The following is a 461,373-nucleotide window of genomic DNA, read 5'->3' on the forward strand; positions in this document are numbered from 1 at the left end:
GCGTCGAACGCGCCGAACGCGTGCCGCAGCGCCCACGGCGAATTCACCCCGACACCCCAGACGGGGCCGAACTCCTGCCCGATGATCGTGGTGACGCCGCTGGCGAGGGACGCCTCCATGATCCGGGGCGACAGCAGGTGCACATGGGTGTCCACCGCCCCGGCGGTGGCGATGAGGCCCTCGCCGGAGACGATCGAGGTGCCGGTACCGACGACGACGTCCACACCGTCGAGGGTGTCGGGGTTCCCGGCCCGCCCGACCGCGTGGATACGGCCCTCGCGGATACCGATCGACACCTTCCGGATGCCCTGCACCGCGTCGATCACCAGCACATTGCTGATGACGACGTCACAGGTCTCCCGAACCGCCGCCGCCTTCAGATGCAGCCCGTCCCGGGCGGTCTTCCCGAACCCGGCCAGGAACTCGTCCCCCGGCTTCTGCGCGTCCGACTCCACCCGCACGACGAGCCCGGAGTCGCCCAGGACGACACGGTCACCGGCGCGGGGGCCGTGCACGGACGCGTACTCGTACGGATCCATCAGTCGTCCTCGATTCCCAGGTAGCCGCACGCCCGCGCCCTGCGCAGGGCCTCTTCCTTCGCGCCGGGCGCGTCCAGCGGTCCGTCGACCAGGCCCGCGAAGCCGATGGCGACCCGGGCGCCGCCGATCGGCACCAGCCCGACCTCGGCGGCGCCGCCCGGGTCGAAGCGGAAGGAGGCTCCGGCGGGGATGGCGAGCCGCATCCCGTAGGCGGCGGCGCGGTCGAAGTCGAGGCGCGGGTTGACCTCGAAGAAGTGGAAGTGCGAGGTGACGCTCACCGGCACGGTCGCCGTGTTCCGCACGTGGAGGGTGAGCGCGGGCTCCGCCTCCGGGTGGCCGGGGCCGGGGCGCAGCGCGCCGGGCGCGTCCGGGCCGAGTCCGCCGCCGCCGATGGGGTCGGAGACGACGGCGAGCCGGGTGCCGTCGTCGAAGACGGCCTCGACGTGGATCTCGGTGACGACGTCGGCGACACCGGGCAGCACGTCGTCGGGGCCGAGGACCGCACGGGCGGCCTCGATGGCCTCGGCGAGCCGCCGGCCGTCGCGGGCCGCCTCGCAGACCGTGTCCGCGATGAGCGCGGTGGCCTCGGGGACGTTGAGCCGCAGCCCCCGGGCCCGGCGGGCGCGGGCGAGTTCGGCCGCGCCGAAGAGCAGCAACCGGTCGCGTTCCGTGGGGGTCAGTCGCACGCCCCGAACACCTCCTGCACTGGGGACACGTTTGAGTGTCACTCTAAATGCTGGATCCCGGTGTTCCAAGGACCGGCACGAAGCCGGGGCGTAGGTCATATTGAGCGGTGCTCTAAATCTCTCGTACGACTCCGCCCGCGTCGGCGCCGTACGGCTCCCGGGTCGTGCGGTGCCGGAGCCGTACCGCTTCCGGTGTGCCCGGGGGCACGGTGGGCCCCGGCCCCGTACGCACGGGGCCCCCGGGACGGTGTGCGTACCGTCCCGGGGGCCCTGTCGGGAAAGGAAGGGGCTACTTGCCCAGCTCGTGCATCCAGCCGTGCTTGTCCTCGGCCTTGCCGGTCTGGACGGCGAGCAGTGCCTCGCGCAGCTTCATGGTGATCTCACCGGGCTCGCCGCCCGACTGCCGCCACTCGCCGCGCTCGGACTTGACCGTGCCGACCGGGGTGATCACGGCGGCGGTGCCGCAGGCGAAGACCTCGGTGAGGGTGCCGTTCGCGGAGTCGGCCTGCCACTGGTCGATGGAGACGCGGCCCTCCTCCGGCTCCAGACCGAGGTCGGCGGCCAGCTTCAGCAGCGAGTCACGGGTGATGCCCGCGAGCAGCGAGCCGGTGAGGACGGGGGTGACCAGCTTGTTCCCGTACACGAAGTACAGGTTCATGCCGCCCAGCTCCTCGACCCACTTGTGCTCCACGGCGTCGAGGTAGGCGACCTGGTCGCAGCCCTTCTCGGCGGCCTCGGCCTGCGCGAGCAGGGAGGCCGCGTAGTTGCCGCCGGTCTTGGCGTCGCCGACGCCGCCCGGGACGGCGCGGACGCGGTTCTCCGAGAGCCAGATGGAGACCGGCTTCACACCGCCGGGGAAGTACGGGCCCGCCGGGGAGGCGATGACGACGAAGAGGTACTCGTTCGCCGGGCGGACACCGAGACCGACCTCGGTGGCGATCATGAAGGGGCGCAGGTAGAGCGAGGCCTCGCCGCCGTGCTCCGGGACCCATTCCTTGTCCTGCTGGACGAGGACGTCACAGGCCTCGACGAAGGTCTCCACGGGCAGCTCGGGCATCGCGAGGCGGCGGGCGGAGGCGGCGAAGCGGTGCGCGTTGGCGTCCGGGCGGAAGCTGGCGACCGAACCGTCGGGGCGGCGGTAGGCCTTGAGGCCCTCGAAGATCTCCTGCGCGTAGTGCAGGACGTTGGTGGCCGGGTCCAGGGCGAGCGGGCCGTACGGGACGAGCTGGGCGTCGTGCCAGCCCTGGCCCTCGTTCCACCGGATGGTGACCATGTGGTCGGTGAAGTGGCGGCCGAATCCCGGGTTGGCCAGGATCGCCTCGCGCTCCGCGGCGGACAGCGGGCTGGAGGTGGGCTTGAGCTCGATCGTGGGCGTCGTCATGAGTGCGTGTCCTTCACCGGTTGTCTGGGCTGGACCGCGCGCACGCCGTTGTCGGGGGCTGGCTCTTCCCGACGAGGTGGACGTCCGGACATGCCCGTATGCCGCGGCCCCACGTTCGATTATCGCTCGTGAGGGCCGGTGCGTGAAACGGGTGTGCGCGGTCCGGGTTCGATGGGGTGCCGCCCGGTGGCCGCGCAGGACACAGCCGCCGGGCGCTGGGCGACCCGGCGGCTGCTGTTGGTGTCAGTCGGCGCGGGTCAGCTCGCTACTCGCGCGGCGAGCGCGTCGCCGATCTCGTCCGTGGTGCGGACGCTGTCGCCGCGCTCGGTGAGGTCGGCGGCGACCGCCTCCTCGACGCGGGCGGCCTCGGTCTCGTGGCCGAGGTGGCGCAGCAGGAGGGCGACGGAGAGGACGGTGGCCGTGGGGTCGGCCTTGCCCTGGCCCGCGATGTCCGGCGCGGAGCCGTGGACCGGCTCGAACATGGACGGGAAGGCGCCGCTCGGGTTGATGTTGCCCGAGGCGGCGACGCCGATGCCGCCGGAGACGGCCGCGGCGAGGTCGGTGATGATGTCGCCGAAGAGGTTGTCGGTGACGATCACGTCGAAGCGGGCCGGGTCGGTGACGAGGAAGATCGTCGCGGCGTCGACGTGCAGGTAGTCGGTGGTGACCTCGGGGAACTCGGCGGCGACCCGCTGGAAGACGTTCGTCCAGAGGTGGCCCGCGAAGGTCAGCACGTTGTTCTTGTGGACCAGCGTGAGCTTCTTGCGCGGGCGGGCCTGGGCACGGGCGAAGGCGTCCCGGACGACCCGCTCGACACCGAAGGCGGTGTTGACCGAGACCTCGGTGGCGACCTCGTGCGGGGTGTCCTTGCGGATGGTGCCGCCGTTGCCGGTGTACGGGCCCTCGGTGCCCTCGCGGACCACGACGAAGTCGATCGCGGGCTGTCCGGCGAGCGGGGTGGCGACGCCGGGGAGCAGCTTCGAGGGGCGCAGGTTCACATGGTGGTCGAAGGCGAAGCGGAGCTTCAGCAGGAAGCCGCGCTCCAGGACGCCGGAGGGCACCGACGGGTCGCCGATGGCACCGAGCAGGATGGCGTCGTGCTTCTTGAGGGAGGCGAGATCGGCGTCGGTGAGGGTCTCACCGGTGGCGTGGTAGCGCTTGGCGCCGAAGTCGTACTCCTCGGTCTCCAGCTTCACGTCCTGGGGAAGGACGGCCGCGAGGACCTTGAGGCCCTCGGCCACGACCTCCTGGCCGATGCCGTCGCCGGGAATGACTGCGAGATTGATGCTGTGAGACATGTCGGCACCCTACTCTTCGTCCCATCGTCTGACACGGTACGTCCATCATGTGGACCAGTGGTCGGGCGGGCGGGCAGGTGGACGGCCGGGCGGTCGGCTGGTCGGGCGAACGGTCGGTCGGGCGGTCGGACGGACCGCCGGGCCTGGCGCGCGAGGGTGGATGCCGATGGGCGGACTGCCGCACGGGCGGCCCGAGGAGTGCCTGGACGGGCGCCCGGTGGACGGGGTCGGGCGGGAACGGCCGGACGGCCGCGCGGGTGAACCTGGCGGACGACCTGGACGAACAGCCCGAGGACGACGGGCTGGCGAACAGCCCGAGGACGACGGACGGACGCACGGCCGGGACGAGCGGCCCGGACCAACGGTCCGACGACCGGGGGCGACGGGTGGCGGCGACGGGCGGCCCGGTGGACGGTCCCGCGACGGGTGGCATGGTGGACCGCCGGACGACCGGACGACTCGACGAACCGACCGTCCGCCGCCGCCCGACGGGCGGCCCGGACCAGCGGCCGGACCCGAGCGCCCGGCCGGTGGGACGACCGGGGGCGCGCCACCGGGGCGCGCCAGGCGGTCAGTGGCCGGTGGAGCCGCCGTTGTCACGCCGGTCGAGGGCGCGCTGGAGGGCGGCGGCGGCGTTCTGCCGGGCGTCGTCGCTGGGGCGACCGGCGGAGTGGCGGACACGGCGGGTGGTCTGAGCGGCCATGGGGATCGACTCCTTGAGATCGGTGGTGACCCGGACGGGATCAGCGGAGATCCGGACGTGCGGAGATCAGCGGCGGTCCGGATGCCGGGGAGCGGAGACCGGTGAGGGTCCGCGCGAGGCATCCGTGGTGATCGGGGGCGCCGGAAGGGGCGGGGAGCGCCGCCGCAGGGGTTGCCTGCACAGGGCGTCGCGCTCTCGACCGCCATTCGCTGATGGAGCGAGACGTTCGGCTCCTACAAAGCTAGGGCAGCTCTCCGCATCTGTCTCCACAATTACTCGGACTTCCTACTATCTGAGACGGCCGGGCACCGGGAGTCACCCCGCGGCGGCCCGCAGCTCGCGGATGAGGGCCCGTACGGCGAGGGAGGAGGCCAGCTCAGGGGTGGTGACATAGCCCACGGAACGGGTCGGGCGCGCCGGACCGAGATCAGTGATCTCGACCGAGGGCGGTGCTCCGGCCAGAGACAGTTCCGGCATCACGGCCATGCCGAAACCGGTGCTCACCATCGAGAGCACCGTCCCGTCGTCCTCCGCCTCCACGGTCGCCGGGGGCAGCCACTCCTGCCCCGCCCACCAGTCGCGGGTGTACGAGGTGCAGTTCTCCGTCCAGTCGATCAGCGGGAGCGACCGGGGCGACCGGTGGCCCGCGGGGTGCACCAGCGCGTACCCCTCCTCCAGGAGGACGCCCGCGACCAGCTCCGGCGGCACCGGTGACGTCGTCCCGAGCGTCGCGATCCCGAGGTCCGCCCGCCCGTCCAGCACCTCACCGGCCGTGCCGCGCCCCACCTCCCGTACGATCCGCACCTCCGGCACGATCCCGGGGTGCCGCTCCGTCAGCCGCCCCAGGGCGCGCGGCAGCAGGTGCAGGGCGGCGCTCCGGAAGGCCGCGATCCGAAGCGGTCCGGCCGGGACGGCGTCGGCGGGGCCGCCCGCCGGGACCCCGCGCACCTCGGCGCCCATGATGTCGAGGAGCCGCAGCACCCGCCGGGCGTGCGCGAGGGCCCGCTCCCCCGCCGCCGTGGGCGTGGCGCCGGTGCGACCCCGGTCGAAGAGGACGGCTCCGAGCTTGCGCTCGCTGCCGCGCACCGAGTGCGAGACGGCGGACTGCGTCATACCGAGGGAGACGGCGGCGGCGGAGAAGCCGCGCTCCCGGCCGACGGCCACCAGGACCCTCAGTTCCCGCGGCGCCAGATCGGTCATGCTGCCCTCACCTCGGTGTATGAGCCGTTCTCATGGATGGCCCGGTGCCATCGACGCTACCCCCTGCCCGGCCCGCCGTTCCCCTCCTACGGTCGGCACCATGACCTACGACACCATGATCACCGTCCGGCAGAACGCCCGCCCCGACGGTTTCCCCGCCCCCGGTCTCTTCGACTTCGTCGAGTCCCCGGTCCCGGCCCCCGAGCCGGGCACCGCGCTCGTCGAGAACCTCCAGTGGTCGGTCGACCCGTACCACCGCGAGGCCATGGACTCCGACGAGCTGTGGGCCCTGCACTCCCCCATGGAGGGCCGCGCCCTCGGCCGGGTGCTCGACTCCCGCGACCCGGCGCTGCGCACCGGCGACCTGGTGCTGCACCGCAAGGGCTGGCGCACCCACTCCCTGGTGACGCCCGCCGAGGCGCGCCGGGTCCCGGACCTCGGCCCGGGTGTCCCGCTCGCCGCCCACCTCAGCCTGCTCGGCGGTACGGGCCTGTCGGCCTATGTGGGCCTGACCCGGATCGCGCGGCTCCAGCCGGGCGAGGACCTGTTCGTGTCCGCCGCGGCGGGCGGGGTCGGCACGGCGGCGGGCCGGCTGGCGCGGGTGCTCGGCGCGGGACGGCTGGTGGGCAGCGCGGGTTCGGCGCGGAAGGTGGCGTATCTGACGGAGGAGGCGGGGTTCGACGCGGCCTTCGACTATCACGCCGGTCCGGTGACGGAGCTGCTCGCGCGGGCGGCCCCGGACGGCGTCGACGTGGCCCTGGAGGGGGTCGGCGGCGAGCACCTGGAGGCCGCGATCGACGCGCTGCGCGAGTACGGCCGGATCGCCTGGGTCGGCGCGGTGGGCCAGTACCACTCGCTCTCCGCTCCGCCGCCCGCCCCGCGCAACCTCTTCGACGTGGTCGGCAAGAGCATCCGCCTCGAAGGCTTCCTGGTCAGCAACCATGCGGACGCCCTGGAGGAGCTGTACGACCTCGCCGTCCCCCGGCTGCGGAGCGGGGAACTGCCGCTGGACGTGACGACCGTGGCGGGCTTCGAGCACATCGTGGACGCGTTCCTGGGGATGCTGCGCGGCGAGAACACCGGGAAGATGCTCGTCACCCGGTAGCCGCCCCCTTCCGGACCGCGTTCCTGCCGGGGGTCCGGCGGGCGGGGGCGGCGCGGCCGGGACCCGCCGGGCCCTCACATCACGTCGCCGTCACGCCAGTCGAAGACGAGGGCGGCGTCCGGACCGGGCAGGGCGCGGCCCGCCGCCGGGCGCAGGAAGACGCACCCCTCCTCTTCGGCGAGCCGGACGGTCCCGGAGGGCCCGAGGGCTTCGAGACGTCCCGGCCAGACCTGCCAGCCGCGTGCCCGGTAGAGCGCGGCGCCGTCGTCCGAGGCCCCGAGCGCCCCGAAGGGGTACGTCCCGTCGATGACCCGCTCCAGCTCGGCCGTCACGGCCCCGCCGAGCCCCCGCCGCCGCACGTCCTCCCGGACGGCGACGCCCTCGACGTACCCGACGCGGTACGACCGCCCCCGGTGCAGGACCCGCCGCTGGATGACGGCCCCGTGGGCGGCGATGCCCCGCGCGTCCTCGATCCAGGCGTGCACGCCCCCGAGGGTGTGGTCCCAGTCGTCGTCGGAGAAGTCCCCGTCGAAGGCGGTGTCGAGCATCAGCCGGACGGCCCGGAGCCGATCGGCCCCGACCTCATGGGTGGGGGCGGTCCTCACGGTGGTCATGGAAGCAGCGTGCCACGGACACGGCGGGCCCTCCCGGGATTTTCCACCGCCCGCGCGAGGCCCCGGTCAGCCGCCGGAGGCCGCCCGTACGGACGGCGTCCCGGGCTCGGTGCCGTCGGGGAGGGCCGCCGGTTCGATCGAGCGGCGCCTGACGACCAGGAGGACGATCAGGACGACCTGGAGCAGGATCGGCAGCACCAGCGTGGGGAACGCCTTGGGATCGGTCCCGGCCAGGTGGGAGATCAGCCCGAAGTCCCAGAGACCGTGCACCAGCATCGGCAGCAGCAGGGTGCCGCCGACCCGGAAGCACAGGTAGAAGAAGTATCCGGACGTGGACACGGCGAGGGCCTGCACGATCGCCTGCGCGCCCTCGCCGAACGCGTTGCTGAGGTGCACGGCGCCGAAGAGCAGCGAGGACCACAGGGCGACCTTGCCCTCGCTGAGCCCGGCCCGCCGGAAGACCTGCACGCCCAGGCCCCGGAAGATCAGCTCCTCGCCGATGCCGACGAGCAGCGTCATGGCGATCAGGCTCAGCACCAGGGAGAGGGGTTGCGCGGCCAGGTTCGGGTAGTTCACCCCGAGCACGGCGACGACCAGCATCGAGATCGGCACGAAGCGCACCCATCGCCGTACCGGCGCGCGGTGGCGCACGACCTCACCCCACCAGCCCAGCCAGGTCACCACCGCCGCGCCGAACACGACCGACAGGCCGATCGGGATCAGCCCGCTGCGGACGATCACCTCGGTGTCCGGGAACTGGCTGTCCGAGCCGCTCCGGTCGACGCCGATGAGCATCCCGACGCCCTGGATGATCACGAGGTAGACGATCACCACGACGAGGAACCACGGCCAGGTCAGCCGCCTCTCCTGACGGACGTGGACCGGTTCTGCGGCCATGGGGGGCTCCGTTCGGGGAAGGTGACGACGGCATCGCCCGTGGGCGCGGGTTGTCACCCGACCACAGGGCCGTCCTATAGTCGCACAAAGGTGCGAAATCACCCTCACTATCCCCTGAACTGGCCGAACGGAGGCGGCTCTTGGCCGACGGACCGGCCCCACAGTGACCGGCCCCACAGTGACGCGCCCGACGGACACCGGCGGGTGTCGCATCGCCCCGCGTACGAGAACCGCCCCGCGTAGGGGAACCGCCCCGCGCATGAGAACCGCCCCCGTCCCCGGTTGGGGGACCGGGGAGGAGGGCGGTGTCAGGGGGCCGTCGGAGGGGCGGCCGGTGGGGGTTAGCCCATGTGGGGGTAGCCGTACTCGGTCGGCGGGACCAGGGTCTCCTTGATGGCGCGGGTCAGCGTCCAGCGCATCAGGTTCTGCGGGGCGCCCGCCTTGTCGTTGGTGCCCGAGGCACGGCCGCCGCCGAAGGGCTGCTGGCCGACGACGGCGCCGGTCGACTTGTCGTTGATGTAGAAGTTGCCCGCGGCGAAGCGGAGCTTCTCCATCGTGTGCGCGGTGGCCGCGCGGTCGCCGGAGATGACCGCGCCGGTGAGGGCGTAGTCCGAGACCGACTCCATCTGGGTCAGCATCTCGTCGTACTTCTCGGCGGAGCTGTCGTCGTAGACGTGGATCGCGAGGATCGGGCCGAAGTACTCGGCCTTGAAGACCTCGTTCTCCGGGTCGGCGCACTCGATGACGGTCGGGCGGACGAAGTAGCCCACCGAGTCGTCGTAGGTGCCACCGGCGACGATCGTGCAGCTCGGGTCGGCCGCGGCACGGTCGATCGCGGCCTTGTTCTTGGCGAAGGAACGCTCGTCGATGACGGCGCCGACGAAGTTCGACAGATCGGTGACGTCACCCATGGTGATGCCGTCGACCTCGGCCGCGAACTCCTCCTTGAAGCCGTCGTTCCAGATGGACGCCGGGATGTACGCGCGCGAGGACGCGGAGCACTTCTGGCCCTGGAACTCGAAGGAGCCACGGGTCAGCGCGGTCTTCAGGATGGCGCGGTCGGCGCTGGGGTGCGCGACGACGAAGTCCTTGCCGCCGGTCTCGCCGACGATCCGCGGGTACGAGCGGTACTTCTCGATGTTCGTTCCGACGGTCTTCCACAGGTGCTGGAAGGTCCGGGTCGAACCGGTGAAGTGGATGCCCGCCAGGTCGCGGTGGTTCAGGGCCACCTCGGAGACGGCGATGCCGTCGCCGGTCACCAGGTTGATGACGCCCTTCGGCAGACCGGCCTCCTCCAGGAGCTCCATGAGGAGCACGGCGGAGTGGGTCTGCGTCGGGGACGGCTTCCAGACCACCACGTTGCCCATGAGGGCGGGGGCGGTGGGCAGGTTGCCCGCGATGGCCGTGAAGTTGAACGGCGTGATCGCGTAGACGAAGCCTTCGAGGGGGCGGTGGTCCAGCCGGTTCCACACGCCCGGGGAGTTGGCCGGCGGCTGCTCGGCCAGGATCTGGCGGGCGTACGCCACGTTGAAGCGCCAGAAGTCGACGAGCTCGCACGGGGTGTCGATCTCGGCCTGCTGGGCCGTCTTCGACTGGCCGAGCATGGTGGACGCGGCCAGCGTCTCGCGCCACGGTCCCGCCAGCAGCTCGGCGGCGCGCAGGATGATCGCGGCACGGTCGTCGAAGGACATCGCGCGCCAGGCGGGAGCGGCGGCCAGGGCGGCGTCGATCGCGTCCTGGGCGTCCTGCTCGGTGGCGCCGCGGAAGGTGCCGATGACCGCCTTGTGGTTGTGCGGCTGGACGACCTGGAACTCCTCGCCGCCGCCGAGGCGCTTCACGCCGCCGATGGTCATCGACAGCTCGCGCGGGTTCTCGGCCAGCTCCTTGAGCTGAACCTCCAGACGGGCGCGCTCGGGAGAACCGGGGGCGTAGCTGTGCACCGGCTCGTTGACCGGAGCGGGGACCTGGGTGACAGCGTCCATGAGTCGCTTAACTCCTTCTGAGGGGTGTGGGCTCAGCCCTTGGTGAGGATGGACCGGACGAAGAAGAGCAGGTTGGCCGGCTTCTCCGCGAGGCGGCGCATGAAATAGCCGTACCAGTCGGTGCCGTAGGCGGTGTACACGCGCATACGGTGTCCCTCGGCGGCCAGGCGCTGCTGCTCCTCGCTGCGGATGCCGTACAGCATCTGGAACTCGTACTCGTCCAGCTTGCGGCCCGCGCGGCGGGCCAGCTCCTGGCCGACGGCGATCAGGCGCGGGTCGTGCGAGCCGATCATCGGATAGCCCTCGCCGTCCATCAGGATCTTCATGATCCGGACGTACGCCTTGTCGATCTCGGGCTTGTCCTGGATGGCGACGGAGACGGGCTCCTTGTAGGCGCCCTTCACGATCCGGACGCGGGAGCCGTTCGCGGCGAGGCGGCGGGCGTCGTCCTCGGTGCGGAACAGGTACGCCTGGATGACGCAGCCGGTCTGCGGGAAGTCCTTCCGCAGCTCCTCGTGGATGGCGAACATCGAGTCGAGGGTGGTGTGGTCCTCGGCGTCCAGGGTGACCGTGGTGCCGATCTCGGCGGCTGCCTCGACGACCGGACGGACGTTCGCGAGGGCCAGCTCGTGGCCGCCCTCCAGGGACTGCCCGAACATCGACAGCTTGACGGACATCTCGGCGCGCTCGCCGAGGCCCAGCTCCTTGAGGCGCCCGACGAGCTCCAGGTAGGCGTCCCGCGCGGCGTACGACTGCTCGACGGTGGTGATGTCCTCACCGACGACGTCGAGGGTGACCTCAAGGCCGCGGTCGCTCAGCTCCTGGACGATCGGGACGACGTCACCGACCGTCTCACCGGCGATGAAGCGGGCGACGACCTGCTTGGTCCCGGGGGCGGCCGACACGAAACGGCGCATCTTGTCGCTGCGCGACGCGGCGAGGATCACGGGACCCAGCACGGGCACCTCCAAAGGGGCAGGGGGAGAACGGAGCCGTCACCGGACCGGAAGGGGGTTCGGACCGGGAACAGCACGGATGACCACCGTGAAACCTATGGATCGCTCCGATCGTCCGCCATCTACAGCTGTCACGCATCCGTGGCCCGCCTCTCAGACATCTGTCTGAACGGTGGGGGAAGGGGTGCGAGAATGGGCCCGTGAAGGGCGATTACCAGGAACTGGTGGACGAGATCTCGGGGCTGCTCGGCGCCCCCGCGACACTGGAGAACCGCGATTTCGGCCTGATCGCCTTCGGCGCGCACGACAGCGACGACGACAGCGCCATGGACCCGGTCAGGACCCGCTCGATCCTCACCCGCAAGTCGACCCCGGCGGTCCGCGCCTGGTTCGAGGGCTTCGGCATCACCCGGGCGACCGGCCCGGTCCGCATCCCCGCCGCCCCCGACGCGGGCGTCTTCCGGGACCGCGTGTGCCTCCCGGTACGCCATAGGGGTGTCGTCCTCGGTTACGTCTGGCTGCTCGACGCCGAGCCGGGCCCCTCGCCCGAACGGCTCACCGCCGCCATGGAGGTCGCCGCCCGCATCGGCGAGCTGCTCGCGGACGAGGAGCGCGCGGGCGCGGACCTCTCGCGCGAGTTCGCGGCGGCCCTGACCGCCGGGCGGGGCTGGCAGCACGAGACGGCCGTCGCGGCCCTGCGGGCGGCCCTGGGACCCAACGCGGACGGGCTGCACACCGTGGTCTGCGTCACCCCCTGGCGGGGCGAGGCCCCCCCGGTCCGGACGGTGGCCGGGGCGGCGGCGGTCACCGCGCTCCCGGAGGCGGAGTCCCTCGCCGTCCTCGTCCGGCTCCGCACCTCCGAGGACCTCTCCCCCGCCCGCGCGGCGGCGGACCGGCTGCGCGGCGCCGCGCCCGCCGGTGTCGCGACGCCCCGCCGGGGTCTCGCGGAGCTTCCGGCCGCCTGGCGCGAGGCCAGCACCTCGGCCCGTGCCGCGACCGCCCAGCCGTCGCTGGGCCCGGTGGCGGAGTGGGCCCGGATCGGCCCGTACCGCCTCCTGGCGGCGCTCTACCACCCCGAGGTCGACCCCGCCGTCGCCCCGCTGCTGGCCGCCGCGCACAGCGAACTGGCCCGCACCGCCGAGGTGTTCCTCGACAGCGCGGGCCAGGCGGGCCGCACGGCGGCGGCCCTGGGCATCCACCGGCAGACCCTCTACTACCGCTTGTCCCGGGTCGAACAGCTCACGGGCCTGGACCTGGACGACGGCGAGGACCGCCTCCTGCTCCACATGTCCCTGAAGTCGGCCAAGCTGTAGCCGTCCCGGGCGGTCGAGGGCGTGGGCGGGGTCAGGCCCCGACCAGCTCCGCCTTGTTCATGGCGACCGTCTGCGGCGCGGGGCCGCCCGTGGTCGTCTTGGCGAGCTGGGCGGCGCCGCCGATGAGCAGTCCGGCGGCGAAGAAGGCGGCGAGGATCCTGGTGGTACGGCGCTTGGGCACGGGGCCTCCTGGAGAGGTGCGGTCGGTCACGGTCCCGCCATGACAGCAGGACCGGGACGGCGGAAGCGACAGCTCCGGCCGTCTGTGACCGTTCTACGACGAAACGGCCGCCGGAGCGCCGGTCCGAGCCGCGCCCGGGGCGACCGACGGACCGTCGGACCGCCCGCCGCGTCAGCGCCTCGGGCCCCGGTACGTCGGGGAGCGGACGGTTCGCGCCCGCGGCGCCGCGCCCGCGCCCTTCTCCGGGACAGCGCCGTACCCGGCGGCCGGACGCTCGTACGGGACGAGGATCCGGCCACCGGGTACGGGTGGTGTGCGCGCTCGGACTCAGATCAGGTTGACCGAGCGGGCCGAGGCGGCGCCGATCTCCGAGGCGATCTCCGCGAGCACCGGCGCGGGGAGCGAGTCGTCCACGGTGAGCACGACGAGCGCCTCGCCGCCCTCCTCCGCGCGGGAGACCTGCATCCCCGCGATGTTCAGACCGGCCTCGCCGAGGATGCGGCCGACCGTGCCGACGACACCCGGGCGGTCCTCGTAGCGCAGCACGACCATGTGGTCGGCGAGCGCGAGGTCCACGTCGTACTCGCCGACCGCGACGATCTTCTGGAGGTGCTTGGGACCGGCCAGGGTGCCGGAGACCGACACCTCCTCGCCGTTGGCCAGCGTGCCTCGCACGGTGACCACGTTGCGGTGGTCGGGCGACTCGGAGCTGGTCGTCAGACGCACCTCGACACCGCGCTCCTGCGCGAACAGCGGGGCGTTGACGTACGACACGGTCTCGTCGACCACGTCCTCGAACACGCCCTTGAGCGCGGAGAGTTCGAGCACCTTCACATCGTGCTGGGTGATCTCGCCGTACACCTCGACGTCGAGGCGGGCCGCGACCTCGCCCGCGAGGGCGGTGAAGATCCGGCCGAGCTTCTCGGCGAGCGGCAGACCCGGCTTCACGTCCTCCGCGATGACCCCGCCCTGGACGTTGACCGCGTCCGGGACCAGCTCGCCGGCGAGCGCCAGGCGCACCGACCTGGCGACGGCGATGCCCGCCTTCTCCTGGGCCTCGTCCGTGGACGCGCCGAGGTGGGGGGTGCAGACGACCTGGTCGAGCTCGAACAGCGGGGAGTCCGTGCAGGGCTCCTTCGCGTAGACGTCGAGGCCCGCACCGGCGACCCGGCCCTCCTTGAGCGCCGAGTACAGCGCCGCCTCGTCCACGATCCCGCCGCGCGCGGCGTTGACGATACGGACGGAGGGCTTGACCTTGTGCAGCGCCTCGTCACCGATGAGACCGAGGGTCTCCGGGGTCTTCGGCAGGTGGACGGTGATGAAGTCGGCGACCTCCAGGAGCTCGTCCAGGGCCAGCAGCTTCACCCCCATCTGAGCGGCGCGGGCGGGCTGCACGTAGGGGTCGTACGCGACGATCTTCATGCCGAAGGCCGACATGCGCTGGGCGACCAGGACGCCGATGCGGCCGAGACCGACGACACCGAGGGTCTTCTCGCTCAGCTCGACGCCGGTGTACTTGTTGCGCTTCCACTCGCCGTTCTTCAGGGCGGTGTTGGCCTGCGGGATGTTGCGCGCGGTGGCGACGAGGAGGCCGCAGGCCAGCTCGGCGGCGGTGACGATGTTCGACGTCGGGGCGTTGACGACCATCACACCGGCCTTGGTGGCGGCGGAGACGTCCACGTTGTCCAGACCGACCCCGGCGCGGGCGACGACCCTCAGCTTCCCGGCGGCGGCGATGGCCTCGGCGTCCACCTTGGTCGCGGAACGGACCAGGATGGCGTCCACGTCGGCGATGGCGGGGATCAGCTCGGCGCGGTCGGCGCCGTTGCAGTGCCGGATCTCGAAGTCCGGGCCCAGCGCGTCGACGGTGGCGGGCGACAGCTCTTCAGCGATGAGTACGACAGGTTTCGAGCTCACGTGAGTCCTCACAGATCCAGTGCGGACGGCCGTCCCGACGGCCGCAGGCGGTGGAGGGGGCTTGCCGCGTGAAAGCGCACGACGCTGTGGGCCTGAACGCGAATGTTGTTGAGCAGTGTAGTGCTGTGGCGATGCCGCGCATGTGCCTCGTTGGAAGGATCACCCGTCCGTGGTTGGACGGGGTGTCCAAGGGTGTGGCACAGGGCCGGACACCAGGTCCGGCCCCGTCCCGGAAGGCTTACGCCTCCTCGTCGTTCACCCAGCTCATGAGCTTGCGCAGCTCCTTGCCGGTGGTCTCCAGGAGGTGGTTGGCGTCCTGGGTCTTGTACTCGTTGTACTTCTTCAGACCGCCGTGGTACTCGGCCATCCACTCCTTGGCGAAGGTGCCGTCCTGGATCTCCGCGAGGACCTTCTTCATCTCCGCCTTGGTGGCGTCGGTGATGATCCGCGGGCCGGTGACGTAGTCGCCCCACTCGGCGGTCTCGGAGACCGACCAGCGCATCTTCTCCAGGCCGCCCTCGTACATGAGGTCCACGATGAGCTTCAGCTCGTGCAGGCACTCGAAGTAGGCGATCTCCGGCTGGTAACCGGCCTCGGTCAGGGTCTCGAAGCCCGCCTTGACCAGCGCCGCGGTACCACCGCAGAGCACGGCCTGCTCACCGAACAGGTCGGTCTCGGTCTCCTCGGTGAAGGTCGTCTTGATGACGCCGGCGCGGGTGCCGCCGATGCCCTTGGCGTACGACAGCGCCAGGTCGAAGGCCTTGCCGGTGGCGTCCTGCTCGACGGCGGCGATGCACGGAACGCCGCGGCCCTCCTCGTACTGGCGACGGACCAGGTGGCCCGGACCCTTCGGGGCGACCAGGGCGACGTCGATGCCCTCGGGCACCTTGATGAAGCCGTAGCGGACGTTGAGGCCGTGGCCGAAGAAGAGCGCGTCGCCCTCCTTCAGGTTGTCCTTGATGGACTCCTCGAAGACCTGGGCCTGGATCGGGTCCGGGGTCAGGATCATGATGAGGTCGGCCTCGGCCGCGGCCTCGGCCACGGAGACGACGCGCAGGCCCTGCTCCTCGGCCTTGGCCTTGGACTTCGAGCCCTCCTGGAGGCCGACGCGGACGTCGACGCCGGAGTCACGGAGCGACAGCGCGTGGGCGTGGCCCTGGCTGCCGTAGCCGATCACCGCGACCTTGCGGCCCTGGATGATGGACAGGTCGGCGTCGTCGTCGTAGAACAGCTCGGCCACTGGGTATCTCCTTGAAGTGCTGGTGTTGCGTCCCACCGTACGGCGGGGAGCGGGAGGAAGGTTTTCGGGTCTCGTCAGTCGGACCGCCGGACGGACCGGTGGTTGACCGCCGACGGGTTGTCAGGCGCTGCGGTCGAGGGCCCGCAGGGACCGGTCCGTGATGGACCGGGAGCCGCGCCCTATGGCGATCGTGCCGGACTGCACGAGCTCCTTGATGCCGAACTGCTCCAGCATCTTGAGCATCGCTTCGAGCTTGTCGCTCGAACCGGTGGCCTCGATGGTGACCGCCTCGGGCGCGACGTCCACGGTCTTGGCACGGAACAGCTGGACGATCTCGACGATCTGGGAGCGGGTCTCGTTGTCGGCGCGGACCTTCACCAGGACGAGCTCGCGCTGGATCGCGGCGCTGGGCTCGAGTTCGACGATCTTCAGGACGTTGACCAGCTTGTTGAGCTGCTTGGTCACCTGCTCCAGGGGCAGGTCCTCGACACTGACCACGATGGTGATGCGGGAGATGTCGGGGTGCTCGGTGACGCCGACGGCCAGGGAGTCGATGTTGAAGCCGCGGCGGGAGAACAGGGCGGCGATCCGGGCGAGGATGCCGGGGGTGTTCTCGACGAGAACGGAGAGCGTGTGCTTGGTGGACATGGTGTGGGTCTCTTCCTTTTCGCTCTGCTGCGTTCCGCGCTTCAGTCGTCTTCGCCGTCGCCGAAGTCGGGGCGGACGCCCCGGGCGGCCATGACCTCGTCGTTGGAGGTGCCTGCGGCGACCATCGGCCACACCTGGGCGTCCTCGTGGACGATGAAGTCGACCACGACCGGGCGGTCGTTGATGGCGTTGGCCTCGGCGATGACCTTGTCCAGGTCGGCCGGGTCCTCACAGCGCAGGGCCACACAGCCCATGGCCTCGGAGAGCTTGACGAAGTCGGGGACGCGGGTGCCCTTGTTCGCCTGGATGTCGTCCGGGCCGGAGTGCAGGACGGTGTTGGAGTAGCGCTGGTTGTAGAAGAGGGTCTGCCACTGGCGGACCATCCCGAGGGCGCCGTTGTTGATGATGGCGACCTTGATCGGGATGTTGTTCAGGGCGCAGGTGGTGAGTTCCTGGTTGGTCATCTGGAAGCAGCCGTCGCCGTCGATGGCCCAGACCGGGCGGTCCGGCAGACCGGCCTTGGCGCCCATCGCGGCGGGGACCGCGTACCCCATCGTCCCGGCGCCGCCGGAGTTCAGCCAGGTGGCGGGCCGCTCGTAGTCGATGAAGTGGGCGGCCCACATCTGGTGCTGGCCGACGCCCGCCGCGAAGATCGTGTCGTCGGGGGCGAGCTGACCGATGCGCTGGATGACCTGCTGCGGCGAGAGGCTGCCGTCCTCCGGCAGGTCGTAGCCGAGCGGGTAGGTCTCGCGCCAGCGGCTCAGGTCGCTCCACCAGGCGGTGTAGTCGCCCTTGTTGCCCTCGGCGTGCTCGGCCTGGACGGCCTGGACCAGGTCGGCGATGACCTCGCGGGCGTCACCGACGATCGGGACGTCGGCGGTGCGGTTCTTGCCGATCTCGGCCGGGTCGATGTCCGCGTGGACGATCTTGGCGTACGGGGCGAAGCTGTCGAGCTTGCCGGTGACGCGGTCGTCGAAGCGGGCGCCGAGGGCGACGATCAGGTCGGCCTTCTGGAGCGCGGTGACGGCGGTGACCGAACCGTGCATCCCGGGCATTCCCACGTGCAGCGGGTGGCTGTCGGGGAAGGAGCCCAGGGCCATCAGGGTGGTGGTGACGGGGGCGCCGGTCAGCTCGGCGAGGATCTTCAGCTCGGCGGTCGCACCGGCCTTGATGACACCGCCGCCGACGTACAGGACGGGGCGCTTGGCGGCGCTGATCAGCTTGGCCGCCTCGCGGATCTGCTTGGCGTGCGGCTTGGTCACCGGGCGGTAGCCGGGCAGGTCGGTCTGCGGCGGCCAGCTGAAGGTGGTCTTCGCCTGGAGGGCGTCCTTGGCGATGTCGACCAGGACCGGGCCGGGACGGCCGGTGGAGGCGATGTGGAAGGCCTCGGCGATCGTCCGGGGGATGTCCTCGGCCTTGGTGACCAGGAAGTTGTGCTTGGTGATCGGCATCGTGATGCCGCAGATGTCCGCCTCCTGGAAGGCGTCCGTGCCGATCGCCTTGGAGGCGACCTGGCCGGTGATCGCGACGAGCGGGACGGAGTCCATGTGCGCGTCGGCGATCGGGGTGACGAGGTTGGTGGCGCCGGGGCCCGAGGTCGCCATGCAGACACCGACCTTGCCGGTGGCCTGGGCGTAGCCGGTGGCCGCGTGGCCCGCGCCCTGCTCGTGGCGGACCAGGATGTGGCGGACCCGCCGGGAGTCCATCATCGGGTCGTACGCGGGCAGGATCGCGCCGCCGGGGATGCCGAAGACGGTGTCGGCGCCCACTTCCTCAAGAGAACGGATGAGGGACTGCGCACCCGTGACGTGCTCGACGGTGGTGGCGGGCGTCGTGCCGTGGCGGGGCCGCGGCTGCGGATGGTGCCCGGTGGCCTGGTCGGTCATCAGCATCTCTTCTCGAAGCAGAGGGTTTTCGCGAGGTGTTTTGCCAGGGTTCGCACCGGCTTCGGAGGGAGTCGGTGCAACAAAAAACCCCTCGTGCCGGGAGGCAAGCGAGGGGAGCGCGTCGGGTGCGTTCTAAGCGGGCCTGGAAGGGGGCCCCGCTTCAGCCGACGCGCTGTCCAAGTACGAGAATTCGGGTGCGCATGGCACTGACCCTCCCTCTCAGGCCTCGTCACTGTCAAGTGGGTGGGACGGGCGTCTCATCATGTGAACGGGTGGGGGGTCGGTTTCCGGCACGGGCCGGAACCGCTCCGGGGAGGGGGTACTCGTCCCGTACGAGGGCCCTGCGCAGCCGGTACTCGTCGAGCGGGCCGGAGAAGGCCATGCCCTGGGCGTGGCCGCATCCCATCGCCCGCAGGGCGACCACCTGCTCCGGTGCGTCGACTCCCTCGGCCACGGTCTGGAGGCCGAGTTCCCCGGCGATACGGAGGACTCCGCGGGTGATCTTGCGGAGCCGGGGCGATTCGACGAGCCCTTCGACGAGCCCGCGGTCGAGCTTCAGTATGTCGACGGGGAGGCGCCGGAGCGCGTTGATGGCGACGTGTCCGCTGCCGAATCCGTCGAGCGCGATCCGCACCCCGAGGCGGCGCAGGCTCACCAGGCGCTGTTCCAGCTCGTCCAGGGAGATCCGGGGGTCGCTGTCGGCGAGCTCGATGATCAGCGAGCCGGACGGCAGCCCGTGCCGGGTGAGCAGGGACTCGACGGAGCCGAGCGGCAGCGAGCGGTCGAGGAGGCGGCGGGCGGGGAGCCGGATGGAGACGGGCGCGCGATGGCCGATACCGGCCCGCTCGGCGGCCTGCTCGACGGCTTCTTCGAGGAGCCAGCGGCTCAGTTCGGCGGTCCGCTCGCCGTCGTCGGTGACCCGGAGGTATTCGGCGGGGGTGAAGAGGATGCCCTGGGTGGAGCGCCAGCGGGCCTGGGCGCTGACGGCGGAGATCCGGCCGGTGGCGAGGTCGACGACCGGCTGGTGGAGCAGGGCGAACTCGCCGTCGTGGAGGGCGCTGCGCAGCCGGGCGGCGAGCTCGGTGCGGCGGACGACCTCGGCCTGCATCTGGGGCGCGTACAGCTCGACGCGGTCCTTGCCCGCGGCCTTGGCCCGGTACATGGCGAGGTCGGCGTTGCGCAGGAGGTCGCCCGCGGCGATGCCGGGCTCGGCGAAGGCGACCCCGATGGAGGCGGCGACCCGGACCTCGTTGTCTCCGTCGACGCGGTAGGGCCGGGAGAGGGTGAGGCGGAGCCGGTCGGCGATCTCCCGGACCTGGCTCTCGCGGGCGGTCCGGTCGCGCCCGCCGTCGCCGAGGATGAGGGCGGCGAACTCGTCGCCGCCGAGCCGGGCGGCGGTGTCCCCGGCTCGTACGGAGTCCTGGAGGCGGCGGGCGGCCTGGACGAGGAGGTCGTCGCCCGCCTGGTGGCCGAGCCGGTCGTTGACGCCCTTGAAGCCGTCGAGGTCGACGAAGAGGACGGCGGTGCCGGGGTCGGAGGCGCGGCGCCCGCCGAGCGCCTGCCGGACGCGCCGGGTGAACAGGGCGCGGTTGGGCAGGTCGGTGAGCGGGTCGTGCTCGGCGTTGTGCTGGAGCTGGGCCTGGAGCCGGACGCGCTCGGTGACGTCCCGGCTGTTGAAGATCAGGCCGCCCTGGTGCCGGTTGACGGTGGACTCGACGTTGAGCCAGTCGTCCCTGCCGGAGCGGAAGCGGCACTCGATCCGGGTGGTGGGTTCCTCGGCGGGCGAGACGGCGAGGAAGCGGCGCACCTCGTGGACGACGGCCCCGAGGTCCTCGGGGTGGATCAGCGAGGACAGTTCGGAGCCGGTCAGTTCCTCGGCGTCGCGGCCGTAGACGCCGGAGGCGGCGGGGCTGACGTAGCGGAGCGTGCCGGAGGGCGCGGCGATCATGATGACGTCGCTGGAGCCCTGCACGAGGGAGCGGAAGTGGTTCTCCTTCTGGGCCAGCTCGTGGGTGAGGGCGACGTTGTCGAGGAGCATGATGCCCTGCCGTACGACGAGGGCGAGGACCACGGTGCAGCCGGTGAGGACGACGAAGCGGTCGAGCCGTCGTCCCTCGACCACGTTGTAGAGGAGGCTGAGGGTGCAGACGGCGGCGGCGAGGTACGGGGTGAGCGCGGCGAGCGAACCGGCGACCGGGCGGCTGTGCAGCCGGGGGGTGCGGGCGGGGGCCTCGGCGTCCGGGAGGCGGCGGGCGCCCCAGGGGGCGTAGGCGAGGAGCAGGGAGCCCGCGAACCAGCCCGCGTCGAGCAGCTGTCCGGAGACGTAGCTCTGGCGGAGCAGCGGTGAGGTGAACAGGGCGTCGCACAGGACGGTGAGGGCGAGTGCGGCGATGGCGGTGTTGGTCGCGGAGCGGTTGGCCTGCGAGCGCCGGAAGTGCAGGACCAGGACCATGCTGACGAGGACGATGTCGAGCAGCGGGTAGGCGAGCGACAGGGCCGCCTGGGTGACCGGTTCGTTCTGGAAGTGGGCCGTGCGCGCGAGGGCCAGGCTCCAGGACAGGGTGAGGAGGGAGCCCCCGATGAGCCAGGCGTCGAGGCCGAGGCAGACCCAGCCGGCCCGGGTGACGGGTTTCTTGGCGAGGACGAGGAGTCCGACGATCGCGGGGGGTGCGAAGAGCAGGAAGCACAGGTCGGCGACGGACGTGGTCGGGACGCGGGTGCGGAGTACGACCTCGTACCAGCCCCAGACGGCGTTTCCGGCGGAGGCCATGAACGAGGAGAAGGCGAAGAGCAGCCAGGCGGGGCGGTCCTCGCCGTGGTGGGCTCGGGCGTAGAGGAAGCAGGAGACGGCGGCGGTGAGGGCGGCGGCGCTGAGTCCGAAGTCGCCCATGAAGAGCGCGAGCTCCGGGGAGCCCCAGCCGAGGGAGGCGCCGGTCGTGTAGCCCGCGCAGATCAGCCCGAGGGCGATCTGGGCGAGGATGCCGCCGATGCCGGGGCTCGCGGGGGCCGGGCGGCCGGGGGCGGTTCCGCCGGGGGCGGCCGGGGGGCGCGCGAGCACCGCACCGGGCGCGGTCACCGGGTCCTCCGGCGCCGCGCCTCCGCAGGCGGCCGTTTCGTGCGGGCGGGCGGGCGGCTCGCCGGGGCCGCAGACGGCGTGACCGTCGCAGTCGTGGGGCCCGACCGGGTCCCGTACGAGCGGATCGCCCGCCGGGACGGGGGCTCCGCACACCGCGCAGCCGGTGCCGTCGCCGTGGCCCGTCCGGGTCGCGCCGCTGTCCGGGACGTCATGGTCCGGGACGCCATGGTCCCGGATGCCGCAGTTCGGGACGTCACGGCCTGAAACATCGCAGTTCTGGACGTCGCTGTCCGGGACGTCGCGGTCCGGGACGTCGCGGTCCGGGACGTCGCGGTCCGGGACGTCGCGGTCCGGGACGTCCCGGTCCGGGACGTCTTCGCCGCCGGTGCGACCGACGTGGTCCTCACCGCCGCCGCGGCCCGTGCGCGCGTCGTCGTCGCCGCTGCCCGCGCGGCCCTCGCCGCCGTCCGGGGCGGCCCGGACCGGGACACCCGCGCCGCCCTCGCGGCCGGTGCCGTCGCCGCGGCCCGCACGGCCGGAGTCGGCCTCGCGGCCCGCGCTCCCGGCGGCGTCGCCCCGGCGGGTGCCTTCGCTCTCCGTCGCTCCGGCGGGGCCGGAGGCGGTGCGGGACGCGCGGTGGGGCGCGGCCTGGTCCGGCACGGTGGGTACGAGGCGGTCGGTGAGGCGCGGAGGGACCTCCGACGGCGGCGTCGCCGCGTCGGATCGTCGCTCCTCCGGCCGTGCCTCACCCTTCGCCCCCCTCGGAATCTGATGTCCCGTCACGTCACTCCCCAGCGTCAGCCCGTACTCGACGCAGTCCCCCGATCCGGGACGATACACCAGGACCGTCACTCAGGGACAGGGCTCCTCTACGCTGCGTGACTGACGTGGGCTGTTGCACGGTGTGTGTCGGACGTACGGATCACCCGGACGGCCCCGCCCCCGGCTCAGTCGGTGGTGAGCAGCACGTTCAGCGGCTCCTCGCCCGCCGCGAACCGCCGCAGCTGCCCGGCGATCAGCCGCTTGGCCCTCGGCATGAAGGCGGAGGTGGAACCGCCCACATGGGGACTGATCAGAACGCCCGGGGCGTGCCACAGGGGGTGTCCGGCCGGGAGCGGTTCCGGGTCGGTGACGTCGAGCGCGGCCGTGATCCGCCCGCTCTCCACCTCCTTGAGGAGGGCCGCCGTGTCGACGACCGGGCCCCTGGCCACGTTCACGAGGAGCGCGCCGTCCTTCATCCGCGCCAGGAAGCCCGCGTCGGCGAGATGCCTGGTCGCGGGGGTGAGCGGGGTGGAGAGGATCACGACGTCCGCCTCGGGGAGCAGCGCGGGCAGTTCGGCCAGGGCGTGGACCGGCCCGCGCACGGTGGTGCGCGCGGAGCGTGCGACGCGTGCGACCCGCGCGCACTCGAAGGGCGCGAGCCGGTCCTCGATGGCGGCGCCGATCGATCCGTATCCCACGATCAGGACGGACTTGTCGGCGAGGGCGGGGTAGAAGCCCGCCCGCCACTCCTCGGCGTCCTGGCCGCGCACGAAGCCGGGGATGCCGCGCAGCGAGGCCAGGACCAGGGCGAGGGCGAGTTCGGCGGTGCTGGCCTCGTGGACGCCCTTGGCGTTGCAGAGGGCGACGCCCGGCGGCAGCGAGCCGATGCCGGGGGTGACGTGGTCGATGCCCGCCGAGAGGGTCTGCACCACCCGTAGCGAGGTCATCGCGGCCAGCGGCCGTATGGCGATCTCGGAGCCCTTCATGTACGGAACGACGTAGAAGACGCAGCGCGCGGGATCGGCCGGGAACTCCGGTCCGCCGTCCCAGAAAAGGTAGTTGAGGCCCGACGCGCCCGGCTCGGGGAGTCCCTCTGTCTCGGCCGCCGGAACGGGAAGCCACACGTCAGCGGTCGTGTCTTCGAATCTCATGAGCGGGAGGCTATGCGAAGAATCCCTGACGGCATTGGTTACTTTGGGGGACGGCACAGGGAGGGGTACCGGCAGGTGGAGCGCAGGACTATCGGGGCGACGGCGCTCGACGTGGGTGCGGTCGGCCTGGGGTGTATGCCGATGAGCTGGGCGTACGACCGTTCGCAGCAGCGGGGGGACCGCTCGATGCGGACCGTGCACGCGGCCCTGGACGCCGGGGTGAGTCTGCTCGACACCGCCGACATGTACGGACCGTTCACCAACGAGCTGCTGGTGGGGCGGGTGTTGAGGGAGCGCAGGGCGGAGGCCTTCGTCTCGACGAAGTGCGGTCTGCTCGTCGGCGACCAGCACGTCGTCGCCAACGGGCGGCCCGGATACGTGCGCCGGGCCTGTGACGCCTCGCTGCGGCGGCTCCAGACCGATGTCATCGACCTCTACCAGCTTCACAGGGCGGACCCCGAGGTGCCGGTCGAGGAGACCTGGGGTGCCATGGCGGAGCTGGTGACCGCCGGGAAGGTGCGGGCGCTGGGGCTGTGCGCGGTCGGCGCCCGCTGGACCCGCCGGGGCACCACGGGCGCGGGGCGGGACGGCTATGAGGGAACGATCCGCCAGTTGGAGCGCGTCCAGCAGGTGTTCCCGGTGGCGGCGGTGGAGGCGGAGCTGTCCGTGTGGTCGCGGGAGGCGCTGGCGCGGCTGCTGCCGTGGTGCGCGGCCCGGGGCGTCGGTTTCCTGGCGGCGATGCCGCTGGGGAGCGGCTATCTGACCGGGACGCTGACCACCGGCGGGGGCTTCGAACCCGACGATCCCCGGGCGCGGCACCCCCGGTTCACCGCCGAGATGATGGCGGCGAACCAGCCGATCGTGGTGGGGCTGCGGCGGGTGGCCGCCCGGCACGGCGCGGAGGTCACCCCGGCGCAGGTGGCGCTCGCGTGGGTGCTGAGCCGGGGGCGGCACGTGGTGCCGGTGCCGGGGGCGAAGCGGGAGCGGTGGGCGGTGGAGAACGCGGGGGCGGCGCGGCTGCGGCTGACCCCGGAGGACCTGGCGGAGATCGCGACGCTCCCTGCGCCCCGGGGTTCCTGGGACTGCTGAGGTCCCCGGCCGCCTCCGGGGCCGGTCCGGCCACGGGGGGACTCGTACCGGACCGGGCACGGGGGTCGATGCCGATGCGGCCACGGGCGTCGGCCCGCCGCTGAGGTCGGCGTCAGCCCGCACCCGCGCCATCGGCCCCGCCTGCGTCATCGGCCCCGCCATCGGCGGCGGCCGGAGGGCCACTGTCCGGCCGCAGAGGGCGGCGGCGGCCACCGGCGGCCCACAAGCGTCGGCCCGGGACGGAGGGCGGCGACGGTCCGGCCACCGGTGTCCGCCGGGTGTCCGGCCGGCCACCGGCGTCGGCGTCCGCCCGGTCGGCGTGGGGGCGTGGCCCTCGCCGTGCGAAGTCCCGGGCCCGGGCGGGAACTCTGGCGGGCCGTGGGAGGTATCTAGAGGCGAGGGACACCGCCCGACCCGTCGAAGGGGACCCCGCCGTGAGTCGTCCTGCTGTGCTGAAGGCCCTGTGGGGCGCTGCCGTGCTCGCCCTGCTCGCGGGCTGTTCCCCGGGTTCCTCCGGGGATCCGGCCCCGCCGTCCGCCGCCGCCTCCCCGTCAGGATCCGTCTCCCCGTCCGGGTCCGTCTCCCCTCCGTCGGCGGCGGGGAGCGGCCGGGTGACGGTGGCGGGCACGCTCACCGGGGACCTGAAGTCGCCCTGGGGCCTCGCCCGCCTGCCCGACGGTGATCTGCTGGTCTCCTCGCGCGACGAGCGGACGGTCACCCGGGTCGACGGGCGGACCGGGGCCAGGACCCCGCTCGGCGAGGTGCCGGGGGTGGTGCCCGGCGGTGAGGGCGGGCTCCTCGGTCTCGCCGTGAAGGACGCCTGGGTGTACGCGTACTTCACGGCGGAGTCCGACAACCGGATCGTCCGGATGCGGTACGGGGGCGGGGCGGGCGATCGGCTCGGGGCGCCGGAGCCGGTGCTCACCGGCATCCCCAAGGGGGTGACGCACGACGGCGGACGGATCGCGTTCGGGCCGGACGGGATGCTGTACGCGGGGACGGGCGAGACCGGCCGGACGGGGCTGTCCCAGGACCGGGCGTCGCTCGGCGGGAAGATCCTGCGGGTCACCCCGGAGGGCCGTCCCGCACCGGGCAATCCCTTCGCCGGGTCGGCGGTCTACTCGTACGGGCACCGCAATGTGCAGGGGCTGGCCTGGGACGCGGACGGGCGCCTGTGGGCTTCCGAGTTCGGGCAGAACACCTGGGACGAGCTGAACCTGGTGGAGCCGGGGAAGAACTACGGCTGGCCGGTGGTCGAGGGACGGGCGGGACGGAAGGGCTTCGTGGACCCGGTGGCCCAGTGGCCGACCTCGGAGGCGTCGCCGAGCGGCATCGCGTACGCCCGGGGCGCGATCTGGATGGCGGGCCTCAGGGGCGAGCGGCTGTGGCGCGTCCCGGTCTCCGGCGCGGAACTCTCCGGGGAGCCCCGGGCGTTCCTCACCGGGGAGTACGGCCGGCTGCGCACGGTCCTCGCGACGGGCGACGGGCGGCTCCTGCTGATGACGAACCAGACCGACGGCCGGGGCACCCCGAAGTCCGGGGACGACCGGCTGATCCGGCTCGACGTGGGCTGAGGGAGGCGGTGACCGTGTTCGGCCCGATGGCGGAGCTGTTCGCACCCGGACGCAGGCACACCACGGAGGAGCTGCGCAGACAGGCGCTGACCCGGGAGGACCCGGGGGACGCCGACCCGTCGCGCGGCCCGATAGACCTTGGGTCGGGCCGGGTCACGATACGGCTGCCGGGCGGGCCGGAAAGTCCGGCCGAGGGGCCTGCCGGGGAGGTGGAGGCGTCAGAGGGACCCGTCGAGGAGGTGGAGACGGTGGGCGAGGGCGGCGGCCTCACCGCGTCCGGCGACACCGAACTTGGCGAGGATGTTGGAGACGTGGACGCTGGCCGTCTTCGGTGAGATGAACAGTTCCCCGGCGATCTGCCGGTTGGTGCGGCCCGCCGCGACCAGTCGCAGCACGTCCTGTTCGCGGGGGGTGAGGCCGAAGGCGTCACCGTCGGGCTCGGCGGTGACGGGTGCCTTCTCCTCGGTGAGGGAGAGCCGGGCGCGGGCGGCGAGGAGCTCCACCTCCTCGCGGAGCGGGCGGGCGCCGAGGGCGCGGGCGGTGGCGTGGGCCTCGCGGAGCAGGGCGGCGGCCTCCTCGCGCCGACCGCCCTCGACGAGCAGGGCGTCGGCGAGGCGGTGGCGGACGCGGGCCAGGTCGGCGGGCCGGTCGAGGGCTTCGTAGGCGGCGACGGTCTCGGCCAGGCGGGCGGCGGACGCACGTCCTTCGGCGCGGTCCAGTTCCCCGGAGACCTCCAGGGCGTGGGCGGCCCAGACGGGGGCGGGGGCGGCGAGCGCGCGGACGCAGCGGCGGACGGCGGCGAGCGCTTCGGGGCGGCCCCCGTCGGCGGCGGGCAGTCCCCTGCTGTCGGCCTCGGCGGTGACGGCGGAGAGGACGAGGGGCCAGCCGTAGCGGTGGGTGCCGGGCGGGAATCCGGCCCGCTCGGCGGCGGCGAGCAGGGTACGGACGTCCGCGACGCGGCCCTCGGCGGCGGCGAGCGCGATGTCCGTCTGGGCCATCGGCAGGGTGTACTGCGGGATGGGGTCGCGGCTGCCGTAGACGACCCGGGCTTCGGTGAGGTGGCCCCGGGCGGCGTCGAGTTCGCCCCGGGCGGCGGCGAGGTGGGCCAGCCGGAGGGAGGCGGAGCCGCGCGGTTTGGTGCTGGTGGCGGAGCGCAGCAGCCGCTCGGCCGCGTCCCTGGCCTCGTCCCAGCGGCCGAGGGAGTAGAGGGATTCGGCCCGGTTGGCCTCGATCCAGCCGACGCTGTCGACGAGTCCGTACGCGCGGGCCAGGCGGATGCCCCGGTCGGAGATCTCGACGGCGTCCCGGGAGCGGCCGAGGGACTCCAGGGAGGAGGAGAGGTTGATGTGGGCGCGGGCGGTCTCGTTGAACTGGCCGATGGATTCGGTGCGTTCGCGGACCTCGTGCAGTTCGGCGAGTCCGGCCTCGACGTCGCCCGCGGAGACCTTGAGGGTGCCGAGGGTGAGCCGGGCGTTGAGTTCGATGGACTCGGCCTTGACGTGGCGGGCGTACTCGACGGCCCGTTCGGCGGCGGCGAGGGCCTCGGGTCCCGGGTCCCGGAGCATTCCCCAGCCCGCGGCGCCGACGAGGACGACGGCGTGGACGGCGGAGGGCGGCAGGCCCTTGACGAGTTCCTGGGCGCGGGCGATCTCCTCCCAGCCGTCGCCCCGGCCGAGGTTGGACTGGAGGCGGGCCTTCTCGGTCCAGAACCAGGCGGCGCGCAGGGGGTCCTTCTGGTCGGCGTCGTCCAGGAGCCGCAGGGCCCTCCTGCCGATCTTCAGGGCGCGTTCGCGGTCGCCGCTGAGCCGGGCGGCGACGGCGGCCTCGGCCAGCAGGTCGAGATGGCCGAGCGCGGTGGTCTCGGGGTCGCAGCCACAGGGCGGGTAGGCCTCGGCGTAGTCCATGGGCCGCAGGGAGCGGCGGGTCTCCTCGGGGGCCTCCTCCCAGAGTTCCATGGCGCGTTCGAGGAGGCGGAGCTGTTCGGCGTAGGCGTGGCGCTTGCGGGTCTCGACGGAGGCGCGGAGGACGGCGGGGAGCGCCTTGGCCGTGTCGTGGGCGTGGTACCAGTACGTGGCGAGGCGGGGGGCGCGTTCGTCGGGGCGGACCAGCGAGGGGTCGGCCTCCAGGGCTTCGGCGTAGCGCCGGTTGAGGCGGGAGCGTTCGCCGGGGAGCAGGTCGTCGCTGACGGCCTCGCGGACCAGGGAGTGGCGGAAGCGGTAGCCGTCGCCGTCGGGGACGGCGAGCAGCAGGTTGGCGCCGACGGCGGCCCTGAGCGCCTCGATGAGTTCGTCCTCGGTGAGCCGGGCGACGGCGGCGAGGAGTCCGTACTCGACGGTGGAGCCGCCCTCGGCGACGATCCTGGCGACCCGCTGGGCGTCCTCGGGGAGCGCCTCGACCCGGACGAGCAGGAGGTCGCGCAGGGAGTCGCTGAGCTGCCCGGCGGCGCAGCCCGCCTCGTGGGAGACGACGAGTTCCTCGACGAAGAAGGCGTTGCCGTCCGAGCGTTCGAAGACCTCTTCGACGAGGGCGGGGTCGGGTTCGGCGGCGAGGATGCCGGTGAGCTGGCGGTGGACCTCGGCGCGGGTGAAGCGGGCGAGTTCGATGCGGCGGATGGTGCGGAGCCGGTCGAGTTCGGCGAGGAGGGGGCGCAGCGGGTGGCGGCGGTGGATGTCGTCGGCGCGGTAGCTGGCGACGACCACGATCCGGCCCCCGCGCAGGGTCCGCAGCAGATAGGTGAGGAGGTGCCGGGTGGAGGCGTCGGCCCAGTGCAGGTCTTCCAGGACGAGTACGACGGTCCGGTCGGCGGCGAGCCGTTCCAGGAGCCGTACGGTCAGCTCGAAGAGACGGGCGGTGGAGTCCTCGTCGGAGGTGTCGTGGCTGCCGGGTTCGCCCAGTTCGGGCAGGAGACGGGCGAGTTCGCCCTGCTGTCCGTCGGCGGCCTCGGCGAGTTCGGCGGGCAGGCGGCGGTGGAGCGAACGGAGGGCGGTGGAGAAGGGGGCGAAGGGCAGTCCGTCGGCGCCGAGTTCGACGCAGCCGCCGACCGCGACGACCGCGCCGCGCTCGCGGGCCGTGTCGAGGAACTCCTCGATGAGCCGGGTCTTGCCGACGCCCGCCTCACCGCCCACGAGCAGGGCCTGGGGCTCTCCCGCGGTCGCGCGGGAGAGCGCCTCGGTGAGGGCGGTGAGTTCGCCGGCGCGGCCGACGAAGACGGGGCTGACTGACCTGGTCTCCACGGCGCCGAGCATCGCACAGGCGTCCCCGCCGTCGCTCATACGGGGGTCACGCGGCCCGGACGAAGCGGCCCCGGCCCCCGGTGCTCACCCGCCCCCCGGAGTTCCGGCGCCCGAGGCGGCGGGGGCTCCGGGCGTCCGTGCGGGCGGCCTCGTGAGCCAGTCGCTCGGACTCGGCCTCGCGGACGAGCCGGGCGTGGTCCATCAGGTGGATCTCGTACTCGAACATCTTCTGCTCCCCGGTGACTCGGTGTCGGTGTCGCTCTCTGGCGATGTCCCTACTGTCGTCGCCCAGGGGGTGCGGCCACATCGGGCGAGTGCCTCATCCTGGGGGCGCGGGGGGCCTTAGACGCCCTGACAGAAGCTGTTGATCATGCGACTGCCGGCCTGGTCGCTCGTCGGTGCGGGCGACGGCTTGCCGCATGGAACGAGGCCGGCGTCCGGGACCGGCTGGTCCCGCTCGACGAGCCGCGCTCGGCCAGGCAGCCCGACCGGTCGCGGGCGGTGATCGGCTCCAGCGACCACCCCTCGCACTTTGCCGGTCCGGAGTCGTGGGCCACGCCGCGTCGGGTGGGCATGGGTTTGATACCGCGCTTCCAGAGCGGGCGGCGGTACGCGTCGAAGTCGCGGCAACGGTCGGCGTACAGGCGTCGGGGCCCACGGCGAGGGCGTCCGCGCAGGCCCTCGACCGGCGGGACGGCGTACAGCAGGGGCGGGAGTCGCGTGACGTCGTGCCGGTTGCCGCCGGTGAGCGTGACGGCGATCGGGTTTCGTGACGGTCGTCGGAGCCGGGGCGGGCGCGGAGCCGGGGCGGGCGTGGACCCCGCCCTGCTCGTGCCCGGCTCCCTGGTGTTCCACCAGACTCCCGGCCCGGTCCCGCTGGACGACCACCGACGCTGGTGGGACTACGTCCCCGGGGCCGACTGGCGCCATCCCCGTCGGCCGCTACCCCGCCAACGGATACGGCCTGCGCGACATGGCCGGGAACGTCCGGGAGTGGACCGCCGACCACTACACCGCCCCGCCAGGGAGAGAGCGAGGACACCTCCACCTGCCACCTCGGCTTCCGTTGCGTCGAGCGGAGGGCCTGAAGCGGCCCGCCCGTGCGTACGGAGACGCATGGCTGACTGTCGGACCGGCCGCACCGTCCACCTGGCCCAGGACACGCGCCTGATCCCTCAGGATCCGCGTACCCGTCGCGTTCTTCCGGGTCCAGTGGTTCGACCGATCCGCCCCGACCGGGTCAGAACACCGAGATGTCGTAGTCGAGGGTCCAGGAGTTGTAGCTCGGGTGGACCGCGATCCTGATCTGGCTCTGGCTCTGGTTCTGGTGGACGGGGGACGGTGCGGCGGCGGCAGCGGTGGCGGTCAGGCCGGTGAGGACGACGGCGGTGGCAGCGGCGGCGGACGTCAGGACCGCGGCGCGTCGGAGGGCCGGAACCGGAAGCAGACGAATCATCGGAACGAGGGGCTCCTCGGCAGCGGGGAAGCGGATTCCGCGCATCCTAGACAGACCGGGGCCGCGCCCGCAGGCATTCACCATCATCGGCCGTCCCGCGCCCGCCGCCGCCGATTCCCGGGCCGCACGGGTTCCCGGTCCCGCACGGGTTCCCGGTCCCGCACGGGTTCCCGGTCCCGCACATCACGGGTCGAGATCGATCCACTGTTCGGAATGTTCACACGTACGGGTGATTCCGCGACAGGGGCGGCCCTGTCGGCCCGGCGGGGCCGGGAGAGTGCGCCGGACCGATGTCTCCGCAACGCAAAGAGCGAGGGGTGTTTCTCCATGAGCCAGTACGGAACCATCGATGACATCATCGAGATCGCGAAGGAGATCCTGCACCTGATCCTCGGCGGTTAGACCCGCTGGTCCCCGCGGCACCGGGCGCCATCGTGGATGTCGGCGGGTGTTCCGGCGCACAGGGCCCGCCCCGCAGGTGGAGGCGTCGGTGTGGTCGTTCCCGACAGCGCACAGGGCGCCGTGCCGCCCGGTCGCGGTGTCCTCCACCGTCATGCCGAGCCAGGGTGGCGCTCATGGCGCCGTCGACGCCGACACCCGTCTCGTCGTGGTGGTCTGCCGACGCACACGACGTCCTCCGGGGAGGGACCTCAGGAACCGGGGGCTCGGGAACCGGACCGGGATCCGGTGCTCGGCCCCCGTGCTCAGGACCCCGCCGTCGGGAGGTCGAAGAACAGGTCGAAGTAGATGCCGGCCGAGATGATCACCCCGATCGCGCCGAGCACGGCACCCGCGACGGCGACCGCGCGGACCCAGGCGGGACGGGCGGGGAGGATCAGCACGAGGACGGCGACGAACAGGGCGACGAAGGCGAAGACACCGTTCACCAGGGCGGTGCTGTGCCAGGCGTCCCCGTAGATCTCGGAGATCTGCTGGGCCGGGGTACCGGACCCGGATGTGCTGATCTGGCCGACGAGCGTCTCGCGTTCGGCAACGATCCTGGCGCCCCAGCCGCCGGTGAGGGCGACGACTCCGAGGGCGGCGGAGACCACGGCGGCGGCGGCACCGGCGATGCCGGAGGAGGCGGGGGCGGGGGTGTCCTCGCCCTCCTCCGAGTCCTCGTCCAGGTCCTCGCCCAGGCCCTCGGCCCCACCGTCGGCGTCGCTGTCGCTGTCGGCCGCGGGCCCGGTGCCCGCGCCCGCGTCGCCCTTGCCCGTACCGCCGTCGGCCGCGTCGGCCCCGGGGGTGGTCGTCCCGGCCTCGTCCACGGCCTCGGGGGCGTCGGGGGCCTTCTCGATGGTCGTCTTGGTGTCCATGCGGCGCACGCTAGGCGGCGTACATGAGAAGACCCTTAAGAGGAGCCTCCCCGAGGCCGGGGCCGGGCCGGGGACTCAGGCCCGGGACTCCTCCGCCGCGCGCCGCTCCGGGGCGATCACCGCCCGGACCTCGATGCCCGTACGAGTGCCCCGGTACGGGTCCGGCGCGGATGGCTCCGGCGCGGGGTGCCCTCCCTGGTCAGGCCGAGGTCCGTGACGACGGCCGTCGGCCCGGTGCGCCGCCCCACGAGGCCAGGGCCCCGGTCGTCCATGCGGGCCGGGAACTCCCCGGCCCGCCAGGGCTCCAGCGACCCCGGCCCGTCACCGTCACCGAGCGATGTCGTGAACATCGCCCTTCTCCTCCTCCACGGCCGGAACCGACGCCGGAGCGGACGCCGGAGCGGACGCCGGAACCGTCACGCGCGGAACCGTCTCGCGCGGGACCGTCTCGCGCGGTGCCGGGACCTTCGCGCGGTTGTCCGCCGCCTCGCGGCACTCCGGCGGTTCGATGCTGATCCGGGGCAGCAGCCGGTCCAGACGGCGGGGCAGCCACCAGTTCGCCCCGCCGAGCAGGTGCATCAGCGCGGGGACGAGGAGGGTCCGCAGCACGAAGGCGTCGAGGGCGACGGCCGCCGCCAGCGCGATGCCGAACATCGCGATGACCCGGTCGCCGGAGAGCACGAAGGCGAGGAAGACCGAGATCATGATCACGGCCGCGGAGTTGATCACCCGGCCGGTCTCGGCGAGGCCCACCCGGACCGCCCGCCGGTTGTCACCGGTCTCCAGCCACTCCTCGTACATCCGGCTGACCAGGAAGACCTGGTAGTCCATGGAGAGCCCGAAGAGCACCGAGACCATGATCACCGGCAGGAAGGGTTCGATCGGTCCGGCGCTGCCCAGGCCGAGGAGTTCGCTCCCCCAGCCCCACTGGAAGATCGCCACGACGATCCCGAAGGCGGCGGCGACGGCCGCGATGTTCATGGCGGCGGCCTTGAGCGGGATGCCGATCGAGCGGAAGGCGAGCAGGAGCAGCAGACAGCCCAGCGCGATGACGACGCCGACGAAGAGCGGCAGCTTGCCGACGATGATCTCGGCGAAGTCGTCGTACGAGGCGGTGACCCCGCCGACGTTCACCTCCAGGGAGGTGCCCGCCTCCGTCTTCGGCAGGACGTCGGCCCGGAGCCGGTCGACCAGTTCGCTGGTCTGCCGGGACTGCGGCGAGGAGTCCGGTACGACGGTGAGGACGGCGGTGTCACCGGAGCCGTTGTAGGTGACCGGGGAGACCGACGCGACCCCCCGGGTGTCGGCGAGCACGGCGGGCAGCCGGTCCAGGGCGAGCCGGTCGTCGGCGCCGTCGAGCCCGGCGACCAGGGTGAGCGGGCCGTTGACGCCCGGCCCGAAGCCCTCGGCGAGCAGGTCGTACGCCTTCCGCGTGGTCGCGGTGGCCGGATTGTTCCCCTGGTCGGAGGTGCCGAGGTGGAGCGAGAGGGTGGGCAGCGCGAGGACGGCCATCACGACGGCGGCCACGGCCCCCAGGAGCTTGGGGTGGCGCTCGACGAAGGCGGACCAGCGGGCGGCGAAGCCGGTGGGCGCCTCGGGCCGGGGCCCGTGCTCGGCGAGGTCGCGCCGCTCGCGCCGGGACAGCGCCCGCATCCCGATGAACGACAGCAGCGCCGGGAGGAAGGTGACGGAGGCGGCGACCGTGAGGACGACGGTGAGGGAGGCGGCGACGGCCACGCCGTTGAGGAAGCCGAGCCGCAGGATCAGCATCCCGAGCAGCGCGATGCAGACGGTCGCCCCGGCGAAGACCACGGCGCGGCCGGTGGTGGCGACGGCGGTCTCGGCCGCCTCCGCGACGGAGAGCCCGCGTTTCAGGCCTCTGCGGTGCCGGGTCACGATGAACAGGGCGTAGTCGATGCCGACGCCGAGGCCGACGAGCATACCCAGCATCGGCGCGAAGTCGGCGACGGTCATCAGGTGCCCGAGGAGCACGATCCCCGAGTAGGCGATGCCGACGCTGACGAGCGCGGTCGCGATGGGGAGCGCGGAGGCGGCGAGCGAGCCGAAGGCGAGGAAGAGGACGACGGCCGCGACGGCGACGCCGACGGCCTCGGCGATGTGCCCGCCGGGGGCCTCGGTGAGGGCGACCGCGGTGCCGCCGAGTTCGACGGAGAGTCCGGCGGGTTCGTCGGCCGCCGCCTTCGCCGTGTCGACGAGGGCGCGTGCCCGGGCCTCGGGGATGTCGTCGGCCTGTTCGTGGAAGGTGACGACGGCGTAGGCGGTGTGCCCGTCCTCGCTGATCCGTCCCGGGGCGCCGTCGTACGGGGAGGTGACGGCGGCGACGCCGGGAAGTGCGGCGACCTCGTCGAGCATCGCGGTCATCCGCCGCTCCACGGCGTCGGCGCGGACGCTGCCCCGGTCGCTGTGCCAGACGACGGTGTCGCTGTCGCCGCCCAGGCCCTGGAAGCCCCGGTCGAGGAGGGCGGTGGCCCGGCCGGACTCGGTGCCCGGGACCTCGTAGTCGTTGGAGTACGCGCTCCCGGCCACGATCGCCGAGGTGCCGATCCCGCCGAGGGCGAGGAGCCACAGCAGGACGGCGACGAGGCGGTGCCGGATGCACCACCGTGCGATGGCTGCCACAGGACGTGCTCCCTGAGTGGTTCGTGGATCTTTCACGGGACAGCCCGAGAAGAACGCATGAGCTACGTGGGGCCACTGTGGCAGCCGAACGTGATCGTTTGTCCCTTTCGTGTCGATGCTCACAGGGGTGCCCCGGAGGCTCGGGACCGAGGTCCCGCCCCGCCCGCGGGGGTGCCCGGGGAGCCGGGGCCGAGGTCCCGGACCCGGGGGCGGACCGAGGTCCCGCCGCCCGGGGCACGAGGGCTCGCCGAGGGCGGTCAGCCGGAGACGCTGTCCCGCCCGTTCTCGATGTGGCCCATCAGCCTGCGGCGGAAGCCGCCGGGGGCGGTCACCTCCAGGTCGTACCAGCCGTGCGCGTCGGCGGCCGAGTGGACGAAGGTACGGGTCCGGCCCGGCTTCACGGTGACCGTACGGGTCCAGTCGGCCAGGTCGTCCTCGTCCACGTACCCCAGCGGCCTGACCCGGAAGGTGACGGCGGACCGGCCGGTGTTCCGCACGGTGAGGTGCAGGTCGCGGTCGTGGTGGTCGATGCGGGAGGCCAGTTCGGCACCCCCGGCCGCCGGGCCCTCGAACTCGCGCCGGAAGCCGTTGGGGCCGGTGACCGTGAAGCGGTAGCGGTCACCGGGGACGGGGACGGTCCACTCCCCCGTGCCCCTGACGTCCCGGTGCTGCGGCAGGGCGAACTCGCCCGCGTACGGGTAGAGCGCGAAGTGCGCGCTGGCCCTGCCCCTGTTGCTGAGCGCCACCGAGACCGAGCCGGGCGCGACGCTCGCGGAGGCGTCCGGCTGGTACGGCAGCGGGCGGGCGCGCCGGACCCCGGGCTCCTGGACCGGCATCTTCTGCACGGCCGGGGGCTGCGGGCGCCAGCGGCCCGTGAAGGGCGGCACCGGGCCCGGCGGGTCCACGTCGGGCTGTCTGCGGGCCCGCCTGAAGTCGAAGGCGGAGGTGAGGTCGCCGGTGACGGTCCGGCGCCAGGGGGTGATGTTGGGCTCCCGGACGCCGGTCAGCTTCTCCAGGAAGCGGATCACGGAGGTGTGGTCGAAGGTCTCGGAGCAGACGTAGCCGCCGACCGACCAGGGGGAGACGACGAGCAGCGGGACCCGGATGCCGAGGCCCGTGGGCTGGCCCTTCCAGCGCTCCTCCGTGGTGTCCTCCGGCGGGACCGGCGGCGGCACGTGGTCGAAGAAGCCGTCGTTCTCGTCGTAGTTGATCAGGACGACGGTGTGGCGCCAGACGTCCGGGTGCGCGCCGAGGGCGTCGAGCACCTTGTAGACGAGGCTCGCGGAGGCGACCGGCGAGGAGGCGCCGGGGTGCTCGGAGTCGACCGCCGAGGGCACCAGGTAGGAGACCTCGGGGAGGGTGCCCGCAGCGACGTCGGCGCGGAAGGCGTCGGCGAGGGTGCCGCTCTCGACCCGGCGCAGCCCGCGCTCGAAGAGGGACCGCTCGGCCCGGGTGAGCCCGGCGACGCCCTTCTCCAGGAGGCCGAGGAGGCGGGTGCGCTCGGCGGTGTCGTCCGTGTCCCGGACGGCGGCGTAGAAGGACTCCATGAAGGTGTGCCCGCCGGTCCCGGCGAGCGCCTTGCGGGCGATCTTCTTGAAGGTGGTGAAGAACTCGATGTTGTTGTCGGTGAAGTTCTCCCACTCGGTGTACGTCTTCCAGCTCCGCCCGGCGGCTTCGAGGCGCTCGGCGTAGGTGGACCAGCCGTAGCCGGGGTGGGTGTCCTCGGCGTAGGCGGCGTTGGTGACGGCGCGGCCGCCGTCGGCCTCGAAGCCGGTCCAGCCGGACCAGAGGTGGTTGCGGTTGGGGCTCGTCGAGGTGTGGATCGACGAGTGGTAGGCGTCGCAGACCGTGAAGGTGTCGGCCAGCTCGTAGTGCAGGGGGATGTCCCGGCGGTCGTAGTACGCCATGGTGGCGGCGGTCTTGGCCGAGACCCAGCCGTCCATCCAGCCGCCGTGCCACGCCTTGCCGCCGCCGCCCCAGGAGTGGTCGAGGTCCCCGATGTACTGGAGGTCCTTGCGCTGTGCCTCGGCGGCGTCCCGGATCGGGAAGGGGAGCACGGTCCGGCCGGAGGCCGCGGGCTGCTCGAAGACCGGCTTGCCGGACGGAAGTTCGATGGCGTTGCGGTCACCGAAGCCGCGGACGCCCCTGAGGGTGCCGAAGTAGTGATCGAAGGAACGATTCTCCTGCATCAGGATCACCACGTGGCGGACCGCTGACAGACCCCCGGCCGGGGGCCCGGCGGCCATCGCGTTCTGCAACGACGGCGGCAGCAGCGAACCGGCCGCGGCGGCACCGAGGGCGCCGCCGCCCAGAGCGAAGAGCCTTCTGCGGGACATCTCGGATGACAAGACCGACCTCCAGTCGACGGCCAACGGTTCGCCTTCGAGCCATTGGTTGGTACGCCGGGGACGGTAGTGAGACGGGATGACGGGGAGAAGACCCGACGGGGGCCCGTGGGTGAACGTCCAAGACGACGTGACGGGAATCCAGGCGGTTTCCGGCCAGGTACGAGCCGGAGGCGGACCGCCGGGCACGGGCCGGGCACGTCTCCCCTACAGGCCCGCCACCGGCCCGTGGCGCGGGCCCGCTGGCCAGGGGTGCGCTGCTTCCCGCACCATGGCGGCGAAGTCGTGGCAAGGCTCGGGGTCTTCACCGCTGCCGGGCCACCACTCATACGCGGTCCACTCACCGTTTCCCCCGACGCTGTCGGCGTGCAGCAGCCAGTAGCAACCACTGCCGCCGTTGTCTTCGCCGATCAGCAGGCAGCGCTTGAGTATGGCGAGATGGTCCACGAAGTGGTCGACGTCCGACCATGCTTCGATGAGGTCGGCGCACAGGTCGGCGAACCAGCCGATGTCCCCGACCTGGAGCAGGTCGACGGACCCGATGTTCTCCCAGCCGTCGCTGACCCGGAGGAAGTTTCGGTACGAGGGAGGAAGCCTCACCCCGAGCCGCTCCTCGGCGGCCACGATCGCTTCCTCGCCGGCCGGTTCGGCACCGGCCCACCCGGCCTCCAGCCGCTCCTCACTGATGACCTGCCGATGCTCCTCGATGGCCTTACGGACCTCGTCCGATGTGATGTGCCTGGCGTTGTAGCCGTTGAGGAACGTGCGCCATTCCGCGACCGTCACGGGCGAAGGGGTCGTCATACCTGAACTCCGGTGATGTGTACGGTGGGTCTCGAACAGCCTCACACGACTCACCGACAATCGAGGCGTGTGCTGACCCGGCGGCGACCTGGCCTGCGAAACCGCCGCTCGGGACGCGGCGCGGCCTCGGCGGATCCTGCGACGGGTACGGCTCGGCTCGCGGCGATCCCCCCGAGGGCGCGGCCCGCAGGCAGACGCTTCACGGGTCGGCCAGGGAAGTCGCGAGGAGCCGGCTCTCCTGCTCGACACAGCTCCGACCACGACCCGCCGGACGGAACCTAGAGGAACTGAGCCCCTCTCAGCGCCCGCTCGGTGTCGTCGCACCACGCCTGGTACGAGGGGACCTGGGCGAGCACCGCCAGATCCGTCCGCCGTACGAGCAGTTCGGCGGAGTCGCGCAGCACCTCCGCTCCCCCGGGCCCGGTCAGCTTCTTCCAGACCTGTTTGGCGTCCAGCTTCGGCTTCGCGCCCTTGAGCGCCACCCTCCCCTCCACGGCGGACGGCTTCCCGTACGGATAGTCGGCGAGCGGCCCGACCACGGACTCCAGTGCCTTACGGTCCGCCAGCATCCACGACTCGGTCTCCAGCACCGGGACGAGCGGGACGGAGACCCCCGCGCGCGGGGCGAGCGCGCGGCGCGCGGCCAGCTCGGCGATCAGCTTGAGCCGGGCGTCGACCGCGTCGAGGTCACCGTGCACGAAGACGATGTCGCAGTCGCGGGCCAGCTCTTCGGCGGCGGCCAGCACCCGATCCGGCTTGTCGTTGGACCGCACGTCCGACACCTCGCAGCGCAGTACGTCGACCGTCCCCGCGCTGTGCTCCAGGAGCGTCGCTTCGAGCTGTCGCTCGACCAGGCTCCGCAGATAGGGGCCGTCGCTGCCCTCGACCAGCAGCCCCGGCAGCAGCGTCCTCATGCCCCGCCCCTGTTCAGCCTGCGCAGCAGCCGCTCCACCTGCTCCGGCGAGACCGTCTCACCGGGCTCCCGGTCCGGGTCGAAGGCCCGCAGCGGCCGGGCGACCGTGGTGCGGGAGACCGTGCCGTCCCCGGGATCGACCCGGTCCGCCTGCTCCAGGAAGACGAGGCTGCCGGAGAGGTCGTCGCGCAGTGCGGCAAGGAGGGCCGGGGAATGGGTGGTGGCGACGAACTGCCGGTACACGAGGGCGTCCGGGACGATCCCGGTCCCCCGGCGCAGTCTGCGGACGAGGTCGGCGACGTGGTCCGGGTTCATCCCGTTCTCCACCTCCTCCACGCACAGGGTTCCGGCCCACAGCGGGTCCCGCGCCGCGGCGAGCAGCGCGATCATCCGCAGGGTGCCGTCCGACAGCGACGGCGCCGAGAGCCATCCCGTATGGGTGAAGGCGACCTCGAAGTCGATCTCCTCCCGGCGCTCGTCGAAGACCGTCCGCACGTCCTCGACCCCCTCAACGAGCGCGGCGAGATCGGCGACGAACCGGCGCCACTCGGCGGGCTGCCCCTCGACGCGCTGGAGGACCTCCGCGAGATTGCGGCCGTCCGGGGTCAGACGTCCGGCGACGAAGGCCGGGGTGGGCTGCCGCAGCGCGGCCGGTTCGAGGACGAAGGGAGGCCAGGACGCGCACTCCCGGGCCGCCAGGATCCGCAGTTCCGTGTCGGACTGACGCAGCAGGACGTGCTGCGCGTCCTCCTGGAGGGCCGCCAGCTCCTCGGCGGAGAAGACCGCGCCCAGCGGCCCGTGGAACGGCACGTACTCCCCCGCGCCGTCCCTTTCGGCGGCCAGGAACTCCGCGCGCGACCGCCGAACGGCCTTCCGGTCCTCCTCGGTGAGGCCCACCCGGTCCATCCAGCCCTCGTCCTTCAGGGAGCTGACCCACACCCCGCTGCCGCGCGCCGTCGAGACCCGCCGCGAGGGGGCCCGGCCGACCCGCAGCCGGATGCGGATCGGCAGCGGCCCGAAGCGCGAGGCCACCAGGGCGCCCACCGTGATCGTCAGCTCCCCGACGACGGACCCGCCCGCGCTCCGGCGGAAGAACCGTGCCGGGGTCAGCCGGGGATCCGAGCGGACCGTCTCCTCGAAGCCCCGGTCCGCCGTCCCGGCGACGAGCCGGAGCGCGTCGAACAGATTCGACTTCCCCGCCCCGTTCGCCCCCAGCATGATCAGCGTCGGCGGCACGTCGAGGCTGAAACGGCGGAACGACTTGAACCCGTCGATCCGGATCTGGGTGATCATTCTGGGCGGTGCTCCTCTTGTCTCCGCACGTCATGGCCCCGCACGGTGGCACGGACCCTCACCCTAGCGCCGGGCGCTCCGTCACCCCCGGGTGCGCACGCCGTACGACGGAGGACGTACGCGCATACGTACGGGCCGACGGGCCGTGACGGGAGTCGTCCGTCGCCCCTACGAAGTGCCCCCGGCGTCGGTGAACTCGCACCAGACGACCTTGCCGGGGTCGCGCGGGCCCACGCCCCAGCGGTCGGCGAGGGTGTCGACGAGGAGGAGGCCCCTGCCCGACTCCCCGGAGGGCTCGCGCACGGCCGGGGTGCCTTCGCCGCTGTCGTGGACCTCGACGCGGAGGGGGCCGGGGCGCTCCAGGTAGAGGTGGAGCCGGTAGCCGCGGCCCGGCGGGACGCCGTGGCGGAGGGCGTTGGTGACGAGCTCGGTCACGCACAGGAGTACGTCGTCCGTACGCACGTCCAGTCCCCAGTCGGCCAGCGCCTTGCGGGTGAAGTCGCGGGCGAGGGGCACGGATCGGCGCTCACGGCGGTAGAACGCCTCGCGGAACAGGGGGATCTGGTCGCTCATGGCGCTCACGGTGGCGTCTCGCGCCCCACGCGCCCCAGGACACCGACCCGTACAAAATCTCTGTACGGGTCCGAGACGCGTCGAGCGGGTACGCGGCGGGGAAGGCACCGCTCATGCAACGCGGCACGAATTCCAGGAAGAAGGTCCCGTCGTGGGAAGTGGTCGGCGCCCTCGTGGCGCTCTACCGGAGACAAGCGGGGCTGACCCAGCCCCAGTTGGCCACCCAGGTGTGCGTGGCGCTGGAGACGTTGGGGTCGATCGAGCAGGGGCGGCGGGCGCTTCGGCTGGGGCTCGCGGGTGAACTGGACGGCATCCTGAACACCGGCGGCGCGCTGGCGGTGGCGGTCGGGAAGGCACCGAAGAAGGAGCGGTTCCCTGCGTTCGTCCAGGAGTTCATCGAGCTGGAGGCGCAGGCGCTCTGCCTTTGCTGGTACGAGAACGGGGTCGTCCCGGGGCTGCTCCAGACACCGGAGTACGCCCGCGCGGTCTTCGACTGCCTGTATCCGCCGATCACCCCGCAGGAGGCGGAGGAAAGGATGCTCGACCGGCTCGACCGCCAGGCGATCTTCAAGCAGAAGCCCTGGCCTCCGATGATGTCCTTCCTCCTGAACGAATCCGTTCTGGAGCAGCCGATCGGTGGCCGTGAGGTACTGCGGGGACAGCTCCTCCACCTGCGCCAGATGGCCGAACTCCCCTTTCTCGGACTCCAGATCATCCCGAAGACCCGGACGAAACACGCGGGACTCGCCGGGCCTATGGTGCTGGTGGAAACGCCCGACCACGAGCACGTCGCCTACATCGAGGGGCAGCGGGTCAGCTTCCTCATCGACGACCCCGACGAGGTCGGCATCCTCCAGGCCAAGTATGGAATGCTGCGGTCACAGGCCCTGACGCCCGAGGACACCATGGGCCTGCTGGATCGTCTGGCAGGAGTGACATGAGCGCAGCAGCACTTTCGTGGTTCAAGTCCAGCTACAGCAGCGACGAGGGCGGCGCCTGCCTCGAAGTCGCCTACGACTGGCGCAAGTCCAGCTACAGCGGTGACGAGGGCGGCAACTGCCTCGAAGTCGCTTACGACTGGTGCAAGTCCAGCTACAGCGGCAGCGAGGGCGGCAACTGCGTGGAGGTGGCCGCCCACCCCGCCGCCGTGCACGTCCGGGACTCCAAGCTCGGCGAGACCAGCCCCGTCTTCACCGTCTCCCCCGCCGCCTGGGACTCCTTCGTCGGCGCGGCGGTCTGAGCACGGTCCGCCCGCACGGCCGCCGCGCGCACGTCACGGCGGACACCGGCACCTCGCGTCGGCCGCCCCGCCGCGAGGTGACCCGCCCGGCCCCGCGCACGGACGAGGGGCGGTGCGGCCGTCTCACGACAGCCGTACCGCCCCTCGTCACGGGTCCCGCGAGGCTCAGCCCTCGCTGACGCCCAGCTTCTCCAGGATCAGGTCCTTGACCTTCGCCGCGTCCGCCTGGCCGCGGGTGGCCTTCATGACCGCGCCGACCAGGGCGCCGACCGCCGCGACCTTGCCGCCGCGGATCTTGTCCGCGATGGCCGCGTTGCCCGCGATGGCCTCCTCGACGGCCGCGCCGAGCGCGCCGTCGTCGGAGACGACCTTCAGACCGCGCTTCTCGACGACCTCGTCGGGGGTGCCCTCGCCCGCGAGGACGCCCTCGATGACCTGGCGGGCCAGCTTGTCGTTCAGCTCGCCGGAGGCGACCAGGGCGGAGACCCGGGCCACGTCCGCGGGCGTGATCGCCAGCTCCTCCAGGGAGACGCCCTGCTCGTTGGAGCTGCGGGCCAGCTCGCCCATCCACCACTTGCGGGCCGAGGCGGCGTCCGCGCCCGCCTCCACGGTGGCGACGATCGACTCGACCGCGCCCGCGTTGAGGATGGACTGCATGTCCAGCTCGGACACGCCCCACTCCTCGCGCAGCCGGTTGCGGCGCACCCGGGGCAGCTCCGGCAGGCCCTGCCGCAGCTCCTCGACCCACGCGCGGGCGGGGGCCACCGGCACCAGGTCCGGCTCGGGGAAGTAGCGGTAGTCCTCGGCGTTGTCCTTGATGCGGCCGGAGGTGGTGGAGCCGTCGTCCTCGTGGAAGTGACGGGTCTCCTGCACGATCGTGCCGCCGGAGGACAGCACGGCCGCGTGCCGCTGGATCTCGAAGCGGGCCGCGCGCTCCACCGAACGGAGCGAGTTGACGTTCTTCGTCTCCGAGCGGGTGCCGAACTTCTCGGTGCCGTGCGGGCGCAGCGACAGGTTCACGTCGCAGCGCATCTGGCCCTTGTCCATCCGCGCGTCGGACACGCCGAGGGCGCGGATCAGCTCGCGCAGTTCGGCGACGTACGCCTTGGCGACCTCGGGGGCCCGCTCGCCCGCGCCCTCGATGGGCTTGGTGACGATCTCGATGAGCGGGATGCCGGCGCGGTTGTAGTCCAGCAGGGAGTGGGACGCGCCGTGGATACGGCCGGTGGCGCCGCCGACGTGCAGCGACTTGCCGGTGTCCTCCTCCATGTGGGCGCGCTCGATCTCCACGCGGAAGACCTCGCCGTCCTCCAGCTGGACGTCCAGGTAGCCGTTGAAGGCGATCGGCTCGTCGTACTGGGAGGTCTGGAAGTTCTTCGGCATGTCCGGATAGAAGTAGTTCTTCCGGGCGAAGCGGCACCACTCGGCGATCTCGCAGTGCAGCGCGAGGCCGATCTTGATCGCGGACTCGACGCCGATCGCGTTGACGACGGGCAGCGAGCCGGGCATACCGAGGCAGGTCGGGCAGGTCTGCGAGTTCGGCTCGGCGCCCAGCTCGGTGGAGCAGCCGCAGAACATCTTGGTCCTGGTGCCCAGCTCGACATGGACCTCCAGGCCCATGACGGGGTCGTACTCGGCGAGCGCCGCTTCGTACGACAGCAGTTCAGTGACAGTCACGAGAATTCCCTCTGGTGCCTTCGGCCTCAGCCGAACAGGACGTCGTCGTCACCGAGGCGCTTCAGCTCGCGGACGAGGAGAGCGACGCCGGTGGCGATGGCGGCGGCGGAGACGACGGCGTCGATCAGCTTGAGCGTGTCGTGCTCGCTGCGGGCCTTGCGGGCCTGCTTGAACACGCCGAGCGCGCCGAAAGCGGTGGTGCCGATGGACAGGTACGTGCCGGTCTTGGACTTCTTGAAGCCCTTGGCCTTCTGCAGTGCACTGGTACTCACAGCGACGGAGCCTCCTCGAGCAGCGGGTGCCCCCACTTTTCCACGAAAGCGGCCTCGACGGCGGCGCCGACCTTGTACAGCCGGTCGTCCTTCATGGCGGGAGCGATGATCTGCAGGCCGACCGGCAGACCGTCCTCGGGCGCCAGGCCGCAGGGCAGCGACATGGCGGCGTTGCCGGCCAGGTTGGTCGGGATGGTGCACAGGTCCGCGAGGTACATCGCCATCGGGTCGTCGGCGCGCTCGCCGATCGGGAAGGCGGTGGTGGGGGTCGTCGGGGAGACGATCACGTCCACCTCCTCGAAGGCCTTCTCGAACTCGCGGGTGATGAGGGTGCGGACCTTCTGGGCCGAGCCGTAGTACGCGTCGTAGTAGCCGGAGCTGAGCGCGTACGTGCCGAGGATGATGCGGCGCTTGACCTCGTCGCCGAAACCGGCCTCGCGGGTGAGGGCGGTGACGTCCTCGGCGGACCGCGTGCCGTCGTCGCCGACCCGCAGGCCGTAGCGCATGGCGTCGAAGCGGGCCAGGTTGGAGGAGCACTCGGACGGCGCGATCAGGTAGTACGCCGAGAGGGCCAGGTCGAAGGTCGGGCAGTCCAGCTCGACGATCTCGGCACCGAGCGACCTCAGCAGTTCGACGGACTCGTCGAAGCGCTGCACGACACCGGCCTGGTAGCCCTCGCCGCGGAACTGCTTGACGACGCCGACGCGCATCCCCGCCACCGAGCCGTTGCGGGCGGCCTCGACGACCGGCGGGACCGGGCCGTCGATGGAGGTCGAGTCGAGCGGGTCGTGTCCGGCGATGGCCTCGTGCAGGAGGGCCGCGTCCAGGACCGTACGGGCGCAGGGGCCGCCCTGGTCGAGGGAGGAGGAGAAGGCCACCATGCCGTAGCGGGAGACACCGCCGTAGGTCGGCTTGACGCCGACGGTGCCGGTGACGGCGGCGGGCTGGCGGATCGAGCCGCCGGTGTCCGTGCCGATGGCGAGGGGCGCCTCGTACGCGGCGAGGGCGGCGGAGGAGCCGCCGCCGGAGCCGCCGGGGACCCGGGTCAGGTCCCAGGGGTTGCCGGTCGGACCGTACGCGCTGTTCTCCGTCGAGGAGCCCATGGCGAACTCGTCCATGTTGGTCTTGCCGAGGATGACGACGTCGGCGGCCTTCAGGTTCTTCACCAGGGTCGCGTCGTACGGCGGGATCCAGCCCTCCAGCATCTTCGAGCCCACGGTCGTCGGCATCCCGGCGGTGGTGAAGATGTCCTTGAGCGCGAGCGGCACACCGGCGAGCGGGCCGAGCTTCTCGCCCCGGGCGCGCTTCTCGTCGACGGCACGGGCCTGGGCGAGGGCGCCCTCGCGGTCGACGTGCAGGAAGGCGTGGACCTTCTCGTCGACGGCCTCGATGCGGGCGAGGTGGGCCTCGGTGACCTCGACGGCGGTCAGTTCGCCGGAGGCGATCCGTCCGGCGATCTCGGCCGCGGTGAGCTTGATGATGTTTTCCGTCATGGCTGTTAGTCCTCCCCCAGGATCTGCGGCACCTTGAAACGCCCCTGCTCCTGGGCCGGGGCGCCGGAGAGCGCCTGCTCGGGGGTGAGCGACGGACGGACCTCGTCCGCGCGCATGACGTTGGTCAGCGGCAGCGGGTGGGAGGTCGGCGGTACGTCTTGGTCGGCGACCTCGGAGACGCGGGCGACCGCGCCGATGATGTCGTCGAGCTGGCCGGCGAAGTGATCGAGTTCTTCGCCCTTCAGCTCCAGACGCGCCAGCCGTGCGAGGTGGGCGACCTCCTCGCGCGTGATGCCAGACATGCGGATCCTCACGGGGTGAGCTTGATGGTGTGGGCCCATCCTAGGGGGCCGGGGCCCTTGCCCGTGCCGTAGCCCTCCCCGTCCCGGACCGGGTCACCCCCGGGGCACGACCTGGCCCGAGGGGTGGTCCAGGTCGATCTGGGCCGCGATGTCGGCGGGACGGCGCCAGCCGTGCTCGCCCCGGGCGAGGAGCCAGGCGGTGGCCTCGCCGGGCGGCATCGCGGCGGCGACCAGCCAGCCCTGGACGGCGTCGCAGCCCAGGTCGCGCAGCCGCTCCCAGGTCTCGTCGTCCTCGACGCCCTCGGCGACCACGACGAGCCCGAGGGAGTGGGCGAGGTCGACGGTGCAGCGGACGATCTCGGCGTCCTCGGTGTCGATCGCGAGCCGGGCGACGAAGGAGCGGTCGATCTTCAGCTCGCTGACCGGGAGCCTGCGCAGGTGGACGAGGGAGGAGTAGCCGGTGCCGAAGTCGTCGAGGGACATCTTGACGCCGTGGCCGGTGAGCCCGTTGAGCGTGTCGGCGGCCCGCTGGGGGTCGTCCAGGAGCACGTGTTCCGTTATTTCCAGCTGGAGCGCCCCGGGGGGTACGCCGTGCCGGGCGAGCCGGGCGGCGACGGCGCCCGCGAAGCCGGGGGTGTGCACGTCGCGCGGTGAGACGTTGACCGCGACCGGGACGTCGAGGCCCTGGGCGCGCCAGCGGGCGACCTGGGCGAGGGCGGTCTCCAGGACGTACTCGGTGAGGTGCGGCATCAGGCCGGAGGTCTCGGCGATGGCGATGAACTCGTCCGGCGGGACCTTGCCGCGCTCGGGGTGGACCCAGCGGACGAGGGCTTCGAGGCCCGCGACCTGGCCGTCGAAGCGGACCTTGGGCTGGTAGTGGAGTTCGACCTCGCTCGCGTCGAGGGCGCGGCGGAGGTCGCCGAGGAGGCCCAGCCGGTCGGGGGTGTTGGAGTCGCGCTTGGACTCGTAGACCTCGACGCCGGTGCGGTCCCGCTTGGCCTGGTACATGGCGACGTCGGCGCGGCGGAGGAGTCCCTCGGCGTCGAGGGCGTGCTCGGGGAAGACGGCGACGCCCGCGCTGGCCTCCAGGACGAGGGTGAGTCCGTCGAGGTCGAGCGGGGAGGAGAGTTCGGCGACGAGGTGGCGGGCGACGCGCTGGGCGCTGGTGGTGGAGTCGGCGGTGGGGAGCAGGACGGCGAACTCGTCGCCGCCGAGCCGGGCCGCCTCGGCGCCGGGGGGCAGGGCGTGGCGGATGCGGTCGGCGATCTGGAGGAGCAGCCGGTCGCCCGCGAGGTGGCCGAGGGTGTCGTTGACCGAGCGGAAGCGGTCGAGGTCGATGAGGACGAGGGCGGCGCGGACGCCTTCGCCTTCGGCCTCCTCCAGGGCGGTCCAGGCGCGTTCCAGCAGCCACTGGCGGTTGGGGAGGCCGGTGAGGGGGTCGCGGAGCTGTTCCTCGGCGCGGGCTCGGGCTATCCAGAGGGTGGAGTCGAGGGCGATGAGGGGCACGGCGAAGAGGGGCAGCAGGACGGGCCGGGTGGCGGCGACGACGCAGATGAGGGGGGCGATGCCGAGGAGGGCGACGGCGACGAGGCCCTGCCGGAGGAGGGCGGTGCGGGCGACGGTGGGCAGGCCCCGGCCCTGCGGGGCGAGCGTGTACCACAGGAGGAGGCGGGTGACCACGAGGTAGGCGGCGGCGGCGAGGACGACGGCCGGGAGGTCCGCGATGGTCCAGTCGAGGGGGTGCCAGGGCTGTTCGACGGTGGGTACGTCGCCGAAGACGGCGAGAACCAGGGCGGCGGCGGCGACGCCGAGGATGTCGGCGGAGCCGTGCAGGAGGCCCTGGCGCCAGCGGTGGCGGCGGGCGGCGCCGACGAGGGCGACGACGGTCAGCGAGACGAGTCCGGCGGGCACCCAGCCGTACAGCAGGAGGACGGCGAGGGTGAGGGCGGCGGAGGAGCCGGTGCCGCCCCACCAGCGGTCGCGGCCGAGGGCGACGAGGTGGCCGACGATGAGTCCGGTGAGGACGGCGAGGGACCAGCCGGGGGTGTCGCCGGGGAAGAGTCCGTGGCCGGTGCTCAGGGCCCGCTGGAGCCCGACGGCGAGCAGGACGGCGGCGGCCCCGACGACGGCCATGGGGAGCCGGGAGGTGAGGCCCGGGGGTTCGGTGTGTCCGTGCTGCCGTGGCACCCTGGCGGCGCTGTCGGTCGGTTCCATTCCCGTCCCTCTCACAGGCGGCGGTGCCGTCGGTGTGCGATGGGCCGCAGTGAGGCGGCCGTTCGTCGTCCGGCGGTCCGTGGGGAGGGCCGCCGCCGGGCGGCGGCCGTTCCCGGTGGTACGGGGCCGGTGTCCTGGCACCGCGGACGGCGGAACCCTCGCCCGGCCGTGCGGACCGGACGCACGGTCACCACACTAGGCCGCCGAGGGCTTCGGCGGGCAGCGCTCTTCCTCTCTTGCCCGAATGCGGCCGGGCCACCCGTAACGATCTGGTATGCGCCGGACGGGTGGCCCGATGGGCCGTGCGGGGGCCCGCGCGGGGCGTCCGCGCGGGTCACCCGGGAGGGGGCGGGTGCTACTCGGGGACGGGCTGGGCGGCCTCCCGAGCGGCCTCGGGTCCCTGTTCGAGCAGGATCGTGAAGCCGTCCTCGTTCAGAACCGGAACCTTCAGCTGCATCGCCTTGTCGTACTTCGAACCAGGGTTTTCACCGACGACCACGAAGGCGGTCTTCTTCGAAACGGAACCGGTCACCTTCGCTCCGAGGCTCTGGAGCGACTCTTTTGCGCCATCCCTGGTGAACTTCTCCAGGGTGCCGGTCACCACGACCGTGAGCCCCTCCAGCGGGCGGGGGCCCACGTCCTCCCCCGCGCCCTCGTCCTCCAGGGCGACCCCGGCGGCGCGCCACTTCCGCACGATCTCGCGGTGCCACTCCTCGGAGAACCACTGCTTCACGGCCGCCGCGATGATCCCGCCGACGCCGTCGACGGCGGCCAGCTCCTCCTCGCTCGCCTGCTCGATCCGCTCCAGGGAGCGGAACTCCCTGGCCAGCGCCTCGGCCGCGACCGGGCCCACGTGCCGGATGGAGAGCCCGTTGATGAAGCGGGCCAGCGGGCGCTCCTTGGCCGCCGCGATGTTCTCCAGCATCGCCAGGGCGTTCTTCCTCGGCTCGCCCTTCTGGTTGGCGAAGACCGTGACGATCTTCTCCTCGCCGGTCTTCGGGTCCCGCTTGGGCAGTCCGCTGTCCGGGTCCAGGACGTACGCCTTGATCGGCAGGAGGCGCTCGATGGTCAGGTCGAACAGGTCGCCCTCGTCGACGAGCGGCGGCTCGGCCGGTTCGAGCGGGCGGGTCAGCGCCGCCGCCGCCACCGCGCCGAAGTTCTCGATGTCCAGGCACTGCCGGCCGGCCAGGAAGAACAGCCGCTCCCGCAGCTGCGCCGGGCAGGTCCGGGCGTTGGGGCAGCGGAGGTCGATGTCGCCCTCCTTCATCGGCTTCAGCGGCGTCCCGCACTCCGGGCACTCGGCGGGCATCACGAACTCCCGCTCGCTGCCGTCCCGCAGGTCGGCGACCGGCCCGAGGATCTCCGGGATGACGTCACCGGCCTTGCGCAGCACGACCGTGTCGCCGATCAGGACGCCCTTGGCCTTCACCACCTCCTGGTTGTGGAGGGTGGCGAACTCGACCTCGGAGCCCGCCACGGTCACCGGCTCCACCTGCGCGTACGGGGTGACGCGCCCGGTCCTGCCGACGCCGACCTTGATGTCGATCAGCTTGGTGTTGACCTCTTCCGGCGCGTACTTCCAGGCGATGGCCCAGCGCGGGGCGCGGGCGGTGGAGCCGAGCCTGCCCTGGAGGGGGATCTCGTCGAGCTTCACGACGACGCCGTCGATCTCGTGCTCCACGGAGTGCCGGTTCTCCCCGAAGTACGCGATGAACTCCCGGACCTCGTCGAGCGAACCGACCACCTTGTTGTGCCGGGCGGTGGGCAGGCCCCACTCGCGCAGCAGCTCGTAGGCGTGGGAGAGGCAGTCGATGGCGAAGCCCTCGCGGGCGCCGATGCCGTGCACCACCATGTGCAGCGGGCGGGTGGCGGTGACCTTGGGGTCCTTCTGGCGGAGCGAACCCGCCGCCGCGTTGCGCGGGTTGGCGAAGGGCTTGTCGCCCGCCTCGACCAGGCGCGCGTTGAGCCCCTGGAAGTCCTCCATCGGGAAGTAGACCTCGCCGCGGATCTCCACGAGGTCGGGGACGCGGTCCCCGCTCAGCCGCTCCGGGATGTCGGCGATGGTCCGGACGTTGGGCGTGATGTCCTCGCCGGTGCGGCCGTCGCCCCGGGTCGCGGCGCGGGTCAGCCGCCCGTGCTCGTACGTCAGGTTGACCGCGAGGCCGTCGACCTTCAGCTCGCACAGGTAGTGGAAGTCGGGCGTGCCGACGTCCCTGGCGACCCGCTCGGCCCAGGTGGCCAGTTCCTCGTCGTCGAAGGCGTTGTCCAGGGAGAGCATCCGCTCCCGGTGCTCGACGGCGGCGAAGCCGGTCTCGTACCGCCCGGCGACCTTCTGGGTCGGCGAGTCGGGCGTGCGCAGCTCCGGGTACTCCTCCTCCAGGGCCTCCAGGGCGCGCAGGAGCCGGTCGAACTCGGCGTCGCTGACGACCGGCTGGTCCTTCACGTAGTACCGGAAGCGGTGCTCCTCGACCCGCTCGGCCAGGTCGGCGTGCTTCTCCCGTGCCCCGGCGGGCAGGGCCCCCTGTTCGACTGTCACCTTCGCCGTCCTCCCGTGCCTCGAAACCCGGTCACTCTGGGTTGTCCGCGAGCGATCTCGCCGCCCGGACGCAGTGGGCGAGCGCCGCACGGGCGTACGCGGGCGAAGCACCCGCGAGACCGCACGTGGGCGTGACCACCACGGAATCCGCGAGAGTCCCCGGATTCAGCCCGAGCCTGCGCCACAGCGTCCTGACACCCATGACGCTACCCCCCGGGTCTGACAATGGACCGTCGGTGGACGGCACCACACCGGCGAAGAGCGTGGTGCCCGCTTCCACGGCCTCCCCGATCGTCTCCTCGTCACGCTCGGTGAGCAGCCCGAAGTCGAACGAGACTCCGGCGGCCCCGGCCCTGCGGAGCAGCGCGAACGGCACCTCGGGGGCGCAGGAGTGGACGACGACCGGTCCGTCGCCGACCGCGACCAGCTGGCGCAGGGCGCTCTCCACGACCTGCCGGTCCACGGCCCGGTAGGTGCGGTAGCCGCTGGCCGTACGGACCTGTCCGCGCAGGACGGCGGTGAGGGAGGGTTCGTCGAGCTGGAGCACGGGCCGGGCCCCGGGAATCCTCCGGCGGAGTTCCGCGAGGTGGTCGCGGAGGCCCTCGGTGAGCGAGCCGAGGAGGTCGCGGCAGGCGCCCGCGTCCCTGAGGACGGCCTCGCCGCCGCGCAGTTCCAGGGCGGCGGCGAGCGTCCAGGGGCCGACCACCTGGACCTTGAGCGGGCCCTCGTAGCCCTGGGTGAACTCCTCCAGGGCGTCGAGGTCCTCGCCCAGCCAGGAGCGGGCGCGCCGGGTGTCGCGCCCCGGGCGGTCGCTGATCCGCCAGCCGCTCGGCTCCACGTGCGCGTACAGGTCCACGAGCATCCCGGTCGTCCGGCCGATCATGTCGGCGCCGGGTCCACGGGCGGGGAGTTCGGGGAGGAACGGGAAGTCCTCGAAGCTGCCGGTGACGGTCTTCGCCGCTTCGCGGGCGTCTCCGCCGGGCAGCGAGCCGACGCCGGTCGCCGGGCCCCAGGGCTTGGTGTCGGTCACGAGCGCCGTCCCGGACGGACGGTGACGTCGTTGATCTCCGCGTCGCGCGGGAGGTCGATCGCGGTGAGGATCGCCGTCGCCACCGACTCGGGGTCGATCCACCGGGCGGGGTCGTACTCCTTGCCCTCCTGGGCGTGCACCTTGGCCTGCATGGGGCTCGCGGTGCGGCCCGGGTAGACCGAGGTGACCCGGACGCCGTGGGCGTGCTCCTCGTGGCGCAGGGAGTCGGCGAGGGCCTTGAGGCCGTGCTTGGAGGCGGCGTACGCGCCCCATTCGGCGTGCGCGGCGAGCCCGGCGCCGGAGTTCACGAAGACCACGTGGCCCTGCGAGAGGCGCAGTTGGGGCAGGAAGTGGCGGGTCAGCTCGGCGGGGGCGACCAGGTTGACGTTCAGCTGGTGGTGCCAGGTCCTGGGGGTGAGGTCCCCGACCGCGCCGAGGTCGACGACGCCCGCGATGTGCAGCAGCCCGTCCACCCGGTCGGGCAGGCTCTGGTGCGAGAACGCCCAGGCCAGCCGGTCCGGGTCGGCGAGGTCCCCGACGAGCGTGCGCGCGCCCGGGAACAGCGCGGCCAGTTCCCTGGCGCGTCCCGCGTCCCGCGCGTGCAGTACGAGCTCGTCCCCGCGCGCGTGGAGACGGCGTGCGACGGCCGCGCCGATGCCGGAACCCGCTCCGGTGATCACATGTGTAGCCATGGCCCCCATGCTCGCATCAGCGGGCGCCGATCTCCGCCTCCAGACGGGCGAGGGCCGAGGGGCCGTCCTCGGCGAAGAAGACCAGGTCGGCGAGCGGGACCGGGAGGAAGCCCTCCTCCTCCATGCGGCGGAACTGGGCCCTGAGACCGTCGTAGAAGCCGTCGGTGTTGAGCAGGACGACGGGCTTGCGGTGCTTGCCGTGCTTCTTCAGCTCCAGGATCTCGGTGGCCTCGTCGAGGGTGCCGAGGCCACCGACCATGATCACGATCGCGTCGGACCCGGCCAGGAGGAGGGCCTTGCGCTCGGCCAGGTCCCGGGCGACGACCATCTCGGCGCCCGGACGGGCCTTGTCGGCCAGGAAGTCGACGGAGACGCCGACGAGCCGCCCGCCGGCCTCCTCGACGCCGTCCGCGACGACCTTCATCAGACCGGTGTCGGAGCCGCCCCAGACCAGGGTGTGGCCGGACCCGCCGAGGAGGCGGGCGAAGTCGCGGGCGGGGGCCGTGTACCGCTCGTCGAGGTCGGCGGCGGAGAGGAAGACGCAGATTTTCATGGCTTCACCGTATGGCCTGACCAGCGGGTTCCAAGATTTTTTGGGAATTCCCGCCGGAGAACGATGAGTTCCGGTGAGCGGCCGGGTCTCACCTGCCATGGATGAGGTGAGCATCACGTCGAACAGGTTCGGGGGCCGGGTCGTCTCGCGGGACGGTACGGAGATCGCGTACGAGAGACACGGGGGCGGGCCGCCGCTCGTCCTGGTGAGCGGGGCCCTGGGCACGGCGGCGGCGGAACGGCCGCTCGCCGCGCTCCTCGCCCGGCGGTTCTCGGTCGTGACGTACGACCGCAGGGGGCGCGGCGGCAGCGGCGACAACGGGGCCGGGGGCCACGGGGGTCCTGGCGGTCACGGGGGTCACGGAGGTCGCGCGGGGGCGTACGCGGCGGTGGAGCGGGAGATCGAGGACCTGGCGGCGGTGCTCGCGGAGGTGGGGCCGGGGGCGGCCCTGCACGGGCTGGGGACGGGCGGCGCGCTCGCCCTCTCGGCGGTGGCCGTCGGGATGCCCTCCGGGCCGGTGTCGGTGTTCGAGCCGCCGTTCTGCGCGGCGTCGGCCGAACGGCTCGCCGGGGCCGTGGCGCTGACCTCCCTGGGGCGGCGGGACGCGGCCGTCGCGCTGCTCCTCGCGGAGTCGTCGTTACCGGCGGTGGCCTGGCCGGGCCTCGCCGGGCTCGCGCCGACCCTCGCGTACGACCTCGCGGTGCTCGGCGACGGGACCGTCCCGGAGCGGCTGTTCGCGGGGGTCCACGCGCGCGTGCTGGTGATCGACGGGGGTGCGAGCCCGGCCGGGACCCGGCGCGCGGCCCGCGCGCTGACGGCGGCGCTCCCCCGGGCCCGGCACCGTACGCTCACGGGCCAGACCCACGAGGTGGGGCCGCACGTCCTGGCCCCGGTCCTGGCGGACTTCCACAGCGAGTCCCGGGAGCCGGTGGGGCTGCTGTGACCGCGTTCCGCCCCGGGGCGCGGGGCGGAACGACGGGCACGGGTGCGGGGCGCGGGTGCGGGGCGCGGGTGCGGGGCGCGGGTGCGGTGGATCGGGCGGTCATGGTCGGGGCCGCCGCCGTACAGGGCGGTCGCGGTCGGGGCCGCCGCCGTACAGGGCGGTCGCGGTCGGGGCCGCCGCCGTACAGGGCGGTCGCGGTCGTCCGAGGCGGTCGCGTCGGGCCGCCGCCGCCCGGGAGCGGTCATGGTCACGGGCGGGACCGCCGCCGTCCGACTGCGGTCGCGGTCGAGGCCGCCGCCCGTTCGGGGACGGCCGACCGGAGTCGGCGTCACGGCCCTCGCCGTCCCGTACGCGGAGGGGGCCACCGGCACGGTCACCGTCCTCCGCCCGTGCGGCCACCGGTGACCGGCTCAGGGCCCCCGGCCCTCCGTCCGGGCGGGCGACCCGCCGGGGGCGCCGTCCGGGCGTCCGGGCCGCGCCGGGGGACGGGGTCGCGCCGGATCCGGGTTACGCCGGGGCGGGCGCCTGGCGGCGGGTCGTCGCCGCGATCGTCGCCGAGCCGACCACGCGCGTGCCGTCGTACAGGACGATCGCCTGGCCGGGGGCGACGCCCCGGACCGGCTCGTCGAAGGCGACGCGCAGTTCGCCGTCCTCCATCGCCGCGCTCACCGGCGTCTCGCCGCCGTGGGCGCGCAGCTGGGCGGTGTAGCGGCCCGGGGCGTCCGGGGCGGTGCCGCACCAGCGGGGCTTGATCGCGGTGAGCGCGACGACGTCGAGCGCCTCGGCGGGGCCGACCGTCACCGTGTTGTCCACGGGCGAGATGTCGAGGACGTAGCGCGGCTTGCCGTCGGCGGCCGGGTGGCCGATCCGCAGGCCCTTGCGCTGTCCGATGGTGAAGCCGTACGCGCCGTCGTGGGAGCCGATCGTCGTGCCCGCCTCGTCGACGATGTCACCCTCGGCCTTCCCGAGCCGGGCGGCCAGGAAGCCCTGGGTGTCCCCGTCGGCGATGAAGCAGATGTCGTGGCTGTCGGGCTTCTTCGCGACCGCGAGCCCGCGCCGCTCGGCCTCCGCCCGGATCTCGCCCTTGGTGGTGAGGGTGTCGCCCAGCGGGAACATCGCGTGCGCGAGCTGCTTCTCGTCCAGCACACCGAGGACGTACGACTGGTCCTTGGCCTCGTCGGAGGCGCGGTGCAGCTCACGGGTGCCGTCGCCGGTCTCGACGACCGTGGCGTAGTGGCCGGTGCAGACCGCGTCGAAGCCGAGGGCGAGCGCCTTGTCGAGGAGCGCCGCGAACTTGATCTTCTCGTTGCAGCGCAGGCAGGGATTGGGCGTCCGCCCGGCCTCGTACTCCGCGACGAAATCGTCCACGACGTCCTCGCGGAACCGCTCGGCGAGGTCCCACACGTAGAACGGGATGCCGATGACGTCGGCCGCCCGGCGCGCGTCGCGCGAGTCCTCGATGGTGCAGCAGCCACGCGCGCCCGTGCGGAAGGACTGCGGGTTCGCGGAGAGGGCGAGGTGCACACCGGTCACGTCGTGACCGGCTTCGGCGGCGCGGGCGGCGGCGACGGCGGAGTCCACTCCGCCCGACATGGCGGCGAGGACGCGGAGGGGGCGCGGATTCTGAGTCATAGCACCACCAGGGTACGGGGCCGTGGGAACCGGAATCACGGTGGTGAGCGTTCTCGGTGGCATGGGGAGCAAGGGGAACGGGAGTTCGGCCGGTTCGGGCCGTCGGGTGGGGCGGCGCGCCCTGCTGGTCGGCGGCGGCGCCGCCGTGGTGGCCACGGCCGTACTGGCCTCGGAGGAGCTGGCGCGCACCTGGTGGCGGCTGCCGGGGATGCAGCGCAAGCGGATCGACGGCGAGATAGACCACAAGGGCGCCGAGTGGACCTCGGCGGCGCGGGCGAACTGGCGGCGGGCCGACCGGCCGGACGACTACACGATCGACCGGGTCGTGATCCACGTCGTGCAGGGCAGCTACGCGACCGCGCTCCAGGTCTTCAAGAACCCGGGGCACGGGGCCGCCGCGCACTACGTCGTCCGCAAGGACGGGCACGTGGCGCAGATGATCCGGGAGCTGGACGTCGCCTTCCACGCGGGGAACCGGGCCATGAACGAGCGGAGCATCGGCATCGAGCACGAGGGCTTCGTCGACCGGCCGCAGGACTTCACGGCGGCGATGTACGCGGGGTCGGCGGCGCTGACCGCGGACATCTGCGCGCGGTACGGGATACCCGTGGACCGGGAGCACGTCATCGGGCACGTGGAGGTCCAGGGCACCGACCACACCGACCCCGGCCCGCACTGGGACTGGGACCGCTATCTGAAGCTGGTGCGGGAGGCCCGGCGGAAGCTGGAGCGGGAGGCGTCGCGGAAGCCCGTGTGAGGCCGGGGGACGGCTTCTCGCGGAAGCCCGTGTGAGGGGGCGGGGGGACGGTCTCCGGCCGGAAGCCGTGTGAGGCCGGGGCCGCCGGGTGCGCACCGGGACGCCGCCGCGCGGGCGGTACCGGGCCGCGCCTCCGGGGACGGGGGCCGTTCGGTGCGCTCCGGGACGTCGGGGCTTCCGGCGGGCGGGGTACGGCTCCGCGCGGGCGGGGTGCGGCTTGCGCGCGGGGAGGGCGGGGTGCGCCGGGGCCACGGCCCCGCGTGGTCCCGGTCGGGCCGGTCCACCGCCCGCGCCCCCGGGGGAGGCTCGGCGGCGCGCACGGGCGGCACCGGGGCCGCGGCGGTCACTGCGGGGGCACTCAGGCGCAGGCACGCACGCGCGGCACCGGGCCGTTCACCCGGCGCCGGAGCCGTCCGGGGCGATCAGGGGGCCCGGGGCACCGGCGGTGTCCTGCGGGGGCGTCCGGGGCCGGGCGGGGCGGGCGGCCCGAGGGCTCAGGTGAGGCCCGCCGTGCGCGCCCTCTCCACGGCAGGGCCGATCGCCTCCGCGACGGCCGCGACGTCCTCCTTCGTGGAGGTGTGGCCGAGCGAGAAGCGCAGGGTGCCCCGGGCCAGGTCCGGGTCGGTGCCGGTGGCCAGCAGGACGTGGCTGGGCTGGGCGATCCCGGCGGTGCAGGCGGAGCCGGTGGAGCAGGCGATGCCCGCCGCGTCGAGCAGCAGCAGCAGCGAGTCGCCCTCGCAGCCGGGGAAGGTGAAGTGGGCGTTGGCGGGGAGCCGGTCGACCGGGTCGCCGCCGAGGACCGCGTCGGGCACGACCGTCCGGACGGCGGTCACCAGCTCGTCGCGGAGCGCCCCGACCTCTCGGGCGAACTCCTCGCGCCGCCCGGTGGCGAGCCGCGCGGCGACGGCGAAGGCGGCGACGGCGGGCACGTCGAGGGTGCCGGAGCGGACGTGCCGCTCCTGGCCGCCGCCGTGCAGTACGGGTACGGGGGTGTGCTCGCGGCCCAGGAGCAGGGCGCCGATGCCGTAGGGGCCGCCGATCTTGTGGCCGGAGACGGTCATCGCGGCGAGGCCCGAGGCGGCGAAGTCGACCTCGACCTGGCCGACGGCCTGGACGGCGTCGGCGTGCAGCGGGACGCCGAACTCGGCAGCGACGTCGGCGAGGGCCCGGACCGGCATGACCGTGCCGATCTCGTTGTTCGCCCACATGACGGTGACGAGGGCGACGGACCCGGGGTCGCGGGCGAGGGCCTCGCGCAGGGCCTCGGGGTGGACCCGGCCGTGGCGGTCCACCGGCAGGTACTCGACCTCGGCGCCCTCGTGGGCGGCGAGCCAGTCGACGGCGTCGAGCACGGCGTGGTGCTCGACGGGGCTGGCGAGGACGCGGGTGCGGCGCGGGTCGGCGGCGCGGCGGGACCAGTAGAGGCCCTTCACGGCGAGGTTGTCGGCCTCGGTGCCGCCGGAGGTCAGGACGACCTCGCTGGGCCGTGCGCCGAGCGCGGCGGCCAGGGTCTCCCGCCCCTCCTCGACGGTCCGCCGGGCGCGTCGGCCGGCGGCGTGCAGGGAGGAGGCGTTGCCGGTGACGGCGAGGTGGGCGGTCATCGCCTCGATCGCCTCGGGGAGCATCGGCGTGGTCGCGGCGTGGTCGAGGTAAGCCATGGTGGACCGATTCTACGAGCCCCCGCCCGCGCTCCCGGAGGGTGGCCGGTTTACGCCGCCGCCCGGTCCAGGAAGGGTGGCCGGTTCTCGTCGTCGGGCGGGGCGGCACCCGGGCGGCCCGGGGGTGGCGGGCCGCCCGGGTGCCGCTTCGGCGCGGACGCCGCGGGCCGGGCCGCACGGGCTTCCGCTTCCGGGGGTCCGGGTGCCGGGCGCCCGGTGCCGCCGCCCGTGGGAGCCTTCCGTTTCGAGGCCTCGACGCGCTGGCCCCTCTGGCTCGCGAAGGTTCCGGCGAAATGGTTCCGTGTCCGGTGGGGACGCGCCCGGTCCCGGCTCACGGCGCCCTCCGCTTCCGGGTCCGGTACGGCCCCGGTGGTCCGGGGCGGGCGGGGGCGGTGTCGCCCTCCGGTCCCGGTGCCGCCCGGTCCCCGCCCTCCCGGGCCGTCCGGTCAGCCCCGGGGCGCGCGGGCCAGTTGGCGGGACTGGGCCACCAGGCGGTCCGCACTGTCCCAGACCTCGGCGTCCTCCTCCAGGAAGCCGCCCGCCAGGTTGCGCGTCGTGATGGAGACCCGCAGCGGGCCGGGGGCCGGGCGGCAGCGGACGTGCGCGGTCAGTTCGACCGTGGGCGTCCAGCCCTTGAGGCCCAGTTCGAAGGAGGTCGGCGGCAGCGCGTCGACCGTCAGGAGCAGCGACAGCGGGTCGGGCCCGTGGCCGTCCGCCAGACCGAACCAGGCCCGCATCTCGCCCTTGCCGGACGGTGCGCCGACCGCCCAGCCGACGCAGGACGGGTCGAGCCGGATGTCCAGCCGCTCCGTGATCGCGGAGGAGCCGGGGATCTGCGGGGCGGGGCCGTCGGAGGCGCCGAAGCAGTTCTCGATCGGTGCCATCCGAGGCGGGGTGGCGGTGGTGCGGACGTCGTCCGGGAGCGCGTCCAGGTCGCCGTAGGAGGCGAGGACGCGGATGCGCTCGACCTCGGTGCCGTCCTCGGCGTACTGGAAGAGGGACGCCTGCCCGGTGGAGAGCGTCCGGCCGGTGCGGACCGTCTCGGTCCGGATCACCGCGGGGCCCGGCACGGACGGCGTCAGGTAGTGCGCCGAGATCGTGAACGGGTCCGGGTGCGGGAGGTGGTCGCCGAGCGCCCGGCCGAGCAGGGCCAGCAGATAGCCGCCGTTCACCGCGTGGATGATCGTCCAGCCCGCGGAGAGGTGCGCGTCGTAGACACCGGGCTCGCGGAGGGCGACGGCGGTGTCGCGGTCGAACTCGCTCCGCGCGGTGGCGGTCCCGCCGTCGGCATCGGTGTCGGCGCCCGTCGCCACGGTCGTCCCGGTGGCGCTCGTCTCGGTCCTCGTGGTCATGCGTCCGACGGTACCCCAGCCCACTACTAAGCGGTAGCTTTTTCTGGTTCCTCGCGGGCGGAGGAACGCCGGTTCCAGGCCCGGGGCGCGCGCCAGTGGTAGCGCATCGCGAGCAGCCGCAGGGTGAACGCGGTGAGGACCGCCGTCCCGGTGGTGAAGGCGTTGAGGGCGTCGAAGCGGATGAAGAGGACCACCATCCCGGCTCCGACCATGGCCGGGACGGCGTACAGGTCCCGGTCCCAGCGCAGCAGCGACGGCACCTCGTTCGCGAGCATGTCCCGCAGCACGCCGCCGCCGACGCCGGTCGCCAGGCCGAGCGCCGCCGAGGCGGTGAGCCCGAGCCCGTAGTCGTACGCCTTCATCGTCCCGGTCACGCAGAAGAGGCCGAGGCCCGCCGCGTCGAAGACGTTGACCGCGATCTGGGTGCGCTCGACCTCCGGGTGCAGGAAGAAGACGAGCACCACCGCGACCAGCGGCATCAGGAAGTAGCCGAGGTCGGTGAAGGCGGCCGGGGGTACGGCGCCGATCACCAGGTCGCGGAAGAGGCCGCCGCCGAGGGCGGTGGCCTCGGCGAGGACGGCGATGCCGAAGACGTCGAAGTTCTTCCGGACGGCGAGCAGGGCGCCGGAGATCGCGAAGACGAAGATCCCGACGAGATCGAGCGTGTGTTGGACGGAGGGGGTGAACAGGTCGTGGAGCACCGGCCAATTGTGCCGGTTGTTCCCGTGGGGGCCGTACGGGACGCCCCGGGGCGCCCGGAGCCCCCGCCCCGGCGCCACCCGGTCGGGGACCGGGCGGGACGCCGTGAGCGCCCGGAGCCCGGCGGGGCGTCCGCCGGGGCGCTGACCGGGCGGCCCCCTGACGAGGCGCGGGGCTCTCACCGGGCGGCGGGCCCGGGTGGGCGCCCGCAGGCGCGGCACGGGCCCCGGCGGGGGTCCGCACGCGTGGCGGGGCCTCTCACCGGGCGGCCGGGCCCGGGTGGGGGTCCGCGCCTGTGGCACGGGCCCGGCGGGGGGCCGCGCGTGTGGCACCGGGCCCGGTGGGCGCCCGCAGGCGCGGCACGGGCCCCGGCGGGGGTCCGCGCGCGTGGCGGGGCCTCTCACCGGGCGGCCGGGCCCGGGTGGGGGTCCGCGCCTGTGGCACGGGCCCGGCGGGGGGCCGCGCGTGTGGCACGGGTTGTGCCTCGCCCCGCCGGGACGGGCATCGCGGGCGTACGGGGTCCGGCGCGGGCTCCGGTCGGGCGGGTCCCGGTGGGGCCTCGCGGGCCCCGCATGGCCTTCGGCCCGTTCTGGCGGGGGCGGAGCCGGTGCCGGGACAGGACCCGGCACCGGCTCCGCCTCGTCCCCGCCGGGACGCGATCCACGCGGGTGCGCGAGGTCCGGCGTGCCGTCCCACCGGGCACGGTCCCGGTGGGACGGCACGCACGAACACGAGGACCCGGCACTGGACCCGCGCCCGCCGGGACGGAACCCACGCCGGTACGGCGTCCCACCGGGCACGGACCCGGTGGGACCCCCGCACGGACGGGAGAGCCCGGTACCGCCGGGACCGGAACCCACGCCTGCGCGGTCCTCGTCCGGACGCGGGCCAGGTGGACCTCGCGGACGTGCGGACCGGCACGGGCCCGCCTCGGCCCCGCCGGGGCGGGCCGCCCCTCGCCGCCTCCGTCCTGGCGCGGCCGCGGCGAAGGCCCCCGGGCGCGCGGAAGCCCCCGGCACCTCGTGGTGCCGGGGGCCTCGCCGTGCGTCAGGCCTCGGAGCCGCCGTCGGCGCCCTCGGGCGTGTCGGTGCTCCCGGCGCCCTTCGGGCCCCCGGGCTTCCCCGTGTTCTCGGCAGCCTCGGTGGTCTCGGCGGCCTCGTCAGCCGTAGACGCACCAGAAGCCTCAGCGACCTCTGCCGTCTCCACGGACCCCACGGACTCCACCGACTCCACCGACTCGGGAGTCTCAGAGGTCTCCACCGCCTCAGCGGTGGACCCGGCCGCCTCGGGTGTCTCCCCCGCCCCGGCCGCTTCGGCGGCCCCCGTCTCCGGGGGCCTCGTGATCTCGACCGACCGGCGGGCCGCCGGGACCGTCAGGACCTCCGTGTTCTCCGGGTGGTGGCAGGCGACCCGCTGTCCCGGGCGGAGCTCCACCAGCGGCGGTTCCTGCGTCCTGCACAGGTCCGTCGCCTTCCAGCAGCGGGTGTGGAAGCGGCAGCCCGGCGGCGGGGAGATCGGGGACGGGACGTCACCGGTGAGCAGGATGCGGTCGCTCTTGACGCCCCGGCGGCGCGGGTCCGGGATCGGCACCGCGGACATCAGGGCCCGGGTGTAGGGGTGCATCGGGTTCTCGTACAGCGACTTGCGGTCCGCCAGCTCGACGATCTTGCCGAGGTACATCACCGCGATGCGGTCCGAGACGTGCCGGACGACGGACAGGTCGTGGGCGATGAAGACGTACGTCAGGCCCAGCTCGTCCTGGAGGTCGTCCAGGAGGTTGACCACCTGCGCCTGGATGGAGACGTCGAGCGCGGAGACCGGCTCGTCCGCGACGACCAGCTTCGGCTTGAGCGCGAGCGCGCGGGCGATGCCGATGCGCTGGCGCTGGCCGCCGGAGAACTCGTGCGGGTAGCGGTTGTAGTGCTCCGGGTTGAGGCCCACCAGGCCGAGCAGCCGCTGGACCTCCTTCCGCACCCCGCCCTCGGGCTCCACGCCCTGGAGCCGGAAGGGCGCCGAGACGATCGTGCCGACCGTGTGGCGCGGGTTCAGCGAGCCGTACGGGTCCTGGAAGATCATCTGGACGTCCCGGCGCAGCGGACGCATCTTCGCCACCCCGAGGTGGGAGACGTCCGTGCCCTGGAACTCGATCGTGCCGCCGGTCGGTTCGAGGAGCCGGGTGATGAGCCGGCCCATCGTCGACTTGCCGCAGCCGGACTCGCCGACCACGCCGAGGGTCTCACCGGGGTAGACCTCGAAGTCGAGTCCGTCGACCGCCTTGACCGCGCCGGACTGGCGCTGGAGCAGGCCCTTGCGGATGGGGAAGTGCTTCTGCAGGCCGGTGACCTTGAGCAGGGGTTCCGTCGTCTCGCTCACAGCTTCGGCGCAATCTCTTCGGTCCAGATGCGGGTGCGCTCCTCCTGCGGCATGTGGCAGGCGGAGTGGTGGCGCTCGCCGACGAGGGCCAGCTCGGGCCGCTGGGTGCGCGTGATGCCGCCCTCGGGGACGTCCGCGTACGGGCAGCGCGGGTTGAAGGCGCAGCCGCTCGGGATGTTGATGAGGCTGGGCGGGTTGCCCTTGACCGGGATGAGCCGCTCGGTCTGGTCCCGGTCGATCCTCGGCATCGAGCCGAGCAGACCCCAGGTGTAGGGGTGCTGCGGTTCGTAGAAGACCTGCTCGGCCGGGCCTCGTTCGACGCAGCGCCCGCCGTACATGACGAGGATGTCGTCGGCGAGTTCGGCGACGACGCCGAGGTCGTGGGTGATGATGACGACCGCGGAGCCGAACTCCTTCTGGAGGTCCCGCATCAGGTCGAGGATCTGCGCCTGCACGGTCACGTCGAGGGCCGTGGTCGGCTCGTCCGCGATGAGGAGTTCGGGGTTGTTGACGAGCGCCATGGCGATCATCGCGCGCTGGCGCATCCCGCCGGAGAACTCGTGCGGGTAGTTCTCGAACCGCTTGGCGGGCTCGGGGATGCCGACCCGGTCGAGGAGTTCGACGGCCCGCTTGCGCGCCGTCTTCTTGTCGACGTCGTGGTGGACCCGGTACGCCTCCACGATCTGCGCGCCGACCGTGTAGTACGGGTGCATCGCCGACAGCGGATCCTGGAAGATCATGGCCATCTCGCGGCCGCGCAGCCGTCTGACCTCGTCCGGGTCGGCGGAGAGCAGCTCGCGCCCGTTGAGCCAGATCTCGCCGGAGATCCTGGCCTTCTGGCGGCCGTACTGGCCGACGGTGTGCAGGCCCATGATGCCGAGCGAGGTGACCGACTTGCCGGAGCCGGACTCGCCCACGATGCCGAGGGTCCTGCCCTTCTCCAGCTGGAAGGAGAGGCCGTCGACCGATTTGACGAGGCCGTCGTCGGTCGGGAAGTGGATCTTCAGGTCGCGCACGTCGAGGAAGGCGTCGGAGGGGGCGGCCCCGGTGCGGACGGGTTCGCCCACCGCCGCCCCGGTCTTCGTCGGCTGGTCCGTCATGCGAGCCTCACTCGGGGGTCGATCACCGCGTACAGAAGGTCCACCACGAGGTTGGCGAGGACCACGGAGGCGGCCGTGATGAGGGTGACCGCGAGGATCACCGGCAGGTCGCGGTCGCCGACCGCCTTGAAGGCGGCGTTCCCGAGCCCCGACAGGTTGAACGCGGTCTCGGTGAGGACCGCGCCGCCGACGAGGGCTCCGAGGTCCATGCCGAAGATGGTCAGGATGGGGGTCATGGTGGAGCGCATCGCGTGCTTGCCGAGCACGACCGGCTCCGGGAGGCCCTTGGCGCGCGCGGTGCGGATGTAGTCCTCGCCGAGGACCTCCAGCATGGTGGCCCGGGTGAGCCGCGCGTACATCGCCGCGTACAGGAAGGCGAGCGTGACCCAGGGCAGCAGCAGACCGCCGAACCACGCGCCCGGGGACTCGGTGAACGGGACGTACTTGGCGTCCAGCCAGTCGAGCTGGGTGCGGAAGAGGAACAGCGCCAGCATGGCGGTGAAGTAGATGGGGAGCGAGACACCGGCGAGCGCCGTGACCATCGCGGCCCGGTCGATCAGGGTGCCGCGCTTGAGCGCGGAGACGATGCCGGTGGAGACGCCCATGACGAGCCAGAGCACGGCCGCGCCGAGGACCATGGAGAGGGTGACCGGGATGCGGTCGACCAGCATGGCCCAGACGTCCTGCTCCGTCTTGAAGGAGTAGCCGAAGCACGGGGCCGCGCAGTGGATGGTGTCGCCACCGCCCGTGTAGTCGCGGCCGACGAAGATGCCGGAGACGAAGTGCCAGAACTGCACCAGGATCGGCTCGTCCAGGCCCAGCTTCTGCCGGATGCCCTCGATGGAGGCCGGGTCCGCCTGCTTGCCGACGAACATCGCGGCAGGGTCGCTGCCGGTCAGCTTGGGAATGAGGAAGAAGATGCTGAGCGTCACGAGCGTGACGACGAGCAGCATCACGGCGACCGCGAAGAGTCGCCGGACTATGTATGCAAGCATGCGGTCGGCCGGTCGGCGGCCGGGAGACCCTCTCGGGTCTCCCGGCCGCCGCCCTCGGCCATCACCTGCCCTTCGGACCTGGCGGCGGGTGGTGCGCCGGCGAAGCGGGTCGGATTACTTGACGACGCCGAGCGACGCGTAGTCGTAGCGGCCGTTGTAGGCGTCGGCCGTGTAGACGTTGGTCAGGCGGGAGCCGCGCCAGATGATGTTCTTCTCGTGGGTGAAGGGCAGGTAGACCGCGGCCTCCGAGACCTTCGTGTTGATCTGCTGGTAGAGCTCGCCGGCCTTGCTGGGGTCGGTCTCCTTCAGCGCCTGGTCGAACAGTCCGTTGATGGACTTGTCGTTCAGCTCGGAGAAGTTGTTGTTGCCGCTCTGCAGGATGAAGCGGCCGTCGACCAGCGGCTGGAGGAAGCCCTGGCCGGTCGGGAAGTCGGCGCCCCAGCCCATGATGATGATGCCGTAGCCCTTCTCCTTGACCACCTTCGGCGAACCGATGATGCCGGAGGTCTGGGCGCCGTCGAACTGGTCGATCTGGGCGTCGATGCCGACGGCCTTCAGCGACTGCTGGAGGGACTCGGCGGTGGCGATCTCGATCGGCTTGTTGTTGCGGACCGCGATGGTGGTCTTGAAGCCGTTCGGCTGGCCGCACTTCTTGAGCGCGTCCTTGGCCTTGGTGAGGTCCGGGGCGCCCGCGAGCTTGCCGTACGGGTCGGCCTTCGGGTCCGCGCCCTTGATCGCCGGGGGCAGCATGTTGGCGGCGATGTCGCCACCGGCCTGCGGGCCGCCGCGGGCGGTCTGGAGGGACTTCGAGTCGGCCGCGTAGATGATGGCCTTGCGGCACTCGATGTCGGGGATGACCGTCTGCGGGAAGACCGCGTAACGGATGAAGCCCGTCTGCGGGTTGTCGACGTTGCCCTTGTTCTGCTGGAGCACCTTCTGGCGGGCGGCGGCACCGACGCCGGTGGCGTTGATGTCGAGGTCGTACTCGCCCTCGATCAGACGGTTGTCCATGTCGTCGGCGTTCGTGGTGAACGTGACGCTGATCTTGTCCGGGAGCGCCTTGCGGACGGTGTCCGTCTTGGCGTCCCACTTGTCGTTGCGGATCAGCTTGATCGACTTGTTGGGGGTGTACGAGTCCCACTTGTACGGGCCGGAGGAGAAGGGCTTCAGGCCGTACTTGGACTTGGTGTCCTTGTCCTGGCGGACCGGCGAGGCGGCGGGCATGGCCAGCATCTGCAGGAAGTCGCCGTTGGCGACCGGCAGCTTGAAGATGATGGTCTTGTCGTCCGGGGTCTCGATGGCCTTCAGGCCGAGCTTGTCCGCGGTGGTGTCCTTGTAGGGACCCTTGTACTCGCCCTTGGGGTCGAGGGCCTGCTGGAGGTAGATCGGGCCGCCGGAGATGACGTCCTGCGCCCAGATGCGCTCGATGCCGTACTTGATGTCCTTGGAGGTGATCGGCTTGCCGTCCTCCCAGGTCACCCCGTCCTTCAGCGTGAAGGTGTAGGTGAGGCCGTCGGCCGAGACCTTGCCCGCGTCGGTGGCGAGGTCCGGGACCAGCTCGGTGGAGGCGGCGCCCGGCTCGGCCTTGAAGGTGACGAGCTGGCGGGTGTAGTAGCGGGCGAAGTCCCACACGAAGCCGTAGTAGCCGCGCTGCGGGTCCCAGCTGTCGGCCTCCTGCGAGCCGATGAACTTCAGCTCGCCGCCCTTCTTGTCGGAGGCGTTGAGGACCTTGTTGACTCCGCCGTTGAAGGCGAGGCCCCCCTTGCCGCTGTCATCGCCGCCGCTCTTGCCGCCGCCACCGCCGCAGGCGGTGGTGACGACCATCGTGGCCGCCGCGAGCAGCGCGCCCGCGGCGATTCTGCGCCTCTGAGAACTCAGCAGGGTCATGGGTCTCGCAACCTCCGGGATAGTGGCGGCCGACAGCAGCGGTCCGCCGAGGGTGGATCAGCCTCCTGTCGCCAGCGGCAGGGGCGGTCTTGCGGGTCGTCGGCGAAGGGTCAGCGGGAGCCCTTCGGGTCGAGCGCGTCACGCACGCCGTCGCCGAAGAGGTTGAACGCCAGGACGGTGATGAAGATCGCGAGGCCGGGGATCACCATGAACAGGGGGTCCGATTCATAGGTGTTGACGGCCTTGGAGAGCATCTGCCCCCAGGAGGCGGTGGGGGGCTTGACCCCGGCGCCGAGGAAGCTGAGCGCGGCTTCGGTGAGGATGTTGGTGGGGATCATGAGGGTCGCGTAGACCGTGATCGGGGCGACCAGGTTGGGCAGCAGCTCCTTGCGGAGGATGTAGAGGCGGCCCGCCCCCAGGCTGCGGGCGGCCTCCACGTACTCGCGTTCGCGCAGCGAGAGGGTCTGGCCTCGGACGATCCGGCCGACGTACGGCCAGCCGAAGAAGCCGATGACGACGACGAGGGCGCCGATCCGCACGCCCGAACCCTCGATGCCGAGCAGTTCGTTGGGGAGGACCGAGACCAGGGCGATCGTGAAGAGCAGCTGCGGGAAGGCGAGCATCACGTCCATGACGCGGCTGAGCACGGCGTCGACCCAGCCGCCGAAGTAGCCGGCGACGATGCCGAGGACGGTGCCGAGGGCCACCGCGAAGACCGCGGCGAGGAAGGCGACGAGCAGCGAGATCCGGGCGCCGTAGACGATGCGGCTGAAGACGTCGCGGCCGTTGACCGGCTCGACCCCGAGGAGGAAGTCGGAGCTCATGCCGCCCCAGGCGCCGGTCGGGGTGCCGAAGAGCGGGTCGATCTGGTCCTCGTGGAACTCGTCGGGCGGGTGGCCGAGGAGGCCGACGATGAGCGGGGCGAAGACCGCCACCAGGACGAGGAAGACGACGACGAAGGCGCCCGCGAGGGCGAGCTTGTCGCGCTTGAGACGGGTCCAGGCGATCTTCCAGGGCGAACGCCCCTCGATGGCCTTGGCTTCGGGCGGGGCATCGACGGCGGCGGCCGGCTCGCCCGCACTCGTCTCGCGCAGTGGTGCCGTCATCGTGGTGAGGACCCCTCTCGGCCGCCGGTAGCCGGCCCTTGCCCGCCGCGGGTGGCGGCTCGGTGGAACAACCTGCTGGGCATGGGCTCGGAAGGAAGCCGAACGCCCGGTGTTCCGGGGAGTCTTCAACGCGCTCGGGATCACCCGCCAGCCCTGACGGGCAATGTTTGCTCAAACGTGATGCGGTGCTGCGACTTCCGTTATCCGGACGTCAGGATCATCTGAGCGGACCATCTCGGGGCCTCTTCGCCCCAATCGGGCATGTCGGCTCAACTATGCTTTCAGCTGGCGTAATTGGGGCGAAAGAAGGCCTCCGGAGCGAACTCCGGAGGCCGGTGGGGCGGGACGCGTCGCGTGGTGCGTCTCAGTATCCGGACGGCGCCGGGGGCGGGTAGCCGTATCCGTGGACGGGGGCGGGGCCCTGGCCCGCGTGGGCCTCGCGGTCGTAGAAGGGGCGTCCGTTCGCCCGCAGCCAGAGCGCCACCGGGTCGTACGCGTCGGAGAGCGCGACCGTGGAGACGGGCAGCCCCTCGGGCACGGTGCCGATCGACTGGCGCATCATCGCGCGGACCGTGTCGACGGCGGCGGCCGAACCGTCGTACAGATCGAGACCGATGACGAGGTACGGGGAGCCGAGCGCGGGCTGCACCCAGCCCCGGCGCAGTGCCCGGACGGCCGGGGTGCGGTGGGCGTTCTGGGTGAGCTGGGCGTAGAACTGCGGGATCTCCAGGGTGGGTTCGGCGATCCGGAGCGGCCCGGCGGGCATCCGGTCGAGTCCGGTGGCGATCCGGCGCAGATCGGCCCAGGGGATGCCGACGCCGCCGCCGGGGGCGTGCGGATTCAGCCAGACTCCCCAGCGGTCGGGGTAGAGGGCGCGGGCGATCTCCCGGCCGGTGACGAGCTCGTGGGCGCGGTGCCAGCCGGAGGCGGCCAGCTCCCGGTCGGAGGTGACGCAGGGCGCGTAGCCGTGGCCGTCCACCTCCATGTTCCCGTACTGGGCGTCGGCCGATCCCGGCGTGCCGTGCCAGAGCAGTATCCGCAGCTCGCCGTCGGCGAGGGCGTGCAGCAGCTGCTCGTACGCGTCGTAGCGTCCGGGTGCCACCTGGCGCAGCATGTGCTCGATCTGTTCGGCCGAGGCGGTGCCTGACGCGCTCACCCTGGTTCCCGCCCCTCTTCCGTCACCACGTCGGTCGTGCGTATGTCCTGCGGCCGTCCCCGGCGCGCGGAGGACGGCTGTGCGAAGTCCGGCCGCGCGAAGTCCGGCCGTGAGAAGTTCAGCTTAAACAGCCCGTGCGTCACACGGCGGCGCGCTGGTAGAAGGGGCGGACCCGCTCCAGCATCCAGTCGCCGACCGGGTCCTGCGCCATGTCGAGCAGGATGAGGTTGACCGGCCAGGCCACCTCGACCCGGCCGAGGGCGCGGCCGAGGGCGTCCAGGGGCGCGTTGCGGTCGACGCCGTCCCAGCCGGCGAGCTGGACGCCCACGAAGAGGGCGGGTTCGGTGCCCTCGACGCTGGCGAGGGCGCGGCGGGCGGAGACGACGACCCCGGTGGCCTCGAACTCGGCGGAGGCGGCGGAGAGGAAGTCGACTGGGTCGTCCTGCCAGTCGGGCTCGAAGAGGCGGACGCGGCCGCCCGAGGCGGGGCCGTCGAGCGGGGTGCGGCCCGTCCGGCAGAGTTCGGCGACGGCGGGCGGGGGAAGCGGGACGCCGACGGTGCCGCCGGGGTTCACCGCGATGCCGAGCTGCGGGGGCAGGCCCCGGGCGAACTCGCGGGCGGGGGCGACGGTGAAGGACATGTGGCCGCCGACGCAGGCGAGGAACTGCTGTTCGGAGCTGAAGACGGGGACGTAGGCCGCGCCGTCGATCTCCAGGGTGGGCAGGTCGAGGTCGGCGCTCTCCGGGCTGCCGCCGTTGGGCAGCGGCACCCAGACGGGGCTGCGGCCGAGGACCTCGACCAGGCGGGCTCCGGCCCCGGGATTGCCGAGTGAGGCGGCAAGGGCCTCTTCGAGCTCGTTGCCCGGCCACGTCACGTCCACGGTCCCGTTTTCCCCTTCTCGCCCGGCTCCGCCGTGCCGGCGGGCCCGCCAGCACCCTAACGCCGCCCTTGTCGCGCCGTGGCCCAAAGGGTACGGAACGTGGGAACGGCGGGACACGGGCGACGGCCGGAGGGGCCCGGGGACGGGCCCTGGGGACGGGCCCGCTGGGGCGGGGACGGCGGACGGACGGACCCGGGGTGCAGGGCCGGGTCACAGGCCCGGGGCACGAGCCGGAGCCGGAGGCCACGGCCGAGCCGCACCCCGGGAACGGGCCGGTCCGACACCGGCACGGCACAGCACGGCACGGCACGGCACCGGCACCGGCCCCCCGGAGGCGCCCCCGGGAAACGCGGGCAGTCCTCAGACGGCCTCCCCGAAGCCGATCCTCCGGAGCGCGTCGGCGGCGTCCCGGTCGAGCAGGGTCACGGAGGCGCAGCCGTGCGGGAGGCGGCCGGACTCGGCGGAGGTGACGAGCCGGGTGACGGCCCGCCGGTGCCGGGCGAAGGCGTACGAGGAGACGCCCCGGCCCCGGTCGCGCTGTCCGGCGCGGGCGGTGTCGGGGGTGACGTCGAGGAGGACGAGGTGGAGGGCGCGGCCCCGGCGGCGGGCCTCGCGGGCGAGCCAGCCGCGCACCCAGGACTGGGTGCCGCAGTCGTGGACGATCACCCCGTCGCCGGAGCGCAGGGCGGCGCGGAGTCCCGCGTAGTGCGCGAGGCGGACCAGCGGGCGGTAGACGGCGTACGGCAGCAGGCGGGGCATCCTGGCCTCCCAGCGCTCGCGGGTGTCCTGGGAGTCGATGCCGCTGCCCTCCGCGGCGCGCTTCATGAGGGTGGACTTACCGCTGCCGGGCAGCCCGGAGACGACGACGAGGTCGCCCGCCGCGAAGGTGAGGGCGCGGGGGCCGCGGCCGCCGCGCTCGCGCAGGTCCCGCAGGAGCCGGCCCCTCCGGGTCCGGGCGCGGGCCCGCTGTGACGGTATTCCGGTACTCGGAGCGTATGCGCCGGTGTGCTGGAACCTCATCGCTTCTCCCCCCTGCCGGGTCTCAGGGAGACCCTTGCCCAAGAAGTGTAAAGAACTGGTAATGAGGCACAAGCGATTTGCCGCGCCGGGCCCGCGTGCAATGATGTGCCCGCCGGGCGGGCCGTCGCCCCACAGCGCACCGCCGCCCGTACAACCGCATACCGGCCGTTCGAATCCGCGCGGGAGAGTTCCGGACGCCTCGGCGTCCGGGCGCCGAAGGAGCAAGACCCTCCCTTGAATCTCTCAGGCCCCGTACCGCGTGGATGAGGCAGATCTGAAAAGCGGGACACCCTGCCGTGTCCCCACCCAAGGTGCAAGCCGATCTCTCGGTGACGAGATGCTCTCGGTGAACCTCTCAGGTTCCATGACAGATGGGGAGGACGTCCTCGCCGTCATGTGTTTCGTCACCTATCACGCCCTTGGGACCCGGGAGCCACCCCATGACCTCTGCCCCCCGCCTGACCGCCCTCGATGCCCTGCATCGTTCGCTGGGCGCGACCATGACCGACTTCGCGGGCTGGGACATGCCGCTGCGCTACGGCAGTGAGCGCGAGGAGCACCTCGCGGTCCGCACCAGGGCCGGTCTGTTCGACCTCTCCCACATGGGCGAGATCACCGTCACGGGTCCGCAGGCCGTGGAGCTCCTCGACCACGCCCTGGTCGGCAACATCTCCACGGTGGGCGTCGGGCGTGCCCGGTACACGATGATCTGCCAGGAGGACGGCGGCATCCTCGACGACCTGATCGTCTACCGCCTCGGCTCGGCCGAGGCCCCCGAGTACATGGTCGTCGCCAACGCCTCCAACGCCCAGATCGTGCTCGACGCGCTGGTGGAGCGCTCGGCGGGCTTCGACGCCGAGGTGCGCGACGACCGCGACGCGTACGCCCTGCTGGCGGTCCAGGGCCCGGAGTCCCCCGGCATCCTGAAGGCGCTCACCGACGCCGACCTGGACGGGCTGAAGTACTACGCGGGGCTGCCCGGCACGGTCGCGGGCGTGCCCGCGCTGATCGCCCGTACCGGCTACACCGGCGAGGACGGCTTCGAGCTGTTCCTGAAGCCGGAGCACGCCGAGGGCGTGTGGCGGGCGCTGACCGAGGCGGGCGCCCCGGTCGGGCTGATCCCCTGCGGTCTGTCCTGCCGTGACACGCTCCGCCTGGAGGCGGGTATGCCGCTGTACGGCCACGAGCTGACCACCTCCCTGACCCCCTTCGACGCGGGGCTCGGCCGGGTCGTGAAGTTCGAGAAGACCAGCAACGAGGGCCGCTTCGTCGGCCGTGAGGCGCTGGAGAAGGCCGCCGAGCGCGCCGGTACCACCCCGCCGCGCAAGCTCGTCGGGCTGATCGCCGAGGGCCGCCGGGTCCCGCGCGCCGGTTTCTCCGTCGTCAAGGACGGCGTGGTGATCGGCGAGGTCACCTCCGGCGCCCCGTCCCCGACGCTCGGCAAGCCGATCGCGATGGCGTACGTCGACGCGGCGCACGCCACGCCCGGGACCGAGGGCGTCGGTGTGGACGTCCGCGGCGCCCACGAGCCGTACGAGGTCGTGGCGCTGCCCTTCTACAAGCGCCAGAAGTGACGCGTCCGTCTCACTTCTCGTCTCACCCCGCAAGACCCACGTTCATCAGCACTCCCCCGATCCAGGAGAATCAGGCCATGAGCAACCCCCAGCAGCTGCGTTACACCAAGGAGCACGAGTGGCTGTCGGACGCCGTGGACGGCGTCGCGACCGTCGGCATCACCGAGTTCGCCGCCAACGCGCTCGGTGACGTCGTCTACGCCCAGCTTCCCGCTGTCGGCGACACCGTCACCGCGGGCGAGACCTGCGGCGAGCTGGAGTCGACGAAGTCGGTCAGCGACCTGTACTCCCCCGTGACGGGCGAGATCGTCGAGTCCAACCAGGACGTGGTGGACGACCCGTCCCTGGTGAACACGGCTCCGTTCGAGGGTGGCTGGCTGTTCAAGGTGCGTGTCGAGGGCGAGCCGGACGAGCTGCTCACCGCCGACGCGTACGCCGCGTTCTCCGCCGGGAACTGAAGACCGGGCCCGAGACCCTTAGGGATCGATTCATGTCGCTTCTGAACACTCCCCTCCACGAGCTGGACCCGGACGTCGCCGCAGCCGTCGACGCCGAGCTCCGCCGTCAGCAGTCCACCCTCGAGATGATCGCCTCGGAGAACTTCGCTCCGGTCGCCGTCATGGAGGCGCAGGGCTCCGTCCTCACCAACAAGTACGCCGAGGGCTACCCGGGCCGCCGTTACTACGGTGGCTGCGAGCACGTCGACGTCACCGAGCAGATCGCGATCGACCGGGTCAAGGACCTGTTCGGTGCCGAGTACGCCAATGTGCAGCCGCACTCCGGCGCCTCCGCGAACCAGGCCGCCCTCTTCGCGATCGCCCAGCCCGGGGACACGATCCTCGGCCTGGACCTGGCGCACGGCGGTCACCTGACCCACGGGATGCGCCTGAACTTCTCCGGCAAGCAGTTCGACGTGGTCGCGTACCACGTCGACGAGGCCGGTCTGGTCGACATGGCCGAGGTCGAGCGCCTCGCCAAGGAGCACCGCCCGAAGGTGATCATCGCGGGCTGGTCCGCCTACCCGCGCCAGCTGGACTTCGCCGAGTTCCGCCGGATCGCCGACGAGGTCGAGGCCTACCTGTGGGTCGACATGGCCCACTTCGCGGGCCTGGTCGCCGCCGGTCTGCACCCGAACCCGGTGCCGTACGCGGACGTGGTGACCTCCACCACCCACAAGACGCTCGGCGGCCCGCGCGGCGGCATCATCCTGGCGAAGAAGGCGTTCGCCAAGAAGCTGAACTCCTCGGTCTTCCCCGGTTTCCAGGGCGGCCCGCTGGAGCACGTCATCGCGGCCAAGGCCGTCTCCTTCAAGGTCGCGGCCACGGAGGAGTTCAAGGAGCGCCAGCAGCGCACCGTGGACGGCGCCCGCGCCCTGGCCGAGCGCCTGGTCCAGGACGACGTCACCGAGCACGGCGTCTCCGTGCTGTCCGGCGGCACGGACGTGCACCTGGTCCTGGTGGACCTGCGCAACTCCGAGCTCGACGGCCAGCAGGCCGAGGACCGTCTCCACGAGGTCGGCATCACGGTCAACCGCAACGCCGTCCCGAACGACCCGCGCCCGCCGATGGTCACCTCCGGTCTGCGCATCGGCACGCCCGCGCTCGCCACCCGAGGCTTCGGCGCCGAGGACTTCACCGAGGTCGCCGACATCATCGCGGAGTCCCTGAAGCCCGGCTTCGACGGCGAGAAGGCCGAGGCCCTCAAGGCCCGGGTGACCGCCCTGGCGGACAAGCACCCGCTGTACCCCGGCCTGAAGTAGTTTCGTACCCTTTCGTTCGTACGAATCTTCGGGGCACCGCGCACACTGGACCGTGAGCGCGGTGCCCCACTCCATGTCCCCGTACGCCCCTCTTTCCCGCGCTTCTCTGCTCCACCCCGGCAGACAACGGCGTCTAGCCCCCCAAGGAGTCCTTCCGTGGCCATCTCGGTCTTCGACCTGTTCTCGATCGGCATCGGCCCGTCGAGCTCCCACACGGTGGGGCCGATGCGCGCGGCCCGGATGTTCGCCCGCCGCCTGAAGAACGAGGGCCTGCTCTCCCACACCGCCTCCGTACGGGCCGAGCTGTACGGCTCCCTCGGCGCGACCGGCCACGGCCACGGCACCCCCAAGGCCGTCCTCCTCGGTCTGGAGGGCAACTCGCCGCGCACCGTCGACGTCGAGCACGCCGACGAGGAGTTCGAACGGATCAAGAAGAGCGGCCGGATCAACCTGCTCGGCGCGCACGAGGTCCCCTTCGACTTCGACGCCGACCTGATCCTGCACCGGCGCAAGGCACTGCCGTACCACGCCAACGGGATGACGGTCTTCGCGTACGACTCCGAGGGCGGCCCCGTCCTGGAGAAGACGTACTACTCGGTCGGCGGCGGCTTCGTCGTCGACGAGGACGCGGTCGCGGGCGAGAACCCGATCATCCCCGACGACACCCATCTGAAGTACCCCTTCCGCACCGGCGACGAGCTGCTCCGGCTCGCCAAGGAGACGGGCCTGTCGATCTCCTCCCTGATGCTGGAGAACGAGAAGGCCTGGCGCACCGAGGACGAGATCCGCGCGGGCCTCCTGGAGATCTGGGGGGTCATGCAGTCCTGCGTCTCGCGCGGCATGGCCCGCGAGGGCATCCTGCCCGGCGGCCTGAAGGTCCGCAGGCGCGCCGCGAACTCGGCCCGCAAGCTGCGCACCGAGGGGAACCCGGCGGCGCACGCGATGGAGTGGATCACCCTCTACGCGATGGCCGTGAACGAGGAGAACGCGGCGGGCGGCCGGGTGGTCACCGCCCCGACGAACGGCGCGGCCGGGATCATCCCCTCCGTCCTGCACTACTACACGAACTTCGTGCCCGGCGCCGACGACGACGGCATCGTCCGCTTCCTGCTCGCGGCGGGCGCGATCGGGATGCTCTTCAAGGAGAACGCCTCCATCTCCGGCGCCGAGGTCGGCTGCCAGGGCGAGGTCGGCTCGGCCTGCTCGATGGCGGCGGGCGCCCTCGCGGAGGTCCTCGGCGGCTCTCCCGAGCAGGTGGAGAACGCGGCCGAGATCGGCATGGAGCACAACCTGGGCCTGACGTGCGACCCGGTCGGCGGCCTGGTGCAGATCCCGTGCATCGAGCGCAACGGCATGGCGGCGGTCAAGGCGGTCACGGCGGCGAAGATGTCGATGCGCGGCGACGGCAGCCACCTGGTCTCCCTCGACAAGGTCATCAAGACCATGAAGGAGACGGGCGCGGACATGAGCGTCAAGTACAAGGAGACCGCGCGCGGCGGGCTCGCGGTGAACATCATCGAGTGCTGAGGTTCCCTCTCGGGCGGCCCCGGTAGGCGGGGTTCCGCCGCGGGCCCCGGTCGGCGTTCCCGGTTCTTCCGGTGCCGGGCGGGGCCTTTCGCGTGGCGGAGGTTCGGCGGTCGGGGGCGGTCGCCGGGTGTTCGAATGGGTTCCGGCCAGGAGGCGTGTGGCCGGTTCGCGTGCTTGTCCGGGGCGGGGGTCCCTCGCATCCTGTCCCAGGTGCACCGGACGCCCGCCTCCGGGGTCTCGCGGGCCGTCGTCCGGTGTCCGTGCGCGTCCCGGGCGGGCGCTCCCCGTGGTCGTGGGCGGGGCCGGGCCGATGCCGATCCGCCCGCGCCGTCCGCGCGTGGCCCGATGGGGAGGAACCTCTCATGCGCTCGTCGATCACCTCCGGCGTCCGAAGAGCCCTGGGCCGCGGGGTTCCCGCGGCCGGTGCCTGCGCTCTGCTCGTGACCACTCTCACCACCGGTGCCTCGCCCGCCGTGGCCGCCGGGAGCCCGGCCGCCGCGCCGTCCGGCGGGGCCTTCGCGTACGTCGCGGACTTCGGCGACGACACGGTCTCCGTGATCGACACCGGCACCGGCACCGTCACGGCGACGGTCGCCGTCGGGGACGGTCCCCGGGGCGTGGCCGCGTCCCCGGACGGCGCCCGCGTCTACGTGACGAACGCGAACGCGGACTCCGTCTCGGTGATCAGCGCCGCCACCCGGTCGGTCATCGCCACGATCGGCGTGGGGGACAGCCCCAAGGGCATCGCCGTCTCCCCCGACGGCTCCCGCGCCTACGCCGTCGACAGCGGCTCCGGCACCGTCTCGGTGATCGACACCGCGAGCGGCACGGTGACCGGGACCATCGGTGTCGGCAGCGACCCGCAGAGCGTCGCCGTCACCCCCGACGGCACCGGCGCCTACGTCACCAACTACGCCTCCCAGTCCGTCTCGGTGATCGACACCGCGAGCGGCACGGTGACCGCGACCATCGGCCTCAGCGGCTTCCCCCAGGACATCGCCGTCACCCCCGACGGCACCCGCGCCTACGTCACCCGCCCGTACTCGGACTCCGTCGCGGTGATCGGTACGGGCACCGGCACCGTCACCGCCTCCCTCACCGTTCCCGGTCTCCCCTACGGCGTCGCCGTCTCCCCGGACGGCACCCGCGCCTACGTCACCCGGAACCAGACCGGCGCCGTCTCCACGATCGACACCGCCACCGGCGCCCTCACCTCCACCACCACCGTGGGGAACAACCCCGTCGACGTGGCGGTCTCCCCCGACGGCACCCTCGCCTACACCGCCGACAACGGCTCCGCCACCGCGTCCGCGATCGACACCGCCACCGGCACCGCCACCGGCGTTCCCGTGGGCGCGAACCCCAACGCTGTCGTGATCACCGGGGAGCCGGGCGCCGACCTCCGGGTGCGGCTGGCCGCCACCCCCGTACCCGGCCTCCTCAACGGCCGTATCGACTACACCCTCACCCTGACCAACAACGGCCCCGGCACGCTCGCCTCCGCCACCGTCGAGGCCACCCTGCCCGTCCGCACCGGCGCCACCGGCCCCGACTGCGCGCTCGCCGCGGGCCGGGCCGTCTGCGCCGTCGGCGAGCTGGCTCCCGGGGCCAGCACCACCCGTCACCTCTCGGTCCCCGTCGCCCTCCTCAGCCTCGGCACCCCCTACAAGGTCACCGCGACCCGCGTGACCAGCAGCCCCGCCGACCCCGCCCCGGCCAACGACTCCGCGTCCCGCGTCTGCACCGCGGTCACCAGCCTGATCATCAGCTGCGCCTGAGAGGACATGTCGTGAAGGCACCGGCCCCCCGGGACCGGGCACGACGAAGGAGACCGCGCGAGGCGGTCTCCCGGTGGACGTCGATCGACGGACGAGGGCCCCGTGCCCCCGTGCGGCGCCCGGCCCCGGAGCGATCCGGGGCCGGGCGCCCCCGTCAGGGGCGGACCCAGAGGACGTAGACGTCCGGGCGGGGCGGGCCGAAGGACTCGCAGAAGAAGAGCACGCCCCAGATGGGCCTGCCCGCGACGCCGGCCGCCTGGCACTCGGCGTACGAGGAGTGGTGGCTGCGGGCGTAGAAGCCGGGGCCCGCGGCCTCGGCGGTGCCCACGGTGCCGAGCGAGAGGGCTCCGGCGGTGGCCGCGGTGGCGAGCGCGGCCGCGATGCGACGGTACATGGCATGTCCTCCTGAAACGCCGGGATGCCCCGGCGGGATGCGTGACGATGCGATGTGGTGCGTGCGTTGCGTGGAGTTCCGGCTGCGCAGCCGGGACGAACGTACCGTCACGGACAGGGACACACAATAGGTCTAGGCCAATCACCGGGGGGCGGTGAGCACACCGGGAGCGGCACCACTCCCGACCGCACCGGGAGCGGCACCCTTCCGGAAGGCGGCCGTCACACCGGGAGCGGCACCCTTCCCGAAAGCGGCCGTCACACCGGGAGCGGCACCACGCTCCGGCCCGTCTCGTGCGCGTACAGCGTCGCCCGGTCGCGCAGCGCCGCGTGCACCGCCATCCCGGCGTCCCTGCGCCGCTGCGCCGGACCGTCCGGCAGGTGCAGGATGCCCGCGTTGCCCCGCGAACCGCGCTGGATCTCCGCCGTGCGCGGGATCCGCAGCGCCTGGTAGCGGTCCAGCCGCGCCCCGGTCGTCGCCGCCCCGGGACCCGCCAGACAGGCCGCCAGGTCCATCGCGTCCTCCACCGCCTGGTTCGCGCCCTGCGCCATGAACGGCAGCATCGGGTGCGCCGCGTCACCGAGGAGCGTCATCCGCCGGGAGGACCACACGTCCAGCGGCGGACGGTCGTGCAGCGCCCACTGGAGGGTCGACTCCACCGCGCCGACGACGTCCGCGACCAGGCCCGTCCAGCCGCCGAACACCCGCCGCAGCTCCTCCGGGTCACCCTTCACCGACCAGGACTCGCCCGGCGAGGCGGCCATCGGCACGGTCGCCGCGAAGCTCAGGTACTCCCCCGCCGCGACCGGATAGCACACGAAGTGCCCGCCCGGACCGAGCCAGAGGCGCACCAGAGGCGCGCGGGCCGCGTCCGGCAGCCGGTCCACCGGGACCAGGCCCCGGTAGATGCCGAGCCCGGCGAACTCCGGGGCGTCGCGCCGGAACGCCTCACGGACCGTGGAGTGGATGCCGTCGGCGCCGACGACCAGGTCCGCCCCCCGGACCGTGCCGTCCTCGAAGGTCAGCCGGACGCCGTCGGGGCCCTCCGGGGTCTCCCGCGCCTCGCTCAGCCGCTCGCCGAGCCTGAGGCTGCCCGCGTCGACCAGCGAGAGCAGGGCGTCGTGGAGGTGCGCCCGGTGCACCGTGTAGTAAGGGGCCCCGAACATCCGCTCGCACTCCGCGCCCAGCGGCGTCCGGGCGATCGGGCGCCCGCTCCAGCCCCGTACCTCCATGGCGTCGATCGCCACGGCCCGCTCGCGCAGCAGCCGGCCGAGACCGAGCCGCAGCAGCGGCCGTACCGCGTTGGGCGAGAGCTGGACGCCCGCGCCCACCTCCGCGAGCCGCCGCGTCTGCTCGTACACCGTGTACGGAACACCCAGGGAGGAGAGCGCACCGGCCAGCGTCAGGCCGCCGATGCCGGCGCCGACCACCGAGACGTGCGGCCGCTCCTCCGTCCCCCACTCGTCCAGATCCCCGAACCGCACCTTTGAGACCGCCTTCCGCGTCGCTGCCGTGTCGGCACCTCAGGCGTCGCCGGGCGCGGTGCCCCGCCGCCCGGCCGTCCGCCGCATCCCGAGCATGGGCGGCCCCGGAGGCCTCCGGCAACGCGGGTCACGGCCCGCGCTGACAACTGTCGCGGCTTCCATGACGTCCGTCACCGCCACCCCCGCGCGCCCGTCCGGAGCCCCCGCCCCGCGCCTAACGTCGAGGCCGCGCCCCGGAGTCCGTCCGCGGGCGGCGACCCCACGAGTCCCACCACCACACCGGGAGCACACAGTGACACGAGCCGAGGGACCGCGGTGACCGCCGCGGTGGCCGTGGAAGGCCTGCAGAAGCGGTACGGCGACCACGAGGCCGTGCGCGGCGTCGACTTCACCGTCGCCGAGGGCGAGATCTTCGCCCTGCTCGGGCCGAACGGCGCGGGCAAGACCACCACCCTGGAGATCCTGGAGGGCTTCCGCGACCGCGACGGCGGACGCGTCGAGGTCCTCGGGCGCGACCCCGGCGTCAAGGCCGACGGGCAGTGGCTGCGCGGCCAGGTCGGGCTGGTCCTCCAGGACATCGCCGTCGAGCCGTACCTGTCGGTGCGCGAGACCGTGGCCCGCAACGCCGGGTACTACCCGGACCCGCGGAACGTCGACGAACTCCTCGACCTCGTCGGCCTGCACGAGAAGAAGGGCGCCAAGGTCAAGGACCTGTCCGGCGGCCAGAAGCGCCGTCTCGACCTGGCGCTCGGCGTCGTCGGCAGGCCGAAGCTGCTGTTCCTGGACGAGCCGACCACCGGCTTCGACCCGAACGCCCGGCGCGGCGCCTGGGAGGTCGTGCGCAACCTGCGCGACGACGGCACGACCATCGTCCTCACCACCCACTACATGGACGAGGCACAGGCCCTCGCCGACTCGGTCGTGGTCATCGCCGAGGGCCGGATCGTGGCCTCGGGCACGCCGGACACCCTCGGCGGGCGGGACAGCGCCAGGACCCGCGTCCGGTTCGCGCTGCCGCCGGGCGCCGCGCTCGCCGACGTACCGCTGGCCGTGAGCGACGTCGAGGACGGCCTGGTCACGGCCGAGACGACCGAACCGACGGCGGCGCTGCACCGGCTGACCGGCTGGGCGCTCGACCGGGGCACCCCGCTGGACCGGCTGACCGTCGAACAGCCCACCCTCGAAGACGTCTATCTGAGCCTGACCAGCGAGTACGTACAGCAGGAAGCCTCCTCGCCGTCGTCCGACCGGGAGTACCGGGCGCCCGCGGGACGAGGCCGCCGACCCGGACGGAGCCGCTCATGACCACCCTGATCCCCCCGACCGCCGACACCGCCCCGGCGGCCACCGCGCGCCGCGCCGAGGCCCCCCGCGAGCGGAGCGCACTGGCCCTGCTCGGCCATCAGATCCGATACGAGCAGCTGTCGTTCTGGCGCAATCCGCAGTCGATGGTGTTCACCTTCGTGCTGCCGATCGTCATCATCGGCATCTTCGGGGCCGTGTTCAGCGGCAGCCAGGGCGAGGACTTCTTCTTCGGCCTGACCGGGATGCAGTACTACACGCCGGTGATCGCCGCCGTGTCCGTCCTCGGCGCCTGTTACGGCCAGTTGGCGATCGTGCTCGCGATGCGCCGCCAGACCGGGGTCCTCAAGCGGCTGCACGCCACCCCGCTGCCCGCCTGGGTGTACTTCGCGGGCCTGCTGGTGCACTGCGTCGTCGTCAGCGTCGTGGACGTCGCCCTCGTCTTCGGCATCGGCGCGCTGTACGGCGTGGAGCTGCCCACCAACTGGGGCGCGGTGCTGCTCACCCTGGTGCTCGGCGCGGCCAGCTTCTGCGCGCTCGGCGTCGGCGTGGCCTCGCTGATCAAGAACTCCGAGGCGGCCCCGGCCGTCGTGCAGTTCATCCAGTTCCCGCTGGTCTTCATCTCGGGCAGCTACTTCCCGATCCACGCGGAGTTCCTCAACACCATCGCGGGCCTGCTGCCCGTGAAGCCGTTCAACGACGCCATGCTGGCGCTGTTCGTCGAGGGCTCCGGCTTCCAGTGGAAGGACCTCGCGGTCCTCGCCGCCTGGGGTGTCGTCGGCGCCCTGATCGCCGTCCGCAGCTTCCGCTGGGACCCGCGCCCCGAGTAGTACGGGGGCGTCACGAGCACCACGAAAAGGCCCGGCCGGGGAACCGGCCGGGCCTTTCGTGACTCCCCGTGGGGGCGGGGGTCAGGGGACGGGCACCGCGGGGGCGGCGGTGCCGTGCGGTACGGGGAAGGCGCGGGCCAGGACCGCGTAGGTGCGCAGTTCCTCCAGGAGGCTCAGACCGAGCCGGTTGTGGAGCATGTGCGCGTGCGAGAAGAGGACCATGCCGGGGTGGGCCGGGGAGTGCGTCCGGATCTCGTCCGCGTGGGCGGCGATCCGCTCGTGCCAGCCGGTGAAGGGGCCGTGGGCGGCCGGGTCGACCGTGACCTCGCCCTCGACGCGGGTGAGCGTGTCGAGGAGGGCGGCCGGATGGCCGGCGTCGGCGGCCCAGGCGCGCCAGGCGCCGAGCCCGTGGGCGTAGTAGAAGGCGGCTTCGGCCGGGTCCCCGAGGGCGGCGGCGACCGCGACGGTGCCGCGCAGCGCGAGACCGGCCCGCTGCCGCTCGCCGGTGATCCGGGGCAGGGCGGCGAGGACGAGGGAGCTGGAGAGGGTGAAGAGGGACTCGGCGGCGGGCATCAGGGCCGTACCGCCGTAGCGGTCGGACTCCGGCTCGTAGGCGGCCCGGTGGACGCCGGGCGGCAGCAGGGTCTTCACCGAGGTGTTCTCGCCGGTCTCGCCCGCGGCGGCGAGCCGCTCGGCGCCGCTGCGGTACGCGGCGGGGTCGAGCGGCTCCTCGCCGGGGACGAGCGCCCCGGCGACCGCGAGACGGGCGGTGAGGGCGGCCTCGACGCGGGCCTTCGCCGTGTCGTCGAGTCCGCCGACGCGCAGCCGCAGATGGGGGCCCGCCTGCCAGTAGCGGATGAAGAACCACGGGGTGCCGGGGGCGAGTTCGCGGACGGTGGGCCCGATGACATCGGTGACGGCCCGGTCGTGGGCCGACCGGGCCGCGGTGCCGAGGTGCAGGTGCCAGGCGGTCCATCCGGTCCGGGGTTCCGAGGCGGGGGTGGTGGTGGGGGCGGTGAGGGTTCCGCTCGGGGGGTGGGGCGGGGTCACGGGTCGCTCCTTCAGAGTCTGAGGTCGAGCAGCGCGCCGCCGGTGTCCTGCGGCACTCCCACGACCACGGACAGGACGATCATCTCGTCGGGGTCCAGGCCGAGGACGCGCTGGGTGGGGATCTCCTGGAAGGCCCGCACGGGGCGGGCGAAGAGGCCGGAGGCGGCGGCCGACAGACAGAGCCCGTGCGCGGCCCATCCGGCGGCGTGCTGGACCGCTCCCCAGCCCGGGGTGCCGAGGCGTTCGAACAGTTCCCGGACGCGCACCGACAGGAAGACGGTGAGCGGGGCGTGGCGGATGCCGCAGCCGTTGACGGGCGAGACGCCGTATCCGTACCGCTCCTCCAGGAGGGCGGGGACGTCCGGAGCGGCGCGCAGGAGGTGCGCGGTGCCGTCCCGGAGCCGGTGCACGCCGTCCGTGCTCCCCTCGACGCCCCGGACGGCCGCCGTGACCTTCAACAGGTCGAACGCCACGGCCAGTTCGGGGCCGGGAGGGGGTACGGAGAGCCAGCGGGCGGCGCTGTCGAGGACTTCGGCCGGGACCGCGCTCCGCCGTCCCGTCATGCCGTGCAGGGCGCGCGGCATCCGTCCGGAGTGGCGCCGCCAGAGCAGTTCGGCCCAGTCGGGCACGGTCTCCGAGGGGCCGAGTCCCGCAGGGACGGCGGTGGTCAGCGGGACCGGTGGACTCCCGTACGTCTGAACCCGGTTGACGTGGATGAGTTCCGCGAGCGCGGGGTCGGTGCGGGTGAGGTCTCCGGGCGGGTCGGTGGGGAGCGACGGCGTACGCGGCGGGGGCGCCGGGATCGGCGGGGGCGCCGCACCGGCCCCGGCCCCGGCCCCGTCCGCTTCCACCACGAGGGGCAGGGACCAGGCCCAGGGGTCGTCGAGGCCCAGGGCGGGCAGCAGCGCGTGGGCGTCCGGGCCGGGCAGCCGCAGCCGCGCGGGAACGTCGAAGAGTTCGAGCCCCAGGGTCAACGCCCGCAGGGTGAAGCCGAGTTCGAGGGCGACGAGGGAGCCGCGGAACCACTGGTACGCGGCCGGGACGCTGGTGTACCGGCCGGTGAGGACGATGTTCCCGGCGGGTCCTTCCGGGGTGCCGGTGAGGGCGTGCCGGTCCGGTTCCAGGAGCCGCCAGGGCTGGTCCGCGCCCCCGTCCACGAAGGCGTGGACGGGGAAGAGGCAGCGCGGCGAGGCGTACGGCCGGTGGTCGTTGTAGGGGTTCTCGGGCTCCCTGCGCTGCGAACCGAAGGCGGTCACGAGGGCGCGGCCGAGGCGGACCTGGACCGGCTCGGCCAGGGGGGCGACGGGCGGTCCGGCGAGGGGCCCGGCCGCCGGGCCGCCGGGGTGGTGGGCCGTCGGGGCGCCGGGGTGGTGGGCCGTCGCGCTGACGGGAGATCCCGCGGCGCCGCCTGGGCCGTGAGCCCTCGCGCGGCCGAGTGGTCCTGCCGCGTCACCGGGGCGGTGAGCCCTCGCGCCGCCGGGCGGTCCTGCCACCTCACCGGGACGGTGGGCCGTCGCGCCGCCGGGGGGCCTGGCCGCGTCGCCGGGGCGCGCGCCCGGGTACGGCAGGGCCGCGAGGCGGTCGTGGGTGCCCAGCGGCAGGGTGGTGCGCGGGCCGTCCCCGCGCGGGGACGGGGGCGGGACGTGGGTGTCGGGCGGGGGCTGCGGGACCCAGGTCCACGGGGGCGCCTCGGGGGCGTCGTCCCCGGCGCCGTACGCGTACCAGAGCGGTTCGCGGGCGATGCTGTTGTCGCCGTCCGGACCCGGCAGGTCCACCGGGGCCCGCCGGGGCGCCGCCGCGCGCGGGGCGGGCGGCGGCGCCGGGGAAAGGACCGGGTCGGAGGCCGGAGCCGAGGCCGAGGCCGAGGCCGGAGTCGGAGTCGGAGTCGGAGTCGGAGTCGGAGGAGCTTGGACCTGAGCCGAGGCCGGAAGGGCCCGGAGCGGGTCCGAGGCCCAGAGGGCCCGGACCGGGACCGGAGAGGCCTGGGCCGGGACCGGAGAGGCCTGGGCCGAAGCCAGGACCCGAACGGACCGAGCCGGGGCCGGGACCCCGACGGCCTGGTCCGGAGCCGGGACCGGGACCCCGACGGCCTGACCCGGAGCCGGGGCCGGGGCCCGAAGGCCATGGTCCGGAGTCTGGGTCCCGTCGTCCGGGGCCCCGCGGTCATGGTCCGGGGCCGCGAGGCCCCGCGCCCGCGTCGGGGGGGTCGTCACGGGAACGGGTGGGGGTCGAGGGGGAACGTCCGGTGCTCCTGGCCGGTGCCGCGCAGCGCGGCGGTGAGCCGGGGCAGACCGGCGAGCCGCTGCTGGGCGTGACCGAAGCACATCGGGACGATGCCGGGGACGACCGCGCGGGCCACGTGGATGCCCGCGTCGGCGTGCTCGCGGCTCGTCTGGTCGACGAGGACGATCCGGTCGAGACCGGCGTCGGCGAAGAGCCCGCGCACGAGGTCGAGGGCGCCCCGCACGTCCCCGCCGGAGCCCCGGTCCATCCGGCCGGGCCAGCCGGGGAACGCCTCTTCGAGGGTGACCCGGGGTCCGCCGAGGGCGGCGGTGGCGCGGACGGCGGTCTCGGGCAGCGACGAGAAGCGGACGTGGTCCTCCAGCTCCTGGACCAGCCACGGGTCCGCGACCATCGGCTCGACGGTCTCCCGGGTCCAGTCGACGGGGTTGGTGACGAGCTGGGCGACCTCGCGCAGGGCGCCCCGGATCGCGGACTGCGGATCGGCGCCGGAACCGGCCGAGGAGAAGGTGGCGGGGAAGGGGGCGAGCCGGTTCACCGCGAGGACCCAGACGACCGGCAGGCCGATGTCCTGGGTGGCGACGAGCAGGTGCACGTCGAAGCCGCGCGACTCCATCAGCTCGATCATGGCCCGGCTGGTGGGGTCGGTGAGGGAGTCGTTCGGGATGACCGGCAGGGGCGCGGCCCGGTGCCAGGACAGCAGGAACGCGTCCCGCTCCGCCAGTTCGAACAGCGAGTGCAGGGCGGCCTCTTCGAGGTTGGCGCCGACGGCGCAGCCGCTGGACGACTCGTAGAAGTAGTGCTTGCGGCCGGGGGTCCCGGCCAGCCGGGCGGCCCTGCGGTCCCTGCGGTGGTTGTACTCGTACTGGTAGAAGGCGTGGTCGGCGGGGACGAGCAGCGGGCGTCCGTCGGCGAGGTCGTGGCCCCACACCCAGTCCATCGGGGTGTCCGCGTCGAAGGGGGTGGCCCGGCTGGTGGGGTGGGCGAGCTGCTCGGCGGTGTACTGCCCGAGCCCGGCGGGGTCCACGGCGTGGTCGGCGACCCGCGCGTAGGAGCGGCCGGTGAGGACGGGCACGTCGTACGGGAAGCCCGCGAGCCGCTCGTACGCCTCCAGGATCGCCACCGGGCCGGTCTCGGCGAAGGTCCGGGCCCGTCCGTGGCCCATCGCCGGGGCGTCCGGCACCACGGCCATGCTCATCGCGAAGGGGGCGCGGGACTCGCGCAGCAGCGCGCGGACCGGTCCGAAGCGGTCGTCGACCAGGCGGTCCTGGAGCACTCCGCGTTCGACGAGACGGCTGGCGGCGGTGCGGGTCGGGTCGTCGGGGAAGGCGGGCCGGCCGGTCAGGGCCAGCGGCGCCGGGGTGGTGGTGCCGTCCAGGCGGTCGTGCGCGGGGCCGCACAGCGGGCAGTGGAAGCTGCGGGCGACGCGGTGGCGGCGCAGACCGCCGGGCGAGACCGCGAACAGTTCGCCGGGGCCGAGCGGCCGTCCCGCCAGGTGCTCCAGGGCCGCCCGGAGCAGTTCGGGCAGGAGCGGCGCGCCGGGACCGGGGGCGGCGGTCGCGTACCGGAGGTCCCCGGCCAGCGGGTGGTCGGGGACGGTCCGGTCGCGGACCTCGGCGCAGCCCGCGCAGCCCGCGTCCGTGCCGGGCGTCCTGAGCGGTCCGACGAGGACCTCGTCGGCGCGCAGGCGTACGGAGAGGTGGGCCAGGCCCTCGGCGGCGGCCCCGGCGAGGCGGTCCCGCTCCCAGTCGAGGTGCCAGCCCCGGTCGACGGCGACGGTGACCCCGGGGAGGGCGGCGGCCAGGTCGTCGAGCGCGCCGAGCGCGGACCGCCAGTCCTCGTCGGCGGGGTGCGCGGCGAAGCCGGGACCGAGCACGAGCCCGAGGGCGGGGGCGCGGGTGAGCGTGTCAGTGGGCATCGTGGGCCTCCACGGGGCCGTACCAGAAGGGGAGTTCGCCGAGGACGGGGTCGTACCGCGTCGCCTCGCCCCGGTAGCCGGTGCCGGGGCGGGCGGCCAGCTGGGCCCGGAGCGCGTCCAGGGCGGCGCGGTCGGCGAAGAGCAGGGCGTCGGTGGAGAGCGGGTCGACGGTTCCGTCGGCGCCGGTGGTCTGGGTGCGGGCGAGCGCGGTGCACAGGGCGGTGCGGGCGGCTTCCGCCGCGTCGGCGCCCCAGCCGCGTCCGAGGACGGCGCCGTCGGCGGTCACCTCGGCGAGCCGCCAGTCCAGGCCGGGCACGGCGAGCAGCCGTACGGCGGGTTCGTCGGCGAGGAGGGTCCGGAGGCCCGCGAGGACGCGCAGCCCCTCGGGGTCGGGTGCGGCGCACGCCCCGCCGCCCGCGGCCCCGGCGGGAGCGCCCGCCGGGAGGGCCGCGGGCGGCACGTGCGGGGTGACGGTCGTCGCCAGGGGTTCCGTCTCCCGGGCGAGCAGGCGCAGCGCGCCGTCGAGGAGCCAGTGTTCCCTGGTGAGCCCTGCCGCCGGGGTGGGGGCCCCGGGGATGTGGGCGTGCGGACCGGCCGCCGGGGTGGGAGCCCCGGGGATGAGGGTCCGCAGGGCCGCCAGGCAGGCCGCGACGGTGGCGGTCTCCTGGTGGGCGGCCCAGGCGAGGACCGTGGTCGTGGCGCCGCCGGTGGTGGTGCGGGGGGTGGCGGCGCGCAGGGCGAGCGGCATCTGGGGCAGGTCGGCGCCCTCGCCGAGGGCGACGGGCCCGGTCCAGCGGGCGCCGAGCGGCGCGGCGGCCTCCCGCGCCTCGTCCGGCTCGGGCCGGGGGTCGGCGGGCGCGGCGGCGAGGGTGTGGAGCCCGGGACCGTCGCCTTGAGCGGGTACGGGTACGGCGTCGCCGGTCGGCGGTACGGGAACGGTGGTGCCGTCACCCGTGGGCCGTGCGGAGGCGGACGCGCGTACGGGCCCGGCGGGGTCGCCGCCCATCGGCCGTACGGAGGCGTCGGCGCCGGTAGGCCGTACGGAGGCGGTCTGCCGTACGGAGGCGCCGTCGCCGATCACGGTGCCGGTCGTCTCCTGGTCCGTCGGGCGGGCGGCGGCAGAGAGGGAGCCGGGTCGGCCGGGCGCGGCCGCCTGGTGGGCTCCCTCGACGGTGACCCGGTCGCAGACCAGGTCCGTCCCGTGCACCACATGGGCCTCGCCCGGGGCCGCCGTACCGGTGAGGGCGTCGACGAGGAGCTGGGCGCCGAGGGCTCCGGCGAGCGCGTCCGCCACCGGGCGGGGGGCGGGCGCGGTGCCGTCGGCGGCGGCCCAGGCGCGGGCCCGGTCGCGGAAGGCGGTGGCGGTGTCCGGTCCGTCGGCGGTGACGGCGGGTCCGACGAGGGTGACGCCGGAGCCGCCGAGCCGCACCGGGACGACGAGGGCGGCGGGCGCCCCGCCCTCGCGGTCCTCGCGGTCCGTCCGGGTGCCCCGGGCCCCGGGGGCCGGGGCGTCCTCCCGGATGTCGAGGACCGCGTCGGGGGTGCGGTCCGGGTCGGGGGCGGTGAGGACCGTGCCGATCCCGGCCCTGCGCAGCCCTCGGGCGGCGGGGCCGACGGCGGTCTCCGGGCCGGTGACGAGGACGGTCGCGGCGCGCAGCCGGGCGAAGGCCCCGTACGGGTCGTCGAGGAGTCCTTCGAGCCGGGCCAGGGACTCGGCGTGGGCCCGCCGCACCTCGGGGGACGGCTCGGGCGCGGTGTGCGCGGCCGGGTCGAGGAGCAGTCCGTTCTCGCGGAGCCTGTCGACGAGGAGGCGGACGGCGGGGCGGGCGCGTTCGGTGCCGATCCCGGCGACGAGGGCGTCCTCGTCGGTGCCGTTCTCCAGGAGCGGGACGCAGCCCTGGGCGACGGCGTGCAGCACCTCGGAGCCGCGCAGTACGAACTGGGCGCGGGCGCCGCTGAAGTAGACGCCGCCGGGGACGGGCGCGTAGTGCAGGTCAGGGCGTGTCCTGAGCATCGTCACCGCTCCTCTGGCTGGGTCGTGGGGTGGTAGGTGAAACGGCCGCCGGGGGCCCGGCCGACCTCGACGACCCATTCGGTGGCGTGGGTGCCGTCGACGACGCCGGGCAGCGCCTCCTCCAGGTAGCTGCCGCCGGTGTCGGCGCCGCGCCGTTCCAGCATCCGGGGCAGGACGCGGACGCCGAGCGCGCTGCTCAGGTCCACGTACTGGGGCTTCTGCTGGAGCCGCTTGGACTGGATGTCGGGGGCGCCGACGGAGAGCGGTCCCTCGTCCTCGGGGACGGTCTTGACGACGACCTCCTCGGGGACGCCGTGTCCGGCGCGCCAGGCGGTGAGGGCGAGGAGCCGGTCGTGCTCCTCGGGTCCGGCGGCCAGGGCGGTGCCCAGTTCCTCTCCGCCGTACCAGCGGCGGCGGCCGATGAGGACGTCGCCGACGGCCATGCGGGGCGCGGTGCGGGTGGCGGACCGGTCCCAGGGGGTGGCGGCGTGCCAGCTGTTGGGGAGGGCGTTGAAGAGCCGGCCGCTGATGGCGAGGCCGGAGGCGACGGAGAGCGGCGGCGGGAAGAGGCCGGGGTGGCCGGTGCCGAGCGGGAGGACCCGCAGCGGGGCGCCGTCGGCGTCCTCGACGCGCAGGGAGTCGGTCTCCGGGTCGTGGGCGAGGCGCAGTCCGAACCAGTCGTCGGGGGTGAGGCCGCCGGGCAGGACGGGGGCGTGGGCGTTGACGTTGAGCCGGTGCAGGCCCAGGTCCTCGGTGACGCGGGCGCCGTCGTGGCCGTACACCCGGCGTACGTGGTCGGCGAGGCGGGGCAGTGCCCGGCCGCCGAGGCGCCGGTCGGCGTCGAGGAAGCGGGCGTAGAGCATTCCGTGGCCGGGGAGGCCGTCGTTGAGGACGAGGTGGCCGTCGCCGCGCTGGAGCAGGACGCCGTAGATCAGCGGGTCGCGGCGGAAGCGTTCGGGGAGGGCCGCGGTGAGTCCGCCGACCTCGGCGGGGCTGATGCGGAGGGTGTCGTCGCCGCGTGCGACGGCCTGTCCGATGAGGGCGTGGACGGCTTCGGTGACCTCGCGGCGGATCTCGTAGACGCGTTCGAGGGAGCCGTCGGCGGGGCCGATGCCCTTGAGCGCGGCGGGGTCGCCGGGGCCGTCGGGGCCGTAGACGGCGGCCATGGCGGCGGCGCGGCGGGAGACCTCGCCGACGACGAACGGGGCGTGTTCGGCGAGGGGGACGTTGGCTCCGGGGCCGAAGCGTTCGACGAACGCGGCGGTCATGAGGACCCGGACGTCGTGCAGCCAGTCGAAGACGGTGAGGAGTTCGACGGCGGGGCCGAGGTCCTTGAGGGATTCCTTCCAGGGTTCCGTGGCCACCTTGAGCGGCGGCATCACGTAGTCCTCCTCGACGGTGACGTGCGCGGGGCGGCCGGCGGCGTGGCTGAGTTCGCCGAGGGCGCCGCGGAGTTCGGCGAGGGCGGCGCCGCGGGTGGCGGCGGGCGCGTCGGTGAAGGCGGGCAGTCCGGCCTTGACGCGGTCGGTGAGTTCCCGGACGGCCGGGCGCGAGTCGTCCGGGGAGAGCAGCTCCGTGTAGTCGGTGGAGCCGTCCTCGGCCTCGTGGAAGGTGCAGAGCAGGCCCTGGGCGACGGCGCCCCGGACGGCCCGGTCGGCTTCCTCGGGGGTGCGGCCGGAGCGCCGGGCGACATGGGCGACGACGGACGGGAAGGGGCGCGGGCCCATGCCGACGGCGTCGAGGAGGTCTCCCGCCGGGCCGCCGAGGGAGACGGCGGCGCGGCGCGTCCCCTCCGGTCCCGGCTTCAGGAAGAAGAGCTTCCCGGCGGCCGGGTCGGGTGCCGAGGTGGGCGGGAGGCCGATCCAGAGCTGTTCGAGGGGCAGGCCGGAGGGGTCGGGCAGGCCGCCGACGACGTAGTTGAGCATCACGCGGTCGAGCCCGGGGAAGGCTGTGGCGCCCGGGAAACCGGTCTCGTCGGGGCCCGCCGCCGCCGGGTCGGGCTCGGCGATGCCGACGGCGGTGAAGCGGGCGAGGGGGCTGGTGCGGACCATGGCGCGGGTGACGTACTGGATGAGTCCGCGCTCGGACTTGCGGGACTTGGCCGGGACCTTGCCGGGGGCGTGGACGGCGGCGCGGTAGCGCTCGGCCTCCTGGTGGACCTCGGGGGCGACGAGCGCGAGGGAGCGCAGCAGGTCGGGGTCGCCGAGGAGTCCGGCGAGGACGCCCCGTTCGCGTTCGGCGGCGTCGGGGTAGCGGGCGACGAGTTCCGCGCGGGCGTGATCGCGGTCCCGGCGGGCGGCGAGCCACGCCCCGGTCGCGGGGCCGGTGGTCTCCGGGGTCCTCTTCGGTGCCTTGTCGTTGTGCACGGACCGGCGCAGGGCGATGAGTTCGCGTCGTGCGGCGTCGTCGTCGGAGGCGCCGATCCGCTCGTACAGCTCGTCGGAGGCGGTCGCGGCGGCGGTGGCGAGGGCCTGTTCGGAGGCGGTGACGAGGACGAGCAGACGGCGCAGTTCGGCGTCGGCGAGCCGGGCCCGGCGCAGCGGGTTGACCCGCAGGAACCAGAGGGGCTCGGGGGCGGGTGCCGTCGCTTTCACGGGGGCGGGAGTGGGGGCGGACGCCGGTACGGAGGAGGGACCGGGGGCCGATACGGATACGGATACGGATACGGATACGGGTACGGGTACGGATACGGGTACGGATACGGGTACGGGTACGGATACGGGTACGGGTACGGGTACGGCCACGGGTGCCGGGGCTCCGAGGAGGTCCGTCGGGGTGCCGATCACGGGGGCGGTCATCGAAGGGCTCCCTCGGGGGCGGTGCCCGGCGCGGTGGCGCTCGGGACGGGGGCGGCGGGGCTCGGTCCCCCGGCGGGGGCGCCCGGCGCACGGGCGGCGACGCGCTCGCGCCAGGAGACGCCGAGGACCTCGTCGACCGTCTCGGCGACGGCGAAGCAGGTGTAGTAGCGCTGCATCGGGGAGACGGTGAGCAGCGGGAGCTGCTCGTAGAAGAGGTTCGTCAGGAGGCGGAAGGAGGCGAACCACGGGGAGGGCGAGGAGGTCACCCCGGCCGCGCCGACGGTCCGGTGGAAGTCGCTGTCCGGCTGCTCGCCCTGCGGGACGGTGGTGGTGGCACCGGGCGGGCCCATCTCGGAGCGGTCGAGGTCGGCGGTGGCGCCGTCGAGGAGGTCCAGGGTGAGGGTCCCGGCGGCGACCGCGCTCTCCAGCGCCCCGGCCCCGTAGGCGAGTCCGGTGCGCCAGGCGGCGGCGGTCGCGGAGACCTCGCCGCTCAGCCGCTGCTCGACGACCCGGCGGAGCGCGGGCGCGTCCTGGGCGAGGCGGTTCCGGAAGACGGGCCGGACGTCCTTGGTGGGCGCGGCCCAGGCGAGGAAGGCCTCGACGTGGGAGCGGGGCGAGAAGACGCCGTAGCCGAGGCCGAGGGTGTGGGTGTCGGCGAGGGCGACGAAGGCCTCGGCGAGGCGGAGCGTGCCGGAGCCGGGGACGCCCGCGAGGTCGTCGACGGTACGGAGCAGGGCGGGCGTGAGGGCGCCGTGGACGACGGCGCGGAAGCGGTCGAGGCGCGGGTCGCGGGCGGTGGCGCCGGGCCGGCCGCCGGCGGTGATCCGTTCGACGGCGCCGTGTTCGCGGAGCGGCAGGTACGGGGGCTGGACGGCCTCCAGGCGCCCGAACTCGCGGGCCTGGTCGAGGTAGGTCTCCTCGGTGAGGGCGCGGGGCGGGTCGAGCGGTCCCGCGGTCAGGTCGCGGGCGACGCGGTCCCAGTCGGGGCCGCCGCCGGGGACACCGGCGGCGTCCCGGGCGAGGATGTCGACGTGCGGCCCGTGGAGCCATCCGCGGCGCAGTTGGACGGCGGGGGCGCCCGCCTCGTTCAGCGCGCGGGCGACCGGTACGACGTACCGGGCCAGCCAGGCCGGTGTGACCGGCATCCGTGTGTGGAGCCGCACTCCCGTCAGGCCGTCGGAATCCGGCTTCACGGCAGTGCGCTCCAGCGCCTCAACCCCCATGATTTCGCACCTTCCGAGAATTCGAGAACAACGTCCTGTGTCTCTTTGCTTTTCTTTTCCGGCCCTCGCCTCGCGGCGGGCAGGACCCCATCATGGGGCGATGGAATTGCGGGGCGGTAGCGGAAAAGGGACCGCCCTTACATGTGTCATCTCATCCGTGACGCGCGGGCCGGGACCGGGTCGGCCACCCGGCCGGTACCGGGCCGGTACCGGGCTGGCACCGGGCCTGCCACCCGGGCCTGCCACCAGGCTGGCCACCCACCGGTCGGACTGGCTGAAAATAGACAAGCCGGTCGGATGATCGTTGTAAGGTCCGCGCCATGACTACGGAATCCACCGACGCCGAGTGCCTGGCGCTCACGCGTAATCTGCGCCGTCGCGGCGCGATCGTCCTCGCCGTCTTCGCCCTCGTCTGGGCCTTCGCGGGCGGTTCGGGGATAGCGGCGGTGCCCGTGTCGGTGGCCGTCGGGATCGTCGCGGCGGTCGTCACCGCGGCGGCGGTCGTCCTGGCCTTCCGGGGCACCGCGGGGCCGGTGACCCGACTGGTGCGGCTGCCGGAGAAGTGGAACCGGGGCGTCGGTCTGGTCAACGCGGCCGAGGTGGTGGCCATCTTCGCGGTGATCGCGGTGTCGAACGCCTCGGGGCACCCGGAGTTCATCCCGGTCGGGATCTGCCTGGTCGTGGGGGTGCACTTCTTCCCGCTGGCCCGGCTCTTCGACCAGGGGCAGTACCGGTGGACGGCGATCCTCCTGACGGCGGTCGCCGTGGTGGGCCTGGTCGTCCTGGCGGCCGGCACCAGCGCGGAGACGATCCGCACGGTGGTGGGCCTCGGCGCGGCGGCCGTGCTGTGGGCCTCGTCGTTCCATGTGGCCCTGCGCGGCTGAAACCTTCCCCTCGGCGGCGTTCACGGCTCACACGTCCGACCTCGCCGCAGGCCCCACGCCGCCGCCCGTCCTTCGTGGCCACACGCCACACGTCATAGGCCACACGCCACACGTTCATACGTCACACGTCATACGGAGAAACGCACGCGAGGATGCGCCACCCGGCCGGAGCCGGGCGGTCGCATCCTTCGTGCGTCGTGCGTTCAGCCTCTGTCGCTCGGTCAGCAGGCCGAGCAGGTGGAGGAGGACGACGACGAGGTGCCGATCGAGCCGCTGGAGGCACCCATCTCCGGGAGGGCCACGCCCTGGGCGACCTCAAGGGTCTCCAGCTCAGCGACGTCGAAGTTGTCGAAGGCCGCGTCGTCGCCGTTCTTGATGTCGTCGATGCTCATGGTGTGTTTCCTTTCAGCGTTCCGGTTGGGGGAGGTTCAGCAGGCGGAGCAGGTGGAGGACGAGGAGGAGGAGGTGCCGATCGAGCCGCTGGAGGCACCCATCTCCGGGAGGGCCACGCCCTGGGCGACCTCAAGGGTCTCCAGCTCGTCGACGTCGAAGTTCTCGAAGGCCTTGTCCGCGTCCTGACCCTGCTTGATGTCGTCGATGCTCATTCTGAATTCCTTTCCGAATTCTTCTCCGCAACCGTTCGGCTGCAACACCAATAATGCTGACCCGCCCTCTCCCGCACCAGCCTTTCCCGGTACCACCTGACGTTTATCACGCCCGGAATAACCGGCGTCACTGCGCGGTGCTCAGGGGTTCTCGGGCAGGGACCACTCGGGGCTGTTGAGCATCCGCCAGCCCTCCCCCGGCTCACCTGCGACGGAGTCGTCCGGGCGCCTGCTGCCGAGCAGGAAGTCGCCCACGGAGGACTCCTGGAGGTAGTCCAGGCCCAGCAGCTCGGCGGACATGTCCGCGTCGCCGTTGCCGAGGGCGCAGGGGGCGAGCCCGAGGGCCGTCGCCACCAGGTACATCGTCTGGTAGAGCACACCGGTGTGCCGGAGCGTGGTGGCGTAGGCGATGGCCCGGTACTTCCACGACATGCGCTGGAAGCGGGCGGTGACCGTGATCAGGACGTCGGGGCGCGCCTCCATCCCGGTGGCCCGGGAGGCGACGTGGAAGAGGGACTCCCTGGCCGCCTCGTCCCCGTCGCGCAGTACGAGGCGGTGGCCGACGGGATCGTAGTAGTAGACGCCGGGTGCCAGGTCCGCGCAGCGGCGCACGGTGACGTACAGCTCCAGCTCGTACCCCTGGCCACCGCTCGGGTAGGGGCGGGAGACCACCTCGTCGCGGTCGCTGCCGGGTTCCGGCGTGTAGTGGGCGCGGACCCGGGCCACCCGGTAGAGGAACTCGCCGAGCTGGCGTGCGGTCATCTCCTGGTCGCCGTAGCCCCGGATGGAGCGGCGGGTCTCGATGGCCGTGGTGAGGGAGGGGTCGTGCGCCGCGATCTCCTCGCGGGTCGGCCGGTGGAGGGGGACGGCGGGCCCTTCGGGCACCGGGCGGACGGCCGGCCGGGGCTCGACGGCCCCCCGGTGCGGGTAGACGGCGCCGAAGACGTCGTCGTACCGGCCGGAGCGGACGCGCGAGTGGAAGAGGAGGTCGTGGAAGTCCCACTGGCGCAGCACGGGCTCGTCGTCGGAGGCGAAGGAGCCGTTCTCGTCGGCGAGTTCGGCGAATCCGGCGCCGACGAGGTGACCGAGGACGCCGGTGGTGGCGGGCCCGTCGAGACCGGCGTCCGCGCCGAGCCGGGCGGGGGTGCCGGGCTCGCCGAGGGCGGCGGCCAGGGTGCGGGCGGCGGGGTCGGCGAGGACCGCGCGGAACTTGACGAGCGGCGACTCCAGGACGAGGGCGCCCGCGCGGGTCCGGCAGAAGGCGAAGCGGGAGAGACGGACGGTCGCGTCGGCGGGCACGGCGACCGGGCGGTACGCGGAGTCCCGGGCGACCGGTTCGAGGCGCAGGAGTTCGCGGCCGTCGCCCGGGGCGAGGACGGCGTGGGCCAGCAGGTGCCGGGCCCGGTCGAGGACCTTCTCGAACCGGGCGCGCTCGGCGGGCCGGAGGCCCTCGTACAGCTCCTCGGCGGGGAGGGGCCCGGCGGCGAGACGCTCCAGGGCGGTACGGACGCCGTCTCGGACGGGCCGGAGGGTGAGGGAGGTGACGGGCCCGGCGAGGGTGACGACGTCCTCGTCGGAGAAGAGGACCCGCATACCGCCGGTGAACGCGGGCACGGCGGGTGCGGGGACGGGGACGGGGACGGGGACGGGGACGGGGACGGGGACGGCCGGGGGCCGCACGGGGGTGGCGGTCTCGGTGGGGCTGATGGAGCTGGCGGGGTTGGCTGTGCCGGTCGGGCCTGTGGGGCTGACCGGGCCTGTGGGGCCGGTGCGGCCCGTGGGCCCTCCGGTCTCGCCGCCCGTCACGGAAGCGACGGTCCCGGCGGAACGGGAGTCACTCACGGGGCCGATGGCACCCGCGAGGCCGTCGGTGCCTCCGAGGCCGGCAGGGCCAGGGACATCAGCGGGGCCCGCGAGACCGGAAGGGCCCGCGGCCTGAGCCGGGCCCGAGGCCTGAGCCGGGCCCACGGCCTCGGGCCCGGTCTCGGCCGGGTCCGGCGTACGGCCGGTCCCGGCGGGGGCGGGACGGGACGGTGGGGTCTGCGTGGTCGGCACGATGCCTCCGGGTGCGCGTGGATGACGGTCCGGCGCCGGGGCCGTACGGCCCGGTGGCCGGCGGACGGGAAGGCGTCGCACGCAGGGCAGACGCCGGGAAACACTCTCGTGCGCGGAACCCGGCCCCGGCCGGTGCCCGCCGGAACCGGTGACATTTCCCGAGTGGTACGTGACGGGCCGCGCCCCTCACCGTGACGCACGCCATTCCCCGCCGTGACAAACACCATTCCCCCGTGACGGCCGTCATTTCCGGAGGCCCGCGTTCCCGCGCCGACCGGCCGGAATGACCGAGGTCATCGATCGCGTGACACATGCAAGCACCGACGCGAACTCCCTCGGCGTTCGGGCCGGTCGCCCACATGCTCGGAGAACGAATTCACCACCGTTCCCGGAAAACCGTCACGTTAGGAATCCGCTGTGTTCTCTCGCCGCCATGCGGTACGACTCGGACTCACCGCCGGTGCCGTCGGTGCCGTCGGCGCGGCCGGCGGGGTGTTCCAGAGCCTCACCTCCGGCACTCCGGCGGTGGCCGCCGAGCCCCCGGCGGGCCCGCCGCAGGTCACCCCGTTCTCCGTCCCGCTGCCCCGGCCGCGCGTCCTCGCGCCCTACCGGCGGACCCGGTCGGCCGACTACTACGCGGTCACCATGCGCAAGGCGCGGGTGGAGATCCTGCCGGGCCTGCGGACCGAGGTCCTGACGTACAACGGCACCTTCCCCGGCCCGACGATCCGCGCCCGCAGCGGACGCACGGCCGTCGTGCGGCAGATCAACGGCCTGTCCGTGCCGACCTCGGTCCATCTGCACGGCGGGAACAACCCGCAGGAGTACGACGGCGGGATGATGGACCTGATCCAGCCGGGCGCGTCGAAGACGTACGTGTACGCCAACCGGCAGGTGGGCGCCACCCTGTGGACCCACGACCACGCCCACCACATGGAGTCCGAGCACGTCTACCGGGGCCTGTCCGGGCTCTACCTCCTCGGCGACGACGCCGAGGACGCGCTCGGGCTGCCGTCGGGACCGTACGAGGTGCCGCTGATCCTGCGGGACGCGCACTTCGACGCGGCGGGACAAATGGTCTACACGATGGACGACGCCCTCAACCGCACCACCATCCTGGTCAACGGCGCCCCGTGGCCGCACCTGAAGGTGAAGGCCCGCAAGTACCGCTTCCGGATGGTCAACTCCTGCAACCTGCGGATCTTCGTGATGGCGCTCTCCGACGGCAGCCCCATCATCCACGTCGGCTCGGACGGCGGGCTGCTCCCGGCGCCCGCGCCGTCACCGGTGATCGTCCTCTCCCCCGGCGAACGGGCCGACTTCGTCATCGACTTCTCGCGGTACGCGCCGGGCACCCAGGTCACGCTGGCGAACATGCTGGGCCCGGGACCGACCGAACTCGTCGGGCAGATCATGCGGTTCGACGTGGAGGAGAAGGTGCCCGACACCAGCCGGGTGCCGGACGTCCTCGCCACCCTGCCCGCCCTGCCCACGCCCACCGTGGAGCGCGTCTTCGAGCTGCGGATGGACGAGCCGGGCACCGGCCACCAGGCGTACATCAACGAGCGGACCTTCGACCACGACCGGATCGACACCGAGGTCGCCTGGGGCACCACCGAGGTGTGGACGGTCAAGAACACCAGCACGACCGTCCCGCACAACTTCCACACGCACCTGGTCCAGTTCCGCATCCTCGAAAGGGACGGAATGCCGGTCTATCCGGCCGAGGCGGGCCTCAAGGACACCGTCCTCCTCTTTCCCGGCCAGACCGCGAAACTCCAGTTGACCTTCGACACGCACCGGGGCGTCTTCCCCTACCACTGCCACATGATCGACCACAGCGCGATGGGAATGATGGCGCAACTGCGCGTCTCCTGAACGGAACGGAAACCGGATCCCGCACCGGAGACCGGAATCCCCCACCACGAATCCCTCTTTCCGGAAAGGAGGAACCATGTACGTACGCCGCATTCTCGACGCACTCGGAAAGGACCCCGGGCGCGTCGTCGTCCACCACGCCGACGAGGCCGTCACCGCGGGGCGGCTCGCCGGCTCGGTACGGGCCGTCACCGCCCTGCTGCACTCCCGCGGCGTCCGCCCCGGAGACACCGTCGCCGTGCTGACCGGCCCCAACCGCCCCTCGATGCTCGGCGCCCGGTACGCCGTCCACCTCCTGGGCGCCACCTCCGTGTACGTCCGGTCGATGAACCCGCGCACCGACACGGAGACCTTCTCGGTCGCCACCCAGGCCCGGCTCCTGGCGGACCTGGGGGCGTCGGTGCTGCTCGTCGACGACGAGAGCGCCGAGCGCGGCGCCTGGCTCGCCCGCCGCGTCCCCGCCGTGACCGTGCTGCCCATCCCCTGGCGGGACGCGGACCCCCGGGACCTGCCCGACCGGCTGCCCGGACCCCGCCCCGGCGACCTGGCGACCGTCGAGTTCACCAGCGGCAGCACCGGCCGCCCGAAGATGGTCGCCCAGCGGTACGACACACGTGAGGAACTCGTCAGGCGGCTCGCCCATGGCCTCGATCCCCGGGGACCCGCGACGCTGCTGTCCGTCACACCGATCAGCCACACCACCGCGCCGATGGCCGACGCGGTCCTCGCGAGCGGCGGACAGGTCGTCCTGCACGACGAGTTCGACGCGGGCCAGGTCCTGGACGCCTTCGAACGGCACCGGGTGACCGACGTCTACCTGGCCGTCCCGCACCTCTACCGGCTCCTGGACCACCCGGCCGCCCCGCTCACCGACCTGTCGTCGCTGCGCCGCATCACGTACAGCGGCACCCCGGCGGCCCCGGCGCGGGTGGCACGGGCCGTCGAGCTCTTCGGCGACGTCCTCATCCAGGTGTACGGGACGACGGAGGCGGGCGGCATCAGCAGCCTCAACCCGCTGGACCACCGCGAGCCGGAACTGCTCGGCTCGGCGGGCCGCCCGTTCCCCTGGGTGCGGGTGGAGATCCGCGGCCCCGGCGGCGGCCCGCAGGTGGAGCGGGGGGTGACGGGCGAGATCTGGATCAGCTCGCCCACGGTCACCGCCGGGTACCTCGGCGACGAGGAGCGCACCCACACGGTGTTCCGCGACGGCTGGCTGTGCACCGGCGACCTGGGACACCGGGACCGGTACGGCTACCTCCGGCTCGACGGCCGGGTCGGCGACGTGATCAAACACGGCGGTCTGAAGCTGGACCCGGCGGCCATCGAGGAGGTGCTGATGCGCCATCCGCAGGTGCGCCAGGCCACCGTGTTCGGGGTCCGCGACCGCGACTGGGTGGAGCAGGTGCACGCGGCCGTCGAGCTGTACTCGGGGGCCGGGAACACCTCCTGCGACCTGCGCGGGTACGTGGCCTCGGCACTGACCCCGGAACACACCCCGGTCCGGGTCTCGGTCTGGCCGAAACTCCCGCTCACCCCCTCGGGCAAACCGGACCGCGCCTATCTGCGCTCCGTGTCGCCACCGGACCCCGACGCCCCGGACACCTCCGGCACGGACGGCCCGGCCCTCAGCTCCCCGCGCGGAGCCACCGCGCGGGCCGACCCCGTCCGCGCGCGCGGCCCGGGTCACCAGCCCGATCACGCCTCCTCGCGAACCAGAAAGGGCGTCCCATGACCGGATTCGGCCACTTCGCCCGGTCGCTGCGGCTACGGCGGCTCTACCGCCACAGCACGGCCGGCCTGATGATCACCCCTCTCGACCACTCGATCCACGACGGTCCCGTGGTGCCGAAGGGCACCACGCTCGACCAGCTCGCGGCCCGGATCGCGGCGGGCGGCGCGGACGCCGTCGTCGTGCACAAGGGCAGCGTCCGCCACATCAGCCCGGAGCGGTTCGCCGCGATGTCGCTGATCATCCATCTCAACGCGAGCACCAGCCAGGCGCTCGACCCGCACGCCAAGTACGTCGTCGCGGGCGTCGAGGAGGCCCTGCGCCTCGGCGCGGACGCCGTCAGCGTCCACGTCAACCTCGGCTCCGACGACGAGCGGCAGCAGATCGGCGACCTCGGGCGGATCGCCGACGCCTGCGACCGCTGGAACCTGCCGCTGCTCGCCATGGTGTACCCGCGCGGGCCGCGGATCGACGACCCCCGGGACCCGGCGGTCGTCGCGCACGCCGTGACGATCGCCGCCGACCTCGGCGCGGACCTGGTCAAGACCGTCTTCCTCGGATCCACCGCGGAGATGCTCGACCTGACCGCCGCCTGCCCGGTGCCGGTGCTCGTCGCCGGCGGACCCGCCCTGGAGAAGGAGGAGGACGTCCTGGCCTATGTCAGGGACGCCATCGCCGGAGGGGCGGGCGGGGTGGCCATGGGCCGCAACATCTTCCAGGCCAAGGACCCGCGCGCACTGGCGGCCAAGGTCGCCCGGATCGTGCACCACTTCCCCGAACAGCACTTCACCACGGGCCCGTTCAGCGAGTCGGGCGGCCGGGAGCGGCTTTCCAGCGAACGCCTCACTCCCGACCACCTCGACGGAACGCCGCTCGACGACTCACCGCTCGACCACTCCCACCTCGACGAACTGACAGGAGGTCCGCACCATGACGGACGCCAGACTGTGCTGGCTTGACATCCGCGAGGCCGGCGACGCCACCGCCGCCGTCCTCGAAGAGGCCCTGCACCAGAAGATCGACGGCATCGTGGCCGCCGACCCGGCGGCCTTCGCCGGTCTGCCGCCGACCATCCGCAAGGTCCTGCTCTTCGAGGGCGGCACCACGGAGCTCCCGGCCGACCTCGGCGGGGTCGACGTCGTGATCGTCCCCGGCCCGCGCGACGCCCGCGCCGCACTGGAGGCCGCCCACCCGGACGTGAAGTTCGGCCGGTACGTGGAGATCGTCGACGCCGACACCCTGGAGGACGCCTGCCTGGCGGCGCGTCTGGAGGCATGGAGCGTCCTCGACTTCCGCGACCCGACGAAGATCCCGCTGGAGATCGTCATCGCGGCCGCGTCGGGTGCGTCCGGCTCGATCGTGACGACCGCCGTCGACACCGAGGAGGCCGAGATCCTGTACGGCGTCCTGGAGCACGGCTCGGACGGGGTCCTGATGCGGGGCCGCCGGGTCGGCGACGCGACGGCGCTGCGGACGGCGGCCACCGCGCGGGGCGGGGAGATCTCCCTGGTCGAGCTGACGGTGACGGCGACCACGCACATCGGCATGGGCGAGCGCGCCTGCGTCGACACCACGACCCACTTCCGCAAGGACGAGGGCATCCTGGTGGGCTCCCACTCCAAGGGCATGGTCCTGTGCGTCAGCGAGACCCACCCGCTGCCGTACATGCCGACCCGCCCGTTCCGGGTGAACGCGGGCGCCCTGCACTCGTACACCGTGGGGCAGAACGGCCGCACCCACTACCTGAGCGAACTGCACGCGGGCAGTTCGGTCCTGGCGGTCGACGTCGACGGGCGCACCCGCCCGGTCAGCGTCGGCCGGGTGAAGATCGAGACCCGTCCGCTGATCTCGATCGACGCGGTCGCGCCCAGCGGGCAGACGGTCAACCTGATCCTCCAGGACGACTGGCACGTGCGGGTCCTGGGCCCCGGCGCCGCGGTGCTCAACAGCACCGAGCTGAAGCCGGGCGACCGCATCCTGGGGCACCTGCCGACGGCGGACCGTCATGTGGGTTACCCGATCAACGAGTTCTGCCTGGAGAAGTAGGTACGTCCGGAGCGCCCCGCTCCACCATGTCGTGAAGCCCCGCCCCGGCACGCCTCGTGCCGGGGCCGGCGCGCGTCCGGGCCGTCCCCCGCCCGGCGGGGTCCTCACAGCAGTCCGCACTCGGTCGCGATGCGGGCCGCGTCGAAGCGGTTGCGGCCGCCCAGTTTCTTGATCGCCGCCGAGGTCAGGTTCCGTACCGTCCCGGCCGCGAGGTACAGCTCGCCCGCGATCTCCTTCACCGTCGCGCCGCCCGCCGTGAGCCGCAGCACGTCCGTCTCGCGGACGCTGAGCAGCAGCGCGTCCCCGGCCGCCGGGGGCCGCAGCAGTCCGGGGTCGACGGTGAGACAGCCCCCGGCCACCCCGACGAGGGTGGTGATCAGCTGGGGCAGCCGGGCCGTCTTGGGGACGACGCCGAGGGCACCGGCGGCCACCGCCCGGTCGACGACGGACGGTGTGGCCGCGCCGACCATCAGGGCGACCCCGCAGCTCGGGTGGTGCGAGCGGACCTCGGTCGCCGCGTGCAGCGCCTTGCCCCCCATGGTGCTCTCGCCGAGCAGCAGGACGGTGGGACGGTGCCGCTGTACGGCGGGCAGTACGGCTTCGAAGGTCGTGGCGAGTCCCACGACGTCCAGGCCGTTGGTGCCGTTCAGGGTCTCGGCGAAGGCCTCCAGGACCAGTTGGTGGTCACCTGCCACGACGACTCGGATGGACATGTCTCTCCCCGTGGTGCTTCTGTGGCGGCGGCCCTCGGGGGCCGCCGGCCGACGACTGTTCGCTGTGCCGCGTCGGCGGCCAGGCGGTCGACGACGGAGCGGACCCAGGTGCGGTCCCCGGCCGTCGTCGTGTCCGGTCCGGTGGCGCCGGACGAGGTGCCCTCGATGTGGCGGGCGCCGTCCGGCAGGGCGGCGGCGAGGGCGGCCGAGAGGACGCGGAAGGCGCCGTGCAGTCCCGCGCCGGTGTCCGGCGGCGGCAGGAGGACGACGGCGGCGTCCAGCGGGCCGACGTCGGCGGCGATCTGGCCGGGCAGCCGGGCGGCCTCGGCGGGGTCGCCGATGTCGATCCGGTACGGCAGGGCCACGAGTCCGGCGTCGGTGAGGGCCTTGCAGAGGAAGGCCGCGTTGGTGGCGGCGTCGTCGACGCGGTCCGGGTGGCCGCCGCCGACGACGGCGACGACGGCCCCCGCCGTGCACAGGCGGGTCGCGAGTTCCCGGCCGGCGCCCGTGGTGGCGTCGACGACGAGAACGACGAGACCGTCGAGCCGCGGCGGGGCGGAACCGGTCTGGAGCACGTGACTCCCTTTCGAGGAGATCGTCGAGCGGGTAGCGTGATGATCGAATGAATGGGGTGAATCGGGTCAGCTTCGGCAATGGGGCGGGAGGGCCCCGGTTCGGAGCCTCCGTCCCGCCACGGGCAGGAGGCCGCATGACTGTTGGGGGCAGCACGTGGACGAGGTCTCGTCGCTCGATCAGCACACCCTGGGGGTGTACCGCGCGATCCTGTTCCACAAGGAGCTCGATCCGCAGCGCCTGGCGGAACTCCTCGACTGCACGTGCGAGAAGGTGGACGAGGCGCTCGAACTGCTGACGCGCCTCTCCCTGCTCGCGCCCTCCCGGAACACCCCGGGCCGGATGCGCGCGGTGAACCCCTCGCTCGGCCTGAAGGTGCTGCTCCAGCGGGAGGAGCGCGAGCTGGCCTCCCGGCAGCAGCGGATCGAGCAGAACCGGGCGGCGCTGGCCGCCCTCGCGGCCGAGTACACGGCCTCGGGCCGGTCGGGCGGTCTGGACGGCGCGGAGCACCTCGACAACATGGACGACATCCGGACCCGTCTGGAGGCCCTGGCCGAGTCCTGTACGTACGAGTCGCTGGCCTTCCATCCCGGCAAGGCGCTGACCCAGGAGTCCGTCGAGGCGGGCCGCCCGCTGAACGAACGGGCGATGGAGCGGGGCGTGCGGTTCCGCACGATCTATCTGGACAGCGTCGCGGGTGACCGGGTCACCCGGGGGCACGCCCAGTGGATGGCGGAGCGGGGCAGTGAGATCCGTACCTCGCCGACGCTGCCGATGCGGCTGCTCATCGTGGACACCTCGGCGGCGGTGGTCGCCGGGCTGCCCGGCCAGGCCCAGCCGTCCGCGCTGCTCTTCAGCAGTCAGCCGGTGGTCCTGGCCATGCGGGCCCTGTTCGAGGCCTACTGGGAGCACGCCTCCCCGCTGGACGGCCCCGGTGACGCCCTCCCGGGTGGGCTCACGCCGCAGGAGCGCAAGCTGCTCCAGCTCCTGGCGAGCGGTCTGACCGACGATGCCGTGGCGCGTGCGCTGGGCATCGGGGTGCGGACGGAGCGGCGGATCGTGGCGGACCTGATGGAGCGGCTCGGGGCGTCCAGCCGGTTCGAGGCGGGGGTGCAGGCGACCCGCAGGGAGTGGCTCTGAAGCGGGGCGGCGGCGAGGGCGGCGGTCGTGGCGCGCATGGCGGTCAGTCCCTGGGGGCGATCGGCCAGACGAAGTCGTCCGGGAGGTCGACGACGCGGCACGGCAGGCCGACGCCCGGCAGGCAGGGCAGTACGGGCTTGGGCGGCACGGGCCAGACGAAGTCGTCCCCGCCGCGGGTCACCTTCGTCGGCGCGGTGGGCGCCGCCTGGGCCGGGGCGGCGGTGAGGAACCCTCCGAGGACGGCGGCGGCGACGGTGGCGAGGACGATGCGGGAGCGACGGGAGCGACAGAGCATGTGGATCTCCGTTCCAGTTCCGGGTGCGGTACGAGTGCGGCGTACCTGCGTGTCGTGACTTCCTTGGCGGCCGGTGGCTTTTCAGCCGTCCCGGCCGCACACCCAGAGGAAATCACTGCCGGGCCCCCGGTGTCCTCTTCCGGACATGCCAGGAAGCTGCCTGGCAAAGAGCTGCCTCACGACCTGCGGAAAAAGCAATGGTCTAGTCCAAGCGGACCCTCGCATTCCAGCCAAAAGGCCAGGTGGGGGGCGCGCGTCGATCGGTCGTGCGCTGGTCTGTGATCCGGCCATCGACGGGAATGCGGCAGTACGGGGACGGCCCGGGGAACGGCAGGGGGCGGCCGGGTGCCGCTCAGGGGGCGATCCCGTGCGGGTCCGGGACCACGGTCAGCAGCGCCGAGACGACCAGGATCACCACCAGGACGGAGACCTCCACCCGGGCGGGCCCCTGCGCGTTCCCGCCCGAGGTCATCCGGCTCCGGGCGGCGAGCGCCAGCAGGCTCGCGCCGCCGAACAGGGCCAGCTTCACCAGCAGGACGCGCCCGTAGGCGGTGCTCAGGACGGCGTCGAGGGGCAGTTTGCGCAGGGTGGAGACGGTGCCGGTGACGGCGAGGGCCGTGTACACCCAGGCGGCCATCCGGGCGTACCGGGCGAGGACCTCCCGGCCGCCGCCGCGCAGCCGCATGACGCGCAGGACGTAGAACAGCGTGCCGGTCCAGAGGCAGGCGGCGGTGAGGTGCACGAGGGTGAGGCAGGTGCCGGGGAAGGGGGCTCCCTCGGGGTGGGCGCGCAGTGCCTCGGCGCCGATGGCGACGGCGAGCGGCAGGGCGGCGAGTGCGGGGCGCCGGGAGGAGGCGCAGAGGGCGGCGAGGACACAGGCGTTGGCCGTGACGAGCAGGAGGCGGCCCTCCCGGAGTCCGTACACGACGCTCGGGCTGAGGCCGCTGACGGCGACGAAGAGCAGCAGGAGTCCGGCGGAGGCGGCGGCGGCGAGGAGGGCGGCGGGGACGGCCAGGGCTCTGGGCCGCGCTCCCTCGCCCGCGAAGCGGCGTCCGGTGATCTCTCCGACGGGCACGGCCAGACCGGTGAGCAGCAGGAGCCGCAGCAGGGTGGTGGTGCCGGACGCCGGTGCACCGAGTTCACCGGTGCCGTGCTGGGCGAGTCCGGCGCCCAGCAGGGCGACGGCCAGGACTGCGGCTGCGGCGAGCGCCGCTGCGGTCAGCCGGCTCGGGGTGCCGGGGGGTCCGGGAAGCGTCACCGGACGATCGTCACCGAGCCCCGGACGGGCGGCAACTCAGCGCCGCGCCGCCCGCCGGGGCGATGGGGTCAGGCCTTGTCGAGGCTGCCCCAGAACTCGTCCCAGGAGAGCCTGCCGTCGCCGTTGCCGTCACGCTGCTTGATGAGGGCCTCGGCGACCGTCTCGGTGACGTGGAAGTCGCCCAGCTGCGCCATGACGCTCTTGTACTCCGCGGCGGTGATGTAGCCGTCCCCGTCCACGTCGTACCGGTTGAATGCCGTGCGTGCCGACTCGATGTCCGCCACTGCTTCCGCCCCTTCTTGGTGCTTCTCTGACGGGGTCAGATTAACGGGCCGGTCGGGGCCGGATGAGGGGGGTGGGGCCGCCGCGGCCCCACCCCCGGGCGCCCGCGCGCTCCGGTCGGGTCCGGTCAGCGGAAGATGCCGGTGTGGCCGAGCGAGTAGCGGCCCGGCTGCGGGTAGACGGCGAGTCCGTGGGGGCCGCTGCCGACGGGGATGCGGGCCAGCTGCCTGCCGCTGGTGGTGTCGATGGCGTACACCTCGGAGTCGTAGCGGCCGGAGAGCCACAGGACCTTGCCGTCGGCGGAGACGCCGCCCATGTCGGGGGATCCGCCGTCGGGCAGCCGCCACTTCTTGGTGAGCTCGTTCCTGGTGAAGTCGAAGACGGAGACGGAGCCCTCGCCCCGGTTGGAGACGTACATCTCGCGGGAGTCCCGGCCGACGTAGAGGCCGTGGCAGCCCTTGCCGGTGGGCAGCAGGGTGGGGGTGGTGAACTTCTCGCCGTCGAGGACCCACATGCCGTTGGCCATCATGTCGGCGACGTAGAAGGTCTTGCCGTCCGGGGAGATCTTCACGTCCTGCGGCATGGCGCCCTGGAAGGGGAGTTTCTGCTGGCCCACGACCCGCATCTTCTGGGTGTCGACCTTGAGGAGTTCGCCGGAGAACTCGCAGGAGACGACGAAGTAGCGGCCGTCGGCGGAGAAGTCGGCGTGGTTGACGCCGTAGCAGCTGACCGGGACGGTCTTCTTCCGTTCCATGGTGTGCGGGTCACGGAAGACGAGTTCGCGGTCCATGCTGGCCATCACGACCGCGTACCGGCCGTCGGGCGTGAAGTAGAGGTTGTACGGGTCGTGGACCTCGACGGGCTTGCCCGCCTTGCCGGTGGCGGGGTCGATGGGGGTGAGGGTGTGGCCCCGGTTGTTGTTGACCCAGAGGGTCTTCAGGTCCCAGGAGGGCACGACGTGCTGGGGCTGTTTGCCGACGGGGATGGTCTCGACGACCTGGTAGGTGGCCGGGTCGATGACGGAGACGGTGTTGGAGGCGGTGTTGGGGACGTACACCCGGGAGGGGAAGTCCTTGACGACCGGGGAGAGCCGGTCTGGCCGGTCGGCGGCGTAGACGTCCTCGGGGTCCAGGAGCGGGGGCATCCCCGGCAGTCCCGGCGGGACGGCGGGCCGCTGCGCGACGGGGGCTTCGGCCCTTCTGACGGGGGCGGCGCCGTTGCCGGTGTCGCCGCCGCCGCAGCCCGCGAGGGCGGTGAGGAGGGCGGCGGTGAGGAGGGTCCCGGTCCGCCGTGCGAGGTGTCTCCGCGTGGGATGTGCCATCAGGTCAGCAGCTCCGTGGTGGTGACCGCGCGCAGTCCGCGGCGGTCGAGGTCGGCGAGGAGGAGGGGCAGCGCGGCGGCGGTGTCGGGATAGCCGAAGTGCAGGCTGACGACGGACCCGGCGCGGACCGTCCCGGTGACGTTGCGGACGACGGCGGCGGCGCCGGGCGAGGTGAAGTCGAGCGAGTCGACGTCGTACGAGAGGACGTGCGGGTATCCGGCCCGGCGGGCGGCGCGCACCACGGCGGGGGCGGCGTGCTGGGTGCGGGAGGGCCGGAACCAGGTGCCGACGGAGCCGGTGAGGCGGCGGAGCCGGTCGGCGCAGGCGGCGATCTCGGCGTGGGCCTGCTCCTCGGTCATGTCGTTGACGTCGATGTGGTGCTGGGTGTGGTTGCCGAGGTCGTGGCCGCCGTCGAGGACGCGGCGGGCGAGCTCGGGGTGGGCGTCGAGCCAGCTGCCGACGGCGAGGACGGTGACGCGGGCACCGGCCTTCTCGGCCTGGGCGAGGAGGGTGCGGGCGAGGGCGGGGTCGCCCTGGCCGTGGAAGGTGAGGGCGACGCGGGGCCGGTCGCGGGGGCCGTGGGCGATCTCGACGGGCTGTCCGGGGAGGCGCCGGGGCGCGGGGGCGGCGGGGAGGGCGGCTTCGGGGGCGGGGCGCCGGACGGCGGCGGGCGCGGCGGGGCGGGGGTCCGTGCCGCAGGCGGTGGCGAGGGCTCCCGCGAGGGCGGCGGCCGCTCCCGCCCTGAGGACTCCTCGGCGGTCGGTCGGCTTCACGCGACCATTTAAGGGTGAAAGAGACCGTTTGGTGAAGATTAGGCCAATCAAGGACGTTTGCGAGTCCAGAAGAGGCGTCCACTATGCGGACAAGGCCGGGAAACAATCAATGAACCGCATATTCATTCACCGTTTGCAAGGCAGGTGCCACACGTCACCAACGATTTACCGTCTAACTATCCCGGTTTCGCCCAGTTTGCCCCACTAAAGACTTTTGGCGAGGTGACCCCTTGTCTGTCATAGTCGGAGCCACGACCCCCTTGACCCGGGCCAGGTCGACAGAGCGGCCGTGGATACACCCCCCCGTCCACGGCGCATCACACGGAAGCCCCCACCGCCTCACCACGGCGCACGGGGGCTTCCGTGCGTGCGGGGGGGCGGCCGACGGGTGCCGGGGCCTCCGCGCGCGGGACGGCCGACCCGCTCAGGGGCGGTCGGCGACCCTCATCTCGAACCAGGTCGTCTTGCCCCGGGGCGCCAGGTCCACGCCCCAGCGGTCCGAGAGCTTGTCCACCAGGAAGAGGCCCCGCCCGCTGGTGTCCAGTTCGTGCACCGGCATCAGACAGGGCAGTCCCCGCGAGGGGTCGCGCACCTCCACCCTGATCCAGCCGCGCCGCCGCTGGAGCCGTAACGCGAAGACCCGGGCGCCGGTGTGCCGCACCGCGTTCCCCACCAGCTCGGAGACGAGCAGCACCGCGTGCTCCGCGATCTGCGGGCCCAGCGACCACTCCCGCAGCACCACGTGCCGGGTGAGCCGCCGGGCCACCCACGCGGACTCCGGACGGGACGGGAGGCGCACATCCTCGTCGGCCGGGTTGCCGTACAACTCCACTACGTGAGCGGCCTGTTCGTCGTCCGCGGCCGATGACCACCGCGCTGCGGCGGCGCTCGCGCGCTGCCACGGTTGTTCCCTGCCCTCCAGGCCCGCCATGCCCCCCATCATGGCCGCACCGGCGCGTCCGCGGGGGCCGTTCCCGTGGATCGGCCCCCGCGGACCGGCCGTCAGACGAACTTCGCCTTCCCCGGGCCCTCCTCGACGAAGCTGCGCATCCCGCGCTCCCGGTCCTCGGTCGCGAACAGCGCGGCGAACCAGGTCCGCTCGATGGCGAGACCGGTGTCGATGTCGGCCTCCAGACCCTGGTCGACCGCCTCCTTCGCGGCGCGCAGCGCGACCGCGGGACCCCGCGCGAGCCGGGCGGCCCACGCGTGCGCCTGCTCGTACACCTCGGCCGCCGGAACGACCCGGTCGACCAGACCGAGCGTCAGCGCCTCGTCCGCCTTCACCATCCGGCCGGTGAAGATGAGGTCCTTCGCCCGGGAGGGGCCGATCAGCCGGGAGAGCCGCTGGGTGCCGCCCGCGCCCGGGATCAGGCCGAGCAGGATCTCCGGCTGGCCCAGCCTGGCGTCGTCGGCGGCGATCCGGTAGTCCGCGCAGAGCGCCAGCTCACAGCCGCCGCCCAGGGCGTAGCCGGTGACGGCGGCGACGACCGGCTTGGGGATGCGGGCGACGGCGGTGAAGGCGTCCTGGAGGGCGCGGGACCGCTTGACCATGGCCACGTGATCCATGACCTGCATCTCCTTGATGTCCGCGCCCGCCGCGAACACCTTCTCCCCGCCGTACAGGACCACCGCGCGCACGTCGTCGCGGTCGGTCGCCTCCCGGGCCAGCTCGCGCAGCCGGTCCTGGGTGGCGACGTCCAGGGCGTTCATCGGAGGGCGGGAGAGCCGGATCGTGCCGACGCCTTCGGCGACTTCGAGGTTCACAGTCATGGGAGGAAGGTTAGTGGCCGTTAACGGCCGGGGGCCCGGTGCTGTTGCTCACAGCACCGGGCCCCCGGCCGGGCGCGCACGCCCCGCGCGACCGACGTACGCGATCGCGCGACCGCCCTACGCGATCCACTCCGACCACGGCATGTTCCAGCCGTTGAGGCCGTTGTCCGGCTGGATCTGCTTGTCCTTGGAGTTCTTCACGACGATCACGTCACCGATGAGCGAACGGTCGTAGAACCAGGCGGCGGCCATCGAGCCGTCGCCCCCGCCCCGGACGTCCCGGAGGCCGACGCAGCCGTGGCTCACGTTGGAGGAACCGAAGGTGCCCGCCGGGGCCCAGTAGTTGCCGTGCACGAAGGTGCCCGAGGTGGACAGGCGCATCGCGTGCGGCACGTCCTTGATGTCGTACTCGCCGCCGAAACCGACCGTGGCGCCGTTCATCCGGGTCACCTTGTACTTCTCGCTGATGACCATCTGACCGTTGTACGTGGTCGTGGACGGGGCGCCCGCGGTGATCGGGATAGTCCTGATGACCTTGCCGTCGCGCTCGACCTTCATCGTCTTGGCGCTCGCGTCGACCGTGGAGACCTGACGGCGGCCGACGGTGAAGGTGACCGTCTTCTTCTGCTTGCCGTAGACGCCGGGGCGGCCCTCGACGCCGTCCAGGTTCAGGTGCACGGTCACCTTGGTGCCCGCGGCCCAGTACTGCTCCGGGCGGAAGTCGAGCCGGTCGTTGCCGAACCAGTGGCCCTCGATCGGCACGGACGGGACGGCCGTCACCTTGATGGCCTTCTCGACGGCCTCCGGGTCGGTGATGCCCCGGGTGAAGTTGATGGAGACCGGCATCCCGACGCCGACGGTCGAACCGTCCTCCGGCGTGTAGTGGCCGATGAAGGTGTTCTTCGGGACCAGGGTGGTGAAGGTGGTGTCCTTCGCGGACTCACGGCCCGCGGAGTCCTTCGCCACGGCGTGGACCTTGTACTGGGTGCCGCCCGACAGGTGCGCGACCGGCGACCAACTGGCGCCGTCCGCCGCGATCCTGCCCTCGATCGCGGTGCCCTTGGAATCGGCGACCGTGACCGTGCTCAGCTTGCCCTGGCTCGCGGTGACCTTCAGGACCCCGCTGGTGGCGACCGAGTCGGCGCCGTCCTTCGGCAGGATCGTCACCACCGCCTCCGAGGCCGTGTTCTCCTGCTGTGCGCCGCCCCGCGCCGCCGGGGCCTTGCCCCCGTCGGCGGCCGTCCCCCCACCGCCGCAGGCGGTGAGCAGCACCAGCAGCGCCCCCGCCGTCAGGGCCTTCAGACGAACGCCCCCGCGCCGTCCGGCCCGCACCGATGCCCCCGATATCGGCTGCCCGTTCACTGTGGTTGTCTCCCCTCGCAGGGCCCGGTCACGTCACGGGCCCACCCCCGGTGCGCTCGACCCGCGCACCAGCGGTAAGACAATCACACCGCAGGACACGAAAGATCCTCGTCAATGTCACCGTTCCGTCCCGATCGACCGGTGCGGAAGGCCGCCCGCGCCGGGCGGTGCGGGCGGTGCGGGGCGTGCGAAGGGGGAGACGGGGTCAGCGCAGCGCGGAGCCCGCCCGCCAGGCCTTCCACTCCATGTTCCAGCCGCCGAGGCCGTTGTCCGCGGCGACCGTCCGGTCCCGCGAGTTGACCACCTCCACCACGTCCCCGATGAGCGTCCGGTCGAAGAACCAGCCCCCGGGGGCGTCCGCGCTGCCGCCCTTCTCGTCGCGCAGCCCCACACAGCCGTGGCTGACGTTGGCCGAGCCGAAGGTGTCCGCCGAGGCCCAGTAGTTGCCGTGCAGGAAGGTCCCCGAATCGGTGAGCCGCATCGCGTGCGGCACGTCCTTGATGTCGTACTCGCCGCCGAAACCGACCGTGCGCCCGTCCATCCGCGTCACGTCGTACAGCTCGGTGACCACCATCTTCCCGTTGTACGTGGTGGTCTTCGGGGCGCCCGCCGTGATCGGCAGGGTCGCCAGGACCTCACCGTCCCGCCGGACCTCCATCGTGTGCGCGGCGGCGTCCACCAGGGACACCTGGGAGCGGCCCACGGTGAAGCCGACCGTCTTGCGCTGGATGCCGTACACCCCGGGCGCCCCCTCGACGTCCCGGAGGCCCAGCTCGACGGTGACCCGGGTGCCGGGCCGCCAGTAGGTGGCGGGCCGGAAGTCCAGCCGCTCCTTGCCGAACCAGTGGCCGACGATCTCCACCGGCGGGTCCGAGGTGATCCGGACGGCCCGCTCGACCTCGGCCCGGTTCACGATCGGCAGGCTGAAACCGAAGGAGACGATCATGCCGGTGCCCACCGTGGACCGGTTCTCCGGCTTGAAGTAGCCGATGAACCGGCTCTCGGGCACCACCGTCGTGAAGGTGGTGTGGCGGGCCGAGCGCCGCCCGTGCGCGTCCAGCGCGACCGCGTCCACGGTGTACTTGGCGGCCAGCGCGAGCCGGGTGTCCGGCCGGGGCAGCCAGCGCAGCCCGTCGGCGGAGATCTCCCCGGCGACCTCGGCCCGCAGCCCGTCCTCGACCTGAGCCACCTTCACCCGTTCGAGCCGCCCGCTGTCGATCCGCACCTCCACCGGGCCCTCGGCCGGCACCTCCCGCCCGCCGTCCTCCGGGCTCACCCGGATGACGTCACCGGGGGCCCGCTGGGCGCCCGGCAGACCGATGCCGAAGCCACCGCCGCCGTCCGCCCCCGTACAGCCCGCGAGGCCCGCCACCAGTCCCGCCACCGCGAGGGCGCGCCCCGCCCGCTTCCATAGACATGTCACGTGCGGCCCAACGACCGCCACCCTCCGGGGGAAACGTGCGTACGGGTCATGTTGGGAGGACGGCCGTGCGGGCAGAACAGGGGGAGGACCGCCCGGAGGGGCGGCGGCCGGGACGCCGCCGCTCCCCCGGGCACGGGCCCGACGAGCCGCGGGAGGCCGGGACGGTGGCGAGCGCAGCCGAGCAGGAAGCGTTACGGGGACGGGCCGGGGAGCGGCCCGCGCCACCGGTGTGGCCGGGGGCGCCGACCCCGCTGGGCGCCCGCTGCCGGACCGGCCCCGACGGCGTCCCCGGCACCAACTTCGCCCTGTGGGCGGGCGGCGCGGAGGCAGTCGAGCTGTGTCTGTTCGACCCGGACGGCACCGAGCGGCGGCTGCCGCTGACCGAACTGACCCATGAGATCTGGCACGGCTTCGTGCCCGGGACCGGCGCCGGGCAGCGGTACGGCTACCGGGTGCACGGCCGCTGGGACCCGTGGACCGGGGCCCGCTGGAACCCGGCGAAACTGCTCCTCGACCCGTACGCGCGGGCCGTCGACGGCGACTTCACGCTGCCGCCCGAGGTGTACGGGCACGTCCGGGACTGGCCGCACCAGCACGTCGCCGACACCGTCCGCGACGAGCGGGACTCGGGGCCGTACGTCCCCAAGGGGGTCGTCGTCCATGACGACGACGACTGGTCCGACGACCGCAGGCCCAAGACGCCCTGGCAGGACTCCGTCATCTACGAGCTGCACGTCAAGGGCTTCACCCGGCTCCACCCCGGCGTCCCCGAGCAGCTGCGGGGCAGTTACGCGGGGCTGGCCCATCCGGCGGCGGTCGAGCACCTCGTCCGGCTCGGGGTGACGGCGGTGGAACTGCTCCCGGTGCACCAGTTCGCCCACGAGGACCATCTGCTGCGGCGCGGGCTGCGCAACCACTGGGGCTACAACTCGATCGGCTACTTCGCCCCGCACGCGGGCTACTCGTCGTCCGGGACGGGCGGGCAGCAGGTCGGCGAGTTCAAGCGGATGGTGCGGGCGCTGCACGCCGCCGGGATCGAGGTGATCCTGGACGTCGTCTACAACCACACGGCGGAGGCGGGCGAACTCGGCCCGACCCTCTCCCTCAAGGGCATCGACAACCGGGGCTACTACCGGCTCCAGGACGACGCCCGCCGGTACGCCGACTACACCGGCTGCGGGAACACCCTGCACGTGGTGCGCCCGCAGGTGCTCCGGCTCATCACCGACTCCCTGCGGTACTGGGTGACCGAGATGGGCGTCGACGGCTTCCGCTTCGACCTGGCGGCGGCGCTCGCCCGCTCCATGCACGACGTCGACATGCTGTCCCCGTTCCTCGCGGTCGTCGCGCAGGACCCGGTGCTCCGCCGGGTCAAGCTGATCGCCGAACCGTGGGACGTCGGCAGCGGCGGCTACCAGGTCGGGGCCTTCCCGCCGCTGTGGACCGAGTGGAACGACCGCTACCGGGACGCCGTACGGGACTTCTGGCGGGGCGCGCTGCCCGATGTGCGGGACCTCGGCTACCGGCTCTCCGGCTCCAGCGACCTGTACGCCTGGGGCGGGCGCCGCCCGTACGCCTCCGTCAACTTCGTCACCGCCCACGACGGCTTCACGCTGCGGGACCTCGTCACGTACGAGCGCAAGCACAACGAGGCCAACGGCGAGGGCAACCGGGACGGCACCCACGACAACCGGTCGTGGAACTGCGGCACGGAGGGCGAGACCGACGACCCCGGGACCAACGCGCTGCGGCTGCGGCAGCAGCGCAACCTGCTCACCACCCTGCTGCTCTCCACCGGGGTGCCGATGCTGGTCGCCGGGGACGAGATGGGCCGCACCCAGGGCGGCAACAACAACGCGTACTGCCAGGACAACGAGACCGGCTGGGTCGACTGGACCCTCCCCGAGGACCCCGGCCGGGCCCAGCTCCTGGCCCTGGCCCGGCGGCTCCTCGCCCTGCGCCACCGGCATCCGGTGCTGCGCCGCCGGGCTTTCTTCTCCGGCCGTCCGCAGGGCGCGGACGGGCTGCGGGACCTCGCCTGGTTCACCGCCGGGGGCACCGAGATGACCGACGCCGACTGGTACGCGCCCACGGCGACGCTCGGCCTCTATCTGTCGGGCCGGGACATACCGGGCCGGGACGAGCGGGGCGAGCAGGTGATCGACGACAGTTTCCTCGCCGTCCTCCACGCGGGCCCCCGCCCGCTGGACTTCCGGCTGCCGGGAGCGCCGTGGGCGCGGACGTACGCGCTGGTCGTGGACACCGGGCGGGAGGACCAGTCCGGGGCGCCGGGCACCCGTCACGCGGGCGGCTCGGTCCTGGCGGTGGGGGCGCGGTCGGTGGTGCTGCTGCGGGTCGAGGACTAGGGCGTGCCAGACGTCGCCGGGCGGGACTTTCGGGACACGGCCTACGCCCGTCCGGCCACCGCGGCGCGACGGCGGTGGCCGGACGGGGCGGGTGTCGTCCCCTGCGGGCCGGGGCGCGGTCCGCACGGGGCACCCGTGCCACCGGGCCGCCCTGACACCCCCGTGCGGCGGTCCCGCGTGTGCGAACAGTGTCGGTCCGCGCCCCCGCCCCTGTCCTTGACCCACGGCGCACGACTCCTTGACTCTCCGTGCGGGGTCACGGCGGGCGGGCCGTGAGTCGTGGGCGGGGGAGGTGGCGGGCCGGGGGTCAGGAGCCTCCCAGGATGCCCCGGTCGTATCCGGCGGCCACCGCCGCCGCCCGGTCCTTCACTCCCAACTTGCCGTAGATGTGGGTGAGGTGGGTCTTGACGGTGGCCTCGCTGATGAACAGCTCGGCGGCGATGGCCCGGTTGGCGGTGCCCCGGGCGACGAGTGCGAGGATCTCGCGCTCGCGGGCGGAGAGCGCGGCTCCGCCGGCCGGGGCGGCGGGCGTCCGGACGGCGGTCACCAGGCGGGAGGCGACGGCCGGGGAGAGGACGGTACGGCCTTCGGCGGCGGCCCGTACGGCTCCGAACAGCTCCTCGCGCGGGGCGTCCTTGAGGAGGTAGCCGGTGGCGCCCGCCTCGATCGCCGGGAGCGTGTCGGTGTCCGTGTCGTACGTGGTGAGGACGAGGACCCGGGATCTGGCGCCCCGGCGGCCCAGTTCGGCGATGGCGTCGACACCGCCGCCGCCCGGCATCCGCAGGTCCATGAGGACCACGTCCGGGTCGAGGGCCAGGGCGAGCGTGACGCCCTCGACCCCGTCGGCGGCCTCGCCGAGGACCCGGAAGCCGGAGCCGGGCGCGGCGAACATGCCGCGCAGCCCGTCCCGTACGACGGGGTGGTCGTCGACGATCAGCAGGGTGATGTCCGTCATGGCAGGGCCAACGGTACGCGGGCGGAGATCGCGGTGCCCTCGCCGGGGGCGGCCTCGACGGTGACGGAGCCCGCGAGCCGCACGGCCCTGGCCCTCATGCCGTCGAGGCCGAAGCCGCCGCCGAACCGGCCGCCGGGGCCGGTGCGTCCGGGCCCGGCGCCCGGGTCGAAGCCCCGGCCGTCGTCCCGTACGTCGAGGGTGATCTCGTCGTCCATGTAGGAGAGGGTGACTCCGGCGCGGGCGGCGCCGGAGTGCCGGGCCGCGTTGGACAGGGCCTCCTGTGCGATCCGCAGCAGGGTGGCGGCGACCTCCTCGTGCAGCGGGAGTTCGGTGCCGGTGACGGTGAACCTGGTCCGGACGCCGGTCCGTTCGGCCCAGTCGGCGACCGTCTTGCGCAGCGCGTCGGGCAGGGTGTCGTGTTCCAGGGCGGCCGGGCTCAGGTTCTGCACGGAGCGGCGGGCCTCCCCCAGGCTGTGCCGGGCGAGGTCGGCGGCCCGCCGCAGGTGGACCTCGGAGGCCTCCGGCCCCGAGGTGGCCTGGGCGGCCTGGAGCTGGGTGACGATCCCGGTGAGTCCCTGGGCGATGGTGTCGTGGATCTCGGCGGCGAGCCTGCGCCGTTCGTCGGCGATCCCGGCCTCCCGGGCCTGGAGGAGGAGCTGGGCCTGGAGCGCCGCGTTCTCGGCGAGGGCCTGTTCGAGCCGCCCGTTGGCGAGGGCGAGGGCGTCGATGGTCGCGATCCGCTCGGCGGCCTTCTCGTCCTCCTTCTCGCTGAGGTGGGCGAAGACCACGACGAGGCAGGCGTTCAGCCCGAACAGGCCGCCGAAGGCGACCCATTGGACCGGGGAGCCGGGCGGCAGCCCGCCGGACTGCGAACCGGCCATGGTGACGGCGGTGACCAGGAGCCCGGCGTGGCCGAGCCGCCGGGGCAACAGGTGCATGGCGTCGAAGTAGCCGAGGCAGGCGTAGATCGCGAAGAACGGGTTGCACCAGGTGAGGACGAAGGCGAGGGCGGTCCGCAGCAGGAAGTAGCCGGTGGCGCCGGGCGCGGCGGCGGGCAGCCTGACCCGGTCGCCCGGGGTCCCGGCCGCCCCCCGCCGGGCGGCCGTCCGGCGGGTGTGCAGGCCCCAGAGCAGCTGGAGCAGCACCGCCGCCGCGACCAGCGGCCCGGTCAGGGCGGGTCCCGAACCGCCGCCGAAGAGCGGCGCGGTCGCCGCGGCGATGGCGGCGGCGACCGCGAGGAGCGCGTACGGCCCCCAGCGGAAGAACAGCAGCCAGAGGCCCACGGTGTCGGTCGGCACGGTGGCGGTCCCCCTCGTCCCGGGCGGTGTCCGCCGTACGGTCCCGGCGGGACCCGCGGGGCGCGCCGCCGTTCCTTCCGCGCGCGCCGCGCACGCGGTCACTGCCAGCGGAACCAGCGCACCGAGGCGCCGGTCAGCACCGCCGTCCACACCAGCATCACGGCGAGCGCCGCGAGGCCGGGCCAGCCGCCCGCCCCCGCCGTGTCCAGGGCCTCGGACGCGGCGCCGTACGGGCTGAACCGGACGATCTGCTGGAGGGTATCGGGCATGGCCTGGACCGGCACCCACACTCCGGCCGTGAACATGGTGGGGAAGAAGACGAGCGTGCCGACGGCGGTGGCCGTCTTCTGGGTGCGGGAGACCGCGCACACGGCGGAGCCGAGGGCGAGACCGACCGCGACGGCGAGGAGCAGGGCGAGGGCGTAGCCGACCGGGTTGCCGGGCAGGGCGACGCCGAAGGCGAGCCGCCCGACCGTGATCACGACCGCGGCGGACACCAGCGCGGCGGCGCCGTGCAGGACGAGCTGGGCGGTGAGGAGGGTCCCGGCGCGGACGGGGGTGGTGGACATCCGGCGCAGGATGCCGCGTTCCCGGTATCCGGCGAGGACCGGGGGCATGGCCTGGAGGCCGGACATGACGACGGCGAAGAGGACGGCGACGGGGACGTAGACGTCGATGGTCCGGCGTCCGCCGAGGTCGGCGCTGGCCTCCCGGAAGGAGGGGATCAGGCCGAGGATCGCGAGGAGGATCGTCGGCGAGGCCATCACCCAGAACAGGGAGCCGGGTTCGCGGGTGAAGAGCCGGGTCTCGGTCCGCAGGACGGCGGCGGTGGCGGAGCGGGGCGGGGCGGTGGAGGTGCTCATCGGTGGTCGGTCCCTGTCAGGTCGAGGTAGGCGTCGTCGAGGCTGGCGTCGCTGACCCGGAGCTGTCCGGCGGTGACGCCCCGGCGGGCGAGGAGGGAGACGAAGGCGGTGACGGTCTCCTCGGTGCCGCCGAGGACGGTCCGGCCGTCGGTGTTCGTCAGGAAGACGGCTCCGGGCAGGGCGCGCAGGTCCGCCGGGTCGAGCGGGGTGTCGGCGGCGAAGGAGATGGCCTTGGCGGCGGTGGCGCGTCCGATCAGCCCCTCGGGGGTGTCGAGGGCGGCGATCCGGCCGCTGTCGAGGAGGGCGATCCGGTCGCAGAGCCGCTGGGCCTCCTCCATGAAGTGGGTGACGAGGAGGACGGTGACGCCGCCGTCCCTGATGGACTCGACGAGTTCCCAGACCTCGCGGCGGGCGCGCGGGTCGAGGCCGGTGGTGAGTTCGTCGAGGACGACGACACGGGGGTCGCCGATGAGGGCGAGGGCGACGAACAGCCGCTGCTTCTGGCCGCCGGAGAGCCGGGCGAACCGGGTGCCGAGGTGCGGGAGGAGGCCGAGGCGTTCGGCGAGGGCGTGCCGGTCGGCGGGCCTGGGGTAGAAGGAGGCGTAGAGGTCGAGCGCCTCGCGGACGGTCAGTCTGGGCTGGAGCTCGCTCTCCTGGAGCTGCACGCCGAGGACCCGGGTGAGGTCCGCGCGCCGGGCGGCGGGGTCGAGCCCGCAGACCCGGACGAGCCCCTCGTCGGGGGCCCGCAGCCCTTCGACGCACTCCACGGTGGTGGTCTTCCCGGCCCCGTTGGGCCCGAGGATCCCGAAGACCTCCCCCTCCCCCACCTCGAACGACACCCCGTCGACGACCCTCAGGCCGCCGTACGTCTTGCGCAGTCCCCGTACTTCGATCGCGTTCATGCCGACCACTTTTCCGGGCCGCCGCTCCCCGGACCATCGGCCATCACGCTCGGAACGGCATCAGCCGATCGGTTGAGGGGGGGGGGTACGACTTCGGGGGCGGGGGGCCATGAAGACGGCGGGGGCCGCGCCCTGGGCCTACAGCGTGGCCTTGGGGGGGCGCCCCTGGGCCTACAGCGTGGCCGTCCATCCACCCTGGGACAGGGTGGTCGTCCCGTCGGGCGTGATGGTGGCGCGAGCGCCGTACACGGGCAGTTGTCCGAGCCAGTTGAGGCGGTCGAGGATGTCCTCCAGGGTGTCCCACAGGCGGCGGGGGCCGCCCTGGTGGACGGTGGGGGCTTCCCTGGGGGCGGTGGCGTGGGCGCGGGCCCATGAGCCGTCGGGGTGGGTCATCCAGACGGTGTGGCTCCGGTCCGGGTGCCATCGGTGGCGGTGCTCGATGCCGGGGGTGTCGAGCTGGAGCATGGAGCGGATGCTCCAGGTCTCCGGTACGAACACGAGCAGGTGGCGGCTCGCGCTCACCTCGCCGTCGCCGTTCTTCGCCTCTGCCCAGACGGAGGCCGGGACCGTCTCCTCGTAGTCGTCGCCGTGGCGGGGGGCCATGAAGGAGGCCGACTCGTAGGAGGTCCGCCCCAGGGCGCCGCCGTCGGGGGTCTTGTCGGCGTAGAGGATCAGGCCGGTGCCGGTGATCGTGGTGACCAGCCGGCCGCCGGGACGCAGGGCCCGGAGCCAGGCGGCCGGGATCGTCGGCACGGACACGGTGGACACGATCCGGTCGTACTCGCCGGGGAGCGGCCCCCGGGTGAGGTCGCAGACGGCGGTCTCGGGACGGTGCCCGATGGAGGCGAGCCGATCGGTGGCGGAGGCGACGAGGCGGGGGTCGATGTCGACGCTCGTCACCAGGCCGGAGCCGAGGCGGTGGCAGGCCAGGGCGGTGCCGTAGCCGGTACCGGTCGTCACCAGCGTGCGGGAGCCGTCGACGAGCTCCGCGTGCTTGTACATGTCGAGGACCAGCGTCGGCAGCGTCGAGGACGACGTCGACGCTCCGGAGGTGACGACGGTGCCGGGTTCGGCGTCGTCGGCGTGCAGGGCCCCGACCCGCGTCACCAGCGTGGTGTCGCCGTACGCGGCGGCGAGCCACGCGTCGGGGTCGGCCGCGCCGTCGCGAACCACCCGGCCTCCGGCCTCCTGGTCCCTCTCGTACCAGCGGGGCACGAACGTGTGCCGGGGCGTGACGGCGACGGCCTGCCCCCACGGGCAGTCCGGCCGCGCGACCTCTGCGGCCAGACGGCGCGCGTGGTCCTTCCAGTCCATGATCACTCCTCGTTGTCGGTGGCCGTCAGCCCATCGGCCCGCAGGAGCCGCCCCCGGACGAACTGTCGTCCGACGGCCCGCAGTCCGGCCCGCACGGGTCGGCCGAGTCCCGGAGCGGCACACTCGCCCTGGCCTGCGCCCACGCCGGGCCGGACAGCACCGACGCGAGTGTCCTCCGCCCGCCCCGGACGTTGCCCCCGGTCAGGAAGCGCCCGAGCTCGCAGACGGACACCTGACCGTCGGGCAGGACGGCCGCCTTCCCGTCGCCGCACCGCCCGCACAGCGACGAGGGGGACGGCAGGAGGCCGCCTGCGGCACGCCCGACCGCGCGGACCCTGTCGACGGTGGCCACCACTCCGAGCCGCTCCATCTCGGCGCGAGCCTGCTCGACTCTCTGGCCGTTCCCGTGGTCGACGATGGCGACCCGCGTCTTCACGCCCCGGCGTCCGGCCTCGACGATGGAGGCGCGTGTCGCCGCGTGGGACCCGTTCCGGCCGGTGATCGCGTCATGCTCGGCGGCGGTGTCGCTGTGGTAGGTGGTCGCCACGCTCACCCGCGGGTGCTCGAAGAGCGGCCAGTGCTCGGCGCGGACCCTGTAGAGGTTGGAGTGGATCCGGACGGCCAGGCCGACGCGCAGCGCGTGCTCGACGAGTTCGGTGAAGTCCGGGTGGAGGGTGGGCTCGCCGCCGATGAACTGGACGGTCCGGGTCCCGAGGACGACGGCCTCGTCGATGATCCGGTGCCAGTCCCGCGCGGTCATGTCGCCGTGGCCCTGGGCCGGGCCCGCTTCGGCGTAGCACTGTCCGGGACAGGTGAGCTGGCAGCGGGAGGTGAGTTCCAGCGAGAGGAACTTCAGGGAGGTGGTGGGGTGTTCGGCCAGAACGGTCATCGGGTGCTCCTTCGTGGTGCCGCCCCAGCATGTCGGCCCGGGGCGGAGGGTGCGGGCGGAACCGTCTTACTGACGGGCTGGCGTGAAAGCACCGTCTTCCGGCTGGCGGAGGAGTGTGTCGCACGGTCGCCGGGCCGTACGGAGCAGCCGGGTCCGGCAGGCCCGTCGGTGTGGCTGACGAGCCGGTCGGTGGTCCGCGTGCTCACGGGTCCACCGGTCCCGGTCGCATCGTGGCGCGGACCGTCTTGCCCCCGTGCTCGGGGTCGCGGGACCAGGTGACGACGGCGCCGAGCCGCTTCGCGCCCCACAGTCCGCGCCCGTACTCTCCTGCGGCGGCCCTGTCGAAGCCGGGGAACTCCGGGGTCGGGTCGGTGACGTCGATGTGGAGCAGGTGGGTCTCGGTGACGCGCAGCCGGACCGTGATCCCGCGCTTCGCGTGGTCCGGGTCTCCGGGGACGACGCCGTGCCGCAGCGCGTTGCGGACCAGGACGTACAGCACGTTCACGGCGGAGACCTGGTTGCCGCACCAGCCCAGGAGGGTGAGCCGCGTACGGGCCCGGATGGTGGCGTTCAGGGCGGAGGGGTCGGCGGGCAGCCGCATCACGGCCTCGCGCCGGACGCTTGCCACGTCGGAGGCGGAGGTCACGTCGTGGCCCCTTCGGTCAGAGAGAGGACGAACCAGGTCGTGCCGCCGTCCGGACTGACGCCCCAGGAGGTGGACAGGGCGTCGACGAGGAAGAGGCCACGGCCGTTCTCGGCGTCGGGCCCCGGACGGCGTGGCACCGGGACGGCGGCCGAGCCGTCGGTGACGGCGACCCCGAGGTACCTGGTACGGAGGTGGATGCGGACGGCGACGCTCGGGCCGTCGCCGTGCTGCAACGCGTTCGTCACCAGTTCGGTGAGCAGCAGCTCCGCCGTGTCCGTCACGTGGGCGCACTGCCAGTGCCGAAGGGTGGCCCGCAGGATCCGGCGAGCCCTTCCCGGCTGGAGGGCGTCCGTCCTGGACATCTGCCCGGACTCCGGATCCGGACGTCGGGCAAACGTGACGTGCTTGAAGGACGGTCGGACGCTGGAGACACGGCCCGGCAGGACCACGGGTTTCCGTTCACGAGTGTCAGCGATCTGACGTGACGCCATAATCGGCCTCGGCTCAACTCAGGGGGATGGGGCGGGAGATAGGGGCCTCGGCACTGACTCTTCCGATCAGGAAGGACGTACCGGGGACGGGCCGCGTCGACGCCCGCTCCTGTGCGTCAGGGGAATGGCGGGCGGTCGCGGTGTTCACGGGGCGGAGCCCCGTCGCAGGCATCTGACTCGGTACCGGGCCGGGGGCGGATCGTCAGGCCGGTCCAGGTGACCGGCGCGTCCGGGATCCCTCGATGGCGTCATGGACGCGCCGGAGACTGGCGGCCGAGGACCGGTCGTCGAGTGTTCCCGACGCGTCGGACTCGGACCGCTCGGGAAGCCGGTCGGCCGCGCGTTCCACGTATCCAGCGGTTCACGGCGGGGCAGGGGAATGCCGTCATCAGGGGGACGGGTCCTCACGGCTCAGTTGGCGTGCATCAGCAGGGCGACGACGAGCGCCCACACGGAGACAACGAGGAGCACCTGCGCGAGGGCCTGCGTCCGGCTCCAGCCGCGACGGGGCTTCCCCGTACGCGTCCATCTCATCGATCCGGCGAACAGGGAGAACCCGTCTCGGCGTGGCCGGCCTCGGGTCTCAGCAGAGCCGTGACGCACAGGCGTTCGCACGCGAATCGCAGCTCGGTCTCGTACTCGGCAGGGTCCTGGCTGATGTGGGACCTGTCCGGGATCAGAACCCCGTCGACGTAGCCCTCGTGCTGGAGTTTCCGGGCGCGGAGCCAGCCCGGGGACTGCTGCGGCGCGAGCGGCCCGCAGTCGTCGTGGATCTCGTGCCCGACTTTCCACCCCTGGCGGGCGGCCTCCAGGCGCAGCGGCTCGAACCACGACTCCGGGTCGACGCCGGGCATCGTCCGTACGTACAGGGCGAGGCGACGGCGGCGGGCCGGGGCGTCCGCCAACACAGCCTGGTTGCACTGCTTGCGTCGCCGCTGGAGGCGTAACAGCTCCTCGGCGGAGACCTGAATGGTGGTGCTCTGACTCATGACGCCTCGACTCAACTCGGCGGGGATGAGGGGGGGTGCCACCCCAGAAACCCGTGACAGTCCTGGGGCGGCAGCAGGACCACCGGCGATGTGTCTCGGCACGCCGGGCGGCCCGTTCTCCTGGGTGGAAGCGCCTGGACGCAAAGGTCCAGACGGAAGGCAATACGAGCGATTCATGATCGACAACCAGGGCACGAGCGCACGCCCATGCCAGCCCGTCGGGAGCTGATGCTCGTCACGTTGCCTTCCACAACCACCTTGCTCCATGGAACAGTTGGCCCGCAACCTCCGTATGGAAATTCCATATAGAACGGCATATGCCAATAGCCGTGGCCTAGGCTTTGCAGGGGAGACTCAAGGTGAAACACTCAGGGCTCTCACCCAAAACCGGTGGACTCTCCGCAGGCTCCACCGGACCCGGGCCCAAAACTGCTGCAACTGCACGAGGGGAACGGAAAGTGGCGGCACCTACTGGACCGACGGTCCGACGAATGCGGCTCGGCATCGAGCTGGCGGCCCTGCGTAAGCAACAAGGGTTGACCGTCGACCAGGTGGTTGACGGTCTGGACATCTCCGGATCGCAGTACCGCCGGGCGGAGAACGCGACCGGCGCCCTGCGGAAGAACTCCGACCTGGTGGCGGTGCTGGGTCGGCTCGGTGTCACCGAGGAAGCGGACGTCAACTTCCTGCTGGACATCCACAAGGGCAGCCTCCGGCGCGGCTGGTGGTCCGGCTTCTGGCGCACCATGCCGTCGGGCATGGCCTTCTACGTCGGACTGGAAGACGGCGCCGTGTCACTCCGGTGCTGGCACCCGACGCTCATCTTCGGACTGCTCCAGACCGAGGCATACGCACGTGCTCTCATCGAGTTGGAAAAGCCAGTCGCCGAGACGAACACGGAGACCGTCGAGCGTGGCGCGGAGGTCCGTGTCCAGCGCAAGCAGGTCCTCACCCGCGAGGAACCGCTGGTACTGCGGGTGATCCTTGCCGAAGCCGCCCTGCGCAACGTCGTGGGCAGCGCGGATGTGATGCGGGAGCAGTACGAAGAAATCATTCGACTGAACAGGCTCGACCACGTCAGCATCCAGATACTGCCGTCGAAGGCCCCGACCTACCGTTGTGCCTACGACTTCACCCTCATGCAGTTTCCCGACCCCCTGCCGCCCGTGGCCCAGATGGACATGATTGACGGCGGGTCGAACATCACGGACAAGCAGGCCGACGTCTGGCAGTTTTCCCGCAGGTTTGAAGCCCTGCGGGATGGCGCTCTTCCCGTCGGGGAGACGCCGAACTTCCTGAAACAACTATCCCGAGAGATCTGAAACATGGCCCCCACCTCCCTGGACCTTGCCCCTGCTGGAGCCTGGTTCAAGTCCTCCTTCAGCGGCGGCAGCGGCAACAACTGCGTCGAGGTCGCCCACCTCGCCGAGCATGGTGCGGTCGGCACCCGGGACTCCAAGCAGGACAACGGCCCGGCCTTCGTCACCTCCGGTGGCGCCTGGTCGACGTTCGTCACCTCCGTCGCCAACGACACCATCTGACACCCACGCACGACAGAGGCCTCGTTTCCCCCGCGCCGAGCGAGGGGGAGGCGGGGCCTCGTGTACGGCCGGGCCGACAGCGGACCGTGAAAGAACCCTGGCCCGCCGCGCACCGGGCCCCCGTCGCAAGCCCCCTCGCCCTGCGGTAGTCCCGGAAGACAAGTTGTCTCCGAGAGCCCCCGTACGGGTGACGCCACGATCCGCAGGGCGTACGGGCGGCTGCCGGTCGCTATCGTCGGCGTCCCGTCCGCGCCCTCAGGGGGACGCCCATGGCCTTTCCGCAGGTCTCCGTACTCACCGCCGCCACCGTGCTCGCGCTCGCCACGGCGAACGCTCCGTACGCCACAGCGGCGGCGGCGCCTGGCGCCGCCGCGTGCGTACCCGGAAAGTCCGAGACCCGGGGGCACTCAGCCGTCGACGACCTGGAGATCCGGTTCACCGAGGCGTCCAGGTACGACGCCCTCCGGAAGTACGCGATCTCCGAGTGGAACAAGCTCCGGAAGATCGACATCGCGCCGGACTCGGCGACCACGGTCAACGACCTGGAGTTCCGCGACTACACCAGCAAGACCGACGGCCACGGCGGCTACTACGAACACCGTGGCGGCGTCGCCGCCACCGACTACATCTACCTGAACACGCACTTCCTGGACACCGTCTACGGCGCCGAGCCGAAGTTCCGGCAGAACATCGTCGTCCACGAGCTGGGCCACGCCCTCGGCCTGTGCCACAGGGCCGACACCGTCGACACGGTCATGCGCCAGGGTTTCAGCCCCAAGAACGTCCCGACCCCGGTCGACAAGGCCAACTACTCGAAGTTGTGGGGATGATGAACCGCACCCTCTTGCTGTCCCTCGCCGGGGCCGTCGTGCTCTCGGGCTCGGCCGCCGCGTACGGGATGCTCGACGACGACACCGTCACCGTGTCCGCCTCGTGCGTGCCGGTCATGGACAACGACCGCGACCGCGCCGGCCTCGCTGGAGCCATCGCCGTCGTCACCGTGGAGAAGACCATCGAGGTCACCACCCACCCCGACTACCACGAAGCGCTCTCCCGGGTCCGGGTCGACGAGAACCTGAAGGGCACGCTGCCCTCATCCGTGGACGTCACCGAGAACGTCGACATCGCTCCGAACGGCACCCTCGTGTCGGCCGCCGACTACAAGGCCGCGCTCCAGCCCGGCCACCGGTACGTCATCGCGGTCTACGGAGAGCCTGAGGCAACCCCGGACGCATGGCTGTCGACGGCCGCCGACGGCGCCGCGCTCGACACCGTCCGTGCGCACTGGAAGGACGCCATCGCCCACCAGAACCCGCCCCGCTCCAACGCGAAGTGCACCTCCGACGTCATCGTGAAGTAGCGGCGCCCCGGGGCCGCCGGGTGGCCGGAACCGCCCTCTACCTGGCAGGGCGGTCCGTACTCCACCATGGTTCGTTCCGCTGGTCGTACGACAGGAGAACCCGGCATGACGCACCCCGAGAAGCCGCTGACCTGGTTCAAGTCCTCCTACAGCGGCGGCAACGAAGGGCAGTGCGTGGAGGTCGCCGACGCCCGTATGGCCCACGCCACCGTCGGCGTCCGGGACTCGAAGGACCTCGGTGGCCTGGCGCTGTGGCTCCGGCCCGTCGCGTTCACCACGTTCGTCACCGCCATCGCCGACGGCACGGTCTGACCCGCGTGGCGGTCCTCGCGCGCAAGCCCGCGCCCCGGCAGTCGACGAAGCCCCCGCCGGGCCGCCCGTCGACCGACCCGCCCACACGGCCGGATAAGAATCCTCCCTTCCCACCGAACGACCCCGGGAAGCCCAGGCCGGGAACATGAACGCACGCGTCGACCGGGTTCCGTTCGAGGAACTTCCCGAGGCCACCCGGCGGGCCGTCGCCAACCGGATCGGGGAAGACAGTCCACGGGTCGAGGTGGAGAACGGCACCGCCTCCGCGCTCGCCTCCTGGTTCTGGCCGTCCTCAGGCGACGGAATGGTGTTCGTCAAGGGCCTGCCGCTGGACCACGAGCGGATCGGCGAACTGGAGACCGAGGCCGCCGTCAACCCCTTCCTGCCCCCCAGCGCCCCGAAGGTGCTGTGGCGGCAGGAGGCGGGCGGCTGGCTCCTGCTCTGCTTCGAGGGCCTCCAGGCGTCGGCCTGGACGTACTTCGGCGACGACGGCGACCACCTCGCATCGGTCGCCGCCGTCCTGCACGAGCTGAGCCTGCTCCCCGCGCCGGAGCCGGTACGGCGCACGGCGTGGGAGCGGTGGGGCGAGTACTGCGCCCCCGCCGACGAGCCGCTCCTGACGGGCGACCGGCTCGTGCACTCCGACCCGGCCGCCTCCAACTTCATGACCCAGCGCGACGGCCGCGTACGGATGATCGACTGGGCGTGGGCGATGCGCGGACCCGCCTGGACCGACGCGGCCCTGTGGGGGTTCCGGCTCGTCCTGGACGGCGAGCAGACCGTCGAGCAGGCCGCCCGCTGGTGCGCCCGCGTCCCCGCGTTCGCCGAGGCACCCCGGGAGGCCGTGGTGATCCTCACCGAGGCCGAGGCCCGGTCCTGGGAGGCATGGCAGACGTACGGGACGACCGGCCTGGACCACACCGTGGCGGCGGCCAGGGCGTGGGCCGACCACTGGCAGACGCCGTAGCCGCAGCGGTCAGCGGTCAGCGGTGGAAGAGAAGTCGTCTCCCGAAGTCGGTCGCCTCCCGACAGCCCCCGCACGTCACCCCGGGTCGGGCGCGTCGCCATGCCCCGGCCAATGGCCCTTCCTCGCCGCCTGATTCGGCGCCTACTTCGGCGAGACCACCGAGTCCGACCCCGCCAGACGGCCGTCCCCTCACCCCGCGTGCGGACCGGCATCGGACGAGGGTCCCGTCCCCGGCCCGGCTCACCCTGCCCACGACCTGCGCGTTCCCTCATGTGATGATCCACCGCACTGTGATCCGCGCAGGATTCGAGGGGGAGAGAAAGATGACGACGGATGCGAACGGCATCGATACGACCGGCCCGACCGGCCGACTGATCCATACGGCCGACCTCGCGCAGAACCCGGCACCGCAGGCCATCGCCACCGACACGAAGAACGAGTACGTCTTCGTCCTGCAACTGGAGTCCCAGGAGACCGCTGAGCGGACTTCCGGGAACCTGATCCTCAACCGCTTCAACCGGCAGACCGGTGGCTGGCTCGACTCGATGCAGCTCGTCGGCTTCGGCCACGGCCTGGCCCTCGGTGCCGAGCCCGTCGGCACCGACACCTACCTGTGGACCGAGTGCGGCCCGCTGCGCGTCACGACGCCGGAGGACCCGAAGGACGCCGTCGCGTACGGCACGGCCGTCACGCGCTTCAAGTACTCCAAGGGCGGAGTGCTCAAGGCCGACGACAGCGCGCTGCCGAAGTTCACACCGCCCGGCGGCAGCCTCGCCACCGGCCCGTCGTACGACCCGACGACCCCGGCCGCCACGGTCACCCTCATGCATGTCCGGGGCACCACGCGGTACTTCACCCGCTACGGGGCGGCCAAGGCCGCCGTCGGCACGTGGACCCCGATCGGCGCCCCCGTCAGCATCACCAGGACCCAGCCGACGGCGACCGTCGCCCCCAGCCTGCCGCCGAAGCCCGAGCTGGAAAGGAACCTCAGCTTCCAGGGCTTCCAGACCATGGGTGATGTCCTGTACGTGTACCAGTGGGCCAAGTACACCGAGGCGAACGGCACGTTCCCGGGCCACACCCTGCTCAGGAGGTTCTCCTGGACGACGGGCGCCCCGATCGACCCCGAGCCCGTGGTCGTCACCAGCGCCCCCGGTCTGAAGCGCCGCGAACCGGAGGGTCTCGCCGCCGAGATCGACCCCGCGACCGGGCAGGCCCGACTGCTGTTCGGGTTCAGCAACACGGTCCCGCCCGACGGCGGCGCACGCGACGTCACCATCTGCTGGTACCCCACCGAGCCCCCCGTCGACGGTGTCCGGGTCCTGGCCGACTGGGAGGACCTGACCCTCGCCGAAGGCGTCCGTCCCGGGGCCGAGCGTCCGCGCGGGCGGCTCGTCGCCCTCGCGGGCACCACCTACCTCCAGCTCCGGGGCGGTGTCTCCGCCTCCCCCGGGCTGACCAAGGACCTCCGGATCGCCACGCTGCCGCACCGGTTGCGCCCGACGGTGACACTCCGGCACAACGCGCCCCGCAGCAACAACAAGGGGCGCGCGATCTGCCGTGTGGAAGCCGACATCCACGGCGAACTGTGGGTGGTCGGCGCGACCGCCGACAACACGATCACCTGGGTCGACCTCGACAACGTGTCCGCCGTCTGGCGCTGACGTTCCCCGATCCCCACCACGCCGCCCGGCAGCTTCCCCGCACTCACCGATCCGGAGGATCACCCCATGACCACGACCAGCCGTCGTTCCCTGCTCGCCGCGGCGCTCGCCACCCCCGTCGCCGCCGTCGGCGTACCGCTCGCCACCGCCACCCCGGCCGTTGCCGCTGCCGCCGATCCCCTCACCGGCTGCCAGACCGTCGTCGGCTGGACGAACATCGCCCTGGCAACGGACATCACCGCCGAGAACGGCTCCCCGCCCCAGGCCCGGATCATCCGGCTCGCCGGCACGGAGTTCCTCCAGCTGCGCGGCGTGGCACTCTGCGAATTCACCGAGGACACCCCGCTCGGTACCCTGCCGCTCGGTACCCGCCCGCCCAAGCCGACCCGCGGGACAGCCGCGCGGAACAACCACGAGGGCATCAACGCGATCCGCGTCGACGTGGACACCGACGGTGTCCTCATGGCCCGCGGCACGGCGACGGCGAAGGGCGAGCCGCCGTCGACGAACGTCGTCCGCTGGATCCAGCTGGACTCCTTCTCGGCCGTCATCCGCTGACCCGGGCCGGTGCCGGTGCCGGTCAGCCGACCGGGGGCCGGGGGCCGTGTGACGGAAATCCTGATGAGACGTGTCAGGGGTGAACCGTAAGGTCGGGCCTGATGTCCGAGAATCCTGTCGCCCCAGAACCCCCCGCCCCCGAGCCCCCGTCCGCCTCCGCGCCAGGTCCCGCGCCCGGTCCCGGTCCGAAGTCCGGTCCCGGGGACGGGTCCGCGCGGCCCGGGGACGGGTCCGCGCCCGGCGGGAGGTCCTCCGTGCGCGGGCTGCTGCGGCTCTGGCCGTACGTGCGGCCCGTGCGGGCGCGGTTGTTCACGGCCGCGTTCGTCGCGGTCGTGGCCTCCTGTCTGTCGCTCGTCATCCCGCTCGTCCTGAAGTGGCTGGTGGACGGGCCCGTCCAGGACGGCGACCCGGGCGGGGTGTGGCTCGGCGCGCTCTACCTGCTGCTGCTCGGCATCACCGAGGCCGTACTGTTCGGCCTCCGCCGCTGGCTGGTCGCCCGCCCGCTCGCCTCCGTCGAGGCGCACATGCGGGCCGATCTGTACGGCAGGCTCCAGCGGCTGCCGATCGCCTTCCACGACCGGTGGCCGTCCGGCCAGCTCCTCTCGCGCGGCACGACCGATCTGATGCTGGTCCGCCTGTTCCTCGCGTTCCCGCTGACGTTCCTCCTGGTCAACGGCGTGACGATCCTCGCGGGTTACGTCCTGCTGCTCGCCCAGGACTGGTCGCTCGGCCTGGTGCTGCTGACCCCGGTCCTCCCGCTGGTGCTGGTCTGCTCGGCCTTCGAGAGCCGGTACGGGGTGGTCGCGCGGCGCGCCCAGGACCAGGTGGGCGATCTGACGACGGTCGTCGAGGAGAGCGTCCTCGGCATCCGGATCGTCAAGGGCTTCGGCCGCCACCGCAGTCAGGCCCGCGCCTTCCGCGAGCTGTCCGGACTGCTGCGCGGCACGGAACTCGTCAAGGCCCGGCTGCTCGCCATGATCTGGGCCGTCATCACCTTCGTACCGGAGCTGGCGATCGGTGCGGCGCTCGTCCTCGGCACCGTACAGGTGGCGGACGGGGACCTGTCGGCGGGGACGCTCGTCGCGTTCCTGTCCACGGCCCTGGCGCTGCGCTGGCCGGTGGAGTCGATCGGCTTCCTGCTCGCGATGAGCCAGGAGGCGGCGACCGCGACGGAACGTTACTTCGAGGTGATGGACGCCGAGGTGGAGCCGGACGCCCCCGCCGCCGGGGGCCTCTCGGCCGACGGGCCCGGCGGGGTGCGGTTCGAGGGGGTGTCGTTCCGCTACCCGGACGCCCCGGCGGGCTCCCCGCCCGTACTGGACGGCGTCGACCTGCACATCCGCCCCGGCGAGACCCTCGCCCTGGTCGGCGGCACCGGCTCCGGCAAGACCACGCTGACCGCCCTCGTCCCCAGGCTCCACGAGGCCTCCGGCGGGCGCATCCTGTTCGACGGCGAGGACATCGCCCTGATGGAACGGGAGCGGCTGCGGTCCCTGGTGTCGGTGGCCTTCGAGGAGCCCACGCTGTTCTCGGCGAGCGTCGGCGAGAACGTCCTGATGGGCGCCGACGCCTCGGCGGGCGAGCCCGAGCTGCGCCGCGCCCTGGGCGTCGCGCAGGCCGACGGTTTCGTCGACCGGCTGCCCGGCGGCGCCGGGACGCAGGTCGGCGAGCAGGGTCTGAGCCTGTCCGGCGGGCAGCGGCAGCGGCTCGCGCTGGCCCGCGCGGTCGTCGGCAGGCCCCGGTTCCTGGTCCTGGACGACCCGCTGTCCGCGCTCGACGTGCACACCGAGGCACGGGTGGAGGCGGCCCTGCGCGAGGTGCTGCGCGAGACGACGGCACTCGTGGTGGCGCACCGCCCTTCGACGGTGATGCTGGCCGACCGGGTGGCCCTGCTGTCCGGAGGCCGGATAGCGGCCGTGGGCACCCATCAGGAACTGCTGCGGAGCAGCGAGGAGTACGCCTGGCTGATGTCCGGGGAGAGCAGGACCGGGGAGAGCAGGACCGGGGAGAGCAGGACCGGGGAAGGCGCGACCGGGGAGCGTGTGAGCGGGGAAGGTGTGAGCGGGGAGAGCCTGATCGGGGGCGGCCCTGCTGGGGAGAACCCTGCCGGGGAGAGCGGAGGCGGCGGGAGCCGGACCGCCGCCCCGAGGGGCGCCCGCGAGAGCCGGGCCGCTTCGGAAGGCGAAGGCTCCGAGAACCAGGTCCCGGGGAGCGAGGCCCCCGAAACCCGGGCCCTGGAAGGCGAAGGCCCCGAGAGCCGGGCCCCGGAGAACGAAGCCCGCGAGAACGAAGCCCGCGAGAGCGGCGCCGGAGAGGCCGGGAACCGATGACGGACACCGCACTGACCGGGCGCCGGGACCCGGCGGACCCCACCAACAACACCGACAACACCGGTCCCGTCGACCCCACCGCCCCCGGAGGGGACGCGCCCGGGGACCCCTTCGACCGGGACGACCTGCCCGCGCCGCCCGGGGCGACGGGCGCGCTGCTGCGCTCCCTGCTGGCCGCGCACCGGGTCCGGGTCGTGCTCGCCTCGCTGGTACTGCTGGTCAAGGAGGCGGCCGTGCAGGCGGGGCCGCTCCTCGTGGCGTACGCCATCGACCGGGGCGTTCCGGCGTTCCGGGCCGGTGACCACGGGCCGGTGGTCGCGGTGGGTCTGGGCTACCTGCTGTGCGCGGCGCTGTCCGGTCTCCTCCAGTACGTCTTCATGCGCGGGGCGGCCCGGATCAACCAGGACGTGCTGCTCGACCTGCGGGGCCGGATCTTCCGGCACGCCCAGGTCCTGAGCGTCGACTTCCACGAGCGGTACACCTCGGGCCGGTTGATCTCCCGTTCGACCACGGACGTGGAATCGCTGCGGGAGCTGCTGGCGGAGGGTCTTCAGGAACTGATCGGCGTGGTCCTGTCGTTCGTGTCGATCTCCCTGGTGCTGCTCTGGCTGGACCTGGGCATCGGGGCGGTGGCGGTGGCCTCGTTCGTACCGCTGTACCTGCTGGTGCGGCTGTACCAGCGGCGGGCGGGCGCGGTGTACGGCGAGCGTTCGACGGCGATAGCGGGCGTGATCGTGAAGTTCGCGGAGACGATGAACGGCATCCGTCCGGTACGGGCGTTCCGCCGGGAGCGGTTGAACGACGCGGAGTTCGCGGCGCTCAACCACCGGCACGAGCGCAGCAACGGCGACGCGCTCCTGGAGATGGCCCGGTACGTCGTCGGTTCCCGGCTGGTCGCCAACACGGCCGTCGCGGGCATGTGTCTGTGGGGTGCCCACCGGGTGGCGTCGGGCTCGCTGGAACTGGGCGTGCTCGCCGCGGCGGTGCTGTACATGCGGCGCCTGTACGACCCGATCGACCGGCTCGGCATGTTCCTCAACTCCTACGAGTCGGCCGCCGCGTCCCTCACGAAGATCGCGGGTCTGCTCGCGCAGGCGCCGGGGGTGCCGGAGGCGGCGGAGCCCCGGGAACTGCCGGTGCGCACCGGCACCCCGGGCCGCGAGGTGGTCTTCGACGGGGTGCGGTTCGCGTACCGCACGGGCGGTGAGGTGCTGCCCCGCTTCGATCTGACGGTCCCGGCGGGCCAGACGGTCGCGGTGGTGGGGGCGACGGGCGCGGGCAAGTCGACGCTCGCCAAGCTCCTGGCCCGTTTCTACGACCCGACGGACGGGGCGGTGCGGCTCGACGGCGTGGACCTCCGCGACCTCACGGTGCCGGAACTGCGCCGGGGCGTGGTGATGGTGACGCAGGAGGCGTTCCTGTTCTCGGGGACGGTCGCGGAGAACATCGCGATCGGGCGCCCGGAGGCGACGCGCGCGGAGATCGAGGAGGCGGCGCGGGCGATCGGGGCGCACGAGTTCATCGTGGGCCTGCCGGACGGCTACGACACGGACGTACGGAAGCGGGGCGGGCGGATCTCGGCGGGCCAGCGGCAGTTGGTGGCCTTCGCGCGGGCGCTGCTGGCCGACCCGGCGGTGCTGATCCTGGACGAGGCGACGAGTTCCCTGGACGTGCCGGGCGAACGGGCGGTGCAGCGGGCGATGGACACGGTCCTGGCGGGCCGGACGGCGGTGGTGATCGCCCACCGCCTGTCGACGGTCGAGGTCGCGGACCGGGTCCTGGTGATGGAGGACGGCCGGATCGTGGAGGACGGCGCCCCCTCGGAGCTGGTCTCCGGCGAGGGCCGATACGCGGGTCTGCACCGGGCGTGGCGGGAGAGCCTGGTGGGCTGAGCGGTACGGGCTGAGCGGGGCGGGTGGGCCCGGCGGGCTGGAGCGGGACGGGACCGGCCCCGTACGACCGGCAGGTCGGCCCAACAGGACCGGGCCCCGCGTGCACCACCGGCACCGCCAGGCACCACCGGCACCACCGGCCATCACCCGCACCACAGGCACTACCAGGCATCACCCGCACCACCGAGACCGCCCGGCACCACCAGGACCACCGCCCCGCCCGACCCCCACCCGCCCCCCCGGTCACCCTCCAGGCCGCCCTCCCGCCGGGGTTGGCCGACGGAGGGGCTGGCTCCCGGGTTCGCTCTTTGCCAGAATGGGGTCTGTCCTTTGCCAGATCCCGGTCCGTCCTTTGCCGGGCCGAAGGGCCGGGCCCCGCAGCGCGGGCGCCCGGCCGCCCACGGACCCGCCCGTCCCGCGCCGGACCGGAGCCCGGACCCGTACGGACGAGGCCCGGACGCGGGGCGGACGGAGCCCGGAACCGTACGGACGGAGCCGGGACCCCGTCCGTACGGCGCTTCACGCCCCCGGCGCCCGATGGCCGGGGAGGACCGCCCCCGGCCGGATCGGCGCGGGCGGTATTCGGGCATCCCCGACGCCGGGCCGGACGAAAAGAACCGGCCAGCGGGCGACGTGAACCCATCGGGTCGGACCCGCCCGGGAGCGGGTCCCCCGAGGGGCGGCCGATGCCCCCGTCTCGCTCTGCGGACAGGCCTCACGCACCAGCACCTGCCAACGCCCGACGGCGGCGCGTCCATGATCGACGAAACGTCCGGTTAATGAACACGGCCGTACGGGCAGCGAACGATTTCCGGTCAAGTTGCCGACGCGGCCATGACAGGTCCCCGTCATTCCTGACACTCTCTCCCCCGGCTCACCTCGTACCACCGTTCGCAGCTTCACCCGAACGGGTTCCGCGTCACAGGAACGTGCTCCACAGCTCTGCTTGCTCCGCCCGGACGGGCGCAACCCAGTCCGCCGGTACCCCCCTCGCAAGAAGGAGTCTGCGTGAGATCCACGCCCAGCCGTCGCGCCACCGCGACCGGCGCCCTGATCGCCGCCGCCGCCATGCTCTCCATGGGCTTCCAGACGGGCGCCGCCACCGCGGCGGACACCCCCCTGGGCATCGCGCCCAAGGCCCAGCAGGGCGGCCAGGCCGATCCCGGCAAGCTCCCCGCCGACCTCTCCCCCGCCCAGCGCACCGCGCTCATCAAGGCGGCGGACGCGGACAAGGCCGCCAAGGCCAAGGAGATCGGCCTCGGCGCCCAGGAGAAGCTGGTCGTCCGGGACGTCGTCCAGGACAGGGACGGCACCACCCACACCCGCTACGAGCGGACCTACGCGGGACTGCCCGTCCTCGGCGGTGACCTGATCGTCGCCGAGTCCAAGGCCGGCGCCACCACCGGTGTCACCAAGTCCTCCCGCGCGGAGCTCAAGAACATCGCCACCACGGCCACGGTCGCCCCGGCCGCCGCCGAGAAGCAGGCCGTCGGCCTCGCCAAGGCGGACGGCGCCGACAAGGCCGCCGCCACCGCCCCGCGCAAGGTCGTCTGGGCCGCCCAGGGCACCCCCGTCCTCGCGTACGAGACCGTCGTCGGCGGCTTCCAGCCGGACGGCACCCCGAACGAGCTGCACGTGGTGACCGACGCCAAGACCGGCGCCAAGCTCTTCGAGTGGCAGGGCGTCGAGAACGGCACCGGCAACACGCAGTACAGCGGCACCGTCACCCTCGGCACCGCGCCCTCGTACTCGCTGACCGACACCGGTCGCGGCAACCACAAGACGTACAACCTCAACGGTGGTTCGTCCGGCACCGGGACGCTCTTCACCAACACCACCGACACCTGGGGCAACGGTCTCCCCGCCAACAAGGAGACCGCGGGCGCCGACGCGCACTTCGGTGCCGCGCTCACCTGGGACTACTACAAGAACGTGCAGGGCCGCACCGGCATCCGCGGTGACGGCGTCGGCGCGTACTCCCGGGTCCACTACGGCAACGCGTACATCAACGCGTTCTGGCAGGACAGCTGCTTCTGCATGACGTACGGCGACGGCGCGGGCAACGCCAAGCCGCTCACGTCCATCGACGTGGCCGCCCACGAGATGACCCACGGCGTCACCGCCGCCACCGCCAACCTGACCTACAGCGGCGAGTCCGGCGGCCTCAACGAGGCCACCTCCGACATCTTCGCCGCGGCCGTCGAGTTCTACGCCAACAACGCGCAGGACCAGGGCGACTACCTCGTCGGCGAGAAGATCGACATCAACAGCAACGGCACCCCGCTGCGCTACATGGACAAGCCGAGCAAGGACGGCGCGTCCAAGGACGCGTGGTACTCCGGCATCGGCTCGATCGACGTCCACTACTCCTCGGGCCCGGCGAACCACTTCTACTACCTGCTCTCCGAGGGCAGCGGCACCAAGACCATCAACGGCGTCACCTACAACTCGCCGACCTCCGACGGCCTGCCCGTCACGGGCATCGGCCGGGACAAGGCCTCGCTGATCTGGTTCAAGGCGCTCACCACCAAGTTCGGCTCCTCGACCAACTACGCCGGAGCCCGCACGGGCACCGTCGCGGTGGCCACCGAGCTGTACGGCGCCGGCAGCCCCGAGGTCACGGCCGTCGAGAACGCCTGGGCCGGGATCAACGTCGGTCCGCGCCCCGGCGGCAACCCGCCCACCGGCAAGGTCTTCGAGAACGCCGCCGACGTGTCCATCCCGGACAACGGCGCCGCGGTGACCTCCTCCCTGACCGTCTCCGGCGTCACGGGCAACGCCCCCACCAACCTCGCCGTCGGCGTGGACGTCGTCCACACCTGGCGCGGTGACCTGATCGTCGACCTGATCGCCCCCGACGGCACGGTCTACAACCTGGCCAACCGGACCGGCGGCAGCGCCGACAACATCCAGGAGACCTTCACCGTCGACGCCTCCTCCGAGGTCGCCAACGGCGTCTGGAAGCTCCGCGCCCAGGACAAGGCGTCCGCGGACACCGGCTACATCAACGGCTTCAAGCTGACCTTCCCGTAAGCCCGGGAAGCACGCCTGAGACCACCTGACGGACGCCCCGGGGGCTCGATCCCCCGGGGCGTCCGCCCGTCTGCGTAGGGTTGCCGCATGATCAAGGTGCTGCTTGCCGACGACGAGACGATGATCAGGGCCGGTGTCCGGGCCATCCTCGCCACCGACCCCGGGATCGAGGTGGTCGCCGAGGCGGGGGACGGCCACGAGGCCGTCGAACTGGCCCGCGAGCACCGGCCCGACGTCGCCCTCCTCGACATCCGGATGCCCCGGCTCGACGGACTCGACGCCGCCGAGGAGATCCGCCGGATCGTGCCGGAGACCGCCGTCGTCATGCTCACCACCTTCTCCGAGGACGCCTTCGTCGCCCGCGCCCTCGGCTGCGGCGTCAGCGGCTTCCTGCTCAAGTCCGGCGACCCGCGCGAGCTCATCGCCGGGGTCCGCGCCGTGGCCGGGGGCGGCGCCGCCCTCTCCCCCAGCGTCGCCCGCCGGGTCATCGACACCCTCGGCGGCGAACGGTTCACCCGGGCCGCGCGGGCACGGGCCCGCCTCGAACCGCTCACCGGCCGGGAGCGGGAGGTCGTCGCCCTGCTCGGCGCCGGACTGTCCAACCAGGAGATCGCCGAGCGCCTGTACGTCGTCGAAGGCACCGTCAAGGCCCATGTCAGCGCCGTCCTCGGACGGCTCGGCCTGCGCAACCGGGTCCAGCTCGCGGTCCTCGCCCACGAGGCCGGACTGGTGCCCGATGCCTGAGGACCGGCCCGAACGCCTCCGGGAGCACCTCTTCGACCTGCTCCTGTGGCTGCTGCTCTGCGTACCGGTCCTGCTGAAGTCGGACCCGAACGACGGCGGGAGCTGGACGCTCGTCGCCGTCGGCGTGGCCGTCCTCGGCGGCTGTGTCGCGGTGAGCCGCCGGTGGCCGCTGCTCGCGCTCACCGTCGTCGTCGCGGCCAGCCTCCCGGCCTCCCTGGAGCTGTTCACCCCCTCGTACAGCCTGGCCCTGATCGCCTTCGGCTACCTCGCCGGACGGCGGCAGGAGCACACCCGGGCCGCGCTGTGGCTGTTCGGCGCGGTGGCGGCCGTCGGACTGCTCCTCACCCGGCTCACCCACACCTCCCTCGGCCAGTGGTTCACCCTGCTGCTGGCCCTGGCGCTCGCCGTCGTCGCACCCTGGCTGATCGGCCGGTACGTCCGCCAGTACGACCGGCTGGTCCGCAGCGGCTGGGAGCTCGCGGACCGGATGGAACGGGAACAGGCGGCCGTCGCCGACCGCGAGCGGCTGCGCGAGCGGTCCCGGATCGCCGGTGACATGCACGACTCCCTCGGCCACGACCTGGCCCTGATCGCGATCCGCGCGGGCGCCCTGGAGGTCTCCCCCGAGCTGGGGCCCGACCAGCAGCGGGCGGCGGGCGAACTGCGGCGGGCGGCGGCGGACGCCACGGCCCGGCTGCGGGACATCATCGGAGTGCTCCGCGAGGAGGACCCCACCGCCCCCACCACCAGCCCGCCCGGCGAGACCGTCGAGGAACTGGCCGCCCGCGCCCGCGCCTCCGGGCTCGCCGTCACCGTCGACGCCACCCCCGTGCCCACCCTGCCGGGGATGTCCGGCCTCGCCCTGCACCGGGTGGTGCAGGAGGGACTGACCAACGCGGCCAAGCACGCGCCGGGCGCGCCCGTCGCGGTCTCCGTGACCCAGGACCCGGCGAACGTCCGGGTCCGGGTGGTCAGCGGCCCCGGCCCGGGACCGGACGGCGGCGGCCCCGGCGGTCGGAAGGCGTCCGGCGGTACGGGCCTGGTCGGCCTCGACGAGCGGGTGCGGCTGGCGGGCGGCAGGCTCGCCCACCGGGCCACCGAGGACGGCGGTTTCCTCCTTGAGGCCGTACTGCCCCGGCGCCCTCCCGCACCGCTGCCCGCCGCGCCGACCTCGGCGCGGGAGCTGGACCGGGCCCGCCGCGAGGTCCGCAAGGGCCTGGTGCGGGCGGTGTGGATCCCGCTGGCCCTGCTCGCCGCCCTCGGCCTGCTGATGGCGGGGGTCGCCCTGTGGACGCAGTCCCAGTCCTATCTGGAGCCGGAGGACTACGCGCGGATGCGGATCGGGATGTCCCCGGCGCAGCTCGCCGAGGTCTCCGACGACCTGCCCGAGCATCCGCTGGACAAGCCGCCGCAGGGCGTCCCGCCGGAGCCCCCCGGGATGCACGAGTGCCGGTACTACCGGGCCACGATGCTCGCCGCGATCCCGGTGTACCGCCTGTGCTTCGTCGACGGCCACCTCGCCGCCAAGGCCGAACTCCCCTGACCCCGCCGCCCGGATCCCCGGGGCGGGTACGTCGCCGAGGTCACCGGAGCCCGGCACCGGCTTCCGGGGGCAGCTCGACCAGCATGACGGCGCAGACCGGGGAGTCGGGGAAGGGCCGCCGCTCACCCACTTTGCGGAAGCCCCAGGACTCGTAGAGAGCCTGGACCCGGGGATGCGCGGTGTCGACCAGGAGAACGGCGAGGTCTTCGTCCCGGCTGCCCAGCAGCGCGTGGGCGAGCCGCTCCGCGATTCCGGCCCCCCGGCGCTTCGTCCTGACCGCCAGTTCGGAGAAGGAGAACGTACGGTCCCGCTCCGGAGCCGGAGCGAGATGCTCACGCCACCACTCGCGGTGCCTGGCGGCCGGGGCTCCGTACGCGAAACCCACCGCTTCGCCGCCCTCGTACGCGATCACGCAGGAGAAGGCCGGGGCGCTGCCCCAGTGATCGACGAACCACGGGAAGCGTTGGTTGAACTCGTCGTCCATCGCGTCCGCGTAGGCATCGGCGTGGATGTCGATGAGCGTCTGCCGGATACGGGGCAGATCGCTGTGGGCGTACCGTCGGAGATCGAGTTCGTCGGCCTTCACGCTCTGCTCCATTCGGATCGGTAGCGGTCTCCCCACTCCCGCACGGCTGTCGCCCCCGGCGCAAGAGTGATCAGGTCTCTGTAGAAGTCTCCGAGACGCGACCGCATACGGCCGGGGATCGAGTGCCCCTCCATCAGCTCGAAGGCGGTCGAGGCGCTGGCACACGCCTGGTCGACATCGCCCTGGCGCACCTGAGCCAGCGCGAGCTGCGCCGTGGCCATGGCGCGGTTCCGGCGGAACTGCCGGGGAATCGAGGACAGAGCCCGGTGGGAGGCGGCTTCCGCAGCGGCGAAGTTCCCGATCCTGTTGTGGACGACGGCGGTCAGGGCCGTCAGCTCAGCCGGACCGTAGAAGGCCGTCCAGCTCGGCCGGGGAGCTGCCGGGACCGCCTTGCTCAGGGCTTCCCGCGCGTGCCCCAGAGAGCGGAGGGCAGCCTGTCGGTCGCGGCCCGAGTGGCCGACGGCTGTGCGGGCGTGGGCCAGCGAGGCGAAGAGCGGATCCCGCTTCGTGACGGTCGTGGCCTGGGCCGCCATGGCGGAGTCCACGGCGTCCGAGTGCTCTCCACGCTGATTGGCTGGCATCGCGTACAGGTTCCAGACCTGAAGCTCCGCGACGGAGTCCCGGCCCATTCCGGCCAGGTACAGGGCTCTGCCCAGAAGAGCGTGGGCCCGGTCCCCTCTCTGCGCGTCCAGCGCGCTCCAGGCCGCGGTGGCGGTGTAGTCGGCGGCCACGGAGAAGAGCCGCTGACGGACGCGCTGTGTGGCCCCGAGCCTCTGCTTCTCCAGTGCCTCTGCGGCTCCCGCGAGCGCGGCCCGCTCCAGCCCCTCGTGGCCGCCCTTCTTGTCGTCGAGGGCAATGAGGGCGTCCAGGCCGTCGCGGAGCCGGATGACGTCGGAGGTGCCGACCTGCCGAGGAGCGCCCAGGAACGGGGCGACGACCGTGACCGTCGTGCCACCTGCGCCGGTGAGGAAATTCCTGCGGTCCACAGGGCCCTCCGAGGGCTTCGTGGGGCTCCTTCTCCCTGGCGGACGGAAGCCCAGCGCGTCAGCGGTTCGGCCGAACACCGCCTCCAGAGCCTCCCTCTGACGGGGGTGCGGCCACCGGGTCCTTCCGGTCAGCCAGTTGCGGACCGTCCGGTCGCCGACCGTGCCCTCGTGGCCACGGCCGATCAGGCGGGTGTTCACGGCATCGGCCAACTCGTACTGCTTGAAGCCGCGTTCCCTCATGGCGCCGTCGAGGCGCTTGTTCCCCTCCATATGCCCACGGTAGTGACCGGGACCCGCCCCCGGCCCGGATCCCGGTGAGTTTTCCGGTCGGGCCGGACCCACACCCACGGAAGTCTTCCTCCTCCCATGCCCCGGACGGCCGTTCACTGACACGAGGCCACGGAGTGCGGCGATCGCCCGCGGACTGGTCCGTACGGTGCTGCCCCCGTGGGGCCTGGAGTCACTGAGCGAGGACGCCGCCCTGGTGATCACGGAGCTGGTCGCCAACGCGGTCGACCACGGCCGGCTCCCGTCGATCCGCGTGATCGTCGCCAGGCCCCGCGCGAACCGGGTTCGGCTGGGGGTCGTCGACCGTTCCACGACCGTCCCGACGCTCAGGACGGAGTCCGGCGGCGACCGGCTTCGCGGGCGGGGTCTGCTCCTGGTCGACGCCCTGACGGAGCGGTGGGGCACTGAACTGTACGGCTGGGGCAAACAGGTCTGGGCCGAGTTGCAGGAGGAGGCGCCGTGAAGGGAGCCCGGCACGGAAGCGCCCCGGTCCGGGGCGCACCGCACCGGGGCGTCCCGATCCGGCCGCGCGGACCGCTACCGCAGCAGCACCCCCGCCCCCTCGACCGGGGTCTCCTCCGGGAGGGCCGTGAGGCCCAGTTCGGCGGGGTGGGCGAGGAGGGGGTGGGACGGGCGGACGCGGACCGTGCAGCCGAAGGTGCCGGTGCGGTCCAGTTCCAGGGTGCCCGCGTACGGCCGGCCGCCGTCCAGGTCCGGGCCGCCCGCCGGTTTCAGCGGGACCGTACGGGGCTCGGTGAGGGTGTCGTCGGCGTCGACGCGGCCGGTGACGGCCTGCACCTCGACGTCGTCCGGGCCGAGGTCGCCGAGGCGCACCCGGACCCGGACGACCGGGGTGGCGCCCAGCTCCGCGTCCGTCGGCTCGTCGTCGAGCCCGTCGCCGACCTCGACGTGGTCGACGCCCACCCCGGGCCAGCCCGCCCTGACCCGCGCCTTCCAGGCCGCGAGGTCCCGCGCCCGGTCCGGGGTGAGCGCCCGGCGGGCGGCGGCGGCGGGCGCGTAGAGCCGCTCGACGTACTCGGTGACCATCCGGTCGGCGAGCACCTTCGGGCCGAGGTCCGTGAGGGTGCGGCGGACCATCGCCGTCCAGCCGGCCGGGACGCCGTCGGGGCCCCGGTCGTAGAAGCGGGGGGCGACCCGGCGCTCGATCAGCTCGTAGAGCGCGGCGGCCTCCAGGTCGTCGCGGCGCTCCTCGTCGTCGGCGGCGGCGCCGTCGGCGGTGGGGATGGCCCAGCCGAAGTCCGGCTCGAACCACTCGTCCCACCAGCCGTCCAGGACGGACAGGTTGAGGCAGCCGTTGAGGGCGGCCTTCATGCCGCTGGTGCCGCAGGCCTCCAGCGGGCGCAGCGGGTTGTTCAGCCAGACGTCGCAGCCGGGGTAGAGGCCCCGGGCCATCGCCATGCCGTAGTCGGGCAGGAAGACGATCCGGTGCCGTACCCGGGGGTCGTCGGAGAAGCGGACGAGTTCCCGCACGAGCCGTTTCCCGCCGTCGTCGGCGGGGTGCGCCTTGCCCGCGACGACGAGTTGCACGGGCCGCTCGGGGTGCAGGAGCAGTGCCCGCAGCCGGTCGGGGTCGCGGAGCATCAGGGTGAGCCGTTTGTACGAGGGGACGCGGCGGGCGAAGCCGATGGTGAGGACGCCGGGGTCGAGGACGGACTCGGTCCAGCCGAGTTCGGCGGCGGCGGCGCCGCGCTGCCGCCAGGAGGCCCGCAGCCGTTCCCGTACGTCGGTGACGAGCCGTTCGCGCAGGGTGCGGCGGAGTTCCCACAGGGCGTGGTCGGTGGGGTCGGGGCCGAGGCGGCCGACCTCGGGGGCGACCCAGGTGGGGGCGTGGACGCCGTTGGTGACGGAGGTGATCGGCACCTCGTCGGTGTCGAAGCCGGGCCAGAGTCCGGCGAACATGTCCCGGCTGACGGCGCCGTGGAGGGTGGAGACGCCGTTGGCGCGCTGGGCGAGGCGCAGGCCCATGGCGGCCATGTTGAAGACGCCGGGGTCGCCGCCGAGGGGGGTCTCGTCGCCGAGGGCGAGGACCCGGGCGGTGTCGACGCCGGGCAGCGCGCCGTCCTCGCCGAGGTGGCGGGCGACGAGGGGGCGGTCGAAGCGGTCGATGCCCGCCGGGACGGGGGTGTGGGTGGTGAAGACGGTTCCGGCCCGGACGGTCTCCAGGGCGGCGTCGAAGTCGAGCCCCTCGCCCTGGAGTTCACGGATGCGTTCGAGTCCGAGGAAGCCCGCGTGGCCCTCGTTGGTGTGGAAGACCTCGGGGGCGGGGGTGCCGGTGAGGCGGCAGTACGTCCGGACGGCGCGGACCCCGCCGATGCCGAGGAGCATCTCCTGGAGCAGCCGGTGTTCGCTGCCGCCGCCGTACAGCCGGTCGGTGACGCCGCGTTCGCCGGGGGCGTTCTCCTCGACGTCGGAGTCGAGCATGAGGAGCGGGACGCGGCCGACCCGGGCGATCCAGAGGTGGGCGTGCAGGCTGCGTCCGCCGGGCAGGGCGAGGGTGGTCCTGGCGGGGGCGCCGTCGGTCTCGCGGAGCAGGGTGACGGGCAGTTCGCCGGGGTCGAGGACCGGGTAGTGCTCCTGCTGCCAGCCGTCGCGGCCGAGGGACTGGCGGAAGTAGCCGTGGCGGTAGAGCAGTCCGACGCCGATCAGCGGGACGCCGAGGTCGCTGGCGGCCTTGAGGTGGTCGCCCGCGAGGATGCCGAGGCCGCCGGAGTACTGGGGCAGGGCGGCGGCGACGCCGAACTCGGGCGAGAAGTAGGCGACGGAGGCGGGCCCCTCCCCGGTCCTGCGCTGGTACCAGCGGGGGTCTTCCAGATAGGAGGCGAGGTCGTCGGCGGCGGTCCGCAGCCGGGCCAGGAAGTCCCGGTCGGCGGCGAGGGCGGCGAGCCGGGGGGCTTCGAGGGCCCCGAGGATCCGGACGGGGTCGGCTCCCGGGACGCCGTCGGGGGCGAGGGAGTCGAAGAGGGAGCGGGTGGGTTCGTGCCAGGACCAGCGCAGGTTGTGCGCGAGGTCCGTGAGGGGTCGGAGGGTGTCGGGGAGGACGGGACGCACGGTGAATCGACGGATTGCCTTCACGGTTCCACCTTCGCAGGCGACCACGGAGCGGAGCGGGCGCACCACGCTGTGCGTCCGCGGTTCCGTGCCGGGCCGCCGTCGGCGGGCGGTGGGGGCGGACGGCGGGGGGCGTGCGGCGGGGGCGCGCGGCGGGGCCGGGAGGGCGTCGAGGGGCGGGCTTCCGGCGTCGGCGGGGAGCGGGCGCGGCCGGGCGGACGCCCCGCGGCGGCCTTCGGGCGGGGCTCGGCCGTGAGGTGCGGTACGAGGAGCCGGATCCGGCCGTCTTCGAGCGGGGTCCGGTCCGGCCGCCCTGCCGGGGGGCGGCGGCGGGGGTGGCCGGGATCCGCCGCCGTACGGCGAGCGGCGCCGGTCCCCCGCCGTCGGCGGCGGACGACGACGGGGTGTCGGCGCGGGCCCGGGACTCGGACCCGCGCCCGTGGAGGAGCGGGGCCTGTCGGCCTGGCGGGTGTGGTCGTCGGGACGCGGACGGGCCGGACGGGCCGGACGCGTCGCCGCGCCGGTGAGGACGGGGCCCGGTGAGCGCGGGGCCCGGTGAGGACGGGGCCGCCTCCCCTGCCGGGACCCTGCGGACGGCTCGCGCGGGGCTCGCGCGCGGGGCTCCCGCGCAGGTCTCCTCGGCACGGCCCGTCTCCACCCGGCCGTCTCCACCCGGCCGTCCCCACCCGTCCGCCCCTGTCCGTCCGGCCGCCCGCCCGCCCGGCCCCGCCCGTCCGGCCGTTCGGACCGGCCGTATACGCCCGGCTCGCGGGGACGGCGGGTGGGGACGGCTCGCGGGGACGGCTCGTCCGCCCGTCGTCCGGGGGTGACTTCCCCGCCCGGCTCACGGGGACGACGTCTCCGTCCGGCCCTCCCGCCCCTCCTTCGGGGGCGGCTCCTTCCCCCTCGCGGGAGGGGCGGATTCTTTGTCCGGGTCGCGCCCTTGTCGTCCCGGCTACGTACCCGTAGTTAACAAAGCTCCCGGATTGCCCTTGCGCGTTCCGGGGGAAGGCTCCTCTGCGAACCCCTCATCCCTCTCCCCGTGATCTCCGTTCATCCCTCTGAACAAGCCGTCCGAGTGAACGCGGACGGGAGCGGCCATGCCCTCGACCCGGCGGCCGTATACGGAGCTAGAAAGAGCGCACCACCACCCGCACCCCCGTAAACCGTCAGGTGATGCTGTGAATCCGCTCATGGGACGCATTCCCGTACTGGACGTACGCCCCCTGGTCGACTGTGGCCGACGACCCGCGAAGGCGGTGGCCGGAGAGACCTTCGAGGTGACGGCGACCGTCTTCCGCGAGGGCCACGACGCGGTCGCCGCCAATGTCGTGCTGCGCGGCCCCTCGGGCCGCCCCGGCCCCTGGACGCCGATGCGCGAGCTGGCCGAGGGCACCGACCGGTGGGGGGCTGAGGTCACCCCGGACGCCGAGGGCCTCTGGACGTACACGGTCGAGGCCTGGAGCGATCCGGTGGCGACCTGGCGGCACACGGCGGGGATCAAGATCCCGGCCGGGATCGACTCCGAGCTGGTCCTCGCCGAGGGCGCCGAGCTGCACGAGCGGGCCGCGAAGGGCGTCCCGAAGAAGGGCGGCGGACGGGAGGCGGTGCTGGCGGCGGCGGACGCGCTGCGGGACCCGTCCCGGCCCGCGGCGGCCCGGCTCGCGGCGGCCCTCGCCCCCCGGGTGACCGAGGTCCTCGACCGGCATCCGCTGCGCGAACTGCTGTCCTGCTCACCGGCGTTGCCGATCCGGGTCGAGCGCGAGCGGGCGCTGTTCGGTTCCTGGTACGAGTTCTTCCCGCGCTCGGAGGGGGTGCGCGAGGTCCGGGGCCGTACGGTGCCGGGGAACTTCCGCACGGCGGCGGAGCGGCTTCCGGCGGTGGCCGCGATGGGCTTCGACGTGGTGTACCTGCCGCCGGTGCACCCGATCGGCGAGACCCACCGCAAGGGCCCGAACAACTCCCTCTCGGCGGCGCCGCACGACGTGGGGGTGCCGTGGGCGATCGGTTCGCCGGAGGGCGGGCACGACGCCCTCCACCCGGACCTGGGGACCTTCGAGGACTTCGACGCCTTCGTGGCGCGGGCGCGGGAGCTGCGGCTGGAGATCGCGCTGGACTTCGCGCTCCAGTGCTCGCCGGACCACCCGTGGGTGGAGAAGCATCCGGAGTGGTTCCACCACCGGCCGGACGGTTCGATCGCGTACGCGGAGAACCCGCCGAAGAAGTACCAGGACATCTATCCGATCGCGTTCGACAGGGACATGGACGGGATCGTCGCGGAGACCGTGCGGGTGCTGCGGTTCTGGATGGACCGGGGCATCCGGATCTTCCGGGTGGACAATCCGCACACGAAGCCGGTGGTGTTCTGGGAGCGGGTCATCGGCGAGGTGAACGGGGCCGATCCGGACGTGATCTTCCTGGCGGAGGCGTTCACCCGGCCCGCGATGATGAGGGCGCTCGGCGCGATCGGCTTCCAGCAGTCGTACACCTACTTCACCTGGCGCGACACCAAGGAGGAGCTGACGGAGTACCTGACGGAGCTGTCCGGGGAGACGGCGGCGCTGATGCGGCCGAACTTCTTCGTGAACACCCCGGACATCCTGCCGGCCGGTCTCCGGGGGGCCGGGCGGCCCGCGTTCGAGGCACGGGCGGTGCTCGCGGCGACGCTCTCGCCCTCGTGGGGCATGTACGCCGGGTACGAGCTGTGCGAGAACACCGCGCTGCGGGACGGCAGCGAGGAGTACCTGGACTCGGAGAAGTACCAACTGAGGCCACGCGACTGGGAGTCGGCGGAGCGGGCGGGGGCGACGATCACCCCGCTCATCACGGCTCTCAACCGGATCAGACGTCGGCACCCGGCGCTGCGCAGGCTGCGGAACCTGTCGTTCCATGACACGGACAACCCGCGGGTGATCGCGTACAGCAAGCGTTCGGGTTCAAACATCGTTCTGGTGGTCGTCAACCTCGACCCTCACCACACCCAGGAGGCGACGCTCTCGTTGGACATGCCGGTGCTCGGCCTCGACTGGCACGAGACCGTGCCGGTGCGCGACGAGCTCACCGGCGAGACCTATCACTGGGGCAGGGCCAGCTACGTGCGCCTGCAACCGGGCGTCACGCCCGCGCACGTCCTCGTCCTGCGACCGTCCCCGCAGACCGGAGGGTCACCCACATCATGACTGTCAACGAGCCCGTCCCCGACACCTTCGAGGACACCCCCGCCAAGGACCGCGATCCCGACTGGTTCAAGCGGGCCGTCTTCTACGAGGTCCTCGTCCGTTCCTTCCAGGACAGCAACGGGGACGGTGTCGGAGATCTGAAGGGCATCACGTCCCGGCTGGACTATCTCCAGTGGCTGGGCGTGGACTGCCTCTGGCTGCCGCCGTTCTTCAGGTCCCCTTTGCGGGACGGCGGTTACGACGTCGCCGACCACACCTCGGTGCTGCCCGAGTTCGGCGACCTGGCGGACTTCGTGGAGTTCGTCGACGCGGCGCACCAGCGCGGGATGCGCGTGGTCATCGACTTCGTCATGAACCACACGAGCGACCAGCACGAGTGGTTCCAGGAGTCGCGGAGCGAGCCGGACGGCCCGTACGGCGACTACTACGTCTGGGCGGACGACGACAAGCGGTATCCGGACGCCCGGATCATCTTCGTCGACACCGAGACGTCCAACTGGACCTTCGACCCGGTCCGCAAGCAGTACTACTGGCACCGGTTCTTCTCGCACCAGCCCGACCTCAACTACGAGAACCCGGCGGTGCAGGAGGAGATCCTGTCGGCGCTCAAGTTCTGGCTGGACCTCGGGATCGACGGCTTCCGGCTGGACGCGGTGCCGTACCTGTACCAGCAGGAGGGCACCAACTGCGAGAACCTCCCCGCCACCCACGCCTTCCTCAAGCGGGTGCGCAAGGAGATCGACGACCACTACCCGGACACGGTGCTGCTCGCCGAGGCCAACCAGTGGCCGGAGGACGTCGTCGACTACTTCGGCGACTTCCGCTCGGGCGGCGACGAGTGCCACATGGCCTTCCACTTCCCGGTCATGCCGAGGATCTTCATGGCCGTGCGGCGCGAGTCGCGCCATCCGGTCTCCGAGATCCTGGCGAAGACCCCGGAGATCCCCTCCGGCTGCCAGTGGGGCATCTTCCTGCGGAACCACGACGAGCTGACCCTCGAAATGGTCACCGACGAAGAGCGCGACTACATGTACGCCGAGTACGCCAAGGACCCGAGGATGCGGGCCAACATCGGCATCCGGCGGCGGCTCGCCCCGCTCCTCGACAACGACCGCAAGCAGATGGAGCTGTTCACCGCGCTGCTCTTCTCGCTGCCGGGCTCGCCGGTGCTCTACTACGGCGACGAGATCGGCATGGGCGACAACATCTGGCTGGGCGACCGGGACGGGGTGCGGACCCCGATGCAGTGGACCCCCGACCGGAACGCGGGCTTCTCCTCCTGCGACCCCGGGCGCCTCTACCTTCCGGCCATCATGGACCCGGTCCACGGCTACCAGGTGACCAATGTGGAGGCGGGCACGGCGTCGCCGTCCTCGCTGCTCCACTGGACGAAGCGGATGATCGAGGTCCGCAAGCAGAACCGGGCCTTCGGCACCGGCGCGTACACCGAACTCCCGGCGTCCAACCCCGCGGTGCTGGCCTTCCTCCGCGAGGAGGGCGACGACCTCGTCCTCTGCGTGAACAACTTCTCGCGCTCCGCCCAGCCCACCGAGCTGGACCTGAGCCACTTCGACGGCGCCCTGCCGGTGGAGCTGATCGGCGGGGTGACGTTCCCGGCCATCGGCCGCCTGCCGTACCTGCTGACCCTTGCGGGGCACGGCTTCTACTGGTTCCGTCTCAAGAGGGGCTGACCGCCCGTCTGTTCGGATTCCTCCGGGTGGGGCGGTTTCCCCCGTCCCACTCCGGGCACTGTGAGACACACGATCCGGGTCCATCCGGGTCTACCCGGGCCTTCCCGCCGGACCCGTACGGATCTTCCCCTTCCGACACGTCCCGCACATCCGGACAGCCCCAGCCGCCATCCGGGACAATCTGCGCATTTGAACCCATATGACAGTCATCTGTGCGCCCCGGGGAAAGGACGCGATGCCATGCCGGAGACCGCATCCACCACCCGGGCCCCGGACGCCCTCCTCCCCTCCCTCACCCCCCTGCTCCATGAATGGCTGCCCCGGCAGCGCTGGTTCGCGGGCAAGGGCCGCCGGGTCACCGGATTCGACCTGGAAGCGGCCACCGAACTGCTGCCCCTGGACGGCTCGGGCCCCGGGCTCCTCCATCTGCTCCTCCGGGTCGAGCAGCCGGGCCGCCCCGCCGGATCGCCCGCCGACTGCTACCAACTCCTCCTGGGCGTAAGGCCCCAGCTGCCGCCCCGGCTCGCCCCCGCCCTGATCGGACGGCTCCGGCAGGGCCCGCTCGCCGGACGCGCGGTCTACGAGGGGCTGCGCGACCCGCGCCTCGCCGGACTCCTCTACGAGCGGCTGCGCACCCCGGGCCGGACCGGCCCCCTGCGGTTCCACGCCACCACCGCGCTGCCGCCCGCGCCCGCCCCCCGGATGCTCGACGCCGAGCAGTCCAACTCCTCCCTGGTGTACGGGGACGCGTACATCCTGAAGATCTTCCGCCGGGTCAGCCCGGGGGCCAACCCCGACCTGGAGCTCCCGCTCGCCCTCGCCGGGGCGGGCTGCGCCCGGGTCCCGGCGCCGGTCGCCTGGTTCGAGACCGGGGCCGCGACCCTCGGAGTCCTCCAGCCCTATCTGCGCGACTCCCGCGACGGCTGGCGGCTCGCCCTCGACTCGCTCGCCGACGGCCGCGCGTTCACCGCCGAGGCGCGGGCCCTGGGCCGGACCACCGCCGAGGTCCACCTCGCCCTCGCGGACGCGCTGCCCACCCGGCGGCTCCAGCGCGCCGAGACCGAGCAACTGGCCGCCGCGATGGACCGCAGACTGCACACGGCGGCGCAGGCGGTCCCGGCGCTCCTGCCGTACGTACCGGCCCTGCGGGCGGTCTTCGCCGCGGCGGCCGACGGCACCGGCGGCGGCACGGTCCAGCGCGTCCACGGGGACCTGCACCTGGGCCAGACCCTGCGGGGCTCCGACGGCGGCTGGGCCGTCATCGACTTCGAGGGCGAGCCCGCGAAGCCGCTGGACGAGCGGCGCAGCCCGCAGCCCGCTGTCCGCGACGTCGCCGGGATGCTCCGCTCCTTCGACTACGCGGCCCGCACCCACCGGCCCTGGCGGGCGGACTGGGCGACCCGCTGCCGGGCGGCCTTCTGCACCGGCTACGCGGAGGCCTCGGGCGTCGACCCGCGCGCCGACCCCGCGCTGCTGCGCGCCTACGAGACGGACAAGGCGGTGTACGAGGTGGTGTACGAGGCCCGGCACCGCCCGGACTGGCTGCCGGTCCCGATGTCCGCGATCGAGCGCCTCGCGGCCCCCCGGTGACCTGCGCGGACCCGGCCCGGAGCCGCACCCCGTTCGACGCGGCACCGGCCCGGCGGGCCGCCCCGTTCGGAGCAGCGTCCGGGGCCGCCGGACGGCTCCCGCCTGCGGGAACCACGCCCGCCCCCGTTCGGCGGAGTGTCCCGCGCACGCCGTACGCCGTTGCCGGTCCGTACCCCGAGCCCCATGGGCATCCCCTGCCCCACTCGTCCCTTCGGCCCCTCTCCTCCCCTCCATCGCACCCGTCTCATCTCCACCCCGTATCCCAGGAGGCATCCCGGTGACCGCCCGCCCCGCAGGCAAGACGGCCCGCAGCACCACGTCCCCCGCCGCTCCCCCGGCGCCCCGGCCCGCGCCGCCGCTCGACCCGGGCGACCGGGCGCGGCTGCTCGCGGGTGAGCACCACGACCCGCACGGCGTGCTGGGCGCCCACCAGGTCCGGGGCGGGGTGGTGGTCCGGGTGCTCCGCCCGTGGGCGAAGGAGGTGACCGTCCTCACCAAGGGCAGGCGGGTCCCGCTCGCGGACGAGGGCGACGGGCTCTTCTCGGGGGTGCTGCCGCTGCTGCGCAAGGTGCCCGCGTACGAGCTGCGGGTGCGGTACGACGGGCCGGAGGAACTGGTCGCGGACGATCCGTACCGCTTCCTGCCCTCGCTGGGCGAGCTCGACCTGCATCTGATCGGGGAGGGGCGGCACGAGGAGCTGTGGACGGCGCTGGGCTCCCGGGTGATGGCCCACGGCGGGGTGACCGGGACCCGGTTCGCGGTGTGGGCGCCGAACGCGCGGGGGGTGCGCGTCACGGGTGACTTCACGCACTGGGACGGCACGGCCCTGCCGATGCGCTCGCTGGGCTCGACGGGGGTGTGGGAGCTGTTCGTGCCGGGGGTCGGCGAGGGCGCGCTCTACAAGTACGACATCACCCGGCCGGACGGGACGCACACGGTACGGGCGGACCCGATGGCCCGCCGCACCGAGTGTCCTCCGAACACGGCGTCGATCGTCACCGCGTCCCACTACGTCTGGGAGGACGCGGAGTGGATGGCGCGGCGCGGGGCGCGCCCGCACCACGAGGCGCCGCTGTCGGTGTACGAGGTGCACCTGCCGTCCTGGCGGCCGGGGCTCGACTACCGGCAGCTCGCGGAGCAACTGCCCGCGTACGTGCGGGACCTGGGCTTCACCCATGTGGAGCTGATGCCGGTGACCGAGCATCCGTTCGGCGGTTCGTGGGGCTACCAGGTCACCGGGTTCTACGCGCCGACGGCCCGCATGGGCACCCCGGACGACTTCAGGTTCCTGGTGGACGCGCTGCACCGGGCGGGCATCGGGGTCCTGATGGACTGGGTCCCGGCGCACTTCCCGAAGGACGACTGGGCCCTCGCGGAGTTCGACGGGCGTCCGCTGTACGAGCACCCGGACCCGCGCCGCTCGCACCATCCGGACTGGGGGACCCTGGAGTTCGACTACGGGCGCAAGGAGGTGCGGAACTTCCTGGTGGCCAACGCGGTGTACTGGTGCCAGGAGTTCCACATCGACGGGCTGCGGGTGGACGCGGTGGCGTCGATGCTCTACCTGGACTACTCGCGGGAGTACGGCGAGTGGCTGCCGAACGAGCACGGCGGGCGGGAGAACCCGGACGCGGTGGCGTTCCTCCAGGAGATGAACGCGACCGTGTACCGGCGCTGCCCGGGGATCGTGACGTTCGCGGAGGAGTCCACCGCCTGGGACGGGGTGACCCGGGCGACGGACCAGGTGGGTCCCGGCGGCTTCGGCGGTCTGGGCTTCGGCATGAAGTGGAACATGGGGTGGATGCACGACTCGCTGGAGTACGTGCGGAAGGAGCCGGTGCACCGGAAGTACCACCACCACGAGATGACCTTCTCGATGGTGTACGCGTACAGCGAGAACTACATCCTGCCGATCTCGCACGACGAGGTGGTGCACGGCAAGCGGTCCCTGGTGTCGAAGATGCCGGGCGACTGGTGGCAGCAGCGCGCCGACCTCCGCGCCTACCTGGGCTTCATGTGGGCCCACCCCGGCAAGCAACTGCTGTACATGGGGCAGGAGTTCGCGCAGGGCGCGGAGTGGTCGGCGGACCACGGCCCCGACTGGTGGCTGCTCGATCCGGCGTACGGGGCGGAGCCCGACCACCGGGGGGTGCGGGACCTGGTCCGGGACCTGAACACGGTGTACGCGGCGACCCCGGCGCTCTGGGAGCGGGACACCGTCCCGGAGGGGTTCCGGTGGGTGGTGGGGGACGCGGCGGAGGACAACGTCTTCGCGTTCCTGCGCTTCGACGGCTCCGGGCTGCCGCTGCTCGCGGTGTCGAACTTCTCGCCGGTGGTGCGGCACGGGTACCGGCTCGGGGTGCCGGAGTCCGTGGTCGCCTGGTCGGAGGTGCTGAACACGGACGACGCCCGGTACGGCGGGAGCGACGTGGTGGGGCGGGACCCGCTGAAGGCGGAGTCCGTGCCGCACCACGGGTGGACCACCAGCATCCGGACGACGCTGCCGCCGCTCGCGACGGTGTGGCTGCGGCCGGCCTGAGAAGGACGGGGCCCGGCGCCGGGCGGGCCGGAGGGGGGTCTGGCGGAGGGGGGTCTGGCGGAAGGGGGTCTGGCGGAAGGGAGTCTGGCGGAGGGGAGTCTGGCGGAGGGGGGTCTGGCGGAGGGGGCCGGGTGGGCCCGTCTCCGGCCCGGCCCTCCGGCCCGATCTCCGGCCCGATCTCCGGCTCGGTCTCCGGCTCGGTCTCCGGCTCGGTCCCGCCCGGACAACGACGTCCGAACGTCCGGTGGTCGAGGTTCGGCCAGTTGATCGTTCATCCGTTCGGACACCAAGGTCTCCGTTCGGCTATCTTCACTCATCGGATCTTGTCGACGGATCCAGATGAGCGGGGACACCATGCGGAAGACCGTGGAGCGGCCCCTGTCGCCGCAGCTCTGCCACCGGGTGCGCCACGAGGACACCTTCCCCGTCGAGTGGCGCCCGCTCGCCGGGGAGGCGCGCTTCGCGGTCCGGGCCCTGTGGCCCGACGACCACCCGTTCTTCACCCCGCTGGACCGGGGCGGCCGACGGTGTCACGACCCGCTGCTCGTCGCCGAGACCCTGCGGCAGGCCACGATGGCCCTGCTGCACGCCGCCCACGGGATGCCGCTGTCCCGCCACATCCTGCTCAGCGAACTGTCCCTCACCTGCGACCCGGCGGGCCTCGCCGTCACCGGCGGGGCCGCCGACATGGAGATCAGGTTCGCCGAGCTCCTCCGGCGCGGCGGCGAACTGGCCGTGATGCGGGCGGAGTGGACCGTACGGCGCACGGCCCGGCTGGTGGCGACCGGCACCGCCCACGCCCGGTTCGCCGGGCCCGCCGCCTACCGCAGACTGCGCGGCGGGCGCGTCGAACCCGGCGTGGCGCGCCCCGGCCCGGAGAGCCGCCGGGCACCGGCCGCCCGTACCGGCCGGACCAGGACGGAGGACGTGCTCCTGGCGCCCCGGGACCGGGACGGGACGTGGCCGCTCGTCGTCGACACCGGCCACCCCACCCTCTTCCAGCGGCCCAACGACCACATACCGGGGATGGTCGTCCTGGAAGCCGCCCGGCAGGCCGCCGCCGCCACCGTCTGGCCCCGCCCCTTCCTGCCCGCCGCGCTGCGGATCGTCTTCCACCGGTACGCCGAGTTCCAGGGCGGCCCCTGTCTGCTCGGGGCGGAGCCCGGCAGGACACCGGGGACGGTCCGGGTCACCGGCCACCAGGACGGGGAGCCGGTGTTCAGCTGTGCGCTGAGCGACGGATGACCCCGAGCCGCTGGGTCGCCCGGGTCAGCGCCACGTACAGGTCGTTGACGCCGTGCGCGGCGCCCGCGACGATCCCCTCCGGATCCACCACCAGGACCGTGTCGAACTCCAGGCCCTTCGCCTGCCGGGGGTCGAGCAGGACGACCGGCCGGGTGAGGTCGGGGGCCGGACCGTGCGCCGCGTCCGGTACCGCGGCGGCCAGCGCGGGGAGCAGCTCCGGCGGTGCGACGACCGCGATCCGGCCCTCGCCGCGCCGCTCGGCCGCCACCGCGGCGGCGGTCTCCGCGACCGGGTCGGCGGCCGTGCGGTCCCAGGGCCCGACGCCGGTCGACCGTACCGAGCGGGGCGGTTCGAAGCCGGGGTCGTCGGCCCGCCGCGCCTCGGCGGCGACCGCCATGATCTCGGCGGGGGTGCGGTAGTTGACCCCGAGGCGCACCAGTTCCCAGCGGTCCTCCACGTAGGGGGCGAGGATGCCCTCCCAGCTCCCGACGCCCGCCGGGTCGCCGGTCTGGGCGGGGTCGCCGACCAGGGTCATGGAGCGGCTGGGGCTGCGGCGCATCAGCAGGCGCCAGGCCATCGCGGAGAGCTCCTGGGCCTCGTCGACGATGATGTGGCCGAAGGCCCAGGTCCGGTCGGCCGCGGCGCGTTCGGCGGCGGTGCGGTGGTCGGCCTCCTCGTGCCGCTCCGCGAACCGCTCGGCGTCGATGACGTCGTGCGCGGAGAGCACCTCGGAGGCGTCCTTGTCCTGTTCCTCCTTGTCCTCGAACTCATAGGTCCGGGAGGCGTAGGAGACGTCGAGGACGCCCTGCGCGTACTGGATCCGCTTCTGCCGTTCGGCCTCCTCGGCGGCGCGGGCGGCCGAGTCGTCCTCGCCGAGGAGTTCGGCCGCCTCGTCGAGCAGCGGCACGTCGGCGGGGGTCCAGGGGCCGCCGTCGCGCCGGATCGCCCCGGCGTCCGCCGCGGGCAGATGGGTGGGGTCGGCCAGGTAGCCGGTGAGGAACTCCTCCGGGGTGAGCGCGGGCCACAGCTCCTCGATCGCCGCGTGGACCTCGGGGTTGGCGGCGATGCCCTTGGCGAGCAGCGCGATGTCGTCGGGGCCGAGGAAGTTGGGACCGCCGTAGGGGTCGGCGCCGATGCGGTCGGCGAGCTGCCGGGCGAGCGCGTCCAGGACGCGGAAGACGAAGTAGGGGCGGGCCAGATTGTGCGGGAGGGCCGTCTCGCGGGCCTTGTGGCGGGCCTCCAGAGCCATGTCCCAGTCGATGACGAGGTCGCCGTCCTCGTGCGGCACGACGAGGGGCGCCCCGCGCCCGGGGACCCGCTGGTGGTCGCGTACGGCCCGGTCGAGCGCCCCGGCCATGGCGGCGGAGCCCTTCACGGCGGCGGCGCGGGGGGTGTCGGCGCCGGTGGCGCGGACGCCGGGGAAGAGTTCGGCGGGGGTGGCGAGGAGGACGCCGGTCTCGCCGAGGGAGGGCAGCACGTTGCCGATGTAGCCGAGGAAGGCGGGGTTGGGCCCGACGATGAGGACGGCCCGGCGGGCGAGCTGCTCCCGGTGGGCGTAGAGGAGGTACGCGGCCCGGTGCAGCGCCACGGCGGTCTTGCCGGTGCCGGGGCCGCCCTCGACGACGAGGACGCCCCGGTGCGGGGAGCGGATGATGGCGTCCTGTTCGGCCTGGATGGTCTGCACGATGTCGTGCATCCGTCCGGTGCGGGCCGCGTCGAGGGCGGCGAGCAGCACCTCGTCGGCGTCCCGGCTCTCGTGCCCGGTGCGGGTGGCGTCGGCGAGGTCGAGGACCTCGTCGTGGAGGGTGGTGACGGTACGGCCCCGGGTGCCGATGTGGCGGCGGCGGGACAGGCCCATCGGTTCGTACCCGGTGGCGAGGTAGAAGGGGCGGGCGGCCTCGGCGCGCCAGTCGACCACGAGCGGGGTGCGCTCGGGGTCGTCCTCGCGGATGCCGAGGCGGCCGATGTGGTGGTCACGGCCGTCCCGGAAGACGAGACGGCCGAAGCAGAGCCCGCTCTCGCCCGCGTCGAACGCGGCGAGGAGCCCCGACTGCTCGGCGACGAGCACGTCCCGTTCCAACCGGCCCTGGCTGCTCCCCGACCCGGGGGTGCGCAGGGCGCGAGCGACGGCGGCCCCGGCCTCGTCCCGCAGGACGTCGAGCCGCGTGTAGAGATCGGTGATGAATTGCTGCTCTTTCCGAAATTCCTCGGTTGACAATTCGACTCCCGGCGCGATACGGTGTGTTTATTGAACTTCTCCGTGTTTTCGGTGTGTCCGGACACGGAATCCATTAATATACGCGAAAAAATACCCCGACCGCCATTCCGGTCGGGGTATTTCCGTAGGTACCGCGAAAAGCACACACACCGCCGGGGAGCGCGCCGCCCGAGGGACCCGCCGGGCGCGGGCGCTCCGGGCGGGGCGCTCCGGCCCGGGTCAGCCGAGCGCGTCCGCCAGTTCCTCCAGGAGGCGGCGCTTCGGCCGGGCTCCGACGAGGGACTTCACCGGCTCGCCCGCCCGGAACAGCAGCATCGTCGGGGTGGCGAGCACCCCGTACCGCAGGGTGGTCTCGGGGTTGCGGTCCACGTCGATCTCCACGATCCGCAGCCGGTCCGCCTCCTCCGCCGCGATCGCGCCCAGCACCGGCTTGAGCTGCCGGCACGGGCCGCACCACCCGGCGGTGAACTTCACCAGGACCGGCCGCCCGGACTCCAGCACCTCCGCCCCGAAGTCCGCGTCCGTGACCTCGGCCACGCCCTCCGTGTCCTTCGCGTATGCCGTCATCGCCGTTCTCCCTCCGTCGCCGGGGCCCGCCCCGGGCCCTCCTCCGTCATCAGTTCGCACCGGGGCTCCGGACCGTGCGGCAGTTCCGCCTCGGCCCGCAGCAGCTGGGCGCCGACCTCCGCGCGCACCGCGAGGAGCCGTCCGACCAGTCCGTCCAGCTCGGCGATCTTGCGCCGGTAGACGGCGATCGACGCCGGGCAGGAGTCGCCCGCCGGATGGCCCGCGCGCAGGCAGTCCACGAACGGCCGGGTCTCCTCCAGGTCGAACCCGAAGGCCCGCAGGGTCCTGATCTCCCGCAGCAGCCGCAGGTCCGCCTCGTCGTAGGTGCGGTGGCCCCGCTCCGTGCGCCGGGCGGTCAGGAGCCCCCGGGACTCGTAGTACCGCAGGGTCCGCGTGGTCGTCCCGGCCCGCTCGGCCAGCTCTCCGATGCGCATGTCCCCGACGGTATGCCTTGACGTCGACGTCAGGGCAAGCCCGCGTCGTCCCGGGAACGCCCGCCCGGGACACCGGCCGCCGCCCGGGACACCGGCCCGGTCAGCGGCCGGTTCCGTCCGGACGGCCGGTCTCCGCGGGTGGCGGGTTCCGCGCGGGCGGCCGGTTCCGTACGGGCAGTCGGTTCCGTACCGGTGGGCGGTTCCGTACCGGTGGTCGGTTCCGTACCGGTGGTCAGTTCCGCGCGGGGGGCGGGAGGAGCGGCTTGCGGACCACCGGGGAGGACAGGACGATCGAGGTCGTCGTACGGCCGAGGGCCGAGGTCTGCTCCAGCACGTCCTCCAGGTGGACGGTGTCGGTGACGGCGACCTTGATGATCCAGCAGTCCTCCCCCACCACGTGGTGCACCTCCAGGACCTCGGGCCGCGCGGTCAGCTCCAGGGTCCTCGGATGCCTCAGGGTGTAGCCGCCGTGCGGATCGACCCGGATGAAGGCCTGGATGCCGTAGCCGAGCCGGGCCGGGGAGACATGGGCGCCGTAGCCGGTGACCGCGCCGCTCGCCTCGAGGCGCCGGACGCGCTCGGTGACGGCGGCGGGGCTGAGCCTGACCCGCCGCCCCAGCTCGCTCAGTTTGATCCGGCCGTCGCTCTGGAGGACCTCCAGGATCTGCCGGTCGACGGCGTCGAAGGAGGCCGCCGATGTTTCGTCGGCGAGAAGACGCGAAGGCCGTGGTTCTTTCGGTACGGCGGCCTGGACTCCCATGTTTCCCCCTTCAGACGGCGGAGAATCAACGTAACACTTGTCCAGCGAGACAAGGGAGTTGGTATTCATGGACATTCTGGTCATCGGCGGGAACCGCTATTTCGGAAAGCGGCTCATCGCCCTGCTGCGGGGCTCCGGACACCGGATCACCGTGCTCAACCGGGGCTCCTCCGGCACCCCCGGGGAGACCGAACACCTCATCGCCGACCGCGACGACGAGCGGGCGCTGGAGACCGCGCTCGCGGGCCGCTCCTTCGACGTCGTCGTGGACCAGGTCTGCTACACCCCGCGCCAGGCGGAGATCGCCCGGCGGGTCTTCGCGGCCCGCACCCGGCGCTACGTCATGACCTCCACGGTGATGGTGTACGAGTACGAGGACTCCGCCGACCCGGTCCCCGAGGACGCCCTCGACCTGTCCACCGTCACCGTGGACAGCGAACTGCCCTGGCACGACCAGGAGTTCCGGGACGCCCACTACGGGGAGGGCAAGCGGCAGTCCGAGGCGGTCTTCGCGGCGGACCCGCCCTTCGCCTGGACCTCGGTACGGGTGGCCCACGTCCTCGGCGGTGACGACGACTTCACCGGCCGCCTCGACCACTACGTGCGACGGGTCCGGGCGGGCGAGCCGATCACCGTCCCGGCGGTCAACCACCCGGCGACCTACGTGTACGTCGAGGAGATCGCCGACTTCCTCGCCTGGACCGTCACCGGCGACTTCACCGGCCCGGTCAACGCCCGCTCCCACGGCAGGCTCACCACCGCCGACCTCTGCGCGGAGATAGAGAGGCAGGTCGGCGGCCGGACCGTCTTCCACCGGGTGGAGGTCGGCGAGGTCTCGCCGTTCTCCTTCGACCGCGCGTACAGCATGGACAACTCCCGTGCCACCGCGCTCGGTTACTCCTTCTCCCACTCCTCCGACTGGCTCGCGGGGGCCGTCGCCGAGACCATCGGGGCACAGGCCCGCTGATGCGCTACCGCCTGCTGGGGGACGTCCGGGTCGGTGCCGTCGGGCTCGGCACCATGCCGCTCTCCATCGAGGGCGGGCCCGGCGAGGCACGGGCCCTGGCCACCGTGCACGCCGCCCTCGACGCCGGGGTGACCCTGCTCGACACGGCCGACTCCTACCACCCGCCGGGCGGCGCGCCCGGCGAGGGCGAACTGCTCGTGGCCCGCGCCCTCGCCTCGTACGGCGGCCGGACCGACGACGTCCTCGTCGCCACCAAGGGCGGCCGGGGCCGTACCCCCGACGGCGGCTGGAGCGTCGACGGGCGTCCCGCGCACCTGCGCCGGGCGGCCGAGGCCTCGGCCCGGCGGCTCGGCCGCACCCCCCTCGGCCTCTACCAGCTGCACAGACCCGACCCGACCGTCCCGTACGCCGAATCGCTCGGCGCGCTCAGGGAACTCCTCGACGCGGGCACGGTCCGGCTCGCGGGCGTCTCGAACGTGGACACCGCGCAGATCCTGCTCGCCCGCGAGATCCTCGGCGACCGGCTGGTCTCCGTGCAGAACCGCTGCTCCCCCGAGGTCCGCACCGGCGGCGCCGAACTGCGGCTCTGCGCGGAACTCGGCCTCGCGTACCTGCCGTGGAGCCCGCTGGGCGGCATCTCCCGCAGCTCCCTCGACGGGACGTCCGCGCGGGAGGAGGACCCCCGCTCCGCCGCCTTCCACCGGGTGGCCCGGGAGCGCGGGACCAGCCCGCAGCGGGTGGCCCTCGCCTGGCTGCTCACCCGCCCGGGGACGGTCCTGCCGATCCCCGGCGCGAGCCGCCCGGAGTCGGCCCGCGACTCCGCCGCGGCGGCGGACCTCCTGCTGACCCGGGAGGAGGTGGCGGCCCTGGACGGCCCGTGAGGCGCCCGCACGGGGGTCGGGCGCCGACCGGGGGCCGTACGCGGTGAGGACCCGCCGGAGGGCGTACGCGGTGGGGCCACCGGACGCCGTACGCAGCGAGAGCCACCGGAAGCCGTACGCGGCAAGAGCCGTCGGAGGCCGTACGCGGCAGGACCACAGGAAGCCGTGCGGTGAGGGGCGGTCCCTTTCCCGGGGCCGCCCCTCACCGTTCGTCGCACCGGTCCGGTGTCCCGGGTCAGACGCCCGCGCGGGCCTTCTCCTCGCCCTCCTCGGCGCGCTGGTCCGGGACCGGGGACGGGCCGTGGTCGTCGACGAGGGTCTTCTCGTCGAACGGGACGTGCCCGGCGAGCACCTCGGAGACCCGCGCCTTGTCGATCTCCTTCGTCCAGGTGCCGACGAGCACCGTCGCCACGGCGTTGCCCGCGAAGTTGGTGAGGGCGCGCGCCTCGCTCATGAAGCGGTCGATGCCCACGATCAGGCCCACCCCGTCGACCAGTTCGGGCCGGTGCGACTGGAGGCCGCCCGCGAGGGTGGCGAGACCGGCGCCGGTGACGCCCGCCGCCCCCTTCGAGGCGATGATCATGAAGACCAGGAGGGAGACCTGCTCACCGAAGGAAAGGGGGTCGCCCATCGCCTCGGCGACGAAGAGCGAGGCCATCGTCAGATAGATCGCGGTGCCGTCCAGGTTGAACGAGTAGCCGGTCGGGACGGTGATGCCGACGACCGGCTTGGAGACGCCCAGGTGCTCCATCTTCGCGATGAGCCGGGGCAGCGCCGACTCGGACGAGGAGGTGGAGAGGATCAGCAGGAACTCGCGGCCCAGGTACTTCAGGAGGGTCCAGATGTTGATCCCGGCGACCAGCCGCAGCAGCGCGCCGAGCACCACGAAGACGAAGATCGCACAGGTCAGGTAGAAGCCGATCATGATGACGGCCAGGGACTTCAGGGCGTCGATCCCGGTCGCGCCGACGACCGCGGCGATCGCGCCGAACGCGCCGACCGGCGCGGCCCACATGATCATGCCGAGGATGCGGAAGACCAGCCGCTGGATGTGCCCGATCCCGCGCAGGACCGGCTCGCCCGCCGCCCCCATCGCCTGGAGCGCGAAGCCCGCGAGCAGCGCGACGAGCAGGGTCTGGAGGACCTCGCCCTCGGTGAAGGCGGACACCATCGTGGTGGGGATGATCCCGAGCAGGAAGTCGGGGGTGGACTCGCTCGCCCCCTGGGCCTGCTTGGCGCCCGCCTCGGCCAGCTCCTTGGTGAGGTGGAGACCGGAGCCGGGCTCCAGGAGGTTGCCGACGAGCAGACCGATCGCGAGGGCGACCGTGGACATCACCATGAAGTAGCCGAGGGCGAGCCCGCCGACGGCGCCGACCTTCGCCGCCTTCCGGACCGAACCGACGCCCAGCACGATCGTGCAGAAGATGATCGGCGAGATCATCATCTTGATCAGATTGACGAAGCCGGTGCCCAGCGGCTTGAGCTCGACGGCGACACCGGGCGCCAGGAAGCCGACCGCGATGCCGAGCAGAACGGCGGCGATCACGGCCAGATACAGATAGTGGGTACGGTCCCGGCGTGCGGCCACGGGGTCCTCCTCGCGCTGATGGATGTCCACGTCCCGGTGGACTCCGGCGACTATCCACCAGCATGTGACCCGGGTCACTGTTGCGTACGTTTCGTTCACGGCCGAACCGTCGGAAGGGTCCGGCAGCGGCTCGCGCGGACCCCCCGCGCCGGTCCCGTACGACCCCCGCCCGACTCCCCGCTCCGGTCCCGTACGACCCCCGCCCGACTCCCCGCTCCGGTCCCGTACGACCCCCGCCCGGCCTCGCGCGCAGATCCCGCGCGACCGTACGGAAAGGGAACGATTCGGGAACGCGACGCCCCGGAGCAAATCCCGCCGTGCACACTTACCCGCATGTGTCCCTCCCTCCCCCGCCCGCGCAGCCTGGCCGGACAGCTCTTCGCGATGCAGGTCGCGGTCGTGGCCGTCATCGTGGCGGGGTGCGCGGTCTTCGCGTACGTCACGGACCGCGGGCAGGCCGAGGAGACCGCGCGGCGGCAGGCCACGGCGACCGCCGCCGCCGTCGCCGACTCCCCGTCCGTGGTCGCCGCCGCCCGCACCGCGGACCCGTCGGCGGTGCTCCAGCCGTACACGGAGGCGCTCCGCCGCCACGCGGGCGTCGCGTTCGTCGTCATCATGTCCCCGGAGGGCACCCGCTGGACGCATCCCGAGCCCGACCAGATCGGCCGCACCTACCTCGGTCACATCGAGGAGGCGCGGGCCGGCCGGCTCTACTCCGAGACCCATCTCGGCGTGCTCGGCCCCTCGGTGCGGACCGTGGCGCCCGTCATGGCAGGAGACCGGGTCGTCGCCCTGGTCAGCGCGGGCATCACCATCGAGAAGATCAGCGAGCAGATACGGGAGCAGGTCACCGCGCTGCTCTTCATGGCGGGCGCGGCCCTCGCGCTCGGCGGCGCGGGCACCCATGTCGTCAACGCCCGGCTGCGCCGCCACACCCACGGCATGAACGCGACCGCGCTGAGCCGGATGTACGACTACCACGAAGCCGCGCTCCACGCGGTCCGCGAAGGACTCGTGATGCTGGACGGACAGCGACGGATCGCCCTCATCAACGACGGGGCACGCGAACTGCTCGGTCTGGACGAGGGGTCCGTCGGCCGCCCGGCGAGCGGACTCGGCCTGCCCGCCTCGCTGACGGGCGCCCTGCTCTCCTCCGAGCCGCGCGTCGACGAGACGCATCTGACGGCCGACCGGCTCCTCGTCGTCAACACCCGCCCGGTGGTGGGCGGCAAGCGGCGCGGCACCGTCGTCACCCTCCGGGACCGCACCGAACTCCAGGCGCTCTCCGGCGAACTGGACTCCGAGCGGGGCTTCACCGAGGCCCTCCGCTCCCAGGCCCACGAGGCGGCCAACCGGCTGCACACCGTGGTGTCGCTCATCGAACTGGGCCGGGTGGCCGAGGCGGTGGAGTTCGCCACGGCGGAACTGGAACTCGCCCAGGCGCTCACCGACCGGGTCGTCGACGCCGTCGGGGAGCCGGTGCTCGCGGCGCTGCTGCTCGGCAAGGCGGCCCAGGCCCACGAGCGGGGCGTGGAACTGACGCTCACCGAGGACAGCCGCATCGACGACGGGCTGCTGCCCCCGGCCCTGCCCGCCCGTGACCTGGTGACCATCCTCGGCAACCTCATCGACAACGCGGTGGAGGCGGTCGGCGGCACCCCGCACGCCCGGGTGACGGTCACCGTCGCGGCCCGCACCGGCGACGGGGAACTGCTGCTGCGGGTCGGCGACAGCGGCCCCGGGGTGCGCCCGGCCGACCGCGACGCCGTCCTGGGCCGGGGCTGGTCCACCCGGGGCCCCGGCAGGGGCCTCGGCCTGGCCCTGGTCGGCCAGGCGGTCGGCCGCGCCCGGGGCACCCTGACCGTGACGGACGCGGAGGAGGGCGGCGCGGAGTTCACCGTACGGCTGCCCCTGCCGACGGGCCCGGACGCGGCCGGGGAGACGGACGGGAACGGGAGTACGGGGACGGGGACGGGGGCAAGGACGGTGGTGGGTGCGGGTCCGGGCGCACCCACGGACACGGGCAAGGGGACGGACATGGGCGCGCGTACGGACACGGGGACGGGGACGGAGACAGACACCGGGACAGGCACCGCGACCTCCACCGGCACCGGCACCGGCACCGGCACCGGTGGAGGTCGCGCCGGGGGTCCGGCTCCGCACCCCGCGCCCGTGCCACGGCCGCGGTCGGGGACGGGCGGTCCCGGCCCCGCCGACCCCGGCCACCCGGGTCCCGGCCGCCCCGGTCCCGGTCCCGCCGTCGACGGTCCCGGTTCCCCCTCGGAGGTGGCCGGATGAGCGCCGTGGACCTGCGGGTGCTGGTCGTCGAGGACGACCCCGTCGCCGCCGACGCGCACGCCCTGTACGCCGGGCGCGTCGAGGGCTTCACCGTCGTCGGGGTCGCGCACTCCCGCGCCGCCGCCGTCCGGCTCCTCGACCGGACCCCCGTCGATCTGATCCTGCTCGACCTCTACCTCCCCGACGGCCACGGACTGCAGCTGCTGCGGGCGCTGCGCGCCGCCGGGCACTCCGCCGACGTCATCGCCGTCACCTCCGCCCGCGACCTGGCCGTGGTCAGGGAGGGCGTCTCGCTGGGCGTCGTCCAGTACGTCCTGAAGCCGTTCGCCTTCGCGACCCTCCGGGACCGGCTCGCGCGGTACGCCGAGTTCCGGGCGTCGGCGGGCGAGGCCTCCGGGCAGGACGAGGTCGACCGGGCCCTCGCCACTCTCCGTGCCCCGCACCCCGCCGCCCTCCCCAAGGGACTGAGCGCGCCCACCCTGGAGGCCGTCACCCGGGGGCTGCGGGCCGCCCCGGCGGGGCTCACCGCTGCCGAGGCGGGGGCGGCGGTCGGGATATCCCGGATCACCGCGCGCCGCTATCTGGAACACCTGGTCACCGGGGGCCGGGCGGTACGGGCCCCGCAGTACGGCCAGATCGGACGGCCCGAACTCCAGTACCGCTGGCTCGAAGGACCCGCCCGGGGTTACTGAGCGGTTCCCACGTTCCTACGACCGCGCACGTTGGCGGAACGCACCGTATCCAGCCATCACCCTCCGCATCTAGCGTGGGGCGGGTGCACAGACCCACCCCTCCCTTCGACGCCCTGGCCGCCCGACGGCTGCGCGAGGGCCTCGGCATGACCCACGACCACGTCGCCTACGGTCTGCGCGCCCAGTACGGCCTCCTCGTCGGACCCGACACGGTCGCCGCCTGGGAACGCGGCCGGGCCGTCCCCGGCGAACAGGAGCTGACCGCCCTCGCGGGCGTCCTGTGGTGCTCCCCCGCCGAACTGATCGCCGCCGCCTCGACCCTGCGCGAGCACCGCATGGCGCACGGGCTCGGCGTCGAGGAACTGGCCCGGCGGGTGGGCCTGGCGGCCCCGGCGTACCAGCGGATGGAGGACGAGGGTCGCTGGCGCGGCACCGACCGCCAGACCGCCGCGCTCGCCGAGGCCCTCGGTCTCGGCCCGCGCGCCCTGGTCACCGCGACCGGCGGGGACGAGCGGCTCGCGGAGCTGCTGCGCGACGCGGTGACCACCCGCTGGCAGGCGTACGTGAAACCGGCGGTGAAGATGCTGCCGCTGCCGAAGCGGACCGTGGAGACGGCCCTCCAGCGGCTGCACACGGAGTACCACGCCCGGATGGCGGCGACCAGCAGCTGGGGCGCGTCGGGGACGACCGGCGAGGAGGGCCGGGAGTATCTGGAGGACGTCGTCGCGCGCTTCTGGGCGGCGGCGGGGGCGTGACGGGAGACGTCCCGCCCCCTGGCCCCGGTCACAGGACCGCGAACGCCTCCTCCACGGCCTCGCAGGTGGCGTCCACTTCGTCCTCGGTGACGGCCGCAGCGACGAACCAGCAGGCCATGCCGTAGGCGTTGGTGTGGACTCCGCGTTCGAGGAGTCCGTGGCGGAAGGCGTCGTAGCGCGCCTGGTCGGTGGCGAACAGGTCGCGGTACTGGCGGGTGGGGGCGCCGTCGGGGGTGAAGACGGTCTGGAACATGGCTCCGACGCCCTGCACCGCGCAGGGGACGCGCCGGTCGTGGGCGGCCCGCCGGATCGCCTCCATGACACGGCGGCCGCTCTCCTCGATGCGCTTGCCGACCTCCGGCTGGTTCAGCTGTCGGAGGGTGACCAGCGCGGAGGTCGCGCACAGCGGCGAGGCGTTGTAGGTGCCTCCGTGCTTGACGTGTCCCCGGGCCATGGGTTCCATCACGTGCCGCTGTCCGGCGAAGGCGGCGATCGGCAGGCCTCCGCCCAGTGCCTTGGAGAAGACCGCCAGGTCCGGCACCACGCCGAACATCGTCTGGGCGCCTCCGGGCCCGGTGCGGAATCCGGTGCAGACCTCGTCGAAGACGAGCACGACGTCCCGTGCCGTGCATTCCTCCCGCAGCCGGTTCAGGAAGCCCGGCGCGGGCATGGTGCAGGCGTTGTTGGCGACGATGGGTTCGCAGATGACCGCCGCGATCTCCCCTCGGTGGGCGTCGAGACACGTACGGAGTGCCTCGGGGTCGTTCCACGGGCAGACGACCACGTCGCCGGTGATCCCGTCCGGTATGCCGGGGGAGTGCGGTACGGAGTGCGGAGTCCCGTAGGGGCCCGCCTCCTCGACACCGGGCCGGTTGGAGATGGCGAGGGTGTCGGACCAGCCGTGGTAGTGGCCCTCGAACTTGAGGATCTTCGACCGTCCGGTGTATCCACGGGCGGCGCGCACGGCGCCCTGCACCGCTTCGCTCCCCGAGTTGGCGAACCGGACGAGCTCCGCGCAGGGCACCATGTCGCAGATCAGTTCGGCGAGTTCGACTTCCGGGGTGTTGCAGGTGCCGAACATCGTTCCGGTGTGCAGGACGGCGGTGAGCGCCTCGGTGAGCAGCGGGGAGGCGTGTCCCAGGACGGCGCTGCCGTAGGAGATGAGGTAGTCGATGTACTCGTTGCCGTCGACGTCCCTGATCCGCGCGCCCGACCCGCTGTCCATGTAGAGCGGGTAGGGGTGCGGGCCGGTCGAGGTCAGCCGGGACGAGGAGCTGATCCCGCCGGCCAGGGACGACTGGGCCCGCTCGAACAGGGCGCGGCTGCGGTCGGTCCCGCCCAGCGCCTGTATACGGCCATTCACTTGGGTCTCCCGTTTGGGTGAAGGGGGTGGTTGGGCACGTTCGCAGAGCCCTGCGTGCGCAGGGGTTCCCGAGGGTAAGGACGGGTGGGGCGTGGCTGAGCGAACGGTTGTCGTCACTGGCGCGGGCAGTGGTATCGGGCGTGCGTGCGCACTGGGTCTTCTGGCGGACGGCTGGACGGTGGCTCTGGTCGGACGGCGCGGGGAGCCGCTGGAGGAGACGGTGGCCCTCGCCCCCGTCGGTGTTCGTGGCCGTGCGGTCCCCCTTCCCGCGGACATCACCGATCCCTCCGCCGTGGACGACCTGTTCGGACAGGTCGTGGACCGCTTCGGACGGCTGGACGTGCTGTTCAACAACGCGGCCGACACCATGCCGTACGTCCCGACCGACGAGGTGGGCGTCGAGGACTGGCACCGGGTGATGGACTCCATCGCCACCGGGACGTTCCTGTGTTCCCGCGCCGCCTTCCGGGTCATGAAGCGGCAGACCCCGCGCGGGGGGCGGATCATCAACAACGGGGCGCCGTCCGCCCAGGTGCCCCGACCGGACTCCATAGCGTTCACCGCGGCCAAGCACGCGGTGGCCGGGATGACGCGTTCGCTGTCCCTGGACGGGCGTCCCTACGACATCTCCTGCGGCCAGATCGACATCGGCAACGTCACTCCGCCCGACCGTCCGCAGCCCGCGGTGCTGCAGGCCGACGGGTCACGGCGGGTCGAACCGACCATGGACGTCGGGCATGTCGTCGACATGGTGCGGACGATGGCCGGTCTGCCCCGCGGGGTGAACATCCAGTCGGTTCTGGTCATGCCCAGCGCGATGCCGTACGTGGGTCGGGGGTAGCCCGGCGACGTACGCCTCGAACCAGTTGCCGGGCGCCAGTCGCCCGGCCCTGGCCCAGGAGAGCATCCGGTGCAGTCCGTCCAGGTGGATCAGTCCTTCGCGGACCGTCAGGGACTCGTAGTCGGGACCGGGCGCGGGCCGGGTGCTCAGGAAGAGGGGGAGGCGCGTGCCCGTGTCCTGCCGGGTGAGTTTGAGCGCGCAGAGCGGATTGGACCGCTCGTACGAGGGGCCCAGCGCCGCGAGCCTCTCCGCCGCCTCGGCCACGCTCAGTCCGGTTCTGGGGACGAGCTCCACCTCCCCGTCCTCGCCCAGGTGCCAGGGGAGCACGATGTCGCGGACCTCCGGCCCCTCCAGCAGGACCCGGTGCCAGCGGCCGCCCGCCTCCCGCTGCGCGTTGCCGATGTGCCCCTCGGCCTCGTCGTTGGAGTTGGCCCGGTCGGACGCGTCGAAGGGGTGTTCGCGGGCGAAGTGCCGCATGACCGCGTCGAACCGGACCGCTCCCTGAATCCTCATCCGCCGTGCCTCCGGTCCCTTTCCCACTCGCTGAAGTGCCGTTCGGCGAACAGCTCCGGCCGTCCCGCGTCCAGGCCCCGTAATCGTGCCACCGCCAGCACCTGGCGCCAGTACGGCTTGACCGGTGGCCACAGGGTCCCGGTGCGGCAGTAGGAGCCGTCGATCATGTAACGCGGGCCGGCGGTGCTCGAACGCGGTGCGGGCGCGGCGCGGCGGGTGTGGAAGAGCGCCGAGTGGAGCAGGACGGTGGAGCCGGGGGGCAGGTCGTCGACGACCACTTCGCCGGGCAGGACGTCCGTGCCGAGACCGCTCCGGGCGTCCTTCTCGGCGACCTCCCGGTGCGAGCCCGGCAGTACGGCCAGGCCGCCCCACTCGGGCCGGAGCCCGCGGATGTAGTGCAACGCGTGGATCATGGGGAGGCGGCGGTCGCGCTGGGGCGCCTGTTCGTAGTCGTGGTGCCAGCTCTTGCCCGCTCCTCCGGCGGGCCGCCGGTCGCTGTGCAGGTGGTGGAAGACGAAGGACTCCCCCAGCAGACCGGGGCGGCCGAGCAGGTCCATCAGCGGCGGGTGCGCCGCGAGTTCACCGTGTGCCGGAAGGTCCAGCTCGACCACCTGCGGCGGCCCGGCGCCGGGCCGCAGGCTGGCGTCCACCGACTGCTGACGCCATCCCGTCTCCACCCACTTGTCCACTTCCGGGACAAGGCGGTCGACAAGGTCGGGCGGCAGGAATCCGGGCAGCACGATGAATCCGCGCTCGGCGAAATCCTCCACCTGGCTCTCGATGAAACGGGCGTCTAACACCTACGGAACCCCCCTGGTTCATGCACCGGTCACCGTACGGCCGCTTTGCTTGGCCCTTTCTATCCCGACCCCATGGCTGACATGCGCATGACCTGGTAAATGGCCAAAAGGGTGCCTAGGGGCGGAGGGGTGGCCGGTGGCCCGAGGCCATCGGATTCCGTCCTCCGTCCGTCGGGCGCCGCCCGCTCCCGGTCCTGTCCTTACGGCGTTCACACGGGGGTGGAGGCGTGGTGACGATGGCGAGTTCTCAGCCGTCGGCGGTCCTGGGTCCGGCGGGCTCCCGGGACCGGGCCGCGCGCCCGGACCGGTGGGATCCGCGCCGACGGCCACGGTCGGCGGCTCCCGCCGAGCGCTCTCAGGGGGCCTCGAAGGCGAAGAGCTGTCCGGCCGCGTCGGGCGCGCAGGGGGCCTGGGCGAGTCGGGCCCCCGCCGTCGCCCGGTCGCCGGTGACGGTGACGCAGCTGCCGGGGGCCGCCGAGCCGACGGGAACGATCCGATGGCCGCGCACGGGGGTCCCGAACGGTTCGAGCGCGAAGGTCTCGACCCGGCTCGGGTCGCCGCACTCGGAGTCCTCGTACGCGGCCCCGGGTATCCGGCCACCGGAGGGGATGCCGGAGCAGCCGGGCCCGAAGTCCGGATGGTCCGACGCGATCCGCCACCGTCCGGCGCCCGCCGCCACCAGCGCGTAGCGGGGCATGTCGGCTTCCGCGCACGGCAGTTGGTGGATCTGCCCGCTACGGGAGCCGCGCCGCTCACCGAGGCAGAAGCCGGTGCCGGCCACCCGGATGCGCACCTCCCCCGCGGCGGGTGCGGCGACGGACGCGCCGGGGGTACGGGAGGGTTCCCGGGGCGCGGCGGGCGTGGGGGGCCCGTCGCGGAGGGCGGCGACGAGGCTGACGCCCGCGAGCACCAGCCCGGTCAGCGCGACCGCCGCGACGAGGGCGCGCCGTATGCGGAAGGGCCGCGGGGGCGGGGGCGGGGCGGTGTCCCGCGGATGCGGAGCGAGCGGCCACACGGGGGGATCGTCCGCCTCGGAAACCCCGTCCGCCCCGGAGAAACCGTCCGCCTCGGAAGCCCTGTCCGTCTCGGAAACCCCGTCCGTCTCGGAAACCCCGTCCGTCTCGGGGAGACCGTTCCCCTCGGAGCCCCCGCCCCCGCCCCCGCCCCCGCCCGCTCCCGGGTCCGGGCCGCCGGGCGCCGAGCCGGTGCCGTGCGGGCCCGAACCGCCGGGGCCGGGGTCCGTACCGCGCATGTCCGGGCCCGCGCCGGAGACGACCCGGCCGGTGCCGGTGCCGGTGCCGGTGCCGGTGCCGGTGCCGGTGACATCACGGCCCGCGCCACTGGTGGCCGGACCCGCGCCGCTCACGTCCTGGCCGGGGCCGCCGACATCACGACCCACTCCCCCGGTGCCCGGAACCACCCCGCTCACTCCCCAGCCCGCGCCGGAGACGTCCCGGCCCACCCCGCTCGCCGGTTCCCCGTCCGCGCACGGGCCCGGCCCCGGGCACGTGCGCTCGGCCGGGGCCGCGCCGGACGGCCCGTCCGTCTCCCCGCCGGAGATCCGGTGGGCGCCCCCGCCCGACGGCCGGTCGGTGTCCGCGCCCGACGGCCGCTCCCGGTCCGCGCCGGGCTCCCGGTGCGGTCCGGTGCCCGTTCCCGTGTCCCCGGCCCCTTCCCCGTACGCTCCGAGCCCCCCGTACGTACCGCCGTCCCCATGGGCGGCCCGGCCCGTTCGCGTGTCCCCGGCCGCTCCCGGGCTCCCGCCCGTACCCCCGTCGGCGGCCCGGCCCGCACCGGGGTCCGCGCCCGTGCCCACGGCCCCGTACGGCTCCCGGCGCGCGAGGCGGTTCCGCACCCGGCGCCAGACCTCCGCCTCCTCCGGCGGGAGTCCGCAGGCGCGGACGAAGACGGTCAGGAGTTCCTCGCGGGGCAGGGTGGCGCGGGCCAGCATGTTCGCCATGGTCGAGCGGGGCAGGACGTCCCCGTGCTCCGCCGCGCGCGCCGCGAGGTCGCGGTACGTCAGGCCCGACCGCTCCTTGAGGTCCTGGAGGTGCGCCCGGAACTCGGCGGGGGTCCCCGCCCCCCTCGGGTCGGGGACGTGCTCCCCCGGGCTCATCCGCGCCTCTCCCTTCCGCCGGACGGGTTCGGGACATGTCCGGGACAGGCTCCAGCCTTGTGGATCCGGCGCCCCGGCTCAAGAGTGGAAACCGGCATTTCCAGAGGTGATGCCGGGCACACGACAGTGGCCCCGACCGTCCACGGGGGGACGGTCGGGGCCACTCGGTCGTGCGGGGGTCCCGGCGGGATCCGGGACAGGTCGGGCCGGAGGTCCCGGCCCGGGGGCCGAAGGTCCGGCCCGCTTCCCTTGCTGCGGGAAGCCCCTTCCCGTACCGCTAGAAGACGGACTCGGCCTCGCGCATCCGGTCCTCCGGGACCGTCTTGAGCCGGGTCACGGCCTCGGCCAGCGGCACCATCTCGATGCTGCTGCCGCGCAGCGCGGTCATCCTGCCGAAGTCGCCCCGGTGCGCCGCCTCCACCGCGTGCCAGCCGAAGCGGGTGGCGAGCACCCGGTCGTACGCGGTCGGCGTGCCGCCGCGCTGGACGTGGCCGAGGATGACCGGACGGGCCTCCTTGCCGAGGCGCCGCTCCAGCTCGACGGCGAGCTGGTTGCCGATGCCCTGGAAGCGCTCGTGACCGAACTGGTCGATCTCGCCCTTCGCGTACGCCATCGAGCCCTCGGCCGGGTGCGCGCCCTCGGCGACGCAGATGACCGCGAACTTCTTGCCGCGCGCGAAGCGCTCCTCGACCATCTTGACCAGGTCGTCGACCTGGAAGGGACGCTCGGGGAGGCAGATGCCGTGGGCGCCGCCGGCCATGCCGGACTCCAGGGCGATCCAGCCCGCGTGGCGGCCCATCACCTCGACCACCATCACCCGCTGGTGGGACTCGGCGGTGGTCTTGAGGCGGTCCATGGCCTCGGTGGCGACACCGACGGCGGTGTCGAAGCCGAAGGTGCGGTCCGTGGACGAGATGTCGTTGTCGATCGTCTTCGGGACGCCGACGACGGGCATCCCCGCGTCGGCGAGCATCCGGGCGGCGGTCAGGGTGCCCTCGCCGCCGATGGGGATGAGGACGTCGATGCCGTACTTGCGGGCCAGGTCGGGGGCGGACTCGGCGGCCTCGCGGAGCCGGTTCCTTTCCAGCCGGGCGGAGCCGAGGATGGTTCCGCCCCGGGCCAGGATGCCGCTCACGGCGTTGAGGTCGAGGGGCCGGTAGTGCCCGTCGAGCAGTCCCTTGAACCCGTCCTCGAAACCGATGACTTCGTCGTCGTGGCCGGTCAGCGCCCGGTGCACGACCGACCGGATCACTGCGTTGAGGCCGGGGCAGTCGCCGCCTGCGGTGAGAACTCCGATACGCATCGTGCTGTGTCTCCTGCTCGGTCGCGTTCCGTTATGAGCCACCGCAATTCTCACACGACGGACAGGAGGGGCGCGCTCGCCGCCGCTCCGCGCGTTCCCCGGGGCGGTGGTGCGGGGGCCTTTCGTCCCGGGTTCCGGGGCCCTTCGTCCGGCGGGCGACTTATCCCTTGGTGGGGGTACTGTCAAGGGGGTAATGCCGCCCTATCGGGGCTTTCTGAGCACAGTCGGTTGACGGCCCGGTGGGACGGCCCCACGGACGACGGCCGGCGCACGGACCGCGAGCGCGCCACGAGGCCCCGCTCGCCCCGGGCTCCGCGAGCCCCGTTTCCCGCAGGACTGGACAGGAGACCACGGCGTGACGCGCAGCGTGTACGTGACCGGGATCGACCGCGGTGACGGCCGCCAGGTCGTCGAGCTGGGAGTCATGGAGCTCCTCACCCGCCAGGTGGACCGGGTCGGGGTGTTCCGGCCGCTGGTGCACGACGGCCCCGACCGGCTCTTCGACCTGCTGCGGGCCCGCTACCGGCTGTCGCAGGACGCGGCCACCGTCTACGGCATGGACTACCACGAGGCCTCCGCGCTCCAGGCGGAGCAGGGCACCGACGAGCTGGTCTCCCGGCTCGTCGACCGCTTCCACGCGGTGGCCCGCGCGTACGAGGTCGTCCTCGTCCTCGGCACCGACTACGCCGCCACCCAGCTCCCCGACGAACTGGCGCTCAACGCGCGCCTCGCCAACGAGTTCGGCGCCTCCGTCATCCCCGTCGTCGGCGGCAAGGGCCAGTCGGCGGAGTCCGTACGGGCCGAGGCGCGCAACGCCTTCCGGGCGTACGACGGCCTGGGCTGCGACGTCCTCGCGCTGGTCGTCAACCGGGTGGCCCCCGAGGACCGGGAGCCGATCGCCGAGCGGCTGACCGCCCGGCTGCCCGTGCCCTGTTACGTCCTGCCGGACGAACCCGCGCTCTCCGCGCCGACCGTCGCGCAGATCACCCACGCGCTCGGCGCCTCCGTGGTCCTCGGCGACGAGGCGGGGCTGGCCCGGGACGCCCTCGACTTCGTCTTCGGCGGCGCCATGCTGCCGAACTTCCTCAACGCGCTGACCCCGGGCTGTCTCGTCGTCACCCCCGGGGACCGGGCCGACCTCGTCGTCGGGGCGCTGGCCGCCCATTCGGCGGGCACCCCGCCGATCGCCGGGGTGCTGCTCACCCTGGACGAGCGGCCCAGCGAGGAGATCCTGACCCTGGCGGCCCGGCTCGCGCCCGGCACGCCGGTCATCTCCGTGGCGGGCAACAGCTTCACCACGGCCGGTGAACTCTTCGCCCTGGAGGGCAGGCTGAACGCGGCCACCCCGCGCAAGGCGGAGACCGCGCTCGGCCTGTTCGAACGGCACGTGGACACGGTCGACCTGCTGAAGCGGGTCTCGGTGGCCCGCAGCGGCCGGGTCACCCCGATGATGTTCGAGCACGAGCTGATCGAGCAGGCCCGCACCGACCGGCGCCGGGTGGTCCTCCCGGAGGGCACCGAGGAGCGGGTGCTGCGCGCGGCGGACGTGCTGCTGCGCCGTGACGTCTGCGACCTGACGCTCCTCGGCGAGGTGGAGACCATCCGCAAGAAGGCCGCCGACCTGGGGATCTCGCTGGGCGGGGCCCAGCTGATCGACCCGCAGACCTCGGTGCTGCGCGACGGTTTCGCGGCGAAGTACGCGGCGCTGCGGGCCCACAAGGGCGTCACGGTGGAGCTGGCGTACGACGTGGTCGCGGACGTCAACTACTTCGGCACCCTGATGGTCGAGGAGGGGCTCGCGGACGGCATGGTCTCCGGTTCGGTGCACTCCACGGCGGCCACGATCCGGCCCGCCTTCGAGATCATCAAGACCAAGCCGGACGCCTCGATCGTCTCCTCGGTCTTCTTCATGTGCCTGGCCGACAAGGTCCTCGTGTACGGCGACTGCGCGGTCAACCCGGACCCGAACGCCGAGCAGCTCGCGGACATCGCCGTCCAGTCGGCGGCCACCGCCGCCCGCTTCGGCGTGGACCCGAGGATCGCGATGCTCTCGTACTCCACCGGCACCTCGGGCTCCGGCGCCGACGTCGACAAGGTGCGCGAGGCGACCAAGCTGGTCCGCGCGACGCGGCCGGAGCTGCGGATCGAGGGGCCCATCCAGTACGACGCCGCCGTGGAGCCCTCGGTGGCGGCGACGAAGCTGCCGGACTCGGAGGTGGCGGGGCAGGCGACCGTGCTGATCTTCCCGGACCTCAACACCGGCAACAACACGTACAAGGCCGTGCAGCGTTCGGCCGGTGCCGTGGCCGTCGGCCCGGTCCTCCAGGGCCTGCGCAAGCCCGTGAACGACCTCTCGCGCGGCGCGCTCGTCAGCGACATCGTCAACACGGTCGCCATCACGGCGATCCAGTCCCAGGTCCCCGCCCAGGGTGAGGAGTTCCCCGCATGACCGCCCCCGTCCCCGCCGCCCCCCTCCCGGCCACCACCGCCCCCACCCGGGTGCTCGTGCTGAACTCCGGCTCCTCCTCGCTGAAGTACCAGCTGCTCGACATGCGCGACGGCGGCAGGCTGGCGCAGGGTCTCGTGGAGCGCATCGGCGAGGAGACCTCGCGGCTCGCCCACACCCCGCTCCGGGGCGGCGGCGGCGAGAAGCGCGAGCGGCTCGGGCCGATCCCCGACCACGCCGCCGCCCTGGAGGCGGTCGCCGGGGAGCTGACGGCGGACGGCCTCGGCCTGGACTCCCCCGAGCTGGCCGCGATCGGACACCGGGTGGTGCACGGCGGGCTGCGGTTCACGGAGCCGACGGTCATCGACGAAGCGGTGCTGGAGGAGATCGAGCGGCTGGTGCCGGTGGCGCCGCTGCACAACCCGGCGAACCTCACCGGCATCCGTACGGCGACGGCGCTCCGCCCGGACCTGCCGCAGGTCGCGGTCTTCGACACCGCCTTCCACACGACGATGCCGGAGTCGGCGGCGCGGTACGCGATCGACGTGGAGACCGCCGACGCGCACCGCATCCGCAGGTACGGCTTCCACGGCACCTCGCACGCCTACGTCTCCCGGGAGACGGCCCGGCTGCTCGGCAAGGAGCCGTCGGAGGTGAACGTGATCGTGCTGCACCTGGGCAACGGCGCCTCCGCCTCCGCGGTGCGCGGCGGCCGGTGCGTGGACACCTCGATGGGCCTGACGCCGCTGGAGGGCCTGGTCATGGGGACCCGCTCGGGGGACATCGACCCGGCGGTCACCTTCCACCTGAAGCGGGTGGCGGGCATGTCGGCCGACGAGATCGACGTCCTGCTCAACAAGAAGTCCGGGCTCGTCGGGCTCTGCGGCGACAACGACATGCGGGAGATCCGCCGCCGGATCGACGAGGGCGACGAGCGGGCGGCACTGGCCTTCGACATCTATGTGCACCGCCTGAAGAAGTACATCGGCGCGTACTACGCGGTCCTCGGCCGGGTGGACGCGGTGGCGTTCACCGCCGGGGTCGGCGAGAACGCGGCGCAGGTGCGGGAGGCCGCGATCACGGGCCTGGAGGAGCTGGGTCTCGCGGTGGACGCGGACCTCAACTCCGTACGTTCCGACGAGGCACGGCTGATCTCGCCGAACTACGCGCGGGTGGCGGTGGCGGTGGTGCCGACGGACGAGGAACTGGAGATCGCCCGTCAGACCTTCGCGCTCGTTCAGAACGAGACCGGCTCGAACGAGTGAACGCCTGAGCGGTCTCGCGCCCATTTGTACATTCCACCAGACGGAATATTCCGCAGTGAAACAAACCGATAGGATCCGCCTTATGCGCCGTTCCAAAATCGTCTGCACGCTGGGCCCCGCCGTCGACTCGTATGAGCAGCTGAAGGCTCTCATCGAGGCCGGCATGAACGTGGCCCGATTCAACTTCAGCCACGGCTCCCAGGCGGAGCACCAGGAGCGGTACGACCGCGTCCGGCAGGTCTCCGCGGACACCGGCCGTGCCGTCGGCGTCCTCGCCGACCTCCAGGGCCCCAAGATCCGTCTGGAGACCTTCGCCGAGGGTCCCGTGGAGCTGGTGCGCGGTGACGAGTTCACCATCACCACCGAGGACGTCCCCGGCGACAAGTCGATCTGCGGCACCACCTACAAGGGTCTGCCCGGCGACGTCTCCAAGGGCGACCAGGTCCTCATCAACGACGGCAACGTCGAGCTGCGCGTCGTCGGGATCGAGGGCCCCCGGGTCAAGACGATCGTCGTCGAGGGCGGTGTCATCTCCGACCACAAGGGCATCAACCTGCCCGGCGCGGCCGTGAACGTCCCGGCCCTCTCCGAGAAGGACGTCGAGGACCTCCGCTTCGCCCTCCGGATGGGCTGCGACATGGTCGCCCTCTCCTTCGTCCGCGACGCCAACGACGTCAAGGACGTGCACAAGGTGATGGACGAGGAGGGCCGCCGGGTCCCCGTCATCGCCAAGGTCGAGAAGCCGCAGGCCGTCGAGAACATGGAGGCCGTCGTCGCGGCCTTCGACGCGGTCATGGTGGCCCGTGGCGACCTCGCCGTGGAGTACCCGCTGGAGCGGGTCCCCATGGTGCAGAAGCGTCTGGTCGAGATGTGCCGCCGGAACGCCAAGCCGGTCATCGTCGCCACCCAGATGATGGAGTCGATGATCACCAACTCGCGGCCGACCCGCGCCGAGGCGAGCGACGTCGCCAACGCGATCCTGGACGGTGCCGACGCGGTCATGCTGTCGGCCGAGTCGAGCGTGGGCGCCTACCCGATCGAGACCGTCAAGACGATGTCGAAGATCGTCCAGGCGGCCGAGGAGGAGCTGCTCTCCAAGGGCCTCCAGCCGCTGGTCCCGGGCAAGAAGCCGCGCACGCAGGGCGGTTCGGTCGCCCGCGCGGCCTGCGAGATCGCGGACTTCCTGGACGGCAAGGCGCTGGTCGCCTTCACGCAGTCCGGCGACACCGTGCGCCGTCTGTCGCGCTACCGCGCCCAGCAGCCGATCCTCGCCTTCACCACGGACGAGAACACCCGCAACCAGCTCACCCTGAGCTGGGGCGTCGAGTCCTTCGTCGTCCCGCACGTGGACAACACGGACGCGATGGTGGACCTCGTGGACGCCGAGCTGCTGAAGCTCCAGCGCTACAACGAGGGCGACACCATGATCATCACGGCCGGTTCGCCCCCCGGCGTCCCCGGCACCACGAACATGGTCCGCGTCCACCACCTGGGCGGCGGCGAGCGCGACTGACCCGTCGCTCCCTGAGCCGTACGCCGGAGCCCCCGTCCTCATGGCAGGACGGGGGCTCCGGCGCGTGCGGCTGCTCCGGTGGTACGGGGGCCGGTCATGCCGTGTGCTGTTCCTCCGGTGGTACGGGGGTCAGTTCGGCTCGATCGTGTTGCGCAGACCCGGCACCCTGAGGGTGCCGCCGAACTGACCGGCCTGCTTCAGCTCCACGTCGGTGAAGAAGACCTCCGGAAGGTTCAGCGGCGGCGGGGCGGCGGGGCTGAAGGTGATCGGGATGATCCCGATCAGATTTCCCTTCAGCTCCTCCGTGTACATCGTCACCGTGCCCTCGGTGATGGTGGACTCCTTGCCCCTGTCCGAGCGGACGTGGGCGGTGAGCCCCGAGGGGTGGTCCGTCAGCTGGTGCAGGTCCTTGATCTTCACCGTGGTGGCGGTGAACTTCAGCACCTTCTTGATCTTGCCGCTGCCGGTCTTCACCTCGACGATGCCGTGGTACTTCAGACCGCTCAGTGTCAGCCGGGTGCTCTCCAGACGCCACGGCCGGTCCGGCAGGAGCGGGATGCCCGGCTCCGGCTCCGCCGCCGCCAGCGCCTCGTCGTCCCGCACGGGGCACGGGAAGCGCGGCTTGGCGCCCTCGGGTATGGACTCGTCCTTCCGGGGGTCGAGTCCCCTGACGTCCTCCGGCAGTTCCTCGACCTTCACGCCCGCCGCGTCGGCCGCCTTCTCGATCTCCGCCTTCGTCTTCTCGGCGGCGGGGCCGGAGGGCTGCTTCGGCGGCGCGGTCGTCGGCTCCGGCTTCGGCGCGGTGCTCGCGGTCGGCCCGTCGTCGGGCGTCGCGGGCACGGCGGGCCGCACGGCCGGGGCCGTCGCCGTCGCCGTCGCCGTCGGAACCGTAGCCGTGGGCGTGGGCTTCGGCGTCGGCGTCGGCTTCGGGGCGAGGCCCTCGAAGAGGTCGCGGAGCGCGTCGCCGACGCCCAGCGGATCGAGCGGGTTCTCCGCCCTCGCCGGGGCGGGGGCCGACGAGGCCGTGGCGGCGGGCGCGGGGGCGGTGCCCGACCGCGCCTCGGTCCGCCGCGAGGTCTCCGGACCGGACTCGGTGTCCGATTCGGTATCGGTCTCCGTCTCGGACCCGGTCTCCGGCTCGGACTCGGGCTCGGGCTCCGTCGGCTCCGTGGTCGCGGGGGCGGTCGGGACGGTGGTGGGCGTGACCGTCGCGGACGGCGTCCCGGTCGGCTTCGGCTTCGCCGGGCCGGTGGGCTCGGGCGTCTCCTCGGTCACCGGCTCGTCGGAGCGGGTGACGCAGGGGCCGGGCGCGAAGGGCAGGTCCTTGCCGTCGGCGAGTGCGAGCCGGGGCGTCAGGCCCATGCCCACGAACACCGCGGTCGGCATCGCGGCCAGCGCCATCGCCTTTCCGGCGGGGCCCTGGATCCTGGTCAGCAGCGACTTGCGCGGGGCCGCGTGCCGGGGCCCGGCCTTCGCGGGCGGCTGCTGGTTCTCGTCACCCGGCACTGTTCCTCCCGCCCTCGGCGTCGATGGTGGTCTCGGTGACCGGCCGCTCGCGCCGCTGCGGGACGTCGGCGGTCACCGGGGCGGCGGTCCCGAAGTACTCGGCGTCGTACGCGTCGTCCGCCTCGGTGTCCTCGGCGTCCTCCACCGGTGGGGCGGGCGCCCAGGCGATGGACATGCCTCCGCCGACGAGGGCGAAGAGGAACCCGACGACCAGGCCGCCGAAGTTGGAGACGGGGATGGAGACGAGGCCCAGGATGATGGTGGCGACGCCCGCGAAGACGCGGACCGCCGGCTGGAACCACATCATGAAGCCGAGCGTGATGAGCAGGACGCCGATGATCAGCGCGCCCGACCCCGCGGTCGTCTTCATGGCGAGAACGATGTTGCCGAACCTCATGTCCCCGTAGGGGAGATAGGCGATCGGCACGCCACCGATGATCGTGAACACTCCCGCCCAGAAGGGCCGGGTCTGCCGCCAGATCTTGAACCGGTTGTCCCGGGGGACTTCACGGGAGGCGGGGGTTTCGACGCTCATGGAAGAAGCTCCCTGGAAGGGGTGTCGCTGAAAGGGAGGTGGGGGGTGACCTGGGCGGTCCCCGGAGGGGGTGCGGGCCGCCCCGGGGACGGCCCGCACCTTTCAGGACCGGTCAGTCCTTGAAGCACTCCTTCGAGGTGCCCCGGTGCAGGGACAGGCTCAGGTTGGGGAGCTTGAACGTCGCCGCCGTGGTCGCCCACGCCTTCTGCTCGACGTTGTTGAGCACGGCCTCGTCGGCGCGCTGCGAGAATCCGGACCTGTTCACACGGTCCTCGGGGGTGCCCGGCTGGATGCCCGGCTTCCCCTCGGACTTGGGCAGGGCGCCCGCGGCCACACCGATGTCGATGTTCTTGAACTCGGCGTCCGCCTTCAGCGAGGAGACGTCGAGGTAGATGTTCTCGGCGTAGACCCGCTTGTTCTTGTCCTTGGAGCCCTCGGTGCCCGCGGTGAGCTGGAGGGTGACGTCGCCGACGAACGGCACCTTCGGCGTCACGACCGACTGGCACATGTCGGTGATGTAGGCCCTGGAGAACCCGGAGACCGCGACGGGCTCCGCGAAGGGCTTGCCCTCCAGGTCCTTGCCGCCGTCCACACTGCCGTACTGGACGAAGTCATAGCCTTCGAGGCTCTTGGCCTTGACCTTGAACTCCTGGCCGGAGATGGCGAAGGACGCGGCCAGCGCCCCCTGGGCCAGGCCCACACCGATCGCGGCCGTCGCGGCCACGCTCGGGACCATGACAACGGCGAAACGCTTCCATCTGGTCCCGCCACGAACCTGGGACTTCATGAGAATTCCTCCTTCTCGGACGTACATCTCCAGAAGGGGCCGGGGGCCCGTCCTGTGATGGGAGAAGAGCTACGTCCTCGGGAAGGGGAGCACCGTGGTGCGGGCGGGCGCACTGCGCGTCCGGACCAGCGGCGATCACCCCCGAGCGACAACCATGGACCGTGCGTCGGAGCACGGCCTGATCGGACAGGCCCCGTTCTCACGAGCGGGAACCCCCCTGTCCGCGACCGGTGCCGGGGCGCCGGTCCGCCCGGTGGGGACCCCGTTCGCGTCCCGGTTGGTTGCCGGGGTGGTGCGGTGGGGACCGAGCGTCGCCGATCGTGGTGCATTCCGGAGCCCCGCACAAGGGGGGTCGTTACTGGCTGGTAACGGGTGGATGACCGCGCTGTGGCGGGAGGGGACCGATCGGGCACGCAGGGTGCGCTCACAGGCCGGGGAATATCGGCGGATCGCCTGATGAATCCCGACAGAACGCCGGGTTCGATTTACTGCAAGTAACAGCGGCCGCGATTACCAAGTTTTGGTAAAGCGCGGCCGCCTTTTGTCACCCTCCTGCCAAATCGTCAGACGATCCGGCGGACGGAAATGCTCAGAACAGCACCCTCGCGAGGGCCTGACGGGCCGCCGTGACCCGCGGGTCGTCGGCGCCGATCACCTCGAACAGCTTGAGCAGCCGCAGCCGCGCCGCGTCCCGGTCCTCGCCCGCCGTGCGGCGCACGGTCTCCACCAGGCGTCCGAACGCGTCCTGGACGTGACCGCCCACCAGATCGAGGTCGGCGGCGGCGATCTGCGCCTCGGCGTCAGCGGGCCCGTCGGCCGCGGCCTTGCGGACGGCGGCGTGGTCGAGACCCTGCACGCGGGTGAGCAGTTCCGCCTGGGCGAGACCGAGCTTGGCCTCGGGGTGGCCGGGGTCGTCGGCGAGCACGTTCCGGTACGCCTGGACGGCTCCGCCCAGGTCGCCCGCGTCGAGCGCGGACATGGCCGCTTCGAGGAGGGCGTCGTACGGACCGGCCGCCGGACGCGCCGGGGCGTCCCCGCCGTCCCCGGCGGCGCTGTCCACGACGATGCCGGTGAGTCCGAAGCGCTCCTCGCCGATCTGGATCAGCTGGTCGAGGGTCTCGCGGATCTGGGCCTCGGGCACGGCGCCCTGGAAGAGCGGCAGCGCCTGACCGGCGACCACCGCGAAAACGGCCGGAATTCCCTGGATGCCGAACTGCTGCATCAGCATCTGGTTGGCGTCGACGTCGATCTTCGCGAGCAGGAAGCGGCCGTCGTACTCGACGGCGAGCCGCTCCAGGAGGGGGCCGAGCTGCTTGCAGGGCTCGCACCACTCGGCCCAGAAGTCGAGGACGACCGGGACCTCGGCGGAACGCTGGAGCACCTCGCGCTCGAAGCCCGCCTCGTCGACGTCGATCACCAGGGCGGACGGGGGCACGGCGGCGGGACCACCCTGCCGGGCGGATTCGGCACGCGCCTGCTCCGCCTTCGCCTTGGCCTCTCCGGCCGCCTTCACCGCGGCGAGGTCGACGACGCCGCTCATGGACATGTTTCGGGGCTGCATGGGTACATCCTCCCCCTTCCGCGCGCGTTACCGGTAAGCCATGGCTGAACCGTGCCGTCCCCAGCGCCTCCCGCCGGTGTGCGAGACGTGCGGACGGCACGGTTCCTCATCCTCGGTCCGCGCCGGGTCCCCACCCGGCGCCATGGTCGTCGCTGGGGCCGCTCAGGCCTTTCGCTACGGGTCGTAGCGTAACTGCGGGGGCGGAGCGCACGGGAGGGCGCATGGTTGATCAGGTCGGTGAACTGCCTCACACGCCGGGCCCCTGGCGCCGTACCTACCGACGGGTATGGTCGGTCTCCATGTCGCCCCTCTCGTCCCCGCCGCCCGGCTCGTCCGGGGGGTGCCGCACCGGACCCGGGAGCCGCCGCACCGGGCGGCCGCGCTCCGCCGAGGCCGACGCGGCCATCCTGGAGGCGACCCGCGCGCTCCTCGTCGAGCTGGGCTGGTCCAAGCTCACGATGGGGGACGTCGCCGGGCGGGCGCGGGTCGCCAAGACGACCCTGTACCGCCGCTGGGCCAACAAGAACGAGCTGGTGGTGGACGCGGTCGCGGTCCTCTTCGACGAGCTCGAACTGCCCGACCTGGGGTCCCTCCGGGCCGACATCGAGCATGTGGTGCTCCAGTTCGCGGCCCTCCTCGAACGTCCCGAGACCAGGACCGCGCTGATGGCGGTGGTCGCCGAGTCGACCCGGGACGAGCCGCTGCGGGAGCGCATCCGCGCCTCCATCGTGGACCGGCAGAAGCGGCTGGTGCTCGCGGGCCGGAGACGGGCGCAGCAGCGCGGCGAACTCCTCGACGGGCATCCGGCGGCCACGGTCGCCGCCCTCGACGACCTGATCTTCGACGTGGTCGCGGGCGCGGTGGTGCACCGCGCGCTGGTGAGCGCGGAGCCGGTGGACGGGCCCTGGGCGGCACGGCTCTCGGCGCTGCTCCTCGGCGGCCTGGGCGCGGCGGCCGTGCAGGGTTAGCGTGCGGAGGTGAACATCGAACTGAACGATTCCGTACGCGCGTTGCTCGACGACGTCAATGTGGCCGTGCTCGCCACGGTCCAGCCCGACGGCTCCCCGCAGACCTCGGTGGTGTGGGTGGGCCGCGACGGCGACGACGTGCTGGTCTCCAGCACGGAGGGCCTCCGCAAGATCAGGAACATCCGGGCCGACTCCCGGGTCAGTCTGATCCTCCACGACCGGCGCGACGCGCTCGTCCACGCCGAGATACGGGGCACGGCGACGGTCGTCGAGGACGCCGGGCGGGCGCTCGCCGTACGCCTCGCGGAGAAGTACGAGGGCGAGGGCGCCGGGCGGGAGTATCTGGAGCTGCCGCCGGAGCAGGTCCGGGTGGTGGTGCGGATCACCCCGTCGAAGGTCGTGGGCTCGGCCGCGAAGTAAGTCACCTCGCCCGGCGGGAGAGGGCGGTACGGGACCGGGTCCGCACCCCGGCGGGGGGCACGGGCCGTACCGGCCGGGGGGCGGCGGGCCGTGGCCGTACGGGGGAGAGGGCGGTACGGGGGTCCGTACCGCCCTCTCCCGTCCCGTGGGCGGGTGTCAGAAGCCCGGGGGCTCCGTGTAGACGCCCCATTCGGCGCGCAGGACGTCGCAGATCTCGCCGAGGGTGGCCTCGGCGCGGACCGCGTCCAGCATCGGGGCGATCATGTTGGAGCCGTCGCGGGCGGCGGTCAGCATGGCGTCGAGGGCGGTGCGGACGGCGGTGTCGTCGCGGTGCGCCCGGCGCTCGCCGAGGGCGCGGACCTGGTCGCGCTCGACCTCGTGGCTGACCCGCAGGATCTCCAGGTCGCCGGTGACGGAGCCGTGGTGGACGTTGACGCCGACGACCCGCTTGTCGCCCTTCTCCAGGGACCGCTGGTACTGGAAGGCGGACTCGGCGATCTCGCCGGTGAACCAGCCGTCCTCGATGCCGCGCAGGATGCCGGAGGTGATCGGGCCGATCGGGTGCCGCCCGTCCGGGTGGGCGCGGCGCCCGCGCTCCTTGATCTGGTCGAAGATCCGTTCCGCGTCGGCCTCGATGCGGTCGGTGAGCTGCTCGACGTACCAGGAGCCGCCGAGCGGGTCGGCGACGTTGGCGACGCCGGTCTCCTCCATCAGGACCTGCTGGGTGCGCAGGGCGATCTCGGCGGCCTGTTCGCTGGGGAGCGCGAGGGTCTCGTCGAGGGCGTTGGTGTGGAGGGAGTTGGTGCCGCCGAGGACGGCCGAGAGGGCTTCGACGGCGGTCCGTACGACGTTGTTGTAGGGCTGCTGGGCGGTGAGGGAGACCCCGGCGGTCTGGGTGTGGAAGCGGAGCCACTGGGCCTTGTCGGTCTTCGCCCCGTAGACCTCCTTCATCCAGCGGGCCCAGATGCGGCGGGCGGCCCGGAACTTGGCGATCTCCTCGAAGAAGTCGAGGTGGGCGTCGAAGAAGAAGGACAGGCCGGGCGCGAAGACGTCCACGTCCATGCCCCGGCTGAGGCCCAGCTCGACGTAGCCGAAGCCGTCGGCGAGGGTGTACGCGAGCTCCTGCGCGGCCGTCGCCCCGGCCTCGCGGATGTGGTAGCCGGAGACGGAGAGCGGCTTGTACGCGGGGATGCCGCGCGCGCAGTGCTCCATCAGGTCGCCGATGAGACGCAGATGGGGCTCGGGCTCGAAGAGCCACTCCTTCTGCGCGATGTACTCCTTGAAGATGTCGGTCTGCAGGGTGCCGTTGAGCACGGCGGGGTCGACGCCCTGGCGTTCGGCGGCGACCAGGTACATGCAGAAGACGGGGACGGCGGGGCCGGAGATCGTCATGGAGGTGGTGACGTCGCCGAGCGGGATGTCCCGGAAGAGGACCTCCATGTCGGCGGCGGAGTCGATGGCGACGCCGCAGTGGCCGACCTCGCCGAGGGCGCGGGGGTCGTCGGAGTCGCGGCCCATGAGGGTCGGCATGTCGAAGGCGACGGAGAGGCCGCCGCCGCCCGCGGCCAGGATCATCTTGTAGCGCTCGTTGGTCTGCTCGGCGTTGCCGAAGCCGGCGAACTGGCGGATGGTCCAGGTCCGGCCCCGGTAGCCGGTCGGGTGGAGTCCCCGGGTGTAGGGGTACTCGCCGGGCCAGCCGATGCGCTCGAAGCCCTCGTAGGTGTCGCCGGGCCGGGGCCCGTAGACCGGCTCGACGGCGTCGCCGGAGAGCGTGGTGAAGTCCGCGTCGCGCTTGCGGGCCTTGTCGTAACGGGCCTGCCAGCGACGGCGGCCCTCCTCGATGGCGTCAGCGTCCATGCTTCGAATTTACTAGGACGTCCTAGTAAATGTCGATGGGCAAACCCCCGCACCGGTGTGCGGGGGTTCCCGGTCAGACCTCGACCGGCTCCGGACGCGCGCCCTCGATCAGCGGAAGGGTCTCGGCGACGACCTTGCGCTCGACGAAGAAGGCGGCGAAGGGGATGGTGCCGGAGACCAGCACCCAGAGCAGCTTCCCGAACGGCCACCTGGCCTTGGAGCCCAGGTCGAAGGCGAAGACGAGGTAGATGATGTAGAGGACGCCGTGGGTCTGGGAGACCGCGAAGGTCACGTCCTCGCCCATGTCGAACCCGTACTTGAAGACCATGCACGTGCACAGCACGAGCAGCATGACGGCGGTGATGTACGCCATCACGCGGTAACGGGTCAGCACGCTGGATTTCATGGCGCCGAGCGTATCGGCACGTTCCGGGCGATCTTCGCCCGGGGCACCCTTGGCGGCGCGCCGCGCTACCGCTCCTCGAAGTCCTCCGCCGAGACCCGCAGCGGACGCAGCATCGCGAAGATCTCGGCGCACTCCTCGGCGTCGTAGGCGCCGAGCCCGAAGTCCATCTCCATCAGGTCGCGGGTGGCCGACTCGACCACCTCGCGGCCCTTCTCCGTGATGGTCGCCAGGGTGCCGCGGCCGTCGTTGGGATTGGGGCGCTTGTCGACCAGACCGGACCTCACCAGGCGGTCCACGGTGTTCGTCACCGAGGTGGGGTGGACCATCAGCCGCTCACCGATCTTGGACATCGGCAGCTCGCCCGCCTTCGAGAAGGTGAGCAGCACCAGCGCCTCGTACCGCGCGAAGGTCAGTCCGTACGGCTTCACGACCGCGTCGACCTCGGCGAGCAGGATCTGATGGGCCCGCATGATCGAGGTGATCGCGGCCATCGAGGGGACGGGGCCCCAGCGCTTCTGCCAGAGCTCGTCGGCGCGGGCGATGGGGTCGAAGGGGAGACTGAGCGGCTTCGGCACGCGTCGACCTTACCCACAGGTCACATGCCGGTCAGCCCCGTCTCGCGTTTCGGTCACCCGCAGTTCGCGGGCGGCGGCGAGGAGGCACAGGGTGCCGACGATCCCGGTGCCCGCGACGACGGTGTGCACGGGCACGAACTCGGCCGCCAGGCCCGCCGCCGCCATCCCGACGCCCTGGACGGTCATCATGCCCGCGGTCATCAGGGTCATGGCCCTCCCCCGCCGCTCCTCCGGCACCGCGGCGACGAACCGGGCGTCGAGCCCGAGGGTGTACGCGCCGGTGGCGCCCGCCAGGAACAGGGCGACGGCGGCGAGGGCGACGCCCGGCCGGAATCCGTACAGGAGGTAGGGCAGGACGCCCGTCACGGCGAGCGGCAGCACGATCCGGGAGCGGACCGCCGCGCTCAGGAAGGACCCGGCGAACAGTTCGCCCGCGATGGTGCCGACCGGCAGCGCGCACATCAGGAGACCGAGGGCGGCGGTGGAGACGCCGATCTCGTCGGCGTACGGCGCGGCGAGCGCCTCCGGTACGACGGCGAAGAGCGGCGGCACCCAGAACATCAGCATCAGGGCGCGGGTCCTGCGGTCGCGCAGCACGGCCCAGGTGCCCGCGAGACCGCTGTCGGCGGCCTTCCCGGCGGCGCGGGCGGGGCGGCGGACGGTGCCGAGGCGCAGCAGGAGCGCGGAGAGGAGGAAGGTGACGGCGGTGACGGCGAGGGCGCCGCGCGGCGGGACGACGGTGAGGAGGACACCGCCGACGGCGAAGCCGGTGAGGAGGGCGCTCTGGGAGACGATCCGCAGCAGGGAGCGGCCGAGGACGAAGAGGTCGCCCTCGCCGAGGATGTCGGCGAGGGTCGCCGTCCGGGTGCCGTTGAAGACGGGCGAGACGACGGCGATGGCGCAGCGCAGGGCGAGCAGCACCGCGACGGGGGCGGCGGGGGCGATCATCGCGGCCACGCAGAGGGCGCAGAACAGGTCGCAGACGACGAGGAGGCGGCGGGGCGGGAGTCGGTCGGTGAGTCCGGCGAGGAGGGTGCCGCCGACGAGGTACGGCAGGAAGCCGAGGGCGAAGGTGAGGGAGGAGAGGAGCGGGGAGCGGGTCAGCTCGTAGACGAGCACGGTCAGCGCCAGCTCGCTGACGACGACCCCGAGCAGCGAGAACAGATGCGCCACGAAGACGAACCGGAACTCCCGCACCCGGAAGACGGCCCGATAGCCGGGCGAGGCGGCGGGGCCGGACGCCGGGCGCCCGGACGGACCGGCGGCGGGCGCGGGCGCCGGTCCCGGGGCGGGCGGCGGGCCGGAGGCGGCGGGCGCGGTCCCGGGACCTGACGCGGGCACGGGCCCGGAAACAGACCCGGGAGCGGGCGCGGACAGCGTGGCGGAGGCGGGTCCCGTGGGGTGTTCCGGCGGTGCCGGGGGTGTGCGGGGGTGGGTGGGGGTCGGCATGGGGGCAGCCTGACGGCGGGGGTGCGACCGGCCTAGACTTTCGGCTCCGGACGAATCTTCCGGGTCCGGTCCGAGGAGGTTCCGTGCCGTACCACCTGCGTTTCGGCGAGGCCGACCCGCTGCGCATCCGGTTCGCGGTCTCGCCGCTCTGGGAGACGCACTCCGCCGTGCGGGTCCTCGCCCGGCCCCGTCAGCAGGGCTACCACCTGCCGTGGGCGCGGCGGATCGCGGGCGCCGCGCGGGGGCTCGACCTGGCGCCGCTGCATCTGCTGATGCCCCGGCACGGACACAGCCCGGACTTCCTCTATCCGCCGCCGATCGGTCCCGCCGCCTCCTTCGAGGAGGAGATCGCCGCCCTGCGGGAGACCGGTCCGGCGCTGGCGCTCACCGACTTCCAACGGGCGCTGGACGAGACCCCGGGGGCGGCCGGCACCGAGGAGGGGCGGCGGCTGCTGGCGGACCCTGCGGGTGCGGTGGGACGGCTCGCGGATCTGCTGACGGCGGCGTGGGAGGCGCTGGTGGAGCCGGAGTGGCCCCGGCTGCGGGCGCTCCTGGAGGCGGACGTGGCCTACCACTCGCGGCGGCTCGCGGAGGGTGGTCTGGAGCGGGTGCTGGCCGAGCTGCACCCCTCGTTCGACTGGGCGGCGGAGACGGCGACGCTGCGGGTGGAGTACTGGGGGGAGCACGTACGGCCGCTGGACGGGCAGGGGCTGGTCCTGATGCCGTCCGTGTTCACCTGGCCGGACGTGGTGAGCGGCTTCGACCCGCCGTGGCAGCCGACGGTGGTGTATCCGGCGCGCGGGATCGGCGGGCTGTGGACGGAGCCCCGGGAGCGGACGCCTGAAGCGCTGGGGCGGCTGCTCGGGCCGGTGCGGGCGGACGTGCTGTGCGCCCTGACGGAGCCGATGGGGACGACGGCGCTCGCGCACCTCCTCGGCAGGGCGCCCTCCTCGGTCTCCGCGCACCTGGGGGTGCTGCGGGACGCGGGGCTCCTGACGTCCCGGCGGTACGGCCACCAGGTGCTGTACGAGCGGACCCCGCTGGGCATCGCGGTGTCGCAGCCCGGAACCGGCTGACCGTCATGTCACGATGGCCCGGCTCGTCCCGTCGTCGTACGCGGCGGCGGACCCGCCGAACCCGACCCTGGGGGCCGGATGTCCCGCCGTACCGTCACCTCCGTCGCCCTGGCCCTCGTCTCCGCGCTGCTCCTGACCGGTTGCGGCGCGGACGCGCCACCGAAGGGGCCGGTCGGCCCGCCGTCCGCGCGCGGGGAGGCCCCTGCCCCGGCGGGCGGGTCGCCGTTCTGGGTGGACCCGGAGAGCGACGCGGTCCGGCAGATGCGCCGGTACGAGGCACAGGGCAGGCCCGAGGACGCCCGGGTCCTGAAGCGGATCGCGGACCGGCCGGTCGCGGACTGGCCCTCGGGCGCCGATCCCGTGCCGGAGATCACCCGGGCGGTGCGGGGCGCGGCGGCCCAGGGCCGTACGGCCGTGTTCGTGGCGTACAACATCCCGCACCGCGACTGCGGCATGTACTCGGCGGGCGGGGCGCACGACGCGGCGGCGTACCGGAAGTGGGTCGACTCCTTCGCCTCGGCGCTCGGCGGTTCCTCGGCGATCGTGGTCCTCGAACCGGACGCGGTGCCGCACGTGGTGGACGGCTGCACTCCGGGGCAGTACCACGACGAGCGGTACGCGCTGCTCGCGGAGGCGGTGGAGCGGCTGAAGCGGCAGCCGCGCACCCGGGTCTATCTGGACGCGGGCAATCCGGCGTGGATCGACGATCCGGGGAAGCTGGTGGAGCCCTTGCGCCGGGCGGGGGTGGCCCGTGCGGACGGCTTCTCCCTGAACGTCTCCAACTTCCAGACGAACGAGGTGGTGCGGGCCTTCGGGGCGACGCTCTCGGGGCTGCTGGGCGGCACCCGTTTCACCGTGGACACCAGCCGGAACGGCGACGGCCCCCTCCCGGGCGACCGGGCGGAGGCCTGGTGCAATCCGCCGGGCCGGGCCCTCGGTGTGCCGCCGACGGACCGGACCGGGGACGCGCTGGTCGACGCGTATCTGTGGATCAAGCGTCCGGGGGACTCGGACGGGCAGTGCCGGGGCGGCCCCTCGGCCGGGACCTGGTGGCCGGAGTACGCCCTGGGCCTGGCGCGCCGGGCGAAGTCCTAGGGCCCGTCCGGCGCGTCGCCGGGCGGGCCCCTGCCGTGTCCTCCCGGGGGGTCAGTTCACCTGGATCCACCTCGCCTCGGAGGGGATGCCGTCGGTGTCGGTGACGAAGAGCATGTACCAGCCGGGGGGTACGAGGGTGCGGTCGTCCGGTACGTCGACGGTGACCGTGGTCCCGTCGCGGCCCTTGACCAGACCCAGCTCGATGGAGCGCTGTTCGACGTCGGTGGTGTGGGTGACGGCGCTGGGGCGCATGAGGCGGGCTTTGGTGACGCGTCCGGCGTCCCTGGTCTTGAAGGTGGCGCGGCCGTTCTGGTCGAGTTCCCTGGGGCCCTCGCCGAGGACGGGGCGGTTGGCGCCCGCCCGGTGCAGGAACGGCGGGGTGAAGACCTCGATGCGCTGCTCGAAGGTGCCGAGCTTGGTGTTGTCCTTGTCGTCGAAGAGGGGGTCGGAGCCGAAGGTGGCGACCCGGCCGTCGGGCAGCAGCAGCGCCTCGGAGTGGTAGTTGCGGCCGACGGTGGGTTCGGCCGCCTCGGTGAAGGCGTTGGTCCTGGGGTCGTAGAACTGGGCCTTGAGGATGTCGCTGCCGCTGCGGCCCCGGTACTCCTCCGAGCCGCCGCTGGTGAAGACGGTGTCGTCGGGCATGAGGACGCTGCTGAGGTAGCGGGTGCCCTGGGGCAGGGAGGGGCCGTCGGTGAAGACGGGGCTGTCCTTGGAGAGGTCCACGACGGCGGTGCGGGCGGTGGACCTGGGCGACTCGCCGACCCCGCCGCCGCCGAGGACCATCACCTTCTGCCGCTGGGCGGGCGGGAGCAGCAGGGAGGCGGAGGTCTCCAGCTGGTCGGGGTCGCTGAGTCCGCCGAGCTTGGTGAAGGTGTTCTTCTCCAGGTCCCACAGGCCCGGTTCGCGGCCCTTCTCGGCGGGGCCGTATCCGGCGTTGGAGCCGGTGTAGAGGAGCTTGCCGCCCTTGGTGAGGAAGAGGGAGGGGTAGGTGGGGAAGTACCGGAAGGGTCCCTTGGCCCACTTCTTGGTGGTGGGGTCGTAGATCTCGTTGTCGCCGGGGACGACGTCGCCGACGTCGTTGAGTCCGGAGACGGCGAGGACCTTGCCGTCCTTGAGGCCGACGAGGGTGGGGTACCAGCGGGCGTCCTTCATGGGGGCGACGGGGATGTACTTCTCGGCCCTGGGGTCGAACTCGTAGGCCGCCTTGATGCCCTGGAAGTCCTGCTTCTCGGTGGTGAGCTTCTGGGCGAGGCCGTAGACGTCGTCGGCGGCATCGCCCTTGAGGCCGACGACCTCGTACTGGGCGGCCTCGGTGGTCAGGGCTCCCGGTCCCGCCTTGCGGGCTTCGACGAAGACCCGGGCCTCGGCGGCGGTGATCTTGGTCTTCCAGGGCTTCATCCGGCCGCTCTTGAAGTACGAGATCTCGAACTCGCTCTTGGCCTTGGGGACGGTGACGTCGAACCTGGAGACGTACTCGACCCCGGACGGGGAGCGGAAGACGGTGCCCTTCTTGAGGGTGACGGCCTTGTCGGGGTTCTCGTTCTTGACCCGCATCCCGCCGCCCGCCTTCTTGACCCCGCCGTCGAGGACCTCGTAGCGGGCGGTGCCCCCGGCGACGAGCAGCCGTCCGTCGGGGAGCTGGGTGTGGCCGGAGCAGAAGAAGTCCACGGGGGTGGGGATCTTCTTGAAGGTGTTCTTCACCGGGTCCCAGAGGATCGTCTCGAAGGTCCCGGCGTCGAAGTTCTTCTGGTTGTTGCCGGAGCCCGCGATCAGCAGCACCTTGCCGGTGTGGAGCAGGGCCGCGTGGATGGCGTTGACGCGGAACCCGGCGGGCACGTCCACCTCGGCCCAGGAGCCGTACTGGCGCTGGTAGCCGGGCTGGGCGATCTTGTACGCGTGGTAGCGCTCGGAGGCGAAGGAGACGGCGGCGGGGGCGTTGAGCGCGGCGAGGACGACCACCGCGCAGCTGCCGAACAGGGTCTTCTTGAACTTCTTCGACGGCCGGTGGGCCATGGCTCAGTTCCCTCCGGTCGTCGTGGGGGCGGGGGTGACGGGGGCGGTCGGGACGGTGGCCGCCGCACGGACCTCGACCCCCTCGCGGAGGTCGGCGGGGCGCCGGATACGGGCCCGGAGCCGGATGCGGGCGTCGGCGCGGACGCGCAGGGCGCGGCGGTCCCGCAGGACGGTGGACGCCCACAGGGTGACGGGGGCCAGGGCGACGACGAGGGCGAGGCAGGCCCAGGTGCGCATGGCCGCGTGGGTGTGCCCGAAGTGGACGGAGGCGGCGAGCGAGGCGATGAGGACCGACGCCCAGAAGAGGTGGATGCGGAAGGTGCGCAGCCGGTCGGGGCTGGTCTGGCCGCCCTTGGGGGTGACGACGAAGCGGCCCCGGGTGCGGAGCAGCGCCGAGCCGAGCGACGTCAGGTAGACGGGGGCGGAGAGCGCGGACATCGCCATGCCCGCGAGGCCGCCGGAGCCCTCGGGTTCGTGGGGCGAGACGTTGTGCCGCCGGTTCCACAGGTAGAGGCCGATCTGGAGGGCGACGGCGTCGCTGTAGATCATCAGCCACACGGAGGTGGAGACCTGGGTGCCGGAGGCGCCGAGCCAGAGGTAGAGGACGCAGCTGAGGACGCCGAGGAGCCAGTTGACGGCCGTCATCGGGTAGTAGACGAGCATCAGGGTGTAGTTGAGCAGGCGGCCCGGCGGGGTCCGGAAGGGTGCCTTCCAGTACTGCTTGACGATCGTCTCGTACGTGCCCCGGGACCAGCGGAGCTGCTGGGTGAAGAAGTCGGTCCAGGAGGCCGGGCCCTCACCGACGGCGAGGACGTCGGGGGTGTAGACGGAGCGCCAGAAGCGGCCGGTGCGCGGGTTCCTGCTGCGGTGCAGTTCGAAGCCGGTGGCCATGTCCTCGGTGATGGAGTCGTACAGGCCGCCTATCTGCTTGAGGGCGGAGATCCGGACGACGTTGTTGGTGCCGACGAACATGGGCGCGCGGTAGCGGTTCCCGGCCCGCTGGATGAGGGCGTGGAAGAGGAACTGCTGGGACTCGGCCGCCTTGGTGACGGTGTCGGCGTAGTTGCCGTACACCTGCGGTCCGACGACGAACGCGATGTCGGGGTCCCGGAAGTAGCCGAGCATCCGCTCCAGGAAGGCGGGGTGGGGGACGTGGTCGGTGTCGACGGAGGCGAAGAAGTCGTAGTCGTCGCCGTGCCGGGCGAGCCAGGCGTTGTAGTTGCCGTGCTTGGTCCGCGCCTTGTGCGGGCCCTTCTTACGGTTCCACTCGGGAACGCCCGCGCGGGAGAAGTGGCGGACGCCGAGTTCGGCGCAGAGGGCCTTGGCCTCGGCGGAGTCGCCCTCGTCGAGGAGCCAGACGTCGAGGCGTCCCTCGTGCCGGAGCCGGGTGGCGCCCTCCAGGGTGCCCCGGACCATGGTGAGGGGTTCCTTGCCGGGGACGTACGTGGTGAGGAAGGCGACGCGGGTCCCCTTCTCGGGAAACACCGGGACCGGGTCACGGGCGACCAGGGTGGCGTGGGCGATCGACGTGACGTTCACCAGCATGAAGAAGCAGATGAGGCCGATCGACACGAGCATCACGGTGTCGAGGTGGACGAGCCAGGCGGCGGCGCCCTCGCGGACGGTCCAGTGGCTGGGCCAGACCAGATAGGCCAGGAGCAGCGCCGAGAGGACCGGCGCGAGGCCCATCAGGAGGACCGCTCGTATTCGGTGCGGCTCCTTCGCGAGCAGACTTCGGTACTGCACCCGATAGGCCGCCGCATCCGGTTCCGTGAGAGGACCCGCGAGCCGGCTGTAGGTGTCGTAGTCGTAGCCTCCCGGCCGCACGGTGCCTCCAGCTGTCGTCGAACGTTTCGATAACCCAACAAAAAGGGCAAACGTCCGGCGTGTCGACTGGAGTCGTCCGAGTGGGGGCGTCAGCGGGTCCGGGCGCTCTGCCTCCGCAGGGTGTACGCGACGGCCTTCCGGGCGACCGGATTCAGCTCCTCGACGGCCGCCATCAGGGCGCCGAGCTGTTCGAGGGCGGCGAAGGCCGCCTCCGCTCCGGCCGGGTCGACGCCCTCGTAGAGTTCGAGGCCGACGAAGGAGGCGGCGACCGCCCGGGAGAGCCCGGCGGCGTCGGTGAACTCCGCGAACGGGGTCCCGGCGAGCACCCGGACGAGGACCCGCTCGATCTCGGCGATCCACAGGTCCAGCCCGGCGGCGGTGGCGGGCACGAGCCGGGGGTGCGTCTGCGCCCCGGCGAGGAGCTGCCCCAGGAAGGCGACGTGACCGGCCTCCCGCTCCTCCGCGTGCAGCTCGCGTCCGAAGGCGAGCAGCTCGGAGAGGCTGCCGATCGCGCGCAGCCGGTCCCGGTGGCGGGCGACCCGCGTCTCGGCGCCGTGTCGGCAGGCGGCGGCGAGCAGTTCGTCGACGGAGCCGAAGTGGTAGAAGACCAGGGCCTGGTTGACCCCGGCGGTGGCGGCGATGGTACGGGCGGAGGCCTTGGCGATGCCCTGTTCGACGAGGGTCCGCAGGGCGCCGTCGAGCAGCTTCTCCCGGGTCTCCAGGGTCCGCGCGTCCTGCCCCTTGACGGCCTTGCCCCGCGCGGCCCGCCGGTCGGGGGCGGCGGCGGGCCCACTGGCGGCGCCGGGCTCACCTGCGGCACCTGCGGCACCGGGCGCGACCGCACCGGTCCGCGCTCCCGTCCCGTCCGCCCCGCCGTTCGCACCCGCCTCGGTGTCCGTCCCCGATTCCGTCCTCGATTCCGTCCCCGGGTCCGTCCCCCCGCCGGTCCCCATGTCCGCGTCCGCCCCGCCCTTCACGCCCGTACCTCCTCGCGCACCGGGCGCAGCCCTTCGCGCACCCCGTGGGAGCGTACGTCGGCGTACTCGGCGGTGAAGGACCCCTCGTACCCGAAGAGCGGCCCGAAATAGCGGTTGACCACCCGCACCCGGATGCGGAAGCGGCCGGTGCGCTCGTCGAAGGACTCCCGCACCTCGGCCCGCCCGCCGACCGCTTCCGGCACCCGTACGTCCACCGGCCCCTCGCGGAACCGGAGTTCCCCGGAGCGGAGCAGGAGGGAGCCGTCCGGCTCGGCGGACAGCCGCAGTTCGCCGGAGAGGTGCTGATGGGTGCCGAGGTAGTCGAGGACGCAGTCGCGCTCGGGGCTGTGGACCATCGTGGCGTCGAAGCGCCGGGGCCCGCCGGGCAGGGCGAAGGTCCGTACGAAGGTGACGGTCTCCCGCCCGAAGGAGTCGAGGTACGGCACGTTCTCGATGGTGAAGGGGACGTCACGGCCGGTGCGGGGCAGCAGGATGTTCCGCCGCCCGCCGAGCGCGAGGAAGGGTTTCACGACGGCCCGGCCGTGCCAGACGCGGTCCATGGTGCCGCGCCCGACGCAGAGTTCACCGCTCGCGAGCCCCACGGAGAAGCGGCGCCGCAGCTCGGGATGGAGCCGTTCGAAGGCGGCGTCACCCATGGCGGTGCGGAAGATCGAGGTCACGGCCGGTCCTCGGGGGCGGCGGGGCGGTGGTCCCCCGCGCCGGGCGGGGCCAGGGTGGCGAGGAGCCGGGGCTCCCGGGCGGTGGCGGGCGGGGTGCGCAGACAGCGCCGGGCCGCCGGTGCGCGGGACGACGGGGGTACGAGGACGGCGGCGGCGAACCCGAGGACGGTGAGCGGCACCGCGAAGAGCGGGGGGAGGCCCAGCGGCAGGGCGGTGGCGGTGAGCGGCGCGGCCACCAGCAGGACGCGGGCGGCGAGTTCGAGGAGCCAGCGGTCGCGGGAGCGGGCGGGGGCGATGCCCCGTTCGCACCAGAGCCGCAGCCGGTCGAACGACCAGGCGGTGGCCCAGCCCATGAGGGGCCGCACGAGCAGCCGGTCGACGACCCGGCCGAAGCGGCCCCAGCGGGGGCGGTAGTCGTAGCCGGTGAGGAAGCGGACGCCGTCCGGGGTGGGGACGAACCGCCAGTAGCCGCTGCCCTCGGCGAGGAGCGAGAGCGGGTCGGGCGAGGAGAAGCGCAGGGCGGAGACCCGGTCGCCGCCGGCCCGGTGGCGCTCCCCCGCGGAGACACCGGTGCCGGCGACGACCAGGAAGGGCAGGACGCGGGTCGCGTACCGGAAGCGCTCGGGCCCGTCCCCGGTCCGGGACAGCGGTGAGATCTCGGTGAACCTCAGATCCCACTGCTGCTGACGACCGGGCTTCCTGGTGTGGTCCCAGAGCGTGTCCAGATCGGCGTGGATCCGTGTCTCGACATAGAGACCCATGGCGTTCCCCCTGCCCTCACGGGCTTTTTGAGCACTCGCTCAAAACTGCCCACGGCTGAAGGTAGCCGATTTTGAGCAGGTGCTCAACCATGAGCGACGAAGAAGCCCCCGGCCCCTGGAACGACGAGTTCCAGGAACCGGGGGCTTCACGCACGCCCACAGGGCGACAGGGCGACAGGGCGACAGGGCGACAGGGCGACAGGGCGACAGGGCGACAGGGGACGAACGACCGGGACGGACCACGGGCCCGCCCGTCGAAGGCGGCGGGCCGACGGGGCGAGGCCGGGGAGTCGACGAACAGGAGCGGCGAGGGCCGAAGCCGCCCTCGGTCCCGTCTGCGGGCCGGACCGAGCGGGTGCGCGCCCGGGGCAGGCCACGTGAGTACGAGGATCCCCGTCGCCGACTCGGGCGTGACGCCCGGATCCGGCCCCGGCCCCTTCACCGGCCACCGTGCTCAAGGACCGTTCCGGGCCGCGAGCGCGCGGCCCCGCCCCGGCCGATGCGCGAGACCGGGGCGGGTCGGCCCGAGTGCGACGCACGCGCTCGGGCCGAGCCGAGTGCGGCGCGTGCGCGACGGGGTCCGACCTGACCGGTCGGCGCCGCGTCGGCACCGTCCTGGGGGGGGAGGCCGGACTTCCCCGGAGAAGCGGCCGGACGCGGTGGACGCCCGCGGGGCCCAGGCCGCCCCGAAGCACGGCGGCGCGGTGGTCCTCACCAGCGGCCCGGCGGACGTCGCCGCGCACCCGGCGACGGCGGTGCTCGACCCGACGGATGGGTGTGTACGGGCCCCGTGCGAGCGGGTCAGCCCCCGGCGAGGTGACGCTCGACGGTCTCCACCTTGGCGGTGAGCCCGTCGGCCACGCCGGGCCTGATGTCCGCCTTGAGGACCACGGAGACGCGCGGGGCGCGCGCCTCCACGACGGCGACGGCGCGCTTGACCACGTCCATCACCTCGTCCCACTCGCCCTCGATCGAGGTGAACATCGCGTCGGTGCGGTTCGGGAGGCCGGACTCGCGGACGACCCGGACGGCGTCGGCGACGTACTCGCCGACCTCCTCCCCCACGCCCAGCGGAGTGACCGAGAAGGCGACGATCACGCCTGCACGTCCTGGGCCCCGGCCCGCGCGCGGGAGGCGACGACCGCGTCCTGCGCCTCGCGCTTCAGCTTCCGGTCGGCGTAGAAGCCGCCCAGCGGCAGCACCGAGAGGACGAAGTACAGCGCGGCGGTCCCGAAGCTCCACTTGGTGCGGTTCCAGGCGTCCAGCCAGAAGAGCACGTACAGGACGAAGAGGATGCCGTGGATCGCCCCCATGACCGGCACCGCGTTGAAGTCCGTGGTCCGCTTCAGCACGGAGCAGACGAGCAGCAGCAGGAACGACACGGCCTCCGGGGCGGAGACGAGCCGGAGCCGGTGGAGGGAGGAAGCGGTCTTGATGTCCACGGAGGGGGTCACCTTCGTTCGATCTTGTGAACGGATGCACAAGGGCGGGCCCGTCCATTGTGCACGGCGACTTTGCTGTCCCTTTAGGCGGGTCCCCAGTACCTTCGGCCCGTGGCAACGTTCCGGCTCCAGGGCAGCAAAGTGCTCGCCGTCTCCATGACAGGCGACTCCGTCAAGGCGAAGAACGGCTCGATGGTCGCCTACGACGGCCAGATGGCGTTCAAGAAGATGAGCGGCGGCGGTGAGGGCCTGCGGGGCATGGTGACCCGCAGGCTCACCGGCGAACAGATGGAGGTGATGGAGGTGCGCGGACAGGGGACCTGCTGGTTCGCCGACCGGGCCTCCGAGATCAACCTCGTCTCCCTGCACGGCGACAGACTGTGGGTGGAGGCGAGCAATCTGCTCTGCGCCGACGCGGGGCTGCGCACCGGCACCACCTTCACGGGGCTGCGCGGCGGGGCCACCGGGAACGGTCTGTTCACCACGACCGTCGAGGGCACCGGCCAGGCAGCGATCGTGTCCGACGGCCCGGCGGTGGTGCTGCGGGTGACCCCGCAGTACCCGCTCCAGGTGGACCCGGGGGCGTACATCGCGCACCAGGGCAACCTCCAGCAGCACTTCCAGTCCGGGGTGACGTTCCGCACGTTCCTCGGCGAGGGCGGCGGCGAGGCGTTCCAGATCCGCTTCGAGGGGGACGGCCTGGTGTACGTCCAGCCGAGCGAGCGGAACACGATCGGGGGTGACGTCTGATGCCGTTCCGCGAGCTCAACGCGAAGGTGGTGGAGGCGACCCTCCTCCCCGGGCATCGGATGTTCAGCCAGCGCGGCGCGATGCTCGCGTACCGCGGTGACGTCACTTTCACGCCGAACACGGCGGGCGGTCAGGGCGGGCTGATGTCGATGATCGGCCGCCGGGTGGCGGGCGAGGCGACACCGCTGATGACCGTCGAGGGCAGCGGCACGGTGATGTTCGGGCACGGCGGCCACCACGTCCAGGTGATCGCGCTGACCGGCGACACCCTGTACGTGGAGGCGGACCGGCTGCTCGCCTTCGACGGCACCCTGGAGCAGGGCACGATGTTCCTGGGCTCGCAGGGCGGGGTGATGGGCATGGTCCGCGGCCAGGTCAGCGGTCAGGGTCTCTTCACCACCACCCTGAAGGGCCACGGTTCGGTGGCGGTCATGGCGCACGGCGGGGTGGTCGAACTGCCGATCGCGCCGGGCCGTCCGGTGCACGTGGACCCGCAGGCGTACGTGGCCCACCACGGCGACGTGCGGAACAAGCTGTCCACCGCGCTCGGCTGGCGCGACATGGTGGGGCGCGGCTCGGGCGAGGCCTTCCAACTGGAGCTGAGCGGCAGCGGCGCGGTCTACGTCCAGGCTTCGGAGGAGAAGCTGTGAGCACTCCGGTGATCCACGACCCGACGACCCTGCCGTCGGACGACAACGTGAACCCGTACACCTTCTGCGTGGAGCTCAAGGGGTCGCCCTGGTTCCTGCAGAAGGGCAAGATGATCGCCTACTACGGGCGGATCGAGTTCAACGGCGTCGGGCACGGGCGGCTCGACCGGCTCGTGCGGACCGCGTTCCACTCGCCGCTGCACGCGAGCGACTGGGTGGTGGCCGAGGGCAGCGGGAAGATGCTGCTCGCGGACCGGGCGTTCGATGTGAACTCGTACGACCTGGACGAGGGCAACCTGACGATCCGTTCGGGCAATCTGCTGGCGTACCAGCCGACGCTGGCGCTGAAGCAGTCGATCGTGCCGGGGTTCGTGACGCTGATCGGCACGGGGAAGTTCGTGGCGGCGTCGAACGGTCCGGTCGTCTTCATGGAGCCGCCGATGCGGGTGGACCCGCAGGCGCTGGTGGGCTGGGCGGACTGCCCCTCGCCCTGTCACCACTACGACCACGGGTACATGACGGGCGTGATGGGCGGGGTGCGGGCGCTGACGGGCATCGGCGGGACCTCGGGCGAGGAGCACCAGTTCGAGTTCGTGGGGGCGGGCACGGTACTGCTCCAGTCGACGGAGCTGCTGATGCCGGAGCGCGCCGCGGGGGCGCCGCCGTCCCAGCCGGGTGTCCCGGGCGGCCACGCGCCGCACGGTTCCGGCCAGGGCGCGGCGGGTTCGACACCACGTCTTCCCGGCCAGCTCGGAGACCTCCAGCGTCGCTTCGGCCTGTGAGCGGTAGTCTGCGGAGTGTGACGTCCTCGAACGCGCGCTCCCAGACTTCGTCAAGATTTCAACTTCTTAGGTAGAATCGAATCATGGAGACCGAGACCGCCACCCCGTGGCTCACCGACGCCGAGCAGTGTGCGTGGCGCACATTCCTGGACGTCCAGAGAATGCTGACGTACCAGCTGGAGCGGGACCTCCAGCCCTTCGGACTGACGATGAACGACTACGAGATCCTCGTGAACCTCTCGGAGTCCGCCGACCGGCGCCTGCGCATGAGCGACCTGGCGACCGCCACGCTCCAGTCCAAGAGCCGGCTCTCGCACCAGATCACCCGCATGGAGAACGCCGGGCTCGTCCGGCGCGAGAACTGCGAGTCCGACCGGCGCGGGCTCTACGCCGTCCTCACCGACGCGGGCATGGAGACCATGCAGAAGGTCGCCCCGCACCACGTCGAGTCGGTGCGCAGGCACTTCGTCGACCAGATCGGCCCGGAGGCCCTGAGCGACCTCCACACCTCGCTGAAGCCGGTCGCCGAGCAGCTGCGCGGACGGCGCGGCAAGCCGTAGCGCCCGCCGCGCCCGTACGGGAGAGGGGCCGGACCGGGGCGACCCGGAAGGCCCCCTTCCGCCGGGGCCGGTCGTCGGCACGGCGGACCGGGGCCCGGCTCCGGGGCGGGCCCCAGCGCGCCGGACCCGGTCAGCCGCCCGGTCCGGCCGGTCTCAGCCGCCCGTCAGGCTCGCGATCAGTTCGTCCGAGGCCGCGTAGGGGTCCAGGGCGCCCGCCACGATCCGCTCCGCCAGCGCGTCCAGGCGCCGGTCGCCGTGCAGATCGCCGATCCGCTCGCGCAGGGCCGTGACCGCGATGGTCTCCACCTCGCGCGCCGCGCGGGCCCGGCGGCGCTCCGCCAGGACCCCGTGCTCCTCCATCCAGGCGCGGTGCTTCTCCAGCGCCTCGACGACCTCGTCGATGCCCTCGCCGCGCGCCGCGACCGTCTTCACGATCGGCGGGCGCCAGTCGCCCGGCGCCCGCGCCTCGCCGAGGCCCAGCATGTGGTTCAGCTCGCGCGCGGTGGCGTCCGCGCCGTCCCGGTCGGCCTTGTTCACCACGTACACGTCGCCGATCTCCAGGATGCCCGCCTTCGCCGCCTGGATGCCGTCGCCCATGCCCGGTGCGAGCAGGACGACCGAGGTGTCCGCCTGGGAGGCGATCTCCACCTCCGACTGCCCGACACCGACCGTCTCCACCAGGATCACCTCGCAGCCCGCCGCGTCCAGGACGCGAATGGCCTGCGGGGCCGACCAGGCGAGCCCGCCGAGGTGACCGCGGGTCGCCATGGACCGGATGTAGACGCCCGGGTCGGAGGCGTGGTCCGACATCCGCACCCGGTCACCGAGCAGCGCTCCCCCGCTGAACGGCGAGGACGGATCGACGGCGAGCACCCCGACCCGTCTGCCCTCCCGGCGGTACGCGGAGACCAGCGCGGACGTCGACGTCGACTTGCCGACGCCGGGCGAGCCCGTCAGGCCCACCACGTACGCGCCGCCGGTGAGCGGGGCCAGCGCCGCCATCACCTCGCGCAGTTGCGGGGACGCCCCCTCCACCAGCGAGATGAGCCGGGCCACGGCCCGCGGCCTGCCCTCCCGTGCCTGGGCCACCAGAGCGGGGACGTCCACCATGCGCAGAGCTCCTTGCCGACGTGCCGGAGTGACTTACTTGCCAGAGACGCCGGAGACGCCGGAAGCGCCGGAAGCCCGCGAGGTCCCGGGGACACGGACGATCAGCGCGTCGCCCTGTCCGCCACCGCCGCAGAGGGCCGCCGCACCGACACCGCCGCCGCGCCGCTTCAGTTCGAGGGCCAGGTGCAGCACCACCCGGGCACCGGACATGCCGATGGGGTGGCCCAGGGCGATGGCGCCGCCGTTGACGTTCACCTTCTCGGGGGTAACGCCGAGGTCCTTCATTGACTGCACGGCGACCGCGGCGAAGGCCTCGTTGATCTCGATCAGATCGAGGTCCCCGACGGTCAGCCCCTCCTTCTTCAGGGCGTGCAGGATCGCGTTCGACGGCTGCGACTGGAGCGAGTTGTCCGGGCCCGCCACATTGCCGTGGGCGCCGATCTCGGCGATCCACTCCAGGCCCAGCTCCTCCGCCTTGGCCCTGCTCATCACGACCACGGCGGCGGCGCCGTCGGAGATCTGCGAGGAGGTGCCCGCGGTGATCGTGCCGTCCTTCGCGAAGGCCGGACGGAGCTTGCCCAGGGACTCGACGGTGGTCTCCGCGCGGATGCCCTCGTCCTTGGCGAGGACGACCGGCTCGCCCCTGCGCTGCGGGATCTCGACCGGAGTGATCTCCGCCTCGAAGATGCCGTTCTTCTGGGCGGCCGCCGCGCGCTGGTGCGACAGCGCGGCGATCTCGTCCTGCTCGGGACGGCCGATGCCGAGGCGGGTGTTGTGCTTCTCCGTCGACTCGCCCATCGCGATGCCCTCGAAGGCGTCGGTGAGGCCGTCGTGCGCCATGGAGTCCAGCATCTCCACCGCCCCGTACTTGAAGCCCTCGCGGGACTTCGGCAGCAGGTGCGGGGCGTTCGTCATCGACTCCTGGCCGCCCGCCACCACGATGTCGAACTCACCGGCGCGGATCAGCTGGTCGGCGAGCGCGATGGCGTCGAGACCCGACAGACACACCTTGTTGACGGTGAGCGCGGGGACGCTCATGGGGATGCCCGCCTTGACGGCGGCCTGACGGGCGGGGATCTGCCCGGCGCCCGCCTGGAGCACCTGCCCCATGATCACGTACTGCACCTGGTCGCCGCCGATGCCGGCCCGGTCCAGGGCGGCCTTGATCGCGAAGGCGCCGAGCTCGGCGCCCGAGAAGGAAGCGAGCGAGCCGAGGAGGCGACCCATGGGCGTACGGGCGCCCGCGACGATCACTGAGGTGGTACCGGTCGTTCCAGACATGAGGCACGGCCCCTAGGGATGAGAAGTGAACGAGGGTTTACCGCCAATGTACTGAGGGCCGCCGCACCCGGTCACCGGCCGGACGGTGTGACGGCGCGCACGTTGCGTAACCACTCCTCCGGCGTTGCACTGGACCCATGCTGACGCGTATCGACCACATCGGGATCGCCTGCTTCGACCTGGACAGGACCGTCGAGTTCTACCGTGCCACCTACGGTTTCGAGGTCTACCACTCCGAGGTCAACGAGGAGCAGGGCGTCCGCGAGGCCATGCTCAGGATCAACGGGACCTCCGACGGCGGCGCCTCCTACCTCCAGCTCCTGGAACCGACCAGGGAGGACTCCGCCGTGGGCAAGTGGCTCGCCAAGAACGGCGAGGGCGTCCACCACATCGCCTTCGGCACCGAGGACGTCGACGGGGACGCCGAGGCCGTACGGGGCAAGGGCGTCCGCGTCCTCTACGACGAGCCGCGCAGGGGCTCCATGGGCTCCCGGATCACCTTCCTCCACCCCAAGGACTGCCACGGCGTCCTCACCGAACTGGTCACCTCCGCCGGGCCTTCCGCCGACCCCTCGTCAGCGGAGCACTGACCTCCGGATTCCTGGCCCGGTAGAGTGGGCGGCTCCGGGCCGGGGCCGGTCGGGGCCGCTCGCGCGGCATCGAAGTCGGGATGTCGGGCTCGTCCGATCTGCCACGATTCCCCGGGGGCCCGTCCTCGACCGTGAGGACCGGGCTCACAGGAGTGTTGCGACCAGGGTTGGGGTCTCCCCTGCTCGAAGAGCTCGGGGAAGGATGGGACCGCGCAGTGCGGGGCTACGAACGCCAGGAGAGCCACCGAGCTGAAGACGACCATCTCGCCAGGTTCGAAGCCGAGATGGACCGGCTGAAGACCGAGCGCGAGAAGGCCGTCCAGCACGCCGAGGACCTCGGATACCAGGTCGAGGTCTTGCGCGCCAAGCTCCACGAGGCGCGCCGCACCATCGCGTCCAGGCCCGCGTACGACAGCGCCGACATCGGCTACCAGACCGAGCAGATGCTGCGGAACGCCCAGGCCCAGGCCGAGCAGCTGCGCCAGGACGCCGAGCGCGAACTGCGCGACGCCCGCGCCCAGACCCAGCGCATCCTCCAGGAGCACGCCGAGCACCAGGCCAGGCTCCAGGCCGAGCTGCACACCGAGGCCGTCCAGCGCCGCCAGCAGCTCGACCAGGAGCTCAACGAGCGCCGCCAGACCGTCGAGGCGCACGTCAACGAGAACGTCGCCTGGGCCGAGCAGCTCCGCGCCCGCACCGAGGCCCAGGCCCGCCGCCTCATGGAGGAGTCCCGCGCCGAGGCCGAGCAGTCGCTCGCCGCGGCCCGCGCCGAGACCACCCGCCTCGCCGAGGAGACCAGCCGCCGGGCCGCCGCCGAGGCCGAAGCGGCCCGCGCCGAGGCCGAAGCGATTCTGCTGCGCGCCCGCAAGGACGCCGAACGGCTCGTCGGCGCCGCCTCCAGCCAGGCCCAGGAGGCCACCAGCCACGCCGAGCAGCTCCGCTCCGCCGCCACCGCCGAGACCGACCAGGCCCGCCGCCAGGCCACCGAACTCTCCCGCGCCGCCGAGCAGCGCATCCAGGAGGCCGAGGAGAAGCTGCGGCTCGCCACCGCCGAGGCCGAGCGGTCCCTCACCGAGGCCAAGGAGGCCGCCGCCCGGCAGCTCGCCACCGCCGAGTCGGTCAACGAGCAGCGCACCCGGACCGCGAAGACCGAGATCGCCCGGCTCGTCGGCGAGGCCACCAAGGACGCCGAGGCCCTCAAGGCCGAGGCCGACGAGAAGCTCCGCGAGGCCACCGCCGAGGCGGAGAAGCTCGTCGCCGAGACCACCGAGAAGGCCCGCACCGCCGCCGCAGAGGACTCCGCCGCCGCCCTCGCCAAGGCCGCCCGCAGCGCCGAGGAGATCCTCACCAAGGCCTCCGCCGAGGCCCGCGAGACCACCCGCAAGGCCTCCGAGGAGGCCGAGCGCATCCGCCGCGAGGCCGAGGCCGAGAGCGACCGGCTCCGCGACCGCGCCGAGGAGCAGGCCGACGACCTCCTCGGCTCCGCGAAGGACGACACCAAGGAGTACCGGGCCAAGACGGTCGAGCTCCAGGAGGAGGCCCGGCGGCTGCGCGGCGAGGCCGAGCAGCTGCGCGCCGAGGCCGTCGCCGAGGGCGAGCGCATCCGGGGCGAGGCCCGCCGCGAGGCCGTCCAGCAGATCGAGGAGGCCGCGCGGACCGCCGAGGAACTGCTCACCACCGCCCGCACGGACTCCGACGAGCTGCGGACCAACGCCGGTGCCGAGAGCGAACGCGTCAGGTCCGAGGCGGCCGAGCGGGCCCGCGCCCTGCGCGCCCAGGCCGAGGAGACCCTGGAGCGCACCCGCGAGGAGGCCGACCGGCTGCGCGCCGAAGCCGAGGAACAGGCCGATTCCGTACGGACCACGGCGGAGGAGACCGCCGCCGGACTGCGCGCCGACGCCGAGCGGGCCGCCGAGGCCCGCCGCGCGGAGGCCGCCGACGAGCTGGCCCGGCTGCACGCCGACGCCGAGGCGAAGCTCGCCTCCGCCACCGAGGAACTCACCGACGCGCGCACCGAGGGCGAGCTGATCCGCCGCGAGGCCGCCGAGGAGACCGAGCGGCTGCGCACCGAGGCCGCCGAGCGCGTCCGCACCCTCCAGGAGCAGGCGGGGCAGGAGGCCGAGCGGCTGCGCGCCGAGGCCGCCGAGGACGCCGCCGCCACCCGTACGGAGGCCGAGACCACCGCCGTACGGCTGCGCACCGAGGCCGCCGGGGAGTCGGAGCGGCTGCGGTCGGAGGCCCAGGAGAGCGCCGACCGGGTCAGGGCCGAGGCCGCAGCCGCCGCCGAGCGGGTCGCCGCCGAGGCCGCGGAGGCGCTGGCCGCCGCGCAGGAGGAGGCCGTCCGGCGCCGCCGGGAGGCCGAGGAGACGCTGGAGTCGGCCCGTTCCGAGGCCGGCCGGGAGCGCGAGAACGCCCGCGAGCGGTCCGAGGAACTGCTGGCCGCCGCCCGCAAGCGGGTCGAGGACGCCCAGGCCGAGGCCCAGCGCCTGGTCGAGGAGGCGGACGCGCGGGCGACCGAGATGGTCACCGCCGCCGAGCAGACCGCCCAGGAGGTACGGGACTCGGTGGCCGGTCTGCGCGAGCAGGCCGAGGAGGAGATCGCCGGACTGCGCAGCGCCGCCGAGCACGCGGCGGAGCGGACGCGGACCGAGGCGCAGGAGGAGGCGGACCGGGTCCGCGCCGACGCCTACGAGGAGCGGGAGCGGGCCGCCGAGGACGCGACCCGCACCCGGGAGCGCGCCCAGGAGGAGAGCGAGGCCGCGAAGGCGCTGGCCGAGCGGACCGTCGCGGACGCGATCACCGAGGCGGAGAAGCTGCGTTCGGACACCGCCGAGTACGCGCAGCGGGTGCGGACGGAGGTCACGGACTCGCTGGCCTCGGCCGAGCAGGACGCGGCGCGGACGCGGGCGGACGCCCGGGAGGACGCGAACCGCATCCGTTCGGAGGCCGCCGAGCGCGCCGATTCGGTCGTCGGCGAGGCCCGTGCGGAGTCGGAGCGGATCGGCGCCGAGGCCGAGCAGGTCCTCGACGAGGCCCGCGCGGCCGCCGACAAGCGACGCTCCGACGCCGCCGAACAGGCCGACGCCCTCATCGCCGAAGCCACCACCGAGGCCGAACGGCTCACCACCGAAGCCCTCGAACTCATGGAGACCACCGAACAGGACGCCCACCGCCTGCGCGCCGAGGCCGAACAGGTCAAGGCCGACGGAGAGGCGCACGCGGAGGCGCTCCGGGCGGCGGCGGCGGCGGACGGCGAGCAGGTCCTCGACGAGGCCCGCAAGGCGGCCGACAAGCGACGCTCCGACGCCGCCGAACAGGCCGACGCCCTCATCGCCGAAGCCACCACCGAGGCCGAACGGCTCACCACCGAAGCCCTCGAACTCATGGAGACCACCGAACAGGACGCCCACCGCCTGCGCGCCGAGGCCGAACAGGTCAAGATCGACGGAGAGGCGCACGCGCAGGCCCTGCGGAACGCGGCCCTCGCGGACGGCGAGCAGGTCCTCGACGAGGCCCGCAGGGCGGCCGACAAGCGCCGTACCGACGCCGCCGAGCAGGCCGACGCCCTCGTCGCCGAGGCGAACTCCGAGGCGGAGCGGATCACCCGCGAGGCGGGCGAACTCTCCGACGCGGTCACGGCGGACGCCCGTGCCGAGGCCGAGGCCACCGTGGGCTCCGCCCGGCAGGAGGCCGAGCGGCTGCGCACCGAGGCGAAGCGGGTGCGGGAGGACGCCGGGGCGGCGGCCGAGCAGATGCGCTCGGAGGCCCGCGAGGAGGCGGACCGGACGCTCGACGAGGCGCGGGAGGCCGGTGCGCGGAAGCGTTCGGACGCGGCCGAGCAGGCGGACCAGCTCGTCGCCAAGGCCCAGGAGGAGGCGCTGCGCGCCACCACCGAGGCGGAGACGCAGGCGGACACGATGGTCGGCGCGGCCCGCAAGGAGGCCGAGCGGATCGTGGCCGAGGCGACCGTCGACGGCAACTCGCTGGTGGAGAAGGCCCGTACGGACGCGGACGAGCTGCTCGTCGGGGCCCGTGGCGACGCGACCGCCATAAGGGACCGGGCCGAGGAGCTGCGGAGCCGGATCGAGGGCGAGATCGAGGAGCTGCACGAGCGGGCCCGCCGGGAGAGCTCCGAGCAGATGCGGACGGCGGGCGAGCGGGTCGACAAGCTGGTCAAGGCCGCGACGGAGCAGCGCGCCGAGGCGGAGGAGAAGGCCAAGGAGCTTGCCTCCGAGGCGAGTTCGGAGGCGAGCAACGTCCGCATCGCGGCCGTGCGGAAGGCCGACGGGCTCCTCAAGGAGGCCGCGCAGAAGAAGGCCTCGCTCATCGCGGAGGGCGAGGTCCTCAAGGCGGAGGCCGAGCGGATCCTGGCCGAGGCGCGGGCCGAGGCGGAGGCGACGGTCGCGGAGGGCCGACGCGAACTGGAGGCCCTGGTGCGGCGGCGCAAGGACATCAATACCGAGATCTCCCGTGTCCAGGACGTACTGGAGGCGTTGGAGTCTTTCGAGACACCGGCGGCCGGGGCGAAGACGGCGGGCGGGACGGGGGCCAAGGCGGGCGCGTCCGCGGGTTCCACCCGTTCGGGTGGCAAGTCCCAGGACGGGTAGCCACTCAAAAGGCTGGACATTCTCCAGATCAAACGGGCATACGCTCGATGACACGCCGCTTCGGCCCCTAGGATTCCCTCTAACACCTCACCGGTCTCATTCGACAGGAAACCCATGAGCGACACATCCTCCCCCTTCGGCTTCGAGCTCGTGCGGCGCGGTTACGACCGCGGTCAGGTGGACGACCGCATTACCAAGCTCGTGTCCGACCGTGACGGCGCCTTGTCCCGCATCACCTCCCTGGAGAAGCGGATCGAGGAGCTCCACCTCGAGACGCAGAACGCGCAGGCCCAGGTCTCCGACGCCGAGCCGTCGTACGCGGGGCTCGGCGCCCGGGTCGAGAAGATCCTCCGGCTCGCCGAGGAGGAGGCGAAGGACCTGCGTGAGGAGGCCCGTCGCGCCGCCGAACAGCACCGCGAGCTGGCCGAGTCGGCGGCCCAGCAGGTGCGCAACGACGCGGAGTCGTTCGCGGCGGACCGCAAGGCGAAGTCCGAGGACGAGGGCGTCCGGATCGTCGAGAAGGCGCAGGGTGAGGCCAACACCATGCGCGCCGAGGCGCAGAAGGACGCGCAGTCGAAGCGCGAGGAGGCGGACGCCCTCTTCGAGGAGACCCGCGCCAAGGCCGCTCAGGCCGCCGCGGACTTCGAGACCAACCTGGCGAAGCGCCGGGAGCAGTCGGAGCGCGATCTGGCGTCTCGTCAGGCGAAGGCCGAGAAGCGGCTGGCGGAGATCGAGCACCGCGCCGAGCAGCTCCGGCTCGAGGCCGAGAAGCTGCGGACGGACGCGGAGCGCCGGGCCCGTCAGACGGTGGAGACGGCGCAGCGTCAGGCCGAGGACATCGTGGCCGACGCGAACGCCAAGGCCGACCGCATCCGCAGCGAATCGGAGCGCGAGCTCTCGGCCCTGACGAACCGCCGGGACTCGATCAACGCGCAGCTGACCAACGTCCGCGAGATGCTGGCGACGCTGACGGGTGCCGCGGTCGCGGCGGCCGGTTCGCCGATCGACGACGAGCGCGCGGCCGGTGTCCCGGCCCAGCAGTCCCGCTGACACCGTCGCCGACACCGTCACGGAGACGGTTCGAGAGCGTCACGAAAACCCCTCGTCATTCCGGTGGCGGGGGGTTTCGCGCGCCCTTAGGTTGGTACGCATGATCGAGCTTGAGGGTTTGACCAAGCGCTACGGGGCGAAGATCGCGGTCGACCACCTCTCCTTCCGGGTGCGTCCCGGTGTGGTGACCGGCTTCCTCGGGCCGAACGGGGCGGGCAAGTCGACGACGATGCGGATGATGCTGGATCTGGACAACCCGACGAGCGGGTCGGTCCGGATCGACGGGAAGCACTACCGGGAGCTGGCGGAGCCCCTGAAGTACATCGGGGCGCTGCTCGACGCGAAGGCGATGAACGGCGGTCGCTCGGCGTACAACAACCTGCTGTGCCTGGCGCAGTCGAACCGCATCCCGGAGCGCCGGGTGGGCGAGGTGCTCGATCTGGTGGGGCTGGGGGCGGTCGCGGGGAAGAAGTCGAAGGGGTTCTCGCTCGGCATGGGGCAGCGGCTGGGGATCGCGTCGGCGCTGCTCGGTGATCCCGAGATCCTGATGTTCGACGAGCCCGTCAATGGTCTGGACCCCGAGGGAATTCACTGGATCCGCAATCTGATGAAGGCGCTGGCCTCGGAGGGCCGAACGATCTTCGTTTCCAGTCATCTGATGAGTGAAATGGCGTTGACGGCAGATCATCTGATCGTCATCGGGCAGGGGAAACTGCTGGCCGACACGTCGATGGCGGATTTCATCCAGGAGAATTCCCGGAGTTATACGCGGCTGCGGTCGCCGCAGCGGGAGCGGCTGCGGGACGTGCTGCACACGGCGGGCTTCCTCGCGGTCGAGGCGGGCAACGGGACCCTTGAGGTGGACGGGGCGACGACCGAGGAGCTGGGCGAGCTGGCGGCGGCGCACGGTCTGGTGCTGCACGAGCTGAGTTCCCAGCGCGCCTCGCTCGAAGAAGCGTTCATGCAGATGACGGCCGGAGCGGTGGAGTACCACGCGCACGGCACCGACGTACACGGCGGTGCTCCGGCGCCGGGCCCCCGGTGGGGCACGACCTCCGAGGGGGCCTGAACCATGGCAGCGGCATCCGCGGTCCTGCGGTCGGAGTGGACCAAGATCCGGACGGTCTCCTCGACCGTGTGGACGCTGGCGAGCGCCCTCGTCGTCACGGTGGCGATGGGCGCGGGGCTGAGCGCCCTGGTGAACTCGACCTTCGACCAGCTCGGCGAGGCGGAGCGGCTCACCTTCGATCCGACGGTGGTCAGTTTCTCGGGGATGGTCCTGGGGCAGCTGGCGATGGTGGTCTTCGGCGTCCTGGTGGTGGGCAGCGAGTACTCCTCGGGCATGATCCGCACCTCGCTCGCGGCCGTACCGCAGCGGACGACGTTCCTGCTGTCGAAGGTGGCGGTGTCGGGCGGGCTCGCGCTCCTGGTGGGCCTCGCGACGAGTTTCCTCGCGTTCTTCCTCGGGCAGGCGCTGCTCGGCGGGCACCGGGCGTCGATCGGTGACGACAACGTGCTGCGGGCGGTGTTCGGCGCGGGGCTCTATCTGGCCCTGATCGCGCTGTTCTCGATGGGGGTGACCGCGATGCTGCGGTCCTCGATGCTCTCCCTCGGCATCCTGGTCCCGTTCCTCCTGCTGATCTCGAACATCCTGACGGCGGTGCCGAAGGCCAAGGAGGTGGCCCGCTTCTTCCCGGACCAGGCCGGAAAGAAGATCATGCAGGTCGTACCGGACGCGATGAACTCGCAGGGGACCCCCTACGGGCCGTGGGGCGGGCTCGGGATCATGGTGCTCTGGGTGGTGGCCGCGCTCCTCGGCGGCTGTCTGGTGCTGCGCCGACGGGACGCCTGACCGTCCGGCGCCCCTGCTCCCAGGGGCCGGCCCCTGGGGGAAAACCCTGAACGTTCCCGGGGAGACCGCCCGGAGGCCGTCTCCACTTGGCCGGAACCGTCAACAGCTGGATAAGCTCCTAGCTCATACGGGGGGCTCCGGCCTACGGCCGCCACGCCCCGACATGGATGTGACCTACCTGTCGATGGGGCTGGAGAATGATCGAGGCAGTCGGCCTGACGAAGCGCTATGGCGCCAAGACGGCCGTGTACAACCTTTCCTTCCAGGTGAGGCCCGGTGTCGTCACCGGTTTCCTGGGGCCGAACGGCTCCGGGAAGTCGACGACGATGCGCATGATCCTGGGACTCGACCGGCCGACCTCGGGGCAGGTCACGATCGGTGGCCACCCCTTCCGGCAGTTGCCGAACGCTCCCCGGCAGGTCGGCGCGCTCCTCGACGCCAAGGCCGTGCACGGCGGGCGGAGCGCCCGTAGCCACCTGCTGTCGCTGGCGCAGCTCGCGGGCATCCCGGCGCAGCGCGTCGACGAGGTCCTCGGGGTCGTCGGCCTCCAGGACGTGGCCAAGCGGCGCTCCAGCGGCTTCTCCCTGGGCATGGGCCAGCGGCTCGGCATCGCGGCGGCGCTCCTGGGCGACCCTCAGGTGCTGCTCTTCGACGAGCCGGTCAACGGTCTGGACCCGGAGGGCATCCTCTGGGTCCGCAATCTGATGAAGAAGCTGGCCGCCGAGGGGCGGACGGTCTTCGTCTCCAGCCACCTGATGAGCGAGATGGCGCTCACCGCCGACCATCTGATCGTGATCGGCCGGGGGCAGCTGCTCGCGGACATGAGCGTGACGGACTTCATCTCGGCGAACTCGGCCGACTTCGCCCGGGTCCGCACCCCGGAGACGGACCCGGCCGCGCGGGAGAAGCTGACGGCCGCGCTGACCGGGGCCGGCGGGCAGGTGCTGTCCGAGCCGGACGGCGCGCTGCGGGTGACCGGGCTGCCGCTGCCGAGGATCAGCGACCTGGCGCACGGCACGGACGTGCGGCTGTGGGAGCTCTCCCCGCACCAGGCGTCCCTCGAGGAGGCGTACATGCGGATGACGCAGGGCGCCGTGGACTACCGCTCCACCGACGACCGGCTCGCGCACCTCCAGGCGCCGCTCCAGCCGGGTCAGCCGGGGTACGGGACGCCGCCTCAGCAGGTGGTCGGCGAGGTGCCGCAGCAGGGCTGGTACGCCCCGCCGCCGCCCGGACAGAACCCCTACGCCGGGGGCCCCGGCCAGTCGGCCGCCCCGGGCCCGTACGCCTCCCCGCAGCCGAGCAGCCCGCAGCCGGGCGACACCACCAAGGACGCCCGATGACTGCCCCCGCCCCGCAGCCGTACGCCTACGTCTCCCCGATCCCGGTGCGCCGGGCGCACCTCGGTGACGCCCTCGCCTCCGAGTGGACGAAGATCCGCTCGGTGCGGTCGACGCTGTGGACCCTCGGGGTCATGATCCTGCTGATGGCCGGCATCGGTCTGGGGGTGGCGGCGATCGCCGCGTCCTCGGAGGCTCCGATGGGCGAGGACTCGGCGCTCGCCTTCGGGTTCTTCGGGATGCTGCCCGCGTCGATCTGTGTGATCACGCTGGGGGTGCTGACGGTGGCGTCCGAGTACGGCACCGGCATGATCCGTACGACCCTGACGGCCTGCCCGAGCCGGGCGCGGGTGCTCACGGCGAAGGCCGCCGTGTTCTTCCTGCTGGTCTTCGCCGTGACCACCGTGACCGCCTCGCTGGTGGCGGTGGCGCAGGTGGCCCTGGTGGACACGGCGGCGACCCCGTCGACGGGCGAGTGGCTGCGGGCGACGGTGGGCGCGGGCGCCTATCTGGCCGTCCTCGGTCTGCTGTCACTGGCGTTCGGCACGCTGATCCGGCACTCGGCCGGCGCGATCACGGTGATGATCGGCCTGCTGCTGCTCCCGCTGGTGGCGGCGCTGTTCATGTTCTCCGAGGCGCTGCGCTCCGTGCAGGAGTGGCTGTTCACCTACGCGATCCCCTCGCAGATGATCGCGCTGTACGCCACGAAGCCGCCGTTCGGCGACAGCGGTCCGGCGGGCTGGGAGTCGCTGGGCATCCTGGCCGGAGTGACGGCCCTGGTCATGGGCGGCGCGTACGCCCTGCTGAACAGCCGGGACGTGTGACGGCCCGGACCTCAGTGCCTGGGAGCGTTGCGGGACCGCTGCACCTTGGTGGTGCGGCGGTCCTTCGCGTTCCAGCAGGCCTTGTGCCAGTGCCGCCGGTCGTCCACTCCCCCGTACTCCGGCCAGGCGACCACGTGCGGGGCGCCGCCCGGGATCTCCTGGTCGCAGCCGGGGCAGCGGTAGCGCTTGCCGGGTGAGCTGGCCCCGGCGACGAGGCGGACGTACCACTCCTCGCCCTGCCAGCTCTCGGTGCGCTGCACGCCGCCGTACCGGTCGCCGTGGTCGCCCGGCTGCTGCTCGGGCTTCTCGCCGCCTCGGGAGCGGTTGTGGCGCGGGGACACGGGCACACCTCACGGGGTATGGGGACACGGACCGTTCCTTCCAGCCTACGGGCCGCGACCCGGTGCCCCGGGCCCCCACCGAACCGGCTTAGCCGAAAATCGCAAGAACTTCATGAACGGCCGTTGCCTTTGGCACGTGTCAGGCGTTGATGCCCGTACGAGGGGGGAAACGGGCAGGCCGCAAGGAGGCAGCAAGCGATGCGCGTGGGTACGTTCGTTCTGGCCGCCCAGTTCCCGGGCCAGGGACAGGGGGAGGCGCTGCACCGGGCGGTGCGGACCGCCGAGGTCGCCGAGGAGGCGGGCCTGGACTCGGTCTGGCTGGCCGAGCACCACTTCGTGCCGTACGGGGTCTGTCCCTCGGCGGTGACCCTGGCCGCGCTGCTCCTCGGCCGCACCCGGCGGCTGCGGGTCGGCACGGCGGTGAGCGTCCTGCCCGCCGTCCATCCGGTCGCCCTGGGCGAGCAGGCGGCGCTGCTGCACCTCACCTCGGGCGGCAGGTTCACCCTGGGGGTCGGCCGGGGCGGGCCCTGGGTGGACCTGGAGGTGTTCGGCACCGGCCTCGGCGCCTACGAGCGGGACTTCCCCGAGTCGCTCGACCTGCTGCTGCGCTGGCTGACCGAACCGCGTGTCGGCGCCTCGGGCGAGCGGTTCTCCTTCCGTGAGGTCCCGGTCGTGCCCCGCCCCGACGAGCTGATCGGCGGCCCGTCCGCGCCGGAGGTCGTGGTGGCCTGCACCTCACCGAAGGGCGTGCGGCTCGCCGCCGAGCGCGGGCTTCCGATGCTCCTCGGGATGCACTGCGGCGACGAGGAGAAGGCCGAGATGGTCGCCGCCTGGGCGCGCTGCGCGCGGGAGGCCGGGCGGGATCCGGACGAGACCGCGCGGGTCGGTGCCGAGCACGTCTCGGCGGGGGTGGCGCAGCTCGCGGACCGGACGGCGGACGCGGCGGAGGCGCTGGTGAAGGCGATGCCGGGCTGGCTGCGGCAGGGCCTCGACGCGCATGTGACGGTGGACGGCAGGAGCCGTACGATGCGGGACCCGGTGGCGTACACGGAGCTGCTGGCCGGGCTCCATCCGGTGGGCACGCCCCGGCTCGCGGCGGACCGGCTCGCGGCGACGGCCGAGCGCACGGGCATCACCCGCTTCGCGCTGCTCGCCGAGGGCTCGGGCGATCTCGCGGCCACCGAGGAGAACGTACGGCGGCTGGGCGCGGAGGTCCTGCCGTTGCTGGTCTGAGCGGGGTGCGGACGTCCCGCGCCGCCGGGTCCGGCCGGGGGCCGGTCGTCGCGCGCCACCGGTCCGGCCGGGGTACGGCGGACGGAGCCCGCCCCGGGGGTGGGGACCGTACCGCCGCTCCGGCAGCTCCTCGCGGGGAGTCGCGTGGAGCGCTTCTCCCGTGGCGCGGAGCGGCGGCACCGTGTCTCAGCAGTCGCGCATCTCCGGCGACTGGTTGAGGAGCTGTCCCCGGATCGAGGTGAAGCGGGTGAGCCGCTCGTCCACCGACGGGTCCAGCGGGAACACCGCCACCCGGTGGCAGTTCTGGAAGGCGAGACGCACCCCGAAGTGCCGCTGGAGCGCACCGCGAATGGCGTCGCTCGCCAGCGCGCGCAGCAGCTGACCACGTGCCTGCTCATCCGGCGGCGGCGTCTGGTTGTCGGCGAACTCTCCGCCGTCGACCTTCAGCTGGGCCACCAGAGAACTGATCATCTCCCATGCGTAGGGCAGGGAGGTCCGGACGCAGTCGACGAAGTCGGCTTCGTCGACCTCGCCTCGCTCGGCCTGTTCCAACAGGGCCGGTGAGACGTCGAGCGACATGGGTTCTCCTCTCGCGACCCCGCGGACGGGGTCTTGCGGGCAGGGCGAAGGCCGGGGCCGGCCGCCACGCAGCGTGCACGGACGACGACCTCCAGCTTCCACGGTAAGCGCGCAGTCCTGGCCGCACCAGGAGATGGCGAACACAACCGGCTGATAACCGACGGGTGTTCGGCTCAGGAACACTCCCGGGCGGTCCCCGCCCGGTGCCCGGATCGCGCGGACGTGCGCCCGTCTTGTAGCGTTGCGGACCATGCGTCTCGTCATCGCCCGTTGCTCCGTGGACTACGCGGGCCGGCTCACGGCCCACCTGCCCTCCGCGCCCCGTCTGATCCTCGTCAAGGCAGACGGCAGCGTCTCCATCCACGCGGACGACCGGGCGTACAAACCGCTCAACTGGATGTCCCCGCCGTGCACCCTCAAGGAGGGCGCCGACGGCGAGGGCGTGTGGACCGTGATCAACAAAGCGGGCGAGAAACTGATCATCACGATGGAGGAGATCCTCCACGACTCCTCGCACGAGCTGGGCGTCGACCCGGGTCTGATCAAGGACGGCGTCGAGGCGCACCTCCAGGAGCTGCTCGCCGACCGCATCGAGATCCTCGGCGAGGGGCACACCCTGATCCGCCGGGAGTACCCGACCGCGATCGGCCCGGTGGACATCCTGTGCCGGGACTCGGACGGGGCCACGGTCGCGGTGGAGATCAAGCGGCGCGGCGAGATCGACGGCGTCGAGCAGCTGACCCGCTATCTGGAGCTGCTGAACCGCGATCCGCACCTGGCGCCGGTGAGGGGCGTGTTCGCGGCGCAGGAGATCAAGCCGCAGGCCCGGGTCCTCGCCACGGACCGGGGCATCGGCTGTGTGGTCCTGGACTACGACGCGATGCGCGGCATCGAGGACGACAAGCTGCGGCTGTTCTAGGAACGGCGGCGGTACGGGGAAGGCCCCGGGTGCGGTGGACGCGCCCGGGGCCTTCGTCGTGTCCGTACGCGGGTCAGGCGGGCGGCTCCGGAGCGGTGGGGCCGTCCGGGGCGGGCGCGCCGCCGAGGGAGGAGGAGGCGGAGTTGCTGGGGCTGCCCTCGCTCTGGGTCGGCGCGGTGGTCGGCGGGGTCGTGGGCGGCGGGGTCGTCGGGGGCGTCGTCGGCGGGGTCGTCTCCGGCGGGGCGGTCGTCCCGGTGGGCGGGGTCGTCGGCGGGGTCGTCGGGCGCGGCGGCACCGTGGTGGACGGGGCCGTCGTCGTGGGAGCCGTGGTGTCCGGGGTGCCGGAGGAGGACGAGGGGGTGCCGGAGGTGTCCGAGGTGCCGGAGCTGTCCGAGGCCGCCGGGTCCGAGGGCGAGGCGCTCCCGGAGTCCGAGGGGTCGGGAGGGCCGGAGCGGGTGGCCCGGCCGGTCTCGCCCGGCTCCGCCGTCTCGCCCTCGGTCGGCACCTCCCCCTCGTCGTCGGGTACGCCCTCGGTCGCCGTGGTGTCGGTGGTGACGTGGTTGTTGGCGGGGTCCACGTCGTTGCCGGAGGTGGCGCCGAGGGTGACGACCGTGCCGAGGACGGCGACGAGCAGCGCGCCCGCGCCGACGGCGGCCAGGTTGCGGCGCGCGCCACCGACGAGGGTGCGCGCGAAGCCGCCCCCGGCACCGGGGCGGCGGGGGCCCGGGGCGGGGCGGGTGGCGAGGGTGTGGCCCTCGTCGGCGAGGTCGGGGAAGGCCGGGAGCGGCGAGGGGGCCGTGACCGCGAAGGGGGCCGGGGGCACGGACGGGGCCGGATTGGGGGCCGGGAAGTGCTTCGCGGTGGGCAGCGGGGCGGTGCGGACGGGACCGACCGGCAGCGGGGCGGTGACGGGCTCCGGGCCGGGCAGGGCGGGCAGGGCGCGCGGCGGGGCGACGGGTTCCTCGGTGCGGGCCGGGGCGGGATGGTCCCCGGAGAGGTCGGCGACGAGGGCGAGCGCGCGGCGCCCGGCGACGGTGCCGCGCTTGTCGGCGAGCACTCCGCGCAGCCCGATGGAGGCCTCCAGTTCGGCGCGGGCGCGCTCCAGATGGCCCGCGCAGAGCGCGAGGACACCCAGTTCGTGGTGGAAGTACGCCTCCTCGGCGACGTCCCCGGCCAGCCGGGCGGCCTCCTGTCCCGCGCGCAGGGCACGTTCCCAGGCGCCCCAGTGGAGCGCCGCGGCGAAGGCGGGCGCGGCGGCGCGGGCGAGGAGGACGGCGGTGGCGCGGTGTTCGGCCGCGGGGTCGGCGGGGCGCTCCGTACCGTCGGCGCCGGTGTCGGGGCCGGTTCCGGCGCCCGCACTCGCGCTCGTACCCGTGTCCGTACTCGTGCCGGTGCTCGCTCCCGCGCCCGCGCCCGCGACGAGGGCGGACAGGGCCGCGAGGACGGCGTCGGACTCGGCGGCGGCCCGCTCGGGGGTGACGGAGGGGTGGGCGGCCCACCAGGCGTAGTGCTGGGCCACCGTGTGGGCGCGGCCGAGGGCCTCGGTCTCGTACCCCTGGGCGAGGAGCTGGGTCAGGACCCCGGCGGCGAGCCGGTGGCGGGGGCCGACCGGGGAGAGCAGGCCGCAGGCGAGGAGTTCGCCGAGGGCCGCGTCGGCGTGGGTGTCGCCGACGAGGGCGGGGAGGTGGGCGTGGTGCGGGACCTCGCCGCCGAGGGCGACGACGAAGCGCAGGGCGGCCTGGGCGGAGCGGCTGAGGCGGGAGGCGAGCAGCGCGGCGGGGGCGGCGCCCTCGCCGAGGCTCGGAAGGGGTATGTCGCGGAGTTCGACGTCGGGGTCGTCGAGACCGTCGAAGGCCGCGGCGGCGACGACCGCGGCGGCGTCGGGGTCGGTGGGCCCGAAGGCCTCCTCCAGGGCTCCGAAGGCGTCGAACTCGGCGGGGGTGACGCGCAGCCGGTCGCGCTGCCGGAGCAGCGCCCCGGCCTGCACGAAGCGGATCGGCAGGCCCTCCGACTCGAACCAGAGGTCACCGGCCCAGTTGGCCTCCTCGTCGGTGAGGGTGCGGCCGACGGCGCTCTCCAGGAGCGAGAGGGCGGCGCCCCGGCCGAGACCGGTGAGCCGGACCTCCTCGACGTGGGCGGCGGTGGAGGGCGCGGGGACCTCGGGTCCGGCGGCGAGGAGGAAGGCGCACTCGGGGGCGGCGTCGAGGAGTTCGTCGAGGGCGGCGCCGCCGAACTCCAGGTCGTCGACGACCACGACGGCGCCGATCTCGCCGATCCGGTCGAGGAGGAGGTCCCGGCCGGGCCGGTGGCCCTCGGTGCGCAGGACGGTGGTGAACAGTTCGTGGAGGAGTTCGCCGGGGGTGCGGTGGTGGCCGGAGAGCCGGACGACGCCGTCGGGGGCGAGGCCGGCGCAGTCGGCGGCGACGGCGTCGAGGAGGGCGGTGCGGCCGGAGCCGGGGGGTCCGGTCAGCCGGGCGGTGCGGCCCCTGCGGAGGGTGCGGGTCAGCCGGTCGCGCTGCTCCTGGCGTTCGAGCAGGGGCAGTTCGGGGGCGCTGGGGCCGGGCGGGGCGGCGGCGCGGGCGGCCTCGGCGCGTTCCTCCGGGGTGCGGCGGCGGGGGGCGGCGGGTTCCCGGCCGGGCGGGCAGGCCTCGATCTCGCTGCCGTCGACGGGGTTGACGGTGACGAGCAGGTCGCCGGAGACGAGCCGGACGACACGGGCTCGCGCGGGGGCGGGGGTGCCGCGTCCCGCGCGGGCGTCGTCGCCCTCGCTGTCGTGTCCGTACTCCTCCGGCCCCCGGTTGATCGGGTCCATGGTCCAAGCCCCCAAGAAGCGGTGTCCGGTGCCCGCGGGGTGGTTCCGTCAATGTGCGGGCGACCGAACCCTAGACCGTGGCCGGACGGCCGGGAACAGGTGGGGTGCCCCGGAGACCGAGACGTCACGGTCTTGTGAGGATTGAGCGTGACGCCTGTTTCCCACGGCGCTCCACACCTGTGGGACGCTCGGGCCCCGTCCGTCCCGGGTGCCTCAGACGCGGGGCAGGGACTCCAGGGCGAGGCCGCCCTCGATGGCGAGGATGCGGTGCAGCCGGGTGGCGACGAGCAGCCGCTGCATCTGGGGCGGCACCCCGCGCAGGACGAGACGGCGTCCGCAGCGGCCCGCCCGCCGGTGGACGCCCATGATGACGCCGAGTCCGGTGGCGTCCCAGGAGTCGAGTCCGGTCAGGTCGAGCACCAGGTCGCCGGCTCCGCCGTCGACGGCCGAGTGCAGGACCGTACGGGCGTCCGCCGCGCTGCGGACGTCGAGGCGGCCCCCGACGACCAGCTCGACATGGTCGCCCCTGATGTGCATATGCGCTCCCCGAGTGCTCCGTCTTCGCAACAACTGACTGCCGTACCGGCGGAAGTGTTGCGCCCTGTCAGCGAACCGTTACCGATGTTCACCCCATGGGGTGAGGCGGGGTGACGGGTACCGCTCAGTACTTGTAGAAGCCCTGCCCGCTCTTGCGGCCGATGTCACCCGCGTCCACCATCCGGCGCATCAGCTCCGGCGGTGCGAACTTCTCGTCCTGGGACTCCGTGTAGATGTTGTTCGCCGCGTTCACCAGGATGTCGATGCCGGTGAGGTCGGCGGTGGCGAGGGGGCCCATGGCGTGGCCGAAGCCGAGCTTGCAGGCGATGTCGATGTCCTCGGCGGTGGCGACGCCCGACTCGCGCAGCTTGGCCGCCTCGACGACGAGGGCGGCGATGAGCCGGGTGGTGACGAAGCCCGCGACGTCACGGTTGACGACGATGCAGGTCTTGCCGACGGACTCGGCGAACTCGCGGGCGGCGGCGAGGGTCCCGTCGCTGGTCTTGTAGCCGCGGACCAGCTCGCAGAGTCCCATCATCGGGACCGGGGAGAAGAAGTGGGTGCCGACGACGGCCTCGGGCCGCTCCGTCACCGCGGCGATCTTGGTGATCGGGATCGCGGAGGTGTTGGAGGCGAGGACGGCGCCGTCCTTGGCGATCTTGTCGAGCGAGCGGAAGATCTCGTGCTTGACGTCGAGGTCCTCGAAGACGGCCTCGACGACGACGTCCGCGTCGGCGACGGCTTCGAGCTCGGTGGTGGCGGCGATGCGGCCGAGGGCGGCCTCGGCGTCGGCCGCGGCGAGCCGGTCCTTGGCGACGAAGCGGTCGTACGAGGCCTTGATGCCGTCGGTGCCCCGGGTGAGCGCGGCGTCGGTGACATCACGCAGGACGACGTCCCAGCCCGCCTGTGCCGAGACCTGCGCGATGCCGGATCCCATGAGTCCGGCCCCGATGACGGCGAGCTTCCTGGCCACGATGTTCCACCCCTCAACGCCTTTTCACTTCTGGCTCTCCGGCGGAGATTAGCGGTCGCGGGGCGCCATGTGACCGTGAAGTAACGCGCGTCACGCACTCTTTGACGGACGTCACACTCGCAGCACCCCGTTCGGGCCTCCAGGCGGTCGTCACATACCCATGGGGGGTATATGGTCGAGTGCGTCCGTCCGAATGCGCGCCCGATGCCCGTCCGCCCGGGAGGAGTTGCCGCCGTGCGTCCGCACGCCCTCGTGACCGCACCCGCCCCGCTGCTCCTGCTGACCGGCATGATCAGCCTCCAGTTCGGCTCCGCCTTCGCCAAACGCCTCTTCGAGCAGACCGGCCCGGCCGGCGCGACCCTGCTGCGACTGCTCCTCGCCGCCACCCTGCTCCTCCTGCTGTCCCGCCCCTCCCCCCGGCTGCTGCGCGCCCACTGGCGGCTGCTCCTCCCCTACGGGGCCGTCCTCTGCGTGATGCAGTTCGCCTTCTACGAGGCCACCGCCCGGCTCCCGCTCGGCGTGGTGGTGACCCTGGAGTTCAGCGGACCGCTGCTGCTCGCCGCCCTCACCTCCCGGCGCGCGCTCGACCGGCTCTGGGTCGCGCTCGCCGCCCTCGGCCTGCTCGTCCTCGGCGGCACGAAGGGCATGGACGACCCGGTGGGCCTCGCCGCCAGCCTGCTCACCGGCGCGGCCCTCACCGGCTACATCCTGCTCGGCGCCCGGGTCGGCCGGGCCGTGCCGGGCGGTTCGGGACTGGCCCTCGGCCTCACCCTCGCCGCCCTGCTCGCCCTGCCCGTGGCCCCCGCCCTCGGAGCGCCCTCCGCCGGGACGCTGCTGACCCCCGGAGTGCTGGGCGCGGCACTCGTGGTGGCGGTCCTGACGGCGGTGGTGCCGTTCTCCCTGGAGTTCGCCGCGCTGCGCCGGATGCCGCCCCGGGTCTTCGCCGTCCTCTCCACGGTGGAGCCGGTCATCGCCGCCCTGGTGGGCCTGGCCCTGCTCGGCGAGCGGCTCGCCTGGCCCCAGTGGGCGGCCGTGCTCTGCGTGGTCGGCGCGGCGCTCGGCACGGGCCTGGGCGCCACCGCCCGCGCCGGGCCGGACACCTCCGCACCACCCGATCGATCCCCGCACCGGAAGAACGGAGTGCACACATGACCGGCACGTCCACCACAGGAAGCCGTACGGGCCCCGGGCCCCGCGTCGCGCCCCTCCTGGAGACCGTCTCCACCACCTCCCGCTCGGCGGTCCTCGTCGCGGGCGGCTACTTCGACACGGCCGCGGGCATCGGCCCGTTCTCCCTCAACTCCTTCGCCCTCGCCCAGGAGACCGGGGCGGCGGCGCGCCGCCTGCACCGGGGCAACAAGGTCCTCTACGACGTCATCGTCAACGACCTCGGCATGTCCTGTTCCACCGACGTCTGTACGATCCCGGCCGCGGGCCCCGCCGAGACCGACCTCTCGCCGCTCACCGCCTCGGCCGCCGCGGCCGGGATCGCCTTCTCCGTCACCCGCGAGCGGAACCTGCGCAACCGGGCCGCCCGTTCGATGAAGCGGTGGCTGCGCGACCCCGGGGAGAACCCGCTGTTCACCCGCGAGGGCGACGAGATCGTCTTCCGCTCCCGCCAGTACGAGAAGGTGCTCGCCGGGGTCGTCAAGGACGACCACGTCGTCCCGCGCTGCCCGCTGATCGTCGCCGAGTACTTCGCCCGCTACTTCACCCGGCTGCGGGCCTTCCCCGACTGCGCCCAGCGGCACGTCGTGGACATCAACTCGCTCGCCGACCGCGACAAGGTCACCAAGGGCGCCGAGATCTATCTGCGCACCCTCGGCACGCCCGAGGAGGAGATCGTGCTGGTCTTCACCGACCCTTCCTGCGCCGATCCGCTGGCGCTGACCTACACCCCGTACGACTTCTGACCGCCCGTCACCACGGAAGAGGGAGAACCGGCATGTCCACGATCTATCTCGACCACCAGGCGACCACGCCGACGGACCCGGCGGTCGTCGAGGCGATGACCTTCGCCGCCACCCAGTGCTACGCCAACCCGTCCAGCCCGCACGCCGCGGGCATCCGCGCCTTCCGCGAGGTCGAGCGGGCGCGCGGGGCGGTCGCCCGGTTCATCGGGGCGGGGCGCGGCGAGATCTGTTTCACCTCCGGGGCGACGGAGGGCAACAACCTGGCGCTCAAGGGGGTCGTCGGGGCGGGCACGGCCCGGCACGTGGTGACCACCGCCGTGGAGCACAAGTCGGTGCTCGACTCCTGCCGGGCGCTGCGGGACGCGGGGCACGAGGTGACGGTACTGCCCGTCGACGGCGAGGGCCGGGTGGACCCGGACCGGGTGGCGGCGGCGCTGCGGCCGGAGACCGCGCTGGTCTCGGTGATGCTCGCCAACAACGAGATCGGCACCGTGCAGCCGGTCGCCCGGATCGCGGAGCTGACCCGGGCGGCGGGCGTCCCGCTGCACTGCGACGCGACCCAGGGGGTGGGCTCGCTGCCGGTGGACGTCAGGACGCTCGGGGCGGACCTGCTGACCTTCTCCGGGCACAAGATCTACGGCCCTAAGGGCATCGGCGTCCTCTACGTCTCGCACCGGCTGTCCGACCGGGCGCCGCTGGTGCCGCAGCTGCACGGCGGCGGGCAGGAGCGGGGGCTGCGCGCGGGCACCCTCAACACCGCCGCCGTCATCGGCCTGGGCACGGCCGTCGGGGTGCTCGCGGCCTGCCGGGAGGCGGAGGCGGTACGGCTGGCGGGGCTGCGGGAGCTGTTCCTCGCCGAGCTGTCGGGGCTGGTCCCGTACGTGCTGAACAGTGGTGCGGGGCTGGGGTTCCTGCCTCACGCGGTGAACCTCTCGTTCCCGGGCGTGGACGCGCAGCAACTGCTCCTGGAGGTCGCGGACGTGGCCGTCTCGACGGGTTCGGCCTGCAACAGCGCGGCGCAGGAGCCCTCGCACGTGCTGCTGGCGATCGGTCTGCCGCCGGAGCGCATCCGGAGCAGCGTCCGCGTCTCGTTCGGGCGGTTCACCACGGAGGCGGACGCGGTCCGCGCGGCCCGCGCGCTCGCGACGGCGGCGAGCCCGGCGAAGGCCGGGTGACCGGGCCGGGCCCGGGGCGCCCCGGGCCCGGAGACCCGCACGGCAGGAAACCGCGCACGACCGAGGGGTCCAGGGGGGCGCGGGTACGGAGGCGCTGGTCGCGGGGGTGGGGGGCGCCGGGCGCGGAGGCACGACGCAAGGGATCCCGGCGCGAGGGGGTCCCGGCCCGAGGGGGTCCCGGCCCGAGGGAGTCCCGGTCACGGGGGGGGTCCCGGTCACGGGGGGGGTCCCGGTCACGGGGGGGGTCCCGGTCACGGGGGGGCGCTGGTCACGGGGGGGCGCTGGTCACGGGGGCCGGTCACGGGGGTGCGAGCGGCCTCCGCATGAGCGGGCACCGGTCGCGGAGCCGCGGTGGGGGCCCGGCCGCAAGGAGGCCCCGCACCCGAGGCCCCCGACGCACGGGGGCTCCGGTCGCGGAGGCGCGGCACGGGGCCCCTGGCGCAAGGAGCCCGACCGAAGGGACTCCGGCACAGAAGGGCCCGGCGCGAGAAGGCCCGACGCAGAGGCCCCCGGCGCGAGGGACCCCGGCACAGACGCCCCCCGGCGCGAGGCGCGGGCGGCCCCGGGACGTATCGCTCAGTCCTCGCGCACCGCGTAGTCCAGCACCTTCTCGCTGAGCAGCTCCTCGATCCCGTCGAGGAGCACGAGCGCCTCGCGGGAGACGGCGGAGGCCCGCGCCCCGGCCGTCATCTCGCGGGTGACGAAGGCGACGACGGTGCTCTCGATCCAGGCGAGCTGTCCGCCGACGAGCAGCGGCAGCGGGTCGTCGGCGGGTGCTCCGGTCTCCTCCCGGAGGGTGGTGACGACGGCGTCCCGGACCTGCTCCTGGACATGGAAGAGCCGGGCCTTGAGGGTCGGGGCGTGCTCGATGACGTTCATGAAGGCGTCGAAGCCGTCCATGAGCCCGTAGGCGGGCGAGACCGCGGCGATGTCCTGGCGGAGTCCGCGCAGGACGGCCCGAGCGGCGGACTCGCCCCGGTCGCGGCCCCGGATCATGCGGGCGAGGCGGCGGGTGACGCCGTCCATCCGGTCGAGGAAGAGGTCCTCCTTGGCCGGGAAGTAGTTGTAGACGGTGTTGACGGAGACGTCCGCCGCCTCGGCGACGTCCGCGACGGTCACATGGACGAAGCCCCGCTCCAGGAAGAGCCCGGTGGCGATGTCGGAGATCCGCTGCTTCGTCTCGCGCTTCTTGCGCTCCCTGAGTCCCTCGGCCATGACGTCATCCTAGACTCCCTGAAATTTTGCCACCCCTGGAATTTTGGAGGCATTGCAAAATTGATGTGACTCTGTTTTTGTGGTCGCCATGCCCATCATCAGCACCGCCGGGCTCGCCCGGACCTTCACCACCCGCAACGGCCCCGTCGAAGCCGTACGGGGCATCGACCTGACCGTCCGTACCGACGAGATCCTCGGCCTGCTCGGCCCCAACGGCGCCGGGAAGACCACCACCCTCCGGATGCTCACCACCCTCCTGGCGCCCACCTCGGGAGCCGCCACCGTCGCCGGTCACGACCTCGTCCGGGACCCGGCCGCCGTCCGCCGCCGCATCGGACTCGTCGCCCAGTCCGGCGGCCTCGACCCCCAGGAGACCGTCCGCTCCGAACTCGTCACCCAGGGCCGCCTGTACGGCATGACCAGGACCGACGCCACCGCCCGTGCCGGGGAACTGGCCGCCGTCCTCGGCCTCACCGAGCTCCTCGACCGCCCCACCCCGGCCCTCTCCGGCGGCCAGCGGCGCCGGGTCGACCTCGCCATGGGGCTCACCCACCGGCCCGAGGTCCTCTTCCTCGACGAGCCCACCACCGGCCTCGACCCGGGCAGCCGCGCCGACCTGTGGGCCCTGGTGCGACGGCTGCGCGACGAGGACGGCACCACCGTCGTCCTCACCACCCACTACCTGGACGAGGCCGACGCCCTCGCCGACCGGCTGGTGATCGTCGACCGGGGCGCGGTCGCCGCCGAGGGCACCCCCGCGGAACTCAAGGCGGCGCACGGCGCGGCCACCCTCCAGGACGCCTTCCTCGCCGTCACCGGCCGCACCCCGGCCCCCGCCGACGCCACGCCCGCCACCGTCTAGGAACGCCCCGGCGGGCCCGGACCCGCCCGGCGGTCCCCACACCGACTCCGCGGACCCCCGCGCAAGGACACCTGATGCTCCTCCACGACACCGCGCTCCTCTTCGGGCGCTACGCCCGGCAGACCCTCCGCTCCCCGTTCCAGATCTTCTTCGGCGCCCTGACGCCGCTGCTCTACCTGTTCCTCTTCGGACCGCTCCTCACCGGGCTCCCGCTCGGCCGTGAGGGCGACTCCTGGCAGATCCTCGTCCCCGGACTCCTGCTCCAACTGGGCCTCTTCGGAGCCTCGTTCGCCGGATTCTCGATCATCATGGAGAAGAACTGGGGGGTGTTCGACCGGATGCGGGTCACCCCGGTGAGCCGACTCGCCCTGCTGCTCGGCCGGGTCCTGCGGGACGCCGCCCTCTTCGTCTTCCAGGCGGTCCTGCTCGTCCTCGCGGCCCTGCCGATGGGACTGCGCGCCCCCCTGCCCGGCATCCTCATCGGCTTCGGCTTCGTCGCCCTGCTCTCGGTGACGCTGGCCTCGCTCAGTTACGTCCTCGCCCTCCGGCTGCGCACCCCGCAGGAGTTCGGCCCCGCGGTCAACGCGCTCACGATGCCCGCGATGCTCCTCTCGGGCCTGATGCTGCCGATGGCCCTGGCCCCGGGCTGGCTGGACGTCCTCTCGCACCTGACGCCGTTCCGCTATCTGGTGGACGCGGTCCGGGAGGCGTACCTCGGCCACTACACGACACCGGCGCTGCTGTACGGGGTGCTCGTCGCCCTCGGCACGGCCGCGCTCGCCGTGACGGCCGGCACACGCGCCTTCCGGCGGGCCCGCGGCTGACTACGCTGGATCCATGGTCAACCTGACGCGCATCTACACCCGTACCGGAGACAAGGGCACCACGGCGCTCGGCGACATGAGCCGGACCGCCAAGACGGATCTGCGGATCTCGGCCTACGCCGACGCCAACGAGGCCAACGCCGCCATCGGTACCGCCATCGCCCTGGGGCAGCTCGACGAGGAGGTCGTGAAGGTCCTCGTCCGCGTCCAGAACGACCTCTTCGACGTCGGCGCGGACCTCTGCACACCCGTGGCAGAGGCCCCCGCCTACCCGCCGCTCCGCGTGGAGCAGACGTACGTCGACCGTCTGGAAGCCGACTGCGACCGCTTCCTGGAGGACCTGGACAAGCTGCGCTCCTTCATCCTGCCCGGCGGCACGCCCGGTGCGGCTCTGCTGCACCAGGCGTGCACGGTGGTGCGGCGGGCGGAGCGCTCCACCTGGGCCGCCCTGGAGGTGCACGGCGAGACGATGAACGCGCTGACCGCCACCTACCTCAACCGGCTCTCAGACCTGCTCTTCATCCTTGCGCGCACCGCGAACAGGGAGGTCGGGGACGTGCTGTGGGTCCCGGGCGGGGAGCGCTGACCCGCCGCCCGGGTCCTTCTTCGGCCAGATCGCGTAGCTGAGCGCGATCAGGCCGTGGATGCCCGCCGCCCGCCAGACCGCGTAGATCGTCTGCCGCAGCCCGTCCGTGTCCCCGCCGTCGCCGACGTACCACATGGCCAGGAGCAGCAGTGCCGAGGCCACGGCGGCGGCGACCGCCGTACCGAGCCAGATCGCGCCCTCGTGGCGGGCGCGGGCCATCCCGTAGCGGGGCGGCTCGGGGGGCGGCGGGGCTCCGCCGAAGCGGTGGGCGGCGTGTCCGTCCAGCCACTTCACGGTGCGGTGGCCGTGGCCGACGGTGAAACCGATGTAGACGGCGGCGAGGCCGTGCCGCCAGCTGGGGTCCGCGCCGTTCTTGAGGTCCATCGCGGTCACCACGAGGAGCAGCACCTCCAGGAGGGGCTCGCACAGCAGCAGCGCGGCGCCCGTCCTGGGCATCTTCAGGAGGTAGCGGGCGGTCAGACCGGCCGCCAGCAGCACCCAGAAGCCGACCTCGCAGACGATGATCAGCGTGACGATCACGACGGTTCCCCTTCCGGTTCCCCTCCAGCCTCCCGTGGCCCCGGGCCGGGCGCGTCGTCGCCGGTGACGACGTACGCCTACATCCTTCGACGGAGGGGCGGATCGGCCCGGACGAGGAGGTCAGGGCCGGTGGAGCCGTGTTGGATGGGTACGTGACCCTCCCCCGCCCGCACCGCGTCGACCTGATCATCGCGTTCTCGGGGCTCGCCTGCGGCCTGCTCCTGTGGTCCTTCGGGCTCCACACCGCCAGTGACCGGATCTTCGATCAGCGGTGGGCCACGCTCGTCCCGCTGGCCGTGACGGCCGCCATGGAGGCACTGCGCCGCGTCCTGCCGCAGACGGCCCTGACCGTCGGCACGCTGGCGATCGTGGCGGACCAGTTCACCAACGGCAACCTGGTCACCGTCCTGATGTTCACGGACCTCGTCTACGCGGCCGTGGTGTACGGCTCCCCCGCCTCCGCCCGGCGCGTCCCCTACAGCACCGGCCTGGTGACCGTCGCCGTCACGATCGGCTTCCTCGTCTGGTGGCAGAACGCCATCGCGCTGCTCGTCGGCGTGATCACCGGCATGATCTCCTTCCTGCCCGCCGTGACCGGCTCCATCGTGCGCAACCACCGCGAGGCCGCCGAGGCGGCCCGGCTGCGGGCCGAACAGACCGCGCTGCTCGCCGAGATGGACCGGGCGCAGGCGGTGGTGGCCGAGCGGGCGCGGATGGCCCGCGAACTGCACGACATGGTCGCCAACCACCTCTCGGCCATCGCCATCCACTCGACGGCGGCACTCTCGCTCGACGAACCGGCCACCACCCGGCAGGCGTTGACCGTGATCCGGGAGAACAGCGTGGCGGGTCTCGCGGAGATGCGGCGGCTGATCGGGCTGCTCCGGGACAGCGGCGGGGACACCGAGCCCACCGCGGCACCGACCCTCGCCGCGCTGGACGCCCTGGTCGAGCAGGCGCGGGCGAACGCCCGGCCGAGCGGCCTCGTCCTGGTCCTCGACGACACCCGGGAGACCGGTGCCGGACTTCCGGCGCCGGTGGAGCTGGCCGCGTACCGGATCGTGCAGGAGTCCCTGACGAACGCGCTCAAGCACGCCGCCCCCGGCGAGGTCAGGGTGGCGCTCGCCCGGGAGGAACGGCTCCTCGCGGTGGAGGTGACGAGCCCGTACGGGGAGCGTCCCGGCCCCACGGCGCCCGGCTCGGGGGCCGGTCTGGTGGGGATGCGGGAACGGACGGCCCTGCTCGACGGGGTGTTCGAGGCCGGTCCGGTGACGGACGGCGAGGGCCGGAGAAGATGGCGGGTCAGGGCGGAACTGCCCGTGGGCGCGAGTGACGAGGAGCGGCAGTGACGGTAAGGGTCGTGGTGGCGGAGGACCAGTCGGCGGTACGGGCGGGCCTCGTGCTCATCCTGGGCAGCGCACCGGACATCGAGGTCGTCGGGGAGGCGGCGGACGGCGAGCGCGCGGTGGAGCTGGCCCGCGAACTCCGCCCGGACCTGGTCCTGATGGATGTGCAGATGCCCCGGATGGACGGGGTGACGGCGACCGGGATCGTGGTGGCGGAGGGCCTCGCGGACGTCCTCGTGCTGACCACCTTCGATCTGGACGCGTACGTCTTCGGGGCCCTGCGGGCGGGCGCCGCGGGTTTCCTGCTGAAGAACGCGGAGGCACGGGAGCTGATCGAGGCGGTCCGGACGGTGGGGCGCGGCGAGGGGCTGATCGCTCCGGCGGTGACCCGGCGGCTGATCGCGGAGTTCGCGGCGACGGGCCGTCCGGCGGCGCGGTCGGCGCGGGGGACCGACCCGGCCGTGCTCGACGTCCTGACGCCCCGGGAGCGCGAGGTGCTGTCGGTGCTGGGCCAGGGCCTGTCGAACGCGGAGATCGCGGTACGTCTGGACATGGCGGAGGCGACGGTGAAGACCCACGTCAGCAAGGTGCTGGGCAAGCTGGACCTGCGGAGCAGGGTGCAAGCGGCCGTGCTGGCGCAGGAGTTGGGGGTTTAGAAGAACTTTGCCGACGATGGTCTGGACCTCTTGACGATTGGTCCAGACCTTCCTACGCTCGGCGGGCGCGCGCATCTTCACGGACCACCCCCACCTTTGTCCGCTACTTGAGGAGCACCGTTGAGCACTCAAGCACTGACGCGCAGTACAGGGTTCAGACGTCGCACCGCCGCCGGTCTGACCGCCCTGATCCTGCCCCTGGCCGCGATGGTCGGCCTCGCCACCCCCGCAGAGGCCGCGGCCTCTGCCACCGCCACGTTCACGAAGACCCAGGACTGGGGCTCCGGGTTCACCGGCAGCTGGACGGTCAAGAACACCGGCACGACCAGCCTCAGCTCCTGGAACGTCGAGTGGGACTACCCCGCCGGCACCGCGGTGACCTCCGCCTGGGACGCCACCGTCACGGGCGCGGCGAACCACTGGACGGCGAAGAACCTCGCCTGGAACGGGACCCTTGCCCCCGGCGCCAGCGTGACCTTCGGCTACAACGGCACCGGCTCCGGCGCGCCCACCGGCTGTAAGATCAACGGCGCCTCCTGTGACGGCTCCCAGCCGGGCGACACCCCGCCCTCCGCCCCCGGCACCCCCGTCGCCTCCGACATCACCAACACCGGGGTGAAGCTCACCTGGTCGGCGGCCACCGACGACAAGGGCGTCAAGAACTACGACGTCCTGCGCGACGGCACGAAGGTGACCACCACCACCGCTCTCACCTACACGGACAGCGGTCTCACGGCGGGCACCGACTACTCGTACACGGTCGTCGCCCGCGACACCATCGACCAGACCGGCCCCACCGCCGGTCCGGTCCCCGTCCGCACCACCGGTGGCGGCGGCAACCCGCCCCCGAACGCCATCAAGATGGGTTACTTCACCAACTGGGGCGTCTACGGGCGCAACTACCACGTGAAGAACATCGTGACCTCGGGCTCCGCGCCCAAGATCACCCACATCAACTACGCGTTCGGCAACGTCCAGGGCGGCAAGTGCACCATCGGTGACGCCTACGCCGACTACGACAAGGCGTACACCGCCGACCAGTCCGTCGACGGCGTCGCCGACACCTGGGACCAGCCGCTGCGCGGCAACTTCAACCAGCTGCGCAAGCTGAAGAAGGCCTACCCGAACATCAAGGTCCTCTGGTCCTTCGGCGGCTGGACCTGGTCCGGCGGCTTCGGCCAGGCCGTGCAGAACCCGGCCGCGTTCGCGCAGTCCTGCTACGACCTGGTGGAGGACCCGCGCTGGGCCGACGTCTTCGACGGCATCGACCTGGACTGGGAGTACCCGAACGCCTGCGGTCTCACCTGTGACACCAGCGGCGCCGCGTCCTTCAAGAACATGATGCAGGCCATGCGCGCCAAGTTCGGCGCCAACTACCTCGTCACGGCGGCCGTCACGGCCGACGCGTCCACCGGCGGCAAGATCGACGCCGCGGACTACGCCGGCGGGGCGCAGTACATGAACTGGTTCAACGTCATGACGTACGACTTCTTCGGCGCCTGGGCGGCCAAGGGCCCGACCGCCCCGCACTCCCCGCTCACCTCGTACACCGGCATCCCGCAGGCGGGCTTCAACTCCGCCGAGGCGATAGCCAAGTTCAAGGCGAAGGGCGTCCCGGCCAACAAGCTGCTGCTCGGCATCGGCTTCTACGGCCGCGGCTGGACCGGCGTCACCCAGTCCGCCCCGGGCGGCACGGCGACCGGCCCGGCGCAGGGCACCTACGAGCAGGGCATCGAGGACTACAAGGTCCTCAAGAACTCCTGCCCGGCCAACGGCACCGTCGCGGGCACGGCCTACGCCCACTGCGGCACCAACTGGTGGAGCTACGACACCCCGGCCACGGTCACGTCCAAGATGGGCTGGGCGAAGAACCAGGGCCTGGGCGGCGCGTTCTTCTGGGAGTTCAGCGGTGACACCAGCAACGGCGAACTCGTCGGCGCGATCAACTCCGGTCTGAACTAACCGCACGAGGGTCTGACCCACCCGCTCGAACGACGAAGCGGGGGCCGGCGCACCGCGCCGACCCCCGCTTCCTCACTTCCCGGGACGAACGACCCGCCCGAACGGCGTTCACCCTCCGCGACTTCCTCCGGGGGCACCCCCACCGACGGGCGGGGAACTACGCGACGTTCACCCTCTGCCCGGGGGGCGCCGCCTCCAGCCAGGCCATGAAACCCGTACGGGCGTCCTCGCTCATCGCGAGTTCCAGACGGACGCCCTCGTACATACAGGGCTGGACGACCATGTCGGACAGGAGCGCCAGCTCCTCCTCGCCCTCCGGCATCCGCCGCTCCAGGGCCACGATCGAGGCCCGCTCCAGGACCCGGCGCGGGCGCGGCGCGTACGAGAAGACCCGGTACCAGGCGATCTCGTCGCCGCTGTACCGGGCCACTCCGTACACCCAGCCCTTGCCGCTCGGGTCCGGCACGTCCGGGACGTTCCAGTGCAGTGAACAGTCGAACGTGCCGCCGGCGCGCTGGATCAGTCTCCGGCGCAGACCGAAGACGAAGAGCCCGATCACCACCAGTGCGACGACCAGGCCGCACACGAGCAGAGCGAGGAACATCTTCACCGACCTCCTCGCTGCGTCCCGTGGCCGGCACCGCCGGCACCACCCGATACACCCTGCATCTGCATCGCCTCAGCCGCGGCACGCTCCGGAAAATTCCGGACCGTGCCGCGGCTGAGGGCACTACTACTCGGCGCGGACCGTCAGCGGACGGACACCGCGCGCAGCCGGACCTCGGCGCGCCGCTCGGCGGCACCGTCGGAGTCCGTCTTCGCCCGCTCCAGCGCGCGCTCGGCACGCTGGGCGTCGATCTCGTCCGCCAGCTCGCAGATCTCCGCGAGCAGAGACAGCTTGTCGTCGGCGAACGAGAGGAATCCTCCGTGGACGGCGGCGACGACGGTCCCGCCCTCACTCGTACGGATGGTCACCGGGCCCGACTCCAGCACACCGAGCAGCGGCTGGTGGCCGGGCATGACGCCGATGTCGCCGGAGGTGGTACGTGCGATGACCAAGGTGGCCTCGCCGGACCAGACACTCCGGTCCGCGGCGACCAGCTCGACGTGCAGCTCAGCAGCCAAGGGTGGCTCCTCGGGTCACCACCCGGCGCTCGTGCCGGGTGTTGGGGTCAATTCTAGGGGGCGTGGTGAGGGGGGCGGGACCTGTCCCGCCCCCCTCGGAGAGCACGGGGCTCAGGAGACGCCCAGCTCCTTGGCGTTGTTCTTGAGGTCCTCAAGGCCACCGCACATGAAGAACGCCTGCTCCGGGAAGTGGTCGAACTCACCGTCACAGATCGCGTTGAACGCGGCGATCGACTCGTCGAGCGGAACGTCCGAACCGTCCACACCGGTGAACTGCTTCGCCGCGTGGGTGTTCTGGGACAGGAAGCGCTCGACACGGCGGGCGCGGTGGACAACGAGCTTGTCCTCCTCGCTCAGCTCGTCGATACCGAGGATCGCGATGATGTCCTGGAGGTCCTTGTACTTCTGCAGGATCCCCTTGACGCGCGTGGCGGCGTCGTAGTGCTCCTGCGCGATGTAGCGCGGGTCCAGGATCCGGGACGTGGAGTCCAGCGGGTCCACGGCCGGGTAGATGCCCTTCTCGGAGATCGGACGGGAGAGAACCGTCGTCGCGTCGAGGTGGGCGAAGGTGGTCGCCGGCGCCGGGTCGGTGAGGTCGTCGGCGGGGACGTAGATCGCCTGCATCGAGGTGATCGAGTGACCACGGGTCGAGGTGATGCGCTCCTGGAGGAGACCCATCTCGTCGGCCAGGTTCGGCTGGTAACCCACCGCGGAGGGCATCCGGCCGAGCAGGGTCGACACCTCGGAACCGGCCTGGGTGAAGCGGAAGATGTTGTCGATGAAGAACAGCACGTCCTGCTTCTGCACATCGCGGAAGTACTCCGCCATGGTCAGACCGGCGAGGGCCACGCGCAGACGGGTGCCCGGGGGCTCGTCCATCTGGCCGAAGACCAGCGCGGTCTTGTCCAGGACGCCGGACTCCTCCATCTCGGCGATGAGGTCGTTGCCCTCACGGGTGCGCTCACCCACGCCGGCGAAGACGGAAACGCCCTCGTGCAGCTTCGCCACACGCATGATCATTTCCTGGATCAGCACGGTCTTGCCGACACCGGCACCACCGAACAGACCGATCTTTCCACCCTTGACGTACGGGGTGAGAAGGTCGACGACCTTCAGGCCGGTCTCGAACATCTCGGTCTTCGACTCGAGCTGGTCGAACGCCGGGGCCTTGCGGTGGATCGGCCAGCGCTCGCCGACCTCCGACTCCGCCTCGGGGTCGTTCAGGATCTGGCCCAGCGTGTTGAACACGCGGCCCTTGGTGACGTCACCGACGGGCACCGTGATGCCGTTGCCGGTGTTCACCACGGGGGCCTGGCGGACCAGACCGTCGGTGGGCTGCATCGAGATGGTACGGACGATGCCGTCACCGAGGTGCTGCGCGACCTCGAGGGTCAGCGTCTTCTTCGCGCCCTCCTCGGCCGGGTCGGCGACCTCGACGTGCAGGGCGTTGTAGATCTCCGGCATCGCGTCGACGGGGAACTCCACGTCGACGACCGGGCCGATGACCCGGGCGACGCGGCCCGTGGCGGCGGCCGTCTCAACAGTGGTCGTCATTACTTGTCACTCCCCGCGGTCGCGTCGGCGAGGGCTGCGGTGCCACCGACGATCTCGCTGATTTCCTGGGTGATTTCGGCCTGGCGGGCCGCGTTGGCAAGTCGGGAGAGGTTGTTGATCAAGTCTCCCGCGTTGTCGGTAGCCGACTTCATCGCGCGGCGCGTGGCGGCGTGCTTGGAGGCAGCCGACTGGAGCAGCGCGTTGTAGATGCGGCTCTCGACGTAGCGCGGCAGCAGGGCGTCGAGGACGTCCTCCGCCGACGGCTCGAAGTCGAACAGCGGGCGGAGGGTGTCCGGCTCGCCGGCCTCCTTCGCCACCTCGTCGAGGCTGAGGGGCAGCAGCCGGGCCTCGACCGCCGTCTGGGTCATCATCGAGACGAACTCGGTGTAGACGATGTGGAGCTCGTCCACTCCGCCCTCGGCCGTGTCCTTCTCGATCGCCTCGATCAGCGGTGCCGCGATCTTCTTGGCGTCCGCGTACGTGGGCTCGTCCGTGAAGCCGGTCCACGTGTCGCTCAGCTTCCGCTCACGGAAGTTGAAGTGCGCGACACCACGGCGGCCGACGACATAGATGTCGACCGCGCGGCCCTCGCCCTCCAACTGCTTGATGAGCTTCTCCGCCGCCTTGATGGCGTTGGAGTTGAAGGCACCGGCCAGACCGCGGTCGCTCGAGAGGAGCAGGACCGCGGCACGGCTCGGGTTGGCCACCTCTGTGGTCAGCGGGTGCTTGTCGTTCGCACCCGTGGCCACCGCCGTGACCGCGCGGGTCAGCTCGGTCGCGTACGGGGTCGAGGCCTGCACCTTGCGCTGCGCCTTGACGACACGCGAGGCGGCGATCATCTCCATCGCCTTGGTGATCTTCTTCGTCGCGGTGACGGATTTGATGCGACGCTTGTAGACCCGGAGCTGCGCTCCCATGAGTCAGGTCCCTTCCGTCGTCACTTCGAGACGTTGACGGCGGCGGGAGCGTCCACGCCGAGCAGCTTGCCGTCAGAGGTCTCGAACTGCTTCTTGAACTCCGCGATGGCGTCGGCGACGGACGTCAGAGTGTCGTCCGACATCTTCTTGCCCTCACGGATGGAGGTCATCAGGCCGGAGTGCTTCTGACGCAGGTGCGCCAGCAGCTCCGCCTCGAAGCGACGGATGTCGGCGACCGGGACGTCGTCCATCTTGCCCGTGGTGCCGGCCCAGACCGAGACGACCTGGTTCTCCGTGGGCATCGGCTGGTACTGAGCCTGCTTGAGCAGCTCGACCATCCGCTGACCGCGCTCCAGCTGCGCCTTCGAGGCCGCGTCCAGGTCGGAACCGAAGGCCGCGAAGGCCTCCAGCTCACGGAACTGGGCGAGGTCGACACGGAGGCGACCGGCGATCTGCTTCATGGCCGGGTGCTGGGCGGAGCCACCGACTCGGGAGACCGAGATACCGACGTTCAGGGCCGGACGCTGTCCGGCGTTGAACAGGTCGGACTCCAGGAAGCACTGGCCGTCGGTGATGGAGATGACGTTGGTCGGGATGAACGCCGAGACGTCGTTGGCCTTCGTCTCGACGATCGGCAGACCGGTCATCGAACCGGCACCCAGCTCGTCCGAGAGCTTCGCGCAGCGCTCGAGCAGACGCGAGTGCAGGTAGAAGACGTCACCCGGGTAGGCCTCACGGCCCGGCGGGCGGCGCAGCAGCAGCGACACGGCGCGGTAGGCGTCGGCCTGCTTCGACAGGTCGTCGAAGACGATCAGGACGTGCTTGCCCTGGTACATCCAGTGCTGGCCGATGGCGGAACCGGTGTACGGCGCCAGGTACTTGAAGCCGGCCGGGTCGGACGCCGGGGCGGCGACGATCGTCGTGTACTCGAGCGCACCCGCCTCTTCCAGCGCGCCACGCACCGAGGCGATGGTGGAGCCCTTCTGGCCGACGGCGACGTAGATGCAGCGGACCTGCTTGTTCACGTCGCCCGAGCGCCAGTTGTCGCGCTGGTTGATGATCGTGTCGATGCACAGAGCGGTCTTGCCGGTCTGGCGGTCGCCGATGACCAGCTGACGCTGGCCGCGGCCGACCGGGGTCATGGCGTCGACGGCCTTGTAACCGGTCTCCATCGGCTCGTGCACCGACTTACGGGCCATCACGCCCGGGGCCTGCAGCTCGAGGGCGCGGCGGCCCTCGGTCGCGATCTCGCCGAGACCGTCGATCGGGTTGCCGAGCGGGTCGACGACGCGACCCAGGTATCCCTCACCGACACCGACGGAGAGGACCTCGCCGGTGCGCTGCACCGACTGTCCCTCCTCGATGCCGCTGAACTCGCCGAGGACGATCGCACCGATCTCGCGCTCTTCGAGGTTCAGCGCGAGACCGAGGGTGCCGTCCTCGAACTTCAGCAGCTCGCTCGCCATGGCCGAGGGAAGACCCTCGATCTTGGCGATGCCGTCGCCGGCCAGGCTGACCGTGCCGACCTCCTCGCGCGAGGCCGCGTCCGGCTGGTACGACTGGACGAAGTTCTCCAGTGCGTCCCGGATCTCCTCCGGCCGGATCGTGAGCTCCGCCATCTGGGTTCCCTGCTCTCCTTGTTGGGCCCGAAGTTTCTTAAGGGGTCTGGGGGCCGACCCCCAGGAATCTTCTGCAGTTTCTGCACGGCCCAACCGGGCCGCTGGTGATGCTGTTGTTCTGCTGGCTGTCGTCAGCCGGCCAGTCGACGGGTCGCCTCGTCGAGGCGCTCCGAGATCGAGCCGTTGATGACCTCGTCACCGATGCGCACCGTGATCCCGCCGAGGACCGTGGGGTCCACGTCCAGGTTCAGGTGCATCTCGCGGCCGTACAGCTTGGCGAGTACGGCACCGAGGCGCTGCTTCTGCTGGTCCGACAGCGGCACCGCCGAGGTGACGACGGCGACCATCCGGTTCCGGCGCGCCGCGGCGAGCTTGGAGAGGGACTCGAGTCCCGCTTCCAGGCTACGTCCCCGGGGCTGGGTCACCAGACGGACGACCAGGCGCTCCGTGGCGGCGTGGGCCTTGCCGCCGAGCAGGCTGCGGAGCAGCTCGCCCTTGGCGGTGGCCGTGGCGGCCTTGTCCGTCAGCGCCGAGCGCAGCTCGGGGCTGGAGGACACGATCCGGCCGAACCGGAACAGCTCGTCCTCGACGTCGTCGAGGGCGCCCGCCCGCTGGGCCGCGGTGAGGTCGGCGATGTCCGCCAGCTCCTCGGTCGCGTCGACCAGGTCGCGCGAGCGCGACCAGCGGGAACGCACCGTGCCCGACACCAGGTCGGCGGTCTCGCCGCCCACCTGACCGGCCAGGAGTCGCTGCGCGAGCTCGGCCTTGGCCTCACCCGGCTGTGCGGGGTCGGTCAGGACCCGGCGCAGCGACACCTCGCGGTCGAGCAGCACGGTGACGGCGGCCAGCTCGTCCGCGAGCTTCTTGGCGTCGACCGAGGTGTTGTCGGTCAGCGCGTCGAGGGACTCGCGTGCGGCGGACAGTGCCTCGCGGCTCGCTCCGTTCATCGGACGGCCTCGGCCTTCTCCTCGAGCTCGTCGAGGAAGCGGTCGATCGTCCGGCTCTGGCGGGCGGAGTCCTCGAGGGACTCGCCGACCAGCTTGCCGGCCAGATCGGTGGCGAGCTTGCCCACGTCCTGGCGCAGCGACGCGGACGCGGACTTGCGGTCGGCCTCGATCTGGGCGTGGCCGGCGGCGATGATCTCTTCGCGCTGGCGCTGGCCTTCCGCCTTCATCTCCTGGATGATCGCGGTGCCCTGCTCCGTCGCCTCCTGGCGAAGACGCGCGGCCTCGTGGCGGGCCTCGGCGAGCTGGGCCTTGTACTGCTCCAGCACGCTCTGAGCCTCGATCTGGGCCGACTCGGCCTTCTCGATGCCACCCTCGATGGCCTCGCGACGCTGCTCCAGAACCTTGTTGATGTTCGGGAGGAGCTTCTTGGCGAGGAAGCCGAAGACGATCACGAAGGCGATCAGGCCGATGACGAGCTCATCGACGTACGGGATGAGCGGAGGCTGCTCCTCCGCCGCTGCCGCAAGAAGCAGAGCGTTCACATCAGTGCCTTCCGTAAATGTGGGGCTGCCGGTCCGGCTTACTTGTAGACGAAGCCCATGACGATGCCGATGAGGGCGAGCGCCTCACAGAAGGCGAAACCCATGATCTGGTTGGTGCGGATCAGGCCGGCAGCCTCGGGCTGGCGGGCGAGGGCCTGGGTGCCGTTACCGAAGATGATGCCGACGCCGACGCCGGGGCCGATGGCCGCGAGGCCGTAGCCGATGGAGGCGACGTTTCCGTTGACGGCGGCGAGAGTCTCGAGAGCGGACATGCCGGTTCTTCCTTCTCTTTCAAGGACCCGGTGGGGGTTGGCCACCGGACGACTGTTGGTAAAGGGGGGGTGCTGCTGCCGGTCGGGGCCGGACTCAGTGGTGCTCGGCGAGCGCGCCCTGCACGTAGCTGCAGGCCAGGAGCACGAAGACGTACGCCTGGACGGCCTGGATGAAGAGCTCGAACGCCGTCATCACGAGAACCATCACGAACGAGGCGCCGGCGTAGACGAAGCCGAGACCGTTCAGGAGGTAGTACGTGGCGAGCGAGAACATCACGATGAGCAGGTGACCGGCGAACATGTTCGCGAACAGTCGGACCGCGTGCGTGAAGGGCCGGATCAGCAGGTTCGAGAAGAACTCGAGAACCATGACCAGCGGCAGGATCGGGCCGAGCGACTTGTCGTAGCCGACGATGTTCTTCCAGCCGCCGACGAAGCCGTGCTTCTTGAAGGTCAGCGACACCCAGAGGACGTAGACGATCAGCGCGAGGGCCGCCGGGAAGGCGATCAGCGAGGTGACCGGGAACTGGGCGAGCGGGATGATCGACCAGAGGTTGAGGATCCACACGAAGAAGAACAGCGACACCATCAGCGGGACGTACTTCTCGCCGTCCTTCTTGCCGATGATCTCGTAGACGATGCCGCGGCGCACGAAGTCGTACCCGGCCTCGCCGACCATCTGCATCTTGCCGGGGATCAGCTTGGGCTTGTTGAAGGCGGCCCAGAAGAACCCGACGACCACGATCGAACCCAGGATCGCGAGCAGCATCGGCTTGGAGAAGTCGAAGCCACCCACGGAGAACATGGGCTCGTACATGAACGTGTGCAGGCCCGGCGCCGGGAAGCCACATCCGGTGAAGATGTGGCAATCCGGGTCGAAGGCAAGCGTCTGGTCAGCACTCACCGCGGGCTCCTTCAGCGTGGCGCATAGGTACGGCAACCTCGTTGTGTCGGCGCGGCGAGAAGCCGCGGGTCGGCACTGGACTGGTCATACGGATTAGGGGGCGGCGGTTCGGCATCGAGCCTCGCGCTGGGACAGGCGTCTCGGATGCCCGCGCCCGCAGTGCCGCAGTTGGCACCGGACGATAGCAGGAAGCCGAACGCGGCTTTATCCCGGCCCTACCCTTCACGACTTCGGCCCCGTCTTGTCGGGGTCGATGTACATGATCTTGGCCTTCATGTACGCACGCGCCTGCGCGGCGACCCACACCACGGTTGTCGCCAGGAGCGTGAAGGCGAAGGCCTTGAAGTCGAACAGTGTCGTGTCCTTGAACAAGGCCAGGAAGATGAAGAGCAGCAGCAGCTGCGCCACGTAGAGCATGAGCCCCATGGCCTGGAACAGCTGCGGCAGAGACCTCGCCGTCCGCTGGAGCACCACGAGCCCGATCCCCATGAAGAGGACCACGACCAGGGTGCCGGCGACAGCGCCGAGCGCGCCCTTGCCGCCGCCGACGACACCCGCGATCACCGTGGCGAGTGCGCCGACGGCGAGCGTGGGTACGGCGGTGTGCAGCAGGGTGCGTACGTCGTTGGACGGCATGGCGGTGTCTCCGCAAGTGATGGAGGGGGCGATGGTGTCGTCATGGACGAGCGTAATCCCGGTCCGAGGTGGGTCTCGGGGCCAACAGACCGTCGCACTACGGTCTTTCGGCACTGTCGCCGGGTCTCGTGAACCGTATCACAAACTATTTGAATAGGTCTTTACCCATAAGGTGTGCCAACAGTCACACATGAGAGTGAGCGCGCGCGTGTGTGCGCGACAGCGTGACGCTTCGTCTGCTAATGACCGCGTACGCGGCCTTCGTCAACTCGGCGTTCCGGCCTTCCGCCTATCGGTGAAGCGCGCGCGGTTGCCGATGGCCGTCGAGCCGTGGAGCCCCGCCGGTACCGGAACGCACTCCTCCTCGACCACCACGGGCTCCGGAACGGCCTCCCGGGCGGCCGGGACCGGCTTGCGGCGGCGGTAGCGCGGCGGCACCACGGACTCCGCCCAGCGGGGCGCCCTCGGCGTGAAGCGCGGCAGCAGGAGCAGGACGAGGCCGATCGCGCTGAGCACGACCACGGACAGGACGATCCACATGGACGCCGAGTGCACCGAGTAGGCGAGCGTCCCGAAGGCGATGAGCGCCGACCAGAAGTACATGATCAGGACCGCGCGGCTGTGCGAGTGCCCGACCTCCAGGAGCCGGTGGTGCAGATGCCCCCGGTCGGCCGCGAACGGCGACTGGCCCTTCCAGGTGCGCCGCACGATCGCCAGGACCAGGTCCGCCATCGGGATCGCGATGATCGTCAGCGGCAGCACCAGCGGGATGAAGACGGGCAGCGCCGCGTGGGTCGCCTCCCGGGTCGAACCCTCGAACATCTTGAGCGCGTCCGGGTCCACCTGGCCGGTGATCGAGATCGCCGAGGCCGCCAGGATCAGACCGATCAGCATCGAGCCCGAGTCACCCATGAAGATCCGCGCCGGATGCATGTTGTGCGGCAGGAAGCCCAGGCACATGCCCATGAGGATCACGGTGAACAGCGTCGCGGGGGCCGCCGCCTCGATCGTGTAGCCGTACCAGAGGCGGTACGCGTACAGGAAGAACGCGGCGGCGGCGATGCACACCATGCCCGCGGCGAGGCCGTCGAGACCGTCGACGAAGTTGACCGCGTTGATCGTCAGGACGACCAGGGCCACGGTCAGGAGCGTGCCCTGTCCCGGCGTCAGCGAGACCACGCCGACGCCCGGGATCGGCAGCCACAGGATCGTCAGACCCTGCGCGACCATCACGCCCGCCGAGATCATCTGGGCGCCCAGCTTGATCAGCGCGTCCAGCTCGAACTTGTCGTCGAGGACGCCGATCAGCCAGATCAGGGCGGCACCGGAGAGCAGCGCGCGCGGCTCGTTCGACAGCTCGAAGACGCTGTTCAGGTTCTTCAGGTGGTCGGCGACGAGCAGTCCCGCGCACAGTCCGAAGAACATGGCGATGCCACCGAGCCGCGGAGTCGGTTCTCGGTGTACGTCGCGGGCGCGGATCTCCGGCATCGCCCCGGTCGCGATGGCGAACTTGCGCACCGGGCCGGTGAGGAGATACGTCACCGCGGCCGTCACACAGAGCGTCAGCAGGTAATCACGCACGGGCTGCCCCACAGGAATCGCTGGCCATCTCAGCCCCACACCCTAGCCGTGCATTCCATGTGCTTGGAGACACGCGGGGTCCCCGAACGGTTGCACGCGGACTTCCGCAGCCGTCCCTCAGCGCCCATACGGGGGAAATCGCCCGGTCAGTACCCGTACCTCCGCCCGTACCCGGGCGGTCTCCGCCGGGTCGTCGCGCAGCGCCGCGGTGAACAGCGCGGCGATCCGGGCCATCTCGGGGGCCCCCATCCCCTGCGTCGTCACCGCCGCCGTGCCCAGCCGGAGGCCGCGCGCCTCGCCGTGCGGCAGGGCGCAGGTGTCGAGGACGATCCCGGCGGCGGCGAGCCGGGCGCGGGCCGCCCGCCCGTCGGTACCGAGGGGGCCGGGATCGGCGGTGACGAGATGGGTGTCGGTGCCGCCGGTCGTCAGCGCGAAGCCCTCGGCGACGAGGGCGGCGGCGAGCACCCGGGCGTTCTCGACCACCTGATGGGCGTACGCGGTGAACGCCGGGGCGGACGCCTCGCCGAAGGCCACCGCCTTCGCCGCGATCGTGTGCATCTGGGCGCCGCCCTGGGTGAACGGGAACACCGCGCGGTCGATCCGCCCCGCGAGTTCCTCGCCGCACAGGATCATGCCGCCGCGCGGGCCGCGCAGCACCTTGTGGGTGGTCGCGCAGACCACGTCGGCGTACGGCACCGGGTTCGGCGCCGCTCCCCCGGCGACCAGGCCGATCGGATGGGCCGCGTCCACGACGAGGTAGGCGCCGACCTCGTCGGCGATCTCGCGGAAGACCGCGTGGTCGAGGTGGCGGGGGTAGGAGATCGAGCCGCACACGATCGCCTTGGGGCGGTGGTGGCGGGCGAGCGCGGCGACCTGTTCCAGATCGACGCGGCCGGTCTCGGGGTCGGTCCCGTAGGGGACGAAGTCGAACCAGCGGCCGGAGAAGTTCGCCGGGGAGCCGTGGGTGAGGTGCCCGCCGTGTTCGAGGCCCATGGCCAGGACGGTGTCACCGGGCCTGAGAAGGGCCGCGTACGCGGCCAGGACGGCCGCGGAGCCGGAGTGGCACTGGACGTTCGCGTGGGCGGCTCCGAAGAGCGCGGTGGCCCGCTCCACGGCGATCCGCTCGGCGGCGTCGGCGTACTCGCAGCCGCCGTGGTGACGGGCGCCCGGATAGCCCTCGGCGTACTTGTTGGCGAGCGGGGAGCCGAGGGCGGCGAGGACCGCGGGCGAGGTGAAGTTCTCCGCCGCGATCAGCTGGAGGTCCTCGGCCTGCCGCCGCGCCTCGCCGAACAGCACGTCGGCGATCTCCGGGTCCTGTCTGCGCAGGACGTCGAGTTCCTCGTCGGGGGGCGCGGTGACCGGCATGTCCCCAATGTAGGCACGCCGGGGCACCCCCGCCCGACGAACGCGTCCGGCCGGCCCGAGGGGCGCCCGTACCCGCCTGTCAGGGCCGTGCCCGTACGCCCGTCGGAGCCGTACCCGGACGGCTCGTCAGTCCCGTGCCCGTACGCCCGTCAGGGCCGTGACCACCGGGTCCAGGGCCTGGTTGATCTCGTCGCCGATCGAGCGGAAGAAGGTGATGGGGGCGCCGTACGGGTCGGTGACCTCGTCCGCGTCCACCGAGGGGGCCAGGAGCCAGCCGCGCAGCGCCGCCGCCGCGCGGACCAGGGAACGCGCGCGTTCGACCATGCCCTCGTCACGGACGTCCGGGAGCGTGGCCGGGTCGATCGCGCGGACCAGGCGGGTGAACTCCTTCAGCGTGAAGGTGCGCAGGCCCGCCGAATGGCCCATGGAGATGACCTGCGCCCGGTGGTCCCGGGTCGCCGTCAGGACGAGATCGGCGCGGATGACGTGCTCGTCGAGGAGCTCGCGCCCCACGAAACCGCTGTAGTCCGCGCCGAAGTCGGCGAGGACCAGTTCCGCGTTGGCCTCCATCGGGGCGCCCTCGTGGCCCCAGGTGCCCGCGCTCTCCACGATCAGCCCGCCGCCCAGCGGATCGCCGAGGCGGTCGCTCAGGGCGTGCCGGGTCAGCCGCTCGGTGATCGGCGAGCGGCAGACGTTGCCGGTGCTGACGTGGAGGATGCGGAAGGTGTCGCTGTCTTCGTGCCCCGCTATGCCACGCCCCTCAGGGGCGGTCAACTGGCCACCTCGAGGTCGGGTACGACCTTCCGGAGCTCCTCCGGCGACAGCGCTCCCTCGCGCAGCAGCACCGGGACGCGGCCGGTGACGTCGACGATGGACGAGGGGACGATCCCGGGCGTCGGCCCGCCGTCGAGGTAGACGGAGACGGAGTCGCCGAGCATCGCCTGCGCCGCGTCGCAGTCCTCGGGCGAGGGGTGTCCCGTGAGGTTCGCCGAGGAGACGGCCATCGGGCCGAACTCGGTGAGCAGCTCGATGGCCACGGGGTGCAGGGGCATCCGGATGGCGACGGTGCCCCGGGTGTCGCCGAGGTCCCACTGGAGGGACGGCTGGTGCTTGGCGACCAGGGTGAGGGCGCCGGGCCAGAAGGCGTCGACCAGCTCCCAGGCCTGCTCCGAGAAGTCCGTGACGAGGCCGTGGAGCGTGTTCGGGGAGCCGATGAGGACGGGCGTGGGCATGGTGCGGCCACGGCCCTTGGCGGCGAGCAGGTCCGCCACCGCCTCGCCGCTGAAGGCGTCCGCGCCGATCCCGTACACGGTGTCGGTGGGCAGCACGACCAGCTCGCCCCGGCGGACGGCGGACGCGGCTTCGCGCAGGCCGGTCACACGGTCGGTGGCCTCGTTGCAGTCGTATCGCCGTGCCATCAGTCCCCGGTCTCCTCGTTCGCGTGGTTCGTCGTCGCGGTCATGGCATTGCCTTGCGGGCGGTCGCGAAGCGCGGCCGGTTGTTGAGGTCCGGGTGGTCGGCGGCGTCGGCCCAGCCCGCTTCCTCGTTGAAGATCCACGGCACCTGGCCGCCCTGCGTGTCGGCGTGCTCGATGACGACGAGACCACCGGGGCGGAGCAGCCGGTGGGCGGTGCGCTCGATGCCCCGGATGGTGTCGAGGCCGTCCTCGCCGGAGAAGAGGGCCATCTCCGGGTCGTGGTCGCGGGCCTCGGGCGCCACGTACTCCCACTCGGTGAGGGGGATGTACGGCGGGTTGGAGATGACCAGGTCGACCTGGCCGTCCAGCTCCGGGAGGGCGGTCAGCGCGTTGCCCTGGTGGACGGTGACGCGGGAGCCCTCGGCGTTCTTCCGGGTCCACACGAGCGCGTCGTCGGAGAGTTCGACGGCGTGCACACGGGACCTGGGCACCTCCTGGGCCATGGCGAGGGCGATGGCCCCGGAGCCGGTGCACAGGTCGACGATGAGGGGTTCCACGACGTCCATGGCGCGCACCGCGTCTATGGCCCAGCCGACGACCGACTCGGTCTCCGGCCGGGGCACGAAGACGCCGGGTCCGACCTGGAGCTCCAGATAGCGGAAGAACGCACGTCCGGTGATGTGCTGGAGCGGTTCGCGGGCCTCCCGGCGGGCGACCGTCTCCCAGTAGCGGGCGTCGAAGTCGGCGTCCTTGACGTTGTGCAGCTCCCCCCGCTTGACGCCGTGCACGAACGCGGCGAGCTCCTCGGCGTCGAAACGCGGTGAGGGAACGCCGGCGTCGGCCAGCCGCTGGGTAGCCTGGGCCACCTCGGCAAGCAGCAGGTTCACGCTGGTCCTCCGTGGTGCGGGGTGGGGCTTACGGGACGGGCGCCGGATTCACGCCGCGGCGAGCTTGGCGGCCGAGTCGGCGTCGACGCAGGCCTGGATCATGGGGTCCAGTTCGCCGTCGAGCACCTGGTCCAGGTTGTAGGCCTTGAAGCCGACGCGGTGGTCGGAGATCCGGTTCTCGGGGAAGTTGTACGTACGGATCTTCTCGGACCGGTCGACGGTGCGGACCTGGCTGCGGCGGGCGTCGGCGGCCTTGGACTCGGCCTCCTCCTGCGCGGCGGCGAGCAGCCGGGACCGCAGGATGCGCATGGCCTGCTCCTTGTTCTGGAGCTGGCTCTTCTCGTTCTGGCAGGAGGCGACGATGCCGGTCGGCAGGTGGGTGATGCGGACGGCGGAGTCGGTGGTGTTGACCGACTGGCCGCCGGGGCCGGACGAGCGGTAGACGTCGATGCGCAGGTCGTTGGCGTGGACCTCGACCTCGACCTCCTCGGCCTCGGGGGTGACGAGCACGCCCGCGGCGGAGGTGTGGATGCGGCCCGCGGACTCGGTCGCGGGCACGCGCTGCACGCGGTGCACCCCGCCCTCGTACTTGAGGCGCGCCCAGACGCCCTGGCCGGGCTCGGTGGCGCCGTTGCCGCCCTTGGTCTTCACGGCGACCTGGACGTCCTTGTAGCCGCCCAGCTCGGACTCGGTGGCGTCGATGATCTCGGTCTTCCAGCCGACGCGCTCGGCGTACCGGAGGTACATGCGGAGCAGGTCGCCGGCGAAGAGCGCGGACTCGTCGCCGCCCGCTCCGGCCTTGATCTCCAGGATGACGTCCTTGTCGTCGCTGGGGTCGCGCGGGACGAGGAGCAGACGCAGCTTCTCGGTGAGCTGCTCCCGGTCCTTCTCCAGCTGCTTGACCTCGGCGGCGAAGTCGGGGTCGTCGTGTGCCAGCTCGCGGGCGGTCTCGATGTCGTCGCCGGTCTGCTTCCAGGACCGGTACGCGGCGACGATCGGGGTCAGCTCGGCGTAGCGCTTGTTGAGCTTGCGCGCGTTCGCCTGATCGGCGTGGACGGAGGGGTCCGCGAGCTTCGTCTCAAGGCCGGCGTGCTCGCCGACCAGTTCCTCGACCGCCTCGAACATCGGGGGCTCCTGGTTTTTTCGTCAGTTGCTACGGGGACGCCAAAGCGCCGGTCCCGGCCACCCGCGCGGGGCGACCGAGGACCGGCGCAGGGGCTCGCTACTTGCTGGCGGAGCCGGCGGCCTTGCCGAAGCGGGCCTCGAAGCGGGCGACGCGGCCGCCGGTGTCGAGGATCTTCTGCTTGCCCGTGTAGAACGGGTGGCACTCGGAGCAGACCTCGGCACGGATGGTGCCGTCGGTCAGGGTGCTCCGGGTGGTGAACGACGCGCCACAGGTGCAGCTGACCTGGGTCTCGACGTACTCGGGGTGGATCTCGCGCTTCAAGGTGTCTCCTATGTTCCGGGAGGGCTCCGGGTCGCCGCCGCGGATTGCGGCAGACGTGAACCGGGGCCGACGTACCAGTCTGCCAGGACCGGCCGCATCTCCCCAAACCGGGGTCGGGCCGGAGGTATTCCCCCAAGGGTCCTCGGGGGGTCTCCCGGGGCCGGTCCGAGGCCCCTCGGGGGACGTCAGGGGGCTTCAGGGGGCTTCGGGACTCCCCGGGGAGCCCCGGTCACTTCACGATGCCGTCGGCCTGTCCGGTGGCGGCGTCCTTCGTGGCCGAGGCGGGGATCGGGAGGTCCTTCCTGAGGGCCGTCCAGACCTGCTGGGACTGGGCTTCGAGCGGGACGACGCGGTTGGGGTCCCGGGGGTCGTACTCGACGGGCAGGGTGACCATGTGGACGTTCCCGGCGCCGATGCCGGAGAGGCCCTTGGCGAAGGCCACGAGTTCCTGGACGGAGTTGAGTTCGGAGTCGGGGGTGATGGCCTTGGTGGCGGTGTCGGCGAGGTCGAGGAGCTTCTTCGGGCTGGTGAGCACGCCGACGCTCCTGACCTGTTCGATGAAGGCCTTCATGAAGGCCTGCTGGAGCTGGATGCGGCCGAGGTCGCTGCCGTCGCCGACGCTCTTGCGGGTGCGGACCAGGCCGAGGGACTGCTCGCCGTCGAGGGTGTGCGTGCCGGGGGCGAGGTCGAGGTGGCTCTTGGCGTCCTTGATGGGCCGGGTGGTGGTGATCTCCACGCCGCCGAGTTCGTCGATGAGCTTGCGGAAGCCGGTGAAGTCGACCTCGATGTAGTGGTCCATGCGGATGCCGGACATGGCCTCGGCGGTCTTGACGGCGCAGGCGGGGCCGCCGACCTCGTAGGCGGTGTTGAACATGGCCCGGTGCTCGGCGGGGACGGCGCCGCCGCGGTCGTCGGTGCAGGCGGGCCGGTCGACGAGGGTGTCGCGGGGGATCGAGACGACACTGGCCTTCTTGTGGCCCTCGTAGACGTGGACGACCATCGCGGTGTCGGAGCGGGCGCCGCCCTCGTCCTTGCCGTAGGCGCCGTTGTCGCCGGAGCGGGAGTCGGAGCCGAGGACGAGGATGTCGAGGGAGCCGTCGTCGACGTTCCGGGGGCGGTCGGTGCCCAGTCTGGCGTTGATGTCGACGGCCTTGATGTTGCCGTCGAGCTTGAGGTAGACGTATCCGGCTCCGGCGCCGCCGAGGACGAGCGCGGTGGCGAGCGCCGACAGCAGGATCGTGGTCCCGCGGCGCCGTCGGCTGGACGCCTTGCGGCGTCGCCCGCCTCCGGCACCGCCTATTCGGCCGCTCTTGGTCTGCTCGCTCATCGTCTTCCCTCGGGCCCTCGGTTCACCACGTGTGACGGTGACGCGGCCGAAAGGGTTGCACGGGAACCTGTCAGGTTTGGGTGAGCTTTACCCGGAAACAGCACCGCTCCCACCGTGCGGACACGGTGGGAGCGGTGGTTTACGCAGGTCACGACGGGGTTACGGACCTGGGGCCCGGTTTCCGAGGTGTGACGCGGCTCTCGCCTCAGTCGCTGTTGCCGCCCGGCGTGGTCTTCTGGATCTGGAGCAGGAACTCGCCGTTCGACTTGGTCTGCTTGAGCTTGTCGATCAGCAGCTCGATCGCCTGCTGCTGGTCGAGCGCGTGCAGCACGCGACGCAGCTTCCAGGTGACGGCCAGCTCGTCGGTGCCGAGGAGGATCTCCTCCTTGCGCGTGCCCGAGGCGTCGACGTCGACGGCCGGGAAGATGCGCTTGTCGGCGAGCTTCCGGTCGAGCTTGAGCTCCATGTTGCCGGTGCCCTTGAACTCCTCGAAGATCACCTCGTCCATGCGCGAGCCGGTGTCGACCAGCGCGGTGGCCAGGATCGTCAGCGAACCGCCGTCCTCGATGTTGCGCGCCGCACCGAAGAACCGCTTCGGCGGGTAGAGCGCGGTCGAGTCGACACCACCGGACAGGATGCGGCCGGAGGCGGGCGCCGCGAGGTTGTACGCGCGGCCCAGACGGGTGATGGAGTCGAGCAGGACGACCACGTCGTGACCCAGCTCCACGAGGCGCTTGGCGCGCTCGATGGCCAGCTCGGCGACGGTGGTGTGGTCCTCGGCCGGACGGTCGAAGGTCGAGGAGATGACCTCGCCCTTGACCGACCGCTGCATGTCGGTGACCTCTTCCGGACGCTCGTCGACCAGGACGACCATCAGGTGGCACTCGGGGTTGTTCTGGGTGATCGCGTTGGCGATGGCCTGCATGATCATGGTCTTGCCGGTCTTCGGCGGGGCCACGATCAGACCGCGCTGGCCCTTGCCGATCGGCGACACGAGGTCGATGATCCGCGTGGTCAGCACGCCCGGGTCGGTCTCCAGACGGAGCCGGTCCTGCGGGTAGAGCGGGGTCAGCTTGTTGAACTCGGGACGGCCCCGGCCGGAGTCGGCCGCCATGCCGTTCGCCGAGTCCAGGCGGACCAGCGCGTTGAACTTCTCGCGGCGCTCGCCGTCCTTCGGCTGGCGCACGGCACCGGTGACGTGGTCGCCCTTGCGCAGGCCGTTCTTGCGGACCTGGGCGAGGGAGACGTACACGTCGTTCGGGCCGGGCAGGTAGCCCGAGGTCCGGATGAACGCGTAGTTGTCGAGGATGTCCAGGATGCCCGCGACGGGGATCAGGACGTCGTCGTCGGCGACCTGCGGCTCACCGGCCTGGAAGTCGTCACGCCCACGACGGCCACGGCGGTCGCGGTAACGGCCCCGGCGGCCACGACGGCCGCCCTCGTCGTCGTAGTCGTCCTGCGGGGCCTGCTGGCCGCCCTGCTGGCCCTGGCCGCCACCCTGGCCCTGGCCCTGGCTCTGGACCTGCTGGCCCTGGCCGCCGCCCTGGCTCTGGCTCTGGCCGCCGCCCTGGCGCTGGCGCTGGCCGCCCTGACCGGCACCCTGCTGCTCGTCGCCCTTGGCGCGGTCGCGCTGACGGTCACGGCGGTCACGGCGCTCGCCGCGCTCACCCCGCTCGCCACGGTCCCGGCGGCCGCGGCCCTCGGCGCCGTCCACGGCGGCCTCGGCCTTGGTGTCGGTGCCCGCCTCGGCCTTGGCCTCGGTACGGGTCTCGGTCTTCACTGCCTGCGCCGCCTCGGCCTTCTCGCCCTCCGGCGAACCGGCGGGGGCGGTGGCGCGGCGGCGACGGCGCTCGCCCGTGGGCTGCTCGTCGGCCGAGGAGTCCCGGGAGGTGCCGGCGGGCTGCCCCGGGATGTCGATCTGCTGCTGGGCGACGGCCTTCTCGGCCTTCTCCGGCTGCGGGGCGGCGGTCTCGGCCGCCGTGTCGGCCGTACGGGTCTTGGCGGCGGCGCGGCGCTTCGGCTTGGTCTCGGCCGTGTCGGCTGCCTTGGCCGGAGCGGCGGAGCCGCCGCCCGCCTGGGCCTCCTTGATGACCTCGATCAGCTGGCTCTTGCGCATCCGCGCGGTGCCCCTGATCCCGAGGCCGGACGCGACCTGCTGCAGCTCGGCCAGGACCATGCCGTCGAGGCCGGTGCCGGAGCGGCGGCGCCGTGCGGTGCTGGTGGCAGCACCTGCGGCGGGCGCGGTGGTGTCGACAGTGCTGTCGGCAGTCACGCCCATCAGATCGGTGGTGTCGCTCACGAAGGGTCCTTCCCTGGAGCGGACGTCGGCCTTCTGGCTCGGCGACCGGTTGTGCTGTCCGGAGCGGTCCCGTGTTTCGGTGGACCGTGTCCGGGGCGATGGTCCCGCCGGGTACGGCGGAAGAGAGAAAACGTGCTGTGGGTCCGGCCCGAGCGCCCCCTGCTCGGCCCTCACGCGAAAGAAGAGCGAGGGGTGTCGTGCCGGTTCCGGAGCGTGCTCGAAACTGCTCAGGCAGGCTGCTCAGGCAGTTGGGGAGGCTCCCGGAAGAATGGTGGTCCCTGATAGGGACACTCCGCACCGCTCCACAAGGAGGTCGGGTGCAGACATGAGGTTAACACTACCGGCTCCAACAAACATTCCCCCTCTCCCTCACCGGCAATCTCCGGGCCGGACGCCGCCCGGCGTCCGGCCGTCGCGCGTTCTCAGGGCGCCAGCGGCAGGACGCTCGCCCCGGAGGCGTCGAGGTCGAGCCGGTTCGCGGCCCAGCCGTCGCCCGCCAGTCGGGCGACCTTGTCGGCCGTCCCGTGCTCGGCCAGCGCGAGGACCGTGGGGCCCGCGCCGGAGATGACCGCGGGGACTCCGTCCGCGCGCAGCCGGTTCACCAGGGCGATGCTCTCCGGCATCGCCGGGGCCCGGTACTCCTGGTGCAGCCGGTCCTCGGTGGCCGTGAGCAGCAGCTCGGGGCGGCGGGTCAGGGCCTCGACGAGGAGGGCGGCGCGTCCGGCGTTGGCGGCGGCGTCGACGTGCGGGACGGTGCGCGGCAGGAGTCCTCGGGCGGTCTCGGTCAGCACCGGCTTCCCGGGGACGAAGACCACCGGAACGATGGAACCCGAGGGATCCATCCTGATCGCCCGCGCGGCGCCGGACTCGGTCCAGGCGAGGGTGAAGCCGCCGAGCAGGCAGGCGGCGACGTTGTCGGGGTGACCCTCGATCTCGGTGGCCAGTTCCAGCAGGGCCGTCTCGTCGAGACGGGCGTCCCCGCCTATGGTCACCGCGCGGGCGGCGATGATGCCCGCGCAGATGGCGGCGGAGGAGGAGCCGAGGCCCCGGCCGTGCGGGATGCGGTTGGCGCAGACGACCTCCAGGCCGCGCGGCTGTCCGCCGAGCAGGTCGAAGGCCGTGCGCAGGGAGCGTACGAGCAGGTGGCTCTCGTCGCGCGGGAGCGTCCCGGCGCCCTCACCGGCGATGTCGACGTGCAGCCCGGAGTCGGCGACACGGACGACGACATCGTCGTAGAGGCCCAGCGACAGGCCGAAGGCGTCGAAGCCCGGACCGAGATTGGCACTGGTGGCGGGGACGCGCACCCGTACGGCGGCGGCGCGGAACGCGGGACCGGCCATCGGTCGATGACTCTCCTTGACTGCGGCAACGGGGGTTCTGGAACAGCGGGTACGTCGGCGGGAAGTACTCGGGGAACCCGGGGGCCGTTTCGGCCACGGAGGCGACAACGGCAACGACACCGCGCATATGCGGCGGGGCGGGTTCGGTACAGCGTACCCAAGGAAGGTTCTGCCGCGACATAGGGCGCACAGGAGGCGCACGATGCGTGTCGCGTGCCAACCTGTGCGCCTATGTACGTTCCTGATCGGGTTTCGATCAGCGGTTTTCCCCTGGGCGGGGGGTGGATCAGGCCAGGCCGAGGCGCTCGGCCGCGGCGGCCGCGTCCACCGGCACGGTCACCGGCTGCGGGGCGCCCGCGACGGCCCAGTCCGGGTCCTTCAGGCCATTGCCCGTGACGGTGCAGACGATCCGCTGCCCCGGGTCGACCTTGCCCTGCTCGGCGGCCTTCAGCAGACCGGCGACCGACGCGGCCGAGGCGGGCTCGACGAACACACCCTCCTGCGCGGCCAACAGGCGGTAGGCGCGCAGGATCTCACGGTCCGTCACCTCGTCGATGAAGCCGCCCGACTCGTCGCGCGCGGCGATCGCGTAGTCCCACGAGGCCGGGTTGCCGATGCGGATCGCGGTGGCGATCGTCGACGGGTCCTTGACGATCTCGCCGCGCACCAGCGGGGCGGAGCCGGAGGCCTGGAAGCCCCACATGCGGGGACGGCGCGTCGCGAGACCGTCCTCGGCGTACTCGCGGTACCCCTTCCAGTACGCCGTGATGTTTCCGGCGTTGCCCACCGGCAGGACGTGGATGTCGGGCGCGTCGCCGAGCATGTCCACGATCTCGAAGGCGGCGGTCTTCTGGCCCTCGATGCGGACCGGGTTGACCGAATTGACCAGCGCCACCGGGTAGTTCTCGGAGAGGGTCCTGGCCAGCGTCAGGCAGTCGTCGAAGTTGCCGTCCACCTGGAGGATCTTCGCGCCGTGCACGAGGGCCTGGCCCATCTTGCCGAGCGCGATCTTGCCCTGCGGCACCAGGACGGCCGAGACCATCCCGGCGCGCACCGCGTAGGCCGCGGCGGACGCGGAGGTGTTGCCGGTGGAGGCGCAGATGACGGCCTGCGCGCCCTCCTCCTTGGCCCGGGTGATGGCCATGGTCATGCCCCGGTCCTTGAAGGAGCCGGTGGGGTTGGCGCCCTCGACCTTGAGGTGCACCTCGCAGCCCGTGCGCTCGGAGAGGACCTGAGCGGGTACGAGCGGCGTACCGCCCTCACGGAGCGTGACGACCGGCGTCGTGTCCGTGACCGGAAGGCGGTCCCGGTACTCCTCGATGATGCCGCGCCACTGATGGGTGCCCTTGTGGGTCATGGGTCCTTACTCCCCTTCAACACGCATGATGCTGGCGACACCGCGCACGGTGTCCAGCTTGCGCAGCGCCTCGACCGTCCCCGAGAGGGCGGCGTCGGGCGCGCGGTGGGTGACGACGACGAGCGATGCCCCGCCGCCTCCGTCCTGACGTCCCTGCTGGCGCACCGTGTCGATGGATACGCCGTGCTCGGCGAAGACCGTCGCGACCTGGGCGAGGACGCCCGGCTTGTCGGCCACGTCGAGGCTGATGTGGTACCGCGTCACGACCTCGCCCATGGAGCTCACGGGCAGCTGGGTGTACGCGGACTCGCCGGGGCCGTTGGCCTCGTTGAGCTTGTTGCGGCACACGGCGACGAGGTCGCCGAGGACGGCCGAGGCCGTCGGGGCGCCACCGGCGCCGGGGCCGTAGAACATGAGCTGCCCGGCGGCCTCCGCCTCGACGAAGACCGCGTTGTACGCCTCGCGGACGGAGGCGAGCGGGTGGCTGAGCGGGATCATCGCGGGGTGCACGCGCGCGGTGACGGAGCCGCCGTCGGCGGCCCGCTCGCAGATGGCGAGCAGCTTGATGGTGCAGCCCATCCGCCGGGCGGAGGCGAAGTCGGCGGCGGTGACCTCGGTCATGCCCTCGCGGTAGACGTCGTCGAGGCGCACCCGCGTGTGGAAGGCGATCCCGGCGAGGATGGCGGCCTTGGCGGCGGCGTCGAAGCCCTCGACGTCGGCGGTCGGGTCGGCCTCGGCGTATCCGAGGGCGGTGGCCTCGTCGAGCGCCTCGGAGTAGCCGGCGCCGGAGGTGTCCATCTTGTCGAGGATGAAGTTCGTCGTGCCGTTGACGATGCCCATCACCCGGTTGATCTTGTCCCCGGCGAGGGACTCGCGCAGCGGGCGGATCAGCGGGATGGCGCCCGCGACGGCGGCCTCGTAGTAGAGGTCCTGGCCGTTCTTCTCGGCGGCGGCGTACAGCGTCGCGCCGTCCTGGGCGAGCAGCGCCTTGTTCGCGGAGACGACGGAGGAGCCGTGCTCGAAGGCGGTGGTGATGAGGGTGCGGGCCGGTTCGATCCCGCCGATGACCTCGATGACGACGTCGATGTCGCCGCGTTTCACCAGGGCGGTCGCGTCCGTGGTGATCAGCTCGGCGGGGACCCCGCCGCGGACCTTGTCGGGGCGGCGGACCGCCACGCCGGCGAGCTCGACCGGCGCGCCGATGCGCGCGGCGAGGTCGTCGGCGTGCGTCGTCATGATGCGCGCCACCTCTGAGCCGACCACTCCACAGCCCAGCAGCGCCACCTTCAGCGGACGCGTACGCATCATCCGACCTCTTTCCCGTCCTGCTTCGTATCCCTGCGGCCGTGTCGCCACGGCTCTCTACGGTGGAACCAGTCTCACTCACCGGACGGGGGTTTCCGCCCCTCGTCCGGATCCTGAGACATCTATTTCATCACTCGACTATTTCATCATCCGACGTCGAGACGCAGGAGATCTTCCTCCGTCTCGCGCCGCACGACGACCCGTGCCCCGCCGTCCCGGACGGCGACCACGGGGGGCCGGAGCGCGTGGTTGTAGTTGCTGGCCATGGAGCGGCAGTACGCGCCGGTGGCGGGCACCGCGAGCAGGTCGCCGGGGGCCAGGTCGGCGGGGAGGAACGCGTCCCGTACGACGATGTCACCGCTCTCGCAGTGCTTGCCGACGACCCGCGAGAGCATCGGCGCGGCGTCGCTGGTCCGCGAGACCAGGGCGACGCTGTACTCGGCGTCGTAGAGGGCGGTGCGGATGTTGTCCGACATGCCGCCGTCGACGCTCACGTACGTCCGCAGCCCTTCGAGCGGCTTGATCGTGCCGACCCGGTAGAGCGTGAAGGCCGTCGGGCCGACGATCGCGCGGCCGGGCTCGACGGAGATCCGGGGGGTGCGGAGCCCGGCGGCCTCGCACTCGCGCGTCACGATCTCGCCGAGCGCCTTGGCGATCTCGTGCGGCTCGCGCGGGTCGTCCTCGGAGGTGTACGCGATGCCGAGGCCGCCGCCCAGGTCGATCTCGGGCAGTTCCACCCCGTGCTCGTCGCGGATCTCGGCGAGCAGGCCGACGACGCGGCGCGCGGAGACCTCGAAGCCCGCCATGTCGAAGATCTGCGAGCCGATGTGGGAGTGGATGCCGGTCAGTTCGAGCCAGTCGAGCTTCAGTGTCCGGCGGACCGCCTCGGCGGCCCGTCCCCCGGCGAGCGCGATGCCGAACTTCTGGTCCTCGTGCGCGGTCGCGATGAACTCGTGCGTGTGCGCCTCGACGCCGACGGTCACCCGGATCTGCACCGGCTGGCGCCTGCCGAGGGACTGCGCGATGTGGGCGACGCGCACGATCTCCTGGAAGGAGTCGAGGACGATGCGCCCCACCCCGGCCCCGACGGCCGTGCGGATCTCGTCCTCGCTCTTGTTGTTGCCGTGGAAGGCGATGCGCTCGGCGGGCATTCCGGCGGAGAGCGCGGTGGCCAGTTCGCCGCCGGAGCAGACGTCGAGGTTGAGGCCCTCCTCGTGCAGCCAGCGGACGACGGCCCGGGAGAGGAACGCCTTCCCCGCGTAGTACACGTCGGCGTCCCGGCCGAAGGCCTCGGACCAGGCGCGGCAGCGGGCCCTGAAGTCGGTCTCGTCGAGGAAGTAGGCGGGGGTCCCGAACTCCTCGGCGAGGTCGGTCACCCGCAGACCGCCGACGGTGGCGATGCCCCGCTCGTCCCGGTCGACCGTCCGGGACCACACCTTGGGGTCGAGGGCGTTGAGGTCGGCGGGCGGCGCCGTGTAGTGGCCCTCGGGGAGGACATCGGCGTGACGGGGGCCCGCGGGGTGGGCGGAACGGCTCATGGCTGGCTCTTTCAGATCCGATCGGGTGCGCTGATGCCGAGCGCGGAGAGGCCACCGGCGAGCACCGTCCCGGCGGCTTCGGCGAGCGCGAGCCGGGAACGGTGGGCGGCCGAGGGTTTCTCGTCGCCGAGCGGCAGGACGGTGTGCTGGAAGGCGAGCAGCGCGTCGGCGGTGCTCTCCAGGTGCCGGGCGACCCGATCGGGGGCGCGGTGGCGGGCGGCGGCGAGAAGGACGACGGGGTGGTCGCGAAGGCCGTCGAGAAGTGCGGACGCCTCGATCTCGTGGGAGGCATCGCCGTCGTACGAGGGGTGGACGCCGAGCTGCGCGCCGTTGACCAGCAGTCGCCGGACCCGGGAGTACGCGTACCGGACCCGGAAGAGTCCGTTGCGCTCGTGCTGGACGAGGAGCGGCGGCCCGTCGAGCGGCCGGTCCCCGGGGGCGGCGCGGAGCAGCGCCCAGCGGGCGGCGTCGGCGCCGAGGGCGTCCGGGTCGTACGGGCCGGGCACCACGTGGATCCGCTCGGTGCCGCCGGATCCGGCGTCGGCGCCCTGGTCGCGGAGCAGCCGTACGACGGTCCCGGTGACGAGGGCGGCGCGCGGCTCGGCGGGCTCGGCGAACCGGACGGCGGTCCCGGCGAGGGCGGCGCCGTGCCCGTACGCGGCTCCGGCGGCGCGGACCGCGCGGACGAGGTCACCGGCGGCGTCGGTGCGGAGGCTGAAGTTCAGGAAGCCGGGCCCGGTGATCTCCACCGCCCGGACGCCGGGGGCGTCCTTGAGCCGGTCGCGCAGGATCCCGGCGACGTCGAGGGCGGTGCGTCCGGCGGGCCGGGCGAGGGTGAGGGCGATGTTGCTGGCGTACTCCCCCGTCCCGCCGGGCCGGGCGCGCTCGACCTTCACCCCGGGAGGTACGTCGACCCGCAGCGCACCGTCGTCGACCGCACGGCGCACGGCGTGCAGCACGGTGAGGGAGAGGTCCGCGGGGGTCACGGGTCAAGCCTAGGGGAGGAGGGGGGTCGGAACGCGAACCGGTTTCGCCATACGGGACACCGGGCGGTCCGTGCTCCCGGGCCCGTCCTACTGGAGGAGGTCCTGGGGCCGGGGGTACTGGCAGCGGTCTCCGGCAGCGGCGGGGTCCTCTCCCCCGTCGTTCCCGGTGGTCTCGGGCCGGTCGCGCCGCTCGCGGTGCATCAGCTGGCGGACGACGCGGACGAGCTCCACGGGCTCGAACGGCTTGGCGAGGAAGGCGTCGACACCGGGGACCTCGTGCTCCCCGCAGGCACTGATGAGGGCGACCGGCAGATGCCGGGTGCGGGGGTCGGCGCGGAGCCGCTCGGCGGTCCTGATGCCGTCCAGGCGGGGCATGACGACGTCGAGGGTGACGACATCGGGACGGACCCGGTGCACGACATCCAGACACTCGGCACCATCGGCCGCGGTCACGACCTCGAACCCCTCGAGTTCGAGATTGACCCTGATCAACTGCCGGATCACCTTGTTGTCGTCGACAACGAGCACCCGACCGGACACGCCTGACACACGACGAGAGTAGGCCGCCCCGATGGACCGCGTCCGGGTTTTGCCCACTTCTGCCCCGTGCGGGGGACCGACCCCCTGGTGACGCCCCGGAAATACCTGTTCACAGCCACTCCTCGTGAGCTGGTAGGGTTCAACCCGTCGCCGCAGAACAGGGCGCACGCCCCCGTAGCTCAGGGGATAGAGCAACGGCCTCCGGAGCCGTGTGCGCAGGTTCGAATCCTGCCGGGGGCACTTCGCGAGAAGTGCCGAACAGACCCCGTAGTCAGTGGAAACGCTGAGTGCGGGGTCTTGTTGTGTGTGCGGGCGGGTGTCGCACGGAGCGACCGTTGACAGGAGCGGCAGCCCGTTCACGGTCCGGGCCGCGGGGCGACCCGGGGATCAACGGCGTCGCCATGGTCCCGCGTGTCCAGGACACCACGAGCGGGGTGATGGCCCGGCCGGTGCCGGTGGGCCGCGAACGGGCCGACCGTCGCACCGATGACCGGGAAGGTTCCGTACCGGAGTGCGAGTGGCTGGGCCGACAGTGGTGCTTTCACGACGACGGCTCGGACGTATGGCCCCGCCCGGACACGCGACGAACTGGCCGCCGGGGTGGAGTCCTCCGTTCTAGACGGATTCGCCGTCGCGGCGGGCGATCGTCGGCTCGACCGGGCCAGCAGCGCCTCCATGCCGCCACCACACGAACACTGGTCCCGGGCATGTCGCCGAGCTCCCGGTCGACTTCCTGGAACTCCGCAGCCTGGAGCGGTACGTCACGGAGCCGCACCCTGCCGCGCACCGGCGAGGGACCCCGATCCGTCCGGACCGCCCTACGTGCTGGATCGATCGTCCGGTTTTCTCGTGGAGTCCGGCCCGTGCGGCACCATCGTGCTCAGCGCGTGCGACGGCCTCGGGCTGGAGGAGCACCCCGACACGGCGATGCGCCGCCGCGGCTACTGCTGCGGGATGGACGGCGAGTGGGGCCCAACCTGGTGCGCCTGTGGCACGCATCGTCGCCACCGTCTACTCGGATCGCTACCAGGTCCAGGAGCTGAGGCCGCAGCCCGATGCCGTGGAGCGCTGTCTCTGATCGTCTGATCGCCGAAGGCGGCACACGAAGAAGCATCGCCGCCGTCGCTCGGGACGGTGCTCGCTCTGCCATTCGGGCCGGGGGTCGCGTGGGAGGGGTCTCGCGCAGGCGTTCGGGAAGGTCGGCGGCCGTCTCGCCAGGGGGCCGTTCGTTTCCGGTCAGGTTCACTCGGTGGCGGGGTGGATCGGGCGTTTTCGGGATTCGCCGTGGGGGGCGTGGACACAATGCGCGCATGGACGAGGACTGGAAGCAACGGCTCGACGCGGCGCGGGCGGGGCTCGTGGAGAGGGAGGATCCGGTTGCCTGGGTGACCGAGATCGATGCCGCCGAGGCCGCCGTCAAGTATCCGGGGCTGAGTGTGCGCGGCGCCCTGTTCGGGGTCGCGGCGCAGGAGCCCGGCGGGCCGTGGGAGATCGTCCTGCCGGTGCGGTCGGGGATGCCCCAGGAGACCCGGGACAGTCTGCAGTCGCACTTCTTCTTCCGGGCCAAGGACGAGACCGACGAGCCCGTCGAGCGGCGCGCGCTGATGAATGCCGTCGACGTCCTCGCCCAGGAGCGCGTGAACGAACTCGACGTCCTCGGGCTGCGGTACCGGGTCATCCGGGGCGACGAGTTCGCGCGTTCCAGTGACGACGGGCTCGAACCGCCCCGCCCCACCGACCCCGAGCCGGTGTTCCGTGTGTGGGAACGGCGGCTCACCCCCGGGCGCTGCCCCGACACCGGTGTCGTCTTCGACCCGGAAGGGATGCGGGGGCCGATGGCGGAAGCCCTGCGCTTCGGGATGCGGGACTTCCGGTACACCGGGAAGCGCTACCCGGCCGGGGTCCGCGACGACTCCCGGAAGGCGGTCGGCACCCATCCCGACGTCGCCATGCTCCCGGTCACCTTCGGCATCGTCGAGCGCGAGGGCTCCGGCTGGGTGCCGTGCGGCGGCCTCGAACCGAGCCCGCACGACGCGCGCCGCGCGCTCTACGACGACCTCACCGATCTGTGGGCCCGCATCTACCAGTGGGGCGACGAGAAGCGGGAGCGGTACCGGCGCGCCGGTGAGCTGTTCCGGGCCGCCGGGAGTTCCGACCAAGCCCTGGTCGACGGGCGGGAGTTCAGGATCTGCCGAGTGGAGCGCATGGTCCGTTTCGGACCCGACGGGCCGGAAGGGCCCCGCCCCTCCGACGTCGACGAGTACGACCCGTCCCCCATGCATCCCCGGATGGACGACGACGGGACCCTGCACTACGACACATGAGGGAGCCGGGCGCCCCGTCCCTTTCGAGCGGGGTCCCCCTCCCCTTTCGGGCGGCGCCCCATTTCCTTCGGGAGGGGCGTTCGCCTCCCGAGGAAGCCGCGCTCGATCCTGGGCCGACCCCTCCGTCCCGGGGCCGGTCCGCCGTTCCCTCTCAGGCGCTGCGCTTGCGCGCGGGAGCCTTCTTCCTCGGAGTCGTGGTCGGGGAAGGGGATGAGGACGGGGATGAGGACGGGGACGGGGAAGCGGTCGAAGTCGCCTTCGCCGTTGTCTCCTTCGTCCCCTTCGGCTCCTTCGGCTCCTTCGGCTCCTTCGGCTCCTTCGTCGTCTTCTTCGCCGTCGTGGACCTCTTCCTCGCCGTCGTGGTCTTCGCCACCGTCGCCGTCCTCTTCGCCGCCCTCTTCTTCGGCTCCGCCTCCCCCGGGGCGGGCTTCCCGCGCGGCTTCAGTTCCGTCACCACCGCGTCCTCGCCCCGCGCCTCCCTCGCCGCCCGCACGCTGTTCTCCAGTGCCGCCATCAGGTCGATGACCTGGCCGCCGCCCTGCTCCTCCCCCGGTTCCGGGGCCTGGACGCCCTCGCCGCCCTCCGCCTTCGCCGCGATCATCTCCTCGACCGCCGCCCGGTAGTCGTCGTGCAGATCATGGATGTCGACCTCCCCCAGCGTCGCCATCAGGGCGTCCGCCAGGTCGAGTTCGGCGTCCCGCACGTTCACCGGGGTCTCCGGGGCCACGCCCTCCGGGGCGCGGATCTCGTCCGGCCAGAGCAGCCCGTGCATGGCGATGACGTCGTCGACGACCCGGAGCATCCCGAGCCGTTCCCGGCCCCGCAGCGCGTACTTCGCCACCGCCACCTTGTCGCTGCGCTTGAGCGCCTCACGGAGCAGGGTGTACGGCTTGGCGGCGGGGACGCCGTTCGCCGAAAGGTAGTACGCCGCGTCCATCTGGAGCGGATCGATCTCGCCCGCCGGTACGAACGCCACGATCTCGATCGTCTTCGCCGTGGGCAGCGGCAGCGCGGCCAGATCCTCGTCGGTGACCGGGATCATGCTCCCGTCGCCCTCCTCGTACGCCCGGCCGATCTCCGCCGGGGGGACCTCCTCGCCGTCCAGCTCGCACACCTTCTTGTAGCGGATGCGCCCGCCGTCCTCCGCGTGGATCTGCCGGAAGGAGACGGAGTGGCTCTCGGTGGCGTTCACCAGCTTGATCGGGATGCTGACCAGGCCGAAGGATATGGCTCCGTTCCAGATGGATCGCACGGTTCTTCCTCTCGGTCCCGACCGCCGCATACCGGTACGAATCGTGGGATTCTCATCGTATGACGCCGATCACAGAGGTGGAGGGCCGGCGGCTGGCGCTCAGCAATCTGGGCAAGGTGCTCCACCCGGCCACCGGCACCACCAAGGGCGAGCTGCTCCACTACTACGCCACCGTCGGGCCCGTGATCCTGCCGCATCTGCGCGACCGCCCGGTGTCGTTCCTGCGGTATCCGGACGGGCCCGACGGGCAGCTGTTCTTCAGCAAGAATCCGCCGCCCGGCACACCCTCCTGGGTGAGGACCGCCCCCGTGCCCCGTTCCGACGCCCCCGGCGCCCGGCAGGTGCTCGTCCAGGACCTGGCCTCGCTGATGTGGGCGGCGAACCTGGTCGTGGAGTTCCACACGCCCCAGTGGCGGGCCCCCTCCCCCGCCGTCGCCGACCGGCTGGTCCTCGATCTGGACCCCGGCCCGCCCGCGACCGTCGTGGAATGCTGCCGGGTCGCCCTCCACCTGCGGGAACGGCTCGCGCGGGACGGCCTGGAGGCCTGGGCGAAGACCTCCGGCGCCAAGGGACTGCACCTGCTCGTCCCGCTGGTGCCGACGCCCTCCGCGCAGGTCTCCGCGTACGCCCGGCAGCTCGCCGTCGAGACGGAGGCGGCCCTGCCGGGGCTCGTCGTGCACCGGATGGCGCGGGCCCTGCGGCCCGGGAAGGTCTTCGTCGACCACAGCCAGAACGCCGCCGCCAAGACCACCGCCACCCCCTACACCCTGCGGGCCCGGCCCCTGCCCACCGTCTCCGCCCCCGTCACCTGGGAGGAGGTCGGGGACTGCGCCGGCCCCGGGGCCCTCACCTTCCTCCTGGACGACATCGCACCGCGCGTGGAGCGGTACGGGGACCTCCTCGCCCCGCTCTTCGCCCCCGGACGGGCGGGGGTCCTGCCATGAGGGCGGACGCCGTCGCGCTCCTTCCGCCCGTGGAGGTCATGCGGCCCCGGCCCGCCGCCGAACTCCCCGTACAGCAGGAACCACCCCGTGACCTGCAGTACTCGCTCAAGCTCGACGGGTTCCGCGCGCTGGCGTTCGTCCTCGGTGACGGGCGGGTCGTCCTCCAGTCACGGTCCCGGCGGGACCTCGCCCCCGACTTCCCCGGCATCGCCGCGCACCTGCGGGACGGGCTGCCGCCCGGCATCGTGCTCGACGGCGAGCTGTGCGCGTACCGCGAGGGGCGGCTGAGCTTCGCCGACCTGCTCCGGCCGGCCGCCGAACGCACCCGGGACGGGGTGCCCGTCTCGTACGTGGCCTTCGACCTGCTGGCCGTGCCCGGTCTCGACGTACGGGGGCTGCCGCTCCGCGACCGCTGGGAGCTGCTCGGCGCGGCCCTGCGCGAGACCGGGCCCCCGCTCCAGCGCGTCCTGGCCACGTCCGACGAGCGGACCGCCCGCGACTGGTACCGGGACCTGCGGGACACCGGGGTCGAGGGGATCGTCGCGAAACGGCTCGACTCCGTCTACCGGTCCGGGGCCACCTGGGCATGGCGGAAGGTCCGGTACGCCGACACCGTCGACGGCACCCTGTTCGGCGTCCTCGGCCCGCCGGACCGGCCCCGCGCCCTGCTCGTACGGCTCACCGACGGGCGTACGGTGACCACCTCGCCCCGGCTCACTCCGGCGCAGGCGCACGAGGTGGGCGCGCTGACGGCCCCGCGCGCCGGGCCGCTCACCGAGGACCCGGAGCACGGCCCGGTCCGCCGGATCGACCCGCCCGTCCCCGTCGAGGTGCGGCGGCGCGCGGGACGGCAGCGGCAGGACGTCGCGGCCTTCGTCCGGGTCCGGGGGGAGGAGTGAGGCGGCACCCGCTCGAAGCGACCTCCGGGATACCCGTACGGCCGGGAGACCCGTACACGGTGGAGGGCACTCAGGGGAACCTGGCGGGACCGCCAGGGTCCCCACCGGCCCCACCCGGCCGACCCTCGGCCGGGCTTCCCGCCGGGCTCCCGGCCGGATCGTTCCGCTTCGCGGCCGAATCGGCCCCGCCCGCACGTGATCATCCCGCCGGCGTCCAAACCAGCCCGGATACCGTTCCGGCCAGTCCGTGGTCACTCGTTCGGGGAAGAACGGCGTTCCTCGCCTTCCGGGCCCCGTTTCCGGGTGGGGGAAGCCGGTGCGTCCGGGGGCGCGCGCGGGAGCGGGCGGGCGCCGGTTCACGGTGCGGGCCGGGGGTCCGGGGGCGGGTCCGTACCCCCCGTCCCCCGCCGTCGGCGGCCGTCCGGACCGGATGCCGGGCCTCCGCGGGACCGGGGCGCGCGCCCCTCCGGACGGGGCCCCGCGCTCGCCCCGGCGGTACCGCACGATCCCCCGGACGCTCCGCCGTCCTGACGGGCCCGCACCCCGTTCCCGCACATCATCGGGACGGGCCGGGCCGCGCCGCGCACCGTAGGCGCGACCGGTGCGACCGACCGGCGGACGGCCGGAGGCGGGTCCGGCGGCCCCCGGGGCCGTACGGTTCCTCCGCCCGGGACCCCCGGCCGGTCCGGACGGCGGTGCCGGAGGACGAGCTGCGGACGGCAGCGGCGGACGTCGGGAACGGGCCCGGAACAGGGCCGTACGGCCCTTTCGGAAGCCGCCCCGAAGACCCCGTGGCCCGCAACGGAGCGCAACTGACGGGCTCCGTACCGTACATGGCGCAAAGAGGCCGCAACTCGGCTTCCCCGGTGGGAACGCTGTCGCTTGTAAGGCCTTGCTGTCCGTCCTGTGGTGCACACTTGCTGCCTGGTACAGCGCTCACGGGGAAGGCGGCCTTGGCATGTTGACGGGGATCGAGGAGGTCGACTGGGCCTCGCTGGGGCACGCGTACGGCCCCGCGGACGACGTGCCGGAGCTGCTCCGCGGACTCGCCTCCGGCGATCCGGCCGAGCGCGAGGCCGCCCTCGACGGAATGTACGGCTCCGTGCACCACCAGGGCGATGTGTACGACTCCACGCTCGCCTGCATCCCCTTCCTCCTCGAACTCGTCGCCGACCCCGGGGTACAGGACCGCGGCTGCATCGTCGAACTGCTCACCAGCATCGGCGGGATCGAGCTCGACGACGAGGAGGAACTGGACGCGTTCGACCCGGAGGACGACGAGTTCATCCCCGCCGCCAACTATGCGATGGCCGCCGCGGCCATCGCCGCCGGTGCCGACGTCTTCCTCGGTCTCGTCTCCGACCCCGACCCCGAGGTGCGGCTCGCCGCGCCCTGCGCCCTCGCCTCGCTGCACCCCGAGCCCGCCCGCGTCCTGACCCTGCTCCGGGAGCGGCTCACCGTCGAGCGGGACACCGAGGTGCGGCTCGCCCTGGTCGCCTCGCTCGGGCGGATCGCCCTGCGGCACGCCTCGCTACGCGCAGAGACCGTCGACTGGCTCGACTGGCTGGCCCGTGCGGCCCAGGACCCCGGGCTTCGGCTGGCGGCCCTGGCGCAGCGGGCGCGCTGCGCGCCCGGCGACATCCCCGACGACGTGGTGCCGTGGGTGACGGGACTCCTGGAGGAGATCAGGGCGAACGCCCGGCAGGCGGCCGTCCCCGGCGGCGGGCGGACGGCCGCGCCGACGCTCATCGGGCAGGTCCGCGAACTCCTGGAGGAGCACGCGGCGGGGCGGCCCGCGCCCTGGACCGAGGAGCTGCTGAGGACCCTGCACGCGGCGCTCGACGACCGGGTGGACGACCGGATCGCGCTGATCCTGGCGCAGCTGCGCAGCCCTGACTGGGGGCAGCGCTCGGACGCGATCTGGCTGTGCGGCGGGTTGATACGGGTCTGGCGGGGGCGGTACGAGGAGGTCGTGCGGCTGGTCGGCGAGCAGCTCCACGACCCCGAGCCCCGGCTCAGGGAGGCCGCCACCACCTTTCTCGAGCGGCTGTTCGAGCTGGGCTCACCGGCCGCCGACGCGCTCGCCGCCCGTCTGGCGACGGGCCCGGCGGGCGGCTCCCGGGCGTACGGGCGGGGGCGGACCGTCGGGACCGGCGCACCCCGGCCCTACGGGACGGCCCTGGCCGGTCCCTCGGGTCCGGGCTCCGCCGACCCCGACGCCGACCCTGACGCGGCCCCCGCCCCGGGCCCCGACGCCGATCCCGGTCCGCTCGGTCCGCTCGGCCGGACCGGTGGCGGGCCGAGCCCCTTCGTCGGCCGCTCCGGGCGGGACGGCGCGCTGCTCGCGCTGGCCCGCGCGGGGGACCCCCGGGCCGTGCCGCTGCTCGCCCGCGCCCTGGAGGAGCCCGAGGTACGGCGGGAGCTGCTGTACGCGATGGACGGCCTGGGGCCTTCGGCGTCGATGCTCGCGCCGCTGCTGCGCCGCCGTCTGGCCGAGGTCGCCCTCGACGAACGGCTCTACGACGGCGCGGCGCCGCTGCTGTACGCGCTCGCGGCGGTACGGGGCTCCCAGGCCGTCCCCGAGGTGCTGCGGGTGCTGTGCGGGGCGCCCGAGAACCGGCGGGACTGGGTGCGGGAGGCCGCCCTGCGGACGCTGGCGGCCTTCGGCCCGGCGGCCCGGGAGGCCGTACCGGACATACGGCGGCTCCTCGACGCGGGTTCCGCCACGGTCGCCACGGCGGCGGCGCGGGCCCTGTGGGCGGCGGAGGGGGACCTGGCGGAGGCCCTGCCCGCCGTGGAACGGTGGCTGCGGCCGGGGGCCACCGGGGCCGACCGGTGCGCGGCGGCGCAGGCGCTCGGCGAGATCGGCCCGGCGGCGGCCTCCTCGGCGGCCTTCCTCAGGCCCGGCCTGGCCTCGCGGGACCTGTGGGTCCGGGTCCGGTGCGCGGCGGCGCTCTGGCGGGTCTCGGGGGACGCGACGGAGGCGCTTCCGGTGCTGCTCGCGGCCTGGGAGGAGAACCGGCACACGCGCGTGGACGTGGCGGAGTGTCTGGCGGAGATGGGCCCGGCGGCGAAGGACGCGCAGCTGGTGATCCTCACCGAGCTGACCCGGCGCCGCCGCCACAACGCCCGCGAGGGCGCCTCGGGCAGCCACGACATCCACCAGGACGAGAAACTGCTGACCCTGTGCCGTGCGGCCCTGGCGAGGATGGAGCGGGGCGGGTACTGAGGGCATCGCGGGTCCGGAGCCGACAGCCGGTTCTGAGGGGCCGGGCGGGTACGGAGGGGGCTCGGCCGGATGCGGCGGGGGCCGGGCGGGTACGGAAAGCGGTCCCGTCCGCCACAGGAGCGGTACGGAAAGCAGTCCCGTCGCCGCGGACAGGCTCAGGAGACGAAAAGGACGTTCCTCCGCATAAGGTCTACTGGGAGGGGGACGAAAGCCCCCGCCCGGCCGGTCTCCCGTCGATCACACCCGATCGCTGCCGCTCGCCCACTGTCGGTCACCGCCGATCCCTGGGGATCGGCGGTGGGCCCAGCGGGCTGCGGCCGGTCCACCGGGCCCGGTCGGCCCGCCACCCGTCACCCGTCGAACGGCCGGGCGCCGGATCAGCCGTGGGGGCGGTGGACCCGGCCCCGCACTCCGGGCGAGGTGAACCGGTCGGGACGACGGGCCGTACCGTCCAGGGTGGTGGACAGCCGTCCTGACCGGACGGCGGACCGGCCGGGTGCGGTCGATCCGGTGCGACCGGTTCGGCGGACGGTCGTCCGGACGGTCGCGGCCACCACCGGTTCCGGCCGGTGGCCGGTCCCACCCGTCCGCCGCCCGCCCTTCGTCCCCCGACCCTCCGCCCCGACCCCGACCCCGACCCCGACCCGAGGAGCGCGCCGTGAACCCGCGCGGACCGCAGATCGCCGCTGCCGTGGCGCTCTGCGCCCTCCTGCTCCCTCTCGCGCTCACCGGGTGCGGCGGAGGGCGGGGCGAGGGCGGGCTCAAGAGCGCCGGGGCCACGCCCGTCGCCGTGGGGCCCGTACGGCTGTGGCCCGATCTGCCGCCCGCCACGAGTCCGCCGGTCGACTACGGGAAGACCGACACCGAGCGGGTGCCCGGTGTCCGGGTGCCCGACAACGACGTGCACTCCGTCGACCCGGTGGCCGTGGTCCGCGCCGAGGTGCGCGCCCGGCCGGGGACGTACACCGGCGGTGACGGGATGTACGAGGAGACCGCGCGCGCCATCGAGAACTGCGGCAGCTCGCCCGCCGCCTGCCCCGTCCTGCGGCCGTACTACCGCGACCTCACAGGGAACGGACGGGACGAGCTGATCGTCGGCATCCGGATGCCGGACCAGCAGGTCGGCGTGCGCGTCTACCTCGCCGAGAACGGCGGGCTCACCCGCATCATGTCCACCGTCGACCAGGTCATCAGCGTGGAGGTGGCCGGCCGGGACCTGATCATGCGGGTCGGGTCGGCGGGCATCCCCGGGTACGAGTACCGCACCGCCTGGTCCTGGGACGAGCAGCAGCACAGCATGTTGCCCACCCGGGACGAGATCGTCCGGGTGAAGCCCCCCGGCACCGGGCCGCCGACCCCGCCCGCGCCCCGGCTGGTCAGCCCGACGCCCGCCCCGACCCCCGGCTCCCCGCGCGGACCGGCCGCCGCGCCCGGCGCCGGGGACGCCGCCGACGCGACGGACGCCGGGGACACCGGCTACCCGCCCGCGCCCCCGCCCCCGCCCCCGCCCCCGTCCGGGAGCGCCACCCCGCGCGGGTCCGCCCCGTGAGGGCCCCCCGGCTGCCCGCCTGGACAGCGACGCTCACCTGGAAGGCCGCCCTCTTCATCGCCGTGATGTGCTGCGCCCTCGCGGCGCTGCTCGGCGTCCTCGTGCACGTCTCCGTGACCGGGCAGACCGTGAACGACGCGCGCGAGAAGGCACTCGCGCGGCTCACCGACGTCAGCAGGCTGTACGAGGCGGGTGAGCCGCTGCCCCGGTTCGCCGGGATCGACCCCGAGGGGCTGCCCGCCTCCCTGCGGGCGCTCGCCCTGCGCGGCGAGCGGGGCACGATGGTGGCCGACGACCGAGGCCGCCCCACGATGTGGGCGGCGGGCCCGGCGGACGGCCCGGCCGACGGACCCGCCGCCGGTCCGACGAACGAACCCGCCAGGGGGCACGCGGGCCGCCGGGCCCTCGCCGTGCGCGTCGACCACGCGCAGAGCGCCGGGACGATCGACGCCCTCGACCGCTCGATCGTCGGCTCCTCGGGCCTCGCCATCGGCGCGACGCTCCTCGTGGGCGCGTTCGCCGTCACCCGGGTCACCCGGCGGCTCCATCTGACCGCCCAGGTCGCCCGCCGGATCAGCGCCGGTGACCTCGACGCGCGCGTCGACGACCCCCGCACGAAGGACCCCAGCCGCCCTCAGGACGAGGTGGCCACGGTGTCCGGGGCGCTGGACACGATGGCCTCCTCGCTCCAGCGCAAGCTGCAGAGCGAGCAGCGGTTCACCGCCGATGTGGCGCACGAGCTGCGCACCCCGCTGACCGGGCTCTCGGCCGCCGCCGAACTGCTGCCCGAGGGGCGGCCCTCGGAGCTGGTGCGGGACCGGGTGCGGGCGATGCGCGCGCTGACCGAGGACCTGCTGGAGATCTCCCGGCTGGACGCCCGCAACGAGACCGTGGACCTCGCCGTGCACGAACTGGGTCCGCTCGCCGAGCGGGTGGTGCGCGCCTCGGGCACCGACACGGAGGTGCGGGTCGTCCGGGACGCGATGGTGGAGACCGACCGGCGTCGTCTCGAACGGGTGCTGGGCAACCTGGTGGCCAACGCCCACCGGCACGGGGCCCCGCCGGTGGTGGTGACGGTGGACGGCCCGGTGGTGTCCGTCCGCGACCACGGGCCCGGCTACCCGGCGTACCTGCTGGAGTCGGGGCCGCAGCGGTTCCGCACCGAGGGCCGGGGCAAGGGGCACGGTCTGGGTCTGACGATCGCGGCGGGCCAGGCGGAGGTCATCGGCGCGGGGCTGCGGTTCACCGTGCCCGACGGGGGCGGCGCGGAGGCCCTGCTGAGCCTCCCCGAGGACACCCCGCCGCCGGAGACCCGCCCGGGAGCGGGCCCCGAGAGCTGACCAGCCCGGCCCGCCCGGCCCTTCTGACGCACCCGTCCCGCCCACCGCTCCCGTACGGCCGAGCCGCGCACCGCACGCCGCTCCCGTACGGCCAGAGCCGCGCACCGCCCGCCCCACGGCGCCGCACACCACGCCACGCCGCACGGCACACTGCCACACAAAAGGGACATAGCGCATGGCGCTTGCTACGTTGCCGCAATGACCGCACCGCGCCCGGACGCTCCCCCGCCCGGGGTACGCATCCCGAAGCGCCGCGGCGTGGAACTCTCCCTCCTCGTCTGCGCCGTCCTCATCTCCGTCTACGGCTACGCCGAGGTCGGCCTCGCCCGGAGCGGGGCCGTACCGCCGGACGCCCTGCGGTACGGCGCCGGGCTCGGTCTGCTGTCGCTCGTCGCGCACCTCGTGGTCCGGTTCCGTGCCCCGTACGCCGATCCGCTGCTGCTGCCGATCGCGGTCCTGCTCAACGGCCTCGGTCTGGTGCTGATCTACCGCCTCGACCTGGAGACCCCGGGCGCCCAGGCGGCGGCCACGCAACTGGTCTGGTCGACGCTCGGGGTGGCGCTCTTCATCCTGGTCGTGCTGCTGCTGCGCGACCACCGCGCCCTCCAGGGGTACGCGTACGTGTCGGTGGCCGCCGCGCTCGCCCTGATGATCCTGCCGATCTTCTTCCCGGCGGTGAACGGCGCCAAGATCTGGATCCGGGTCGGCGGCTTCTCCTTCCAGCCGGGCGAGTTCGCCAAGATCCTGCTCGCCGTCTTCTTCGCCGCCTACCTGGCCGCGAACCGCAACGCGCTCGCGTACACCGGCCGCCGGTTCTGGAAGCTCCAGTTCCCGACCTGGCGGGTGCTGGGACCCCTGGTGGCGATCTGGCTGCTGAGCGTCGGCGTCCTCGTCCTCGAACGGGACCTGGGCACCTCGCTGCTCTTCTTCGGCCTCTTCGTGATCATGCTGTACGTGGCGACCGGGCGGACCGGCTGGATCGCGGTCGGGCTCGTCCTCGCCTCCGCCGGAGCCTTCCTCGTCGGCTCGCTCGAACCGCACGTGCACAGCCGGGTGCAGGACTGGCTCGATCCCTTCGCCTCGATCCGGGCGGGCCAGGGGCCGGGGCAACTCGCGCAGTCGCTGTTCGCCTTCGCCGCCGGGGGGATGCTCGGCTCGGGCCTCGGTCTCGGCCATTCCGTCCTCATCGGCTTCGCCGCCAAGTCCGACTTCATCCTGGCGACCGCCGGGGAGGAACTGGGGCTCGTCGGCCTGACCGCGATCCTGATGCTGTACGCGCTGCTCGTGGCGCGCGGCTACCGCGCCGGGCTCTCGCTGCGCGACCCCTTCGGACGGCTCCTCGCCATCGGGCTCGCGTCGATCGTCGCGCTCCAGGTCTTCGTCATCACCGGCGGGGTGATGGGCCTGATCCCGCTGACCGGCATGGCGATGCCGTTCCTGGCCCAGGGAGGTTCGTCCGTGGTCACCAACTGGGTGATCGTCGCGCTCCTCATCCGCGTCAGCGACTCCGCCCGCGCGCCGGGCCCGGACTCCGCCGACACCGGGACGCTCGCGCCCGTCAAGGAGGGTGCCTCGTGATCCGGTACGCGCGGCGCGCCGCCGCCTTCTGTCTCGTGCTGCTGGTGGCGCTGCTCGTCAACGCGGCCCGCGTGATGGTCTTCGAGGCGGACTCGCTCGACGACGACCCGGCCAACCGGCGGATCGCCATCAACCGGTACGCCCAGCCGCGCGGCGAGATCCTCGTGGACGGGAGGTCCGTGACGGCGTCCCGGGACAGCGGACAGCAGCTCCGCTGGGAACGGACCTACCCACAGGGCCCGTTGTACGCTCCGGTCACCGGCTACTCCTCGCAGACGTACGGCACGACCCTCGTCGAGAACGCCGAGGACGCGGTCCTGTCGGGCACCGATCCGATGCTGGCGCCGCTGCCGCTCTGGAACGACCTCACCCGGGGCCGTCAGCCCGGCGGGGACGTGGTGACGACGATCCGGTCCTCGATGCAGGAGGCCGCCTACCGGGGGCTGGCCGGGAAGCGGGGCGCGGTCGCGGCCGTCGACCCGTCGAGCGGGCGGATCCTGGCGCTCGTCAGCTCGCCCTCGTACGACCCCGGTCTCCTCTCCGGCACCGGCGGGAAGGTCGAGAGCGCCTGGCGGCGGCTCAACACCGCGCCCGGCCGGCCGATGCTGAACCGGGCGCTGCGGCAGACGTACCCGCCGGGCTCCACGTTCAAGATCGTGACGGCCGCCGCCGCCCTGGACTCGGGGGTGGTGCGGGACGTGGACGCGCCCACCGACACCCCCGACCCGTTCGTACTGCCCGGCACCCGGCAGGTGCTGCCCAACGAGGCCACGGGCTGCGGCGACGCCTCGCTGTCCGAGGCGATCCAGTGGTCCTGCAACACGGTGATGGCGGGGCTCGGGGTGAAGGTGGGGCTGAGCGGGATGGTCGAGGCGGCGGAGAAGTTCGGCTTCAACGACCCGGGGCTGCGGGTGCCCTCCTGGGTGGCGAAGTCCGACTTCGACCGCCGGATGAGCCCGGACCAGCTCGCGCTGTCGTCGATCGGGCAGTTCGACACGACGGCGACACCGCTCCAGATGGCCATGGTGGCGGCGGCGGTCGCCAACAACGGCGAGATCGCGCAGCCGTACCTCGTCGACCGGACCACCACCTCCGGCGGGACGACGGTGGAGCGCACCGGCCGTCGCAGCTACCGGCAGGCGATGAGCCCCTCGACGGCGCTCCGGCTCCAGCAGCTGATGGTGAAGGCGGTCGTGGACGGCACGGGCACCAACGCGGCGATCCCCGGCGCCCGGGTCGGCGGAAAGACCGGCACCGCGCAGCACGGCTTCGGCAACACGGGGACCCCGTACGCCTGGTTCATCGCCTGGGCCCAGGCCGAGGACTCGGCCCGGCCCGCGGTCGCGGTCGCGGTGGTCGTGGAGGACGCGGAAGCCTCCCGTACGGACATCAGCGGCGGTGGCAGCGCGGCCCCGGTCGCCCGATCGGTGATGGAGGAGGCGCTGCGGCTCGAAGCGGAGGACCGGCCGTGAGGAGGGGCGCCGCCGGAGAGTGGCACAGCCGGGGGTGACGCAGCCGGAGGGGCGGGCCGCCGGGGAGTGCGGGGCGCCATGAGGACGGGCCGCCGGGGAGCAGGAGAGCACGGAAGGGCGCGCGGGCCCTCCGGCGCCGCTTCCCCGGCCGGGCACCCGCGCCCCGCACCCGCGCCCCCGCCTCGTACGCGTCCCCCCGGCTACTCCCCCGCCGCGACGGCGTCCGCGACCTCCGTCACCCGGGCCCGCTCCTCCTGGGCGAAGCGCTCCGCGTCGAGGCGTTCGGCGATCTCCTCGTCCTGGGTCATCAGCAGGTCGAGACTGGAGTCGCCGAGGTCGAAGACGCCCATGTCCACATAGGCCTTCTGGAGGCGTTCGCCCCACAGGCCGATGTCCTTGACGCAGGGCACGATCCGGCTGAAGAGGAGCTTGCGGAAGATCTGGAGGAACTCGGTGTGCTCGCTCAGCTCCTCCGCCTCCTTCTTGGGGATGCCGAAGTTCTCCAGGACCTCGACCCCGCGCAGCCGGTCGCGCATCAGGTAGCAGCCCTCGATGACGAACTCCTCGCGCTCGGCGCGCTCGGCGTCGGTGAGCTGCCGGTAGTAGTCGCGCAGGGCCATCCGTCCGAAGGCCACGTGCCGGGCCTCGTCCTGCATCACGTACGTGAGGATCTGCTTCGGCAGCGGCTTGTCGGTGGTGTCGCGGATCATGCCGAACGCGGCGAGCGCGAGGCCCTCGATGAGGACCTGCATTCCGAGGTAGGGCATGTCCCAGCGGGAGTCGCGCAGGGTGTCGTCGAGCAGCGCCTTGAGGTTGTCGTTGATCGGGTAGAGCATCCCGATCTTCTCGTGGAGGAAGCGGCCGTAGATCTCGGCGTGCCGGGCCTCGTCCATGGTCTGGGTGGCGGAGTAGAACTTGGCGTCCAGGTCGGGCACGGACTCGACGATCCGGGCGGCGCAGATCATGGCGCCCTGCTCGCCGTGCAGGAACTGGCTGAACTGCCAGGAGGAGTAGTGCCTGCGCAGCTCGCCCTTGTCCTTCTCGGTCATCTTCGCCCAGTGGCGGGTGCCGTGGAGGGTGAGGACCTCGTCGGGGGTGCCGAGGGGGTCGTACGGATCGACCTCCAGGTCCCAGTCGATGCGGGTGGCGCCGTCCCACTGCTTGTCCTTGCCCTTCTGGTAGAGGGCGAGGAGGCGCTCGCGGCCCTCGTCGTACTCCCAGGAGAAGCGGGCGGCGCCCGTGGCGGGGATCTGCCAGCCGGGGGCGGCCGGGGCGGTGGTGTAGAGGTCGCGCGTCGACACTGACGTCTCCTTCGGGGGCTCGGGCCTGTCCCGTGGTGCGGTTCCGCGGCCAGGCTCACACGTGGTAGACGGATCGTCAACAAGTCGCGCGCAAGGGATTGACGGGCGTTGCCGACGGGCGGTCCACTGAAGAGTGACCCCCGGTAACACGACGACGGCGAGCCCAGCGAGGTGCGCGACCATGCCCCCTTTCACCGAGCCCGACTTCAGCCTCCTCCGGGACGCCCTGGGGCCGCTGCGCGACCGTGAACAGGTCGCCGGGCGGCTCCTGGAGTCCTCCCGCAAGCACGCGTACGACCCGGACACCGAGCTGGACTGGGACGCGCCCTTCGAGCCGGGCCTGTGGTTCTGGCCGCCCGAGCTGGTCTCCCTCTACGGCACCCCGCTCTGGCACCGGATGTCCGAGGAGCAGCGGATCGCGCTCTCCCGCCACGAGGCCGTCTCGCTCGCCTCCCTCGGCATCTGGTTCGAGATCGTCCTGATCCAGCTGCTCGTCCGGCACGTCTACGACAAGTCGCCGACCAGCGACCACGTCCGGTACGCGCTGACCGAGATCGCCGACGAGTGCAGGCACTCGATGATGTTCGCGCGGATGATCCGGACCATCGGGGAGCCCGCGTACCCGGTGCCCAGGCTCCACCACAATCTGGCGCGGGTCCTGAAGAGCGTCTCGACCACCCCCGGCTCGTTCGCGGCGACACTGCTCGGCGAGGAGATCCTGGACTGGATGCAGCGGCTGACCTTCCCGGACGAGCGGGTGCAGCCGCTCGTCCGGGGCGTGACCCGCATCCATGTGATCGAGGAGGCGCGCCATGTGCGGTACGCCCGGGAGGAGCTGCGCCGCCAGATGGTGACCGCCCCGCGCTGGCAGCGGGAGTTCACCCGGCTCGGCTCCGGTGAGGCGGCCCGGGTCTTCTCCGACTGCTTCGTCAACCCCGGGGTGTACGAGGCCGTGGGCCTGGACCGGCGGGAGGCCGTCGCCCAGGTGCGGGCGAGCGGGCACCGGACGGAGGTCATGCGCTCCGGCGCGAAGCGGCTGACGGACTTCTTCGACGACATCGGGATGCTGCGGGGACCGGGCCGTCGGCTCTGGAGGTCCTCGGGCCTGCTGGCCTGAGGACGACGGCCGGGAGCCCGGGGGCCGGGCCGGGAGCGGGACGGCCGGGCGCCGGAAGCGCACGAACCCGGGCCAGCGGGCCACGGGGGGGGACTCCGTGGGCCGGGGCCGGGTGCGGTACGGGAAGGGCCGCACGGGCGGACACGGGAAGGCGCGGGGTGCCGGATGCCGGGCGGCGGACGAGGGGGCGGGCGGGTCCGTGACGGCTCCCGGCCGGACCGGGTCCCGCGCCCCGCGGCTACGCTGCCGGGCATGACGAGTCCCGCCACGCCCGCGTACCGTCGGCTCAGCGTCGAGGAACGGCGCGGGCAACTGCTCGACGCCGCCCAGGAGCTCTTCGCGCACCGGGCCCCCGAGGACGTGTCGCTCGACGACGTCGCCGAGGCCGCCGGGGTCTCCCGGCCGCTCGTCTACCGCTACTTCCCCGGCGGCAAGCAGCAGTTGTACGAAGCCGCCCTGCGCTCCTCCGCCGACGCCCTGAGCCGCTGCTTCGCCGAGCCCTCGGCCGGGCCGCCCACCGAGCGGCTGGGCCGGGTGCTCGACCGGTACCTGGGCTTCGTCGACGGACACGACGCCGGGTTCAGCGCCCTGCTGCGGGGCGGCAGCGTCGCCGAGACCTCGCGGACCAGCGCGATCGTCGACGAGGTGCGCCGGGCGGCGGCCGAACAGATCCTCGTCCACCTGGGGGCGGAGCGGCCGGGTCCCCGCCTCGCCCTGCTCGTCAGGACGTGGATCGCCGCCGTGGAGGCGGCCTCGCTGATCTGGCTCGACGAGGAGAAGCGGCCCCCCGCGGGGGAGCTGCGGGACTGGCTGGTCGACCAGCTGCTCGCGCAGCTCGCGGCGACCGCGGCGGGCGACGGGGAGACCGCGCGGGTCGTCGGACGCCTCCTCGCCCAGGAGGCGCCCGGGGGCCCGGTGGCCCGGCTCGCGCGCCGGGTGGCGCCGGTCCTCGGCGGGGCGGCCCACCTGCTCCGGCCGGAAGGGGGCGGGGAGGGGAGACTGGAGGGGTGAGAAGCCAGAACACCTCCTTCCGCGGCGGGCCCCTCGACGGCCGGGTCCTGCCGATCCTGCTCGGCCCGACCGGTCACCCGCCCAAGTGGTACGAGGTCCCGGTCCCGGCGCACGACGGCCGCCCGCCGACGGTGTACGCGTACCGGCGCGAGCCCTCGGGCTACACCGAGCGGCTCGGTCTCCAGCGGGGCTGGGTGTACGAGTACGCCCCCGGGGGCCGCGAGCGGCGGGAACTGCGGTGGCCGTGGTCGAAGCCGAGGGCCGCCGACGTGGGCGGCGAAGGCCCGGGGAACACCGGCCCGGGGGACGCTGAGCCGAAGGGGTGAGGCCCCCGGACGCGCCCCCATTCGTACGGTAATCAGATGAAGTAACCCGTCATCATCCCCGTGGAGGTGGTGACGTGTCACGACGACTGCTGCGCACGGTCTGCACGGGGGCACTGGCGGCGGCCACGGCCCTGACGGGGATCGCCCCGGCGGGCGCGGCGCCCGAACCGCCGGGCGACCCGGTGGCCGAGGCCCCGATCGCGTGGGCGGACCCGGCTGCGGAACCGGTGGGCCCGGTGGACCCGCACCCGGCCTTGTCCGTCTCCGAACCTCCGGCGGACCCGGCGGACCGGACCGACCGGACCGGTCTGACCGACCCCGGCTCCCCCACGGCCCTCGGGGAGCCCGTGCCACCGGCCCCGGACTCCGCCGCCCCGCCGACCGCTCAGGACCTCCCGGGAGCGGACCCGTCCGCGTCGGGAGCCGTGGACGACGCCGCCGCGCTCCCCCCGTCGGGGGGCGACTCCGTCACCGCCCTGCTCACCCGGATGCGGACGCTCTACCAGCAGGCGGAGGAGGCCACCGAACGGTTCAACGCCGCCGAGGAGGCCCTGAAGCGCCAGACCGCCGACACCGGGAAGGTCACGGCCCGGCTGACCGCCGCCCGCACCTCCCTGGAACAGGGCCGTGCGGCGGCCGGGCGGATCGCCCGGGAGCAGTACCAGGGCGGGTCGGAGCTCTCCTCGTACCTGCGGCTGCTCCTCGCCGCCGACCCCCGGTCGGCCCTGGACCAGGGACATCTGATGGCCCGCGCGTCCCGCGACCGCGCCGGTGCCGTGACCCGGCTCGTCGGGGCCGAACGGCGGGCGGCGGCCCTGGCGGCCGAGTCCGGCCGGGCCCTCGACCGGGAGCGGACCCTCGCCACGGCACAGCGCGCCCGCCGGGACGAGGTGCGGACCCGGCTCGCGGAGGTCGAGAAACTGCTCGCGGCCCTCTCCCCCGGACAACTGGCCCGGCTGACGGAGCTGGAACGCGTCCAGACGGCGGGCGCCCAGCGGGAACTGCTCGGCTCGGGCGTCCTCGCCGGGAGGCGCAACCCGAGCCGGGCGGGCGCGGAGGCGGTGCGGTTCGCGGTGGAGCAGATCGGCAAGCCGTACGAGTGGGGGGCGGAGGGCCCGGAGACGTACGACTGCTCGGGGCTCACCCAGCGGGCGTGGTCGGCGGCGGGCCGTGAGCTGCCGCGCACCAGCCAGGAACAGTGGGCGGAGCTGCCCCGGGTGCCGCTGGCGGAACTGCGGCCGGGTGACCTGGTGGTCTACTTCCCTGGCGCGACGCACGTGGCGCTCTACCTGGGCGAGGGCCTGGTGGTGCAGGCACCCCGACCGGGTGCCACGGTGAAGGTCTCCCCGATCGCGGCGAACCCGCTGCTGGGCGCGGTCCGCCCGGACGAGGACGGCACGGCCCTCCCGGAGTACGCCCCGCCGCCCCTCCCGAAGGGAGCGAGGGAGGGCGGGGACGAGGGCTACGACGGGTCATGACGTCGGCCGGGCGCCGGTGCCGGGCGGGCGGGTCACGGGTGCGGGCGCCCGCACCCGTGACCCGGGGGCGTCAGCCCGCGGCCCGGGGCGTCAGCCCGTGACCCGGGGGCGTCAGCCTGCGGCCCGGGGCGTCAGCCCGTGACCCGGGGGCGTCAGCCTGCGGCCCGGGGGCGTCAGTCGAACAGGGAGACGACCCCGAGGATCCAGATGTAGACCGTGGCCAGCACGCACAGGAGACAGCCGATCCCGGCGAGGACGCCGCTGACCGAACCGCCGCCGCCCTCCGGTTCCGTGTCCTCCCCGTCGACGGGCACGGGCTCGTCCCAGCCGACCGGCCGCCCCACCTCGGCGGAGCACGCCTCGCGGACCTCGGCCAGCCGGTCCCGGGCGAAGGAGGTGGCGGCCAGAGCCTCCGGACCCCGCCAGGCCAGGGCCTTCATCCGCCGGGCGGCGGAGGCGTACCGCTCCTCGAAGGCGGCGGTCTCCGCCGTGTCCCGGTCCTCCTCCAGATACGTCCACCGGCCCGCCTCGGCGGGGTCCCCGTACAGCCGGTACACCCCGGCGAGACGGCGGCGCGGGGCCGGTTCGCACGGGAAGGAGGAGACGAGCCCGCGCAGCCGCTGACGCGCGAGGGGGACCCGTCCGGCGGCCAGATCGGCGTCCGCGCGGGCCAGGGTGTTCGAGAGGGACATGCCCCCATGATCACCCGTGTCCCGCCCGGCCTCGAACGGTTTTCCGCCCCGGAGCCGGGAACACGCCCCGAGGGGCCCTCCCGGGCCCTCAGTGGTCCGTGAGGGCGCGGCCGGGGGTCAGTTCGGGGTGACCTCGCCCAGGTACGCCGAGGTCTTCTCCGGGTCGTAGAAGAAGTTCTCGAAGTCCGAGGGATCGTCGAAGCCGTTGGCGAAGCGGTCGGCGACGGGCTGGAGGGCGCCCGCCGCGCCGATGAGGTTCAGGACGTGCTCCGGCGGCGGGGCCAGCATCGCGTTCGTCCACTTGGTGACGTGCCGGGCCGTCTCCCAGTAGCGGTCGAAGGCGGCGCGCATCCACTCCTCGTCGAAGGGCCGGTCACCGTGCTCGACGATCGCCGCGAGATAGGCGGCGGCGCACTTGGACGCCGAGTTGGAACCCTGGCCGGTGATCGGGTCGTTGGCCACGACGACGTCCGCGACGCCCAGCACCAGACCGCCGCCGGGGAGCCGGCCGACCGGGTTGCGCACGGTCGGCGCGTACCGGCCCGCCAGGGTGCCGCCCGCGTCGGTGAGTTCGACCTGGGTCGCCCGCGCGTACTCCCAGGGCAGGAACTTCTCCATCAGCCCCAGCGTCAGCGCCAGGTGCTCCGAGGGGTCCTTGATCCCCTGGAAGACGTCGACCGGGCCGCCGGGGACACCCTCCCAGAACAGGATGTCGGCGCGTCCGCTCATGGTCAGCGTCGGCATCACGAACAGCTCGCCGACGCCCGGCACCAGATTGCAGCGGACCGCGTCGAACTCGGGGTGCTCGGGGCGGGGCCCCAGACCGTGGACGTACGCCACCGAGAGCGCGCGCTGCGGGGCGTCGTAGGGCGAACGGGACGCGTCCCGGCCGAACATGGACACCAGCTCGCCCTTGCCCGCCGCGACGAGCACCAGGTCGTAGCCGCGGGAGAAGTAGTCGAGGTCGCCGACCGCCACGCCGTGGATCACCAGCTGGCCGCCGCGCCGCGCGAAGGTCTCCATCCAGCCGGACATCTTCAGCCGCTGGTCGACGGACTGCGCGTGTCCGCCGAGCTTCCCGACCCAGTCGATCGCGCGCGTCGAGTCGGGTGCGGCGACGGAGACGCCGAGGCCCTCGATCCTCGGCGCCTGGGACTCCCAGAAGTCGAGGCCGAGGTCCCGCTCGTGCTGGAGCGCCGTGTCGAACATGCACTGGGTGGACATCACCCGGCCGGAGCGGATCTCGTCCGCCGTGCGGTTCGACATGAGGGTGACCTCGTACCCCCGCGACTGGAGGCCGAGGGCGAGCTGCAGACCGGACTGGCCCGCGCCGACTATGAGTATCTTCCGCATGGGTGGAGCTCCTGGCGTGCTGGTGAGTGCTATTCGGGAGTGGCTTCGAGGGCGTGCGCGACCATCGCGAGCAGGCTCTCGACGACGCTGTACCGCTTGCGCGCGTCCATGATCACAACGGGCACGTGCGCGGGCACGGTCAGGGCCTCCCTGACGTCGTCCACCTCGAACAGCTCGGTGCCCTCGAAGTGGTTGACGCCCACGATGTACGGGATGCCGCAGCTCTCGAAGTAGTCCAGGGCCGGGAAGCAGTCCGTGAGCCGCCGGGTGTCGGCCAGCACGATCGCGCCGATCGCCCCGCGCACCAGGTCGTCCCACATGAACCAGAAGCGCTGCTGGCCGGGTGTGCCGAACACGTACAGGACGAGGTCGTTGTCCAGGGTGATCCGGCCGAAGTCCATCGCCACGGTGGTGGTGAGCTTGTCCGGGGTGGCGCTGAGGTCGTCGGTCTCCTCGCTCGCCCGGGTCATCAGCGCCTCGGTCTGGAGCGGGGTGATCTCCGAGACCGCGCGGACGAACGTGGTCTTGCCGACGCCGAAGCCGCCCGCCACCACGATCTTCGTCGCGATCGGGGCGCGGCTGTGGTCGAGCTGCCAGTCCCGCGCGCCGTCCTCGGGATCGGGGACGCCCGGGGCGGCGGCCCCGGGACGCGGGGCGGCCCTGTGGAACAGGTCCGTCCCGGGCTGCACGGGAATGACCGGCGCCGCCGTGGTGGCGGAGGCGGCGGAGGCGTCAGAGACGACGGAGTCCACTCAGCACCCTTTCGAGGAGCGCGCGGTCGGGCTGGCCGGTGCCGTGACCGGTCCCGTACACACGGATCTTTCCCTGGTCGGCCAGGTCGCTGAGCAGCACCCGGACGACCCCCAACGGCATCTTCAACAGCGCCGAGATCTCCGCGACCGTCCGCATCCGGCGGCAGATCTCGACAATGGCCCGCATCTCCGGCATCAGACCCCGGGCCCCGGGTCCGCCGTCCGTCAGGACCTTGCGCTCGGCGGGCGCTTCGAGCGCCGCCACGAAGGTCTCGACGAGCAGGACGTGGCCGAAGCGGGTACGGCCGCCGGTGAGCGAGTACGGGCGGACGCGCGCGGGGCGCCGCCCGTTCCCCCGGACCGGCAGCCGGTGGGCGTGGGAGGCTGACGTCACTGGTTGCTCTCCATCGATTTGCGCAGCTCGCTGCGGACTTCGGGGGTGAGCACATGACCGGCGCGGCCCACGAAGAGCGCCATGTGGTAGGCGATGACGCTCATGTCGCAGTCGGGCTCGGCGTGCACGCCGAGCAGCGAGCCGTCGCTGATCGACATCACGAACACGCTGCCCTCGTCCATGGCGACCATGGTCTGCTTCACTCCGCCGCCGTCCATGAGGCGGGCGGCACCGATGGTCAGGCTGCCGATGCCGGAGACGATGGTGGCCAGGTCGGCGCTGGATCCTCGCGGCCCTCCGGGCCGGCCGGTCCCGGCGGCGACCGTCGTGCTCTGCTGGGCGGCAGGGTCGGACGAGAGCAGCATCAGGCCGTCGGAGGAGACCACGGCGACCGACCGGACCCCGGGCACCTCCTCCACCAGGTTTCCCAGCAGCCATTGCAGGTTTCGGGCTTCCGAGCTCAGTCCGTACGTTCCCGTCGCGGTCAACTGCGTGCCTCCTCGACTGTGTCCCCCGTCATCTCCTCTGTACGTGCAGTCCTTACGGCCTCCGTGCGCGCCGTGTCCAACTCCACTTCCACGTCGCGGCGGCCCGCTTTGGCTCCCTGGTGGAATCCGCCCAGGCGGCGGCGGAGCGCCTCCGCGTCGACACCACCCTTTCGGGTGGTGGTCGCAGGGCCGCTCTGACGCACCACCTGCGGGGTGCGCTTGGGCAGTCCCTTGTCCGTCACGCGTTCCCACTGCGCGGGGCGCGGTCCGGGAACCGTCTGCCCGTCCTCGGGCGCGGCGGGGGCCTCGGGGGCGGGCGCGGCGGCCGTGTCGGCGGCGCGCTCGTGGGCGTCCGGCTCCGGCGGCGGGACCGGCAGCCGCACCTGGAGCGTGGTCTCGGAGACGGACTCGCCGAGCGGGGGGGGCTGCGGGGCCGGGGCCTCGGGGGTGGCGGGCCCGTCGTACGGAGACTCGTGGCGGTCCCCGGCGGCTCCGTACCCGGGGGCGGGCGCCGGGTCGTAGGGGCGCTCGGGGGCGGGCGCCGCCGGGTGCGGCTCGGCGGAGCGGGGCGTCCACTCCTCTGCGGGCCGGGAGGTCAGGTCCTCGGCGGGCCGGGGCGTCCGGTCCTCGGCGGGGGCGGGCGCGCCGCCCATCGCCTCCAGGAACGCGCGTTCCGCCGCTTCCACGAGCGGGTCGCGGTGCCGGGACGGCAGGGTGTTGGAGTTGGCCTCGGCGGCCGAGCCGGGGAGCTGGACCGCGGGGACCGCGCCGGGGACCCGTACGGGCTCCGTGACCGTCGCGGGCGGGGTGACGGGCAGCAGCGGCGGGGGCAGGACCACCACGGCCGCCGTGCCGCCCGGCTGCTGCTCCCGCAGTTCGACGCGGACGCCGTGGCGGGCGGCGAGGAGGGCGATCACCCGCATCCCGAGGCCCTCGCCGTCGAAGGCGTCCTGGTCGGCCCCGGACAGGCGCGCGTTGAGTTCGGAGATACGACCGGGTGTCATGCCGATGCCCGCGTCCTGCACGGAGAGCATGACCTCGCCGGTCTCCAGGAGCCAGCCGGAGAGCTGGACCGCCGCGTCCGGCGGCGAGAACGAGGTGGCGTTCTCCAGGAGTTCCGCGACCAGGTGGCTGAGGTCGTCGGCGGCGAATCCGGCGATCTGGGCGTGCGGCGGCAGGGAGTGGATGGTGACCCGCTCGTACCGCTCGATCTCGCTGACGGCGGCGCGCAGCACGTCGACCAGGGGGACGGGACCGGCGTGCCCGTGTCCGTGCTCGTGTCCGGCGAGGACCAGCAGGTTCTCGCTGTGGCGGCGCATGACGGTCGCCATGTGGTCGAGCTTGAAGAGGGTCGCGAGGCGGTCCGGGTCCTGCTCGCGCTCCTCCAGCTTCTCGATGACGCCGAGCTGCCGCTCGACGAGCCCGAGGCTGCGGAGCGAGAGGTTGACGAAGGTGTGCTGGACGGTGCCCCGGAGCCGTTCGAGATCGGCGGTGAGGAGGGCGACCCGCCCCTGGAGTTCGGCGCGCTGGGTGGCCAGCTCGGCGCCGAGGGCCTCCTTGGCGGCGGTCAGGTCGGCCTGCCCGTCGCCGATCCGGTCGGTCAGCGAGTCGTTGTGCGCGACGAGCCCGGACAGCTTGCCGTGCAGGGTGTTGAGGGAGCGCACGACCTGCGCGAACTCGTCGTTGCGGCCGGTGAAGCGGACCGGCTCCTCGGTGTGCGCGGCGGGCGCGGCGGCGAGCCGGGCGGCGCCGATGCGGAGCACGGCGAGCGGCCGGGTGAGGGTGCGGGCCACATAGGTGGAGATGCCGACGGCGACGAGCAGACAGCCGCCGAGGAAGGCGATGCGCAGTTCGAGGCCGGTGACGTCGTCGTCGCGGAGCGCGGCGAGCCGCTCGACGCGCTCGGCGGCGAGCGTGGACTCGACGCCCCGCATCTGCTCGATCCGGGCGGAGAGGGCCGCTTCCAGCGCCACCGGGTCGGTCCCGCGCTCGCTCTGAGTCAGCCTGGGCTGGTCGGTGAGGGAGGCCAGGGAGCGCTCGGCGCTCTTGACGTCGGGTCCCGCGACGGTGGCGGCGAGGGAGTCGCGGGCGGTGGAGCCCGCCGCCTGGTCGAAGTCGCCGAGGGCGGCGAGTTCCCGGACGCGGGCCTGCTGGGCGGCGGCGGTGAGGGTGTCGCGGGCCCGCTCGGCCTCGGCGGCGCCCTCGGGCTCCTCGGTGACGTAGGTGCCGGTCGTGGAGTCGTAGCGGGGCTCGCCGGTCCCCTCGGGCTGCGGCACGGAGAGCGCGGCGACGAGCAGGCCCCGGGTGGCGGAGGCCTGTTCGACGGCGCGGCCGAGGGCGGCGGGGGCGCGGGTGGCCTCGGTGAGCGCGGTGTCGGCGGCGCGGGCCGGGGTGCTGTCGGCCAGTTCGTCGGCGAGGGCCTGGAGCTTGCCGACGACCTCGGTGTACGCCCGGTGGGCTTCGAGGGCGGTGCCCTTGCCGGTGAGGGCGGTGCGGCGGATCGAGGGGACTCCGGCGAGGTCACGGCGGAGTTCGGTGGTCGCGCCGGGCCGGATCTCGTCGATCTGCCGGTCGACGCGGGTCGAACGGACGCTGGTGACCTGGCGCTTGTGCCGGGCGTCGGCGCTCTGGTTGTCGCGTCCCGCGGCGATGTACGCGACGACCTCGTCGCGCTCGTCGGAGAGGGAGTGCGCCAGGGTGACGGCCTGCCGGTCGAGCTCGGCGAGGGTGACCAGGCGCTGGGAGTCGTTGAGCTGGGTGGAGGCGGTGAGGAGCGCGGGGGCTCCGGCGACGAGGACGGTGATGCCGACGAGGGCGACGCCCGCGACGAGCCGGTTGCGGACGCGCTTGGACCGGCCCGCGGGGGGTGCCGAGGCCGTGCCGTCCGGGGTCGGTGCTGCACCGGGGGTCCGGCTCCGCGTGCCGTTGTTGCTCCGAGGCCGCTTCATCTGCACCGGTGCTCGCATTCTTGACTCGTCCGCCCACAAAGCAGAGGTGACGACCGGTCACGTGGAGCGCCCCCCACCCCTGGTACGGCTTCCGACCATTCCAGCGCTTCCGGGAAGGAGACGCGCATCGGCCGCTCCGCCACCCGAACGAGTGAACAGCACTCCCGAGTTGGCGAACAACTTCCCCGGACGGCCGGTACGGGGCTCGGCGGAGCGTCGGTTGGATCTTCCGCGCGGGCTTTGGCAGGATGCCCGCCCGCAGTCCGGCGCAGAGGTCCCTTCCCTGCTCGGGAAGGGCTCCGGGGGCTTGGTACAGGCCATTTCCGGTCATTTGCAGGTCCGGTGAAGGAGCGTGCCGGAGCGGGCACACTGGACGACATGCGCAGTGATGTCGCCACCCTTCCCGGCAGCCCCGAACGCCCCAACGAGGACTGGGTGGCCGCCGCCCTGCCCGCCTCCGGCCGTGGGGGAACCGTCGTCCTGCTCGACGGCGTCACACCACCCGCGGGTGATGACGGTTGTGTGCACACCGTGCCGTGGTTCACGGCCCGCCTCGGCGGCGCTTTGACCGAACTGTCCGCTTCCCGGCCTGACGTGCCCCTGTCCGAGATCCTGTCCTCGGCCATCCGGCGCACGGCGGACGCCCACCGGGACACCTGTGACCTTTCTCACGTGCGTACGCCTCAGGCGACCGTGGTGCTGGTGCGATGGGACGACGTCTCGGTCGAGCACCTCGTCCTCTCCGACTCCGTCCTCCTCCTGGAGGGTCCGGACGGGGCGGTACGGGCGGTGCTCGACGACCGGCTGGACCGGGTGCCGGACGAGGTCCTGCGGTCCCTGGAGGCGACGGACCGGCTGCGGAACCGGGAGGGCGGGTTCTTCACGGCGGCGGCCGATCCGGCGGTCGCGGCGCGGGCGGTGACGGGCTCGACGCCCCGCGCGCGGGTGCGGTCCCTGGCGGCGCTGACGGACGGCGCGAGCCGCTGGGTCGATCTGTTCGGCGCGGGCGACTGGACGAAGTGCGTGGGAGTGCTGAGGGAGGAGGGCCCGCTGGGGCTGCTCCGGCGGGTGCGGGCACTGGAGGAGGCGGACGCCGGGGCGGGCGGGGTCCGCCGCTGGAAGCGGCACGACGACGCCACGGCGGCGCTGGTGGAGTTCCCGGGCTGACGAAGGCGCGCGGGGCGGGGCGACCGGGGGCCGTGGGGAGCGGAGGGCCGGGTGGCCGGGTGGCCGGGTGGCCGAACCCCGGCGGCCCGGGGCCGTGGGGCGCGGAGGGCCGGGTGGCCCGGCCCCTGCGGCCGGGGGTTCGCGCGCCCGCGCGGCCGTCCGCGCGCCTGCCGGGGCTGGGCGGATACGACTCCGGCATCGTCCTGCCCGGCCGCCGTCCGCCGCATCGCCGCCCCCGGCCGCCGCCCCGTCCTCCGTCCCCGGCCGCTGCTCCGTCCTCCGCCCCTCTTCGCCGTCCGTATCCGCCGTCCGCGCGCCCGCCGGGGGTTCATCGCCTCGCGGGGCCGGTCACGCGGCGGGCCGGGGAGACGCGCCCCCGTCGGCCCCGCCGCGCGCCCGGCGGCGCCTCACCCCTCCGAGCGGATGTTGAAGTGGTTGAGGAGGCGGGCCAGTTCGGCGACCTCGGCGCGGTCCCAGTCGGCGAGCTTGCGGACGTACCGCTCGCGCCGGGCGTCCCGTACGTGCCGGAAGCGGGCGCGGCCCTCCTCCGTCAGCCGGACGAGCGAGGCGCGCCCGTCGGCGGGGTCGGGGTCGCGGGCGACGAGCCCGAGGTCCTCCAGGGCCCGCAACTGGCGGCTCATGGTCGCCTTCCCCACCCCGAAGTACCCGGCGAGTTCGGTGGCCCGCTGGGGCCCGGCGTCGTCGAGCCGTACGAAGAGGCCGTAGGCGGCGGGCTCCAGCTCGGGGTGCACCTCGCGGGCCATCTCGCCGGACTGGGCGCGGGCGCGCCGCAGGAACACGGCCAGTTCGCGTTCGAGCGCCAGGAACTCGCGGTCGACCGTGGCGGGCGGGGACACCCGGCCCCCGCTTCCCGTACCGCTTCTGTGCACGACAGCACCTCCCACACGTTCTCCGGTGCCCGGCCGGTGGCTTTCGGGCCGCTGAAAGTTTCTTCCGGCCGAGGCCGTCGCCGCAGCTCCCCCAGTATTTCGCAGGAGTAGACCAACGGCGGAATCCTGGACCTCTTCCGTCGGCCGGGTCCACGTGCGTAGCGTCGTACCCCTCTCCGGAATGACATGTCCACACCAGGATACGGTCATCCCCCTCCCCCACCGAGACGTTCGGAGGCACGCCATGCGTGCGCACGGATCCGGAACGACCGCCCTCGCCGGAGCCGCACTCGCGGCACTGGCCCTCCTCCTCCCCCTCGCCGGGCCCGCCGGCGCCGCCCAGGACCCGGGCGCGCGGGCCGTGCCCCCGCGCGGATCCGCCAGCATGGGCATGGGCGTCCTCGCCCACGACGGACGCGGCTCCACCCCCGGCGGGAGCTCCGCCCAGGCCGTCCAGACCGAGGGCGTGGACGTCTCCAGCCACAACGGCGACGTGGCCTGGCCCACCCTCTGGAACAGCGGCGTCAAGTGGGCCTACGTCAAGGCCACCGAGGGCACCTACTACAAGAACACCTCCTTCACGCAGCAGTACAACGGCTCGTACGACATCGGGATGATCCGGGGCGCGTACCACTTCGCCACCCCGGACACGACGACCGGCGCCGCCCAGGCTGACTACTTCGCCGACAACGGCGGCGGCTGGTCGAGGGACGGCCGGACCCTGCCGGGCGTGCTCGACATCGAGTGGAACCCGTACGGCGCCACCTGCTACGGCAAGTCCCAGGCCGGAATGGTCGCCTGGATCCGTGAGTTCACCGACCGGTACCGGTACCGGACCGGCCGGGACGCCGTCATCTACACCGCGACCAGCTGGTGGACCCAGTGCACCGGCAACTCCTCCGCCTTCGCCGCCACCAACCCGCTGTGGATCGCCCGGTACGCCGCCGCGGTCGGCGAACTCCCGGCCGGATGGGCCTACTACACGATGTGGCAGTACACCTCCACCGGCCCCACGGTCGGCGACCACAACCGCTTCAACGGGGACTACTCGCGGGTGCGGGCGCTCGCCAACGGCTGACGCCCGCGCCGGTGGCGGCCCCCGGGGGCGGCGGCGCCCGGGGGCGGCGGCGCCCGGGGGCCGTCACGGCTTTTTCCGCCCGACCTCTTGCTCATTGGTATGGACCAATGCGACGCTCTATCGCGGTAGCCCGGAATTCAACTTCCGTGCACTCAGCGCGCGTTGCTCGTACCTTCCTCCCCCACGAGAGAGAGCCCCCGCATGTTGCCCTACCGCCGTGCCGCCACCGGCGTCGCCGCCCTGTCCGCCGCCACCGCACTCGTCGGCCTGACCCCCACCACGGCCGCCGCACACGGAGCGGTCTTCAACCCGGTCAGCCGAGTGGCCGCCTGTTACGCCGAAGGTCCCGAGACCCCCAAGTCCCAGGTCTGCAAGGACCTCGTCGCCGACTCCGGCACCCAGCCGCTCTACGACTGGAACGAGGTCAACATCGCCAACGCCGCAGGTCAGCACCAGGCGCTGATCCCGGACGGCAAGCTCTGCTCGGCGAACCGCGCCAAGTACCGCGCCCTGGACTGGGCGCGCACCGACTGGCCCGCCACGGCGGTCGCCACGGGCGCCTTCAACTTCAAGGTCCGCGTCACGGCCGCCCACTCGGGCACCATGACCGTCTACATCACCAAGCCCGGCTTCGACCCCACGCAGCCCCTGAAGTGGTCGGACCTCGACGCCACCCCCGTCGCCGTCCACAACACCGCCCGCACCGCCACGGACGGCTTCTACAACTTCACCGGCAACCTCCCCGCCCGGACCGGCCGCCACATCGTCTACAAGGTGTGGCAGCGCAACGACAGCCCCGAGGCCTTCTACAGCTGCTCCGACGTCACCTTCGGCGGCGCGGCGGCCACGCAGGCGAAGGCCCAGGCCCCGACCGAGGCGAAGATCGCGGCGGGCGTCGCCCTGTCCACCGTGAGCCACGCGGGCCACGGCGGCGACGAGCAGGCCCCGGCGCTCTCCGCCGAGACCACGGGCACGTCGTCCTCGCCGCTCGTGCCCGCCCTCGCGGGAGCGGGTGCCCTCGCCACCTTCGCGGCGGGCAGCCTGCTCCTGAGCCGCCGCCGGAACTCCTCGGCCTCCTGAGGACCCGCCGGGCCCTGAGACCCTCCGGACCGCCGAAGGCCTTCGGCTCCCGAAGGCCCTCCTGATCCGGGACCGCTCCGGGCCCCTCGGGGCCTCCCGGTCCCGGGGGTTCCCACGGCCCCCGGGGCCCGGTCCCTCCGCCCGCCTCCCGATGACGATCAGGAGGCGGGCGCCCCGACCGGGAAGAGGGCGGTGAGGCGGGGCAACGCCACCCCTTCCGGGCGGGACCCCCGCGAACCGCCGCCCTCTTCCCCTCACTCACCCGGCTCACTCACCCGGCCACCGGGGAACTCCGGCTCCCACGACCGCCCGCGAGCCCTCCGTCGGCCGCGAGCTCCCGGCCCTCCGGGAACTCCCCGTCGGCCGAGAACTCCCGGTCCTCCGGGAAGTCCCGGTCGCCCAGGGACCCGCGCTCCTCCGGAAGCTCCCACTCCTCCCGCTCCCCCCACTCCCCCGCCGCCACCGCGGCCTCCTCCGCCGCCTCGACGGCGTCGAGGAACTCCTCCCCGTCGTCGTCCTCCTGGCCGGTCAGCTCGTCGAACGCGTCCTGCGCCGCGTAGTCCAGCTCCTCCCACTCCGGCCACTCGTCGTCGTGCCAGAGGTCACGGGGACGGCCCGCCAGCGCCCGTATCCCCGGCAGACCGGCCAGCGCGTCCGGATCGGCGAGCACCGCCCCGTACACCTCGCGCCCCTGCGCCACCAGCCAGAGCGTGAAGTAGTGGAAGCCGTCGTCGGTGCAGGCCCCGCCCTCCACCCGGTCCGCGGCCCTCCACAGCTCCTCCCGATGGGCCACCGCGCACGCCCGCTCGAGGCGCGCCTGGAACACCGCGCTCTCGGCGGCCGGCCGCCGCAGCAGCCGCCCGGTCAGCCACTCCAGCCGCTCGTCCCGGTCACCGGGCCGTCGGCTCAACTCGTCGATGAGAGCCCAGAAGGCGTCTTCGTCCATGCGTACGAGCATCGCAGCCGCCACTGACAGCGGAGCACGACGAAGCGGGGTGTTCCGTACGGAACACCCCGCTCGCCACCCACCGTTCACCACCGGCCGGTCCGTAACCGCCCACCGCCCGCCCGTCCGGACCGGCCGTACGGTCACCTCCCGCGTACGACCGCCCCGGCCGTACGGTCGTCACTCCCGTACGGTCATGGCTTCCGTACGAGAAGCCATGACCGTCCCTCGCGGTCAGGCCGCCACGCCCACCGGGACCGATGCCGGGGCCAGGGCGATCTCCAGGACCTGCCGGACGTCCGTCACCGGGTGGACCTGCAGCTTCTCCAGGATCTCGGCCGGGACGTCGTCCAGATCGGCCTCGTTCCGCTTGGGGATCACGACCGTCGTGATGCCCGCCCGGTGCGCCGCGAGCAGCTTCTGCTTCACCCCGCCGATCGGCAGGACCCGGCCGGTGAGGGAGACCTCGCCGGTCATGGCCACGTCCGTACGGACCAGCCGCCCGCTCAGGAGCGAGGCGAGGGCCGTCGTCATGGTGACGCCCGCGCTCGGGCCGTCCTTCGGCACCGCGCCCGCCGGGAAGTGGATGTGCACGCCCCGGTCCTTCAGACCGGTGACGGGCAGCTCCAGCTCCGCGCCGTGCGAGCGGAGGAAGGAGAGCGCGATCCGCGCCGACTCCTTCATCACGTCGCCCAGCTGGCCCGTGAGGGTCAGCCCGGCGCCGCCGGTCTCCGGATCGGCGAGGGACGCCTCGACGAAGAGGACGTCGCCGCCCGCGCCGGTCACCGCGAGCCCGGTGGCCACGCCCGGCACGGCGGTCCTGCGCTCCGCCGGGTCCTGCGCCGACTCGGGCACGTGGTGCGGTCGCCCGATGAGGTCCCTCAGATCGTCCGGGCCGACCGTGAACGGCAGCTCGCGGTCGCCCAGTTCGTGCTGGGCCGCGATCTTGCGGAGCAGCCGGGAGATCGCCCGCTCCAGGGTGCGGACCCCGGCCTCACGGGTGTACTCGCCCGCCAGCCTCCGCAGGCTCGCCTCCTCCAGGACGACCTCGCCGGGCGCCAGACCCGCGCGCTCCAGCTGCCGGGGCAGCAGGTGGTCACGGGCGATGACGACCTTCTCGTCCTCCGTGTAGCCGTCGAGCCTGACCAGTTCCATCCGGTCGAGGAGGGCCTCGGGGATGGCGTCGAGGACGTTGGCGGTCGCCAGGAAGACGACGTCGGAGAGGTCCAGCTCGACCTCCAGGTAGTGGTCACGGAACGTGTGGTTCTGCGCCGGGTCGAGGACTTCGAGGAGGGCCGCCGCCGGGTCGCCCCGGAAGTCGGAGCCGACCTTGTCGATCTCGTCGAGCAGGACCACCGGGTTCATGGACCCGGCCTCCTTGATCGCCCGGACGATGCGGCCGGGCAGCGCGCCGACGTAGGTGCGCCGGTGGCCCCGGATCTCGGCCTCGTCCCGCACGCCGCCGAGGGCGACGCGGACGAACTCGCGGCCCATCGCGTGGGCGACGGACTCGCCGAGGGAGGTCTTGCCGACGCCGGGCGGGCCGACGAGGGCGAGGACGGCCCCGCCGCGCCGCCCGCCGACGACGCCGAGACCCCGCTCGGCGCGGCGCTTGCGGACGGCCAGGTACTCGGTGATGCGCTCCTTCACGTCGTCCAGACCCGCGTGCTCGGCGTCCAGGACGGCACGGGCGCCCCGGATGTCGTACCGGTCCTCGGTCCGCTCGTTCCACGGCAGTTCGAGGACGGTGTCCAGCCAGGTGCGGATCCAGGAGCCCTCGGGGGACTGGTCGCTGGACCGCTCCAGCTTCTCGACCTCCTTGAGGGCGGCCTCCCGGACCTTCTCGGGCAGGTCGGCGGCCTCCACCCGGGCCCGGTAGTCGTCGGACTCGTCGCCCTCGGCCTCGCCGTTGAGGTCCCGGAGTTCCTTGCGTACGGCTTCGAGCTGGCGGCGGAGCAGGAACTCCCGCTGCTGCTTGTCCACACCCTCCTGGACGTCCTTGGCGATGGTCTCGGCGACGTCCTGCTCGGCGAGGTGCTCGCGGAGCTGGGCCGTGGCGAGCTTCAGCCGGGCGACCGGGTCGGCGGTCTCCAGGAGGGCGACCTTCTGTTCGACGCTGAGGAAGGGCGAGTACCCGGAGTTGTCGGCGAGGGCGCCGACGCCCTCGATCTGCTGGACGCGGTCCACCACCTGCCAGGCACCGCGCTTCTTGAGCCAGCTGGTGGCCAGCGCCTTGTACTCCTTGATCAGGTCGGTGACCTGGCCGGGGAGCGGTTCGGGCAGGGTCTCCTCGACGGTGGCGCCCTCGACCCAGAGCGCGGCGCCGGGGCCGGTGGTGCCCGCGCCGATGCGGACGCGGCCGATGGCCCGGATCAGGGCGCCGGGGTCGCCGTCGGACAGCCGTCCGACCTGCTCGACGGTGCCGAGGACACCGGTCCCCGCGTAGGTCCCGTCGACGCGGGGCACGAGCAGCACCCTGGGCTTGCCCGCACCCGGCCGCGCGGCGGCCTGGGCGGCCTCGACGGCGGCGCGCACATCGGCGTCGGACAGGTCGAGCGGTACCACCATTCCGGGCAGCACGACCTCGTCGTCGAGCGGCAGCACCGGCAGAGTGAGTGCCACAGACGGCTTGGACTCAGAAGCCATGATCTCCCCTTCGGCAGTCAAGTTGAGCTATGTGCACTCAATGCATGTGAGCCGGGGAATGTTCCCGCCCGCCCGTTCGCTCTGAGCGATCACTTCCGCCCCGCCCTTCGACGCGGATCTCCTCGTTCTGCGGTTTCCCTCTTCGTCCGGCTCGTCCGGCTCGTCCGGCTCGTTCGTTCTGCGGAGCGGCCTTTGGGCGCGGGTCCGAGGTCAGCAGGCCGGCAGGTCGGCGCTGCGGCTCCGCGCCGAACACGGACCGGACAGCCGGTCGGCCGGGGTGGCCGGTGACGATCGGGGGCGAGGGCCGACGGGCAGCCGCCTGATCGTTCCTGGCGGCCACGAGCGTGACGGGATCCCGGCATGACGGATTGGCAGCGACTCAGGCACGCCTACGGATGCGCCGAAGACATACCCGCCCTGCTGGCGCGCATCGCGCCCGAGCCCGATTCAGGGCTCTGGAACGACCTGTGGTCCGCGCTCTGCCATCAAGGCAGCGTCTACTCGGCCAGCTTCGCGGCACTGCCCTGGCTGGCCGACATGGCCGAGAACGAGGACCGAGGACAAGCCGTGAACGCCCTGGGCCTGGCGGGGGCCATCATGGCGGGCGCCGGGCAACCGCGCGGAGCGGGCGATGTCCGCACACAGCACTCGGCGGAGATCGCCACCCTGCTGGCATCGGTGAACCGGCACCTCAGGACCGCGACCGACCGCACCGAGTACATCGACCTGCTGGAATCCATGCTCGGCTTCGAGGGCGTCGCGGGATGGAGCGAGACCCTGGCCCGGGGACTCGGGAACGAGGAATACGAGATCTCCTGCCCCGGCTGCGAGACCGACCTGTTCGTCGTCCTGGGTGAACTCGGGTTCTTCTGCACCAGCGAGGACTACGCCCTGTCGGACGGCATCATCGAAACCCGCCCGCTCCGCGCGACGGTCCCCGCGGACCTCGAAGGCATCGGCGCGCGTCTCCACCGCATCGCACTCACCGACGGCCGACACGAAGTCGCCCACGTGCTGACCTACGTCTTCGGGAACGCGACCTGCCCGGACTGCGAAACCGACTTCTCCGTCGCCGACCGGGTCAGCGCCGGATAGGGAAGAACCCAGCGGTCCGCGCCGGGCTCGGCCGCTCCGGCTCCCGCGCCCGGCTCGGCCGCTCCCGCTCCCGCTCCCACTCCCACAACGCGACACGCCACCGCCCCCGCACCCCCCGGTACCACCCTTGGTCACGATGCGACCAAGAAATCCACCGGACGCCGACAGCGGGCACCACCTGCGGCTGTAATCCCTCCATGGATATCGCAGCCATTACATCTGCCTGGGTCGCGGGCTGGACCGTCTCCCGGGGCACCCCCGCGGCCGTCGCCGAGCCCTGGGGCCACCGGATCGACGTGGGCCTGCCCCGGCACGTCGTACGGCACGTGCTGCCCGCCCCCGACGCGGCCGTCGTCGGCTCGCTCTGCGCCCGGCTCACCACCCCGTACAGCTGGCTCAAGATCATGGCGGAGCCGGAGGAGGCGGCCGGGTGGATCGGCGAGGGGTGGACCGTCCCCGACGACCCCGGTTTCATGATGGTCAAGCCCCTCGACCCCGGCGCCCGGCCCGCGCCGCCCGAGGGGTACGCCAGGACCACCGAGGTCCGCAACGGTGTCGTCCGGGTCCGTGTCCTCGCCCCCGACGGCACCCTCGCCGCGCAGGGCCGGATCGCGCCGACCGGCCCGACCGCCGTCGCCGACCGGATCGAGACCGATCCGGCGCACCGGCGGCGGGGCCTCGGCTCCAACGTCATGCTCACCCTGGAGGCGGCGGCCGCCCAGGCGGGCGCCGGGACGGGGGTCCTCGCCGCGACGGTCGACGGCCTCGCCCTCTACGACTCCCTGGGCTGGCGCCACCGAGGACCCCTGACCGGGATCGTGCGCGACACCGTCTGAACCCCGCGTCCGCCGGACCGGCTCCGGACCGGCCTCGGACCGGCTCCGGTCCGGTCGCCGGGGCCCGTACGGGTGGCAACCCTCCGGTACGGCTGCGCCCGGCACCCGGGGGCGGGCATCCTCGGACCATGGTGCGAGGCGTACGGGGAAGACGACGCGGGACCCTGCTGCTGGCCGGAGTCCTGGCCTTCGGCGCGAGCGGCTGCGGGCCCGGGGACGTACCCGCGCCCGGCGGTCCGCCCTCGGTGACGAGCGGCCCCGCCCTGCCGGGCACCGCGACCGGCCCCGGCACCCCGGCGACCGAGCCCCGACCGGACGAGGTCCTCGTCGAAGTGGTCGTCAGCGGCGGCTTCGCGGGCATCCGCAACCGGCTCGTCGTGCGGTACGACGGGGCCTGGACCAGCGGTTCCGGCGGCGGGCCCGCCCGTACCGGCCGACAGACCCCCGTCGAGGCGGGGGCCCTGCGGGCCGCGCTGGAGGACCCGGCGTACGCGCAGGTCCCGGACCGGCCGACCGGCCGGCCGATCGCCGACGGGTTCCGGTACGAGCTGACCCACCGCGGCCGTCTGGTCGTCTCGGGCGACGGGGAGCGCCCGCCCGCGCTCCAGCGGGTCTTCGCCGCACTCCCGGAGGGCGGCCCACCGACCAGCCCATGACCGGCCGGCCCGAGAGAAGTCCGTGACCGGTCGGCCCGAGGAGTCCGACCGGTCGGCCCGGTGACCGGGTCGGACCGACCGTCGGCCCGACCGCATCGGTCAACCGGTCGACCCGGAGGCCCGCGCCCGGCCCGACCGGCCCGTCCACTCCTCTCTTCCCCCTTCCCCCCGTCCGTCCGACCCGTGCCGCACCGCTCCGGACCCGGCCGAGCCCGTGACGAGAAGGCGAGAGGTCGCCACTCTTCTCGGGTTCACACATCGCGGGACCGGGGTACGCGCGGCCGGGAGAGCCCGCATCCATGACTCTTCCCAGGTTCATGAACCGCCGGACCGGGTACGCGCGCGGTGGGCCGGGCATCCGGCCGTCGCACCCGCCGGAAGGACCCCGGCGCGGCGACGGGCGGGGTGCTCGTGGCCGGAACCGGTCCCCCCGTACGGGTACGGGGGCGCACCACGGGACCGGCCGGAACCCGCCCCCGTACCCGTAAAGCGTTTGTCCCGTCGCCCGTCGCCCGCCGAGGATGGACGCGAGCGGATCCCCGAGCCGAGAAGCAGAGAGAACGCCCGTGCACCCACCCCAGACCCTCGACCGCCGCGAAGGACCGTACGGAGAGGTCGTGCTGCGCCGCCGCGAGGAGCACTTCGAGATCATCGCCAACGGGACCTTCCTCATGGACACCTCCGACGGGCGCTCCGAGCGGCTCCTGGTCGACGCGGCGCGGGACGCGCTGCCGGAGCCGGCCAGGCCCGGGGCCTCGGTGCTCGTCGGCGGGCTCGGGGTCGGCTTCTCGCTCGCGCACGCCGCCGCCGACCCCCACTGGGGGCGGATCACGGTGGTCGAGCGGGAGGAGGCGATCATCGACTGGCACCGGCAGGGCCCGCTCGCCTCGATCTCCGGAGCCGCGCTCGCCGATCCCCGGACCGTGATCCTGCACACCGACCTGGTGGAGTACCTCCACACCTCCCCCGACACCTACGACGTCCTGTGCCTCGACATCGACAACGGGCCCGACTGGACCGTCACCGAGGACAACGAATCCCTGTACGGGGTCGACGGGTTGACGGCCTGCGCGGCCCGGCTGAAACCAGGCGGTGTGCTCGCCGTGTGGTCGGCCCGGCCCTCCGCCGATTTCGAAGAGTCCTTGCGGAATGCCGGATTCAGCGGGGTACGGACGGAAGAGGTGCCCGTTGCCCGAGGCGTCCCCGACGCGGTCCATCTCGCGGTCCGTCCCGGGAGACTCGCCGGATAGCCGGGACACCGCCGGTACCTCTAGGCTGCTGCACCGACATCGGCGACGCGAGGCGGGGCAATGGACCAGACACACACCACTCACCACGGTGCGGCGGCCACTCCCGGGGCCCAGCGGCGCGTCCTGGTGGTCGAGGACGACGCCACGATCGTGGAGGCGATCTCCGCCCGGCTGCGCGCGGAGGGCTTCCTCGTGCAGACCGCGACCGACGGACCCGCCGCCGTGGAGGCGGCCGAGGCGTGGCAGCCGGACCTGATGGTCCTCGACGTCATGCTGCCCGGTTTCGACGGTCTGGAGGTGTGCCGCCGGGTCCAGGCCCAGCGGCCCGTACCGGTCCTCATGGTGACCGCCCGTGACGACGAGACGGACATGCTGGTCGGTCTCGGCGTGGGCGCGGACGACTACATGACCAAGCCGTTCTCGATGCGCGAGCTGGCCGCCCGGGTGCACGTCCTGCTGCGCCGGGTGGAGCGGGCGACGCTCGCCGCGACCGCCCCGCGCAGCGGCACCCTGCGCCTGGGCGAACTGGAGATCGACCACGCGCAGCGCCGGGTGCGGGTGCGGGCCGAGGACGTGCACCTGACCCCCACCGAGTTCGACCTGCTGGTCTGTCTGGCGGGGACCCCGCGCGCGGTCCTCTCCCGCGAGCAGTTGCTCGCGGAGGTGTGGGACTGGGCGGACGCCTCGGGCACCCGGACCGTGGACAGCCACATCAAGGCGCTGCGCCGGAAGATCGGGGCCGAGCGGATCCGTACCGTCCACGGTGTCGGTTACGCGCTGGAGACCCCGGCGCCGTGAACCGGCGCGGGCCCGGGGGGTCGCGGGAGGCACGGGACGCCGACGGGCCGCGACGGCCGGCGCGGGAGTGCGGCGCGGGCGCGCGGCGGGCGGCGCGGGGCCCGGGTCCCGGAGCTGCCGGGACCGCGCCCGACGCCGGGGCGCGCAGACCGCGGCGGATCGTGATCTCGATCAAGACGAAGCTGGGTGCGCTGGTCGTCGGGGCGGTGCTGCTGACCTCCGGTCTGGCCCTGGTGGCGATCCGTACGTCCACCGAGTTCCGGTACATCACGATCTTCGCGATGATCGCGACCCTGCTGATCACCCAGTTCGTGGCGCAGTCGCTGACGGCTCCGCTGGACGAGATGACCACGGTGGCCGGGACGATCTCGCGCGGGGACTTCTCCCGGCGGGTGCGGGGCGCGGACCGGCGGGACGAGCTGGGCGACCTGGCCTCGACGATCAACCGCATGGCGGACGACCTGGAGGCGGTGGACCGGCACCGCAAGGAGCTGGTCGCCAATGTGTCGCACGAGCTGCGGACCCCGATCGCCGCGTTGCGGGCGGTCCTGGAGAACGTCGTGGACGGGGTGTCGGAGGCGGACCCGGAGACGATGCGGTCGGCGCTGCGGCAGACCGAGCGGCTGGGACGGCTCGTGGAGACGCTGCTCGACCTGTCCCGGCTCGACAACGGTGTCGTCACGCTGAAGGTGCGCCGCTTCGAGGTCTGGCCGTATCTGTCGGGCGTGCTGCGGGAGGCGAACCTGGCCGCGTCGCAGCGGGGCCTGTCGTCCACCTCGGGTCTGCACCGGCGGACGGACGTGCATCTGCACCTGGACGTGTCGCCGCCCGAGCTGGTCGCGCACGCGGACGCGGAGCGGCTGCACCAGGTGATGGCGAACCTGATCGACAACGCGGTGAAGCACTCGCCGCCGCACGGCCGGGTCACGGTCCGGGCCCGGCGCGGTCCGTTCCCCGACTCGCTGGAGCTGGAGGTCGAGGACGAGGGGCCCGGCATCCCGGAGTCGGAGCGGCACACGGTCTTCGAGCGGTTCAACCGGGGTGCGGTGCCGCGCCGCCGGGGTCCGGGGAGCGACGGCGGCACGGGGCTCGGCCTGGCGATCGCCCGCTGGGCGGTGGATCTGCACGGCGGCGGGATCGGCGTGGCCGAATCGTCACGCGGGTGCCGGATCAGAGTCACCCTTCCGGGAAGCCTTCCGCCACGGGATTGACGTAGGGTTCGAACTGGAGCAGCACGTTCTGCGTGTACATGAGCAGGAGGTGTGCTCGGGGGCGACCGAAAGAGGGTCGCGCTCGGGCTTTTCCGTACCCTGACACAGCGGAACCACGCTTGTTTCCCGCCAATCACGGCTCCGAAACACCGCGTCAAGTGTGACTTGCGCGACGTTGGAGCGCCCGGCCTGCACCTCCAGGCCGGACAGGCGTAGCCTTTATTTCCGCTGTCCATCACCTTGTGAAGCGGAAGAGGGCGGTTGCCGCCGTGTCGTCTCAGTCCCCCAGTACCCCGAGCTCCCCGACCGCCCAAGACGGGCAGGGCCAGAACCCTGCGACCGCCTTCGGTGCCAATGAGTGGCTCGTCGACGAGATCTACCAGCAGTACCTCCAGGACCCGAATTCGGTCGATCGTGCCTGGTGGGACTTCTTCGCCGACTACAAGCCGGGCACGTCGGAGACCCCGACCGCCCCGGCCGCCACCACGCCGAGCGCCCCCGCCGCGCCGCAGACGGGCCCCGCACAGGCCGCGCCTGCCGCTCCGGCGGCCGTACCGGCTCCCGCGCCCGCCCCGGTCGCGGCCCCCGCCCCGGCTCCCGCGACGCCCGCCCCGGCTCCCGCGCCGGTCGCCGTGAAGCCCGCCGCCGCTCCGGCCGCCGCCAAGGCCGCCCCCGCGCAGCCGGCCGCCCAGGCTCCCGCGGGGCCTGAGCTGATCACGCTGCGCGGCCCCGCCGCCGCGGTCGCGAAGAACATGAACGCCTCCCTGGAGGTGCCGACGGCCACGTCCGTCCGCGCCGTCCCGGTGAAGCTGCTCTTCGACAACCGGATCGTGATCAACAACCACCTGAAGCGCGCCCGGGGCGGGAAGATCTCCTTCACGCACCTGATCGGCTACGCGATGGTGCAGGCGATCAAGGCCATGCCGTCGATGAACCACTCCTTCGCGGAGAAGGACGGCAAGCCGACCCTGGTCAAGCCGGAGCACGTGAACTTCGGTCTCGCGATCGACCTGGTGAAGCCCAACGGCGACCGCCAGCTCGTCGTCGCGGGCATCAAGAAGGCCGAGACGCTCAACTTCTTCGAGTTCTGGCAGGCGTACGAGGACATCGTGAAGCGGGCCCGCGTGGGCAAGCTGACGATGGACGACTTCACCGGCGTCACGGTCTCCCTGACCAACCCCGGCGGCCTCGGCACCGTCCACTCCGTGCCGCGTCTGATGCCCGGACAGTCGGTCATCATGGGCGTCGGCTCGATGGACTACCCGGCCGAGTTCCAGGGCACCTCCCAGGACACCCTGAACAAGCTGGGCATCGCGAAGGTCATGACCCTGACCTCGACGTACGACCACCGCGTGATCCAGGGCGCCGCCTCCGGCGAGTTCCTGCGCGTCGTCGCGAACCTCCTCCTCGGCGAGGAGGGCTTCTACGACGAGATCTTCAAGGCCCTGCGCATCCCCTACGAGCCGGTCCGCTGGCTCAAGGACATCGACGCCTCGCACGACGACGACGTCACCAAGGCCGCGCGGGTCTTCGAGCTGATCCACTCCTACCGGGTCCGCGGCCACGTCATGGCCGACACCGACCCGCTGGAGTACAAGCAGCGCAAGCACCCCGACCTGGACATCACCGAGCACGGCCTCACCCTGTGGGACCTGGAGCGCGAGTTCGCGGTCGGCGGTTTCGCCGGCAAGTCGATGATGAAGCTCCGCGAGATCCTCGGCGTGCTCCGTGACTCGTACTGCCGCACCACCGGCGTCGAGTTCATGCACATCCAGGACCCGAAGCAGCGCAAGTGGATCCAGGACCGCGTCGAGCGCCCGCACTCCCGCGTGGAGCGCGAGGAGCAGCTGCGCATCCTGCGCAGGCTGAACGCGGCGGAGGCCTTCGAGACCTTCCTGCAGACCAAGTACGTCGGTCAGAAGCGCTTCTCCCTGGAGGGCGGCGAGTCCGTCATCCCGCTGCTCGACGCGGTCATCGACTCGGCCGCCGAGTCGCGCCTCGACGAGGTCGTCATCGGCATGGCCCACCGCGGCAGGCTGAACGTCCTGGCGAACATCGTCGGCAAGTCGTACGCGCAGATCTTCCGCGAGTTCGAGGGCAACCTCGACCCGAAGTCGATGCACGGCTCCGGCGACGTCAAGTACCACCTGGGCGCCGAGGGCACCTTCACCGGCCTCGACGGCGAGCAGATCAAGGTCTCCCTCGCCGCGAACCCCTCGCACCTGGAGGCGGTCGACCCGGTCCTGGAAGGCATCGTCCGCGCCAAGCAGGACGTCATCAACAAGGGCGGCACGGACTTCACCGTCCTGCCCGTCGCCCTCCACGGCGACGCGGCCTTCGCGGGCCAGGGCGTCGTCGCCGAGACGCTGAACATGTCGCAGCTGCGGGGCTACCGCACCGGCGGCACGGTCCACATCGTCATCAACAACCAGGTCGGCTTCACCGCCGCCCCGGAGTCCTCGCGTTCCTCGATGTACGCGACCGACGTGGCCCGCATGATCGAGGCGCCGATCTTCCACGTGAACGGCGACGACCCGGAGGCCGTGGTCCGCGTCGCGCGGCTCGCCTTCGAGTTCCGCCAGACGTTCAACAAGGACGTCGTGATCGACCTCATCTGCTACCGCCGCCGCGGTCACAACGAGGGCGACAACCCCTCGTTCACCAACCCGCAGATGTACAACCTGATCGACAAGAAGCGTTCGGTGCGCAAGCTGTACACCGAGTCGCTCATCGGTCGCGGCGACATCACCCTGGAAGAGGCGGAGCAGTCGCTCCAGGACTTCCAGGGCCAGCTGGAGAAGGTGTTCGCGGAGGTCCGCGAGGCCACCGCCGCCCCGTCCCCGACGCACGTCCCGGACGCGCGCGCCGAGTTCCCGGTCGCCGTGACCACCGCGGTCTCCCAGGAGGTCGTGAAGCGGATCGCCGAGTCGCAGGTCAACATCCCGGAGCGGATCACGGTCCACCCGCGTCTGCTCCCGCAGATGCAGCGCCGTACCGCCTCCATCGACGACGGCACCATCGACTGGGGCTTCGGCGAGACCCTCGCCATCGGCTCCCTGCTGATGGAGGGCACCCCGGTCCGGCTCTCCGGCCAGGACACCCGCCGAGGCACCTTCGGCCAGCGCCACGCGGTCCTGGTGGACCAGGAGACCGGCGAGGACTTCACCCCGCTGCTCTACCTGGCCGAGGACCAGGCCCACTACAACGTCTACGACTCGCTGCTCAGCGAGTACGCGGCGATGGGCTTCGAGTACGGCTACTCGCTGGCCCGTCCGGACTCCCTGGTCGTCTGGGAGGCCCAGTTCGGTGACTTCGTCAACGGCGCGCAGACCGTCGTCGACGAGTTCATCTCCTCGGCCGAGCAGAAGTGGGGCCAGACCTCCGGCGTCACGCTGCTCCTGCCGCACGGCTACGAGGGCCAGGGCCCGGACCACTCGTCCGCCCGCCCGGAGCGCTTCCTCCAGATGTGCGCCCAGGACAACATGACGGTCGCCATGCCGACGCTGCCGTCGAACTACTTCCACCTGCTGCGCTGGCAGGTCCACAACCCGCACCACAAGCCGCTCATCGTCTTCACCCCGAAGTCGATGCTGCGTCTGAAGGCGGCGGCGTCCAAGGTGGAGGAGTTCACCACCGGCGGCTTCCGTCCGGTGATCGGCGACGGCACGGTCGACCCGGCCGACGTCCGCAAGGTCGTCTTCTGCGCCGGCAAGGTCTACTACGACCTGGAGGCCGAGCGCCAGAAGCGCGGCGACAAGGAGACCGCGATCATCCGGCTGGAGCGCCTGTACCCGCTGCCGGGTGCCGAGCTCCAGGCCGAGATCGCCAAGTACCCGAACGCGGCGAAGTACATCTGGGCCCAGGAGGAGCCGGCGAACCAGGGTGCCTGGCCGTTCATCGCGCTCAACCTGATCGACCACCTCGACCTGGCGGTCGGCGCGGACATCCCGGCGGGCGAGCGCCTGCGCCGGATCTCCCGTCCGCACTCCTCCTCCCCGGCGGTCGGCTCGGCCAAGCGCCACCAGACGGAGCAGGCCCAGCTGGTCAGCGAGGTCTTCGACGCCTGACCGGTCGTTCCCGTACGCGTCCGTGTACGGGAACGGCAAGAGGCCCGGTACCCCGAGGGGTGCCGGGCCTCCGGCGTTCTCCCGATGGGCTCAGAGGTTGGCCTCGAAGTCCCAGTAGGGGCGGTTGCGCTGGCGGGCGGACAGGGTGTGCGGGTGCTGGGCGCCCAGGGTCCTGGTCAGGGAGAGCAGGGCGTCCTCCTCCAGCTTCCCGGCCTCCTCGGTCTCGCGCAGCCCCCGCAGGTCGGTGGCGAGCGCGATCTGGCAGGAGAGCGTCAGGGGGTGCTCGCCGCCGAGGGCGTGCCGGGCCCTGCGCAGGGTGTCGCGGCTGAGTTCGGCGGCCTCGACGACCCTGCCGTTGAAGTTGCGGGCCGCGGTGGCGTTGAGGGCGCAGCCGAACACCCAGGGGTGGTCGGGGCCGAGCGTGACGGTGAGTCCGGCGAGCGCGGACTCCAGCATGGTCAGGGCCGAGGCCCGCTCGCCCGACGCCTGCATGACCAGGGCGGTGTTGGCGAGGACGCCGGTGGAGACGGGGTGGGCGGGCCCGAGGAGGGCCCGGTAGCCTGCCTCCGCCTCGGTGATGAGTTCTCTGGCGAGGTCGAGGTCGCCGTGCTCGCGCAGGAAGTTGGCGTAGTTGGTGACGGCGGAGAGCGTCACGTAGTGGTCGCGGCCGTACGCCTGCTCCAGGTGTTCCAGGACCCCGGCCATCATGGCGCCGATGTCCTGCTGGCCGCCCTCCCTGCGGCGGCAGAGGGCCAGCTGGCTGCGCGCGTACAGGGTGTGGAGGTGCTGCGGTCCGAGAATCTTGACGTGCAGCCGGACGTTGGCCTCCTGGCGGCCGAGGGCCTCCCGGTAGCGGCCGAGCAGCCGCAGGTCCTGGGCGACGGCGTTGTTGGAGTTGAGCGTCGAGGCGTGGTGGGGGCGCAGGACGCTCTCGCAGCGGGCGAGGGTGTCGGCGTCCTGCTCGTACGCCTCCTGGTAGCGGCCGAGCATCCGCAGGACCACGCCGAGGTTGTGGCGGGCGACGAGGGTGAGGAACTGGGTCTCGCCGAGGAGGCTCCGGGCCTCGGCGAGGGACTCCCGCTGGAGCCTCTCCGACTCCTTGTACTGGCCGAGGAAGCGCAGGTCACGTGCGAGGGAGACCTTGGTCTGCAGTTCGCCGAGCCGGTCGGTGGTCCCGGCGGCGGCCAGCCGTTCGCGCTGGGCGACGTCGAGGTCGTACGCCTCGCGGAAACGCCCGTAGCGGCGGAGGATGTCGCCTTCGAGGGTGGCGAGTTCCTGCATGTGGGGGGCGAGCGGCTCCATGAAGGCCGTCCACTCGTCGCGGATGCGGCCCGCGAGCCGGATGCCCGCCTTGTACTCTCCGCTGCGGTCGCAGAAGCGCAGGCAGTTGAGGACGGCGACCTGGATGCGCGGGTCGGTGGAGCGGAGCGCTCCGGACGGTTCCAGGTGCGGGAGGAGTTCGGAGTAGCGGGGCCACTGCCTGCTGTCGGTGGGGTTGCCGGGGTCGGCCTCGGCGAGGAGGGCGCGGACGGCCCTGCGGTGGGCGTCGCGGTGCTCTCCGTCGGTGAGCCGGGCGACGATGTCGTGCACCAGCCGGTGCATGTGGATCGACTCCTGGTGCGGGCCGATCTCGTCGGTGGTCATGGGGCCGCGGGTCTCGCGGGTGAGCACCGAGTAGTTGACGAGGGTGTCGAGGGCCCGGGTCCAGGCGGGCAGGTCGGTGGCCATCCAGCGCAGGTCCTCGGGCAGTTGGGCCTGCGGGTAGGCGCGGACGATGCCGAGGGGGATGCGGCCGGGGGCGAAGCTGGCGCACAGGCTGAGGATGTCGATGGCCTGCGGCTGGGCGCGGCGGAGCCGGTTGATCAGTATCGACCAGGAGGTGAGGGAGGCGCTGGGCATCCCGTCGCCCGTCATGGGGTCGTCGACGGTGGAGAGGCGTCCCTCGCGGACCATGCGCAGGTACTCGGGCGCGTCCATGCCGGACTCGCCGAGCCAGGCAGCGGCCTGGACGAGCGGCAGGGGTACGTCTCCGAATTCGGCGGCGACCTCGTCGGCTTCGGCGGCGTCGAGCTGCGGGGCGCGGCGCATCAGATAGCCGGTGGACTCGGCGCGGTCGAAGCTGGGGATCTCCAGGACGTCGGTGTGCTCGCGCCAGCCCCGGTTGCGGGAGGTGATGAGGACGTGGCCGGGGCCCTGCGGGAGCATGACGTCGATGCCGTCGGTGTCGTCCCAGCCGTCGAAGACGACGAGCCAGCGTCCGTGCGGGTCGCCGCGGCGCAGGGCCTCGCGGACGGCGCGGATGCGTTCGCCGGGTTCGTTGCCGACGGGGAGGCGGAGCTCGACGGCGAGTTCGCCGAGGCGGTCGCGCTGGACGTTGCGGTCGTCGGAGCTGACCCACCAGACGGCGTCGTAGTCGGGGCCGAAGCGGTGGGCGTACTCGGCGGCGATCTGGGTCTTGCCGATGCCGGACATGCCGAGCAGGGTGCACGCGGCGTTGCCGCGCTCGGCGTCCATGAGCCGTTCCTGAAGGTCCGTGAGGAGGTCGTCGCGGCCGGTGAAGCGGGGGTTGCGGCGGGGGACCTCGCCCCAGACCTCGGGCGGGGTGTCGGGGTAGCGGACGAGGGCGCCGGGTGGGATGCGGCGGCCTCCCCGGCGGGCCTCGATGCCGAGCCTGCCGAGCAGGCGGGCTTCGGCCTCCTCCTCGCCGACGCCCCAGAGGCTGACCGGTTCGAGGACGGCGGTGGCCGGGAGGAGCGGGCGGTTGGTGAGGTTGACGGCGGCGAAGCGGTCGGCGTGGGCGGCGACGAAGCCGCGCAGGACGTCGTTCCACTCCCCCGCGGGCCGGGGGCCGAGCTCGAAGAACCAGTCGTTGAGGACGAGGAGGACCTGGCCCCGGGCGAGCAGCAGGTCGCCGAGCGAGTCCGCCAGGGGGACCTCGCGGGGCGGGTCCCAGCGCTGGAGGGTGGCGCGTACGCCGTGTGTGTCCAGTCGCTGGTTGATCCAGGCCGCCCACGGCCGGTGGTATCCGGGGAAGACCACCAGGACGTGTTCGGAGGTGTTCCTGCCTCCGTGGCCCTCCGGGCCCCCGCCCGACCGCTGTTCCGCCATCTGTATGTCTCCCGTCCCGCTCGCGCGCAACGCAGTGTCATGTGCCGTGGGCACAGTGTTACCCACGGGCCCCGGGGCTCGTACCGAGGCTCGCATGGAGCTGCCGCATGTGTCGGGCGAACTCCCGCCCCTCGTTGGTCAGTTCATCGGATTCAAGCAGCATCGCCAGTGCTTCGCCCACCTGATCGTGGACATGGTCGAACTGCTGCGCGGCCCGGGTGCTCCAGGCCCCCGGCACCCGGGGGGCGTCGCGGGCCCTGCGCCACAGATCGGCCAGTGCCAGATGGGCGTAGGCCCCCTGGAAGACCCCGGCGACCGGGCGTTCGTCGGCGCGCCAGCCGACCCGGTAGAGCACGGCGGTGACGCCGGACCGGTAGAGCGGGACCAGTTCGTGGAGGGTGGACAGCTTGCTGTGGTGCAGCTCGTGCACCAGGGTCTCCGCCATGTCGAAGGCACCGGCGGACGGGGTCATGAGGACGGCCCCGGGGGCGACGCTCAGGGTGGCGCCGACGGCCCGGGGCCCCTGCGGGAGCAGCGGTACGAGCGCGCCGACCGTCCGGCCGATCTCCGCCGCCCGCGCCGGGTCGGTCCGCCGCAGCAGCTCGTGGGCGGCCCGCCAGTGCCCGGACCAGGCGGAGTGGTCGATGTCGGGCCGTTCGGCGGCGACCCTGGCCGGGGTGCCCACGCCGCCGGGAGGCACCCGGTACGGGTCGAGGTCCTCCAGGCGGGCGGCTCCCCCGGCGAGTTCCCGCAGACCGCGCCAGCCGGGGCCGCTGCCGGTCACGGAGCCGGTACGGGGACCGGCCGGCCTGAGGAGCGCGGCCGGGGCGCCGGGGGCGGCCTCGGAGTGGATCCGTACGACCTGGGAGCGTGAGATCAGCCGGACCGGGCCGGGGGCCACCAGGACGCTCCCCGCACCGGGGAGGGAGAGCACGCCTCGGGGGGCCCGCAGCACCAGGTCGAGGGGGCGTCCGGCGCGTACGGCGGCGGTGGCGGCGAGCGGTTCGAGATGGGCCAGGTGCCGGTCGAGCGCGGGCCCGGGAGGGGCGGTGAGGGCGGCGGCGAGCCAGGCGCCGGTGGTCGGGTAGTCGAGGACGGCACGGACCACGCCGGGGGCGCCGCGCTCGGTCCGTTCGAGGAGGCTCCAGGCGGCTTCGAAGCCGCGCAGGATCTCGGGGGCGATCCGGTCGCGGTGCCGTCGCACCCGTACGAGCAGGGCCTTGAGCAGCAGCAGCCGACGGGCGTGCACCCCGGACCGCAGGAAGGCCGTCCCCGCCGGACCGGGCCGGGTGGCGGCCAGCGCGGCGAAGGCCGCGGGCCGCGGCGGCGCGGCGATCATTCCCGGGCCCCGGACCGGACGACGGGCAGCGGCGGTGCGGGGGGTGCCGGGCGCCCGTCCGGGGGCCGGAAGCGGGCCCGCGGGGCCGGGCGCCGCACGGGTGCGGAGGACGCGGGGCCCGAGCCGGGGCCCGAGCCGGGGGCGGAGTCCGGACGCGCGGGCCAGGGCCCGGGTCCGGGTCGGGGCTCGGGGCCGGGTTGGACGGGACGGGGCCAGGGGCCCGAATCAGTCGGGCGGGGCACGGAATCCGGCGGTCCGGAGCGGGGTCCGGGGCCGGGCCGCTCAGGGCCGGACCACCCGGGGCCGGACCACCCGGGGCCGGTCGCGGAAAGCGGGCGGTCCGGGGGCGGGGGCCCGCCGCAGGGAGTGGGGGCCGACGGCCGCTTCCCGGGAGGTCCGGGCACGAGGAGCGGGCCCGGGGCGGTGGAGTCGGCCGGATTCCGTCGGTCGGTCGGGGGGCGGGCGAGGGTCGGCCGGGCGGCGCGGGCCGCTCCGGCGTCAGTCGGCGAGGGCGTCCTCCGGCCAGGAGACGACCAGATCCGAGGGGTTGCGCAGTACTCTCTCGACCGCCGCGCCGAGAACGGCGTCGTCCATGACCCGCAGGGTCCGCAGGTCGACGGCGGCGAGATCGGGCCGATGCGGAGACCGGTCGGCATGGCGGCCGGCACCGATCGCCCACTCCGTACGCTCGAACACTCCCGGCTCCTCCTCACCGACGCTGTCCCCCACGGTCGTAGCGGCGCAGCGGTTCTTCCCGACGCGGGTAGACCGGAAACCCATTCGATTCAACTGCGCTCATTCGCGCCCCCGTCATCCAGCCGTTTCGTCGGACGCTCATCCGACGGTGTCGCTCCAGGTCCACCAGGGCGGCGCGATCCGCCGCCGGTCCCCCTCGGCGGGGTGGGCGTTCGGCCGGTCGTGGACGCCCGCCACCTCCGTGAGCAGGGCCCTGGTCCGTTCCACGTCCGCCCGGTCGACGTCCACGAGCCGTCCGGTGAGCCGCCGCCACTGCTCGGCCGCCGTCAGCAGTTCCTTCCTGGCCCGGCCGGGGCGGCCCATCAGCCAGAGGGTCGCGCCCAGGGCGTGCCGGGCGCGGGCGCCGGTGACCGTGCCCGGGTCGTCGCCGTGGGCGGCGCGGGACTCCTCCGCCGCGTTGCGGTACGCGGCGAGGGCGTCGCCGATCACGCCGTCCCAGGCCACCTCCGCCAGTTCCAGCCGTACCCGGCCCAGTTGCAGCCAGACCTCGGCCCGCTCGCCGGGGTCGTCGGTGCCCCGGAGGGCCTGTTCGAGGAGGTGGCGGCTCTCGAAGAGGTCGGGCAGGAATCCGGCGCGGTGGAAGCGGAGCGCGAGGACGCTGCCGATCAGGGTCCTCGCCCTGGCGCGTTCGGGCGCTCCCGAGGGGAGCCGGGTGAGGGCCTCGCGCAGCACGCCCTCGGCCCGGTCGACGGGGGCCGTACCGGTGTCGGCCGCCGCCCGCCGCAGCAGCGATCCGCCCCAGGTGAGCAGGAGCGGGCCGCGCTGCGCGCTGTCGGCGGGGGCCAGGAGGGTGGCCTCCTCGTAGGCCTCGTCGGCGGCGGTCCCGTCGCCCTCGGTGTCGTACAGGCGAGCGCGCGCGGTGGTGAGGCGCAGCCGCAGGGCGTGGCCGTCGCCGAGGAGGGGTTCGGCGCGGTCGAGCGCGAGGCGGACGCGCCCGGGGGCGGCCCCGGCCAGGTGCAGGGCGTCGGCGAGGTCGAGGAAGGCGGCGGCGCTCTCGCGGAGGGTGAGGGCGGCGTCGAGTTCCCCGGCGGCGGCCTCGCCGTCGCCCCGGGCGAGGAGCAGTCGGCCGCGCCGCAGGTGGAGGGTGTGGCGGGTGGTCTCGGGCCAGTGCGTGACGTCCCCGGCGAGGGCGGTGAGGGCCGCGTCGAGGTGGCCGGGGTCGTGGGTGTCGCGCCACAGGGCGTGGTGGACGAGGGCGAGTTCGAGGCGGGCCTCGGCCCACGCCTCCTCGCCGGTACGGGCGAGTTCCCCGGCGCGTACGAGGGTCTCGGCGGCCCGGCCGAGGAGTTCGGGGCGGCGGCCGGTGCGGCGGGCGGCGGCGGTGCCCGCCTCGGCGTACAGGGCGCGGGCGAGGACGATACGGGCCTCGACGGGTTCGGCGGGGAGGGCCGCCTCGGCGCGCTCGCGGGCCCCGGCGAGCAGGGTGGGGTCGGACTGGCCCCGGCCCTGGGCGAGGAGGCGGCGGGCCTCGGTGAGCGGGTCGGGGGTGACCAGGTCGGGGTGGTAGAAGCGGAGCACGCGCGCGGGGATGCGGGCGAAGAGCTCCGTCTCGGCGCCCTCGGGGCCGAGGGGTTCGTCGGTCTCCTCGGGGAGCCCGGCGCGTCCGGTCCCGCCGTCGCCGGGGCCGGTACCCGGCTCGGTCTCCGTGCCCGAGAGACGGGCGGCGGCGAGGGCGGGGAAGTTCCTCATGCCCTGGCCGAAGTTGCGCTCCACGTAGGCGGAGCAGTGTTTGAGGACGAGGGCGGCGGCGCTGGGGTCGAGCGAGCCGAGGAGGTGCTGCTGGATGCCGGGCGGATAGCTGAAGCAGGGGTACGGGGTGGGTCCCGGGAGCCGTCGCAGGAGGCCGCTGAGGAGGACTTCGGCCAGTTCCATGGGTCCGGTGTCGGGGAGCATGGCGCGCTGCACGAGCTGCATGACGGGCAGGGTCAGCGGGGCGGCGGCGAGGTGGACGGCGAGCCGGAGCGCCCCGGGCGAGGCACCGGCCCGGAAGGCGCGCAGGAGTTCGTCGTCGGCGCGGGGGGCGCGGGGCGTTCCGGGGGTGCGGGGCGCGGGCCGCTCGGGTCCGAGCCAGGCGGCCCAGCCGCGTACCGCGTCACCGCCGTGTCCGGTGTGGAGGCGGGTCCAGGAGGCGAAGGCCTCGGGGGTGGGGGTGAGCACGGGGACGGCCCGGCGGCCGGGGACGGGGGGTCCCCAGGGCTCGTCGTCGGAGCGGAAGGCGGGGTGGCCGCCGGGGACGGCGGAGCGCTGGAAGGTGCCGGGTTCGGCGGGGAGCGCGGTGCGGGGCCACAGCCGCGGCGGCAGGGGCTGGACGAGGGCGAGCGGGGAGCGGCGGGGCCACTGGCGGAGGAAGCGCTGGGCGGCGCCGCTCTGCCAGAGGGGGCCGACGCAGTCGCTGACGACCAGGGTGAGGCGGCGGCCGGTGGGGTCGTGGAGCTGGTCGACGGGGCGCAGCCGGGGGCGGCCGTCGGCGCCGGAGGTGGTGGTGACGAGCGGGGGTCCCTCGCCGGTGTCGTGGAGGCGGTGGACCTGGACGTCGCGGAAGGCGCCGGACTGCTGGCAGGCCTGGCGGAGTTCCTCGACCATCCGGCTCCAGACGACCATGGCGGGGCCGGTGTCCATGAGGAGCTGGATGTCGGGGCGGCGGCCCGCGGCGGGCCGCATGACGGGGGTGAGGATGCCTGCGGCGGCGCTGCGTTCGGCGGTGGCCTCCTCGTCGAGGGTGCCTTCGCCGGGGCGGTGCGGGGCGGGGGCGTAGTCGCGCAGGGGGCGCAGGGCCTTCTGGAGGCCGAGGAGTCCGGGGAGGGCGTTGGCGCCGGGGGCGCGGACGGGCAGGGTCGCGCCGCGCTCGGGGGCTCCGGCGGGCCGGGGGACGACCCCGGTTCCGGTGGCCATGTGGAGGCCCACGGAGTCGCGGACGAGTGTGTCGCCGGGGGCGGGCGTGGCGGTCGCGGTGCCGGTGGGCCCGTCCGGCGGGCCGTCGCCGGGGGTGTCGCCCGAGGTGCCCGGACGGTCGCGGGCGGCCGGGTCCCCCGGGGCGCCGGGGTGCTCGGGGTCCTCCCGTCCGGCCGGGTCCGCGCGGGCGGCCGGGGTTGCCGGGTCCGCCGGTTCCTCCGGTGGAGGGCCGGGCAGCCACCGGGACAGCCAGACGGCGTCGGCGATGTCCTCGGCGGTGGGGTCCTGGCCGGCGGCCCGCAGTCTGCGGGTCAGCTCCTCCAGCTGGGTCCGGAGCATCCGACCGTCACCTCGGCTGGTCGAGTGGCTGCATGAGCATGTCGGCGATGCGTTCCCTGGTGACCCGTTCCGCGCGGGAGGCGTGCTGGGTCAGGTAGAGGGCGTTGAGGAGCTGGTCGGTGGCGATCACCTCGCCGGGTTCCCGGTTGAGGAAGCGCTGGACGAGTCCCCGTTCCGCCTCTCCGGTGGCGGTGTCGACGCCCAGGTGCGCCTCGATCATCGCGCCGACCTGCTCCTCGCCGGGCGGTTCGAGTTCCAGCCGGATGCAGCGGCGCAGCAGGGCGGCGGGGAAGTCCCGTTCGCCGTTGGAGGTGAGGACGATGAAGGGGAAGGTGGTGCAGCGGACCCGGCCCCCGAAGACGCGGACCTTGCGGCCGTCGTCGCTGAGCACCTCCACGACGGGTTCGCGGTCCGCGAGCCGTTCCAGCTCGGGAATGGCGAACTCGCCCTCCTCCAGGGCGTTCAGAAGATCGTTCGGCAGGTCGAGGTCGCTCTTGTCGAGTTCGTCGATGAGCAGTACCCGGGGCTGCTCGGAGGGGAGCAGCGCGGTCCCGAGCGGCCCCAGCCTGATGTACGAGCCGATGCCCGCGGGGGCGGCCGCCGTGGCGCCGGGCGCCCCGGTCTGGGCGCGTTCCAGCTGGACGTCCTGGAGGCGGCCGATGGCGTCGTACCGGTAGAGGCCGTCCTGGAGGGTCGTACGGCTGACGATCGGCCAGCGCAGGACCCGGCCGAGGCGCAGTTCGTGGGCGACGGCGTGCGCGAGGGTGGACTTGCCGGTGCCGGGGTTGCCGGTGACGAGCAGGGGGCGGCGCAGGTAGAGGGCGGCGTTGACGGCGTCGGTCTCGGCGGGCCGGGGGTGGTGGTTCTGGACGAGCCTGCGCCGGACGCCGAGGCGCCGGTCGGCACCGGCCAGGGTGTCGTCGGCGCCGCCCGTCGAGAAGTCGCGCCAGGGCGGCGGGGCGGGCAGCCGCTGGATCTCGTCGTGCGGGAGACCGGCACCACGGTAGATCCGCCAATCGTTCACGATGGACTCCTCCTGGCTGTGGTGTCGTTGCCGGGCCCGTCGAACGTACCGCCCGGAGGCGGCGGCTGCCGACGGACCTTCAGGACGGATCGCGGGCGCCCGGTCCCGGTGGGCGCTCCCGTCACTGCTCCCCCTCCCCGAGCAGGGGCGGGGCTTCCAGCCTGCCGCCGTGCGGCGGCCGGTCGGGCGGGTCGAGCAGGACGGCGATGCTCTCCGCCCAGGCGTACGCGGCGCGTGCCTCGGGTCCGGCGGCCGGGTCGGTCGCCCGGGTGCGCAGGGAGCGGACCGGGCCGCGCACGCCCCAGGCGGTGGTGGCGTCCGTGAGCAGCCGGTCGGCGCGCTCGTGGAACTCGGCGCAGTCGGTGTGGTCGTGGGCGCCGGTCCGCCAGAGCGCGAGCGGATGGCCGGCGGCCAGCGCCGCGTTCATCGCCATGAGTCCGTCACCGCTGCCGACCGGGCCGCAGTAGACGGGGACGGTGCCGCCCGCCGCGTCCCTGAGCCGGTCGTACGTCTCCGCCCAGGTCTCCCGGCGTACGCGCGCGGTGTGCGCGTCGGGGCCCGCGCCGGGCGCCTCGGCGCGCAGCGGGGCGGCGTGCAGCGGGCCGCGCTCCCCGGCCTCCCAGCGCTCGCGCCATTCGGGGGAGGGTTCCCTGGCGTGTCTGCGGGCGTCCCGGATGACGACGATCCGGCGCTGGCCGAGAGTCGTCGTCCAGTCGTCGTCGGGTCCTGGGGGCGGTTCGAGACGCCAGGTGTCGAGGGGTTCGTCGAAGAGTTCGCGGGGGAGCACGGCCTCCACGGCGGCCAGGTGGGGTCCGCTGTCGCCGCGCCGCAGGGCGTCCGCGAGGGGTTCGCGCAGGGTCTCCCTGAGCCTGGCCCGCTCGACGCCCCGGTCGTCGCCGTGGAGGGGGCTGACGGTCTGCCCGTCGAGCAGCAGCTTGACCCGCCACGGGTAACGGCGGTCGTAGCGGGGGGTGTCGATCTCCAGGAGGACGTCGGCACGCGCGCGTGGTTCGCGTACGGACAGGGGGGCGGGGCGGCCGGGGCTGACGAGCCCGTCGATCTCGCGGCGCAGGAACCGGCCCGCGTCGCCCGACTCGTCGATGATCCAGCGGGTGAGTCCGGCGGTGTCGGCCCGGGGCCCGTACCGGCCGCCGACGTGCCGGACGACATGCGCCGCGTACAGGAGCACCGCGTCCGGTTCGAGGTCGGCGACGCCGTCCCTGCGGGGGGCGCGGAGTCCGCGCAGGAGTCCGGCGCCCTCGCTCCAGGTGCGCGGGTCGTGCTCCAGGGCGTCCGGCAGGTCGTCCTCCCTGATCCAGGCCTTGACCTGGTCGACGAGGTCGAGGATCTCACCGGGCGCGGTGGGTGCGGGCAGGTCGGCGAAGTGTCCGTAGAGGTGGGTGCGCTGTCCGGGGGTGAGGCCCTGTGAGGCGGGCAGCAGCCGCTGGGCGCGGGTCCAGTCGGGCCGGTCGTCCAGCGAGCGGTAGCGGGCGAGGTGGTGCCGGTCGTGGGCGCGCAGGGCCTCGCCCATGGCCTCGCCGCCCGGCAGGTCGTGCAGCCTGCGCAGGGCGGTGACGGGGACGACGGCGCCCCCGTCGGGTCCCCGGCCCTTGTTGAGCCCGATGACGGCGCCCTGCCGGTGGTCGAGGACGGGGCCGCCGGAGCAGCCCTCGACGGGCATGACCCAGTCGGTGAGGAGGGCCTTCCCGTCGCTGCCGTTCAGGGTGCCGTGGACGTGCCGGACGCCGAGTTCGCCGGTCTCGCGGGACCAGCCGTGCAGCCCGACGGGGGTCGGCAGCGCGGGCGGGCGCTCACCGAGCCGTACGCACGAGGCCTTCTGCGTGCCGGGGACGCGGACGAGCGCGAGGTCGGGGAAGGGCCACCGGTCCGGCGGGGCGTCGGGGTGCTCGGGGCGGGGCAGGGCGAGCGCGACGGTGCCGACGGTCTCCCGGGTGGTCTTGCCGTCCTCCCAGGTGATGCCGACGGCCGGTTCGCTCCTCCACACCGCGCTTCCTCCCTCGGCCACGACATGGGCGCAGGTCAGCACCCAGCCGGGGGCGATGAAGAAGCCGGTGCCCCAGTACCGGTCGCCGCCGGGGTCATACCCGCTGCCGGGAGCGGCGATGCGTACGAGCGCGGGGCGCACGAGAGCGTCGAAGGGGCTCATGCGGTGCCGCCTTCCGTCGGCCCCCCTTCGGGGACTCTTTCCGGGGCGCCGGGACCGGCCGGGGGCGCGGCGGGCGTCGGGGGCACGGTCGGCGCGGGCGGCACGGCGGCGGCCCGCGCGGGCGGGAGGTGCGGGGCGGGAGGTGCGGATACGGCGGCGGGCGGGGGTACGGGGACGGCGGCGGGCGGGGGTACGGGTGCCGGGGACCCGGCCCCGGGGGCTTCGCCGGACGGGGCACCCGGGGGAAGGGCTCCGGCGTCCCGGGCGGGGAGGTCGGTGGCGCGGCCCGGTTCGGTCCAGGTCAGGGAGACGTTCACGGAGGCCGTGCCGGAGCCGTCGGCGAGGACCCCGATGACCTTGCCCGACTGCGCCGACAGTTCGATGCCGAAGCTGACGGCGACCTCGACCGGGCCCCTGGGTTCGAGCCCGGCGCGCAGCGAGCCGACCACCCCGCGCACCACGTCCGTGAGCCCGCCGGTCATCGAGACCACCCGGTCCCTGACACCGGTGTCCTGGAACCCGCCGCCCCGGCCGAGTTCCTGCACGTCACGGACCCTGGCCCACACCGGTGTGCCATCGTCCAGCCGAACCCTGGCGATTCCGTCCGTCACAGCGGCCCCCGCTCCCCGAAACGATGATGGGGAAGGCTAGTCGGTGGGGCTGACAGGCGACAGGGGACAGGGGGCGTGCGCCTATCCTGATCGCATGTACTTCACCGACCGTGGCATCGAGGAACTGGAGAAGCGGCGAGGCGAGGAGGAGGTCACCTTCGAGTGGCTCGCCGAGCAGCTGCGGACCTTCGTCGATCTCAACCCCGACTTCGAGGTGCCGGTCGAGCGCCTCGCGACCTGGCTGGCCCGTCTGGACGACGACGAGGACGACGAGGAGTAGGGAGCGCCGGGCGCGCGGGCGAGGGCGCGGCGCCACGCGCGCGCGTGGCCGGTTGGGCGGGGGTACGCGCGGGCGTGTCCCCGCCCACCGGCGTCCCCGGGGCCTCCCGCCGTCGGCGCGGCGCGGACGGCGTGAACCACCGGGGGCGGGTCCCCCGCGCGCGTGGGACCGGCTCGTCCACGGGGATCGGTACTTCGGCGGGCACGGGTCCCCCGCGCGCGTAGGGCCGCGCGGGCGCAGGACCGACGGCCGTGGTGGCGCTGCTCGGCGCGCGGTTCCGGCCCGTTCGGTCAGTTCTCCCGCAGCCGGTCGTAGAGCAGCCCCAGCGCGCCGTGTGCCACGAGCAGCGCCCCGGCCGTCGTCCAGCCGCCGCTGCGGCGGCCGACCCCCCAGCACAGCAGCGGCACTCCCGCCGCCAGCTGGACCCCGGCCAGCGCACGGGCCCGGGGACCGCGCAGGTACGGGCCGAGGGGGCCCTCCTCCACCGCGTCCAGTTCCGCGCGCACGGCGTCCCGCCAGCCGGGCCATTCGAGCTGCTCGGCGCCCCCGGCGAGGGCCACGGAACGGAGCCGCTCGGCGCTCTCGCCGGGGAGGAGTCCGGTGGGCAGGGCGAGTCCGGTGCGTCCGAGGACGGCGACGACACCGAGGAGACGGCTGGCGGCGTCGGCGTCCGGGTCGGGCCCGGTGAGCGGTTCCAGGGCCTGGACGTCCAGGACGGGGTCGAGGGCGAGCCGGTCGGCGAAGGTGCGCATGGCCTCGTCCTCGCCGACGGGGGTGCCGTCCGCGAGCCAGGTGTAGCCGACCGTGCGGCGGAACCCGGCGGCGAGGGTGAGTCCGGCCCGGTCGCGGTCCCACCAGAGCGCGACCACCGGCCAGGCGGCGGCGGAGACGGCGAGGGCGGTGGCCCAGCCGGTGACGACCTGCTCGACGGACTCCCCGTCCTGGAGCCAGGGCCTGCCCTCCGGTACGAGGACGCTCCAGTCCTCGCCCGCGGGGGCGAGGAGAAGCTGTTCGCGGAGCAGCTGCGCCGGTGGGCGGACCGCTGGAGGATCGGCACGGCAGAGCAGCAGCGCCCCGGCGGGGCTCGGTCCGGATGTCGCGTTCATGGACCCCACGCTAGGGCAGTTTGTCCGTGTACGGCAGCCATTGCCCCCGACCCTGTCAGGGAAGAGTCAGGGTTGACTTCACTTGGCCGCGATATATCGTGTCTAGCGAGAGACGCGATATGTTGCGTTGCCGAAACGGGAGGTCAGCACCATGACAGAGTGGTCCGTCACCGAGCCGACGAAGCTGGCACCGCCCGAGCCCGTGACCCGGCTGCGGGTCCGCATCGTCAACGGCACGGTGAACGTGGTGGGGACAGAGGAGAGTTCCGCCCGCGTGGAGATCAGCGAGATCGAGGGACCGCCGCTGATCGTGTCGCAGGACGGCTCCACGCTGACCGTGAGCTACGAGGACCTCCAGTGGAAGAGCATCCTCAAATGGCTCGACCGCAAGGAGTTCCGGCGCCGGGCCGTGGTCTCCGTAGCCGTCCCCGCGGGTGTCGACGTCGAGGTGGGCGTGGTCGGCGCCGAGGCCGTCGTGACCGGCATCAGGGGGCGCACGGAGGTGCGGGGTGTCACCGGTGACACCACTCTCCTCGGGCTCTCCGGCCCGGTCCGCGCCGAGAGCGTCTCGGGCAGTCTGGAGGCCCAGTCGGTCACCGGCGCCCTGCGGATCAACTCCGTGACCGGGGACGTGACGGTGATCGAGGGCGCGGGCGCCTCCGTGAAGGCGGAGACCGTCAGCGGCGACATGGTCATCGATCTCGACCCCGCCGAGCTCGACGGCCCGCCCGCCGACATCCAGCTCGCCAGCGTCTCCGGCGAGGTCGCCATCCGCCTCCCGCATCCGGCCGACGCCCGGGTGGAGGCCAGCACCACCAGCGGCTCGCTGTCCAACGCCTTCGAGAGCCTGCGGGTGAGCGGCCAGTGGGGCACCAGAAGCGTCACCGGCACCCTCGGTTCCGGCCGGGGCACCCTCAAGGCGACCACCGTCTCCGGTTCCATCGCCCTGCTCCGCCGTCCGGAGCCGGACGAGGACACCGGCTCCTCCCCCTCCGCCACCCCCTCCGCGTCCGGAAAGGTGCTCTGACATGCCGCCCGTCTTCGCGCACGGCCGCCTCCGTCTGTATCTGCTCAAGCTGCTCGACGAGGCCCCGCGCCACGGCTACGAGGTGATCCGCCTGCTGGAGGAGCGCTTCCAGGGGCTGTACGCGCCCTCGGCCGGCACGGTCTATCCAAGACTCGCCAAGCTGGAGGCCGAGGGCCTCGTCACCCACGCCAGCGAGGGAGGCCGGAAGGTCTACTCGATCACGGACGCGGGCCGTGCCGAACTGGCCGGGCGCGGGACCGAACTGGACGACCTGGAGCGGGAGATCCGCGAATCGGTGTCGGAGCTGGCGGCGGAGATGCGCGACGACGTGCGCGGCGCGGCGGGCCGGGTCCGCAGCGAGATGCGTGCGGAGGCGGGCCGGACCCGTACAGCCGAGTCCTCCTCGTTCGCCGAGGCCAAGGAGGAGCTGCGCCGGGTCGGACAGGAGTGGAAGGAGCAGGCCCGGCAGGCCCGCGCCGAGGCGAAGACGGCCCGCCACCAGGCGAAGGAGTTCCAGCGGATCGCCCAGCAGGTGCAGGACGAGGTGCAGGACCGCTTCTCCCGGGGCGACTGGCCCAAGGGCGTCTGGGAGGGCCTCTCGGACATCACGTCCCAGCTCGGCGGCCTGGTGACGGGCACGACCCCGCCGAAGGCGGCGCCCCAGGAGCCGGTGTACACCCCGGCACCGCCCGGTGAGGCCCCCGAGTGGGCCAGGGACACCGAGGGCTCGGGCGACCCGGCCCGCGACCTGGACCGTCTCCTCGACCGGTTCCGCGACGAGATCCGCGACGCGGCGCGCGACCACGGGGTGAGCCAGGAGCAACTGGCCGAGACCCGCGACCGCCTGTCGGCGGCGGCGGTCGGGATCACCGGTCTGCTGCGGTCACCGGAAAGAGGCTAGGAGGACGGGGTCAGCCCCGGGTGACCGTGACGGTCACCCGGGCCCCGGGGGCGGCCAGGACCCAGGCCCTGCCCTGACCGGTGCGGAGGACCAGCGCACCGCCCCGGGCCGTCACCCGCCAGTCGCCGGGCGGCAGGGACAGCTCGGTGACCCGGGAGCCGCGCCGGTCGGTTGAGTCGTAGGCGAGGCGGTAGACCCCGGCCCCGGGGTCGTAGACGGCGGAGCGGACCGTGCCCGCGACGGCCTCCGCGTACGGCTCGGCCGTCAGCTCCTTGTTCGTCCGGAAGGTTCCGGTGCCGTCCACCGCGCAGTAGCCGCCGCCGTAGCACCACACATAGCCCGCCGAACCGGAGCTGTAGCGGCCGAGGGAGGCCATGGCGTCCCGGTAGAAGCGGTTCATGTTCGGGAGGGAGTTGTTGAGCGGCCCCCACTCCCCCACGACCACGGGGACCTTGTACTCCTCGGGGTAGCGGGTGACCGCTTGTTCGTAGGTCTCGATCCAGCGCGCAGCGGGATCGTAGTCGGCGCCCGCCTCCATGCCGGTGTTGTAGAAGTGCGGGGCGTAGACGATCTTCGGGTCGTCGATCCGGCCCAGCCCGGTGGGCACGCCCTCGCCGACGATCGGAGTCGGCTCGACGAAGATCCAGCGGGACCTGTCGACCGTACGGACCGCGTCCGCGAGCCGGTTGTACATCGGGGTGAGCTGGTCGCGTTCGATGCGGCGGGCGGCCGTGGCGAGGTCCTCGCCCTCCTTCAGCTCTCCCATCGGTTCGTTGATCAGGTCGTAGCCGAGGACGGCCGGGTGGCCGCCGAAGCGGTCGGCGAGCAGCCGCCACATACGGGCCTGGGCGCGCTGGAGGTCCTCGTCCTCGTAGAGGTGGGTGAAGGCGCGCTGGACGGCGGGCTGGAAGTACTCGGAGAACCAGTCGTCCGGGTTCGGGGTGAAGGGCAGTCCGTCGGTCCTGGTCGCCCAGGCGGGCACGCCCCGGTGACCGAACGCGGGCCCGAAGACGTCCTGGTGGGCGTCGATGAGGACCTTGACGTCGTACTTCGCGGCCCAGTCGAGGATGCGGCCGATCTTCCTCAGATAGCCCTGGCTGTACTGGCCGGGGCGGGGCTCCAGGTCGTCCCAGAAGACGAGGAGGCGGGCGAAGTTGAAGCCCTTGGCCCGCATGTCGCGGAAGTGGCGTTCGGTGACGGCGGAGAGGGCGGCGTCGCCCCGGTTGGCCTTGTCCTCGACGTTCCAGCCCCGAAGGGTGAGGGTGCGGCCGTACGCGTCGGTGAGGGCGGGGATCGCGGGGCCGTCCGCGCGGACGGCGGCCACCGCCCCGCTCGGGACGGGGCGGACCGCCGCCCCCGTTCCCTCGGGGGTGGCCCGGGACGCACCGTCCGGGGCGGCGTGGGCGGCCGTCGGGACGAGGAGCGCGGCGACGACGGTCGCGGCAAGGGTGGTTCGCAGCAAGGAAGACCTCCGGCACAGAGATGTGAGCGATGTTCACCTTTCGCGTGCCGGAGATCCCATCAGTTGTCCTGACGCGTCATCAAGAGGTCGTCAGCACGATCTTTCCGAAGAGTTCGCCGGAGGCCATCCGCGCGAAGCCCTCCCGCGCCCGGTCCAGGGGCAGGACCTCGTCGACGACGGGCCGGACACCGGTGGCGGCGCAGAAGGAGAGCAGGTCCTCCAGCTCGTCCTTGGAGCCCATGGTGGAGCCGACGACCTTCAGCTCCAGGAAGAAGATCCGGGTCAGTTCGGCGTGCGCGGGCCGGTCGCCGCTGGTGGCGCCCGAGATGACGAGGGTGCCGCCGGGACGCAGCGACTTGACCGAGTGCGACCAGGTGGCGGCGCCGACGGTCTCGATGACCGCGTCCACCCGCTGCGGGAGCCGGGCGCCGGGCTCGTACGCCTCGACGGCGCCGAGTTCCACGGCCCGCCGGCGCTTGGCCTCGTCGCGGCTGGTGGCGAAGACCCGCAGCCCCGCGGCCTTGCCGAGGACGATGGCGGCGGTGGCGACCCCGCCGCCCGCGCCCTGCACGAGCACCGAGTCACCGGGCCGTACGCCCGCGTTGGTGAAGAGCATCCGGTACGCGGTCAGCCAGGCGGTGGGCAGACAGGCGGCCTCCTCGAAGGAGAGTTCCTTCGGCTTGGGCAGGACGTTCCAGCGGGGCACGGTCACCCGCTCGGCGAAGGTGCCCTGGTAGCGCTCGGTGAGGATGGAGCGGGGCTCGTCGGGCCCGACCCCGTGTCCGGTCTGTCCGATCACGGAGTGCAGGACGACCTCGTTGCCGTCCTCGTCGATGCCCGAGGCGTCACAGCCGAGGATCATCGGCAGCTTCTCCTCGGGGAGCCCGACCCCGCGCAGCGACCAGAGGTCGTGGTGGTTGAGCGAGGCGGCCCTGACGGTGACGGTGGTCCAGCCGGGCCGCGCCTCGGGTTCGGGGCGTTCGCCCAGTTCGAGGCCGTTCAGGGGCTGGTCGCGGTCGATTCTGGCGGCGTAGGCAGCGAACATGGGCCCGACCCTAGGGGCCCGTGGACGGCCGGGGAACCACACCCCGATGTGACCCATGTCGCCCGGCGCGTCGCCGCTCCCCGGCCGCCACCGGACGCCCGGAGCGAGCACGGCACAGCACCAGCACCAGCACCAGCACCAGCACCGGACGCACGCACCCTCCTCCACCACGCACGCGCCCCCACAGACCCCACCGACCCCACCGAACGCCGAACTCCCCGGCCCCGGCCCCGGACACGCCGAAGGGCTCCGTCCCGGTCCGGAACGGAGCCCTCTGGCGTACCGGTGCCGCGTCCCCGCATGGACACGGCACCGGGTGGCGCGCGTCAGCGGCGGGCGACGCCCTCCGCGCGGGCGGTGGCGGCGACCGCGGCGGCGACCGCCGGGGCGACGCGCTCGTCGAACGGCGACGGGATGACGTAGTCGGCGGCGAGTCCGTCACCGACCACGTCCGCGATCGCCTCGGCCGCGGCGATCTTCATGCCCTCGGTGATCCGGGAGGCCCGGACCTGGAGCGCGCCCGCGAAGATCCCGGGGAACGCGAGGACGTTGTTGATCTGGTTCGGGTAGTCCGAACGACCGGTCGCCACGACGGCCGCGTACTTGTGCGCGACATCGGGGTGGACCTCGGGGTTCGGGTTGGCCATGGCGAACACGAAGGCGTTCGGGGCCATGGAGGCGACGGCCGCCTCGGGGACCGTACCGCCGGAGACGCCGATGAAGACGTCGGCACCGGCCAGGGCGGCGTCCAGGGGACCGCTGATGCCCGCCTTGTTCGTCAGTTCGGCGATCTCGCGCTTGACGTCGGTGAGGTCGTCCCGGTCGCGGCTGACGATGCCCTTGCGGTCGGCGACGGCGACGTCACCGAGACCGGCCTCCAGGAGGAACTTGGCGATGGCGATCCCGGCCGCACCGGAGCCGGAGATGACCGCGCGCAGGTCACCGAGGGTCCTGCCGGTCAGCTTCGCCGCGTTGCGGAGAGCGGCGAGGGTGACGATGGCGGTGCCGTGCTGGTCGTCGTGGAAGACGGGGATGTCGAGGCGCTCCTGGAGCTTGCGCTCGATCTCGAAGCACCGCGGCGCCGAGATGTCCTCCAGGTTGACGCCGCCGAAGGACGGGGCGAGCCGGACGACGGTCTCGACGATCTCGTCGGTGTCGGTGGTCGCGAGGGCGATCGGGACCGCGTCCACTCCGCCGAACTGCTTGAAGAGGATGGCCTTCCCCTCCATGACCGGGAGGGAGGCCTCCGGGCCGATGTCACCGAGGCCGAGCACCGCGGTCCCGTCGGTCACCACGGCGACGACCTGGGACTTCCAGGTGTAGTCGTTGACCAGCTCGGGCTGCTCGGCGATCGCGGTGCACACCTTGGCGACGCCGGGCGTGTACGCGAGGGACAGGTCGTCCTTGTCCCGGAGGGGAACGGTGGCCTGGATGGCCATCTTGCCGCCCCGGTGGAGGGCGAAGACAGGATCGAAGAGCTCTTCGGGAGCCCCTTCCGTACCGCTGTCATTGCGAGGATTGACGATCTCCGCTGCCATTGGGTTGACCCCTTACGGTCTTTTCATTTGAGGGTGGCCACTCCCGGTTGAGGAGGGGTGGGGAGGCACCGCGGCCGCCGTGTCTGGCAGCCGCTCGGGCGCGCCGCACAACGCGCCCTGAGCCCCGGATGAGGGGTGTAAGGATCCTTCTTACCGGACGGACCACACCGTGGACGAGTCCATACCTCCTCGGTGACATGACTCATACCGAGCGCATCCGGACGCGGACGGAGAGCGACACGTCACACGATGTCCTGACAGATGCCACCCGGGAATGATTGGCGGCCTTCCCGTCGTCCGTATGCCGAGATGGGCGAGAAATCCTCCGGTGACGCGAGGGACGGACCGGAGATGGTCCGGCCTTGCGGCACACGGCCATCGGCGTCAGATGGTCACCCGTTACCCGATTTTGACATCCGTGGCCGTCTGTTTGAGCTGGTCCGAATGGCAAGATGCCGTAATCACACGGGGTCACGACCATCGAAGACGCGTACGTGGCCTCCCTGGCAACTCCCTCATACGCCGGAGGAACCCGATCATGACCGCACGCACCACGCGCTGTACGACCGCCAAGACCCGCACGTCCCGTCTTGCCGCGGTCGCCGCCCTCGCGGTCGCCGGCTCCGTCCTGCTGACCGCCTGCGGCGACCAGACCGACAACGGCGGAGCCGCCACTCCGACGAAGGGCGGCGGCTCCGCGTCCACGAACGCCGCGCCGCTCTTCTCCAAGCTCCCGGCGGACATCCAGAAGTCCGGTGTCATCAAGGTCGGCACGGACGCCTCGTACGCGCCGATGGAGTTCACCGAGGGCGGGAAGATCGTCGGTGTCGACCCCGACATCGCGCAGGCCCTGAGCAAGCAGCTGGGCGTCGAGCTCCAGTTCACCTCGGGCACCTTCGACGGTCTGATCACCTCGATCTACACCGGCCGCCAGCAGCTGATCATGTCCTCGATGACGGACAACAAGAAGCGGCAGGAGGGCCTGGACGACAACGGCAAGAAGATCGGCAAGGGCATCGACTTCGTCGACTACTTCAGCTCCGGCGTCTCCCTGCTGGTCAAGAAGGGCAACCCGCAGGGCATCAACTCGCTCGACGACCTCTGCGGGAAGACCGTCGCCGTCCAGCGCGGCACGATCTACGAGGACACCTTCAAGGCCCAGGCCACGAAGTGCGGCGACAAGAAGCTGACGGTCCAGGCCTTCGACAGCGACGCCGAGGCCCAGACCCGCGTCAAGGCCGGTGGCGCCGTGGCCGACCTGAACGACTACCCGGTCGCCGCGTACATCGCGAAGACCTCGGGCGGCGGCAACGACTTCGAGGTCGTCGGCAGCCAGAGCGACGTCGGCCTCTTCGGCATCGGCGTCTCGAAGGAGAACACCCAGCTGCGCGACGCCGTCAAGGAGGCGCTCGACGCGATCATCAAGGACGGCACGTACGCCCAGGTCCTGAAGAAGTGGAACGTCGAGGGCAGCGCCGTCGCGTCGGCCACCGTCAACGCCGGCAAGTGACCTCCCCGCTCCACTGAAGGGCAGTCGTCATGACTGACAGGATCAGCAAGGAACCGGCCGCGGCTCCGGCCGGTTCCGGTGCCCCGGGCACCCCGTACGAGGCGATCAAGGCCATACCGGTGCGGCACTACGGGCGCTGGGTCAGCGCCGTCGCGGTGGTCGCGCTGCTCGGCTGGCTCGTCTACGCCTTCTCCCAGGGCGACGTCATCTGGGACACGGTGTGGGACAAGGTGTTCGACCCGTCGATCATCAGCGGTCTCTGGAACACGGTGGTCATCAGCGTCGCCGCCATGGCCCTCGGTCTGGTCCTCGGCGTCCTCTTCGCGGTGATGCGGCTCTCCAAGAACCCGGTGACCGGCGCGGTCGCCTGGCTCTACATCTGGTTCTTCCGCGGCACCCCGGTCTACGTCCAGCTGCTGGTGTGGTTCAACCTCTCGCTGATCTTCCAGTACATCGACCTGGGGCCGGTCTACAAGAACGAGACCGTGGACGTCATGACGCCGTTCATGGTGGCGCTGCTGGGCCTCGGTCTCAACGAGGGCGCCTACATGGCGGAGATCGTCCGCGCGGGCATCCAGTCGGTGGACGAGGGCCAGACCGAGGCGGCGCACGCGCTCGGCATGTCCCGGACGAAGACCATGGGCCGCATCGTGCTCCCGCAGGCCATGCGGGTGATCGTGCCGCCGACGGGCAACGAGTTCATCAACATGCTGAAGACCTCGTCCCTGGTCTCGGCCGTGCAGTACACCGAGTTGCTGCGGGCCTCCTCGAACATCGGCAACACGGCCGGTGCCGTGATGGAGATGCTGTTCGTCGCCTCGATCTGGTACCTCGCGCTGACCAGCGTGTTCAGCATCGGCCAGTACTATCTGGAGCGCCGTTTCGCCCGCGGTTCGATCCGTGACCTGCCGCCCACCCCGTGGCAGCGCATCACGGCGAACCTGACCACCTTCAAGCGATCGGCGGTGTCCGGATGACCGGTCAGCCCATGGTCAAGGCCGAAGGCGTCCACAAGTCCTACGGCACGGCCCACATCCTCCGGGGCATCGACCTGGAGGTCCGCAACGGCGAGGTCTTCTGCCTGGTCGGGCCCTCCGGCTCCGGCAAGTCGACCTTCCTGCGCTGCATCAACCACCTGGAGCGCGTCGACGGCGGCCGTCTCTCGGTCGACGGGCAGCTGGTCGGCTACCGCCAGAAGGGCGACAAGCTGTACGAGCTGAAGGACAGCGAGGTCGCCCGCCAGCGCCGGGACATCGGCATGGTCTTCCAGCGCTTCAACCTCTTCCCGCACATGACGGCGCTGGCCAATGTCATGGAGGCGCCGATCCAGGTGAAGGGCGAGTCGAAGGCGGTGGCCAGGGAGCGCGCCGAGCGGCTGCTCGACCGGGTGGGCCTGCGGGACAAGACGGGCAACTACCCGGCCCAGCTCTCGGGCGGCCAGCAGCAGCGCGTGGCCATCGCCCGCGCGCTGGCGATGGAGCCGAAGCTGATGCTCTTCGACGAGCCGACCTCGGCGCTCGACCCGGAGCTGGTGGGTGACGTCCTCGACGTCATGCGGGACCTCGCGGAGTCGGGCATGACGATGATCGTCGTCACCCACGAGATGGGCTTCGCCCGTGAGGTCGGCGACTCGCTGGTCTTCATGGACGGCGGAGTCGTGGTCGAGTCGGGCAGCCCGAGGGACGTCCTGGGCAACCCGCAGCACGACCGGACGAAGGCGTTCCTCTCCAAGGTGCTGTAGGGGCCAGGGGGACGGAAGAAGCCGGAAGGGGCGGTACGGGATTCCCGTACCGCCCCTTCGGCATGTCCGTACCGCCGCCCCTTCGGCCTGTCCGTACCGCCCCTCGGGCGGGCCCGTACCGCCGCCCGGCCCGCCACGGCGCCGCGAGGAGCGGCCCCCACCTGGAGATCCCGTTACTTCACCGCGAGGAGCAGGGTGTCGGAGGGTGAGGCCCAGACGGCCCTGGCCTCGCCGAAACCGGCGGTGCGGAGGGTGTCGGCGTGCCAGCGCGGGGCGGGCATGTCGCCGTCGGCGTGCTCGCCGTAGATCTCGAAGCGGCGGGCGGTGGGTCCGGCGAGGACGGGGTCCGCGGCGGCGAGGGCCCACCATTCGGCCCAGTCCAGGGCTCCCCCGGCCTTGGCGCGGTCCATGACGGCATGGCGCTGGGCGCGCTCGGCGGCGTTGATGCGGGGAGTGGTCCCGTCGATCATGTGGTCGGCGTTCATGAAGACCCCGCCGTCGCGGACGAGCCCGGCGAGCTGCCCGTAGAGGGTGGTCAGCGGCCCGCTGTGGAGCCAGTGCAGGGCGGTGGCGGTGAGGACGGCGTCGTACGAGTCGTGGGGCAGCCGTCCCGCCCACTCCGGGTCCTTGAGGTCGGCGGTCACGAAGGTGACGCGCGGATCGTCCGCGAAGTACCCCTCGGCGATGGCGAGGAGGGCCGGGTCGAGATCGACACCGGTACTGGTCGCCTCCGGGAACCTCTGGAGGAGCCGATCCGTGATACTTCCCGTACCGCAGGCGAGGTCGAGGACACGGGGCTTCGGTCCCACGAGGGCCTCGACCATGTCGAGCATCACGCGGAACCGCTCTTCACGGTCCGGCATGTACCACTCCTGCTGACGGTCCCAGCTCTGCTGCCAGGCCGCCCAGTCGGTTCCGGTCATCGTCGTTCCTCCCCACATTCGTAATACCCTCAAAGGGGAAACAGCCGTTACCCCTTCCGGTCGAGACACTAGCCCGCCGAAGTAAGGACTACAAGTGGAACTGGCCCATTACTCGGATTTCGCCGTGCGTCTGGTCAACACCGAGGAGCCGGCCCGTGGCAAGGACACGCTGACCTCCGTCGAGGTGCTCAGGGACCTCTTCGGACCGGCCGGCCAGATGGCCCGCCGGGTCACCGAGGCCGATCTGCCCCGCTTCCGCACCGTGCGGGCCCGGCTGCGGGCGGTCTTCACCATGGCCGACGAGGGGGACCACACGGGGGCGGTGGACCTGCTGAACTCCCTGCTCCTGGAGTTCCCGGTCAGCCCGCAGATCTCCGGGCACGAGACCCTCGACGAGGAGGGCCACCCCCGGTGGCACATGCACCTCGCCGACCACTCCTCGAACGCGACCACGGGGTACGCGGCGATCTCGGCGATGGGCCTCGCCTTCCACCTCACCGAGTTCGGCCCGGACCGCTTCGGCCTCTGCCAGGCGGCGCCCTGCCGCAACGCCTACCTGGACACCTCCACCAACCGCTCCCGCCGCTACTGCTCGGACCGCTGCGCGACCCGCGCCAACGTGGCCGCCTACCGGGCCCGCAAGCGCCTGGAGGCGGACACCGGCCGCACCGCGGAGAACAGCCAGGAGAACGTCACCCCGGCCGAACGCTGACGCCCCGGCGTCACCGGCCGGTACCGCGCCCGGACCCGCCCGAGGACCAGTTCGGGCGGTACGGCTCCGAAGACCCGGCTGTCCCCCTCGGCGGCCGGGTTGTCCCCCAGCACCCACCAGCCTCCGTCCCGTCGCTCGACCAGCCGCTTCACGATGAGCAGGTCCTGCTGGAGCGGATGGCGCAGCACGGCCACACAGCCGGGCCGCAGCCGCCCGCCGTAGTGCACGAACAGCCGGTCGCCGTGGAGCAGCGCGGGCACCATCGACACCCCCGTCACCTCGGCGACCCCGAACGGCGGCCCCCCGTCGGCGCCCCTCCCCCACCCCGATTCCCTCATCCGGCACCTCCCGGTCCGCTCGTACGGCGGCTCGTCCGCTCGTACACGAGTCCGATGACGACCCTGGACTTTTGACCTAAGCCCCAGGGGGCGCCCGCGAAAACGCCCTTCTCACCGAGTAATGTCCCACCTGAGAAGACGATCACGAGGAAGGACGGCTCAATGCTCTCCCGCCTGTTTGCCCCCAAGGTGAAGGTCAGCGCCCACTGCGACCTCCCGTGCGGCGTGTACGACCCGGCCCAGGCCCGCATCGAGGCCGAGTCGGTCAAGGCTGTCCAGGAGAAGTTCCTGGCGAACGAGGACCCGCACTTCCGGGCCCGCGCCACGGTCATCAAGGAGCAGCGCGCGGAGCTCGCCAAGCACCACGTCTCGGTGCTCTGGAGCGACTACTTCAAGCCCCCGCACTTCGAGAAGTACCCCGAGCTCAACCAGCTGGTCAACGACACCCTGAAGGCCCTCTCGGCCGCCAAGGCGTCGACCGACCCGAAGACGGGCGAGAAGGCGCTGGAACTCATCGCCGAGATCGACCGCATCTTCTGGGAGACCAAGAAGGCCTGACCCTAGGCCTTCCGGCCCGCGGTCCCTTCGACCGCGGTGCCTCCCTTGTCCCGCACCCGGTCCGCAGGCCGCCGAGCACGGCGTCCACGGCGGCCCGGGTGCGGTCGTTTCCGGCGGGCGCCGCCCGCGGCCGGGGCGACCGCTCCGGACTTCAGCCCGCCGCCCTCACCAGCTCCGCCAGCCCCTCCTCCGTCGTCCCGGTGCAGGTGCGCCTCCCCCCACCCGTACGCGGTCTCCAGCTCCCAGATGACGCTCCGCACCTCGCTCCGGACGGCCAGCGGGCGCGGATCGCCTCCGTGAGCGCCTCCCGGTCGGCCTTCCATCCCCCCGCGTCGCCCTCGACGAGCACCGAGAACCCCATGACACATCGATAGCAGGGGGCCTCTGACAGCCCGCCCCGGACGGGCCTCAGGCCCCCGGTCGCCAGGTGTAGCGGCGCTTCTCCTTCGGGGTCGCGCCCAGGGTCTCGTAGAAGCGGATCGCGTTCTCGTTCCAGGGTGGGGTCTGCCACTGGATCTCCGTGAGGCCCCGGCGGGTGGCCTCCGTGGCGACCGCCGTCATCAGGGAGCGGCCCAGGCCGTGGCCGCGGGCGGCCTCGGTGAGGTAGAGGCAGTCCATGTGGAGGTACTCCGCGCCGTCCCAGGTCGAGATCTCCGGGGCGCAGGTCGCGTAGCCCGCGATCGTGTCCCCGGCGGTCGCCACCAGGCAGACGAGGCGCGGGGCCGGGGTGCCGAAGAGGAGGCCCGCCAGGCGGTCGCCGAGGTCGGGCGGCGGGGGTGCCGACCGTTCGAACGCCGTGTGCTCCCGTACGAGTTCCACGACGCGTGCCAGGTCCTCCGGGCGCGCGTGACGTACCGGGGGCGGTGGGGATGCGGTCATGCCGTCATCATGCACGGTCCCGCCCAGCCGCCCGCCGCCGTCCCCTGCCGGCGGAGCCAGTCCCGGTACGGGGCCGCGCGCAGCGCCACTTCCCGGTAGGCGGCGGCGAGTTCCCCGTACAGGATGTCCAGCGGGGCTCCCGGGCGCGCGTACAGCACCAGGCGGACCGCCAGCGGGTCGCCGCGCAGGGGCCGGATGGCCATGTCCTCGCGGGGGCCCGAGGTGGGCTGGCAGGGGGCGACGGCCTCGCCGAGGACGACCATCGACGCGGCCGTGTGGTAGTCGCCGTGCAGCAGCGGCGGATCGATGCCCGCCGCGCCGAGGACCCTGCGCAGGCCGTCCCATTCGCCGTCCACGGTCGGGTCGACCATCCAGTGGTCGGTGGCCAGGTCGGTGAGGTCCACGACGGGCCCGGCGGCGGCCGGGTGGTGGCGGGCCATGGAGATGAACTGCGGTTCCCGGTCGACCAGCACCCTCCCCTCGATGCCCTCGGGGACCCGTAACGGACTGCCCTCCACCTCGTGCACGAACGCCACGTCGAGCCCGCCCGCGGCGACCGTGCGCAGCAGCACGTTCGCGGAGACGTCCATCCGGAGGCCGACCTCGGTACCCGGCAGCCGCTGGCGGAGCCGCCGGAGCCAGCCGGGGAGCGCCCGGCTGGCGGTGGAGCCGACGCGCAGTCCCGGCCCTTCGGCGCGGGCGGCGGCCGCGCGGGTCTCGGCGACGAGTTCGGCCATGTCGGCGACGAGCGGGCGGGCCCGGCTGAGCAGGGAGCGGCCGAGGGGGGTGGGGCGGCAGCCGGTCCGGCCCCGGGAGAAGAGTTCGGCGCCCAGGGAGTTCTCGATGCGGCGCAGCTGGGTGGTCAACGAGGGCTGCGTCATGCCCAGTTGGCGGGCCGCCTTGTGCAGGCTGCCCGTGTCCGCGATGGCGCAGAGCGCGCGCAGGTGTCTCACCTCCAGCTCCATGCCCCGAGGGTAGGGCGGCTCCCTGAGTCGCACCAGATACCCGGAACCGCTCAATCACCTTGGATTTCAAGGTAGTTGAGGAGGAGTTGTGCAGGTGATGCGGTGGGGCTATCAGCGGTTGACATCATCCGCGCGGCCCCCGGCGCGCTCCACACTCGCTCCCGACCCCAACACGAGGAGCCCCCCATGAGTCACCCCAAGGTCCTCACCTCCGTACTGACCGCCACCCTCGGTCTCGGTCTCGCCGCCACCCTCGGCGCGGCCCCGGCGTCCGCCGCGGACACCGTGAAGGTGGACAGGTCCGTCGTCGCGTACGCCGGTTCGGCCGCCGAGGCCAAGGCCAACCAGGCGTTCTTCGACGCCGTCGTGAAGTCGGTGGCCGAGAAGCGCGCCGCCACTCCCGGCGCGGCGGCCGTCACCGTCGTCTACAGCGCCGCCAACGCGCCGAGCTTCCGCACCCAGATCGCGCGCTCGACCCAGATATGGAACAGCTCGGTGGTGAACGTCCGTCTCGTCGAGGGCGGCAACCCGGACTTCACGTACTACGAGGGCAACGACTCCCGTGGTTCGTACGCGAGCACCGACGGCCACGGCAACGGCTACATCTTCCTCGACTACCGGCAGAACCAGCAGTACAACTCGACCCGTGTGACCGCCCACGAGACCGGGCACGTCCTCGGGCTGCCGGACCGCTACAGCGGCCCGTGCAGCGAGCTGATGTCGGGCGGCGGCCCCGGCACCTCCTGCCAGAACGCGCAGCCGAACGCGACGGAGCGCGCCCGCGTCGACCAGCTGTGGCGCTACGGGCTCGCTTCCGCCTTCAAGAACTGACCAATGCTGACCAATGCTGACCAGTGCCGACCAGCGTTGACCAGAACGGTCTAGAACTGACAAGAACCGGCTAGGGCTGGCCGGAACAGGTCACCGGCACGAAGCGGCGGCGCCCCCTCCCCGGGGCGCCGCCGTCGTCGTCGTACGCGGGCGCCGTGGCCCCGCCCGCACCGCGCCCCGCCCGGGGTGCGGCCGTACGGCCCTCAGGCCGCCCGCAGCAGCCTCCGGGTGAAGTCCGCGCCCTCCGGGAGCTGGCTGCGGACCCGGCCGAGCGCCCCCTCGAAGTCGCCCCCGGCAACGCACGACTCGAAGGCGGTCCCGCCGTAGTGCAGGGTCAGGCTGAGGTCCGCGCGCTCACCGAGCGCCAGGAGGCAGCTCAGCGTGGCGGGTTGGGACGTGCCGTCCAGGGCGACGGGAAGGGACAGGTCCCACTCCAGGACGCAGCCGGTGAGGGGGCGGTCGCCGTCCTCCGGTGCGGTGAGCGAGGCGAAGCCCTCGCCCTTGTACTCGACTCCCCTGATCCGGGTGGCGACCTGCCGCCCGTCGGCCGTGATGACGATCGCTTCCGCGCCGCTGCGGTCCCGGTACCAGCCGGTCCAGATTTCCGTCGATTCCGACGACTCCGATGACATGCGCGGACTGTAGCGGTATGACCGGCTCCGGCGCGCGCCCGGCCGCCTGGTGGCCGGACTTCTCCCGGTCTCGCCGTTTGTGCCGGTCACGTGCGGGGACGTCGCTTCCGCGCCCCCGTCGCGCGCCGGATCAGCGCTTCCTGGTGTACGTGCGGACGAGCACGCCGTTGTCGAAGGCGCGCACCTCGCCGAGTTCGAAGTCGCGGGGCTCGAAGCCCGCGCCGAACATGGGCAGTCCGGTGCCGTAGACCTGGGGATAGGTCTTGATGACCAGCTCGTCGATCTCCTCGATGAGCTCCCCGGCGATGACGGAGCCACCGCAGAGGTAGATGCCCAGGGGACTGTCCTCCGCCTTGAGCTCGCGGATGCGGCCGACGAGGTCGTCGGCGATCAGTTCCACGTTCGGGTGCGGCGACTCGGCCAGCGAGCGGGTGGCGACGAACTCGCGCAGATGGTTGTACGGGCTGGTGACCCCGATGTCGAGGGCGAGCCGGTACGACCGCATCCCCTGGACGACGGTGTCGAAGTGCTTGCTGTCGGCGTCGATCCCGAAGGCCTCCCGGCCCTGCGTGGGGATGGTCTCGGGGTATTCGGCGCCCATGAAACCCAGGTACGCGGGGTCCACGTATTTGAACATGGACGTGGCATCGCCCTCGGGGTCACCGATGAAGCCGTCGATGGTGCAGGCGATGTAGTAGGTGAGCTTGCGCAAACCGGTCCTCTTCCTCGGGGGAGCATGGCCGCGTCCGCAACCACGACAGCTATAGTGCTTCACCTGTAGTGGTTGCGCAAGGCCCATTTCCGGGGACTCCCTTCCCAAGTCCCTTTTCCCGACGAGGAGTACGCATACATGGCGAGGAACCCCGAACGGCGTACGGCCCTGCTCGACGCCGCGATCGAGGCACTGGCGGACGAAGGTGCCCGCGGGCTGACCTTCCGGGCGGTCGACGCCCGAGCGGGGGTCCCCACGGGCACCTCGTCCAACTACTTCGACGACCGGGACCAGTTGCTCTCCCAGGTCGCCGACCGGATCTTCGTACGGCTGACCCCGCCGCCCGGCGCGATCGACACCGCGCTGCTCCCCGCCCCCGGCAAGGAGCTGGTCGGCGAGCTGATGCGCTGGATGGCCCGGCGGCTCTCCGCCGAACGCACCTGCTATCTGGGCCTCTTCGAGCTGCGCCTGGAGTCCGTACGACGGCCGGAGCTGCGCACCCGGCTCACCAAGGTGCTCCGCTCCGACCTGGATCTGAACGTCCGTATCCACCTCGACGCGGGTATGCCCGGCGACGCGGACACGGTCCGGCTGCTCTACTTCGCCCTCACGGGGCTGCTGTTCGACCACTTCACCGTCCCGGACCTGCACGGCGAGCGGGACCTCGACGAGCTCATCGGGACCGTCGTGGCCCGGCTGGTCCCGGAGTCCTGAGCCCCGGGACCCGGGGAGTGCCCGGCAAGCCCGCCGGGCGCCGGGTTGCTCGGACGGTACGGCGGGCGCTCAGCGGGTGCGGCGGGTGACGAACTCCGCCAGGGCCAGCAGATCGCCCGCGGCCGCCGGGTCCGGGACCGCCCGCGCCAGGTACTCGACGGCCCGGCCCATCCGCTCGGCGGCCTGGGCCTGCGCCCAGTCGCGCCCACCGGCCCGCTCCACGGCGTCCGCCGCCGCCCGCACCGCCGCCTCGTCCAGGACCGGGCGGGCGTAGATCTCCGCCAGCTCTTCCCCCGCCCGGGTGCCCGAGGTGAGCGCGGCCACCACGGGCAGTGACTTCTTGTGGGCCACCAGATCGGCCCCGGCGGGCTTCCCCGTACGGTCGGGGTCGCCCCAGATGCCGATGAGGTCGTCGATCAGCTGGAAGGCGAGACCGGATTCCCGGCCGAAGGCGTCGAGCGCCGTCACCTCCTCCTCGCCCGCGCCCGCGTAGAGCGCGCCGATGGCGCAGGAGGCACCGAGGAGGGCGCCCGTCTTGGCGGTGGCCATCGCCAGGACCTCGTCGAGGGTGACCTCGCCCGGGGCGCGCCGTTCGAGGGCGCAGTCCGCCTGCTGTCCGGCGCAGAGCTCGATGACACAGGCCGCGAGCCGGGCGGCGGCGGCGGCCGAGGCGGGGTGCGGGTCCTCGACGAGCAGCCGCAGCGCGAGCGCGTTCATCGCGTCACCGGCGATCAGCGCGTCGGGGACACCGAAGACGGTCCAGGCGGTGGGGCGGTGCCTGCGGGTCACGTCCTCGTCGACGATGTCGTCGTGGAGCAGCGTGAAGTTGTGCGCCAGCTCGACGGCGGCGGCCGCCTTCACCGCCAGGCCCTCCTCGGCGCCGAGGGCGCGGGCCGCGGCGAGGACCAGGGCGGGCCTGATGGCCTTGCCGGGCTGCTCGGCGGCCGGTGTTCCGTCGGCGTGCTCCCAGCCGAAGTGGTACATCGCGACCCGCCGCATGGACCCGGGCAGGGTCTCGACGGTCGAGCGCAATGAGGGATTGACAGCGGTCCGTGTCCGGTCCAGGAGCCGCACGGCCCCCTGACCGTCGGTGACGGCATCCGCGCTGGCCATGGTCACGGTCACTTCCTTCGTATTCTCCGGGGCGGTGCTGCGGGTGACGGGCCCGGCGTCCGTGGGCGGGAGGGTTCGGCCCCCGCTCTCGGACGCCGTCGGCTCAGCCCCAGCGCCCGACCTCGACGTTCTCCAGGACACCGAGCGCGTCCGGGACGAGGACCGCCGCCGAGTAGTAGGTGGTGACCAGGTACGAGATGATCGCCTGCTCGTCCATGCCCATGAAGCGGACGGAGAGGCCGGGCTCGATCTCGTCCGGCAGGCCGGTCTGGTGCAGACCGATCACGCCCTGGTCGGCCTCGCCGGTACGCATACAGATGATCGAGGTCGTGCGGGCGTCCGAGACCGGGATCTTGTTGCACGGGTAGATCGGGACACCGCGCCAGGTCGGGATGCGGTTGCCGTCGAGGTCGATCGTCTCGGGCACCAGGCCGCGCTTGTTGAGCTCGCGGCCGAAGGCGGCGATGGCCCGGGGGTGCGCGAGGAACAGCTTGGAGCCCCGGCGCCGGGAGAGCAGCTCGTCCATGTCGTCGGGGGTGGGAGCGCCCGCGTGCGGCTGGATGCGCTGCTCGTAGTCGCAGTTGGCGAGGAGGCCGAACTCCCGGTGGTTGACCAGCTCGTGCTCCTGGCGCTCGCGGAGCGCCTCGACCGTGAGCCTCAGCTGGTGCTCGGTCTGGTTCATCGGCTGGTTGTAGAGGTCGGCGACGCGGCTGTGGACCTTCAGGACGGTCTGGGCGACGCTCAGTTCGTACTCACGGGGCGAGGCCTCGTAGTCGACGAAGGTGTGCGGGACGACGGCCTCGCCGACGTGCCCCGCGGAGAGGTCGATCGCGGCCTCGCCGTAGGTGTTGGTCCGCTGCTCGGGCCGGTCCGCGACGGACGCGAGGTGCGCGGCGAGGGAACCGGCGCGGTCCGCGAGGTTCCGCACGTCGTCCCGGGTGAGTTCCAGGACGGTGCAGGCGGTGGCGGCGCGGGCGGTCCACTCCCACCCGGCGTCCGCGTCGACGAGGGAGTCGTCGCCGAAGTGGGCGCCGTCGGCGAGGACTCCGACGACGGCCTCGTCCCCGTACGGCCCCTCGCCGATCTGCTCGACGCGGCCGTGGGCGAGGAGGTGGACCCGGTCGGCCGGCTGGCCCGCGACGGCGATCACCTCGCCCGCCGCGTACTCCCGCTGGCGGCAGCGGGACGCCAGTTCGGCCAGCGCCTCCTCGTCCTCGAATCCGCGCAGGGCGGGGAGCTCGGCGAGTTCGGCGGGGATGACCGCGACGCGCTCTCCGGTCTGGACGAAGGTGACGCGGCCGTCGCCCACGGAGTAGCTGAGCCTGCGGTTCACCCGGTACGTACCGCCCTGCACCTGGACCCACGGCAGTGCCCGCAGCAGCCACCGGGAGGTGATCTCCTGCATCTGGGGCGCCGACTTGGTGGTCGTGGCGAGGTTCCGCGCGGCGGCGGTGCCGAGACTCTGCTGCGGCGCCTGCTCCACGAGGACCTCGTCGCCAACCGAACCAACGGACATGGAACTCCCTCTCGTATGACTGACTTGCGAGACGAAGCCTTTCAGCACGGAGTGTGCCGCCGCCATTACACGTTCGGGTGGGACTGTTCGATCATCTTCGGGGCATGTCACTCGATTTCCATCCGAACAGCCGGGCTCCCGCCGTCCCGTCGGAAGCTGTCCGGATCGGCTCGCACACGGTCCGAACGGTTGGCGGCGGATTGACGGAATCCGGTACTCCGGAAGTTCCGGTCATCCCGGAAGCCACCCGTTCTCCGAAGGGAGTCGGTCATGTCCGCACCCATGTCCGCGAGCAGGTTCCTCGAAGCGCTGCGCGCCGAGGGCCTCACGGTCGTCCAGGTCGGCGACTGGTCCACCCACAACCGCAACAGCAAGGGTCCCTGGGGGCCGGTGCACGGCGTGATGATCCACCACACCGTGACCAGCGGCACCGCGAACACCGTCCGGATCTGCCGGGACGGCTACGAGTCCCTGCCGGGGCCGCTCTGCCACGGCGTGATCGCCAAGGACGGCACGGTCCACCTGGTCGGGTTCGGACGGGCCAACCACGCGGGGCTCGGTGACGCCGACGTGCTCCGGGCGGTGGTCGCCGAGCAGGGGCTGCCCGCGGACGACGACGCCACCACCGACGGCAACCGGTACTTCTACGGCTTCGAGTGCGAGAACCTCGGGGACGGCAAGGACCCGTGGCCCAAGGTCCAGCTGGAGGCCATCGCGAAGGCGGCCGCGGCGGTGTGCCGGGTGCACGGCTGGTCGCACCGCTCGGTCATCGGGCACCTGGAGTGGCAGCCGGGGAAGATCGACCCGAAGGGGTTCACGATGGCCTCGATGCGGGAGCGCGTCGCCGAGGTGCTGCGCTAGCGGGACCGCGCGGACCCGGCCCACGCGCACGCGCACGCACCGGTCCACGGATGGGCGGACGGGCCCGCGCACACCCGTACGCGGGGCGTCCCGGGCGCCGACCGGGGCGTGGACGTCCCCGATCGGCGCCCGGCCGTCCCGCGTACGCGGGCGTCCCGGTCCGTACGCGCGCGCGTGGGCCGGGACAATGGCCCGGTGAACGCGCTCGACCTCTCCCGTCTGCGGCCCCGGCTCCCCTCGCCCCTGGAACCGGTGGCGGACGCGCGCTTCACCCGGCGCGGGCTCACCCTGCTGCTCAAGCGGGAGGACCTCATCCACCCCGACCTGCCGGGCAACAAGTGGCGCAAACTCGCGCTCAACCTGGTCGCGGCGGGCGGGCGGCCGGTGCTGACCTTCGGCGGCGCGTACTCGAACCATCTGCGGGCGACGGCCGCCGCCGGGCGACTGCTCGGCTTCCCCACGGTCGGGATCGTGCGCGGCGACGAGCTGGCCGGGCGCCCGCTCAACCCCTCGCTCGCGCGGTGCGCGGCGGACGGGATGCGGCTGGAGTTCGTGGACCGGGCCACGTACCGCGCGAAGAACGACCCGGTGGTCCTCGCGGGGCTCCTGGAGCGGGCCCCGGGGGACACGTACGTGGTGCCGGAGGGCGGCAGCAACGCGCTCGCGGTCCGGGGGTGCGTGGAGCTGGGCCGGGAGCTCGCCGGAGCGGCCGACACGGTCGCGGTGGCCTGCGGCACGGGCGGCACCCTCGCGGGTCTCGCGGCCGGGCTCCGCGCCGGGCAGCGGGCCCTCGGCGTCCCGGTCCTCAAAGGCGGCTTCCTGGGCGGGGAGGTCCGCGCGCTCCAGGAGGCGGCGTTCGGCGGGCCGCGCGGCGACTGGACGCTGGACGAGCGGTTCCACGGCGGGGGCTACGCGCGCACGTCCCCCGCCCTCGAAGCGTTCGCACGTGACTTCGAGGAACGGCACGGACTCGCCATCGAGCGGCTCTATGTGGCCAAAATGCTGTACGGCCTGACGGTCCTCGCGGAGGAGGGCGCTTTCCCGGCGGGCACCCGGCTCGCGGCGGTGGTGACGGGCGCCCCGGACCGGCAGGACGGGGGTCCCGCGGGTCCCGGCGGGGGCTGAACCCGGCTCTCAGTCGTCGAGTTCCTCGCGGTAGGCGGCGGCCTCCTCCAGATCGAGCCTGCGGAGCAGGGTGCGCATCATCTCGTCGTCGATCCGGCGCGCATCGCGCAGTTGTACGAATACCTCGCGCTCGGCGTCGATCATCTCCCGCGAGAGTCTCCGGTAGGTGTCGTCCACGGTCTCCCCGGTGACGGCGTTGACGGCGCCGAGCCGTTCCCAGACCGCGTTGCGGCGCCGTTCGAGGACGGTCCGCAGCCGGTCGGCGAGGGGCTGCGGCAGGGCGTTGCGCTCGTCGGCGAGGAGCGCGTCGAGACGTTCCTCGGCGGCCTGCGAGGCCTCGCTCTGGGCCTGTGCCTCCGCGAGGGTCTCCGCGTACCGGTCCCGGCCGGGCAGCTTCAGGAGGCGGATGAGGGGCGGCAGGGTGAGGCCCTGCACCACGAGCGTGCCGATGACGGTGGTGAAGGTGAGGAAGAGGACGAGGTTGCGGGCCGGGAACTCCTCCCCGGCCACGGCGACCGGGATGGAGAAGGCGATGGCGAGGGAGACCACCCCGCGCATACCCGCCCAGCCGACGACGAGCGGAGCCCGCCAGTCCACCCCCGGCTCGCGTTCCCGGACGCGGGCGGAGAGCCGGGGCAGGAAAGTCGCCGGGTAGACCCAGACGAAGCGGACGAGGACCACCGCGACGAAGACTCCCGCCGCGTATCCCGCCGCCTCGCCGACGCCGTACTGCCCGAGGCTCTGGACGACGTACGGCAGCTGGAGGCCGATCAGCGCGAAGACGGCGGACTCCAGGACGAAGGCGACCATCTTCCACACCGCCTCCTCCTGGAGCCGGGTCGCGAAGTCGACCTGCCAGGCGCGGTGGCCCAGGAAGAGGCCGACCACGACGACGGCGAGGACCCCGGAGGCGCCGACCTCCTCGGCCGCCGCGTAGGCGACGAAGGGGATGAGGAGGGAGAGGGTGTTCTGGAGGAGGGAGTCGCCCAGGTTCCGGCGCAGCCAGTGGATCGGGAGCATGAGGACCAGGCCGACACCGATGCCGCCGAGGGCCGCGAGGGCGAACTCGCCGAGACCTCCGGCCCAGCTCACGCCCTCGCCGACGGCCGCCGCGAGGGCGACCTTGTACGCGGTGATGGCGGTGGCGTCGTTCACCAGGGACTCGCCCTGGAGGATCGTGGTGATGCGGTTGGGCAGGCCGAGCTTGCGGGCGATGGCGGTGGCGGCGACCGCGTCCGGCGGGGCGACGACCGCGCCCAGCACGAGGGCGGCGGTCAGCGGCAGGTCGGGGACGAGGACGTACGCGAGCCAGCCCACGGCCACCGTGGCGAACAGCACGTACCCGACGGAGAGCAGCGCGACGGGCCGGACGTTGGCCCGCAGGTCGAGGTACGAGGAGTCGACGGCGGCGGTGTAGAGGAGCGGGGGCAGGATCAGCGGCAGCACGATGTGCGGGTCGAGGGTGTAGTCGGGCACCCCCGGGACGTACGAGGCGGCGAGGCCGACCGCGACCAGGAGCAGCGGCGCGGGCACCGGGGTCCTGCGCGCGAGCCCCGCGACCGCGGCGCTCGCCGCCACCAGTGCCACCAGCTGCAGTGCGTCCATGCCCGTCCTTGTCCCGTGCCGCAACGTAACCTGGCCATCATGAGCGAGTGCCCGCACGTTGCCGAAATGCCGCGCCCCGAACCGGCGCCGCTGGCCGCCACCTGCCCCGAGTGCCTGGCCGCCGGGACGCATCCGGTGCAGCTGCGGCTCTGCCTGAGCTGCGGGCACGTCGGCTGCTGCGACTCCTCCGTGGGGCGGCACGCGACGGGGCACTTCGGCGCGACCGGACACCCGGTGATGCGGACCTTCGAGCCGGGCGAGTCCTGGCGCTGGTGCTTCGTCGACAGCGCGATCGTCTGAGGGCGGGAAGGACCGGCGCCGGGGCGGGGAGGACCGGTCCGGCCGAGGCGGTACCGGGGCCGGTCGGAGTCCGAGGACCCTGGCAGGGCCGGTCGCTCCCGGGCCGGGACCGGTCCAGGAGCCGGTGGGCGGCCCGGGGCAGGTCCGGAAAACCGGTCGGTGGGCCCGGGGAGCCGGTCGGTGGGCCCGGAGGGCCGCCGGGCCGGTCGTTCCCGGCGCGACCGGGGCCGTACCGCCCGGGATCGGAGCCGTACCACCCGGGATCACGGCCGCACGGCCTCCGGTGATTCCGGGCTCCGAAGGTTCGCCCGGCTCCGGGCTGGGTACGTCACCCCTCCGCCGGTCGCCCGTTTCCGGTTTTCCACAGGCCTCCGCCCACCGTCCGCACCCATGGGCCTACCATGGGTGATGGCCGGTCACAGGGGGAGGCGGGGCTCACGGCGACACGGCGGGACGGATCGCGATAGCGTCACGGCGGACTGCGCAGCCCCTGCGTACCGCCCGGTTCGGGGGCCCTTTCCCCGGACCCCGAATGAGCTTGTGCCACCTTGGAGGTGAGGGTGTCCCAGATCACAGGCGAACCCGGGACCCAGGACTTCGTGGAAGTCCGGCTGCCCGCTGCGGGTGCCTATCTGTCCGTGCTGCGTACGGCCACGGCCGGTCTCGCGGCGCGCTTGGACTTCACCCTCGACGAGATCGAGGACCTGCGGATCGCCGTCGACGAGGCCTGCGCCATCCTGCTCCAGCAGGCCGTGCCGGGGTCCGTCCTCAGCTGTGTCTTCCGGCTGGTCGACGACGCCCTCGACGTGACGGTCTCCGCCCCGACGACGGACGGCCGTGCGCCCGAGCGGGACACCTTCGCCTGGACGGTGCTCTCGGCACTGGCCGGGAAGGTGGAGTCGTCGGTGGCGGAGGACCGCACGGTCTCGATCAGCCTCTACAAACAGCGCGGCGCGGGGCCAGGCCCGGCGTGAGGAGCGGGGACGCGACGGCCGGCATCCCTGAGCAGCAGGCGCGGCCGCATGAGGTCGCTACGGAGCGGGCGGACCAGATGAGCGAGCACGAGCAGCACCACGAGGTTCCCGAGACACCGGGCGTCTCCGAGGTCCCGCGGGCCCCCGCGGACGCGGAACCGGCGCGGGAGACGGGCACCCCGGCGGAGAAGACGGAGGACGGTGACGACGCCGAGGAGGGCGACGACGCCGACGGCTCCGCCGCCCCCGCCGCCCGGGACCGGCACGACCGGAGCGGCGCCCGCGCCCTCTTCGTCACCCTGCGCGAGCTGCCGGAGGGCTCCCCCGAGAAGGCGGAGCTGCGCAACCGGCTGGTCCGGATGCACCTGCCGCTGGTGGAGCACCTGGCCCGGCGCTTCCGCAACCGGGGCGAGCCGCTGGACGACCTGACACAAGTGGCCACGATCGGCCTGATCAAGTCGGTCGACCGGTTCGACCCGGAGCGCGGTGTCGAGTTCTCCACGTACGCGACCCCGACGGTCGTCGGGGAGATCAAACGGCACTTCCGCGACAAGGGCTGGGCGGTCCGGGTGCCGCGCCGCCTCCAGGAGCTGCGGCTCTCGCTGACCACGGCGACCGCGGAGCTCTCCCAGCAGCACGGCCGCTCGCCGACCGTGCACGAGCTGGCGGAGCGGCTGGGGATCTCGGAGGAGGAGGTCCTGGAGGGCCTTGAGTCGGCGAACGCCTACTCGACGCTCTCCCTGGACGTGCCCGACACGGACGACGAGTCGCCCGCGGTCGCGGACACGCTCGGTTCCGAGGACGAGGCCCTGGAGGGTGTCGAGTACCGGGAGTCCCTGAAGCCGCTCCTGGAGGACCTGCCCCCTCGGGAGAAGCGGATCCTGCTGCTGCGCTTCTTCGGGAACATGACCCAGTCGCAGATCGCGCAGGAGGTGGGCATCTCCCAGATGCACGTCTCCCGGCTGCTCGCGCGGACCCTGGCACAACTGCGGGAGAAGCTTCTGGTGGAGGAGTAGGACGGGGCGGCTCCCGCTCACCGGCGGGGCCGCGCACCGAAGGCCGGGTCCGGCGCACCGGCCGGACCCGATGGACCCGTCGGGTGCGCACCCCGGTACCGGCCCCAGACCTGCCGGCCTCGCCTTGCCGCCTTGCCGCCTTGCCGCCTTGCCGCCGGACAGTTACGCGGTGTCCTGGCCGGGGCGGCGGATGCCGAGGGACGCGGTGGTGGACCGGCTCACCAGAAGGACCAGACCGGTGACGGCCAGGGCGGCGACGACGATCCCGGCCGGGATCACCCCCGGGGTCTGGAGCATCTGCCAGGCGACCGGCAGGGCGAGGAGCTGGGTGATCACGGCCGGGCCCCGGCTCCAGGACCGGAGCAGCCACAGTCCACGGGCCGCGACGAGCGGGATCAGGCCGAGCGCGACGACGGTCAGGGCGCCCACGATGCCGCCGGGCAGGTCGCCGGAGTCCGAGGTCAGGGCGTGCGCCAGCAGGAAGAGGCCCCCGCCGACGAGCCCGGCGCCCTCGGCGCCCGCCACGGCCGCGGCGGCGGTGACGCGGGAAGGTCGGTGGGTCTGCTCCGTGCTGCTCATACAGGGCAGGGTAGCGGGGCCGCCGCCGGGCGGCGGAGACCGGGCGAGGGCGTCCACGGATCGGGCCGGGCTGGGACCGGTACCGCCGGGTAGGTACCCTGGCGCTCATGCGCGCACTTCTCGTGGTCAATCCGGCAGCCACCACCACCAGTGCCCGCACCCGTGACGTACTCATCCACGCGCTCGCGAGCGAGATGAAGCTGGAGGCGATCACCACCGAGTACCGGGGGCACGCGCGCGACCTGGGCAGACGGGCCGCCGACTCCGGGAACATCGACCTCGTGGTGGCGCTCGGCGGCGACGGCACGGTGAACGAGGTCGTCAACGGACTGCTGCACGGCGGGCCCGATCCGGACCGGCTCCCGAGCCTCGCGGTCGTCCCCGGCGGCTCGACGAACGTCTTCGCCCGCGCCCTCGGACTGCCGAACGACGCCGTGGAGGCCACCGGCGCCCTGCTGGACGCGCTGCGTGAGCGACGGGCACGGACGGTGAGCCTCGGGCTCGCCTCGGGAACGCCCGGCACGGACGACGAGTCCGTCCCCTCCCGCTGGTTCACCTTCTGCGCCGGCCTCGGATTCGACGCGAGCGTCATCGGCCGGGTCGAACAGCAGCGGGAACGCGGAAAGAGATCGACGCACGCGCTCTACATCCGCCAGGTGGTGCGGCAGTTCCTGGAGGAGCCGAACCGCAGGCACGGGACGATCACCCTGGAGCGCCCCGGCACGGAGCCGGTCGAGGACCTGGTCCTCTCCATAATCTGCAACACCTCCCCCTGGACCTACCTGGGCAATCGCCCGGTGTACGCGTCCCCGGAGGCTTCCTTCGAAACCGCGCTCGACGTGCTCGGACTGCGCCGTCTGTCCACTCCGGCGGTGGCCCGATACGCCACCCAGCTGCTCACTTCCACCCCGGAACGGGGCCCTCGCGGCAAGCACGCCGTGACGCTGCACGACCTCACCGACTTCACCTTGCATTCGAAGGTCCCGCTCCCCCTCCAGATGGACGGAGACCACCTGGGACTGCGTACGAGCGTGACGTTCACAGGCGTACGCCATGCACTGCGTGTGATTGTGTGAGTGGAAGGGCCCAAAGTCCTTTCACTCGAACGTTTAGGCGCGCATCCACCCCTTAGAAGTACGGCTGTGACCTAGCCGACACCGAGGAATCAAAAAAAACTTTCCGGAAGGGGTTGTATCCGCTGCCGAGGTTTGCGAGTCTCTTCTTGGCGATCGGGACGGCCCGCAACACCAGCCTCCACTGAGAGCCAGAACCCCTCCTCAAGTCTTAGGACCACACCAGTTCACCTGGCAGTCGGCCCTTCCCTTGCGGGGGGATTCGTGAAAGCGTTCACATTCACAAGCAATCCGCACGTAATACCAAGAGAGGTAGCAGCCATGGACTGGCGTCACAACGCCGTTTGTCGTGAGGAAGACCCCGAGCTGTTCTTCCCCATCGGCAACACCGGTCCTGCGCTGCTGCAGATCGAGGAAGCCAAGGCCGTCTGCCGCCGCTGCCCCGTCATGGAGCAGTGCCTGCAGTGGGCGCTCGAGTCCGGCCAGGACTCCGGCGTCTGGGGTGGCCTCAGCGAGGACGAGCGCCGCGCGATGAAGCGCCGTGCCGCTCGCAACCGGGCGCGTAACGCCAGCGCCTGACGCCCACCGACAGCCTGAGGCGAGCGGCGCATACATCGCGTATGCATTCACCGCACTTGAGCCGCAGCGCGCAGCATTAACCCACACAGCATTCGAGCCCCGGACCGAAGTGAATTCGGTCCGGGGCTCGCTGCTTTTCACCGACCGGTTTTCGGTGACCAGAACTTCACCGCCCGTGACGGAACTCTCCGTCACGGGCGGTCACTTGATCGCTCGTCTCACTTCTGCGGGCGCACGGGAATGTCGAGAACGACCTTCGTGCCGCGTCCGGAACCCGGCAGCATGTCGAAGGAACCGCCCAACTCCCCTTCCACCAGGGTTCGTACGATCTGCAGACCGAGATTTCCGGCGCGCTTGGGGTCGAATCCCTCGGGCAGTCCCCGACCGTCGTCCTGAACGGTGATCAGAAGCCGGGCGTCGGCCCTGGACTCACCCCGTACGGCGGTGACTTCGACGGCGCCCTCGTCCCCGGGCGCGAACGCGTGCTCCAGGGCGTTCTGCAGGATCTCGGTGAGGACCATGGAGAGCGGGGTCGCCACCTCGGCGTCGAGAATGCCGAAACGCCCGTTCCGTCGGCAGCTGATCGGGCCCGGGGAGATCTCGGCGACCATCGCGATCACCCGGTCGGCGATCTCGTCGAACTCGACGCGCTCGTCCAGGTTCTGAGACAGCGTCTCATGGACGATCGCGATCGAACCGACGCGCCGCACGGCCTCGTCGAGGGCCTCTCGGCCCTGGGCCGAGTCCATCCGGCGCGACTGGAGGCGCAACAGGGCCGCCACCGTCTGGAGGTTGTTCTTCACCCGGTGGTGGATCTCCCGGATGGTGGCGTCCTTGGTGATCAACTCGCGCTCGCGGCGGCGCAGTTCGGTGACGTCCCGGAGCAGGACGAGCGAACCGATCCGGGTGCCCTTGGGCTTGAGCGGGATGGCCCGCAGCTGGATCACCCCGCTGTTGCCCTCGACCTCGAACTCACGGGGCGCGTACCCCGAGGCCAGCGTGACCAGCGCCTCGTCCACCGGGCCCCGGGAGGGGGCCAGTTCGGCCGTGATCTGGCCGAGGTGCTGGCCGACCAGGTCGGCGGCGAGGCCGAGCCGGTGGTACGCGGAGAGGGCGTTGGGCGAGGCGTACTGGACGATGCCCTCGGCGTCCATGCGGACGAGTCCGTCGCCCGCCCGGGGCGAGGAGTCCATGTCGACCTGCTCGCCGGGGAAGGGGAAGGTTCCGGCGGCGATCATCTGCGCGAGGTCGGAGGCCGACTGGAGGTAGGTCAGCTCCAGCCGGGAGGGGGTGCGGACGGTGAGCAGATTGGTGTTGCGGGCGATGACGCCGAGGACCCGGCCCTCCCTCCGCACGGGGATGGACTCGACCCTCACGGGCACCTCCTCGCGCCACTCCGGGTCCCCCTCGCGGACGATCCGGCCCTCGTCGAGGGCGGCGTCGAGGAGCGGGCGCCGGCCGCGCGGCACCAGATGTCCGACCATGTCGTCCTGGTAGGAGGTGGGGCCGGTGTTCGGCCGCATCTGGGCGACGGAGACGTACCGCGTGCCGTCGAGGGTGGGCACCCACAGGACGAGGTCGGCGAAGGAGAGGTCGGAGAGCAGCTGCCACTCCGACACCAGCAGGTGGAGCCACTCGAGGTCGGAGTCGCTCAGGGCGGTGTGCTGGCGCACGAGGTCGTTCATGGAGGGCACGGTGCGAGCGTACCCGTGGAGCAAACGGGCGGTGAACCTGGATCTCCCGGGCCCCGTGCTGGAGGATGGGCCGGGAAAGACCGCGCTCCTGTGGATGGACAGACAAGAATGGTCTAGTCCACAATGAACGCATCAGAGCCTCCGTCCTCCCCGCACAGGAGGACGGAACGAGGTACCCGGCGCTCTCTGCCCTGACCGCGCCGAGACCTCCCATGACGGCCGAGGGACCGCACACCCCCGGCCGGAGCAAACTCCGGGCTGCGGTGCCGGACGGGCTGAGGGTCCCGTCGGGCGCCGCGGCCCGCGGGTGTTTCCGGGGCCGGTGACCGGACGGGCGGGGCCCGGGGCCGGTCGGCGGGAGGGCCCGACCTCCTGGGCCGCAGGCCCTCCGGAGGGGCCGCAGGGCCCCGGTCGCGCCTTCTCCGGCCTTACGGGGACCCCAGGGGCCCCTCCCCCGCGCGCCGCCTCCACGAGCCCTCCCGTGCGGCCCCCGGGGTTCGAGTGGCCGGGGGGAGCGGGGCGGCCGACGATGGACGGCGGGGGCGTCCGGGGGGCGGAACGGCAAGAGGGGAAGGCCCCTCCTCTGCTAGATTTGTCCTTAGATTGGTCTATACCACACGGTCCCTCACCAGCCCCTCACCAGATCGGCAGGCACAGCGTGGAAGTTGTCATCGTCAAGGACGCCAAGGCGGGCGGGGAACTCATCGCGGACGGCATCGCCGACCTCCTGCGCCGCAAGCCCGACGCGCTGCTCGGCGTGGCCACGGGCTCGACTCCGCTGCCCATCTACGACGCCCTGACCGCCCAGGTCCTGGCCGGTTCGGTCGACGCCTCCCGGGCCCGGATCGCCCAGCTGGACGAGTACGTCGGGCTGCCCTCGGGCCACCCGGAGTCGTACCGCTCCACGGTGCTGCGCCAGGTCGTCGAGCCGCTCGGGCTCTCCGAGGACGCCTTCATGGGCCCCGACGGCTCCGCCGAGGACGTCCTGGCCGCCTGCGAGGCCTATGACAAGGCGCTGGCCGAGGCCGGTGGCGTGGACCTCCAGATCCTCGGCATCGGCACCGACGGGCACATCGGCTTCAACGAGCCGTGCTCCTCGCTCGCCTCCCGCACCCGGATCAAGACGCTCACCGAGCAGACCCGCGTGGACAACGCCCGCTTCTTCGACAACGACATCGAGCAGGTGCCGCACCACGTCATCACCCAGGGCATCGGCACCATCCTGGAGGCCCGCCACCTGGTGCTGCTGGCCACCGGCGAGGGCAAGGCCGAGGCCGTGGCGCAGACCGTCGAGGGGCCCGTGGCGGCGCTCGTGCCCGCCTCCGCGCTCCAGCTGCACCCGCACGCCACGGTCGTGGTGGACGAGGCCGCCGCCTCCAAGCTGAAGCTCGCGGACTACTTCCGCCACACCTTCGCCAACAAGCCCGCCTGGCAGGGCATCTGAGCCGCCCGTGACCCGGCGGCGACCGGCCTCCCGGTCACGGCGAAGGGCCCGGCACCTCTCGGTGCCGGGCCCTTCGCGTACGCCGGAGCGACTGTCAGGCGCCGGTTCCGGCGACGGCCTCGGCGGCCGCGCGACCGCAGACCCGGGCCGCGCCGTGGGTGGCGATGTGCAGGGCCCCGCGGGGCTCCGCCTCGTTCAGGCCCATCTCCACCACGACGGTGTCGGGGCGGGCCGCGACGAGCGCGTCCAGGGCCTGGCCCATCCACGGGTGGCGGTGGACGTCACGGACGACCGCCACGACCCGCCGTTCCCCGGCGGCAGCGAGGACGGCGTCCACGGAGGAGTCGTCCGCGTACGAGCCGGTCTCCGTGCCGGGCAGCAGCCGGTCCAGCTCCGCCGCGATGCCCCAGGGCGTCTCGTCGCCCACCGCGAAGTTCGCGACGGGAGTGAAGGCGGCCACGTAGGGAGCGCTGGTCAGCGGCGTGTGCGGCTGCTTGCCCCGGGTCACCTTCAGGGCCCGGCGGGCGGCGACGAGTCCGATGTCGGCGCCGGGCGCGGTCCCCTCCTGCACTGCCGCGCCCGACGCCGCTTCGGCCCCCCTGGCCCGGTGGGACCGGGTCCAGGCCGCCAGGGCGCGCACGCGCGCCGCGGCGTCGGCCAGCCGCTCCTCGGGCAGTTCACCGGTCCGTACCGCGTTCACCAGCGCGTCGCGCAGCTGCAGTACGGTCCCCTCGTCGCACAGGCCGCCGCCGACGCAGATGGCGTCGGCGCCCGCGGCGATGGCGAGGACGGAGCCGCGCTCGATGCCGTAGGTCGCCGCGACGGCCTGCATCTCCATGCCGTCGGTGACGATCAGGCCCTCGTAGCCCAGCTCCTGGCGGAGCAGACCGGTGAGGATCTGCGGGCTCAGGGTGGCCGGACGGTGCGGGTCGAGCACGGAGAGAAGGATGTGCGCGCTCATGACCGCTTTGGTGTCCGCGGCGATGGCCGCGCGGAAGGGCACCAGCTCACGGGCGTGGAGGGTGTCGAGGTCCACGTCGATCCGGGGCAGCGCGTCGTGCGAGTCGACGTTGGTGTCGCCGTGCCCGGGGAAGTGCTTGGTGCAGGCCGCGACCCCGACGCCCTGGAGGCCGTCGACGTACGCCACGGTGTGCCGGGCCACCAGGTCCGGGTCCGGCCCGAAGGACCGGACGCCGATGACCGGGTTCTCGGCGTTGGAGTTGACGTCGGCGGAGGGCGCCCAGTTCAGGTCGATGCCGCACCGGGCGAGCCTGCGGCCGAGCTCGCGGGCCACGGCCCGGGTGAGCTCGACGTCGTCCACGCTGCCCAGCGCGTAGTTGCCGGGGAACGAGGAGCCCTGCTTGACCTCCAGGCGCGTGACGTCGCCGCCCTCCTCGTCGATGGCGACGAGGACGTCGTCCCGCTCGGCCCGCAGCTGTGCGGTGAGCGCGGCGAGCTGCTCGGGGCTGACGACGTTCCGGCCGAAGAGGCCGACGGAGGACAGTCCCTCGCCGATGCGGCGGAGCAGCCAGTCGGGGGCGGTGGTGCCGACGAAACCGGGCTGGAGCACCGTGAGCGCGTCACGGGTCAGGGTGTCGGTGCCGTGTACGAGTGTGGTCATGGGAGCCGTTATCCCTTCACCGCGCCGGCGGTCATGCCGCCGACGGCCTTGCGCTGGAGGAAGAGGAAGACGATGAGCACGGGCAGTGCGAAGAGCGTCGAGGCGGCCATGGTGGCACCCCAGTCGCTGCCGAACGCGGTCTGGAACTGGGTCAGCCAGAGCGTCAGCGTCTGCGACTCCTTGTCCTTGTTCAGCATGAGGATCATCGCGAACTCGTTCCAGGCGGTGATGAAGCCGAAGAGCGAGGTCGACATCAGGCCGGGGGCGAGCAGCGGGAAGATCACCTTGCGGAACGCCTGGCCCCGGGTGCAGCCGTCGATCTGGGCCGCCTCCTCCAGCTCGACCGGGACGGCGGCGATGAAGCCGCGCAGGGTCCAGATCGTGAAGGGGAGGACCATCACGAAGTAGATGAGCGTGAGCATCGGGATGCTGTTCAGCATGTCGTTCTCACGCGAGATCATGTACATCGCGATGACCATGACCTCCCAGGGGGCCATCTGCGCCATCATCACGATGAGGACGATGCCCTTGCGCCCCTTGAACTTGAGGCGGGCTATCGCGAAGCTCGCGGCCAGGGCGACGAGCAGGGCCAGCAGCACGGCACCGATGGTGACCATGAGGCTGTTGGTGACGTACGTCCAGAAGAGGTCGACACCGGTCGCCGTCGTGTAGTTCTCCAGCGTCGGCGTGAAGACGAAGACGGGGTCCTTGGTCATGATCTCGTGCTGCGGCTTCAGCGAGGACGAGAACATCCAGTAGACCGGGAAGACGAACACCACCGCGATCACGAGGGCGCTGACGTTCTTCACGACCGCGCCGACCGTGACCGGCTTCCTGGTGCGCAGCTTCTGCGGAGTCGGGGTGGTGGTGCTCACAGCTCCTCCTCCTCCTTCAGGATCAGGCGGAAGTAGAAGGACATGACCGCGATGAGCATCACGATCGTCAGGATGGAGATGGCGGCGGCGACGCCGTAGTGGAACTGTCCGACGCCCTCGATGTAGGCGTAGACCGGGAGGGTCTCGGAGCCTCGGTCGGGGCCGCCCTGGTTCATGGCGTACACCTGGGCGAACGCCTTGAAGATCCAGATGATCTCCAGGAACGTGGTGATCATGAAGAAGGACTTCAGGTTCGGGAAGACCACGGCCCAGAAGGTGCGCCAGCCGCTGGCGCCGTCCATCTTCGCGGCCTCGTACAGCTCGGTGCCGATGGTGGTCAGGCCCGCGTACATGTTGAGCGCGACGAACGGGACCGAGCCCCAGACCAGCAGGATCAGGATGATGACGAGGGCGTCGAAGCCGGTCTCGAACCAGTTGTGCTGCTCGTAGCCGGAGAAGCCGAGGGTGCGCATGACCCAGTTGACGACACCGAACTGCTCGTCGAAGAGCCACCGGAAGACGGTCACGGAGGCGACGATCGGCATGGCCCAGGCGAACATCAGGGCCAGCGAGAGGACCAGTCGCATCTTCTTGCCGAGGCGGTTCAGGAGCAGGCCCAGGCCCGTGCCGATCGCCATGATCAGGAGGACGTTGACGGCCGTGAAGACGACGCTTCGAAGCGCGACGCCCCAGAACTCGGAGTCACCGAGGAGCTCGGTGTAGTTGTCGAAGCCGATCCAGACCGTCTCGCGGGTGATGAATTCCTTCCGGTTCAACTGCTGGAAGGAGAGGATCACATTGCGGATCAGCGGGTAGAGCAGCAGCACCGCCATCGACAACAGGGCGGGCGCGACGAGCAGGTACGGCAGCACCCCGCTGGGCAGGGAACGTCTGCCACGCGAAGGCTGAAGGACTTCCTTCGGGCCGGAAGGGGGTGGCGGAGTCTGAGACTTCCCTGCCGCCCTCCCGGGCGCGTCCTGGGGACCGGCGGTCGCCGTCCCCTGGGAGTCCACGGTCATGGTCTTATTCCTCGCGGTTCTGGGGCTCCCGCGCCCACCGAGCCACGGCCCGGGGGAGCGGGCCGCTGGTCACTGCATCGCTGCAAAGCGCCGGTGGTGCGGCCGGTGCGGTACCGGCCGCACCACCGGGCTACGGGTTACTGCTGGTTGATGCGCTCGTTGATGACCTTGTCGGCGGCCTCGCCGGCCTTCTTGGCGTCCTCGCCCTTCAGGACCTTGGTCATGTAGTCCTTGATCGGGTTCGGGGCGGTCTCGACGTTGGCCCAGCCCGGGGTGACCGGGGTGACCTTGCCGGAGACGGAGGAGGCGGCCATGGCCTCGGCGAAGGAACCGGCGGCCGGCTTGAACTGCGCGGCGTCGCTGTTCGGAAGCAGCGCGCCCGAGGTGGCGGCGGCGTACTTCGTCATGAAGTCCTTGCCGGCGGCGAGCGCCAGCCACTCCTTCGCGAGCTCCTTGTTCTGGGAGCGCTCGGAGATGGCGAGGTTGGAGCCGCCGAGGAAGACGGAGCCCGGCTTGTCGGCCGTCTTGCCCGGGATCGGGAAGTAACCGAAGTCGGCGGTCTTGCCGGCCTTCTTCATGGCGTCGATCGCGCCGCCGGCCTCCCAGCCGAGACCGATCCAGGACGCCACGCCACCCTTGGGGATGATGTCGGTGGACTGCTGCGGGGTCGCCTCGTCCTTGTCCTTCGGAGCGGTCGAGTAGGACGCCAGCTCCTTGTAGAAGTTCATGGCGTTGGCGGCCTCGGGGGAGGACAGGTTGCCCTTCCACTTGTCGCCGTCCTTGACCGCCAGGTCGCTGCCCTCGTCCCAGACGAGACCGGCGAGGACGTACCAGGACTGACCCGGCAGGTAGATCGCCTGCGACTTGGGGTCGGCGGCCTTGAGCTTCTTCAGGCCGTCGATCCACTCGGCGCGGGTCTTCGGCGGCGTGACCTTGGCCTTCGCGAAGGCGGCCTTGTCGTAGACGACGACGCGGTTGGCGGCGTACCACGGAGCGGAGTAGAGCTTGCCGTCCAGCTCGTTGGAGGCGACCATGCCCTTGTTCCAGGCGTCGTAGCCGAGCTTGGCCTTGTCGCCGGACAGGTCGGCCAGACCACCGGTGACCGCGTAGCCCGCGGTCTGGGTGTTGCCGAGCTCCAGCACGTCCGGCGGGGTGTCCTCGGAAAGGGCGGTGGTGACCTTCTCCTGGATGCCGTTCCAGATCTGCTTCTCGACCTTGACCTTGACACCCGGGTGCTTGGCCTCGAAGGCCTTGTTCACGTCGGCCATCCAGGCGTCCGGCGCGGAGCCGTCCATGACCCAGACGGTCAGCGTCTTGTTGCCTCCGGCGGACGGCTTGGCGCCGTCCTTGGGCTTGTCGCTGTCGGACCCACCACACGCTGCGATGGAGACCATCATGCCCGCGACGCCGATCGCCGCGATGAGCTTGCGCTTCACGCCACCCTCCTCAGGGATGCCTGCAACCCCTGCCCACCGCGCGAAGACATACGTCAGGTAGTGCTCGTGGGGCTGGGACCTGGTCTTTAATGGTTTAGACCAGTACCCGGAGCTTGGCCTAGACCTTTAGGGGTGTCAAGGGTGTATAAGAAGGGCAGTCGCGTCCGTTATCGGACCGACACCTGAGGGAGGGCGACGACCCGTGACCGGTCCGTGCCACCATGTGAGCCGCGACAGACGGAGGAGCCGGTGACGGCAGCAGCACAGGAGTCGGGAAGGCAGGCCATGGCCTCGGACGCGGGCAGCACGGAGACGGAGACCGGGACACCGACCCGTACCGCGCGCGTGCCCAAGTACTACCGACTGAAGCGGCATTTGCTCGACATGACGGAGACCCTGCCGCCCGGCACCCCGGTCCCCCCCGAGCGTACGCTGGCCGCCGAGTTCGACACCTCGCGCACCACCGTGCGCCAGGCCCTCCAGGAGCTGGTCGTCGAGGGCCGTCTGGAGCGCATCCAGGGCAAGGGCACCTTCGTCGCCAAGCCCAAGGTCTCCCAGGCCCTGCAACTCACCTCCTACACGGAGGACATGCGCGCCCAGGGCCTCGAACCGACCTCGCAGCTCCTCGACATCGGCTACGTCACCGCCGACGACACCCTCGCGGGACTGCTCGACATCACGGCCGGCGGACGGGTGCTCCGCATCGAGCGGCTGCGGCTCGCGAGCGGCGAGCCGATGGCGATCGAAACCACCCATCTCTCCGCGAAGCGGTTCCCCGCCCTGCGCCGCTCCCTTGTGAAGTACACCTCGTTGTACACCGCCCTCGCCGAGGTGTACGACGTGCACCTCGCGGAGGCCGAGGAGACCATCGAGACCTCCCTCGCCACCCCGCGCGAGGCCGGACTGCTCGGCACGGACGTCGGTCTGCCGATGCTGATGCTCTCCCGCCACTCGCTGGACGCCCAGGGCGAGCCGGTGGAGTGGGTCCGGTCCGTCTACCGCGGCGACCGGTACAAGTTCGTGGCGCGCCTGAAGCGGCCCAACGGCTGAGCGAGCGCCGCACCCGCGCGCGAGGGAGAGGGCCGACCAGGCCCACCGGCGGGGGGCGCCTGAACATCGCCGCACCCGTACGAGGGAGGGGGCCGCCGAGACATCGGCGGCCCCCTCCCTTCCGCTTTCCCGGCCCGGCGGGCGCTCAGGGCGCTCCGTGCCCGCCCGGCCGTCCCCGCGCTCCGGGCCTTCCGGGCTTTCCCGGCCCTCCCGGCCCTCCCCGTCCTCCCCGCTCCCCCGCCACCAGGCCCTCCCGGCGACCCGTGCCGTCCCTGCCGCACCCAGACCCCTTCCGGACGGCAGCAACGTGACACCCCCGATGAACGCGCTGGTCAGAGGTGCTCCCGACAGCCACCCCCGAGGTGGCGCCAAACGACCGGGCGGTTGCTGCCACCCGTGAACCACTGACAGTCCGCCCCCGTTCGAGCATTCTTGAACATGTCGAAAGGGCCCCACCGAGGGGCAATCGACATATTCCACCGAATCCCGAACCCGTCAGAGGGGTACTCGCCATGCGCTCGTCCGCCCGCCGTCTCGTCCTCGCCGCCGTCCCGCTCGCCGCCTTCGGTGCCCTCCTCGCCACCGCCGGACCGTCCGCCTTCGCCGCCGCGACCGGCACGGACGCCCCCCGGACGCAGATCACCGCCGACCCCGCCGCCGCCCCGGCCCCCGCGCCGACCGTCCTGCCGACGCCGTCCGCCACCTCCTCCGACGGCTTCTCGTGGGGCTGACCGGCGCCTCCACCGCGTCACGAGACCGTCCCCCTCTACCGCAGGACCCGTCATCTTCCTCATCGGCATCTCGATGTCCGCGGCCGACGCGGCGGGCACCTCACGCCTCAGCCCCAGCGTCGTACTCGCGGCCCTGTACCGGGACCTCGACCCGACGGACCCCGTCGAGACCGCCCGCGCACTGGTGACGGAGTACTCCGTCAGGGTCGCGCTCTGCCTCGACTGCCACGACGAGATCGAGGCGGTCGGACGTGCCCTGGGCATCTGCCTGCGGATGCTGGGGCGCTCGCCCGAGTTCGAGGGCTACGGCATCGCCGACTGCAGACTCCTGTGAACCCTCCCGAACGGGGAATTCAGCCGTGTACGTCCATATCCTGGGCCCCCTCCGTGCCGCCGTCGACGACCGTCCCGTGACCCTGGGCGGCAGACGGACCCAGACCGTCCTGGCCGCCCTCGCGCTGGAAGCCGACTGGGCCGTCTCCGTGGACGGTCTCGTCGAGGCCGTCTGGGGCTCCTGCCCTCCGGCCAGCGCCCGCACCCAGATCCGCATCTGCGTCTCCACCCTGCGCCGCGCCTTCACCCTCGCCGGTGCGCCGGGGACGATCGAGACCCATTCGTACGGCTACCGCCTGCGCCTGGGACCGCACGACCTCGACGCCGCCCTGTTCGAGTCCGGGGTGGAGCGGTCGCGGCTCCTGGCGGGGACCGGCCGCCGGGCGGAGGCCGTCCTGGAACTGCGCAACGCGCTCGCCCTGTGGGACGGGCCCGTCCTCGCCGGGCAGACGAGCCGGGCGCTGGACCCCGGGGTGCGGCGTCTGGAGGAGCTGCGCATCCGGGCGATCGAGGAGCGGCTCGAACTGGAACTCGCCCTCGGCCGCCACGGGGACGTGATCGGCGAGCTGCTGGCGCTGACGGCGACGTACCCCTTCCGGGAACAGCTGCACGGGCAGCTGATGCTGGCCCTGTACCTCGCGGGCCGGACGGCCGAGGCGCTGGCCGCGTACCGGCGCGTACGGGTGACCCTCGTCGAGGAGCTGGGCATCGAGCCCGGCCCCCGGCTGCGCGACCTGGAGCGGTCGATCCTGCTCGGCGAGTGCCTGAGCGCCTGAGGGGCTGAGCGCCTGGAGGCTGGGGGCTGGGCTTCGGACGGCTGACCGCCCGGCCGCCCGTCGCCCGTCGCCCGTCGCCCGTCGCCCGTCGCCCGTCGCCCGTCGCCCGCGGGCCCTCCCCCGCCGCGGCCGGTTCAGAGCGTGATCCGCAGGTCCTGCATCCGGTGCTCGGACAGCCCGTCCGCCGGGACGAACGCGTACCGGTGGGCCTTCGCCCCGCCCGCCGTGAAGGCCCAGTCCAGGCGGAAGAACGGCAGGGGCCGGTCGAGCACGCTGTCGAAGTCGAACTCGCCCGGTGACGCGTACTTCCAGCTCAGCGGCAGGAAATCGGTGCTGACCGAGGTCAGGTCCGTGGCCACCTCGCGGAGCCCGTCCAGGGACCGCATGGAGGCCGTGGTGTTGAAGTCCCCGGCGATCACGGAGGGGTGCGGATTGGCCGCCACATCCCTTTCCAGGGAACGCAGTTCCTCCTGGCGCCAGGCGAACTTGCGCCGGAAGTAGCTGTCGTGGTCGAACGCGGAGAACGGATTCAGGTTGTCCATCGCCATGGGCACGGTGATGTGCACGTTGTACGTGCTGAACACCCGGTCGCCGACGGCCAGATCGGTCCTCAGGACCTTCTCCCGCAGGAACTCACGCCCGAAGCCGTCCCGCTGCCCCGGGGCGGCGGACGGCGGGGCGCCCACCGAGGTCTGGGCCACGATCGGGAACCGCGAGAGGGTCAGCAGTTCACCGCGCCGGGCGAGGTGGTGGCCGGGGAACTCCCGGCGCAGGGCCTCGTCGTCGTCGAGCCGGGTGTAGCCGTCCTCCCCGAGACCGGGGGTCCAGGCCACGTGCTCCTGGAGCAGGTACACATCGGCGGGGTGCGCGCGCAGATAGGCGAGGAGGCGGTCGGTGCCGGCCGCCTTCCCCCAGTACTGGGTGTTCAGGGAGACGACGCGGAGCGCCCCGGACGGCACCGGCCCCTGGTCGCGCCAGAGCGCGGGCCAGTTCAGGCCGGAGCCGGTGGTGAGCGCCAGGAGCAGGGCCAGTGCGGCGGTGCCGGTCGCCAGCGGGCGGCGGCGTCCGCAGGCCGCCGCCCCGGCGGCGAGGAGGACGGCCGGGACCCCGAGCAGGAAGAGCGGTGGTACGGCGTCGAGCGCGAGCGACCAGTGCCAGCGGTCACTGAGCAGCACCCGGGCCGTGGCGTAGAGCAGCCACAGCGCCGCCGCCCCGAGGACGAGCCTGCCGTACCAGAGCCTGAGGAGCCGGGCCGTCCGGCGGGCGCGGCCGGGTTCCTCCGGGCGGGGGCCCGCCTCCGGCGGCTCCGGGGCCACCGGGTCGGCGGGCGGGGCGGTCGCGGCGGTCATGCCAGGCTCTCCCGCGGCTGGTACATGTGCCGGAAGCGGCGGCTCGCCGCGTACTGCACGAGGCCGGCCGCGAGGCCCGTCACGACCGCCGTGCTCACCAGGGCGTGGGCCCCGGTGAAGAAGGCGGTGAAGAAGAGGCCCCGCTCGCGGAACGAGAAGCGGTACTGCCCGAAGTCCGCGGCGACGGAGCCGAGGAGCGCGGCCAGGGAGACCAGCAGGGCGGCCGGGTGGAGGAGCGCGAACGGCACGGCGGCGACGGCGAGGCCGCCGAGCGCGGAGGCGACGGCCCGGCCGCCGGTCTCCATGCCCTGCATGGCGCGGCCCCGGTCGAAGTAGAACGGCACCCGCAGCCTGCTGCGGACGAAGGCCTTCCGCAGCAGCGGCCGCATCCGGCTCTCGTCGGAGAGGCGTCCCCTGATCCGGGAGGTCAGCAGCATGGGCCAGCGGGCGGCCAGCCGTTCCGCGTGGTCGATCTCCTCGGTCTGCCGCAGCGCCGTGTTGAACCAGCCGGCCTCCATGAAGGCGGCCTTGCGGACCGCCCCGAGGGCGTAGAAGCCGCCGCTGACCAGACCTTCGGCGCTCTTGCGCCAGTAGTGGTACTGGAGGATGCGGTACTGGCCGACCAGGCCTTCCTCGAACAGCGGCTCCTTGTCGGGTATGCCGAAGACCGCGCCGTACGTGGGGTTCTCGTCGAAGAGCGCGACGGCCTGCGCCACGGCCTCCGGGTGCATGGTGAGGTCGGCGTCCAGGAAGAAGACGATCTCGCCCCGGGAGCGGCGGACGCCCTCGTTGCGGGAGGAGCCGGGGCCGCCGTTCTCCTTGACGCGGACGAGCTGGACGGGATGGGTGGCGGCGATGTCCGCGCAGCCGTCGGTGCTGGCGTCGTCGACGACGATCACCTGGATGTGGGGGTAGCTCTGCTCCCGCACGGAGCGCAGGCAGAGGTCGATGGTGGGCCGGTCGTTGTACATCGGGATGACGACCGAGACGAGGGGTGCGGACATGGGATTCCTCGGTGGTGGAAGGGCGGGGGTCACGCGGCGATGTGCGGGAGGAGGAGTGCGCCCCAGGCGGCGGAGTTGACGAGCATCACGCGGTCGCGCAGCAGCGTCTTGACGGGCTCTCCCCCGCCGCCGTCCACGATCACGATCTGGAGGTAGCGGAACAGTGCGAAGAGCGCGCACACCACGGTGAGCAGGGCGTACTCCCCGAAGCCCGATTCGGTGCGCAGATAGAGCAGGTAGCCGAACAGGGTGAGGGCCGAGCAGAGCACCAGGACCAGGTCGAGGAAGTGCGCCGAGTAGCCGACGAGCGCGGGCCGGTGCCCGGTGCCGGAGACGCTCAGCTCGTGCCGCCGCTTGCCCAGGATGAGGACGAGGCAGCACGCGAGGACGGTCAGGACCAGCCACATCTCGACGGGCCTTCGGGCGGCCTCGTACCCGCCGAGGAGGCGGAGCACGAAGCCGGTGGCGACGACGAAGACGTCGAGCGGCGGGATGTGCTTGAGCTTCCAGCTGTACGCGCCGTTCACGGCGAGGTACGACAGGACGAGCAGGGCGGACCCGGCACCGAGGACGAGCAGGGCGGGCACGAGCAGGGCGGCCAGCACCAGGGCGGTGACCACGGCGGAGGCCATGCCCATCCGGCCGGAGGCCAGCGGTCTGTGGCGCTTGACGGGGTGGCGCTTGTCCCGCTCGACGTCGGCGATGTCGTTCAGGACGTAGACCAGGGACGAGGCGAGGATGAAGGCGCCGAGGGCCGTGCCGACCCGGATCAGGGTCGTGGCGTCCAGGTGGCCGTCGAGCAGGGCCAGCGGTACGACGAGCAGGTTCTTGGGCCACTGGCCCGGCCGGAGCAGCGCGATCGGGGCGGGCAGCCGCCCTCGCCGTTTCTTGGCCGGGGCTTGGGACTGGGCTTGGGCCGAGGACTGGGTCTGGGCCGGGATCTTGGCCGGGGTCTGGACCTTGGCCGTGCCCTGGGCACTGGTGCGCCCCGTGAGCTGGGTCATGGCAGCGCCTCTCAGAAGAAGATCTTCGCGGTGGACAGCAGGCCCTGGCTCCACGGGTCGCGGCTCGTGCGGCCGGTGGCCCCCGCCTTCGGGGCGGTGTGGCGGGCGGTGCGCCACCACTCGTAGGTGCGCAGCACGGCGTCGGCGTTGGAGTGGCGGGGGGTGAAGCCGAGCTGTGCCTTGGCCTTGTCGATGCTGACGTAGGAGTCGTCCATCAGCTTGTGCAGCAGGCGGCCGTAGACCGGTGAGAGCTTGGCCCGCTGGAGGAGGCTGAGCAGTCCGAGGGCGGGGCGGGCGGGCAGTCCGATGACCCGCTTGCCGTGACCGGCGGCGTCGAGGACGGCCTGGAAGTCCTCGCGGATGGTGCCGAATTCGGCCGCCGCGAGGTTGTAGGTGTCGTTGGCGATGTCGTCGGGCGCGGTGAGGACGGTGACGACGGCGTCGACGAGGTCGTCGACGGCGAACATCTGGATCTTGACGTTGCCCTTGCCGAGGACGGGGAAGTTCCGTCCCTCCTCGGCCCATTCGAAGAGCATCGAGAACAGGCCCATGCGGCCGGGCCCGACGAAGGTCTTGGGCCGGAGGATCGGGACGCACATGCCCTCGGCCCGGTACCGCTCGGCGATCTCCTCGGCCGCCGCCTTGGCGCGGCTGTAGGTGTCGACGGGCTCGCGGGGGTACTCCTCGGGGGTCGGCACGATGGTGGGCAGCCCGTAGACGGCGGTCGAGGAGATGTGCACGACCCGGGGGGTGCCGGCGGCAGCGGCGGCCTCGAAGACGTTCTTCGTGCCGCCGATGATGATGGAGCGGATCTGCTCGTCGGGGTAGCTGGGCAGGGCGGCGGCGGCGTGGACCAGGACGTCGGCGCCGTCGAGGGCCTGGTCCATCAGCTCCCGGTCGCGGATGTCTCCGGTCAGCACGACGCCGGGGCCGGGCCTGAGGTCGACGCCGCGCACCTCGTGACCCTCGGAGAGGAGCCTTTCGGCCAGGCGGGAGCCGAGCATTCCGGCCGCGCCGGTGATCGTGATCACCACTGGGAGCTCACCTTCTGCTTGATGAAACGGGCCACGAGACCGGTCAGACCGCGGCCGAGGACGTCGTCGAGGGCGTCGATCGCGCGCTCGGCCTCCTCGGGTTCGGTGACCAGGGAGGGGCCGATGATGAGGGGGTTGGCGCCGTTGAGCGTGTAGTACGTGAAGATGCCGTGGTCCTCGTACAGCGCGTTGATGACGGCGCAGGTGACGAGCTTGGTCTTGAACCGGGGGTCGCGGGCCATGCCGCCGGGCGCGAGCTTGGCGACCAGGTCGAGGATGCGGGGGCCGCCCTCGATGAAGACGCCCCACAGGGCTCCGGCCCCGGCCACCCGGCCGATCTCGTCGGGGTACTGCTTGGCGAGCCGTTCGAGCCCGGGTTCGAGGACGGCTCCGAGGGCGCGGGCCCTGGCCGGATAGTCGTCCTCCATCGCGATGTTGACGGCTTCGAGGGCGGTGGCGCATTCCTCGCCGAAGCCGTAGTAGGTGGTGGAGGTGGAGTTGATCAGGGAGTCGCCGAGGTTGTCGTACGCCTTGCGGAAGACCGGCTCGCGGGCGACGAAGGCGGAGATGGACGACTTGCCGCCGCCGAAGGACTTGGAGGTGGTGAGCACGTCGGGGATCAGGCCCGGGTAGCGCATGAAGTGGAAGAGGCTGCCGGTCTTGCCCCAGCCCGTGTAGATCTCGTCGAAGATCAGGATGATCTTCTCCCGGTCGCAGATCTCGCGCAGACCGCGCAGGAACTCCTCCGAGCACCACTGGATGGTGGAGGCGCTGAACGGCTCGATGAGGAGGGCGTAGACGTCTCCCCGGTGGGCGGCGACGACCTTGCGGACGGAGTCGAGGTCCCCGTAGCGGAAGGTGTCCACGCCGGGGATGGTGGGGAAGCCGAACTGGGCCTGGCCGGTCAGTCCGCCGGAGCCGAGGAGCTTGCCGTGGAAGGCGCAGTCGGCGCGCAGCACGGTGTTCCGCTTGCCGTTGTGGAACTTGTACGCGAGCTTCACCGCGCCCTCGACCGCCTCGGCGCCGGAGTTCGGCAGGAACGCCATGTTCAGGTCGCCGGGCAGGACTTCGGCGAGGTTGTGGCCGAGGGCGGCGAGGTAGGGCGAGAAGTAGGTCTTGTGCACCTCCATGCGCCGGTCGCGGGCGAAGCGCTCGCGGGCGGCGAGGATGCGGGGGTGGTTGTGGCCGTGGTTGAGGACGCCGACACCCCCGGTCAGGTCGAGGATCCGCCTGCCGTCGTCGAGGGTGAGGTAGGCGCCCTCGGCGCTGCGGACGAGTTCGCGTCCGAAGCCGAACGAGGTCATGAGGGAGACCTGGCTCTTGTTCACGTACCTGCGGTAGAGGTCGTGGACCTCGTCGATCTGGAGCTTCTCGGCGTCGTCAAGGGTGTACACGGGTGGGGTCTCCGATCGGGGCGGTGGTGCGGGTCGGGGCGACGAGGGTGGCGGGGAAGGACAGCGGGTCGGGGGCGGTGCGGCGGCGACGGCCGGGGGCGGCGGTCGGCGCCTCGGAGACCGGGGCCGGGGCGGGTGGGGCCGCCGGGGCCGTATCGGTCGTGCGGGGTGCCGTCGTGACGGTCGCGTGGGGCTCCGCCCCGGCGGTCTCGTGGGGCTGCGCCCCGGCGGGTGGGGCCGCCGGGGCCGTATCGGTGGTGGGGGGCCCCGAGGGGGCGGTGGCCGTACGGCTCTGCCGGGCGGTCCGTGCCCGTGACCAGGCGAGGACCACCACCGAGCTGGTCAGTTCGGCGACGACGCACACCAGTCGGCTGGCGATGGCCGCGGCGGCGGCCAGGCCGCCGGGCAGGACCGTGGAGAGGGCGGCCGTGAGGGTCAGCTCGCGCACCCCCCAGCCGTCGGGGACGATCAGGGCCAGACTGCTGATCACGGTGGCCAGCGCGAAGCCTCCGACGGCCGCGCCGAACCCCGCCAGGGGCGGTGCGCCGACGGCCAGGAGCAGGAACCACAGGTGGAGTCCCGAGGCGGTCCAGGAGGCCACGGCGAGCAGTACGGCCCTGCGGACGGCACGGTCGGGCGGGGGCACGACCGGCCTCTTCACCAGCCGGGCGAGGGCCGTGACGGGCCGGGTGATCAGCGCGGGCCGTACGACGCCCGCGAGGAAGAGGAGCGCGGGCGGGCACAGCCACATCCAGTGGCCGGGGAGCGCGGCGGGGGCCGCGACCAGGCCGACGGCGGCGCCGGTGAGCAGGGTGAGGGCCAGGCTCAGCACATAGGCGGACGTCATCTGGGCGCCGGGGACACCGGCCTCCCGGCCGTGCGCCACGTGTGTGATGACCCCCCACACCCGGCCGGGCACGTACTTGCTGAGCTGGCCGAGGAAGTAGATCTTCGCCGCGCGCAGTCCCCGGATGGGATGGTCGCCGGGGATGAGCACCCGCCAGGCGTGCACGGCGAGGACGAGGCCCACGACGTTGGCGACGACCGAGGCGGCGATCAGGGGGACGGCGTCGGCGCGGGCGAACGCCTCGGCCACCGCGGGGCCCTCACCGCGCAGCAGGAAGAAGACCCCGACGAGGGCGGCCACCACGACGACCGGGGTGAGGAGTCTGCGCAGCCAGACCGTCATCGTGTCGCCGCCTTCTCGGGGGCGCGCCGGACGCCGGTGCCGGGCCGGGCGGGGCGGAGCGTGCCGAGCGCGCCCCGGGCCGCACCGGCGAGGAGCGCGGTGTGCGCGGCGAGGTGGACGCCGGTGAAGAAGGGGACGAAGGCGGCGCCCTTGCGGCGGGCCACGAAGCCGAGCAGGCCCAGGTTGGCCAGGCAGAAGGCGAGCAGCCCGGCCGCCGGGAGCGCGGCGAGGGCCGCCGTGGCGGGGGCCGGGACGGAGGGCAGCAGGCCGAGCGGGGCCAGCGGCAGGGAGCCGAGGAGGAGGGCCGCCGCGAGGACGGACGCGGGAGTGTTGGCCGTCAGGTTGCTCCGGCCGCCCCGGCGGGCCGAGCGCAGCGCCGGGACGAGCAGCAGGGCCCGGCGGTACGTCTCCGAGAGGAGCGGTCCGAGCCGGTGCTCCTCGTCGTGCCGCGCCATCACCCGCTCGGTGAGGACGATGCGGTAGTGCGGGGCGAGCCGGTCGCTGAACTCCAGGTCCTCGGAGTCCCGCAGGCTCTCGTCGAAGCCGCCGAGCCGGTCGAAGACCTCGCGCGGCACGGCCGCCTGGGCGAAGAAGGCGGTCTCCACCACTCCGGCGCCCCGGGCCCGCCACCAGTAGGCGTGCAGCGTCTTGTACCACTCGACGGGCCCGTCGTCGAAGAGCGGTTCGGGGGCGATGACACCGTGTACACAGCCGCAGTCCGGGTCGGCGCGCAGGATCTCCAGGGCGTTGGCGACCGAGTCCGGGGTGAGCGCCTCGTCCGAGTCGAGGAAGAAGAGGACGTCCCCGGTGGCGGCGGCGATGCCCGCGTTCCGGGCGGCGGAGACACCGCGGTTCCCCGCGCCGCCGATCAGGACGCACGGGTGGGCCGCGGCGATCTCGGCGGTCCGGTCGGTGCTGCCGTCGTCGACGACGATGACCTCGTGGACGGGGTGGGTCTGGGCGAGGACGGATCTCAGACAGGCGTCGAGGGTGCGTGCGGAGTTGTAGGCCGGTATGACGACCGACACGGTTTGCGTCATGGGAAGAGCACACCGGGTCCGCGTATTGGCGGGATATCGATCGCGTATCGCGCCTTCTCGCAGTTCGAGACGGTCAACCAGGCTCACTTGAAAGGCAGTTGCGCGCTGCTAGCGTTCCCGGTCGTGAACCTCCCCCTGAGCCCCGGCGCCCCGGCCGGCATCCCTGAGAACCTGCCCGAGACCTCGCCCGCACCGGCCCTCGGGAACGGCCCGGGGCCTTCCGCGCCCACCCCCGCCGGGCGGGCGCGGTCCCGCGCCACCCGGGCTCTGGTGGGGGCGACGGCGGCCTGGGCGCTGCTGGTGGTCCCGGGGCTGTCGCTGAGCGGACGGTGGTGGCTCTGGCTGCTGCCGGACCTGGTGCCGCCGCCCGCCTTCGTCGTGGTGCCCCTCCTGCTGTCGGCCCTGGCCTGCGGTCTGACCGGCGGCCGGGCCCGCCGGTGGCTGCTCGCCGCCCTGGTCGCCGTGCTGCTGGCGGGCGCCGGGCGGGCGGGGCTCCACTGGGGCGCGCTGCTCCCCGGCGGGGGTCCGGGTCCGGCCCCGGCGAACGCGCTCAAGGTCTTCTCGTGGAACACCCTCTACTGGGACACCACCGACGACCCTGACGCGTTCCACCGCTTCCTGCGGTCCAAGGACGCCGATGTCTATCTGCTCCAGGAGCACCTGGCCTGGGACGGCACGCACCGGGAGACGGACCGGCTCGACCGGCTGCGGGCGGAGTTCCCCGGCTACCACCTGGTGGCGCGGGGCGAGTTGGTCACGCTGTCGCGGTATCCGGTCGTCGCCGCTCCCCCGGTCGGCCCGGGGCCCGCACCGGCGGACTCGGCGCCGTGGCGGGAGCGGTTCGAGTGGAACAAGGTGCTGCGCACCGATGTGGACGTGGCCGGGACGGTGGTGTCGTTCTACAACGTGCACATGCCGGTTCAGCTGGACATCGAGCGCAGCCCGCTGAGCCCGGACTTCTACCGGGTGGTCCGTGAGACGGACGCGGTGCGCCGGGAGCACTACGCGGCGCTGCTCGCGGACGCCCGCGCGAACCCGCGTCCGCTGCTGATCTCGGGGGACTTCAACACGACCCCGGCCATGGGGGATCTGCGGGGGCTGCGGGAGTCGTTCCGCGACGCCCTGTCGGCCTCGTCGTCGTTCCTGCCGGGCACCTGGGGCGTGGCGGGGGTGGCGCTGTGGCGGATCGACTGGACGTTCACGGACGAGGGGCTGCGCGTGCACCGGTACGCGCTCGTCTCGCCGGCGGGCCTCTCCGACCACAAGGGCCAGGAGCTGCTGGTCTCCCCGGCGGGGTGAGCGGTGGGCAGGGGCGGGCGAGGGGCGGGCGCCGGAGGGTGAGGGCGAGCCGCCCGGCCCTGCCCACGGCCCGCACCCGACTCCGGCCCCGGCCCGCAGGCCCCCGCCCGTCAGGAACTCCCGCCCGTCCCTCCTCCGTCAGACGCCCGTTCCGTCAGGAACCGGCCTCGTCGAGCCGTCGCCGCTGGTCGGGGTCGAGGGTGAGGGAGAGCGCGCCCATGGCCTCCTCCACCTGCTCGACCCGGCTCGCGCCGACGACGGGCAGGACGCCGGGCTCGCCGTCGAGGAGCCAGGCGAGCACCACCTGGTTGACGGTCGCGCCGAGCTCCCCGGCGACCTCGCGCAGGGCCGCGAGGCGCGGGGCGGTGCCGGGGTGGTCGTACGCCCCGGGGAGTCCGACCTCGGGGCGGGTGTAGCCGCCGGAGAGCAGCGCGCTGTAGGCCCAGACCGTCAGGTCGCCCTCGCTGCGGGTGTAGTCGAGGAGTTCCCGGGTGACGTGGACGTGCCCCGAGGAGGGCAGGGGCTTGTCGAAGCGGGGCTGGAGGTAGGAGTGGCGGTACTGGAGGTGGGTGTAGCGCGGACGGTCCCCGGCGAGCGCGCGGGCGCGCTCGACCCGCCAGACGGCGTGGTTGCTGACGCCGAGTTCGCCCGCCTTGCCCGCCTCGACGAGGCCCGCGAGGGCGTCGACGGTCTCGGCGAGCGGGACCGTACGGTCCTCCAGATGGGCCCAGAAGACGTCGACACGGTCGACGCCGAGGCGCCGGAGGCTGTCGTCGAGGGCGCTCCTGACCGCCTTCTCGGAGAGGCCCTCGATCTCGGCGGCGCCAGGAGAGGCCGGTCGGCCGCCGCACTTGGTGGAGAGGACGAGGCCGTCGCGGTTGCCGCGCGCGGCGAGCCAGCGGCCGATGGTCGCCTCACTCTCGTCGCCGACGCCGCCCTCGGCCCAGTACGCGTAGTTGTTGGCCGTGTCGATCACGGTGCCGCCGAGTTCGGTGAAGCGGTCGAGAACGGCGAACGAGGTGGCCTCGTCGACGGTCGTACCGAACGGCAGGGCGCCGAGAACAAGGGTGCGCTGCGGAATCGCCATGGATACAGTGCCTCTCGAAGTTCCGTTGGACTAGACCATCCTGGATCACTTGGCCGGATTGCGCAGGGGTTCGACCGGACAGCCGGTGGCTGAACTCCGTACCTGACCAACCCTGTTAATTGGTCTAGTCCTGGACCCGATCCGCCGCCTACGATCACAGGGGCCGCGCGGTCAGGCACCGAGAGTCAGCGGCACACACGGGACTATTCCGGGGGGAAGTCACCTTGTTGGAGGCTCTGGGCATAGAACGGTCCGCCGAGACCCTGTACCGGCTCATGCTCGAACGGCCCGAGTACGGGGTCACGGACATGGCCCGCACGCTCGACTGGCCGGAGGAACAGGTCCGCGAGGCACTGGGGCGCCTCGCGGAGGCACGGCTCGTCGCCATGGAGGGACCGGGAGAAGCCCTTCCGTTCGACCCCGAGGTCGGTTTCTCGTTCCTGCTCTCCCGCGCCGAGGCCGATCTGAGCCGGAGACGGCGCCAGGTCGAGCGCGCCCAACGGACCGTGGCGGACATCCTCACCACGTACGCCGACCCCACCACGGGGGCGGCGCGGCACGACGTGGTGCACCGGGTGGTGGGCCTGGAGAACGTCCGCGACCGCCTGGAGGACCTCGCCGCGAACGCCCGTACCGAATGCTTCTCGCTGCTCCCCGGCGGGGCCCAGCTCCCCGACACCATGGACGCGAGCCAGCCGCTCGACCAACTCGCCCTGGAACGCGGGGTGAAGATCCGGTCGATCTACCAGGAGAGCTTCCGCAACGACCCGCCGACCGCCGAGTACGTCCGCTGGTACTGCGACCTGGGCGGCGAGGCGCGGACCGTGCCCGTGGTCCCGATGCTCATGGTGATCGTGGACCGCGAGGCGGCGCTCGTCCCGGTCGACCCCCAGGACGGCCGCGCGGGCGCCCTGGAGGTCCGCAGTCCCGGTCTGGTGCACGCGCTCGTGGTGCTCTTCGACCGGCTGTGGGAGGCGGGCACCCCCTTCGGCGAGGCCCCCCGCCGCGACGAGCACGCGCTCTCCCCGCAGGAGCGGGAGCTGCTCATGCTGCTGGGGATCGGCTGCACGGACGACATCGCCGCCCGGCGCCTCGGGGTGTCGCTGCGGACCGTGCGCCGGATGAGCTCCGACCTGATGAACCGGCTCGGCGCCCGCAGCCGTTTCGAGGCGGGCGTCCGGGCCAGCAAGGAGGGCTGGCTCTGAACCCCGGCCCCCGCGAAGGCCCTTGCCCGGCCCGGGAGCCACCGCACCCGGCAGCCACGGAGTCCCTTCCGTTATGCGGACAGGGGTTCCGTGGGACCGGAGGCGTCCCCTAGATTTCCCCAGCACTTGTCGAGGTGATCAGCGAGGGGACGGAATCGCCATGCCGGAAGAGACACAAGGGAAACAACCGACCATCACCCCCCTGCGGGTGGTGATCGCGCTCTGCCTGATCGCGCCGTTCGTGGCGATGCTCTGGGTGGGGTCCTACGCGAAGACCGAACCCCTGCTCGGGGGCATCCCGTTCTTCTACTGGTACCAGATGCTCTGGGTGGTCGTCTCGACCGCGCTCACCATGATCGCGTACAAGCTGTGGCAGAACGACCAGCGCGCCCGCAAGGGAGGTGACGCGCGATGAAGGACGGCGTGAACGGCGTCGCACTCGCCGTCTTCATCTTCTTCTTCGTGGCCGTCACGGTCATGGGCTTCCTCGCCGCGCGCTGGCGCAAGGCGGAGGACGAGAACAGCCTCGACGAATGGGGCCTGGGCGGACGCTCGTTCGGCACCTGGGTCACCTGGTTCCTGCTGGGCGGCGACCTCTACACCGCGTACACCTTCGTCGCCGTCCCCGCGGCCATCTACGCGGCGGGCGCGGCCGGCTTCTTCGCCGTCCCGTACACGATCCTGGTCTACCCGCTGATCTTCACCTTCCTGCCGCGCCTCTGGTCGGTCTCGCACAAGCACGGGTACGTCACCACCTCGGACTTCGTGCGCGGACGCTTCGACTCCAAGGGGCTCTCCCTGGCGGTGGCGGTCACCGGCATCCTCGCCACCATGCCGTACATCGCGCTCCAGCTCGTCGGCATCCAGGCCGTCCTGGACGTGATGGGCCTCGGCGGCGGCGAGACCACCCACTGGTTCGTCAAGGACCTGCCGCTGCTGATCGCCTTCGGCGTCCTCGCCGCGTACACCTACTCCTCGGGGCTGCGCGCGCCCGCGCTCATCGCGTTCGTCAAGGACACCCTGATCTACATCGTCATCGCCGTGGCGATCATCTACATCCCGATCAAGCTCGGCGGCTTCGACGAGATCTTCGCCAGGGCGGGCGAGGCGTACGCGCAGACCAACCCGGCGACCGACAAGCCGCGCGGCGCGCTGGTGCCCGGCGAGGCGGGCCAGTGGACGTACGCGACGCTCGCGCTCGGCTCGGCGCTCGCGCTCTTCATGTACCCGCACTCCATCACGGCGACGCTGTCGTCGAAGAGCCGCGAGGTCATCCGCCGCAACACCACCATCCTGCCGCTGTACTCGCTGATGCTGGGCCTGCTCGCACTGCTCGGCTTCATGGCCATCGCCGCGGGCATCCAGGTGAAGAACGGCCAGCTCGCCATCCCGCAGCTCTTCGAGACGATGTTCCCCGACTGGTTCGCGGGCGTCGCGTTCGCCGCCATCGGCATCGGCGCGCTCGTCCCGGCCGCGATCATGTCCATCGCCGCCGCCAACCTCTTCACCCGCAACATCTACAAGGACTTCATCAGACCGGACGCGACCCCCGCCCAGGAGACCAAGATCTCCAAGCTGGTCTCCCTCCTGGTCAAGGTCGGCGCCCTCGCCTTCGTCCTCACCATGGACAAGACGGTCGCGATCAACTTCCAGCTGCTCGGCGGCATCTGGATCCTGCAGACCTTCCCGGCCCTGGTCGGCGGCCTGTTCACCCGCTGGTTCCACCGCTGGGCGCTGCTCGCCGGCTGGGCCGTCGGCATGGTCTACGGCACGGTCGCCGCGTACGGCGTCGCCAGCCCCACCCAGAAGCACTTCGGCGGCTCCTCCGCGGCGATACCCGGCATCGGCGAGATCGGCTACATCGGACTCACCGCCTTCGTCCTCAACGTCCTGGTGACCGTGGTCCTCACCTTCGTCCTCAAGGCCCTCAAGGCCCCCGAGGGCGTCGACGAGACCTCCCCGGGCGACTACACGGCCGACGCGGGCGACCGCGGCGTCAAGGACCTCCCGCCGGTCGGCGCCGGAAGCCACTGACCCGCCGCCGCGCCCGAGGGGCCCGGGACCCCCGCGAGGGGAACCCGGGCCCCTCCCCCGTACCCCCGGGGAGGCACACTGCCTCCATGGACTTCACGATCAGGGCGGTACGGCCCGAGGAACACGCGGAGCTCGGCGACCTCACCGGGCTGACCTATCTGAACGACGGGCTGCTGCTGCACGGCGAGGACGACTTCTACCTGGACGTGCTCCGCGACACCGCCGGGCGGGCCCGCGAGGCCGAGGTGCTCGTCGCCGTCGACGCCGACGGCCGGATCGTCGGCGGGGTGACCTTCGCCCCCGGCGACACCCCCTGGGCGGACATCGCCGTCGCGGGCGAGGCCGAGTTCCGGATGCTCGTGGTCGCCCCGGACGCCCGGGGCAGGGGCGTCGGCGAGGCCCTCGTACGGGCCTGCGCCGACCGGGCACGGGCCCTCCCCGGCTGCGTCCGGCTCGTGCTCTCCACGGCCGACCTCATGGTCTCCGCCCACCGGATCTACGAACGGATGGGCTTCGTCCGTACGCCCGAACGGGACTGGGCGCCGGTCTCCGACCACCTCCTGCGCACCTACGCCCTGGAGTTCTGAGGCCACGGCGCGACACAACATGTGGGGGGTGCCGCAAGCGGCGCCCCCCACATGTATGCTCGTGCTCGCTGTCGACGCAGGGGAATCCGGCGCGAATCCGGAACTGTCCCGCAACGGTGTGCTTCGTACGGATACGACGTCCGCACGACGTGAGTCCGAAGACCTGCCGGCAGTGCGCCCGGTCCGTCCGTTCCGGGTGTCACAGACGTCCGGGCCTCGCGGAATGGGCCGGTGGACGCGGCGCGTCCGGCCTGCCCGGAGAGCCGTCCGCCCGCCTTCCCGCCGCGGCCCCGAGCCGAGCGAGGGAGAGCCCCCACGTGACCATCGCGCCCGCCCATCCGGCGTCCGCCGAGGCTTCCGCGATCGAGAGCGACGCCCCCGGGACCGTGCTGCTGCGGACCCTGACCGCCCTCACCGCCGACCTCCCCGACACCGACCCCGGCAAGGTCGCCGCCGCCGCGCTCCGCGGCCGCAGCGCCGCCGCGGACGAGGCGGAGCTGCGCGAGCTGGCCACCGAGGCGGCCGCCGGGCTGATCGCCGAGGACCCCGCGTACTCCCGGCTCGCCGCCCGGCTCCTGACGATCACCATCGCCGACGAGGCCGCCTCCCAGGGTTCCGTGGCCTTCTCCGCGTCCGTGGCCGTCGGCCACCGCGAGGGCCTGATCGCCGACCGCACCGCCGAGCTCGTCGCCGCCCACGCCGACCGGCTCGACGCGACGATCGACCCGGCGGGCGACGACCGCTTCGGCTACTTCGGCCTGCGGACCCTCTACTCGCGCTACCTGCTGCGCCACCCGATCACCCGCAAGGTGATCGAGACCCCCCAGCACTTCATGCTGCGCGTGGCCTGCGGTCTCGCCGAGGACGACGGCTCCCGCGCCCTCGACGAGGTCGCGGCCCTCTACGGTCTGATGAGCCGCCTCGACTACCTGCCGTCCTCCCCGACGCTCTTCAACTCCGGCACCCGCCACCCGCAGATGTCCTCCTGCTACCTGCTCGACTCCCCGCAGGACGAGCTGGACTCCATCTACGACCGCTACCACCAGGTCGCGCGGCTCTCCAAGCACGCCGGCGGCATCGGGCTCTCGTACTCCCGCATCCGCGCCCGGGGCTCGCTGATCCGCGGCACCAACGGGCACTCCAACGGCATCGTGCCGTTCCTGAAGACCCTCGACGCCTCCGTCGCCGCCGTGAACCAGGGCGGTCGCCGCAAGGGCGCCGCCGCCGTCTACCTGGAGACCTGGCACGCCGACATCGAGGAGTTCCTGGAGCTCCGCGACAACACCGGCGAGGACCAGCGCCGCACCCACAACCTGAACCTGGCGCACTGGATCCCGGACGAGTTCATGCGCCGGGTCAACGCGGACGCCGAGTGGTCGCTGTTCTCCCCGGCGGACGTGCCCGAGCTGGTCGACCTGTGGGGCGAGGAGTTCGACGCCGCCTACCGCGAGGCCGAGGCGGCCGGTCTGGCCCGCAAGACCATGCCCGCCCGTGACCTGTACGGCCGGATGATGCGGACCCTGGCCCAGACCGGCAACGGCTGGATGACCTTCAAGGACGCCTCGAACCGGACGGCCAACCAGACCGCCCTGCCCGGTCACACCGTCCACTCCTCCAACCTCTGCACGGAGATCCTGGAGGTCACCGACGACGGCGAGACCGCCGTCTGCAACCTCGGCTCGGTCAACCTCGGCTCGTTCGTCGCCGACGGCGGCATCGACTGGGAGCGGCTGGACGCCACCGTCCGCACGGCCGTCACCTTCCTCGACCGGGTCGTCGACATCAACTTCTACCCGACCGAGCAGGCGGGCCGCTCCAACGCCCGCTGGCGGCCGGTGGGCCTGGGCGCGATGGGCCTCCAGGACGTCTTCTTCCAGCTGAAGCTGCCGTTCGACTCCCCCGAGGCCCGCGCGCTCTCCACCCGTATCGCCGAGCGGATCATGCTCGCCGCGTACGAGGCGTCCGCCGACCTCGCCGAGCGCAACGGCCCGGTCCCCGCCTGGGAGGCCACCCGTACCGCCCGGGGCGTGCTGCACCCGGACCACTACGACGTGGAGCTGAACTGGCCGGAGCGCTGGACGGCGCTGCGCGCGCGGATCGCCGTCACCGGGATGCGCAACAGCCTCCTCCTCGCCATCGCGCCGACCGCGACCATCGCGTCGATCGCCGGTGTCTACGAGTGCATCGAGCCGCAGGTCTCCAACCTGTTCAAGCGCGAGACGCTGTCCGGCGAGTTCCTCCAGGTCAACTCCTACCTGGTCGACGAGCTGAAGCGGCTCGGCGTGTGGGACGCGCCGACCCGTGAGGCGCTGCGCGACGCCAACGGCTCCGTCGCGGGCTTCAGCTGGGTCCCGGCCGAGGTGCGCGAGCTGTACCGCACCGCCTGGGAGATCCCGCAGCGCGGCCTGATCGACATGGCCGCCGCCCGGACCCCGTTCCTGGACCAGTCGCAGTCGCTGAACCTGTTCCTGGAGACGCCCACCATCGGCAAGCTGTCGTCGATGTACGCGTACGCCTGGAAGCAGGGCCTGAAGACGACGTACTACCTGCGCTCCCGTCCGGCCACCCGGATCGCCCGCGCCGCCCAGGCGTCGGCCGCCGCCCCGGCCACCATCCCCGTCCAGCAGGCCGCCGACCCCGACGCGGTCGCCTGCTCCCTGGAAAACCCCGAGTCCTGCGAGGCCTGCCAGTAATGAGCGACGAACAGAAGAACCTCCTCGACCCGGGCTTCGAGCTGACCCTCCGCCCGATGCGCTACCCGGACTTCTACGAGCGCTACCGGGACGCGATCAAGAACACCTGGACCGTCGAGGAGGTCGACCTCCACTCGGACGTCGCCGACCTCGCCAAGCTCACCCCGGGTGAGCAGCACATGATCGGCCGGCTCGTCGCGTTCTTCGCGACCGGCGACTCGATCGTGTCGAACAACCTGGTCCTGACGCTGTACAAGCACATCAACTCCCCCGAGGCGCGGCTCTACCTCTCGCGCCAGCTCTTCGAGGAGGCCGTGCACGTCCAGTTCTACCTGACCCTCCTGGACACGTACCTGCCCGACCCGGCGGACCGCGCGGCGGCCTTCGACGCGGTGGAGAACATCCCGTCGATCCGCGAGAAGGCGCAGTTCTGCTTCAAGTGGATGGACTCGGTCGAGAAGATCGACCGGCTGGAGACGGCCTCCGACCGCCGCCGCTTCCTGCTGAACCTGATCTGCTTCGCCGCGTGCATCGAGGGCCTGTTCTTCTACGGCGCCTTCGCCTACGTGTACTGGTTCCGGTCCCGCGGCCTGCTGCACGGCCTGGCCACCGGCACCAACTGGGTGTTCCGCGACGAGACGATGCACATGAACTTCGCCTTCGAGGTCGTGGACACCGTCCGCAAGGAGGAGCCGGAGCTCTTCGACGACGCCCTCCAGCAGCAGGTCACGGACATGCTGAGGGAGGCCGTCGAGGCGGAGCTGCAGTTCGGCCGCGACCTGTGCGGCGAGGGCCTGCCCGGCATGAACACCGAGTCGATGCGCGAGTACCTCCAGTGCGTCGCCGACCAGCGCCTCCAGCGCCTGGGCTTCCCCCCGGTCTACGGCTCCGAGAACCCGTTCGCCTTCATGGAACTCCAGGGCGTCCAGGAACTCACCAACTTCTTCGAACGCCGCCCGTCCGCCTACCAGGTGGCGGTCGAGGGCTCGGTGGACCTGGACGAGGACTTCTAGTCCCGTACGGCACGGGAAAGGGCCCCGCACTCCTCGGAGTGCGGGGCCCTTTCCGGTACCACCGGAGGGTCAGGCGTTCGGAACCGTCTCGTAGCGCGGGGTGCCCTCTTCCATCTGGCGGAGGGCGTCCTTGCGGTCGCGCTTGGAGAGGCGGTCGATGTACAGGTAGCCGTACAGGTGGTCCGTCTCGTGCTGGAGGCAGCGGGCGAAGTAGCCGGTGCCCCTGACCTTGATCGGGTTGCCCTGGGCGTCCTGGCCGTGGACCTCCGCGTGGTCCGGGCGGGCCAGTTCGGCGTAGGCCGTCGGGACCGAGAGGCAGCCCTCGTTGGACTCGTCCAGGACGCGCAGCTCCGCCGGGAGTTCCTGGAGGACCGGGTTGATCACGACGCCGGTGTGCCGGACGCCCTCGTCGTCGGGGCAGTCGTAGACGAAGACCTTGAGGTCCACACCGATCTGGTTCGCGGCCAGGCCCACGCCCTCGGCGGCCTTCTGGCTGGCGAACATGTCGTCGATCAGCGCGGCGAGCGAGTCGTCGAACTCGGTGACGTCCTTGCACTCCTTGTGCAGCACCGGGTTCCCGACCACCGTGATCGGGCGGGCCGTGCCGCGCTCGCGGTGGGCGAGCTCACGCGCCTCGCAGTCCTCCGTGTCCACGACGTAGCCGTCGTTGATCCGCGTCTGCTCGTCCGTCTCCTGCTGCGCCATGTCCGGCCGCGCCCTTCTGAAAACCCGATTCCGTCGGAGGACAGCCTACGGGCCCGACGGCGGACGCTCAGCAGACCTCTTCGAGATCCCGCCATTCACGGCTGTCGGGACTGTCCGCGGCCCAGCCGTCGAGGAGTCCCCGCACCAGGCCCGGCGGGGCCGCGATGCCGCACTCGCGCTCCGGCACCCACAGCTCGCCCGGCGAGCGGTGGCCCAGCGGCCCGGGGTGCCCAGGCTCGCTGTGGTCGTGCGGGTCGGAGTGCTCGCCCTCGCCCTCGGCGCTCGGCATCGTCGACTCCGAGCAGGCGCGGCAGAGCAGCCGCACCGAGGACGACCAGTCCTCGGCGGCGAAGCCCGCCTCCGCGGCCAGCAGCTCCAGGGCGTCCCGGTCGGCCTCGGTGGCCGCCTCCAGGAGCACCACCCAGGTGGGGACGGGCGACGGCGCCCACAGCTCGATCTCGTCGAAGACCGGATAGGAGGGGCCCGCGGTGGTGGTCCGCTCACCGTGCGGCACCCCGTCGTGCAGGACGACCTCGCCCCAGCGGCGCCCGGACGACGGCAGCGGGATGGACAGGACCTCGATCCGGGCCGGGTCGAGCCTGCGGCCCCACACGACCTCCGCCTCGCCCTCCGGCGAGAGCCGGACGGCGGCGCTGCCCAGCTCCATCCCGGCGGGCTCACCGGTGCCCGCGGCGGCGCCCGGCACCTTCAACCCGTACGCCTGCCAGGCGCGGCGGGCCAGCGGCCAGTCCTGGAGCGCGGTGGCCGCGATCCCCACGTTCCACCAGTCCGGGGCGCCGGTCTCCTTGTCGAGGAGGGCGACCGCGCGGAGCCCGGCGGCCCGCGCCTGCTCCCAGTCGTGCCGGAACTTGTGCAGCAGCGCCAGGTTGAACCAGGACTCGGAGAGCCAGGGCTCCAGGTCCGCCGCACGGGTGAGCAGCGCTCCCGCGTCCTCGTACCGTCCGTCGCCGATCAGCGTGAACGCGCGGTCGGTGGCCTGCCGCCACGAGGCGGAGGGCCGATGCCGTACCTTCCCGAAGATCTTCACGATTCCCGCCTGCCGGTCGCTTCACCCTCTTGTTCGCATCCAACCATGCCCGGTCGGACGCGCGCTCATTACCCATGGGTTACCCAGGGACGGCCGAGGTCACCCCAGCCGCTCCGCCCCGGGCCAGGACCCTGGCCAGGCATTCGACGACGTCCGGGTGGTAGTCGCGGGCGGTGCCGAGTCTGAGCCGCTCCAGGGCGTCGAGGGCGGCGGTCGCGGGCCCGTCGCCCGCGAGGTCGTCGTAGGCGTTCACCGCGCGCACGATCCGGGCGGGCAGCGGCTGCTCCCGGTACGGGTCGGCCTGCCGTTCCACCACGACGGCGACGGCCCCGGGGACCCCGGTCCTGCGCACGACCTCACCGCCGAGGAGGGCGATCCGGCGCTGTTCCTCGGCGGGCAGGAGCGCGGTGGCGCCGCCCGCGACCGGGTCGACCAGGGAGAGCTGTCCGATGTCGTGCATGAGGGCGGCGTGCTCCAGGACGGTCAGCTCGGCGCCGGAGAGCCCCAGCTCGCGTCCGACGGCCGCGCTGAGGGCGGCGACCCGGTGGGCGTGGCCGGGCGGGGTGCAGCCCGCGATCTCGGTGGCGCGGGCGAGGGAGGCGATGGTCTGCCGGTTGATCGTGCGGACCGCCGCGTACCGCTGGAAGGAGACCTGGGTGAGCAGCGGCGGTACGGCGAGCACGGGCAGCGCCCAGAGTCCGGCGGCGGCCACGCCGAGCGCCATGACGGCGCCGGTGGCGCAGACGGCGGAGCCGATGCCGAGGAGGGCGCGCAGTTCGTCGCGGAGGAGGGGCCCGTAAGGGAATCCCGTACGGGCGCGGAGCAGGAGCGCGGCGAGCACGGCGTCGCAGAGGGCGGTGAGGACGAGCAGCAGGAGGAGGAAGAGGGCGTACTGGGGGCCCTGGCCGAGGTGGGTGACGGCGGTCCCCGTGTTGTAGAGGGGCTGGAAGCAGAGGGCGGCGAAGCCGACGGTGAGGACGCGGCGGGCGAGGTGGTCGGGGCGGGGGTCCCGGCCCAGGGCGATGTGGGGGACGATCCCGGCGAGGCCCGCGGCGGTGACGACGGCGACGATCTGGAGGACGTCGTGGGTGGTCTCGGTCCCGGCGCTCGCGCCGAGCAGGGCGTAGGCGAGGGCGCCCGCGGCGGCCAGCGGCGCGGGTTCCCGTTCCTCGGGCTCGTCGGGCGGGGTGGGGACGGCGCCCCAGCGGACGAGTTCACCGAGGGTGACGAGGGCGCCGAAGGCGAGGGCGTTGCGGGGTTCGTCGACGCCGTGCCAGAGCGTGGCGGCGAGTCCGGCGAGGCCGAGGAGGAGTGCGGCGCCGTGGACGGCGCCGAGGGTGACGGCGCCGGGGCGCGGGCGTCTCACGCGCGCTCCTTGGGGCGGGGGGTGACGGGGTCGCGCGCGGGTGGCACGTTCCCCTCGGGGGCGGTCTCGTCGGAGGTGACGGCGGGCTGCCAGCCGTAGCGGTCGAGGGCGCGGACGAGGGCGGCGACCATCCGGGGGTCGAACTGGGTCCCGGCGCAGCGTTCGAGTTCGGCGACGGCGGTCGGCACGGGCCGGGCGCGGCTGTAGGAACGGGTGGAGGTCATGGCGTCGAAGGAGTCCGCGACGGCGACGACCCGGGCGTACTCGGGGATCTCCTCGCCGCGCAGCCCGTAGGGGTAGCCGTTGCCGTCCATGCGTTCGTGGTGGTGGAGGATCGCGGCGCGCGCCTCGCCGAGGAAGCCGATGCCCCGGACCATCTCGTGGCCGTACTCGGGGTGGAGTTCGATGATCCGGCGTTCCTCGGGGGTGAGCGGGCCGTCCTTGCGGAGCACCCGGGTGGGCACGCCGAGCTTGCCGACGTCGTGGAGGATGCCCGCGAAGCGGACGGTGTCGAGGCGGTCCTCGGACATGCCGAGTTCGCGGGCGATGAGGAAGGAGGCGTGGCCGACGCGTTCGCTGTGGCCCCGGGTGTAGCGGTCCTTGATGTCGACGGCCTGGACGAGGGCGCGGATGGTGGCCTGGTGGGCGGCGCGTTCGCGGTGGTACTGGGTGAAGACCCAGCAGGAGATGTACATGGGCAGCAGGACGAAGAGCGCGGCGACGGGCCCGTACGAGCTGCGCCAGAGGACGGCCATCATGAGTCCGGCGAGGCCGTGGACGGTGTGCGGGGCCAGGGCCCGGCCGAGGAGTCCGCGCCAGGCGGCGCGGGCGGTGAGGCCGTCGGCGGTGGCGCGGATGCCGCCGTCGAGGGCGGTGAGGACCAGGCAGAAGCTGAGCGAGGCGGCGGTCGCGGGCAGCAGCGCGTAGGGGAGGTCGGGGGCCCGGTATTTCCCTCCGAGGGCGTTTCCGCAGCTCAGAGTGTCGGCGGTATGGGCGGCCGCGTAGACGGCCAGGCTGGTGGCGGCGGCCCGCCAGACGCGGCGGGGGGCGGCGGGGGCTTCGTCGACGCGGGCCAGGAGGCTCCCGGGCAGGGCGGTGAGCGCGGCGGCGGCGGGCGGCAGGAGGAACGCGGCGGCGAGCAGGACGGGGAAGAAGGAACCGGCGCCCAGGGGGAGCGGGCCGCCGAGGCCGCGGCCGGGGAGCCGGCAGCGGGCGGGGAGTTCGCAGAGCGCGTACAGGGCGGCGAGGAGCGCGACCGTGCCCCAGGGGGTGGTGGCGCCGGGGCGGAGTGCGGGCAGGACGCAGGCCCCGGTACCGAGCAGGGCGCAGCCGATGTACACGCGGGCCGCTCGTGGAATGGCCTTCACGCCGATCATCCCCGTCACGGTAGCGATCGGGGCGGCCCGTGGCGGGTCTGTGGCGAGGAGTTCGCACCATCGGGTGATACAAGCCGATGTACGGAGGAGGCCGCCGTGATCGTGTCACGGCGGCCCTCGGGCGGTGCGGGTGCGCGGGGTGCTACTCCTGTGTGGCCGGAGTCGTGGGGACGATCGGCGCGATCTCCTGCTCGGGGACCAGGTGTCCGGAGCGGATGAGGTCGATCCGGCCCATCACCTTGGCCCGCAGGTCGGTGGGGACGTCGTCGCTGCCGCAGCAGCGCTTGACGAGCTTCTTCACCGCCTGTTCGAGGCCGTACTTCTCCAGGCAGGGGGAGCACTCCTCGAAGTGCACCTCGAACTTGGTGCAGTCACTGTCGGGCATCTCGTGGTCGAGGAACTCGTAGAGATGGTCGAGGACTTCCGAGCAATCCGTCTCGTGCGGATCTCCGCAGCTCATGAGCCCGAGCCTTTCAGATCGTGCGACGACTCCCCGGCGCCCGCGGGGACGAGCCCGCGGTCGCGGGCGTAGTCCTCCAGCATTCCGCGCAACTGGCGGCGGCCCCGGTGCAGTCGGGACATCACCGTACCGATGGGAGTCCCCATGATGTCCGCGATCTCCTTGTACGCAAAGCCCTCGACGTCCGCGAGATAGACGGCGATGCGGAACTCCTCGGGAATCGCCTGGAGGGCCGCCTTCACGTCGGAGTCGGGAAGGTGGTCGAGCGCCTGGGACTCGGCGGAGCGCAGCCCGGTCGACATGTGCGACTCGGCGCGGGCGAGCTGCCAGTCCTCGATCTCCTCGGCGGCGCTGCGCTGGGGCTCGCGCTGCTTCTTGCGGTACGAGTTGATGAAGGTGTTGGTGAGGATGCGGTAGAGCCACGCCTTGAGGTTGGTTCCCTCGCGGAACTGGTGGAAGGAGCCGTACGCCTTGGCATAGGTCTCCTGCACCAGGTCCTCGGCGTCCGCCGGGTTGCGCGTCATGCGCAGTGCGGCGGAGTACATCTGGTCCAGGTAGCCGAGGGCGTCCCGCTCGAAGCGCGCGTTGCGCTCCGCGGTCGTCTCCTCGGGGCCTTCCTCGGTCCCTGTGTCGGTACCGGTGACCGGACCCACCTCCTCCAGCGCGGCGGCGAGTCCGAGGGCGGACCCGCTCGTTTCGGAGGATAGACGAGGAACCGCTCCGCCCGCCGCCCGAATCGGGCCGCTCTTGGGCGAGGTCAGCACTGTCCAGTCGAGGTCAGCGGCCTTCGCACGCTCCGGGCAGATGGTCGAACCCATGCGACGGACTCCCTCTTGTCTTCGTTCTCACACCGACGCCCCGAACAACAGCGGCCCCCCGTCCGGCATTCCCCCGGGCGTCAGCGCCGTGCGGAGATCCACTCGGTGATTCCGGTCACGAGCAGCCCCATGGCCTCCTCCTGGCCGAGGGGGGCCTTCCGGGGCAGGGCGAAGCCGTGGTCCCCGTACGGGATCTCCAGGAGGCGGTGGGGGCCGTCCGGGAACTCGGCGGGGCGGCCGAAGGGGTCGTTGCCGCCCTGGACGACGAGCGTCGGCAGGCCGGTGCCGAGGAGTTCACCGGCGCGGGACCGTTCGGGCCGGCCCGGCGGGTGGAGCGGGAAGCTGAGCGCGAGGACGGCGTCGGCGCCGAGCTCGCGGCCGGTGCGGCAGGCGACCCGGGCGCCCGCGCTCCGGCCGCCCGCGACCACGGGGAGGCCGGGCCGGGCGAGGGCGGGCCAGAGGCCGCGCCAGCCGGTGTCGAGGGTCTTCGGGGCGGGGGCGACCTTCTTGCCCGCGACCCGCCAGGGCTGTTCGACGAGGGCGACGCTCACGCCGCCGCCGGGCAGCGCCGCCGCGAGGGCCGCCAGGTCACGGGCCCCGATCCCGCCGCCCGCGCCGTGGCCGAGGGCGAGGACCGCCCACGGGTCGGCCCCCTCGTACCAGGTGACGCGGGCGTCCCCGGCGTCGGTGGGAACCGTCTCGGTCCGTGTCGTGCCCCGCGGGGCGTCTTCGGTGCTCACGGGGCCATCCTGCCGCGCGGACGGGCGGGGACGCCGGTGCGCGGCGGCGACTCCGGACGCGGCTCCGGGCCGTACGGGCCCGGGGCGGGCGGGGCCGGGGCCACCCGCCGTGCGGGCCCCGTCCCGTGTCCCACGGCTCAGGCCGACGGGCCGACGGCTCAGAACAGCGTGGCCTCCTCCGGGCCCTCCAGTTCGGTCAGAAGTTCCGGGCCGTTGTTCCGGACGTTGCTGACGGCGGTGGACACCGGATAGGCCCGCATCAGGCCCTCCGGCGGCGGGGTCAGCAGTCCGCGCAGCTCCTCCGGGTGGGTGCGCGCCGGGTCGAGCCAGGCGTCCCACCGGTCCTCGGTGAGCATCAGCGGCATCCGGGGGTGGATGTCGGCGAGCGAGTGCGGACCCTCGGCGGGGGCGACCCCCAGCGGGCCGGTCTCCGCCTCCGTGGTGATCACCGAGCAGGTCGCCCACCACGCGGCGGGATGCCCGGCGGGGAGCGTGGGGTCGCGCCAGAACTCGTATATCCCCGCCATCGCGAAGACCGACCCGTCCGAGGGGGTCACGAAGTACGGCTGCTTGCGGGGGCGCTTCCGCCTCCCCTCGACCTCCAGGTCCCGCTCGTCCGCCCCGGTCACCCATTCGTAGTAGCCGTCGGCGGGCAGGATGCAGCGGCGGGCGGCGAACGCCCGTTTGAAGGACGGCTTCTCCTCGACGGTCTCCGCGCGCGCGTTGATCATCCGGGCCGCGCCCTCCGGGGACTTCGCCCAGGACGGCACCAGGCCCCACTTCAGTACCCGCAGCTGGCGAACCGGACGCGGCTGTCCCGCGTCTTTCAGAGGACGTTCCAGAACGGCCCAGACCTCTTTGGTGGGGGCCACGTTCCAGTCGGGGGCCAGGGTCTCCTCCGGCTCCCTCCCCGAAGTTCCCGAAGTCCCCGAAGTCCCCGAAGTCCCCTCGGTCACCGAAGCTCTCGGAGTACCCGGAGTCCCCGGCGCCGTCCGCGCCGGGGGGACGCCCCGCTCTATGCCGAACACGTCGACGAGGTCCTCGGGCCGCCGACTGGCCGCATACCTTCCGCACATACGTGCCACACTGCCACGATCCACGACCCCAGAGGAGCGGCCCGCACCATGGACCCCTTCCGTATCCAGGCCGCCCCGGCCGAATGGCTGGTGATCGTCACCGGTGCCGCCGCCCTCGCCGTCACCGTGATCCGGGGCCTCTGGCTGCCCGCGCGCAACGCGATCACCATCGCCCACGAGGGCGGCCACGGGCTCGTCGCCCTGGTCACCGGCCGCCGCCTCGAAGCGATCCGGCTGCACTCGGACACCAGCGGACTGACCGTGACCCGGGGCCGCCCGACCGGAATCGGCGTGGTCCTCACCCTGGCCGCGGGCTATCCGGCGGCCCCCCTGCTCGGCCTCGGCGGCGCCGCCCTGATCGGCACCCACCGGGTGACGCTGCTGCTGTGGAGCGCGACGGCGCTGCTGCTGGCCCTCCTCGTGATGGTCCGCAACGCGTACGGCGTCCTCACCGTCCTCCTCACCGGCGGCGCCTTCCTCCTCGTCTCCTGGCTCGGCTCCCCCGAGGTCCGGTCGGCGTTCGCCTGCGCGGTGGTGTGGTTCCTGCTGATCGGCGGTGTCCGCCCGGCCTTCGAGCTCCAGGCGAAGCGACGGCACGGCGGCGCGCCCGACTCGGACGCGGACCAGCTCGCCCGGCTCACCCAGGTGCCCGCCGGGGTGTGGCTCCTCTTCTTCCACGTGGTCGCGATCTCCGCCCTGATCGGCGGCGGGCGCTGGCTCCTGGGTCTCTGACACCCCCGTACAGTGAGCCCATGACCGCAGTGACCCCCGCGCACACCGACCCGCCCACCGACCTCTGGCCCGCCCCGTACGCGCGCGGCGCCGTCGACGCGACCGTCACCGTGCCCGGCTCCAAGTCGGTCACCAACCGCGCCCTGGTCCTCGCCGCGCTGGCCGCCGAGCCCGGCTGGCTGCGCCGCCCGCTGCGCTCCCGCGACACCCTGCTGATGGCCGAGGCGCTGCGCACCCTCGGTGTCGGCATCGAGGAGGGCGTGGGCCCGGACGGCACCGGCGAGGCCTGGCGGATCGTGCCCGGCCCGCTGCGCGGCCCGGCCTCCGTCGACGTCGGCAACGCCGGTACAGTGATGCGCTTCCTGCCCCCGGTCGCGGCGCTCGCCGACGGACCGGTCCGCTTCGACGGCGACCCCCGTTCCCACGAGCGCCCGCTGCACGGGGTGATCGACGCGCTGCGCGTGCTCGGCGCCCGCGTCGACGACGGGGGCCGCGGCGCCCTGCCGCTGACGGTGCACGGCTCCGGCGGTCTGGACGGCGGCACGGTCGAGATCGACGCCTCGTCGTCCTCCCAGTTCGTGAGCGCCCTGCTGCTCTCCGCCCCCCGCTTCAACCAGGGCGTCGAGGTGCGGCACGTGGGCACCCGGCTGCCGTCGATGCCGCACATCCGGATGACGGTGGACATGCTCCGCGCGGTCGGCGCGATGGTCGACGAGCCGGAGCACGGCGGCGAGCCGGACGTGTGGCGGGTGACGCCGTCCGCGCTGCGCGGCCGGGACCTGGTCGTCGAGCCGGACCTGTCGAACGCGCAGCCGTTCCTGGCGGCGGCCCTGATCACCGGCGGCCGGGTGACGGTCCCGGACTGGCCCGCGCGGACCACCCAGCCCGGCGACGCGCTGCGGGAGATCTTCACCGCGATGGGCGGCTCCTGCGAGCTGACCGACGCGGGGCTCACGTTCACCGGCACGGGCCGGATCCACGGCATCGACGTGGACCTGGGCGAGGTCGGCGAGCTGACGCCCGGCATCGCGGCGGTCGCGGCCCTCGCGGACTCCCCTTCGGTCCTGCGGGGCGTGGCCCATCTGCGGCTGCACGAGACGGACCGGCTCGCGGCGCTCACCAAGGAGATCAACGAGCTGGGCGGCGACGTGACCGAGACCGAGGACGGTCTCCACATCCGCCCGCGCCCGCTGCACGGCGGGGTCTTCCGCACGTACCACGACCACCGCATGGCGACGGCGGGCGCGGTCATCGGGCTCGCCGTCGAGGGCGTGGAGATCGAGGACGTGGCGACGACGGCGAAGACCTTGCCGGACTTCCCCGGGATGTGGACCGAAATGCTCGGAGTCTGATCCATGCGGCGCTACGGCAAGAACACCGACGAGGACGACATCCGCCAGCGGCCCAACCGCAAGGGCACCCGGCCCCGGACGACGATCCGCCCGAAGCACGAGGACGCCGTCGAGGGCATGGTCCTCACCGTCGACCGGGGACGGCTGACCTGTCTGGTGGACGACCGGCCGATCACCGCGATGAAGGCCCGTGAGCTGGGCCGCAAGGCGGCCGTCGTCGGCGACCGGGTCTCTCTGGTCGGCGATCTCTCCGGCGAGAAGGACACCCTCGCCCGGATCGTGCGGATCGGTGAGCGCAGCTCGGTGCTGCGCCGGACGGCCGACGACGACGACCCGTACGAGCGGGTGGTCGTCGCCAACGCCGACCAGCTGGCGATCGTCACCGCGCTGGCCGACCCCGAGCCGCGCCCCCGGCTGATCGACCGCTGTCTGGTCGCCGCGTACGACGGTGGTCTCAGCCCGCTGCTGGTCCTCACCAAGTCGGACCTGGCGGCGCCGGACGCGCTCCTGGAGATGTACGGCGCGCTGGGCGTGCCGTACGTGGTGACCACCCGTGAAGAGTTCGTGGACGGGGTCGCCGCCGACCGGGTCCACGAGCACCTCAAGGGCCGGACGACGGCCTTCGTGGGGCACTCGGGCGTCGGCAAGACGACGCTGGTCAACGCGCTGGTGCCGCCGGACCGGCGACGGACCACGGGCGTGGTCAACGCGGTCACGGGCCGGGGCCGCCACACGACCACCTCCGCGCTCGCGCTGCCGCTGGACGACAAGGAGGGCGGCTGGGTCATCGACACCCCGGGCGTGCGTTCCTTCGGGCTGCACCACGTCGACCCGTCCCGGGTGATCCTCGCCTTCCCCGATCTCGTACCGGGCACGGAGAACTGTCCGCGCGCGTGCAGCCACGACGAGCCGGACTGCGCCCTCGACGCGTGGGTGGCGGAGGGGCACGCCGATCCGGCGCGGCTCGAGTCGCTGCGGCGGCTGCTCTCGACGCGGGAGCGACGCGAAGGCGACTGACCCGTCCATGTTTACGTGCTGCCGCGATCGGTGAGTGCATAATCGCACCAAGTGCGACGAAGCAGTCACCGACGGCGTGGGAGGCACTGACGATGGCGTGGCTGCTTGTGGTGGTGGCGGGCATCCTGGAGACGGGGTTCGCGGTCTGTCTGAAGCTCTCGCACGGATTCACCCGGCTGTGGCCGACGGTCGCCTTCGCGGCGTTCGCGCTCGGCAGCTTCGGACTGCTGACCGTGGCGCTGCGCAAGCTCGACGTGGGTCCGGCGTACGCGGTGTGGACCGGGATCGGGGCGGCCGGGACGGCGATCTACGGCATGGTGTTCCTCGGCGACCTGGTCTCCACGCTCAAGATCGTCTCGATCACGCTGGTCGTCCTCGGGGTGATCGGGCTCCAGTTGTCCGGTTCCACCCACTGACCGTCCGCGCCGGGCGGTTCCGGCGCGACGACATGGCTGAGCGCGAGCCGGACGGCCAGTTCACAGCCCGCCGCCCGCTCCTCGCCCGCGCAGGCCACGGCCGCCGCCACCAGTTCGCCGGGGGCGGGCGGGCCCTCGTCGGCCCGCCGCTGGGCGGGGGCGGCCGCCGGACGGGCCCCCGGTCTCGCCGGACGGGGCGCGGGGAACCGGTCGCTCCAGGCGCCGGTGAGCAGGGCCCGCAGGACCGGGCGTGCGGCGGCCCGGGTCACGATCCACTCGGCGACGTCCACCAGGTTCCGTCCCGGCGGCCCGGGGGCGTCGAGGAGCCGCCGGACACCCGTGAGGTAGGCGTCGGCCTCCCGCCGGACGAGCGCGCGGGCGAGGCCCTCCTTGCTGCCGAACTCGTTGTAGAGGGTCTGCCGGGAGACCCGGGCGACGGCGGCCAGATCGGCCATCCGCACGGTGGACCAGGGCCGGTGCGCGAGCGCGGCGAGTGCCGCGTCGAGCAGGGCCTCGCGGGCAGTCGGCATCCTCGCCTCCCGGACCGGACGTTCCCGTACGTCTCCGTACGCGGCTCCGCGCCCCAGCGTCGGCAGCCGGGCGGGCGCTGTCAAGGGGTCGCGGGGCGGCCGTGGACGGTTCGCCGGGCGCCGGGCGCACGGCGATAGAGTGCCGGACATGGCCGACTACCACGATGACCTGCGTCTCGCCCACGTCCTCGCCGATGCCGCCGACGCGGCCACCATGGACCGCTTCCAGGCGCTCGATCTGCGGGTGGAGACGAAGCCGGACATGACCCCGGTGAGCGAGGCCGACAAGGCGGCCGAGGAGCTGATCCGGGGTCAGCTCCAGCGGGCCAGGCCGCGCGACGCGATCCTGGGCGAGGAGTACGGCGTGGAGGGCACGGGCCCGCGCCGCTGGGTGATCGACCCGATCGACGGAACGAAGAACTACGTGCGCGGGGTGCCGGTCTGGGCGACCCTGATCGCGCTGATGGAGGCCGGGGAGACCGGGTTCCAGCCGGTGGTGGGCCTGGTGTCGGCTCCGGCTCTGGGCCGCCGCTGGTGGGCGGCGAAGGGCCTCGGCGCGTACACCGGGCGGAGCCTGGCGTCGGCGAGCCGGATCGGGGTGTCGAAGGTCGAGTCCCTGGCGGACGCCTCCTTCGCGTACTCCTCGCTGAACGGCTGGGAGGAGCAGGGCCGCCTCGACGGTTTCCTCGACCTCACGCGCGCGTGCTGGCGGACCCGGGCGTACGGCGACTTCTGGCCGTACATGATGGTCGCGGAGGGCTCGGTGGACATCTGCGCGGAGCCGGAGCTGTCGCTGTGGGACATGGCGGCGGTGGCGGTCGTGGTGCAGGAGGCGGGCGGTACGTACACCGGCCTCGACGGTCGGCACGGCCCCCACAGCGGCAACGCGGCGGCCTCGAACGGCCTGCTCCACGGCGAACTGCTGAGCTACTTGAACCAGGAGCCCGCGGCGGACTGAGGCCGGTGGGGGCGCACGGCACCTCACTGACGGCTCGACACCTCGCCGGGCCCGCCTCACGGGGCGGGCTGCACCCCCAGGGCCCGTATCGCAGAGCGCGACGACCACCCCTCAGGGTCCGTATCGCGGGGTGGGGCGACGCCTCACCAGGTCCGTATCGCGGGCGGGCGGCATCTCGCCAGGCCGTATCGCGGGGCGGCATCCCTCCGGGGCGGTGCCGTCCTTCCGGGAGCACCACCGGGATGGGCCCGCGACGGGGCTCGGGCCTCCCCCGTGAGCCCGGACGGTCGCGCCACACGAGACTCCCCCGCGGGCGCGCGGAGGGCGTCCGTACGCCGGGCGCGCACGGCGCGATAGGCACCCCCGGTGGTGCCGCACGTGCCCCCTTGTCGGCTTTCTCCCCCGGTGCGACTCTGTGAGTCCCCCGCTTGTGAACTTGTGCGGTTCCCGTCGGGCGCCTCCGGCGCCGGGCCTCTCCTCGCGGGCCGCACCAAGGAGGTGGCTCCGCCCATGCTCGTCCGTGACGCCATGAGCACCGTGGTCCTCACCATCGGCCCCGCCCACACCCTCCGGCAGGCCGCCCGGCTGATGGCGGCGCGACGCGTCGGCGCCGCCGTCGTCCTCGACGCCGACGAAGGCGGCCTCGGCATCCTCACCGAGCGCGACATCCTCCGCTCCCTGGCCCGGGACCAGGACCCCGACCTGGAGACCGCGGGCTCCCACACCACCCACGAGGTCGTCTTCGCCGCGCCCCGCTGGACCCTGGTGGAGGCGGCCGAGGCGATGACCCACGGCGGCTTCCGGCACCTCGTCGTCCTCGACGACCGGGGACCCGTCGGCATGGTCTCCGTGCGCGACATCATCCGCTGCTGGGCCCCGGTGCACAGCGTCGCGGGCTGAGCCGCGCGCGAACGCGCACGAGCGGGCCCGCACCCGGTCCGGTGCGAAGGCGCGCGCGGACGCACGGAAGCGGACCGGCCCCCGCAGGGAGGTCCGGTCCGCTTCCTCCACGGCAGGCGCTCTCAGCCGCGCAGGGCCTGGACCGCGGTGTCGAGCCGCTTGCCGAAGTCGCCGTCCGCCTTGCGGAAGTTGTCGACGGCCCGCTCGGCGATGTCGTCCCGGGAGACCTTGGCGATGAAGCCCGCCAGGTTCGCCACCAGACGGCCCTTCTCGTCCTCCGACATCAGGCGGTAGAGATCGCCCGCCTGCACGAAGTCGTCGTCCTCGGCGTGCGAGGGGGCGGCGTGGTCGCCGGTGACGCCGGAGACGGCGGCCGGCTGCCAGAGCGGCCGGCCGGTCTGGAAGGGACCGCCGAAGCTGTTCGGCTCGTAGTTCTTCGCGCCCTTGTGGCGGCCGTCGTAGAGGAAGCCGTCACGGGAGTGGGTGCGCGCCTCGGTGGCGTGCGGGCGGTTCACCGGCAGGTGGTCGGCGTTGATGCCGACGCGGTAGCGGTGGGCGTCGCCGTAGGCGAAGAGACGGCCCTGGAGCATCTTGTCCGGGGACGGGCCGATGCCGGGCACGAAGTGCGCCGGGCTGAAGACGGACTGCTCGACCTCGGCGAAGACGTTCTCCGGGTTGCGGTTCAGCTCCAGCCTGCCGATCTCGATCGGCGGGTAGTCCTCGTGCGGCCACACCTTGGTGAGGTCGAACGGGTTGAAGCGGTAGTCCGCCGCGTCGGCCGCGGGCATGATCTGGACCTGCACGGTCCAGGTGGGGAAGTCGCCGCGCTCGATGGACTCGCGCAGATCGCGCTGGTGCGAGTCGGGGTCCTCGCCCGCGAGGCGGTTGGCCTCGTCCTGGGTGAGGTTCTTGATGCCCTGGTCGGTCTTGAAGTGGTACTTCACCCAGAAGACCTCGCCGGACTCGTTGTTCCACTGGAACGTGTGCGAGCCGTAGCCGTTCATATGACGGTACGAGGCGGGGATGCCGCGGTCGCCGAACAGCCAGGTGACCTGGTGGGTCGACTCCGGGGAGAGGCCCCAGAAGTCCCAGACGTTGTCCGGCTCCTGCGAGCCGGTGTACGGGTCGCGCTTCTGGGTGTGGATGAAGTCGGGGAACTTGATGGCGTCCTTGATGAAGAACACCGGGGTGTTGTTGCCGACGAGGTCGTAGTTGCCCTCCTCGGTGTAGAACTTCAGCGCCCAGCCGCGCGGATCGCGCACGGCGTCGGCCGCGCCGAGGTTGCCCGCGACGGTGGAGAAGCGCAGGAAGGTCTCGGTCTCCTTGCCGACCTCGGAGAGGAAGGCCGCGCGCGTCCACCGCGAGACGTCACGGGTGAGCGTGAAGGTGCCGTAGGCGCCCGCCCCGCGCGCGTGGACGACCCGCTCCGGGATGCGCTCGCGGTTGAAGTGGGCGAGCTTCTCCATGAGGAGCTGGTCCTGGACGAGGACCGGCCCGCCGACGCCCGCCGTCTCGCTGTTCTGGTTGTCGGCGACCGGCGCGCCGGCCTCCGTGGTGAGCGGTCCCTGCGTCACGTGCGCCTCCGACGTCATGTCCTGCGTGTCCTGTCCTCCGGCCCGCTCCCTGAAGAGGGATCTCGGCCGTTGCCGTTCCCGATCCTACAATGGACATTGTCTAAGTCAAGTGAGCTTCCAAAGTCACACCTGTTCGGAGTGGAACCCCCCGACTGTTAGGCTTGCCCCCATGAGTGACCTGTTGGAACGACTGCGCGGACGCGGCTGGCGGATGACCGCGCAGCGGCGCGTGGTGGCCGAAGTGCTCGACGGGGACCACGTACACCTGACCGCCGACGAGGTCCACGCGCGCGCGGTGACGCGACTGCCCGAGATCTCGCGCGCGACCGTCTACAACACGCTGGGCGAGATGGTCTCCCTCGGCGAGGTCATCGAGGTGGCGACCGACGGCCGCGCCAAGCGCTACGACCCCAACGCGCACCGGCCCCACCAGCACCTGGTCTGCGCCCGCTGCGGCGCGATCCGCGACGTCCACCCGGGCGGCGACCCGCTGGCGGACCTGCCCGCCACCGAGCGCTTCGGCTTCACGATCTCGAACGTCGAGGTCACCTACCGGGGCATCTGCCCGAGCTGCGCGACCACGGCCTGACCCGGCCCGCGTTCCCCCGTGGAAGGCCCCCGCCACGGCGGGGGCCTTCCACGTACGCGCCCGCCCCCACACACCGGAGCCGTTCCCCAAAGACGTCGGGACGCACCGGAACACGACGAAGGCCCGGATCCAGTGACTGGATCCGGGCCTTCGTCGCTACTGAGTAGCGGGGACAGGATTTGAACCTGCGACCTCTGGGTTATGAGCCCAGCGAGCTACCGAGCTGCTCCACCCCGCGTCGGTAAACACGACTGTACGGGACACCCCGCGACCAGCGCAAATCCATTGCCGGGGGGCATCCGGCGGTCACGCCGTGAGCTCCTGGTGCAGTGCCTCGCTCAGCCGGGCCGCCCGCTCGGCGACCTCCGCCGGACCCAGCTCCACCGCGCGGGCGCACCAGTGGCGCCCCTCGGTCAGCTCGCCCCGGCGGGCCGCGAGCAGCGCCAGGCGGAGCGCGGCGCGGCCGTGACCGGCTCGGGCCGCCCTGGTCCACCAGAGGGCGGCCTCGCGCTCGCTGCCCTCGCGGGCGAGGAGCAGTCCGAGGTTGAAGGCGCCGTTGCGGCTGCCCGCCTCGGCGGCCTCCCGGTACCAGCGGGCGGCCTCGGCGAGGTCGCCGCGCCCCGCGGCGAGCATCCCGACCCGCACCTGGGCGCGCCGGTGCCCCTGCTCGGCGGCCCGCTCGTACCACTCCTCGCACTCGCTCTTCTCGTCCTGGGACGCGCCGAGCACGGCGGGGCCGGGCTCGGGCCGGCGGGCGTCGAGGACCGAGGCCAGCCGGAAGGCGGCCTCGGCGCTGCCGCCGCCCGCCGCGCAGCGCAGGTGCCGCTCGGCGGTCCGCTCGTCGCCGTCCCTGAGGGCGGCGATGCCGACCTGGAGGGCGGCCTCGGTGTGTCCGGCGGCGGCGGCCCGCTCGTACCAGACGAGGGCGGTGCGGTCGTCGTCCCGGCCCGCGTGCAGGATGCCCAGGTTGAAGGCGGCGTCCACACTGCCGGCCTCGGCCGCCTTGGAGAACCAGGGCTCGGCGCCGTTGGCGTCGCCCGCCTGGAGGAGCAGTACGGCGAGGGCGTTGGCGGCCTCGCGGTGGCCCGCGTAGGCGGCCCTGCGGTACCACTGCTCGGCCTGCGGGATGCGGTCCTGGGCGGCGCAGAGCAGTCCGAGGTTGTAGGCGCCGTTGACGTCTCCCGCGTCCATGGCGGCGCGGTACCAGCGCTCGGCGGTCTGCTGCTCGCCCCGGGCCGCGTGCAGCGCGCCGAGGGCGTTGGCCGCGTTGCCGTCGCCGTCCTGGGCGGCGCGCAGCCACCACACGGCGGCGCTCTCCTCGTCGCCCGCGTCACGGAGGAGGAAGCCGAGCGCGCAGGCGGCCCTGGCCTCGCCCTCCTTGGCGGAACTGAGGTACCAGCGGCCGGCCTCCTTGAGCTCGCCCCGGTGCTCCAGGAGCGCGCCGAGGTGGAGCGCGGCCCTGCGGTGGCCGCGCGCGGCGGCCTGCCGGAACCACTGCTCGGCCTCGGTGGGTCCGCCCGCGGGCTCGCCGGTGGCGGGCAGGGCGGGGCCGGGCGCGGTGGCGCCGGGGGCGACCGCGGCGGCGGGCACCCTGAGCCGGGTGCCGGTGTCGTGCGGGCCCCGGGTGGTCTCGGTGGCGCGGCGCTCCAGGGAGAGGGCGAGCCGGTAGGCGGCCTCGCGGTGGCCCTGTTCGGCGGCGGCGCGCAGCCAGCGCTCGGCGCCGACGTCGCTGCGGTGTTCCAGGAGGTCGGCGAGGGCGTACGCGCCGAGGGCGTGGCCCTGCTCGGCGGCCTGGCGGAGCCAGTACTCGGCGGCGGGTTCGTCGCCGCGCTCGCGGTGGTGGCGGCCGAGCGCGTGGGCGGCGGGTGCGGAGCCCGCGACGGCGGCGACCCGCCACCAGCCCGCGGCCTCCTCGGCGTATCCGCGCTGGTGCAGCAGGACGCCGAGGTTGTTGGCGGCGGCACGGTCGCCCTCGGAGGTCGCGCCGCGCAGATGGGGCTCGGCGCCGTCGAGGTCGCCGCGGCGCAGGAGCAGGGCACCGAGGGCGCTCATCGCGGGGACGTCGCCGTTCTCGGCGGCGCGTCGGTGACGGGCCTCGGTCTCGGTCTCGTTCTCGGTGTCGGCATCGGTCGGGGTGGCGGTGTCGAGGATCGCATCGACGGCCCTCGCTGCCTCGATGATCTCGTCTGCGGCGTTCCTCGCGTGCCGCTGCACAAACCGCCCTGTCTCCAACAGAGTTGCCCTGTCCCCCATAAATACCATCGTCGCACCACCCACACCCGAGCACACCTGGTATACCGCAGCCAGTGAGGTCACTCAGCGTTTTGTCGACATGCCCACAGAGAGACAAGTCAAACACGACTCACACCAACTCGCCCTTCCCTGCCGCCCTTCACGCCCCTCCGCGTCTCGACACACGACGAGGGCCCGGATCCATATGGATCCGGGCCCTCGTCCTCTGAGTAGCGGGGACAGGATTTGAACCTGCGACCTCTGGGTTATGAGCCCAGCGAGCTACCGAGCTGCTCCACCCCGCGTCGGTGAAACCACAGTATCACGGACGCGGGGTGGAAAACCTCAGGTCAGCCGCCCGATCCGGTCGTCTTGAGGCTGGCTCCGGCCTCCGCGGCCCGCTGGAGCGCGGCCTGCAGATCCTGCTGGGCCTTGCCGTACGCGGTCCAGTCCTGCTTCTGCAGGGCCGCCTCGCCCGCGTCGTAGGCCTTCTGCGCGTCGGCGATGGCCTGCTTCAGCGCGGCGTCGCCGGTGGCGGGCGGCGGGTTGGTGGTGCCCGGCGGGGTCGTGGGCGTGGTGGGCGGTGTGGTGGGCGCCTCCACCCCGAAGACCGCGTTGAGCGCCTTGGTGAGGTTGTCCTCGAACACCGTGGTGTCCTTGGTCGTGTCACCCGCCGGCTGGTCCGCGTCCACGTACGACACCGCGACCTTCTTCAGGAGCGGGTAGAGCGCGTTGCGACCCTGCGCGTACACCGGTTCCACGTAGAGGAAGCCGCCGTCGAGCGGGACGGTGAGCAGGTTGCCGTACTGGATGTCGGAGTCGGCGCCCTTCATGTCCCGGACGAAGGTGGCCACCGACGGCAGACCGTTCAGCTTGCTCTGCACCTGCGCCGGACCCGGCACGTCCTCGGTGACCCTGAGCAGTCTCAGTCGGCCGTACTCCTTGCTCGTGGCGTCGGCGTCGACCGCCATGAAGGCACCGAGGTTGGGCCGTCCGTTCGGCGTGAACGTGGTCGTCAGCGAGAACCGCTGCACCGTGTCCCCGGGCATCTTCATGCTCAGGTAGTACGGCGGGACCGCGTTGCCGTCCTTGTTGGTCGGGTCGTCCGGCACCTGCCAGGCGTCCGAGCCGCTGTAGAACTGCGCCGGGTCGGTGACGTGGTAGCGGGTCAGCAGTTCGCGCTGGACCTTGAACATGTCCTGCGGGTAGCGCAGGTGCTGCATCAGGTCGGTGCCGATCTCCGACTTCGCCTTGACCGTGTCGGGGAAGGCCTTCATCCAGGTCTTGAGGACCGGGTCCTGGGTGTCCCACTGGTAGAGGTTCACCGTGCCGTCGTAGGCGTCGACGGTGGCCTTCACCGAGTTGCGGATGTAGTTGACCTGGTTCTGCTGGGCGACCACGGCCCGCTGCTGGTTGCCGACGGTCAGCGAGTCGGCGGTGGTGTCGCCGAGCGTGGTCCGCGAGGCGTACGGGTAGCCGTTGCTGGTCGTGTAGGCGTCGACGATCCACTGGATCTTGCCGTTGACGACCGCCGGGTAGGCGTCGCCGTCGATGGTCAGCCACGGCGCGACCGCCTCGACGCGCTCCTTGGGCGTGCGGTTGTAGAGGATCCGCGAGCCCTCGCCGATGGCCCCCGAGTAGAGGATCTGCGGCTCGCTGAAGGCCACCGCGTACGCGGCGCGGTTGAAGGTGTTGGAGAGGCTGACGCCGCTCTTCTCCTTGTAGCTGGTGGTCTTCTCGCCGTTCTCCTCGTAGTCCAGCTCCTTCTGCGGGCCGCCCACGATCGAGTACTGGTCGGTCTTCTCGCCGTAGTAGATCCGCTGCTGGTACGTGCCGAGGTTGCCGGTCGTCGGCAGTCCGGACTCGGTGAAGACGGGCGAACCGTTGGCGTCCGTCTGCGTGCCCGAGGCCATGATCGCGCCGTAGCCGTGGGTGTAGGTGAAGTGGTCGTTGATCCAGTTCCGCTTCGGGATGCCCTTGATGTTGAGCTCACGGAGACCGACGACGGTGTCCTTGCCCTGGTAGCGGTCCACGTCCAGGGTCGTCGGGAACTGGTAGTACTTCCGCTTCTGCTCCAGCTGCTGGAACGTCGGCGAGACGATGTTCGGGTCGAGGACGCGGTAGCTGGCCGCCGTGTCGGCGTTCGCCCGCAGCCGGTCCTTGGCCTTGACCGTCGACTTGCCCGAGTAGTTCTCCAGCTTCGTCCCGTCGATCGCGTACGCCTGGCGGGTCGCGTCGATGTTCTTCTGGATGTACGGCGATTCCTTGGCCTGCTCGTTCGGCTGGACCTGGAACTTCTGCACGATCGCCGGGTACAGCCCGCCGATCAGGACCGCCGAGAGCACCATCAGGCCGAAGCCGATGACCGGCAGCTGCCAGGTGCGGCGCCAGAGCGTCGCGAAGAACAGCAGGGCGCAGATCACTGCGATGCAGAACAGGATGGTCTTCGCGGGCAGGTACGCGTTGGCGTCGACGAACCGCAGGCCCGTCCAGTTGCCGGTGGCCTTGAAGTCGCTGGACTTCACCGCGAGGCCGTACCGGTCGAGCCAGTACGCCACGGCCTTCAGCGACACGAAGACGCCGAGCAGCACCGAGAGGTGCCCGGTGGCGGCGGCGGTGGCCCGCGCGCCCGGACTGGTGATCCGCAGTCCGCCGTACAGGTAGTGCGTGACCGCGGCGGCGATCAGCGACAGGACGGCGGCGGCGAAGCCCACGGACAGCAGGAAGCGGTACCAGGGCAGGTCGAAGGCGTAGAACGCCACGTCGAGCCCGAACTGCGGGTCCTTCTGGCCGAAGCGCTCGCCGTTGACCCACATGAGCCAGGCGCGCCACTGGCCCGAGGCGGAGGCACCGGCGATCAGCGCCACCAGGGCGGTGACCGCGAGCAGCACCCACTTCTTGAACGGGGCGAGACCCATCCGGTACCGGTCGAGGCTCTGCTGCTCCAGCGACATCGCGCTGAGCGGCGGCCTCAGCCGGTACGCCAGCCAGATGTTCAGCCCCACGGCGAGGCCCATCAGCAGCCCGAAGACCGCGAACAGGCCGATCTTGGTCCACAGCATGGTGGTGAACACGGACGAGTACTCGACCGAGCGGTACCAGAGCCAGTCCGTCCAGAACCCGGCGAACATCACGAACGCCATGGCCAGGACGGCCAGCACCCCGAGAGTCATGAGCAGGGTGCGGGCCCGCCGGGACGGCCGGCCGACTCTCATCCTCGGCCCGGACGGCCTACCGCCCCGGTCCGGCATCTGGAAAGCCAACGTGCGCCCCTCGATGTTGATGCGTCTGAAAAGCAGGCCCCGCGATCGTAGAGCCCACTGATGCAACTTACTGAGGCTTTACCTAGTTCCCGTGTTCCGGGGTGGAGGAGGCAGGATATTGGTCATGTCCAACCTTTCCCCCTCCGGCCCGGCCATGGCAGCGAGCCCCCTCACCCGCGCGGTCCTCGAGATCGACGAGTACGCGGCGGGCCTCGGCTGGGACCAGCCGGCCCGCCTCTTCGCCCTTGTCGACACCGCGCGGCTACGCGCCAAGGAACCCGCGCTCGCCTCCCAGCTGGGGCTGGGCGCCGACGCCACCGCCTACACACCGATCGAGCAGGACAAGCTGCCGCGCGGAAAGCCCCTCGACGAGTTCCTGGGCACGATCGCCTGGCCCGCCGGTGTGGTGGGCTGCGCCATGACGGTGGAGCGGCTGATGCTGCCGCCGTCGGCGGAGGCCCAGGTCCCCCAGGGCCTGAACGAGAAGCAGCTCGCCAAGTGGGTGGCCGGCCACCCCGACCGTCAGGAGGTGCGGATGACGGTCGCGGTGCTGCGGAGCGGCGCCCGCGAGGCGGCGATCCGGCTCCGTGAGAAGGACAGCGCGACCGAGGTCCTCACCGGCCCCGACCTGGTGCCGGGCCTCGCCGAGGCGCTGACGGCGACTTTCGAGTCCTGACCCGGGACCGTCGCGAAGGAGGGGCTCCCGGCCGACCTGGCCGGGAGCCCCTCCCCGTGAACCCCTCGGTGTGGACCTCTCCCCGTGGGGCCCGCGCAGGCCCCCGTGGGTATCACGCCGTGATCGCGGGCGGCGGATCGCGGCCCCGGTCCTTTCCGTCAGCTCTTCGAGCAGCTCGGCAGGGCCTTCGTGTCGCCGTCCCTGAGCTTCTCCAGGGACTTCCTGGCGTCGTCGATGGTGTCGACCTTGATGAGGGTCAGACCGTCGGGCGTGTCGGCCGCCGCGGACTCGCAGTTGTCGGCCGGGGTGAGGAAGTACTGGGCGCCCGCGGCGCGCGCCCCCACGAGCTTCATGTCGATGCCGCCGATCGGACCGACCTTGCCGTCGTCGTCGATGGTGCCGGTCCCGGCGATGAACCGGCCGCCGGTGAGGCTCTCCGGGGTCAGCTTGTCGACGATCCCGAGGGCGAACATCAGGCCCGCGCTGGGCCCGCCGACATCGGCGAGGTTGATGTCGACGGTGAACGGGAAGACGTGGTCGGTGCCCGCCTGGATGCCGACGACGGCCCGGTCGCCCTCCTCCGACGTGGTGGTCCTGATGACCACCTTCCGGGTGACGGTCGGCTCCTTGCGCGCCTTCTCGGCGGCGGCCGCCTCCTTCACCGGGACGATCGTGAACTCGACGTCCTGGCCGGGCTTCCGCTTGACGACCTCCCGGGCCACATCGGCCTGCTTCACGATCGGCACCCCGTCGACAGCCTTGATCACGTCACCGGCGTGCAGCTTGCCCTCGGAGGGCGAACCCTTGACCACGGCGCCGACGACGACCCGCGAGACCACCGGGATGTCCAGCTCCTTCAGGGCGGCCACCTTGGCGCTCTCCTGGGACTGGCTGAACTCCTCGGCGTTCTCCTGGGTCGACTGTTCCTCGGTCTTGCCGTCCGGGTAGAGGGTGTCGTGCGGCACCACCACGTTGTCGTGGGCGAGCCAGCCGTAGACGGCCTCGACGGCGTTCATCCGGTAGTCCGCGCTGGTGACCCGGACCGTCGTCATGTTGAGGTGACCGTCGGTGGGGTAGGTCTTGTGTCCCGAGATCTTCAGGACGGGCTCTCCCCTGGCGTCGCCGAGGGTGTTGACCGTGGGTCCCGGGCTCATCTCCGCGTACGGCACCGGGATCAGAACGCCCGCGATGAGCAGACAGATCAGGACCAGGGTGGAGGCGAGCATCGTCGCGGTGCGGCGTGGCATGGAACGACAGTACGGGAATCGTCTGTGGGCGCACCCGTGGGGCGGGGCCGTACGGAGGGCCCGTGTCAGCCCGGGGCGGAGGTGGGGGCGGGGGCGGCCGTCGCGGCCGGTTCGCGCTCCGGCCGGGGGGCCTCGGAGGTCGTGGTGTGGGCGCGTTCCATCGCGTCCCGGAAGCGGGCGTAACCGGCGAGTTCGGCCACGTCACCTATGGTCTTGTTCCTCGAAGCCCAGCTTCCCCATATCGCCGCGCCGACGACTGCGAAAAGCGGAATAAGCAACCAGGCCAGCGCCGCCATCCCGACCTCCCATCCCCAGTGAGTTGATCAGCAGACTGTGTCAGCTGTGGGGTCAACGCTCGCGCGTGGGGGCCGGTTACGCAAATCGGGCGTTCGGCTACGTCGTGTCGGCGTGTCGGCTTGCCCGTCCGGGGTCCGGCGGGGGCAGCCGCCCGGCGGGGCTCAGCAGGCCCCGACCCACTCCTCCGTACCGTCCGAGAACGTCTGGTGCTTCCAGATCGGCACCTCGTGCTTGAGGTCGTCGATGAGCCTGCGGCAGGCCTCGAAGGCCTCGGCCCGGTGCGGGCAGGACACCGCGACGACGACCGCGATGTCACCGACGCGCAGCTCGCCCACCCGATGGACGGCGGCCAGCGCCCGCACCGGATGGTTGGCGGCCACCTTCTCCGCGACGCGCCTCAGCTCCGCCTCGGCGCTCGGGTGGCAGGAGTACCCCAGCCCGTCGACGTCCGCGCCGCCGTCGTGGTCGCGGACGGTGCCGACGAAGAGCGTCGTACCACCGGCGGCGTCGTCACCGACCGCCCGGAAGACCTCGTCCACGGAGAGCGGGGTCTCCCGGATCGCGAGGAGCTTGATCGGGTCGGCGGCGGCCAGCTCGCCGGGGTGGTCATGCTTCGGTCCCATGCGCCCATCGTGCCGCACCGGTCCGACATCCCGGAATAGCGGTTTCGACCTGCGGTCGGCGGCGCGTCTCGGAGGGTCCTACAGATCGCGGCGGCCACCGTCCCGTACGGGCCGTCACAGCCGCCCGTACGGGACGGTCCCGGACCGGAGGCGCGGACGGACGGACGGGGGCGGACCGGGGCGGACGGGGGACGCGGACGGACGGGGACCGGAGCTGTCGGGCTGTACGCGCGCGTGCCCGCCGGGGTGGGCGCCCCGCCGTCCAGCCGTACGAGCCGGCCCGTACGCCTGGACGGCCCCTCCGGGCGCGTCGGCCCTGGTGGGGGTCCTTGCCCCGCCACCGGCCGCCGAAAGGGCCTCACGCGTGCGCGTACGGCCGTCCCCGGCCGGATCGGGTACGGGGTGGGCCGGTCAGATCCCGCGCCGCTTCCGCATCTGGCGGACCAGGGCCGCCGTGCCGAGCAGGGCCACCGTCGCACCGGCCGCGCCCGCCGCCGTGGCGTCCTTGCGGCCGAGACGGCGGCCCGCGACCGTGTGACGGCCCGCCGCCTCCGCGAGGAGCGCGGCGAGGACCTCCTCGTTCGTCCACTTCGGACGCCATCCGGCGTCGTGGAGCCGTCCGACGCTCACCACCCACGGGTGCATGGTGTAGGCGAGGTCGCCCGCCGGGGACGGGGTGAGGCCGATCCGGTGGAGCCGGGCCGCCGCGCCGAGCGCGACCGCCGAGGGCAGCTCCATGCGCCGGATGCCGGACAGCTCCTCGACCTCCTCCTGCTCCAGCCAGCCCTCGCAGCCGACCGCCAGCTCGCCGTCGACCTTCTCCAGGGCCGCGTACTCCAGGGCGCTCACCAGGTCCTCGACGTGGCAGAACTGCCAGGTCGGCCGGGATCCGGCGACGACGAGCAGCCGGGGCGACTCGAAGTAGCGGGTCAGCGCCGTGTCCGTACCGCCGACGAGGACGGCCGGGCGGACCACGGTGACGTTGAGCCCGGGGTGCGCGCGGGGCGCGCGGCGGCCCAGCCGCTCGATCTCCAGGAGGTCGCCCACACCGGTGGCCTCCGCCGTCGCCCGGAGCTCGGCGTCCTCGGAGAGCGGGATGTCGTTGTCGGGCAGGGCACCGTAGACCATCGCGGAGGTGCACAGGACGACCCGGTGGACACCTGCGGCGGCGGCCGCGGTCAGCACGGTCTGCGTGCCGCGCACGTTGTAGGCCGTCCGGGCGGCGGAGTCGGTCTCCAGGTCGAGGTCGACGGCGAGGTGCACGACGACGTCCGCGCCGCGCAGCTTCTCCGCGATGGCCGGATCGCGTACGTCGAGGACGTGCCAGTGCGCCTCGGCGACCTCGCCCCGCCGCTCGTCGACGGCGACGACCTTCCTGACCTCGTCGGACGCGACCAGCCGTCTGATCAGCAGATCACCGATGCCGGACGCGGCGCCGGTGACCGCGACGACGGGGCCGCGCACGGCGGACCGGGTTGAGGGGTTTCGCGCTCCGCGAACCTGTGGATCTGGGGAACTCACCGGGCGTCTCCAGCGGTTGTCTTCAGTACGTACGGGCATGACGCGTACGGACCAGGTGGCGTCCATCCTGCCGCAGGGCACGTCCCGGCGGAGCACCGAGCCCGAATCCGGCTCGGATGTCTACGCTGGTGGTGTGCGGGGCCCGTCCGGACTGACGGACGGACCCCGGTCGGGCAGTCGCCGTCGGCAGGAGGCCGGCGGCCCTACGAGCCGAGGAAACCCGTGAGTGACACCCCATTCGGATTCGGCCTTCCGCCGGAGGAGCCGGAGAACGGCGACGAGGGCAAGAAGAAGGACCCCGCCGGAGGTGGCCAGGGGTCCGGAGGCCAGGGCGGCAACCCGTTCGGCGCGAACCCGTTCGGCTTCGGCGGAGTGCCGGGCATCGGCGGGCCCGGCGGCGCGGACAACCCCTTCGCGGCGATGTTCGGCTCCCTGAACCCCAACGACCTCGGTGCCGCCTTCCAGCAGCTCGGGCAGATGCTCAGCTACGAGGGCGGTCCCGTGAACTGGGACATGGCCAAGCAGATCGCCCGCCAGGTGGTCGCCCAGGGCACGCCCGACGGCGTCAAGGACGCCAGTGTGGGCCCGGCCGAGAAGTCCGCCGTCGAGGAGGCCGTGCGCCTCGCCGACCTCTGGCTCGACGAGGTCACCCCGCTGCCCTCCGGCGCGGGCACGGCGGTGGCGTGGAGCCGCGCGGAGTGGGTCGAGGCGACCCTGCCCGCCTGGCAGCAGCTCGTGGACCCGGTCGCCGAGCGGGTCGGCGCGGCGATGGGCGACGTCCTGCCGGAGGAGATGCAGGCCATGGCGGGCCCGCTGATCGGCATGATGCGCTCGATGGGCGGCGCCATGTTCGGCCAGCAGATCGGGCAGGCCGTCGGCGCGCTGGCCGGTGAGGTCGTCGGCTCGACCGACGTCGGTCTGCCGCTGGGCCCGGCCGGGCGCGCCGCGCTGCTCCCGCTGAACATCGAGGCCTTCGGCAAGGACCTGGGCGTGCCGTCCGACGAGGTGCGGCTCTACCTGGCGCTCCGCGAGGCCGCCCACCAGCGGCTCTTCGCGCACGTGCCGTGGCTCCGGGCGCACCTGTTCGGCGCGGTCGAGGGGTACGCGCGGGGGATCAAGGTCGACACCTCGAAGCTGGAGGAGGCGGTGGGCCAGCTCGACCCGACGCATCCCGAGCAGTTGCAGGAGGCGCTCCAGCAGGGCATGTTCCAGCCGGAGGACACCCCGGAGCAGAAGGCGGCCCTGGCCCGTCTGGAGACGGCGCTGGCGCTCGTCGAGGGCTGGGTGGACGCGGTGGTCCACGAGGCCGCCAAGTCGCGGCTGACATCGGCGGACGCGCTGCGCGAGACGCTGCGCAGGCGCCGGGCCTCGGGCGGTCCCGCCGAGCAGACCTTCGCGACGCTGATCGGTCTGGAGCTGCGGCCGCGGCGGCTGCGGGACGCGGCGCGCCTGTGGGCGTCGCTGACCGACGCGCGCGGGGTGGACGGCCGGGACGCGCTGTGGGAGCACCCGGACATGCTGCCGACGGCCACGGACCTGGACGACCCGGACGGGTTCGTGCACCGCGAGCACCTGGACTTCTCCGAGCTGGACAAGATGCTGGGCGAGGCGGCCGAGGGCCGTTCCGGTGACGGGGGCCGTTCCGGCGACGATGGTCCCTCCGCTGACGGCGACGAGGGCAAGGGCGACGGCGCGAAGTGAGCCTGTACGACGACGCGGTCCATGTGCTGAAGGAGTACGAGGGCCAGCCCGAGCTGCGCGAGCTGTATCTGGGGCATCTGGCGGAGCACCCGGACGGTATGTACAAGCCGTGCGGGGCGGGTCATCTGACCGGCAGCGCGCTGGTGGTCGATCCCTCGCGGCGGCGGGTGCTGCTGACGCTGCACAAGAAGCTGGGTCTGTGGCTGCAGATGGGCGGCCACTGCGAGCCCGGTGATGTGTCGATGGAGGCGGTGGCCCTGCGGGAGGGGGCCGAGGAGTCGGGGATCGACGGTCTGACGCTGCTGCCGGGCGGTCCGGTGCGGCTCGACCGGCATCCGATCCCGGCGCCCTGCCACTGGCATCTGGACGTGCAGTACGCGGCGCTGGCCCCGGCGGGTGCGGCGGAGCGGATCAGCGAGGAGTCGCTGGACCTGCGCTGGTTCGCGTACGACGAGGTGGCGGAGGTGGCGGACACCTCGGTGGTGCGGCTGCTCGAAGGGACGCTGGCCCGGCTTCCGTAGGCCGGACGGGTGAGAGGAGTGCGGGGCGGTCGCCGTGGTGACCGCCCCGCACCCCTGTCCGGAGCGGTCAGTTCCAGGCGTTGTTCTGGTTCTGGGCGTGGGAGCCGTGCTGTCCGGCGCCGAACTGGGCGGCGACGCCCTGGCCTACGGCCATGTGCTGCGGGGGCATGACCTCGCTGGGCTGGACCAGTGCGAAGCCCTGGCCGAGGAAGCTGAGTTCCCAGCCCTCGCCGGTGTCGCCGCGCCTGCGGCGGACGCTGGAGCTGTGCGTCTGCGCCTGCATCTGGACGCGCAGTCCGGTGGACCAGGCGACGATCGCGTCCGCGTCGGCGCTGACGTACTTGTCGGGTGTGACGTGCATCATCAGGGGTCGGCCCGAGGTCATCAGGGCGACCTTGCCCCGGCCCGAGATGTTGAGCTGGTACTTGCCGGTGCCGGAGACGCCGTACTGGCTGTCGACGGCGATGACCTCGGTGTGGAGGGTGGAGTCGAGCGCGAGCACATAGGCGCTGTCGACGGTCAGGCCCTCCTGCTCGACGTCGACGACGTGCACGTGCTGGGCGAGGTTGGCGAAGTAGACCGTGCCCTGGCCGGAGCAGCGCATGAGGTCGAGGCCCTCGCCGGTGCGGGCGCGGGACCGTTGCTGGTTCGTGGTCCGGTACTCGCCGTCGAAGTCGATCAGTCCCTGGTACGCGACCATGGCGCCCTTGCGGGCGAGGACATCGTCCTGTCCGGTGAGGCTGACCCGCAGGAGCTGCGGGTTCTGGACGGCGTACCGCTCCTGGCTCTGCTGTTCGGCGTGGTGGAAGAGCGGGCTCTGCATGGTGTTCTCGCTTCCCTCAGCCCCGGGCCCGCAGGCGGTCGGTGCTGTCCTCGCTCGGCTGTACGACGACGATTCCCTGGCCGGAGAAGGCCATCTGGTAGGCCTCGCCGCTGCCCCGCCCGATGAGCGAGGAGGCCTTGAAGCTGCGCTTGCCCTTGACCTTGAGCGAGGGCGACCAGGCGACGAGCGCGTCGGGGTCGACGTACGTCTCGTCCTCGCCGCTTCCGCAGTCGACGACGACCGGGGTGCCCCGGGAGGTCAGGGCGATCCAGCCGGTGCCGGTGATCGTCACGTTGAACAGGCCCTGGCCGGCGATCTTGGCGAGTCCCTTGACCCGCTCGACGCCCCACTGCAGGTGGGCGTCGAAGGCGAGCACGTTGGTGCCGTTGACGGAGAGGGAGTCGTTCTGGAGGTTGACCACGACGACGTCGGCGCCGTAGTCGGCGAGGTAGAGCAGTCCGTCGCCGGAGCACTTCATGACCGGGGTGCTCTCGCCGGTGATCCACTGCTGTGCGACCTGGCGGACGGCGGGCGGGTTGGGCTCGTAGGCGATGAAGCCCTCGTAGGCGATCATCGAGCCGGTCCTGGCGTAGAGGTCCTGGCCGGAGGCCATGGCGACCTTGAGCATGGCGTGGCCGTGGTTCTCCATCCGGGCCACGACGGGGGTCGGGGCGTAGCCCGCGAGTTGCTGGTTCATGTCTTCGGGCTCCCTCAGACCTCGTAGGGCTGGACGACGACGAAGTTGCCGGGGGCTCCCCGGAACTGGAGGTTCACGGTCTCGCCGCTGTGGCCGGGGTAGGCGTTGCGGCGCAGCCGCACCTGGCTGGAGAGGATGACCTGGGAGGCGGCCGACCAGGCGACGACGGCGTTGCTGTCGACGAAGGTGGTCGGGGTGACGGGCAGCACGACGGGGATGCCGTGGGTCTTCACGACGACGGTGCCGGCGCCCTGGAACTGCATGGTGAAGAGGGCGCCGCCGGGGATGCCGTGGCCCTCGATGCGCCGCACCTCGTACTGGAGGGACTCGTCGAACGCGAGGACGTTCTCGGCGGAGACGCAGATGGCGTCGCCCTGGAGCTCGATGGGGTGCAGGTGGGAGCCCTCCTCCGCGAGGAAGACCTGGCCGCGGCCGGTGCAGCGCATGAGCTGCATCTCCTGGCCCGTGGCGTTGCCGACGATCCGGCCCGCGAAGCCCGCGCCCTTGTAGCCGAAGTCGACCTTGCCCTGGTACATGACCATGGAGCCCTGGCGGGCGAGGACGGGAGAGCCGCCCGTGCCGAGGTCGACCCGCATGAGCTGCTGGTTCTGCGGGGTCCAGCGGGCGCCGGTGGCGGTCTCCTTGTACGGCGCGAGTGCGGCGGCGAGGCCCGCGCCACCGGCTGGGACGCCCTGCGGGACACCGTGCGCCGGGGTCTGCCCGTACGGGACGGGGGCGGCCTGCCCGTAAGGGGGCTGGCCCTGCGGCGGCCCGTAGGGGCCGGGCGGCTGCTGGCCCGGGAACTGGCCGGAGTGCTGGCCCGGGGGCTGCCCGGGGATCTGGCCGTACGGGGGAGGTCCCGGCGGCTGCCCGTAGGGGGCGGGGGCCGGGCCGGGCGGCGGGACGGGCGCGGGCACCAGCGGGGCCACCATCGTGGGTGCCGTGTGGACCGGCGGCACGGGTCCCGGGTGTGCGGGAGCAGGGGGCGCGGGGGCCGGGAGCACGGGCGCTGGCTGCGCGGCGGGCGCGCCGAACGCGGGGGCGGGCGCCGGGGGCGCGGGGGCGGGCCCGGGTGGCGGTGCGAAGGCGGGCGGTGCGAAGGCGGGTGGTTCGGCGGCCTGCGGCGGGGCGAAGCCGGGGGCCGGGGACTGCTGCGGCTCGGCGGCGGGCTCCTCCTCGGCGACCTCGCCGCCGAAGTTGCGCAGGAGCGCGTCCAGGCCGCCGTCGAAGCCCTGGCCCACGGCGGCGAAGCGCCACACGTCCTTGAGGTAGAAGTCGCCCAGCATCACCGCGCGCTCGGTGGAGAACTCCGAGCCGGTGAACGCGTACCGCGCGACCTCCTCGCCGCCCGCCACGATCCGCAGGTGGCCGGGGCCGATCTGGGACATCTGGCCCGCGCCGTCGACGGTCGCGGTGAAGGACAGCCTGTGGACGTGCGCGGGGACACGGTCGAGCGTGACGCGGAAGGACTCGGTGTCACCGGCCTGGGCGCCCAGCAGCTGGACGGACTCCTCGGGCGTCTTCGGCTGGTTGAAGAAGACGAAGTACCGGTCGTCGGAGAGCCGCTCCTCGGCGTCGAGCCCGAAGCAGCTGATGTCGAAGCTCAGTCCGGGTGCCGAGATCTGGACGCCGACGTACAGATCCGTCCCCGCGGTCAGATCACTGATCCTGGCCTTGTGGCCGCGTTGGAATTCCCTGGCCATGCGTTACGACCGTCCCCCATCCCGAATGGCTGTGTGCTCGCGCCAGGCTAACCGCTGGGTACGACATCGAGACAGGGCAGGTGGATTTCGGTACGGAATCGGGAAACAGCCCCGAAGCTCATTCCCCGTGCGCGCCCGGCGGGTGCGGGAGGCGGTCGGCGGCGGCCACGCCCTCCAGGTAGCCGCGGGCCCGCTCGGTGCGCGGATAGGCGTCCAGGAGCCGCCAGAACTCCGGTCCGTGCCCGGGGACGAGCAGATGGGCCAGCTCGTGCAGGAGGACGTAGTCGACGACGTACTCGGGCATACCCCTGAGCCGGTGGGAGAGCCGGATGCTGCCCTCGGCGGGGGTGCAGGAGCCCCAGCGGCTGTTCTGGTTGGTGACCCAGCGCACCGAGCCGGGGCGGGCCCGGCCTTCCAGGTACTGCTCCGAGAGGTGCCCCGCCCGCTCGGTCAGCTCGCGGTCCCCGAGGACGCCCCGGTTCTCCCGGGCGGCGAGCTTGTCCAGCATCACACCGACCCAGCGGCGCTCCTCCGCCTCGGACATCCGGGCCGGGATGAGCACCACGGTCCGGTCGCCCTCGCGGTAGGCCGAGACGGTTCTCCTCCGGCGCGCGCTTCTGCGGACCTCGACCGCGCTCGGCCCCGCACCTCGGTGCGGTTCGTCGGTCACGCTGCGCTGTGGGTCGGCGGGCACGGTCCCGACGTTACCCGCTGCCGACGGGGGAAGTCCCGTCCCGGGGGTGGTTCCGGGTCGGGTCGGGGTCGGTTCCGGGTCGGGTCCCTGAACGGTCCAAGGCTGTTCAGGGGCTGTTCCGGGGCTGTTCCTCAGCCCCGGACCGGGCGCATTCGAATGACTAATCCCCCTCGCCTGTGGACAACTTTCCGCGCGGTCCGCGGCGGCGGGGCATTCTCGGTCCGGACGGCGAAAGAGCCGATGTCGATCATGAAATACGCGGGTACGGAACGAGAGCGGGGGCGGGAAATGCATCCCATGGTGAAACCGGCGCTGCGGCGGGCCTGGCGGGGGCTGCGCCGCGTCCAGTTCGGCGTCACCCCGGCACATGCGGTGGTGCTCGATCCGGTCGCCCCGGAGACGGCGGCGGTGCTCGGGCTCCTCGACGGCACCCGGGGCGTGGAGCTGCTGCGGGCCGAGGCGCGGGCGCGGGGCCTGCCGGACGGGCACCTCGACGCGCTCCTCGGGCGGCTCCGGTCGGCCGGGCTGCTCGCCGACGCGGCGCACGGCAGGCCCGGCAGGCCCGGACCGGCGGCCGGTCCCGGGGACACCGCCCTCGATCCGCTCCGCGCCGATCTGGCCTCGCTGTCCGTGGTCCATCCCGAGCCGGGACGGGCGGTGCGGGTCCTCGCGGCCCGGCGGGCGCTGCGCGTCCAGGTCAGGGGCGCGGGGCGGGTGGGGACGACGGTGGCGGCCCTGCTGTCGGCGGCGGGCGTGGGCACGGTCGAGGTGCTGGACTCGGGCCGGGTCGAGCCCTGGGAGACCTCCCCCGGCGGGCTGCCGGACGAGTCGGTGGGCGAGCGGCGGGCGACGGCGGCCCGGCGCTCGGTCGGCCGGTGGCGCAGAAGGCCGGGGCTGCGGGGCGGCCCGGGAGGCCGGGCCGGGAGGGACGGGCCGGGACCGGCGGGCCCGGGGCGAGACGGTGACACGGCGCGCGGCGGTGGCCTGGGGGGCGTCGGTGACCCGATGCCCGGCAATGGCCAGGGGCATGGGGGTGGTGGTGGCCTCGACCAGGAGTACGGCCACGGCCGGGGAGGTGGCGGTGGAGCGGGGCGTGGCCGAGGTGGAGCGGGCCGTGGCCGTGGACCGGGTGAGGGTGTCGACGGGGCCGGGCTTTCACTCGTCGTGGTGACACCGAGGGACGGACTCGGGGCGTACGTCCCCGATCCGGTCGCCGCCGGACCCTGGATCGCCACCGGCACCCCCCATCTCTACGCGGGGGTCCTGGAGGCGACGGGCGCGGTCGGGCCGCTCGTGCTGCCGGGCGGCACCGCCTGCGCGCGCTGTCTCCAGGAGGGCCGGACGGACGGGGAGCCGGACTGGCCCCGGCTGCTCGCCCAGTGGCGCTCGGGCGCGCCGCAGCCGCTGCCCGCCTGCGATCTGGGGCTGGCGACGGCGGTGGCGGGGCTGGCCGCCGCGCACGCGCTCGCGTTCCTGGACGGGGACCTCCCGGCGAGCACGGGCACCCGCTGGGAGACGTCACTGCCGTTGCTGGAGTGGCGGGCGGAGCGGCTGAGGCCGCATCCGGCCTGCCCGTGTGGGGCGGCGCGGGTGACGGAAGGGGAGCGCACCTCGTCGGCCGGAGGGACGCAGGACACAATGGCGGGGAACGGCCCTGCGCGGCACGGCAGTCTGGGTTTTGGAGGGGCGTATGTCTGATCTTCCCCGGAAGGCGGTCACCCGGACCGCCAAGTTGGCCGCGTTGCCGCTCGGCTTCGCGGGCCGGGCCACCTGGGGCCTGGGCAAGCGGATCGGCGGGAGATCGGCCGAGCTGGTCGCCCGCGAGCTCCAGCAGCGCACGGCCGAGCAGTTGTTCAAGGTCCTGGGCGAGCTGAAGGGAGGGGCCATGAAGTTCGGGCAGGCGCTCTCCGTCTTCGAGTCGGCCCTTCCCGAGGAGGTCGCCGGACCCTATCGGGCGGCGCTGACGAAGCTTCAGGACGCGGCGCCGCCGATGCCGACGCGAACGGTGCACGCGGTCCTGGAGGAGCGCCTCGGTGAGGGCTGGCGCGAGTTGTTCCTGGAGTTCGAGGACAAGCCCGCGGCCGCCGCCTCCATCGGGCAGGTGCACCGGGCGGTCTGGCACGACGGGCGCGAGGTCGCGGTCAAGGTGCAGTATCCGGGCGCCGGGGAGGCCCTGCTCTCGGACCTGACGCAGCTGAGCCGGTTCGCCCGTCTCCTGGGCCCGCTGATCCCCGGCATGGACATCAAGCCGCTGATCGCCGAGATGCGGGACCGGGTGTCCGAGGAGCTGGACTACGGCCTGGAGGCGGCGGCGCAGCAGAGGCACGCGGAGGAGTTCGCGGACGATCCCGATGTGCGGGTGCCCGCGGTGGTGCACCGGGCGGAGCAGGTCCTGGTGACCGAGTGGATGGAGGGCGTCCCGCTCGCGGAGGTGATCGCGGACGGCACGCCGGAGCAGCGGGACCGGGCCGGGCAGCTCCTCGCCCGCTTCCTCTTCTCTGGTCCGGCGCGCACGGGGCTGCTGCACGCCGATCCGCACCCGGGGAACTTCCGGCTGCTGCCGGGCGACGACGAGGACGCGGGCCTCGCGGGCTGGCGGCTCGGTGTGCTGGACTTCGGCACGGTGGACCGGCTGCCGGGCGGACTGCCGGAGACGATCGGGCGCTGTCTGCGGCTGACGCTCGCGGGCGAGGCGGAGGGTGTCTACGCGTCACTGCGGGCGGAGGGCTTCGTCAAGGAGTCCGTGGCGCTCGATCCGGACGCGGTCCTGGAGTACCTGCTGCCGATCATCGAACCGGCGGAGGCGGAGTCCTTCCGCTTCACCCGGGGCTGGATGCGGACCCAGGCGGCCCGGATCGCCGACCCCCGCTCCCCCGCCCACCAGTTGGGCAAGCAGTTGAACCTGCCGCCGTCGTACCTGCTGATACACCGGGTGACGCTGAGCACCATCGGGGTGCTGTGCCAGCTCGGCGCGACGGTCCGGCTGCGGGACGAGCTGGAGGAGTGGCTCCCCGGATTCGTCACCCCCAGCACCGCCACCGCCACCAGCACCGCCACAGCCACAGCCACCGAGGAGAAGCCGTCCTGAGAACGGCTCCGTGACCCTCCCGCCAGGTCATGGACCGGCTGGTGTTCCAGCGGGACGGGGACGTTCCTTACGGAGCTGGAAGGGCGGGGGCTGGAAGGGCGGGGTTCGACCGTGACGACGGTCGGCGGTTCTCCGGAGAGGGGCCTGGGAACCTGCCGACGGCGACGGTGGGCAGGCGGTCCCGCTCGTCATGGCGCGCCGGACCGGGGCCGGGACGCGCGTTCCTACGGCGGCGCTCGATCCCAGGGGCGTCGAGCCGCCCACCGCGCACGCGGAGCACTTCTCCGTGGACCGGCCCCGCAACGGGGCCGGTGCCAGGACCGGAGAGGGGAAGAGCGAGGGGAGGGGAGGGAGGGGCGGGGGCGGGGGGGGAAGCCGGGGTTGTTCTTCTTGCGCGGCGGCCCCGGCTCAGGGCGGCCCGCACGATGACCCGCGCGGCGGCATGATCCCGGTGTCCCGGGACCGGACCGGGGCTCACCACCAGGTGGAGTCGAGGCGGCCCTCGATGGCCCGGATGTTGGCGCGGGCGCAGTCCTCGCAGAAGTAGGCGCGTCGGCCGTTCTCCATCGAACAGGTCCAGGTCAGCGGCAAGGTTTCGGTGGTCCTGCCGCAGCGCGAGCAGACGAGGGGGTCCTCGGGGGTACGGACGTCGTTCACCCTGGTGACGATAACCCGACGAAGGGCGACCGTCCCGGCAACGCCCCGCGGGGGCCGGTCCGTTCGGACCGGCCCCCGCGGGGCGCGCCCCTGAGGGGCGCGGGATCTGCTGGGCGCGTCCGGAGGGCCGCCGTCGGGCGGGGCGCTCCGGGAGGCGGCCTCAGTGCATGACGGCCATGGCCAGCGCGCGGCGGGCGCGGAGCGAGACGCGCTCCGCGCGACGCTGCATACGCCGGGCGGCGATCAGGCGCACGGCCTGGCGTTGCGCGTCGGCCTCACGCTGTCGCTCATGCATATGAGCACGAGCCAAGGCTTCTGGGATGAGTTGCATTTCACGGGTCCTGTTCTGACGCGCGACGGGCGCGGCGGAGGGAGAGAAGGCTGGGGTCGCGGAGCCGGCGGGCTCGCTGGTGGAAGAGGTCATCGGGGCCTGCTTCTGGGGATCGTGCGTGAGGGGACGGTCGATGGTTCCGGTGGCGTTCATACCGCGACCGGGTTCTTGCGCGGACGGCCACGGGGCCGCTTGCGGGCGACGACCACGCCCTGGACGAAGAGCTCGCCACCCCAGACGCCCCAGGGCTCGCGGCGCTCCTTGGCACCGGCCAGGCAGGCGGCGACGAGCGGGCAGGTCCGGCAGAGGGACTTGGCGTACTCGACGTCGGCCGGGGACTCCGCGAAGAACACCTCGGGGTCGTAGGCGCGACACGGGACGGGGACGCCGAGGTTCTCGATGGCGTCGTCGAGCGCGGTGAGCGCGGTGAGGGGGGTCAAAGCGGGGTCCTCCGTGAGGCCGGTCTGGGGGATCGTTTCGGAAGGCGGTACGGACGGGGCGTGCGCTTCGAGTTGCACGGTGTTCTTTCCTCGTCTGGTCGTTCCGGCCTGTTGGCCGGGGTTTCGGCTGGTACCGGGCGGTGCTGTCCCGAGGCGTCTTCGTGGTGTCGTCCCCGTTCGGGGACAAACAGAAGGGCCGCGGATCCCGGGTGGGGTTCCGCGGCCCTGAAGGCGCCGGTCTGATCATGGATCAGACTGGATCACTCCAGGGTTCGAGCCCACGGAAGGCCCACATTGTGTGGTGCTGCGTCAACTGCTGGTTTCCGGCACCGGTCGCCGCAAAGTCATAGGCCGTGGCCTTGCCCGCTGCTTCTGCTTCCAGTGCCTTGGTCGGTCGCTCATCCCGCAGGGCCCGAGCGGCAGCCACACCGAGACCGGACAGACCGGTGACAGGGAGGGCGGCGACGGGCAGACCGGTGCCGATGAGAGCCGAGACGGAGAAGCCGAGCGGGCAGGCGGAGGCGACCGAGCGATCGGTCATTTTGGCCGTGCTGACAAAGCCGGCGGTGCTGGTCTGGTCGATGAAGCTGATCACTGCGGTTCGCCTCCTCTCGGCGTCTCGGAGGACTCGGGTGCGAGCCGGGCCCTCATGTTTATTTGGACAAGTACACCACGAGGACAGGGCTTCGAAGAAGCCGCTGTTCTCGTGGTTAAGAACCTATGGGGCCTGACGGGGCAGGCGCAAACTATTTTTCCGACGAGTTTCCATCAACCCTCTTCGACACCCGCCCCACCCTCCTCACCTGCGCAGATGGCCAGGACATCGACGCCGAAGCGGTGCAGCTTGCGGGTGCCGACACCGGAGATCACCGAGAGCTCACCGTCGGTGGCGGGGACCCGCTCGGCGATGGCCATCAGCGTCTTGTCGGTGAACACGCAATAGGCGGGCTGGCCGAGTTCCCTGGCCTGCTCGGAGCGCCAGTCCCGGAGCCGCTCGTAGAGGCCCTCGTCCATGTCCGAGGGGCAGTCCTCGCACCGCAGCAGCTTCATGGCGCCCGCCTCGGTGAGGGTCACCCCGCAGACCCGGCACAGGACCGGGCCGCGCGGCACGCGCCGGGCGGCGGTGCCCCGCTCGAAGGAGCCGGAGCCGCCGGACGTGACGGTGCCGAGGGAGCCGGAGCCGGGCCGCAGCCCCTTGAGGAAGCGGCTGGGTCGCCGGGAGGCCCGGCCGCCCGGGGAGCGGGAGAGCGCCCAGGAGAGCGTCAGATGCGTCCGGGCGCGGGTGACGCCGACGTACAGCAGGCGCCGCTCCTCCTCGATCTGCTCGTCGGTCTTCGCGTAGGTGATGGGGAGCATTCCCTCGGTGAGGCCGACCAGGAAGACCGCGTCCCATTCGAGGCCCTTGGCCGCGTGCAGCGAGGCGAGCGTCACTCCCTGGACGGTCGGGGCGTGCTGGGCGGCGGCCCGCTCGTCGAGCTCGGCGACCAGGTCCGAGAGGGTGGCGCCCGGCCGGGCGCGGGCGAAGTCCTCGGCGAGCCGGACGAGGGCGGCGAGGGATTCCCAGCGGTCGCGGACGGCGCCGGAGCCCGCGGGCGGCCGGCTGTTCCAGCCCTTGGTGGACAGTACGGCCCTGACCTGCGCGGGCAGGTCCTCGGCGTCGTCGAGGAGGGAGTCGTTCCCGCCCGCGCGGGCCGCGCCGCGCAGGGCGATGCCCGCCTCCCGTACCTCCTGGCGCTCGAAGAAGCGCTCGGCGCCGCGCAGCTGGTAGGGCACCCCGGCGTCGGCGAGGGCCTGCTCGTACACCTCGGACTGGGCGTTGATCCGGTAGAGGACGGCGATCTCGCCCGCCGGGACCCCGGCGGCGATGAGGTCCCGGACGCGCCGGGCGGTGCCCTCGGCCTCGGTCGGCTCGTCGGCGTACTCCGTGTAGACCGGCTCGGGGCCCTGGTCGCGCTGGGAGATCAGTTCGAGCCGGTGCTCGGCGGCCCGGCCCCGGGCCTGGCTCAGGAGTCCGTTCGCGAGGTGGACGACCTGCGGGGTGGAGCGGTAGTCGCGGACCAGCTTGACCACGGTGGCGCCGGGGTGGCGGGTGCGGAAGTTCAGCAGGTGGTCGGGGGTGGCGCCGGTGAAGGAGTAGATCGTCTGACTGGCGTCGCCGACCACGCAGAGGTTGTCCCGCTCGCCGAGCCACAGGTCGAGCAGCCGCTGCTGGAGCGGGGAGACGTCCTGGTACTCGTCCACCACGAAGTGCTGGTATTGGCTCCGGATCTGGTCCGCGATGTCGTGCCGGTCCTGGAGGATGCCGACGGTGAGCAGCAGCACGTCCTCGAAGTCGATCACCGAGCGGTCGCGCTTCAGCTGCTCGTACAGCGCGTAGATCTGGCCGATCTCGGCCGGGTCGCGGGGGGCGTCCCTGAGGGCCTTGGCGACGACGGCGGGGTAGTCGGCGGGGACGGTCTGGGTGACCTTGGCCCACTCGATCTCCGCGGTGACGTCCCGCAGCTCGTTGCGGTCCAGGCGGATGCGGCAGCGGGCCGCCGCGTCGGCGACCAGCTGGATCTTCCGTTCGAGCAGCCGGGGCAGTTCGCCGCCGACTGCTTTCGGCCAGAAGAACTGGAGCTGGCGGAGGGCCGCGGAGTGGAACGTGCGGGCCTGGACGCCGCCCGCGCCGAGCTGCCGGAGCCGTCCGCGCATCTCGCCCGCGGCACGGTTGGTGAAGGTGACGGCCAGCACGCTGGCGGGCTGGAGTCTGCCCGAGCGCACCCCGTAGGCGATGCGGTGGGTGAGCGCCCGCGTCTTGCCCGTGCCGGCTCCCGCCAGCACGCACACCGGGCCGGTCAGGGCCAGGGCGACCTCGCGCTGCTCGGGGTCGAGCCCGTCGAGCACCGCGTCGGCCGTCTCCGGGACCTGCGGGAACAGAGTGGAGTGCGTTGCTGCTGTCACCCTCCAATGCTGCCAGGTCCGGCGAGCGGGACGCGGAGGCTTGTCCACAGGGGAGCACCGCCGGTCATACGAATGCCGGGAATGGGACGGACACGGCGTACGTTCTTCTTCTGGCACCCGTCAGCGAACCAAGAGGAGCGCCTCGCCATGCAGGGCACTGTGACGATGTACAGCACCACCTGGTGCGGCTACTGCCGTCGGCTGAAGAGCCAGATGGAGCGCGAGGGCATCGCGTACACCGAGATCAACATCGAGCAGGACCCCGATTCGGCGGCGTTCGTCGAGAAGGCCAACGGTGGCAACCAGACCGTTCCCACGCTGCTGGTGGTCGCCTCCTCGGGTACCGAGTCGGTCATGACGAACCCGAGCCTCGCGCAGGTCAAGCAGGCTCTCGCCGTCTGACCTCTCCCTCCTCGGGACACGTCGGTCCCCTCGGGTACGCCGTCCCCTCGGTTCACCGGGCGCGGGACACAGGGAAGAACCCCCGGCCGGGGCACGAGCCACCGGCCGGGGGTTCTTCCCTGTCCGGAACCGGAACCGGAGCACGCGCGGAGGCCGGGGCCTCCTCGCGCGCGCCGGGGCCCCCTCGCGCGCCCGGGGCCCCGGACCGGCGGCTCAGACCAGGTCGCCCGGCTTCGGGAGCGGCTTGCCGTACCAGCGTTCGATGAGGCGGGAGGCGATCGAGATGCCGTACGGGGGCAGCACCTCGCCGGACTCGAAGCCCGCGGTCAGCTCCTCGCGGGAGAACCAGCGGGCCTCGTGGATCTCCTCGCCGTCCACGGTGATCTCCGAGGAGGAGGCGCGGGCGAAGAAGCCGAGCATCAGGCTGGAAGGGAACGGCCAGGGCTGGCTGGCGATGTACTCGACCTCGCCGACCGTGACGCCCGCCTCCTCGAAGACCTCGCGGGCCACCGACTGCTCGATGGACTCGCCCGGCTCGACGAAACCGGCCAGGGTCGAGAAACGGCCTTCCGGCCAGTGGACCTGGCGGCCCAGGAGCGCCCGGTCCTGGTCGTCGGTGACCAGCATTATCACCGCGGGGTCGGTACGCGGGTAGTGCTCGGCCCCGCAGGCCTGGCAGCGGCGGATGTGTCCGGCGGCGGCGATCACGGTCCGCTCGCCGCAGCGGGAGCAGAAGCGGTGCAGGCGCTGCCAGTTCTCCAGGGCCACGGCGTGCACCATCAGGCCCGCCTCGCGGTCCGAGAGCAGCAGCCCCGCCTCGCGCAGCCCGGCGGGGCGGGCCGACTGGTCCATGCGGCCCGGCAGGGAGTCCTTCTGGAGCGCGAAGTAGGAGACGCCGTCGGCGTCCGTGCCCAGGAAGTAGCGGTGGGTCTCGGTGACCGGCGCCTCGAACGCCGGGGTCATGACGAGTGTGGTGGTGCCGTCGGGCAGGTCGTCGATGAGCACCTGCCCCCCGGAGACCACGAAGACACGGGTGGTGGGGTGGCTCCAGGCGGCCGCGAGCCACGCCTCGTCGAGGCGGTGGTGGGCGGAGCGGTCGATGCCGCTCGGGGCGGTGAGCGAGATCGGGCGGTCCGGCGGCACGTTCTTCAATGGGCTCACAGGTGCTTCCAACTCCCCCGGATCGGTGTGTGGGTTCAGCGCGCGGCGGTGCGGAGGGCGGCGGGCAGGTCGCCCCACAGGTGCGCGGTCGTCTCGACGCCCTTCATGAGGAGACCGAGCTCGATCTTCTCGTCGGGGGCGTGCCAGCCGTCGGACGGGACGGAGATGCCGAGGAAGAGGACGGGCGCCCCCAGGACGTCCTGGAGGTCGGCGGCCGGTCCCGATCCGCCCTCGCGGGTGTAGCGGACCTTGGCGCCGTCGAAGGCGCGGCTCATCGCCCCGGCGACCGCCTTGAGGGCCGGGTGGTCGAGCGGGGTCAGACAGGGGCGGGTCGGGGCGCCGAAGACGATCCCGTACCGGATGCCCTCGGGGACGAGTCCGGCGAGCCAGTCCCGTACGGCCAGTTCGATCTTGTCGGGGTCCTGTCCCGAGACCAGCCGGAAGGACAGCTTGAGCTGGGCGGAGGCGGGGACGATCGTCTTGCCGCCGGGGCCCTGGTAGCCGCCGCCGATGCCGTTGACCTCGGCGGTGGGGCGGGCCCAGACCCGCTCCAGGGTGGAGAAGCCCGCCTCGCCGAGGGTGCCGTGCGACTTCGCCGTGCGCAGCCAGGCCGCCTCGTCGAAGGGCAGTTCGGCGACGAGGGCGCGCTCGGCCTCGGTGAGTTCCGTCACGCCTTCGTAGAAGCCGGGGATCGCCACGCGCTCGTCGGCGTCGTGGAGGGCGGCGACGATCCGGCCCGCGAGGGTGGCCGGGTTGGGGACGGCGCCGCCGAAGGAACCGGAGTGGATGTCCTGGTCGGGGCCGTACAGCTCGATCTCGCAGTCGGCGACACCGCGCATCCCGGTGCAGACGGTGGGGGTGGTCTCGGACCACATGCCGGTGTCGGAGACGATCACGGCGTCGGCGGCGAGCCGCTCGGCGTGGGCCTCGACCAGGGCGCGGAAGTGCGGGGAGCCGGACTCCTCCTCGCCCTCGACGAGCAGTTTGAGGTGGACGGCGGGGGCCGTGCGGCCGGTGGCGGCGAGGTGGGCGCGGACGCCGAGGGTGTGGAAGAACACCTGCCCCTTGTCGTCGGCGGCACCGCGCGCGTACATCCGGCCGTCGATCACGGTCGGCTCGAAGGGATCGGTCCGCCAGCCGTCCTCGCGGGCGGCGGGCTGCACGTCGTGGTGGCCGTAGACCAGGACGGTCGGCGCTTCCGGGTCGTCGGAGGGCCATTCGGCGAAGACGGCGGGGGCCCCTTCGGTCTCCCAGATCTCGGCGGTGGTGAAGCCGGTCCGCGTGAGTGCGGCGGCGAGCCATTCGGCGCTGCGGCGTACGTCCCCGGCCCGGTCCGGCTGGGCGGACACGGAGGGGATGCGCAGCCACTCGGCGAGGTCGTCGAGGAAGGCGGCACGGTGCTGCTCGATGTACGTGCGTACGGCGTGGACGGCGCTGTCCGGGGTCTCGCTCATACCCCCGAGCCTATCCGGCGCCGGGGGGTGCCCCGCTCCTCAGGAGGGCCTCCCCGGCGCCGTCCGGGGGTGTGGTGCCGAGCAGCAGCGCCTCCAGTTCGGCGCGGCCGGGCAGCCGGGCGGGCCGGGCGACCTCGCCGGTGCGCACGTACACGAAGGCGGCGGCCACGTCCTCGGGCGCGAGGCCGTGCTGTTCGGCCCAGGCCAGCCGGTAGAGCGCGAGCTGGAGGGGGTCGGCGGTGCGGTGTCTGCTGGTCTTCCAGTCGACGATCTCGTACGCGCCGGAGTCGGGGTCCCGGTAGACGGCGTCGATCCGGCCCCGGACGACCCGGCCGCCGAGCGTGAGGTGGACGGGGACCTCGACGCGGTGGGGGGTGCGGTGGGCGTACGGGGTGCGGGCGAAGGCCTCCTTGAGTTCGTCGAGGTCCCGCTCGTCGAGGATCTCGGGCTCGCCCGCGAAGTCCTCCCCGCCGGGCAGGTCCTCGGGGCCGAGGAACGGCAGCGGCAGTTCCTCGAACCGGGACTCCACCCAGGCGTGGAAGCGGGTGCCCCGGCGGGCGGCGGGCTGCGGCGCGGTGGGCATGGGCCGGGCGAGCTCCTGGGCGAAGCCGTCGGGGTCGGCCGCGAGCCGCAGCACCTGGGAGGCGGAGAGGTACGCGGGGAGCACGACGTCCCGGGTGGTGGCGCGGGCGCGGCGGAGCTCGGTGGTGAGCGCGGTGAGGTCACGGTCCCAGGAGGCGACGGTCCGGGCGTCCTCGGGGGTGAGGCCGGGGGGCGTGTCGGGGGCGTCCCCGAGCGCGTGCTCGGGGGTGCCTTCGGGGGTGTCCCTGAGGGTTCCCCGAGGGGCCTCGGGGGCGTGCCCGGGGGCGCCCCCGGCGTACGGCTCCGGGGGCCGGGGGGCGGTGTACGGCTCCGGGGGCGGCGCCCCGGTGGGCGGTTCCGTCGGCGGGGCCGGGTCCCTGGGGGCGGGGACCGCGTCCGCGTGGGCGTCCTCGGGGAGGGTCTCCTCGTCCTCCTCCCCGGCGGGCTCCTCGTCCCAGAGAGGGGCGTCCGCCCAGGCGGGGTCCTCGTCCCTGCGGGGTTCGTCCGGCCGGGCGGGGTCCTCGTCCCGTACGGGATTCCCGGGGGTGGCGACCGGGAGGCCCGGGGTTCGGGTTCCCCGGGTGAGGGTGCGCAGCCGGTCGCGTACCAGGTCCGCCGCGGCCCGGCGGTGCCGGAACGACTCCTCGTCCAGCGGCAGCGGCCAGGCCCGGTCGCGGTCCGCGTCCGCCAGCGTCGGGTTCTCCGTGTCCGGCTCCGGTTCGTCCGCCCATTCCTCGATCTCGCCGTGGCCCGCCAGGCAGTGCTCGTACAGGGCGGTCAGGAAGTCCGAGGGGCCCCGGGGCTTCTTCTGCGAAGGGCCCCACCAGTGGCCCGAGCCGAGCAGGAGGGAGCGGGGACGGGTGAAGGTGACGTAGCCGAGGCGCAGTTCCTCGGTGTGCTGGTGGTCCCGCATCTCGTTCTTGAACGCGGTCAGTGCCTTGGCGTCCCAGCCGCCGATGCCGGGCAGGGTGGGCGCGTCGCCGCGCAGGGCGTGCGGGAGGACCTGCGGCTGGGAGGTCCACGACTCGCGGGCGCGGGCGCTCGGGAACTGGCCGGTGACCAGACCGGGGACGGCGACGACGTCCCACTCGAGCCCCTTGGACTTGTGGGCGGTGAGGACCTTCACGGTGTTCTCTCCGCCGGGCAGCGCGTTGTCGAGGCCCTTCTCGTACTGGACGGAGGTCCGCAGAAAGCCGAGGAAGGCGAGGAGGCTCGCCTCGCCGTCGAGCGAGGCGAAACCGGCGGCGACGTCGAGGAAGTGCCCGAGGGTCTCGCGGCGGCGGGCGGCCAGCGCGTGCGGCGAGGCGGACAGCTCGACCTCCAGGCCGGTCGTGCCGAGCACCCGGTGCAGCACGTCCATCAGGGGGTCGGCGAGCGAGCCGCGCAGGGAGCGCAGCTCGGCTGCGAGGTGCGCGAAGCGGACCCGGGCCTCGGTGGAGAACGCCAGACCGTCGTCGGCCGCGCCGCCGGAGTCCAGGAAGGTGTCGAGCGCGTCGGCGAGGGACACGACCTCGGCCGGGTCGACGCCCTCGACGGCTGCGGCGAGCCGCTGCTCGGGGTCCGGCCCTTCGCCGCCCCGGTGCACGAGGAAACGGGCGCGGCGGCCGAGGAGGGCGAGGTCGCGGGGGCCGATGCGCCAGCGGGGGCCGGTGAGGAGCCGGACCAGGGAGGCGTTGGCCCCCGGGTCCTGGAGGACCTCGCAGACGGCGACGAGGTCGGCGATCTCGGGCAGGTGGAGCAGTCCGGAGAGCCCGACGACCTCCACGGGCACGTCACGGGCGACGAGGGCCGCGTGGATCGCGGGGAAGTCGGTGGCGGTCCGGCACAGGACGGCGATCTCGCCGGGCTCGCGGCCGGTGCGGACGAGGTGGGCGAGGGAGTCGGCGAGCCAGTCGATCTCCTCGGCGTGGGTGGACAGCAGGGCCACCCGTACGGTGCCGTCCCGCTCGGCGCCGGGTGCGGGCCGCAGCGCCTCCACGCCCGCGTGCATCGCGCGCAGGGGGGCGGCGAGGCCGTTGGCGAGGTCGAGGAGCCGGCCGCCGCTGCGCCGGTTCTCGGAGAGCGAGTAGCGGTCGGCGGGGCTGCCGTCCCGGTGCGGGAAGTGCTCGGGGAAGTCGTCGAGGTTGGCGACGGAGGCGCCGCGCCAGCCGTAGATGGCCTGGCAGGGGTCGCCGACCGCGGTCACCGCGTGCCCGGTGGGGCCGCCGGAGGGGCCCTGGCCGAAGAGTCCGGAGAGCAGCAGCCGCTGGGCGACGGAGGTGTCCTGGTACTCGTCGAGGAGCACGACCCGGAACTCCGCGCGGAGGATCTCGCCGACTTCGGGGCGGGTGGTGGCCAGCTCGGCGGAGCGGGCGATCTGGTCGCCGAAGTCGAGGAGGTCGCGGGAGCGCTTGGCGGCCCGGTAGCGGACGACGAGGCCGAGGAGTTCCCGGCGGGCGGCGGCGGCGTCGGGGACCTTGCGCAGTTCGGCGTTGCTGAGCCGGGCGTCGGCGAGGGCGGTGAGCAGCTCGGAGTCGTACGTCCTGAGCCGTTCCGGCGGTACGAGGTGCTCGGCCAGTTCCGCGTCGAGGGCGAGGAGGTCGGTGACGAGGGTGGGGAACGACCGGGTGAGGGCCGGGTAGGGGCCGGGCGCCTCGCGCAGCACGCGCGCGGCGAGCTGGTAGCGGGTGGCGTCGGCGAGGAGCCGGGAGGTGGGTTCGAGACCGATGCGGAGGCCGTGGTCGGTGAGGAGCTGTCCGGCGAACGCGTGGTACGTGGAGATGCGGGGCTCGCCGGGGACGGCGTCGGGGTCGAGGCCGGGGGGTGCGGCCGGGGGGCCGGGGGGTCCGGAGGGGCCAGCAGGGCCGGTGGGTCCGGTCGGTCCCGGCGGCGGGCTGGGGGCCGGGAAGGTGTCGGGGCCCGTGACGCCCGCGCGGACGAGGGCGGTGCGGACGCGCTCGGCCAGCTCGCCCGCCGCCTTGTTGGTGAAGGTGAGGCCGAGGACCTGCTCGGGCGCGACCTGCCCGGTCCCCACCAGCCAGACCACCCGGGCGGCCATCACCGTCGTCTTGCCCGAGCCCGCTCCGGCCACGACGACCTGCGGGGCGAGCGGCGCGGTGATGCAGGCCGTCTGCTCCGGTGTGAAGGGGATGCCGAGGAGCTCCTTGAGCTGCTCGGGATCGGTGATGCGTGAGGTCACCCCAAAGAGGCTAACGCGGACCTCGGACAACGCGGGGGCGGGCGGGGACGCGGCGGGGTCGGACCGGGGGCGGCGGGGTGGGGTGAGCCGGGTCGGGGCACCTGGTCGGGCCGGACCGGGGCCGCGTGGGCTGCCTCAGGATGCCGACCCCGGCCCGGACCGGGTCGGAACGGACCGGGTCGGAACGGGTCGGACCGGCTCGGGGTCTGCTCGGGGTCTGCTCGGGGGCAGGGTCAGGCTGAGGTGCCCTGGCCCAGTTTCGCCAGGTCCACCGTCTCGGAGGCGGGCGGGACGACCACCTTCACGGGCTTGTCGTAGGCGGAGAGCACCAGCGTGCCGGGCTCCGCGCCGCCCGCCTTCACCGTCTTCAGGATGTACGGCTCGCCCTCGCGGGACACGGAGACGGTGGTGGTCCCCCCGCCCGGGTTCTTCTTCACCAGGGTGGCGACGGGGGTGCCGCCGACCTCGGCGTCGGGCCCCCGGGTCAGGCCCCGGCGTTCCGCCCTGTCCTTGCCGAGGTCCGCGAGGAGCCCCTTCAGGTCGCAGACCCCGCCGAGGTCGGCGCTGCCCTGCTGACCGGGGGTGATCTTCAGCCAACGGCCCTTGACCAGTTCGATCGTGGCGTCGATCTGGGCCGGTGACATCCCCTGCGAGGTCATGGAGGTGCGCCAGAAGGCGCTGTCGCCCTTCAGATAGGTGATCCCGTCGAGCTTGCGGAGTTCGGCGGTGCCTCCCCCGACCCTCATCGTGCCGGTGCACTCGTCGTGGTCGTCGACGGCGAAGTCGATGTCGAGCGGCTGGCCGCCGGTGACGAGCCGGCCGGTCATCCGCAGCGAGGTCGCCGACTGCGTCGCGGTGACCGCCCGGTCGCCGATCTGGTCGGCGGTGAGCCCCGCGAACGGGTCGGGCGACGGCGCCACCGCCGTCGGTGCGGCGGCCGGTGTGCCGCCCGTCGCCGCCCAGGCCGCCACGGGTGCGGGACCCGTCAGGACGGCGACGGCGCAGACGACGGCGGCGGCGCGGAGCTTTCGGTGGGACGCCATGCGAGCCTCCTCGCGGTTTCCCCGAGCACTGTCCACCAGGGTCTCCCGGGGCGAGCGGGCCCGCGACCCGGGTACCCGGACGACGGGCGTGGGGGCCCGGACGACAGGCGTGGGCGGGCCGCGCCCGTCATCCGGCGACGGCACGGCCGCACGGCGGGCGGCGGGCGACGGGGCCGACGGGGCCGACGGGGCCGACGGGCCGGTCGTACCGTACGACGTGCCCGGCGAGGCCGGTCCGTACCGTGCGGGAATCCCGCCCGGTCAGTCGACGACCTGGCGGCCCTCCGGGCGGGCGCTGCACGAGGCCCGGAAGGAGCAGGTCGCGCAGTGCTGTCCGGTGGTGGGCGTGAAGCGTTCGTCGAGGACCCGGCCCGCCGCGTGGGCGAGGAGGTCGCCGACCCATTCCCCGGCGAGCGGCTCCTGCGCCTGGACCTTCGGCAGGGCGTCGCCGCCCTCCTTCTTCGGGGCGCCCTGGCGCAGCTGGACGAGTTCGGCGCCGCCCGGTTCGGGCCGCCGCCCGTCGAGGACCCCGTCGAGCGCGCCTTCGCGGACGGCGAGCTGGTAGACGGCGAGCTGCGGGTGGTGGGCGACCTCCTCGCGGGTCGGGGCCGACTTGCCGGTCTTGAAGTCGACGACGTACGCGCGGCCCTGCTCGTCGGTCTCGACGCGGTCCATGGAGCCGCGGATGCGGACCTCGTACTCCCCCGCCGCCAGGGTCACGTCGAAGCCGTGCTCGGAGGCGGCGGGGGTACGGCCGCCCCGGTCCATGACGTGCCAGCTCAGGAACCGTTCGAGGGCCGCGCGCGCGTGGGCCTTCTCCTGCGCCGACTTCCAGGGCGCGTCGAAGGCGAGGGCGTCCCATACGGAGTCCAGGCGGGCCATGAGGACGTCGAGGTCGGCGGGGGTGCGGCCGGAGGCCACCTCGTCGGCGAGGACGTGGACGACGTTGCCGAAGCCCTGGGCGGCCGTGGCGGGGGCGTCGGCCTTCACCTCGCGGCCCAGGAACCACTGGAGGGAGCAGGTGGTGACCAGGTTCTCCAGGGAGCTGGGCGAAAGGGCCACCGGCTGGTCGCGGTCGCGCAGCGGGGCCGGGGCGCGGGTCTGCTCGGTCAGGCCCCACCAGCGGTCCGGGTGCGCGGCCGGGACCAGGGGCTGGCCGTCGTCGTCGGTGAGCGCGGCCAGCTCCGCGAGCCGGGTGGCGGCGGCGTCGCGGAGCGCGGGCGAGGCCGCCGGATCGACGGTGGTGGCGCGCAGTTCGGCGACGAGGGCGGAGACGGCGAGGGGGCGGCGGGGGCGGCCGGGGACGTCCTTGGGTTCGGCGCCCAGCTCGGTGAGGAACCGGGAGGGCTGGTCGCCGTCCTCGGCGGCGGCCTTCACGGCGGTGACGACGAGCCGGTCGCGCGCGCGCGTGGCGGCGACGTAGAAGAGACGGCGTTCCTCGGCCAGGAGGGCGCCGGGGGTGAGGGGTTCGGCGAGTCCGTCGCGGCCGATGCGGTCGGCCTCCAGGAGGGAGCCCCGGCGGCGCAGGTCGGGCCAGAGGCCCTCCTGGACCCCGGCGACGACGACCAGGTGCCATTCGAGGCCCTTGGACCGGTGGGCGGTCATCAGCCGGACGGCGTCGGGGCGGGTGTGGCGGCGGGTGAGGGTGTCGGCGGCGATGTCCTGGGCGTCGAGCTCTTCGAGGAAGTTGAGGACGCCCCGGCCGCCGACGCGCTCCTCGGCGCGGGCGGCGGTCTCGAAGAGGGCGCAGACGGCGTCGAGGTCGCGGTCGGCGTTGCGGCCCGCGGGTCCGCCGCGGAGGGCGGCGCGCTCCAGGCGGCCGGGCCAGGGGGTGTTGTTCCACAGCACCCACAGGGCCTCCTCGGCGGTGCCGCCGCCGTCGAGGAGGGTACGGGCGCGGCGCAGCAGGTCGCCGAGGCGCTGGGCGCCCCGCGCGTAGGAGGGGTCGTGCGCGACGAGCCGCTCGGGCTCGGCGAGGGCTCGGGCGAGCAGGACGTCGGAGGGCGGCGGAACCTTGTTCCCCGCGGCCCGCTCCTCGTCCCTGAGGGCCCGCCCGAGCCGTCGCAGATCGGCGGGGTCCACTCCGGCGAGCGGCGAGGCGAGCAGTTCGAGCGCGGTCTCGACGGGGAGCCACCGGGCGGTACCGCCCGTGTCGCCGGGTCCAGGGGTGTCGTCGGACGCGCCGGGGTGACCCGTCCCGACGGTGTCGTCGGACGCGGCGGGGTCGCCCGGCGCGACGGTCTCAGCGGAGGCGGCGGGGTCGCCCGGCGCGACGGTCTCAGCGGAGGCGTCCGGTGTCCCGGCGTCCGGGGCCGGACCAGCACCGGGATCCGCGCCTCCGCCGGGGATCGGGCCGCCGGGGGCCCCGGGGGATGCCGGGCCGCCGGACCCGGCCGCGTCGGACCCGACCGCGTCGGAGCCGACCGCGTCGGAGCCGGAGACACCACCGGAGCCGACCGGGCCGGACCCGGTGGTGTCTCCGGCGGCCTCGGTGGCCGCCGGGCCGACCGTTCCGGTAGCCGTACCTTCGCCGTTCCGCCCGGCGCCGGGCGGAACCGCGTCGCCGGGGGAACCCGGGGCACCGGCGGAGCCCGTACCGTCGACGGCTGCTCCGGCGGAGCCCGGACCCTCGCCGGAGTCCGTGACCGTGCCCCCGGCGGAGCCCGTACCGCCGTCTTCGGCTCCGGCTTTCCCGGGGTCCGGCGCCGCCACCGCGCGCAGGGCGAGGAGCAGGGGGGCGACGGCCGGTTCGTGGCGGAGGGGGGTGTCCGCCGCGTCCGTCTCGACGGGGACGCCCGCCGAGGTCAGCGCGCGGCGCAGGGACGGGAGGGCGGCGGCGGCGCGGGTGAGGACGGCCATGTCCTGCCAGGGGACGCCGTCCTCCAGGTGGGCGCGGCGCAGCAGGTCGGCGATGTTCTCGGCCTCGGCCGACGCCGTGGGGTAGGTGTACGCCTCCGCCCGGCCGCCGTCCCGGACCGGCGCGAGGTCCCGGTGGGCGCGGACCTTGTCGGCGGGGAGCCGGTGCAGCGGCATCCGCTGGGCGAGCTGCCGGGTGGCGCCGAGCAGGGCGGCCCCGGAGCGGCGCGCGGTGCGCAGGACGCGGACGCCTTCCGGGCCGTCGGCGCCGAAGGACCCGGGGAAGTCCAGGATGCCGTTCACGTCGGCGCCCCGGAAGGCGTAGATCGACTGGTCCGGGTCGCCGAAGGCGACGACCGTCCGGCGTCCGGCGCCCGCGAGCGCGTGCAGCAGCCGGACCTGGGCCGGGTCGGTGTCCTGGTACTCGTCGACGTACACGGCGTCGTACGCGGGCAGCGCGACGGTCCCGGCGAGCAGGACGGCCCGGTGCACCAGCTCCGTGTAGTCGAGGACGCCCTGGAGGTCGAGGACGTCGAGGTACTCGGCGAGGAACCCGGCGGCGGCCTTCCAGTCGGGGCGGCCGACGCGTTCGGCGAAGCGGCCGAGGGCGTCGGGGCCGAGGCCCAGCTCGCGGGAGCGGGCGAGGACCGCCCGGACCTCGTCGGCGAAGCCCCGGGTGGTGAGGCAGGCCCGGAGTTCGTCGGGCCAGCGGATGCTGCCGAGTCCGGCCTTCTCCAGGTCGATGTGACCGGCGAGCAGCTCGCGCACCGCGAGGTCCTGCTCGGGTCCGGAGAGCAGCCGGAGCGGTTCGGCGAAGAGTTCGGCGTCCTGGTGGGCGCGGATCAGGGCGTAGCAGTACGAGTGGAAGGTGGTGGCCTGCGGCGGGCGTCGGCCGCCGAGCCGGGCGGCCATGCGGTCGCGGAGTTCGACGGCGGCCTTGCGGCTGAAGGTGAGGACGAGGAGGCGTTCGGGGTCGGCGCCGCCTTCCACCCGGGCGGCGACGGACTCGACCAGAGTGGTCGTCTTGCCGGTGCCGGGTCCGGCGAGGACGAGGAGCGGTCCGGCGGTGTGGTCAACCACTTCGCGCTGGGCTGCGTCCAGCTGAGGGGGATCCTTCGGGGCCGGCGTGGTGCGCACCAGTCGGTACGCGCCCGGGGTCCGCTGCCGTCCCGGCCCCGGGTACGGCTGTCCCTGGTACGGCGGTACGCGCCGGGTGGTCGAGGAGGTACTCACGTGGGTCGCCGGTCCTGGTGGGAGTGGTGGTGCGGGTGAGGCGGTCGTCCGCCCCGGTCGGCCGTCGTGTCCGTCGGCCCGCCGCCCCGGTGGACGTACGAACCGTCCCGGCAGCCGCGGAGACCGTCCCTCAGGACGTACCGACCGCCCGGGAGGACGTACGGACCACGACGACGGGCACGCGGCCCGCCCTGGTGGACGCACCGGCCACCGTGGCGGACGCACGGCCCGCCCCGGCGGAGGCACGGACCACCGTGACGGACGTACGGACCGCCGTGACGGACGTACGGACCGCCCCGGCGGGCTCGGGCGGCGTCCCGGAGGACGCGAACCTCGACGGTACGCGAAACGGGACGCCGACGAGGTGCGGTCCGTGGTCCGGGGTGCGGACGCCGTGGCCGGTCCGCCGTGCGGGCGCCCGGCCGGGGTGCTCAGGTGTGAGTTCCGTCCCAGCGGGCCCGCCGCATGTCGATCCTCGGCACGTGTCCCTCGGCCGCCGGGCCCGCCCCGCGCAGCGGGGTGCCCTCCTCACGGTAGTGGCCGAGGGCCCGCAGTTCGTGCCCCGGGAGCAGGGTGCCGTCCGCGCGGACCACCCGCCACCAGGGGGCCGTCCCGCCGTACAGGGCCATGACCCGGCCGACCTGCCGGGGCCCGCCCTCGCCCAGCCATTCGGCGACGTCCCCGTAGGTCATCACCCGGCCGGGCGGGATGCCGTCGGCGACGTCGAGCACCCGTTCCGCGTACTCGGGCAGTTCTCCGGTCTCCCCCACGGGTTCCTCCATGCTCATCCGCCCCATCCTGCCTCACCCCACCGACATGGCCCTGATGCCTCCGCGCAGCGGCTCTTCATGCCACCATCGTGCGGGCGGTGACTGGTGATACGAGATCAAGAGCGACAAGTACACGAACGAGTGCACGAACGCGTACGCGCGGATGAACAAGGCCGACAGGACGCACATGCGGAGACGGACAGGGTGATGGGCCAGGAGACTCAGCCTCCGGAGGAGGACCGGTCCGAGGTGTCCGAGCGGGTCTCCGGCGACGAGCCGCTGCTCGCCGCCCGCGTCCACCGGCCCTCCGACCTGATGCGGCTGCTGGCCGGTCTGCTCGCGATCGGGCTCGTCATCGCCGTCGCCGCGTTCGCCCACGCGACGACCTCGGGCCTTGAGGAGGACATCAACAAGGGAGCCGTCGGCGCGCCCGACGTCTTCGTCAAGATCGCCGGTCTGGTCTCCTCCATCGCCGTCCTGCTCGTCCCCGTCGCCTTCGCCATCGAACGGCTCATCAAACGGGACGGGCTGCGGATCGCGGACGGCGTCCTCGCCGCCGTCCTCGCGCACGGCGTGACCCTCGCCACCGACCTCTGGGTCGCCCAGTCGGCGCCCGGCACCATCCAGGACGCGCTGACCCAGCCGCAGTCCGGCGGCGGGCTCACCGACCCGGTGCACAACTACCTGGCGCCGGTCATCGCGTACATGACCGCCGTCGGCATGGCCCGCAGACCCCGCTGGCGGGTCCTGCTCTGGGCGGTGCTGCTGCTCGACGCCTTCACCATGCTGGTGGCCGGGTACACCACCGCCCTCTCCATCATCCTGACCGTCCTGATCGGCTGGACCGTGGCGTACGGCACGCTCTACGCGGTCGGCTCCCCCAACGTCCGGCCCACCGGACAGACCCTCCTCGCGGGGCTGCGCCGGGTCGGCTTCCGGCCGGTGACGGCGCTGCGCTCCGAAGGGACGACCGACTCCGCCGACAACGGCGACCGGGGCCGCCGCTACATCGTGACCCTGGAGGACGGCCCCCCGCTCGACGTCACCGTCGTCGACCGGGAACAGCAGGCGCACGGCTTCTTCTACCGCGCGTGGCAGCGGATCAGCCTGCGCACGATCACCACCCGCCGCTCCATCGTCTCGCTGCGCCAGGCCCTGGAACAGGAGGCGCTCCTCGCGTACGCGGCCATCGCCGCCGGGGCGAACGCGCCGAAGCTGATCGCCACCTCGGAGCTCGGCCCGGACGCCGTGATGCTGGTGTACGAGCACACCGGCGGGCGCAGTCTGGACTCGCTCGACGACGACGAGATCACCGACGACCTGGTCCACAGCACCTTCCGGCAGGTGCGGGCGCTCCAGTCCCGCCGGATCGCCCACCGCAGGCTCACCGGGGACGCGATCCTGGTGGACCGTGACGGCCGGGTGATCCTCACCGATCTGCGCGGCGGCGAGATCGCCGCGGGCGACCTGGTCCTGCGGATGGACATCGCCCAGCTGCTCACCACCCTCGGGCTGCGGGTCGGGGCGGGCCGGGCGGTCGCCGCCGCCGTCGAGGTGCTCGGCCCGGACACCGTCGCCGACTGTCTGCCGCTGCTCCAGCCGATCGCGCTGAGCCGCGCCACGCGCGCGACCCTGCGGCGACTGGCCAGGGAGCGGTCGGCGCGCGAGCGGGAGGCCGTGCTCGCCGCCTCGGAGGCGGCCAAGCACGAGCGGGAGCTGGCCAAGGTCCACGCGGCGGAGGCCACCACGAGCGGGACCGCCGTGCAGGCGGAGACCAAGGCCGAGAAGAAGGCGGACAAGAAGGCCGAGAAGAAGGCCCTGGACAGCGCGCTGGACGGGGCCCGCGAGGAGGACCTGCTCGCCCAGATCCGGCAGCAGGTGCTGCTGATCCGCCCGCAGGCCCCGGTGGAACCCGTACGGCTCGAACGCATCAAGCCGAAGACGCTGCTCAGTCTGATCGCGGGCGCGGTCGCCGCGTACTTCCTGCTCTCCCAGATCGCCCGGACGCCGCTGTCGACGATCAGCGAGGCCGACTGGCGGTGGGTGGCGGCCGCGGTGCTGTTCTCCGCGCTCAGTTATGTGGCGGCGGCGATGAGCCTGCTCGGCTTCGTGCCGGAGCGGGTCGGGTTCCGGCGGACGGTGGTGGCGCAGGTCGCCGGTTCGTTCGTGAAGATCGTCGCTCCGGCGGCGGTCGGCGGGGTCGCCCTGAACACCCGTTTCCTCCAGCGCGCGGGGGTACGCCCGGGGCTCGCGGTCGCCAGCGTCGGCGCCTCGCAGCTCTTCGGCCTGGGAGCGCACATCCTGCTCCTGCTCTCCTTCGGCTATCTGACGGGGACGGAGAAGTCGCAGTCGTTCACCCCCTCCCGGACGGTCATCGCCGGTCTTCTGACGGTCGCGGTGCTCGTCCTGGTGGTGACGGCCATCCCGTTCATGCGCAAGTTCGTCTCGACCCGGCTGCGGTCGCTGTTCGCGGGCGTCGTGCCGCGGATGCTGGACGTGCTCCAGCGGCCGATGAAGCTGCTCACGGGCATCGGCGGGATGCTGCTCCTCACCGCCACCTTCGTGTTCTGTCTGGACGCCTCGATCCGGGCCTTCGGGCACGGGACGGCGACGGTCAGCTACGCGAGCGTGGCGGTCGTCTTCCTCGCGGGCAACGCGCTGGGCTCGGCGGCGCCGACTCCCGGCGGTATCGGCGCGGTCGAGGGCGCGCTCACCCTCGGTCTGGTGGCCGTGGGCCTGCCGATCGAGGTGGCGACCCCGGCGGTGCTGCTGTACCGCCTGCTGACGCTCTGGCTCCCGGTGCTCCCGGGGTGGATCTGCTTCAACTGGCTGACCAAGCGCGAGGCACTGTAGCCGGACACCGCGCCCTGGACCGGTCCCGACCGCCGTACGCCACCCCGGACCGGTCCCAGCCGCCGGACACCACCCCGTACCGGTCCCGACCGCCGTACGCCACCCGGCCGGGTGCCCGGCGCCGCCCTCGCCCACTTGGACCTCCGTCCCGAGCGGGTCCGGGGGCGGCGGCCCACCATGGACCCATGCCGATCTCCGCCGCCCAGCGCGCCGCCCTGCTCACCGCCACCACCGTGCTGCTCGCCACCGGCTGCTCGGACGGCGGGGACAACGCGGCGGAACCGTCGAATCCGGCCGGCAGCGGCGGACTGTCCGCGCTGGCCTCGCAGAAGCTGTCCTGGAACCCCTGCCCGGCGCCGTCGGCCGCCGAGGGCGGCGGTCCGGCGCCCTCCCCGCTGCCCGGGAGCACCGCCTGGGAGTGTTCCTTCCTGCAGACCCCGCTCGACTGGTCGGCGCCGGAGGGCCGGACGATCGAGCTGGCCCTCATCCGGGCCCGCGCCCGGGACAAGGACCAGAGGATCGGTTCGCTCGTCTTCAACTTCGGCGGGCCCGGCGGCTCCGGCATCACCGGGCTGCCCTCCTTCGCCAAGGACTACGAGACCCTGCGCGGGCGCTACGACCTGGTCTCCTTCGACCCGCGCGGGGTCGGCCGCAGCGACCCGGTCGAATGCGCGACCGACAAGGAGCTGGACGCCTACTACGCCCTCGACTTCACCCCCGACGACGCGGCGGAGGAGAAGACCCTCGCGGACGCGCAGAAGAAGTACGCGGACGGCTGCCGGAAGGACTCGGGCACGGCCCTGCCGCACGTCGGCACCGAGAACGCGGCCCGGGACATGGACCTGATGCGCCAGGTCCTCGGGGACGCGAAGCTCCACTACTTCGGCATCTCGTACGGCACCGAACTCGGCGGCGTCTACGCCCATCTGTTCCCGTCGAGCGTGGGCCGGGCGGTCTTCGACGCCGTCGTCGACCCGGACGCGGGCGTGGAGGCGGGCGCCCTCGGGCAGGCGAAGGGCTTCCAGCTCGCCCTGGACAACTTCGCCCAGGACTGTGTGGACCGCGGCGACCGGTGCACCCTGCCCGGTACCTCCGTCGCCGAGGTCGAGTCCTTCGTGACGGACCTCCTGGCGTCCCTCGACAAGAAGCCGGTCCCCGGCATCGGGGACCGCGAGCTGACCCAGACCCAGGCCACCAACGGCATCGCGCAGTCCCTGTACTCGAAGGAGTTCTGGCCCTATCTGGAGCAGGGGCTCGACGCGGCCGACGGCGGTGACGGAGCCCTGCTGCTCGCCCTGTCGGACTCCATGAACGGGCGCGGCGAGAACGGCTCGTACAGCAACATCCAGGCCGCGAACGCCGCCATCAACTGCGTGGACTACAAGGAGCGCTACACCCTCGGCCAGGCCAAGGAGCGGCTGCCGCAGTTCCGCGAGGCCTCGCCGGTCTTCGGCGACTTCATGGGCTGGGCCCTGGCGAGCTGCTCCTCGTGGCCGGTGGCCGGGACGTGGGAGCACCCGGACGTGTCGGCGCCGGGCTCGGCGCCGATCCTGGTCGTCGGCAACACCGGCGACCCGGCGACGCCGTACGAGGGTGCCCGGTCGATGGTGAAGGCGCTGGGGCCGGGTGTGGGCGTGGAGCTGACGTACGAGGGCGAGGGGCACGGCGCCTACAACAGCGGCAGCGCGTGCGTGAAGAAGGCGGTCGACGCCTACCTCATCGACGGGAAGGTCCCCGCCGCCGACACGGTCTGCTCCTCGTAGCCCGCCGCCCCGCGCCGGGACGGCGAAGGGCCCGGACCCCACGGGGAGGTCCGGGCCCTTCGCGGGGCCGACCGGTGGACCGGCTTCCGGGGCGCGGTCCGACGCGGTCCAGCGGTCTAGTAGACCGGCTTCCCGGGCTCGATCTGGTGGACCCAGCCGATCACGCCGCCGCCGACGTGCACGGCGTCCGCGAAGCCCGCGGCCTTGAGCACGGCGAGGACCTCCGCACTGCGGACACCCGTCTTGCAGTGCAGGACGATCCGCTTGTCCTGCGGGAGGTCCTGGAGGGCGGTGCCCATCAGGAACTCGTTCTTCGGGATGAGACGCGCGCCCGGGATGGAGACGATCTCGTACTCGTTCGGCTCGCGGACGTCGATGATGTCGATGTTCTCGCCGTCGTCGATCCACTCCTTGAGCTGCTTCGGAGTGATCGTGGAACCGAGCGCCGCCTCCTGGGCCTCCTCGGACACGACGCCGCAGAAGGCCTCGTAGTCGATGAGCTCGGTGACGGTCGGGTTCTCGCCGCAGACCGCGCAGCCGGGGTCCTTGCGGACCTTCACCTGGCGGTACTGCATCTCCAGGGCGTCGTAGATCATCAGACGGCCGAGGAGGGGCTCGCCGATGCCCGCGAGGAGCTTGATGGCCTCGTTGACCTGGATGGAGCCGATGGACGCGCAGAGCACGCCCAGGACACCGCCCTCGGAGCAGGACGGGACCATGCCCGGCGGCGGGGGCTCCGGGTAGAGGCAGCGGTAGCAGGGACCGTGCTCGGCCCAGAAGACGGACGCCTGGCCGTCGAAGCGGTAGATCGAGCCCCAGACGTACGGCTTGTTCAGCAGCACGCAGGCGTCGTTCACCAGGTAGCGGGTGGCGAAGTTGTCCGTGCCGTCGACGATCAGGTCGTACTGACCGAAGATGTCCATCACGTTGTCGGCTTCCAGCCGCTCCTCGTGCAGGACCACGTTCACGTACGGGTTGATGCCGAGCACGCTGTCGCGCGCCGACGCGGCCTTGGAGCGGCCGATGTCGGCCTGGCTGTGGATGATCTGGCGCTGGAGGTTCGACTCGTCGACCTCGTCGAACTCCACGATGCCGAGCGTGCCCACGCCCGCGGCGGCCAGGTACATCAGCGCCGGGGAGCCGAGCCCACCGGCGCCGACACACAGCACCTTGGCGTTCTTCAGCCGCTTCTGCCCGTCCATCCCGACGTCCGGGATGATCAGGTGGCGTGAGTACCTGCGGACCTCGTCTACGGTGAGCTCGGCAGCCGGCTCGACCAGGGGTGGCAGCGACACGGGGACTCCGGTTGTCGGTATGTCAGTACGGTTGTTCTCCCCGTAACACTGCCACGCCCCCTCTCATTCCGAGACACCCGGTCCGATCCGCGAGACGATTTCGTCCCAGTAGCCGGGCAGCGAGTGGAATGGAGCGGATTGTCCCGATGGCCCCGTCCGGTCCGTGAAGAAGATGGTTCCGGCACCCTGCCAGCGGGCGATCCGCAGCGCTTCCTCCAGATGTGTGCGGGGGACGCCGTGCACGAAGTGGACGAACTTGGCCTCCGTGTACTCCGCCGTCCACTCCGCCACCTGCGACCAGCGGTAGTCCGCCCAGGCCCCGGAGAAGGTCACCAGCTGGTCGGCCGCCTCCGCGTACCCCGGGTGCGGGTGGGTGCCGTGCCCGAGGACGAGGTGCGAGGCACCCCCGAGGAGCGCCTCCAGGGTCGCCGTGAGCCGCCGCACCCCGCCCAGGTCCGGTCGGCCGGAGGGGCAGCGGTCCAGGTAGAAGCCGTCCACCCGGTACCAGTCGAGGAAGCGCTGGGCGTCCGAGACCAGCTCCCCGAAGCGCCGGGAGCCGTACGCGGCGTCCAGGTGCCCGAGGACCCGGACCCCGGCGTTGCGCGACCGACCCGCCGCGGCCAGGCAGTGCGGGTCCGGACGGCTGCCCGGCCCGTCCGCGACGTTGAGCACCGCCCAGTGCAGCGGGGTACCCGGGCGGGTCAGCTCGCCCCACTCGACGGGGGCGAGCAGGGGGTGGGCGTAGCCGGGCACGCCCACCCCCAGTGCCTGGACGGCTCCGGTCGCCGTCAGATGCGGCACGCCGCCTCCATCCAGATGTCGGCGAGCGACTCCTCCAGGTTGATCCGGGGCCGCCAGCCGAGCCGGTCCCGGGCGGTCCGCACGTCGGCCTGCTGCCAGGGACCGCAGCCGTCGGGGTACGGGTAGGGCGCGGAGGCCAGCTGGTCGGCGATGGTCCCCTCGGTGCGGGGGGCGCCGATCATCGGGCGCTGCGGGACGCCGTGCGGGGCGTCCAGTTCGTGCAGGTTGCCGGAGTAGCCGGCGACCCGGGTGAGGACCCCGGCGGCGTCCCGGAGCCGGACCGCGCGGCCGGTGCCGATGTTGACGACGCCCTGCGCGGCGGAGAGCGAGGCGGCGTGGACGGCCCTTGCGACGTCCCGGACGTCCACGAAGTCCCGCTGCACCCCGAGGCCGCTGAGCTTCAGCTCGCCGTCGCCCGCCTGCATGGCCCGGCGCATCGCCTCGGCGAGCCGTCCGAGCGGCGAACCGGCGGGCGTCCCCGGGCCGACCGGGGAGAACACCCGCAGGACCACGGCGTCGAGTCCGGAGCCGAGGACGAGTTCGGTGGCCGCCAGCTTGGACACCCCGTACGGGCCGCCGGGGCGCGGCACGGCGTCCTCGGCGGTGGAGGAGCCGGGCTGGCTCGGGCCGTACTCCGAGGCGCAGCCGACCTGGACGAGCCGGGCGCCGCAGCCGCTGCGGCGCAGGGCCTCGCAGACGGTGGCGACGGCGACGGTGTTGTGCCGGGTCAGGTCGCGGGCGCCGCCCCGGGTGGCGCCCGCGCAGTTGACGACGACTCCGGGGTGGACGGCGTCGAAGAAGCGGGTCAGCGCGCCGGGGCTGCCCGAGGCGAGGTCGAAACGCACATCGGCGTCGTCGCCCCGGCCGAGCGCGGTGAGGTGCACGGCCGGGTCGGCGAGCAGCCGGTCGGCGACGAAGCGGCCGATGAAGCCGTTGGCTCCGAGCAGTAGCACCCTCATCGTGCGGCCCCTTCGTGCCGACCGGCCGGTGCTGGGGATTGAGGGGTCATGGTCTTCGTTCTCCTTGCGGGGTGGTGAGAGGGGTGACGGGGTGCGCCCGCGGCGTCGGCTCCGCGGGGGCGGGGGGTGGTTCCGCGGGGTGGTGGTCGCCGTGGTCGCCGGGCCTTCCGTGGGGTGGTCATCGGGTGGCGTGGGCCGAGGCCCGGACGAGGGAGCCGGTCGCGTGGGCCAGCAGGCCGAGCGCGGCGGCGCCGCAGACGAGGGTGGGTACGGCCCCGGGGCCCCAGGTGTCGACGGCGGCGCGCACCGGGGTGGCGAGGGCGTCGAAGCCGGGGAGGGGGAGGCGGGAGGCGAGGACGCTCGTGAGGGCGAGCGCCTCGGCGGCGCAGGCGGCGGCGAGGGTGGCGGCGGCCGTCCCGGGGTGGCCGTGCACGGTGAGGAGCCGGGCGAACAGCAGGAGCGCGCCGAGGGCGAGGGCGCCGGGGCTGAAGCCGGTGAGGGCGAGCAGGGCGGTGAGGGCGAGGAGCGGGAGGGTCAGGGTGCCGACGAGCAGGGGGCGGATGCCCGCGGCGAAGTCGGCGAGGCCCCGGCTGCGGGTGATGCGGCGGCGGGCCCGGTCCGCGAAGAGGCGGGCGCACCAGGCGGCGGGTGCGACGGCGAGGGCGAGTGCCAGGAGGGGCCCGGTGCTGAGTTCCCAGGGGCCGTCGGGTCCGCCGCTGAGGATCGCGGTGAGGAGGCCGTCGCCGCCGGCCGCGTACGCGAGGAGCCAGAGGGTCCAGAGGCGGGCGGCGGGAACGCCGTGGCCTTCGGGGGCGCGGAAGGGGCCGCGCCGGGCGGCGAGGAGGAGGGCTCCGGCGAGCAGCAGGGCTCCGGCGGCGCCGGTCGCGGTACGGGCGGGGCCGTGGGTCAGGGCGAGGCCGGTGCAGGTGAGGGCGGCGGCGGCGCCGGGCGCGAGGGCCCCGAGGAGCCAGGCGTCGGGGCGGGAGGGCCGGGGCGCGGGGGGCGCGGGGGGGGTATCGGCCTGGGGCACGCGTGCGTACAGCTCTTCGGCGAGGGCGAACACGTCACGGTGCCGGAATCGGGCGGCGGTGCGGTCGGTGAAGCCCTGTGCTTCGAGTCCGGCGGCGATCTCCAGGGGGTCGACGGCCCGCGCGCAGAGCTCCCGCTGCCGGTGCAGCAGCACCTTGACGGGATCGGCGGGGCCCTGCCGGGGGCGGGCGGGCGCCACGGGAGGAACGGGCCGCGTGGCCGCGGGACGCGCGGGCGGTACGTCGGCGGGGCGGGCGGACAGGACCGCGTCCGGCCGGTGGCCCGGCGCGGGCGGGGCGTCGGCGGGGGCCGCGGACCCGGCATCGGTGGAGTGCGCGGGCGGGGCCGTCGCGGGTCGGTGACCTGGCGCGCGCGAACGGTCGGCCGGGAGCGCGGGCGGGGTGGCGGCCGGAGGCGCGGGGGGAGTCGACTCGGGCCGCCGCCCCGCCCAGGACCGGCCCTCGGCGGGGTGCCCGGACCCGGCATCGGCCGGATAGGTGGACGCGGTCGGCTCAGGCCGGGGGCCCGGCGCGGACGAGCCACCGACGGGGAGCGCGGGCACGGCATCGGACCGGCGCGCGGCGGCGGTCGGGTGCGCGGCGGCGGTCGGGTCCGTGGCCGGATGCGCGGGCGTGGTCGGGTCCGTGGGCGTGGCGCCGGTCGGCCGGGCGGGTGCGGGCGGGTGCTCGGGCGGGCCTGCCGGGTGCGCGGGGGGCTCGTGCGGGTGGGTCGGGGCGGGCGGGCGGTGTCCGGAGGGCGGGGCGGTCCGCGCCGGGGGCGGGGCTATCCCGGGCGGGGAGGCGTCCGGGGGGTTCCCGGTACCACGGCGGTCGCGGGTCGCGGCGCCGCCGTGGGGCGGGGCGGGGGTGCCGAGGAGGGCCTCGGAGCGGGCGTCCCGGGCTCCGGGGCTCGTGGGGGCGGCGGAGCCGCGCATGGGGGTGTCTCCTTCAGGCATCGGGGGCTCCTGTCCCCGCGGTCACGGTCCGGTGCGCCCAGCTGCCCGGTACGTGCGCCTCGGCGGGGTGGGCGAAGAGCACGCCGTCGCGGGGGCGGCGGACCGGCGCGCGGGAGAGGAGTTCGAGGTAGATGTCGCGGAACGCGGCCAGGTTCTGTTCGACGGTGAAGAGTTCGAGCGCGCGGGCGCGGGCGGCGGCGCCGAGCCGGTGGCGGCGGTCGGGGTCGCGGAGGAGCGCCAGGCAGGCGTCGGCGAACGCCCGTGGATTGCGCGGGGGGACGACGAGACCGGTGCCGCCGATGATCTCGACGACGGCGCCGACGTCCGTGGAGACGGTGGCGCGGGCGCAGAACATGGCCTCGACGAGTGCGGCGGGGAAGCCCTCGACGACGCTGGACAGGACGACGACCGCGCCGGAGGCGTAGGTGTCCTCCAGGGTGGGGGCCTCGGGGCCGCCGAGTTCCGCGAAGGAGACCGGGCTCTCACCGACGGCGTGCGCGCCGGGCGCCTCGTCGGGGAAGAGCCGGGCGGCGAGCCCCCGGCAGTGCGCGAGATGGGCGGCGGAGCCGGGGTCCCGTACGGGCACGGAGACGATCCGCAGCCGGGCGTCGGGCTGCCGGGAGCGGATCTCGGCGAAGGAGTGCAGCAGGCCGACGAGGTCCTTGGCGGGTTCGGCGCGGCCGACCCAGACCAGGGTGGCGGGATCGCCGCTCTCCTCGTTCTCGCCGGTCTCGGCGAAGCGGTCGGCGGGCAGCCCGGGGTGGACGGTGCGGACGCGGGCCCGGTCGGCGCCGCACCGCTCCTGCCAGCGGCGGGCGTGGGTGTTGCCCGGGGTGAGGAGGTCGGCCCGCCGGTAGACCTCGGCGGAGAGCCGGCCGTGGAGGGCGGCGAGCAGGGTGCGCAGGGGCGCGGAGTGTCCCGCGCCCTGGGTGGAGAGGTAGTGGGTGCGCAGGGGGACGCCGTACTCGGTGACGAGGAGCGGGGTCCCGAAGAAGCGTTTGGCCAGGAGTCCGGGGAGGGCGGTGGTGCCTCCGGCGGTGGCGTGGCAGAGGTCGGCGGCGCCCAGCGCGTCCTCGTCGTACCAGTCGAAGGAGAGGGGCCGCAGGACATGGGCGAGGTGCTCGGCGAAGGCGAGGTGGTCGGGGAGTGCGGCGGCGGCCGCGCCCCGGCGTGCGCCGGGGGCGCGGCAGGCGGCTTCGAGGGCGCGGACGGCGTCGTCGGAGCGGAGCGCGCCGGGGAGTCCGCCGCGCTCGCGGGCGAGGTCGGCGAGGGCGTGGAGCCCGGTGGCGAAGGCGGGTTCGGGGTCGTCCGGGGTCCCTGCCCCGAGGTGCCGTGCCGCCGGGGCGGCCTCCCGGACGGGCTGCGGGCCCCCGGTGTCCCGCGCGCCCCCCGCGTACGGCGCTTCCCCGGCGTGCCGCGCGCCCCCGGCGGGTCCGCCGTCCCGTGCCTCTCCGCCGTCCCGCGCGCCCCCGGTCTCCTCCGCGCACAGGCCGGTGGCGAGCAGGTGGAGGGCCTCGGTGAAGCGGTGCCGGTCGCGGCGGCCGTACGCGCGACGGGCGGCCCGGCCGCCGAGCGCGGTCCGTTCGAGGAGGTTCCCGGCCGCCGGGTCGGCCCCGGGGCCGCCGGAGGGGGCGGTGCGGACGAGGCGGGCGTTCGGCGGGAGCGGCGACGCGCCGCCGGGGGCCCCCTGGGCGTACAGGTCGAACTGGTGCTGCCCGAGGCCGCGCACGAGCCGTTCGCACCAGCGTCCGTAGCCACCGGTGGCGTTCGGGTGGCCACCCTCCGTGAGCAGTCCGATCCGCACGTGTGCACCCCCGTTCTCCCTTGACGGCGGTCGCCTCCGGTCAGGCGACTCGCAGCGGGACGAACGTAAGCGGAGACAGCGGTGGTGCGACGGACGGTTGTCCGTCGCACCACCGGAAGGGGTGAATGCACGTAACTTTCGCCGCGCGGTCGCGTTCGGTCGCGGTACGCGCCGGGGCGGACACGGAGGGTCAGACGGTGGCGGGCTCCCGGCGCCGCTCCCGGCGCTCCGCCGCGCGGACCGGGTCGAGCGAGGGGACGGCCGCGAGGAGCCGCCGGGTGTACGGGTCCCGGGGTGCGCCGTACACCTCGGCGACCGTGCCCTGTTCGACGATCCGGCCCTCGTGCATGACGGCGACCCGGTCGCTGACCTGCCGGACGACGGCGAGGTCGTGGGCGATGAAGACGAGCCCGAGGCCCAGTTCGGCCTGGAGTTCGGCGAGCAGCGCGACGACCTGGGCCTGGGTGGTGACGTCGAGCGCGGAGACGGGTTCGTCGCAGACGATCAGCCGGGGTTCGGCGGCGAGGGCGCGGGCGATGCCGACGCGCTGCCGCTGTCCGCCGCTGAACTCGTGCGGGTAGGCGCCGTACCGGTCGGGGTCGAGGCCCACCCGGTCGAGCAGTTCCCGCACCCGGTTCCGTATCCGGGTCCCGTCGCTCTCCCCCGCCGCCCGCAGGGGGTCGGCGATCGACTCGCCGACGGAGCGGCGCGGGTTGAGGGAGGAGACGGGGTCCTGGAAGACCATCTGGAGTTCGCGGCGGTGGGGGCGCAGTTCCCGGTCGGTGAGGGAGCCGAGCTCCGTTCCCCGGTAGCGGAGTTCGCCGTCGGTGGGGTCGAGGAGCCGTACCAGCATCCGGCCGAGGGTGGTCTTGCCGCTGCCGGACTCCCCCACGACGCCGAGGGTCTCGCCCGCGCGGACGGTGAGGGAGACCCCGTCGACGGCGGTGAAGGTCTTCCCGCCGCGCCCGAACTCCCTTCGCAGGCCGTGTGCTTCGAGGAGCGGCGGGCCGTCCTTCGCCGGGGCGGGCCTGACCGGTCCGTCGAGCCGGGGCACGGCGGCGAGCAGCCGTCGGGTGTACGGCTCCGCCGGGGCGCCGAGGACGGTGGCGACGGGTCCGCGTTCGATCTCGCGGCCGTCGCGCATGACGAGGACCTCGTCGACGCTCTCGGCGGCCACGCCGACGTCATGGGTGACGAGGAGCAGCGCGGTGCCGGTCTCTCGGCGCAGTCCGTGCAGCAGGTCGAGGATCTGGGCCTGCACGGTGACGTCGAGGGCGGTGGTCGGTTCGTCGGCGACGATGAGCCGGGGTTCGCAGGCGAGGGCCATCGCGAGCAGGGCGCGCTGCCGCATCCCGCCGCTGAACTCGTGGGGGCGGGAGCGGGAGCGGCGGGCGGCGTCGGGGATGCCGACCCGGTCGAGGACCTGGACGGCGCGGGCGCGGGCGGCGCGCCGGGTGCCGCCGAAGTGGGTCCGGTGGACCTCGGCGATCTGGTCGCCGACGGCGTAGTACGGGTCGAGGGCGGACAGCGGGTCCTGGAAGACCATGGCCGCGGTGCCGCCGCGCAGCCGCCGCAGTGCGGCGGGACCGGCGGTGGCCGGGTCGGTGCCGTCGACGCGTACGGTGCCGCCGATACGGGCTCCGGTGCCCCGGTGGAGTCCGAGGAGGGCGGCGGCGACGGTGGACTTGCCGCTGCCGGACTCGCCGACGAGGGCGAGCGCGCGGCCCTCCTCCAGGGTGAAGGAGAGTCCGTCGACGGCCCGGACGGGTGCGCCGTCTCGGGCGAACTCGACGGTGAGGTCCCGGACTTCGACGAGCGGCGGCGCCTGGGCGACGGCGGGGCCGTGGGGCGGGGCGAGCGGTGTCCCGGCGGTGGGGCCGGGCGCTTCGGCGGGCGGTGTCATGTGAGGACGACCCTTCGGTCGGCGGCGGCGTAGAGCACGTCGGCGAGGACGTTGGCGAGGACGACGAAGACGCCGGTCACCAGGACGACGCCCACCACCACCGGCAGGTCGACGGAGCGGACCCCGTCGATGAGGGTCTTGCCGAGTCCGGGGATGCCGAAGAGGGACTCGGTGAGGACGGCTCCGCCGAACATCGAGCCGAAGTCGACGGCGCTGACCGCGATCACGGGCGGGACGGCGCCGCGCAGGGCGTGCCGGGTGACGACGGACCGTTCCCCGACCCCGTAGGCGCGGAAGGTCCGGATGTGGTCCTCGGCCAGTGTCTCCAGGGTGGAACTCCTGGTGAGCCGGGCGTACTTGGCGGACTCGAAGAGGCCGAGGGTGAGCCAGGGCAGCAGCATGTTCCAGGCCCACTGCTCGGGGTCCTCGCCGAGCGGCACGTAGCTGGGGAAGGGCAGCCATTGGAGGTGGGCGCAGACCACCATGAGGAGGACGAGGCCCAGGATGAAGACGGGGGTGCCGGTGCCCGCGAGGGTGACCAGGGTCAGCAGGCGCTCGGTGGGTCCGCCCCGGCGGAGCGCGGAGAGCAGTCCGGTGCCGACGCCGACGACGAGCCAGACGGCCATGGCCCCGAAGGTGAGGGAGGCGGTGGCGGGAAGGCGGTCCAGGACGATCCGGGTGACCTGCTGGTCGCTCTGGTAGGAGAGGCCGAGGCAGGGTGCGTCGCAGTGGACGACGGAGGTGCCCGCCGAGTAGTCGCGGCCGGCGAGAACGCCCTGGAGGAAGTGCAGGTACTGCGTGAAAACACTCTCGTTCAGGCCGAGTTGCTCGCGCACCTGGGCTATCTGCTGGGGGTTGCAGCGCTCCCCGCAGGCGAGCCGGGCGGGGTCGCCGGGGGCCAGGTAGAAGAGCGCGTACACGAGGACCGAGAGCGCCAGGAGGACGAGCGCGGCACCCGCGAGCCGCTTGAGGACGAAGCGGGTCATCGGGAGGTCTCCTTACGGGTGCCCACGCGCAGCCGGCCGGCCTCGCGCGGGTCGAGGGCCGTGCGGACCGCGTCGCCGAGGACGGTGAAGGCGAGCACGGTGACGAAGAGCAGTCCGGCGGGGAGCAGGACGTAGGCGGGGTCGGCCCGGAACCAGGTCTGCGCGCTCGACAGCATCTGTCCCCAGGACGGGGTGGGCGGGGTGACGCCCACCCCGAGGAAGGAGAGCGAGGCCTCGACGACGATGTTGGTGGGGACGAGGATCGCCGCGTAGGTGATGACGGGGGCGGCGAGGGAGGGCAGGAGTTCGCGGCGGGCGGTCCGCCAGGGGCCGGAGCCCGCGAGCCGGGAGGCGGCGACGAAGTCGAGGCCGCGCAGGGTGAGGGTCTGGGCCCGCACGATCCGGGAGGTCCCGGCCCAGCCGAGGAAGCCGATGACGAGGATCAGCAGCAGCGGGCGGGGGAAGCCGCGCGGGACGACGGCGGTGAGGGCGACGGCGAGGACCAGCATCGGCAGGGCGACGAGGACGTCGGTGACGCGGCCGAGGACGCTGTCGGCCCAGCGGTTGCCGAGCCCGGCGGCGAGGCCGACGAGGAGTCCGATGAGGACCTGGACGACGGTGGCGCCGACGGCGACGAGGAGGGAGATCCGGGCGCCGTACAGGAGCCGGACGAACAGGTCGCGGCCGGTGCCGGGTTCGACGCCGAGCCAGTGGTCGGCGCTCGCCCCGCCGAAGGAGCCGTACGGGACGCCGCCGCGGGCCGAGTCGACGAGGTCGTCGTGGTACGTGTTCGGGTCCTGGCCGGTGAGGGCGGCGATCAGCGGTGCGGCGAGGGCGAGGAGGACGAGCAGGAGGAGGACGGCGGCGGAGACGAGGGCTGCCGGGCGGGTGCGGAGCCGTCGCCACACCTGCCGGGCGGCGCCCGTGGCGGGAAGGCCCGCCACGGGCGCCGTCGTACCGGTCGGGGAGGTCACTTGACCGCGACCTGCGAGACGTCGAGGACACCGGTCCAGTCGCTGATGACGACGTTCTTGACGCTCTTGCCGACGAGCCGCTTGTAGACGGGGTGGAAGAGGGGCACGTCCAGGGCCTGGGCGCCGATCTTCTTGTCGAGGGCGCCCCAGCGGACGGCGGCGGCCTTGAGGTCGGTGAGCTTGTTGATCTCGTCGATCTCCTGGTTGACCGCCGGGTCGTTCAGCTGCGCGTGGTTGTAGTTGGAGCCGTTGGTGACGATCTGGCGGCCGTCGAAGATCGGCGCGAGGAACGGTCCGCCGGCCGGCCAGTCGGCGCCCCAGCGGGAGAGGAAGAAGCCGGGGGCGTCCTTGACGCTCCAGCGCTTCTCGTTGAAGGAGTTGGGCTCCTGGCCGTCCAGTTCGACCTTGATGCCCGCCTTGCCGAGGGCTTCCTGGACGGCGGTGGCGATCTCGGGGCTGGTGGCACGGTTCTGGGCGGTGGAGTGCAGCAGGGTGATCGTCAGCCCGTCGGGGTGACCGGCCTCCTTCAGGAGGGCCTTGGCCTTCTCCGGGTCACCGGTCTTCCCCGCCGGGAAGTGGTCGTACGGCGTGTACCCGAAGGACTCGCGCTCGGGCAGGAAGGTGGTGGCGGCCTCGGCGAGCGCGGAGCCGCCCGCCGCGTTGACGACGCTGGTGCGGTTGATGGCGTACGAGATCGCCTGGCGCACCTTCGGGTTGTCGAAGGGCTTCACCTTCGGGTTGAAGGCGAGGTAGTTGGTGTAGCCGAAGTGGCCGGTGCCGACGCGGGCGGCGAGTGCCTTGTCGGAGCCGACCTGGGCGAGTTCGGCCGGGCCGAGGTTGGTGTCGGTGGTGACGGCGGCGGAGTCGGCGCCGGTGGAGGTGGCGAGGCGCTGGTTGATGACGGCCTCGTCGAGACCGGAGCGGACGTCGATCCTGTCGGGGTAGGCCTTGCGCTCCTCGTCGGTCTTCGGGTCCCAGTGCGCGTTGCGCTCCAGGACCAGGCGCTCGCCGTCGTTCTCGTTGCGCACGACCTTGTACGGGCCCGAGGACAGCGGGTGCTCCTCGTACTTCGCGCCGGTGTCCTTGGCCTCGGGAACGGGGGCGAACTGGGTCTGGGTGGCGACGAAGGGGAACTCGCCCTCGGGCTTGCGCAGCTTGAAGACGATGGTCCGGGCGTCGGGGGTGGCGACGGAGGCGAGGCCCTTCTTGTCCTTGTACGGGCCCTGGTAGGTGTCGCCGCCGATGAGCCAGTCCCGCAGGTAGGGGGCGCCGCCGGAGAGTTCGGCGGCGAAGGAGCGCTCGACGCCGTGCTTGATGTCGGCGCTGGTGATGGGCGTGCCGTCCTCGAACTTCAGGCCCTCCTTCAGCGTGAACGTCCACTCGGTGGCGTCCTTGTTGGGGCGGCCGGTGTCGGTGGCGAGGTCGGGGACGACCTCGGTGCCCGCCGCGCCCTCCTCGCGGTTGCGGGTGGTGAGCGTGCGGAAGACGAGGGAGGGGACGTTGCCGCCGCCGGAGGTGTAGAGCCGGGCGGGGTCGAAGTCGGTCTGGGGCTCGCTGTTGAGGACGGTCAGCGTGCCGCCCTTCCGCGGGGCGCCGGAGTCCTTGCCGGGGGTGCCGCCCTCGGCGCCGGTGCCCTCGGGTCCCGCGCAGGCGGCGGCGCCCGAGGCCAGGACGAGACTGACGGCGGCCGCTGCCACGCGGCGCGAGATGACGGACGATCGACGCATCGGAAGAAAACCTCTCGGGGAACTGCGAACGGGGAAAGGGAATTCCACGCGGGCAGCGGCGAGCGGAGTCGTCCCCGTGAATGTGCCGGGAAACGGAAAAGCAGAAAGCCGCGCCTGCGGGAAGGAAGAACCCGGGCGCGGCACATTCGCGTAGGAAATTACGGAAAGAAGGGCCGACGAGCGCTCGGGCGGGCGTCAGCTACAGAGAACGTCGGCGACGGAGTGTCCGGTCACGCCGATGAGCGCCAGCTCAATGGCGGCGCGCTCGGAGACGACGTGACGGTGCGACATGCCGAGAAATATGAACGAACATGCGAGCGATGTCAATGCGGCATCGGAAATCCCGGGATTCCGCGCCCCGGCCTGCGGGCCGGAATCCATCGGCCGGAATGTCAACTCCCGGGATGGACCCAGGGGTTGGGGCGGCACTTGATTCCGCCGATGTTCAGGGACTTCGTCTGCTGCTGCATCACCGGGGCGAGGGCGCCGGGCGTGGCACAGTCCTTGTGGGTGTGCCCGAGCCGGTGTCCGACCTCGTGGTTGATGAGCATCTGCCGGTAGGCGTACATCGCCTCGGGTCCGAAGGTCGCGGACCCCTGGGCCCAGCGGAACGCGTTGATCATCACGCGTTCGGTGGAGGCCGAGTCGCAGGACACGTTGTCGATCGTCGTGTCGAGGCCGGATTTGGCGCACCAGGCTCCGGTGGTGCCGGGGCTGGCGAGCGTGATGACGAACCGGGGGTCCCCGCTGGAGATCCGCTCGAAGGACATGGCGCCCCGCCCGGCCCAGCTGCGCGGGTCGTTGAGGGTCTTCTGCACGGCCGAGGCGAACAGCTCCGGGTCGAGCCCGAGCCCCTCCTCGACGTCGATCCGGTAGCGGATCAGCTGTCCGGTGCCGGGGGCCTTCTGGAAGCCGGGCACGGCCTTGAAGGTGCCGGAGCCCTTCAGCTTCGGGTCGATCGGGTACTGCCGGGCCATCAGCTGTTCGTAGGTGGGCGGCGGCGGGGTGACGGCCGGCGCGGGGCTCGTCGGGGCGGTCCGGTCGTCGGAGCGGGAGGCCGGGCCGTCGGCCGAGGCCCGCCCGTCCGGCTCCTCGGTGGCGCGGGGGGCGGCCCCGGTCGTCTCCCGGCCCGTGACCTGCCCGGCGACGACGACGGCGAGGACGGTGGCGACGGCGGCGGCCGCGACTCCGGTGAGGGTGCGGCCGAGTCCGCCCCGGGCGGCCGGGAGCTCCGCCTCCGGCTCGTCCCCGGGAAGGCCCTCGCGGCGGGGGCCGGGGACGAACCGCGCCTGTTCGGCGTCCCGCCGGGCCCGGCCCGACCCGGGTCCCGGGCCGTACGACCCGGGGCGCGGACCGCCCTCGTCGTGCTGCGGATGCCCCCCGCGCGCGGACGCCCCGGGACCGGGAACACCGGCCGACGCGGGGACGCGGGTGCCGTGGACGGGGGTGCCGTGCGCGGGCGTACCCGGCCCGGCGGACCCGTACGCGGGGGTGCCGTGCGCGGGCGTGCCCCGCTCCGGGGACCCGTACAGCGGAGTCCCGTGGGCGGGGGTGCCGGGCTCGCCCGGCCGCATTCGGCGGCGGCCGGTGCCCTGCGGGGTGCCGGGCCGTGGCGGCGCCGGTTCCACCACGGGCTGCTGCCCGGTGTCGGCCACCGACGGCGCGGCACCCTTGCGGCTGTGTCGTCCCACGCCCCGGATCAGCTCCCGCCGTTGTCGGCGATCAGGTCCCGGACGGCCTGCGCGACCGTCTCGGGGTACTCCATCATCGCCACGTGACCCGCCTCGGGAAGGGTCAGCAGGCGCGAGCCGCTGAAGGCGGCGGCCGCCCGGCGGGCCATCCGGTACGAGACGAGCTGGTCGCGTCCACCGTAGACGAGCAGCGTCGGCGCGAGGACCCGTTCGGCCTGCCGCCACAGTCCGTGCTGGCCGCCGAGCGTGTACGCGTCCACGATGCCGCGCGCGGAGCGGGCCATCGCGTCCCAGAAGTAGGGGAGTTCGAGGCGCCGCTCCATCTCCTCCACGGCGTACAGGAAGCCCTCGTCGGTGACCTGGCCGGGGTCCCCGTAACAGAGCGAGAGGACGCCCCGGACGCGCTGCTCCGGCGTCCAGTCCCGGCTGAGCCTCGCGAAGAACCCGGCGACGCCGGGCACCGCGAGCAGGGCCGTCGGCCAGGCGGTCCGCTGGGCGCGCAGCTCGGGCAGGGCGGGCGAGACGAGGGTGAGGGTGCGGACCAGGTCGGGCCGGGCGGCGGCGACCCGGGTGACGACCGCGCCGCCCAGCGAGTTGCCGACGAGGTGGACCGGGCCCCGGCCCGAGGAGTCGAGGAGCCGGACGACGGCACGGGCGTGCCCGGTGACCGAGTAGTCGCCGTCGTCGGGCGGCGGGGAGTCGCCGAAGCCGGGCAGGTCGACGGCCTCGGCGTCGAGGAGGTCCGAGAGCAGCGGCATCAGGGTGGACCAGTTCTGCGAGGAACCGCCGAGACCGTGCACGAACAGGGCGGGCGCCCGCCCAGGCCCGTCGCCGGGCCTGGCGCGCACCGAGAGGGTGAGTCCGGGCAGCGCCACGGAGCGGAGTTCCTCGCCGTCGGCGACCCGTACGGCACGGGGCGCGCGCGACGCCGGGGACACGGCGGCGGTCCGGGTTTCCGGCAGCTCGGTCGACGACATGGCCGCAATATTACGAGACGATCACGCGCGGGCGTGTGTGGATGCGGTCACACGTACGGAACCGTGCGGTCACCCGTGCGTGTGCGGTGGGAGGCGGCTGCTCCTAGGCTCGGAGGAGAGGGCCTTCGGAGAGGACCGCGACCCGCCGCCGGAAGGAACCCCATGACCGTCGATCCGAGCGATCCCGACACTTTCGCCGAGGAAGCCGAGGAAGCCGAAGAGGCCCGGGAAGGGAGCACCGTACTGGACGACGAGATCCCGGAGGCGGACGCGGCCGAACAGCACACGGAACTGCGGCAGCGCGAGAACGAGCCGGTCACCCACCTCGAACGGGATTCGGCGAACGAGGCCGATTCCTCCGAGCAGGCCCGGGTTGTCGCCCTGGACGAGGACGACTACCGCTGATTTGTTCGGTTTAAACTTGAATCGCCTGTCGACCTGGGCGTCCGGTCCGTGAAATTCTGCGTCCGCACCGCGCACAGCCGGGTTACCCAAAAGTACGATGGCGACGCGGGCGACAGCGCGCATGGATCGATTCTTGGGAGGCCGCGTGAGCGCCATCGAGCAGACAGAGGCAGCACGCCCTCGGGGCACGCGCCTGCCGCGACGTGCCCGACGGAACCAGCTCCTCGGCGCGGCCCAGGAGGTCTTCGTCGCCCAGGGATACCACTCGGCCGCCATGGACGACATCGCCGAGCGTGCGGGCGTCAGCAAGCCGGTGCTCTACCAGCACTTCCCGGGGAAGCTGGAGCTGTACCTCGCCCTGCTGGACCAGCACTGCGAGTCGCTGCTCCTCGCGGTGCGGACGGCGCTCGCCTCCACCACCGACAACAAGCTGCGCGTCGCCGCCACGATGGACGCCTACTTCGCCTACGTCGAGGACGAGGGCGGCGCCTTCCGGCTGGTCTTCGAGTCCGATCTGACCAACGAACCGGCCGTGCGCGAGCGCGTGGACCGGGTGAGCCTCCAGTGCGCCGAGGCGATCTCCGAGGTCATCGCCGAGGACACCGGTCTCGCCAAGGACGAGTCGATGCTGCTCGCCGTGGGCCTCGGCGGGGTCTCCCAGGTCGTGGCCCGCTACTGGCTGTCGAGCGGGTCCGCCATCCCCCGCGACAAGGCGGTCGGACTGCTGACCTCGCTGGCGTGGCGCGGCATCGCCGGGTTCCCGCTGCACCCGGTCGACGGACAGCTGAGCGCCGAGGGCCACTGAGGGTTCCCGCCCGGTGTTCGCTCCTGGCGTGCGGCGGCTGAGCCGTGCACGTCCCCTCACCGGGCTAATGTGTGCAGCGTACGGCGCGGAGATTCGCGCAACGCTGACCGTTCGGAGGGACATAGCCGTGGAGGTCAAGATCGGCGTGCAGCACGCACCCCGGGAGATCGTTCTGGAGAGCGGGCAGTCCGCCGAGGAGGTGGAGCGCGCCGTCGCCGACGCGCTGGCCGGCAAGGCGCAGCTGCTCAGCCTCTCGGACGAGAAGGGCCGCAAGGTCCTCGTCCCGGCCGAGAAGATCGCGTACGTGGAGCTCGGCGAGCCCGCCGTGCGCCGCGTGGGCTTCGGCACGCTCTGAGCCCACCGGGCCCGGAATTCCGCGGAAGGCCCGGTGGACCGTCATGGTCCACCGGGCCTTCCGTGTGTCCGGACCGGAAAGGACCCCGGGCATCGGGCATCGGGCGAGGGGCCGGACTCCAGGGGCTGGGGAACGGCTCCGGACAGGCGTCCGCCGGAGATCCGCCGAGCGGTCTCTCGTATGTCTGTATGTCCACGTCAGGGCGTACGGAAGGATTGTTTTCCGGGCGCCGTGGGTAGGAGGGCCTTCGACCGCACCACCCGCCCCGCACGCTCCGCGAGGTGATCCGCCGTGTTCCTGGAAGCCCTCGGTTCCGCCCTGCTCGGTTTCGCCCTGGCCTGGGCCGCCGCGCACCGGCTGCCCGACCGTCTCCCCGTCCGGGCGACCGTCCTTCTCACCGGCACGCTGGGCGGTGTCTTCGGCGCGCTCGTCACCCACGGGGCCCTGGGGCCGGGCCACTTCCTCGCCACCCTCGTCGGGGCCGTGGCCGTGGCGGCGGTGCTCGTCTCACTCCTCGTCAGGCCCGCCTCACGGCGGCTGCGGCGATCAGCGGCGGTGTGACCGCCGCCGACCGTACGGAGAGGAGCGGCGGCCTCAGGCCGCCAGACCCAGCGCGGCCATCCGCTTGGTGTGCGCCTCGGTGATCCGGGAGAACATCCGGCCCACCTCCGCGAGGTCGAAGCCGTCCGCGACCCCGCCGACCAGCATCGTGGAGAGCGCGTCCCGCTCGGCCACCACCCGCTGGGCCTGCGAGAGCGCCTCACCCATCAGCCGACGTGCCCAGAGCGCGAGCCTGCCGCCGACGCGCGGGTCGGCGTCGATCGCGGCGCGGACCTTCTCCACGGCGAAGTTGCCGTGGCCGGTGTCGTCGAGGACGGCCAGGACGAGCCCGCGCGTGTCGGAGTCGAGCCGGGCGGCGACCTCCCGGTAGAAGTCGCTGGCGATCGAGTCGCCCACATAGGCCTTGACCAGGCCCTCCAGCCAGTCCGACGGAGCGGTCTGGCGGTGGAAGTCGTCCAGCGCCTTGGCGAAGGGCTCCATGGCCGAGGTCGGCTCCGCGTCGACGGCGGCGAGCCGGTCCCGCAGCCGCTCGAAGTGGTGGAACTCGGCCGAGGCCATCTTCGCCAGCTCCGCCTTGTCCGCGAGGGTCGGCGCCAGCTTGGCGTCCTCGGCGAGCCGCTCGAAGGCCGCGAGCTCTCCGTAGGCGAGGGCACCGAGGAGGTCGATCACGGCCGCGCGGTACTGCGGCTCCTCAGCGGCCGTCGCCCAGTTCTCGGCGGCGATCCCGGTCGGTGTGGCGTTGTCAGGCGTCTCCATGGAGCGCACAATAACCCGCTCGCGCACCGGGGGAAGGCGCTGGTCATTCAGTGTGACCGTGCCCTCATCGCCATTTCTCCCAACACACATGCGCGATTCCGGGGTACAGTGGTAATGCGCCTGCTGAGTATGCGGACATGCTTTCGCACGTTCGGACGTATCCGGTGGGCCGACTCATGAATGAGGATGCCCGGTCGGTGGCCCGATCGGCTCCGGCCCGACAGCCCTTCCGGCGGACCCGCGGAAGGGTCACCCTCAGCGGTACGACGCTCGAGCGACGGCAGTGGTCCCGTGCCACCCGGCAGCGATCCCAGGATCGTGTCGGCGGTTCCCGGCACGGTACGACCCCCTTCGTTCGCCTCGCGCCGCGTCTCACAGAAGAGGCAGCACCCTGACTACGACTTTCCGAGAACTCGGAATCCTCCCCGAGACGGCCGAGGCCCTGGAGGCCGTCGGTATCGTCGCTCCCTTCCCCATCCAGGAGATGACCCTCCCGGTCGCCCTCACCGGCACCGACGTCATCGGCCAGGCCAAGACCGGCACGGGCAAGACCCTCGGTTTCGGCCTCCCCATCCTGGAGCGCGTCACCGTCCCGATGGACGTCGAGGCAGGCCGGGCCAAGCCCGAGCAGCTCACCGACGCTCCGCAGGCGCTCGTCGTCGTGCCCACCCGCGAGCTGTGCCAGCAGGTCACCAACGACCTCCTGACCGCGGGCAAGGTGCGGAACGTGCGCGTGCTCGCCATCTACGGCGGCCGGGCGTACGAGCCCCAGGTCGAGGCGCTCCAGAAGGGCGTCGACGTCATCGTCGGCACCCCGGGCCGTCTGCTCGACCTGGCCGGACAGCGCAAGCTCGACCTGTCCAAGGTCAAGGTCCTCGTCCTCGACGAGGCCGACGAGATGCTCGACCTGGGCTTCCTGCCCGATGTCGAGAAGATCATGAACATGCTTCCGCCGAAGCGTCAGACCATGCTCTTCTCGGCCACCATGCCGGGCGCGGTCATCGGTCTCGCCCGCCGCTACATGTCGCAGCCGACGCACATCCGCGCCACCTCGACCGACGGCGAGGGCGTGACCGTCGCCAACATCAAGCAGCGCGTCTACCGCGCGCACTCGATGGACAAGCCGGAGATGGTCTCCCGCATCCTCCAGGCCAACGGCCGCGGGCTCGCGATGATCTTCTGTCGCACCAAGCGGACGGCCGCCGACATCGCGGAGCAGCTGGAGCGGCGCGGCTTCGCCTCCGGCGCGGTCCACGGCGACCTCGGCCAGGGCGCCCGCGAGCAGGCGCTGCGCGCCTTCCGCAACGGCAAGGTGGACGTCCTCGTCTGCACCGACGTCGCCGCGCGCGGCATCGACGTCGAGGGCGTCACCCACGTCATCAACTACCAGTCCCCCGAGGACGAGAAGACCTTCCTGCACCGGGTCGGCCGCACCGGCCGCGCCGGGGCGAAGGGCACCGCCGTCACGCTGGTCGACTGGGACGACATCCCGCGCTGGCAGCTCATCAACAAGGCGCTCGGTCTCGACTTCCACGAGCCAGCCGAGACGTACTCCAGCTCCCCGCACCTGTTCGAGGAACTGGACATCCCGGCGGGCACCAAGGGCGTCCTGCCCCGAGGCGAGCGGACCCGCGCGGGTCTGGGCGCGGAGCAGCTGGAGGACCTGGGCGAGCCCGGCGGACGCCGTGGGCGCGGCCCGAAGCCCGAGCGGACCGAGGAGCGCCCCGAGCGCACCCGGACCCCGCGCCAGCGTCGGCGCACCCGGGGCGGCGAGCTGGACGACGCCCCGGTGACCACCACCGAGACGGCTCCGGTCGCGGCAGCCCCGGTGGCCACCACCGAGACGGCTCCAGTCGCGGACGAGGCGAAGACCGAGGCCGGTCCGCGCACCCCGCGCCGTCGCCGCCGCACCCGTGTCGGCGCCCCGGACTCGCTGCCGGTGACGCCGTCGCAGCCGGTGGCCCGGACCGAGGCGGCCCCGGCCGCCCGTACGGAGGCCGCCCCGGTGGCGACCGCCGTCGAGACCGCTCCGGCGCCCGTCGCCGCGGCCGCTCCGGCCGAGGAGCCGAAGGCCCCGGCGGAGGAGCCGAAGGCCCCGCGCCGCCGCTCGACGAAGAAGACCGCCGCCCGTCCGGAGGCCGTCAGGACCGCTCCGGCCGCCCAGGCCCCCGTGGCCCAGGGACAGGCTCCGGCGCCCCGCCGTCGCCGCCCCCGGGTGGTCCGGCCCGCCGAGGACACCGGTTCGTTCCAGACCGTGGAGTCCGCCGCGGCCGCGCTGCACGCGGCGAAGGCGTCCCCGGCCGCCCCGGTGGCCACCGCCGTCGAGACCGCTCCGGCGCCCGTCGCCGCGGTCGCCCCGGCCGAGGAGCCGAAGAAGGCCCCCCGCCGCCGTACGACGAAGAAGACCGCCGCCCCGGTGGCCGAGGCCGCCGCTTCGGCCGTCGCGGTCGCCGAGCCGGTCGCCGCCGCCCCCGTGGTGGCGGAGCCCGCCGCCGAGGCCCCGGCCACGGCGGAGGTTCCCGCGCCGCGCCGCCGCCGGGTCGTCCGCAAGGCCGCCGGTTCGCCGGTGACCGCCGCCGCCGTCGTGGAGCCGGTCGCCGAGCCGGAGCCCGCGCCGGTCGTGGCGGAGGAGCCGCAGAAGCCCGCCCGCCGCCGGGTGGTGCGCAAGGCCGCCGGTTCGCCGGCCGGTTCCGCGCCCGCCGAGGCGGTCGTCGTGACGGTCCCGGCCGTCAAGGCGGCCCCGGCCGCCCCCGTCGCGGAGGCCGCTCCGGCGCCCGTCGCCGAGGCCGCCCCGGCCGAGGAGCCGAAGAAGGCCCCCCGCCGCCGTACGACGAAGAAGGCCGTCGCCGCTCCGGCGGACACGGCCGCCGAGGTCCCGGCCGCCGAGGCGACCGAGGAGGCCCCCAAGGCTCCCCGGCGCCGTACGACGAAGAAGGCGGCGGTGGCCGCCGAGGCGCCCGACGCCTCCGAGCCGAAGACCCCGGCCCGGCGCCGTACGACGAAGAAGGCCGTCGCCGCTCCGGCGGACACGACCGCCGAGGTCCCGGCCGCCGAGGAGGCCCCCAAGGCTCCGCGTCGCCGCACCACGAAGAAGGCGGCGGCTCCGGCCGAGAGCTGATCCCGCCCGATCCCGTCGCCGAGGCCCGGCCCCTTCCCGGGGGCCGGGCCTCGGCGCGTACGGGGACTTCCCCGGGTCCTGCGGCACGGCCCTACGGGCCTGAGGGTTCCCCTCGGGGATGCGCCCCGCCCCGACCTCCGACCTTGCGTGTAAGCCCCCACCCGGGCCCGGCGGACATGGACCGCCGGATCTGGTGCTCTCCGGCCGACGCGGACCGCTCGCGGCCCACTCCGGTGGACCGTCCCGGAGCCCTGCCCGGACGCTCCGGGCCCCGGCCCGAGGAGTCTTCCGGGACCCCGTCCCCAGAGAGCGCACCCGGGCGCGTGTCCCTGGCTTCCGAGGCATCCGAAGGCCGTTCCCCGCCACCCGGCGACGAGAACCGCCGGAACCCGCGTCCGGGGACCACCTCTGTTCCGTACGACCCTTACGGGACCCCCGTACGGGACCTGCGTACGGGACCTGCGTACGGGCCTCGGGACCGGCCGACCCTCGCCGCCCGAATCCCGGGCCACGCGCCCGACCCCACAGGTCCGGCAGGTCCCGCAGACCTCGGACCTCCCCAGGCCCCGGCGCACGTCGACCACTCCCCGCCCCGGCCGACGTGACCGCCCCCGGTCCTGCCCGTACGGCCCGTTCAGGCGTGTGTACGTGAACCGGCCCCGGACGCGGACCTGGCAGGCATCGTGCCTCCCCTGGCCCCGCGTACATCACCGCCCGGTCTACGCGGACCACCCCGCACACTTCGGCCGTCCCGTGTCCCGGCCCGCATGGGCCGTTCAGGAGGCCCGCTCGCGTGGGCGGCCCCCGGTCCCGGACGCCGGGGGCTCACCCCGGCCGGTCGCCCGGTACCCCGGCCGTCCGGGCCGCCCCGGTGCGCGTTCCTCCGGTTACAGTCCAGGCATGAGCAAGCCCCGGTCCCTCGCGCTGCCGCCCCGTACCCGCGTCCGTCGCCTGGTGACCGCGCGCGGCGACTTCGCCGTCCTCGACGCCGGGCCGACCGGTGAGCGGCGCGGCACGGTGCTGCTGCTGCCCGGCTACACCGGCAGCAAGGAGGACTTCCTCGCCCTGCTGGGGCCGCTGGGCGAGGCCGGGTACCGGGCCGTGGCCGTGGACGGGCGGGGCCAGTACGAGACTCCGGGCCCCCGGGGCCGGGCCGCGTACCGGCGCAAGGCGCTGGCGCTGGACGCGGTCGCGCAGGCCGCCGCGCTCGGCGACGGTCCCGTGCACCTGCTCGGGCACTCCTTCGGGGGTCTGGTGGCCCGTGCGGCGACCTCGCTCGCGCCGGGCGCCTTCCGGTCCCTGACCCTGCTCTCCTCGGGCCCCGGCCGGGTGTCCCGGCCGCAGCGCGTCCGGGTCCGGGTGCTGCGCGCCGCCCTCGCGCTGCTGCCGAAGGAGCGGGTGTGGCAGGCGATGTGCTGGCTGGACAGCCGGGGCGAGGAGCCGGACACCGACGACGCCCCGCAGCTCGCGGACTTCCTGCGGCGCCGCTGGACGCGCACCCGGATCGCCCAGCTCTCCGGTGCGGGGCGGCTGCTGCTCAGCCGTGAGGACGGCACGGCGGAACTCGCCGCACTGCCGCTGCCGCTCCACATGGCGTACGGGGCGGACGAGATGGTCTGGCCGACGGCGGACCTCGCCGGGGCGGCGGCCCGCACCGGCGCGCACCACACCGTGGTCGCGGGCGCGGGCCACTCCCCCAACGTGTCGCACCCGCGCGAGCTGGCCGACCGGCTCACCGGCTTCTGGGAGCGGACGGCGGTGGCCCGGACCGCCGGGACCGCCCGCTGAGGCCCGTTCCCCGGCGAACCGGGGCCGGGGGGGTCAGAACTGCGTCTTGAGGTGCTGCCAGAAGCCGTCGCGCAGGGCGCGCCGCAGGGCCGAGTGGCCGCGCAGGGAGCGGCTGAGCAGGCGTTCCGCCTCGACGAGCAGCTCTTGGTCGACGGGTCCCGGCAGATAGGGAGCGGCGGGCATCAGCTCGGCGAGCCGTTCACGGCCGCGTTCGCCGAGCCAGATGGCCGCGATCCGGGCGCCGATGAAACGCACCTCCTCGCGGGAGGGCGGCGGCTCGCCCTCGTTCTCGTACGTGGTGACGGGACGGCGGGTGACGTACGGGCGGCAGAAGTCGAGCTCGAAGGTGCGCTGGCTGTCGACCTCCCAGAGCAGGGCCTCTGCCTGGTTGCGGCCCTCCGCGGCCTCGATGCCCCAGAGGTGGACGCGGGCGCCGTAGCCCTGGGCGGCCTCGACCGCGGAGACGAGGTCCTCGTCGCCGCCGACCAGGGCGGCGTCGCTGATGGCCCGGTGGCGGGCGAGGGACTCCAGGTCGGAGCGGATGAGGGAGTCGACGCCCTTCTGCTGGTTGTTGGCGTTGAGGTTGCCGAGGCGGACCTTGACGTCGGGGAGTTCCGCGATGGCCTGCTGTTCGGGGGTGTGGATACGGCGACGGGCCCCGTCGTACCAGTAGACGCGGAGCAGTCGGCTGTCGGCGAAGATCGTGCGGGCCGTGTCGATGAAGGCGTCGATGAGGCCCTCGGCGTCGAGGTCGAAGGAGCGGCGGTCCTCGGTGCCCGCCACCAGCAATCCGGCCGCAGCATGGACGTAACCGGCGTCGACGAAGATGGCGTGGGTGGAGGGGGTCTTGGCTACCTCGGCCAGCATCCGCCGGAGGAGGTCGTTGGTGCGGTCCAGGCGGGCGTCGAGGGCCTGCAGGCGGGCGTCGGTCCCGGTGGCCGGGGCCGCTTCGGCGGTGCCGGGGGGCTCGGTGGTACCGGTGGCTTGGGTGGTGCCGGGGGCTTCGGCGGCGCCGGGCGTCCGGGCGGTGTCTGCGTCGTTCATACGCGGCTCATTCTCCGCCCCGGCGGTCCCTCCCGCCACACCCCTACCAGGTGGTAGTTAGGCATTCGAAAATTTTCCTTAGCGTAGGGAATGTTTGCAGGATGCATCTCGTTGTACAGGGACGTAAGACAGTTCTCCGTACGGAGGATCAACTCGGACGAAGGGAGAAGCCTGTGCGCTTCGAAATCCTGCGACTCGACGACATCGACGGCACGCCCGTCGACAGGACCGTCGTGGACGCCGCCTCCGTCAACCGGATCGTGCAGCAGGCCGCAGCGATCGGCCAGCGCATCTGGATCCGCCCCGCCGAGACCTCGGCCTCGTAACAGGCCGGGTCCACCATCACGCACCGCGCCCCCGCGCGGACTCCGCGACAGCGGAATCCGCACGGGGGCGCAGTGGCGTCCGGACCCGACCGGACCGGGCGGTCAGGAGCTCTGGACGACCTGGGTGACGCCGTTGATGATCTGCTGGACCGCGATGGCGGAGAGCATCATGCCCGCGAGCCGGGTCACCAGGACCACACCGCCGTCCTTGATGACCCGGATGATCAGCAGCGAGTAGCGCATGGCCAGCCAGAGCACGAGGTGCATGGCGGCGATGGCGGTCCAGACGGCGACCTGCGAGGCCACGCCGTCGGCGTTCTGCACGGCGAGGATCACCGAGACGATCGCACCCGGACCGGCGAGCAGCGGCATTCCGAGCGGGACCAGGGCGACGTTGACGTCCTTGGTCTGCTTGGGCTCGTCGGTCTTGCCGGTGAGCAGGTCGAGGGCGATGAGGAGCAGCAGCAGACCGCCCGCGATCATCAGCGCGGGGACGGAGACGTGCAGATAGGCGAGGATCTGCTGGCCGAGGATGCCGAAGACGGTGATGACGCCGAAGGCCACGGCGACGGCCTGCCAGGCCATCCGGCGCTGCACCTTGGCCGGGCGGCCGGAGGTGAGCGCGAGGAAGATCGGGGTGATCCCGGGGGGATCCATGATCACGAAGAGGGTCAGGAACAGCGAGCCGAAGACGGCGACGTCGAACACGTGGGTTGCCTTGCGGGAGAGACGAACGGTGGGTTCTGACCCCGCGGACCGGAATACGTGATTCCGGAGGCGGGGCAGGTGGAGCGCCGCCCCGCGCACGGCACGGAGCCGTACGGGGGCGGACCAGGACGAAGAGAGTGCGGGAGGAAAGGGCTGGGCGCGGGCGGGGCGGGCGGTGTGCCTGTCGGATCAGCCGGGCGAGCCGGACCGGACCGGCAGGACCGGCAGGACCGGACAGACCGCTCGGACCGGCGGAGCCGTTCGCGCCGGATGGACCGTTTCGGACCGGTCGGATCGCTCGGACCGGTCGGACCGGCAGAACCGTTCGCACCGGGTGGACCGTCGGGCCGGGTGGACCGTCGGGCCGGGTGCGGCACGCGGTCGCTCCCGGTCGATCGCCCCGGCGGGCGGCGGACCCCCTACGGGCTCGCGTCCCCCTAGGGGGTTCACGTCCCTTACGGGTTCCGGCTTCCCTTACGGGTTCCGGCTTCCCCTACGGGATCTGATCCCCCTACGGGTTCCGGCCCCCTGACAGGGACCTGGCCCCCTCACGGGATCCGATACCGCCCTACGGGATCCGGCGCCCTGACAGGGGCGCCCCGGTCAAGGTCCGGTTCCCCGACAGGGACCGGCTTTCCCCTGGCGCAGTTCCTCGGGTGAGGACCGGCGTGGTCCGGGGTGTCCGACAGGCACGGGCGGGCCGGTGCTCGCGCCACGGGTTCGGCGCGCTCCGCGAGGACGCCCGTGGAAAGGGCGCCCGGCGGTCGCGCCGGGCTCGTGGCGCTCCGGCCCCGTCCCGCACGGCGGCAGCCGTCAGGCGGCGGGTCCCCCCGCGCCGGGGACCGGGAAGGCGCCTGCGGCACGGCGGGTGATCTCCCCGTAGATCTCGGGGTCGGTCGTGTACTCGCCCAGGCGGCAGGTCTTGCGGCTGCCGTGGTAGTCGCTGGAGCCCGTGGCCAGCAGCCCCAGCTCCTTGGCGAGGCCGCGCAGCCGCGCCCGGGTCGCCTCGTCGTGGTCCATGTGGTCGACCTCGATGCCGTCGAGACCGGCCTCGGCGAGCCGGGCCGTCGCGGACTCCGGCAGCACCTGACCCCGCTTGACGGCGAGCGGGTGCGCGAAGACGGTGACGCCGCCGGCCGCCTTGACCAGGCGGATCGCGTCGACCGGGTCCAGTTCGTGCTTCCCGACGTGGGCCCGGCCGCCGTCGGCGAGCCAGTCGGAGGTGAAGGCCCCGGAGACGTCGGGGACGACCCCGAGCTCGACGAGGGCCTCGGCGACGTGCGGACGGCCGACCGAGCCGTCCCCGGCGATCCGGGCGACCTGCTCCCAGGTCACGGGGACGCCCAGGTCCTGGAGCCTGCCGACCATGGCACGGGCGCGCGGGACGCGGTCGTCACGGACGAGTTCGCGCTCCGCGAGCAGCGCGGGCTCCTCCGGGTCGAAGAGGTACGCGAGCAGGTGGAGGCTGATCCCGTCCATACGGCAGGACAGTTCGGCACCGGTGACGAGGGTGAGGCCCTCGGGCAGCGCGGCGATGGCCTCCGCGTGACCCCGGGTGGTGTCGTGGTCGGTGAGGGCGACGACGTCGAGCCCCGCGGCAGCCGCGTTCCGGACGAGTTCGGCCGGGGAGTCCGTGCCGTCGGAGGCCGTGGAGTGGGTGTGCAGATCGATGCGCACGACGCGGAACTCCCGGAACTCGGCACGGACGAGGGACGCTCCAGCATAACGGCCCGTTCGAACACCCGGGTACGGAACGTGACGGCTGCCTGCGGCGCGGCCGTCGCCCCCGGCGTACCGGCTCCGCCGTCACGGCGGGACGGCACCGGACGCCCTCCGGGCCGCGACCCCGCCAGGACGTACGGGAGCCGTCGCGTCCACCGTCTCCGCAGGACGTACGGAACGCCTCCGCGCCCACCGGCTCCTCCGTGGCGCAACGGGCTCCGCGACCCCCACCGGACGTACCGTCTCCGGCGGGTGGGGCCCGGCCCCGTGTCTCAGCCCAGCAGTCTCGGGGTGAGCGCGCCGCAGGGGACCAGTTCGACCTCGGCGCCCGCGTCGCGCAGGTCCGTCAGGACCAGTTCGTCGTACATGAGGAGGCCCGACTGCTCGGGCCAGACGATCGCCCACAGCCAGAGCCCCCGGGCCTCTCCCGCGAAGACCGCGCGGTCCTGCGGGGTGCCGGTGACGTGCCAGAGCGGGGTGGGGCGCCCCGCGGCGAGGACCTTGGTCTGCGGGGGCTTGTCGATGGCCATGCCCGCGCCGGGATCGGGGCCGTCGATGCCCGCGTACCGCGCGCCGAGGCCGACGCCCAGTTCCTCGGCGACCAGGAGGAGTTCGCCGATGCCGCCGAGGGGGCCGGGGCCGGAGCAGGCGACGGCGGTCGCGCGTCCGCCGCTGCGGTCGTCGCCCGCGTACGCGACACCGGTGAAGAGCCAGCCGACGGGCAGGGGCCACGGCATCCAGACCGGCACGTGGGACCGGTGCACGACGACACCGAGGGCCTCGACGCTGGGCGGGATGACGGGCTGGAGCGGGTGCACCGAGCCGTGCGCGTCACACTGCCAGGAGTCGGCGAAGAGTCCGGGCGCCCTGACCCGGCCACCGCACTTCGGACAACTGGGTTCGCCCCTCATAGGGCCCAACGGTCCTACCCCCGGGGCCCGGCGTCAAGGACGATCACGGACGATCACCCGTCCGGCCTGTGGCGTTCACTCCGCGTCTCCACCGGACCTTCCGCCACCCCTTCCACATGTAGATGTATATTGCATTCATTAGCTGCTCTAACTTATTTTGCGTTCCTCGCAACCGTCCCGACGCGGAGGAGTCCCACCATGCGGAGAGAAGACGACACGGCGGACTCGGACGCGACGGCGGGCGGCCCGCTCCGCCAGCCACCCGCCGTCTGGGCCACCGCGGGCGCCTCCGTGGTGGCCTTCATGGGGATCGGGCTCGTCGACCCGATCCTCCCGTCGATCGCCGAGGGCCTCGACGCGAGCCCCGGCCAGGTGTCGCTGCTCTTCACCTCGTACTTCCTCATCACCGCCGTGGCGATGCTGGTCACCGGCTTCGTCTCCAGCCGCATCGGGGGACGCCGGACCCTGCTCGCCGGGCTCGCGCTCGTCGTCGTCTTCGCGGCGCTCGCGGGCACCTCCGAATCCGTCGGCCAGCTGGTCGGCTTCCGCGCGGGATGGGGCCTCGGCAACGCGCTCTTCGTCTCCACCTCGCTCGCCGTGATCGTCGGAGCGGCGGCAGGCGGCAGCGCGGCAGCGATCCTGCTCTACGAGTCGGCGCTCGGCCTCGGCATGGCGTGCGGACCGCTCCTCGGCGCCGTCCTCGGCGACGCGAGCTGGCGCTACCCGTTCTTCGGCACGGCGGCGCTGATGGCGGTCGGCTTCCTGTGCATCGCGGTGTTCCTCCGGGAACAGCCGAAGCCCGCCCGCAGGACCTCGCTGCTGGACCCGGTCCGGGCGCTCGGCCACGGCGGGCTCGCCTCGGCGGCGGCCGCGGCCTTCTTCTACAACTACGCGTTCTTCACCGTGCTCGCCTTCACCCCGTTCGTCCTGGACATGACGCCGTACGAGTCCGGCGCGGTGTTCTTCGCGTGGGGTCTGCTGCTCGCCGTCTTCTCCGTGCTGGTCGCACCCCGGCTCCAGCGGCGCCTCGGCTCGCTCCCGGTGCTCGGCGGCTCACTCGTCCTGCTCGCCGCCGACGTGGTGGTGCTCGGGTACGGCGACCACACCACCGCGATCGTCTGCACGGTCCTGTCGGGCGCGTTCATCGGCGTCAGCAACACCGTGTTCACCGAGCTGGCGCTCGGCGTCTCCGACGCCCCGCGACCGGTGGCGAGCGCGGGCTACAACTTCGTCCGCTGGTTCGCCGCGGCGGCGGCCCCCTACTTCGCCCCGAAGATCGAGGAGTGGACCGACGTCCACGTGCCGTTCCTGGTGGCGGGCGCGGCGGCGGTCACCGGGGCCGCGATCGTCGGTGTCCGGCGCACCTCCCTCACCCGCGAGGCGGCGGAGCAGGCACCGGAGCACGCCACGGAGGACGGCGTGGGCGTCTTCGCCGACTGAGCCGGGCGTGACCAGCGTGACCGGCGTGACCGGCGGGGCTGACGGGGCTGACGGGGCTGACGGGACCAGTGAGCCCCCACGCCCTCCCCGCCACCGGCCCTCCCCGCCCCCACCCCTCAGTCCAGATCCACGGACCTCCGCAGCGGGTCGCGCAGGTCCGTCCCCCGGGCCAGCCAGCGCTCCTCCAGGGCCTGCGCCCCGTGCACCCGCTTCCAGGCGGCCTCGTTCGCGGTCATCGGGAGGAGGGGCAGGAAGCGCACCGGGTCCATCGGCCCGTCGAGCTCCAGGTCCGCAACCAGGCCGCCGGACTCCGCGACGAGGACCGAGCCGAAGGCGGCACCCGGCCAGAGCGGCTCGCCCACGTCGAGCGAGGCGCCCGGGGCCACGACCACGCCCTCCACCTGCGGGGTGGAGGCGAGCACGGCCAGCGGGCGCAGCACCTTGTCGGTGTCGGCGAGCCCGCCCCGCACGGTGAGGACGAGTTCGGCGCGCGGTCCCGCGACCGGATCGGCGAGGGTGGCGGTGGGGTCGGCCATCGGCTGGGCGGACATGCCGAGGGTCGCGTACCGCACGAGATCGCCGTCGATGAAGCGGAGGACCTCGATCCGGTCCGTGCCGAGGAACGTCACCGCGGCCCGCGCGTCCGGTTCCCCGAGGGCCGTACGCAACCGGGCCTCGACCAGAGCAAGAACTTCTCCCATGGGTTGAGCATAAAGCGCGTATGGAACGGGCAAAATAAGGGATTGACCATCAGTCGGCTGATAGTCTTGGCCGCTGGTCGGGAGTCCCGAACTCCCGGCTACTCGTCACACGTCATCCCTCACGAGGGACCGACCGGAGGAGGTGGGGCTGCGATGGACCGAAGTCGATCGGGTAGTACCAGCCGCTCTTCCGGCCCGCACCCCAGCCAGGTGCCCACGTCTCTCCGGTGATCACAGGTCCGCACGGATCTCCTTCTCCGGCTTCTCGCATGACGGAAGAGCATTTCGCCTTTGCCTGTCAGTAGCGAACGCCGTCACCGCGTCCCTTCGGTGCCGCCCGCTTTGTGGACGACGCAATAGCTCCACGTCCCCATTCCGGGCTGTGCCGTGCTCGCCGACGGCCCTCCGTGAAGGAGTATGCCCATGTCGATGATCCGTGACCTGCGCGCCGCCGTCCGTCCCAGCCTGCTGCACCCGCTGCGCAGGACCCCGACCGCGTACACCGCGTACGACCCCACCCGCGACCACTCCGCCTCCAGTGCCGTGGTCGACTGCGCCGTCTACCGCGACGGACGCCGGATCGACGACCGCGAGTGCCTCACCCCGCGCGGCGCGATGCAGCAGGTGCGGGAGAGCGGCGGTTTCGCCTGGATCGGACTCCACGAGCCGACCGAGGCCGAATTCGCCGGGATCGCCGCCGAGTTCGGACTGCACCCGCTCGCCGTCGAGGACGCCGTCCACGCCCACCAGCGGCCCAAGCTGGAGCGGTACGACGACACCCTCTTCACCGTCTTCAAGACCATCCACTACGTCGAGCACGCCGAGCTGACCGCGACCAGCGAGGTCGTCGAGACCGGCGAGGTCATGTGCTTCACCGGCCCCGACTTCGTCATCACCGTCCGGCACGGCGGCCAGGGCTCGCTGCGCAATCTGCGGCACCGCCTCCAGGGCGAGCCGGAGCTGCTCGTCAAGGGCCCCTCGGCCGTCCTGCACGCCCTCTCCGACCACGTCGTCGACGGTTACATCGCGGTCGCCGACGCCGTCGAACTCGACATCGACCAGCTGGAGATCGATGTCTTCTCGCCCGCCGCGAAGGGCTCCACGCGCGGCACGGACACCGGCCGGATCTACCAGCTGAAGCGTGAGGTCCTGGAGTTCAAGCGGGCCGTCACCCCGCTCATGCGGCCCATGCAGCTGCTCAGCGAGCGGCCCATGCGGCTGGTGGACCCCGACATCCAGAAGTACTTCCGGGACGTCGCCGACCACCTCGCCCGGGTCCAGGAGCAGGTCGTCGGCTTCGACGAACTGCTCAACTCGATCCTCCAGGCCAACCTGGCGCAGGCGACCGTCGCGCAGAACGAGGACATGCGCAAGATCACCTCGTGGGCGGCGATCGTCGCCGTCCCCACGGCGGTCTGCGGCGTGTACGGCATGAACTTCGACCACATGCCCGAGCTGCACTGGAAGTACGGCTACCCGATGGTGCTGACCGGCATCGTCGTGATCTGCTTCACCATCCACCGCACCCTCAAGCGGAACGGCTGGCTGTAGGGCGCCTCCCCGGCTCCTCCCCCGTTCCTCCCCCGGAAGGTGTCCGGCGGGCCCGGCCCGGCCCGCCGGACATCCCCTAGGCTTCGGGCCATGACTGAAGAGCTGCTCGGGTCCGCCCTCGTCGAGGAGGCCACCAAGAAGTCCGGCCTGGTGTGGGTGCGCGGCAGCGGTCCGGCCCGCGCGCTCTGGCACGTCTGGTACGACGGAGCCGCCCTCCTCGTCGGCGACGGCCCCGGCGAGCAGCCCCTGCCGGACCTGACGGACGGCGGTACGGCCGAGGTCACGGTCCGCAGCAAGGACAAGGGCGGCCGGATCGTCGGCTGGACGGCCGCCGTACGCGAACTCGCCCCCGGTACGGAGGAGTGGGACGCGGCCGTGGCCGAGCTGAAGGGCAAGCGGCTCAACGCGCCGGACGGCGAGGCGATGACCGCCCGCTGGGCGCGCGAGTGCCGGGTGCTGCGGCTCGACCCGCGCGCGGTGGACGAGGACCTGCCGGACGGCTCCCTCGCCGCCGTACCGCTGCCCTCGCCCGCCACCACCCGCGAGCCCGCGCCCGCCGCCCTGCCGAAGCTGCTGTTCCGGCGCCGCAAGCGCTGACCCGCGCCGCCGGAAGGGCCGCTCAGGTGCGGGGCAGCTGCTTGCCGTAGTCGAGGGTCTCCTCCTTGGACGGCTCGGCGAGCGGGAAGTTCTTGTTCCACTCGCTGAGCACCACCACACCCGCTCCCCCGCCCCGGGCGAACCTCAGCGGGTACGGGGCGCCGTCCAGGGCCACGTCGAGGGTGCCGCCCTCGCCGTCCCCGCCGCCCTTCACCTTGATCGTACGGATCCCGCCGATCTGGTCCCGGTCGCCCTTGACCTTCTCGCCGTGCAGCCCGGTCAGACCGGCGAGCAGCAGCCCCATGTCGGTGAAGCCGCGCAGCTGGTTGTACGAGGGGTCGCCCTGCGGCACCTTCACGAACTTGTCGTCGAGCTTGTCGGCGGCCTCGGAGTCCGTCTTCGACGGGGAGCCGTCGGCCGAGGTGTCGTGGGACCAGAAGTCCGCCGCCGCCTTCAGGAAGAGGGTGTCACCCACCCGCAGCAGCTCGAAGGTGCTGTTCTTCGTGGTCACGGAACCGGCGGCGCCGTCCTTCCGCAGCCGCATGTTCAGCTTGAACGTGCCGCCCTTGCTGACCAGGGTGCCCGACAGCCGGACCGCCTTCGCGGTGTCCGCCGCGTCCCGCGCCTTGCCCTCGATCTCGGTCGCGGAGAGCCTCCCGACCCCGTTGGTCCCCTCGTCGGGGTCGGCGGCGCAGGCCGCCGTCCCCACGGTCAGACCGGCGCAGAGCGTCAGGGGCACGACGGCCCTGCGGAGACGCGACGACGGGGCGCGAAAGGGCATCTGCGCTACCTCTCCTGGCATGGGGGACACAGGCCGCGGCCGTACGGGGAGAACCGGGGCGGCGGCCGTCCGTGCTGCTCGGGGACGCCGGACGGGGGGACGTCGGCGTGCCGGTGGGGGACGGCAGTCCGCAGCGTACCCGGACCGGACGACGGCCCCTGCGGGGGCCGTCCGGAGTCGCTGCCGGGGCGGGGTGGATCGGTACGGGCTAGCCTGAATCAGGCAAAGCTCGGCAATGACTCGAATCGTGCGGCACCGAGGAGGCGCGTGGCATGGCGGCAGGCGCCCCCCGGATCTTCGTCTCCCACCTCGCGGGGGTCCCCGTCTTCGATCCCGTCGGCGACCAGGTCGGCCGGGTCGGCGACCTGGTGGCCATGCTGCGGGTCGGCCGCAGACCGCCCCGGCTGCTCGGCATGGTGGTGGAGGTGCTCAGCCGCCGCCGGGTGTTCGTGCCGATGACCCGGATCACCGGGGTGGCGTCCGGCCAGGTCATCACCACCGGTGTGGTCAACATGCGCCGCTTCGAGCAGCGGCCGACCGAGCGGCTCGTCCTCGGCGAACTCCTCGACCGGCGGGTCCGGCTCGTGGGGCCCGGCGGGGAGGAGGGCGAGGAGGTCACCGTCCTCGACGTCGCCGTCCAGCAGCTGCCCGCCCGCCGCGAATGGGAGATCGACAAGGTCTTCGTCCGGCGCGGCAAGGGCGGGGCACTGCGCCGGAAGGCCGAGACGCTGACCGTGGACTGGTCGGGCGTCACCGGCTTCTCCCTGGAGGAGAACGGGCAGGGCGCCGAGAGCCTGGTCGCCACCTTCGAGCGGCTGCGGCCCGCCGACGTGGCCAACGCGCTGCACCACCTGTCCCCGAAGCGGCGGGTGGAGGTGGCGGCGGCGCTCGACGACGACCGGCTCGCCGACGTCCTCGAGGAGCTGCCGGAGGACGACCAGGTCGAGATCATCGGCAAGCTGAAGGAGGAGCGGGCGGCCGACGTCCTGGAGGCGATGGACCCGGACGACGCGGCCGACCTGCTGTCGGAGCTGCCCGAGGAGGACAAGGAGCGGCTGCTGACCCTGATGCGGCCGGACGAGGCGGCCGACGTACGGCGCCTGATGTCGTACGAGGAGCGCACGGCGGGCGGTCTGATGACGACGGAGCCGATCGTGCTGCGGCCGGAC

The 461,373-nt window shown here is 72.9% G+C and carries 391 protein-coding genes, 3 tRNA genes, 4 pseudogenes and 2 riboswitches (1 of these 400 only partly in view); of the genes and pseudogenes, 157 read left to right on the forward strand and 241 right to left on the reverse strand.

The features are described 5' to 3' along the window. The 6 genes and pseudogenes from ACIO92_RS15400 to ACIO92_RS15425 all read right to left on the reverse strand — a co-directional run. A pseudogene (locus ACIO92_RS15400) lies at positions 1–539 on the reverse strand (urease subunit alpha); the annotation flags it as partial. Further along, positions 539–1,225 carry an urease subunit gamma gene (gene ureA / locus ACIO92_RS15405; RefSeq protein WP_366442139.1) on the reverse strand — a complete coding sequence of 229 codons (687 nt, stop codon included), beginning with the start codon at positions 1,223–1,225 and terminating at the stop codon, positions 539–541. The gene ureA and the pseudogene ACIO92_RS15400, both read right to left, overlap by 1 nt. A 289-nt stretch (positions 1,226–1,514) precedes the next feature. Then, the gene (locus ACIO92_RS15410) at positions 1,515–2,606 is read right to left on the reverse strand and encodes a branched-chain amino acid aminotransferase (RefSeq protein WP_401237071.1); all 1,092 of its coding nucleotides are present in this window, start codon (positions 2,604–2,606) and stop codon (positions 1,515–1,517) included. A 257-nt stretch (positions 2,607–2,863) separates the two neighbouring features. Beyond that, positions 2,864–3,904, reverse strand: coding sequence for a 3-isopropylmalate dehydrogenase (locus ACIO92_RS15415; RefSeq protein ID WP_366442141.1), 1,041 nt, complete (start codon positions 3,902–3,904; stop codon positions 2,864–2,866). 571 nt (positions 3,905–4,475) lie between these two features. Next, positions 4,476–4,607 carry a hypothetical protein gene (locus ACIO92_RS15420; RefSeq protein WP_366442142.1) on the reverse strand — a complete coding sequence of 44 codons (132 nt, stop codon included), beginning with the start codon at positions 4,605–4,607 and terminating at the stop codon, positions 4,476–4,478. A 315-nt stretch (positions 4,608–4,922) separates the two neighbouring features. Beyond that, the gene (locus ACIO92_RS15425; RefSeq protein WP_366442143.1) at positions 4,923–5,807 is read right to left on the reverse strand and encodes a LysR family transcriptional regulator; all 885 of its coding nucleotides are present in this window, start codon (positions 5,805–5,807) and stop codon (positions 4,923–4,925) included. Between the two features lie 100 nt (positions 5,808–5,907). Here ACIO92_RS15425 and ACIO92_RS15430 point away from each other — a divergent pair, with 100 nt between their 5' ends. Further along, the gene (locus tag ACIO92_RS15430; protein ID WP_402057925.1) at positions 5,908–6,912 is read left to right on the forward strand and encodes a zinc-binding dehydrogenase; all 1,005 of its coding nucleotides are present in this window, start codon (positions 5,908–5,910) and stop codon (positions 6,910–6,912) included. A gap of 74 nt (positions 6,913–6,986) precedes the next feature. Here the strand turns inward: ACIO92_RS15430 and ACIO92_RS15435 are convergent, their stop codons facing one another. From ACIO92_RS15435 to ACIO92_RS15450, 4 genes are all read right to left on the reverse strand, one after another. Further along, entirely contained in the window at positions 6,987–7,526 is a 540-nt protein-coding gene (locus ACIO92_RS15435; protein ID WP_402281846.1) for a GNAT family N-acetyltransferase, read from the reverse strand. A gap of 66 nt (positions 7,527–7,592) precedes the next feature. Further along, the gene (locus tag ACIO92_RS15440) at positions 7,593–8,423 is read right to left on the reverse strand and encodes a CPBP family intramembrane glutamic endopeptidase (protein WP_366442146.1); all 831 of its coding nucleotides are present in this window, start codon (positions 8,421–8,423) and stop codon (positions 7,593–7,595) included. Positions 8,424–8,764: 341 nt separating this feature from the next. Continuing rightward, complete coding sequence (pruA, locus tag ACIO92_RS15445) at positions 8,765–10,405, reverse strand: L-glutamate gamma-semialdehyde dehydrogenase (RefSeq protein WP_402281844.1); 1,641 nt, start codon at positions 10,403–10,405, stop codon at positions 8,765–8,767. 32 nt (positions 10,406–10,437) lie between these two features. Beyond that, complete coding sequence (locus tag ACIO92_RS15450; protein ID WP_366442148.1) at positions 10,438–11,364, reverse strand: proline dehydrogenase family protein; 927 nt, start codon at positions 11,362–11,364, stop codon at positions 10,438–10,440. Between the two features lie 197 nt (positions 11,365–11,561). Between ACIO92_RS15450 and ACIO92_RS15455 the strand changes: the two genes are divergently transcribed. Beyond that, entirely contained in the window at positions 11,562–12,674 is a 1,113-nt protein-coding gene (locus ACIO92_RS15455; protein ID WP_366442149.1) for a helix-turn-helix domain-containing protein, read from the forward strand. Positions 12,675–12,705: 31 nt separating this feature from the next. Here the strand turns inward: ACIO92_RS15455 and ACIO92_RS15460 are convergent, their stop codons facing one another. From ACIO92_RS15460 to ACIO92_RS15490, 7 genes are all read right to left on the reverse strand, one after another. Further along, on the reverse strand, positions 12,706–12,855 hold the full coding sequence (locus ACIO92_RS15460) for a hypothetical protein (protein ID WP_366442150.1): 150 nt from the start codon (positions 12,853–12,855) through the stop codon (positions 12,706–12,708). A 327-nt stretch (positions 12,856–13,182) separates the two neighbouring features. Then, positions 13,183–14,772: a phosphoglycerate dehydrogenase gene (gene serA, locus ACIO92_RS15465; RefSeq protein ID WP_366442151.1), complete on the reverse strand. Its 1,590-nt coding sequence runs from the start codon at positions 14,770–14,772 to the stop codon at positions 13,183–13,185. Positions 14,773–15,010: 238 nt separating this feature from the next. After that, positions 15,011–16,012 (reverse strand): ketol-acid reductoisomerase, encoded by a 1,002-nt coding sequence (gene ilvC, locus ACIO92_RS15470; RefSeq protein ID WP_351788620.1) that lies wholly within the window; start codon positions 16,010–16,012, stop codon positions 15,011–15,013. A 120-nt stretch (positions 16,013–16,132) separates the two neighbouring features. Next, positions 16,133–16,660, reverse strand: coding sequence for an acetolactate synthase small subunit (ilvN, locus tag ACIO92_RS15475; RefSeq protein ID WP_366442152.1), 528 nt, complete (start codon positions 16,658–16,660; stop codon positions 16,133–16,135). Between the two features lie 41 nt (positions 16,661–16,701). Then, complete coding sequence (locus tag ACIO92_RS15480) at positions 16,702–18,552, reverse strand: acetolactate synthase large subunit (protein ID WP_366442153.1); 1,851 nt, start codon at positions 18,550–18,552, stop codon at positions 16,702–16,704. A 229-nt stretch (positions 18,553–18,781) separates the two neighbouring features. Then, positions 18,782–21,622, reverse strand: a complete 2,841-nt coding sequence (locus ACIO92_RS15485) for a putative bifunctional diguanylate cyclase/phosphodiesterase (RefSeq protein WP_402281861.1) — start codon at positions 21,620–21,622, stop codon at positions 18,782–18,784. Positions 21,623–22,569: 947 nt separating this feature from the next. Next, complete coding sequence (locus ACIO92_RS15490; RefSeq protein ID WP_402281840.1) at positions 22,570–23,535, reverse strand: 2-hydroxyacid dehydrogenase; 966 nt, start codon at positions 23,533–23,535, stop codon at positions 22,570–22,572. Between the two features lie 75 nt (positions 23,536–23,610). On the opposite strand from ACIO92_RS15490, the gene ACIO92_RS15495 reads away from it, so the two are divergent. From ACIO92_RS15495 to ACIO92_RS15505, 3 genes are all read left to right on the forward strand, one after another. Then, on the forward strand, positions 23,611–24,624 hold the full coding sequence (locus ACIO92_RS15495) for an aldo/keto reductase (RefSeq protein ID WP_366442155.1): 1,014 nt from the start codon (positions 23,611–23,613) through the stop codon (positions 24,622–24,624). Positions 24,625–25,058: 434 nt separating this feature from the next. Continuing rightward, the gene (locus ACIO92_RS15500; protein ID WP_401237070.1) at positions 25,059–26,198 is read left to right on the forward strand and encodes a PQQ-dependent sugar dehydrogenase; all 1,140 of its coding nucleotides are present in this window, start codon (positions 25,059–25,061) and stop codon (positions 26,196–26,198) included. A 26-nt stretch (positions 26,199–26,224) separates the two neighbouring features. Continuing rightward, entirely contained in the window at positions 26,225–26,533 is a 309-nt protein-coding gene (locus ACIO92_RS15505; RefSeq protein WP_402281837.1) for a DUF6191 domain-containing protein, read from the forward strand. Here ACIO92_RS15505 and ACIO92_RS15510 read toward each other — a convergent pair. From ACIO92_RS15510 to ACIO92_RS15520, 3 genes and pseudogenes are all read right to left on the reverse strand, one after another. Further along, positions 26,417–29,470, reverse strand: coding sequence for a BREX system ATP-binding domain-containing protein (locus ACIO92_RS15510; protein ID WP_402281835.1), 3,054 nt, complete (start codon positions 29,468–29,470; stop codon positions 26,417–26,419). The genes ACIO92_RS15505 and ACIO92_RS15510 overlap by 117 nt on opposite strands. A 7-nt stretch (positions 29,471–29,477) precedes the next feature. Next, positions 29,478–29,657, reverse strand: a complete 180-nt coding sequence (locus ACIO92_RS15515; RefSeq protein ID WP_366442158.1) for a hypothetical protein — start codon at positions 29,655–29,657, stop codon at positions 29,478–29,480. A 283-nt stretch (positions 29,658–29,940) separates the two neighbouring features. Next, positions 29,941–30,275, reverse strand: a pseudogene (locus tag ACIO92_RS15520) (IS5/IS1182 family transposase); the annotation flags it as partial. Between ACIO92_RS15520 and ACIO92_RS15525 the strand changes: the two are divergent. After that, entirely contained in the window at positions 30,201–30,602 is a 402-nt protein-coding gene (locus ACIO92_RS15525) for an SUMF1/EgtB/PvdO family nonheme iron enzyme (protein ID WP_402281833.1), read from the forward strand. The pseudogene ACIO92_RS15520 and the gene ACIO92_RS15525 sit on opposite strands and share 75 nt — an antisense overlap. Positions 30,603–30,671: 69 nt before the next feature. On the opposite strand, the gene ACIO92_RS15530 is transcribed toward ACIO92_RS15525, so the two are convergent. After that, positions 30,672–30,887, reverse strand: a complete 216-nt coding sequence (locus ACIO92_RS15530; protein ID WP_401237067.1) for a hypothetical protein — start codon at positions 30,885–30,887, stop codon at positions 30,672–30,674. 213 nt (positions 30,888–31,100) lie between these two features. On the opposite strand from ACIO92_RS15530, the gene ACIO92_RS15535 reads away from it, so the two are divergent. Beyond that, positions 31,101–31,289, forward strand: a complete 189-nt coding sequence (locus ACIO92_RS15535) for a hypothetical protein (RefSeq protein ID WP_366442161.1) — start codon at positions 31,101–31,103, stop codon at positions 31,287–31,289. Positions 31,290–31,591: 302 nt separating this feature from the next. Here the strand turns inward: ACIO92_RS15535 and ACIO92_RS15540 are convergent, their stop codons facing one another. The 8 genes from ACIO92_RS15540 to ACIO92_RS15575 all read right to left on the reverse strand — a co-directional run bounded on the left by ACIO92_RS15540 (position 31,592) and on the right by ACIO92_RS15575 (position 40,771). Next, positions 31,592–32,203 (reverse strand): hypothetical protein, encoded by a 612-nt coding sequence (locus tag ACIO92_RS15540; protein WP_402281830.1) that lies wholly within the window; start codon positions 32,201–32,203, stop codon positions 31,592–31,594. Between the two features lie 116 nt (positions 32,204–32,319). Beyond that, complete coding sequence (locus ACIO92_RS15545) at positions 32,320–32,553, reverse strand: hypothetical protein (RefSeq protein ID WP_366442163.1); 234 nt, start codon at positions 32,551–32,553, stop codon at positions 32,320–32,322. Beyond that, complete coding sequence (locus tag ACIO92_RS15550) at positions 32,531–34,843, reverse strand: MMPL family transporter (protein ID WP_402281828.1); 2,313 nt, start codon at positions 34,841–34,843, stop codon at positions 32,531–32,533. The genes ACIO92_RS15545 and ACIO92_RS15550 overlap by 23 nt, the downstream gene beginning before the upstream one ends. Positions 34,844–35,100: 257 nt before the next feature. Beyond that, a complete protein-coding gene (locus tag ACIO92_RS15555; protein WP_402281826.1) occupies positions 35,101–37,191 on the reverse strand; it encodes a phosphocholine-specific phospholipase C in 2,091 nt (696 codons plus the stop codon). Between the two features lie 204 nt (positions 37,192–37,395). Then, positions 37,396–37,992 carry an SMI1/KNR4 family protein gene (locus ACIO92_RS15560; protein ID WP_366442166.1) on the reverse strand — a complete coding sequence of 199 codons (597 nt, stop codon included), beginning with the start codon at positions 37,990–37,992 and terminating at the stop codon, positions 37,396–37,398. A 278-nt stretch (positions 37,993–38,270) separates the two neighbouring features. Then, complete coding sequence (locus tag ACIO92_RS15565) at positions 38,271–38,906, reverse strand: hypothetical protein (RefSeq protein ID WP_366442167.1); 636 nt, start codon at positions 38,904–38,906, stop codon at positions 38,271–38,273. Then, positions 38,903–40,198, reverse strand: coding sequence for an AAA family ATPase (locus ACIO92_RS15570; protein WP_366442168.1), 1,296 nt, complete (start codon positions 40,196–40,198; stop codon positions 38,903–38,905). The genes ACIO92_RS15565 and ACIO92_RS15570 overlap by 4 nt, the downstream gene beginning before the upstream one ends. A gap of 168 nt (positions 40,199–40,366) precedes the next feature. After that, positions 40,367–40,771 carry an ATP-binding protein gene (locus ACIO92_RS15575; protein ID WP_401237063.1) on the reverse strand — a complete coding sequence of 135 codons (405 nt, stop codon included), beginning with the start codon at positions 40,769–40,771 and terminating at the stop codon, positions 40,367–40,369. Positions 40,772–40,884: 113 nt separating this feature from the next. Here ACIO92_RS15575 and ACIO92_RS15580 point away from each other — a divergent pair, with 113 nt between their 5' ends. Together ACIO92_RS15580 and ACIO92_RS15585 are read left to right on the forward strand one after the other, a co-directional pair. After that, positions 40,885–41,712 (forward strand): Scr1 family TA system antitoxin-like transcriptional regulator, encoded by an 828-nt coding sequence (locus ACIO92_RS15580; RefSeq protein ID WP_402281823.1) that lies wholly within the window; start codon positions 40,885–40,887, stop codon positions 41,710–41,712. Beyond that, complete coding sequence (locus ACIO92_RS15585; protein ID WP_402281821.1) at positions 41,709–42,011, forward strand: DUF397 domain-containing protein; 303 nt, start codon at positions 41,709–41,711, stop codon at positions 42,009–42,011. The genes ACIO92_RS15580 and ACIO92_RS15585 overlap by 4 nt, the downstream gene beginning before the upstream one ends. Before the next feature lie 165 nt (positions 42,012–42,176). Here ACIO92_RS15585 and gatB read toward each other — a convergent pair whose 3' ends face one another. The 9 genes from gatB to ACIO92_RS15630 form a co-directional block, all read right to left on the reverse strand. Next, complete coding sequence (gatB, locus tag ACIO92_RS15590) at positions 42,177–43,688, reverse strand: Asp-tRNA(Asn)/Glu-tRNA(Gln) amidotransferase subunit GatB (RefSeq protein WP_402057906.1); 1,512 nt, start codon at positions 43,686–43,688, stop codon at positions 42,177–42,179. A 26-nt stretch (positions 43,689–43,714) separates the two neighbouring features. Then, positions 43,715–43,960 carry a hypothetical protein gene (locus ACIO92_RS15595; RefSeq protein ID WP_351788572.1) on the reverse strand — a complete coding sequence of 82 codons (246 nt, stop codon included), beginning with the start codon at positions 43,958–43,960 and terminating at the stop codon, positions 43,715–43,717. Then, a complete protein-coding gene (gatA, locus tag ACIO92_RS15600) occupies positions 43,957–45,453 on the reverse strand; it encodes an Asp-tRNA(Asn)/Glu-tRNA(Gln) amidotransferase subunit GatA (protein ID WP_366442173.1) in 1,497 nt (498 codons plus the stop codon). Before gatA ends, ACIO92_RS15595 begins: the two co-directional genes overlap by 4 nt. Positions 45,454–45,458: 5 nt before the next feature. Next, complete coding sequence (gatC, locus tag ACIO92_RS15605; protein WP_366442174.1) at positions 45,459–45,755, reverse strand: Asp-tRNA(Asn)/Glu-tRNA(Gln) amidotransferase subunit GatC; 297 nt, start codon at positions 45,753–45,755, stop codon at positions 45,459–45,461. A 93-nt stretch (positions 45,756–45,848) separates the two neighbouring features. Then, positions 45,849–47,969, reverse strand: coding sequence for an EAL domain-containing protein (locus tag ACIO92_RS15610; RefSeq protein WP_366442175.1), 2,121 nt, complete (start codon positions 47,967–47,969; stop codon positions 45,849–45,851). Positions 47,970–48,324: 355 nt separating this feature from the next. Further along, a complete protein-coding gene (ligA, locus tag ACIO92_RS15615) occupies positions 48,325–50,505 on the reverse strand; it encodes an NAD-dependent DNA ligase LigA (protein ID WP_401237060.1) in 2,181 nt (726 codons plus the stop codon). A 31-nt stretch (positions 50,506–50,536) separates the two neighbouring features. Then, complete coding sequence (locus ACIO92_RS15620) at positions 50,537–51,535, reverse strand: methionine synthase (protein WP_366442177.1); 999 nt, start codon at positions 51,533–51,535, stop codon at positions 50,537–50,539. Then, positions 51,532–52,236, reverse strand: a complete 705-nt coding sequence (locus ACIO92_RS15625; RefSeq protein ID WP_366442178.1) for an SDR family oxidoreductase — start codon at positions 52,234–52,236, stop codon at positions 51,532–51,534. The genes ACIO92_RS15620 and ACIO92_RS15625 overlap by 4 nt, the downstream gene beginning before the upstream one ends. Positions 52,237–52,243: 7 nt before the next feature. Next, complete coding sequence (locus ACIO92_RS15630; protein WP_366442179.1) at positions 52,244–52,780, reverse strand: TIGR00730 family Rossman fold protein; 537 nt, start codon at positions 52,778–52,780, stop codon at positions 52,244–52,246. A 97-nt stretch (positions 52,781–52,877) separates the two neighbouring features. Between ACIO92_RS15630 and ACIO92_RS15635 the strand changes: the two genes are divergently transcribed. Beyond that, positions 52,878–53,723, forward strand: a complete 846-nt coding sequence (locus ACIO92_RS15635; RefSeq protein WP_401237059.1) for an alpha/beta fold hydrolase — start codon at positions 52,878–52,880, stop codon at positions 53,721–53,723. Positions 53,724–54,230: 507 nt separating this feature from the next. Here the strand turns inward: ACIO92_RS15635 and mnmA are convergent. Beyond that, complete coding sequence (gene mnmA, locus ACIO92_RS15640) at positions 54,231–55,355, reverse strand: tRNA 2-thiouridine(34) synthase MnmA (RefSeq protein ID WP_402057902.1); 1,125 nt, start codon at positions 55,353–55,355, stop codon at positions 54,231–54,233. Positions 55,356–55,416: 61 nt separating this feature from the next. On the opposite strand from mnmA, the gene ACIO92_RS15645 reads away from it, so the two are divergent. Beyond that, positions 55,417–56,112: an N-acetylmuramoyl-L-alanine amidase gene (locus tag ACIO92_RS15645; RefSeq protein WP_366442341.1), complete on the forward strand. Its 696-nt coding sequence runs from the start codon at positions 55,417–55,419 to the stop codon at positions 56,110–56,112. Positions 56,113–56,606: 494 nt separating this feature from the next. Here the strand turns inward: ACIO92_RS15645 and ACIO92_RS15650 are convergent, their stop codons facing one another. From ACIO92_RS15650 to ACIO92_RS15700, 11 genes are all read right to left on the reverse strand, one after another. After that, positions 56,607–57,770, reverse strand: a complete 1,164-nt coding sequence (locus tag ACIO92_RS15650; protein WP_366442182.1) for a cysteine desulfurase family protein — start codon at positions 57,768–57,770, stop codon at positions 56,607–56,609. Between the two features lie 446 nt (positions 57,771–58,216). Beyond that, entirely contained in the window at positions 58,217–59,122 is a 906-nt protein-coding gene (locus tag ACIO92_RS15655) for a thioesterase family protein (RefSeq protein WP_366442183.1), read from the reverse strand. Between the two features lie 26 nt (positions 59,123–59,148). Next, a complete protein-coding gene (locus ACIO92_RS15660; RefSeq protein WP_366442184.1) occupies positions 59,149–59,823 on the reverse strand; it encodes a trimeric intracellular cation channel family protein in 675 nt (224 codons plus the stop codon). A gap of 1,045 nt (positions 59,824–60,868) precedes the next feature. Further along, positions 60,869–62,194 (reverse strand): ABC transporter ATP-binding protein, encoded by a 1,326-nt coding sequence (locus ACIO92_RS15665; RefSeq protein WP_402281814.1) that lies wholly within the window; start codon positions 62,192–62,194, stop codon positions 60,869–60,871. Continuing rightward, positions 62,191–63,294, reverse strand: a complete 1,104-nt coding sequence (locus tag ACIO92_RS15670; protein ID WP_366442186.1) for an ABC transporter ATP-binding protein — start codon at positions 63,292–63,294, stop codon at positions 62,191–62,193. The genes ACIO92_RS15665 and ACIO92_RS15670 overlap by 4 nt, the downstream gene beginning before the upstream one ends. Next, on the reverse strand, positions 63,291–64,289 hold the full coding sequence (locus ACIO92_RS15675) for an ABC transporter permease (protein WP_366442187.1): 999 nt from the start codon (positions 64,287–64,289) through the stop codon (positions 63,291–63,293). The genes ACIO92_RS15670 and ACIO92_RS15675 overlap by 4 nt, the downstream gene beginning before the upstream one ends. 114 nt (positions 64,290–64,403) lie before the next feature. Then, the gene (locus tag ACIO92_RS15680; RefSeq protein ID WP_366442188.1) at positions 64,404–66,176 is read right to left on the reverse strand and encodes an ABC transporter substrate-binding protein; all 1,773 of its coding nucleotides are present in this window, start codon (positions 66,174–66,176) and stop codon (positions 64,404–64,406) included. 110 nt (positions 66,177–66,286) lie between these two features. Then, positions 66,287–67,282: an ABC transporter permease gene (locus ACIO92_RS15685; RefSeq protein ID WP_366442189.1), complete on the reverse strand. Its 996-nt coding sequence runs from the start codon at positions 67,280–67,282 to the stop codon at positions 66,287–66,289. Between the two features lie 364 nt (positions 67,283–67,646). Then, positions 67,647–68,438, reverse strand: a complete 792-nt coding sequence (locus ACIO92_RS15690; RefSeq protein ID WP_366442190.1) for an enhanced serine sensitivity protein SseB C-terminal domain-containing protein — start codon at positions 68,436–68,438, stop codon at positions 67,647–67,649. A gap of 139 nt (positions 68,439–68,577) precedes the next feature. Beyond that, positions 68,578–69,318 (reverse strand): enhanced serine sensitivity protein SseB, encoded by a 741-nt coding sequence (locus ACIO92_RS15695; protein WP_402057898.1) that lies wholly within the window; start codon positions 69,316–69,318, stop codon positions 68,578–68,580. A 360-nt stretch (positions 69,319–69,678) separates the two neighbouring features. Next, positions 69,679–70,338, reverse strand: coding sequence for an AAA family ATPase (locus ACIO92_RS15700; protein ID WP_366442192.1), 660 nt, complete (start codon positions 70,336–70,338; stop codon positions 69,679–69,681). A 170-nt stretch (positions 70,339–70,508) separates the two neighbouring features. After that, positions 70,509–70,606: riboswitch (glycine riboswitch) on the forward strand. Between the two features lie 172 nt (positions 70,607–70,778). Here ACIO92_RS15700 and gcvT point away from each other — a divergent pair. From gcvT to ACIO92_RS15725, 5 genes are all read left to right on the forward strand, one after another. Next, positions 70,779–71,912: a glycine cleavage system aminomethyltransferase GcvT gene (gene gcvT, locus ACIO92_RS15705; RefSeq protein WP_401237056.1), complete on the forward strand. Its 1,134-nt coding sequence runs from the start codon at positions 70,779–70,781 to the stop codon at positions 71,910–71,912. 77 nt (positions 71,913–71,989) lie between these two features. Next, a complete protein-coding gene (gene gcvH / locus ACIO92_RS15710) occupies positions 71,990–72,370 on the forward strand; it encodes a glycine cleavage system protein GcvH (RefSeq protein WP_351788512.1) in 381 nt (126 codons plus the stop codon). Positions 72,371–72,402: 32 nt separating this feature from the next. Next, entirely contained in the window at positions 72,403–73,671 is a 1,269-nt protein-coding gene (gene glyA / locus ACIO92_RS15715; RefSeq protein WP_366442194.1) for a serine hydroxymethyltransferase, read from the forward strand. 156 nt (positions 73,672–73,827) lie between these two features. Continuing rightward, positions 73,828–75,198 (forward strand): L-serine ammonia-lyase, encoded by a 1,371-nt coding sequence (locus ACIO92_RS15720; protein WP_366442195.1) that lies wholly within the window; start codon positions 73,828–73,830, stop codon positions 75,196–75,198. A gap of 440 nt (positions 75,199–75,638) precedes the next feature. Then, positions 75,639–76,976 carry a cell surface protein gene (locus tag ACIO92_RS15725; protein ID WP_402281809.1) on the forward strand — a complete coding sequence of 446 codons (1,338 nt, stop codon included), beginning with the start codon at positions 75,639–75,641 and terminating at the stop codon, positions 76,974–76,976. A gap of 154 nt (positions 76,977–77,130) precedes the next feature. Here ACIO92_RS15725 and ACIO92_RS15730 read toward each other — a convergent pair whose 3' ends face one another. Together ACIO92_RS15730 and ACIO92_RS15735 are read right to left on the reverse strand one after the other, a co-directional pair. Next, positions 77,131–77,370, reverse strand: coding sequence for a hypothetical protein (locus ACIO92_RS15730; protein ID WP_366442197.1), 240 nt, complete (start codon positions 77,368–77,370; stop codon positions 77,131–77,133). A 257-nt stretch (positions 77,371–77,627) separates the two neighbouring features. Next, on the reverse strand, positions 77,628–78,854 hold the full coding sequence (locus ACIO92_RS15735; protein WP_366442198.1) for an FAD-dependent monooxygenase: 1,227 nt from the start codon (positions 78,852–78,854) through the stop codon (positions 77,628–77,630). 315 nt (positions 78,855–79,169) lie between these two features. Here ACIO92_RS15735 and ACIO92_RS15740 point away from each other — a divergent pair, with 315 nt between their 5' ends. Continuing rightward, positions 79,170–80,159: an ABC transporter ATP-binding protein gene (locus ACIO92_RS15740; protein ID WP_402281806.1), complete on the forward strand. Its 990-nt coding sequence runs from the start codon at positions 79,170–79,172 to the stop codon at positions 80,157–80,159. Beyond that, positions 80,156–80,986, forward strand: coding sequence for an ABC transporter permease (locus ACIO92_RS15745; RefSeq protein WP_366442200.1), 831 nt, complete (start codon positions 80,156–80,158; stop codon positions 80,984–80,986). The genes ACIO92_RS15740 and ACIO92_RS15745 overlap by 4 nt, the downstream gene beginning before the upstream one ends. 81 nt (positions 80,987–81,067) lie before the next feature. On the opposite strand, the gene ACIO92_RS15750 is transcribed toward ACIO92_RS15745, so the two are convergent. The 6 genes from ACIO92_RS15750 to ACIO92_RS15775 form a co-directional block, all read right to left on the reverse strand. After that, complete coding sequence (locus ACIO92_RS15750; RefSeq protein ID WP_401237054.1) at positions 81,068–82,036, reverse strand: thiopeptide-type bacteriocin biosynthesis protein; 969 nt, start codon at positions 82,034–82,036, stop codon at positions 81,068–81,070. An 11-nt stretch (positions 82,037–82,047) separates the two neighbouring features. Further along, positions 82,048–83,811, reverse strand: coding sequence for a hypothetical protein (locus ACIO92_RS15755; protein WP_402281803.1), 1,764 nt, complete (start codon positions 83,809–83,811; stop codon positions 82,048–82,050). A gap of 434 nt (positions 83,812–84,245) precedes the next feature. Continuing rightward, entirely contained in the window at positions 84,246–86,195 is a 1,950-nt protein-coding gene (locus ACIO92_RS15760) for a TOMM precursor leader peptide-binding protein (protein WP_402281801.1), read from the reverse strand. Continuing rightward, a complete protein-coding gene (locus ACIO92_RS15765; RefSeq protein ID WP_402281799.1) occupies positions 86,185–88,209 on the reverse strand; it encodes a hypothetical protein in 2,025 nt (674 codons plus the stop codon). Before ACIO92_RS15765 ends, ACIO92_RS15760 begins: the two co-directional genes overlap by 11 nt. Before the next feature lie 2 nt (positions 88,210–88,211). Further along, positions 88,212–90,803: a lantibiotic dehydratase gene (locus ACIO92_RS15770; protein WP_402281797.1), complete on the reverse strand. Its 2,592-nt coding sequence runs from the start codon at positions 90,801–90,803 to the stop codon at positions 88,212–88,214. Between the two features lie 200 nt (positions 90,804–91,003). Further along, positions 91,004–92,230, reverse strand: coding sequence for a hypothetical protein (locus tag ACIO92_RS15775; RefSeq protein WP_402281795.1), 1,227 nt, complete (start codon positions 92,228–92,230; stop codon positions 91,004–91,006). Between the two features lie 320 nt (positions 92,231–92,550). Between ACIO92_RS15775 and ACIO92_RS15780 the strand changes: the two genes are divergently transcribed. Continuing rightward, positions 92,551–93,114, forward strand: coding sequence for a DUF7010 family protein (locus ACIO92_RS15780; protein ID WP_366442207.1), 564 nt, complete (start codon positions 92,551–92,553; stop codon positions 93,112–93,114). Between the two features lie 221 nt (positions 93,115–93,335). On the opposite strand, the gene ACIO92_RS15785 is transcribed toward ACIO92_RS15780, so the two are convergent. The 3 genes from ACIO92_RS15785 to ACIO92_RS15795 form a co-directional block, all read right to left on the reverse strand. Next, the gene (locus tag ACIO92_RS15785; RefSeq protein WP_015036315.1) at positions 93,336–93,506 is read right to left on the reverse strand and encodes a thiazolylpeptide-type bacteriocin; all 171 of its coding nucleotides are present in this window, start codon (positions 93,504–93,506) and stop codon (positions 93,336–93,338) included. A gap of 36 nt (positions 93,507–93,542) precedes the next feature. Then, the gene (locus ACIO92_RS15790; protein ID WP_073912617.1) at positions 93,543–93,719 is read right to left on the reverse strand and encodes a thiazolylpeptide-type bacteriocin; all 177 of its coding nucleotides are present in this window, start codon (positions 93,717–93,719) and stop codon (positions 93,543–93,545) included. A 141-nt stretch (positions 93,720–93,860) separates the two neighbouring features. Continuing rightward, a complete protein-coding gene (locus ACIO92_RS15795) occupies positions 93,861–95,561 on the reverse strand; it encodes a SagB family peptide dehydrogenase (RefSeq protein ID WP_402281793.1) in 1,701 nt (566 codons plus the stop codon). A gap of 630 nt (positions 95,562–96,191) precedes the next feature. Between ACIO92_RS15795 and ACIO92_RS15800 the strand changes: the two genes are divergently transcribed. From ACIO92_RS15800 to ACIO92_RS15815, 4 genes are all read left to right on the forward strand, one after another. Then, positions 96,192–97,652, forward strand: a complete 1,461-nt coding sequence (locus tag ACIO92_RS15800; RefSeq protein WP_366442209.1) for a multicopper oxidase domain-containing protein — start codon at positions 96,192–96,194, stop codon at positions 97,650–97,652. Positions 97,653–97,728: 76 nt separating this feature from the next. Then, positions 97,729–99,384 (forward strand): class I adenylate-forming enzyme family protein, encoded by a 1,656-nt coding sequence (locus ACIO92_RS15805; protein WP_401237048.1) that lies wholly within the window; start codon positions 97,729–97,731, stop codon positions 99,382–99,384. Next, positions 99,381–100,340: a 2-amino-3,7-dideoxy-D-threo-hept-6-ulosonate synthase gene (locus tag ACIO92_RS15810; RefSeq protein WP_366442211.1), complete on the forward strand. Its 960-nt coding sequence runs from the start codon at positions 99,381–99,383 to the stop codon at positions 100,338–100,340. The genes ACIO92_RS15805 and ACIO92_RS15810 overlap by 4 nt, the downstream gene beginning before the upstream one ends. Continuing rightward, positions 100,312–101,427, forward strand: a complete 1,116-nt coding sequence (locus ACIO92_RS15815; RefSeq protein ID WP_366442212.1) for a 3-dehydroquinate synthase II family protein — start codon at positions 100,312–100,314, stop codon at positions 101,425–101,427. The genes ACIO92_RS15810 and ACIO92_RS15815 overlap by 29 nt, the downstream gene beginning before the upstream one ends. Before the next feature lie 104 nt (positions 101,428–101,531). On the opposite strand, the gene ACIO92_RS15820 is transcribed toward ACIO92_RS15815, so the two are convergent. Together ACIO92_RS15820 and ACIO92_RS15825 are read right to left on the reverse strand one after the other, a co-directional pair. Next, entirely contained in the window at positions 101,532–102,140 is a 609-nt protein-coding gene (locus ACIO92_RS15820) for a response regulator transcription factor (RefSeq protein ID WP_351788456.1), read from the reverse strand. Beyond that, entirely contained in the window at positions 102,074–102,715 is a 642-nt protein-coding gene (locus ACIO92_RS15825; protein ID WP_402057877.1) for a hypothetical protein, read from the reverse strand. The genes ACIO92_RS15820 and ACIO92_RS15825 overlap by 67 nt, the downstream gene beginning before the upstream one ends. Before the next feature lie 154 nt (positions 102,716–102,869). Here ACIO92_RS15825 and ACIO92_RS15830 point away from each other — a divergent pair, with 154 nt between their 5' ends. Beyond that, a complete protein-coding gene (locus ACIO92_RS15830; protein WP_401237046.1) occupies positions 102,870–103,853 on the forward strand; it encodes a LuxR C-terminal-related transcriptional regulator in 984 nt (327 codons plus the stop codon). 43 nt (positions 103,854–103,896) lie between these two features. Here the strand turns inward: ACIO92_RS15830 and ACIO92_RS15835 are convergent, their stop codons facing one another. The 9 genes from ACIO92_RS15835 to ACIO92_RS15875 all read right to left on the reverse strand — a co-directional run bounded on the left by ACIO92_RS15835 (position 103,897) and on the right by ACIO92_RS15875 (position 112,358). Continuing rightward, entirely contained in the window at positions 103,897–104,148 is a 252-nt protein-coding gene (locus ACIO92_RS15835) for a hypothetical protein (protein ID WP_366442215.1), read from the reverse strand. Between the two features lie 352 nt (positions 104,149–104,500). Beyond that, on the reverse strand, positions 104,501–105,406 hold the full coding sequence (locus tag ACIO92_RS15840) for a CopD family protein (protein WP_366442216.1): 906 nt from the start codon (positions 105,404–105,406) through the stop codon (positions 104,501–104,503). 68 nt (positions 105,407–105,474) lie between these two features. Beyond that, positions 105,475–105,690 carry an EF-hand domain-containing protein gene (locus ACIO92_RS15845; RefSeq protein WP_366442217.1) on the reverse strand — a complete coding sequence of 72 codons (216 nt, stop codon included), beginning with the start codon at positions 105,688–105,690 and terminating at the stop codon, positions 105,475–105,477. A gap of 125 nt (positions 105,691–105,815) precedes the next feature. Continuing rightward, positions 105,816–107,009, reverse strand: coding sequence for a YncE family protein (locus tag ACIO92_RS15850; protein ID WP_366442218.1), 1,194 nt, complete (start codon positions 107,007–107,009; stop codon positions 105,816–105,818). Continuing rightward, the gene (locus tag ACIO92_RS15855; protein WP_366442219.1) at positions 107,009–107,782 is read right to left on the reverse strand and encodes a polysaccharide deacetylase family protein; all 774 of its coding nucleotides are present in this window, start codon (positions 107,780–107,782) and stop codon (positions 107,009–107,011) included. Before ACIO92_RS15855 ends, ACIO92_RS15850 begins: the two co-directional genes overlap by 1 nt. Before the next feature lie 424 nt (positions 107,783–108,206). Further along, on the reverse strand, positions 108,207–108,713 hold the full coding sequence (locus ACIO92_RS15860) for an ATP-binding protein (protein ID WP_366442220.1): 507 nt from the start codon (positions 108,711–108,713) through the stop codon (positions 108,207–108,209). 71 nt (positions 108,714–108,784) lie between these two features. After that, positions 108,785–109,552 carry an enoyl-CoA hydratase/isomerase family protein gene (locus ACIO92_RS15865; RefSeq protein ID WP_402281788.1) on the reverse strand — a complete coding sequence of 256 codons (768 nt, stop codon included), beginning with the start codon at positions 109,550–109,552 and terminating at the stop codon, positions 108,785–108,787. Between the two features lie 117 nt (positions 109,553–109,669). After that, positions 109,670–110,914 carry an Ig-like domain-containing protein gene (locus ACIO92_RS15870; RefSeq protein ID WP_366442222.1) on the reverse strand — a complete coding sequence of 415 codons (1,245 nt, stop codon included), beginning with the start codon at positions 110,912–110,914 and terminating at the stop codon, positions 109,670–109,672. Between the two features lie 205 nt (positions 110,915–111,119). Further along, entirely contained in the window at positions 111,120–112,358 is a 1,239-nt protein-coding gene (locus ACIO92_RS15875) for an Ig-like domain-containing protein (RefSeq protein ID WP_401237045.1), read from the reverse strand. Positions 112,359–112,501: 143 nt separating this feature from the next. Here ACIO92_RS15875 and glgX point away from each other — a divergent pair, with 143 nt between their 5' ends. Beyond that, positions 112,502–114,703, forward strand: coding sequence for a glycogen debranching protein GlgX (glgX, locus tag ACIO92_RS15880; RefSeq protein ID WP_401237044.1), 2,202 nt, complete (start codon positions 112,502–112,504; stop codon positions 114,701–114,703). 307 nt (positions 114,704–115,010) lie between these two features. Here the strand turns inward: glgX and ACIO92_RS15885 are convergent, their stop codons facing one another. From ACIO92_RS15885 to ACIO92_RS15930, 10 genes are all read right to left on the reverse strand, one after another. Beyond that, positions 115,011–115,658 (reverse strand): response regulator transcription factor, encoded by a 648-nt coding sequence (locus ACIO92_RS15885; RefSeq protein ID WP_366442225.1) that lies wholly within the window; start codon positions 115,656–115,658, stop codon positions 115,011–115,013. Continuing rightward, positions 115,655–116,956 carry a sensor histidine kinase gene (locus ACIO92_RS15890; protein ID WP_402281785.1) on the reverse strand — a complete coding sequence of 434 codons (1,302 nt, stop codon included), beginning with the start codon at positions 116,954–116,956 and terminating at the stop codon, positions 115,655–115,657. The genes ACIO92_RS15885 and ACIO92_RS15890 overlap by 4 nt, the downstream gene beginning before the upstream one ends. Positions 116,957–117,054: 98 nt before the next feature. Further along, positions 117,055–117,819, reverse strand: a complete 765-nt coding sequence (locus ACIO92_RS15895) for an ABC transporter permease (RefSeq protein WP_402281783.1) — start codon at positions 117,817–117,819, stop codon at positions 117,055–117,057. After that, entirely contained in the window at positions 117,816–118,721 is a 906-nt protein-coding gene (locus ACIO92_RS15900; RefSeq protein WP_402281781.1) for an ABC transporter ATP-binding protein, read from the reverse strand. Before ACIO92_RS15900 ends, ACIO92_RS15895 begins: the two co-directional genes overlap by 4 nt. Positions 118,722–118,892: 171 nt before the next feature. After that, positions 118,893–120,035 carry a methyltransferase domain-containing protein gene (locus ACIO92_RS15905; RefSeq protein ID WP_401237042.1) on the reverse strand — a complete coding sequence of 381 codons (1,143 nt, stop codon included), beginning with the start codon at positions 120,033–120,035 and terminating at the stop codon, positions 118,893–118,895. A 25-nt stretch (positions 120,036–120,060) separates the two neighbouring features. Continuing rightward, entirely contained in the window at positions 120,061–120,924 is an 864-nt protein-coding gene (locus ACIO92_RS15910; protein WP_402281779.1) for a radical SAM protein, read from the reverse strand. Between the two features lie 202 nt (positions 120,925–121,126). Continuing rightward, positions 121,127–121,570: an ATP-binding protein gene (locus ACIO92_RS15915; RefSeq protein ID WP_366442231.1), complete on the reverse strand. Its 444-nt coding sequence runs from the start codon at positions 121,568–121,570 to the stop codon at positions 121,127–121,129. Beyond that, positions 121,567–121,932, reverse strand: a complete 366-nt coding sequence (locus ACIO92_RS15920) for an ATP-binding protein (RefSeq protein ID WP_351782269.1) — start codon at positions 121,930–121,932, stop codon at positions 121,567–121,569. The genes ACIO92_RS15915 and ACIO92_RS15920 overlap by 4 nt, the downstream gene beginning before the upstream one ends. 540 nt (positions 121,933–122,472) lie before the next feature. Continuing rightward, positions 122,473–122,595 carry a hypothetical protein gene (locus tag ACIO92_RS15925; RefSeq protein WP_351782266.1) on the reverse strand — a complete coding sequence of 41 codons (123 nt, stop codon included), beginning with the start codon at positions 122,593–122,595 and terminating at the stop codon, positions 122,473–122,475. Beyond that, on the reverse strand, positions 122,592–123,050 hold the full coding sequence (locus tag ACIO92_RS15930; RefSeq protein ID WP_402281776.1) for a hypothetical protein: 459 nt from the start codon (positions 123,048–123,050) through the stop codon (positions 122,592–122,594). The genes ACIO92_RS15925 and ACIO92_RS15930 overlap by 4 nt, the downstream gene beginning before the upstream one ends. A gap of 491 nt (positions 123,051–123,541) precedes the next feature. Here ACIO92_RS15930 and ACIO92_RS15935 point away from each other — a divergent pair, with 491 nt between their 5' ends. The 13 genes from ACIO92_RS15935 to ACIO92_RS15995 all read left to right on the forward strand — a co-directional run bounded on the left by ACIO92_RS15935 (position 123,542) and on the right by ACIO92_RS15995 (position 138,994). Continuing rightward, the gene (locus tag ACIO92_RS15935; protein WP_402281774.1) at positions 123,542–124,372 is read left to right on the forward strand and encodes a helix-turn-helix domain-containing protein; all 831 of its coding nucleotides are present in this window, start codon (positions 123,542–123,544) and stop codon (positions 124,370–124,372) included. Between the two features lie 3 nt (positions 124,373–124,375). Beyond that, a complete protein-coding gene (locus ACIO92_RS15940) occupies positions 124,376–124,591 on the forward strand; it encodes a DUF397 domain-containing protein (RefSeq protein WP_402281772.1) in 216 nt (71 codons plus the stop codon). Positions 124,592–124,860: 269 nt separating this feature from the next. Further along, positions 124,861–125,421 carry a hypothetical protein gene (locus ACIO92_RS15945; RefSeq protein ID WP_402281770.1) on the forward strand — a complete coding sequence of 187 codons (561 nt, stop codon included), beginning with the start codon at positions 124,861–124,863 and terminating at the stop codon, positions 125,419–125,421. Next, positions 125,418–125,951 carry a hypothetical protein gene (locus tag ACIO92_RS15950; RefSeq protein ID WP_402281768.1) on the forward strand — a complete coding sequence of 178 codons (534 nt, stop codon included), beginning with the start codon at positions 125,418–125,420 and terminating at the stop codon, positions 125,949–125,951. The genes ACIO92_RS15945 and ACIO92_RS15950 overlap by 4 nt, the downstream gene beginning before the upstream one ends. Positions 125,952–126,056: 105 nt before the next feature. Next, on the forward strand, positions 126,057–126,263 hold the full coding sequence (locus ACIO92_RS15955; protein WP_402281766.1) for a DUF397 domain-containing protein: 207 nt from the start codon (positions 126,057–126,059) through the stop codon (positions 126,261–126,263). Between the two features lie 145 nt (positions 126,264–126,408). Beyond that, positions 126,409–127,230: a phosphotransferase family protein gene (locus ACIO92_RS15960; protein ID WP_402281764.1), complete on the forward strand. Its 822-nt coding sequence runs from the start codon at positions 126,409–126,411 to the stop codon at positions 127,228–127,230. A gap of 323 nt (positions 127,231–127,553) precedes the next feature. Continuing rightward, positions 127,554–128,894, forward strand: a complete 1,341-nt coding sequence (locus ACIO92_RS15965; RefSeq protein WP_402281762.1) for a hypothetical protein — start codon at positions 127,554–127,556, stop codon at positions 128,892–128,894. 66 nt (positions 128,895–128,960) lie between these two features. Then, the gene (locus ACIO92_RS15970) at positions 128,961–129,452 is read left to right on the forward strand and encodes a hypothetical protein (RefSeq protein ID WP_402281760.1); all 492 of its coding nucleotides are present in this window, start codon (positions 128,961–128,963) and stop codon (positions 129,450–129,452) included. Between the two features lie 254 nt (positions 129,453–129,706). After that, positions 129,707–131,782 carry an ABC transporter transmembrane domain-containing protein gene (locus ACIO92_RS15975; protein ID WP_402281758.1) on the forward strand — a complete coding sequence of 692 codons (2,076 nt, stop codon included), beginning with the start codon at positions 129,707–129,709 and terminating at the stop codon, positions 131,780–131,782. Then, positions 131,779–133,674: an ABC transporter ATP-binding protein gene (locus tag ACIO92_RS15980; protein WP_366442242.1), complete on the forward strand. Its 1,896-nt coding sequence runs from the start codon at positions 131,779–131,781 to the stop codon at positions 133,672–133,674. Before ACIO92_RS15975 ends, ACIO92_RS15980 begins: the two co-directional genes overlap by 4 nt. Before the next feature lie 1,008 nt (positions 133,675–134,682). Beyond that, complete coding sequence (locus ACIO92_RS15985) at positions 134,683–136,707, forward strand: M4 family metallopeptidase (protein ID WP_366442243.1); 2,025 nt, start codon at positions 134,683–134,685, stop codon at positions 136,705–136,707. 87 nt (positions 136,708–136,794) lie between these two features. Continuing rightward, entirely contained in the window at positions 136,795–137,451 is a 657-nt protein-coding gene (locus tag ACIO92_RS15990; RefSeq protein ID WP_366442244.1) for a response regulator transcription factor, read from the forward strand. Then, positions 137,444–138,994 (forward strand): histidine kinase, encoded by a 1,551-nt coding sequence (locus tag ACIO92_RS15995; protein WP_366442245.1) that lies wholly within the window; start codon positions 137,444–137,446, stop codon positions 138,992–138,994. Before ACIO92_RS15990 ends, ACIO92_RS15995 begins: the two co-directional genes overlap by 8 nt. A gap of 40 nt (positions 138,995–139,034) precedes the next feature. On the opposite strand, the gene ACIO92_RS16000 is transcribed toward ACIO92_RS15995, so the two are convergent. Then, the gene (locus ACIO92_RS16000; protein ID WP_401237073.1) at positions 139,035–139,592 is read right to left on the reverse strand and encodes a GNAT family N-acetyltransferase; all 558 of its coding nucleotides are present in this window, start codon (positions 139,590–139,592) and stop codon (positions 139,035–139,037) included. Further along, positions 139,577–140,836, reverse strand: coding sequence for an XRE family transcriptional regulator (locus tag ACIO92_RS16005; RefSeq protein ID WP_402281754.1), 1,260 nt, complete (start codon positions 140,834–140,836; stop codon positions 139,577–139,579). Before ACIO92_RS16005 ends, ACIO92_RS16000 begins: the two co-directional genes overlap by 16 nt. A 136-nt stretch (positions 140,837–140,972) precedes the next feature. Here ACIO92_RS16005 and ACIO92_RS16010 point away from each other — a divergent pair. Then, positions 140,973–141,317, forward strand: a pseudogene (locus ACIO92_RS16010) (ATP-binding protein); the annotation flags it as partial. Positions 141,318–141,391: 74 nt separating this feature from the next. Here ACIO92_RS16010 and glgP read toward each other — a convergent pair. Further along, positions 141,392–143,947, reverse strand: a complete 2,556-nt coding sequence (gene glgP, locus ACIO92_RS16015) for an alpha-glucan family phosphorylase (RefSeq protein ID WP_366442248.1) — start codon at positions 143,945–143,947, stop codon at positions 141,392–141,394. A 1,169-nt stretch (positions 143,948–145,116) separates the two neighbouring features. Between glgP and ACIO92_RS16020 the strand changes: the two genes are divergently transcribed. From ACIO92_RS16020 to ACIO92_RS16040, 5 genes are all read left to right on the forward strand, one after another. Then, the gene (locus tag ACIO92_RS16020) at positions 145,117–147,102 is read left to right on the forward strand and encodes an alpha-1,4-glucan--maltose-1-phosphate maltosyltransferase (protein WP_366442249.1); all 1,986 of its coding nucleotides are present in this window, start codon (positions 145,117–145,119) and stop codon (positions 147,100–147,102) included. Continuing rightward, on the forward strand, positions 147,099–148,793 hold the full coding sequence (gene treS, locus ACIO92_RS16025; protein WP_402281752.1) for a maltose alpha-D-glucosyltransferase: 1,695 nt from the start codon (positions 147,099–147,101) through the stop codon (positions 148,791–148,793). Before ACIO92_RS16020 ends, treS begins: the two co-directional genes overlap by 4 nt. Before the next feature lie 240 nt (positions 148,794–149,033). Continuing rightward, positions 149,034–150,383 carry a maltokinase N-terminal cap-like domain-containing protein gene (locus ACIO92_RS16030; RefSeq protein ID WP_366442251.1) on the forward strand — a complete coding sequence of 450 codons (1,350 nt, stop codon included), beginning with the start codon at positions 149,034–149,036 and terminating at the stop codon, positions 150,381–150,383. Between the two features lie 277 nt (positions 150,384–150,660). After that, positions 150,661–152,922 carry a 1,4-alpha-glucan branching enzyme gene (glgB, locus tag ACIO92_RS16035; protein WP_402281749.1) on the forward strand — a complete coding sequence of 754 codons (2,262 nt, stop codon included), beginning with the start codon at positions 150,661–150,663 and terminating at the stop codon, positions 152,920–152,922. A 339-nt stretch (positions 152,923–153,261) separates the two neighbouring features. Further along, positions 153,262–154,167 carry a ScbA/BarX family gamma-butyrolactone biosynthesis protein gene (locus tag ACIO92_RS16040; RefSeq protein WP_401237030.1) on the forward strand — a complete coding sequence of 302 codons (906 nt, stop codon included), beginning with the start codon at positions 153,262–153,264 and terminating at the stop codon, positions 154,165–154,167. On the opposite strand, the gene ACIO92_RS16045 is transcribed toward ACIO92_RS16040, so the two are convergent. The 4 genes from ACIO92_RS16045 to ACIO92_RS16060 all read right to left on the reverse strand — a co-directional run bounded on the left by ACIO92_RS16045 (position 154,142) and on the right by ACIO92_RS16060 (position 158,146). Continuing rightward, entirely contained in the window at positions 154,142–156,385 is a 2,244-nt protein-coding gene (locus tag ACIO92_RS16045; protein ID WP_366442254.1) for a UvrD-helicase domain-containing protein, read from the reverse strand. The two genes, ACIO92_RS16040 and ACIO92_RS16045, sit on opposite strands and share 26 nt — an antisense overlap. A gap of 219 nt (positions 156,386–156,604) precedes the next feature. Continuing rightward, complete coding sequence (locus ACIO92_RS16050; protein WP_366442255.1) at positions 156,605–156,952, reverse strand: thioredoxin domain-containing protein; 348 nt, start codon at positions 156,950–156,952, stop codon at positions 156,605–156,607. After that, complete coding sequence (locus tag ACIO92_RS16055) at positions 156,949–157,386, reverse strand: MerR family transcriptional regulator (protein ID WP_366442256.1); 438 nt, start codon at positions 157,384–157,386, stop codon at positions 156,949–156,951. The genes ACIO92_RS16050 and ACIO92_RS16055 overlap by 4 nt, the downstream gene beginning before the upstream one ends. Before the next feature lie 232 nt (positions 157,387–157,618). Continuing rightward, a complete protein-coding gene (locus tag ACIO92_RS16060) occupies positions 157,619–158,146 on the reverse strand; it encodes an Lrp/AsnC family transcriptional regulator (RefSeq protein WP_366442257.1) in 528 nt (175 codons plus the stop codon). A gap of 67 nt (positions 158,147–158,213) precedes the next feature. Between ACIO92_RS16060 and ACIO92_RS16065 the strand changes: the two genes are divergently transcribed. After that, positions 158,214–159,113, forward strand: a complete 900-nt coding sequence (locus ACIO92_RS16065; RefSeq protein WP_401237028.1) for an NAD-dependent epimerase/dehydratase family protein — start codon at positions 158,214–158,216, stop codon at positions 159,111–159,113. Further along, the gene (locus ACIO92_RS16070) at positions 159,113–159,994 is read left to right on the forward strand and encodes an aldo/keto reductase (protein WP_402281745.1); all 882 of its coding nucleotides are present in this window, start codon (positions 159,113–159,115) and stop codon (positions 159,992–159,994) included. The genes ACIO92_RS16065 and ACIO92_RS16070 overlap by 1 nt, the downstream gene beginning before the upstream one ends. A 235-nt stretch (positions 159,995–160,229) precedes the next feature. Here the strand turns inward: ACIO92_RS16070 and ACIO92_RS16075 are convergent, their stop codons facing one another. Next, positions 160,230–161,582 (reverse strand): cation:dicarboxylate symporter family transporter, encoded by a 1,353-nt coding sequence (locus ACIO92_RS16075; RefSeq protein ID WP_401237026.1) that lies wholly within the window; start codon positions 161,580–161,582, stop codon positions 160,230–160,232. 333 nt (positions 161,583–161,915) lie between these two features. Here ACIO92_RS16075 and ACIO92_RS16080 point away from each other — a divergent pair, with 333 nt between their 5' ends. From ACIO92_RS16080 to ACIO92_RS16090, 3 genes are all read left to right on the forward strand, one after another. Further along, positions 161,916–163,880 (forward strand): ATP-binding protein, encoded by a 1,965-nt coding sequence (locus tag ACIO92_RS16080; RefSeq protein ID WP_402281743.1) that lies wholly within the window; start codon positions 161,916–161,918, stop codon positions 163,878–163,880. Beyond that, positions 163,877–164,572: a response regulator gene (locus ACIO92_RS16085; RefSeq protein WP_366442261.1), complete on the forward strand. Its 696-nt coding sequence runs from the start codon at positions 163,877–163,879 to the stop codon at positions 164,570–164,572. The genes ACIO92_RS16080 and ACIO92_RS16085 overlap by 4 nt, the downstream gene beginning before the upstream one ends. Before the next feature lie 146 nt (positions 164,573–164,718). Then, positions 164,719–165,327, forward strand: coding sequence for a helix-turn-helix transcriptional regulator (locus tag ACIO92_RS16090; RefSeq protein WP_366442343.1), 609 nt, complete (start codon positions 164,719–164,721; stop codon positions 165,325–165,327). A 28-nt stretch (positions 165,328–165,355) separates the two neighbouring features. Here the strand turns inward: ACIO92_RS16090 and ACIO92_RS16095 are convergent, their stop codons facing one another. Next, the gene (locus tag ACIO92_RS16095; protein ID WP_366442262.1) at positions 165,356–166,690 is read right to left on the reverse strand and encodes a glutamate-1-semialdehyde 2,1-aminomutase; all 1,335 of its coding nucleotides are present in this window, start codon (positions 166,688–166,690) and stop codon (positions 165,356–165,358) included. A gap of 91 nt (positions 166,691–166,781) precedes the next feature. Between ACIO92_RS16095 and ACIO92_RS16100 the strand changes: the two genes are divergently transcribed. Then, entirely contained in the window at positions 166,782–167,531 is a 750-nt protein-coding gene (locus ACIO92_RS16100; protein WP_401237024.1) for an SDR family oxidoreductase, read from the forward strand. Positions 167,532–167,561: 30 nt separating this feature from the next. Here the strand turns inward: ACIO92_RS16100 and ACIO92_RS16105 are convergent. The 4 genes and pseudogenes from ACIO92_RS16105 to ACIO92_RS16120 all read right to left on the reverse strand — a co-directional run. Beyond that, positions 167,562–168,044: pseudogene (locus tag ACIO92_RS16105) on the reverse strand (DUF6309 family protein); the annotation flags it as partial. Next, the gene (locus ACIO92_RS16110) at positions 168,041–168,844 is read right to left on the reverse strand and encodes a phytanoyl-CoA dioxygenase family protein (RefSeq protein WP_402057829.1); all 804 of its coding nucleotides are present in this window, start codon (positions 168,842–168,844) and stop codon (positions 168,041–168,043) included. The pseudogene ACIO92_RS16105 and the gene ACIO92_RS16110, both read right to left, overlap by 4 nt. A 355-nt stretch (positions 168,845–169,199) precedes the next feature. Continuing rightward, complete coding sequence (locus ACIO92_RS16115; protein ID WP_402281740.1) at positions 169,200–170,960, reverse strand: helix-turn-helix domain-containing protein; 1,761 nt, start codon at positions 170,958–170,960, stop codon at positions 169,200–169,202. 277 nt (positions 170,961–171,237) lie between these two features. Continuing rightward, positions 171,238–172,263: an ATP-dependent 6-phosphofructokinase gene (locus ACIO92_RS16120; RefSeq protein ID WP_366442266.1), complete on the reverse strand. Its 1,026-nt coding sequence runs from the start codon at positions 172,261–172,263 to the stop codon at positions 171,238–171,240. A gap of 355 nt (positions 172,264–172,618) precedes the next feature. Here ACIO92_RS16120 and pta point away from each other — a divergent pair, with 355 nt between their 5' ends. From pta to pyk, 3 genes are all read left to right on the forward strand, one after another. Continuing rightward, positions 172,619–174,712 carry a phosphate acetyltransferase gene (pta, locus tag ACIO92_RS16125; protein ID WP_401237022.1) on the forward strand — a complete coding sequence of 698 codons (2,094 nt, stop codon included), beginning with the start codon at positions 172,619–172,621 and terminating at the stop codon, positions 174,710–174,712. Next, on the forward strand, positions 174,709–175,974 hold the full coding sequence (locus ACIO92_RS16130) for an acetate kinase (protein WP_402057824.1): 1,266 nt from the start codon (positions 174,709–174,711) through the stop codon (positions 175,972–175,974). The genes pta and ACIO92_RS16130 overlap by 4 nt, the downstream gene beginning before the upstream one ends. A gap of 82 nt (positions 175,975–176,056) precedes the next feature. Then, a complete protein-coding gene (pyk, locus tag ACIO92_RS16135) occupies positions 176,057–177,487 on the forward strand; it encodes a pyruvate kinase (RefSeq protein WP_366442269.1) in 1,431 nt (476 codons plus the stop codon). 129 nt (positions 177,488–177,616) lie between these two features. Here pyk and ACIO92_RS16140 read toward each other — a convergent pair whose 3' ends face one another. The 4 genes from ACIO92_RS16140 to ACIO92_RS16155 form a co-directional block, all read right to left on the reverse strand. Next, positions 177,617–178,993, reverse strand: coding sequence for a hypothetical protein (locus tag ACIO92_RS16140; protein ID WP_402281737.1), 1,377 nt, complete (start codon positions 178,991–178,993; stop codon positions 177,617–177,619). Continuing rightward, the gene (locus tag ACIO92_RS16145) at positions 178,983–179,528 is read right to left on the reverse strand and encodes a DUF6114 domain-containing protein (protein WP_401237018.1); all 546 of its coding nucleotides are present in this window, start codon (positions 179,526–179,528) and stop codon (positions 178,983–178,985) included. Before ACIO92_RS16145 ends, ACIO92_RS16140 begins: the two co-directional genes overlap by 11 nt. 112 nt (positions 179,529–179,640) lie before the next feature. Then, a complete protein-coding gene (locus ACIO92_RS16150; protein ID WP_366442272.1) occupies positions 179,641–180,315 on the reverse strand; it encodes a DUF6230 family protein in 675 nt (224 codons plus the stop codon). A gap of 589 nt (positions 180,316–180,904) precedes the next feature. After that, positions 180,905–181,876, reverse strand: a complete 972-nt coding sequence (locus ACIO92_RS16155; RefSeq protein ID WP_366442273.1) for a tetratricopeptide repeat protein — start codon at positions 181,874–181,876, stop codon at positions 180,905–180,907. 299 nt (positions 181,877–182,175) lie between these two features. Between ACIO92_RS16155 and ACIO92_RS16160 the strand changes: the two genes are divergently transcribed. Both ACIO92_RS16160 and ACIO92_RS16165 read left to right on the forward strand, forming a co-directional pair. Next, on the forward strand, positions 182,176–182,844 hold the full coding sequence (locus ACIO92_RS16160) for a TetR/AcrR family transcriptional regulator (RefSeq protein ID WP_366442274.1): 669 nt from the start codon (positions 182,176–182,178) through the stop codon (positions 182,842–182,844). Between the two features lie 9 nt (positions 182,845–182,853). Further along, a complete protein-coding gene (locus ACIO92_RS16165) occupies positions 182,854–183,264 on the forward strand; it encodes a PPOX class F420-dependent oxidoreductase (protein WP_401237016.1) in 411 nt (136 codons plus the stop codon). Between the two features lie 156 nt (positions 183,265–183,420). Here ACIO92_RS16165 and ACIO92_RS16170 read toward each other — a convergent pair whose 3' ends face one another. From ACIO92_RS16170 to ACIO92_RS16185, 4 genes are all read right to left on the reverse strand, one after another. Further along, positions 183,421–185,121 carry a methylmalonyl-CoA mutase family protein gene (locus ACIO92_RS16170; RefSeq protein ID WP_366442276.1) on the reverse strand — a complete coding sequence of 567 codons (1,701 nt, stop codon included), beginning with the start codon at positions 185,119–185,121 and terminating at the stop codon, positions 183,421–183,423. Between the two features lie 73 nt (positions 185,122–185,194). Continuing rightward, entirely contained in the window at positions 185,195–185,527 is a 333-nt protein-coding gene (locus tag ACIO92_RS16175; RefSeq protein ID WP_366442277.1) for a DUF3817 domain-containing protein, read from the reverse strand. 65 nt (positions 185,528–185,592) lie between these two features. Then, on the reverse strand, positions 185,593–186,102 hold the full coding sequence (locus tag ACIO92_RS16180; protein ID WP_366442278.1) for a MarR family transcriptional regulator: 510 nt from the start codon (positions 186,100–186,102) through the stop codon (positions 185,593–185,595). 9 nt (positions 186,103–186,111) lie between these two features. Beyond that, the gene (locus tag ACIO92_RS16185) at positions 186,112–187,551 is read right to left on the reverse strand and encodes an MFS transporter (protein ID WP_401237014.1); all 1,440 of its coding nucleotides are present in this window, start codon (positions 187,549–187,551) and stop codon (positions 186,112–186,114) included. A gap of 83 nt (positions 187,552–187,634) precedes the next feature. On the opposite strand from ACIO92_RS16185, the gene ACIO92_RS16190 reads away from it, so the two are divergent. Both ACIO92_RS16190 and ACIO92_RS16195 read left to right on the forward strand, forming a co-directional pair. Further along, the gene (locus ACIO92_RS16190) at positions 187,635–188,627 is read left to right on the forward strand and encodes a DUF5937 family protein (RefSeq protein WP_402281732.1); all 993 of its coding nucleotides are present in this window, start codon (positions 187,635–187,637) and stop codon (positions 188,625–188,627) included. A 78-nt stretch (positions 188,628–188,705) separates the two neighbouring features. After that, a complete protein-coding gene (locus ACIO92_RS16195) occupies positions 188,706–189,722 on the forward strand; it encodes a glycoside hydrolase family 6 protein (protein ID WP_401237012.1) in 1,017 nt (338 codons plus the stop codon). A 51-nt stretch (positions 189,723–189,773) separates the two neighbouring features. On the opposite strand, the gene ACIO92_RS16200 is transcribed toward ACIO92_RS16195, so the two are convergent. From ACIO92_RS16200 to ACIO92_RS16230, 7 genes are all read right to left on the reverse strand, one after another. Continuing rightward, on the reverse strand, positions 189,774–191,735 hold the full coding sequence (locus ACIO92_RS16200) for a galactose oxidase-like domain-containing protein (RefSeq protein WP_402057809.1): 1,962 nt from the start codon (positions 191,733–191,735) through the stop codon (positions 189,774–189,776). Positions 191,736–191,738: 3 nt separating this feature from the next. Further along, on the reverse strand, positions 191,739–193,562 hold the full coding sequence (locus ACIO92_RS16205; protein WP_366442283.1) for a cellulose synthase catalytic subunit: 1,824 nt from the start codon (positions 193,560–193,562) through the stop codon (positions 191,739–191,741). Between the two features lie 89 nt (positions 193,563–193,651). Then, complete coding sequence (locus ACIO92_RS16210) at positions 193,652–194,284, reverse strand: TetR/AcrR family transcriptional regulator (RefSeq protein ID WP_366442344.1); 633 nt, start codon at positions 194,282–194,284, stop codon at positions 193,652–193,654. Positions 194,285–194,535: 251 nt separating this feature from the next. Further along, complete coding sequence (locus ACIO92_RS16215) at positions 194,536–195,219, reverse strand: DUF4166 domain-containing protein (RefSeq protein ID WP_401237010.1); 684 nt, start codon at positions 195,217–195,219, stop codon at positions 194,536–194,538. Further along, entirely contained in the window at positions 195,216–195,980 is a 765-nt protein-coding gene (locus ACIO92_RS16220) for a hypothetical protein (protein ID WP_402281731.1), read from the reverse strand. Before ACIO92_RS16220 ends, ACIO92_RS16215 begins: the two co-directional genes overlap by 4 nt. An 801-nt stretch (positions 195,981–196,781) precedes the next feature. Beyond that, entirely contained in the window at positions 196,782–197,078 is a 297-nt protein-coding gene (locus tag ACIO92_RS16225; protein WP_366442286.1) for an MTH1187 family thiamine-binding protein, read from the reverse strand. After that, positions 197,075–197,422 carry a DUF3817 domain-containing protein gene (locus ACIO92_RS16230; RefSeq protein ID WP_366442287.1) on the reverse strand — a complete coding sequence of 116 codons (348 nt, stop codon included), beginning with the start codon at positions 197,420–197,422 and terminating at the stop codon, positions 197,075–197,077. The genes ACIO92_RS16225 and ACIO92_RS16230 overlap by 4 nt, the downstream gene beginning before the upstream one ends. Positions 197,423–197,533: 111 nt before the next feature. On the opposite strand from ACIO92_RS16230, the gene ACIO92_RS16235 reads away from it, so the two are divergent. The 4 genes from ACIO92_RS16235 (at position 197,534) to ACIO92_RS16250 (ending at position 200,164) form a co-directional block, all read left to right on the forward strand. Next, a complete protein-coding gene (locus ACIO92_RS16235; protein ID WP_366442288.1) occupies positions 197,534–198,172 on the forward strand; it encodes an AIM24 family protein in 639 nt (212 codons plus the stop codon). Next, complete coding sequence (locus tag ACIO92_RS16240) at positions 198,172–198,822, forward strand: AIM24 family protein (protein ID WP_366442289.1); 651 nt, start codon at positions 198,172–198,174, stop codon at positions 198,820–198,822. Before ACIO92_RS16235 ends, ACIO92_RS16240 begins: the two co-directional genes overlap by 1 nt. Beyond that, entirely contained in the window at positions 198,819–199,604 is a 786-nt protein-coding gene (locus tag ACIO92_RS16245; RefSeq protein WP_366442290.1) for an AIM24 family protein, read from the forward strand. The genes ACIO92_RS16240 and ACIO92_RS16245 overlap by 4 nt, the downstream gene beginning before the upstream one ends. A gap of 83 nt (positions 199,605–199,687) precedes the next feature. Beyond that, positions 199,688–200,164, forward strand: a complete 477-nt coding sequence (locus ACIO92_RS16250; RefSeq protein ID WP_351782081.1) for a MarR family transcriptional regulator — start codon at positions 199,688–199,690, stop codon at positions 200,162–200,164. A 153-nt stretch (positions 200,165–200,317) separates the two neighbouring features. Here the strand turns inward: ACIO92_RS16250 and meaB are convergent, their stop codons facing one another. Together meaB and ACIO92_RS16260 are read right to left on the reverse strand one after the other, a co-directional pair. Then, positions 200,318–201,274: a methylmalonyl Co-A mutase-associated GTPase MeaB gene (meaB, locus tag ACIO92_RS16255; RefSeq protein WP_366442291.1), complete on the reverse strand. Its 957-nt coding sequence runs from the start codon at positions 201,272–201,274 to the stop codon at positions 200,318–200,320. A gap of 33 nt (positions 201,275–201,307) precedes the next feature. Beyond that, positions 201,308–202,555 carry an acetyl-CoA C-acetyltransferase gene (locus ACIO92_RS16260; protein WP_366442292.1) on the reverse strand — a complete coding sequence of 416 codons (1,248 nt, stop codon included), beginning with the start codon at positions 202,553–202,555 and terminating at the stop codon, positions 201,308–201,310. A gap of 137 nt (positions 202,556–202,692) precedes the next feature. Here ACIO92_RS16260 and mce point away from each other — a divergent pair, with 137 nt between their 5' ends. The 7 genes from mce (at position 202,693) to ACIO92_RS16295 (ending at position 212,818) form a co-directional block, all read left to right on the forward strand. Next, on the forward strand, positions 202,693–203,145 hold the full coding sequence (mce, locus tag ACIO92_RS16265) for a methylmalonyl-CoA epimerase (protein WP_366442293.1): 453 nt from the start codon (positions 202,693–202,695) through the stop codon (positions 203,143–203,145). Between the two features lie 215 nt (positions 203,146–203,360). Beyond that, positions 203,361–207,752, forward strand: coding sequence for a polarized growth protein Scy (scy, locus tag ACIO92_RS16270; RefSeq protein ID WP_402596738.1), 4,392 nt, complete (start codon positions 203,361–203,363; stop codon positions 207,750–207,752). 114 nt (positions 207,753–207,866) lie between these two features. Next, complete coding sequence (locus tag ACIO92_RS16275) at positions 207,867–208,802, forward strand: cellulose-binding protein (RefSeq protein WP_366442295.1); 936 nt, start codon at positions 207,867–207,869, stop codon at positions 208,800–208,802. 100 nt (positions 208,803–208,902) lie between these two features. Beyond that, positions 208,903–209,871, forward strand: coding sequence for an ATP-binding cassette domain-containing protein (locus tag ACIO92_RS16280; RefSeq protein WP_366442296.1), 969 nt, complete (start codon positions 208,903–208,905; stop codon positions 209,869–209,871). 3 nt (positions 209,872–209,874) lie between these two features. Next, the gene (locus ACIO92_RS16285; RefSeq protein ID WP_366442297.1) at positions 209,875–210,654 is read left to right on the forward strand and encodes an ABC transporter permease; all 780 of its coding nucleotides are present in this window, start codon (positions 209,875–209,877) and stop codon (positions 210,652–210,654) included. Positions 210,655–210,851: 197 nt separating this feature from the next. Then, on the forward strand, positions 210,852–211,997 hold the full coding sequence (locus ACIO92_RS16290) for an ATP-binding cassette domain-containing protein (protein WP_366442298.1): 1,146 nt from the start codon (positions 210,852–210,854) through the stop codon (positions 211,995–211,997). Beyond that, positions 211,994–212,818, forward strand: coding sequence for an ABC transporter permease (locus ACIO92_RS16295; protein ID WP_366442299.1), 825 nt, complete (start codon positions 211,994–211,996; stop codon positions 212,816–212,818). Before ACIO92_RS16290 ends, ACIO92_RS16295 begins: the two co-directional genes overlap by 4 nt. Positions 212,819–212,829: 11 nt before the next feature. On the opposite strand, the gene ACIO92_RS16300 is transcribed toward ACIO92_RS16295, so the two are convergent. Continuing rightward, a complete protein-coding gene (locus ACIO92_RS16300; protein ID WP_366442300.1) occupies positions 212,830–213,159 on the reverse strand; it encodes an ATP/GTP-binding protein in 330 nt (109 codons plus the stop codon). Between the two features lie 198 nt (positions 213,160–213,357). Between ACIO92_RS16300 and ACIO92_RS16305 the strand changes: the two genes are divergently transcribed. Beyond that, positions 213,358–214,392 carry an LLM class flavin-dependent oxidoreductase gene (locus tag ACIO92_RS16305; RefSeq protein ID WP_366442301.1) on the forward strand — a complete coding sequence of 345 codons (1,035 nt, stop codon included), beginning with the start codon at positions 213,358–213,360 and terminating at the stop codon, positions 214,390–214,392. Between the two features lie 186 nt (positions 214,393–214,578). Here the strand turns inward: ACIO92_RS16305 and ACIO92_RS16310 are convergent, their stop codons facing one another. After that, complete coding sequence (locus ACIO92_RS16310; RefSeq protein WP_366442302.1) at positions 214,579–214,971, reverse strand: SCO5389 family protein; 393 nt, start codon at positions 214,969–214,971, stop codon at positions 214,579–214,581. 250 nt (positions 214,972–215,221) lie between these two features. Between ACIO92_RS16310 and nucS the strand changes: the two genes are divergently transcribed. After that, positions 215,222–215,890, forward strand: coding sequence for an endonuclease NucS (gene nucS / locus ACIO92_RS16315; protein ID WP_366442303.1), 669 nt, complete (start codon positions 215,222–215,224; stop codon positions 215,888–215,890). Positions 215,891–215,963: 73 nt separating this feature from the next. Here nucS and ACIO92_RS16320 read toward each other — a convergent pair whose 3' ends face one another. The 3 genes from ACIO92_RS16320 to ACIO92_RS16330 all read right to left on the reverse strand — a co-directional run bounded on the left by ACIO92_RS16320 (position 215,964) and on the right by ACIO92_RS16330 (position 220,212). Then, complete coding sequence (locus ACIO92_RS16320) at positions 215,964–218,702, reverse strand: ATP-binding protein (RefSeq protein WP_402281721.1); 2,739 nt, start codon at positions 218,700–218,702, stop codon at positions 215,964–215,966. Positions 218,703–218,915: 213 nt separating this feature from the next. Continuing rightward, positions 218,916–219,239 carry an STAS domain-containing protein gene (locus ACIO92_RS16325; RefSeq protein WP_366442305.1) on the reverse strand — a complete coding sequence of 108 codons (324 nt, stop codon included), beginning with the start codon at positions 219,237–219,239 and terminating at the stop codon, positions 218,916–218,918. A gap of 124 nt (positions 219,240–219,363) precedes the next feature. Continuing rightward, positions 219,364–220,212, reverse strand: coding sequence for a 3-hydroxyacyl-CoA dehydrogenase family protein (locus tag ACIO92_RS16330; RefSeq protein ID WP_402281719.1), 849 nt, complete (start codon positions 220,210–220,212; stop codon positions 219,364–219,366). 234 nt (positions 220,213–220,446) lie between these two features. Here ACIO92_RS16330 and ACIO92_RS16335 point away from each other — a divergent pair, with 234 nt between their 5' ends. Genes ACIO92_RS16335 through ACIO92_RS16345 form a run of 3 tightly spaced genes read left to right on the forward strand, consistent with a single transcriptional unit; the run spans position 220,447 to position 223,300 of the window. Beyond that, entirely contained in the window at positions 220,447–221,364 is a 918-nt protein-coding gene (locus tag ACIO92_RS16335; RefSeq protein WP_402281717.1) for an EamA family transporter, read from the forward strand. Beyond that, positions 221,361–222,125, forward strand: a complete 765-nt coding sequence (locus tag ACIO92_RS16340; RefSeq protein WP_366442308.1) for a hypothetical protein — start codon at positions 221,361–221,363, stop codon at positions 222,123–222,125. The genes ACIO92_RS16335 and ACIO92_RS16340 overlap by 4 nt, the downstream gene beginning before the upstream one ends. A 32-nt stretch (positions 222,126–222,157) precedes the next feature. Next, positions 222,158–223,300 (forward strand): cysteine desulfurase family protein, encoded by a 1,143-nt coding sequence (locus ACIO92_RS16345; protein WP_401236988.1) that lies wholly within the window; start codon positions 222,158–222,160, stop codon positions 223,298–223,300. Between the two features lie 576 nt (positions 223,301–223,876). On the opposite strand, the gene ACIO92_RS16350 is transcribed toward ACIO92_RS16345, so the two are convergent. Further along, positions 223,877–224,515: a TetR/AcrR family transcriptional regulator gene (locus tag ACIO92_RS16350; protein ID WP_366442310.1), complete on the reverse strand. Its 639-nt coding sequence runs from the start codon at positions 224,513–224,515 to the stop codon at positions 223,877–223,879. Between the two features lie 88 nt (positions 224,516–224,603). On the opposite strand from ACIO92_RS16350, the gene ACIO92_RS16355 reads away from it, so the two are divergent. The 3 genes from ACIO92_RS16355 to ACIO92_RS16365 all read left to right on the forward strand — a co-directional run bounded on the left by ACIO92_RS16355 (position 224,604) and on the right by ACIO92_RS16365 (position 226,787). Continuing rightward, a complete protein-coding gene (locus ACIO92_RS16355) occupies positions 224,604–225,377 on the forward strand; it encodes an ABC transporter ATP-binding protein (RefSeq protein ID WP_402281714.1) in 774 nt (257 codons plus the stop codon). 74 nt (positions 225,378–225,451) lie between these two features. Then, positions 225,452–226,201: an ABC transporter permease gene (locus ACIO92_RS16360; protein WP_366442312.1), complete on the forward strand. Its 750-nt coding sequence runs from the start codon at positions 225,452–225,454 to the stop codon at positions 226,199–226,201. 13 nt (positions 226,202–226,214) lie between these two features. Beyond that, the gene (locus ACIO92_RS16365) at positions 226,215–226,787 is read left to right on the forward strand and encodes a cob(I)yrinic acid a,c-diamide adenosyltransferase (protein ID WP_351782022.1); all 573 of its coding nucleotides are present in this window, start codon (positions 226,215–226,217) and stop codon (positions 226,785–226,787) included. On the opposite strand, the gene ACIO92_RS16370 is transcribed toward ACIO92_RS16365, so the two are convergent. Beyond that, positions 226,707–227,327, reverse strand: coding sequence for a hypothetical protein (locus ACIO92_RS16370; RefSeq protein ID WP_366442313.1), 621 nt, complete (start codon positions 227,325–227,327; stop codon positions 226,707–226,709). The genes ACIO92_RS16365 and ACIO92_RS16370 overlap by 81 nt on opposite strands. Before the next feature lie 152 nt (positions 227,328–227,479). On the opposite strand from ACIO92_RS16370, the gene ACIO92_RS16375 reads away from it, so the two are divergent. From ACIO92_RS16375 to ACIO92_RS16385, 3 genes are all read left to right on the forward strand, one after another. Then, positions 227,480–228,676 carry a histidine kinase gene (locus ACIO92_RS16375; RefSeq protein WP_366442314.1) on the forward strand — a complete coding sequence of 399 codons (1,197 nt, stop codon included), beginning with the start codon at positions 227,480–227,482 and terminating at the stop codon, positions 228,674–228,676. Next, entirely contained in the window at positions 228,673–229,329 is a 657-nt protein-coding gene (locus ACIO92_RS16380) for a response regulator transcription factor (RefSeq protein ID WP_366442315.1), read from the forward strand. The genes ACIO92_RS16375 and ACIO92_RS16380 overlap by 4 nt, the downstream gene beginning before the upstream one ends. A gap of 207 nt (positions 229,330–229,536) precedes the next feature. Beyond that, on the forward strand, positions 229,537–231,291 hold the full coding sequence (locus ACIO92_RS16385; protein ID WP_402281858.1) for a glycosyl hydrolase family 18 protein: 1,755 nt from the start codon (positions 229,537–229,539) through the stop codon (positions 231,289–231,291). Positions 231,292–231,448: 157 nt separating this feature from the next. On the opposite strand, the gene ACIO92_RS16390 is transcribed toward ACIO92_RS16385, so the two are convergent. From ACIO92_RS16390 to ACIO92_RS16510, 25 genes are all read right to left on the reverse strand, one after another. Continuing rightward, positions 231,449–231,895, reverse strand: coding sequence for a DUF2550 domain-containing protein (locus tag ACIO92_RS16390; protein ID WP_366442316.1), 447 nt, complete (start codon positions 231,893–231,895; stop codon positions 231,449–231,451). A gap of 146 nt (positions 231,896–232,041) precedes the next feature. Further along, positions 232,042–232,416 (reverse strand): F0F1 ATP synthase subunit epsilon, encoded by a 375-nt coding sequence (locus ACIO92_RS16395; protein ID WP_366442317.1) that lies wholly within the window; start codon positions 232,414–232,416, stop codon positions 232,042–232,044. A gap of 111 nt (positions 232,417–232,527) precedes the next feature. Further along, complete coding sequence (atpD, locus tag ACIO92_RS16400; RefSeq protein ID WP_366442318.1) at positions 232,528–233,970, reverse strand: F0F1 ATP synthase subunit beta; 1,443 nt, start codon at positions 233,968–233,970, stop codon at positions 232,528–232,530. Then, positions 233,970–234,887, reverse strand: coding sequence for a F0F1 ATP synthase subunit gamma (locus ACIO92_RS16405; RefSeq protein WP_366442319.1), 918 nt, complete (start codon positions 234,885–234,887; stop codon positions 233,970–233,972). The genes atpD and ACIO92_RS16405 overlap by 1 nt, the downstream gene beginning before the upstream one ends. 20 nt (positions 234,888–234,907) lie before the next feature. Beyond that, complete coding sequence (gene atpA, locus ACIO92_RS16410) at positions 234,908–236,506, reverse strand: F0F1 ATP synthase subunit alpha (protein ID WP_366442320.1); 1,599 nt, start codon at positions 236,504–236,506, stop codon at positions 234,908–234,910. Between the two features lie 131 nt (positions 236,507–236,637). Then, on the reverse strand, positions 236,638–237,453 hold the full coding sequence (locus tag ACIO92_RS16415; RefSeq protein ID WP_366442321.1) for a F0F1 ATP synthase subunit delta: 816 nt from the start codon (positions 237,451–237,453) through the stop codon (positions 236,638–236,640). Continuing rightward, a complete protein-coding gene (locus ACIO92_RS16420) occupies positions 237,450–237,995 on the reverse strand; it encodes a F0F1 ATP synthase subunit B (protein WP_351781993.1) in 546 nt (181 codons plus the stop codon). Before ACIO92_RS16420 ends, ACIO92_RS16415 begins: the two co-directional genes overlap by 4 nt. A gap of 38 nt (positions 237,996–238,033) precedes the next feature. Continuing rightward, a complete protein-coding gene (gene atpE / locus ACIO92_RS16425; protein ID WP_010474382.1) occupies positions 238,034–238,267 on the reverse strand; it encodes an ATP synthase F0 subunit C in 234 nt (77 codons plus the stop codon). 94 nt (positions 238,268–238,361) lie between these two features. Beyond that, positions 238,362–239,171 carry a F0F1 ATP synthase subunit A gene (gene atpB, locus ACIO92_RS16430; RefSeq protein ID WP_366442322.1) on the reverse strand — a complete coding sequence of 270 codons (810 nt, stop codon included), beginning with the start codon at positions 239,169–239,171 and terminating at the stop codon, positions 238,362–238,364. A gap of 222 nt (positions 239,172–239,393) precedes the next feature. Then, complete coding sequence (locus ACIO92_RS16435; RefSeq protein WP_366442323.1) at positions 239,394–239,807, reverse strand: hypothetical protein; 414 nt, start codon at positions 239,805–239,807, stop codon at positions 239,394–239,396. Positions 239,808–240,071: 264 nt separating this feature from the next. After that, the gene (locus ACIO92_RS16440) at positions 240,072–241,388 is read right to left on the reverse strand and encodes an MraY family glycosyltransferase (protein WP_402281707.1); all 1,317 of its coding nucleotides are present in this window, start codon (positions 241,386–241,388) and stop codon (positions 240,072–240,074) included. Positions 241,389–241,505: 117 nt separating this feature from the next. Then, positions 241,506–242,753 (reverse strand): serine hydroxymethyltransferase, encoded by a 1,248-nt coding sequence (gene glyA, locus ACIO92_RS16445; RefSeq protein WP_401236977.1) that lies wholly within the window; start codon positions 242,751–242,753, stop codon positions 241,506–241,508. Between the two features lie 126 nt (positions 242,754–242,879). Further along, a complete protein-coding gene (locus ACIO92_RS16450; RefSeq protein WP_401236975.1) occupies positions 242,880–243,527 on the reverse strand; it encodes a protein-tyrosine-phosphatase in 648 nt (215 codons plus the stop codon). Beyond that, positions 243,524–244,171, reverse strand: coding sequence for an L-threonylcarbamoyladenylate synthase (locus ACIO92_RS16455; protein WP_366442327.1), 648 nt, complete (start codon positions 244,169–244,171; stop codon positions 243,524–243,526). Before ACIO92_RS16455 ends, ACIO92_RS16450 begins: the two co-directional genes overlap by 4 nt. Before the next feature lie 40 nt (positions 244,172–244,211). After that, positions 244,212–245,057, reverse strand: coding sequence for a peptide chain release factor N(5)-glutamine methyltransferase (gene prmC, locus ACIO92_RS16460; RefSeq protein WP_266896675.1), 846 nt, complete (start codon positions 245,055–245,057; stop codon positions 244,212–244,214). Positions 245,058–245,105: 48 nt separating this feature from the next. Next, on the reverse strand, positions 245,106–246,182 hold the full coding sequence (prfA, locus tag ACIO92_RS16465; RefSeq protein ID WP_351781970.1) for a peptide chain release factor 1: 1,077 nt from the start codon (positions 246,180–246,182) through the stop codon (positions 245,106–245,108). A gap of 97 nt (positions 246,183–246,279) precedes the next feature. Further along, complete coding sequence (gene rpmE / locus ACIO92_RS16470; protein WP_125661789.1) at positions 246,280–246,504, reverse strand: 50S ribosomal protein L31; 225 nt, start codon at positions 246,502–246,504, stop codon at positions 246,280–246,282. A 229-nt stretch (positions 246,505–246,733) separates the two neighbouring features. Then, a complete protein-coding gene (locus ACIO92_RS16475; protein ID WP_401236971.1) occupies positions 246,734–247,831 on the reverse strand; it encodes an LCP family protein in 1,098 nt (365 codons plus the stop codon). Between the two features lie 205 nt (positions 247,832–248,036). Next, entirely contained in the window at positions 248,037–250,130 is a 2,094-nt protein-coding gene (gene rho, locus ACIO92_RS16480) for a transcription termination factor Rho (RefSeq protein ID WP_401236969.1), read from the reverse strand. A gap of 422 nt (positions 250,131–250,552) precedes the next feature. Then, entirely contained in the window at positions 250,553–251,470 is a 918-nt protein-coding gene (thrB, locus tag ACIO92_RS16485; protein WP_366442330.1) for a homoserine kinase, read from the reverse strand. A 286-nt stretch (positions 251,471–251,756) separates the two neighbouring features. Continuing rightward, on the reverse strand, positions 251,757–252,827 hold the full coding sequence (thrC, locus tag ACIO92_RS16490) for a threonine synthase (protein ID WP_366442331.1): 1,071 nt from the start codon (positions 252,825–252,827) through the stop codon (positions 251,757–251,759). A 6-nt stretch (positions 252,828–252,833) separates the two neighbouring features. After that, entirely contained in the window at positions 252,834–254,132 is a 1,299-nt protein-coding gene (locus ACIO92_RS16495; protein ID WP_366442346.1) for a homoserine dehydrogenase, read from the reverse strand. 146 nt (positions 254,133–254,278) lie between these two features. Next, on the reverse strand, positions 254,279–255,670 hold the full coding sequence (gene lysA, locus ACIO92_RS16500) for a diaminopimelate decarboxylase (RefSeq protein ID WP_366442332.1): 1,392 nt from the start codon (positions 255,668–255,670) through the stop codon (positions 254,279–254,281). Positions 255,671–255,681: 11 nt separating this feature from the next. Beyond that, positions 255,682–256,656, reverse strand: a complete 975-nt coding sequence (gene nrtL / locus ACIO92_RS16505) for an ArgS-related anticodon-binding protein NrtL (RefSeq protein WP_402057764.1) — start codon at positions 256,654–256,656, stop codon at positions 255,682–255,684. A gap of 87 nt (positions 256,657–256,743) precedes the next feature. Then, positions 256,744–257,253 carry a response regulator gene (locus ACIO92_RS16510; RefSeq protein ID WP_366442334.1) on the reverse strand — a complete coding sequence of 170 codons (510 nt, stop codon included), beginning with the start codon at positions 257,251–257,253 and terminating at the stop codon, positions 256,744–256,746. 111 nt (positions 257,254–257,364) lie between these two features. On the opposite strand from ACIO92_RS16510, the gene ACIO92_RS16515 reads away from it, so the two are divergent. Next, positions 257,365–257,436 (forward strand) — tRNA-Arg (locus ACIO92_RS16515). A 1,070-nt stretch (positions 257,437–258,506) separates the two neighbouring features. After that, positions 258,507–259,520, forward strand: coding sequence for a DUF5954 family protein (locus ACIO92_RS16520; protein WP_366440302.1), 1,014 nt, complete (start codon positions 258,507–258,509; stop codon positions 259,518–259,520). A gap of 151 nt (positions 259,521–259,671) precedes the next feature. On the opposite strand, the gene ACIO92_RS16525 is transcribed toward ACIO92_RS16520, so the two are convergent. Further along, entirely contained in the window at positions 259,672–260,772 is a 1,101-nt protein-coding gene (locus tag ACIO92_RS16525) for a Ku protein (protein WP_402281701.1), read from the reverse strand. 59 nt (positions 260,773–260,831) lie between these two features. Between ACIO92_RS16525 and ligD the strand changes: the two genes are divergently transcribed. From ligD to ACIO92_RS16560, 7 genes are all read left to right on the forward strand, one after another. Further along, positions 260,832–261,716 (forward strand): non-homologous end-joining DNA ligase, encoded by an 885-nt coding sequence (gene ligD, locus ACIO92_RS16530; RefSeq protein ID WP_402281699.1) that lies wholly within the window; start codon positions 260,832–260,834, stop codon positions 261,714–261,716. Continuing rightward, positions 261,713–262,615, forward strand: coding sequence for a DNA ligase (locus ACIO92_RS16535; protein WP_366440299.1), 903 nt, complete (start codon positions 261,713–261,715; stop codon positions 262,613–262,615). Before ligD ends, ACIO92_RS16535 begins: the two co-directional genes overlap by 4 nt. Before the next feature lie 958 nt (positions 262,616–263,573). Beyond that, positions 263,574–265,844 carry a PBS lyase gene (locus ACIO92_RS16540; protein WP_402281696.1) on the forward strand — a complete coding sequence of 757 codons (2,271 nt, stop codon included), beginning with the start codon at positions 263,574–263,576 and terminating at the stop codon, positions 265,842–265,844. A gap of 658 nt (positions 265,845–266,502) precedes the next feature. After that, positions 266,503–267,393: a hypothetical protein gene (locus ACIO92_RS16545; RefSeq protein WP_402281694.1), complete on the forward strand. Its 891-nt coding sequence runs from the start codon at positions 266,503–266,505 to the stop codon at positions 267,391–267,393. Then, complete coding sequence (locus ACIO92_RS16550) at positions 267,390–268,733, forward strand: ATP-binding protein (RefSeq protein WP_402281692.1); 1,344 nt, start codon at positions 267,390–267,392, stop codon at positions 268,731–268,733. Before ACIO92_RS16545 ends, ACIO92_RS16550 begins: the two co-directional genes overlap by 4 nt. A 198-nt stretch (positions 268,734–268,931) precedes the next feature. Beyond that, positions 268,932–270,311: an FtsW/RodA/SpoVE family cell cycle protein gene (locus ACIO92_RS16555; RefSeq protein WP_366440295.1), complete on the forward strand. Its 1,380-nt coding sequence runs from the start codon at positions 268,932–268,934 to the stop codon at positions 270,309–270,311. Continuing rightward, the gene (locus ACIO92_RS16560; RefSeq protein ID WP_401236946.1) at positions 270,308–271,783 is read left to right on the forward strand and encodes a penicillin-binding transpeptidase domain-containing protein; all 1,476 of its coding nucleotides are present in this window, start codon (positions 270,308–270,310) and stop codon (positions 271,781–271,783) included. Before ACIO92_RS16555 ends, ACIO92_RS16560 begins: the two co-directional genes overlap by 4 nt. A gap of 200 nt (positions 271,784–271,983) precedes the next feature. On the opposite strand, the gene ACIO92_RS16565 is transcribed toward ACIO92_RS16560, so the two are convergent. After that, a complete protein-coding gene (locus ACIO92_RS16565) occupies positions 271,984–273,084 on the reverse strand; it encodes a ferritin-like domain-containing protein (protein ID WP_401236944.1) in 1,101 nt (366 codons plus the stop codon). A 181-nt stretch (positions 273,085–273,265) separates the two neighbouring features. Between ACIO92_RS16565 and ACIO92_RS16570 the strand changes: the two genes are divergently transcribed. The 4 genes from ACIO92_RS16570 (at position 273,266) to ACIO92_RS16585 (ending at position 277,016) form a co-directional block, all read left to right on the forward strand. Next, positions 273,266–274,201, forward strand: a complete 936-nt coding sequence (locus tag ACIO92_RS16570) for a diiron oxygenase (protein WP_366440292.1) — start codon at positions 273,266–273,268, stop codon at positions 274,199–274,201. Between the two features lie 252 nt (positions 274,202–274,453). Beyond that, the gene (locus ACIO92_RS16575) at positions 274,454–275,212 is read left to right on the forward strand and encodes a TetR/AcrR family transcriptional regulator (RefSeq protein WP_366440291.1); all 759 of its coding nucleotides are present in this window, start codon (positions 274,454–274,456) and stop codon (positions 275,210–275,212) included. After that, complete coding sequence (locus ACIO92_RS16580) at positions 275,209–275,538, forward strand: hypothetical protein (RefSeq protein WP_366440290.1); 330 nt, start codon at positions 275,209–275,211, stop codon at positions 275,536–275,538. Before ACIO92_RS16575 ends, ACIO92_RS16580 begins: the two co-directional genes overlap by 4 nt. A 74-nt stretch (positions 275,539–275,612) precedes the next feature. Beyond that, a complete protein-coding gene (locus tag ACIO92_RS16585) occupies positions 275,613–277,016 on the forward strand; it encodes an NlpC/P60 family protein (protein ID WP_402057698.1) in 1,404 nt (467 codons plus the stop codon). Positions 277,017–277,189: 173 nt separating this feature from the next. Here ACIO92_RS16585 and ACIO92_RS16590 read toward each other — a convergent pair whose 3' ends face one another. The 6 genes from ACIO92_RS16590 to ACIO92_RS16615 all read right to left on the reverse strand — a co-directional run bounded on the left by ACIO92_RS16590 (position 277,190) and on the right by ACIO92_RS16615 (position 283,649). Beyond that, on the reverse strand, positions 277,190–277,708 hold the full coding sequence (locus ACIO92_RS16590) for a DUF6584 family protein (protein ID WP_402281688.1): 519 nt from the start codon (positions 277,706–277,708) through the stop codon (positions 277,190–277,192). 117 nt (positions 277,709–277,825) lie between these two features. After that, positions 277,826–279,061: a styrene monooxygenase/indole monooxygenase family protein gene (locus ACIO92_RS16595; RefSeq protein ID WP_402281686.1), complete on the reverse strand. Its 1,236-nt coding sequence runs from the start codon at positions 279,059–279,061 to the stop codon at positions 277,826–277,828. Positions 279,062–279,090: 29 nt separating this feature from the next. After that, the gene (locus tag ACIO92_RS16600; RefSeq protein ID WP_401236939.1) at positions 279,091–279,813 is read right to left on the reverse strand and encodes a GTP-binding protein; all 723 of its coding nucleotides are present in this window, start codon (positions 279,811–279,813) and stop codon (positions 279,091–279,093) included. Continuing rightward, positions 279,794–280,207, reverse strand: coding sequence for a DUF742 domain-containing protein (locus ACIO92_RS16605; RefSeq protein WP_366440286.1), 414 nt, complete (start codon positions 280,205–280,207; stop codon positions 279,794–279,796). The genes ACIO92_RS16600 and ACIO92_RS16605 overlap by 20 nt, the downstream gene beginning before the upstream one ends. Further along, positions 280,204–280,695, reverse strand: a complete 492-nt coding sequence (locus tag ACIO92_RS16610; protein WP_366440285.1) for a roadblock/LC7 domain-containing protein — start codon at positions 280,693–280,695, stop codon at positions 280,204–280,206. The genes ACIO92_RS16605 and ACIO92_RS16610 overlap by 4 nt, the downstream gene beginning before the upstream one ends. After that, on the reverse strand, positions 280,692–283,649 hold the full coding sequence (locus tag ACIO92_RS16615) for a nitrate- and nitrite sensing domain-containing protein (protein ID WP_402281856.1): 2,958 nt from the start codon (positions 283,647–283,649) through the stop codon (positions 280,692–280,694). The genes ACIO92_RS16610 and ACIO92_RS16615 overlap by 4 nt, the downstream gene beginning before the upstream one ends. A gap of 372 nt (positions 283,650–284,021) precedes the next feature. Between ACIO92_RS16615 and ACIO92_RS16620 the strand changes: the two genes are divergently transcribed. Next, entirely contained in the window at positions 284,022–284,810 is a 789-nt protein-coding gene (locus tag ACIO92_RS16620; RefSeq protein ID WP_366440284.1) for a hypothetical protein, read from the forward strand. 407 nt (positions 284,811–285,217) lie between these two features. On the opposite strand, the gene ACIO92_RS16625 is transcribed toward ACIO92_RS16620, so the two are convergent. Beyond that, complete coding sequence (locus ACIO92_RS16625; RefSeq protein ID WP_366440283.1) at positions 285,218–285,700, reverse strand: MarR family transcriptional regulator; 483 nt, start codon at positions 285,698–285,700, stop codon at positions 285,218–285,220. A gap of 244 nt (positions 285,701–285,944) precedes the next feature. On the opposite strand from ACIO92_RS16625, the gene ACIO92_RS16630 reads away from it, so the two are divergent. Both ACIO92_RS16630 and ACIO92_RS16635 read left to right on the forward strand, forming a co-directional pair. Beyond that, complete coding sequence (locus ACIO92_RS16630; protein WP_366440282.1) at positions 285,945–286,778, forward strand: lysozyme; 834 nt, start codon at positions 285,945–285,947, stop codon at positions 286,776–286,778. A gap of 201 nt (positions 286,779–286,979) precedes the next feature. Continuing rightward, positions 286,980–287,858, forward strand: coding sequence for a lytic polysaccharide monooxygenase (locus ACIO92_RS16635; RefSeq protein ID WP_366440281.1), 879 nt, complete (start codon positions 286,980–286,982; stop codon positions 287,856–287,858). A gap of 271 nt (positions 287,859–288,129) precedes the next feature. Here the strand turns inward: ACIO92_RS16635 and ACIO92_RS16640 are convergent, their stop codons facing one another. Both ACIO92_RS16640 and lon read right to left on the reverse strand, forming a co-directional pair. Then, positions 288,130–288,804, reverse strand: coding sequence for a DUF4240 domain-containing protein (locus tag ACIO92_RS16640; RefSeq protein WP_402057689.1), 675 nt, complete (start codon positions 288,802–288,804; stop codon positions 288,130–288,132). A 234-nt stretch (positions 288,805–289,038) separates the two neighbouring features. After that, positions 289,039–291,450 carry an endopeptidase La gene (gene lon / locus ACIO92_RS16645; protein ID WP_366440279.1) on the reverse strand — a complete coding sequence of 804 codons (2,412 nt, stop codon included), beginning with the start codon at positions 291,448–291,450 and terminating at the stop codon, positions 289,039–289,041. A 360-nt stretch (positions 291,451–291,810) separates the two neighbouring features. On the opposite strand from lon, the gene ACIO92_RS16650 reads away from it, so the two are divergent. The 7 genes from ACIO92_RS16650 (at position 291,811) to ACIO92_RS16680 (ending at position 301,363) form a co-directional block, all read left to right on the forward strand. After that, positions 291,811–292,545, forward strand: a complete 735-nt coding sequence (locus tag ACIO92_RS16650) for a hypothetical protein (RefSeq protein ID WP_402281681.1) — start codon at positions 291,811–291,813, stop codon at positions 292,543–292,545. Between the two features lie 197 nt (positions 292,546–292,742). Next, on the forward strand, positions 292,743–293,381 hold the full coding sequence (locus tag ACIO92_RS16655) for a GNAT family N-acetyltransferase (protein ID WP_366440277.1): 639 nt from the start codon (positions 292,743–292,745) through the stop codon (positions 293,379–293,381). Between the two features lie 128 nt (positions 293,382–293,509). Beyond that, complete coding sequence (locus tag ACIO92_RS16660; RefSeq protein WP_366440276.1) at positions 293,510–294,037, forward strand: hypothetical protein; 528 nt, start codon at positions 293,510–293,512, stop codon at positions 294,035–294,037. Positions 294,038–294,558: 521 nt separating this feature from the next. After that, the gene (locus tag ACIO92_RS16665; RefSeq protein ID WP_401236918.1) at positions 294,559–295,287 is read left to right on the forward strand and encodes a spermidine synthase; all 729 of its coding nucleotides are present in this window, start codon (positions 294,559–294,561) and stop codon (positions 295,285–295,287) included. Positions 295,288–295,347: 60 nt separating this feature from the next. Continuing rightward, positions 295,348–296,085, forward strand: a complete 738-nt coding sequence (locus ACIO92_RS16670; protein ID WP_351781859.1) for a response regulator transcription factor — start codon at positions 295,348–295,350, stop codon at positions 296,083–296,085. Between the two features lie 158 nt (positions 296,086–296,243). Next, entirely contained in the window at positions 296,244–297,296 is a 1,053-nt protein-coding gene (locus ACIO92_RS16675) for a HAMP domain-containing sensor histidine kinase (RefSeq protein ID WP_366440323.1), read from the forward strand. A gap of 269 nt (positions 297,297–297,565) precedes the next feature. Then, entirely contained in the window at positions 297,566–301,363 is a 3,798-nt protein-coding gene (locus ACIO92_RS16680; RefSeq protein ID WP_366440274.1) for a multifunctional oxoglutarate decarboxylase/oxoglutarate dehydrogenase thiamine pyrophosphate-binding subunit/dihydrolipoyllysine-residue succinyltransferase subunit, read from the forward strand. 90 nt (positions 301,364–301,453) lie between these two features. On the opposite strand, the gene fxsT is transcribed toward ACIO92_RS16680, so the two are convergent. The 7 genes from fxsT to ACIO92_RS16715 form a co-directional block, all read right to left on the reverse strand. Further along, a complete protein-coding gene (gene fxsT, locus ACIO92_RS16685) occupies positions 301,454–304,471 on the reverse strand; it encodes an FxSxx-COOH system tetratricopeptide repeat protein (RefSeq protein WP_402057679.1) in 3,018 nt (1,005 codons plus the stop codon). Between the two features lie 58 nt (positions 304,472–304,529). Continuing rightward, the gene (locus ACIO92_RS16690) at positions 304,530–305,810 is read right to left on the reverse strand and encodes an HEXXH motif domain-containing protein (RefSeq protein ID WP_402281677.1); all 1,281 of its coding nucleotides are present in this window, start codon (positions 305,808–305,810) and stop codon (positions 304,530–304,532) included. 498 nt (positions 305,811–306,308) lie between these two features. Next, on the reverse strand, positions 306,309–306,506 hold the full coding sequence (locus tag ACIO92_RS16695; protein ID WP_366440271.1) for a hypothetical protein: 198 nt from the start codon (positions 306,504–306,506) through the stop codon (positions 306,309–306,311). Positions 306,507–306,644: 138 nt separating this feature from the next. Continuing rightward, entirely contained in the window at positions 306,645–309,797 is a 3,153-nt protein-coding gene (locus tag ACIO92_RS16700) for an SAV_2336 N-terminal domain-related protein (RefSeq protein ID WP_366440270.1), read from the reverse strand. A gap of 7 nt (positions 309,798–309,804) precedes the next feature. Then, positions 309,805–310,821 carry a MoxR family ATPase gene (locus ACIO92_RS16705; protein ID WP_366440269.1) on the reverse strand — a complete coding sequence of 339 codons (1,017 nt, stop codon included), beginning with the start codon at positions 310,819–310,821 and terminating at the stop codon, positions 309,805–309,807. Positions 310,822–310,942: 121 nt separating this feature from the next. After that, positions 310,943–312,988: a trypsin-like peptidase domain-containing protein gene (locus tag ACIO92_RS16710; protein ID WP_366440268.1), complete on the reverse strand. Its 2,046-nt coding sequence runs from the start codon at positions 312,986–312,988 to the stop codon at positions 310,943–310,945. Further along, a complete protein-coding gene (locus ACIO92_RS16715; RefSeq protein ID WP_401236913.1) occupies positions 312,985–313,599 on the reverse strand; it encodes a CU044_2847 family protein in 615 nt (204 codons plus the stop codon). Before ACIO92_RS16715 ends, ACIO92_RS16710 begins: the two co-directional genes overlap by 4 nt. Before the next feature lie 94 nt (positions 313,600–313,693). Here ACIO92_RS16715 and ACIO92_RS16720 point away from each other — a divergent pair, with 94 nt between their 5' ends. Next, positions 313,694–313,879: a DUF6104 family protein gene (locus ACIO92_RS16720; protein ID WP_030207192.1), complete on the forward strand. Its 186-nt coding sequence runs from the start codon at positions 313,694–313,696 to the stop codon at positions 313,877–313,879. A gap of 290 nt (positions 313,880–314,169) precedes the next feature. On the opposite strand, the gene ACIO92_RS16725 is transcribed toward ACIO92_RS16720, so the two are convergent. Beyond that, positions 314,170–314,985, reverse strand: a complete 816-nt coding sequence (locus ACIO92_RS16725) for a hypothetical protein (protein WP_401236911.1) — start codon at positions 314,983–314,985, stop codon at positions 314,170–314,172. A 151-nt stretch (positions 314,986–315,136) separates the two neighbouring features. On the opposite strand from ACIO92_RS16725, the gene ACIO92_RS16730 reads away from it, so the two are divergent. After that, positions 315,137–316,012 carry a DUF4097 family beta strand repeat-containing protein gene (locus ACIO92_RS16730; protein WP_366440265.1) on the forward strand — a complete coding sequence of 292 codons (876 nt, stop codon included), beginning with the start codon at positions 315,137–315,139 and terminating at the stop codon, positions 316,010–316,012. Between the two features lies 1 nt (position 316,013). Beyond that, entirely contained in the window at positions 316,014–316,913 is a 900-nt protein-coding gene (locus ACIO92_RS16735) for a helix-turn-helix transcriptional regulator (RefSeq protein ID WP_401236909.1), read from the forward strand. Positions 316,914–316,923: 10 nt separating this feature from the next. On the opposite strand, the gene ACIO92_RS16740 is transcribed toward ACIO92_RS16735, so the two are convergent. From ACIO92_RS16740 to ACIO92_RS16750, 3 genes are all read right to left on the reverse strand, one after another. Next, positions 316,924–318,375 (reverse strand): cellulase family glycosylhydrolase, encoded by a 1,452-nt coding sequence (locus tag ACIO92_RS16740; RefSeq protein ID WP_401236907.1) that lies wholly within the window; start codon positions 318,373–318,375, stop codon positions 316,924–316,926. Positions 318,376–318,454: 79 nt separating this feature from the next. Next, entirely contained in the window at positions 318,455–319,420 is a 966-nt protein-coding gene (locus tag ACIO92_RS16745) for a zinc-binding dehydrogenase (protein WP_366440263.1), read from the reverse strand. A 326-nt stretch (positions 319,421–319,746) separates the two neighbouring features. After that, positions 319,747–320,958 (reverse strand): NADP-dependent malic enzyme, encoded by a 1,212-nt coding sequence (locus tag ACIO92_RS16750; RefSeq protein WP_366440262.1) that lies wholly within the window; start codon positions 320,956–320,958, stop codon positions 319,747–319,749. A gap of 538 nt (positions 320,959–321,496) precedes the next feature. On the opposite strand from ACIO92_RS16750, the gene ACIO92_RS16755 reads away from it, so the two are divergent. The 3 genes from ACIO92_RS16755 to ACIO92_RS16765 are packed head-to-tail and all read left to right on the forward strand — an operon-like array spanning position 321,497 to position 324,209. Continuing rightward, positions 321,497–322,468, forward strand: a complete 972-nt coding sequence (locus ACIO92_RS16755) for an ABC transporter substrate-binding protein (protein ID WP_366440261.1) — start codon at positions 321,497–321,499, stop codon at positions 322,466–322,468. A 29-nt stretch (positions 322,469–322,497) separates the two neighbouring features. Further along, positions 322,498–323,445 carry an amino acid ABC transporter permease gene (locus tag ACIO92_RS16760; protein ID WP_366440260.1) on the forward strand — a complete coding sequence of 316 codons (948 nt, stop codon included), beginning with the start codon at positions 322,498–322,500 and terminating at the stop codon, positions 323,443–323,445. Beyond that, entirely contained in the window at positions 323,442–324,209 is a 768-nt protein-coding gene (locus ACIO92_RS16765; protein ID WP_366440259.1) for an amino acid ABC transporter ATP-binding protein, read from the forward strand. The genes ACIO92_RS16760 and ACIO92_RS16765 overlap by 4 nt, the downstream gene beginning before the upstream one ends. Positions 324,210–324,382: 173 nt before the next feature. Here the strand turns inward: ACIO92_RS16765 and ACIO92_RS16770 are convergent, their stop codons facing one another. Then, positions 324,383–325,150 carry a class I SAM-dependent methyltransferase gene (locus tag ACIO92_RS16770; protein WP_401236903.1) on the reverse strand — a complete coding sequence of 256 codons (768 nt, stop codon included), beginning with the start codon at positions 325,148–325,150 and terminating at the stop codon, positions 324,383–324,385. Positions 325,151–325,226: 76 nt separating this feature from the next. On the opposite strand from ACIO92_RS16770, the gene ACIO92_RS16775 reads away from it, so the two are divergent. Continuing rightward, on the forward strand, positions 325,227–325,844 hold the full coding sequence (locus ACIO92_RS16775; protein ID WP_402281670.1) for a CGNR zinc finger domain-containing protein: 618 nt from the start codon (positions 325,227–325,229) through the stop codon (positions 325,842–325,844). Here ACIO92_RS16775 and sodX read toward each other — a convergent pair. Next, positions 325,760–326,182, reverse strand: a complete 423-nt coding sequence (gene sodX, locus ACIO92_RS16780; protein WP_402564304.1) for a nickel-type superoxide dismutase maturation protease — start codon at positions 326,180–326,182, stop codon at positions 325,760–325,762. The two genes, ACIO92_RS16775 and sodX, sit on opposite strands and share 85 nt — an antisense overlap. A 162-nt stretch (positions 326,183–326,344) precedes the next feature. Here sodX and sodN point away from each other — a divergent pair, with 162 nt between their 5' ends. Continuing rightward, positions 326,345–326,740, forward strand: a complete 396-nt coding sequence (gene sodN, locus ACIO92_RS16785) for a superoxide dismutase, Ni (RefSeq protein WP_366440255.1) — start codon at positions 326,345–326,347, stop codon at positions 326,738–326,740. 408 nt (positions 326,741–327,148) lie between these two features. Here the strand turns inward: sodN and ACIO92_RS16790 are convergent, their stop codons facing one another. Then, positions 327,149–327,619: a GNAT family N-acetyltransferase gene (locus tag ACIO92_RS16790; RefSeq protein ID WP_366440254.1), complete on the reverse strand. Its 471-nt coding sequence runs from the start codon at positions 327,617–327,619 to the stop codon at positions 327,149–327,151. Continuing rightward, positions 327,616–328,584 carry a LysR family transcriptional regulator gene (locus ACIO92_RS16795; protein WP_401236900.1) on the reverse strand — a complete coding sequence of 323 codons (969 nt, stop codon included), beginning with the start codon at positions 328,582–328,584 and terminating at the stop codon, positions 327,616–327,618. Before ACIO92_RS16795 ends, ACIO92_RS16790 begins: the two co-directional genes overlap by 4 nt. Positions 328,585–328,770: 186 nt before the next feature. Between ACIO92_RS16795 and snpA the strand changes: the two genes are divergently transcribed. After that, on the forward strand, positions 328,771–329,415 hold the full coding sequence (gene snpA, locus ACIO92_RS16800) for a snapalysin (RefSeq protein ID WP_366440252.1): 645 nt from the start codon (positions 328,771–328,773) through the stop codon (positions 329,413–329,415). Between the two features lie 203 nt (positions 329,416–329,618). Here the strand turns inward: snpA and ACIO92_RS16805 are convergent, their stop codons facing one another. Further along, complete coding sequence (locus tag ACIO92_RS16805) at positions 329,619–330,047, reverse strand: DUF6304 family protein (RefSeq protein WP_366440251.1); 429 nt, start codon at positions 330,045–330,047, stop codon at positions 329,619–329,621. Between the two features lie 130 nt (positions 330,048–330,177). Beyond that, positions 330,178–330,759 (reverse strand): dihydrofolate reductase, encoded by a 582-nt coding sequence (locus ACIO92_RS16810; protein ID WP_366440250.1) that lies wholly within the window; start codon positions 330,757–330,759, stop codon positions 330,178–330,180. Between the two features lie 138 nt (positions 330,760–330,897). Here ACIO92_RS16810 and ACIO92_RS16815 point away from each other — a divergent pair, with 138 nt between their 5' ends. Beyond that, entirely contained in the window at positions 330,898–331,473 is a 576-nt protein-coding gene (locus tag ACIO92_RS16815; protein WP_402281664.1) for a TetR/AcrR family transcriptional regulator, read from the forward strand. Positions 331,474–331,542: 69 nt separating this feature from the next. On the opposite strand, the gene ACIO92_RS16820 is transcribed toward ACIO92_RS16815, so the two are convergent. Both ACIO92_RS16820 and ACIO92_RS16825 read right to left on the reverse strand, forming a co-directional pair. After that, on the reverse strand, positions 331,543–332,586 hold the full coding sequence (locus ACIO92_RS16820; RefSeq protein ID WP_366440321.1) for a family 2 encapsulin nanocompartment cargo protein polyprenyl transferase: 1,044 nt from the start codon (positions 332,584–332,586) through the stop codon (positions 331,543–331,545). Positions 332,587–332,689: 103 nt separating this feature from the next. Then, positions 332,690–334,102, reverse strand: coding sequence for a family 2B encapsulin nanocompartment shell protein (locus ACIO92_RS16825; RefSeq protein ID WP_366440248.1), 1,413 nt, complete (start codon positions 334,100–334,102; stop codon positions 332,690–332,692). A 270-nt stretch (positions 334,103–334,372) separates the two neighbouring features. Between ACIO92_RS16825 and ACIO92_RS16830 the strand changes: the two genes are divergently transcribed. Continuing rightward, positions 334,373–334,963 carry an N-acetylmuramoyl-L-alanine amidase gene (locus ACIO92_RS16830; RefSeq protein WP_366440247.1) on the forward strand — a complete coding sequence of 197 codons (591 nt, stop codon included), beginning with the start codon at positions 334,373–334,375 and terminating at the stop codon, positions 334,961–334,963. A gap of 195 nt (positions 334,964–335,158) precedes the next feature. Next, positions 335,159–336,088: a 1-aminocyclopropane-1-carboxylate deaminase/D-cysteine desulfhydrase gene (locus ACIO92_RS16835; RefSeq protein ID WP_402281661.1), complete on the forward strand. Its 930-nt coding sequence runs from the start codon at positions 335,159–335,161 to the stop codon at positions 336,086–336,088. 9 nt (positions 336,089–336,097) lie between these two features. Here ACIO92_RS16835 and ACIO92_RS16840 read toward each other — a convergent pair whose 3' ends face one another. Next, a complete protein-coding gene (locus ACIO92_RS16840) occupies positions 336,098–337,693 on the reverse strand; it encodes a Na+/H+ antiporter (RefSeq protein WP_366440245.1) in 1,596 nt (531 codons plus the stop codon). A 39-nt stretch (positions 337,694–337,732) separates the two neighbouring features. On the opposite strand from ACIO92_RS16840, the gene ACIO92_RS16845 reads away from it, so the two are divergent. The 3 genes from ACIO92_RS16845 to ACIO92_RS16855 all read left to right on the forward strand — a co-directional run bounded on the left by ACIO92_RS16845 (position 337,733) and on the right by ACIO92_RS16855 (position 339,983). Continuing rightward, on the forward strand, positions 337,733–337,993 hold the full coding sequence (locus tag ACIO92_RS16845) for a UBP-type zinc finger domain-containing protein (RefSeq protein ID WP_351781774.1): 261 nt from the start codon (positions 337,733–337,735) through the stop codon (positions 337,991–337,993). 560 nt (positions 337,994–338,553) lie between these two features. Beyond that, the gene (locus ACIO92_RS16850) at positions 338,554–338,967 is read left to right on the forward strand and encodes an anti-sigma regulatory factor (RefSeq protein ID WP_351781772.1); all 414 of its coding nucleotides are present in this window, start codon (positions 338,554–338,556) and stop codon (positions 338,965–338,967) included. Then, entirely contained in the window at positions 338,964–339,983 is a 1,020-nt protein-coding gene (locus ACIO92_RS16855; protein ID WP_401236892.1) for an RNA polymerase sigma factor SigF, read from the forward strand. Before ACIO92_RS16850 ends, ACIO92_RS16855 begins: the two co-directional genes overlap by 4 nt. Before the next feature lie 162 nt (positions 339,984–340,145). Here the strand turns inward: ACIO92_RS16855 and ACIO92_RS16860 are convergent, their stop codons facing one another. Further along, the gene (locus ACIO92_RS16860; protein ID WP_366440243.1) at positions 340,146–340,562 is read right to left on the reverse strand and encodes a hypothetical protein; all 417 of its coding nucleotides are present in this window, start codon (positions 340,560–340,562) and stop codon (positions 340,146–340,148) included. A 107-nt stretch (positions 340,563–340,669) separates the two neighbouring features. Here ACIO92_RS16860 and ACIO92_RS16865 point away from each other — a divergent pair, with 107 nt between their 5' ends. Together ACIO92_RS16865 and ACIO92_RS16870 are read left to right on the forward strand one after the other, a co-directional pair. After that, positions 340,670–341,638 (forward strand): diacylglycerol kinase family protein, encoded by a 969-nt coding sequence (locus ACIO92_RS16865; protein ID WP_366440242.1) that lies wholly within the window; start codon positions 340,670–340,672, stop codon positions 341,636–341,638. A 318-nt stretch (positions 341,639–341,956) separates the two neighbouring features. Next, positions 341,957–342,214, forward strand: coding sequence for a WhiB family transcriptional regulator (locus ACIO92_RS16870; protein WP_003953983.1), 258 nt, complete (start codon positions 341,957–341,959; stop codon positions 342,212–342,214). A 218-nt stretch (positions 342,215–342,432) separates the two neighbouring features. Here the strand turns inward: ACIO92_RS16870 and ACIO92_RS16875 are convergent, their stop codons facing one another. Then, on the reverse strand, positions 342,433–343,899 hold the full coding sequence (locus ACIO92_RS16875) for a sensor histidine kinase (RefSeq protein WP_401236889.1): 1,467 nt from the start codon (positions 343,897–343,899) through the stop codon (positions 342,433–342,435). Between the two features lie 667 nt (positions 343,900–344,566). On the opposite strand from ACIO92_RS16875, the gene nagB reads away from it, so the two are divergent. Beyond that, a complete protein-coding gene (gene nagB, locus ACIO92_RS16880) occupies positions 344,567–345,352 on the forward strand; it encodes a glucosamine-6-phosphate deaminase (protein WP_366440240.1) in 786 nt (261 codons plus the stop codon). Positions 345,353–345,446: 94 nt separating this feature from the next. On the opposite strand, the gene ACIO92_RS16885 is transcribed toward nagB, so the two are convergent. From ACIO92_RS16885 to ACIO92_RS16900, 4 genes are all read right to left on the reverse strand, one after another. Beyond that, on the reverse strand, positions 345,447–346,973 hold the full coding sequence (locus tag ACIO92_RS16885) for a glycoside hydrolase family 3 N-terminal domain-containing protein (RefSeq protein WP_366440239.1): 1,527 nt from the start codon (positions 346,971–346,973) through the stop codon (positions 345,447–345,449). Between the two features lie 8 nt (positions 346,974–346,981). Further along, complete coding sequence (locus tag ACIO92_RS16890) at positions 346,982–347,848, reverse strand: carbohydrate ABC transporter permease (protein ID WP_401236884.1); 867 nt, start codon at positions 347,846–347,848, stop codon at positions 346,982–346,984. Further along, entirely contained in the window at positions 347,845–348,867 is a 1,023-nt protein-coding gene (locus tag ACIO92_RS16895) for a sugar ABC transporter permease (RefSeq protein WP_366440238.1), read from the reverse strand. Before ACIO92_RS16895 ends, ACIO92_RS16890 begins: the two co-directional genes overlap by 4 nt. 137 nt (positions 348,868–349,004) lie before the next feature. Beyond that, positions 349,005–350,303 (reverse strand): extracellular solute-binding protein, encoded by a 1,299-nt coding sequence (locus ACIO92_RS16900; RefSeq protein ID WP_366440237.1) that lies wholly within the window; start codon positions 350,301–350,303, stop codon positions 349,005–349,007. A gap of 285 nt (positions 350,304–350,588) precedes the next feature. Here ACIO92_RS16900 and ACIO92_RS16905 point away from each other — a divergent pair, with 285 nt between their 5' ends. The 4 genes from ACIO92_RS16905 to ACIO92_RS16920 all read left to right on the forward strand — a co-directional run bounded on the left by ACIO92_RS16905 (position 350,589) and on the right by ACIO92_RS16920 (position 353,193). Next, positions 350,589–351,353, forward strand: a complete 765-nt coding sequence (locus tag ACIO92_RS16905) for a GntR family transcriptional regulator (RefSeq protein ID WP_366440319.1) — start codon at positions 350,589–350,591, stop codon at positions 351,351–351,353. Between the two features lie 512 nt (positions 351,354–351,865). Next, positions 351,866–352,084: a hypothetical protein gene (locus ACIO92_RS16910; protein ID WP_366440236.1), complete on the forward strand. Its 219-nt coding sequence runs from the start codon at positions 351,866–351,868 to the stop codon at positions 352,082–352,084. A gap of 73 nt (positions 352,085–352,157) precedes the next feature. Further along, positions 352,158–352,418: a hypothetical protein gene (locus ACIO92_RS16915; protein WP_366440235.1), complete on the forward strand. Its 261-nt coding sequence runs from the start codon at positions 352,158–352,160 to the stop codon at positions 352,416–352,418. Between the two features lie 25 nt (positions 352,419–352,443). Next, positions 352,444–353,193 carry an AfsR/SARP family transcriptional regulator gene (locus ACIO92_RS16920; RefSeq protein ID WP_366440234.1) on the forward strand — a complete coding sequence of 250 codons (750 nt, stop codon included), beginning with the start codon at positions 352,444–352,446 and terminating at the stop codon, positions 353,191–353,193. A 134-nt stretch (positions 353,194–353,327) separates the two neighbouring features. On the opposite strand, the gene ACIO92_RS16925 is transcribed toward ACIO92_RS16920, so the two are convergent. From ACIO92_RS16925 to ACIO92_RS16955, 7 genes are read right to left on the reverse strand one after another with little or no spacing between them, the layout of a single operon-like run. Continuing rightward, positions 353,328–354,542, reverse strand: coding sequence for an endonuclease/exonuclease/phosphatase family protein (locus ACIO92_RS16925; RefSeq protein WP_366440233.1), 1,215 nt, complete (start codon positions 354,540–354,542; stop codon positions 353,328–353,330). Then, complete coding sequence (locus ACIO92_RS16930; protein WP_401236876.1) at positions 354,539–355,546, reverse strand: glycosyltransferase family 2 protein; 1,008 nt, start codon at positions 355,544–355,546, stop codon at positions 354,539–354,541. The genes ACIO92_RS16925 and ACIO92_RS16930 overlap by 4 nt, the downstream gene beginning before the upstream one ends. 29 nt (positions 355,547–355,575) lie before the next feature. Continuing rightward, positions 355,576–356,550 (reverse strand): UbiA prenyltransferase family protein, encoded by a 975-nt coding sequence (locus ACIO92_RS16935; protein WP_366440231.1) that lies wholly within the window; start codon positions 356,548–356,550, stop codon positions 355,576–355,578. 11 nt (positions 356,551–356,561) lie between these two features. Further along, positions 356,562–357,584, reverse strand: a complete 1,023-nt coding sequence (locus tag ACIO92_RS16940) for an NAD-dependent epimerase/dehydratase family protein (RefSeq protein WP_366440230.1) — start codon at positions 357,582–357,584, stop codon at positions 356,562–356,564. Continuing rightward, positions 357,578–358,978: an aminotransferase class III-fold pyridoxal phosphate-dependent enzyme gene (locus ACIO92_RS16945; protein ID WP_366440229.1), complete on the reverse strand. Its 1,401-nt coding sequence runs from the start codon at positions 358,976–358,978 to the stop codon at positions 357,578–357,580. The genes ACIO92_RS16940 and ACIO92_RS16945 overlap by 7 nt, the downstream gene beginning before the upstream one ends. Continuing rightward, on the reverse strand, positions 358,965–360,167 hold the full coding sequence (locus ACIO92_RS16950) for a lysylphosphatidylglycerol synthase domain-containing protein (protein WP_402281653.1): 1,203 nt from the start codon (positions 360,165–360,167) through the stop codon (positions 358,965–358,967). Before ACIO92_RS16950 ends, ACIO92_RS16945 begins: the two co-directional genes overlap by 14 nt. After that, entirely contained in the window at positions 360,164–361,207 is a 1,044-nt protein-coding gene (locus ACIO92_RS16955) for a glycosyltransferase (RefSeq protein WP_366440227.1), read from the reverse strand. The genes ACIO92_RS16950 and ACIO92_RS16955 overlap by 4 nt, the downstream gene beginning before the upstream one ends. 123 nt (positions 361,208–361,330) lie before the next feature. On the opposite strand from ACIO92_RS16955, the gene ACIO92_RS16960 reads away from it, so the two are divergent. Beyond that, positions 361,331–362,506: an endonuclease/exonuclease/phosphatase family protein gene (locus ACIO92_RS16960; RefSeq protein ID WP_402281651.1), complete on the forward strand. Its 1,176-nt coding sequence runs from the start codon at positions 361,331–361,333 to the stop codon at positions 362,504–362,506. Positions 362,507–362,660: 154 nt separating this feature from the next. Here ACIO92_RS16960 and ACIO92_RS16965 read toward each other — a convergent pair whose 3' ends face one another. Further along, a complete protein-coding gene (locus ACIO92_RS16965; RefSeq protein ID WP_402057599.1) occupies positions 362,661–363,593 on the reverse strand; it encodes an aldo/keto reductase in 933 nt (310 codons plus the stop codon). A 224-nt stretch (positions 363,594–363,817) separates the two neighbouring features. Here ACIO92_RS16965 and ACIO92_RS16970 point away from each other — a divergent pair, with 224 nt between their 5' ends. From ACIO92_RS16970 to ACIO92_RS16995, 6 genes are all read left to right on the forward strand, one after another. After that, positions 363,818–364,798 carry a LuxR C-terminal-related transcriptional regulator gene (locus ACIO92_RS16970; protein ID WP_401236864.1) on the forward strand — a complete coding sequence of 327 codons (981 nt, stop codon included), beginning with the start codon at positions 363,818–363,820 and terminating at the stop codon, positions 364,796–364,798. Positions 364,799–364,958: 160 nt separating this feature from the next. Next, entirely contained in the window at positions 364,959–365,213 is a 255-nt protein-coding gene (locus tag ACIO92_RS16975) for a DUF3311 domain-containing protein (RefSeq protein WP_351781734.1), read from the forward strand. After that, positions 365,210–366,832, forward strand: coding sequence for a monocarboxylate uptake permease MctP (mctP, locus tag ACIO92_RS16980; RefSeq protein ID WP_402281648.1), 1,623 nt, complete (start codon positions 365,210–365,212; stop codon positions 366,830–366,832). Before ACIO92_RS16975 ends, mctP begins: the two co-directional genes overlap by 4 nt. Before the next feature lie 86 nt (positions 366,833–366,918). Continuing rightward, complete coding sequence (locus ACIO92_RS16985) at positions 366,919–367,419, forward strand: GNAT family N-acetyltransferase (protein WP_366440222.1); 501 nt, start codon at positions 366,919–366,921, stop codon at positions 367,417–367,419. A gap of 48 nt (positions 367,420–367,467) precedes the next feature. Further along, positions 367,468–367,605, forward strand: a riboswitch (cobalamin riboswitch). Between the two features lie 131 nt (positions 367,606–367,736). After that, positions 367,737–370,112, forward strand: coding sequence for a ribonucleoside-diphosphate reductase subunit alpha (locus ACIO92_RS16990; protein WP_366440221.1), 2,376 nt, complete (start codon positions 367,737–367,739; stop codon positions 370,110–370,112). Then, positions 370,112–371,125: a ribonucleotide-diphosphate reductase subunit beta gene (locus ACIO92_RS16995; protein WP_366440220.1), complete on the forward strand. Its 1,014-nt coding sequence runs from the start codon at positions 370,112–370,114 to the stop codon at positions 371,123–371,125. Before ACIO92_RS16990 ends, ACIO92_RS16995 begins: the two co-directional genes overlap by 1 nt. A 69-nt stretch (positions 371,126–371,194) precedes the next feature. Here ACIO92_RS16995 and def read toward each other — a convergent pair whose 3' ends face one another. The 8 genes from def to ACIO92_RS17035 all read right to left on the reverse strand — a co-directional run bounded on the left by def (position 371,195) and on the right by ACIO92_RS17035 (position 378,714). Next, positions 371,195–371,830 carry a peptide deformylase gene (gene def, locus ACIO92_RS17000; protein ID WP_366440219.1) on the reverse strand — a complete coding sequence of 212 codons (636 nt, stop codon included), beginning with the start codon at positions 371,828–371,830 and terminating at the stop codon, positions 371,195–371,197. A gap of 67 nt (positions 371,831–371,897) precedes the next feature. Continuing rightward, positions 371,898–372,878 carry a hypothetical protein gene (locus ACIO92_RS17005; RefSeq protein ID WP_366440218.1) on the reverse strand — a complete coding sequence of 327 codons (981 nt, stop codon included), beginning with the start codon at positions 372,876–372,878 and terminating at the stop codon, positions 371,898–371,900. A 79-nt stretch (positions 372,879–372,957) separates the two neighbouring features. After that, positions 372,958–374,244, reverse strand: coding sequence for an HD domain-containing protein (locus tag ACIO92_RS17010; protein ID WP_366440217.1), 1,287 nt, complete (start codon positions 374,242–374,244; stop codon positions 372,958–372,960). Beyond that, entirely contained in the window at positions 374,241–375,611 is a 1,371-nt protein-coding gene (locus ACIO92_RS17015; protein WP_366440318.1) for an HD-GYP domain-containing protein, read from the reverse strand. Before ACIO92_RS17015 ends, ACIO92_RS17010 begins: the two co-directional genes overlap by 4 nt. 151 nt (positions 375,612–375,762) lie before the next feature. Next, positions 375,763–376,080: a mycothiol system anti-sigma-R factor gene (gene rsrA / locus ACIO92_RS17020; RefSeq protein ID WP_351781714.1), complete on the reverse strand. Its 318-nt coding sequence runs from the start codon at positions 376,078–376,080 to the stop codon at positions 375,763–375,765. Continuing rightward, complete coding sequence (locus ACIO92_RS17025; RefSeq protein WP_366440317.1) at positions 376,077–376,733, reverse strand: sigma-70 family RNA polymerase sigma factor; 657 nt, start codon at positions 376,731–376,733, stop codon at positions 376,077–376,079. The genes rsrA and ACIO92_RS17025 overlap by 4 nt, the downstream gene beginning before the upstream one ends. A 245-nt stretch (positions 376,734–376,978) precedes the next feature. Next, positions 376,979–377,638, reverse strand: a complete 660-nt coding sequence (locus tag ACIO92_RS17030) for an alpha/beta family hydrolase (protein ID WP_366440216.1) — start codon at positions 377,636–377,638, stop codon at positions 376,979–376,981. 158 nt (positions 377,639–377,796) lie between these two features. Continuing rightward, on the reverse strand, positions 377,797–378,714 hold the full coding sequence (locus tag ACIO92_RS17035) for an SOS response-associated peptidase (protein ID WP_402281643.1): 918 nt from the start codon (positions 378,712–378,714) through the stop codon (positions 377,797–377,799). A 48-nt stretch (positions 378,715–378,762) separates the two neighbouring features. Between ACIO92_RS17035 and ACIO92_RS17040 the strand changes: the two genes are divergently transcribed. The 4 genes from ACIO92_RS17040 to ACIO92_RS17055 all read left to right on the forward strand — a co-directional run bounded on the left by ACIO92_RS17040 (position 378,763) and on the right by ACIO92_RS17055 (position 382,231). Further along, complete coding sequence (locus ACIO92_RS17040) at positions 378,763–379,446, forward strand: M50 family metallopeptidase (protein ID WP_366440214.1); 684 nt, start codon at positions 378,763–378,765, stop codon at positions 379,444–379,446. A gap of 20 nt (positions 379,447–379,466) precedes the next feature. Continuing rightward, entirely contained in the window at positions 379,467–380,798 is a 1,332-nt protein-coding gene (gene aroA, locus ACIO92_RS17045) for a 3-phosphoshikimate 1-carboxyvinyltransferase (RefSeq protein ID WP_366440213.1), read from the forward strand. A 3-nt stretch (positions 380,799–380,801) separates the two neighbouring features. Further along, the gene (rsgA, locus tag ACIO92_RS17050) at positions 380,802–381,815 is read left to right on the forward strand and encodes a ribosome small subunit-dependent GTPase A (RefSeq protein WP_366440212.1); all 1,014 of its coding nucleotides are present in this window, start codon (positions 380,802–380,804) and stop codon (positions 381,813–381,815) included. A gap of 92 nt (positions 381,816–381,907) precedes the next feature. Then, positions 381,908–382,231 (forward strand): multidrug efflux SMR transporter, encoded by a 324-nt coding sequence (locus ACIO92_RS17055; protein WP_366440211.1) that lies wholly within the window; start codon positions 381,908–381,910, stop codon positions 382,229–382,231. Here ACIO92_RS17055 and ACIO92_RS17060 read toward each other — a convergent pair. Then, positions 382,123–382,761 carry a TetR/AcrR family transcriptional regulator gene (locus ACIO92_RS17060; protein ID WP_366440210.1) on the reverse strand — a complete coding sequence of 213 codons (639 nt, stop codon included), beginning with the start codon at positions 382,759–382,761 and terminating at the stop codon, positions 382,123–382,125. The genes ACIO92_RS17055 and ACIO92_RS17060 overlap by 109 nt on opposite strands. 148 nt (positions 382,762–382,909) lie before the next feature. Here ACIO92_RS17060 and hisN point away from each other — a divergent pair, with 148 nt between their 5' ends. Both hisN and ACIO92_RS17070 read left to right on the forward strand, forming a co-directional pair. After that, positions 382,910–383,719, forward strand: a complete 810-nt coding sequence (gene hisN / locus ACIO92_RS17065; protein WP_366440209.1) for a histidinol-phosphatase — start codon at positions 382,910–382,912, stop codon at positions 383,717–383,719. Between the two features lie 510 nt (positions 383,720–384,229). Beyond that, positions 384,230–384,619 carry a CBS domain-containing protein gene (locus tag ACIO92_RS17070; protein WP_366440208.1) on the forward strand — a complete coding sequence of 130 codons (390 nt, stop codon included), beginning with the start codon at positions 384,230–384,232 and terminating at the stop codon, positions 384,617–384,619. A 122-nt stretch (positions 384,620–384,741) separates the two neighbouring features. Here ACIO92_RS17070 and ACIO92_RS17075 read toward each other — a convergent pair whose 3' ends face one another. Further along, a complete protein-coding gene (locus tag ACIO92_RS17075) occupies positions 384,742–386,211 on the reverse strand; it encodes a catalase (protein ID WP_366440207.1) in 1,470 nt (489 codons plus the stop codon). A 151-nt stretch (positions 386,212–386,362) separates the two neighbouring features. Between ACIO92_RS17075 and ACIO92_RS17080 the strand changes: the two genes are divergently transcribed. Beyond that, a complete protein-coding gene (locus ACIO92_RS17080) occupies positions 386,363–386,782 on the forward strand; it encodes a Fur family transcriptional regulator (RefSeq protein WP_351781696.1) in 420 nt (139 codons plus the stop codon). 164 nt (positions 386,783–386,946) lie between these two features. Here the strand turns inward: ACIO92_RS17080 and ACIO92_RS17085 are convergent. The 4 genes from ACIO92_RS17085 to ACIO92_RS17100 form a co-directional block, all read right to left on the reverse strand. Continuing rightward, a tRNA-Met gene (locus ACIO92_RS17085) sits at positions 386,947–387,020 on the reverse strand. A 68-nt stretch (positions 387,021–387,088) separates the two neighbouring features. Then, positions 387,089–389,044, reverse strand: a complete 1,956-nt coding sequence (locus ACIO92_RS17090; protein WP_366440206.1) for a sel1 repeat family protein — start codon at positions 389,042–389,044, stop codon at positions 387,089–387,091. Positions 389,045–389,245: 201 nt separating this feature from the next. After that, positions 389,246–389,319 (reverse strand) — tRNA-Met (locus ACIO92_RS17095). Positions 389,320–389,364: 45 nt separating this feature from the next. Further along, positions 389,365–392,265, reverse strand: coding sequence for a UPF0182 family protein (locus ACIO92_RS17100; RefSeq protein ID WP_366440316.1), 2,901 nt, complete (start codon positions 392,263–392,265; stop codon positions 389,365–389,367). Positions 392,266–392,401: 136 nt separating this feature from the next. On the opposite strand from ACIO92_RS17100, the gene ACIO92_RS17105 reads away from it, so the two are divergent. Then, complete coding sequence (locus ACIO92_RS17105) at positions 392,402–392,953, forward strand: PPA1309 family protein (RefSeq protein ID WP_366440205.1); 552 nt, start codon at positions 392,402–392,404, stop codon at positions 392,951–392,953. Between the two features lie 158 nt (positions 392,954–393,111). On the opposite strand, the gene ACIO92_RS17110 is transcribed toward ACIO92_RS17105, so the two are convergent. The 4 genes from ACIO92_RS17110 to ACIO92_RS17125 all read right to left on the reverse strand — a co-directional run bounded on the left by ACIO92_RS17110 (position 393,112) and on the right by ACIO92_RS17125 (position 396,641). Next, positions 393,112–394,200 (reverse strand): PDZ domain-containing protein, encoded by a 1,089-nt coding sequence (locus tag ACIO92_RS17110; protein WP_366440204.1) that lies wholly within the window; start codon positions 394,198–394,200, stop codon positions 393,112–393,114. Between the two features lie 65 nt (positions 394,201–394,265). After that, positions 394,266–394,400, reverse strand: a complete 135-nt coding sequence (locus tag ACIO92_RS17115) for a hypothetical protein (protein ID WP_401237076.1) — start codon at positions 394,398–394,400, stop codon at positions 394,266–394,268. 258 nt (positions 394,401–394,658) lie between these two features. Further along, the gene (locus ACIO92_RS17120; RefSeq protein WP_351781687.1) at positions 394,659–395,120 is read right to left on the reverse strand and encodes a molybdenum cofactor biosynthesis protein MoaE; all 462 of its coding nucleotides are present in this window, start codon (positions 395,118–395,120) and stop codon (positions 394,659–394,661) included. 411 nt (positions 395,121–395,531) lie between these two features. Then, on the reverse strand, positions 395,532–396,641 hold the full coding sequence (locus ACIO92_RS17125; protein ID WP_351781685.1) for an SDR family oxidoreductase: 1,110 nt from the start codon (positions 396,639–396,641) through the stop codon (positions 395,532–395,534). Between the two features lie 222 nt (positions 396,642–396,863). Between ACIO92_RS17125 and ACIO92_RS17130 the strand changes: the two genes are divergently transcribed. Next, the gene (locus ACIO92_RS17130; protein ID WP_402057570.1) at positions 396,864–398,342 is read left to right on the forward strand and encodes a zinc-dependent metalloprotease; all 1,479 of its coding nucleotides are present in this window, start codon (positions 396,864–396,866) and stop codon (positions 398,340–398,342) included. Further along, positions 398,339–398,863 carry an NUDIX hydrolase gene (locus ACIO92_RS17135; RefSeq protein WP_366440201.1) on the forward strand — a complete coding sequence of 175 codons (525 nt, stop codon included), beginning with the start codon at positions 398,339–398,341 and terminating at the stop codon, positions 398,861–398,863. The genes ACIO92_RS17130 and ACIO92_RS17135 overlap by 4 nt, the downstream gene beginning before the upstream one ends. 67 nt (positions 398,864–398,930) lie before the next feature. On the opposite strand, the gene ACIO92_RS17140 is transcribed toward ACIO92_RS17135, so the two are convergent. The 4 genes from ACIO92_RS17140 to ACIO92_RS17155 all read right to left on the reverse strand — a co-directional run bounded on the left by ACIO92_RS17140 (position 398,931) and on the right by ACIO92_RS17155 (position 402,780). Beyond that, entirely contained in the window at positions 398,931–399,686 is a 756-nt protein-coding gene (locus ACIO92_RS17140) for an AIM24 family protein (protein WP_366440200.1), read from the reverse strand. 16 nt (positions 399,687–399,702) lie between these two features. After that, positions 399,703–400,383 (reverse strand): AIM24 family protein, encoded by a 681-nt coding sequence (locus ACIO92_RS17145; RefSeq protein WP_366440199.1) that lies wholly within the window; start codon positions 400,381–400,383, stop codon positions 399,703–399,705. 14 nt (positions 400,384–400,397) lie between these two features. Continuing rightward, positions 400,398–402,086 carry a TerD family protein gene (locus tag ACIO92_RS17150; RefSeq protein WP_402281636.1) on the reverse strand — a complete coding sequence of 563 codons (1,689 nt, stop codon included), beginning with the start codon at positions 402,084–402,086 and terminating at the stop codon, positions 400,398–400,400. 118 nt (positions 402,087–402,204) lie between these two features. Beyond that, positions 402,205–402,780 carry a M48 family metallopeptidase gene (locus tag ACIO92_RS17155; RefSeq protein WP_366440197.1) on the reverse strand — a complete coding sequence of 192 codons (576 nt, stop codon included), beginning with the start codon at positions 402,778–402,780 and terminating at the stop codon, positions 402,205–402,207. A 297-nt stretch (positions 402,781–403,077) separates the two neighbouring features. Between ACIO92_RS17155 and ACIO92_RS17160 the strand changes: the two genes are divergently transcribed. Continuing rightward, on the forward strand, positions 403,078–404,478 hold the full coding sequence (locus tag ACIO92_RS17160; RefSeq protein WP_401236844.1) for a ThiF family adenylyltransferase: 1,401 nt from the start codon (positions 403,078–403,080) through the stop codon (positions 404,476–404,478). Further along, the gene (locus ACIO92_RS17165; RefSeq protein WP_402281634.1) at positions 404,471–405,868 is read left to right on the forward strand and encodes an ABC1 kinase family protein; all 1,398 of its coding nucleotides are present in this window, start codon (positions 404,471–404,473) and stop codon (positions 405,866–405,868) included. The genes ACIO92_RS17160 and ACIO92_RS17165 overlap by 8 nt, the downstream gene beginning before the upstream one ends. Positions 405,869–406,342: 474 nt before the next feature. Here the strand turns inward: ACIO92_RS17165 and ACIO92_RS17170 are convergent, their stop codons facing one another. The 5 genes from ACIO92_RS17170 to ACIO92_RS17190 all read right to left on the reverse strand — a co-directional run bounded on the left by ACIO92_RS17170 (position 406,343) and on the right by ACIO92_RS17190 (position 410,239). Next, positions 406,343–406,525, reverse strand: a complete 183-nt coding sequence (locus ACIO92_RS17170; RefSeq protein ID WP_366440194.1) for a hypothetical protein — start codon at positions 406,523–406,525, stop codon at positions 406,343–406,345. A 160-nt stretch (positions 406,526–406,685) separates the two neighbouring features. Further along, complete coding sequence (locus tag ACIO92_RS17175) at positions 406,686–407,009, reverse strand: hypothetical protein (RefSeq protein ID WP_351781668.1); 324 nt, start codon at positions 407,007–407,009, stop codon at positions 406,686–406,688. Next, positions 407,006–407,374: a WhiB family transcriptional regulator gene (locus ACIO92_RS17180; RefSeq protein ID WP_366440193.1), complete on the reverse strand. Its 369-nt coding sequence runs from the start codon at positions 407,372–407,374 to the stop codon at positions 407,006–407,008. Before ACIO92_RS17180 ends, ACIO92_RS17175 begins: the two co-directional genes overlap by 4 nt. Before the next feature lie 172 nt (positions 407,375–407,546). Further along, complete coding sequence (locus ACIO92_RS17185) at positions 407,547–407,891, reverse strand: hypothetical protein (RefSeq protein WP_402281631.1); 345 nt, start codon at positions 407,889–407,891, stop codon at positions 407,547–407,549. Between the two features lie 173 nt (positions 407,892–408,064). After that, complete coding sequence (locus ACIO92_RS17190; protein ID WP_366440191.1) at positions 408,065–410,239, reverse strand: ATP-dependent DNA helicase UvrD2; 2,175 nt, start codon at positions 410,237–410,239, stop codon at positions 408,065–408,067. A 147-nt stretch (positions 410,240–410,386) separates the two neighbouring features. Between ACIO92_RS17190 and ACIO92_RS17195 the strand changes: the two genes are divergently transcribed. Continuing rightward, positions 410,387–410,641 carry a glutaredoxin domain-containing protein gene (locus ACIO92_RS17195; RefSeq protein ID WP_366440190.1) on the forward strand — a complete coding sequence of 85 codons (255 nt, stop codon included), beginning with the start codon at positions 410,387–410,389 and terminating at the stop codon, positions 410,639–410,641. Between the two features lie 213 nt (positions 410,642–410,854). Here the strand turns inward: ACIO92_RS17195 and nudC are convergent, their stop codons facing one another. The 6 genes from nudC to ACIO92_RS17225 all read right to left on the reverse strand — a co-directional run bounded on the left by nudC (position 410,855) and on the right by ACIO92_RS17225 (position 422,945). Further along, on the reverse strand, positions 410,855–411,802 hold the full coding sequence (gene nudC, locus ACIO92_RS17200; protein WP_366440189.1) for an NAD(+) diphosphatase: 948 nt from the start codon (positions 411,800–411,802) through the stop codon (positions 410,855–410,857). Between the two features lie 35 nt (positions 411,803–411,837). After that, positions 411,838–413,256: a dipeptidase gene (locus ACIO92_RS17205; RefSeq protein WP_401236839.1), complete on the reverse strand. Its 1,419-nt coding sequence runs from the start codon at positions 413,254–413,256 to the stop codon at positions 411,838–411,840. Positions 413,257–413,266: 10 nt separating this feature from the next. Further along, positions 413,267–417,016: a UvrD-helicase domain-containing protein gene (locus ACIO92_RS17210; RefSeq protein WP_402057552.1), complete on the reverse strand. Its 3,750-nt coding sequence runs from the start codon at positions 417,014–417,016 to the stop codon at positions 413,267–413,269. A gap of 233 nt (positions 417,017–417,249) precedes the next feature. Then, positions 417,250–418,059 carry a hypothetical protein gene (locus ACIO92_RS17215; protein WP_366440186.1) on the reverse strand — a complete coding sequence of 270 codons (810 nt, stop codon included), beginning with the start codon at positions 418,057–418,059 and terminating at the stop codon, positions 417,250–417,252. 261 nt (positions 418,060–418,320) lie between these two features. Next, positions 418,321–422,148 (reverse strand): UvrD-helicase domain-containing protein, encoded by a 3,828-nt coding sequence (locus ACIO92_RS17220; RefSeq protein WP_402281627.1) that lies wholly within the window; start codon positions 422,146–422,148, stop codon positions 418,321–418,323. A gap of 431 nt (positions 422,149–422,579) precedes the next feature. After that, positions 422,580–422,945 (reverse strand): MGMT family protein, encoded by a 366-nt coding sequence (locus ACIO92_RS17225; RefSeq protein WP_366440184.1) that lies wholly within the window; start codon positions 422,943–422,945, stop codon positions 422,580–422,582. 180 nt (positions 422,946–423,125) lie between these two features. On the opposite strand from ACIO92_RS17225, the gene ACIO92_RS17230 reads away from it, so the two are divergent. Both ACIO92_RS17230 and ACIO92_RS17235 read left to right on the forward strand, forming a co-directional pair. Continuing rightward, positions 423,126–425,771, forward strand: a complete 2,646-nt coding sequence (locus ACIO92_RS17230) for a lysylphosphatidylglycerol synthase transmembrane domain-containing protein (protein WP_366440183.1) — start codon at positions 423,126–423,128, stop codon at positions 425,769–425,771. A gap of 185 nt (positions 425,772–425,956) precedes the next feature. Then, on the forward strand, positions 425,957–427,534 hold the full coding sequence (locus ACIO92_RS17235; protein ID WP_366440182.1) for an alpha/beta hydrolase: 1,578 nt from the start codon (positions 425,957–425,959) through the stop codon (positions 427,532–427,534). 116 nt (positions 427,535–427,650) lie between these two features. On the opposite strand, the gene moeZ is transcribed toward ACIO92_RS17235, so the two are convergent. The 12 genes from moeZ to ACIO92_RS17295 form a co-directional block, all read right to left on the reverse strand. Then, positions 427,651–428,829 carry an adenylyltransferase/sulfurtransferase MoeZ gene (gene moeZ / locus ACIO92_RS17240; protein WP_366440181.1) on the reverse strand — a complete coding sequence of 393 codons (1,179 nt, stop codon included), beginning with the start codon at positions 428,827–428,829 and terminating at the stop codon, positions 427,651–427,653. 63 nt (positions 428,830–428,892) lie between these two features. Beyond that, entirely contained in the window at positions 428,893–429,630 is a 738-nt protein-coding gene (locus ACIO92_RS17245; protein ID WP_366440180.1) for a spherulation-specific family 4 protein, read from the reverse strand. Next, positions 429,618–430,589 carry an NAD-dependent epimerase/dehydratase family protein gene (locus tag ACIO92_RS17250; RefSeq protein WP_366440179.1) on the reverse strand — a complete coding sequence of 324 codons (972 nt, stop codon included), beginning with the start codon at positions 430,587–430,589 and terminating at the stop codon, positions 429,618–429,620. Before ACIO92_RS17250 ends, ACIO92_RS17245 begins: the two co-directional genes overlap by 13 nt. 178 nt (positions 430,590–430,767) lie before the next feature. Then, entirely contained in the window at positions 430,768–432,573 is a 1,806-nt protein-coding gene (locus tag ACIO92_RS17255) for a hypothetical protein (RefSeq protein WP_402281623.1), read from the reverse strand. Next, the gene (locus ACIO92_RS17260; protein WP_402057542.1) at positions 432,566–434,377 is read right to left on the reverse strand and encodes a glycosyltransferase; all 1,812 of its coding nucleotides are present in this window, start codon (positions 434,375–434,377) and stop codon (positions 432,566–432,568) included. Before ACIO92_RS17260 ends, ACIO92_RS17255 begins: the two co-directional genes overlap by 8 nt. A gap of 190 nt (positions 434,378–434,567) precedes the next feature. Next, a complete protein-coding gene (locus ACIO92_RS17265) occupies positions 434,568–436,280 on the reverse strand; it encodes a dipeptide ABC transporter ATP-binding protein (RefSeq protein WP_402281621.1) in 1,713 nt (570 codons plus the stop codon). Next, a complete protein-coding gene (locus tag ACIO92_RS17270; RefSeq protein WP_401242610.1) occupies positions 436,277–437,266 on the reverse strand; it encodes an ABC transporter permease in 990 nt (329 codons plus the stop codon). Before ACIO92_RS17270 ends, ACIO92_RS17265 begins: the two co-directional genes overlap by 4 nt. Beyond that, entirely contained in the window at positions 437,263–438,210 is a 948-nt protein-coding gene (locus ACIO92_RS17275) for an ABC transporter permease (RefSeq protein ID WP_401768777.1), read from the reverse strand. The genes ACIO92_RS17270 and ACIO92_RS17275 overlap by 4 nt, the downstream gene beginning before the upstream one ends. Positions 438,211–438,236: 26 nt before the next feature. Beyond that, positions 438,237–439,967 carry an ABC transporter substrate-binding protein gene (locus tag ACIO92_RS17280; protein WP_366440173.1) on the reverse strand — a complete coding sequence of 577 codons (1,731 nt, stop codon included), beginning with the start codon at positions 439,965–439,967 and terminating at the stop codon, positions 438,237–438,239. Positions 439,968–440,162: 195 nt separating this feature from the next. Continuing rightward, on the reverse strand, positions 440,163–440,258 hold the full coding sequence (locus ACIO92_RS17285) for an Ms4533A family Cys-rich leader peptide (RefSeq protein ID WP_351795738.1): 96 nt from the start codon (positions 440,256–440,258) through the stop codon (positions 440,163–440,165). Between the two features lie 101 nt (positions 440,259–440,359). Beyond that, a complete protein-coding gene (locus ACIO92_RS17290; protein WP_402281618.1) occupies positions 440,360–441,658 on the reverse strand; it encodes a DUF3152 domain-containing protein in 1,299 nt (432 codons plus the stop codon). A gap of 8 nt (positions 441,659–441,666) precedes the next feature. Next, entirely contained in the window at positions 441,667–442,635 is a 969-nt protein-coding gene (locus ACIO92_RS17295) for an alpha/beta hydrolase (RefSeq protein ID WP_366440171.1), read from the reverse strand. Positions 442,636–442,797: 162 nt separating this feature from the next. Here ACIO92_RS17295 and ACIO92_RS17300 point away from each other — a divergent pair, with 162 nt between their 5' ends. From ACIO92_RS17300 to ACIO92_RS17315, 4 genes are all read left to right on the forward strand, one after another. Further along, positions 442,798–443,040: a hypothetical protein gene (locus tag ACIO92_RS17300; RefSeq protein WP_366440170.1), complete on the forward strand. Its 243-nt coding sequence runs from the start codon at positions 442,798–442,800 to the stop codon at positions 443,038–443,040. A 145-nt stretch (positions 443,041–443,185) separates the two neighbouring features. After that, positions 443,186–443,845 carry a TetR/AcrR family transcriptional regulator gene (locus ACIO92_RS17305; protein WP_366440169.1) on the forward strand — a complete coding sequence of 220 codons (660 nt, stop codon included), beginning with the start codon at positions 443,186–443,188 and terminating at the stop codon, positions 443,843–443,845. Between the two features lie 127 nt (positions 443,846–443,972). Further along, a complete protein-coding gene (locus ACIO92_RS17310; RefSeq protein WP_351795725.1) occupies positions 443,973–444,200 on the forward strand; it encodes a DUF3107 domain-containing protein in 228 nt (75 codons plus the stop codon). A 291-nt stretch (positions 444,201–444,491) separates the two neighbouring features. Continuing rightward, positions 444,492–444,761: a hypothetical protein gene (locus tag ACIO92_RS17315; protein WP_366440168.1), complete on the forward strand. Its 270-nt coding sequence runs from the start codon at positions 444,492–444,494 to the stop codon at positions 444,759–444,761. Between the two features lie 33 nt (positions 444,762–444,794). Here the strand turns inward: ACIO92_RS17315 and ACIO92_RS17320 are convergent, their stop codons facing one another. Continuing rightward, a complete protein-coding gene (locus ACIO92_RS17320) occupies positions 444,795–445,517 on the reverse strand; it encodes a ferritin-like fold-containing protein (RefSeq protein WP_366440167.1) in 723 nt (240 codons plus the stop codon). Between the two features lie 484 nt (positions 445,518–446,001). Here ACIO92_RS17320 and ACIO92_RS17325 point away from each other — a divergent pair, with 484 nt between their 5' ends. Together ACIO92_RS17325 and ACIO92_RS17330 are read left to right on the forward strand one after the other, a co-directional pair. Beyond that, complete coding sequence (locus tag ACIO92_RS17325) at positions 446,002–448,635, forward strand: DEAD/DEAH box helicase (RefSeq protein ID WP_402281614.1); 2,634 nt, start codon at positions 446,002–446,004, stop codon at positions 448,633–448,635. A gap of 900 nt (positions 448,636–449,535) precedes the next feature. Then, entirely contained in the window at positions 449,536–450,423 is an 888-nt protein-coding gene (locus ACIO92_RS17330; protein WP_366440165.1) for an alpha/beta hydrolase, read from the forward strand. Between the two features lie 33 nt (positions 450,424–450,456). Here the strand turns inward: ACIO92_RS17330 and ACIO92_RS17335 are convergent, their stop codons facing one another. Next, positions 450,457–451,290, reverse strand: a complete 834-nt coding sequence (locus tag ACIO92_RS17335) for an NYN domain-containing protein (protein ID WP_366440315.1) — start codon at positions 451,288–451,290, stop codon at positions 450,457–450,459. Between the two features lie 350 nt (positions 451,291–451,640). Here ACIO92_RS17335 and ACIO92_RS17340 point away from each other — a divergent pair, with 350 nt between their 5' ends. Further along, a complete protein-coding gene (locus ACIO92_RS17340) occupies positions 451,641–451,793 on the forward strand; it encodes a hypothetical protein (RefSeq protein ID WP_086823662.1) in 153 nt (50 codons plus the stop codon). Between the two features lie 102 nt (positions 451,794–451,895). On the opposite strand, the gene ACIO92_RS17345 is transcribed toward ACIO92_RS17340, so the two are convergent. The 3 genes from ACIO92_RS17345 to ACIO92_RS17355 all read right to left on the reverse strand — a co-directional run bounded on the left by ACIO92_RS17345 (position 451,896) and on the right by ACIO92_RS17355 (position 455,134). After that, positions 451,896–452,501: a MarC family protein gene (locus ACIO92_RS17345; protein ID WP_366440164.1), complete on the reverse strand. Its 606-nt coding sequence runs from the start codon at positions 452,499–452,501 to the stop codon at positions 451,896–451,898. A gap of 813 nt (positions 452,502–453,314) precedes the next feature. Next, entirely contained in the window at positions 453,315–454,178 is an 864-nt protein-coding gene (locus ACIO92_RS17350) for a PHP domain-containing protein (protein WP_401242626.1), read from the reverse strand. Between the two features lie 317 nt (positions 454,179–454,495). Further along, positions 454,496–455,134, reverse strand: a complete 639-nt coding sequence (locus ACIO92_RS17355) for a DUF6758 family protein (protein WP_366440162.1) — start codon at positions 455,132–455,134, stop codon at positions 454,496–454,498. A gap of 198 nt (positions 455,135–455,332) precedes the next feature. On the opposite strand from ACIO92_RS17355, the gene ACIO92_RS17360 reads away from it, so the two are divergent. Then, positions 455,333–456,574, forward strand: coding sequence for an MFS transporter (locus ACIO92_RS17360; protein WP_402281611.1), 1,242 nt, complete (start codon positions 455,333–455,335; stop codon positions 456,572–456,574). A gap of 116 nt (positions 456,575–456,690) precedes the next feature. On the opposite strand, the gene ACIO92_RS17365 is transcribed toward ACIO92_RS17360, so the two are convergent. After that, entirely contained in the window at positions 456,691–457,275 is a 585-nt protein-coding gene (locus ACIO92_RS17365) for a suppressor of fused domain protein (RefSeq protein ID WP_351795705.1), read from the reverse strand. 423 nt (positions 457,276–457,698) lie between these two features. Here ACIO92_RS17365 and ACIO92_RS17370 point away from each other — a divergent pair, with 423 nt between their 5' ends. Both ACIO92_RS17370 and ACIO92_RS17375 read left to right on the forward strand, forming a co-directional pair. After that, the gene (locus ACIO92_RS17370) at positions 457,699–458,826 is read left to right on the forward strand and encodes a magnesium and cobalt transport protein CorA (protein ID WP_366440160.1); all 1,128 of its coding nucleotides are present in this window, start codon (positions 457,699–457,701) and stop codon (positions 458,824–458,826) included. Between the two features lie 90 nt (positions 458,827–458,916). After that, positions 458,917–459,423: a hypothetical protein gene (locus ACIO92_RS17375; RefSeq protein ID WP_366440159.1), complete on the forward strand. Its 507-nt coding sequence runs from the start codon at positions 458,917–458,919 to the stop codon at positions 459,421–459,423. Between the two features lie 22 nt (positions 459,424–459,445). Here the strand turns inward: ACIO92_RS17375 and ACIO92_RS17380 are convergent, their stop codons facing one another. Continuing rightward, on the reverse strand, positions 459,446–460,204 hold the full coding sequence (locus ACIO92_RS17380) for a hypothetical protein (protein WP_402281608.1): 759 nt from the start codon (positions 460,202–460,204) through the stop codon (positions 459,446–459,448). Between the two features lie 272 nt (positions 460,205–460,476). On the opposite strand from ACIO92_RS17380, the gene ACIO92_RS17385 reads away from it, so the two are divergent. Continuing rightward, positions 460,477–461,373, forward strand: partial view of a magnesium transporter MgtE N-terminal domain-containing protein gene (locus ACIO92_RS17385; protein ID WP_366440157.1) — the 5' portion only. It continues 387 nt past the right edge of the window; the window shows 897 of its 1,284 coding nt (coding positions 1–897); it begins with the start codon at positions 460,477–460,479; its stop codon lies beyond the right edge, outside the window.

The sequence above is a fragment of the Streptomyces sp. NPDC087215 genome (assembly GCF_044744885.1).
Lineage (GTDB): Bacteria > Actinomycetota > Actinomycetes > Streptomycetales > Streptomycetaceae > Streptomyces.

Coding starts and splice junctions, on each gene's coding strand:
- ACIO92_RS15410 (WP_401237071.1), bottom strand. CDS start 2,606: ATGACGACGCCCACGATCGAGCTCAAGCCCACCTCCAGCCCGCTGTCC.
- ACIO92_RS15415 (WP_366442141.1), bottom strand. CDS start 3,904: ATGTCTCACAGCATCAATCTCGCAGTCATTCCCGGCGACGGCATCGGC.
- ACIO92_RS15420 (WP_366442142.1), bottom strand. CDS start 4,607: ATGGCCGCTCAGACCACCCGCCGTGTCCGCCACTCCGCCGGTCGCCCC.
- ACIO92_RS15425 (WP_366442143.1), bottom strand. CDS start 5,807: ATGACCGATCTGGCGCCGCGGGAACTGAGGGTCCTGGTGGCCGTCGGC.
- ACIO92_RS15430 (WP_402057925.1), top strand. CDS start 5,908: ATGACCTACGACACCATGATCACCGTCCGGCAGAACGCCCGCCCCGAC.
- ACIO92_RS15435 (WP_402281846.1), bottom strand. CDS start 7,526: ATGACCACCGTGAGGACCGCCCCCACCCATGAGGTCGGGGCCGATCGG.
- ACIO92_RS15440 (WP_366442146.1), bottom strand. CDS start 8,423: ATGGCCGCAGAACCGGTCCACGTCCGTCAGGAGAGGCGGCTGACCTGG.
- pruA (WP_402281844.1), bottom strand. CDS start 10,405: ATGGACGCTGTCACCCAGGTCCCCGCTCCGGTCAACGAGCCGGTGCAC.
- ilvN (WP_366442152.1), bottom strand. CDS start 16,660: ATGTCCACCAAGCACACGCTCTCCGTTCTCGTCGAGAACACCCCCGGC.
- ACIO92_RS15480 (WP_366442153.1), bottom strand. CDS start 18,552: ATGCTGATGACCGACCAGGCCACCGGGCACCATCCGCAGCCGCGGCCC.
- ACIO92_RS15490 (WP_402281840.1), bottom strand. CDS start 23,535: ATGAGATTCGAAGACACGACCGCTGACGTGTGGCTTCCCGTTCCGGCG.
- ACIO92_RS15505 (WP_402281837.1), top strand. CDS start 26,225: ATGGCGGAGCTGTTCGCACCCGGACGCAGGCACACCACGGAGGAGCTG.
- ACIO92_RS15510 (WP_402281835.1), bottom strand. CDS start 29,470: ATGAGCGACGGCGGGGACGCCTGTGCGATGCTCGGCGCCGTGGAGACC.
- ACIO92_RS15515 (WP_366442158.1), bottom strand. CDS start 29,657: ATGTTCGAGTACGAGATCCACCTGATGGACCACGCCCGGCTCGTCCGC.
- ACIO92_RS15530 (WP_401237067.1), bottom strand. CDS start 30,887: ATGATTCGTCTGCTTCCGGTTCCGGCCCTCCGACGCGCCGCGGTCCTG.
- ACIO92_RS15535 (WP_366442161.1), top strand. CDS start 31,101: ATGTTCACACGTACGGGTGATTCCGCGACAGGGGCGGCCCTGTCGGCC.
- ACIO92_RS15540 (WP_402281830.1), bottom strand. CDS start 32,203: ATGGACACCAAGACGACCATCGAGAAGGCCCCCGACGCCCCCGAGGCC.
- ACIO92_RS15545 (WP_366442163.1), bottom strand. CDS start 32,553: ATGTTCACGACATCGCTCGGTGACGGTGACGGGCCGGGGTCGCTGGAG.
- ACIO92_RS15560 (WP_366442166.1), bottom strand. CDS start 37,992: ATGACGACCCCTTCGCCCGTGACGGTCGCGGAATGGCGCACGTTCCTC.
- ACIO92_RS15565 (WP_366442167.1), bottom strand. CDS start 38,906: ATGAGGACGCTGCTGCCGGGGCTGCTGGTCGAGGGCAGCGACGGCCCC.
- ACIO92_RS15570 (WP_366442168.1), bottom strand. CDS start 40,198: ATGATCACCCAGATCCGGATCGACGGGTTCAAGTCGTTCCGCCGTTTC.
- ACIO92_RS15575 (WP_401237063.1), bottom strand. CDS start 40,771: ATGAGCGACCAGATCCCCCTGTTCCGCGAGGCGTTCTACCGCCGTGAG.
- ACIO92_RS15580 (WP_402281823.1), top strand. CDS start 40,885: ATGCAACGCGGCACGAATTCCAGGAAGAAGGTCCCGTCGTGGGAAGTG.
- ACIO92_RS15585 (WP_402281821.1), top strand. CDS start 41,709: ATGAGCGCAGCAGCACTTTCGTGGTTCAAGTCCAGCTACAGCAGCGAC.
- gatA (WP_366442173.1), bottom strand. CDS start 45,453: ATGACGGAAAACATCATCAAGCTCACCGCGGCCGAGATCGCCGGACGG.
- gatC (WP_366442174.1), bottom strand. CDS start 45,755: ATGTCTGGCATCACGCGCGAGGAGGTCGCCCACCTCGCACGGCTGGCG.
- ACIO92_RS15610 (WP_366442175.1), bottom strand. CDS start 47,969: ATGGAACCGACCGACAGCGCCGCCAGGGTGCCACGGCAGCACGGACAC.
- ACIO92_RS15625 (WP_366442178.1), bottom strand. CDS start 52,236: ATGGGGGCCATGGCTACACATGTGATCACCGGAGCGGGTTCCGGCATC.
- ACIO92_RS15630 (WP_366442179.1), bottom strand. CDS start 52,780: ATGAAAATCTGCGTCTTCCTCTCCGCCGCCGACCTCGACGAGCGGTAC.
- ACIO92_RS15635 (WP_401237059.1), top strand. CDS start 52,878: ATGGATGAGGTGAGCATCACGTCGAACAGGTTCGGGGGCCGGGTCGTC.
- mnmA (WP_402057902.1), bottom strand. CDS start 55,355: ATGACTCAGAATCCGCGCCCCCTCCGCGTCCTCGCCGCCATGTCGGGC.
- ACIO92_RS15645 (WP_366442341.1), top strand. CDS start 55,417: ATGGGGAGCAAGGGGAACGGGAGTTCGGCCGGTTCGGGCCGTCGGGTG.
- ACIO92_RS15650 (WP_366442182.1), bottom strand. CDS start 57,770: ATGGCTTACCTCGACCACGCCGCGACCACGCCGATGCTCCCCGAGGCG.
- ACIO92_RS15655 (WP_366442183.1), bottom strand. CDS start 59,122: ATGACCACGAGGACCGAGACGAGCGCCACCGGGACGACCGTGGCGACG.
- ACIO92_RS15670 (WP_366442186.1), bottom strand. CDS start 63,294: ATGACGGACCAGCCGACGAAGACCGGGGCGGCGGTGGGCGAACCCGTC.
- ACIO92_RS15675 (WP_366442187.1), bottom strand. CDS start 64,289: ATGCTTGCATACATAGTCCGGCGACTCTTCGCGGTCGCCGTGATGCTG.
- ACIO92_RS15680 (WP_366442188.1), bottom strand. CDS start 66,176: ATGACCCTGCTGAGTTCTCAGAGGCGCAGAATCGCCGCGGGCGCGCTG.
- ACIO92_RS15685 (WP_366442189.1), bottom strand. CDS start 67,282: ATGACGGCACCACTGCGCGAGACGAGTGCGGGCGAGCCGGCCGCCGCC.
- ACIO92_RS15700 (WP_366442192.1), bottom strand. CDS start 70,338: ATGAGGTTCCAGCACACCGGCGCATACGCTCCGAGTACCGGAATACCG.
- gcvT (WP_401237056.1), top strand. CDS start 70,779: ATGACCTCTGCCCCCCGCCTGACCGCCCTCGATGCCCTGCATCGTTCG.
- gcvH (WP_351788512.1), top strand. CDS start 71,990: ATGAGCAACCCCCAGCAGCTGCGTTACACCAAGGAGCACGAGTGGCTG.
- glyA (WP_366442194.1), top strand. CDS start 72,403: ATGTCGCTTCTGAACACTCCCCTCCACGAGCTGGACCCGGACGTCGCC.
- ACIO92_RS15730 (WP_366442197.1), bottom strand. CDS start 77,370: ATGTACCGTCGCATCGCGGCCGCGCTCGCCACCGCGGCCACCGCCGGA.
- ACIO92_RS15745 (WP_366442200.1), top strand. CDS start 80,156: ATGACCACCCTGATCCCCCCGACCGCCGACACCGCCCCGGCGGCCACC.
- ACIO92_RS15760 (WP_402281801.1), bottom strand. CDS start 86,195: ATGCCCACTGACACGCTCACCCGCGCCCCCGCCCTCGGGCTCGTGCTC.
- ACIO92_RS15765 (WP_402281799.1), bottom strand. CDS start 88,209: ATGCTCAGGACACGCCCTGACCTGCACTACGCGCCCGTCCCCGGCGGC.
- ACIO92_RS15775 (WP_402281795.1), bottom strand. CDS start 92,230: ATGGGGGTTGAGGCGCTGGAGCGCACTGCCGTGAAGCCGGATTCCGAC.
- ACIO92_RS15780 (WP_366442207.1), top strand. CDS start 92,551: ATGACTACGGAATCCACCGACGCCGAGTGCCTGGCGCTCACGCGTAAT.
- ACIO92_RS15785 (WP_015036315.1), bottom strand. CDS start 93,506: ATGAGCATCGACGACATCAAGAACGGCGACGACGCGGCCTTCGACAAC.
- ACIO92_RS15790 (WP_073912617.1), bottom strand. CDS start 93,719: ATGAGCATCGACGACATCAAGCAGGGTCAGGACGCGGACAAGGCCTTC.
- ACIO92_RS15805 (WP_401237048.1), top strand. CDS start 97,729: ATGTACGTACGCCGCATTCTCGACGCACTCGGAAAGGACCCCGGGCGC.
- ACIO92_RS15810 (WP_366442211.1), top strand. CDS start 99,381: ATGACCGGATTCGGCCACTTCGCCCGGTCGCTGCGGCTACGGCGGCTC.
- ACIO92_RS15815 (WP_366442212.1), top strand. CDS start 100,312: ATGACGGACGCCAGACTGTGCTGGCTTGACATCCGCGAGGCCGGCGAC.
- ACIO92_RS15820 (WP_351788456.1), bottom strand. CDS start 102,140: ATGTCCATCCGAGTCGTCGTGGCAGGTGACCACCAACTGGTCCTGGAG.
- ACIO92_RS15835 (WP_366442215.1), bottom strand. CDS start 104,148: ATGCTCTGTCGCTCCCGTCGCTCCCGCATCGTCCTCGCCACCGTCGCC.
- ACIO92_RS15850 (WP_366442218.1), bottom strand. CDS start 107,009: ATGGCACATCCCACGCGGAGACACCTCGCACGGCGGACCGGGACCCTC.
- ACIO92_RS15860 (WP_366442220.1), bottom strand. CDS start 108,713: ATGGCGGGCCTGGAGGGCAGGGAACAACCGTGGCAGCGCGCGAGCGCC.
- ACIO92_RS15865 (WP_402281788.1), bottom strand. CDS start 109,552: ATGACTGTGAACCTCGAAGTCGCCGAAGGCGTCGGCACGATCCGGCTC.
- ACIO92_RS15885 (WP_366442225.1), bottom strand. CDS start 115,658: ATGACGGACATCACCCTGCTGATCGTCGACGACCACCCCGTCGTACGG.
- ACIO92_RS15895 (WP_402281783.1), bottom strand. CDS start 117,819: ATGAGCACCTCCACCGCCCCGCCCCGCTCCGCCACCGCCGCCGTCCTG.
- ACIO92_RS15900 (WP_402281781.1), bottom strand. CDS start 118,721: ATGAACGCGATCGAAGTACGGGGACTGCGCAAGACGTACGGCGGCCTG.
- ACIO92_RS15905 (WP_401237042.1), bottom strand. CDS start 120,035: ATGGACTGGAAGGACCACGCGCGCCGTCTGGCCGCAGAGGTCGCGCGG.
- ACIO92_RS15910 (WP_402281779.1), bottom strand. CDS start 120,924: ATGACCGTTCTGGCCGAACACCCCACCACCTCCCTGAAGTTCCTCTCG.
- ACIO92_RS15920 (WP_351782269.1), bottom strand. CDS start 121,932: ATGTCCAGGACGGACGCCCTCCAGCCGGGAAGGGCTCGCCGGATCCTG.
- ACIO92_RS15925 (WP_351782266.1), bottom strand. CDS start 122,595: ATGAGATGGACGCGTACGGGGAAGCCCCGTCGCGGCTGGAGCCGGACG.
- ACIO92_RS15930 (WP_402281776.1), bottom strand. CDS start 123,050: ATGAGTCAGAGCACCACCATTCAGGTCTCCGCCGAGGAGCTGTTACGC.
- ACIO92_RS15935 (WP_402281774.1), top strand. CDS start 123,542: ATGCGGCTCGGCATCGAGCTGGCGGCCCTGCGTAAGCAACAAGGGTTG.
- ACIO92_RS15940 (WP_402281772.1), top strand. CDS start 124,376: ATGGCCCCCACCTCCCTGGACCTTGCCCCTGCTGGAGCCTGGTTCAAG.
- ACIO92_RS15945 (WP_402281770.1), top strand. CDS start 124,861: ATGGCCTTTCCGCAGGTCTCCGTACTCACCGCCGCCACCGTGCTCGCG.
- ACIO92_RS15950 (WP_402281768.1), top strand. CDS start 125,418: ATGATGAACCGCACCCTCTTGCTGTCCCTCGCCGGGGCCGTCGTGCTC.
- ACIO92_RS15955 (WP_402281766.1), top strand. CDS start 126,057: ATGACGCACCCCGAGAAGCCGCTGACCTGGTTCAAGTCCTCCTACAGC.
- ACIO92_RS15960 (WP_402281764.1), top strand. CDS start 126,409: ATGAACGCACGCGTCGACCGGGTTCCGTTCGAGGAACTTCCCGAGGCC.
- ACIO92_RS15965 (WP_402281762.1), top strand. CDS start 127,554: ATGACGACGGATGCGAACGGCATCGATACGACCGGCCCGACCGGCCGA.
- ACIO92_RS15970 (WP_402281760.1), top strand. CDS start 128,961: ATGACCACGACCAGCCGTCGTTCCCTGCTCGCCGCGGCGCTCGCCACC.
- ACIO92_RS15980 (WP_366442242.1), top strand. CDS start 131,779: ATGACGGACACCGCACTGACCGGGCGCCGGGACCCGGCGGACCCCACC.
- ACIO92_RS15990 (WP_366442244.1), top strand. CDS start 136,795: ATGATCAAGGTGCTGCTTGCCGACGACGAGACGATGATCAGGGCCGGT.
- ACIO92_RS15995 (WP_366442245.1), top strand. CDS start 137,444: ATGCCTGAGGACCGGCCCGAACGCCTCCGGGAGCACCTCTTCGACCTG.
- ACIO92_RS16000 (WP_401237073.1), bottom strand. CDS start 139,592: ATGGAGCAGAGCGTGAAGGCCGACGAACTCGATCTCCGACGGTACGCC.
- ACIO92_RS16005 (WP_402281754.1), bottom strand. CDS start 140,836: ATGGAGGGGAACAAGCGCCTCGACGGCGCCATGAGGGAACGCGGCTTC.
- ACIO92_RS16020 (WP_366442249.1), top strand. CDS start 145,117: ATGGGACGCATTCCCGTACTGGACGTACGCCCCCTGGTCGACTGTGGC.
- treS (WP_402281752.1), top strand. CDS start 147,099: ATGACTGTCAACGAGCCCGTCCCCGACACCTTCGAGGACACCCCCGCC.
- ACIO92_RS16030 (WP_366442251.1), top strand. CDS start 149,034: ATGCCGGAGACCGCATCCACCACCCGGGCCCCGGACGCCCTCCTCCCC.
- ACIO92_RS16040 (WP_401237030.1), top strand. CDS start 153,262: ATGAGCGGGGACACCATGCGGAAGACCGTGGAGCGGCCCCTGTCGCCG.
- ACIO92_RS16050 (WP_366442255.1), bottom strand. CDS start 156,952: ATGACGGCATACGCGAAGGACACGGAGGGCGTGGCCGAGGTCACGGAC.
- ACIO92_RS16055 (WP_366442256.1), bottom strand. CDS start 157,386: ATGCGCATCGGAGAGCTGGCCGAGCGGGCCGGGACGACCACGCGGACC.
- ACIO92_RS16060 (WP_366442257.1), bottom strand. CDS start 158,146: ATGGGAGTCCAGGCCGCCGTACCGAAAGAACCACGGCCTTCGCGTCTT.
- ACIO92_RS16065 (WP_401237028.1), top strand. CDS start 158,214: ATGGACATTCTGGTCATCGGCGGGAACCGCTATTTCGGAAAGCGGCTC.
- ACIO92_RS16070 (WP_402281745.1), top strand. CDS start 159,113: ATGCGCTACCGCCTGCTGGGGGACGTCCGGGTCGGTGCCGTCGGGCTC.
- ACIO92_RS16080 (WP_402281743.1), top strand. CDS start 161,916: ATGTGTCCCTCCCTCCCCCGCCCGCGCAGCCTGGCCGGACAGCTCTTC.
- ACIO92_RS16085 (WP_366442261.1), top strand. CDS start 163,877: ATGAGCGCCGTGGACCTGCGGGTGCTGGTCGTCGAGGACGACCCCGTC.
- ACIO92_RS16090 (WP_366442343.1), top strand. CDS start 164,719: ATGACCCACGACCACGTCGCCTACGGTCTGCGCGCCCAGTACGGCCTC.
- ACIO92_RS16115 (WP_402281740.1), bottom strand. CDS start 170,960: ATGAGCCCGGGGGAGCACGTCCCCGACCCGAGGGGGGCGGGGACCCCC.
- ACIO92_RS16120 (WP_366442266.1), bottom strand. CDS start 172,263: ATGCGTATCGGAGTTCTCACCGCAGGCGGCGACTGCCCCGGCCTCAAC.
- ACIO92_RS16130 (WP_402057824.1), top strand. CDS start 174,709: ATGACCGCCCCCGTCCCCGCCGCCCCCCTCCCGGCCACCACCGCCCCC.
- pyk (WP_366442269.1), top strand. CDS start 176,057: ATGCGCCGTTCCAAAATCGTCTGCACGCTGGGCCCCGCCGTCGACTCG.
- ACIO92_RS16145 (WP_401237018.1), bottom strand. CDS start 179,528: ATGAGCGTCGAAACCCCCGCCTCCCGTGAAGTCCCCCGGGACAACCGG.
- ACIO92_RS16150 (WP_366442272.1), bottom strand. CDS start 180,315: ATGAAGTCCCAGGTTCGTGGCGGGACCAGATGGAAGCGTTTCGCCGTT.
- ACIO92_RS16155 (WP_366442273.1), bottom strand. CDS start 181,876: ATGCAGCCCCGAAACATGTCCATGAGCGGCGTCGTCGACCTCGCCGCG.
- ACIO92_RS16160 (WP_366442274.1), top strand. CDS start 182,176: ATGTCGCCCCTCTCGTCCCCGCCGCCCGGCTCGTCCGGGGGGTGCCGC.
- ACIO92_RS16170 (WP_366442276.1), bottom strand. CDS start 185,121: ATGGACGCTGACGCCATCGAGGAGGGCCGCCGTCGCTGGCAGGCCCGT.
- ACIO92_RS16175 (WP_366442277.1), bottom strand. CDS start 185,527: ATGAAATCCAGCGTGCTGACCCGTTACCGCGTGATGGCGTACATCACC.
- ACIO92_RS16185 (WP_401237014.1), bottom strand. CDS start 187,551: ATGCCGACCCCCACCCACCCCCGCACACCCCCGGCACCGCCGGAACAC.
- ACIO92_RS16195 (WP_401237012.1), top strand. CDS start 188,706: ATGTCCCGCCGTACCGTCACCTCCGTCGCCCTGGCCCTCGTCTCCGCG.
- ACIO92_RS16200 (WP_402057809.1), bottom strand. CDS start 191,735: ATGGCCCACCGGCCGTCGAAGAAGTTCAAGAAGACCCTGTTCGGCAGC.
- ACIO92_RS16220 (WP_402281731.1), bottom strand. CDS start 195,980: ATGGGTCTCTATGTCGAGACACGGATCCACGCCGATCTGGACACGCTC.
- ACIO92_RS16240 (WP_366442289.1), top strand. CDS start 198,172: ATGCCGTTCCGCGAGCTCAACGCGAAGGTGGTGGAGGCGACCCTCCTC.
- ACIO92_RS16250 (WP_351782081.1), top strand. CDS start 199,688: ATGGAGACCGAGACCGCCACCCCGTGGCTCACCGACGCCGAGCAGTGT.
- meaB (WP_366442291.1), bottom strand. CDS start 201,274: ATGGTGGACGTCCCCGCTCTGGTGGCCCAGGCACGGGAGGGCAGGCCG.
- ACIO92_RS16260 (WP_366442292.1), bottom strand. CDS start 202,555: ATGTCTGGAACGACCGGTACCACCTCAGTGATCGTCGCGGGCGCCCGT.
- mce (WP_366442293.1), top strand. CDS start 202,693: ATGCTGACGCGTATCGACCACATCGGGATCGCCTGCTTCGACCTGGAC.
- ACIO92_RS16275 (WP_366442295.1), top strand. CDS start 207,867: ATGAGCGACACATCCTCCCCCTTCGGCTTCGAGCTCGTGCGGCGCGGT.
- ACIO92_RS16280 (WP_366442296.1), top strand. CDS start 208,903: ATGATCGAGCTTGAGGGTTTGACCAAGCGCTACGGGGCGAAGATCGCG.
- ACIO92_RS16285 (WP_366442297.1), top strand. CDS start 209,875: ATGGCAGCGGCATCCGCGGTCCTGCGGTCGGAGTGGACCAAGATCCGG.
- ACIO92_RS16290 (WP_366442298.1), top strand. CDS start 210,852: ATGATCGAGGCAGTCGGCCTGACGAAGCGCTATGGCGCCAAGACGGCC.
- ACIO92_RS16295 (WP_366442299.1), top strand. CDS start 211,994: ATGACTGCCCCCGCCCCGCAGCCGTACGCCTACGTCTCCCCGATCCCG.
- ACIO92_RS16305 (WP_366442301.1), top strand. CDS start 213,358: ATGCGCGTGGGTACGTTCGTTCTGGCCGCCCAGTTCCCGGGCCAGGGA.
- ACIO92_RS16310 (WP_366442302.1), bottom strand. CDS start 214,971: ATGTCGCTCGACGTCTCACCGGCCCTGTTGGAACAGGCCGAGCGAGGC.
- nucS (WP_366442303.1), top strand. CDS start 215,222: ATGCGTCTCGTCATCGCCCGTTGCTCCGTGGACTACGCGGGCCGGCTC.
- ACIO92_RS16320 (WP_402281721.1), bottom strand. CDS start 218,702: ATGGACCCGATCAACCGGGGGCCGGAGGAGTACGGACACGACAGCGAG.
- ACIO92_RS16325 (WP_366442305.1), bottom strand. CDS start 219,239: ATGCACATCAGGGGCGACCATGTCGAGCTGGTCGTCGGGGGCCGCCTC.
- ACIO92_RS16340 (WP_366442308.1), top strand. CDS start 221,361: ATGACCGGCACGTCCACCACAGGAAGCCGTACGGGCCCCGGGCCCCGC.
- ACIO92_RS16345 (WP_401236988.1), top strand. CDS start 222,158: ATGTCCACGATCTATCTCGACCACCAGGCGACCACGCCGACGGACCCG.
- ACIO92_RS16350 (WP_366442310.1), bottom strand. CDS start 224,515: ATGGCCGAGGGACTCAGGGAGCGCAAGAAGCGCGAGACGAAGCAGCGG.
- ACIO92_RS16355 (WP_402281714.1), top strand. CDS start 224,604: ATGCCCATCATCAGCACCGCCGGGCTCGCCCGGACCTTCACCACCCGC.
- ACIO92_RS16360 (WP_366442312.1), top strand. CDS start 225,452: ATGCTCCTCCACGACACCGCGCTCCTCTTCGGGCGCTACGCCCGGCAG.
- ACIO92_RS16365 (WP_351782022.1), top strand. CDS start 226,215: ATGGTCAACCTGACGCGCATCTACACCCGTACCGGAGACAAGGGCACC.
- ACIO92_RS16385 (WP_402281858.1), top strand. CDS start 229,537: ATGGTCGGCCTCGCCACCCCCGCAGAGGCCGCGGCCTCTGCCACCGCC.
- ACIO92_RS16390 (WP_366442316.1), bottom strand. CDS start 231,895: ATGTTCCTCGCTCTGCTCGTGTGCGGCCTGGTCGTCGCACTGGTGGTG.
- atpD (WP_366442318.1), bottom strand. CDS start 233,970: ATGACGACCACTGTTGAGACGGCCGCCGCCACGGGCCGCGTCGCCCGG.
- ACIO92_RS16405 (WP_366442319.1), bottom strand. CDS start 234,887: ATGGGAGCGCAGCTCCGGGTCTACAAGCGTCGCATCAAATCCGTCACC.
- atpA (WP_366442320.1), bottom strand. CDS start 236,506: ATGGCGGAGCTCACGATCCGGCCGGAGGAGATCCGGGACGCACTGGAG.
- ACIO92_RS16415 (WP_366442321.1), bottom strand. CDS start 237,453: ATGAACGGAGCGAGCCGCGAGGCACTGTCCGCCGCACGCGAGTCCCTC.
- atpE (WP_010474382.1), bottom strand. CDS start 238,267: ATGTCCGCTCTCGAGACTCTCGCCGCCGTCAACGGAAACGTCGCCTCC.
- ACIO92_RS16435 (WP_366442323.1), bottom strand. CDS start 239,807: ATGCCGTCCAACGACGTACGCACCCTGCTGCACACCGCCGTACCCACG.
- glyA (WP_401236977.1), bottom strand. CDS start 242,753: ATGCCGGTCACCGCGCCCCCCGACGAGGAACTCGACGTCCTGCGCAGA.
- ACIO92_RS16455 (WP_366442327.1), bottom strand. CDS start 244,171: ATGGCACGGCGATACGACTGCAACGAGGCCACCGACCGTGTGACCGGC.
- prfA (WP_351781970.1), bottom strand. CDS start 246,182: ATGTTCGAGGCGGTCGAGGAACTGGTCGGCGAGCACGCCGGCCTTGAG.
- ACIO92_RS16475 (WP_401236971.1), bottom strand. CDS start 247,831: ATGAGCGAGCAGACCAAGAGCGGCCGAATAGGCGGTGCCGGAGGCGGG.
- thrB (WP_366442330.1), bottom strand. CDS start 251,470: ATGGCCGGTCCCGCGTTCCGCGCCGCCGCCGTACGGGTGCGCGTCCCC.
- thrC (WP_366442331.1), bottom strand. CDS start 252,827: ATGACCCACAAGGGCACCCATCAGTGGCGCGGCATCATCGAGGAGTAC.
- ACIO92_RS16495 (WP_366442346.1), bottom strand. CDS start 254,132: ATGCGTACGCGTCCGCTGAAGGTGGCGCTGCTGGGCTGTGGAGTGGTC.
- lysA (WP_366442332.1), bottom strand. CDS start 255,670: ATGAGCCGTTCCGCCCACCCCGCGGGCCCCCGTCACGCCGATGTCCTC.
- ACIO92_RS16520 (WP_366440302.1), top strand. CDS start 258,507: ATGGACGAGGACTGGAAGCAACGGCTCGACGCGGCGCGGGCGGGGCTC.
- ligD (WP_402281699.1), top strand. CDS start 260,832: ATGACGCCGATCACAGAGGTGGAGGGCCGGCGGCTGGCGCTCAGCAAT.
- ACIO92_RS16535 (WP_366440299.1), top strand. CDS start 261,713: ATGAGGGCGGACGCCGTCGCGCTCCTTCCGCCCGTGGAGGTCATGCGG.
- ACIO92_RS16540 (WP_402281696.1), top strand. CDS start 263,574: ATGTTGACGGGGATCGAGGAGGTCGACTGGGCCTCGCTGGGGCACGCG.
- ACIO92_RS16555 (WP_366440295.1), top strand. CDS start 268,932: ATGACCGCACCGCGCCCGGACGCTCCCCCGCCCGGGGTACGCATCCCG.
- ACIO92_RS16570 (WP_366440292.1), top strand. CDS start 273,266: ATGCCCCCTTTCACCGAGCCCGACTTCAGCCTCCTCCGGGACGCCCTG.
- ACIO92_RS16575 (WP_366440291.1), top strand. CDS start 274,454: ATGACGAGTCCCGCCACGCCCGCGTACCGTCGGCTCAGCGTCGAGGAA.
- ACIO92_RS16590 (WP_402281688.1), bottom strand. CDS start 277,708: ATGTCCCTCTCGAACACCCTGGCCCGCGCGGACGCCGATCTGGCCGCC.
- ACIO92_RS16595 (WP_402281686.1), bottom strand. CDS start 279,061: ATGCGGAAGATACTCATAGTCGGCGCGGGCCAGTCCGGTCTGCAGCTC.
- ACIO92_RS16620 (WP_366440284.1), top strand. CDS start 284,022: ATGCGCAGTGATGTCGCCACCCTTCCCGGCAGCCCCGAACGCCCCAAC.
- ACIO92_RS16630 (WP_366440282.1), top strand. CDS start 285,945: ATGCGTGCGCACGGATCCGGAACGACCGCCCTCGCCGGAGCCGCACTC.
- ACIO92_RS16635 (WP_366440281.1), top strand. CDS start 286,980: ATGTTGCCCTACCGCCGTGCCGCCACCGGCGTCGCCGCCCTGTCCGCC.
- ACIO92_RS16640 (WP_402057689.1), bottom strand. CDS start 288,804: ATGGACGAAGACGCCTTCTGGGCTCTCATCGACGAGTTGAGCCGACGG.
- lon (WP_366440279.1), bottom strand. CDS start 291,450: ATGGCTTCTGAGTCCAAGCCGTCTGTGGCACTCACTCTGCCGGTGCTG.
- ACIO92_RS16650 (WP_402281681.1), top strand. CDS start 291,811: ATGACGGATTGGCAGCGACTCAGGCACGCCTACGGATGCGCCGAAGAC.
- ACIO92_RS16655 (WP_366440277.1), top strand. CDS start 292,743: ATGGATATCGCAGCCATTACATCTGCCTGGGTCGCGGGCTGGACCGTC.
- ACIO92_RS16660 (WP_366440276.1), top strand. CDS start 293,510: ATGGTGCGAGGCGTACGGGGAAGACGACGCGGGACCCTGCTGCTGGCC.
- ACIO92_RS16665 (WP_401236918.1), top strand. CDS start 294,559: ATGGACGCGAGCGGATCCCCGAGCCGAGAAGCAGAGAGAACGCCCGTG.
- ACIO92_RS16670 (WP_351781859.1), top strand. CDS start 295,348: ATGGACCAGACACACACCACTCACCACGGTGCGGCGGCCACTCCCGGG.
- fxsT (WP_402057679.1), bottom strand. CDS start 304,471: ATGGCGGAACAGCGGTCGGGCGGGGGCCCGGAGGGCCACGGAGGCAGG.
- ACIO92_RS16690 (WP_402281677.1), bottom strand. CDS start 305,810: ATGATCGCCGCGCCGCCGCGGCCCGCGGCCTTCGCCGCGCTGGCCGCC.
- ACIO92_RS16700 (WP_366440270.1), bottom strand. CDS start 309,797: ATGCTCCGGACCCAGCTGGAGGAGCTGACCCGCAGACTGCGGGCCGCC.
- ACIO92_RS16710 (WP_366440268.1), bottom strand. CDS start 312,988: ATGAGCCCCTTCGACGCTCTCGTGCGCCCCGCGCTCGTACGCATCGCC.
- ACIO92_RS16720 (WP_030207192.1), top strand. CDS start 313,694: ATGTACTTCACCGACCGTGGCATCGAGGAACTGGAGAAGCGGCGAGGC.
- ACIO92_RS16725 (WP_401236911.1), bottom strand. CDS start 314,985: ATGAACGCGACATCCGGACCGAGCCCCGCCGGGGCGCTGCTGCTCTGC.
- ACIO92_RS16730 (WP_366440265.1), top strand. CDS start 315,137: ATGACAGAGTGGTCCGTCACCGAGCCGACGAAGCTGGCACCGCCCGAG.
- ACIO92_RS16735 (WP_401236909.1), top strand. CDS start 316,014: ATGCCGCCCGTCTTCGCGCACGGCCGCCTCCGTCTGTATCTGCTCAAG.
- ACIO92_RS16745 (WP_366440263.1), bottom strand. CDS start 319,420: ATGTTCGCTGCCTACGCCGCCAGAATCGACCGCGACCAGCCCCTGAAC.
- ACIO92_RS16750 (WP_366440262.1), bottom strand. CDS start 320,958: ATGGCAGCGGAGATCGTCAATCCTCGCAATGACAGCGGTACGGAAGGG.
- ACIO92_RS16755 (WP_366440261.1), top strand. CDS start 321,497: ATGACCGCACGCACCACGCGCTGTACGACCGCCAAGACCCGCACGTCC.
- ACIO92_RS16760 (WP_366440260.1), top strand. CDS start 322,498: ATGACTGACAGGATCAGCAAGGAACCGGCCGCGGCTCCGGCCGGTTCC.
- ACIO92_RS16765 (WP_366440259.1), top strand. CDS start 323,442: ATGACCGGTCAGCCCATGGTCAAGGCCGAAGGCGTCCACAAGTCCTAC.
- ACIO92_RS16770 (WP_401236903.1), bottom strand. CDS start 325,150: ATGTGGGGAGGAACGACGATGACCGGAACCGACTGGGCGGCCTGGCAG.
- sodX (WP_402564304.1), bottom strand. CDS start 326,182: ATGAGGGAATCGGGGTGGGGGAGGGGCGCCGACGGGGGGCCGCCGTTC.
- sodN (WP_366440255.1), top strand. CDS start 326,345: ATGCTCTCCCGCCTGTTTGCCCCCAAGGTGAAGGTCAGCGCCCACTGC.
- ACIO92_RS16790 (WP_366440254.1), bottom strand. CDS start 327,619: ATGACCGCATCCCCACCGCCCCCGGTACGTCACGCGCGCCCGGAGGAC.
- ACIO92_RS16795 (WP_401236900.1), bottom strand. CDS start 328,584: ATGGAGCTGGAGGTGAGACACCTGCGCGCGCTCTGCGCCATCGCGGAC.
- snpA (WP_366440252.1), top strand. CDS start 328,771: ATGAGTCACCCCAAGGTCCTCACCTCCGTACTGACCGCCACCCTCGGT.
- ACIO92_RS16805 (WP_366440251.1), bottom strand. CDS start 330,047: ATGTCATCGGAGTCGTCGGAATCGACGGAAATCTGGACCGGCTGGTAC.
- ACIO92_RS16815 (WP_402281664.1), top strand. CDS start 330,898: ATGGCGAGGAACCCCGAACGGCGTACGGCCCTGCTCGACGCCGCGATC.
- ACIO92_RS16820 (WP_366440321.1), bottom strand. CDS start 332,586: ATGGCCAGCGCGGATGCCGTCACCGACGGTCAGGGGGCCGTGCGGCTC.
- ACIO92_RS16825 (WP_366440248.1), bottom strand. CDS start 334,102: ATGTCCGTTGGTTCGGTTGGCGACGAGGTCCTCGTGGAGCAGGCGCCG.
- ACIO92_RS16830 (WP_366440247.1), top strand. CDS start 334,373: ATGTCCGCACCCATGTCCGCGAGCAGGTTCCTCGAAGCGCTGCGCGCC.
- ACIO92_RS16840 (WP_366440245.1), bottom strand. CDS start 337,693: ATGGACGCACTGCAGCTGGTGGCACTGGTGGCGGCGAGCGCCGCGGTC.
- ACIO92_RS16845 (WP_351781774.1), top strand. CDS start 337,733: ATGAGCGAGTGCCCGCACGTTGCCGAAATGCCGCGCCCCGAACCGGCG.
- ACIO92_RS16860 (WP_366440243.1), bottom strand. CDS start 340,562: ATGAGCAGCACGGAGCAGACCCACCGACCTTCCCGCGTCACCGCCGCC.
- ACIO92_RS16865 (WP_366440242.1), top strand. CDS start 340,670: ATGCGCGCACTTCTCGTGGTCAATCCGGCAGCCACCACCACCAGTGCC.
- ACIO92_RS16870 (WP_003953983.1), top strand. CDS start 341,957: ATGGACTGGCGTCACAACGCCGTTTGTCGTGAGGAAGACCCCGAGCTG.
- ACIO92_RS16875 (WP_401236889.1), bottom strand. CDS start 343,899: ATGAACGACCTCGTGCGCCAGCACACCGCCCTGAGCGACTCCGACCTC.
- ACIO92_RS16885 (WP_366440239.1), bottom strand. CDS start 346,973: ATGACCACACTCGTACACGGCACCGACACCCTGACCCGTGACGCGCTC.
- ACIO92_RS16895 (WP_366440238.1), bottom strand. CDS start 348,867: ATGACCGTGGACTCCCAGGGGACGGCGACCGCCGGTCCCCAGGACGCG.
- ACIO92_RS16905 (WP_366440319.1), top strand. CDS start 350,589: ATGGCCTCGGACGCGGGCAGCACGGAGACGGAGACCGGGACACCGACC.
- ACIO92_RS16910 (WP_366440236.1), top strand. CDS start 351,866: ATGCGCTCGTCCGCCCGCCGTCTCGTCCTCGCCGCCGTCCCGCTCGCC.
- ACIO92_RS16915 (WP_366440235.1), top strand. CDS start 352,158: ATGTCCGCGGCCGACGCGGCGGGCACCTCACGCCTCAGCCCCAGCGTC.
- ACIO92_RS16925 (WP_366440233.1), bottom strand. CDS start 354,542: ATGACCGCCGCGACCGCCCCGCCCGCCGACCCGGTGGCCCCGGAGCCG.
- ACIO92_RS16930 (WP_401236876.1), bottom strand. CDS start 355,546: ATGTCCGCACCCCTCGTCTCGGTCGTCATCCCGATGTACAACGACCGG.
- ACIO92_RS16935 (WP_366440231.1), bottom strand. CDS start 356,550: ATGACCCAGCTCACGGGGCGCACCAGTGCCCAGGGCACGGCCAAGGTC.
- ACIO92_RS16950 (WP_402281653.1), bottom strand. CDS start 360,167: ATGACGGTCTGGCTGCGCAGACTCCTCACCCCGGTCGTCGTGGTGGCC.
- ACIO92_RS16955 (WP_366440227.1), bottom strand. CDS start 361,207: ATGACGCAAACCGTGTCGGTCGTCATACCGGCCTACAACTCCGCACGC.
- ACIO92_RS16965 (WP_402057599.1), bottom strand. CDS start 363,593: ATGGCGATTCCGCAGCGCACCCTTGTTCTCGGCGCCCTGCCGTTCGGT.
- ACIO92_RS16975 (WP_351781734.1), top strand. CDS start 364,959: ATGCCGGAAGAGACACAAGGGAAACAACCGACCATCACCCCCCTGCGG.
- mctP (WP_402281648.1), top strand. CDS start 365,210: ATGAAGGACGGCGTGAACGGCGTCGCACTCGCCGTCTTCATCTTCTTC.
- ACIO92_RS16985 (WP_366440222.1), top strand. CDS start 366,919: ATGGACTTCACGATCAGGGCGGTACGGCCCGAGGAACACGCGGAGCTC.
- ACIO92_RS16995 (WP_366440220.1), top strand. CDS start 370,112: ATGAGCGACGAACAGAAGAACCTCCTCGACCCGGGCTTCGAGCTGACC.
- def (WP_366440219.1), bottom strand. CDS start 371,830: ATGGCGCAGCAGGAGACGGACGAGCAGACGCGGATCAACGACGGCTAC.
- rsrA (WP_351781714.1), bottom strand. CDS start 376,080: ATGAGCTGCGGAGATCCGCACGAGACGGATTGCTCGGAAGTCCTCGAC.
- ACIO92_RS17035 (WP_402281643.1), bottom strand. CDS start 378,714: ATGTGCGGAAGGTATGCGGCCAGTCGGCGGCCCGAGGACCTCGTCGAC.
- ACIO92_RS17040 (WP_366440214.1), top strand. CDS start 378,763: ATGGACCCCTTCCGTATCCAGGCCGCCCCGGCCGAATGGCTGGTGATC.
- aroA (WP_366440213.1), top strand. CDS start 379,467: ATGACCGCAGTGACCCCCGCGCACACCGACCCGCCCACCGACCTCTGG.
- rsgA (WP_366440212.1), top strand. CDS start 380,802: ATGCGGCGCTACGGCAAGAACACCGACGAGGACGACATCCGCCAGCGG.
- ACIO92_RS17055 (WP_366440211.1), top strand. CDS start 381,908: ATGGCGTGGCTGCTTGTGGTGGTGGCGGGCATCCTGGAGACGGGGTTC.
- ACIO92_RS17060 (WP_366440210.1), bottom strand. CDS start 382,761: ATGCCGACTGCCCGCGAGGCCCTGCTCGACGCGGCACTCGCCGCGCTC.
- hisN (WP_366440209.1), top strand. CDS start 382,910: ATGGCCGACTACCACGATGACCTGCGTCTCGCCCACGTCCTCGCCGAT.
- ACIO92_RS17070 (WP_366440208.1), top strand. CDS start 384,230: ATGCTCGTCCGTGACGCCATGAGCACCGTGGTCCTCACCATCGGCCCC.
- ACIO92_RS17075 (WP_366440207.1), bottom strand. CDS start 386,211: ATGACGTCGGAGGCGCACGTGACGCAGGGACCGCTCACCACGGAGGCC.
- ACIO92_RS17080 (WP_351781696.1), top strand. CDS start 386,363: ATGAGTGACCTGTTGGAACGACTGCGCGGACGCGGCTGGCGGATGACC.
- ACIO92_RS17090 (WP_366440206.1), bottom strand. CDS start 389,044: ATGGTATTTATGGGGGACAGGGCAACTCTGTTGGAGACAGGGCGGTTT.
- ACIO92_RS17100 (WP_366440316.1), bottom strand. CDS start 392,265: ATGCCGGACCGGGGCGGTAGGCCGTCCGGGCCGAGGATGAGAGTCGGC.
- ACIO92_RS17105 (WP_366440205.1), top strand. CDS start 392,402: ATGTCCAACCTTTCCCCCTCCGGCCCGGCCATGGCAGCGAGCCCCCTC.
- ACIO92_RS17110 (WP_366440204.1), bottom strand. CDS start 394,200: ATGCCACGCCGCACCGCGACGATGCTCGCCTCCACCCTGGTCCTGATC.
- ACIO92_RS17120 (WP_351781687.1), bottom strand. CDS start 395,120: ATGGGACCGAAGCATGACCACCCCGGCGAGCTGGCCGCCGCCGACCCG.
- ACIO92_RS17140 (WP_366440200.1), bottom strand. CDS start 399,686: ATGCAGAGCCCGCTCTTCCACCACGCCGAACAGCAGAGCCAGGAGCGG.
- ACIO92_RS17145 (WP_366440199.1), bottom strand. CDS start 400,383: ATGAACCAGCAACTCGCGGGCTACGCCCCGACCCCCGTCGTGGCCCGG.
- ACIO92_RS17150 (WP_402281636.1), bottom strand. CDS start 402,086: ATGGCCAGGGAATTCCAACGCGGCCACAAGGCCAGGATCAGTGATCTG.
- ACIO92_RS17160 (WP_401236844.1), top strand. CDS start 403,078: ATGGTGAAACCGGCGCTGCGGCGGGCCTGGCGGGGGCTGCGCCGCGTC.
- ACIO92_RS17165 (WP_402281634.1), top strand. CDS start 404,471: ATGTCTGATCTTCCCCGGAAGGCGGTCACCCGGACCGCCAAGTTGGCC.
- ACIO92_RS17175 (WP_351781668.1), bottom strand. CDS start 407,009: ATGAACGCCACCGGAACCATCGACCGTCCCCTCACGCACGATCCCCAG.
- ACIO92_RS17195 (WP_366440190.1), top strand. CDS start 410,387: ATGCAGGGCACTGTGACGATGTACAGCACCACCTGGTGCGGCTACTGC.
- ACIO92_RS17205 (WP_401236839.1), bottom strand. CDS start 413,256: ATGAGCGAGACCCCGGACAGCGCCGTCCACGCCGTACGCACGTACATC.
- ACIO92_RS17215 (WP_366440186.1), bottom strand. CDS start 418,059: ATGGCGTCCCACCGAAAGCTCCGCGCCGCCGCCGTCGTCTGCGCCGTC.
- ACIO92_RS17225 (WP_366440184.1), bottom strand. CDS start 422,945: ATGGGGCGGATGAGCATGGAGGAACCCGTGGGGGAGACCGGAGAACTG.
- ACIO92_RS17230 (WP_366440183.1), top strand. CDS start 423,126: ATGGGCCAGGAGACTCAGCCTCCGGAGGAGGACCGGTCCGAGGTGTCC.
- ACIO92_RS17235 (WP_366440182.1), top strand. CDS start 425,957: ATGCCGATCTCCGCCGCCCAGCGCGCCGCCCTGCTCACCGCCACCACC.
- ACIO92_RS17250 (WP_366440179.1), bottom strand. CDS start 430,589: ATGAGGGTGCTACTGCTCGGAGCCAACGGCTTCATCGGCCGCTTCGTC.
- ACIO92_RS17255 (WP_402281623.1), bottom strand. CDS start 432,573: ATGCCTGAAGGAGACACCCCCATGCGCGGCTCCGCCGCCCCCACGAGC.
- ACIO92_RS17265 (WP_402281621.1), bottom strand. CDS start 436,280: ATGACACCGCCCGCCGAAGCGCCCGGCCCCACCGCCGGGACACCGCTC.
- ACIO92_RS17270 (WP_401242610.1), bottom strand. CDS start 437,266: ATGACCCGCTTCGTCCTCAAGCGGCTCGCGGGTGCCGCGCTCGTCCTC.
- ACIO92_RS17280 (WP_366440173.1), bottom strand. CDS start 439,967: ATGCGTCGATCGTCCGTCATCTCGCGCCGCGTGGCAGCGGCCGCCGTC.
- ACIO92_RS17285 (WP_351795738.1), bottom strand. CDS start 440,258: ATGTCGCACCGTCACGTCGTCTCCGAGCGCGCCGCCATTGAGCTGGCG.
- ACIO92_RS17295 (WP_366440171.1), bottom strand. CDS start 442,635: ATGTCGTCGACCGAGCTGCCGGAAACCCGGACCGCCGCCGTGTCCCCG.
- ACIO92_RS17300 (WP_366440170.1), top strand. CDS start 442,798: ATGACCGTCGATCCGAGCGATCCCGACACTTTCGCCGAGGAAGCCGAG.
- ACIO92_RS17320 (WP_366440167.1), bottom strand. CDS start 445,517: ATGGAGACGCCTGACAACGCCACACCGACCGGGATCGCCGCCGAGAAC.
- ACIO92_RS17325 (WP_402281614.1), top strand. CDS start 446,002: ATGACCCTCCCGGTCGCCCTCACCGGCACCGACGTCATCGGCCAGGCC.
- ACIO92_RS17330 (WP_366440165.1), top strand. CDS start 449,536: ATGAGCAAGCCCCGGTCCCTCGCGCTGCCGCCCCGTACCCGCGTCCGT.
- ACIO92_RS17335 (WP_366440315.1), bottom strand. CDS start 451,290: ATGCTGGCCGAGGTAGCCAAGACCCCCTCCACCCACGCCATCTTCGTC.
- ACIO92_RS17355 (WP_366440162.1), bottom strand. CDS start 455,134: ATGAGGGGCGAACCCAGTTGTCCGAAGTGCGGTGGCCGGGTCAGGGCG.
- ACIO92_RS17360 (WP_402281611.1), top strand. CDS start 455,333: ATGCGGAGAGAAGACGACACGGCGGACTCGGACGCGACGGCGGGCGGC.
- ACIO92_RS17365 (WP_351795705.1), bottom strand. CDS start 457,275: ATGGGAGAAGTTCTTGCTCTGGTCGAGGCCCGGTTGCGTACGGCCCTC.
- ACIO92_RS17370 (WP_366440160.1), top strand. CDS start 457,699: ATGTCGATGATCCGTGACCTGCGCGCCGCCGTCCGTCCCAGCCTGCTG.
- ACIO92_RS17375 (WP_366440159.1), top strand. CDS start 458,917: ATGACTGAAGAGCTGCTCGGGTCCGCCCTCGTCGAGGAGGCCACCAAG.
- ACIO92_RS17380 (WP_402281608.1), bottom strand. CDS start 460,204: ATGCCCTTTCGCGCCCCGTCGTCGCGTCTCCGCAGGGCCGTCGTGCCC.